Raw genomic sequence first — 461,373 nt, forward strand, 5'->3', positions numbered from 1 at the left:
GAGCACATGCCGGGTCACATACCTCAGCACATGCCGCGAAGAACCTGCTGCACGGCCTCTACCACGCGGCACTGAATTCAGACTTCTCGAGCGTCACCGGCGCGCCGCTGCAAAACCCGCTCATGCATCTGACCGAAGCGTGGCTCGCCGCGCGCCAGGCGACCGGCGACGCCGCATACGATACCGTGCTCGAGCGCCTGTGCAACGCGGTCGCGCGCGCGTTCGTGCATGCGCCTACCGGTTGCATCGCCGAACTACCGATCGGCAGCGCGGACAACTGGCTCGAACCCGGGCATCAGTTCGAATGGTTCTGGCTCGTGCGGCAAGCGGGCGGGTTGCTGAGGCAATCGGGCCTCGACGAGCTGCTTTCGCGCGCGTTCCTTTTCGCGCAGCAGCACGGCGTGGATGCCACCACCGGCGGCGTCGCGCTCGCACTCGACGAACAGGGGGCGAGCCGGGACGCGACGCAGCGTATCTGGGCGCAATCGGAATATTTGCGCGCGCTTGCGGTTCATCCCGATGCAGGCGTGCGCGCCGCGCTGCCGCGGCAGATCGAACGCTTCAGCGAACGCTTTCTGAGCCCGCAAGGCTGGCACGAATGCAAGACAGCCGCGGGCGACGTCACGCGCGACGATATGCCGTCCACCACGCCTTATCACCTCGCAACGGCCTACGCCGCGCTTTAAAGCTAAAGCGCGGCCTCAAGGTTCGACCGGAACGCAACGCACACGGCAAGGCCCGCGCTGCCGCTCAAAGGATGTTGAGCGGCGTCTTCAGATAGCGGATGCCATTCGCCTCGGGCGGCGGCGCGACGCCCGCGCGGATATTGAGCTGGATCGACGGGATCAGCAGCGTCGGCGCACCGAGCGTCGCGTCTCGCGTCGTGCGCATCTCGACGAACGCGTGCTCTTCCACCGAATCGTGCATATGGATGTTGCGTTCGCGCTGGTCGGCAACCGTTGTATGCCAGCAGACGCCGCGTCCGTTCGGCGGATAGTCGTGACACATGTAGAGCTGCGTGTCCCCGGGCAGGCTCAGCAGCCGGCGAATCGACGCGTATAACATGCGCGCATCGCCGCCGGGGAAATCGCAGCGCGCGGTGCCGACGTCCGGCATGAAAAGCGTATCGCCGACGAACACCGCGCCGTCGAACTGGTACGCGACATCAGCAGGCGTATGACCCGGCACATGCAGCACGGTCACGTCGAGTTCGCCGACCCGAAAGGTTTCGTCCGCAACAAAGAGGCGATCGAACTGCGAGCCGTCCGCATGAAACTCAGGCTCAAAGTTGAACACGGGCCCGAAGATCTTCTGCACCGACTGGATGTGCTCGCCGATACCGATCGCGCCGCCCAGATGCTCGCGCAGATAAGGCGCCGCGGACAGATGGTCCGCATGCGCGTGTGTTTCCAGCAGCCATTCCACGTCGAGCTTCGTTTCGCGCACGAACGCGATGATGCGGTCGGCCGAATGCGTCGACGTGCGCCCGGCGCGCGGGTCGTAGTCGAGCACCGAATCGATGACCGCGCAGGGTGAACCGGGGCCGGCATGGACTACGTAGCTGATCGTTGCCGTGGCAGGGTCGTGGAACGCTTCGATCGCAGGTTTCATCAGTTACCTCGGATTGAACCGGCAGCAACTGCACGATAACCGACCTATCGTGTGCCTGCCAGCACCGAATCGGAAATCTCAAACACTGCGACTGCATCTTTCAGCTGACGGGTCTGCTGGTGCAGCGAGGCGGCCGCCGCCGCGGCCTGTTCGACGAGTGCCGCATTCTGCTGGGTCATCTCATCCATTTGTACTACCGCCTGATTCACCTGCTCTATGCCGGTACTCTGTTCGAGCGACGACGCGCTGATATCGGCCATCATCTGCGTGACCCGCGAAATCGACGCGGACACCTCATGCATCGCCTCGCCGGCGCGCTCGACGAGCGACGAGCCGTCGCGGATCTCCGCCACCGACTCGTTGATCAGCGCCTTGATCTCCTTGGCCGACTGCGCGCTGCGCTGCGCGAGGCCGCGCACTTCGCCCGCGACGACCGCGAAGCCGCGCCCCTCTTCGCCCGCGCGCGCGGCTTCGACCGCGGCGTTGAGCGCAAGAATGTTGGTCTGGAACGCGATGCCATCGATCACGCCGATAATCTCGGCGATGCGGTCGGAGCTTCGCGCAAAGCCACGCATCTTCGCGACGACATCGTCGACCACGCCGCTGCCGCGCGACGTGGCGTCGAGCGCGTTCGTCGCAAGCGTGTTCGCTTCGCGCGCATGGTCCGCGTTGCGGCGCACGGTCGCGGTCAGTTCCTGCATGCTCGCCGCCGTTTCCTCGAGCGACGCGGCCTGGTTTTCGGTGCGTGCTGAAAGATCCGCGTTGCCGGTCGCGATTTCGTCGGCGCCGATATGGATCGAATCCGCGGTTTCGCGCACGGTACGCACGGTGCGCGCGACGCTCGCCTGCATGCTGGCAAGACCTGCAAACAGATGGCCGATTTCATTCGTGCCGCGCGCTTCGACGCGCTCGTTCAGGCGTCCTTGTGCGATGCGGTCGAAGTGCCGGCCCGCATCCTCGAGCGGCACGACCACGCCGCGGCGCACCGCGAGATAGACGGCCAGCGTGCCGCCGAACAGCAGGACCAGAATCACAATGCCGACCGTCTGAAACAGCGCGAGCCGGCTGTCGATCGAATCGAATGACGCGTGACTGATGCGTTGCCGTAGGAAACCGTTGCATTCGGGTTTACGGCAATAAGGGCATTCGCTTGAGATGCCTCAACGAAATCATGCGTTCGAAAGTCGCGAACAGCACCAGGCGCGTGCCAAACATCGATTGCTGTCGTTTTTGGCAAAAATTAAGGCGCGAATTTTCGCGATTACCTTGACTTGGCGCGAATGCGCTTTCTAGAGTGGGTGGAACGTCACTGCGGGCCTCGACCCGAAGGAATACGACGATGACCGATCTCCTGGACCGCGCGCGCGGGGCATTGCATGCGCAGCCGTTCAGCACGCTGCTCGGCACGGAACTGATGTATGTCGGCGCCAACGAGCTGACGCTATGCCTGCCGATCCGCGACGAGCTGCGGCAACAGCACGGGTTTGTGCACGGCGGCGTGATCAGCTATCTCGTGGACAATGCGCTGACGTTTGCCGGCGCGCTTGCGCTCGGGCCGAGGGTGATTACCGGGGAGTACAAGATCAACTATCTGCGGCCCGCGGTGACCGGCATTCTGATGGCGCGCGCGGAGGTCGTGTATGCGGGCCGCCACCAGGCGACCTGCCAGTGCAGCGTGTTCGTGACGGATGGCGATCGCGAACGGCTCGTCGCAGTCGCGCAAGGCACGATCAACCGGATCGGCGACGGGTCGGAGAACCACAGGGGGGACGAGCGGGGGGAACCGCAGGTCGACTGATGAAGGACGCGCGCAATGTGCCGCGAGGGCGTCGTTACTATACAAAATCGAAAACCGGTAGTAACACGCAGAGCGGCAAAATTCGCCGCCCCGCGCATCAATGCGACAGCGATTACTCCGCCGCGTAAGTCTTCTGCTGCTGCTCGCCGAGGCCTTCAATGCCGAGGCGCATCGTCTGCCCCGCCTTCAGATAAACCGGCGACGGCTTCACGCCCATACCGACGCCCGGCGGCGTGCCCGTCGAAATCACGTCGCCCGGCTGCAGGCTCATGCACTGCGACAGATACGACACGAGCTTCTTCACGCCGAAGATCATCGTCTTCGTGCTGCCGTTCTGGTAGCGATGGCCATCCACCTCGAGCCACAGCTTCAGGTTCTGCGGATCGGCCACTTCGTCGCGCGTGACCATCCACGGGCCGATCGGGCCGAACGTGTCGAAACCCTTGCCCTTGTCCCACTGCCCGGCGCGCTCGATTTGCCACTCGCGCTCGGACACGTCATTGATCACGCAGTAGCCGGCCACGTAGTCGAGCGCGTTCGCCTCGTCGACATACTTCGCTTCCTTGCCGATCACGATGCCGAGTTCGACTTCCCAGTCGGTTTTCTTCGAGCCGCGCGGAATCTCGACGTCATCGTTTGGGCCGCAGATCGCGCTCGTCCACTTGTTGAACACCACGGGCTCGGGCGGCACCGGCAGATTCGATTCAGCCGCGTGATCCGCGTAGTTGAGGCCGATACAGACAAACTTGCCGATCTTGCCGACGCACGGACCGAGGCGCGGATTGCCGTCGACGAGCGGCAGCGTTGCCGGATCGAGTGCACGCAGTTTCGCGAGGCTGGCATCGCCCAGCACGCTGCCGTCGATATCGCCGACTACCTTTGACAGATCGCGAACCTTGCCTTGTGCATCGAGCAAGCCCGGCTTTTCCTGACCTTTCGGTCCGTAACGAAGCAGTTTCATCGTTGCAGTCTCCTGTAAGTGCAAAGTAGTTCGATTCGGCGACGCCTCAGTGGCGCCGCCGTGATGCCTGCGGCCGGTCAGTTGGACCAGCCGCCGTCGATCAGATGCGCATGGCCGGTCGTGAATGCCGACTCGTCCGAGGCCAGATAGAGCGCGAGCGCCGCGATTTCCTCCGGCTTGCCGACGCGGCCCATCGGCTGGCGCGCGACGAACGCGGCCTGCACGTCGGCGACGCTCTTGCCTTGCGCCTGAGCCTGCTCGGCGATGCGCTGTTCGAGCGACGGCGACGAGACCGTGCCCGGGCAAATCGCGTTACAGCGTACACCACGCGTCACGAAGTCCGCCGCAACGGCCTTTGTCAGGCCGATCACCGCCGCCTTCGATGCGCCGTAGACGAAGCGGTTCGGCACGCCCTTCACGCTCGACGCCGCCGACGACATATTGATGATCGATCCGCCGCCCTTCTCGAGCATGCCGGGCAGAAATGCGCGGATGGTCCGGTACATCGCCTTCGCGTTCAGGTCGAAGGCGAAATCCCAGTCTTCTTCGCTTGCTTCGAGAATCGAGCCTGCGTGTACATAGCCCGCGCAGTTGAACAGAACGTCGACCGGGCCGACCTCTTTTGCCAGCGCGTTGATCGCGGCTGTGTCGCGCACATCGAGCTTGCGCGCTTCGACGGGCTTGCCGGCCAGCGAGTCGAGCTTGATGTCGGTGGCGATCACGCGCGCACCTTCGCGTGCGAAAAGTTCAGCGGTCGCAAGGCCGATGCCTTGCCCGGCAGCGGTGATCACGGCGGTTTTGCCGGCCAGTCGTTGGGTCATCTGCGGCTCCAAATGGGTTTAACTCGGGTTTATGTGAGTTCGATACGGGTTCGAAGCGGTTCGGATTGCGCGTTGTAGCCGCGGTTAAAGCCGATAGAACGCTGCGGCGTTGCCGCCGAAAATCGCGTCGCGTTCTGCCTCGGAAATCGAGGAAAGCAGCATCGTCGCAATCGAATGCCACAGCAGATAGTCGCCGTTCAGGTTCAGCACCGGCCAGTCGCTGCCCCACATCAGGCGCGCGGGCCCGAATGTCGCGAGCAGATGATCGACGTAGGGCCGCAGCGTCGCTTCGGTCCAGCCCGCGGCCGCTTCGGTCGCGAGGCCCGACAGCTTGCAGTGCAGATGCGGCAGCCGCGCGAGCCGCGTGATGCCCTCGGCCCATGCGTGCCAGCCCGCGCTGCCGTCGCGGATGGCCGGTTTCGCGCCGTGATCGACGACGATGCGCAGCGCCGGAAAGCGCTGTGCGAACGTCTCCAGGGCGTCGACGTGGCGCGTGAAGATCAGCGCGTCGAAGGCGAGATCGTGCGCGATCAGCGCGTCGATGGCCGGCGCAAGCGCGGGGTTGGCGATCCAGTTGTCGTCGGGCAGGTCCTGCAGCATCGGCCGCACGCCCTTGAATTTCGGCTCGCGCGCGAGTTCCGCGAGCAACGCGGGCGCGTCGGGTTCGAGCAGCGGTACCCAGCCGACCACACCGGCAACCGAGGCTTCGTTGCGCGCGAGGTCGAGCAGATAGCGCGTTTCGTCGACGGTCGGCGCGGCCTGCACGATCACCGTGCGCGCGACGCCCGCGCGCTCGCGCAACGGCGCGAGGTCCGCCGGCCCGAACACGCGATACAGCGGCGTGAGCGCGGGCGTGAGCCACCCGTAGTCGCCGCGCGACGGGTCCCAGTAGTGCTGATGTGCGTCGATCTGCGGCATCGTCATGTCACGCCTCCGGCACCGGCGCGCGCCGGTCGATCAAGCCCTGGTCCTGCAGCGCCTGCCACAATTCGACGGGAATCGGCCGCTCGAACGATTCGACGTTCTGGCGCACTTCGTCGGCACTGCGCGCGCCGGTCAGCACGGTCGCGACCGACGGATGCGCATACGGAAACTGCAGCGCCGCGGCGGCAAGCGGCACGCCGTGCGCGCGGCAGACTTCTTCGAGACGCGCCACGCGCTCGATCACTTCGGGAGGCGCCGCGCCGTAGTTGAACTTCAGATCGCCGGACACCCCCTGCGCGAGAATCCCCGAATTGAACGCGCCGCCCAGCAGGATGCTCACGTTGCGCTTCTCGCAGTTCGGCAGCAAATCGTTCAGCGTCTGCTGTTCGAGCAGCGTATAGCGGCCCGCGAGTAGCGCGCAGTCGATCTCGAACTCGACCATCATTTCGAGCACGACCGGGCCTTCGTTGACGCCGAGGCCAACCGCCTTCACGACACCGGCCGAGCGCAATTCGTCGAGCGCGCGAAAGCCGCCGCCGTCGGTCAGCTGCTTCCAGTAGATCGCGTGCTTGTCGCCGTGCGTCATGCGGCCGATATCGTGAACCAGCAGCATGTCGATATCGATAATGCCGAGGCGTTGCTGGCTGTCTTCGAACGAACGCAGAATGCCGTCGTGCGTGTAGTCGTAAATCGCTTCGAACGGCAGCGGATTCTGCCAGCCTTCGCTGCCGTCGTACGGATGCGTGCGCGGCACGAAGCGGCGGCCTGCCTTGGTCGACAGCACGTATTCGTCGCGCGGGTAGCGGCGCAACGCGTCGCCGAGCCGATGCTCGGCCTTCGTGTGCCCGTAATGCGGCGCGGTGTCGAAGTAGCGCACGCCGGCGTTCCATGCGGCGTCGACGGTGTCCTGCGCTTCCTCGTCGGTCAGATCGCGATACAGGCCGCCCAACGGCGCGGTACCGAGGCCAAGGCCGCTGACCTGCAAGTTGCGACGGCCGATCGCGCGGCGGCGCTCGACCTTCGAATCGATTGCGGATGTCATCCGGGTGTCTCCAATTTTTAGCGCGCCGCTTCGGGTTCGTGATGCCGCAGCGTTATGTCGCAGCTTTATGTCGCAACTTTACGCGGCCACTCAGCGCGGCGCGACCTGCACCGTTCTTCGCGGCAGCGCCGCACTGGACGGCAGGCAAGCGGGCCCGACCGGCTCGAACGTTTTGTACGTCAGAATAAACTCCTGGTGGCCGAGCGTTTCCGATTTCGACGGCTCGCCCTGCGCCACATTCACCGTCACGTCGAACACTTCGAGGCCCACGTCCTCGAGCGTCGCGCGGCCTTCGAGTATCCGGCCCGCGTCGACATCCATGTCGCCGGACAGATTGCGATACGTGTCCGGATTCGCGCAGACCTTGATGACCGGCGAAATCGCGGAGCCGACCACCGAGCCGCGGCCCGTCGTGAACAGGATCAGATGCGAGCCGCAGGCGATCAGTTCGGCGATCTCGGCATTGTCGCTGATGTTCGGGAAGCCGAAACGCGGCTCGCCGTCGGGCACCACGTCGAGCAGGTAGAGGCCGCCGGTCGGCGGCACATCGCCGGGCTTCACGATGCCGACGATCGGCGACCCGCCGCTTTTCGCATAGGCGCCGAGCGACTTTTCTTCCTGCGTCGTGAGCCCGCCGTCCGCGTTGCCGACCGCGAAGCTGCCATGTCCGAGTATCGAGTAGTAGCGCGCGGCCTTCGCCACGCAGGCGACGATCTCGTCGCCGAGATCGGGACGCGCCGCGCGGCTTTTCATATGGAACTCGCAGCCGACGAGTTCGCCCGTTTCCTCGAAGATGCAGGTTGCGCCCGAGTCGATCAGCCGGTCGAACGCGCGGCCGACCGCCGGATTCGCGGTGATGCCGCTCGTGCCGTCCGAGCCGCCGCAGACCGTGCCGATCACGAGTTCGCTCAACGCCATCGGCACCTTCTGTTGCTTCGCCAACCCGGCGCGCGCCTCTTCCACCCAGTCGATGCCGTGCTGGATCGTGCTGCGCGTGCCGCCCTTTTCCTGAATCGTCAGGACTTCGACAGGCCTGCCGCTCGCGCGCACGACGTCGACCAGATAGTGCTTGTTCATGCTCTCGCAGCCGAGCGAGACGAACAGCACAGCGCCGACGTTCGGGTGCGTCGTCAACTGCTCCATCATCTTTTCGGCGTAGTTGTTCGGGTAGCAGCCGGGGAAGCCGATCAGATGCACGGGCGGACCGCGCTCGGCCGATAGGTCGTCGAAGGCGTCGAGCGGCTCGCGGAAATGCGTGACGATCTCGCGCGCGACGTGATGCGCGCATTCGACCAGATACGCAACCGCGACCACATTGCGGATGCCCTTGCGGCCATCGCTGCGCAAATAGCCTTGCAGCATGGGCTGCTGCTGCGCGGCAACGGGGGAAATCGAGGTGTCGGTCATGAGGTTTTCGCGTCGCTTGTGGCGAGGCCTGTGAGGTCGGGTGCAGCCGGGTGCGGCTGGTTCGGCGGTTTCACGCGGTGGCTAGCCGTGCGTCCCGTCAATGTTGAACGAATGCGTGCCCCGCGTCGTGCGTGTACGTCGGCAGGTAGTCGCTTTCGAGGTTGTGCGTGTGCAGATGTTCGCCGCGCACGACGTCAGCGGTCACGTGGCCGATCACCGCGCCGTAGCGCAGCACTTTTTCATCTTTGGCGAGCGCACGGCGCGCCACCTTGTGGCCGAGATCGATCGTCTTCGCGAGCGTCACCGTCTCGCCTTCGATATCGAGCCGCGTTCCGGCCATAAGCCGCGCCCCGGCAACGAGGCAGTTGTCCTCGGGGTTCAGCAGGATCAGTCGTGGGTCTGTCATGGCCAGCTCTATTGACTATTTACTAATAAACGTATTATTCATATTCGAACCTTCACTGGTCAAGGTATGAACCCGCCGCGGGCGTCCGTGTTTTCCCTGGCGACGGGTTGCGTGCCAATTCCCTGGATAATGGGATGCGAACAAACAGACATCAGACGGTCACAATGGATCTCCAGGTGGACGACAAGGACGACGGCGACCGTTACCGCGCACCCGCGCTGGACAAGGGTCTCGACATCCTCGAGCTGCTCGCGGAGCAGAAAGGCGGGCTGACGCGCGCCGAAATCACGAAGCTGCTCAACCGCAACGCGAGCGAGATCTACCGCATGCTCGAGCGGCTCGTCGCGCGGCAATATGTGGTGCGCTCGGCGGGCGGCGACCGTTACTCGCTGAGCCTCAAGCTCTACGCGCTCGCGCACCGCCATCCGCCGATGGAGCGGCTGATTTCCGAAGCATTGCCGCTGATGCAGCGCTTTGCCTCGCAAGCGGAACAGTCGGTGCACCTCGCCGTGTACGATCGCGGCAATCTGCTCGTGATCGCGCAAGTGGACGGGCCCGGGACCTGGGGCATCGCGGTGCGCCTCGGTTCACGCGTCGGCCTCGTCGACACGGGCTCGGGCCGCTCGATGCTCGCGTTCCAGACGCCCGAACAGCGCGCGCATATGCTCGCCGAGCACACGGCCGTGAAGGGTGAAGTGACGATCGATCACGACGCGCTCGAAGCGGCCTGCGAGCGCATACGCGAAGCCGGCTTTTCGCAGAAGGACAGCCAGCAGATTTTCGGCGTCACCGATCTGACCTTTCCGCTGCTCGGCTCATCGGGCCAGGCGATCGCCGCCGTGACGTGCCCCTACCTCAGGCGCATCGACGAATACGTCGCGCCTTCGCTCGAGCAAACCACTGCGCTGTTGCGTGAAACCGTGCAGGCACTATCGATGTTTCGCGAGTTCAGTATCAGCGACGAACCCGCTCCGCAAGCCGCCACGTAGGCATTCGAATAGCTGGAAATCGCACGCGCATGCGTTAGAATGGCGGCCCTTTCCGAACCCGCCGCACTTCGGCATGTACAGATGCACGCATGCACGAGCGCGCGCTTTTCAATCCGCTTCGATACGCTTCCATACGCAATGGCCAAACTGCTGTCCGACCACGAATTCCAACGCTTCACCGAACTTCAACAGAAGCAGGCAAGCTTCACGATCACCAGCGAAGAAGCCGACGAGCTGCGCGACATCGTCGCGCGTGCGCAGCAAAAGCGCGACGATCGCACGGCCGCCATGCAGGCCATCGAAACGTATATCGGCCAGTTCGAGATCACGCCCGACGAGCTGTTCTCTCCTGAGCAGATCGGCGAAGCAGCCCGTTCCTATGGGCTGATTCCAGCCGCAAAAAAGGAACGCGCGCTGCCGCCGACGCTGACGTTCAATGGCAAGCCTTATCAATGGACGCGCAATTTGCCCGACGAAATCCGTGTACCGCTATTCGACGCGTTCACGAGTGGGCAATCGGTGAAGCCGTTTATCGCAACTCCGAAAGACGCCGCGCGTTGCGCAGCGACGATCGCGCGGCTCGAACGCGAGACGGGCACCGTCTACGCGGATGCATGGCTTGAAGAACTCGCGGTCTCGCGTACGCAGATCGAAGAGGCTGCGACAAAGCTCGCCTGAGCTCACATTGAGCTCACCTCGAGTTCGCATGAGCTCGCGTAAAAACGGTTAACCGCCTCAACCTCAAACTTATTCCCCTGCGCGCACGCGAATTTGAAAATTTCGCGTGCGCTATGTCATTGGCGTCCTTACGAACGAACTTTTTCACGCTGTCAGGAATATCTCCGTGACGGGTCATGTTTACCCGATTGCAAACCGCACAACTCGTCAAGGAGACGGAAATGAAAATGTTCGCGATGTTCGCCATGGCACTTGCAGCATTCAGTTCAGCCAACGTATTTGCGCAGCAGAAAACACGCGCCGAGGTCTATCAGGAACTCGTGCAGGCGAAACAGAATGGTCTCGATTTCGTGACCGATGCTTCGTATCCCGACGTGAGCCCGGTGTATCAGAACACGGTTGCTTATCTGAAGCAGAAGGCTCTCGCAAAGAACGGGCAGCAGGATGGTCATTCGACCGCCGATGCCAACACGTCGGTCGCGCACTGAGGTGACCGGCATGCAGCACGATCACTCTCCCCGCGAAAGGCAGGCCGTGCGCGGCGCATCGTCTCGCCGCGGACCGCGCGCCATGCTTGGCGCAGCACGCCGCTCGAAAGGCCTTCTGCTTGCCGCCGTCGCCGTTTTCGCAGTCAGCGCCTGCGCTTCGCTGCCGCCTTCCGGCGCGAACGCCAACAATGCAAACAGCTGCACCGGCCCCGTCAGCTACTGCAATATCTTCTTCGGCTCCTGAAAGCCGCGCATCGACACTCAAGCCTGGCGGCTTCGCGTGACCGAAGCTCCGCGCACACGCATGCCGCCATGCCTTGCTCGTGTCTTTTACCAAAGCGCTGTAACCGCGTCCGTGTTCCGAACGAAATAACTCAAAGGCAGTGTCGATCCACACACTGCTGACACCGGTTCATTCACCATCACGGAAGAGGTTATTGAGCATGCAAAACAGTCGGCCATTGACCGAGCTAGTCGGTTCGTTTCTATCGGATAGAGCGAAGTGCGCGCATTGGGCTCCGTTGCCGCTGCGTTTTATTGTGGGTTACGGGTTTATGGCGCATGGCGTCGCGAAGATCGCTAAACATCCCGAGGTCTTCGCGAATATTCTTCAGGCGCTTCACGTCCCCGCGCCGCACTTCATGGCATGGGCGACGATCGTCATTGAGCTGTTAGGCGGGCTTGCGATTCTACTCGGCGCATTCGTTCCGCTTGTCAGCATACCGATGGTCGTCGTGCTCGCCGTCGCCACGTTCACCGTGCATGTGCAGTTCGGCTTCACGTCGATCAAGCTGATGGCCGTGACGGCCGCCGGCCCGCAATTTGGTCCGCCCGGCTACGAAACCGATCTGCTGTATCTCGCGTGTCTTGCGACGCTCATCATCGGCGGCGCCGGTCCGTTTGCGCTGGATAGCTATATCGGGAAATGGCTGCGCCCGAAACTCGCATGAGCGCACCGGACATCTGCGACGAAATGCTCAGCCACGTGCCGAGGCTGCGCCGCTATGCGCGCGCGCTCCTCGTCAACCGCGACCGCGCGGACGATCTCGTGCAGGATACGCTCGAGCGCGCCTTGCGCAACGCATCGCAGTTTCGTCCCGATACGGATCTGCGTGCGTGGCTCATGACGATCATGCATAACATCTTTGTCAACGATGTCGTCCGGGCCGCGAATGCAAGAGTGCATATCGCCGTGGACGACGCGAGCATCATCGACGAGCAGTTCATGGTCGATGGGCATCATGCGGCCAGTCTCGAAGTACGCGATCTCGCCAGCGCGTTACAGCAATTGCCGGCCGAGCAGCGCGAGATTGTGCTGCTCGTCGGCCTCGAGGAAATGAGTTACGCGCAGGTTGCCGAAGCGTTGAATCTGCCGATGGGCACCGTCATGTCGCGTCTTTCACGGGCGCGCAGCAAGCTGCGGGTATTGCTGGCGCGCGATTAACCCAAACTCGAAGCCAATCTCGCGGCCAGCATCGAAGCGTTCACCACCGCAGCACTTTATTCCCCAGCAAAGCGCCGGCCAGCGTCGGTATCGCGATTCCGAGCAGGTACCACGTTGCCCAGAACGGTACGCTCGTTTCCGGGCATCGCAGACAGTACGCGGCCGTGCCGATCGCGCCGGCCAGCAGCCCCGCGGCCGCACCCGACAGCCGCAAGCGCGTCGGCGCGAGGCTGCGCACGACCGCGAGAATCGCAACGAGGCCCGGCACGGAGAGCGCAGCGATATTCAGCGAGCAGGTTCGCCACGTGTGGCCCATCACGAGCGCCGCGCGCGCGTCATGCGGCGCGAACCACAAGACCGTCAACGCGACGATGACCACGATGGCAGCCGGCGCGGCGAGCCCCGCCCACGCGCGTCCGACTGCAACGCCGGGCCGCGACAGCCGCACGGTGGCGACGAGCGCGGCGCCGGCCATCGCCAGCGCGAACGCGACCTTGGCCCAGAAGACCGGCGTCGAGACGAGCCACGCGAGATCGGCCCGTACGCCGTAACTGAGCAGCAGCAACACAAGCGCGCCGCATGCGGCAATTGAAAGCGCGGAAAACATGCGCCGTTCGACGATATGGCGGCCGACCGGTACGGCATCCGCAGCCAGAACTGCAATCAGGTTCTCGGTATTCATGTCTTTCCACCACGTATTTTCAATGCCAACGCTTTCAGGCCGCGGTGCACGCCGACTTTCACAGCGGGTTCGGACAGGCCGGTCGCACGTGCTGTCTCCTCCACGGACCGGCCTTCGACTTTCACATGAAGAATCGGCAACCTCTGCCGGTCGGGCAGCAAATCGAGCAGCTTGCCGAGATCGCGCCTGACTTCGGCGGGCTCGATACCGGATTCGCCAAACAGATGCGGCACATCGTCGAGCGGATCGTTGAGCGCCTCGTGCCTCGCGCGGGCGCGCAGGAAATCGGCGAGCTTGTAGCGCAGGATTGCGTGCACCCATGCGGTCAACGGTTCGTCGCGCCGGTACGTATGACGCCCCTTGTGGATCGCGAGCAGGACTTCCTGCAGGATGTCTTCGACATCGTCGCGCAGATTCGGCAGGCGTTTGCGCAGCAGCGCCCGCACGTGTTTCGCAAGCTCTTGCAGAAACACGTGATAGGCGGCGGAGTCGCCGTCGAGCGAACGGATAAAAAGCGTTCGCAGCCGTTCTTCCACCGGGTGTGCGTGAGGCGCCTCAGTGCCCTCATTGCCTCGATTCATCGACAATTGCTCGCGCCGCTCCTGTTAGTGCCGGATTGCCATGATTGCCACAGCGCGGCCTTCACGAAGATTCCGCGATCATTCTCTTAGTTCGTCCCGCGGAACATTCCGGTTACAGCGCTGCGAAAAAAATCTGGCAAGGAAAGTAGAGCGGAAATCGTCGAACGCTGCAAATTGCAGGCTTTTTGCAAGGGGAGGTGCGTAATGCAAGCGCGACGCAAGTATGCCGCGAGGGGCTTTACGCGTTCTTGTCGTTGTCGGTGAGCGGCATTCTGAAAGCCATCACGGCAGGATCGTCGGTATGCGTGACCGTGAAGCCGCATGATTTTGCGAGGCCGAGCATCGCGCTGTTCTCGCGCAGCACTTCGCCGACGAGCCAATGTGTGCCGCGCGTTTTCGCATACGCGATGATCCGTTGCGTCAGCAGGCGGCCCAGACCGCGGCCTTTCTGATCGGAACGAACGGCGACGGCGAATTCCGCGGTTTCGTTATCGGGGTCCGAGACCGCGCGCACGACGCCGAGCGTGCGCGTCGAACCGTCGGCCGTCGGCACCGTGGCGATCAGCGCCATTTCGCGGTCGTAGTCGATTTGCGTCATCCGCGCGAGTTGCGAATGATCGAAGCCGCGCACGGCGCCGAAGAATCGCAGACGCAGATCGTCGGGCGTCATCGCGTCGATCATGTCGCGATGCGCCGTTTCGTCTTCGGGGCGGATCGGGCGCACGGTCAGCTTTTCGCCGTGCCAGTCGAAGGTCTCTTCGTAGCGGCGCGGATACGGCACGATCGCGAAGCGGCTGCGGGTTTGCGACAGACGGATGTGCGGGTCGACCACGGCCACGCGATCGTGCATCACCCGCAATGCGAGCGACAGGCCGACGATCTCGCGGATATCGCAAACCACCTGCGATACCGACGTCAATGCGGCGAGTATCGACTCGGGATCCGTGTATCGCGCGTACGCGGACTTTGCGACGACGTCGCGCGACAGGATCGGGTTTAACGGCGGCAGTCCGTAAAGACGCAGCGGCGGCGCAATGCCGTCTTCCGACGGCGCGGAGAAGCGAAACACCGGGCCGAAGTTTTCGTCATCGCGCAACTCGACCTTGATATCGACGACTGCAGGTTCAGCGTGCTGTTGCGGCGACAAGGCGATAAGCCCGAAATGCGCGAGCAGTTGCGCGGCCGCGTCGCCGTCGAGTTCCGTGATACCCGCCTTGAGCGCCGCGCATGCTTGCGCCTGGGCGGCATCGACCGCTGCGGATACGCGTGCGGGCTGGCCCTCCGGCGTCTGCATCAGCAATTCGCGGCCCAGGCGATAGTCGACGAGACGGGCGAAAGCGCGTGCAAGACGCTGAGGCGTCGAATGCACGGGGATGCCGTGCGCGTGCAGCGCATCGCGCGTGGCGAGCGAAATGCCGCCAAAGAAGCATGCGAGCAGGCCGCGATACGCGTAGCGCTGATGCGCGATCAGGACCTGAGCGACCTCTTCCGCGGGCGCGCTGTGGGTCGATGCGTGCACAACGAATGCGGTTCCGGTGTCGCGTTGATCGGCTAGCACTTTGAGCGCGGTGCCGAAGTGTTCCGGTAGTGCGGTGGCGCCGAGTAGCAGAGGATTGCCGGCGGTGGCGAGCGGTAGCGCGTCGCGAATGGCGGCGGTGTTTTGCTGCGAGCAGGGAGCGAGCGTGTCGCCGGCCGCGCGAAATGCATCGCGCGACAGTGTGGCGAGGCCACGGTCGCTTGTGATCAGCGTTGCCGATGAGCCGGCCGCCACGCGGCCGAGACCGAGCGTTTCGATTTCGTCGAGCAGATCGTCGAGCGAATCGACGCGCACCATGCCGGCGCGGCGAAACGCTGCGGTGTAGAGCGCATCGGTCGGATCGTCGCGGCCCGAACGCAGCGCAAGCACGGGCTTATTGCGCGCGGCGGCGCGCGCGGCCGACATGAATTTGCGCGCGGCGTGAATCGTATCGACTTCGAGCAGGATCGCGCGCGTCGCAGCGTCGCTTGCGAGATAGTCGAGCACGTCACCCGCATCGACATCGGCTTCATCGCCGAGCGCGACGGCGTGTGAGAAGCCGAGGCCGCGCGCGTCGGCCCAGCCGAGCACCGCGTTGGTCAGCGCGTTCGATTGCGAGACCCAGGCGACGCCGCCCGCTTTCACGGTGCATGCCGGCGCGCCGAGATGCGCGTGCAGCGCGGGAGTGATGATGCCGAGGCTGCCGGGGCCGAGGATACGCAGCAGATGCGGGCGCGCGGCCGAAAGTGCGTGCCGCAGATGCATGCGGTCCTCATCGCTGCGCGTTTCGCCGACGATGACCACCGCGCGTGTGCCGTGGCCGCCGAGGTTGTGGACGATCGCGGGCCACGTGGCGGGCCGTGTGCAAATGATTGCCACGGTGGGCGGCTCGGGCAGATCGCCCACGTCGCCGACGGTCGCGTGGCCGTCGAGGATGTCGTACTTCGGATTGACTGCCCAGATGGGCCCGGTGAAACCGCCTTCGGTCAGGCGCTTCCAGACCATCGCGCCAACACTGCCGGGACGGTGCGACGCGCCGATAACGGCGACGGATTTCGGGCGGAATAGTGCATCGAGATTGCGGACGGTCACGGACGCTCCTCGAGTACCTGATTGAGTATCTTCAGATGGAGGGTGCGCGGGTAGCAACCATTGGGGCAGGCCGCGCGTGTTTTGTCAGGATAGGCGAAGTTGCGGCGCGGCGGGGTTTTTTGCAGGCCGAGCGCGGGAGGGAGCGCAAATCGGCCTGCGGCGAGTGCTCGCGATCGGATCGGATCAGATCGCCTTCGTGAATGGCGCGCCCGAGCGCTCACGCAATTCGTTGAATACGATCTTGGGCCAGGCCTTTTGCGCGACCTCGATCTCGGAGATGTGCGAGGCGAGATAGGTCGGCGCATTCGATGCGTCGAGCGCGATGCGCGCCGAGTACGAATCGAGAAAGCGTCGCAATTCGCCTGCGTCGTCGCACGTGACCCAGCGCGACATCTTGTAGCGCGCCGACATCATGCGCACGTCGACCTTATATTCAGTCGAAAGCCGGTGTGACACGACTTCAAACTGCAGTTGACCGACCGCGCCGAGCACCATCAAGCCGCCGACGACAGGCTTGAAAACCTGTATCGCACCTTCTTCGCCGAGCTGCTTCAATGCTTCGCCCAGTTGTTTGGCACGCATCGGATCGACCACTTCGACGGTCTGGAAAATTTCCGGCGCGAAGAAAGGCAGGCCAACGAACTGGAGGTCTTCGCCTTCGGTCAACGTATCGCCGAGGCTTAATGTGCCGTGATTCGGAATGCCGATGATATCGCCGGCGTACGCTTCGCTAACCGTCTCGCGTCGCTGCGACAGAAACGTAACGACGTTGTTCGCGCGGAACGTCTTGTTCGAACGCGTGACCTTCAAGGCCATTCCGCGTTCGAAGCGGCCCGAGCACACGCGAATGAACGCGACGCGGTCGCGATGCGCGAGGTCCATATTCGCCTGGACCTTGAACACGACGCCGGTGAACTTGGGTTCGTCGGGTTGAACCGGGCGTTGCACGGTCATGCGCATCGACGGCGGCGGCGCGAGGTCGACCAGCGCGTCGAGAATTTCCTTCACGCCGAAGTTGTTGATCGCCGAGCCGAACAGCACGGGCGATTGCTGGCCAGCGAGGAATTCGTCGCGATCGAACGTCGGGGTAGCGCCGGTGATCAGATCGACTTCGTCCTTGGCTTTGGTCCAGGCGTAGCCGAAACGGCGTTCGCCGTCTTCATGGCTGATGGCCTGCAGTGTTTCGACGTCGCCGCCTAGCGTGTCTTGTCCTGCGCGGAAAACGCGGACCTGGTCACGCTGGATGTCGTAGACGCCCTGGAAGTCCTTGCCCATGCCGATCGGCCACGTGAACGGCACCGCGGCGACGCCGAGGTGCTGTTCGATTTCGTCGAGCAGTTCGAGCGGCTCGCGCACTTCGCGGTCGAGCTTGTTGATGAACGTGACGATCGGCGTTTTGCGGCTGCGGCACACTTCGAGCAGCTTGAGCGTTTGCGCTTCGACGCCGTTCGCGCCGTCGATCACCATCACGGCGGCGTCGACCGCCGTCAGCACACGGTACGTGTCTTCCGAGAAGTCTTCGTGGCCCGGCGTGTCGAGCAGGTTGATCACCGCGTCGCCGTACTCGAACTGCATCACTGAGCTCGCGACCGAAATGCCGCGCTGCTTTTCGATTTCCATCCAGTCGGATGTCGCGTAGCGATTACTTTTGCGGCCCTTCACGGTGCCGGCGATCTGGATAGCGCCCGAAAAAAGCAGCAGCTTCTCGGTAAGCGTGGTTTTGCCCGCGTCAGGGTGGGAAATGACCGCGAAGGTGCGGCGGCGGCGGAGTTCGGAGAGGGACATCGGACGAAGTCAATTAGTGAGGGCTAGCAGAAAGCGCCGGAACGGATGATACACGTGCTGCGCAAAACGCGATAAACCCGTCGAAACTACCTCATCGGATTTCGCCGTCACTGCGCGGCATGATTACTGATAAGACATGGTAAATGTGGCCAATGCTTTAACGGTGCCCGCCGAGACTACGCCTGTTCGGACATAGCGAGCTGTCAGCGGTACCTTGAGTGTGCCGCTGGGGGAATCTCCGACAGTCCATTGATTCAAGTTGCCGGGAGCAGCAGAATCAGGGCCAAAAGAGAGCGGTGCCCCGGCGGAATTCAGGATCTGCACGCCGATCCCTTTGGCCGTTGAGTCTGCGGTTGTCTGAAGCGTCGTGGTTCGATTAGAGGGATTGACGCTGTCTGTCAGCGTTATCAGCACTTTCGCACCCGTATTGCAGGAAAACGACAGCGTGAACGGCTGAGGCGCCGCGACTGCACCGGTTCCCGACCTAAATGCACCCGTATCGGCAGTCGGCAGTATGACTGCAACTTGAGCTTCGGAAACAGAACACGTCGCATGCGTGAATACTCCAGACGCGCTGCCGGTATACAGCGGGGACTTATTCCAGTATCCCGTCCCGCCATCCGACGTCGCGAACCCGATGGTCACCGCAGGAGCCTTTGAAAAGTTAGACGCACCCGAAGCAATCACACCTGTTACGACAAAAGCAACCGTTACCGAAACATTCGCAGCCTGAATCGGTCCACCCAGCGGCCCACTGAATGGACAGTTAATGCGCACGGAGTTGTTAGCCAAAACTATATTCACGGCATTGCATTGCGGCGAATTGAATGTATAGCGCGTGCCGACCCCTGCGATTTCAGTTTGATACACGTCAGTAAAGCCCGCGGCCAGTGGTGCTGTCGTCTTGAAGTCCGAATATAGAATTGCGGAAGTGTCGCGAACACTGCCACTATCAGGAAAGCTGCACGTGAGCTGGAACGGATCAGGTGCGAGCAACAGAACCGTTGATCCAGCAGCAGCATTCACGGCGACCGAGACCGTACCCGCATTTAGCACCTTATTGACAGAGGCGACTTCGCAAACAATGTTCGCGCAAGCGGATTGGGAAAGAAGCAAAAACGAGGTAGTTCGAACGATCTGCACCAGCATTTTCAAACGAAACATTTCACCCTGCCATTTCGCCAGATTTGTCACGCCTCGGCACCCCGCGAGAAGCGCAAAATTGCGCACCTTTGTATCCCCCTCTACGTCATTCCGTCCCCACCTTTGCCTTTCACCGTCCTCGTGATTCACCGCAGCGAAATCTACTTGAGACTTACGCAATGCCCCTGTACTGACAAATAGGCCGCCTCCGCCTTCCCACTCAGCTTCGGCAACTCATAATCCACCCGGCACTGCTGCTCCACCACATCGCCCCACTTCACCACCAACGCGCCCTTATCCTCCAACCCACGCGCAAAAATCCGGCTATCCTGCGCCACCACGCCGACGTTGCGCCCGTTCTGATCCACCACCTCCGCGCCAAACGGCAGCGCCTCGCCGCCCAATCGCGGCGCCTGAATCAGCGCGGCGCGCCCCGTCACGGTCTTGTACTTCAACATCACAACCGACCCGGCGCGCGGCACCGCATGCTCCGACGTCGATTCGAATTCGACATCCGTCGACGTACCCTTGGTATCGATATCGACCGTGTTCATTGCATACGGCGTCAGATACGGCACGACCGCGTAACCGCTACGGTTCACTTTCGCCCCTTGCGCGCTCGTCACGCGCGCGCCTTCCGCGCCCTTCGCTTCCACGATACCGAACGTATCGCCGACCGTTTGCGAGAACGTCACGCCACCCGGATGAGCGACGATCGAACCGCTCACGCCCGCAGAGACTTGCGCTGAATTCGCGCCCGCGCTTGCCGACGCCGTCACTTGCGCATATGGCGCGCGATACACGCCGCTTACGCCCGCGTTGCCGTTGCCCGATCCCGCGCTCTGCCCATACGTGCCGTACGCGTTGTACGACAGCTCGTTGTTCTCGCCTGCCGTCCCGCTCACGTTCGCCTGCAGATTCGAGGTATCGCCATTCTTCGACAGATTCATTGTCAGCATCGGCGCATGCTGCGTGTGCCCGAGCGGAATCGTGGTGCTCAACATGATTTCGTTCGACATCGATCCGTCCGAATTGCGCGTACGCCCCGCGGTAATGCTGTACGTACCGTATTTGTAGCTGTTCGAATAGCCCGCCTGGAAAAACGTATCGCTGCCGCCGCGATTCCAATAGTGCTGCGTCGACGCCGTAAAGAACACGCTGCCGTGATCCTTCAGATTCTGGTTGATCGTCACTTGCATGCGACCGCGTTCGCGATCCATCGAGTTCGTGTCGTCGCCATGCAGCGCTGCATCACGCAACGTGGCCGCGTCTGAAAAGCTCATATAGCCAGCCGTCGAATAGCGATACGCAGCCACGGTGACGTTCGTGTTGGTCGAGTCGATGAACTTGCTATAGCCGATGCGCAGGCTCGCACCGTGCATCGCATTTTGTCCCGGCACTTGCGTTTGCGATGCGGTCACGTCCGCCGAAAACGCACCGTATTTCGTATTGAAGGCCGCACCGGCGTTTGCCGCAAGATATCCGTTCGATACGATCGCGCCACCGTACAGCGTCAGCATGTTCGTCATGCCACGCTGCATCGTGATCTGCGCAAAGTTCGGCTTCGTCTGCAATGAGTCGTTACGCAACTGGCCTGCCGTGAATGCGAAACGCGTCGTGCCCGGACGCAGCGATTGCGCGACCGATGCATACGGCACCGTGAAGCTCTTCGTGCGGCCATCGGCTTCGGTTACCGTCACGTCGAGGTTGCCGCCGTAGCCGGTGGCATAAAGGTCGTTGATTTCGAACGCGCCAGGCGAAACCGTCGTTTCATAGATTACCTGACCATTTTGGCGCACCATCACGCGCGCATTCGTTTCGGCCGTACCGCGCACAACCGGTGCGTAGCCGCGCAGCGACTCGGGCAGCATGCGGTCGTCGGTGGCGATCTGCGCGCCGCGAAACGACACGCTGTCGAAAACGTCGCCCGTCGTATAAGCGTCGCCGAGCGTGACTTGCGAGCGCAGTTTGGCGATGTCGCGCTGAACGTATGTAGCGACGTTATCGAATGTTGTCGTCTGACCCGTCGTGGCCGTCACCGACGACTGGTGACGAAAATGCCATGCACCGAGATTGAGGCCTGCGTTCAGGCCCAGATACTCTTGCGTCGAATGCACGCCGGGGCCATCCGTCCGATAGGCATTCGCGTTGTAGCTCACGAAGCCAGCGTTGACGCCCTGCTCCCACATCTCGGGCGGCACATAGCCGCGCGCCGAATTGCGCAGGTATTTTTGCGGCACAGTCACGACGATCTTTTGTTCAGAGAAGTCAAACTCGACCGTTGCTCCCGGCACGGCGACACCGAGGTCGACGCACTCGTCAGCATTGCTTTCCAATGCGTCATCATTGGCGCCGTGTTTGGCGCCGGTGTCCACCGCGGCTTTTGCGAAGTCGACGCCGAATCCCTGCAAGATCTTGCGACTAAAGCAGGGACGCGCGCTTTCACCGTTTGCAGCCGGGACAAAACGCACGTCGTCGTGTGCAACCCGCGCGTCGTTGACCCAGATGTCCACGGAATACACACCCGGCGACACGAGATTGCTGTGTGCAAAGCGCGCGACATCGACCTTTTGCATCGAATCGGCTTGCAGGAATGTCGTATCGAATGAAACCGCAGCGTTCGCGCTGCTGGCGCTATTTGTGACCCCGGCATCGGACGGCATCTGCACGTCTGCCGCATGGGCGCTGCCCAGTACCGCGAAGGCAGACAACACAACGGCCGTGATCGGCTTCAGGCTCGATGCGACTGCATCGATATTTACGTTTGCATGCGATTGTCGACGGCTGGAGGTCATCATCATCCGGGGGACTTCGAACAGGTAGCTGCTATCTCGAAAAGCTCAAATCGATGTTATTTTTTTGAGATAGCGAAGTACCTAGGACCAGTCCTATTTATGAGATGACTTTTAAGACACGCACCGATTACGTGCGCGATAGGCATTCAGAGCAGAAAACTCTGCGACGCTCTTAACAAAAGATAGGAATCGATAACGGGCGAAGGCGAACGCCTCGCCGCGAAGAAAAAATCTTGCCTAGTGATGAAGTTGCGCATCGCCCGTCAACGCGCCACCGTAGTCGTTGATAGCCGTGTAGCGAACCGTAGCGGACGCGGGCGCCGCGTCCATCTTCGGCACCACGATCACCGCCGTCCCGCGCGGCGGCACCATGCCGCCTGTTTCATTACGCCAGGTTTGCGAACCATTCACGACGTCGATCTCGCTAAACGAAACGAAGTAGGGCGTCGGATTCGATACGGATAACGCCTGACCTTTTCCCTGTGGCGCCGGCACGAGTTTCCATTCGAGTTGACGCGGCGCTTCGTCCGGGCTGCCCGGCAATTTCGGCGGCCGCACAAACACCTTGATACGCGTGCGAAAAGCAAACTGCAGCGAGTTCGTGTCGGTTTTCTGGTCGGCTTTCGGCGGGATATCAAGCACGTTCAGCCAATAGACCGACTCGCGATCCTGAGGCAGCGCCGTGTCGCCGCTGAAAATCACGCGTAGCATTTGCGTCTTGCGCGGATCCATCCGGAAAATCGGCGGCGTAATGACAAACGGTACTTTCGCTTCGCCAGGTTTCGAATCCGCATTGCCATCGTCCATCCATACCTGCACGAGCGATGGATTCTTGCTGTCGTTCTCAAGCTTGACGGTAACCTCGCGCTGATCGAGCGGATAGATGACGCGCGTCCCACCGATCGTCACACTCGCGTGCGCATCGCCGATCAGACACATTCCAGCAAAGCTTGCCGCGATCGCCGTTTGAACGAAGGATTTCATCGCAGTCACCTCGGCCGGTCTCATCTCAAAAAAGGTGGTTTAAAAAGGCGTTTGCGTTAGCAAACGCCTTTGTCGCAGTATTACTGATGTTGCATCGTGGATTCGACCGAAGACGTAATGGAACACGCCTCAAATTTTTCCATTGCAATGTATTACGCGAAGTAATTCAGGATAGCTGAGCCATCACCGATTGGCGTGCCATTTTGAGCGATGTCATTGTTGGTGTTGCTTCGAATATCGATCGGCTGCAACTGATCGTTGAGCAAGCGGATTTCGACATTCTTCGCGCCGTTGCCGAGGAATACGTTCTTCAGATAGCTGTTCGGCTGATCGACCGTCGGGCCGCTTTCGAGACGGACAAGGGCTTTGGTTGCCAGACCGGAGCATCCACTCAGCACCATCTGGCTATCGCCCATCTTCAAGGCGCCGGCCACATCACCGGAGGCGGCCAGTGAACCCGCCGGGACCATCGGCGGTGTCGCTTCGATATCTGCCGGGGAGCGCGATGCAACCCGGTTGATCAGGCAGGTCGTATCCGCAACGCCCCCTCGAATGGAAAGAGCACCGTCCGCGGCCTGAGCATTAATCGATACTGCACCGAGCACACCGGCTGAAACGAGCGCGAACGTAGAGAGAAGAGATCTCATGTGTCTATTTTCCAAAGGAGTTCAACAAAGATTGCAAACGCGACAAGGGCCACCAGGGCATCGCATACGCGACGCCCTTTACCTCGCGATTTACTGGTATTGCATCGTGTATTGCACCGACGTCGATACACTGCCCGCCTGAGCCTTACCCGTCGCGAAGTACTGCGCGAAATACTTGAGCACCGCAGAACCACCCGTAATCGCCATGCCATTGCTCGCGATATCGTTGTTCTGGCCGGTCACGATATTGATCGGCTGCATGCTCGCATTGAGCAAGCGCACCTGAACGTTCTGTGCACCGTTCGCGCTGGCCATATTCTTCAGGTAGCCGGACGACTGATCGACGGTCGAGCCATTCTCAAATCGGGCGATCGCCTTGGTCGCCGCACCAGAGCAGCCGCTCAGAACCATCTGAATGTCGCCCATGTTGGACGTACCGGCCACCGCACCCGCCGAAGCCAGTGAGCCTGCCTGGACCGTCGGCAGCGTGACCGAAATGTCGGCCGGCGTACCGGACGCCGCGCCGTTGATCGAACATGTCGTATCCGATACCGAACCCTGGATCGTGATCGTGCCGTCAGCGGCGCGAGCATTGAGCGATGCGATGCCGAAGAGACCACCAGCAACCAGAACGAGCGTGGAAAGGCGCAGTTTCATGTTTGACAACTCCAACAAAATTGAACGAAGCAAGTTGAGATCGGTGTCGCATCAGTTCCTATCGTCCGGCGGCACCGCCCCTGATTGACTCGTCGCTCACGCCTCGTTATCGGAGGCTTCCGTTGAAGCGCTGAAGCAGTCATCAGGTTGAACAGAATCTTAAAAATGTCGCGACCAAGAGTCCGTAAGACGACTCTTAAATTTGAGATGATTGTCTCGGCAACGAATCGGGCGTCGCGGAAGGCAGCCGGCGCAAAGGTGAGGTTTTTCAGGAGTCGCGCAAAAGAAAACGCCGCATCGGTTGCCCGGTGCGGCGGCTTCAAGCGGAAAAGGTGAGGATATTCGGGAGTGCATGGCGCTGCGGTGCGCCGGCGTTCCTATAGAACGGGCGGCGCCGCGCAACGCCGGCGCCGCCCGAAACGATGCATCGCGTGTGCCGTCTTACTCTTCAATCAGGAACCGGTCACGATTCTTCCCGGCCAGCCAGCCCGGGGCACGGCCGCGGCCGCTCCACGTCTCGCCGGTCTTCGGGTTCCGGTATTTGGGCGGAAGCGCCGGTTTGCGCGCCACCGGGCGTTTGCTCGAAAAACCGAGTTCCTCGGCGGTAATGCCGTATTCGGCAATCTTCGCCTTGATATCGTCAATGGCTTGCGCGACTTCCTTATCGCGCGCAAGCGACATTTCCTTATGAAGTTTTTCGAGTTGCGCAGTCAACTGCTTATACGTGGCCATCGAGCATCGTCTCCTTTCAGTGTCGAGTACGGCAGGTGTGACCGTACCAGACACAAAAAGTGCCGGGTAGCCCGTATTGCCCTGAGAGAAGACTTTTATGACCGCGCTCAGGACTTTCGCGCCCGCGCCTCGAGCGCCTTCAAAGCCTCGCTGAGCTTCTTGACGCGGTCCATCTGGGCCGGCACCAGCACCGCGCCCGAGACCGAATTGATACGATTTCGCCAATAGGACAATGGAATGCCATCATTAGGCGAAATGCGTGAAATTATTCGCTCAAGGTGCTCAATGTCCTTTTCGATTTGATCGTGATTCATCGCGTTCCCCGTATTGACCGTATTGACCGTATGTCCAGGTCATTCGTCTATTGCGCAAACGGTGTCATGAAAAACAAGCTGCACCGTTTCACGTGTTTATTCTTTTTTCGAACGTCTTTCCGGTATTGCATGAAACGGCACGCAGGCTCGATCTCCCATGCATCGTCGCCGCGAACGACTGCAAACGACTATAGAACGCCAATCTGTACGCTTCCGTTGCCCGCCGCACGGAAGCGGACAGTCCGACGGCCGCAGGCCGGTAAAAATGCCGTATGGGAGGAAATAAGAACGAGTGCCGGCGTCGTTAAATTAACCGTCACGCGGAAATTAAATCGAAAGTCCGGAAATTTATGCTGACTGGTTAGGAAAGGGAAATGCCAGTTTCAGAATGGACGAAGCCATGATCGCACAACGGCAAATGCAAAACAGGTTTCAGCCATTTGGAGCAATGCATACGCGCGAACGGAAAGTCGCATCCCGTCCGCGTTTCACCCGCGACTGGCGTATTGGACTTTACTTGCGCTTGCACGCATACAGCAGATTACGAACACCGCTTTCCACCGTTTGACGCACAACCTCATAGCCAGCGCCGTCGCAACTGGCCGCCGCCTGCTGATCGCAGGAATCCGAGCCGTTCGTGCATTGGACAAGCGTGGTCGGGCGACCGTCGGATGCAAACAACGGTGCGCTGCTGCCGCAGCCGGCCAGGGCGGCTACCACGGCCAGCGCCGCCGCCGCGCACATGGCGCGCAACGGCCGGAACCCGCGCCCCGCGCGCGCCGACTCGAACAAATGACTGCCGGAGACCTGACTGCATTTCATGGGCAACCCCGATTGGGCCTTTTGGACCTGTTGTTTTTCGACGATCAGATTGTGCCATGCGGACGCTACATTGCGTCATTGCGCATCGCTGACGCCGGCAGGCTGGTCCGGCGCGGCAAGCGTCTTGTAGGGAGCCGGAGCGCCCGCGCGCGTGCCGATCCGGATAAACACCTGCTCGACGTCCGGAATCGCCTCCAGTTGCCGGCGCAGCGCCTGCCGGTCGAACGACGCCGGCGCGCAGCCTTCGGCGTAGACGAAGCGGCGCTGCACGGTGATCCACAGGCTCGTGCCGTCGAACTGGCGCGGATCGGTGAAATGAGCGCGAATCGCATCGGCGATCGGTTGATCGTACATGTAGGAATTGGGCTTCGTGCACTTGTGCGCGAGCCAGCAGGTCGTGCCGCGCTCGACCCGGTAGTGGGCGTCGTCCTCCATCTGCGCATGGGTCATCAACGGGCCGAGCGGCACCGGACAGCCGGACAGTGCGTGAGACAGCTCGAAAAACGGGTCGTTGAACCAGTTCTTGCGCTCGAGCGGCGACGCAGCGGCGGCAAGAGACGCCGCCGGAGTCGATGAGGCCGGTTGTTGCGCGGACGACAACAGGGCATGGCACAGGACCAGTACGCCAGCCATGCGAATGCAGATATATCGGGTACCTGAACGTGTCATGCGGCCTCCCTTACGTTATGTCGGGCAGTGGCGCATGTCGCCAGCCCTTTTTTTGCGCGCGAGCCCCGCGCCAGACGCTTATTTTCTCGACCGTCAGCACAACGTAAATCGGGTATTCTCAGGAGCTTCGCGGAAACAGGCACGGAACCTGCGGACGCGGGCCCTGGAGCGCCGGCCACAACATGCGCCATTACGGGTTAATGCGCCCGGGCCTCACCTGCCTCCCGGAAAGGTTCGCAAACGTTCCAGTGGAAAAGATGGTCGGCTTCGCCAAGCCTACTTCCTGGTGTTTCTGCCCGGCGCTGTATTCCGCAATTCCACAAGGTCAACGAACTGCCGGGCATCCCGGAGTTGATCGTGGCGTGGCGGCCGCGATGCGCTACATCGGCCGCCCGCGCGTACCGGCGAAACGCGCCACGTTCTTTCAGGCCGCAAGTTCCTTAGCGGCCTCAGCGGCAAGCATATTAATCGCGCCAAGAAAGCGCTCGCCGGATTGATCAAGCGCATCGGAGAGCGCGTGCACATCATTGCGCATTCGAACGAGAAACTGATCGACCACCTCCGTTGCTAACGCAACTTCTTCGTAGCGCTCACAGAAAGCGCTTGCCCGTTCGGCAAGCAACAGCATAGCCGCGGATTCGCGGCTGGGTCTCGCCGACGCTTCGCGGCACTGCTCCGCAAGCCGCCGGATGTCGGAAAAACCGGCATGCTCGCGTTCGAGCCATGTTCGAACATCGTTAAGGTTCATTGCCATTCCTTTAACGGTGGTTATGCAGATGGTTGGAAGCTCATTACGGCTGTGCTGCGTCAAGCTCAGGCCGGACATATTGCGAGTACTCGTAATCAGTCATGCTTCCGCATTTAGCCGGCACAGGCGGGAAGTGCGGCGAAGTCCACGCGTGGTTTGCGAAGTCGCCGTCATGCGGTTTGCCGTCTTCCACAGCAAGCGGCCAATTCTTCATTGGGGCAGCGGCTCCTGCCTGCCCCAACGTCCACTCACTCAGTCATCTTGATGAAGCCTTCCTGAACCAGTTGAGTGGTCCGCGCCATGGCATCCGTGTTGACCTTTACGCCTGCCAGTAAATCGTCGTTTCCCCAATTGTGAACGGCAGCGGTCGCTCCGCACAGTTCCACCCTTATCCCACGCTGAAGCAAGTCCGCGACGAGGCCCCTGTATGGATTGCCGGTCACGATATTTCTTTCCTTGTCGTACGCTGCGTCGTTCAACGTCACGTGCCCGGCGTTGGTATGGAAGACCGCCACGATGTCGTGCCTGGCGTTCCAGTTCTCGACGTCGTTCCTGATGAGCTGCATATGAAAGATCGACGCGGGTAGATCCCCTTCGAAGACCAGGTTGCCAATACTGAAAACCAGCTTAACCTCACTGAGTCCTACCGGAATGTCAATGTGAAGCGGTTTTTGGGAATTTGACATGATGTTCCTTCTGAAAAGTACAGACGTCGATTAGCCACACCGGCAAGGCCGGTCAATCCAGTGTGAAACCAGGTTTCGCAGAGGACTTGAGCTTGAGTATGGCCGCGGAGGATTCCTTCGTCTTAGCCATCCTGCACGTCACTATTCAAATGGCACTGGCTTTGATCGGCAATCGATCATCCAAAGATTCAGACACATTGTTCGATCCGATCGGCTTGTGAATTTATCCGGCATGCTAAGCATATAGGGCACGAGAAACGAGGTTGACTCCTCGATTGACACCGCGATCGATACATTCGGACGCTGCGTCCAGCTATTTGACGGAATGGACAACGCCCCTATCCGTTCTCCCGGCTACCGGTGCATACCACCACCCTGCCAGGACTGTTCGCCAGCAATCCATGAAACTTGCCGATTTCGCCACGCCCGAGTTTTTCGCGGATCCTTACCCCCTCTACGAAAGGCTGCGCAACGAAGGCCCACTGTTGACCGTCGGCCCGAAAAAGATGATCACGGGGCGCTACGGCGTCATCGAGGAACTGTTTCTCAACCGGCAGATAGGCCGCAATTACCTGCCATCCGTGCGCGCACGTTACGGCGAGGAAGGATTACGTCAGCCCGCCTTGCTGGGGTTTTCCAGGATGCTGTCGCAACTCAATCCGCCAGCTCACACACACCTGCGCGGTTTGACGATCAAAGCCTTCAACGCACGGCAAATCGGGCCGTTGCGTGACACCGCACAGGCAATGGCGCATAGACTGATCGACAGCTTCGCTCCACGCTCACACGGCACGGTGGACCTCATCGCGGCCTACGCGCAGCCGCTTCCGATCGCCATCATCAGCGGGATGATGGATGTACCGTTCGAGCACAGCTCGCATTTTTCCGCAGCATTGAAGCAGATGTTTCGCCTCCTGGAGCCGATGCCACTCGATTCGGAGGAGCTCGCAAAAACAAACGACGCATACCTGCTGCTCGCGCGTTACTTCGGGGAAGTCGTCGACGCGCGCCGCAAGCGGCCGGGCACGGATCTGGTCTCGCTGCTGATTAGCGCCGAGGAGAACGGCGAGACGCTGACGCACGATGAAATTGTCGCGAACGTCATCATGCTGTATCTCGGTGGCCATGAAACGACGGCTAACATGATCGGCAATACATTGATTGCGCTGCAACGCCATCCTCAGCAATTCGACGCATTGAAAAGCGATCCGGCGAAACTGCCGAACGCGATTCTCGAGTGCTTACGCTACGACGGGTCCGTTCAGTTAACAGCGCGCATGGCTAGAGCAGACACAGAAATCAATGGCATCCGGATACCACGCGATACGCATGTCTTTATGGCGCTTGGCGCGGCTAACCGCGATCCCGATAAGTTTTACAAACCTGATCAACTTGACATAGAAAGGGAATCGCCGCGACCTTTGACGTTCGGCGCAGGCATCCATCACTGCCTCGGCTACCGCCTCGCCCTGCTCGAACTCGAGGTAGCGCTTGGTGTACTGCTGTCCCGGTTACCCAGCCTCGCGCTTACCGGTCTCGAAGACCTGCGTTGGCTTCCGACCAGCGCGATACGCGGTGTCGAACAACTGATTGTGCGTTGGTGAAGCGTGAGCGGCTTTCTCTCGACGCTTATCGTTCTCTTTGCATCGACCGGGATCCGCAACAGCTCGGCGCACACATGATCCCGGTCTTCGCTAACCCGCTACTTTTCAAGCCCGAAGAGCCCTGGCAGCGCCTCGAAGTTCGAGGCAATCTTATCGGGACGTACACCGAGATGTTCGGTCGGCGCATTCAGCCGATTGACCCAGACCGTCGGAAAGCCAAAAGACTTCGCACCCGCCGCGTCCCACCCCGCGAATGCGACGAACGCGATCTCTTCGCGTTGCAGGCCAAACGCATCGATACCCATCTGATAAGAACGTGGATCGGGTTTATACGCCTTTACGAGGTCCGTCGATAGCAGGTGGTCGAATACACCATCGAGACCGGAATTTCCGATTCCCGCGGCCAGCATCGGCAAGGGGAAGTCCGTCAAGGGCGCGAGGCCTATTCCGCGCTCTTTAAGCCTCTTGAGAACCGGCACGGCATCGGGCCACGCTTTCATATTCATGAAGCCCGCCAACAGCTGCTCGCGCTGTTCGGTCGTAATCGATATTTTTTCCGCGTCTGCGGCGAATGAAAGCGCTTCGTCCGTCACCTGAACGAAATCGACGTAACTGCCCATCAGCGTACGCAGCCACGTGTAGTCAAACTGACGACCGCGCCATGCAGCCAGAACGGATGACCCTTTGCCCGGGAAAAATTGTTCCGCCATCGCGAATATGGGGCGAGGATCGAAAAGCGCGAGTCCATCGAACCCTACTGCCTTGACACGCTGCGCTGCGGGCCATGCCGGCGTGGCGCTGCCTGCGTCACTTGCTATCGCTGCCGTTACGAAGGTGCGTTGATTCATGTTGTCCTCTGCTTTACCGATCGCTCGGATCATCTCAGGAACGCCACAAAGTACGTTGGCGCATTCGCACTGCAACGTTCATAGATCGAGAGCCCCCGGGAAGGTTGCCCCTGGACAAAGCCGACAGAATTTTGGATGACGGTCGCCATCATGCTTCGATCACCGCGTTGATCAAATCTCATCCGCGTGACCATGACTCGAAGCTAGCAACGCGCTTTTAGCCGCAATCGCATCGCTTGGCGACATTCCATATCGCTCTCTAAACACACGGCTAAAGTGAGCATGCGAAGAGAAACCGCATCGTATTGCCACCTCCTGAATTTGCGGCCGCTCGCATCCCGACTTCGACAGAAGGCTCACAGCCACCTCGAGCCGGCGATTCCGCACATATCGCATCAGCGACGTGCCGTCCGCTCTAAATAGCCGGTTCAAATGAACCACGGACGCCCATACGGCTGACGCAATCGTCGCCGCCGACAGTTCCGTGTTGCGCAAGTGCCGCTCGATATACTGTTTCGTGCGAAACAGCGTGGCCTCCTTGCTGCGCGCGCGCCCCGGCGCCGCCGGACCCGCGACGACAACATCGAAGAGATCGAGAAGCTGGTTCCCCTGACGGTGGCGAACAGGCGCAGTCGTTGCCGCATTCTGGTCCGCGAAACCGAGCACCAGGTCGCGCACGGCGCGGACATCCGCGAGCATCAGGTCCGGGACAATCATCTCGCCAAGACTCGCTTCAAAGCCACGCTCGCGCAAGCATCGGCGCGGAATGCGGACCACAATCAGATGCGCGCCCTCTCCGATCGTCTGTCGGTACGAATGCGCCGTATCCATGAGCAACATCTGCCCCGCGCCGAAACGCCATTTACACTCGCGCTCTTCGATAGCAACCGTTCCCGTTTTAACGATCTCCAGTTGCACATCCGCGACGTCGCCCTGCTCGGGCAACCACTCGGTTCGATGCGAAAATCTCGCATCGATTATCTGCAAATCACCCAGTGCCCATCTTTTGATGATCGAGCCAACACGATCGCCTTGCCCAACCTGCCCGCCTGTTTCTGTTTCACCACCCATACCGCATCTCCCGGCAATCATGTGTTGCGATGCTTCCACTGTTTGATCGGCAATCACGCCAGATCGATCAATGTCTGATCAGGCTCGCCTGCCAGCCGCTGTGTGAAATGCACCGCGTGTGCGCTAAAGCCTTGCCGGAAATAGAACCGATGAGCGATCCTCATGTGTATTCTCGTGTCGAGCACGAGATATCTGCAGCCATGCTCTTGCGCGTACAACTTCGTCGCATCGATAAGCTGCGTGCCGATACCGTTTCGTCGATATTTTTTCAGTATCACGAGATCGTCGATATACAAATACGGCCCGTAGAGCAGATTCTCCAGTAACCGGTAACCGGCCGCTCCAACAACGTGTTCACCAGCCCATGCGCAGAGAAGTCGATAGCCGTTTTCCCTTTGACGCTGCACGCGCTCGACAAACTCGCTTTCGTCCTGAAGATGCGGGCGCAGGTCCTTCATCAAGCTATACAAGGCCTGGATGTCCTCGGGCGTTTCAAGGTGATCGATACACACTGACATTGCCACAGCGGATCCTTTTCAAGCAGCGCTGACATCACCTTAATCCAGTAAGTTGTCACGCCCTAGCGCCAAGGAACCGAATTCGGACCAGGCCAAGTCTCGGCATCGGCAAGCGTCGCCTTAAGGCTCAAACCAGCTTGAGAATGCGGTCGGCAAGTTTCTCGGCTACGGCCGCCGATCCAACATTGGTAAAGCCGATCAACAGTGCAGGAGACTTCTCGACCTCGAATGTCCAGTTACCCAGCGCCTGCGCATACATGCCCTCCTGAAGCATTCGCTCCGCGAGCGACGTGTCGTCGATGCCGCCGTTCAGGCGCAACACCAGGTGCATCCCGCCCGGCTGCGGATCGATCTGAATGCGCTGCCCCATTACATTTCTCAGACCCGCAACCGTCAGTTCGCGCCGCTCCGCATAGAGCTTGCGCATCCTGTGGATATGCCGCGTAAAGTGGCCGTTTATCATGAAGTCGGCCACGATCAGTTGCAGAAATTCTGCACTGCCGGCAGAAAAGATATTGACGATACGTTCGAACCGTTCGACTTCAGACAAAGGCACGACGACGTATCCGAGCCTGATGCCCGGAACCAGCACTTTGCTAAAGCTGCCCGCATAAAGTACGCGGCCATCGCGGTCCAGGCTTTTCAACGCGGGCAGCGGCCTGTTCACATACCGGTACTCGCCGTCATAGTCGTCTTCGATAATCCACGATTTATGCTGCGAAGCCCAATCAAGCAAGGCAAGGCGGCGCGGCAAAGACATCGTCACGCAAAGCGGACTCTGATGCGCGGGCGTCACAATCGCAGCGCTCGCCGGCTTCTCACATCCAAATCGCCCTGCGATCTGCATGCCTTCTCCGTCGACCGGTACCGAAACCGGTGTGATCTGTGAATTCGCAAGCAGCTGCCGCGCGGGTGGATAACCGGGATCTTCGACTAGCACGCTATCGCCGGTCTTCAAAAACGCACGCACGATAAGTTCGAGCGTGTTCCGATAGCCGGCGGTCACGAATACCTGCGACGAGGTACAAGCAATGCCTCGCGCGACTTGCAGATACGCGGCGATCGCCGAACGCAACCGCTCGGACCCGTGCGCGGGCGGATACGCCATATCCAGCACGCCCATCGCGCGCATGTGCCGCGCGCCGACCCGCGCCCATACCTTGCGCGGAAATGCGTCCATGGCCGGCAAACCCATCTGCAGCGGCAAGATCGACGACACCGGTTGCAGGATCTTCCATGCAGCCGAACTATCCGCGGAAGCCGCGGCCGTATCGGTCTGAGGCACGGGCAAACGCATGTGCCCGGCCAGAAGCAGATACGGCGACACGACCGTCCCGGCCGAGCCTCGCGTTTGCGTGTACCCCTCCGCCGTCAACAGCGAATACGCGGTTTCGACGGTTCCTCTCGCGAGTCCAAGCTCGATCGCCAGCGCGCGCGCAGAAGGAAGCCTGTCGCCGGGTTTGAGCAGACCTTCTGCGATCGACGCGCAGCAGCGTGTGTAAATCTGCCGATACAACGGTTCGGCCGAGCTGGGGTCAAGCGAGAAAAAACGGTGTGTTTCGTGCAATTTCATCGCTTGAGCAACTCACATGTTTTTGGCCGAAGGTCGGTCCCGTTTATCTGGCCGCGCTTTGAGCGGGCGGGTCCGCCATCTTCGCTTGAGGCCAGCCTCCGGCCAGCGCCCGGTAGAGCGACACGGCCGCACTCGCGCTACGCGTGCGACCATCGGCAAAAGCATCCTGCGCCTGCAACAGTTGTCGTTCGGCATCGAGCACCTCGAACAGATCGATAAGGCCTTCCTGGTAACGCACGCGCGCGAGATGCGCGGCTTCTGCGCTATCGCTTGCCGCGCGCTTCAGATGTTCGTCTTCGGCCTGCGTGCGCGCATAGAGCACGAGCGAATTCTCGGTATCTTCAAGGGCCAGCAGCACCGTCTGCTGATATCGCGCGAGCATTCCCGCCGCATCGGCACGTGATGCAACGATGCGTGCACGAACCCGTCCTACATCGAGAAACGACCAGTCGACGCCGAACGCGATGAGGCTCGTCTGACTATCGGCCGAAAACAGCGAACTCGCGGCAAACGCCTGCGTGCCGATCATCCCTGCGATGCTTAACCGCGGGAACAAGTCTGCAGTCGCCACGCCTACGCGAGCCGTGGCGGCATGAAGCCGGTATTCGGCCGCCGCGACATCGGGGCGCCTGCGCAACAGGTTGGCCGGCGTGCCGGGGTCGATCGACGCCGGTAATTCCGGTAACGGTTCAGGGTCGTCCAGTCCGGTTAGCGAGCCCGGCTGATTGCCGGTCAATACGGCGAGCCGATGCTCGTCGACGGCGATTCGCGCCTCGAGAGCCGGAATACGCGCGAGCGTCGATTCGTATTGCTCACGCGAGCGTGCGATATCGAAGTTCGAGCCTCTTCCCGCATCGAGCCGCTTTTGCACGATCTGCAAGGTTTCATGCTGGTTCTCCGCGTTTTCACGTGCAACGCGCAAGCGTTCCTGCGTGCCGCGAAGATCGACATAGGTGCTCGCAACCTGCCCGACAATCGCGACCTGCAGCGCGTTGAAGTCCGCTTCGCTCGCGGCGGTGTCCGCGCGCGCCGCTTCCACGCTGCGTCTTATGCGGCCGAACAGATCCAGTTCCCACGTCGCATTCGAGGCGAGGCTAAACGTATAGGTGTTGCGCTCGTCGAACGGCGCGTCAAACGACTGATCCTTACTGAGTCGCTGATGCCCCGCCTGGCCGTTTGCGGTAACGGTCGGATACCGGTCGAACTTCGCCTCGCGCAGCAGCGCGTTTGAGCGATCGTAGTTTGAGAGCGCGGTTCGCAAGTCGTTATTCTCGGCGAGTGCGCGCTCAACGAGCTTCGTTAGCTTCGGATCGTTAAAGCTCTGCCAGAACGTCTGATCAAAAGGCGACGTATGCGCCGCCGAATCAGCCGCATTGCTGTCCGGGTGCGACTCGTCGCGCGCGAAGCGCGCCGACGTTTGAGTCGTCGGAGTCTGGAAATCCGGGCCAACCGCGCAGCCCGACAGCATGCCGGCCAGCGTAAGCGCAACAATCAGCTTATTCATGATGCGCCTCCACCATCGCGCGGCGTTGCCGTCTTAACCTGCCTGCGGACAAGCGGCCTGCCAGCTTGCGGATAACCACATAAAACACCGGCGTAAGGAACAGCCCGAACAATGTGACGCCCAGCATGCCCGAAAACACCGCGACACCCGTGGCTTTCCGCACTTCGCTGCCCGCGCCATGACCGAGCAGAAGCGGCACCGACCCGGCGATAAATGCGATCGACGTCATGACAATCGGCCGCAAACGGAGGCGGCATGCTTCAAGCGCCGCGGCGACAAGCGGCTTGCCCTGTATTTCAAGCTCGCGCGCAAATTCGACAATCAGGATCGCGTTCTTGCATGCAAGCCCCATTAGCACGACAAGCCCCACCTGTACGAACACGTTGTTGTCGCCTCCCGTGAGCCATACACCAACGAGCGCCGCGCACATGCACACGGGCACCATCAGAATGACGGCAAGCGGTAGCGTCCAGCTTTCATACAGCGCGGCAAGCACCAGATACGCAAGCATCACTGCAAGCGGAAAAACAATCACGGCGGCGTTGCTTTGCGTGACCTGCTGATAGCTAAGATCCGTGTATTCGAGCTCGATGCCGCGCGGCAATACTTCTTTGGCGATCTCGTTCAGCTTGTCGATCACTTCACCCGACGAAAGCACGCGCGGATCCGCGTCGCCGATCAGGTCCGCCGCCGGATAGCCGTTGTACCGCATGACCGGATCGGGGCCGTAAGTCGGAACGATCGACACCATCGAGCCAATCGGCACCATTTCTCCCTGCGAGTTTCGGGTACGCAGATTCGCAATATCGGCCGCGTGCTGGCGGTATTGCGTATCGGCCTGAACCATCACGCGATATACACGTCCGAACTGGTTGAAGTCGTTGACATAGACCGAGCCAAGATACGTTTGCAAGGTGTCGAACAGATCGGATAACGCAACGCCTTGCGCCTTGGCCTTAACGCGATCGATCCTGACCTCCAGTTGCGGGATATTGGCCTGATACGAACTGACCGGATATGTCATGCCCGGCGTTTTAGCGACTGCGGCGCGGAACGTATCGAGCGCGTTTTGCAAGGCGCCGTAGCCGAGTCCTGCGCGGTCCTCCAGGTACAACGAATAGCCGGATCCATTGCCGAGCCCCTGGATAGGCGGCGGCATCAATGCGTAAGCGAACCCGTCCTGAATCTGCGCGAACTTGCGGCTAAGCTCCGCATTGATTTCCGCGGCGCCTCGCTTGCGCTGATCGAACGGCTTGAGCACCACATATGTTGCCGTGAGGTTCGGCGTATTGACCGTTTGCAACGCGTTAAACCCGGCATATCCCGTGACGAGATCGACGCCTTCCACCGTATGCGCAAGCTCGATGATTTTGCGCGTGACCTTATCGGTACGTTCGAGCGACGCGCCTTCGGGAAGCTTGGCACCCGCGAACAGATACAGCTTGTCTTGCGTTGGGATAAAGCCGCCGGGCACGTTATGGAACAGCACCGCCGTTATCGCAAGCAATGCGGCGTAGACAACAAATACTGCGCCGCGCCGCTTGAACGTCTTCGCAACCGCGAACTGGTAACGTTCTGACGTGCTGTGAAAGAAGCGATTGAACGGCCGGAACAGCCAACCGAAGAGCTTGTCGATCACCCGCGTGACCACGTCGTCGTGACTACCGTGTTTCCTCAGCAGCTTTGCGGCGAGCGCAGGAGACAAGGTCAGCGAGTTGATCGCGGAAATTACCGTGGAAATCGCGATCGTCACGGCAAACTGCTTGTAGAACTGGCCCGTGACGCCGGTGAGAAAGGTCATCGGTACGAATACCGAGCACAGCACGAGTGCGATGGCGATGATCGGGCCCGAAACTTCGCGCATCGCTTTATGCGCCGCTTCGCGTGGTTCGAGCCCTTCGTTGATATACCGCTCGACGTTTTCTACCACGACAATCGCGTCGTCGACCACAATGCCGATTGCGAGCACCAGGCCGAACAGCGTCAACGTATTGATCGAGAAACCGAGCACATAAAGCCAGGCAAAGGTGCCGACGATCGACACCGGCACGGCCACGAGCGGAATGATCGACGCGCGCCAGGTCTGCAAGAACAGGATCACGACCAGCACAACCAGCACCACCGCTTCGAGCAAGGTATGCTGCACCGCGCGTATCGAATCGCGCACGAAGATCGTCGGATCCCAGACGGCGCGGTAAGCGACTCCGGGCGGGAAATTCTTCGAAAGCTCGTCGAGCTTCGCGTAAACGGCATCGGCAACGCCGAGCGAGTTTGCCCCCGGCGAAAGAAAAATGCCGATCGTCGACGAGTACTCGAGGTCCTTGAACGTGCGCATCGTGTAGTCGCCTGCGGCAAGCTCGACTCGCGCCACGTCGGAGAGCCGCACGACCTGGCCCTGATCGCCGTTCTTGATCACGATATCGCCGAATTCCTGCGGCGTTCTCAGCCGCCCTCGAACGTTAATCGATGTCAGGAAATCCGTTTTGGCCGGCGTCGGGTCCGCGCCCAGCTGACCGGCGGACACCTGCACGTTCTGTTCGCGAATCGCGTTGACCACGTCGCCGGACGTCAGCCCACGCGAATTGAGCTTGTTCGGATCGAGCCAGACGCGCATCGCATAGTCGCCCGAACCATAGAGACCGATGTCGCCGATTCCCGGCAGACGCGACAACTCGTCCTTTACGCGCAACGTCAGATAGTTGCGCAGATACAGCGAGTCGTAGCGGTTATCGGGCGAATAGAGACTCACATACATCAGCGGCGTGGGCGACTGCTTTTGCGTCGTGACGCCGAACTGACGCACCTGCTCCGGCAATCGGCTCAGCGCCTGGCTCACGCGGTTTTGCACGCGCACGGCCGCGGTATCGGGATCGACGCCGGGAAGAAACGTCACCACCACCTGCAGACTGCCGTCGGAGCCCGAGACCGACTTCATGTACATGATGCCTTCGACACCGTTGATCGCCTCTTCAAGCGGTGTCGCGACAGACTCTGCCGTCTCTTTCGGGTTGGCGCCCGGATAGGTTGCATGCACAACGACCGTCGGCGGCACCACCTCCGGATACTCGCCCGCCGGCAATAAGGGAATCGCGATCAGACCAACAGCGAAGATAATGATCGACAGCACGACGGCGAAAATCGGCCGATCGATAAAGAACTTTGAAAAATCCATGGGAGAACCTCTCAGTCGGCCGCTGCCGTGATGTTTCCGGGGATGTCCGCGTGCGCGTTCCCTTTCGCGTTCGCTTTATCGTCCCCTTTCGCGTCTCCGTTCCCCGCAGAACCGGCTATGGGTTTAACCACTTGCCCCGGGTAGTAGATCTTCTGCAGCCCCGAAACGATTACCCCGTCTCCGTCTTTCAAACCCGCGTCGACCACGCGAAGACCATCGATCAAGCGCCCGAGCGTCACGTCTTTGCGAAGCGCCTTATCTCCTGGTCCGAGCACATAGACGTACTTGCGGTCCTGATCCGTCAGAACCGCCTTGTCATCGATCAGCATTGCACTGTGACGCTGACCGCCGGGGAACTGGACGTGGGCATAGAGCCCGGGCGTCAGCAGATGATCGGGGTTGGGCACCACGGCTCGCGCGCGTATCGTGCCCGTCGTCGAATCGACCTGGTTATCGAGGAAGTTGACGGTGCCTGCATGCGGAAAGCCGTCTTCGTTTGCAAGACCGATTTGCACCTTTTGCGCGACGCCGGTCCCGGTCCCTTGCTTCGCCCGTTCGAGATAGCGCAGATAGCTATGTTCGTCGGCGTCGAAATACACATACATCGGGTTCTGCGACACGACAGTGGTCAACAAGGTCTGATCGGCTTGAGCCAGGTTCCCCACGGTCAGCAAGGCCCGGCCCGCGCGACCGTCGATCGGCGAACGGACTTCGGTAAAGCCGAGATTCAGGCGCGCTGTTGCGACGGCAGCCTCGGCTGCCCGCACGTCGGCGTTCGACTGCTCATACGCGGCATGCCGCGTCTCGAACTCTTCCACCGAGATCGCCTTGCCCCCGATCAGCGCCTGGGCTCGCCGGTCTTGCGCGAGCGCAAGCGAAGCCGTAGCGCGTGCGCGCGCGAGTTGCGCCTCCGCGCTCGCGAGAGCGTCCTGATAAGGCCGCTTGTCGATCACGAAAAGCACATCGCCCTTCTTCACATCGTCGCCTTCCTTATAGGCCACGCGGTCCACATAGCCGCTCACTCGAGCGCGCAACTCGACCGTATCGATCGCACTCACGCGCCCATTGAACTGGTCCCATTCCTGGATGGGTTTAGACGCGACCGTCGCAACGTTCACGGATGGAGGCGCGGGCGGCGCGGCAGCGCCTTCCGAATTCCGACATGCACTGAATGAAACGGCGAAAGCGCCAAGCGCGAAAAGGCGAAGCAGCGCGGCAAAGACCTTGCGCGGCATGACCTCATATAGACGACCCAAAAACTGCGTGTTCATTACTGATTTCTCCACAACGTTCCGCACGATGATCGTTCTTGAGCTGATTCGTCATGTCATGCCTCAAGGAATCGCGAATAAGAAAGGACCAGACGGCGCTATGGTGCAACCGATAGCAGTGGGCAAGAAGAGCCAAAATTATGCAAAACATATAGGCCATCGAGCGAACTCACATCGCGTGCGCGTAAAGCGTTAGCGCAATTCCCTGGCGCGTTTTCCATTTCTTGACCCTGTCCGTTTTGCTGAGCCCGCCTTAGTCTGGTGCCTACCAGAGCCCAGTGGCGATACGCGCATGGCAAGCGCCCATGCCGCGTATCGGCACCGGTGTCGAATCTGGATTGCGCCGCCTCGTTTAGCTCGTCGATGAGCTTGTCAATCAGTTCGCTAGTGAGCTTGACGACGAACCGGGCGGCGTAAAGAAAGCGAGCACGAGTTGCCCTCGCGCAGCCGCGATGTATCCCCGAACGACAACGGATCCATGAATTTACAAATCAGTACTACGACAACTTGAATCGCAGTCTAACAGAAAATTTCCTACAATTCCTTCATCGATGCTTCCCGGCATCCGATCTACGATTTTTCCGATCGTAGACAGACAGATCATCAGGAGTGACCTTATGAATTCCATCAAGACCCTTCTCGCCGCCTCAATCGCCGCCGTTTCCGTTCTGTGCGCCTTGCCATCCGCGCACGCGCATGGCACCGACAATGCGCTGGAAACCATCGCGCCCGCGTTCAAGACACCGATCGCAAATGTGCCCGGCAAGACGATGACCGCACTCGTCGTCGACTACAAGCCAGGCGGCAAGTCGCGGCCGCATCGGCATGGCGACGCGTTCGTGGTGGCCTATGTACTGCAGGGAGAAATTCGCAGCGCTGTCAACGGCGGCGAGCCGCGCGTCTACCACGCCGGCGAATCATGGACCGAAGCACCCGGCGACCATCACACGGACAGCGAAAACGCGAGCAGCACCAAGCCCGCGAAACTGCTCGCGATCTTTGTCGCCGCGGACGACGACAAAGACCTTGTGATCTGGGACAAGAAGTAAGCACGCCAGACCCGGATAGACAAAAGACAAAAGGCGATCCGCTGGATCGCCTTTTTTGCATTTACCCGCCCTCCCGGGCTATCACCATGCATCCCGACGCTATACGCCGAGAGTCCATCTATTCATTACGCTTGCACTCTAACTGACGATCCTTTATCTTTACTACGACTTATCAAGTCGTAGATTGAAATGTTAGGTGTTAGATCGTAGAGAGTGAAGCATCATGAAGCCGATCCGATTAGTCAGCACGCTTTGTGCCGTTGCCGTCATATCTACTTGCATTGCCGCCTGGGCATCGGCGACGGAATCGGCATCGGTCACATGTGAATTGATCAGCGAGATAAGCGCAGGCCATCCGGGCGCAGTGTCATTGACCGCGCCGGACGCTTACGCAGGCCTTCCCCTGGCGCCGCAGACGCCATCCTGTCGCACCGGGGGTAAGCCAACTGCCGCTTCCGCGTGCAACAACGACCTTATCTAGCCGTTGCCGCCGTGGAACAACGTCAGCTTGTTCGACACCGACGTCACGCCTTGCACCGAGCGGGCTATCTGTTCAGCCTGAGCGATCTGCGAGCCGTCCTTGACGCTGCCGCTTAGCGTTACCGCGCCGCCGCGCGCCTTGACGAACACGCCCGACACGTCGAAGCCCTGCGCCCTGCTCAAGGCGCGCCGCACTGCTTTGGCCAGCGCCCGGTCAGCCTGTTTCGACGACTGGGCCGGAGCAGCGGTCGTGGCCGCATCGTTTTGCGCGAACGCCGGCGGAATCGCGACAGCCAGTGCGGCTCCCAGTAACAGCGCCTGAATGATCCTTCGTTTCATATTGCCTCCTCGCTGCACATTGTTGCCGTTACTGACGGAAAATGGCCCTCATTTTCAGCACTGTAGGTGATGTGGAAGGAATCCGCAAAGAAGCCCCGCGCAGCCTTGCTGCATAACGAAGCAAGCCGCCAACGGGGCAATCTGAAACGTGTTTCGGCGATTCAGCGAACGCTAAACACCGCGACCTGGCGCGCGAGATCCTGCGACTGCTGATCGAGCGCCTGGGCCGCCGCACTAGCCTGTTCGACCAGCGCCGCATTTTGCTGCGTAATCGAATCCATCAGACTGATTGCCGTGTCGACCTGTTCGATGCCGGTGCGCTGCTCGAGCGCGGCCGCCACGATCTCGTTCATCACCAGCGCAAAGCGTTGCACCGTGGTGAGCACCTGTTGCATCGCCTGCTCGGCTTCGGTCACCAGCCCCGTACCGTCGGCCGCTGCGCTTACGGAATCCGCGATCAGCTCACCGATCTGTTTTGCCGCGGACGACGAATGCTGCGCAAGCGCGCGCACTTCCGCGGCGACCACCGCAAAACCGCGGCCATGTTCGCCGGCGCGCGCTGCTTCGACGGCGGCATTCAACGCGAGGATATTCGTCTGAAACGCGATGCCGTCGATAATGCCGGTGATATCCGCGATCTTGCGCGAACTCACGTCGATGCGGCTCATCGTGCCCGTCATGCGGCCGATCACCGCACTGCTGCTTTGCGCAGCGGACGAAGCGTCGTCAGCGAGGCCGCGCGCCTGCTGAGCGTGGTCGGCATTCTGCTTGACCGTCGCGGTGAGCTCGCTCATGCTTGCCGCCGTTTCCTCGAGCGAGGCCGCCTGCTCTTCGGTGCGCGACGACAGGTCTAGCGTGCCAGCGGCAATCTCGCGCGTCGCGGTGCCGATCGTTTCGCAACTGTCGCGTACCGCCGTCACCGTTTTCGATAGCTGGGCCTGCATCGCTTGCAGGCCGGCGAGCAATTGCCCCATTTCGTCCGCACGGCGCGTCTCGATCGCGCGGCTCAGGTCGCCGGCCGCGATCGCGTTGAAATGACCGAGTGCGTCGTCGAGCGGACGCATGATCGCGCGGCGCAACGTGATCCAGCTGACCACGGCGGCCAGCAGCCCGATCGCGATCAGCGCCGACGATGCGATCAGAAAAGTTCTGAAGTCATGTTCAGCCTCTTCGTAACGGCGCTGCGCATTCGTATAGAGAGTGCGCTTCAACGCTTCGTCAGCGGTGGTCAAATCGTTGAAAAGCGGGCTCAGTTGCACGGTGCCGATACGATCGGCCACGGCGCGCTCGCCCTTTTTCAGCGCATCCATAAACGCGAGCATCGCGTTGCGCAGCGCCTCGCGGTGCTGGTTCGCCGCTTCGATCAGCGACGCTTCGCCCGGCTCGTGAGGCTGCCCGACGAAGCGATTCCAGGCGTCGTCCGATTGCGCGAGGTATTCGGTCGCCTTTGCAATCTGGCGCTGCGTCATCGCGTCGTCGGCATTTGCGGTTGCCGCGCCGAGCACGAGGCGCATGCGTGCGATCAACAATTCGGCTGCGCCGATATGCATCGTGGCGGCCAGCTTGTTCTGATAGGTATCGCGATTCGCGCGGTTCGCCGTATAGCCGCCTTGCAGACCAAAACCGCCGATCGCAAGCATCAGCGCTGCAAGCAACGCGACCGTCAAGGCAATGCGCGCTTGCAGCGTGAAGGCGCCGCGGCGCTTTGCGATGAATCGCGTGCTTGAGCTATGCGCGACGTCGTAATGTGATGCGTCAGCCGCGCCGGCGGCCAGAGCGTGCGTCATCGAATCAGATCCCCGTATTTATGTTCTTATCGATCGGGTCGGCGTGTTATGAATCGCCGAGCACCGAGCTTCTTTGTATCGGCTCCACGGTCTTAGCGGCAGCCGCATTATGTGGAGCCATGTTTTGCTGAGCGTTCTGGGCATGCTGCGCCCCAAAGCGCACGCGATAGAGCAGCGACAGCACCGCCGAAAACACCGCTGTCACCACAAACAGCAGCGCAGCCGCATAGAACAGCTGTGCGATCGGCAAGTGCATCGACAGCAGCAAGCCGCCGATCACAGGCCCCGACACCGAGCCGATCTTGCCGACCGAAATCGCACTGCCCACACCGGCCGAGCGGAACGAGGTCGGATAGATCATGCCAGCTACCGCATAGAGCCCGTATTGCGCGCCGACCACGCAAAAGCCGGTGGCAAACACGGCCAGCATCAGCCACGCTTGCGACGTCGTGAAGCCGAGCGCGGCAGCGACCGGTGCGCCGAGTGCCGGCAGCGAGATGATCGCGAGCACGCCGTGGCGATCGACAAAGCGGCACAGCACGAGGCCACCGATCACGCCACCGACCGAGAACATCGTCGTAATGAGCCCGGCTCCCTGCGGATTGATGCCGATGCCTTCCATCAGAATCGGCAGCCAGTTCTGCAGGAAGTAGAGCGTCATCGAGTTCACGATAAACACGATCCAGAGCAGCGGCGTGATACCGGCAAGGCCGTCGGAGAAAATCAGCTTCAGCACGAAGCGCTTTTTCTCCTGCACTTCGCCGGCGATAAATTGCGCGTCCGCGGGAATCTGCAATTCCGGGCGCAACCGCGCGACGAGCTTGCGCACCGCGTCCACACTGCGCTGGCGCACGACCAGCAGCTTCGCCGATTCGGGCAGCGTGAAAATCAGCAGCACCGCGACGAGCAGCGATCCGCCGCCACCGACGACGAACATCACCGGCCAGCCGTAACGATGAATCAGCGATGACGAAACGAGCCCGCCGGACCCGGCGCCGATCGAAAAGCCCGAGAACATCAGCGTGACCCACGTTGCGCGCAAGCGCTTGGGCGCATATTCGGCAACCAGTGCAACCGAATTCGGAATCACGCCGCCCATGCCGATACCCGCGATAAAACGCAGCAGCATCAGTTCGTTCAACGATGTGACCCACACCGATGCCAGCGTCAACGCACCGAAAAACAGGCTGCCCGAAACGATTGCCTTCTTGCGGCCGAAGCGGTCGCCGATATAACCGAAGATAAACGAGCCGATCAGCGTGCCCAACAGGCCCGCGCCGAACACCGCACCGAACCCGCCGCGCGCGACGTGCCATTCCTTGATGATGGCGGGCGCCGCGAACGACACGGCCGTCTGATCGTAGCCGTCCATCAGCATGATCATGAAACACCAGAACAACAGCCCGACGGCGAAACGCCCCGTCTTTTGTTCTTCTACCAGTGTCGCGATATTGAATGTCCGGTCTGCTTGCATGTGCGTTCCATATGCGTCGTCAGCGCGCCGCGCGTTCGCGCGTGTGCGTTGCCGTGTTCTCCTCATGCTCTCAAGGCTGCCCGTTGCAGCGCCGCTGCCCGGGAGCCACAATATAAGGCTCGCCGTGCAGCGGCAGAATCAAAAAATAGCGATGAAGAGATAGAAAAAAGTGAATAAACCCGCTTATCTCTCACTTCTCGTCACGCCATAGCGCCTCCGCTTCAGAACATGTGGTTAATGCCAATCCGCCCAACCGTCTGCGCGTTCGAGCTCGACGCGAGATAGCCGAACTGCTCGGCATGCGCATTCGGTCCCGACGCGCGCTGCAAGCCGACGCCCGCGTAAATCTGCGTGACCTTCGACAGGTAATGCGTCAAAAACAGGTTGTACTGATTGAACGTCAGGTCGTCGAACGTCGAACGGTTGTACGAGAGGCCCAGGATGTACAGGCGCGCGCCACCGCTCAGATCGATGTTCACGCCGGCCTGGTAGTTGTGCTCATGCTCCGCGCCCTGCGCGTTTTCGAGCTTCACATCCGTATACGTGAGGTGTGGCGTGAATGCGCCGACCACCACCGACCCGCCCACCGCGATCGTGCTGTAGCGGCTCGCATTGAACTGCACGCCGGAGCGCAACTGCTGGCCGAGCAGCGACGTCACGCTGAAAACGCCGAACACGTCCGCCGTACGGTTGTGCGACATCGTGTACGCGGCGCCGAGCTTTACGATGCCGTTGCCGTAACGCACGCCGACGCTGTACTGCCGTCCCGCGCTGAAATCGCCGGCCTGATTGCCGAAACTGTTCATCGCGCCGGCCTGGAAGCCGTGAAAATTGATCGTCTCGTACTTCACCGAGTTGTTCAGCGCGTGCGTGTTCGCGAGGCCGTCAAGATTACCGACCGTGTAGAACGACGAAATACCGGGCACGGAGTTGTTCAGCGCACCGACGTACTCATAGATGTAGTCCGGAATATTGCCGAAGCTGAGCGCACCCCACTTGTCGTTTGCAAGGCCGACGTACGCATCGCGGTTGAAGAAGCTGGTCGGGTTGATCTGCGCGCCCGTATTGGACAGGTAGCCGGATTCGAGCCGCGCGAACACCGCGTTGCCGCCACCGAGGTCTTCCCTGAGCAGAAAGCCCCAGCGGTCAGGTGTCCGTTTACCGGCCGATTGCTGCACCAGATGACCTCCATGCGAGTTCGTCACGAAGTCGACACCCGAGTCGATACTCCCGTATATCGTCGCGGACGACTGCGCGAACGCAGGACAACTCAGCAGCGCGGCACATCCGCCGACGAATAGTCGTGTCTTCAACTTGCCTCCAAATATTGTTTTGCGATGTTGTTATCGTGTCCGGCCGTGGTCTCCTGGACCGGCACGGCTGTCTGTCGTACGTAAAGAGCCGCGCGTCGCGTCATCGTGATGCTGCTGATCCGCTTCGCGCGTCGACAGTCTCTTCACGCTGCGCAAAGTGTAGCGATGTCATTTCCGCTTTTGAATCGTGAAATATTTATCAATCGATAGAACAATGCGAATACTCGCCTGGGGTATTTACCAGGAAGTTCCGAAAAACCTGATTGCGCGTCTTTAATCGCCGCTATTACGCGTGCTACCATCCGCGCGATCAAAGCGAGTTTCGAAACGATAAGAATCCGCTCTCGCGGAGGAGAACAGAATGCAAGTCAGGGCAGTACCGCCACGGCGGATGGTTGTCGGCATCAGCGGAGCGTCGGGCGTCGTATACGGCGTGAGGCTCCTGCAGTTGCTCCGGCAAATGGACATCGAGACGCATCTGGTGATGAGCCGTTCCGCGCAGGTCACGCTCGCGCACGAATCGGACTACAGCGTCGCCGACGTGCGCGCGCTCGCCACCGTCTGCTACTCGAACACCGATATCGGCGCCGCAATTTCGAGCGGCTCGTTCCCCGTGATGGGCATGATCGTCGCGCCCTGTTCGATCAAGACGCTATCGGAAGTCGCGACAGGCGTGACAAGCGGGCTGCTCTCGCGCGCCGCGGACGTCACCTTGAAGGAGCGCCGCCGACTCGTGCTGATGGTGCGCGAAACGCCGCTGCATCTGGGCCACCTGCGCAGCATGACGAGCGTCACCGAAGCGGGCGCGATCGTCTATCCGCCGGTGCCCGCATTCTACGCGAACCCGGAATCGATCGACGATATGGTCGATCACACGCTCGGCCGCGTGCTCGACCTGTTCGGTATCGAGACCTCGGTCGTGCACCGCTGGGGCATGTAGCAGACACGCGTCTGTCATGCCCGGCAATTAACAAATTTGCTCGATGATCCGTTCGGATTCTTTTGCTTCTTAAGTGTCAGGCGTTGTTTTAAAGTTCATTCCAGTTTTCAGCGGGTAATGCATTAAACGGCATTAAAAAAATTTATCGATAGATTGATAAATTAACCCGATAAAACGCGCCCAACACGAAAAGAGGTTGATTCGACGAATGAAGATAGTCATTGCGGGAGCCGGAATCGGCGGGCTGACGGCCGGCGTTGCGTTACTGAAGAAAGGCTTCGACGTCACGATTCTCGAGCAGGCGCAGGCGCTCAAGGAGATCGGCGCGGGCGTGCAGTTGGCCCCGAATGCGACGCGCGTGCTTTACCAGCTCGGCGTCGGCGACACGCTCGAGGGTCTCGCCTGCGAGCCGCCCGGCAAGCGCGTGCGGCTCTGGAACACCGGTCAATCGTGGCGCCTGTTCGATCTCGGCGCCGCGTCGCGGGAAATCTATGGCTATCCGTACTTCACGCTGCACCGCGCGGACCTGCATCAAGGGCTTGCCGACGCGGTCTATGCGCTCGCGCCGAACGCGATCCGCCTCGGCGAGAAAGTGGAAGGCATCAAGCAGAGCGGCGGAAAAGTTGAGGTCACAACGGTTCAGGGCAACGTTTACGAAGCCGATCTGCTGATCGGCGCGGACGGCGTCCATTCGCGCGTACGGCGCGCGCTGTTCGGCCCGGACGAACCCGTGTACTCGGGCGTGATGGCGTGGCGTGGCGTGATCGACGCGGAAAAATTGCCCGACCATCTACGCACCGCGTATGGCACGAACTGGGTCGGACCCGGCGCACACGTCATTCACTATCCGTTGCGCGGGCACAAGCTCGTCAACTTCGTCGGCGCGGTCGAGCGCGACGGCTGGCAGGTCGAATCGTGGTCCGAACGTGGCACGCTTGAGGAGTGCCTGAACGATTTCGCGGGCTGGCACGAGGACGTGCGCGCGCTGATTTCCGCAATCGACATTCCTTACAAGTGGGCGTTGATGGTGCGCGAACCGATGACGCGCTGGAGTTCCGGCAACGCGACGCTGCTCGGCGACGCATGCCACCCGACGCTGCCGTTCCTCGCGCAAGGCGCCGGCATGGCGATCGAAGACGGTTACCTGATCGCGCGCTGCCTCGAACGCTATGCGGGCGATTTGCCGCGCGCGCTCGAACGCTACGAAGCATTGCGCCTCGAGCGCACGGCGCGCGTCGTGCGCGGCTCGGCCGCCAATGCGACACGCTTTCACAATCCGCAGCTCGCGCACGCGGAAGGCGCGGCCGAGTATGTCGACCGCGAGTGGAGCGAGGAGCGCGTGAAGGAACGTTACAACTGGCTGTTCGAGTACAACGTCGATACGATCGAAGTTTAAGTTCGAGCTGGCTTCAGGCTGGCGCTGCAAGTTGACGCTGCAAGTCGACGCTTTGCGTCGACTCAGGCCCTCGCGGGCAAGAACGCCGGAGTAAACGCTAACGCGCCGCTCCGGCTGCTGCACAAAGGAGACGAAAGATGGCCACGATACCCGCCGTCCTCGGACTGCACCATTTCGCATGGCGCAGCCGCAATGCCGAGGAAACCCGTCATTTCTACGAGGACATCCTCGGCCTGCCGCTCACGCACGTGATTCGCCTCGACCACGTGCCGAGCACCGGCGAGCACTGTCCGTACGTGCATCTGTTCTTCGAGCTCGCGGACGGTTCGAACATCGCGTTCTTCGATCTCGGCGACAATACGGCGGCCCTGCCGTCGCCGAATACGCCCGCGTGGGTCAATCACATCGCGTTCCGCGTCGCGTCGCTTGACGAGCTCGAAACGATGAAGCAACGGCTCACCGCGAACGGCATTGAAGTGCTTGGCGTGACCGATCACCACTTCGTGCGCTCGATCTATTTCTTCGATCCGAATGGGCTGCGTGTCGAGCTGACGACGGTCGTGGCAGACGCCGCCACGCTCGAAGGCTTTAAAATGCGCGCTCGCGGTACGCTCGATGCGTGGACCGCGGAACAGAAAAAAGCTGTATCGGAGACACACCCCGCATGACCGAGCTGAATTCCACTCACGATCCGGCCCTGCGCAGCTGGGTTGAATCGGCCAATCTGCCCGGTGCGGACTTCCCGATTCAAAACCTGCCGTTCGGCGCTTTCGAGCGCGACGGCAACGCGCGCACCGGTGTCGCGATCGGCGATCGCATCGTCGATTTGCAGGCGCTGCACGAAGCGGCGCTGCTTGACGGCGATGCCGCGATCGCGTGCGCAGCCGCTACTTGCGGCGACGGCACGCTCAACCGCCTGATGGCGCTCGAGCCGCGTTATCTGAGCGCGCTGCGCCGCGCCTTGTCCGCACTGTTGCGCAGCGATTCGCCGATGCTGTCGCAAGTGCAGCCGCGTGCGGCTGTCCTGCTGCCGCGCATCGCCGACGTCACCATGCGGTTGCCGTGCGAAATCGGCGACTACACCGATTTTCTGACGTCGCTGCATCACACCGAACGGCACGGCCGCTACAAAGGGCTCGCGGACCCGCTGCCCGCCGCGTTCAAATCGCTGCCGATCGCGTATCACGGCCGTTCCTCGTCGCTGCGCGTGAGCGGCGGCGACGTGCGCCGGCCGCACGGCCAGTATCGCGACGCGCAAGGCAATGTGCGTTTCGGCCCGGCGCCCGCGCTCGATTTCGAACTCGAACTTGCGGCGTTTATCGGCCGCGGCAATGCATTCACGCGGCCTGTCGCGATCGACGACGCGCACCAGCACATCTTCGGCTACTGTCTGCTCAACGACTGGTCGGCGAAAAGCATTCAGTGGTTCGAACAGGTGCTCGGGCCGTTCCTCGGTAAAAGCTTCCACTCGAGCCTGTCGCCGTGGATCGTCACCGCGGAGGCGCTCGCGCCGTTCCGCAAATCGGCGCCTTCGCGCGCCGCAGGCGATCCGGTCATCATGCCGCACCTGAACGGCTCATTCGATCAGCGCAACGGCGGACTGAACCTCGAACTCGAAGCATTCCTGTCGACCGCAAAACTGCGTGCCGCGGGCGCTGCGCCCGTGCGCATCACGCGCACGCATCTCGACAATCTGTACTGGACGTTCGCGCAGATGGTCGCGCATCACACGAGTAACGGCTGCAATCTGCGCACCGGCGATCTGCTCGGCAGCGGCACGATTTCCGGCGCCGACGATGTGTCCCGCGCGTGCCTGACCGAGCTGACGAATGCGGGCAAAGACCCGTTGCAATTGCCGAACGGCGAAACGCGCACCGCGCTCGAAGACGGCGATGAAGTGATCTTCCATGCGCGTGCCGTGCAACCCGGCGCGGTGACGATCGGCTTCGGCGAATGTCGCGGCACGATCGCGCCGGCATTCGATGCGTCGCATGCGACCGGCGCAAGCACAAACCGCAGCGAGGCCCACGCATGACAGCTCTGAACGGATATGTGACGGTCGGTCACGGCCCGCGCAAGGTCATCGCGCTGTCGGGCTGGTTCGGCAGTTCAGCCGACTGGCAAACAATCGCGCCGATGCTCGATGTCGACGCTTTCACCTATGCTTTCTTCGACTATCGCGGCTACGGAGCATCGCTCGAACGCGACGGCGCTTTCACGTTCGCCGAAGCGGCAAGCGATGTGCTCGCACTTGCCGATCATCTCGACTGGCCCCGCTTCAGCCTGGTCGGGCATTCGATGGGCGGCATGGCGATGCAGCGCGTGCTGCTTGCAGCGCCGGAGCGGATCGAGCGCATGGCCGGCATCTCCGCGGTGCCCGCTTGCGGCTCGCGGATGGATGAGGCACGCCTCGCAGGTTTTAGCGCGACGATCAACGACGTGTCAAAACGGGCGGCCATCATCGCCTTTTCGACCGGCAATCGCCTGACGCCGCGCTGGAGCACGCATCTCGCGAACGAATCGATGCGCCTGTCGCGCCGCGAAGCGTTCGCCGGCTATCTGCCCGAATGGGCGACGCGCGACTTCTCGGCTGAACTCGCGGGCAGCGCAGCAGCGCAGGTGCCGGTCAAACTCTTTATCGGCGAGCACGATCCGACGCTGACCGCCGATCTGATGAACCGCACGTGGCTTACATGGTACGAGCACGCAACGCTCGAAACGCTTGCGAATGCGGGCCACTATGCGATGTATGAAATTCCCGTTGCGCTTGCAACGAAGCTGGAAGACTGGCTGAAACAAACGACGTAGCAATACCGGCCGCGCGCCGTGGTCCGGCGCGCGGCCGCAGGAGACTTCATGTACGAGACCACCTATCTGCGCGCATCGACGCTCGACGAAGCCGTCGCGTGGCTGCGCGAGCATGACGAAGCGCGACCGCTATCGGGCGGCATGACGCTGATCCCGACGCTCAAGCAGCGGCTCGCGGCGCCGTCCCATCTGATCGATCTCACGCGTATCGACGCAATGCGCGGCATTGCGGTTGAAAACGGCGTGCTGCGTGTCGGCGCCTTGACGCGACATGCGGAAGTCGCCGCCTCTCCGATCGTGGCCGGTGCGATTCCCGCGCTCGCGCAGCTCGCGAATGTGATCGCCGATCCGCAAGTGCGCAATCGCGGCACGATGGGCGGATCGGTTGCGAACAACGACCCGGCCGCCGACTATCCGTCCGCGGTCATCGCGTTGAACGCGCAAGTCGTCACCTCCGAACGGCGCATTCCCGCTGACGACTACTTCGTCGATACGTTCGAAACGGCGCTCGCGCCTGACGAGATCGTCACCGCAATCGAATACGCGATTCCGCTGCGCGGCGCCTACGCGAAGTTCCGGCAGCCGGCGTCGGGTTATGCGGTGGTCGGCGTGTTTATCGCGCAGTACGCCGACTCCGTGCGTGTCGGCGTAACCGGCGCGGGCGCATCGGTGTTCCGCTGGCACGATGCGGAAGACGCGCTGACTCGTGAGCTTTCCGAAGCATCGCTTACAGCCGTGAAAATGGACACGTCGACGCTGCCCGACGATCCGAACGCATCGGCCGCCTATCGCGCGCATCTGATCGAAACCTACGCGCGCCGCGCGTTGCAAACACTGCTTGCGCAACCGCTGCGCCCGCTTGCCTAACGAAATTTTTTGCATGGAACGGGAGTAACCGCTCAGGCGCCCACTTCCGTCGCCCCGTCGTCAGGAGACAGACACATGGAATTTACCGGATCGCAAACCATCGCCGCATCGCGCGAACACGTATGGCGTGGCCTGAACGACGCAGCCGTGCTGCAAGCGTGCGTGCCGGGCTGCGAAGCGTTTACCGCGGAAAGCGACGACGAGTTCAAGGCCGTCGTGGTGGCATCCGTCGGCCCCGTCAAGGCGCGCTTCAAGGGCACGCTGCTGCTGTCCGATCGCGACGCGCCGAACGGCTACAAGATCGCGGGCCAGGGCGAAGGCGGCATTGCCGGCTTCGGCAAGATGACGGCGACCGTCACGCTCGCGGACGCCGAAGAAGGCGGCACGCTGCTCACGTACGTCGCTGAAGCACAGGTTGGCGGCAAGCTCGCGCAGATCGGTTCGCGGCTCGTGACGTCGGTGGCGAACAAGCTCGCGGCAGAGTTTTTCAAACGCTTTAATACCACAATGAGTACGACCATGAGCGAAAGCAGCAACGCAAACGCTGACGAGCCCAGCGCGGCAGCAGCGAAATAAGCGTACCGCGTGCGACGTAGAAAGCAAGGAACAGGTGAATCATGGTTGAAGTCCAGTTGCAGGTGAATGGCGTCGATGTGCGGCACGAAGTGCCGGACCAGACGCTGCTCGTCGAATTTCTGCGCGAGACGCTGCGCCTGACCGGCACGCACGTCGGCTGCGACACGAGTCAGTGCGGCGCGTGCACGGTCAATCTCGACGGCGTTTCCGTGAAGTCATGCACGGTGCTCGCCGCGCAGGCAAGCGGCGGCCGCGTCGTCACGGTCGAAGGGCTGAAGCCGAGCGCAACGACCGGCCTGCATCCGGTGCAAAACGCGTTCGTGCAATGTCACGGCCTGCAATGCGGGTTCTGCACGCCGGGCATGATCATGTCGTGCGACTTCTATCTGCGCGATGCGCCGTCACTCGACGAAGCGAGCATCTGCCACGCTCTCGAAGGGAACATCTGCCGCTGTACGGGCTACGTGAACATCATCGAGGCGGTGCGGCACGCGGCGCGTGAAATGTACCCGGAGCATGCGGCGAGCGCCGCGCATCGGGAGGAACAACACTCATGATCGGCAAACCAATACCGCGTGTCGAAGACCAGCGCTTCGTCACCGGCAAAGGACAGTACACGGACGACTTGCGCGTCGAAGGCCAGCTTTATGCGGCCTTTTTGCGTTCGCCTCACGCCCATGCCGCACTCGCTTCGATCGATACGAGCGCGGCGCGCGAAGCGCCTGGCGTGATTGCGGTACTGGTCGGCCAGGATTACGTCGACGATGGCTTGTCCGGCTGCGATCATGTGCCCAATCCGATCGATGCCGTGGATGCGACGAAGAAGGCCTTTCTCACGTCGCTGACCGGTTCGATCTTCAATCAGCTGCATATTCCACTGCCGGTCGATCGCGTTCGCTATGTCGGCGAAGCGGTTGCGATGGTCGTTGCTGAAACGCCGCTGCAGGCGCGCAACGCGGCCGAGATGATCGAAGTCGAGTACGACACGCTCGATGCGGTGGTCAACGGCGCCGATGCGATGCAGGAAGATGCGCCTCAGTTGTGGGAGGGCGCGCCGCGCAACCTGTGTTTCCAGACGCAAATCGGCGATCGCGACGAAGCGCGCCGTATTCTCGCGACGGCCGATCATGTCGTGCAACGCGAGTTTCACCATAGCCGGCTCGTCAACTGCCAGATGGAGCCACGCAGCGCGATCGGCGACTACGATGCGCAAACCGGCACGTATACGCTGATTTCGGGCAGCCAGGGCGCCGTGCGCCAGAAGCTCGTGCTCGCCGGTGCGCTGAAAGTGCCGCCGTCGCAGGTGCGCGTGGTGTGTCCCGACACGGGCGGCGGCTTCGGGCCGCGCTCGTTCGTCTATATCGAACAGCTGGCCGTTGTCTGGGCCGCGCGCCGCATCGGACGCCCGGTCAAATGGACCAGCGACCGCAGCGAAGCGTTTCTGTCCGACTATCAGGGCCGCGACCAGATCATTCGTTCAACGATCGGCTTTTCGAAAGACGGCCGCATTCTCGCGATCGACAACGAATGGATCGGCAACGTCGGCGCGCATACGGTGTCGTATGTGCCGATGTCGAACGGCACGCGCATCATGACGACCGTCTACGATGTGCCGGTCGCGGCCGTGCATGTGAGCGCGGTGCTGACCAACACGGTACCGACCGCGCCGTATCGCGGCGCGGGCCGGCCCGAGGCGCACCACGTGATCGAGCGGATGCTCGATCTCGCCGCTGCGGAACTCGGTATCGATCGCACCGAGATTCGCCGGCGCAATCTGGTTACGCATGACAAGCTGCCGTATCGCAGCCCGATGGGTCTCACTTACGACAGCGGCGAATTCTCGCGCAATATGGAGCGCGCGCTCGAACTGGCCGAATGGAACACGTTCGAGGCGCGTCGCGCCGAGTCGCGCGCACGCGGCAAGCTGCGCGGCATCGGTCTCGCGAATTACATCGAGTCGCCGGTCGGCGCGCCGCGCGAGCGGATCGAACTGACGGTACTACCCGATGAGCGCATCGACATCGTGTCCGGCACGCAATCGACCGGCCAGGGCCACGAAACCACCTTCGCGCAGGTCATCGCGCAACATCTCGGCGTGCCGATGTCGGCCGTCAAGCTGCGCACCGGCGATACCGCATTCGTCAGCATCGGCGGCGGCAGCCACTCGGACCGCTCGATGCGCCTTGGCGGCATGCTGCTCGTCGACACCGCCGCGCAGATCGTCGCGACCGGCAAGCGCGTCGCCGCGGCGCTCTTCAATATCGCGGAAGACAAGGTCGAATTCGCCGACGGCCATTTTATCGATTCGACCACTAGCCGTCGCACGAGCCTCTTCGAAGTCGCGCGCCGTATCGCAAGCGACGGACTGCCAGGCGAGCCGGACAAGAAAAAGCTCTACGCTGAAGCCGAAGTCAACACGCGCGTGCCCGCGCATCCGACCGGCTCCGCGATTTGCGAGCTCGAGGTCGATCCCGATACCGGCGTCGTCACGCTCGTCAACTACACATCGGTCGACGATGTCGGCCAGCCGATCAATCCGCTGATCGTCGAAGGCCAGGTGCATGGCGGTCTCGCGCAAGGCATCGGCCAGGCGCTGTCGGAAACATGCTACGTGGACCGCGAAACGGGCCAGGTGCTGACCGGCTCCTATATGGACTACGGCATGCCGCGCGCGGGGGTCATACCGCCGCTGCGCGTCGAGCTGACCGAAGACCCGACGCACGGCAATCCGCTGCGCGTGAAGGGCGGCGGCGAAAGCGGCATTACGCCGGCCACGGCGACGATCTTCAATGCGCTGGCGGATGCGCTGAAAGAGATCGGCACCGAAGAGCTTGAAATGCCTGCCACACCGAAGATTGTTTGGGAGTACATCCATCGCGATGCCGCGTGAAAGCGCGTGACATCAAGCGCGACATAAAGGCGCAACGCCGAGGCGCGCCCTCGAGGCGCAACGCAAGGCGTGCGCCCCTGAACCGAACACAAGGAACCTGCAGCATGTCTACCGAATTCGTTGCAATCAAGCGGGATGGTCCGCTCGTCGACATCGTGCTCGACCGGCCCGAGAACGGCAATCTGATCAATGCCGACATGAGCGAGGCGATTATCGCCGCCGTGTCGAATATTGACGACGATGTCAAGCTTGTGCGCATCGGCAGCAGCAGCGCCGATTTCTGCAAAGGCCGCCAGTCGCCGATGCCGCCCGCCGACGCGAAGCCGTCCGCGGAAACTTTGCGCCGTGTCGTCGCGGCGCCGCCGCTCGCGTTGTACGACGCGTTGAAAGCAGTGCGCGTGCCGGTGGTATCGGTCGTGCGCGGTGAAGCGATCGGCGTCGGTTGCGCGCTCGCCGGTGTTTGCGACATCGCGCTCGCCGCCGATAGCGCGGTATTTCAGATCCCCGAAATGGAGCGCGATATTCCGCCGACGCTCGTGATGTCCGCGCTGATCGGCCGCGTGCCGGTGAAGACCGTCGCGCATATGGTGCTGAGCCGCGAACGGCTGAGCGCGACCGAAGCGCTGCACGTGGGGCTCGTGAGCCGCGTCGTCGCTGCAAGCGAACTCGATGCGGCCGCAGAAACGCTCACGCAAACGCTGCTCGGCTGCAGCGCGGTCACCTTGCGCGCGGTCAAGCAGTTCCTGCATCTGGCGCCGGAAATGCCGGCGTCGGGCGCGAGCGGTTTCGCCGCGCATCTCGCGGCGACGGCGCTGTCGGCACGCTTCTGATTTTTCCGGCAACGAACCAGGGCCGCTGCCGCACGACAGCGCAGCCAAACGACACAGCAACGAATGCAATACAAGCGCTATCCCAGCGCAATACAAGCCAGCCAACAAGCACGAGTACGACTCATCCATACGCATCGCACGAGGACCCTCACGTGAGACCGAAGACAGTCATCCCCTCCACCGTGCAAGGCGCGGCGGCCCCGGACCTCGAACAGTTCCGTCTGCGCCGCTTTCTCGAAGCGCTCGACGCCAGCGAACTCGACCAGCGCGAAGAGCCCGTCGATCTCGCGGACGCGGCCGCGATCATGGAAGGCAATCCGCGCGCGGTGTGGTTCAAGCGCCCCGGCGGCGGCCATATTTCGCTCGCAGGCAGCGTTGCCGCAAGCCGCACGCGCCTTGCCAAAGCATTCGATACGACGCCGCAGAATCTGCTCGCCACGGTGCGCGAACGCCTCGCGGTAAAAGGTAAGCTCGTCGAAGTGACTCGCGAGGAAGCGCCCGTGCAGCAGGTCGTTCTGACCGGCGATGCGTGCGATTTCACCGCGCTGCCCGTCCATTTGCAGCACGACCTCGACGGCGCGCCCTATATTTCGGCGTCCATTGATTTCGCCGTCGACCCGGAAACAGGCTGGACCAATGTCGGCATTCGCCGGCTCATGCTGCGCGGCCGCCGCACCGCGGGCGTCGATCTCGTCGCACCGTCCGATCTGCGCGCGATCAGCATTGCGCATTCGAAACGCGGCGAGCGTCTGCCGATCGCATTCGCAGTGGGCACGCATCCGGTCGATCACGTCGGCGCGACGATGCGCATTCCCGCCGACGAACTCGAACTCGTCGCGGCATTGCGCGGTACGCCGATGGGCGTCGTCAAATGCGTGACGAACGATCTGCTCGTGCCCGCCGACGCGGAATTCATTCTCGAAGGTTATCTCGACGAGCGCGGTCACGCGGAACCCGAGGGTCCGTACGGCGAATTCCTCGGCTACTACGGCGGAGTGAAAACGAATCCTGTGTTCCATCTGACCGCGATCACGCACCGGCGCGACGCCGTGTTCCAGACCTGCACGATCGGCGGCCGCTCGATGGCGCGCACCGACACCGCGCAGCTCGCCGCGCTGCGCACCGAAGTGACCGTGTGGCGCGCGCTCGAAACGGCCGTGCGCGAAGTGAAGTCCGTCTACTGCAGCGCGGCGACGGGCGGCATGTTCAACGTGCGCGTCGCGCTGCAGCAGCGCGTGCCCGGCGAAGCGCGCAACGCGATCGCCGCGGTATTTGCGTCGCTCGCGAACGTCAAGCATGTTTTCGTGGTCGACCCGGACATCGATATCTTTTCCGAAGAGCAGATGGACTGGGCGCTCGCGACGCGTTTTCAGGCGGACCGCGACCTCGTAGTGCAGAACGGCTTGCGCGCGATGCCGCTCGACCCGTCCCTGCACGGTCTCGCGCACGGCACGGCGAGCACCGCGAAGGCAGGCTTCGATCTGACGCTGCCGCTGCTCGCGCCCGGCGCCGAGCGGCCGCTCGAACATCGCGTGCCGACGCCGCCGCGCTATGAAGGCGCGCGCTTCGAGTCGCTCGAAGCCGCGCTCGAAGATGGCCCGAAGCGCTTTGCCGAACTGATGGCCGCGACCGGCACGCGCGATGGACGCGAAATCGTGCGCTGGCTCGAAGACATCGAGGCGACGCGCACGATCACGCGCGATGGCGAAGGACGGTACGCATTTTCGTAGCGTCGGGCGACGCAGGCGCTAAAAACCGGCCGGAAATGCGGTGACCAGGAAAGCGCTTGCGAATCCATGCTTCTGCACACGAAACGAACGGGATAAAATCTGCGGCATCCGTTTGTCGGAAACGAAGGATCGCCGTAGCTATGAATCTGTCCATCAAGCAGCTGAAAGTCTTCCTTGGCGTGGCTAACGCCTCGAGTTTCACGAAAACCGCGCAAAGCATGCACCTGAGCCAGGCTGCGCTTAGCGCGATCATCCGCGAACTCGAAACCCAGCTGCAATGCCGCCTGCTGGAACGCACGACGCGTACCGTCGCGCTGACGGAAGCAGGCCGCGCGTTCTATCCGACCGCGATGAAAATCGTGGAAACGCTCGAAAAATCGGTCATTGAACTGAACGAGCTCGGCCGCCAGAAGCAGGAGTCGCTCCTGCTCGGCTGCACGCCGATGATCGCCGCGAGCCTGATGCCGCAAGTGCTCGGGCGTTTTGCGCTCGCGTATCCGGGCTCGACCGTCGAACTCGTCGACCGGCCGCCCGGCGAATTACTGCGGATGGTCGAAGATGGCGACCTCGATGCGGCGTTCGGTATATTTTTCTCGCAGCTTTCCGGGATCGACCGCGTGCCGATGTTTCCGTCGCGGCTCGTCGCCGTGTCCGCCGAAAACGACATGTCGCTCGGCGGCGCCGCGGCGCGCGAGCGGCATGGCGTGCGCTGGAGCGCGCTCGAAGGGCTGCCGCTGATCACCTTGCCGAAAGACAATCCGCTGCAGCGGCTTATCGAAGCGACGCTCTCGAAGGAAGAAGTGACCGTGAGCCGGCGCATGGTGGTCGGGCATCTGCAGACCGCGATCGCGATGGCGCACGAAGGGCTCGGTATTGCCGTGATGCCTTCGTTCTGCGAACACATCTGCAAGCACTATCGCGTGCGGATCGACGTGATCCGGCCGGAGGTGGAGTTTTCGTTCTACCGGATCACGCGCAGCGGCCGCGACACGCTGTCGGTGCTCGATACGTTTACGGAGATGTTTGCGCAGGCTGCTCAACAGCGGCCTTCTGCGGTTGAAACCGCTGAAGCCGCTGCGACCACGCAAGCAGCGCGGAAAACAGCGCGATAAACACGAACACCGCCGATACATTCACGAAGAGCCGGCCGAGCGGCAAATGCATCGCAAGCAAGACGCCGCCGAGCATCGAGCCGGCCACCGAGCCTAGCTTGCCGACGCCGATCGCACTGCCGACGCCGGCCGAACGCAGCGTGGTCGGATAGACGATCCCCGCCACCGCATACAGCCCGAACTGCGTGCCGATCACGCAGACGCCACTCGCGAATACCGCCGCGAACAGCATCGCAACAGGCATCGACATGCCGAGCGACGCCGCGATCGGGCAACCGAGCACCGCGAGCGTCAGCACGACGGCCATGCCATACCGGTCTACGCAGCGGCTCAACGCGAGCGCGCCGACCGTGCCGCCGACCGGGAACATCATCGCGACCTGCGCGGCGCGCACCGGTTCGAGATGGCTCATGCCGAGCAGAATCGGCAACCAGTTCTGCAGAAAATGCAGCGCCAGCGAATTGAGCACGAACACGACCCATAACAGCGGCGTGACGAGGCGAAGTTCGTTGCCGAATAACGCAGCGACGCTGGCACGCCGCGTTTGCGTTTCGTCATCGAGTACGTAGCGCGCAGCGGCGTTTGCGCTTTCATCGGCACCAAGACGGCGCGCGAGACTTGCGATCTGCTTCCGATCGCGTCCCTTCATGATCAGAAAGCGGATCGACTCGGGCAGCAACGCGAATGATGCGAATGCAACCGCCACCGCCGCAACGCCGCCAACGACGAACACGATCTGCCAGCCGTAATGCGGCAACAGCCACGAAGCGACCGCGCCGCCGCCGCCCGCGCCGATCGAAAAACCGGAGAACATCAGCGTGATCCATGTCGCGCGCCGCGCTTTCGGTGCGTATTCGGAAACGAGCGCAACGGTGTTCGGCACGACGCCGCCCATGCCGATCCCAGCAAGAAAACGCAACAGCGTCATTTCGCCGAGCGAGGATGCGCGTGCGCTCGCCAGTGTCAGCACGCCAAACAGAAGCGTGCCGTAGATGATCGTGCGCCGGCGCCCGAACCGGTCGCCGCTAAAGCCAAGCAATAGCGAACCCACGAGCACACCGAACAATCCGAAACCGAAGACATGTCCGAATCCCGCGGCATTCGTATGCCATGCGGCGATCAAAGCGGGGGCGGAGTAGGCGACAGCAACCTGATCGTAGCCGTCGATCAGCACGATCAGAAAACACCATGCGATCAGGCCGATGGCGAAGCCGCCGAGCTTCTGTCGCTCGACGAGCGCGGAAACGTCGATGGTCGGGCGGTGAGTGGCGGCCGTGGCGGCGCCGTCGTGGGTGTCTGAAACCACGATCATGTTCGTCTCCTCCCTGCACAGGTCGCCGTTGCTGGCGAACGCTGCGCCTTTCGCTTCTAGCGAAGGATTTTGTCTCGTTGCTGGGCAGCTTTCTGTTTGTATTGGCCTGCCGGCGAAGCCGGCCCGCAAGCCGCCAACGAGTGTAGTCAATCGCACCAGCGAAGGGAATCAACGAATCATGATTGGTTCATCGAACGATTCGATGAATCGTCAAACTTCAAGAAAACTCAAATCTGATGTTGCATGACAGTGCCCGAAGGACGCCGCTCAACCGCGACGCTCGACGGCAGGCTCCGCATGATTGCCGCGCGCCATGCTCGAAAACACGCCATCGCGGCGAATCAGACCATGGAACATTGCTGCGGCCAGGTGCCCGAGGAAGGTCACGAACAGCAGCATTGCGAGCCACGTATGCGCACCGCGCAGGAACGCATAGAGCCGCGGGTTCTGCGACACGATCGGCGGCAGATCGAGGCCGGGGAACATGTGCACCGGAAAGCCGCCCGCCGAAAGCATCGACCAGCCGACGAGCGGCATCGCAAACAGCAGCAGATAGAGCAGCCAGTGTGAGCCATGCGCAACACAGCGCTGCCAGCCCGGCATGTCGTTCGGCAACGGTGGCGGACGGTGCGTGATACGCACGATCAGACGCAGCACGACGAGCACGAAAATCGCAATGCCGAGCGGTCGATGAATCGCAATGAGCGTAAGGTGCAACCGCGAAACCGTTGCGACCATGCCAACGCCGATAAACAGCATCGCGACGATGAGCGGCGCCATCAACCAGTGGAAGAAGCGCGCCGGCAAACTGAAATGTGCGTGACCTGCTTTCATTGATGCCCTTCTTCTGTCGATTAATTCTGACCTGCCGGCCGATGCGCTTCTTCGCTAATCCGGCGATTGAACGACACTGCATAGGCGGCCGAGCGCGCCGCAAGCAGCGGATCGTCGGACGGCTTGAGTCCGTCGGGCAGCACCGTCGGATCGTAATTGATATCGCGGCAATCGCCATCGGCCTGCGCGGTTTCGTGCTCGATGGTCAGCGTTCCCGCGTCGATCTTCCTGCGATCGTCGGGCCATGCCTGCGTGGCGTCGTTCGTCACGTCGCCGGGCGCGGCGACCGTCAGAATCAGATGCCAGCGTAACGGTCCTTGCGCGAGTCGGTCCGATAGCTCATCGGACAGGTAGTTCGGCGCATTGCCGCTCGGCTTCGCAGGTTCATAAGCCGCTTCGGGCACCATCGCCCAACGGATAAACGATGTGTCGCCATCGGCATTGATCGCACGGAACGCGTTGATGCTGTAGTACGCGGCATTCGCGAAGCTGCTCGAAGGCGGGTGCGCCTTGACCCATTTCTGGAACGGTTGCGTTTCGGGGTGAGCCGAGTAAAACGTTTTCAGTTTAGCCGGATCGGGTTTACCCGTCGCGGGGTCGGGCTTGCCCGCCGCGAGTTGCTCGTAAAACGCCTCGGGCGTATTGACCGCGAACACCGGCGTGTTGTTCATTCCGGTGCGCCATTGCGCATGATTCGGCAACTCGAACTCGAGCGCGAAACTTCGTACCGGCGTGCCGCCGTCCGGTGCAACGGGATTGGGACCAGGAATTGCGAAACGGCCGATGACCGGCGTGCGCACCGGATCGAATACTTCCGCGTGCGAAATGCCGGATGCCTTGCCGTTACCTTCGAAGTACCCTGCAACACATACGCCCTTCGCATGATTGCGCCTGAAACCCGCATGCACGCCGCCATACGTTTCGAATTTATTGACGATGCGTTGCGGACTCAATCTGTTGGGTGCGGCGAAACCTGCAACGTAGACGAAAGCGCCGCCCACCGCGAGCACCACCACCCCGATTGCGCATAGTCTGCCGATTTCGCCGAGATGCTGGCCCGGATGGCGCGCAAGCTCGACCAACGAAAACGGTCGTTCGTTCATGAAACCTACCTTAGCGTGAGATTTGCAAATGGGCGAACACAGGTTTCACGCGTTTATTCCATCGATCCTTCAAGTCGTCTAAATGTAAGGTTAAACGTTTGCAGCAGCGCTTAACGAAGCAATGCAAACAATTACGCTCGCGTTTATCCTAGGCACGCTTGAACTTGTCCGGGGAAAACTCACCATGTCTGAATGCAGCCAATTTGAACTGTTCGGTTTCTGGCGATCGTCAGCGACGTATCGCGTGCGCGTCGCCTTGAACCTGAAGAATATGAACGCGCAAGAGATGACTATCGATCTCGATGCCGGTCAGCAACGTAGCCCTGAGTTTCTCAAGGTCAATCCGCTCGGCGCGCTGCCGACGCTGATCGAACCGGGGCAGCAGCCGCTCACACAATCGATTGCGATTCTCGAGTATCTCGAGGAACTGCAACCCGATCCTCCGCTGCTGCCGTCGGATCTTCGTGGGCGCGCGCGCGTACGCTCGATCTCGTCGATGCTCACTGCGGATACTCACCCGCTCGTGGTGCCGCGTGTGAAGAGCTATCTGATGGAGCGCGGCGGCTTCGATCTCGCCGCGTGGCGCGACTGGCAGATCCAGTGGTTCTCCACCGGAATCCGCGCGGTGGAAAAGCGTCTCGCCACCGAGCCTGGGACCGGCATCTGGTGCCACGGCGATACGCCGACGTTTGCCGATATCTCGCTTGCGAGCATCATCGCGGTGATGCGCGTGTTCCAGATCTCGATTCCGAACACGCCGACCATCGATCGCATCATTGCGCAGTGCGATCTGCACGAGGCATTCCTCAAGGCCGCGCCGTACCGGCAGATCGGCGCGCCGCCGGTGCCGATGCGCGGTTGAAGCGCGGTTGAAGCGCGGTTGATGTGCTGTTGCAGCCTGTTAATGCGCGGCTCGTGCAAAACCGTTAGTGCAACGACGGTTCGTCGAGACCGAAGTGGCTGCGCAACGTATCGTGCAGCGACAGTGCGTATTGCGCGATCGCGGGCGTCCACGTGCGCGCCGCATCGCACAGACGCTGCAGTTCGCGGCAGCGGTCCGCGAACTGCGGCTCGCGCACAATCAGGAACGCGCCGCCCGCGCTATGCGCCCAGTCGCGCAATGCCGGGCAGTCGCAAGCGTCGATGATGCTCGCCAGTCTCGGGAGATCGGTGCTGAGATGGTCCTTTAGCATCGCCAGGTAGCGCGACTTGTCGACGGTGTCGAGTGCGTGCTGTTCTTCGGATACCGCCGGCGGATGGGGTTCGTCGGCGGCATGGTGCACCGGTTGCGATCGCGACGGGCCTTCCCGCAGCGCGAGCAGGCCCGTTCGCAATTGCTGCAGGGACGCGGGCTTCGGAATATAACCGGCGAAACCGCGTTGCCGCCACTCCTGCGCCTGCTCCGCTCCGGTGACTGCGCTGAATGCGATCACGGGCAGCGCCGGGTATGCGTCGCGCAGCGCGGCCATCAACGCGTATCCGTCCATCTCCGGCATATGGATGTCGGTCAGCACGAGATCGACTTCGGTCTGCGAAAGAACGGCAAGCGCCTGCTTGCCGTCACCGACGACGATCGGCTCGCAGTGGAGCGTCGCTAACTGGTCGATAACAAGGGCCTGGTTTAGCGGGTTGTCTTCGGCTACGAGGACGCGCAAGCCGGTTAGTGCGGAGGGATCAAGGGTTCGCGCGGCGTTTGCCATTGCAGAAGCGCGCGGTTCGCGTAACTCACCTGATGCGTGCGACGCAGGTATTTGCGCTTCGCCGTCGGCGACAAGTGCGCCGCGCTCGTGCAGCGATGCATTGCCTTGCGCATTGCCGTATGCATCATCATCCAATACTTCGTCATGCTGCTCATTTCTTAGTACGCGCTCGATCGCCGCGTTTAGCGCGCGTTGGTTGAACGCAGTTACCTCCCACACGCCGTCACCGCGCGCAGCCGCGCTTAGCGGACCCGCTAGCGTCATCCACACTGCGTTGACCGACCGGTACACGCGCAATTGTGCGATTGCGTCTTCGTCATACTCGCCCGTTACGATCATGAACAACGGCCGGTTCACGCGCAGCCAGTTCCGCGCCGCATCGAGCGACGTCACGCAGGTGGCCTGCCATCCTTGCAGCGCCAATACTTCATCGAACCACTGCGCTCCTGCGTGTTCGCGGCAAAGCACGAAAGCGCTGCCGCGCACCGCGGGTGCAAGGCTCGAGGGCGCCGCGGCCTGAGCAACGCTTTCGGCAACGCCAGCCGAAGCCGTGAGCGGCAAGCGCACCGTGAACGCACTACCGACGCCCTGCACGCTTTCCACCGCAACTGTTCCGCCCATCAGTTCGCACAACCGCACACAGATCGACAGGCCCAGCCCGGTGCCGCCGAAGCGGCTCGCCGTACCCGGCTCCGCCTGCACGAACGGCTTGAAAACGCGTGCGACCTGCTGCGCATCCATACCCATTCCGGAATCGCTGACACGGCAGACAAGCATGTCGCGCCCCGCATCGTCATCCTGCATCTGTGCGCTCAACGTGACCTTGCCGCTCGACGTGAATTTGAACGCATTGCTCAGCAGGTTGTTGACGACCTGCACGACGCGCGTGCTGTCGCCCTGCCGCATACGGTTCAAAGCCGGCGACAGATACGCGTAAAAATTCAGCGGGCGTTTGGCGGCCAGCGGCGCATAGGACAGCGCCAGATTCTCGAGGTCGTCGAGCGGGTTGAACGGCTCGCTGACCAGCTGCATCATGCCGGCGTCGATCTTCGAGAAGTCCAGAATATCGTTGACGATGCGGCGCAATCCATCCGCCGCCATGCCGACCGCGCGCACGCGCGGCTCGTGCTGTTCGAGCCCGGGATTCGTCGACAGCAGTTCGAGATTGCCGAGCAGCGCATTCATCGGCGTGCGTATTTCGTGGCTCATGGCCGCGAAGAAATTGCTTTGCGCGCGCATCAGCGCTTGCGTTTCGCGCTGCGCCGCGCGCAGTTGCTGATCCAGCGCATAGCGCGCCGAGATATCGAGGATCGCGCAGAACAGCACGTCTTCGTTGTCGTGGCGTGCCGATTCGTAGTTGATCTGCAGCATGGGAGCGTCCGCGGCGCTTGTCACGTCTGACGCATTTGACGCATCCGACACGCTTGGCGCGTCGCCCTGCTTCGGCAATGCAGCCACGATGAATTCAGCATGATTGCCTTCGAGCGGCGGCTCAACGCCAGGCGCCGGCACTGAGCCTGGTGCCGGCGCAATTGAAGAGACAGGCGTAGAGGTGGACGTGAAGGTCGACGCGATCGCGTGCAAGCTATGCTCCGTATAAGCTGCGGCGATGTGCGGCGGCAAATGCGCCGCATTGCCGAGCCGCATCAGATCGCGCGCGAGCTGGTTCGACGCCACCACCGAAAAGTCCTGCTGCCTCACGATGCACAGACCGACCGGCGTCCCGCTCACGACGATGTGGTTGATCGTTTCGCTTTCGAGTGCACGCCTTGCTTCGTCATGCCAATCGTGCAGCAGCCGCATCCCCCAGAACTTCGCGGTGAGCGCCATGGCGATCACGAGCAGCAAGCCGAGCCCGATGATCGCGCCGAGCTGCCATGCAATGGCGGCAATGACCGCGCGCCATGGCACATAGCTGACAAGCAGACTATGCCCCGGCGTCACTGCGTCGACGAACACCACGCCGCGCGCCAGGTAGCGCATGCCGCCGGCAGACGTGCGCTCGCCCAGCGCTTGCAGCCATTGCGTCGTCGCTGTCGCGAGCGGCGGTTTCGACGTGATCGGACGGTGCCGCGCCGACCCCAGCAATAGCGTCGCCGAATCGGGCGGCTGGTGGAGCTTCCCCAGCATCGCGCTAGCGGGGAATGTCATCGCGATCAGCATGACCGGCTTGTCCGCGACGCGCTGCATGCTCAATGCGGCAACGACCGGCACGCCCAGCAGCGGATCGATGTACGGTCCGACCAGCACGCGCTCTCCCTTCGCGAGTACGCGTGCGCCGGATTGGGCCGCCAACGCGCCGAGAATCGCTTCGCGCAACGAACTTGCCAGCGTGGCGCCGGGTGGTGCTACTTTCCGGTCCGTGCCGGGAGCGGGCAGAACCGCAGCGTAGTCGCCGTCGAGCCCAATCAGCATCACCTGATACGGCAATTCAAATGCCTCGCGCGTCGCCAGCGTCGCTTCGGCGGTTTCGGTAACCCGCCATAACTGCGTGCGCAAATCCGCGCCCCAGCTCGCGCGCGTCGCGGCGGAAACAGTTACATCGAAGGGGACACCAAGCGTCGAAGACCGGCCTGCTGCCACGCCGGATCCGGCAATCTGCCGCACGAGCTCATCGGGCGCGTCGTGCGCGTCGTTCGTCTGGCGGTAGAACTGCACGGTCAATTCAGTGCGAATCAGGAACGATAGGCCGCGATGCAGGAACAGCGAGACGTCAGCGGCATTCTGTGCGCTGGTTCTGCGCTGCACATCGAGTTGCTTGTCGATCGCAAGCGTGGCGAGCAAGGTGACCGATATCGCGACGATCGCGAGCAGCACTGCAATCGTCGCGAAGTACAGGCGCTGCTGGCGCCGCGCATTCGCCGCGAGCGAGGCGAATGCGTCTGGAAGCGACTCCTGCGTGCGATCGAGGATATTCGGCATCGCATCAAGCAAGTGAGCAGGCAAATGAGCGGGCAAATGAAGAGGCGCCGCGGCGAGGCGCGTCTCACGCTTCGCTTGCATTCCACCGCATGCAGCGTGAGCGCCGCCGTTCGCGGACGACACGGTGAACTCACTATAGGTCGTTTCGATGCGGCGAGCGATGTTATGTCTGATGGATCGGCGTAAGCCCCACCTCGACAAAAATTAAGCGACCCGTCAGCATGATGATCGTCAGCGCCCCGAAGTGTGTGCGGGCCGGCTGACCCGAGTAACAACGGCGTTTTAGCGGCCCGTCCCTTATGGGACGGGCTATTTTTTATCCGCCGGAAGAGAGAACACCGGACGAGCGCTGTTTCCCGTACGGGGAAGGCAGCGGCAGCAGAGGGGCTCAAGCCTTACGCCGCGCATACGCAACGCATTCGCACTGCGCAAAGCAATAAATACCGGCACGCAATGCATCCCGGCATAAATTTCCGCATGGCACTAGACTGCGTGCGCATCGCATTACGTGATGACTAAACCGGACGTAGCGTCCAGGAACGGTCATCGAACGGTGTTACGCTGGTCGTTCCGCGCAGGCGCTGCGTCGAACCCGTATGCATCACGGGTTCGCTTCATGCGCTTTCGCGTTTATTCATCGCAACCCGCAGCAGGAGGATCGCGATGCACGCACCTGTCGCTGCGCTATCGGCGCACTTTGCTGCGATGGCCCGCAATAACGCGTGGTCGAACGCGCGGCTTTATCGCGCATGCCTGACGTTGTCCGACGAGGCGTTCGCCGAGCGCCGCGTGAGCTTCTTTCCTTCGCTGCAACTGACGTTGAACCATATCCTGCTCGTCGACCGTTACTACTTCGACGCGCTCGTCGATGCCGGCGCAGGCCTCGCGATTTTTGCCGACGAAGTGGCCTACTCGCGCTGCGCGGACCTGTGGCCCGCGCAGCGCGAGCTCGACCGTCAGCTGATCGCGTTTTGCGACGCGCTCGACGACACCGCGCTTCAACGCGACGTGCTGATCGACCGCGGCCCGAATATCGGTCTGCAGCACGAGACGGTCGGCGCGGTGCTGCCGCATCTGTTTATTCATCAGATTCATCACCGGGGCCAGGCGCATGCGATGCTTGCCGGCACCGACGTGGCGCCGCCCCAGCTCGACGAGTTCTTTCTGCTTGCCGATACGCCCGCGCGCGAGCGCGAGCTGGCAGCGCTCAGGTAAAAAGTAGCGAGAAGCGACGAAAGAGATGAGAGGCGTCACCAGTGCAACGACCGGACGCGACGACCGCACCGCAACAGGGCACAAAAAATGCGTCCGGCGACGCGGCAACTCGCGTTAAACTGGCTCCAGCATTCGCTCGCCGCTTCGGCGCATGGTGTGCCGGGTCGCGCGACAGAACGGGGAAGCTCCCCGTACAATGCTTGTTCTATAACGGATGAGGAAATTTTCGATGCGCACCACCGGGTCTTCCGGGGCAATGGCCCTGCTCACCGAGTACGACGACGCGACCGGGCGCGAACTGCGCATGTTACGGCTCGAAGCGACAGAAGACGGTAAAGGCATTCTTCTCGTCGAAGTCGACGAGCGCAAACCGGGCATTCATCGCGAAGTGCGTTACGAAATTACACCCGCCGAACTGATCGCAGCCATCCGTGCGCATGGCGCGGAACTACCGGGCGAACAGCATAACCATCACCGGCACGCAACCTGATCCGTGCGGCGTCGCGTTCGCGATGCCGCGTCCGCCTCGTTCTGCCGCTTTCTCCTGATTCCGCCGTTCCGTCTGCCGCCGCTTTAACCCCGCATCAATTTTCTTCGCTTCACACCGCTGTCGTTTTTCCGCACGTTTTTCTGGTAGTCTGCCGACCGTTCGAGTGTCGTCCGAATATCGTCCGTGAGCCTTGCGGACCGCATCGAGCCATCCGCCCGGCGCAAACGGAATGGCCGTCTGTAGCAGCCGCTTCAGCGCTGACGCGGGGTTGCCCCCGTTGCTTGCACGCGGCGGAAATGCGTCCATAATTCTTAACTCACCTGACGCAATTGCGGCTTCCCAGGCCGCGAAAAGTAAACCGATGCTACATGATCTCGTCGAGCAATACGGGCCGGCGATCGTCTTCGCCAATGTGCTCGCCGCATCGATCGGGCTGCCCGTGCCCGCGATGCCGTCCCTCGTCCTGTTCGGCGCGATGGCCGCCATGAATCCCGCAACGGTCGGCACACAGCTCGTTTCGGTGCTGGTGCTCGCCATTTTCGCCACGCTGATTGGCGACAGTGCGTGGTATCTCGCCGGCCGTATCTACGGCGGCAATACGCTCAAAACACTGTGCAAGCTGTCGCTCTCGCGTGACAGCTGCGTGAAGAAGACCGAGCGCTTTTTCGGCCGGTGGGGCGTGCGCGTGCTCGCGGTCGCGAAGTTTATTCCGGGCCTGTCGATCGTTTCGATTCCGCTGGCGGGCGCCATGGGCACGCCGTACCGCACGTTCCTCACCTTCGACAGTATCGGCGCCGCGCTATGGTCGGGCCTTGGCCTCACGCTTGGCGCGCTGTTCGCACAGCAGATCGACATGCTGTTCGCAGAGGCAGGTCGGCTCGGCAAGCTGACCGCGGTCGTCGTCGTCGGGTTGCTGCTGCTTTATGCCGCGTATCGCTGGACGCGCCGTCGCCAGTTGCTCAACAAGCTCGCGAAGGCGCGCATCAATGTCGACGAGTTGTACGATCTGATGCTGAATAAAGAATCGCCCGTGCTGTTCGACATCCGCTCGGAAGAGAAGCGCAAGCTCGATCCTTTCGTGATTCCGGGCTCGAAGTTCGCGGACGAACGCAACCTCGACGAGATCGTCGCAAACTATCAGCACGATCAGAAGCTCGTCATCTATTGCTCGTGCCCGAACGAGGTGTCCGCGGCATGGATGGCCAAAGCGCTGACCGACGCCGGCTTCAAGGACGTGGTGCCGTTGCGCGGCGGCCTCGACGCATGGCGCGATGCGGGCCGCCAGCTCGAGCCGCTCGCCGATGAGCCCGCGCCGCACGTCGGCGACGTCGGGATCTCGCCGAAAGCCGTGTAGCGAATCGGTGTGCCGGCCGCACCGATCATTCCTGAAGTGACGCAACTGACAGAGGCAGCAACCGATGCAAGGAGCGGTCCGATGCTTGTAGCAACCCGCGATGTAGAAACACAGGCTAGCGAAGTCGTCGCGGAAGCGCCGTACTCGACGCTGTCGACTCGAAGCCACCAGATGTTCCCGACGCTGACGCCGGCCGAAATCGAGCGTGTGCGGCGTTTCGGCGATCTCAATCACTGGCATGCGGGCGAGTATCTGTTCCGCACCGGGCATAAGGGTCCGGGCATGATCGTGATGCTGTCGGGCACGGTGCGCATCACGCAGCGCGATGGGCTCGGCCGCGAGAACCTCGTCGTCGAACACAAGGGGGCGGGGCAATTCCTCGCCGAAGTCGGCCAGTTGTCGGGCAAGCTGGCGCTCGTCGACGGCATTGCGACGATGCCGGTCAGTGCGGTGCTGATTCCGCCCGAGCGCCTGCGCGCGCTGATCATTGCCGAAGCGGAACTCGGCGAGCGCATCATGCGCGCGCTGATCCTGCGGCGCGTGGCGCTGATCGAAAAAGGCACGGGCCCGATTCTGGTTGGCAAGAGCTACGATTCGCGGCTCGTCGCGCTGCAGAGCTTCCTGTCGCGCAACGGCCATCCGCACTCGGTCATCAACGAACGCGACGAAGAAGCGTTGGGCCTGATCGAGCAGTTCGGCGCGCAGCCCGAAGACCTGCCGCTCGTGATCTGCCCGGACGGCAGCGTGCTGCGCCGCCCGAGCGAGCCGGAACTCGCATCGTGCCTCGGTCTGTTGCCCGATCTCGACGAGAAGCATGTGTACGACGTCGCGATTGTCGGCGCGGGCCCCGCAGGCCTCGCCACGGCCGTCTATGCGGCATCCGAAGGCCTGTCCGTGATCGTGCTCGATAGCCGCGCGCCGGGCGGCCAGGCGGGCGCAAGCTCGCGCATTGAAAACTATCTCGGCTTTCCGACCGGCATCTCCGGCCAAGCGCTCGCGGGCCGCGCGTTCGTGCAGGCGCAGAAGTTCGGCGCGCACGTCGCGATTCCGCTGAAGGTGAAGGCGCTGCATTGCGACGAGCGGCCGCACCGGCTCGAATTGACCTGCAACAAGGGTATCCGGCACGGCAACGTGCGCTCGCATGCCGTTGTGATCGCAAGCGGCGCCGTGTACCGGCGTCCGGCGCTCGAAGGGCTCGACCGTTTCGATGGCCGTGGCATCTTCTACTGGGCGTCGCCGGTCGAAGCGAAGCTGTGCAAGCATCAGGAGGTCGTCGTGGTGGGCGGCGGCAACTCGGCGGGGCAAGGCATCGTCTATCTCGCCTCGCACGCGGCGCACGTTCATGTGCTGATCCGCCGCAGCGGCTTCGAAGCGACGATGTCGCGCTACCTGATCGACCGGATCCGTTCGCTGCCGAATGTGACCGTGCATCCACGTTCGGAGATCGGCTGGCTCGATGCGGACGATAGCGGTCTGTCGACGATCGGCTTGAAGTCGCCGCTGCCGAGCGGTCAGGACCGCTTCGAATCGCGGCATCTGTTCCTGTTCACCGGCGCCGATCCGAATACCGCATGGCTGCGCACCTGCGGCGTGCAACTCGATGCGAAGGGCTTCGTGCTGACCGGCGCAGATTCAGCCTGCGATCTCGGCACTTCGGTTGAAGGCGTGTACGCGATCGGCGATGCGCGTGCCGGATCGACGAAGCGCGTTGCGGCCGCGGTCGGTGAAGGCGCGGCGGTGGTCGCGCAGATCCATCAGATGCTGGCCGTGAAGAATGGCGAAGCGGTCGCGCTCGGCGCTTGAGCCACTCGCTTGAGCAACTAATAAGCCCAGCAATATCACGGTCGAGCGCTGTTTTTCGGCGCTCGACTTTTTTCGCTCAAGCCTTTCTTTGCTCGGCCCTTTCTTTGCTCGACCTTAGTGCTCGACCTTCGCGCGCAACTCGCGCGCCGTCTCGAGCAGGCCTTCATAGCCCGCGCGCGCATGCTCGGGCAGGTCGGGGTCGCCGACCAGCGTGCCGAGCGTCTCGATCAGGCTGTACAGAATGCCGCGCGCCGCGCTGACCGCGATATGGCCGGACTGCACCATCTCGCCCACATGGGTCACTGCCGCATCGAGATGTTGGAGGTCGGCACGTTCAGTTTCGGGCGCGTCGCCCTCGGGCCGTTTTTCAGGAGCATCGCCGGTCATGGTGGTGTGCCGTTTCGGTTAGTCCATCGTGGATCGGAAGCATTGTTTTCGTTATATACCGATCGCGCGCAGCCGTCACGCGCGCGATCGCACGCATTCGATCGATCGGTGCGGCAGCGTGTCGCATCCCGGCCTGGGGAGCCCGCAGTAGCGAAAAGCGCGAGCCGGTCATGGCCTCGCGCTCGCCGTCCGGCCGCGATTATCGAAGGCGGCGCGGGGCGATCCCCACGGCGGTCCTCAAAGCGGTCCTCAAAGCGGTCCTCACGGCTTCCATTGATACACGACGATCTTCGCGCGCGCGTCGTCTTCAACCAGCACGTCGTACTCGCCGTTCGAGCGCAGCGTCGCGCTGATGCCGAGCTCGACATCGACCTGGCCGCTCGTGTTGCCGATCGTCGCACCAGGCGTCATATATCCGACTTCCTGCCCAGTGCTTGCGTCGTACACGTCGATCCGCTGCGTGTACAGCTGCGCGACGAACACGTAGTTGCCCGCGGTGGCCACGCCGACCGTCGTCACCGGCGGATTCGATTGCAGGTTCCACTGTAACGGCACCACATAGCGCTGCGTCGGATGGCCCGTGGTCCAGTTGTCGTAGCGTGCAAGGACAGGCCCGGCCTCCTTCCACAGCGACGAATTCCACGGACTTGCCGCCGTAAAACCCGTGATGTACATCGTGTCCGTCTCGGCCACGTACAGCACGCGGCCGGTGCCGGTGAAAATCGCGGGCGTCGGGAAGGTTTTCGCGGCCGCGTAGTCGTAGATCGGATTGCCAAGCGAATCGAAGCCCTGCAACGGGAGTTCGCGAATGCCTTTACTCGGCGTGCCGAACCACACGTTGCCGGCCGAATCGACCCAGATAAAGCTGTTGCCGATTGTGCTCAACACCGACGGATTGCTAGTCATTTCGCTCGTCTCGATGCTGCCGTTGCCGTTCGTATCGCGCCACATCCACTCGCCGACCGCCGGCTGGCCCGCCGGATACCCGCCCGCGATCGGCAGCTCCGCGAACATGCCCGATGGAATCGCGATGTTGCCGTGCGCGGCATCGAATCGGTAGACGTACAGTTCGTGCGAGTAGGTATCGAGCGCATAGAGGTAAGGCTTGCCGCCGTTCAGGCGCCGCAGCATCGGTTCGCCGCGCACGAGGCGGCCGAGATGCAGTTCCGGATCGCCGGGATAGTTGAAGCGGTCCACGGTGAACGCCGAGTAGGTCCATTGCTTTCCGACCGGGTTGTTCCAGTTCATCGTGAAGATCTTCGAACCCGTGTAGATCGTGTTTTCCGACGCCGGATCGAAGGTGGCGCCATCAACGAATAGCAGCCCGTCCAGTTCCCATCGCAGCGCGCGCGACACGCCGGTGAACGCCTGCAATACCGCGCCGGCGCCGACCGATGGCGAGTTCAGCTGACGCGGCCCTTCGCTGTTCTGTCCGACGTAGAGATTGCCGGCCTGATCGAAGCCGAAACCGGTGATGCCGTTGTAGCTGCCGAGCTGCACGGCGCCCGCGTTATGAAAGATGCCGCGCGCCGTGCCCATCGAGCCGGCCGGCGTCGTCTGGCCGCTTGCGGTCTTGTTGTAAATCAGGAGTTGCTGGCTCGGTCCGTTGTCGGAGATAAACAGCTGGCCCGAGGGCGCGATCGAGATATCCGTTGGTATCGCGCCGGCAGGCAGCATCGGGGCGCCCGCGATCGGCGCGCCGGTCGACGAGTAGTGCGCGATCGCATATTGCCCCGTCATCGCGCCGGTGATGACCCACAACGTCGAATCGGTATCGATCGCGATGCGGCCCGGCGACGTCACGTTGAACGAGCGCAGGCGCTGCATGGTGTTCGCGTCATAGGCGATGATCTGGTTCGCGTGCTGGTCGGATACATAGAGGGTCGTGTCGCTGGCCGCGAGGCCGCGAATGCCGGCGTCGACGCCCGTCGTCACCGTATCGACCACGAGAAAGCTGTTCTTCGTCGCGTTCGCGCTATTGGCGATACCGCCGGCAAACGGCGCGCCCTGCGCGATGTTGCTGACGAGTCGCCGTGTGACGCCGTACCACTGCTGGTTGTTCGGCGGATAGTCGGCGCCGGTGAGCCCGTTGTTCTGATTGCCGATCGACATCGCCGCATACACGTACGTGTGGTTCGACGTGATCGCCTCGCCGCCGCTCGCGCCCCAGCCGTGCGTCGCGCCGCCGACGGCGAGTCTGTCGCCGTTTTTGTATGCAGCAATTTCGGCACCGCTTTCGTCCCAGCCGCTATTGACATAGACGGTACCATCCGGCGCGACATTAATGGCCTGAATGTCCTGTTGCATCCATTTACCATCGCCATAACCGAATGTATTGCCAAGCCACGAAGTCGTGTAATTCAATTTCGATTGAGCACTACAACTAATGGGAACGAGACTGCTCAATACGAGCAGCGCCGCACCCAGATGAGATAGGGTCTTCAAGTTCAGCGTCCTTGGGGGGGAATGACGGAGCGAATTGCAGGCGTGACGCAGGATCCGGCGCGTGACGCACCGGACTCCGGTTGCACGAGAATTCTTCCGGAGAATACCCCGGGCCGCGAGTCGCAGAGGCGGCTTGAACTGGTTGAAATACCGCTCTATTAGCCGATTTGAAATCCGACTTGGTGGTTTATTTTATGAAAACTGGAAAACATTACGACCCTTTAATATAATTATTATTTTAAAGATTTTATAAAGGACTCGATTGAATTTTACGGCTTATTTCAAGCCATTTTTACTTGAACGCTTTAGCCCCCTCAAAGCAAGCCGTTCTTGCGAAACAGCAGACGCGGCACCACGCCGAACGCAATCAGATTACCTAACGCAACCAGCGCAAGGCCGGCCACGGCAAGCGCCGACCACCGGTAGCCTTCGAATACCGTCGATACCGCGAGCGCGACGAACGGAAACAGCACCGTGCAATAGGCGGCGCGTTCCGGGCCGATCCTGCCGACCAGCGTCAGGTACGCGGTAAAGCCGATCACCGAACCCGGCACCGCGAGATAAACGAGCGCACCGAGGTACCTCGCGTCGGTTTGCGGTGCGAACGACAGCCCCGCAAGCATGCTGCCAACCGTCAGTACTGCCGCACCGATCAGCATGCCCCAGCAGTTGGTGACAAGCGGATGCAGACCCATCGCCTGCATTCTGGTCGATAACAGGTTACCGACCGAAAAGCACATCGTGCCCGCAAACGCCACGGCGAGGCCAAGCCATACAGCCTGTTCGCCGAAATGTCCGCTGATCTGCTGCAGCGAGAGGCAAACGATGCCGGCAAAGCCGAGTAAAGCGCCGCCGATCGCGGCGGGCTGCAGCGGCCGCCCGAGAAAGATGCGCCCGTTGATCGAATTGAGCAGCGGCGCAGTCGAAAACACGACGGCGACGAGGCCGCTCGGCACTGTGCGCTCCGCGTAGTAAAAGCACAGGAAGTTCACGCAGAAGAGCGCGAGCCCTTGCGCCACCAGATATCGCCACGCGCCGCGCGGCGGCCGCAGCGGACGCCGCATCACCGCCACCAGCGCGAACAGCACAGCCGACGCGAGCCAGAAGCGATAAGCAATCGACACCGGCGGCGGCACGTCGCCGAGTTGCCATTTGATCGCGATCCATGTGGTGCCCCAGATCAACACAGTCACGACATAAAGCAGCAGATTCATCGAACATACCTGCATGAAGAGGAAGAGTCCGACTATGCGGTTGAGTGCGCTGCGGCGCATGTCTGGAATTGCGCATTTTCTTCACGCGCGAACAGGCGCACCGGCCGCGCGACTTATACTCACGAAAATAAGCTGAGGAAAATAAGCTGACGAAAATGAGCCTGGCCAAATGCGCTGACCACATACGCGCCGACCAACATGACCTTCGCCCCGTTCCCTGACACTGCTGCTGCCGCAGACCCGGTCGATCCGCCGTTCGGCGTTCATTCGATCTGCCACACGCTGGCCGTGTCCGACGCGACGCTCGAGCGTTTTGCATGGCTTGGCGACAATCTGGCGGTCGCCATCTGGACTCGCGAAACGCGGGAGGCCGAAACAGCCTACGAGCAGCCTGGCCATCACACGCTGTCGTGCTATCTCGACGGCGGCCACCGCACCGAGCGGCAGAAGCTGCCGGGCCGCTACGGCGCGCCGAGCCGGCTTTGCGCGCTGCCCGGCGACCACGAATCGCGCTGGTGGGTGCGCGGTCATATGCATTTCGTGCATCTGTACTTTCTGCCCGAACATTTCACGCGGCGCGCGATTCGCGAGCTCGACCGCGAGCCGCGCGAACTGACGCTCGCCGACCGCACGTACTTCGAAGATGCGCGCATCGCGAGCCTGTGCCAGTCGCTCGTCAACGACCGCTGGGAAGATGCCGACGGCCGTTTGCGCGCCAACGAAACCGCGCACGAGGTGCTATCGCTGCTGCTGCGCTCCCAGGGCGTGAGCCGCACGAATGCGGCGCTCAAGGGCGGCCTCGCCGTGGCGACGCGCCGGCGTCTGCGCGACTATATCGACTCGCACCTCACGCAAGCGCTGACGCTCGGCGAACTCGCCGACGTCGCGAATCTATCCGAGTACCATCTTTCGCGCATGTTCCGAGTTTCGTTTGGATTGCCACCGCACGCGTGGATTGCGCAACAACGCGTCGAACGCGCGCGCGAGTTGCTGCGCACGACGTCGCTGCCGCTTGCCGACGTCGCAACGCGATGCGGGTATGCGAATGCAAGCCACTTCAGCCATCGCTTTCGCGAGGCGGTCGGCGCGGCGCCGATCGTTTATCGCAGTGCGATGCGTGACGAGGAGACACAATGAAAATCCGCGAATTCGGCGTCGAACGCTGGATGGATCTATACGAGAACCGCTGCGAGCTGAATCTCGCCGAAACCTGCGTCGAATCGCTGACGATCGGTGAATTGCTGCGCATCGCGGGCAAGGAAGAGGCACTGCTCGCGGAAATCCTGCCGATGAAACTGACCTACGGCGCGATCGACGGCAGCGAGCGGCTGCGCGCGAATATCGCTTCGCTCTACGACACGCAGCGAGTGCCGAATGTGCTGATCACGCATGGCGCGATCAGCGCGAATGCGCTCGTCTACGAAACGCTCATCGAGCCCGGCGACCACGTCATTTCGGTGCTGCCGACCTATCAGCAGCACTATTCGATTCCGGAGAGCTACGGCGCGAACGTCGATATCCTGCGACTGCGTGAAGAAAACGGCTTCCTGCCCGATCTCGACGAACTGAGGCGCCTGGTAACCGCTAAAACACGCGTGATCGCGATCAACAATCCGAACAACCCGACCGGCTCGTTGATGGACCGCGCATTTCTCGAACAGCTTGTCGACATTGCGCGTTCATGCGGCGCGTACCTGCTCAATGACGAGGTTTATCGCGGCACCGATCAGCACGGCAACGGTTTTACCGCGTCGGTTGCGGATCTCTACGAAAACGGCATCAGCACCGGCAGCATGTCGAAGACGTGGTCGCTCGCGGGCTTGCGGGTGGGCTGGGTCGCGGCAGGCACCGACGTTATCGCGCGCGTGCGTACACATCGCGACTACAACACGATCAGCGTCGGCATGCTCAACGATCTGCTCGCGTCGATCGCGCTAGAAAATCGCCGCGATCTGCTCGCGCGCAATCACGGCATTCTGCGCACGAATCTCGCGTTGCTCGACCGATGGGTGGAAGCGGAGCCTGCGCTATCGTATGTAAAGCCGAAATCCGGTACGACGGCGCTCGTACGCGTCGACGTCGATATGAGTTCGCGCGACTTCTGCGTCGCGCTCGTCGAAAAGACCGGCGTGATGTTCACGCCGGGTAGCGCGCTCGATATCGAGGGCTATGTGCGGATCGGCTACGCGAATGCCACCGAGGTGCTGGAGAAGGGACTGGCGAGAGTGTCGGGCTTTTTGAAGGACCTCGCGCGCCGCTAGTGCCGGTCAAAAGACACTAGCAGCACCGACACTAGCAGCGCCTGCCGCGACGTACGGCACAAGCCGCGCTTACGTCGTGTGATCTTTTCTGCGCAGCGCTTCGGGCAAGCCGAACATCAGAATCGCCGCGCATACGAGACTCATACAGCCGATCACGTAGAGCGCCGGCGTCGTGCTGCCGGTCACGTCGCGAATCCGGCCGACCATCACCGGGCTCACAATACCGCCCAGCTGGCCGAGCGTGTTGATCAGCGCCAGGCCGCCCGCGGCGCCCGCGCCGGTCACAAGCTTCGGCGGCAAGGCCCAGAACGCCGGAATCGAAGCGACGACGCCGCCGCCCATCACCGCAAGCGCGATCACGAGAAACACGGTCTGCTTGTCGAAAATGCCCGCGGCAAAGAAGCCGACGGTCGCCATCAACAACAGGCCCGCAACGAACTTGCGGCGTTCGCCGGTCGCGTCGGAGATGCGTCCGACGATCACCATGCAGACCGCGCCGCAAATATACGGAATCGCGGTCAACAGACCGATGATGGTCGGGTTATGCGTGCCGGCGCTGCGAATCAGCTGCGGCGCCCAGAAGTTGAGCCCGTACGACGCGATCTGAATCAGAAAGTACACGAGGCCAAGCGTCAGAAAGCCCGGCGTGCGGATCGCTTCGCCGAGCGACTGGCCGTGATGCTTCTGCTGCGTTTGACCGTCAATCTGGCTCGACAGATAGAGCTTTTCCTGCGGCGTGAGCCAGTTCGCGTCTTCGACGCGGTCCTTCAGCACTTTCAGCACGAGCAGGCCCAGCACGATGCAAGGCAGGCCGCCGAGCAGGAACAGCCAGTGCCAGCCGCGAATGCCGAACACGCCATCCATATTGCCGAGCACGAGGCCCGACAGTGGCGCGCCGAACAGGCCGGAAAACGCGGATGCGAGAAACAGCAGCGACGTGATGCGGCCGCGGAAGCTCGCCGGGAACCACAGCGTCAGGTAGTAGAGCACGCCGGGAGCGAAGCCCGCTTCCATCGCGCCGATTATGAAGCGCAAACCGTAGAACTGCCATTCGGTGTGCACGAACACCATGGCCGCGGTCGCGAGACCCCATGAAATCATGATGCGCGCAATCCAGCGTCGCGCACCGACCTTGAAGAGCAACATATTGCTCGGCACTTCGAAGATCACGTAGCCGACCACAAACAGGCTCGCGCCAAGACCGTACGCAGTATTCGAAAACCCGAGGTCGCTTTGCAGCTGGAACTTGGCAAAACTGATGTTGATCCGGTCGAAGAATGCGAACAGATAGCAGATCATGATGAGCGGCATCAGCCGCCATGCGACCTTGCGGATCAGCTCCGCGGCGTCTTCGATACCGGTTGTCGGTTTTTCTGCTGCAACTGCGCCTAGATCACTCATTTCGCGTCTCCATGCCGGATTTGGCTTGCGCCTTCCGGTCGTCGGTGTTGTTCGTGGGCCGTGTTTGGTTCAGATCGTCAGGGGTTCGAACGGCCATTGCGGCCGTTGAGGCCGCTGCCGTTCGCGTTTTGTTAAGACGTGCCGCGCTCACATGCAGACGATGCCGTCCGGCACCGGGTGCAAATCCTTGTTGCGGCCGGCCTTGGCGACCTGCCCCGATGTTTCGTGGCCGAGCAGCGCGGGCAGCGCGCGCGACAGTGTGATCAGCTTGTCGAGATCGATGCCGTGCGGAATGCCGACTTCGTCGCACATGTTCACGAGGTCTTCGGTGCAGATGTTGCCCGACGCACCCGGCGCGAACGGGCAGCCGCCGAGGCCGCCGAGCGACGCGTCGAAGCGGCGCGCGCCGACTTCGTAAGCGGCCATCACGTTCACAAGGCCGAGGGCGCGCGTGTTATGGAAATGCAGCGTCAGCGCGCTAGCCGGCATGCGTTCGAGCGCGCGTTTGACGATGCGCGCCACCTGGCGCGGATTCGCCATGCCGGTCGTGTCGGCAAGCGTGATGCCCTGAAAGCCGAGCGCGAGATACCTGTCGATGATCGACATCACGAGGTCTTCGTCGATCTTGCCTTCGAACGGGCAGCCGAACGTCGTCGCGACCGTGCCGTTCAGCGAGACGGACGCGCCGCGCGTGAACTCGACGATGTCAGCGAATCCGGCCAGCGACTGGTCGCGCGTCATTCGCATGTTCGCGAGGTTGTGCGTCTGGCTCGCCGACATCACGAGGTTCAGCTCGTTGGCGCGCGATTCGAGCGCACGCTCCGCGCCGCGCCGGTTCGGAATCAGCGCGACATAAATCACGTCGGGATTGCGGCGGATCTGATGAAACACGGCCTCGCCGTCGCGCAGCGCCGGAATCGCTTTCGGCGACACGAACGAACCTGCTTCGATGCGCGAGAAACCGGCGGTCGACAGCGCATCGATCAGCGCGACCTTGTCGGGCGTATCGACCCATGTCTTTTCGATTTGCAGACCGTCGCGCGGAGAGACTTCCTGCACGATCAACTTGTCGTATTCGATGTCGAAGTTCATTGCACTGCTCCTTCGTGACGAAGCCGCTCGATGTCGGCGGGCGCATAGCCGAGCGCGGCGAGCACGCCATCCGTGTGTTCGCCGAGCGTCGGACCGCTCCAGCGCACTTCGCCCGGCGTCTCGGACAGCTTCGGCACGATGCCCGGCATCTTGACCGATGCGCCGCCCGGCAGTTGCGCCTGCAACAACATCTCGCGAGCCTGATAATGCGGATCGCTAACGATATCCGCTACCGAGTAGATGCGCCCCGCCGGCACTTCGGCGCGCTCGAGCGCAGCCATCACATCTTCCGTCGAATGGTGCGACGTCCATGAGGTAATCGCGGCATCGAGCATCGCGCTTTGCGCGGCGCGGCCGTCGTTGCGCGCGAGCGCCGGATCGTCGGCGAGGTCGGGGCGGCCGATCACCTGCATGAGCCGCTTGAAAATCGGATCGCTGTTGCCGGCGATCACGACGTAAGCGTTGTCTTCGGTGCGATACGTGTTCGACGGCGCGATGCCCGGCAGCGCGCCGCCGCTGCGCTCGCGCACGTGGCCGAGCAGATCGTACTCAGGCACGAGGCTTTCCATCAGATTGAACACGCTCTCGACCAGCGAGACGTCGACCACCTGGCCTTCACCCTGCCCCGTCTTCACGCGCAACACCGACATCAGCGCGCCGATCACGCCGTGCAGCGACGCAAGCGAGTCGCCGAGGCTGATACCGACGCGCGCCGGTGCGCCGTCCGGCTCGCCGGTCGTGTAGCGGATGCCGCCCATCGATTCGCCGATCGCGCCGAAGCCCGGCCGGTCGCGATACGGGCCCGTCTGTCCGTAACCGGAGATACGGACCATCGTCAGTTTCGGGTTGATGGCGTGCAAGGTGTCCCAGCCGAGGCCCAGCTTTTCGAGTGCGCCCGGACGGAGGTTTTCAACGAGGATGTCGGCGTCGGCAACAAGCCGTTTGACGATGTCGGCGCCATCGGCCGACTTCAGATTGACGCAAATCGATTTCTTGTTGCGGGACTGGAGATACCACCAGAGCGACGTTCCCTCATGCAGCTTGCGCCATTTGCGAAGGGGGTCGCCGCCGTCGGGCGCTTCGATCTTGATCACTTCGGCGCCGAATTCCGCAAGAAGCCGTGCGGCGAACGGCGCGGCGATCAGTGTTCCGATCTCGACAACCCGGATACCCGAGAGAGGGCCACTCATGATGCTGTCTCCTAATCCTTGAAAGCGTTGGAAGACAGCTTAGAAGCCCCGCAGATACAGCGTCCAACCTCCATTCACCAATGACCTTTCGCGATTCGCGAAAGGTCATTTCGCAGCTGATTTCTGCGCGAATTTATTTCGCAGTGCATCAAACAGCCGTTTCGACCGCCCGCAGATGGTCGAAAAGCAGCCGGCCGACCGGCGAAAGCGCGCCGGCATCGCGCACGACGATCACCAGATTGCGTTCGGCCCATTCGTCTTCGAGCTTGACGGCCACGAGGCCGAGTGGCCGCCCCATGATCTGAAAGACGTTCGACGGTAGCACGCCGACGCCCATATCGGCCTGCACCATCCGGCAGACAGCGTCGAAGCCCGGCACGTGAATGCGCAGCCTGAGCGGCTTGCCGGCCTGGCGCGCGGCCATATGCGTGCGTGCGTTGATCGAGCTTGCCGAATGAAGGCCGACGTGGTCGCTATCGAGCGTTTCCGCGAACGCGACACGCTCGCGGCCCGCCAGCGGATGGTCTTCGCGCATCACGACCACGAGCGAATCGTGCCGGTAGTGCGTGGCTTGCAGGCCGCGCGTGTCCGCTTCGCCCGAACAGATGCCGAGGTCCGCCAGGCTGTCGGCGACCGCTTCGACGACGCCGCCGCTGGGGCGCTCTTCGAGATCGATCTTGATCTGCTCGTTGACCGCGAGAAAGCCGCGCAAGTCCTCCGGAAGGAATTCGACGATCGCCGACAGATTGGCCATCATGCGCACATACCCGCGTACACCGGTTGCATGACCGGCGAGCTCGATGCCGATATTCTCGACGTCGCGCATCACGCGCCGTGCGTGATGCAGCAGCGTTTCACCGGCTGGCGTCAGCGTCATGCCGCGCGCGGTGCGCTGAAACAGCGTCGCGCCGACCGCCTGTTCGAGTTCGAGCAGCCGTTTGCTGGCAGCCGAAATCGCGATCGCTTCGCGTTCGGCGGCACGTGTAAGCGTGCCTTCTTCGTAAACGGCGATAAATAACTGAAGCGTCGTGAGATCGAGTCGTCTCAGCAGGTTCTTTAAGACCATAGGTCGGGGTGCATGAAAGCGGGAAGTGGGAGCCGGTCCGTATTTTGCCGCGATGCGGCGCACGGTGCGTGCGAACCGGGCAAAACATGTTATGAATGGCGGTTTTCCGCACTGCACACCTTGTTTGCCACCGCTTCGCTTCGCACAGTCGCGCTGCACTTCGGCTTACGTTTCGGCGCGGACCGCCCGACATTCGCCGCTTCGAACCCTGCAAAAGGCCTTGCGGGAAGCGCTATCGTTCACTTCCCGCGAAACCTTCTTCGTGAACCTTCTTCATCCGGCCGGGTTCAGTCGATCGCGCACAACGGAATCGGGTCGCTGGCTGGAAACGTATCCATCAACGCCTGATCGAGCCAGTCGAGATGATCGCTCGCGCTTTGTTTCCCGGCGACGAAGACCTCTTCGCCAGATTCGAAAACGGGTTTGATATGCTGTTCCATGGTGCGCTCCTCAAATGCATGAAAGGGGGTGACGTCACGATTAGTATTGGCGCGCAGCGCTTGACTCACAATCGCCGCGCACCGTTCAACGCTGCCAGACATACAGCGTCCCCTGCCAGCGCAGCGGACGATCATTCCAGGAGAACAAGGCATGCCGAGCGTCGCGATCGCGATTTTTCCGGGCGTACAGGCGCTTGACGTCGCGGGGCCGGTCGACGTCTTTGCGGAAGCGAACGGTTTTATCGAAAGCGCCGAGCACTATCAGGTGACGCTGGTCGCGGCCGACGCAGGCACGATGCGCGCGTCGAACGGCATGTCGCTGACCGCCGATGCGACCTTCGACGCAGAGCGGCGCGGCTTCGATCTCGCACTGGTCGCGGGCGGTCCGGCACTGCCCGAGATCGCACCCGACGAAAGGCTGCTCGAGTGGTTACGCTATGCGTCGGAACGTTGCGGACGGTATGGCTCGATCTGCACCGGCGCGTTCGCGCTCGGCCACGCGGGCCTGCTCGACGAACGCAACGTCACGACGCACTGGCAGCATGCGGCGCAACTCGCCGTGCAGTTTCCGCGCGCGAACGTCGACTTCGACCGTATCTATCTGCGCGACGAACGTCTCGTCACATCGGCGGGCGTCACGGCAGGTATCGATCTCTCGCTCGCACTCGTGGCCGAAGATCATGGTCCGCAAGTTGCGCTTGCGGTCGCGAAACGGCTCGTGGTGTTCTCGCAGCGTCAGGGCGGGCAATCGCAGTTCAGCCCGTATCTGACCGCACCGGCCGACGAGACTTCGCCAGTCGCGAAGGTGCAGGCGCATGTGATGGCGCATATCAGCGAGAGCTTTACCGTAAAGCAGCTCGCCGATGTGGCAGGGATGAGCGCCCGGAATTTTGCGCGCGTGTTCGTGCAGGAAACTCACGTCACGCCGCACGAATTCATCGAACGCGCACGCATGGATGCCGCGCGCAAACTGCTCGAAAGCACCGGCCTTGCGCTAAAGACGATCGCCTACGATTGCGGCTTCGGCACCGCGGACCGCATGCGTATCGTGTTCACCAAGCGCATCGGCGCGACGCCGATGCAGTATCGCGAACGGTTCAAGAACACATAGCGTAAGCGCGCGATATGGGCCGCGCGCATGGCGCGGCCGCAGCGGCGTGCAGGCGCGCCGGCGAATCCTCAACATCCCATGAGAAAATAGACAGGCAATCCAAGCCGCCTTCCACGGGATCCACTACATGTCCAACACGTCCTCCTCTTCGTCTTCCATCCGTGCGATTGTCACGGGCCATACGCGCGGACTCGGCGAAGCGCTCGCCGCCACCCTCCTTGCACGCGGCATTCCGGTGCTCGGGATATCGCGCAACCGGCATGCAACGCTCGCCTCGCACGGCGACGCCACATTCGACCAGGTCGAACTCGATCTGTCGAGCGTCGAGGCTGTGGCGCAGTGGCTCCGCGGCGATCATCTGCAGCGCTTTATCGGCGATGCGCAGCGCGTGGTGCTGTTCAACAACGCGGGAACCGTGCAGCCGATCGGTCCGCTCGATGTGCAGGACCCATCGGCCGTCGCACAATCTGTCATCCTGAATGTTGCCGCGCCGATGATGCTCTCGACTGCGTTCGCCACCGCTAGCGCGGGCGTGGCGGACCGGCGCATCGTGCACATCTCGAGCGGCGCGGCACGTAATGCCTATGCGGGCTGGAGCGTATATTGCGCCACCAAGGCCGCGCTCGATCATCACGCGCGTTCTGTGACGCTCGATGCGAGCCCCGCGTTGCGCATCTGCAGCCTCGCGCCCGGGACGGTCGATACAGACATGCAGGCGGAATTGCGCGAATCGACTACAGACCGGTTCCCAATGCGCGAACGCTTCGTCGAATACAAGCGCACGGGCAAGCTGACCACTCCGCACGATGCAGCGGTAAAGATGATCGACTATGTGATGAGCGACGCATTCGGCAAGACGCCGACCGCAGATCTGCGCGAGTTGCCATAGCGCGGCACGGCGCGCATCTCGCTGTCTCGAACGGCAGATAACGTTCAAATTTTTTTAATCGGCTACGCAGTAGCCGATTTTTTTAGGTAACCGCCCAGACGTTTTTTTTAACTGTCATTCGTTGTAGCTTGGTCAGACAAACTCACGGATAAACGAGGTTTCTGGCAAATATGTCAGTGCTACTGAATGCGCGTTACATAAGCGGTTAGATGTGCGTATTCCAGGCGGCACGATCTCGACACAACTGACCGATATATGGAACAAGTGCGAGAAAAACGGTATGAAGTACTGGACGGTTTACGAGGGGTAGCTGCGATCAGCGTCATGTTGATGCACTACTCCGAAAACACCGCGAATCCGCTCTTCAAGAATGCGGATATCGCGGTCGATCTTTTTTTTATTCTGAGCGGCTTCGTATTGATGCACTCGTACAGGAAAAAACTCCTGTTGGGTTTGAGCGCCCGCGAGTACATCAGAAAGCGCATCATCCGGCTTTACCCGATGTTTGCCATTTCAATGGCAATCGGTATTCCCGCGCTGTTGATTGCCGGGGCTGCCGGCCTCGCCGACTATCCGCTGCGCGCGATGATCGTCGCGTCGCTGAACAATCTGCTGTTCATCCCCTATCTCGGCGATCACGGTGTCGGTAATTTCGTGGGCGCTGCCGCGCAGTTCCCCGTCGAGCGGTTTACGGTCGGCGAGATCTTTCCGGCCAATCCGTCGGCGTGGTCGTTGTTCTTTGAAATGATCGCGAGCGTTGCGCTACTCGTGCTGGTGCGGCTGCAAAAACGCGACCTGATCCGGATCATCGTAGGCAGCGCGTTTCTGCTGCTCGCGACCGGCGCGTTGCTCGGATGGGAGCACAAAGGCGCGGTACCGATGTTCTTCGGCGCCGGCTGGGGCACGCACAATTTTTTCGTGGGCTTCATTCGCGTCGCGTATGGCTTCACGATGGGCGTGCTCGTGTACCTGCTGCATGAAAAGCCATTGCCGCAGCCATTCGGTGGCGTGCTATCGGGCATTCTCCGTAACGACATCGCGCTTTACGTGCTGCTGGCCGTTCTCGTCGCGTGCCCGTTCGGCATCAAGGGCCTGTTCCCGATGGCGGTGATCTTTATCGTCGCGCCGCTGATGGTTTATCGCGGCGCAAGCATCGCGCCGAGCGGGCGCGTCGGCGCACAGTTCGCGCACTTCCTCGGCTGGCTGTCGTATCCGGTCTACTGCCTGCATTTCCCGATTGGCCGGCTTGTGTTTATCTATTTCCCTCACAGCCAGCAGCACCCGGTACAGACGATCGCGATATCGGTCGCGCTGACCATTGTGGTTTCGGTGATCGCGACAAAGCTGATCGAAGAGCCTGTACGCACCTATCTGACGAGGAAGTTTGCGTCGAGAAAGCGTGAGGGCCTGAAAAAGGCCGGCTCTGTCGTTTGACAGCTGTGATCAGTGGGGCTCCGCAGTTCCCACATATAGTGCTTCCCGAAAAACCTCACCTTTGGAGTCTCCCGCGTCGGCCGCTTCACATCGATTGAGGCAAATGCCCCTTAAAAAACGCCACTTTCCGTGCGCCCAAACAAAAAGCGAGTGCCAAAGGCACTCGCTCCCGAAAATCCTCACCTTGATCCGCCGCGCGCTAAATTGGCAACCGCGGCAGCAACTTCAACGCCATTCGCGACAGACGCGTCAAACTTTCCGACGGCTGCGGCGGAACTGGTCGAACAGCACTGCGAGCAGCAGAATGCCGCCGCGAATCAGGTACTGATAGAACGTCGGCACGTTGAGCAAGCTCATTGCGTCCTGCACCGAGCCCATGATCAGCACGCCGACCAGCACGCCGGAGATCGTCGCGACGCCGCCCGTCAGCGAAACGCCGCCGAGCACGCACGCCGAAATCACGCCGAGTTCAAGGCCCACCGACGTCTTCGGATCGCCAAGGCTCATCCGCGAGGCGAGCATCACGCCGGCAAAACCCGTGACGAGACCTTGCAGCACGAACACCGTGATCTTGATGCGTGTAACCGGCAAACCGGCGAGCAGCGCCGCTTCGCCATTGCCGCCGACCGCGAGCACGTTCTTGCCGAACACGGTCTTGCGCAGCAGGAAGCCGAACACCACGAAGCCGACGATGTTGCTCCAGATCGGGTACGAAATGCCGAGGAACGAGCCGCCGCCGAGATCGAAGAAGCGCTCTTCGGAGATCATCACCGCATCGCCGTTCGACGTGATGTACGCGAGGCCGCGCACGACTTCCATCATCGCGAGCGTGACGATCAGCGAGTTGATCTTGTAGCGCGCGACGAGCACGCCATTCACGAGCCCGACCGCCCCGCCCGCGAGCACACCGCCGGCGACGCCGAGCATCACGCTATGCGTCGCCGTGATCAGGGTTGAGGCGGCGACACCGGAAAACGCGACGATCGACGCGACCGACAGGTCGACTTCGCCGAGCGCCAGCACGAACATCATCGTCACCGAGATCGAGCCGATCAGCGTGACCGACAGCAACAAGCCCTGCATGTTGCGGCTTGTCAGGAAGTCGGGCACGGTCACCGACAGCACGGCAAACAGGATGATGAACACCATCACGATGCCGGACTTGTTGATCAGATCCCAGGTGCGCGCGGCGTGCGACGGCGCGCCGGGCTGCACCGCACGGGTGGCTTGAGTGGTCGGAGTTTGCATGGTCATCTTCATCCAGTGGCGCGCTGACCCGCGCGCCCGTTGCTGTCAGCGGCTCAATGCGGCAGAGCCAGTTTGATCAATTGGTCAGGGGTGGCCTGCGCCTTCGGCAGATCGCCGACCACGCGCCCTTCTTTCATCACCAGCACGCGATCGGCAATGCCGATCACTTCAGCGAGATCGCTCGACACGACGACGACCGTGCGCCCCGCTTCCGCGAGTTCGTACAGCAGGTCGTAGATTTCAGAACGCGCGCCGACGTCGATGCCGCGCGTCGGCTCGTCGAGCAGGAAAATGTCGATGCGCTCGGCAAGCCAGCGCGACAGAATCACCTTCTGCTGATTGCCGCCCGAGAGCGTGCCGATCGCGGTTTCGGTATTGCGAGTCTTGATCGACAGCTTGTCGATGTACTCGCGCGCGAGGTCGCGTTCGCGCTTCGCGTTCAACAGGAAGCGCGCCGCGCTGAAATGGCGCCGCGCGCTGATGTTCAGATTGTCGGCCACCGACGCGATCGCGACGATGCCTTCCTGCTTACGGTCTTCGGGGCACAGCGCAATGCCGGCGCGCACCGCGTCGCGCGGCGTCGAGAAGGTCATCTGCTTGCCGTTCAGTTCGATATGGCCGGCGGTCGGCGTCACAGCGCCGTAGATCAGCTTCATGAGCTCCGAGCGCCCCGCGCCCACGAGCCCGAAGAAGCCGACGATCTCGCCCTTCCTCGCGGAAAACGATACGGGCTCCGACAGACCCGGCCCGAGCAACCCCTTCACTTCGAGCTGCACGTCGCCGGTTTGGCGCGCACGGTAACCGTAGACATCCCGAATCGACCGGCCGACCATGCAACTGATCAGCCGGTCGCGGTCGAGGTCTGCAACCGAGTCGAACGTTTCGATGCGGCGCCCGTCACGGAACACCGTGACGCGGTCGCACAGTTCGTAGACTTCATCCATGCGGTGCGTGACGTAGATCACTGCGCGACCTTGCGCACGCAACGCATTGATAATCCGAAAAAGATTCTCCGTTTCTCTGGCGGACAGCGAACTCGTCGGCTCGTCGAACGCGATCACGCGCGCGTCGCGCATCAGCGCCTTGCCGATCTCAATCATCTGCCGCTGCCCGATCGACAGGCGCTTCACCTGCGTATTCGGGTCGATCGATTCGCCGAGACGCTCGAGCTCGCCGATCGCGCGCTTGACCAGCGCCTTTTCGTCGAGCACACCGAAGCGGTTCGGCAATTGCCCGAGCATCAGGTTTTCAGCAACCGTCAGCTCGGGAACGAGATGCAACTCCTGGTAGATGATCGCGATGCCGGCCTCGATCGCCGCCTTCGTGGTCGTGAACTGATGCTCGACGCCCGCGAGGCGCAGCACGCCCGACGCGGGTTGATTCACGCCCGACAGCACCTTCAACAGCGTCGATTTGCCCGCGCCGTTCTCGCCCATCAGGCCGTGCACTTCGCCACCGCGCACCTGGAACGACACGTTGTCGAGCGCGAGCACGCCCGGGAAGCTCACGGAAATTCCGTCGAGCTCCAGATGCGTGCCGCCTTCGACGCGCGGCTTCGCTGGCTGCGTAGCGGCGCTTGTTTCATTGACCGTCATCGTTGATGTTTCCGTTGTTGCATCCCGCAGTACCACAACTGCGCGTTACATCAGGCCGAGCCTTGCGAAAAGACCCGGGGCTCGTTGGCCCGGTGGCCCGGCCTGTCGAAACTCGCCCTGCCTTAAATCCCGAGTTCCGTGCGCACGTCCTTCCAGTTCTCGCGCGTCATCAGCTTGCCGGTGGTCTGCGTATCGGCCGGCGGCTGCTTGCCCGACTTGATCCAGTCGACGAGGTTCTGCGCGCTCTGCTTGCCGTGGTTCGTCGAACTCACGGCGATCGTGCCGTAGAAGCCCGTCGGTTCCTTCTTCTGGAACTCGGCGAACGCTTCGCCCGCGCCGTTGATGCCGACGCCGATCACGTCCGAACCCGGAATATGCACCTGCTCGGTCGCGCGCACACCGCCCAGCACCGACTCTTCGTTCAGCGCGAAGATCACCCACTTCTTGATGTTCGGGTGCTTCGACAGAATCGGCGATGCTGCGTTGAAGCCGCCTTCGTCGTCGGTCGTCTTTTGCGGCGCGTCGAAGATGTTGTCCTTCTTGAAGCCGTTGGCAAGCAGCGATTCGGTCGCGCCGTCGGTGCGCAGCTTGGCGGTCGGCAGTTCGTAGTCGGTGATGCGGATCGCGCCGACTTCTTCCGGCTTCCAGCCGCGCTTCTTCATTTCGTCGCTGATCGCCTGGCCGACCTGATTGCCGATCTTGAACGCCGACATGCCGAGGTGCGGCACGCCTGCAAGCGGCTTGCCGCTCGAATCGACGAGCTGGTCGTCGACCGTCACGAACTTCATGTTGTAGCGCTTCGCGCGGGCCTGAATCGCCGGTCCGAGACGCACGTCCGGCGGGCAGATCACGAAGCCCTGCGCGCCTTGCGCGCCGAGGTTGTCGATCGCGGCGAGCACCTTCTCGCCGTCAGGCGTGCCGATGTTGACCACCGAGAAGCCTTCCTTCTGGCCGAGCGCGGTCGCTGCCTTTTCTTCATTGATGAACCATGCCTGCTCCGGCATCTTCACGAGCACGCCGATCTTCAGCGGCGCATCGGCGTGAGCGGACAGGGGCAGCGCGAACGGCGCCGCGCACATGGCGGCCACGAGCGCGGACAGCGTCAGGCGGCGAATCGGGTTGGTCATGCGTGTCTCCTTTGAGTCGTTGAATCGTAGGTGCGGTTAATTACGTTGATTGCCCTGATTGGGTGTGCTGCATTTGTTGTTGCGTTTGTGTGTTGCCTGGTTACGTCCTGATTGCGGCTTCTTTGCGCACGTCGATGCCCTCGGTGCTCGCAGCGCCGCTTTCTTCCGTTACTCTGTTTTTTTCCTGCTCAGTCCTCGAAAGGCTCGACTGCATGGTGGCTGCCGAGCAGGAACGCATCAGCCACAAGGCGCAGCGGACGCACGTCGACGTCCTGCTCGCCGTGATCGATCAGCCACTGGAAACGCTCGTACAGCGCCGGATATTCGCGTTCGGCCGCGAGATCGACGGGCTTGCCCGCGATCGACAGGCGCTTGCCGCCTTCCGTCAGGAACAGCGTGCCGTCGCTCGTCTGCACTTCGATTTCCCATTGCTCGACCGGGCCATAGCGCCAGTCGAACGATGCATGCACGGGTACGCCTGCTTCGTCGACGAAATCGAGCTCGGCGGCGATCGGGGTCTGACGGTTCGACGGCACGTGCAGCTCCGCCGACTTCAGGATCACTTCGCGCGGCAGCATGCGCGTGACGATCGACAGCGCATTGATGCCCGGATCGAACACGCCGAGACCGCCCGGCGTCCAGATCCATTCCTGGCCCGGATGCCAGCGCCGCACATCTTCTTTCCAGCGCACGTGAACCGATTGAATCGCGCGCTTCTCAAGCCATTCGCGCGCCACTTCGACAGCGGGCGAATAGCGCGAATGCCAGGTCGCGAACAGCGTGCGGCCGGCCGCACGCGCCATCTCGCGCAGCACTTCCACTTCATGCACGCTTGCGCCGGGCGGCTTCTCGAGCATCACATGCTTGCCGGCCGCGAGCGCGGCGCGCGCCTGGTCGAAGCGCACATGCGGCGTCGCGCACAGCGAAATCGCATCGAGATCGGGCTCGCCTTCGAGCAGCGCGTCGATGGTCGGGTAGTTGCGCACGCCCTCGACTGTCGCATTGCGGCTCGCGCACGCGACGAGTTCGAAGCGCTCGAGCCCCGCGATGGCGGGCAGATGCTGGTCGCGCGCGATTTTGCCGACGCCGACGATACCGATCGAAAGTTTTCTGTTCATACCGCTGCTTCTACTGTTTTAACGGTTACGCGCTTTTTGGCCGCGCTTCATTGATCAGGTTCAATGACCCCAGCGCAGCGCGAGCGGATTCGCTTCGCGCGCGAGTTCGAGCAGTTCGGCGCGTGTCGCGCCCGACAGCGCTTCGAGCGGATGACGCACCGCGTCGCTTTTGATCACGCCCCCTTCCATCATGACGGTTTTGGTCGCCCGTAACCCGCACTGGCGGTTTTCGTAGTTGATGAGCGGCAGGATGCGCGCGTAGCCGGCGCGCGCCTCGTCGCGGCGTCCGGCGCGGAAGGCGTCGAACACTGGACGGATCAGATCCGGCAGCAACGCGCTCGACATCGTGCCGGTCGCGCCGGCGTCGAGGTCCGGCATCAGCGTGATCGCTTCCTCGCCGTCGAACGGCCCTTCGATCACGTCGCCGCCCGCTGCGATCAGCGCGCGCAGCTTGGCGGCCGCGCCCGGCACTTCGATCTTGAAGTAGCGCACGAGCGGCAACTCCCTTGCCACGCGGACCAGGAACGGCACCGACAGCGCGACCCCGGAAAGAGGCGCATCCTGAATCATGACCGGCACGCCGGCGGCATCGGCGATACGCGCGAAGTGCTCGAACATGGCGTTTTCGTCGACGCGCAGCGAGGCGCCATGATACGGCGGCATCACCATGATGATGCTCGCGCCCGCGGCGACGGCGCGCTTTGCGCGGTCGCTCGCGATCTGCGTGCTGAAGTGGCTGCAGGTGGCCATCACGGGCACGCGGCCCGCGGTATGCGTCAGACACAGATCGACGAGCGTGTCGCGTTCCGCATCGGTCAGCACGAACTGCTCGGAGTAGTTCGCGAGGATGCAGATGCCGTCGACCTTCTGATCGACCATGCAATCGATCACACGCCGCTGGCCGTCGAGGTCGAGTTCGCCCGACGCGGTAAACGGCGTCGGCGCGACGGGGAAAAGACCGGAGAAGCGAGGCGAGGTAACCACTATTTGAGACTCCTGTTGTTCTGCCGTGCGCACAGGGCGCAACCTGGGCGCAATCTTGAATTAGCCAAACTATATGCGCGAGCGATCCGTCTAGTGATTAGTGTTTTCCCCCATTCTCGCGGCATAAAAAGTCATTCTATTTGTCCGCGAGTGAGAGTAAATTCCCGATATGCGGCACGTAATAGTGGTGTCACGGGCAAACGCGCTCCAGAATCAGACCGACGCCGCCGCAGCCAAAAGTCTAGCTGTAGCGAGGCTTGGCACGGATGGCCAGCATCGCATATAGTCTTACTATATTGAACAAAATCCGATCGAGACAACATGACTGATCAACCTCGCAAGCTCCGCTCGGCCCAGTGGTTCGGTACCGCCGACAAGAACGGCTTCATGTACCGCAGCTGGATGAAGAACCAGGGCATTCCGGACCACGAATTCAACGGTAAGCCGATCATCGGCATTTGCAATACGTTCTCGGAACTGACGCCTTGCAATGCGCATTTCCGTAAGCTCGCCGAACATGTGAAGCGCGGCGTGTTCGAAGCAGGCGGCTTCCCGGTCGAGTTCCCGGTGTTCTCGAACGGCGAATCGAATCTGCGGCCCACCGCGATGTTCACGCGCAACCTCGCCAGCATGGACGTCGAGGAATCGATCCGCGGCAATCCGATCGACGCGGTCGTGCTGCTCGCCGGCTGCGACAAGACCACGCCCGCGCTGCTGATGGGCGCGGCAAGCTGCGACGTGCCGGCCATTCTCGTGACCGGCGGACCGATGCTGAACGGCAAGCATCATGGCCGCGACATCGGCTCGGGCACCGTGGTCTGGCAACTGTCCGAACAGGTGAAGGCCGGCAAGATTTCGATTCACGAGTTCATGTCCGCCGAAGCAGGCATGTCGCGCTCGGCCGGCACCTGCAACACGATGGGCACCGCGTCGACGATGGCCTGCATGGCCGAAGCGCTCGGCGTGACGCTGCCGCACAACGCGGCCATTCCGGCTGTCGACGCGCGCCGCTACGTGCTCGCCCATATGTCCGGCATGCGGATCGTCGAGATGGCGCTGCAGGACCTGCGTCTGTCCAAACTGCTTACGCGCGAGGCATTCGAGAACGCGATCCGCGCGAACGCGGCGATCGGCGGCTCGACCAATGCGGCGATTCACCTGAAGGCGATCGCCGGCCGCATCGGTGTCGACCTCTCCCTCGACGACTGGACGCGCATCGGCCGCGGCACGCCGACCGTCGTCGACCTGCAGCCGTCGGGCCGCTTCCTGATGGAAGAGTTCTATTACGCGGGCGGCCTGCCGGCCGTGCTGCGCCGCCTCGGCGAAGCGGGCCTGCTGCCGCATCCGGACGCGCTGACCGCGAACGGCCAGTCGATCTGGGACAACGTGAAGGACGCGCCGAACTATAACGACGAAGTGATTCGCCCGCTCGACAAGCCGCTCGTCGCCGACGGCGGTCTGTGCGTGCTGCGCGGCAACCTCGCGCCGAACGGCGCGGTGCTGAAGCCGTCGGCCGCAACGCCCGCGCTGCTCAAGCACCGCGGCCGCGCGGTCGTGTTCGAGAACTTCGACGACTACAAGAAGCGCATCGCTGACCCCGAGCTCGACGTCACCAAGGATTCCGTGCTCGTGATGAAGAACTGCGGTCCGAAGGGTTATCCGGGCATGGCCGAAGTCGGCAACATGGGCCTGCCGCCGAAGCTGCTCGCGCAAGGCGTAACCGATATGGTGCGCGTGTCCGACGCGCGCATGAGCGGCACCGCGTACGGCACCGTCGTGCTGCACGTCGCGCCTGAAGCACGCGCGGGCGGCCCGCTTGCGGTCGTGCGCGAGGGCGATTGGATCGAGCTCGACTGCGAGGCCGGCAAGCTGCACCTCGATATTGACGAAAAGGAAATGGTCGCGCGTCTTGCCGAATGGAAGGAAGCACAGAAGCCGAACCCGAAGGATGCGACCGGCTACCGTAACCTGTATATCGAGCACGTGCTGCAGGCCGACGAAGGCTGCGACTTCGACTTCCTGGTCGGTTGCCGCGGTGCGGAAGTGCCGTCGCATTCGCACTGAGTCATTCGGACTGAGACATTCGCACTGAGAATGTCGCGCGGGTAATCCGCGCGCCCGCTGTGCTTGATGTGAAAAAGGGCCCTCGAGGCCCTTTTTCGCTTTCTCCGCTTCAAGATGACGCCGGCGTGATCGTGATGGTTGCGCCGGCAACCACCCTCGCCGGGACGCGCGCGCCGCGGCAAGCCGCCCTCGCCGCGCGACCGCGCTCGCACCTCGCCTGCTAGCCGAGCCCGCGCGTCGCCACCCCCAGAATCGAATCGGCGTCGGCGCGCGCGTTCTCGAGCTGCACGAGGCTCGCCTGCCGTGCGCCGAGCGCGTCGCGGTTCAGAATCGCCGTCAGGATTGCCTTGTGCCGCGGCAGCGACAGCGCATGCGTGTCCGGATGGCGGCTCGTCAGCTTGATCGACTCCGATAGCGCCAGCGACATCATGTTGCCGATATACGCGAGCATGTCGTTGTGCGTTGCAGCCATGATCGCGCGGTGAAATTCGAGGTCCGGCTCGAGCAGCGCGCCCGCGTTTTGCGCGTGCTCCATCTGGTCGTAGGCGGAGTTGATGCGCTTGAGGTCTTCATCGGTGGCAGCGGTCGCCGCGAGCGCCGCGGCCGCCGGCTCGATGATGCGCCGCACCGTCATCAGCGCGCGGAAGAACTCGCCTTCAGGGATGCTGTTGAGCGTCCAGTACAGCACGTCGGGATCGAGCATGTGCCACTCGTCGCGCGCGCGCACGATGCTTCCCACGCGCGGCTTCGATACGACGAGCCCTTTGGCCACGAGCACGCGCGTCGCTTCGCGCAAAACCGGCCGGCTCACTCCATACTGTTCACAGAGGGCGGATTCCGCCGGCAGCCGTTCGCCCGGCTGCAGCCGCCCGCTGACGATCTCGATGCCCAATTCCTGCACGATGCGGGCGTGCATGCTTTTTCGTTGCTGGAGGTGCCGATAGTCCATTGCCGTTTATTTTCTAAGCCGCTCGAATGCGGACTTGTGCGCGGAGCTGATTGCGGCCGAACCGCTGTGGACCGGCACACAGGGCGGGGCCCGCCGGGGTGAGCCAAGCATAGCATGCGAGTCGCGAGTTGCGGCCTGGTGCGAAGACCAGGTACAACAGGCAGGTTCGTTTTTTGCTCTTGTCAGGCTAGCGGAAGATGGACCGCTTTTTTTGCGCAAGGGAGAGGGACGATGAAACGTAAATTCTTCGCTGTACTGCTGGCATTCGTTTCAGCCGGCAGCAGTGTCGCGTTCGCCGCGTCATCGGATAAAGACGCGAACAAGGCCTGCCGTCGCGACGCATTCCGGCTTTGCTCAGCCGAAATCCCGAACAAGGACAAGATCGAGGCATGCATGAAGGAGCACTACGACCAGCTATCGCCGCCGTGCCAGAAGTTGTTCCAATCCTCGTCGTCCAACAATGATGGGAAGTAAAACTCAAAAAGGAGAGTATGCAGATGAAGACTAAGGCTCATAACAGACACACCATGAAGCTCGCCGCGTGGATCGCGGGCGCCGCGCTCGCGGCCGGCGCGGCAACCGGTGCCTTTGCACAGGACAACGCGCAGGCGGGCGGTACGCAAGGCGGCGCCGCGGTACATCCGGCGAACCCGTCGGCGAACGGGGCAACGAATGGGGCGACGAATGGGGCAACCAATGCGGCGCCAGCCGCCGCAAGCATGACCAAGGCGCAGCGCAAGGCCGCGCAGAAGCAGGCGCGCAAGGAAGCACGCGCGAAGCGCAATGCCGAGCTCAAGCAACTCGAAGAGAACGGTTACGAGCCGGGCCGCGACGATCCGAACTACCCGCAAAACCTGCAGAACGCGCAGAGAAAGGCCGGCATCGGCCAGGGCGCGAGCCAGTAATCCGCAGCGGGCGCGCGCGACAACGCCGCGCCCCAACCCCCGCGGGCTATGGGGCACCGCCCGCGGTCCAACCACATTTCACACCGTAAGTGTCGCCGGAACCGGACGCGTCGCTGCGCGCCTGGTACACATGGGTAAAGCGACTATGTGATACTTCCGACGCTCGACGGCCGGTATTTTTCGCTCCGCATTGCGACATTCGGCCTTGGTATACGACAATCCGACAAGCCCAAGCTATTCCAGTCAAAAATGCCGACATCATTAGAACAAGCGGACGGGAAGCCCGGCAAGACCGCGGCCGTCGCCACCGTCGACCAGGCGAATTTCAGGCGCATTATCCGGCGCAATATCGCGCTGCCGCTCGCGGTCGGACTCGTGACGATCGCCGTATTCGCCGTGCTGATCGCCTACCTCGTGTCGACGGTGAACTGGGTCGAACACTCGGAGCGCGTGATCGGCGACGCAAACGAAGCGCTGCGTCTCGCGGTCGATCGCGAGTCGTCGCTGCGCGGTTTTCTGCTGACGGGCGACGACGCGTTTCTCGCACCGTATCAGGCCGGCCAGCCGCGCTTCCAGTCGCAGATCGCCGAGCTGACGGGGCTGGTGGCGGACAATCCCCCGCAAATCGAAAAGCTGAAGACCATTCAGACGATCCAGGCGCGCTGGAACGCCTACGCGCAGCAGATGATCGACCTGAAGCGCAAGCATCAGGACGTCACCGACATCGTTGCCGCCGGACGCGGCAAGGCCGAATTCGACGAGACGCGCCGCATATTCGGCGATTTTCTCGAACTCGAACAGGACCTGCGGCACCAGCGCTCGGATGCGGCGCGCAGCCTGACCGGCACGACCGTCGCCGTGTTCCTCGTATTTAGCGTGTTGATCAGCGCGCTGCTCGCGTTTCGCGGCCGCCGCGATCTGCTCAATCTTTCCGGCAACTACGACGCGGTGCTGCAACAGCAGGTCGCGCATACCGAACAGTTGCAGCAGCAGGTGTGGCTGCGTTCGGGCCAGCGGCTGCTCGCGGAAAAAGTGGTCGGCCAGGCGACGGCGCCGCTCGTCGGCCGCGCGATTCTCGAGTTTCTTGCGCAGTACCTCGACGTCATTGTCGCCGCGCTGTATGTGCGCGACCGGATCAACGGCGAATTGCGGCGCGTCGCGACGTACGGCTTCAGCGCGGAGAGCGAACAGAACACGCGTAACTTCCATGATGGCGAAGGCCTCGTCGGGCAGGCCGCGTCGTCGCGCCGGACCATCGTGCTGCATCAGGTGCCCGACAACTACATCAAGGTGGTTTCCGCCACGGGCGCGGGCGCGCCGACCAGCGTGATCGTGCAACCGATCGAGAACGACGGCGCCGTGAACGGTATTGTCGAAATGGGCTTTATGCGGCCTGCCGGCGCGCGCGATCAGGAATTCCTGCAGCTCGTGTCGACGAGCATCGGCGACTTTATCGAAGCGGCGCTTTATCGTGAGCGTCTGCAGGATGCGCTTGCCGAAACGCAGCAGCTCAACGAGGAATTGCAGGTGCAGCAGGAAGAGCTGCGCGTGTCGAACGAAGGGCTCGAGGAACGCGGCCGCGCGCTCGTCGAGTCGCAAACGCGGCTCGAAGCGCAGCAGGCGGAGCTCGAACAGACCAATGTGCAGCTCGAGGAATACGCGCAGCGGCTCGAGCGGCAAAAAGCCGAACTGCTGTCGGCGCAGGACGAACTCGCCGCAAACGCCGCGCGTCTCGAACAATCGAGCCGCTACAAGTCGGAGTTCCTCGCGAACATGTCGCACGAGCTGCGCACGCCGCTCAACAGCTCGCTGATTCTCGCGCGGCTGCTGCAGGAAAACCGCACCGGCAATCTGAGCGACGAACAGGTGCGTTACGCGGAAACGATTCATGCATCGAATAGCGACCTGCTCGTGCTGATCAACGACATTCTCGATCTGTCGAAGGTCGAGGCCGGGCAGATTACGATCGAGCCGGTCAGCATTTCGATCGACGCGCTGCTGCGATCGCTGCGCGAGATGTTCGAGCCGATGGCGGCCGCGAAGCATCTGCAATTCTCCGCGCAACGCGCGCCCGGCGTGCCGGATACGATTGTGACCGACGGCCAGCGTCTCACGCAGATTCTGCGCAACCTGCTCTCGAACGCGCTGAAGTTCACCGAGCGCGGCGAAGTCGCCCTCGACATCGCCGCCGAAGCAGGCATGCTGCGTGTCGACGTGCGCGACACCGGCATCGGCATCGCCGAAGATAAGCTCGAGATGATTTTCGACGCGTTCCAGCAAGCGGACGGATCAACGAGCCGACACTACGGCGGCAGCGGCCTGGGGCTGTCGATTTCGCGCGAATTTGCGCGGCTGCTCGGCGGACGCATCGGCGTGGTAAGCGACCTTGGACGCGGCAGCGTGTTCACGCTGTGGCTGCCCACCGAGTTTTCGGCCGAAGCCGTCGCGACGATGGCGCAAGTCGCGCCGACGCCAGCGGGTAATTTGCGCGGGGTGTCGTCGGCTACGTCAGGTATATCCGGTACGTCGGGGATGTCGGGCGCATCCAGTACGCCGGTCACGTCGGGCGACGCCGGCGCCGCAGCAGCGCTTGCGCGCGCCGCCGCACCGGCCGGCACAGGCAGCGGCACCGCCCCCTACTTATCGGACCCATCGACAGCCGGCAAGCTCCCCGCCACGCGCGGATTGGGCGGCCTGCGTTCCGACACCACGCGCCAGCCGATCGACGACGACCGCCACAACCGCAAGCACGTCCAGCGGCTGATTCTCGCCATCGAAGACGACCTTGCCTTCGCCGAAATCCTGCGCGATCTCGCGCATGAACTCGAATTCGACTTTATCCACGCGACCGATGCCGCGAGCGGCGTCGCGATGGTGCGCGACCTGCAGCCGACCGCGGTGCTGCTCGACGTCGGCTTGCCGGACCGTTCGGGTTTGACGGTCCTCGAATGGCTGAAGAACGATCCGGCCACGCGCCATATTCCGATTCACATCGTGTCGGCGACCGATCATGCGGAAAAAGCGCTGCATCTGGGCGCGGTCGGCTATACGCTGAAGCCCACCGCGCGCACCACGCTCGAGGCCGCGATTCGCCGGCTCGAAACGCGCCTGCAGCAGCATATGAAACGCGTGCTCGTCATCGAAGACGATCGCGCGATGCGCGAAAGCATCCGTGCGCTGCTGCAAAGTGCCAGCACCGAGATCGTCGCCGTCGCAACGCTCGGGGAAGCGCTCGAGGAACTCGGGCGCACGCAGTTCGATTGCGTCGTCACCGACCTCGCGCTGCCCGATGGCACCGGTTACGACCTGCTCGAACGGATGGCCGCCGATACCGCCCTGCAGACGCTGCCTGTGATCGTCTACACGGGCCGCATGCTGTCCGGCGATGAGGAGCACCGTCTGCGCCGCTATTCGAAGTCGATCATCATCAAGGGGGCGAAGTCGCCGGAACGGCTGCTCGATGAAGTGACGCTCTTCCTGCATAGCGTCGAATCGTCGCTCGCGCCCGAACAGCAACGGATGCTGCGCACCGTGCGGCAGCGCGACAACGCGTTCGAGGGCCGCACGATCCTGCTCGCCGAAGACGACGTGCGTAATATCTTCGCGCTGTCGCACGTGATCGAGCCGCTCGGCGCAAGGCTCGAAATCGCGCGCAACGGCCGCGAGGCGCTCGACCTGCTCGAACAGGGCGTCGACGTCGATCTCGTGCTGATGGACATCATGATGCCGGAGATGGACGGCCTGACCGCGACCGCGCAGATTCGCGCGAATCCGCGCTTCTCGCAGTTGCCGATCATCGCGCTGACCGCGAAGGCGATGGCGCACGACCGGATGCGCTGTCTCGAAGCGGGCGCCGACGACTATATTTCGAAGCCGATCGACGTCGACAAGCTGATCTCGCTGTGCCGCGTGTGGCTGCGACAGCGCTAGCCGCGCCAGTCGCGATAGCCGCCCGCTCGAACGCGCGCCGGACCGAATGGAAAGCTGCATCAGCATGGAGACGAACCTGATGACCCGCTCGTCCTACGAGCTGTCGCCGCAGCGGATGCACGATTTCGATATCGAGCTGAAGCTGCTGCTCGAAGCGATCTACCTCAAGTATCAGCACGACTTCCGGCATTATGCGATGTCGTCGTTGCGGCGTCGGCTCGCGCAGGCGCTCGAGGAGTTCGGGCTGACCTCGCTGTCGCAACTGCAAGACCGCATCATGCGCAGCGAGACCGAGTTCAGCCGGCTGTTTCACTACCTGACGGTGCAGGTCAGCGACATGTTCCGCGACCCGCAGTACTTTCTCGCGCTGCGCGAACATGTGCTGCCGCTCCTGCAGACGTATCCGTCGATCAAGGTGTGGGTGGCGGGCTGCAGCACCGGCGAGGAATTGTGGTCGCTGAAAATTCTCTTCGACGAAGCGGGTTTGACCGAACGCACGCTGTTTTACGCGACCGATATCAATCCGGGCGCGCTCGCACGCGCCGAAGCAGGCATTTATGCGCTCGACCGCATTGCCGGCTTTACGCGCAACTATCTTGCAGCGGGCGGCAAGCATTCGCTGTCGGACTATTACCATGCGGCATATGGCGGCGCGCGCTTCGCCGGTTCGCTAAGCGACCGCGTCGTGTTCGCCGACCATAGCCTGTCGACCGATGAAGTGTTTCTCGAAGCGCATCTCGTGTCGTGCCGCAATGTGCTGATCTATTTCGATCGCGGCCTGCAGGACCGCGCGCTCGGTCTGTTCGAGCGTTCGCTCGTGCGGCGCGGCTTTTTAGGGCTCGGCAGCAAGGAAAGCCTGCGCTTTTCGAACCACTATGACGGTTTCGAAGAGTTTCGCGAACACGAACGCATCTATCAGAAACGGTAAATGCGGCAACGAATGCAGCATCGGACATCGCGCCGGAATCGGCGCTAAATTCGACGTTTGAATTGTCGTTAAACCGAGTAGACGTTAAATGCGGTACACATTAAACCGCTGATTTTGAACCCGGCTTCGACCGACCGACTGAACAGGACCCTTATGCGAGACGACAGAGCCCGTGCCGCCGCCGCGCCAGAAGCGCCCCGTTCCGCGCGCGCGTTCGACGCGGTCGTGCTCGGCGGCTCGGCGGGCGGCACCGAAGTGATGGCGCTGCTGCTGGCGTCGCTGCCGGCGGACTTCGCGCCGGCTATGCTGATCGTTTCGCATTTGCCGGCCGATTCGCCGAGCTATCTCGTCGAATCGCTCCGCTACCGCTGCCGGCTGCCGGTGGTCGAACCCGATTCGGGCGAACGCGTCGTCGCGGGCCGTGTGCATGTCGCGCCGCCCGGCTATCACATGCTGGTCGACGACGACCGCACGATCGCGCTGTCGATCGATTCATCGGTGCGCTACTCGAGGCCGTCGATCGATGTGATGTTCGAATCGGCCGCGCATGTGTACGCGACGCGGCTGCTCGGTATTCTGCTGTCAGGCGCGAACGACGACGGCTCGCATGGACTTGAAGTGATTCGCGCGATGGGTGGCGTCGCGTGGGTGCAGGACCCGCAAACGGCAAGCTCGGCCACCATGCCGCGCGCGGCGATCGCTCGGGGAGCGGTCGACGACATTCTTTCTCCAACTCTCATGGCCCAGCGGCTCGCCGCATTGCCGGCCTCATCGTGATCCGACGCCATGGCGCATCCATCAGTCAATATCCTGATCGTCGACGACATCGCCCATAACATCACGGCGCTCGAAGCGTTGCTGTCACGTCCCGGTGTCGAGCTGCTCGTCGCCAATTCGGGGACCGCGGCGCTCGATCTGCTGCTCAAGCACGATGCCGCACTCGCGATTCTCGACGTCAATATGCCGGGCATGAACGGCTTCGAACTCGCATCGCTGATGCGCGGCAGCCCACGCACGTCACATGTGCCGATCATCTTTCTGACCGCGACCGCCGAAGACGCATCGCGCACGTTCCGCGGCTACGAAGCGGGCGCCGTCGACTTCCTGCACAAGCCGTTCGATCCGCGCATTCTGCAATCGAAGGTCGATGTGTTCGTGCAGCTCGAGCAGCACAAGCGTCAGCTCGCCGATCAACTGCTCGCGACGCGCCAGCTGCTCGAAGCAAACGAAATGCTGATGGCCGTGCTCGGACACGATCTGCGCACACCCCTTGGCACCGTGCTCGCATCGGCCGAATATCTGGTGCGCAACGCGCCCGACGAGCAGGCGGTGACCGTCGCGAACCGCATCAGGAACAGCTCGCTACGGATGTCGCGCATGGTGCATCAGCTGCTGAACCTCGCGCGGCTGCAAGGCGGCCGCATGCCGCTTGCGCCGCGCAACGCCGATCTCGCCGCGCTGTGTCGTTCGGTGATCGAAGAATTCGCGACGCAGGAAGGCGTCGAGCGCATCGCGCTCGATGCGCGCGGCGACTGCAGCGGCAATTGGGACACCGATCTGCTTTGGCAGGCCATTTCCAATCTGATCAGCAATGCCTTGCATCACGGCGCGCAGGACGGACGCATCGCCGTCGATATCGACGGCAGCGACACGCGGAACATTACGCTGACCATTACGAATGACGGCGCGATTCCGGCCAGCGTGATGCCGCATCTGTTCGAAGCGTTCGGCAGCACGACGCCGGGCCGGCGCGCGATGGATAGCCGTGCCACGGGCGGGCCTCAGCCTGCGGGTGGACGCCCCGCGGACGGCCAGTCTGCAGAAGCCCGCGCCCGCGGAGGACTCGGGCTCGGCCTGCATATCGTGCGCACGATCGTGCAGATGCATGGCGGCAGAGTGTCCGGCGCATCGGATGCGGAACGCGGCACCGTTTTTACGATCGAATTGCCGCGCGCAGCGCCCGGCATGTCGCATTAATGTCGCACTAGCAGCCTGCGGCGGCGTTGCAAAAATAGCGCGTGTTTTACCTCGCCGGGGCGAACCGCTCTACAATGCATCCCGGCTCTTTGGAGGCGTCGCGCGTCGACGCTTTCGTTGCCCGCCGTTTGCTGACTCGCCCGCTTTCAACATGCTCACCCGTTCATCCCGATTCGCGCTCGTGCTGCTGCCCGGGCTCGCCGTCGCGCTTGCCGCGTGTTCATCCACGCCCAAACCGAAGCTGCAGGACGAGTTCCTCAGCAACGAGACGAGTCCGTTCATGCACACGTTCACCGTATCAAGCGCGGAAGCATGCGATTCGGCGCGGCGCGCGCTGCTGAGCCAAGGCTATATGACCACGGCCGCGCGGCCCGATACGATCGATGCGTCGAAGAATTTCCAGCCGGCCAGCGACTCGCATTACACCGTCGAATTTCATGTGGTGTGCACAGCAGGCGACGATGCCGTGAATTCGAGCGTGGTCTACGTGAACGCCGTGCAAAACGGCTATGCGCTGAAGAAAAGCGATACGTCGGCCAGCGTCGGGTTGAGCATTCTCGGCTCGGTGTCACTGCCGATTCGCTCGAACAGCGACGCGATGGTCAAGATCTCAAGCGAGACGATCCAGTCCGACAAGTTCTACGATCGATTCTTCGATCTCGTCGGACGGTATTTGCAGGCCTCCGTGCGTACCGCGCCGGTGCCCGGTACAACGGTCGACGAGAAATCGTTGCCTGGCGATCCGTTGCCGTTGCCCGCGCCGGCACTTGTTGCGGCGCCCGCGACGGTTACCGCGCCACCCACGCCGGTTGCCGCGCTTCCTGTGACAGCGACGCCAGCCAAGGCGTTGCCCGCGGCAGCGGCATCGAATGCGGTGGCGACATCGGCGTCGGCAGGTGCCGCGATGACACCGCCTATTTCGGGCACTGCCGCGGCCACCACGCCGGCGACTGCGGCGGCATCAGAAAAGGCCGCCGCAATGGCCGGCACAGCCGCGGCGGTCGCGCCCGCGGCCGCATCGGATGCCGCGGCGGCGTCGGCCGCCTTAACGCCGGGCCTCGAGCCCGTCGTGGAGCATGCGGGCACCGCATCGCCCGCCTCGAGCCCTGCGATCATGCCGCAGTCCCAGCCACAGTAAGCCTAAGCACGCGCCCCGCCGCGCTCGCGAATCAGATCGATCAGCGCCCGCAACCCCGCGGGCACATGACGCCGCCCCGGATAGTAAAGAGATAAGCGATCAAATGGCGGCGTCCAGTCGGCCAGCACACGCCGCAGCGTGCCGGCTTGCAGATCGGCGCCGACTGTCCATTCGGTCAGGTACGTCAGCCCAAGGCCCGCGCGCGCGGCCGACAGCATCAACTCGGGATCGTCGAGCGTGATCGCGCCTTTCACGTCGATCGTCAGCGCCTCGCCGTGCCGCTCGAACTCCCAGTGATAGATCGCGCCGCTCGGCATCCGCGTGCGGATGCAGCGATGCGCGGCGAGATCGGCAGGCGTGCGCGGCTGCGGATGCTCCACGAAATACGCGGGGCTGCCCGCCACCGCAAAGCGCAGCATCGGGCCCAGCGGCACCGCGATCATGTCTTGCGGCACGGCCTCCGCGAGACGAATACCCGCATCGAAACCTTCGACGACGATGTCGATCATCCGGCCCTCGGTGACGATGTCGAGCTTCATCTCCGGGTAGCGGCGCAGGAATTCGATAAAGATCGGCATCGCCTGGCGAGCCGCCCCTGCGGATGTGTTGATCCGCAAGTTGCCCGATGGTGTATCACGATAGCTCCCCGCCTGCTCGAGCGCAGTGCGGATCGCCGACAGCGCGGGCGCGACGCTATCGGCGAACTGGGCGCCTGCTTCGGTCAACGAAACGCTGCGCGTAGTGCGATTGAAGAGCCGCACGCCGATGCGCGCTTCCAGCGCCGCGATGGCATGGCTCAGCGCCGACTTCGACACGCCCAGTTCGGTTGCCGCCGCGCGAAAGCTGCGGTGGCGCGCCACGGCCAGCACTGCCTCCAGTTCCGTCAGCCCGGAAGTTTCCATTGTCCTAAATCGTTCAACAAGTCGTGCTCGATTATATGGCTAGTCAGGCCAACGGACTGGACCTATCTTTGAGAGCCACTCAGCACGTTCATGCACGTACAGGAGCCTCCGATTCATGCAAAGCATCGACAAAATCTACATAGACGGCGAGTTCGTGACGCCGCACGGCGAGGAAATGTTCGATCTGTTCAACCCGGCGACTGAGCAGGTGATCGGCCGCGTGCGGCTCGCCGACGAACATGATGCGAATCGCGCGGTCGCAGCCGCGAAGCGCGCATTCGCGTCGTTCTCGCGAACCAGCAAAAGCGAGCGGCTCGACATGCTGCAAAGCATGGGCAATGCAGTCGCCGCGCGAGAAGACGAGCTTTACGAAGCGATCGTCGAGGAATACGGCTCGCCGGTGGTCCGCGCGCGCTGGATGGCCAAATACGCGCAAACCGCGATGGCCGAAGCAGCGAAGACGCTGCGGCAATACGATTTCACGCGGCGCATCAACGAGAGCGAGGTCGTGATGCAACCGGTCGGCGTCGCCGGCCTGATCACGCCGTGGAATGCGAATGCGCATTTCATCTGCAACAAGCTTGCGACCGCGATGGCGGCGGGCTGCACCGCCGTCATCAAGCCGAGCGAGATGAGCGCGATCCAGACGCGCATCGTCACCGAAGCGCTGCACGAGGCAGGCGTGCCGGCCGGCGTGTTCAATATCGTCACGGGGCGCGGCGACGTGGTGGGCGCCACGATGAGCGCGCATCCGGACATCGCGAAGATTTCGTTCACGGGCTCGACCGCGGTCGGCAAGACGATCCTGCGCGCCGGTGCCGATACGCTCAAGCGCATCACGCTCGAGCTGGGCGGCAAATCGCCGTTTATCGTGCTCGACGACGCCAATTTCGAAGAAGCGGTGCCGCTTGCGCTGCAGGCGGGCTTTATGAACAACGGGCAGGCTTGCATCGCCGGCACACGCATTCTCGTACCGCAGCAGCGCCTCGCGGAGTTCGAGATGCGCATTCGCGCCGCAGCCGAAAAGACGCAATCGGGCGATCCGCGCGACCCGGCAACCGTGATCGGTCCGATGGTCAGCGAGAAGCAGTGGAACCGCGTGCAGCGCTATATCCGCATCGGCATCGATGAAGGCGCGCGTCTGCTGACCGGCGGCGAAGGGCGGCCCGATGGTCTCAAGTCGGGCTGGTTCGTGCGGCCTACGGTGTTCACCGATGTGCACAACGATATGACGATCGCGCGCGAGGAAATCTTCGGCCCGGTGCTGTCGATCATCGCGTATCGCGATCTCGAAGAGGCGATCGCTATTGCGAACGACACGACCTACGGGCTGCAGGCGTATGTCGTCTCGGCCGACGCGGCGAAAGCGCGTGAAGTGGTCTCGCGCATCGATGCGGGCCGCGTGATGATCAACGCGATCACGCACGACCCGGCCGTGCCGTTCGGCGGGTTCAAGCAATCGGGTATCGGCCGCGAGATGGGGACGATGGGGCTCGAGGCTTATCTGGAGCCGAAGTCGGTGATGGGGACGTTTTAGGGCAGAGTTACGCGTGCTGTTCCGTTTTCCGGATCAGGCTGGCAACGAACGCTAGTCTGATCCGGCGCGGCTCTGACGGGGCGACGCCCTATTACTTCAACAAATGCGGCTCATTTTGCCGAAGCCAGAGGCTTGTCGCTTCAAGATATCGTTTCGCGGTGTCGATTCCGTCCGCCACGTCGCGTTCCGTTGCGGAAAAGAACCCCTGGTATTTTCTGTTACGCCATTCGCGGAGCGCGTCGGCCTCGTCCATCAAAGCGGCAGGCAGCGCCATCAACGCAGCGGCAGCCTCGAGCGCGACCACATGGTGCCTCGGCCGGGATGTCACTCGCACAGCCTGTGTCGCAAGCGCCGCAAGCGCGCAGAAGAAAGTCGCGTCGTATGCGGCATCCATCCGCGTGCTTTCGCTATTGGCCGAACGCCCTGCATCTTCGTACTTGCGTACCGCTTCCTTCAGCCAACCTTGTACCTGCGCTTTATTGACCGTCCGCTGTTTTTCCAGCGGCGTATCCGGTTCGTTCAGCCATTCATCGAGCAATTTCGGCATCAAGATCTCCTAGCAAAGACAGCCGCGGTTGCGCCATGACTTCTCGCGCGAAACCGTCGCCTTGCTCGATCAGTTGCCTGAATTGCTCGACTGGAAATACCGATGCGTTGAACGCCCGGCCGTACTTGCGGGACAGTGGGCGCAACAACGCATTGGTCTTGAGCTCGGATACATCGCCGAGCACCAGGACATCGATGTCGCTCGTTGCCTTTTCTTCGCTGCGCGCGAAAGAGCCGAAAATCGCGGCCGCTTTCGCGCCGTCGACGCCCGCAAGCGTGTCTCGCAAATCAGCGACCAGTTCGCTGCTTTGCCGGAACAGACTCACGAGCGGCGCCAACGCGGGATCGTCGGACGCCCGAAAGTTCGTCGCTGTCACGACGCCCCTTCTGACAAGACCCGACTCTTCCCAGCGCTGCAGCCAACGATGTGTGTTGCCGCGGTCCGTATGGGCCGCGGCGGCGAGTTCTCGCGAACTGAACTCCTCGTCGGCATGCTCGAAAAGATACCGAAGAGCTTTGAACCGCCCTTCACCGCCGAACAGTTCCGCGAACATTCTGTCGTTCATTTCGGATGCGAGCCAAACGCGGCGCTTGAACTCGCCCTATGAGCCAGAGAAATCGTGGTTGCTGTCGATTGTACAGCGACTGCTGTTTAATGAACAGCGCCGCCTCCATAACCGTTGCTGTACATTGTACAGCGCCCGCTGTTTAATATACAGCAACAGGCGTCACATCAAACTCCGCGTCGTCCTCGCGATCGTCTGCGGCGGCTGGCCGAAGGCGCGCAGAAACGCGCGCCGCATTCTTTCGCGGTCGCCGAATCCGGTCTCGCGCGCGACGACGTCGACGCCGTGCCGACCGCTTTCGAGCATCAGCCGCGCTGCTTCGACACGCAGACGCTCGACCGCCTTCGCCGGTGTCTGCCCCGTTTCCGCGCGGAAGGTGCGCGTGAACTGTCGCGGGCTCAGATGCGCCGCGCCCGCCAGTTCGTCGACCGATAATTCCGCCTGCAGATTCTGCTTCGCATAGTTCAGCGCGTTCTGGATGCGGTCCGATTTCGGCTCGAGGTCCAACAGCGCGGAAAACTGCGACTGTCCGCCCGCGCGCCGGTGGTACAGCACGAGTTGCCGCGCGACCGTGCGCGCCGCGTCGATGCCCGCGTCCTTCTCGACGAGCGCCAACGCCAGATCGACGCACGCGCTCATACCCGCCGACGTCCACACCGGCCCGTCGATAATAAAAATGCGGTCCTCCTCCATCTTCACGTCCGGGTAGTCGCGCCGCAGCTTGTCCGCGAAAAACCAGTGCGTGGTGGCGCGGCGGCCCGCGAGCAGCCCCGCCTCCGCAAGATTGAACGCGCCCGTACAGGTCGAGCCGATGCGCCGCACATGCGGCGCCGAACGCTTCAAAAACGCGACGACCGCCGGCGGCGACACCAGCGCGTCGTTGTCGCCGACCACGAGCAGCGTGTCGAACGGGCTGTCGTCGAACTTCTGCGTCGTGACCGAAAATCCCGACGAACCCTGCACCGGACCGCCCTCTTCCGACAGCAGCACGAGGTCGTACAGCGGCGAGTCCACCACCCGGTTCGCGAATTCGAAGACGCTCAGCACCGACAGATTCATCATCTGAAAGCCCGGAAACAGCACCACACCCAAGCGCAACATAGCGATTCCTTGTTGACGTCTTTATTGACGCCAGATCGATGTCCTAAAAAGTGGCATATACGACATTGCCGCCATGTGAGTATGCACCTAATCTTCGGGTCATGCAGTAACGCATCGCATCCGAACCGAAATTGCTCACTTACTGGAGGCTGAACATGTCGAACACATCTTTCAAAGGTACCGCTGTCGTCACCGGCGCATCGACCGGCATTGGCGCGGTCTACGCGCAACGCCTCGCCCGCCGCGGCTATGACCTGATCGTCGTCGCCCGCAACCGCGCGCGACTCGAACAACTGGCCACGCGCATCACGAATGAAACGGGCCGCTCGGTGGAAATCGTCACCGCCGATCTTTCGAAGGACGAAGACATTCGCCGCGTCGAAAACGTGCTGCGCACCGACGCGAGCATCACGATGCTCGTCAACAACGCCGGCATCGGCGCCGCGCTGCCGCTGTTGAACTCCGACGTCGACGCGATGGAGTCGATGATCAAGCTCAACGTCGTATCGCTCACGCGCCTCACGTATGCGATCGCGCCGGCCTTCGTCGCGCGCGGCGGCGGCAGCATCATCAACGTCGCGTCGATCGCGGGCGTGGCGCCGGAAATCCTGAATGGCGTCTATGGTGGCACGAAGTCGTTCGTCGTCGCGCTCACGCAATCGCTGCGTCATGAACTCGGCGACAAGGGCGTCCGCGCGCAAGCCGTGCTCCCGGGCGCGACGCGCACCGAGTTCTGGGACATCGCGGGTCAGCCGGTCGACAATCTTCCGGCGCAGATCGTGATGGATGCCGGCGATATGGTCGACGCCGCGCTCGCCGGCTTCGATCAGGGCGAGGCGGTGACGATTCCGTCGCTGCCCAATGTGGCCGACTGGAACGCGTTCGAAGCGGCACGCCAGGCATTGATGCCGAATCTGTCGCGCAGCAAGCCGGCCGAGCGCTTCGGCGTAAGCGCAGGCGAGGCAGCGGAAACGGTGTAAGCACCCGCGCGGCATCGATCCGCGCTTGCCAAGCCAACCGGCCATCGCAGCACCCGGTTTCACGGGTGCAAGCGATGGCCGTTGCTTTCCGGATGACGATCTGAAAATCGCGCCGGTGTTGGCGGAGCAGCTCCTGCGCTAGTTCGCCAGCGTCTGAAGTTGCGCGAGCAACGAATCCGGAATCTCGATACCGTCGCGGCCTGCCGCATCCGCAAGACCATGACGGCGCTGCCCAGGCAGACGCACATCCGGATCCTGCAACAGGCTTTCGATCAGCGCCTCGACGCGCGACAGGTACATGTCGTTGCCGGTGAGCGCGCCCGGATCGACCGCCCAGAACAGATGGCCGATGCGCGAACGCTCGCCTTCCTCGGTCAGAAACGAGCCTGCTTCGTAGCCGAAATTCGCACCCGCGAGCGCCGCCGCGAGCAGTTCGACCATCAACGCAAGCATGGCTCCCTTCGCGCCGCCGAACGGCAGCACCATGCCGTCGAGCGCGGCCTTCGCATCGGTGGTCGGCGTGCCGTCGCGCGTGGTTGCCCAGCCTTCGGGAATCGGCTTGCCTTCGCGCGCGGCGATCATGATCTTGCCGCGCGCCGCCTGCGAGAGCGACAGGTCGATCATCAGCGGCTCGCCGCTACGGCGCGGAAACACCGCCGCAATCGGATTGGTGCCGAACAGCGGATGACGCCCGCCCCACGCCGGCATCGCGCCCGGCGAATTGCTGAATGCGAGTCCGACGAGCCCCGCTTTGCCGAGCGCTTCGAGGTGATACGCGCCGACGCCGAAGTGATGGCTGCGCGTCACGCTCGCGACCGCGCTGCCGTGTTCGCGTGCGCGCGCGATCAGCGTTTCGACGGCAAGCGCGCAAGCGGGAAAGGCCATGCCGTCGGCGGCATCGACCAGCACGGCCGCATTGCGCGATGCGATGACCGTGGGCCGCGCATGCGGATCGACGCGACCGTTGCGCAGTTGCGAGATATACATCGGCAACCTCGCGACGCCGTGCGACGACAGGCCGCGTTCGTCCGCATAGACGAGCGCGCGCGCCGTCGCAACCGCCGTTTCATGCGGCGCGCCCGTGCGTTCGACGGCGCTCGTTGCAAGCGCAAGCAGGGCATCGGGTGAAACACGCGTCATAGCAGCATTCCTTTTTTCACGTTGTTGCGGCCGGGACGCGCCGCAACCGGCCGCAACGCCCCGCCCTGTCAGTTCGAATGTTCGCGCGCGAAGGCCGGCGGCGCACCGCCTTCGGTCTCGCCCGTTTGAGTTTGCGGCTCGTCGCGCAGTACGTCTTGCGGCGGCGCCGCGAGAAACTCGCGCGCGGCGCGCGCGTCGAATGCGCCTTCCCAGCGTGCCACCACAATCGTCGCCACCGCGTTGCCGATCATGTTCACGATCGCGCGCACTTCGTTGAGCACGCGGTCGATGCCCAGAATCAGCGTGATGCCCGCCACGGGAATGATATTGTGCGTCGACAGTGTAGCGGTAAGCGCAACCAGCGCGGCGCCCGCCACACCGGCGCCGCCCTTCGACGTCAGCATCAGCACCGCGAGCAGGCCGAGCTGCTGCCATAGCGTGAGATGCGTGTTCGTGGCCTGCGCGATAAAGAGCGACGTCATGGTCAGATAGATCGCCGCGCCGTCGAGATTGAACGAGTAGCCGGTCGGCAGCACAAGACCGACCACCGTCTTCGGGCAGCCGAGGCGCTCGAGCTTTTCCATGAGCCGCGGCAGCACCGATTCGGTCGTCGACGTGCCGAGCACGATCAGCAGCTCCTCGCGCAGATACTTGAGCAGCGGCCACAAGCCGACACCGGCCCAGCGGCAGATCGTGCCGAGCACGAGCACGATAAACAGAATGCTCGTCACGTAGAAGCACACGATCAGCAAGCCAAGCTGCTGCAGCGTCGTGATGCCGTACTTGCCGACCGTGAATGCCATCGCGCCGAATGCGCCAAGCGGCGCGAGCCGCATGATCATCTCGACGATGCTCATCAGCGTGTCGCTGGTCTGCTCGATCACGCGCATCAGAAAACGGCTGCGGCGCGAGCCGAGCGAAAGCGCAATGCCGAACAGCACTGAGAACAGCAACACTTGCAGGAGATCGCCGCGCGCGAACGCGCCGACCACCGAGTTCGGCACGATCTGCTCGAGGAAATTCGTCGATGCCTGATTGTGCACTTCGGTCACGTAACGTCCGACTGCTTGCGGATCGAGCGTCTTCGGATCGATGTTCAGACCCGCGCCCGGATGCAGCACATTCGCAACCACGAGCCCGATCACGAGCGCGACGGTCGTGACGATTTCGAAGTAAACGATGGTCTTCAGGCCGACCCGGCCCACCGATTTCAACGACTCCATCCGCGCGATGCCGACCGACACGGTGCAAAAGATCACCAGCGTGATCAGCATCTTGATGAGGCGGATGAAGGTGTCGCCGAACGGCTTCATTTGCACGCCGAAGTCCGGCGTGAAGTGACCGACGAGAATGCCGGCGGCAAGTCCGATCAGGACCTGCACGTAGAGATGTCGTAGCACGCGCAAGATGGTGTCTCCTCCACTCGCTGCTGCTCTGCTGGAAATGGAACAATGCTGCGCGACGCGTGCCGGGCTTGATATGCGTCTGCCTGCCCTTGTGCGTTATGAGGAACTGCGCGTTGCGCGAACAATGCATGTGCGGCGCCGCACGCGGGAGCGGAGTGCTCCCGCGCGTGTGCCGTAACGCGGTGCTTTCGGCCGTGCCTTGGGGCTTAACGGCTGATCGGCTTATCTGCCGGAATTGCGCCGATCAGCCGCTTTCGATCAGGCGCTTTCGAACAGACGCGTCAGCACGAACTCGCGATGGCCGAGCGCTTCAGCGGACGTGAAGCGGCCGTTGATCGTGGCCATCATCGATTCGAGCAGCTTGTCGCCGGCCTGGTCGAGGTTCTGCTCGCGCTGCAGCAGGCCCGACACATCGACGTCGATATGCTCGCTCATCGTGCGCACAGTGCGCGGATTCGCGCAGATCTTGATGACGGGCACGATCGGGTTGCCGATCACGTTGCCCTGACCGGTCGGGAAGAAGTGCACGGCGAAGCCCGAGGCTGCACACAGCGTGACCATTTCCGCGGCGGCCGACGACGAATCCATAAACCACAGGCCCGAATGCGTCGGTTCTTCGGCCTTGTCGAGCACGCCGTCGATCACACACTTTTTGCCGATCTTCTGGATGTTGCCGAGCGCCTTTTCTTCGATCGTCGTGAGGCCGCCCGCGATATTGCCCTTGGTCGGCTGCGATTCGGAGAGGTCGTCGGTCTTCCAGCGGTTGATCATGTCCTGATAGCGATCGAACATGAACTGGAAGCGCTCGCGCACCTTGTCGTTCGCGCAGCGCGCCGCGACGATCTGCTCGCCGCCCGTCAGCTCCGACGTCTCGCCGAACACGAGCGTCGTGCCAAGGCCGTACAGCTTGTCGAAGGCGTTGCCGACCGTCGGGTTCGCGCCGCAACCGGACGTCGTATCCGACTCGCCGCACTTCGTCGACACCCACAGGTCGCCGATCGGGCACTCGACGCGATCGAGCGACGTGGCGTACTGCACCATCTCCTTGGCGGCCTTCGAGGCGCGCATGATCGTGTCGTGATCGCCATGCAGTTCGATGCCGAAGCCCATCACCGGCTTGCCCGACTTCGCGATGCCGTCGACCACGCGCTTGGTCCAGCCTTCCTCGATGCCGATCACGACGACCGCTGCGACGTTCGGATTGCAGCCCGCGCCGATCAGCGTGCGGAAATGCAGGTCGAGGTCGGCGCCGAATTGCAGGCGGCCGTACGGATGCGGCAGCGCCATCGTGCCCTTGATGTTGTTTTCGACCGCCAGCGCCGCGGCATTCGACAGATCGTCGACCGGCAGGATGATCACATGGTTGCGCACGCCGACGCGGCCGTTGTCGCGACGATAGCCGCGGAAAGTGGTGTTCTTGTCAATCACGCTCATGATGTGTCTCGATGTCTTGGATGTAGGGACGATGCTGGGACGATGCGAAGTGGGTAACCGGCCGTCGAGGCTCGGGGTTTACCAGCGCTTCGTCTTGATGTTGTGCACGTGAGCGTGCTCGCCCGCCTTGATCGGCGCGACGACCTTGCCGATATCGACGCCGTACTTGAACACCGTGTCGCCGACGGCCATGTCCTTCAGCGCGACTTTGTGGCCGATCGGAATGTCCTGCTTCGCGGACACCGTAACGATTTCGTCATCGTCCATGATCCACGCATTCAGTTGCGTGCCTGCCTTGATGCCTTCCACCACCGCAACGCCAACGGTGTCCTTCGATTCATGCAGCACGATGTGAATCGTTCTTTGCGATGCCTTTGCCGCACCTGCTTCGGTGTTGCTCATTGGTATGTCTCCACGGGTGGTTGGTTGGTCGGCTCATTGTGTCGCCGTGGAAATTATCTTAGGCGGCGACATTGCCTATGTCAACCATATCATCTATATGTGTTCAATGAGCCAGATGAAGTAGAATTTCTGTCAAAGCCTGACGAAGAGATTGCATGCCGGCATGCTGCGAGAAAAGGGACAAGGGGCACCAGCCATGAACACGCCGACCATCATCAGCACGACTCCCGCCATCGGCGGCACGCGCTACAAGGAAGTGAAAAATGCGATGCTCGCGGCGCTATCGGCGCACGAATGGAAGGGCGGCGAGACAATCCCTTCCGAAAAGCGCCTCGCCGAGCGCTTCGGCGTGTCAATCGGCACGTTGCGCAAGGCGATCGACGAACTGGTCGCGGACAATATCCTCGTGCGCCATCAGGGGCTCGGCACCTTCGTGGCGCAACACCAGCGCGACCGTCATTTCTTCCGCTTTTTCCGCGTCGTGCGCGCAGACGGCGACAAGACCTATCCGACCGTGAGCCTCGTATCGTTCAGGAAGGCGAAAGCAACGCGCGACGTCGCCGCGCTGCTCAATATCGAAACTGGCGCGCGCGTTTTCACGTTCCTGAACCAGCTCGCGCTGCACGGCCAAAAAGTGATGACCGAGAACATCACAGTGCCGGAGTCGCGTTTTCCGGGACTCAGCGAAGCGACGCTGCGCGAGCGGGAAAGCACGCTCTACAACCTCTACCAGGACGTGTTTCACATCAACGTCGTGGGCACCGACGAACGCGTGCGCATCGCGCTGGCCGACGAGGTGGAAAGCGGCTTGCTCGGCGTCGAAGCGGGCGCGCCGATTCTCGAGATCCGGCGCGTCGCGTACTCGTATCATCACGTGCCCGTCGAGGTGCGCATCTCGCACGTGAATACCGAGCACTACGAATATGTGGGTGCGTCAGCGTCGCACGACGAAGCGTCGTGACCCCGTATTCGTCTTCGTATTCTGGTAATTTGCAATCGGCGAAACGATCACCTACACTCGCTACTCATACAGATGATGTAAATCATAAAGCTGGGGTCCGCACTCGCGTACTCACCGCCAACTATCAGGAGACCCTCACAATGCATATCTCCCTGCTTTTACGAAGCTCCGAAGCGGTCCATCCCTTCCGTCGTCCGACTTCCCGTCGCGCCGCAACGAATCCTTAATATTGGCGACTCATACTGCGCCGCTCCGTCCCCGGAAACTTTTCTAACGATTCGCCGTGCCGTTCCTCTCGCAAGGAGTGTCGAGCAATGAGCTTTCGCAAAGTCGCCGTCGTACTTTCCGCGCTGGCCGCGCTGTTTGTCTGCACTGTCGCCCGCGCCGACATGACAGAGATCAAGATTGCGCGCCAGTACGGCGTCAGTTATTTGCCGCTGATGCTGATGCAAGACCAGAAACTGCTGGAAAAACATGCCGCGCAACTCGGCATTCCCAATCTGAAGGTATCGTGGGTCGAATTCGCGGGCGGCAACGTGATGAACGACGCGCTGCTGTCCGATTCGCTGCAGATCGCCTCGGGCGGCGTCGCGCCGCTCGTGCTGCTGTGGTCGCGCACACACGGCACGCCGCTCGAAGTGAAGGCGCTCGCCGCAATCAATTCGATGCCGCTGCTGCTGAACACGACAAACTCCGCGGTGAAAACCGTGAAGGACTTCTCCGGTAAGGACAAGATCGCGCTGCCGGCCGCCAAGGTATCGATTCAGGCGATCACGCTGCAAATGGCGGCGGAAAAGGCCTTCGGTGCCGGCAACCAGGGGCAGCTCGACAAATACACGGTGTCGCTGTCGCACCCGGATGCGCAGCAGGCGTTGCTCTCGGGCAGCAGCGAAGTGACCGCGCATTTCGGCTCTCCGCCGTTTCAGGAGCAGGAACTCACGCACCAGAACGTGCATACGGTGCTGAATTCGTACGATGTGCTCGGCGGCAAGTCGACCTTCAATCTCGTCTGGTGCACATCGAAGTTTTATCAGCAGAACCCGAAGCTCGTGCAGGCATTCATGGCCGCGCTCGATGAAGCGGAAGCGTCGATCAACAAGGACAAGCACGCCGCCGCGCTCGCTTATCTACGCATCAGCAAGGACAAGAGCAGCGTCGACGACATCGAGAAGATGATTTCGGCGCCTGACGTGCAGTTCACGACGGTCCCGCAAAACACGGTCAAATACGCGGACTTCATGGCGCGCACCGGCCTCATCAAGACGAAGCCGGCAACGTGGAAAGACCTGTTCTTTCCGACCGCGCAATCGCAGCAAGGGAGCTGACCATGTATTCGATGCGTAATTCCAGCGGTGCGTCTTCGTCGGGACACGCGCCGGGCGACGCGCCGCTGCTCGACGTAAAGGGCGTCACGCTGCAATACAAGACACGCAAGCACCTCGTGATGGCGACCTATCGCGTCGACTTCCAGGTGTTCCAGGGCGACCGTTTCGTGCTGCTCGGCCCGTCGGGTTGCGGCAAGTCGACCTTGCTGAAGAGCGTCGGCGGCTATCTGCCGCCCACCGAAGGCTCGATCACGCTGAAGGGCAAGACCATCACGAAGCCCGGCCCCGACCGCATGATGGTGTTTCAGGAATTCGACCAGCTGCTGCCGTGGAAAACCGTCAAGCAGAACGTGATGTTTCCGCTGCTGTCGTCGCGGCGCCTCAATGCGCGCGAAGCGGAACAGCGCGCGATGCACTATATCGACAAGGTCAACCTGACGAAATTCGCCGATAGTTACCCGCATACGCTGTCGGGCGGCATGAAGCAGCGCGTCGCGATTGCGCGCGGCATGGCGATGGAACCCGACATTCTGCTGATGGACGAACCGTTCGCGGCACTCGATGCGCTAACGCGCCGCAAGATGCAGGACGAGCTGCTCGCGCTATGGCAGGAAACGCGCTTCACGGTGCTGTTCGTCACGCACTCGATTCCGGAAGCGATCAAGGTCGGCAGCCGCATTCTGCTGCTGTCGCCGCATCCGGGCCAGGTGAAGGCCGAGCTCAACACGGCCGTATCGGGCGAAGCCGCAGTCGCGCTTGAAAAGCGCATCCAGCACATGCTGTTCGAAGACGAGATCGAAGAGGCCGAGAATGTCTAACGGTACTATCCGGGGCGCCGCATCCGCCACTGCTTTTCCCCCTGAAACGGCGCGCGACACCGCGGCCGGCCTCGCATCCGCGCCGCGTGAAGAGATCGTGCGCGAGACCAGCGACACGCATCAGTTCAGCGTCGTCGAAAAGCCGCTGTCGACGTTCGAGCGGCTCTACAACCAAGGATGGATTCGCAAGTTCGTGATTCTCGCGTTTCTCGCGATCGTCTGGGAAGTGTATGGGCGCATCCTCAATAACGCGCTACTGTTCCCGACTTTTAGCGCGACGGTCGAAGCATTCGTTACGAGCATCGCGAGCGGCGAGCTGCCCGGCAAGGCGTGGGCGTCGATTCATGTGCTGCTGATGGGCTACGCGGCCGGCATCGTGCTCGCCGCGGTGTTGACCGCGGCGGCGATCACATCGCGCATCGGCACGGATTTTCTCGAAACCATGACGTCGATGCTGAACCCATTGCCCGCGATCGCGCTGTTGCCGCTTGCGCTGATCTGGTTCGGTCTCGGCAACGGCAGCCTGATTTTCGTGCTCGTGCATTCGGTGACGTGGTCTGTCGCATTGAATACGCATTCGGGCTTTCTGTCGGTCAGCAATACGCTGAAGATGGTCGGGCGCAACTACGGCCTGCGGGGCGGCCGCTATGTGACGAAGATTCTCGTGCCCGCCGCGTTCCCGAGCATTCTCACGGGCCTGAAGATCGGCTGGGCGTTTGCATGGCGCACGCTGATCGCCGCGGAACTCGTGTTCGGCGTCAGCTCCGGTTCGGGCGGCCTCGGCTGGTTTATCTACGAGAACAAGAACCTGCTCGATATCGCGAATGTGTTCGCCGGACTGTTCACGGTCATTCTGATCGGCCTCGCCGTCGAAAACCTGATCTTCCGCACGCTCGAACGGCATACGGTGCAGCGTTGGGGCATGCAGTCGTGAGCAGCAGCGTGAGCGGCATTTCGATACCGAAAACGCGTGGGAGCTTTGCCGCGCGCGACGTATTCGCGCCGCGCACCGTCGAGGAGCGAAAACGTTGAGCACGCAGCTCGCGTTGCTCGTCATCGGCGGCAGCGCGGTTGCGGGCTTCGTATCGGGTCTCGCCGGCTTTGCGTTCGGCCTCGTGGCGATGGTGTTCTGGGCGTGGACGCTGCCGCCGCAAGCAATCGGTCCGATGCTCGTGGTGGGCTCGCTGGCCGGCCAGGTGCTGACCGTCGGCACCGTGCGCGGCCAGATTCGCCCCAAAGTAATCGGGCCGTTTATCGCAGGCGGATTGATCGGCGTGCCGATCGGCGCCGCGCTGCTGCCGATCATCAATCCGACCGGGTTCCGTATCGGCGTCGGGCTGCTGCTGATCGTCTATTGCGGTGTGATGCTCGCGGCGAAGAATCTGCCGAGGGTGACGGCGGGCGGCGCATGGGCCGATGGCGGCATCGGCGTGATCGGCGGCATACTCGGTGGCATCGCGGGTCTCGTGGGCCCGGCGCCGACCGTCTGGTGCATGCTGCGCGGCCATCACAAGGATTTGCAGCGCGCGATCTGCCAAAGTTTTTTTATCGCCATGCAGTCGCTGACGCTCGTCATGTATGCGCTGACCGGCCTCATCGACCGGCAAACGCTCACGCTGTTCGCGTGGATGGTGCCGTCCACGTTAATTTTCGCGTGGCTCGGTTCGCGTCTGTACGTGCGTATCTCCGATACGGCATTCAAACGCGTGCTGCTCGCGCTGCTGTTTGCATCGGGTACGGTGCTGCTCGGCACATCGCTCGTCCACGCCTTGCGCTAGCCGCTCGCGTCAGCCCAGGCCGCATCGGCGGTCAGTCCGCGGAGAACCCGCCATGAGTGCGATTCGCTATTTCGTCACGTTTCTCTCGGTTGCGCGGCACGGCTCATTCGCCGCCGCCGCCGACGAGGTGTGTCTTACGCAAGCCGCCGTGAGCCAACAGATGCGTTCGCTCGAACGCGATCTGGACATGGTGCTGTTCGAACGCACGCCGCGCTCCGTTTCGCTCAGCGAGCAGGGCCGTACGATCTTGCCGCTTGCCGAAACGCTCGTCGCGAACTATCGCAAGATTCTCGCGGCCGGCGAGCGCGACGAAGTGGCCGGCGTCGTGCGTGTCGGTGCGCTGGTTTCGTCGCTAATGGGCGCGTTCGCCGATGCGATGCTGAACCTGAAGCGCCGCTATCCGCGGCTCGAGCTCAAGCTTTTTACAGGGCTGTCGAGCGATTTCGCGACACGCGTCGAAAGCGGCGAACTCGATGCCGCCATCGTTACGCGATCGCCGGCCGGATTCCCGCCGACGCTTAAATGGACCGCGCTCTACAGCGAGCCGATGGTGCTCATTACCTCAACTGAAGATCCACGCACCGACGTCGACGCGCTATTGCAGGAGCCGTATATCCGGTTCGACCGGCAGACGTGGACCGGCATTCTGATCGAAGAGGCCTTGCAGGGGCTCGGCGCTTCGGTGCATGACATCATGGAATTGAATTCGCTCGAAGCGATCTGCGAGATGGTGAAGCGCGGCTTCGGCGTCTCGATCGTGCCGCGTCTGGCGAATGCAAACTGGAATACGGAGTCGGGCCTGCGCGTCATCGCGCTGCCCGAGCGTATCGCGCCGCGCCGGGTCGGTTTGCTGGAACGCCGCGAGCACGACCGCGAAGCGTTCACAGACGCGGTCAAGCGTCATTTCACCGGCGGCACCGATGAGCCGGCCGCGACCGGTTCGCGCGGCGCGGGTGCCGCGTCCGTCGGCGTGACCGGTGTCGACGTGGTGCTGGGTGCTCCGTTAGGCGCATCAGCGTCGTCGAGAAGCGACTGACCTGGCCGCACGCGCGTGAACTGCACGCGGCGGCGCGTCGTTTCGAGCGCGCCGTCGTCGAGCATGCGCAGGCACATATATTCGGATGTCTCAAGATCGCCCGCATCGGGGAAATCTTCGCGGAAATGCGCGCCGCGCGAGTTTTCGCGCAGCAACGCCGATTCGGTGATCGCGCGGCTCACAAGCGTGAGATTCTGCAGATTCAACCAGTCGTGCCACGACAGATTGAACCGCAAGTCACGGCTGTCGACGCCCGTGCGATCGAGACGCGCCTCGATATCGAGCAAGGCATTGCGTGCGCGCTCGAGACCCTGCGCATCGCGCAGAATGCCGACGTCGTTCCACATCAGGTCGTAGAGCGTTTCGCGGATTGCTTCGAGGTCGCCATCGGGCTTGCGCGTGAGCGGCGCGCTGCATCGTTCGACCGCACGCTCGATCTGTTCGCGGTCCGCTGCCTCGTGGTGCCCGAACCGCGGCACCCATTGCGCGAGCGTTTCACCGGCAATGCCGCCGAACACGGTCGAATTCGCGACGCCGTTGCCGCCGAGGCGATTCGCACCATGCACGCCGCCCGCATCTTCACCAGCGACAAAAAGGCCCGACAGCGTCGTCGAGCAATCGGCCGCGAACTCCACACCGCCCATCATGTAGTGCGCGGTCGGCACGACTTCGACCTGACCGCCCGCGAGATCGAAGCCGCAATCGGCGCAGCGCTCGACCATGCCCTTGAAGCGCTGCCGCACTGAGTCCGGCCCGAGATGGTCCATGCGCAGGTAAACGCCGCCGTTCGGCGTCGCGTTGCCCGCGCGCAGTTCGCGAAAAATGCTGCGCGACACGATATCGCGCGTCGCGCGTTCACCGCGCGGATCGTAGCGATGCATGAAGCGCTCGCCGTCGCCGGTCAGCAGATAACCGCCCGCGCCGCGCAAACCTTCTTCGAGCACGGTGCCGGTCATGCGTGTATGCGTGCCGGCGAGCAGCCCCGTCGGGTGGAACTGCACCATTTCCATATCGCGCAGCGTGAGCCCCGCGCGCATGGCCATCGCCATGCCGTCGCAGCTCTTGTCGCCGCTCGGTGTGTGGTACTTGTACATGGTCGGACCGCCGCCCGTTGCTAGCAGCACCGCCTTCGCGCGCACGAATACGAATTCGCCGCTGCGCATGTCGATCATCAGCACGCCGGCGAGCGCGCCGCCTGACTGCGTTTCGATAAATTCCACCGCGCGATGTTCCTCGAGCCGCGCGATACCGCGCGCCCACACCTGTTCCGCAAGCCGGTTGATAATCTCGATGCCGGTCTGGTCGCCCTTGTGCACCGTGCGATCAAAGGTCTGTCCCGCGAATGCCTTCTGCTTCAGCGTGCCGTCCGGATTGCGGTCGAAAAAGCAGCCGAGTTCGTTTTCGAGCTCGTTAATCCGTTCGACCGCGCGCGTGACGAGCGTCCAGGCGAGGTCCTGGTTCGACAGCCATTTGCCGCCCTCGATCGTGTCCATGAAATGACGCTCGATCGAATCGCCTTGCGCAAGCGCCACGTTATAGCCGCCCTGCACCATGCGCGTACAGCCGCATTTGCCGAGCAGGCCCTTTACCGCGATCGTGATGCGCAACTGCGGCGCCGCGGCGTGCGCGTGCAGCGCGGCGAACAGGCCCGCGCCGCCGCTGCCGAGAATCAGGATGTCGGTGTCGTACTGCTTCATCTGCGAGGGCTCCGGAATCGATCGGCTTGCATGGCTATCGCTAACACGATATTGGCTACGAACGAACACCGAGCGACGCGAGCACCTTGTCACGCTGCGACTGCGTGTTCTGCTGCACCGTCGTGTAGACGCTGCCGCCATGGCTATCCATCGCGACAAGCAGCGGCCCAAACTCGCCGATCCTGAAACGCCACAACGATTCGGGGTTCAGATCGTCGAGATCGACGTCTTCGATCTGCTCGATCCATGTCGTTTCGAGCGCCGCCGTGCCGCCGATAATCGCGAGGTACACGCCGCCGTGCTTCGCGAACGCATCGGCGGAACTCTTCGCGAGCCCCCCTTTGCCGATCACGATGCGCACGCCGTATTGCGCCATCAGCGGCTCGGTAAAGCGCTCCATGCGCATCGATGTCGTGGTGCCGATGCAGATCGGCTCGTAGCCGGCAGGGTTTGCATCCGATACGGGCACGCGGCGCACATTAGGCGCCGTGTGAATAACCGCGTGGCCGTTCAGATCGAAGCGCGTCTTGCGGCCGCGATCGAACATATGGATTTGCGTGGCGTCGCGAATGCCGAACAGCGTGCCGGTCAGCGTCACCATGTCGCCGATTTTCAGTTCGCGGATTTGTGCCTCGGTGACGGGCATTTGCAATACGTGGTGCGTCATTTATCAGGTCTCCTCGCAGCCGGCGTCGCCTGGTTCCAGTGCCATGAATCGTCAATAGCCGTATTCGACTTCGCCGCGCGTCAACGTCGCACGCGCGCGTCGCGCCGAATGGCATTGCATGTTCACTGCGACCGGATTCATCGTGATGTGCGTCGCGGCGAGTTCGACATGCACCGCGAATGCGGTTGCATCGCCACCGAGCCCTTGCGGACCGACACCGAGCTGATTCACAGCGGCGGACAGTTCATCTTCGAGTGCCGCCGCATGCGGATCGTCATTGCGCGTGCCGAGCGCGCGCGTCGCCGCACGCTTCGCCAGCCATACGCACAGATCCGACGTGCCACCCACGCCGACGCCGACGATCGTCGGCGGACAGGTCTTGCCGCCGGCGTCGACCACGCAGTCGATCACGAACCGCTTGATCGCGTCGATGCCATCGGCGGGCGTGGCCATTTTCAGAAAAGAGTTGTTCTCGGAGCCGCTGCCCTTCGGGATCATTTCGATGACGAGCGTATCGGCGGTCGAATCGAAGTCGAGATGAATCGCAGGCATCAGCGGGCCGCACGACGTCTGTTCATTCTGTCTCGTCAACGGATGCACGACCGACGAGCGCAGCGGATGCTCGCGCGTCGCGCGTTCGCAGCCGCGACGAATCGCCTCTTTCAGCGCGACGCCATCGAGCACGAGTCCGGCGCCGATCGTTACGTTGTAGATCGGTAGGCCCGTGTCCTGGCACAGCAGGTTGTCCTCGCTTTCGGCGACGCCGATATTCGTGCGCATGATGCCTAGCACGCGGCGCGCGGTGTCGTCGGTTTCCGTGCGTTCGAGGCGCGCGATGCCGTCCTTGATGTCAGGCGGCAATTGCTTCAACGCGCGAATGTAAAGCTGCTTCGCGACTTCTTCGACTTGCTGCATGTCCATCGGGTGGTCTCCATCGCGCTCGAACGCGGGCACGTCTGGTCTTGTTGATTGGGTTTGGGTTGCGCTCATAACGTGAGCGACAGCGCGAATGCGAGGCCGATCACGAGCGCGCCGCCCGCGGTCGCTGCGATCAGGTCCTTGCGCAGGCCGCTCCACGGCCGGTACTCGATCAGCAGAAGCCGCACGCCGCCGATCAGATGCGCGGCGAGCAGCGTAACGAGCCCCCATTCCGCGAACACGAACGCGGGCTGACGCGTCACCGCGAGAAACGAATCGAATGCCGCGGCGCCGTGCAAAGCGGTGCCGAGCGCCCAGAAATGCATCGGCAGAAACACGGCGAGCGCGAGGCCCGACAGGCGATGCACGAGAAAGGCCCACCATGCGGGATGGTTGCGCGCGCGAGCGTCGGCACGACGCCCCGGGGTTTTGCGCCGGCCCGCAGCAGCCGCGCCGTTGGCGTGCGATGCGTCGAGTTCGCTCATAGCGGCCCTCCGGTCAGCGCGAAAACCGCGCGCAAGCCCGCGATAGCGAGCATCAGACCAATCAGCACGCTGACTGCGAATACGCTTGGCCCCCGCCAGCCGAGCCATTCTTCGGCGATGCGCCGCAAGCCGACCGGTACGTGCGCGGCCGCCGCCAGCACGAATACGGCATAAAACAGGCCCCACACCACGTTGCCGTGCAGCCGCGTGAGAATCGCGCCTGCGGAGAGACCGCCATGCACAACAGCGATCATCGTGATCAGATGCACGGTCACGCAGACCGCGAGCACCATCGCCGAAATGCGCTGTACGCGCCAGCCGCTCATCGCTGCCTTCATTCAGGTGCTCCTTGCGGCGCCTTGCCGTTCAGGCGCTTCAGGCCCGCAATGCTCGCGGTCGGCGCCAGCGACTTCGGACAGCGCTCCGTGCATGAGCCGAGCGTATGGCACGAATGGCAGCCCGCATCGTTCGATATCGCCGCGACACGCGCCTGCTGCTGCGTATCGCGTACATCGTTGATGAGCGTCCATGCGCGGTTGAGCGCGGCGGGACCGAGATAGTCAGGATTCCATGCGACGACGTCGCAGCTCGCATAACACACGCCGCAGCCGATGCATTCAATGCCGGCGTCGACGGCCTTGCGTGCGGGCGAAGCCGGATCGACACGCGCGGCCGGCTCGGCACGCGTGCGCTGCCCCGCGAAATAGCCCTTCGCGTCGCGCCATTTGTCGAAGAAACCGGTCATATCGGTGGCGAGGTCCTTGACCACCGGCAGATGATTGAGCGGCGCGATCTCGAGCACGTCGTCCGCGTGACGCAGCACTTTGGTCACATGAGTGCGGCAGGTCCAGCGCGCGCGGCCGTTGACCGTCATCGCGCACGAGCCGCACATGCCGACGCGGCACGCGAAGCGATACGAGAGCGTCGCGTCGAGATGGCGCTGGATATAAATGACGACGTCGAGAACCGTCTGGCTCTCCATGCGCGGGACGTCGAAGCGCTGAAACTCGCCTTCGTCCGCACCGCGCCAGACGCTCACTTTCAGGGTTGTGGGGGTAGTGCCTGGCATCCTGGCTGTATTGATTCGCGTGGTAGCGAAGCCAGTCTACGGTGCCCGCCCGACGGCTGGAAGCCAAACATTTTTGCGGCGAGCTAAAGAATTTCTTTTGCTCAGGGTGTCCCGGCCATGTTGCGCACCCAGCTTGCGAAATTCTCGTTTTCGAACTCGTATGCGTCGCGCGGCGACTTGACGACGACACCGTTCGACGCGAGCCGCCCGAGCGCGCGTTGAACCTGCGTGGCGCCCAACGCCTCGATGCCCAGTTGCTTTCTGAAGCTTGCCATCGCCTCCCGGGAAAAAGGCCGGAAGAGTGGATTGCCCGCAACCTCCCGAACCAGCAAGCGTTCGAGCGCGCTCAAGCCGTCCCAGGTGGTTTCATGGCCTTCCGCTCCGGCCAGCTTGTCGAGCTGCAGTGCCACTGCCGTATCGAAGGACATTCTCGGCTGCATCATTAGCGTGATTGCTACTTCGAGCAGCGGCTCAGGCCGGCGGTGAAACTGCGCGAACGCCGCCTGCAACTTTTTCTCGTTGAGTTTGCGCGAGGTAGCGGCCGTAAACCGTTTCGCAACGAATTGCACGAACGCTTCGTCGAGCAGCGGGAAGTCTTGCAGCGGATTGGCGGCTGAATAGAGCGGCGCACGCGTGTCCGTAAAAACATGTCCGAGCTGCGTGCGCGAAGAACCGGTGAAAACGACGCGAAGATTGTCCCGATACTTCGTCAGCGACGTACGCAGCGCGCGCGCCACGTCTTCGCCTTCTTCGCTCCTGCCCAGCGACTGCGCTTCGTCGACGAGCAGCAGCACGGGCTTGCGCCGGGTCAGCTCACCGAGCAATTCGTCGAGCCGCAAGGCAGCGGCTGTGGCAGCCCGCTTTTTGTCGTCGTTGAGTTCGATCGCGCCTTCTATCGACGTGCCGGCAATTTCGGCCTTGCCCCTCAACGACTTGACCGACGGCGCCAGCTTCGCTTTCAGCTTCTTCGCGAATGTGTCGGGCTCCGCTGGCGCTTCCAGTGCGTGCAGCAGTGCAGCGCCGGGTGTTTGCCGCGTTTGCCAAAGATCGGCATAGACCACGTGGTAGCCCATCTGCTGGGCCGCGGGCGTCAGATCCTGCCGCAGAAATACCGTTTTGCCCGTACGCCGTGGCGCAAAGATAGTGAGTGACGCGAGAATTCCCGAATTCAGCGCAGCCAGATAGGCGTTGGCCAGGTCCGGACGGGGGAAGTGCCAGAGCTCGGTCAGCTTCATGAATTACACAGAATTATCATGGACCCGTGTAATTATACACGCGGGTGATAATTCTGTGTAATGGCCGCCAGGCAAGGCTCGGGATCAGGCGCCCGGCCCCGCAGGCTCAAGCTGCCTGGCGGTAGTACAGGTTCTGCGGATGACGCGCTTCGGCGAAAAAGAACCAGCGCTCGGCCACCAGCCCCGCGTACTGGATCGCACACGCGGCGCACAGCAGCACAGCCGACAGCGCAACCGACCCAACGCTGCCGCCCAGCGCGATCAGCACGAACGGCACCGGAAACGCCGCGATCAGAAACGTCCACTTGATGCGCTGCAATGTTCGCAGGTTCTTGCCGTGGAAGAACTCGCGCAGATTGAACGCGCCGGCCGTGAAGCCGCGCGATTTCTGCACGACCTTCGCCGAGCGAATGCCGGTCGCGCTTTGTACAGTCGACTTCGGCCGCAAGCGTGCATTGCGCCTGAGCGACGCGACGCGCGCGACACCGCCGGCGAGCGTCAGCACGCATGCGCAAACCGCAAGCCCCGGCACGAGCGCGGGCGCACACCACGCGGCGCTCGCCGCCGCAACCGTGAAGCCTGAGGCGCAGCCGAGCAGCACGAAGTTCACCATCGTGAGCGGCGTTGCCCATTCCTGCAGAAAGCGTAAGCACGCATAGATCATCGACGTGCAGACGAACAGCACGCCGCTTGCGAGCACACCGATTGCACCGACCGCGAGCGAATACGGCGCGCCGAGCGCATGCAGAACGCCATACGCGAACACGCACGCGAGAAACACCGGCAAGGCGAGGCATTCGCGCGACAGCCACGACGTGCGCCACATCGCAATCGCGCGCCACGCGCGCTCCGGATGGCCAAGATGGAAAAACGATGCGAATAGCCCAAGCACGCCGAGCACGACCGACAGCGCTGCGCCGACAACAAAAAACACCTGCGGCGGCATCGCGATCAAGCCGAACTGCGCGGCGAGCTCGACGCCAAAGAGCGCGATCATCAGGCCTTGGCCCGCGCCGCTCAACGTCGTCAGAAATACTACTGAGAAAGCCGGATTCATCGTGGGGTCCCCTGATTCTTTTAAACGCGCGTCGCCATCGACGCGAGATCGACCACGCCGTGCTCGAGCGGAGCCGTCCGCTCCGTACCGGTCTCATCTCCGATGTCCGCGCTTTCGGCGCCCGAGCCGCACGAGCATGAGCCGCTGCCGCACGCGGTCGTCTTCTGCCGCGGCAAATAGTGATTCGCCGGACGCGTGCCCCACTCCGGCATCAGTTGATACCCGCCGCGCTCGCGGATCGCCTTCGAGACCACCGATTCCGGGTCGTGAATATCGCCGAAGAGCCGCGCCGACGTCGGGCACGCGAGCACGCAGGCGGGCTGGCGATCGCGCTCGGAGAACGACTCGTTGTGAATGCGGTCCGCGCACAGCGTGCACTTCGTCATCTCCTTGCGTTCCTCGTCGAGTTCGCGTGCGCCATACGGGCACGCCCACGCGCAGTACTTGCAGCCGATGCAGCGGTCGAAATCGACCAGCACGAGGCCGTCTTCCTTGCGCTTGTAGCTCGCGCCGGTCGGACACACGGGTACGCAGGGCGGGTCTTCGCAGTGCAGGCACGACTTCGGAAAGTGAATCGTATCGGCAAGCGGAAATTCGCCGGCTTCGAACGTCTGCACGCGATTGAAAAACGTGCCGGACGGATCGGCATCGTAGGGACGCGCATCCGACAGGCTCCCCGCCTCGCCGGACGTGTTCCATTCCTTGCAGCTCGTCACACATGCGTGGCAGCCCACGCACACGTTCAGATCGATCACGAGCGCCATCTGGGTCATTGGGTGCTCCTCATCAAATATCTTTCGAATCTTTGGCGGTGCGGCGCAAACGCGTCGCAAATTCGCCGCGCCCCGCGAAATAGGTCTGCACGATGCGCTTGAGCGTGCCGACCGATCCCGGCAGCGGCTGCATCGGCGCGAACTGCGGTAGCGTGTGATCCGCATCCGCTTCGGCCGGATAGACGCGCACGCGCACGTCGTACCACGCGGCCTGGCCGGTAATCGGATCGGAGTTGGAAATGCGCGAAGGCGCCCGCGCAGAGGCGGCTTCGCCGTTGCCGCTGCGATCGGCCTCGCCATCCGCCGGCAGTTCGTCCGTGATCAGGTGATTGAGCAGAAAGCCGCGCTGCGATTCGTTCGCGTCGGGACCGAGGTTCCATGCGCCCGCGGCCTTGCCAATCGCATTCCACGTCCACACCGTGCCCGGTTCGACCGCTTCGCTGTAGCGCGCCATGCAGCGCACCTTGCCCCATTGCGACTCGACGTAAATCCAGCCGCCGTCCTCGATGCCCTGCTCACTCGCCATGCGAGGATTCATAAACAGATAGTTTTCGCCGTGAATCTGCCGCAGCCACGCGTTTTGCGAGTCCCACGAGTGATACATGGCCATCGGCCGCTGCGTGACCGCCGCCAGCGGAAAACGCGCGAGATCGGTGGTGTTGCGCTCGAGCGGTTCGTACCAGAACGGCAGCGGATCGAAGTAACGCGCGACGCGTTCGCGCAGATGATCAGGCGGCTGACGGCCTTGGGTCTTGCCTTGCGCGGCGAGACGGAATTTCTGCATCACATCCGAGTAGAGCGCGATCACAATCGGCTCGGGAAACTTGCGAAAGCCCTTTTCGACCGCGAATTGCAGATACGGACCATTCTGGCCGCGCATGTACTGCAATGTCTCGGGCAGCGTGTAGTGGTACACGCAATTGTTTTTCGCGTACTGTTCCCATTGATTCGGATTCGGCTTGCCGACCAGCGCCTCGTCGCCGTCCTCGCCGCGCCAGCCGATCAGGAAGCCGACGCCCGAGCCGGGCGCGGTTTCGTGGCCGATGATGAACTCCGGATAGTCGCGATACTTGCGCGTGCCGTCCGGCTTCGTGAATGCCGGCAGCTTGAGACGGCTGCCGAGTTCGATCAGCACCTCCTGGAACGGCCGGCACTCGCCGGTCGGCGGCACGACAGGCACACGCACCGAATCGACCGGCCCGTCGAATTCGGAAATCGGCCGGTCGAGCATCGACATCGCGTCGTGGCGTTCGAGGTACGTCGTGTCGGGAAGAATCAGATCCGCGAACGCGGTCATCTCCGACTGGAACGCGTCGCACACCACAATAAACGGAATCTTGTACTCGCCGTTCTCGTGCCGGTCGGCAAGCATTTTGCGCACTTCGACCGTGTTCATCGACGAGTTCCATGCCATGTTGGCCATGAAGATCATCAACGTATCGATCGGATACGGGTCGCCGCGCCAGGCGTTCGTAATCACGCTATGCATGAGCCCGTGCACCGCGAGCGGGTATTCCCACGAAAACGCCTTGTCGATGCGCACCGGTTCGCCATGCTCGTCGATAAACAGATCTTCGGGCGCGGCCGGCCAACCGAGCGGCCCGGTCGCAAGCGGCGTGTTCGGCTTCACCGCATCCGGGCTGTTAGGCGGTTTCGCCGACGGCGGCACCGCACGCGGGAACGGCGACTTGTGACGAAAGCCGCCGGGCCGGTCGATCGTGCCGAGCAGCGACATCAGCACGGCCAGCGCGCGAATCGACTGGAAGCCGTTCGAATGCGCAGCCAGGCCGCGCATTGCATGGAATGCGATTGGATTACCGGTTACCGTCTCGTGCGTTTCGCCCCATGCATCGGTCCAGCGAATCGGCAGCGTGATCTTGTGATCGCGGGCGGTTTCGGCCATTTCGCGTGCGAGACGGCGGATCGTGTCGGCGGAAATGCCAGTGATCTCGGCAGCCCATTCGGGCGTGCATTGCGCCGCGCGTTCACGCAGCAAGGCGAATGACGGCGTGACCGGCGTGCCGTCGTCGAGTGTGTAATGTCCATCGAGTGCGGGTTTCGCGCCTGGCGTGTGATGCAGCACGGCGCGCTGGCTTGCGCTATCCCACCACAGATGGTTTTGCGGAAAGAGCGGATTGCTTTCCGGCGCATCGAGATTGCGCACGAACAGACCGAATTCATCGCTTTGCTCATTCACATTGAGCAGTTCGGCCGCGTTCGTATAGCGCGTGACGAATTCGTGATCGTAGCTATCGGTGGCGAGCAGTTCGTGAATCAGCGCCATAAACAACGCGCCGTCGGTGCCGGGTCGGATCGGCACCCATTCGTCGGCAATCGCTGCATAGCCGGTGCGTACCGGGTTGATGGCGATAAAGCGGCCGCCCGCGCGCTTGAACTTCGAAATCGCTATTTTGAGCGGGTTCGAATGGTGGTCTTCGGCGGTGCCGATCATCAAGAACAGCTTCGCGCTATCGAGATCGGGGCCGCCGAACTCCCAGAACGAGCCACCTATTGTGTAGATCATGCCGGCGGCCATATTCGCCGAGCAGAAGCCACCGTGTGCCGCGTAGTTCGGCGTGCCGTACTGCTTCGCGAAGAGTCCGGTCAGCGCCTGCATCTGGTCGCGGCCGGTAAATAACGCGAACTGCTTCGGGTCGGTCGCGCGCAAATGCGCAAGCCGTTTTTCGAGCATGTCGAGCGCGACGTCCCACGACACCGGTTCGAATTGCGCCGTGCCGCGCTCGGCGTTCGCCTTGCGCATCAGCGGTTGCGTCAGACGCGCCGGCGAGTACTGCTTCATGATGCCCGACGAGCCCTTGGCGCAAATCACCCCCTGGTTCAGCGGATGTTCGGGGTTGCCGTCGATGTAGCGCACTTCGCCGTCGCGCAGATGCACGCGAATGCCGCAGCGGCACGCGCACATGTAACACGTCGTGGTTTTAACCTCGAGCTTCTCGTTTTGCGTACGCGCGTGATGTTCCATGCTTGCCTCATTACCTCACGAAGTCCATCGATAAAACAGACGAGAGTCCGCTTTTCATCGTAGAGGCGTTATAAGCAAATGAAAAATCGTTATTTCAAATCCGCATTATCCGGCTGACCGATAGTTTTTCGCGCTTCCCGCGTTGCTTCTTTGCATCCACCTCGAGCCTTGAATGGTGGGCGATTGCGGGCGTAAGCGTCCCCGGAAACGCTCACCTTTGAGAATTTTGAACGCCCGCAACAGAAAGGTAAATGAATGGTGACGATCTGGAAGATGTCGGCGGCGCGTTCTCTTCTTGACCGCGCCGCGCCGCACAAATGACATTGCGTCCTGGCGTTATGCGCCAAGCAACATCCCGCTTCGCAGCGGCTCTGTGCCCGTCACGCGCCCAAGCGGCGCCCCGGCCGTCACGAAGCGGATCGCGCGACGCATATAGAGCACGCCTTCGTTGCGGCTTACGACTGTGGTCGTCGCGTCGGTCAGCGGGTCGATGATGTCGAACAGCGGTTCGCCCGCGCACACCAGCGCGCCGATTTCGGCGCGATGCACGAGTATCCCGCTCGCCGGCGCATACAACTGTTCGCTACCGGCTAGCGGCGTGGCGGGCATCAGCAGAGCGGGCAACGGTGCTGGTTCGCCGCGCAGTGCGCCGCGGTGGATCAGATAGTCGATCAACGCATCGGCGTCGTGCTGCGCGACTTCATACGATACGTCGCGCTGTCCGCGACATTCGACCGTCACCGCAACGGTGCCGGTGCGCACCGGCTTGCTCGCGGGCAACGCCTGCTGCAGTTGCCACCAGAAGAGGCTATGCGCTTCGTCGAACGACTGGCCGCCCGAATCGTTCGCGAGCATCGATGCGCGCGAGCCGAGATAGCGCGCGAGCGGCTCGAATTCCGCCCAGCCCGTTTCATTTGTATAGAGATGCATCGCGGCTTCCTGCGAACAGTGCAGGTCGATCACGATATCCGCGTCGAACGACAGCTTCAGCAATTCATGCTGCAACGATTCGAATTCATTGACGGGGGTATGAAGCTCGAGCTCGTCATGCATCAGCTGCCGGACGATGCGGCGATTGTCGAGCGGATCAGCGCCAAGCGTGTCTTTCGCACGATCGATTACCGCATTGAACGGCAGGAAATGGCGATTGAAGTTTCTGCCGCTGCCCAGTTCGAAGCGCCCCACAAACTGACCGAGCACGTATTGCGAAAGCCCGATCGGGTTGGCCACCGGCACCAGCACGATTTGCGCGGCGAGTGCGCCTTGCGCTTCGAGTTCGATCAGGCGGCGCTTCAACAATACGGCTGTCAGCATCGCCGGCGTTTCGTCGGCGTGCAACGATGCCTGGATATAGATCTTTTCGCCGCTTTGCGCCGGGCCAAAACGGAACACCGTCAGCTCGCGGCGCGTGCCGACGGCAGGTGACAGAAGCGGGATCGATTGCAGGTTCATCTCTGGCGGCGCCGGTTATAAAAAGTCCGGCGTCATGCTACGGCCGTTCGCGGGTTTAGTCACGAGGCGCGTGCCGATGCCGTGCGATGCCCGATTATCGTCCGCGCATGGTGTGCGAACCGCGCCGCGCACGGTCGTTCCCGAAAAGCCTCACCTGTCGCGCAGCCGCACCCTCACTGCTTCAATTCGAAAATGCTGTCGATTTCGACGGGAATGCCCATCGGCAACGTATGCACGCCCAATGCGCTGCGCGCCGGCAGCCGGTCATCGCCGAACAGGTCGCGCAGCAGATCGCTCGCGCCGTTCGCCACCTGGGGATGCTGCGTAAACGCCGCATCGGCACGCACGTACACGGTAAGCCGGCTGCAACGATCGACCTTGTCGAGACCGTATTCGTCGTCGATGCAGGACAGAATCATCAGCATTGTGAGCCGCGCCGCGCGCTGCGCCGCTTCGAGCGACAGGTCGGCGCCGACGATTCCGACGATCGGCTTGCCGTTCTCGAACGGCCCCAGTCCCGATACATACATCTGGTTTCCGGAAATCGATAGCGTGCGATACGACCCGAGCGGTCGGATCGGTGCCGGCAGTTCAAAGCCGAGTTGCGACAGGCGCGAGGAGAGGTTCATGGCCGGGCGATTCCAGGTAAGTTCAGGTGAAAAATGAAGGTCAAGCATGCCTGCATGATGCACGAGGCGCTTACCGTCTGGAACAGCGGCCAGTGGCGATTTATTCCGGAACCGGAATAAATCGCCATTGAAAGGACGGAGAAGAGAGGAAGAAGGCGGGAGAACGTATGCGTTATGCGTTCGCTTTGGCGGGATAACCGCCGGCGTCGTCATCGCGTTGCCGGATCGCGGCCGTGCCTTCCGGCGGGCGCGCAACGGTACCGGGCATCTCGCGGCCGCGCAGCGAGCAGCCGGCCGTTTCTCTCACGAACAGCAGTGCGACCATGCCGACCACGCACGCGGCCATCATGTAGTAAGCAGGCACGAGCGTTGAACCGGTATGCGCGATGAGCCAGTCGTTCGCCATCGGCGCGGTGCCGCCAAACAGCGAGGTCGACACGTTGTAGGCAATCGCCACGCCGGCATAGCGCGCCTGAGTCGGGAACATCGCGGGGAACATCGCCGAAATGCTCGCGAGCTGCGGCACGTAGAGGAGGCCCAGCACCGCGAAGCCGATCAACGCGCCGGTCACGCCATGCGTCATCAAGGTGAACATCGGCACGGCCGCCACGAACAGGCCGACGAGCGAAATCCACCAGACGTTCTTGCGGCCGATATGATCCGACAGCGCGCCCGAGAACGGCAGCAGCACCATCATCGACAGCATGCCGATCAGCGGCACGAGCAACGACATGTTGTCGCTCATATGCAGCTGCGTCTTCATGAAGGTCGGCATGTACGCGAGCAGCACGTAGTTCACGACGTTCAGCGCGATCACGAGGCCGCCCAGCAGCAGCATCGGCTTCCAGAACTGCTCGAGCAGTTGCCTGAGCGGCACGCCCGTATGCTCGTCGTGATGCGCGGCCTCGGCGACTTCGCGAAACACCGGCGTATCTTCAAGGCGAATCCGCAGATACAGCCCGATCAGACCGAGCGGGGCCGCCACGAGAAACGGCAGGCGCCAGCCCCATGCATGCATCGTGTCGCCGCCGAGCACGACCGAGCAGCCGAGCATCAGAAATGCGCCGAGCGAAAAGCCCGCAAGCGTGCCGAATTCGAGGAAGCTGCCGCACAGGCCGCGTTTATGGTCCGGCGAGTATTCGGCCATGAAGGTCGCTGCGCCGCCGTATTCGCCGCCGGTCGAGAAGCCCTGAATCATGCGCAGCACGATCAGCAGCGCCGGCGCCCACCAGCCGATGCGCTCGAACGACGGCAACAGCCCGACGCACAGCGTGGCGACGGACATCAGAATAATCGTCAGCGACAGCACATGCTTGCGCCCGACGCGATCGCCGACCGGTCCCCAGAACAGACCGCCCAACGGCCGCACCAGGAACGAAATGGCAAAGGTCGCGAGCGCGAATAGCGTCGCCTGTGCAGTACTGCCTGGAAAGAGCGCCGCCGATACATAAGTCAGACCGTAGCTATAAATGCCGTAGTCGAACCACTCGGTGGCATTGCCCATCGCCGAGGCGGCTATCGCACGCCGCAGCGAACAGCGGGGCTGAGGCAGGACATTTTCCTCAACCATGGGTTGCGCGTAGCTCATTGATCGTCATCCGTAAAACGTGAACCGGCCGGCGCCTGGCACGGCACCGGGCTATGGACTCACGATACAGAGCGACAAATTAATCTCAGGTGTTCCAGGACAATCGGCACGCTGGGGTTTTCCCGCACCTACCCGACGGCGGCAAGAGCGGTGCGGCAACGCAATGCATTGGTGCGCGGCGCGCACGCGCGAGGGGCAAGCCGCACCGCAATGTGTTTTACCGCGCCTGCAGCAATGCAACGATGCAATGCGACGCGAATGTTCGAGCGGTCGAGCGGCTTATGCGCGGCACGCGGCCGGAACGGCGCGCCACCGCTTCGGCAAATTTTACGAGGGAGCAGCCTTGAGCTTTGGCTTTAACTTCAGGCCTCACTGATGCGCACCGGCAATTCGGTCTTGTATTGCACGCGCCGCAGCGTAATCGACGTATTGACGTCGCGCACGCCATCGATCTTTGTCAGCCGTGTCATCACAAAGCGCTCGATACCCGGAATGTCGCTGGCTACGACACGTACCACGTAGTCGTACGTACCGGTCATCAGGTAGCACTCCATCACCTCTTCGCAGCTCAGAATCGCGCGCTCGAATGCGGCCATCTTGTCGGCGTTTTTTTCGAGCGCGACCGACACATAAGCGCTGATCGGAAAGCCCACCTTCTCCGGATCGAGCAGCGTCATGTACTGCCTGATGACGCCCGCCTCTTCGAGCATCCGGATGCGCCGGTACAACGGCGACGGTGAAATGGCGAGCGTCTCCGCCAGTTCGGACGCTTTCGCATGCGCGTCGCGCTGCAGCGTACGCAGGATGTTGACGTCGGTCTTGTCCAGTTTCATTAGCTCACTTTCCTGTGTGGTCCGCGAAATCGTCGAACTGTGCTAAATCCGCGCGCATTTCGCTGCGAAATTTGGCACAAGTCACAGACTGCGGCTCGTTAGAATTTTTTCAATGCAATCAATGTAAAAGGAAGCGGGAATGTCAGTGTTGAAAAGAAAGCTCGAGGGACGAGCCGCGCTTGTCACCGGCGGCTCGCGAGGCATCGGCGCCGCCATCGCGAAGCGCTTCGCGCGCGAAGGCGCGGCAGTCGCTATCACCTATGCGGGCTCGCAAGGCGACGCGCAGCAAATCGTCTATGAAATCCAGCGCGACGGCGGCCGCGCGATGGCATTGCATGCGGATAGCGGCGACGCGAAGGCGATGCAAGCGGCGATATCCACCACGGCGGCCGAGTTCGGTACGTTTGACATTCTCGTCAACAATGCGGCAATGCTGCGCGTCCGCGCAATCGACGAGTTTCCGCTCGACGAGATCGACCGCATGCTCGCGATCAACGTGCGCGGCCCATTGGTGGCGATCAAGGAAGCGCTGCGATTCATGCGCAAAGGCGGCAGGATCATTAATATCGGCAGCGTGACGAGCGACTATGTGCCGGCTTCCGGCCTGTCCGTCTATGCGTGCACGAAGGGGGCCATTGCTAGCATGACGCGCGCCCTCGCGCGCGACCTCGGCAATGCGGGCATCACTGTCAATAATGTGCAGCCCGGGCGCATCGATACCGACATGAACCCCGCCGACGGTCCGCTCGCGGAGCGTATCGGCCATTCGATCGCGCTCGGCCACTATGGCAATCCGACGGACATCGCGAATATGGTCGCGTGGCTTGCCAGCCCTGAAGCGGCTTTCGTGACCGGCACGAGCATCAAGGTCGACGGCGGCACCAGCGCCTGATGGAGACGCACAGCAGCAAACCCAGCGACAAACCTGGCAGCAAACGCGGCGCGGACAGGAGACGCGCCGCAATTTAGCGTGTCATTCCTATCGCGCGACTGCCTTTTTTGATGATGCGCGCGGCTTCATTGCGGCCGGCCTCAATTCACCCGGCGCGCGCCACGCATCCCGAAGCCCGCAAGCGCACCGACCACGCACAGCACGGCCACATACAGTTGCGGCGCATTCGCGCTCGACTTCAGCATCAGCGCCACGGCAACCGGCGTCAGCCCGCCGAACACGGCGTAAGCGATGTTGTATGAAAACGAAATTCCCGAGAAGCGTACGGTCGGAGGAAACGCGTTGACCATGGCCACCGGAATCGCCGCGACGGCGCCGACGAAAAAGCCCGTTATTGCGTAGTACATCATCAGCGACGACGGATCGGCCGCGATATGCGTGAACATCACGTAGTACGACACCGCGAGCAGCAGGCAGCCGACGAAGATCGTGCGCGCCGCGCCGAAGCGCCCCGCAAGCGAGCCGAAAATCACGCAGCCGATCGTCAGGCACAAGGTCGCGACCGAGTTCGCCTCGAGCGTCGTCGCGGCATCGATATGAAAGCGCTTTTGCAGCAGTGTCGGCGTCATCAGGATCACCACGACGATCGCCGCGGTCAGCGTCCACGTGAGGATCATCGAAATCAGCACGGGCCCGCCGTGATCGCGCAGCACCGCTTTCAACGGCACTTCGGATGCGAGCGACTTGCGCTGCTGCATTTCGATAAAGACCGGCGTCTCCTGCAGCCAGCGGCGCATAAAGGCAGCCAGCAAGCCGAACAGGCCGCCGATCAGAAACGGAATGCGCCATGCGAACGCGATGATTTCCTCATGCCCGTAGCGATGATTGACCGCCGACGCGATCAGCGAGCCGAGCAGAATGCCCGCGGTCAAACCGGCCGTGAGCGTACCGCATGCATAACCGACATAACGGCGCGGGACATGCTCGGAGACGAACACCCATGCGCCCGGCACTTCGCCGCCGACGGCCGCGCCCTGCAGCACGCGGCACACGAGCAGCAGCATCGGCGCGACGAGACCGACTATGTCGTAAGTCGGAAGGAGTCCCATCAGCAGCGTGGGAAGCGCCATCAGCAGCACGCTCAGCATGAACATCCGCTTACGGCCGATCAGGTCGCCGAAATGCGCCATGATGATGCCGCCGAGCGGCCGCGCAATATAACCGGCCGCGAAAATGCCGAAAGTTTGCACCTGACGCAACCAGTCGGGAATCGATGTCGGGAAGAAAAGTTGCCCGATCACCGCCGCGAAAAATACGTAGATGACGAAGTCGTAGAACTCGAGTGCGCCGCCGAGCGCCGCGAGCACGAGCGTTCGATGGTCGCTGCCCATCAACGGGCGGTGGGGAATAAAGGCTTGCGAATCGGTGGTAGTCATCGTCGGGGATCTTATCGGCGGAACGACACGATAGGTGTCCAGGAATCGGAGGGCCTGCTGAAACCAGCCGGCTTTCAGCGGTCGGCTCCAGACGGTTGCGTCAACCTTTCATAACACCTTGTCGTTGACGAATATTCCCAGCAGTGCACGTCCTTTGACTGTGCGTGCCATGAACCTCACGTTCTCTACCCGCAGGAGATGGGTAAAGAAAAACGGCGGAGCCGCTTGATGCGGTCCGCCGTTCTCGCTTTGCTGCTTTCGTTTTACTTCCTTTCGTTTTGCTGAATTTCGCTGCTGCTACTTACGCGTGCTGCCCACGCCGTGTCGCGAGCTCCGCGCCCTGACGCAGCGCCTCGAGCAGACTGCCTTCGTCGGCAATGCCCTTGCCGGCGATGTCGAACGCCGTGCCGTGATCGACCGACGTGCGCACTACCTGCAATCCGACCGTTACGTTGACGCCCGCTTCGAGGCCGAGCACCTTGACCGGCCCATGCCCCTGATCGTGATACATCGCGACGACGAGGTCGAAATCGCCGCGCCCCGCGCGGAAGAACAGCGTATCCGCGGGCAACGGCCCTTCGATGTTCCAGCCGCGCTCGCGCAGTTCGCGTACGGCCGGCACGATCTTCTCATCTTCCTCGCCGTAACCGAACAAGCCGTTTTCACCGGCATGAGGATTAATCCCGCACACGGCGATCTTCGGATTCTCGATGCCGGCCTTCACGAGCGTCGCATGACCGCGCTCGATCGTGCGCTTCACGAGACCCGGCTCGATCTTGCGAATCGCGTCGATGATGCCGATATGCGTCGTCACATGAATCACGCGCAACTGCGGCGCGACGAGCATCATCGACACTTCGTCGATACCGGTCAGATGCGCGAGCATCTCCGTATGGCCCGGGAATTTGTGGCCGCCCGCGTGCAGTGCTTCCTTGTTGAGCGGCGCCGTGCAGATCGCGTCGATCGTGTTCGCTTTCGCGAGATCGACCGCGCGCGCGATGTACTGGTAAGCGCCGTCGCCCGCGATCGGCGACAGTTTGCCGAACGGCAGATCGTCGGGAATCAGCCCGAGGTCGATGCAGTCGATCGTACCCGGCTCATAGCGCGCCTCGGACGGTTGTCCGATGCGGCGCACCTGCGCCGCGCTGCCGACGATTTGCGCGGCGCGTTCGAGCCGTTTTGCGTCGCCGATCACAAGCGGCCGGCACTGCCGGTAAACCGTTTCGTGTGCGAGGCTCTTGACGATAATCTCGGGGCCCACGCCCGCGGCGTCGCCCATCGTGATGCCGATTACGGGGAGATAGTGGCTCATGGCTTCCTGATGCTTCAGTTCAGAGGGGAATTCGTTTCTGGCGCGCGGCTCGCGTGCGCGGCGCGCCGTGAGTCTGCTTGCGACCCGTTCCGCGTCGCTTCCTGCAAACCTCGCAGATGCAGCCACGCGCCGTACAGCGCGTGATCGCTGCCGAAGGCGCCGGCCTTCGTGACCACGGTGAGCCGCCGCACATCGTCGGACGGCTGCGCCACCGCCACGCCTGGTTCAACTTCGGATAGCAATTCGAGGCTGCCGATGCCCGCTTGACTGAGCATCGCGCGCGCGGTTTCGCCGCCGGTCGCGATCAGGCCCGCGAGATGGCCAACGTGCGGTTCGACGAGCGCGGCAAGCGCCGTGGAAAGGTGCGTGCCTTCGGACGGATCGAATGCGTCGTCGCGGCCGATGCGCACGAGCAGATCGCGGCCGGCCGCGAGCGGCGCGCCGATTGCAGCCCGCCATTGCGCGCTTTCCGGATGGCTTTCGACCTTGCGCAGCACCGCCGGCGGCACGACCAGTTCGGCCATGCCCGTGCGCTCGCGCAGCAGCGCGCACTGCGCGCCGGACACCGCCGACAGGCTGCCGACCAGCGTCAGGATCGGCCCTTCGCGACGCAGCGGCGCCACGGGTGCCGGCGCATCGTTGCCGAACAGCTCGGGCAGCGCGGCGAGCTCGCGCGCGAGACCGCCGGAGCCGACCCAGAAGAACGCCTCATGCAGCACCAGCGTCGCACGCGCGATCAGATTCAGATCGGCTTCGTTTTGCGCATCGACGATCAGGGCGTGGACGCCGGCGCGAGCGTGTTCAGCAAGCGCCTGCGCAAGCAGGTCGGGTGGCAGATCGCGCATCCGTTCGACATCGAACAGCGCCGTGCGCAAGCCCGCTTCCTCGAGCATCGGCTGCAAGTCCGCGGTCTTGCCCGCGTGTTCGAGCTGCCATGTCTCGGTTTCGCCGAGCGGCACGCCGCGCACGAACACGCGTCCTTCGCGCACGGTGCGGCCTGTGGCCGGAAAGGCCGGCGCGACGATCGCAAGGCCTGCCAACGGTTGCAGAGCCGCGACTTCAGCAACCCAGTTGCCGCGCAGCGTTGAATCGATTTTCTTGTACAGACGCCGCTGCGATGTGCCCACGCCCTGCGTGCCGCCGAGCACTCGCCACGCCTGCGCCGCACGGCTTGCCGCATCGGCCGGTGCGAGACGTCGCGAATCCGTATCAAGCGCAATCACGGCAACGCGGCCGGCCGCCGCGTCGTTTGCGGCTTCGACTGCTTCATCCGCGCCGAGCGCGACGACCGTGTGGCGTCCGGCGTTGGCGAAGCCAATCGCGCAATCGGCGGCGCCCGACAGGTCGTCGGCAACGATCAGCATGCTCACTGCACCGTCTCCCGATTGCCGCCGACGCGCGTCGACACCACGCGCTTCGCCACGGCCGCAGTCAGGATCGGACAGAGAATCGCGGTCACGACCACACATGCGGCGACGAGCAGCGTCGCGCTCTTCGCGGCCTCCGCATACACGGGATTCGCCGCGGCAATCAGCGCCGGCACCGCCGCGGCGTTACCCGCGGTGTTGGCCGCCGACACGCCGGCCACGCCGGTGCCGCTCGTCAGACGATCGATGATGTAGAGCGGAATGCCCGTCACGATCACCACCGCGATACCGAGGCCGATACCAAGCAGGCCCGCTTGCCAGACCTTGTGCAGATCGAGGCCGGCGCCGAGCGCCAGCGCGAAGAACGGAATCATGACCGGCACGGCGCGGCCGAGAAAGTCGCGCATTTCGCGATCGAGGTTGCCGAGCAACATGCCGAACGCGAGCGGCAGAATGCTGCCGACCAGCGTCTGCCACGGGAACGCGGAGAGCCCCGCGACGCCGAGCGTGACCATGGTCAGGAACGGACCCGATTCGAGCGACATGATCGAGTACGCGCCGACGTCTTCGGAGCGGCCGTACTGGCCCATCAGCGCCATATACAGACCGCCGTTCGTGTCGTTCATCGCGGCGACCACGGCGAGCGTCGACAGGCCGGCGAACAGGCCCGACGTGATCGGCTGCTCGCCAAGGACGTGGCCCAGTACGACGCCGACCACGATCGCGGTACCGACCTTCGCGGCGAACAGCGCCCCGCCCTTTTTCACGATGTACGGCGTTGCTTTCACGTCGATGCTCGCGCCCATGCAGACGTAAAACACCGCGAGAATCGGCAGCGCGCCGGTGAAAAGCGCATTCGTGAACGAGCCGAAGAATTTCGGCATGTCCGGCAGGAACGTCGCGACGAGCGCGCCCAGCAGCAACGGGACGATCATCATCCCGCCGGGCACGCGCTCGATCGCGCGCTTGATACGAACTTGAGCCATTTGAAGTGTCTCCCGATTGACTAAGGCTTACCGATTCGATCATTATTTTGATTGATTCGATCAAAATAGTGTAAAGGTCGTTGGCTTGGCGTGCAACCCGAAGCGACGCGAGGGTTTACGCTGAGGGCTGCAAATTGCGCTACTTGGCCCTTATCCGATCGGCTTTCCGGTCCTCGCGGGGCGATTGCGCGGCAGGCAAACCTCACCCCCAAATTGATCGATTCGTGCAAAATGTGAACCCGGTAGACTATGCGGCTCTTTGCGCGCAACGGCCGTGCCGCGCGCGCAGGCCGTTTTTTAACCCCGGAGCCCCATGAAAGTAGCGAACCGTCGCGAGGCAATGCTCAAAGCCGTGCTGTCCGGCATGACCGATGTCGGCGCGCTGTGCGAGCACTTCGGCATGTCGGAGGCGACCGTGCGGCGCGATCTGCGCGCGCTCGCCGAAGAGCACCGCATCGTGCGCACCTACGGCGGCGCCGCGGCGCCCGTCGGCATGCACGAGCCGGAAGAATCGCTGGAGACGCGCCGTCAGAGTTTTCGCGAGCAGAAGGATGCGATCGCGCGCGTCGCGGCCGCGCAGGTGCGGGACGGCGACACGATTTTTCTCGACGGCGGCACGACGACCGCTGCGATGGCGCGCCTGCTCGCCGGCCGGCGCGATTTGCGCGTCGTAACCAACAATCTGCTCGCGATCGGCGTGCTCGCTTCGAGCGACATCCGGGTCACGCTGATCGGCGGCGATTTACGACCGTCGAGCATGAGCACGCTCGGGCCCATTGCGCAGCTCGCGCTGAGCCGGCTGTCGGTGGATAAGGCGTTTCTCGGCGCCGACGGCGTCGTGGCCGGGCGCGGCCTGTGCGAGGCGAGCACCGAGCAGGCCTATCTGAAAGAGTGCGTGATCCGCCAGGCCGCGAGTGTGTTCGTGCTCGTCACGTCAAACAAGCTCGACCACGCGAGCCAGCAGCACTGGACGCCGCTCGAGCGCGCATGGACGCTCGTCACGGATGCGGCGCGCGAGGCGCCGCAGCTGGCGAGTTTCGTGCATCACAGCGATGTAACCGTGCTGAGCGCCGCCGGCGAGGCAGTGTAAGGCGGCGCGTACAGCAGCAATACGTATGCATTACGTAGAGCGACACGCACGCCGCGTCAGCACTTCTCCGCGCCGACCCGCTCGCCCAGCTCCTCGACACGCGCCGGCTCGCCGGCAGCAGTCAACGTCGAAATCGCGACGATGCCGAGTATCGCGAGCACGGCGCCGAAGCGGAAATCGGTCGCAATGCCCGCGCGGTCCACGATCGTGCCGCCGACCGACGAACCCACCGCGATCGCCACCTGAATGATGCCGACGAACATCGCCGACCCCGCTTCGGGCAGATCCGGCGTCGCGCGCTGCATCCAGACGCTCATGCACAGCGGAATCGCGCCGAACGCGACGCCCCATGCCATCAGGACCGCCGTCACCGCGAACGCGTAGTGCCTGAAGTACGGCATCGTCACAAGCGCCGTCAGCAGCAGCACGGCCATCGTGAGCAGCGCGCCCTTCAGATTGCGGCCGACGACCGTCGACACCGCGAAGTTCGACACGAATCCGATAATGCCGAAGCCGAGCAGCACCCACGTGATGCTCGATTCGCTGAAGCCCGCATCGCGCAGCAGGAACGGCGCGATATACGTGTAAGACGAAAAATGCGCGCCGAACACGAGCGCGACCATCAACAGACTCCTGCGCGGATGTGCGCGGCGCAGCAGTTCGACGAGGTCCGAGAAACGCAGCGCCGCGCTCGACGGCAGCGAAGGCAGCAGCACCGCCTGCGCGATCAGCGCCGCGGCAACCAGCACGCCGGTCGCCATAAAAGACACGCGCCACGACGCAAGCTCCGAAATCAGCGTGCCGAGCGGCACGCCGATCACGGTCGCGCAAGTCACGCCCGCGAGAATCGCCGCGGTGGCGCGGGCCGACTCGTGCAGCTTCACGAGCCGCCCGGCTGCCGCGAGCGCGAGCGTCCAGAAGCCGCCGAGGCTCGCGCCGAGCAGCGCGCGGCCGATCAGCATCACCGCGAAGTTCGGCGCGAATGCAGAGATCAGATTCGACGCGAGCAGCATGAGCGTCAGCGCGATCAGAATGTAGCGCCGGTCAATGCGGCCGGCGCCGAGCATCATGCCCGGCGCCGAGATCGCCGCGATCACACCGGGCGTGGTCACCATCAGACCGGCCGTGCCAGGCGTCACGCCGAGTTCGCGCGCGATCTGCGGCAACAGGCCGACCGGCAAGAACTCGGTGGTCACGAATGCGAATGCGCCAATCGTGACCGCGCCGACCGCGAGCCACGCACGCAACGGGGACGAATCCTCGTTTTCCGGCGAGCCGTTGCCTGCCGGGTTATTGCTTTCCATCATCATGATGAGGCTGCTTTCAGTTAGAACAAACAAATCCGGGCAAAGCCGGTTTGCGCGGTGTCGAAAACGACATACGCAAGCCCGCAGCAAACCCGCGCTAAAGGTGCGGGCTTCGTCTCCGGAAGCGGTCTTTTGATATGGGAAACGTCGCGCGTGACAGCGTGAACAAACGGCTGCAATTCGGCTGCAATAAATGCCGCAACGTCGAAACATGCCGTCGCGCCCGGTCGGGATTCGTGCAGATTCGACGAATGCGGTGACTGACCTGCCAGCCATGTCGGCAACCGAAGCAGTCACCCACGTGGCCAGCCGGGCGGCGAGCAAGGCGACACCTTACCACCGCGCACGAACTCCTGCTGACAGTGATTCAGCGCATTGCGGTATGCGAAATGGGCCGAATAAATGAGACGGCCGCCACCGGCAGCACAAGGCTGCCGAATGACGGCCGATTAGAAAGCCGATAAAGCAGATGACGAAATTCGCCGCGCTTTTATCTGGATTTTTTTGCTAATAATTACGCATCGAGTTTGGGCGCCGCCGGAAAATCGACGGGCACGCGCGTCGTGCCGTGCAAATAGTTCGTCACGGTTTTGTCACCGATCACGACGATTGCGTCGACCAGATTGGCTTTCGTCCAGCCGGCCGCAAAGAACGCATCGACCACCGCCTGATCCGCATGCCCGCGGTTGACCGTGATATTGCGCGCGAGGCGAGCGAGCGCGTCGAGCCTGGCGTCAAAACTGGCCTTGCCGCTGCGGATCTCGAGAATCTGCGCGTCGGTAAAACCCACCGATTTGCCGATCGCCGTATGAGCGGCGAGGCAGTACTCACAACTGTTCACCTCGCTGACCACGAGATTCACGACTTCCCGCGCCTTGCCGCTAAGGGTGCTCTTGGCGTTCTGAAACGCGAGGTAGTTGCCGAGCGCGTGCTCCGAATGAGCGAGCGTCGCGTACAGGTTCGGCACCATGCCGAGGCCGCTTTTCAGCTTGTCGAAGATCGCCTGATTGGACGGCGACACTTCTTCGCGCGTCGGAACGTTGATCGTGGTCATGCTGGTTTCTCCTTGAGGTAGTCAAAAATGGATGGGCGGTTACTGCGCCGAGAAGCCGCCGTCGACGGAAACGATCTGGCCGGTCAGATAACGGGCCTTGTCGCTGCCGAGAAACACGATGGTTTGCGCGATCTCGTCCGGTTCACCGGCGCGACGCGCGGGCATCGTCGCGAGAAAACCGGCCTTTGCGTCGTCGCTGCCGGTGAAGCGGTCGAGCATCTCCGTCGCGATCGGGCCCGGCGCCACCGCGTTGACGCGCACGCCGGCCGCCGCGCCTTCGAGCGCCGCGCTCTTCGTGATTCCCTCGACAGCGTGCTTGCTTCCCGCATAGACCGAGGCGCTCGCGAAACCCGCATGCCCTGCAATAGACGACAGATTGATGATGGAGCCCGCACCCTGTTCGAGCATCACGCGCATTTCGTACTTGAGCGCGAGCAGCGTGCCGAGCACGTTCGCCGCGAAGGTCGACTCATAGTTGGCCGCCGTCAATTCGACGAGCGGCTGGCTTTCGCCTTCGGTGCCGGCGTTGTTCACGGCGATGTCGAGCCGGCCGAAGCGGGCCACGGTCTGTTCGACCACCTGACGGATTTCAGCTTCGTTGCGCACGTCGGCGTGCATGTACTCTGCCTCGGCGCCGAGTTCGCGCAATTCGGCGGCAAGCGCGCGGCCCGCTTCGTCGCGCCGGCCGCTCACGATCACGCGATGACCTTCGCGGGCAAAAGCCAAAGCGGTGGCGCGGCCGATGCCGGTCAATGCGCCAGTGATCAGGACAACAGGACGGTTCATTTCAGGGCTCCTTGAGTACGCGTCGGGTGGGACTGCGTTTGCGTTGGAGCTAATGTCGCGCAATCCGAACCGTCGAAGTAGACAGGCGCCATGCATAAGTTCCATTCCTGCGAGGCATGGTCTCGCTTGAACCGCTGCGCAGAGGCGCCGGCACGCAGGCATGGCGCCCTGCTGCCGTGCCGATGCCGGATTCAACGCAGCGATCTTTTTGAAATGCGACACTAGCCGCCCCTGGCTGTCACAAAGCGGCTTTCACCACGCGGCTTTCACTAAGCGGCCGCCACTACGCCACTCCCGGAGTCACGTCATATGTCTGAAGCAACGCAGTTCTGGATGGTCCCCGACGCGCCGACGCCCGTCGCGCCTTTCTCGCATGCCGCCGAATCGGGCGGCTGGGTGTTCGTCACCGGCCAGATGCCGACGTCGCCCGACGACGACTCGGCGCCGCTGCCCGAAGGCGTCGCCGCGCAAACCAAGCGTGTGATGGACAACCTCATCATCGTGCTCAAGGGCGTCGGTCTCGGCCTCGAGCACGTGGTTTGCTCGCGTGTGTTCCTGACCGAGTTCAAGCGCGACTACGCGACGCTGAACGCCGTCTATGCCGCCTACTTCCCGCCGGGCAAATTGCCCGCACGCACCTGCGTCGGCGTAACCGGCCTCGCGCGCGATGCACTTGTCGAGATCGATTTCATCGCGCGGCGCCCGGCCTGAAGCCGTTTATATTTGCCTGACCGTCGGCGTTCGCTTTTCACACGCGTACACGAGCGCCGGTGAAATGCCGTATCGTGGGGAACCCCTTTGCGATGCAAGGAACCTCCGATGCAGCAGCCTCCCCTACACGGCAGCCGGCGCCGTTTTCTGCGCACCGCAAGCGGCGTCACGCTCGGCTTGCCGCTCACGATGTCCTTTCAGCAGCTTGCAAACGCGCAAGGCGATGCCGCGCCGCTGCCGCGTATCGCGCGCCGCCCGATTCCGTCGAGCGGCGAACCGCTGCCCGTGATCGGCTGCGGCACGTGGCGCACCTTCGACGTCGGCGACGATGCGAGCGCGCAGGCGCGGCTCGCGCGCGTGCTGCAGGTGCTGTTCGACGCGGGCGGCTCAGTCATCGATTCGTCGCCGATGTACGGCACTTCCGAAGCAGTCACCGGCACGCTGCTTACCAAGCTCGACGCGCACAGCAAGGCATTCGTCGCCACCAAGGTATGGACGCGTGGCCGCGAGCAAGGCATTGCGCAGATGGAAGAATCGATGCGCCGGCTGCAGCAGCCGCGCATCGATCTGATGCAGGTGCATAACCTCGTCGACTGGCGCACGCAGATTGCGACGCTGCGCGACTGGAAAGCGCGCGGCAAGATCCGCTATATCGGCATTACGCATTACACGTCGAGCGCGTTTCCCGAGGTCGAATCGGTGATGCGCAGCGAGAAGCCCGACTTTGTGCAGATCAACTACGCAGCCGACGACCGCGATGCCGAACAGCGCATTCTGCCGCTCGCGGCGGACCTCGGCATCGGCGTCGTGATCAACCAGCCGTTCGGCGGCGGCGGGCTGATTTCGCGCGTGAGCAAGCGGCCACTGCCCGCGTGGGCCGCGCAGATCGGTTGCACGACGTGGGCGCAAATACTGCTGAAATTCGTGCTCGCGCAACCTGCTGTGACGGTCGTGATTCCCGGCACGGGGCGCCCCGAATACATGATCGACAATGTGCACGCAGGCATGGGCGCCTATCCGGACAAAGCGCTTTGCAAGCAGATTGCCGACGCGGTCAACACGTAAGCGAGCACGCTGCGCTTGTCTTTCGGTCAGTGAAGCGATAACTGCATTGGCTATAATCGCCACGCTCGATCGAAGACGCACCTGCAAGGAAAGTTTCGATGTCGCTGCCCGATAGCTCAGCTCAACATTCGTCCCCGCCCCACGGCAATGCCGGCCATTCGTCGCGCGGCATTTTTCTGCATACGGGCTGGCGCAGCGCCGGCACATGGGTGTGGTCGAAGTTTCGCGAACTCGAATCGGTTACCGCGTTCTACGAGCCGCTCAGCAATGTGATCGGCGACCTGAAGCTCGCGGATCTCGGCGTGCTGAAACCCTCGTTCAATTCGGGCCACCCCGCGCTCGATGCGCCCTATTTTGCCGAGTACCGCTCATTCATGCGCGAAGGCGCGCGCGGCGTGCCCGGCTATCGCCGGCGTTTCAGCACCGACCGTTTCGGTGCGGCGCCCGATGAAGAATTTCCCGCGCTGCATGCGTATCTGCAGGAACTGACGGAACGTACGCTCGGCGCGGGCAAGATGCCGGTGTTCAAGTTTTGCCGTTCTTCCGGAAGACTGCCGTGGCTCAAAAACGCCTTTCCGGCAGCACTGCATGCGGCGGTGATCCGCAATCCGGCGTCGCAATTCGCGTCGGGCTGGCTGTTGCATCAGGAATGGCGCAATACGTTTTTTGTCGCTGCGCCGTTGCGCGTGCTAGGGCTTAATCAGCGCGAGCCGATCGTGAAGGCCGCGATCGACGCATGCGACGTGCGGTTGCCGCCCGACGCGCCGACATCGGACGATGCCTACGCTGCCGTTTGCGAGCAGTACGCGCGCACGGTCGAAGGCACGCAGGCGTATCGCGCGTTTATCGCATTGTGGGCGCTCTCCGCGGTGCGCATGGCGAATGCGGCGGATCTCGTGATCGACATCGATCGGCTCGGCAACGACCGTGCGTATGCGGCCGACAGCGCAGCACAGCTCGCTGCGCGCAGCGGCATTGCGCCGCGCTTCAACGATGCGCGCGATCTCGTCGACGAACTCAAGCGGACGCCGGCGCGCATCGCAGGTGTCGATGGATGGTCGATTCGCACGGTGCATGGCGCCGTGCAGAAGTTTGTCGATGCGCATGTTCAGGGTGCGCAAGCGGCGGGTTCGATGCAAGCGCCGGAGGTGTCCGCGCTTGTGCGTGAAAAACTCGCGCTGGCGGCCGCGATTTCGGAGCCGTGGCGTTAGGGCATCTATGCAAGGTGCTTCATCGGTGTTGCGTGTCGATCTCCAGCGTGTGTTCCGCCGCCACCAGCTTCACCGGATCAGTCTTCTTCCACTGCGATTTCGGCACCAGCACGGACCACTCCGCACTGGCCGCATCGCGGAAAAACGCCGCCACGCCGACATAGTTCGCCGCGTCGCCGATCGGCTCCGACACCTTCAGCGTCTGCCCCGGCCCAACCGTCACGTCCTGGCTCCATAGCGTCGCCCCCTTCAGCGCGTCGTTGCCCTCCAGCACTTGTTCATAGGTCGCAGTTGCGAAGGGCTTGTCATCCTTGAGCTGATAGATGCGCAGCACGACCGGCAGAGACGCGCCGCGCGCGTCCTGGTTCAATGCGCCGCGCGCGGTCACGACAAGATTCATTTGCTCGACCTTCGCCTCGAACACCGCGCGCGTGGCGTTCGCGGTTCCGCCTTTGACCGACTGCCACGTGCCGCACGCGGAAACCGTCAGCGTGAGGCCCATGCCGAGCGCGCCCCGCACGACCCGACGCATGATCCGGATACGCATCAGCACGGCGCCCCCTTGAAATCGGCGCGCGGATAACGTGTCTCCTCGCCGTCAACGGTCAGCACAAGCTGCAAGGCATATTGCATGCTCGCGTAACGCCCGAGGAAGTGATTCAGCACGTCGCCGAACAGCACGACGTCGCCCGGCCCGTCGAAGCCGCCCGCGTCGAGATCGACATGAATGCGGACGACCCGGAACGCGTAACCGCGCCGCACGTCGTGCTCTTGCGAGAACCATACGGTGCGGATCGCGTCGATGCGCTGTGATATCGCGTCGTCTGGCGTCCAGTCGTAGAGCTCGAGCACCTCGCGCAGTGCCGGCGCGCCTTCCACAAGCATCCGGTTGAACTCGTTGATGCCGTTCGCGGTGAAGTGTCCCAGCGTGCGCCAATCGTAGCCCGGGTAATAGCGCGGCGGATACTGCGGCAGGCTCGGCGCCGTCACGTTGCGCACCGAAGCGACGCCGGTAAAGCCCGAGACCGTCTCGTTGATGGTCGCCTCCGCGAGCGCCAGACGCGGCAAACGTCCGTTGTTTGCGAGCGCGCGCAGTGTCAGGTGGCGGTCGGGCTGCGGACGATCTTCATCGTCGTGCGCGTAGCGATACGTCCCGGCCCAGAGCTGTCCGGCCAGTGTCACCCACATTTCCCGCCCCACCACGCCGTAGCGCGTAGCGGTATGGAAGTATCGCTCGGGCGTCTCGTACCGCAGCATCCAGCCGCGATGCCGGAAGCTCGTGAACGCCTTGTAGGCGTGGCGTGCGCCGCCCTCGGGGTCCGCCGCGGTCACCGCGAGCAGGTCGTAGGGTTCGACGTGATCTTCCACGGCGGGCTGCACACGCACACGGTGCTCGCTGTCATGCCAATTGGCGGGATGCAGCGGCAGCGAATCGACCTCGAACAGATTGATCACGGGTGTGCAGAAGAGGCGAAAGCTCTCACGCCCCACCGGCTGATCACCGGGCATACGCCCGTCCAGTTCGATCTCGAAGGTCATGCGCGTTTCGCCCGCCGACACCATCGCGCTATCGAAGCCGCACAAGTCGACAAACTGGAATTTCTGCGGGAATACGAAATACTCCAGCAGCGTCTGCTCGCGGTCGACTGACGCGTTGCGCCCGGGGTCCATGATCGGCCACAGCCGCGTCGAAGGCCCGAAGCCGGACGGCTCGAAGCGCACTCCGTCGAGCGGTTGCAGCGCGCCGTCGCGCATCGACGGCAGGCGCAGGCCGACCGACGCGATCTGGCGCGTGAGCGCCGCATATAGCGCAGCGGCGGCGGGCCGGTCACCGTGCAGGTAGAAGCGGATTCGCGACAGGTCGGTATGCTCGCGCTGGTCCCCCAACCAGAGGCCCAGGGTGAGGCGGATGACCGTGCGCCCGTCCGCGCGCACTACCACCGCAGCGTCCTCGACCGAGAGCGGCAGCAGATCGACTGCCTGTGTGGTGCGGAACGGGCACTGCACGGCGTCGGAGCCGATGGGCGCCGAGCGCACTACGGCGCCGACGGGAATCTGCACCGCCTTCGAACCGCCGCGGTTCAGCGGTGTGCATTCGATGATCGACAGTGATGGGACGGTCCGCGCCATGTGTTCATAGAGGTTGTCGAGCATCCCTTCGGTGAGTTCAGGCTCGCCGTCGTCGAGCTTCATGCGCAGCCGCGCCGCGAGCATCGCGAAGCCTTCGTTGACTGCCCGGACCTGCTCATCCTCCTGGCCATAGAGCATGCCCAGGCGCCGCGCGGCATCGGGCTGCTCGCGTGCAAACTCTCGCCCGGCTTCGCGCAGATACCGCATCTCGGCATCGAAATATCTGAGGAACGGGTTGCCGCCTTCCTGCTGAAACGGTTTCCACGGCGCCGTCATGGCTGTAACTCCGGGGGCAAGGGTGGCAGGGAGGGCTGTCCGGATATCGCGCCGGCACGGCCCGTTACGAAAATGCGCTCGGGCATGCGGAAGCCGCGCAGTTTCAGCAATTCGAGCGGTCCGGCTCCCGACTGCGCGCGCAGCACGTAGCGCAGTGGCGCGACCTTGCGGTCCGCACCGTCGCCGGACGTCGCGGAGGCAGCCTTCGCGGCCTCGTCACCCGACGCGGCATTCCAGACAAGTTCGTAGCGCGTATCGTCGAGCGGTTTGACCTGCGCCTTGTCGAGCATCCGCAGAAAGGCCCAGTCGCCTGGTGCATCGAACGCGACCCGCAGACCCGCGTTGAGCGTTTGCCAGATCAGTGATGCGCGGCCGCTCAGACCATTGCCCGGCCAGGCGAGCGGCGTCCACGTCTCGCGCTGGTTGAAATAGACGACCTGCTGGCCATCGATCGTCAGTTCGGTGCGCGTTACGTCCGGCGTCGGCTGCGGCATGATCTCGAAGTGATACCCGGCCTCGCCCCGCGCGTAGAGGCGCGTGCCGAGCGGGCCGATCAGCCGCAGCATGGCGAGGAACTTCAGGTCGAACTGCAGCGACTGCGGCGCCAGTTCATTCGGTACCCACTGGTCGCCCTGGCGCTTGAGCACGCCGGAGAGTTCGACTTCGATAAAACGATTGATGAGCCCCGTTTCAGGCCGCACGTAATGTCCGAATTCCGCAAACGACGCGTCCGCCGCCGTCGGCGCAAACGGATATCGCGAGGAGAACGACGAGGCAAAAGGCGCCGCGACGCCCGCGCGCCATGCTTCGTTCAGGCTCGCGGCAGCGGGCTGCAGCACCGCCTGCCACGCGGCATCGAGCGGCTGGACGAACAGGGTCTGCCCGAAGGCCGCCCACTGCGCGCCCAGGCTCGCGGCGGTCAGCGCTGCATCGTCACGCGCTTGCGAGAGATCCGAGAGCTTGCCCTGAAATACCGACTGAGCGAGATTGCGCGCCATGGCCTGCGCATCGGGACTGGCCTGGATCTGCTGAAGTTTGAGGCGCACCGTGGTGTCGGCGGTCAGCACGCGAGAGAGGCTCACGCCGTTGAATGCGGCAGCGTTCGCGGCCGGCGCGTTGCCGGCGTTACCCGCATTGCCGCCGCCTGATGGAGGATTCGCGTCGCCCATCAATGCGAGCAGCGGACCGAACGAGCGGTCGAGCGGATTCACCACAGGGGCTTGTGTCGTATCACCGCCGTTGCTTCCGAGTAGACCTTGCGCCTTGCGCACGAGCGTATCGGTCAGCGCCTGCGAGGGACGGCCCGCCTGGCCCTGGTACTGCACCGACTTCATGATGGCGAGCAGCGGCGACGTCTGAGCATCGGTCAGGCGCGTGAGCTGATCGATGACGCCGGAGAAGTTCGTCGCGCCGATCCATTGGAAGCTGTTGAGCATGGTCGCCCAGGCCGCCGTGTAATCGGTGAAATAGCGCGTGCGCAACCGTTGCCGCAGATCGTCGGCGTCGCGCTTCGCATCGAGGGCGGCATGTGCGGAACCGATCGCGCCTCGCACCGTGGTGGCGTTAACCTGTGTGGCGAGACCATCGTCGGTTAGCACCCAGTCTGCCTCGACATGCTGGTCGTTCGCGGCGTCGTCGATGGCCTTTTCGATGACGCCCTCCCAGGCCGCGCGTGTGTAGATGCCCGGCACCGTCTGCGTGGTCGTGAAAAGGCCGTGCGAATCGGCGCCCGCGAGTAAAGTGGCGAGCGAGATGTCCGCGTATTTGCCGCGTGCTGCGTCGATGATGCGCCGGTAGAGTACGTCGTCGCTTGCAGCCAGGCCAATCTGGTTGACGAGCGTCGAGCGCATTTGAGCGACGAGTTGTGCCGCCGGGTTGATCCGCCAGGCCGGGTGCGCCTTCAGGTGAGCGGCCCAGAACCCCGCCAGCCGCTGTGAGGTGTCGAGCCATTCTCCGGCGCGCATGCCGGTGGGCGCGGGCCACGCTTCCAGTAGCTGGGTTTTGAGGAAAGGCGCGTCGACACGTGCCGGGGTTGCCAGCATCAGATACGCCTTGAGCCGGTTGTATGCGCGCTGCTGCGCATCATGGCTTTGCTGCTCGTCGGCGCGGATTTGTGAGAATGCGGCGAGTTCTCGTTGCAGCCCGTGTACAACCGGCTGCTGGAGGTTGCGGGTGGCTACAGTCTGGTAAGGCCGCCATAGCGCGGCGAGCAGGTCGTCGTTGCGCGAGAGGCCCGCGCGCAGGTACCAGGGCACGCCGTGCTGCTGACGAGATTCGAGTGTCGCGATTTCGTTTTGCAGCGCAAGCTGCGCACGCAGCGCGGGCGGTGTGCCGGGCGTGGCGGCTAGTGCGACGGCGGCGGTTGATTCGGCTTCCCGAACGAGTGCTCGGTTGCCCAGCGCGGAGATTACGAGCAGCACGATCCAGGCGATCGCACTGGCCAGCACGCACCACGCGAGTAGGTCCGGCCAGTACAGCCCTGCGCGGCGACCACGATATCGGGGCGTGCGAGCGGCAATCTCGCGCCAGACAGGCAGCATGGCGCGTGGTTGCTCGCGCGTGAGCAACTCCGGGGGGAGCGCAGTTTGACGGCCGTCTTGCGCGTCGCCCCCGGTAGCAATTGGCACAGGCACCGGCACGACGGTCGCGCCCGGGAAGACCGGCGCGAACATGACGCCCGCCAGCGGTGCGCGCAACCAGTTCGACGCAGCTAACGCGCGCAGGTGTCCAATCATCCGTTCAGTGTGGTTACCGATGTATTCCGAAATCTTCAGCATCGAGTTGATCCAGGCCGGTTCGCCGCACTGGCGCACGCCCTCGATCGCGGTTCGCTGCTCGACTTCGTCGAGGAGATTCACCAGCCCGGCCGCAGTGGCCTGCGCCTGCCCGCGCGCGACGTCCGGCATAAATGCGCCCACTGCATCGAACCGTTCGGGCTGGTCGTTCTCTGCGTCTACCGGGTGCAGAAAGGTAACTGGAGCGGCCCAGCCAAGCGCGGTGGCGATTCCCGAGAGTGTGCGTGGAAGTTCGGTATTCGTATCGTTCGCGCAGGCGACATGTACGACACCGTCGACCGGGCGGCGGCGGCGCAAGCGGCGAATCTGGTACAGCCACTTCGCAGCCTCGATGCCGTCCGGTGACACGTGCACCAGGATGGAACCGTCCACGTGCATGATGCCCGCCTGTTTGAGGCCAGGGGCGATTTGATCGATGCGTTGGTCTGTGCCGTTCACTAGTAGCCAGCGCAGGCGGCGGCGCCAGAACCAGCCGTGGGAGATGCGGAGTTCTTCGTAGATGTGTTGCAGGCGGGGATCGCGCTTGAGTAAACGCACTTCGGAGGCGGTCCCACGCCGGTGCTCCCTGAATAGCAGACGTGAGAACCATATCCAGGTTCCGTAGACCGGACCGTACAGAAAGAACAGGATCATACCCAACACCGCAATTGCCGCTACGATCCAGCCCATCCAGCCCCGACGCGACAGGCCCCAGCCGTCGTTCATCAGGGCTGCCAGCAGCAACAGCAGCAGACAGAGCGCGGCCACGCCAAGCACATAGCCGACGGGGCGGCGCGCAGGTTTAACGTCGCTCATGATCAGGTTTCAGAATGCGAAGAAAGGGGAGACACGACGAGCCAGCAGGGCTGCCGCTTCGCCTCAGTCGAGATGAACTGGATTGCACCGGTTCTACGGCACCGTTCGGCAGCCGCCGCAATCGCAAGCCAGCCGCACGCCACTCCGGTATGGCCCAGTGCAGCATCAAGGTCCGCGGTGACAGGCGCCTCATCCGCGGTTGCCTGTGATGCCAGGACAAGGCCCGAGTCGCGCCGAAGCTCGGTCAGGCCGCTGACCCAGATACGCTCGACTGCGTCAGCCCGGGCGGCCCCCCAGTCCAGTGCGGTATCAAGCGCAGTGCGGTCGTGACCGGACGGCGACACCGTGGGCCGATGAACGAGCGCAATGGCCTTGCCGCGATCCGAGTCAACGCGGGAGGGCCAGCCAAGCAGCAACGCCACCGCCGCTTCGCCGCTATCCGCTGGCACTTCCGTACGCAATTGGACGGCGACGATCAACACGTACTTCACTGCAGCAGGCGTATCGTCGTCTAGCCACGCGTCGAGCACCATCACGCGTTCATCGTCGCCCAGCGAAACTAAACTCCTTGCCTTCGCGCCGAGAGTACGCCGAATGCTTTGCCACACAACTCCATGCTCCGCATCAGCAGCCTCATCGCGAATATCGAGCCATACCTCTACCGGCGCGTCAGACGGGATACCCTGAAGCAGGGGCGCAATTTTCGCGAGCAGACCATCGACAGCAACATCGATCAGATCTTCTATCGATGGATAGCCGTTGCGCGATAGTTCGCTATGCGCGCGCACTTCCTTCGTGTTCCGTACGGCACGTGTTACGAGTACCGACTCGCCGCCGACGACGCGCTCAGCGAGTTCTTCGCGCCCCATCGGCGTGTCGTAGGCATAGCCAAGCAGGGCGAGCGGCCGACGCGCATAGTCGGTGTTGTGCCGGATGGTCTCGATGCGCTCCGCGTTGTGGCCTTGTACCCGCCAAACGCAAATCTCGTAGCTGTGCAAACGCGCGGCAAAACTCAATGCCCATGCCAGCGTTGGGACCGCGAACATCCAACCGTAGAACTGCCAGTCTTGCGCGGGACGATTTTTCGGCCAGAGATAAAGCGTCAAGGCAACGCCTGCAGCGATAGCAGTGACGAGCAGTAGCCCCCAAGCAATCGGGCTGGGAGGCTCTTCGTCAAACGTTTCTTCGGAAGGCAAGTCGAAAAAGTCAACGGCCATTGCGTTGTGTCTCGTTCAGAGGCATCGGTCTGTTGATTGGGGTGGCATATAAAGTTCGCGAGTGCCGCTTCCTGATGAGGGTGCCGGCGAAAAGAACGGAACCGCGGACAAGTTCACCGTGCTATTACTAAAATGCGCGGCACTTCCATGGAGGGAGCGCTGTGTCGATTGACGAGTCACTCCATCACCACCACTCGTTTGTGCTGCTCTTTCTGGATACGTAACGGCAAGGCGACCATCACGAGATAGCCACGGACGAGCACTCCGATAAGCCACAAAGACATGGGCATACTTAACGCAGCAACAAAAAAAAGAACGCCAGTCGATCCAAAGGTGGACGACAGTAGCCGATTTAATATTAGATAAAAAGGCGCTATTCCATAAACCATGTACATCAAAAATTGGGGGAATGGGTTAAGCTCCTTGTAGCATCTCTCAAACACCTTCACTCCTTTTTGAATACGATATCCGAAGTGATCACCCCAATCTTCGAATGCCTGCTTGACGAATGGCGTGGCATGAATGGTTTTCAAAACATTTCTACGTGTTATCACTATCCAAAAAGCGGTTAGCGTGATTCCAACAATCAGACCCGGCCATTTCAAATAAGCACTTATGGGCGAAAACATAAAAAAATAGAAGTAGAACGAAAAACCAAAGAGATAATATGTCGCGAACAATCCAACCAGAATTACCATTCCATACGCGCACAATGCGTTCGTACCTCGGTACCGAAAATAGATTAGAAGAGGACCCAAGCAGCAGACAAAAGTTAACAGGGCGCTGATCTTCCAGGGCCACTCTGAAGAAAGACCATCCGCATATACCGGGTAAGAAAACAAGGTGCTTAGGCACGTAAGAATCAGGCATGCGGGAATGGTCCTCTTTGTCACAACAAGAAGTTGATCCGACTGAGGTTTTGTCATCAGTGTCATTCAAAATAGTCCAGCTCGTTAGCGGGATGAGATGGCGATTACGGCACAAACATTGCCGGGTAACCTTCATAGTCCTTTGGCATGGACTTCTCGAGATATTGAGCAGCGTCTTTCACCGATTGACCAAGCGATCGCAACCAGGACGTAGCATGCCCAGTCGCATCGATTTTCTTGTCAAGTTCGTCGAGCTTGTAGCCCACGAATATCGCGACTGCGAGGGTTCCGACGATAACGACGGCCATCGGCACTGCAACGACCAATGCCGCAGTGGCAGCTGCCACACCTACCACGACTGATGCGATTGCGGCACTCAAACCCACCTTGACGAGATCCATACCGATCTTGCCAAGCAAATCCACAAAGTCCTTCCTGGGCTTGCCATCAGACCCAACCTGCTGATAGTCATGCAACCATTCCGTTGTATCGAGCGTAATTGTGAAGATCAATGCCCACAGACCACCTTTCTTGAAAGCACCTTTCGAAGATTCCCACGCAGCAGCCGCACCGGATTCCAGCGTCCCTGCACCACCGGCAATCGTCAGTACCTTCTCATTCTTCACGCCGTATCGCGTCGCAGTTATAAACTTGCGCAACCTCGGATTGCCAGTGAAGACGACATACCATCGTTCACCCGCCCTCTTATGGATAATTTTTATCAACCTGAATTTCTCAGACCAAAGCTCGCGAACCCACTGCTTGTTGTCGCTATAGAAGCCCAAGGCACCGCCGAGTTGGCTGGCCAGCCAATTGCGCGTCGCAATCTTATTGCTATCAATCGCGGTCTCCTCCGAACCACCTGCCGCCACTTCGTCGATTAATTTTTGGGGAATGGATCGCTTGCTAACCTCGACGATGTGCGCTTCCTGCGATGGCGCTACCGATATATCCGGTGCGAGCCTGATTGGCAGCCGACACGCCAACTGCTGGCTCAGCAGCGATTGCTCGAAAATCAGGGGGTCGTCTGTCAAGCCTGAAATGGTCGGGCGCGGAAAGAGCATCTTTTCCGTGCTTTGCGTCGCCTTCTGCGACGCAATCTCGGTTGTTTGCTTGGCCTCCTTATTAACGCAAATGGCAATAATGATAGGCGCGGGCTTGTCTTTAGGGTCTTCCGTGCAACCCTGCGTGCAGTCCATCTTGCGAACCGGGTAGCGCCCCAGGACCTTGTCGCCCTGCTTGAGGATGAGGCTCCCCTGGAAAGGTTCTGCCCAGCCAGATATGACACGGCTCGCCATCCTGGAACATGACTTTCGTCACGTTCAGATTGCGATTTGGATCGAAAAAGCGTCCGTACTCATGCTCGGGCCGATCCGTCGTCACGGTATAGGTCGCGCCGTTGCCGAGCTTGATGTCGAACACCACATCGCGATGTTTGCGCAGGATGATCAGGTTGTTTACTCCCGGCCACAGCCTCGACTTCGGCGATTCGCCCGGCAGGTCGATGTAATGCTTGCTCTTGACGAGCGTGCGGTGATCATTGCTCACGTCACTCATCGCTGCTGCTCTCCATTCGTTGCGGCATCCGTGCCTTGAAGTGATCGAAGACGATCGAGGTCAGCGAAGCGCGGCCGTCTGCGTCCGTCGTCAGCTTCTCGATGTTGCCGTCGCCCTTGAGCAAATTCAGGACCTCTGCGCGGATGGGTTGTCCGTCTGCATCGAGATAGCCAACGTGTAGGTCGTCAAGCTGCTTTCCCGACCGGAACTGTTCCTGGAGACTCGATGGTCCTTGGCACATCAATCCCGCCGAGCGGACCGTGATCGTTCCTGGGCAACCGATTTCAATGTTGCCGCCTTCCATCTTGATATAGGCGCCAGCACTGTCTGAAATAACGATGGACTTGCGGGCACTGATGTTCAGGTTGCCGTCGGCGCTAGTGACCTTCAGGTCCTTCTCCGCGAACAATTGCATGCTGCCCGACTGGGCCTCGATGTCGACGGAGCCATTGACTGCCAGGGCCTTGATGCCGCGATTCATGGCGCAAAGCGAAACGCTCTCGCCAGCCGCCACCGTTACGCTGTCGCCCGCATTCAGATCGGCATTACCGGCTGCAGTGAACGCGAGGTGTTCGCCACCAGCCATTTGGATGGTCTTGGGCGTCACCATGCCGATGCCCTCTGGGGCCGAGAACAGGATGACGGCCTTTTTCAAATCCCTGAATGCGTTCTCGAGCTGGTCCTGCTGCGCCTTCAGCTGTGCGAGCTCTGCATGAGCCTTCTGCGCCTGCTGGCGCAGAGACGCGACGTCGGCCTGTGCCGCTTCTAACTGCGCAACAGCAGCAGGCATATCCAGATGCGCCGTATCCGCCCCAGCCGCGGCATCCGCCGAAAAGAACAACCCCTTCGCCGCCCGCACCGTCCCCCAAGACTTCGTCGTGACTTCGAACCCTTCACCGCGCGGCAGCTTTTTACTGTTGAGCAGATACCCCTGATTGAACGCCGACTGGCTATACACCGTCGCAATACGCGCACTCTCCTTGCCCTGCAGGTCGTTGAACACAACCTCCGCGCCAAGCAGCGGCGAACGCCAGATCGCATAGCTAAACAGCGCATCCGTGCCCCGCACCAGATCCGGATGCGAATAGTCGTGAAGCGCGCCGCTGATATGAAGGCGGTCCACGTCCCCGTGTGCCGCCTCGAGCATCACCTCGGTTCCCGGCAGCAACGGCGAGTGAAAGCCACCCTGATACGAAGACGAAGGACGCAGCAGCCGCAAATTCAGCAGCTTGTTGTTATCCGCATTCACCGACCCTTGCAGAAACTTCGGCAGAACCGGGTAACGCCCGTGCTCGTCCATATACCCGTAAGGCGCCGAGTCCAGCGTCGTAACCACGCCGACGACCGGACCCGCAAGAAACCTCCAATCCCGCTCATAAACGAACTTCGGACGGTAGGTCAAATGCGCGGGCATCGCCTTGAATCGCGTATAAGCGGGCTTCGTGCGACTGCCTTCCATCCTGAACGAAGTCACCACAAAGCCATACTCAGCGCTAGGCATCTTCGTATTGGTCAGCTTGACGACAACCCCCGGCGCAAGAGCTTTCGCGTCGCTCTTACCGGCAAGCGTCACCTGACGCGCGATCTGTTCGTCGCGTCGCGTCTGTGCAAGCGTCTCGCCCTGCTGCTGTGTCAGATGGAATTCCGCGCTGCGGCTGATCTGCCCGAACACCGAGCGGTCGTCCTCCGCCTCGGCGACCTTCGCCGTGGCCCGCATCGGATCCTCAGGTATCCGATAGTTCCGCTCCCACACCTCGATCGTCGCCGGCACCAGCGTGCGCCGCTCATGCACCTCCTGCGCGGCCTCGTGCGCGTTGCTGTGCAGACCGGAATTCTCCAGCAGCGGCAAGTCGATCGAGCGGATATAAGCACGCGGATTGTTCGCGAACACGAGAACATCAAGCAACCCGTTCTCGCCGCGCTCCTGCCGGTAGAACCAGAAAATGCCGTTGCGTTTCGCGTGACGCGTGATCATGTCCCACCGGGACTCCTCGTACATCACGCTCTGCCGCAACTTCTCCTGCGGCCCTTCGAGGTGGAACTCGACATCGAACGCGTCGAAGTTCTGTTCGTCGACCAGCAACTTGCGAACCATCTCCTCGAACGTCAGGTCGTCGAGTACATCGGAGTGGACCATGCGCTTGCCGAGCGCAGCAAAGCGCGGCTCGATGCGCACCTGGTAGGCGGACTCGTCGCGGCTCGTGCGAACGCGCTTCCAGCGCGTCACCACCCCATTGAAAGTGGCCGCCGCATGGTCGACGGGATCGGCCCAGTTCGCGAGAGGCACCGCAGCCCGCTCGTCGACCTGCAGGCCCGCGCGTCGCCCAACGTACTCCTTGCCGTCGATATCGAGGCGCGGCGAAGTCACCGTGAGCGTAACCACGTAGTCCTTGCACAATCCCCCACGCACCTTGAAGTCGAGCACGTCGAGATCGTGCGTCTCTTTGCCGATCCACAGCCTGAAATGCTGAGTCAGGCGCACACTCGGGTGACGCAGCGCATCGCTAAAGCTCTTCGTGAGGGCATTCATTCCACGCTTTCCTGTCCGGTTGAAAGGAATGAGACAAAGTCGCCTCATTCCTGGCCATTGGCGTGGAAATTTATTGTTTGCGACAGAAAAGCGTCAAACGATTTAAAAGGGGGTGTCTGAATTTTTTGACGATTTTGTCAAACATTGAAAAATCGGGCTTAAGCCGTTTTTCGAGACGAAATTAAGTGATATAGGGCGATGCAATTCAATGTGATTCATCACCGCATCGTCAACACCGCAGCACCCGACACCCGCCCCCCGCGCAAATCGTCGAGCGCGCGATTCGCATCAGCCATTGGATACGCCGTCGTCTCGATCTTCAACGGCACCTCGTTCGCAATACGCATGAATGCGGCGCCATCTTCGCGCGTCAGATTCGCAACGGACACAACACGTCGCTCGCCCCACAAGAACGCATACGGAAACGACGGTATATCGCTCATATGGATGCCGCCGCAGACCACAATGCCGCCCTTCACGACCGCCTGCAATGCCTGCGGAACGAGCGCGCCGACCGGCGCAAACAGTAGCGCGGCATCGAGCTGATGCGGCGGCGCCTCTTCGCTACCGCCGGCCCACACCGCACCCAGACGCATCGCGAGTTGCTGCGCGGCCGCGTCCCCGCCGCGCGTGAACGCATAAACACTGCGCTTCTGATAACGCGCGACCTGCGCAACGATATGCGCCGCCGCACCAAAACCATAGATGCCGATGTGCTCCGCATCGCCGGCCATCGCGAGCGTGCGGTAGCCGATCAGCCCCGCACACAGCAACGGCGCCGCTTCGACATCGGTGTAACGCTCGGGCACATGCAGACAGTAGCGGCTGTCCGCGACGGTACGCTCTGCGTAGCCGCCGTCGATCGTGTAGCCGGTGAAGCCCGGCATATCGCAGAGATTTTCGCGGCCCGCCGCGCAAAAGCGGCAGTGTCCGCAGGTATGGCCGAGCCACGGCACGCCGACGCGATCGCCCACGGCAAAGCCGGTCGTGCCGGCGCCGAGCGCCGCAACCCTGCCGACGATTTCATGGCCCGGAATAACCGGACGCTTCGGATGATCGAGTTCGCCGTCCACCACATGCAGATCGGTTCGGCACACGCCGCACGCGTCGATATCGATCAACAGTTGGCCCGCGGCCGGCACGGGGTCCGGCCATTCGGTTTCGCGCAATTGCGGCGCTGAACCATCGAACAGCATCGCGTGCATAAGCCCCCTTATTTCACGAAGTCACGAAGATCGTCCACCTTCCATCCAAAGCATAGCTTCCGCACCTATGCGCATGCGCGCCATTGCCGCACGTGTGCTGACTATTCGGCACCCGCAGGACTCACAAGACAAGCATAGTGATCTCGCGCAATCGCCGTGACTCGCTTTCGATCACTCATTTCTTGCCTGCACTTGCCTGAATATGAAAATCCAACTGAGCCATGAATTCGCAGCGCCTATCGAAGGTACACAGCACACGGCATCCGGCACCGGCATAAGCAGACCGGCTCCGGAAACTTCAACAAGGCCAACCACAACCCGCCTTGCGAAGAACTCAGGCCGAGCCGCGCACACCAAACGCCATACCGTTGTCCCCTGGCCGTCGCACAATCAAACGAAGCTCGCGAGCTCATCCGACTCGCCCATGCAGATCATGCAAGTCAAGGGCAGATTCCGCGAGTCAGGCGGTGGTGAGGCGCTTGCAAAGTATTGCGGCAGCTGTCTGATATTCGATCAGGCCGAGTTCAAAAGCCCGCACAGTTCGCGCGGACTCTGCCAAGGCCTCACCTATGAAGTGATGCATCGTATCGACATGGACGGAAGCGCTCTCATGAGCGCCGTCGATACGCTGCGCGACAATCTGAACCGTGGCGACCGCGGCACGCAAGACCGGATCGCCGCGTATCAGAACACTGGGCATCACATGAATCTGGACCGCTACGAGCGGGTCAGCCCTGGCCCCACGTTATTCACCTTCGGCGCGGACAAGCCGGACATGCTCAGCAACCGCAAACGCCTCATCGAGAGCATGGTCGGCGAAGTGGCCGACAGACTGCTTCCGGGCAGCATGGCTTTCCTCGGATTCGACGCATATCGGCCGTCGTCCACGTCCAACGAGCCGGCCGGCGCCCATTCAATTCTCGTTCACCGCGATGGCGACGGGCATTACGCGATCTTTTGCCCGAATAGCGGCGGATTCCTTTTTGCGACCATCAACCTTATGTCGAGCGCGCTAGCCGACTTTTCCCTCCGAGCATTCAGCCAGCGCGGATTGGTGCTGGTTCCCCATGCTTCGTGCTACTTCGCTCTACGGCCCCCACTTCCGTCATCCCTCACGAACCCGCGCGCGCCCGGCGATCAGCAATCGATACTACGGGCCAGCCACTTCGCGCACAGCACCTTATAGAGCCGCCCAATCTCGGCCAGCAAGTAGACCGGACAACTCGCCGCGCCGCCCCCGACATCGGGTAACCACAACCGGATAAACGCCGAAAACATCTCGAAGTCCGCGCGCGTCGGCAGAAAACGGTAGCCGCCCGGCAGCGGCGCCCACTTCGTGAGCTCGTGTAAGTCGAACCAGTTCATCGCGCGATCTCCGGCCGAGACGCAAGCGATCGTTGCGTTGGCATCGGGCGCCTGGGTTCGCACCGGCGCATGTCGCGAGATAAAAGCCCGGCTGCGGCGCGGTCGAGGAACGCCTTGCCCAAACGGCAAAGCGGTGCCCTCGCCGTGCCGCTGCCGGCATGGCGTTGCTTGAACTGCATGATGAATCCCCTCAGTTTTTGTTGGCGTGATGGCCGTAACGGACGCGCGATGTGCGCATCCGGCCTTCGCGTCGCTACATGTGCACGATCCAGCGCACGCGCAGCACCGTCTTTTGCGGCAGAGGGGGAGGAGGCGTAATGCAGGAGAAAAGCGTGCAGCAAAGCGGCGCCCGTGCGCCGCCAAAGCGATAAAGCGATTTCATGTCGGACTTCCGGTTTCAGATTGACTCATCGGATGCAAGAAGCAGCCGAAACGGCGTATCGCGTGGAAATACCGCGGGAAACGCCTCTGTCGCCTTGAACCGGCGTAGGTCGCGCCTTGCGGGCCCGTTAGATGCGAATTGCGTGCCAGCCGATCTCATCGCGCATCTCCTGAAGCCGCGCAGGCTTGTCGAGCAAGCCTTGCAGTCGAACGATGGTGCGAATCGCGGATCGGCACATGCGATCGACGCACGCCGCGCGTCACGAAAATGGCAGGCGCTCGCAACCGAGTTTCGGGACTTTCACGACATGTCGTAAAGCAGGCGCTGAATTCAGCTCTTGCGCACGATCGCGAGCCGCTTCATTCGCGATTCGAGCGTCGTCGGCTTGATGCCGAGCCGCTCGGCCGCGCCGGCTTTGCCGCTGACGCGCCAGCCGGTCTGCTCGAGTACTCGCAGAATATGCGCGCGCTCGTTTTCCTCGAGCGTCGGCTCCATGCAGGTGACGGCCGCCGCGGGCGCGGGCGGCGCGTAAGTGGACGGCGTAGCAGCGGCTGTCGCGACGGCCGCGGCAGTGACTGCGGCAAACGAAACAGGCATAGCCGCTGACGCGGCCGGCGCGGCAGCGTCGCCGAACCAGTCGCCGAGCGCCAGTTGCGACCCGTGCGACAGAATCACCGCGCGCTCGATCACATGCTGCAATTCGCGTACGTTGCCAGGCCAGCGGTAGCACTCGAGCGTCGCCAGTTGCTCGGCCGTCAGCGCCTCCACGTGCTTGCCGTACTTCGCTGCATAGCGGCGCACGAAGTGCGCGGCAAGCGGCGCGACATCTTCAGGACGATCGCGCAGCGGCGGCAACATCACCGGAAACACATTGAGCCGGTAATACAGATCGGCGCGAAAGCGCCCCGCGGCCGCTTCATCGGCAAGACTGCGATTCGTCGCCGCGACGATGCGTACATCGACTTTCTGCGTGCGCACGCCGCCAAGCCGTTCGAATTCGCCTTCCTGCAATACGCGCAACAGCTTCGCCTGCAGATCGAGCGCGAGCTCGCCGACTTCGTCGAGAAACAGCGTGCTGCCGTCGGCCAGTTCGAAGCGCCCCGCCTTGCGCGCGAGTGCGCCGGTGAACGCGCCCTTCTCGTGACCGAACAGCTCGCTTTCGATCAGGTTCGCCGGCAACGCCGCGCAGTTCAGCTTGACGAGCGGCTTCCCGTGCCGCGGGCTCAGCTTGTGCACGACCTGCGCAATCAGTTCCTTGCCCGTGCCCGTCTCGCCGCTGACCAGCACCGTCGCATCGGTGGCGGCCACCTGCCGCACTTGCTGCATCACCTTGTCGAGGCCCGTCGCGCCGCCCACGAGTTCATACTCGCTCGCTTCGCGCAGTTCGTCCTCGAGATAACGGTTGAGGCCGCGCAGCTGCCCGACTTCAGCCTGCGCCTTTCGCCGCTCGGCGATGTCGCGCAAGATCAGCGTGTAAATCGCTTGCCCCTGCCCCTCCGCATACGAAAGACTCGCTTCGATCGGAAACAGCGTGCCGTCGGCGCGTACCGCGTTGTGCCCTTCCGGCACCCACATCGGCGCCGCGCCGGGCTCGGCGCGCAGATAGTCGCCGAGCAGCCGGCACAATGGCTGCGCGAGAAAGCGGTTGCACGGCGCGCCGATCGCCGCACGCGCGTCGCAGCGGAACACGCGTTCGGCCGCGCGATTGAAGAACGTGATGGATCCCGTGCGATCGAGCGCCACGACCGCGTCCATCATCGATTCGACAATGCCCGATAGCCGCGCTTCGCTTTCGAGCAGGCAATGGCGCAAACGCTGCAATTCGAGGTGCGTGCTGACGCGCGCGAGCACCTCGTCATGCTGGATCGGCTTCGTGATGTAGTCGACAGCGCCGAGCACGAAGCCCTTCACCTTGTCGACGGTTTCGGTGAGCCCGCTCATGAAGATCACCGGTATTTCGCGCGTCGCCGGGTTGGACTTCAGACGCTCGCACGTCGCGAAGCCGTCGAGCTTCGGCATCAGCACGTCGAGCAGGATCAGATCGGGGCGCATATGCTCGAGCTGCTCGAGCGCGCTTTCGCCGTCTTCGGCAACCGATACGGCAAAGCCATGCGAGCTCAGCAGTTCGAGCAGGATCGACAGGTTCGCCGGCGCGTCTTCGACGACGAGTATCAGCGGCCGGCCGTCGCCAGCAAAGCGTGCGCCGCTCATCGCGACCTCGCGAGACCGGCAAGCCAGCGGCGCAGCGCCTGCATCCGGTATGCACCGCCCAGCGCGCGCAGTTGCGCGGCAAACGGCGCGTAGACGCGGTCCGACTGTTCGATGCGCGCGGCTTCGGCAAGCAACTGGGTGATGTCGCCGCGCGCGGCGAGCTCGACGAACCGGCGCAGTTCGTCGGCGGGCGGCGCAACGAGCGGCGCGTCTGGAATGTCCGTACCGGGCGGGGCACCCGCTGCGGCGTTGCAAGCCGCACGCGCTGTCTCGAGGCAGGCGCCGGCGCCTCCACTCGCGTAAACGGGATTCAACGAAAGATGCACGCACAACAATTCAAGCAGACGCTCCTGGCGAAACGGCTTCGGAATAAAGGCATCGGCGCCCGCTTCGAGACAGCGCGCGCGGTTGTGTTCGAACGCGCTCGCGGAAATCGCGAAGATCACCGTCCCGGCCAGTTCGGACATCGCGCGAATCCGGCGTGTTGCCGCCAGGCCATCGACCCGCGGCATGCGCATGTCCATCAGAATCGCGTGCGGACGCAAACGCACCGCTTCACTGACCGCGGCCTCGCCGTCAGCGGCTTCATGCACGCGAAAACCGAGCGGTTCGAGCACATCGCGCAACAGGCTGCGCCCGTCCTCTTCGTCGTCGACGACGAGCACCGTGCGCCGCTCGCCTTCGACCGCCGTCAAGAGCCGCTGCTCGGTTACCGCGAGCGGCATCGTTACCGGCGGCAGATCGAGTTCGAACCAGAAGCGGCTGCCTTCGTGCGGCGTGCTCGCGACCTGTAAATCACCGCCCATCAACTGCACGAGCCGTTTGCTGATCGCAAGGCCCAGCCCGGTGCCTTCGACGACCGTCAATGGATCGCGTACCTGATGAAACACGTCGAAAATCTCCGACAGATGCTCGGGCTCGATGCCCACGCCCGTATCCTCGACGACGAAGCACATGCGGCCTTCATGCATGCCTGTTTTGAGGACGACACCGCCGCGTTGTGTGTACTTGATCGCGTTATCGAGCAGATTCATCAGCACCTGACGCAAGCGGCGCTCGTCGGCGCACACGACCGGAGGAAGTTCGGACCACTGCGCACGCGTAAACGCGAGCCCTTTGGCCTGGCTGCGGCTGCGCATGATCGCGGCGATGCTTTCGAGCATGGCCGGCAGATCGAAGTTGTCGGCAACCAGATCGAGCGTGCCGGCTTCGATCTTCGCCATGTCGAGAATCTCGTCGATCAGTCCAAGCAGGTGCTCGCCCGACTGCCGGATCACGTTGAGCGCCTTGCACTGCCGCTCGGACAGGTCCGCTTCGCGGCGTAGCAGTTGAGCGTAGCCGAGCATGCTGTTGAGCGGCGTGCGCAATTCGTGGCTCATGCTCGCGAGAAATTCGGATTTCGCGCGATTCGCCGCTTCGGCCGCTTCCTTCGCCTTGCTGAGTTGCGCTTCGCTTTCGTGCAGCGCGGCTTCCGCGCGCTTGCGCTCGCCGATGCCAATCACGCTGCCGCGTATCAACCGGCGCTCGGGGTCGGGAAATCTGACGAGCCGCACTTCGCACGGAAACAGCACACCAGCCGGATCGACATGTGTCCATTCGAACACGGGCACGCCGCCGTTTAGCGCATCCAAGATCTTTTCGCGCGCCGCTTCGCTCGACAGACGTCCGTCCGGTTGCCGCTCCGGACTCAGTTCGACAGGGCCGATCGACAGCAGCGAAGCGCGGTCGTAGCCGTACAGCCGCGTCGCCTCGTCGTTCACTTCGATAAAGCGCAGCGTATCGACGTCGAGCAGCGTGATCGCGTCGGGTGCATAGGCAAGCATCGTCGACATGCGCTGCTCGCTTTCGCGCAGCGCCTTTTCCGCGCGCTCGCGTTCGTGCCGCTCGACCGCGAGCGCGATCAGATTCGCCAGCGCAATGCCGAACAGGCGATCTTCGGTGGTCCACGCGAGCGGCGGCCCGATCTGCTCGAAGCACAGCACGCCGTCCACATTGCCTTGCACGCGAATCGGAATATCGAGCATCGCAGTGACGCCGAGCGGCGTCAGGTAGCTGTCGCTGAATTCGCAAGTGCGTGGATCGCGATGCGCATCGTCGGCGACGATAGCCTCGCTCGATGCGAGCGCCGCGAAATACGCCGGATACGATTCGGCACGCAATTGCGCGCCTTCGCTGTGGCGATTCGCGCTGCATTCGTACAGATCGAGGCAATGGATCGCCGTGCGCGCGCCGTCGTAACGCCACAGGCTCGCGCGCGCGACACTCATCAGCCGCGCGGCGGTTTCGGTAATGAAGCGGAGGGTTTCTTCGAGATGCTCGCCGTGCGAGACGTCGATACGGGACAGCGCAGCGAGCGCGGCCTGCTGCTCGAGCAGGCCTTCGCGCCTGACACGCGGACTCACATACGGAGTGTTGGGTCGCCCTGAAGTCGCCACCGCGTTCTTCCTCAGGCTGCACATAGATGCAATGCGAATAGCGGGTACTTTACACCTTGCCTTCAATGTTTGACAGGAACGTTTTCGCGTTTTGATCCCTGCGCAGCGGCAGCTTCTTGCGAAACATGAGCGCATGCGGTTCGCGTGTTTCGTGTGAAGTAAGCGTTCGCCATAGCGTTCGGAAACGCGCGGTTACGCGGTTCACACGTGCCGCATTTCCCGGAAACGCTCACCTTTTAGGGCAACTGTATGTTTGCGCGAGTGCTTGCCGCCCGTCGCCGCGCGGCACATCCGCTTCGCTCTCCATCACAACAAGGCGCGTCGATGTGCCACGCTTTTCCGTTTAATTGCCTACGATTGATAGCTCACGCAACGCGTAGTGCGCGTTGTCGCGGCGCAGCATCGATCACCCTGCAACGTTCATCGCGCTTTTGGCGCGTGCGCATATGAAAGCGGTTGTGCGTGCGCTGGAAAAACGCGATCTAACCGGAGAACCGAAATGGCGACGTGGAAACCCGATCCCACCTTCTACCCGTCGGCACGGCTCGCAGGCAGCGCGCCGAAGGAGACGCTCGCGTATGTCGCGAGCTTCGACCCCTCGCGGAAAATGCCGGACGATATCGCCGTGGTCGATGTCGATGCCGCATCCGCGGACTACGGGAAAATCGTCAACCGCGTCGAGATGCCGAATGTCGGCGACGAGCTGCATCACTTCGGCTGGAACGCGTGCAGTTCCTGCCTGTGCCCCAACGCGCCGCATCCGCATTCGGAACGACGCTATCTTGTCGTGCCGGGGCTGCGCTCGTCGCGCATTCATATCATCGACACCAAGCCCGACGGCCGGAACCCAAAGATCGTGCGCGTGCTCGAGCCCGACGAAGTCGCGTCGAAAGGCGGCTATACGCGTCCGCATACGGTCCATTGCGGACCGGCCGGCATCTATGTCGCGGCGCTTGCCAACGAGAAAGGGGAAGCGCCGGGCGGCATCTTCCTGATGGATCATGAAACGTTCGATATTCGCGGCCACTGGGAAATCGACCGCGGCCCGCAGGAGCTCGCGTACGACGCGTGGTGGCATCTCGGCTACGACACGGTCGTCACGAGCGAATGGGGGCTGCCCGCGACATTCGAAAACGGCCTTGTGCCGGAGGTGCTGCTCGGCGGCAAATATGGCCACCGCCTGCACTTCTGGGACATCAACACGCGCAAACATAAGCAGGTGATCGATTTCGGCGCGGAAAACCAGCTCGTTTTCGAACTGCGCCCCGCGCATAACCCGACGATGGCGCATGGCTTCGTCAACTCGGTGATCAGCCTCAAGGACCTCTCGTCGTCGATCTGGACGTGGTACCGCGAAGGCAACGAGTGGGCGGTGCGCAAGGTCATCGAAATTCCCGCCGAGCCGGCCGATGCGGATGCGCTGCCGCCGATGCTCAAAGGCTTCGGCGCGGTGCCGCCGCTCGTCACCGATATCGCGCTGTCGCTCGACGACCGTTACCTCTACGTCTCGTGCTGGGGCACCGGCGACCTGCGTCAGTACGATGTGTCGGACCCATTCCATCCGGAGCTGACGGGCACGGTACGCATCGGCGGCATCGTGTCGCGCGCGACGCACGCGGGCGCGAGCGGCAATCCGTTGAACGGCGGACCGCAAATGGTCGAAGTGAGCCGCGACGGCAAGCGCGTTTACTTCACGAACTCGCTGTACGGCGTGATCGACGACCAGTTCTATCCGGACGGGCTCAACGGCTGGATGGTCAAGCTCGATGCGGCGCCGGGCGGCGGCCTTGCGTTCGACTCGAAGTTTTTCCTCGAATGGCCGGCCACGCATCGTCCGCATCAGATTCGCCTCGAAGGCGGCGACGGTTCGTCCGACTCGTACTGCTATCCGTAATACGCTCTGTGGGCGTAGCGAACACTTTATGAACGACCTGTTTGCGGGCAGCCTGGCGTCGACGTGGGCCACCGTGATCGGCAGCGGCGTGTTTCACGGCGTGAATCCGGCGATGGGGTGGCTGTTCGCTGCCGCGCTCGGCTTGCAGCGCGGCAGCCGCAAAGCCATGCTGCTCGCGCTGCCGCCGATCGCGGTGGGGCACGCGGCGTCGGTGCTGCTCGTGATGACCTCCGCGATCGCGTTCGGCGTGTTCGTGCAGACGTCACATCTGCGTGTCGCGATGGGCGCGGTGCTGATTGTGTGGGCTGCGTATCACCATTTTTATGGACATCGGCATCGCGTCAGGGTTGGCATGACGGCGGGGTTTATCGGGCTCGCGCTGTGGTCGGCTGCGATGGCGACGATGCATGGCGCGGGCCTGATGCTGATTCCGGCGTTGCTGCCGGTTTGCGGTGGGGCTTCTGCGGCTGCGGCTTCCGCTTCTGTTGCTTCTGCTTCGATTGCTTCCGGTGCGGCGGCAAGCATTCTGCCTGCCTCGTTGCAGATGGTTGGGCAAATGACCGCGCTGCACACGGTCGTGACCTTGGTCACCGAAGCGGCGATTGCGTTCGCGGCCTACGAATACCTGGGGCTCGGCATGCTGCGACGTGGCTGGATCAATTTCGACTGGCTGTGGTGCGGCGCGTTGACGGTGACCGGCGTCCTGTTGATCGTCATGGGGTAGGTGTTGAAAGCGGTTGTGTACGGCCGTGTACGGGCCGTGTACGTATATGTGGGCGCACGGCCCGTGTTCCCGGATATCCTCACCTCTCGCGCTTAGACTCCCGGATCGGCTCACCATCAAAATAGCGCGCTAGCGTTTTATCCACGCGCGTAGCTTGTCGCGCCAACCCGCATGCAAACGTCTACGCGCCGCCCAGTTGTAATCAGGGCAGACTCGCGCGCGCCATACATCGGCCTCGCCCGAGAAGCGCGACACGCCGAACCGCTGCGGCGCTTCGAACAGGTCGAGATACGCGCGCCGATAGTGTTCGATCATCGCGTGCTCCGCATAGTGCGTCTCCATCCAGCGCCGCGACGCCGCGCCGATTTCCGCGCGCAGCGAGCGATCCGCGAGCAGCGCGCGCAACGGCGCTTGCGCTTCTTCGAGCCGCACGTCGATCCACGGCAGATCGGTCGCGCCGGTCAGCTTGCGCAACTGCGACTGTACGCGCGGGTCGAGATAACCGAGCGTCGGCTTGCCTTGCGCAAGCGCTTCGAGTCCGCTCAGGTGGTAGTTGCCGGTCACGCATTCGTCGATCGCGATCGCGGCGCCTTGCTTCAAACGAAGACACTCGTCGTGCGGCGTATCGACGATCAACTGCAAACGGCAAAGCCCCTCACGTTCGAGCTTGCGTAACAGCGCGAGCGTTTGCGGCACGCCCTTCGTCTCCCAGCGCGTTTTCCACGCCGACGCACGCCCACTCGGAGAAAACGTGATGATCGGCAGTCCGTCCGCTTCCGCGTGCGGCACATAGCGCGGATCGTCGATCGGCACGACGTTCGGCACAACGCGCGCATACGGGTAAAAGCGCTCGGGGCCTTGCGCGATCACCAGCTGCGGAACGCCTTCGTTGACGATGCGCACGAGCAGGCTCGCGTCACCGTTCGCCCATAAATCGGGGGCCGAATGGTATTGACGGATCAGCCTCTTGTCGCCGAATCGCTTCTGGAAATCGGTGCCGAAAGTCTCATTGAGCGAAAAGTATTGGTGAATGTGAATGACGTCGGCTTCGGCGATCGTGTCGAGCGCCTGTTGCTGCTGCGTCCGCCAGTCGATGTCGATGGCGAACGTGCGGGTCCGGTACGCGGCCGCGTTGAACACCACGTGACGCGCGCGAATATCGGTGAGGCGGTTGAGTGCCGATACGATATTGCCGGGGCTGCCGGCAACCGGCGTATTGGATAGATGTACGACCTTCATCGAACACGGACGCGGATCTGGCTAATGCTGCGGATGCGGTTACGGCCCCTCACGCCGGCATTTTCCGTGTCGCATGCGTTCGCAGGCCGATTAGCGAATGCCAGCTTCGCTTCTCGAAGATCTCCGCATCGAGCGCGCTATCCATCGACAGATTGACGACACGCACACCGCGTTGCTTCAACAGTGCCGACGCCTGCCTGAACGAAGGCTCGATATGCGCGCCGAAGTTCTGATCGAGCGCGCTCGGTTGCATATTGACCCCGGTTTCGTAGAAGCGCGGCGTGCGCGACGCATTGCGCAAATCGACGCCATGCAGAAACACATTGTCGAAGCCGAGCGAATGCAACACCTGCAAGCCCGCATAGGCGACCGTGCAGCCGTCGAATACGCCGCGCCGCACATCGAGGCTAAAGCCGAGCACGCGCGCTTCATCGAACAGCACAAGATCGCCGCGCGCATGCGACGCTTTCAGGTCGCGGCCGCGCAACGCGCGTTTCCCGGCCGGATACTGCACGTCTTCGATCACGAAGACGCGGCAGCGCATGTTCTCGAGCGGGAAATACTGCGCGATGTACCACAGCACGAGCGGCGTGGCGAACAGAACGAGCGGTTGCTGCACGACGCGCGCGACCAGATCGGGACGGTTGCGCGCGAACCCCGCATCGACGATGCAGTAGTAATCAAAGCGCACATCGTGCCTGTCCTGCAGCGCGATCGCGCCGTTGACGCCCATCACGTGATCGAGATCGAGTTTGCCGTAGTCGATCGCATTGATCGAAGGGCCCGCCGCAATCAGATGGCAGGCGCCGGTACGCGAACCGAGCAGTGCAGACGTGTTTTCGATAGCGAGCCGGTGGCGCCCGATGCGCAACGCCGCAATACATCGCTGCGCATCGCGATCGATCGACACCGCGCGCCACAGACGCTCGTTATGCCGATATGCGCGGGAACGGGTCCAGCGGTAGAAGAGCTTGAAGAGTGTGGCCGAAAACCGCCGGGTTCGGCGCGGCCATATATAGGCGCTAGCCTCCGGCGCTCCGGCCGCGGCATCGCGTAACGATGCCGCCCGGTCGACTGACAGCATATCGGGTCCCCAGCAGTACGCCGGGACAGGCGCACCGAGTGGGCCACAGTCTAGTGCCGCTGCGTATTACACGCGTTACGACCATCAGGCGCATTGATTACGCTCTGTTACGCACGCGGTTGTTTAAACCTTAAAACGCTTATGCAAATCACATGGATCACGATGCGCACTCAATATCAACGGAGCGTGAAAATTGGCGCTCCAAAAAACCGTATATACTGTTTATATCGTTTATAAGGTTCCGAAGGAGATCGAGTGATGGCAGAAGCTGAAAAGGCAACGCCGGCGAAGAGCAATACGAGCGCCGGCAAAACGGCAAAGACCGCGAAGACAACGAAAGCGGCGAAAACGGTGAAATCCGCAAAACCGGCTGCAAAACCCGCCGCTAAGCCTGCGGCTAAACCCACTACGAAGGCCGCAAAACCCGCGGCAAAAGCGGTCAAACCTGCGGTGAAGGCGGAACAACCGGTCGCAAAGGCGCCGAAAGCCGCTCAAACGCAGCCGCAACCGGCTGAAAAGGTCGTCAAGGCAGTCAAAGATGTCAAGGTCGCGAGCGCGAAAGACGGCAAGGAAGAAAAAGCGCGCCGCGCCAGGAAAGACAAGGTCGTGCGCGACAGCTTCACGATGCCGAAGTCCGACTACGTGAAAATCGCGGAATTGAAGCAGCGCTGCCTCGATGCAGGCGTATCGGTAAAGAAAAGCGAACTGCTGCGCGCGGGCCTCGCGCTGCTCGCCGAAGCGCAGCCGAAGCGGCTGATCGCCGCCGTGTCGGCGCTGGACACCGTGAAAACGGGCCGCCCCGCGAAGTCGTAAGCAAGAACACGAAGAAGCATGCGCGCGGCAGTGTCCCCTGCCGCTGCGCCATCCTGCCGCGTTAGAACTAAAGCCTTAAAGCGGTTTGCCGCTTTGCCGCACGTCCGCTTTAAGGCCCCCCGCTTTAAGTGCTCCGCTTTGGGGGCCTTTGCTTTGCAGCCCTTTAACCAGCCAGCTTGCGGAACGTCTCGAGCACCGCCTCGCCCTTGAACGGCTTGACGATCCAGCCCTTCACGCCGGCCGCCTTGCCACGTTCCTTCATCGCCGGGCTGCTTTCGGTGGTCAGCATGATGACGTTGACCGTCGCATTGCCGAGCTCGCCGCGAATCTTCTCGACCATCGTCAGGCCGTCCATATTCGGCATGTTCACGTCGCTGATCACGAGCTTCGTGCCGGGGCTTGCCTTCAGTTTGGCGAGTCCGTCCTTGCCGTCGACCGCGGTATCGACATCGAGGCCGTTCTTCTTCAGAAAGCCGGCCACTTCGTCGCGCACCGTGCTCGAGTCGTCCACTACCAGAATCTTTGCCATGTTGGTTTCTCCGTAACGCCTATCAGAAGAGATCGAGTTCGCCCGCTTCGACGGTCGTGCCCGGCTGCTCGGTAATCTCCCTGAATTCCTCGGGCGACCAGCTGAGGCTGAACACGAATCGTTGATGCAGATTGACCGAACGGCCCGATTCCTCGTCCGTGATCGTGTAGACGAAGCACAGTTGCGGGTTTTCCGAGCCGAACGAAATGTATTTCTGCCGGTGATTGACGAGCAGCGGCACTTGCACCTGGGCACGCGCGAGCGTGTCGGCATCGCCCAGATAGCGGTTCTTGAACGCGCCCCAGATCAGGTTGGTCAGTTCGCCGAGCAGATCGTTGAGGTCGCGGAAGTCAGCCGTGCCGTCGCCGGCGCCGCGCCGGTCGAGCAGCGCGAGCAGCGGCTCCTCTTCCGCCTGAATCATCATGTAGCCGCGGCACCACGCACTTTCGAGCGCGATCAGGCTGAACACCTCGCCGAAGATAATGCGGTCGCGCACGATGGTCGGCGGCGCGCAGGTAATCGTGAAGTCCTTGAACAGCGTCGAGAGCTTCGACTCGCTGATTTCCGAAATGCCGCGCACGAGCACATTCGGATAATCGAGGCTGAAAATATAGCGGTCGATCACCTCGCGCAGCGGCGACATATCCGACGCCACGTAGGCCGCGCAGATAATCTGCCGAAGGCTCTCGGGCAGATCGTCAAGCGCCGTGCGCGTTTCGCGCCGCATGATGATCGGCAATTCAGGGCGCACCGCATAGACGCGATTCGCGATCGCCGCGGCCTCGTCGAGCGAGCCGCCGTAGTTTTCGTCGAGCAGGATCGCGCCGAGGTCGATATTCGCGCGCAGCACGGACAGCAGGCGGCTTTTGCGCACCTTCACGCCGACGAGGTTGTTCTCGTCGCAGAAGCGCTTGATGGTGTCCATGTGCAGCGGGCTCTCGTCGAGCACCAGCACCTTGCTGACCGGTTTGTTGAGGTTCATCGCTTGCCTGCGGGTTTGACTAACGGATACGGGTACGTCAGAACAGCTCGAGTTCGCCGCTCGTGTCTTCGGCAACGCTCACGTCCGCCGTGAAATCGATCGGTGCATGCGCGCAGACGCATAGCGTGGCCGACAGTTGCACCGCATCGTTGATCGTCACGGCCCACGTCTCGAGCAGCTCGGGCTTGAGCCCTTCCAGATACGGCAGGCAACGCGCGCTCAACATATACGGCGTCGACATCCCGAGGTCCGGAAAGTAGCGCAACAGCTCCTGGTTGATCGCGCCGCAGCACAGGTTGCAGATTTCCTGGAACACCTCGCTAAACTGCCGTTCCGCGTCGCCCTTCGTGTAGTACTCCACGGTCGCGACATCTTCTTTCACGTGCAGCATCAGCAGCAGCCGGAACGAAATCGATGAAATCGTCAGGACCACGACATTCGCAACGTTTGCGCGATCGATCGTCGTCCGGGCTAACGGAGCGTTCGCCGTGCTGTCCGCGGCCGAGCCCGCGCCGTGCCGCGTTTGCAGCACGATTTGACACGTATCGGCCGAGTCGACCGTCAGCCTCGTTTGCGCAGCCTTCTGCAGGATGCGCTCGAAGCTTTCCTTCGCTTGTGCGCTAATCACGTCGGATGCCTACTGAAGCTTTGCCTGGAACTGGTTCGCGAGCGATTCGACGCTGGCGAGCGACGCCGCCACCATCTTGCCGCCCGCCTGAATGTCCTGAAACGTCGCGGTCGTCGTCAGATCGTTGCGATGGAGGCTGTCGCGATAGCTCTTCGACAGCTCCTCCGAGCGCGCCGCGAGCGCGCGCACCTCGCTTGCGACCACCGCGAAGCCGCGTCCCGCCTGGCCCGCGCGCGCGGCCTCGATCGACGCATTGAGCGACACGATCACCACGTGCCGCACGATCGACGACAGCTCCTGGTTCTTCGTGTGCATGTCCTGGTTCTGCGTCATCAGCGAGATCATCTGTTCGTGCCAGCGCTCGAAGGTTCCGGCGAGGCCCTTCAGACGCGACGCTTCGCGAGCGAGCTGCTGCGCATCGCGCGTCCATTGCTCGCGGTTTTCAGTCGCCTGATGCAACGACGCGCGCGTTTCGTCGACCAGCGCCGTTTGCTGCGCAAGCGCATCGCGCAGCTGTTCGATCGATGCTTCGAGCTCGCGCTTGTCGTCTTCCGCTTGCGCCAGCAGCGCGGTATGACGGTCGTCGTCGCGAGCGAGCGCGTCGATTCGCGCATCGGCCTCGACGCGCAACCGTTTGATCAGCCGCGCGCGATGAACCCGATGCGCGACGAACGCGAGCATGGCGGTCACCACACCGGCGGCGACGGCTGCTGCTAGATACTGTTGAATCACACCCATCCTTCAAGCATTCCATTGACGCGAGGCGAGCGAACCGGCGATGCGGCCCGCGTGCGCCTCGCTAGCCGACTCAACCGGCCAGATGACCGTGGCCGATCGACGACGATTGCGCCGTGTCGTCGCTGCGCGCGTCCGTACCGAGGCTATCCACCGCGAGGCTGTCCGGCAGGCAGACAATCGTCTGGAACTGGCGGAACTCGGCGCCCCTGTGGTCGTCGGTGAAGCGCAGTTCGATGCTGCCGTGTTCGCGATTGAGGAAATCGCGAACTGCATCCATGCCGACGCCGCGGCCCGACACTTCCGTCACCTGCTCGGCCGTCGAGAAGCCCGGCCGGAAGATAAACTCCGCGATCTCTTCATCGCTGACTTGCGCATGGGCGTCGATCCAGCCGCGCTCGACGGCGATCGAGCGAATCCGGCTCAGTGCGAGGCCGCGCCCGTCGTCGCTCAGCGTGACCTGCAGCGCATGATTGTCCACGCCCACTTCGATATCGATCGCACCCGCGGCCGTCTTGCCTTGCGCCGTGCGCGCCGCAGCCGTCTCGATGCCGTGGTCCATCGAGTTGCGCAGCAGGTGCATGAACACGTTCTTCATCGTGGCGCCGGCCTGGCTGCGCAGGCGGTAGCCGTTGTCATCGATGCGCACGACCGGCGCATCCTTGCCCAGTTCGGCCGCCAGCGACGGCAGCGAATCGAGCACGCCCGACAGCGTTTCGGCCACGCTTTCCGTGCCGAGCACGCGCAGCATGCGGTGCAGCGCATCGCGCATCGTCACGAGCGCATCGACGTCACCGGTATTCGCGGTCTCGAGCAGTTTCAGGCTGTGCGCGATATGGTCCTTGTCGACCATCAGATAGCGGTCGGCGCCGCCGCGGCGCGCGAGACGCTTGCGGCCCAGGCTGATTTCGTTGATCTTCGCGTAGCTGTCGATCGCCTCGCGCACGCGGTCGAGTTCGGTCATCAGCTGTTCCTGATCCCACACGCGCTCGGCGTCGTCGCGACGCAGTTCCTCGTAACGCTGCTCGGTTTCGTGCACGACGTTCGTCAGATGCTGCAGGTTGTACGTGCGCGCATTGCCCTTGATCGTGTGCATATTGCGGAACAGCTCGGCAATCGCGCTGCCGTCCGGCAGTTCGTGCTTGCGGATAATCCGCTCGTTCTCGCTGACGAAGCCGCTTGCGCTGTCGATGAAGTGATGGAACTTCTCTTCGTTCACCGCGAGAATTTCGCCGATCATCTCGAGGCGGCGCTTCTGTTCGCCCGCTTCGGCCGCGAGCTTGCGCAGCTCGGTCACGTCGCGCACGCACAACATCAGGCGCACGATCGTGTCGGTTTCATCGGTAATCGCGGACCAGCTCAGGTCGAGCGTCTTCACGCGGCCATCGGGCATGTGCTTCGCAATTTCGCTGACCAGCAAGTGCTGGTTAAACTCGAAGTTGATCGCATCTTCGCCGAGGCAGGCGAACGTCGCCGCATCGATCTGCGAAAGATCGTCCGCGCCGAGATCGGTATCGGCGAACACGAGATCCATCAGCGAACGGCCGGCGATGTCGTTCGTTTCGAAGATCGCTTCGAGGTAGGCCGAATACTCCGAGTGAATCACCGCACCGTCGACCACGGTCAGAATGCCCTGCTGCATGTTTTGCAGCATCGCCTGGATATCGGCGGTCTTCTGCTTGAGCAGCGCCTGGTTTTCCTGGATCTTTTCGATCATGCCGTTGAACGCAACGATCGAGCGGCCGATTTCATCGAGGCGGCCCACCGGCACGCGGCGCGTAAAGTCCTGGCTCGCAGCGATTTCGCTCATCATCGCCTGCATGCGCGACAGCGGACGCGTGATCTGGCGGTACAGCAGCGCGCCGATGCCGGTCAGCAGCAGGATCGCGATACCGGTGACGGCGGCGATCGCCGTGGTGGTGGTCGCAAGCTTGTTGTTCAGGCCGGCGATGGCCTCGTCTTTCTGGCGGTTTTTCTCGATACGCAGCGTCTCGACGATGCCTTCGAGTTCGTCGCGGTACTCAGCGACATTCGCGAACAGATACGCCTGCGCCATTTCGTTCTTGCCCGCGAGCTTCATTTTCGCGGTGTCGTCGATGGCGGCGAAGTAGTTGGCGAGGCTTTCCTGCGCTTGCGTCACAAGCCCTTTTTGCGCCTGGCTTGCGGCGTCTTTGCCCTGGATGGCGAGCGCCTGCTTCAGCGTTTCGCGCTTTTTCTTCAGCTCGTCTTCAGCCTGCGAGACCATGTTCGCATCGGGCGCGTAGACGAGCGTCATCGTGGCAATCTGCACGTCCTTGACCTGCGAGACGAGGTCGGCGGACGCGAGTGCGCTGGGCACGACGCCTTCCGTCACCTTCCTGACTTCGGTTGCGCTCCCTCTGGTCTGGTACACGGCATAACCGCCGATAACAGACAGAGCGACGAACATCAAAATCACTAAAAGCGTAATGCGATGACGGATAGTCATGTGCGATTCCCCGAGGTAGTGCCGGCGTTGGTGTCCTGCTGTCGTTGCAGCGGGATCGTGGTCGCCTTATGTCAGTGGCCCGTTTGTCGAGCGGCGTCGCGATTGTTGTGGATGAATGTGACTGAACGATGAATCTTCACAATATCGGATGCGGCTCTACGCCGCGCGGGGCCTTAAAATCCCGTATAAATCGGGTCACCGGCAAGCGCTAAACCGGGCCGAAAAACGGGCCGCATGCACGGGCGGTGAAATGGTTGTGTCACAATATCCGGCAAAATCTGATACGTTTTTCCCGATTTCATTCGGTTCTCGCTCAGTTCCCCCCGTTTTCTTTCAGTCAAAGCGTCGTTGCCTATGAAACTGAACCTGGCGCCTTCTACGTACGGAGCGGACCAGTCGGGTCTCGTTTGCAGCTTCCGGTTCGTTTCCGGGCAACCGGGCGTGCCGATCGACTCCGAATCCGTCACGCGCTGGCTCGCCGATTACGAAGCGAATCGCGAACGCGCGAGCGGCGATTTTGTGTGGCTGCACTTCAACCTTGCCCACGTCGCGAGCGAGCGATGGATGCGCGCGCACCTCGACCTGCCCGACGAATATTTCGAGGCGCTGCGCGAGGGCTCGCACTCCACGCGTATCGAGCATCAGCATGGCGCGCTGCTTGCGGTCGTCAACGACGTGATCTTCGACTTCGAGAAAACGCCGTCCGATATCGCGACGCTGTGGGTCTACACACATAAGAACATCATGGTCACCGCGCGCCTTAAGCAGCTGCGCTCGGTGGACCGCTTGCGCGCCGCGGTGCGCGAGGGCGAAATTTTCAGCACGCCGGCCGAATTGCTGATTCATCTGATGCGCGACCAGGCCGATCTGCTCGTGCAAATCGTGCGCACCAGCAGTATTGAAGTGGACAGTATTGAAGACCACTTCCTGTCGAAACAGTCGGTGGAGAGCCGCCGCGATCTCGGCGCGATGCGCCGCGTGCTCGTGCGCTTGCAACGGCTGCTCGCGCCGGAGCCCGGTTCGATTTTCCGCTTGCTGGTGCGCCCGCCAAAGTGGCTATCGGAACAGGACGTTCAGCATCTGCGCGATTCGACCGAAGAGTTTTCACTCGTGCTCGGCGACCTGTCAGGTCTTGCCGAACGCATCAAGCTGCTGCAGGAAGAAATTGCCGCGCGTCTCGACGAGCAGACCAACCGCACGCTGTTCACACTGACGCTCGTCACGGTGCTGGCGCTGCCGATCAATATCATTGCCGGTTTGTTCGGCATGAATGTCGGCGGGGTTCCGCTCGCGGAGAATCATCACGGCTTCTGGGTGATGGTGCTGACCGTGGTCGGCTTGACGGCGCTTGCGGGCTGGTGGGTGTTCAGACGCACGGGGCGCTCTTCGGGCAGCTGAATATTGTTCGATTTTCGAGCACGCCGATAAAGCCGCGTGCCTGCGCGCGGTAAATGACACGTTGTCACGCTGACTCGAAAACGACATACAAATTTCATCGTTTCAATATACGCGTTAGCCAGACTGGCCTCTTCGGACACATCGATCGAGGAGACAACTGATGGCTGTCGTCGTGCGCGCTTATCTGTCCCCCACGCTGGTGCTGCTGGCATTCGACTGGCCGCAAGGCAAAGGCCGGGACGATTTTCTCGGCTTCGCGATCAAACGGACGCCGGGCTTTTTCGATACCTCCGGTAAAACGCGCGAAACGAGCAGCTGGCTGCCCAACCGGATTACCTTCGACGGACCGGTGCCCGACGTGCAGCGCGACGCGCCAACCAACACCGCGCCGATCCAGAAGTTCATGTGGTGGGACGCGCGCATCGATCCGCCGGACCGGCAGCAGCATTTCGAATATCAGGTCTACCCGGTGACCGGCAAGCCATCCGCGCCTGAGCTGCTCGAAAGCGAAGCGGCCACGTGCCGCATTATCTTGCCGGGCCATATCGAACAAGGGATAGGCAGCTGGTTCAATCGCGCGGTGGTCAGTTCGCAAGCGTTTGCGCGAATGGTCAACGCGCTGCATCTGAAAGCTGGCGAAGCGCCATCGAAAGCCGAGGCACTGCGGCTTCGCACCTGGCTTGCGAACGATATCGAGGATACGTTCAAGACGGTATTCGCCGATGCGCAGCGCGCAGTCGCCGCCGTGTATCACCTGACCGATACGCTGTGGGCATTGCCCGCCTTCGAAGCGTTCGGCAAGGCGCACGGCAAGGCAAAGCTCGCGCTCGTCTACGACGCGCATCAGGTGCGCGAAAAAGGCAAGACCTTGCCGTCGCCGAACCAGCCGGCCGTCAACGCACTCGAAGGCATCGCGACGCTCTCGGCGCGGACCAAGACACACATCATGCACGACAAATTTATCGTGAGCGACGACGGCAACGGCGGATCGCGGCCTGCGCAATTGTTGACAGGCTCGGCAAACTTCACGACCGAGGGGCTGACCGAGCAGGCAAACGTGCTGCATCTGTTCGAATCGGCGGCGCTTGCACAGCTTTATAGCGATCGCGCGGCGAGCCTTGCGCAGAACCCGACGATTGGCGACACCGCGAAGCTGACCGCCGGCTGGTCCGATCCGGTTACGGTCGGCGCTGCGAAGGTTCGCGTGTGCTTTTCACCCGAGCCTAAAGACCAGCGCACGCAGATCGATACGATTGTCGATGCGATCGGCGCGGCAAAACATTCAGTGGTGTTCTGCCTGTTTATGCCAACCGACGCGCCGCTGCGCGACGCATGCTTCAAAGCGGGCGACAACGGGCTCATGATGTTCGGGCTCGTCAATCACATCAGCGAAAAATCGGCCGAAGATGCTGAGCAGGCCCAGCAGGACGGCAAGGTGCTCAATACCACCCAACTGGCGAACCTCGAGCTCTATCACCGCAGCAAGGAGCAGAAGGATGTGATCGACGCCGCGTTCTTTTCGCCGGCCACCGTGCCCGAAGGATTCATGCCCGAGTTGCAGCTTTTCCCCGGCGAACATGCGCCGCCGTTTGCGCCGGTGATCATCCACCACAAGTTTCTCGTGATCGACGCGGAAGGCGACAACCCGATCGTCTATACGGGCTCCGCGAATATGAGCAACAACTCCGAGCATTTCAACGACGAGAACCTGCTCGAGATTCGCGACAAGCGTATCGCGGGGATTTATCTCGCCGAGTTCTTGCGCTTATACGAACACTATCGGGCCCGCGCGATTGCGATTAGCGACCAGCAGAGCAGTCATAAGCGCGAGCGGCTCGTGTTGCAGCCGAATGGGTCGTGGGCCGATAAGTACTTTGTCGAGGGGAGCCCGGAGGAGAAAGCGCGCGTCGCACTTGCGCACCAGGCGAAGGATTGATGCAGCGTTCCGGACGGTATGGGCGCGGTGTGAGCGCGGTATGAGCGCGGTGTGTGCGATACCCGCCCTACTCCTCGTTCTCGATCATCGCGTCGCGGTGTTCCTGCGGTTTCGCCAGCCAATAACGATGCAGCGCATGCTCGGCAATGCGGCCCAGAATCAGCAACACCATAAATAGAAACGTCGCGATCAATGCAATCGACCAGGCGCCGACACCGCACACAATGCCGAGCGCCGCGGTCACCCATATCGATGCTGCCGTCGTCAGGCCGCGAATCTTGTCGGTGGCCGCGTTCTGCACGATCACGCCGGCGCCCAGAAAACCGATGCCGGTCACGATGCCCTGAATCGCGCGCGACGTCGCGTCGCTACCGGCCACCCCGTGCAGCGCGAAACCCGCGCCGGCCATCGTCACGAGGCACGAGCCGAGCCCGACAAGGCCGAGCGTCTTGACGCCGGTCGGCTTGCCGCGCATGTTGCGATCGATGCCGATGATGCAGCCGACCAGCATGGCGATCACCATCCGCAGCAACGCTTCGTTAAGAACGGGACCGGACAGCATAGGCGCGTTCAGATCAGTTTTAGGGTTTCCATGGCCACGCCGGATAAAGGCCAGCGGTGGCTTCCGATGCGGTTTCCGACAGCGGCGCCAACCCGTCGCCGAACCACGGCACCTCGCCTTTCAGGCTCGCCACATAGGCGCGCCAACCATCGTCATTCGCAGCAAACAGCGCGTCGCGCACCACCGCCGCGAGGCGCTCGCGATTCAACCCGGCTTCGAGCAACTCGGCGGGCCAGCAGGCAAACGTCGCACTTGCACGCCGCACGAATTCCTGCGCGGTCATCTCGCCCGCTACGTGTTGCAACAACGGCAGCTTCGCAAGCGAGTGCTGGGCGGACACAAGTTCACGCAGCGTAACCGTTGTCCGATCGCCTGAATGGGACAGAACCTTGTCCATCGCATCGAGCACCGCGCCGAGGTGCAATAGCAGTGCCCGACGTTCGAACGCATCTTTCATCACATCTTCCGATTTGCAGTCAGGCCCACCATTCTAGACCGCCTGACCGATCCACCCCAAAAATGCGCGTGATCATGAATCGCAACATGACGGAAATGTCATGTTGCGCTCATCTTCACACTGAGCCTGATCCTTAGCATCGAACGCATCCAGTCTCACGATGCGCTCGCTACATGTATAGACACACATTTTCAGCATTGCTTCTGGTTTTCACGTTGACGGCGACAGCGGCTCCCGCAGAACCTCTCACGCTCGACGACGCACTCGCGCTCGCCGAGCAAAACAATCCGCAATTGCGCAGTGCCCGTTTCAATGCCGATTCGACGAGCGGTGCCATCATGCAGGCCGCCGCGCGCCCGAATCCATCGTTGTCGTTCTTGCAGGAAGGACTGAGCGGTACGGACCGCACATCGACCGCGCTCATCAACCAGACAATCGAGCTCGGCGGAAAGCGCAACGCGCGTCTCGATGTGGCGTCGTACCGGCGCGAGGCCGCGCTCGCATCGCTCGATAGCCGTGCTGCCACGTTGCAGGCGGATGTCGCGAGCGCGTTTTATGGCCTGCTGGCCGCGCAACGTCAATTGCAGGTAGCCGAAGAGTCGGCGCGACTCGCCGCACGCTCCGCCGGTATCGCCGAACGGCGCGCGCTTGCGGGCAAGGTGTCGCCGGTCGAGGCGACAAAGGCGCGCGTTGCGGCCAGCGCCGCCGACATCGAGGCGGCCAACGCGCGCCGCCGCCTTGCCACCGCGCTCGACACGCTGGCAAATACGACCGGCAGCGAGGCGCCGCGCGAGCGCGCCGCAACGGGCGATCTCGATACGCTTCCGTCCATCGAGCCTTTAGCCCAGCTTCTGCCGCGCATCGACAGCGCACCCGATTCGCGAGCGGCACGCGCCGAGGCATTGCGCGCCACTGCGGCGATCGCAGTGGAAAAGGCAAAGCGGATTCCGGACCTCACGATCAGCGCCGGCATGAAGCGCATCTCGACCACGGGCGCCCCGATCAATCAGGCGGTGATCGGCATCTCGATTCCGTTGCCGATCTTCGATACGAACAAGGGCGCGCTGCTCGAAGCCGCGCATCAGGCGGAAAAAGCCGATGCGGACGTGGATGCCGCGCGCGCCCGTCTGCGGCTCGAATTGTCGCAAGCGTATGCCGCGTACGAAACCGCCGCCGACGAGGCGCACCGCCTGAAAGCCGATGTACTGCCCGCGGCGCGGGAGGCACTTGACGCGATGTCGCGCGGCTACGAGCTCGGCAAGTTTGGTTTCCTCGATGTGCTCGATGCACAACGCACGCTGTTTCAGGGCGAATCGCAATACGTGACGGCGCTTGGCGATGCGCATCGCGCGTACGCGGAGATAAGCCGGCTGGTTGGCGCACCGACATCCGCATCCGCATCTTCATTCAATCGCGATGCGATCTCTTCTACAGGCTACTGATCATGAAAAATTCAATTTTGCCGCGCAAATACAGGACCAGTGCCATGATTAGCGCATTTATTCTGATCGCAATTGTCGTCACCGTGATCCTGCGCATGCGCGAACCGGCACGTGCTGCGGTGCAGCCCGATAAAGTTGCGCGAACAACCGATGCCGCGATGGGGAGCAACGGCGACACGCTATTAAAAAGCGGTGCGCTTGCGATCGAAGTATCGATGTCCGAAAAGGACAGTGCAGCACGGCTGGTCGTTTCGCCTTTCGTCGACGGCAAACCCGCCACAAAAGACATCAGCGTGACGGCCTCCGTCAAACGCTACGACGGCGTGCGACAAGCATTGCGCTTCACCGCCGATGCCTCATCGCGCTTTACAAGCACCGAGGCGATTGCCAAACCACATGTATTCGACGCAGCTATCGCTGTCAGAGCAGGCAACCGCTCCGAGTCGTTTACCTTCTCGCACACCGACGGCGCGATCGCGCTCAACGCGGAGCAGATCAACACCAACCGCATTGAAATCTCGCGTGCCGGGCCCGTGCAGGTTATCAACCGCATTCGCCTGCCCGGCGAAATCAGGCTCGACGAAGACCACACCGCGCATGTCGTGCCGCGCGTCGCGGGCATCGTCGAACGCGTGGACGTATCGATCGGACAGACGGTCACGCAAGGACAACGGCTTGCGGTCATCTCGAGCCCCGATCTCGCGGACCGCCGCAGCGAGCTGCTTGCCGCGCAGCGCCGCCTGAGCGCGGCGCGCACGACGTACGAACGCGAACGGTCGCTGTGGCAGGAGCGCATCTCCGCCGAACAGGACTACCTGCAGGCTCAGACGCAACTGCGCGAAGCTGAAATCGCTGCGCAGAACGCGCGCCAGAAGCTCGCCGCACTCGACGCAACCCCTGGCGCAAGCGCAGGCGCATTGAACCGCTATGAACTGCGCGCGCCGTTTGCGGGAACCGTCGTCGAAAAGCACGTCGTGGCGGGCGAAGCGGTCGCCGCCGACGCCAATGTCTTCGTGCTATCGGATCTTTCATCCGTGTGGGCCGAGATGGCCGTGCCCGCGCAACGCCTGAACGACGTGCGCGTCGGCCGCGAGGTGACCGTCAGCGCGAGCGCATTCGACTCGCGCGCGAACGGCCGCATCGCTTTCGTCGGCGCCTTGCTCGGCGAAGCGACGCGCACCGCGCCCGCACGCGTCGTACTGCCGAATCCAGGCGGTGCGTGGCGGCCCGGCATGTTCGTCGATGTCGACGTCGATGCCGGTGCGCAGGATATCCCCGTCGGCGTACGCGCCGATGCCGTGCTCGACATCGACGGTACGCCGTCCGTGTTCGTGTTGTCGCCGAAGGGCTTCGTCGCGCAACCGGTGCAAACGGGACGGCGCGATGCGCAAACCGTCGAAATCGTCAGCGGCCTGCAACCGGGCCAGCAGTATGCGGCGGCCAACGCGTTCGTGCTGAAGGCCGAACTCGGTAAAGGCAACGCAGAGGAGCACTGACGCGATGCGCGACACCACCGCTTTTCTCTTCACCGCCTTCACAGCGTCTTATCACTGAGGTCGCACCGCCCATGTTCGAACGTCTGATTCGCGCCGCGATCGCGCACCGCTGGCTCGTGTTGCTCGCGACCGCAGCCGCCGCCGCGATTGGCATTTATAGCTACGGCAAGCTGCCGATCGACGCCGTGCCCGATATCACCAACGTGCAGGTGCAGGTGAATACCGCGGCGCCCGGATACTCGCCGCTCGAAGCCGAGCAGCGCATCACCTTTCCGATCGAAACGGCCATGGCCGGTCTGCCGCATCTGCAACAGACGCGTTCGATATCGCGCTACGGCCTGTCGCAAGTCACGGTCATTTTCAAGGACGGCACCGACATCTATTTCGCGCGGCAACTCGTGAACGAGCGCATCCAGGAAGCGCGCGGCAAGATACCGCCGGGCATCGAGCCGGCGATGGGACCGACATCGACGGGGCTCGGCGAGATCTACCTGTGGACCGTCGAAGCGGACGCCGACGCGCGCAAGCCCGACGGCACGCGCTATACGCCGATCGATCTGCGCGAGTTGCAGGACTGGGTCATCAAGCCGCAATTGCGCAACGTGCCCGGCGTCGCCGAAGTGAACTCGATTGGCGGATACGTGAAGGAGTTTCGCGTCGCACCGGACCCGGCGAAATTGATGTCGTATGGACTCACGCTGGCGGATATCGTGCGCTCGCTCGAGCGCAACAACGAGAACGTCGGCGCCGGCTACATCGAGAAGCGCGGCGAGCAATACCTCGTGCGGGTGCCCGGACAGGCGAGTTCCACCGACGACATCGCGAATATCGTGCTGAACAATTCCGGCGGCATTCCGGTGCGCGTGAAGGACGTCGCACAGGTCGATATAGGACGCGAACTACGCAGCGGCGCCGCCACCGCGGATGGGCGCGAGGTCGTGCTCGGCACCGTCTTCATGCTGATGGGCGAGAACAGCCGAACCGTGGCGAAAGCGGTCGCCGCGAAGATGGTTGAAGTCAATCGCAGCTTGCCGCCGGGCGTGCGCGCGGTGCCGGTCTACGACCGAACCACGCTTGTCGATAAAGCCGTTCAGACAGTTAAGAAAAATCTCATAGAAGGTGCGGTGCTTGTCATTGCGATTCTGTTTCTGTTCCTGGGGAATGTTCGCGCCGCACTGATCACCGCCCTCGTTATTCCGCTCTCGATGCTGATTACCTTCACCGGCATGGCGAGCGCAAAGGTCAGTGCGAATTTGATGAGCCTCGGCGCGCTCGATTTCGGGATTATCGTCGACGGCGCGGTGGTGATCGTCGAGAACTGCATCAGAAGGCTCGCCCACGCGCAGGCGCGGGCCGGCCGCATGCTCACGCGCGACGAGCGCTTTGCCGAAGTGTTCGCCGCCGCGCAAGAGGCGCGGCGCCCGCTGATCTTCGGGCAATTGATCATCATGGTCGTCTACGTGCCGATCTTTGCGCTGACGGGCGTCGAGGGAAAGATGTTCCATCCGATGGCGATCACTGTCGTGCTCGCGCTTGCTGCCGCGATGGCGCTGACTGTCACGTTTATTCCGGCGGCGGTTGCACTTTTTATCGGAAAGCGCATCGAAGAGAAGGAGAATCGGCTGATGGGCTGGGCGAAGCGGCGTTATGAACCGGTTCTTTCCCTGTTCATCCGTCATCCGAAGCGCGTGTTTGCGGGAGCGGCTGCGATTGTTTGCGGCGCACTGCTGCTTGCCACGCGTTTGGGTAGCGAATTCGTGCCGAACCTCAACGAAGGCGATTTCGCGGTTGCCGCGCTGCGCGTGCCGGGAACCAGCCTTTCACAATCCGTTGAAATGCAAAAAACCATCGAAACAACGCTAAAACAACGCGTTCCCGAAATTGAACGCGTATTCGCACGCACCGGCACCGCGGAGATCGCGGCGGACCCAATGCCGCCCAATCTGTCCGATGGCTACATCATGCTGAAGCCGGTTGCGCAGTGGCCCGATCCCGGCAAGCCACACGAGCAACTGTGGCAGGAAATTGAGAATGTTCTATCGGACCTCCCAGGAAATGCTTACGAATTTTCTCAACCGATCCAGTTGCGATTCAATGAACTGATCTCCGGCGTGCGCAGCGACGTCGCCTTGAAACTGTTCGGCGACGACATGTCCGTGCTGAGCGAAACCGGTAACCGGCTCGCAGCCGCGCTATCGCAGGTGCCGGGAGCGTCGGAGGTGAAGGTCGAACAGACCGCCGGGCTGCCGGTGCTGACCGTCGCGTTCGATCGCGACAAGCTGGCGCGCTACGGCGTGAGCATCGGCGATGCGCAGGACGCGGTCGCGGCCGCAGTCGGTGGACGCAATGCGGGCCTGCTGTTTCAGGGCGATCGGCGCTTCGATATCGTCGTGCGCCTGCCCGATGCGCTGCGCTCCGATCCCGAGGCGCTTGCGCGGCTGCCGATCGCGCTGCCGGTTGCGCTGGCATCTTCTGCGGGAACGGCCATGGCGACCACCTATGCGGCCACTGCGGCCACCACCTCCACTGCGGCGACCCGCACGTCCTACGTGCCGCTTTCCGAACTCGCCTCGCTCGACGTCGCACCAGGCCCGAACCAGATCAGCCGCGAGGACGGCAAGCGCCGCATCGTCGTGACCGCGAATGTGCGCAGCCGCGATGTCGGCTCTTTCGTCGCCGAAGCAAAAGCGAAGGTCGGCCGCGACGTAACGATACCGCCCGGTTACTGGCTCGCATGGGGCGGGCAATTCGAACAGATGCAAAGCGCCGGCGAGCGCTTGCGCATCGTCGTGCCGGCCGCGCTGCTGATGGTGTTCGTGCTGCTGTACGCGATGTTCAACAACGTCAAGGATGGACTGCTTGTGTTCACCGGCATTCCGTTTGCGCTCAGCGGCGGCATCGTTGCGCTGTGGCTGCGCGGTCTGCCGTTTTCGATCACCGCGGCGGTGGGCTTTATCGCGCTATCGGGCGTCGCGGTGCTGAACGGGCTCGTAATGCTGTCGTTCATTCGCGCGCTGCGCGAAGAGGGCACCGAGCTCGATCGCGCTGTAGAGGCCGGCGCGCTGACGCGTCTGCGGCCCGTGCTGATGACCGCCCTCGTCGCGGCACTCGGCTTCGTGCCGATGGCATTCGCCACCGGCACCGGCGCCGAAGTGCAGCGCCCGCTCGCGACCGTGGTGATCGGCGGAATTCTCTCGTCGACCGCGCTGACACTGCTCGTTCTGCCCGTGCTTTACCGCGCCGCCTATGCGCGCGGCGCAACCCGTGTTTCGTTACTCCGTAGCCGCCGAGGTGATGTGCAATGCGAATCCTGATTGTCGAAGATGAGCCGAGAACCGGCCACTACCTGCAAAAAGGCCTGAATGAAGCGGGCTTCGTGACGGACTGGGTGGAAGACGGGGTAACGGGCCTGCATCAGGCGGAAACCGAACACTACGATCTGGTCATTCTCGACGTGATGCTGCCCGGCAAGGACGGCTGGACCGTGCTGCAAAATTTGCGACGCACGCAATCGACACCGGTGCTATTCCTCACCGCGCGCGACGATGTGGACGACCGCGTAAAAGGCCTCGAACTCGGCGCCGACGACTACCTCGCGAAGCCGTTCGACTTCGTCGAATTGCTGGCCCGCGTGCGTTCGATTCTGCGGCGCGGCCAGCCGCGCGACGCAACGACGCTGCAAGTTGCCGACCTCGAACTCGATCTGACACGCCGCAAAGCGCAGCGCCTCGGCGCGACGATTCTGCTAACCGCGAAGGAGTTTGCGCTGCTGTGGCTATTGATGCGGCGCGAGGGCGAGATCCTGCCGCGCGCCACGATTGCGTCGCAGGTGTGGGATATGAATTTCAACAGCGATACCAACGTTGTCGATGCGGCGATCCGGCGCTTGCGCGCGAAGATCGACGACGCGTACGAGCCGAAACTCATCCATACCGTACGTGGAATGGGATACGTGCTTGAAGAGCGCCGCAGCGCCGACCCGCGCGACGCCGGAAGCGCGCCATGAGTGCCGACATTTTGCCGCGCACGCTGCGGGCACGGCTCACCGTGTTGATTGTCGCGTCGAGCACCGCGGTGCTGGCGTTGAGCGGCTTCACGCTGTATGAGGCGCTGCGCAGCCGCATCGAGGCATCGGCAGCCGCCGAAATGGATGCGACGATGTCCGCGCTCAAAGTGCATTTGCCGCAGATCCGGGCAATCGACGAAATTCCGTATCTGACCGAAACGTGGATCGACATGCTGCACGGACATGCGAACCTGAGCCTCGCGATTTTCGATAACGCTGATCGCCGGTTGCTCAGCACGCCCGGCTATCGACACAACGAGCACGTCGCCGCGACGCTCGAGCGCGTGCGCCTCGTGCCGGCGCCGATCGTCGTTCAGGCGCCTCACGTTGCGCTTCGCTATCTTGCGACAGCGATTCCTGTCGCCGCAAACGCAAGCGCGGTGCGTGTGGTCGTGCAGTACGACGCGAAGGGAGACCTTGCGCTGCTGCGCACCTATGCGTACACAATCGTGCTGATCCAGGTGTGCGGCGTGTTTATCGCGGCAGGGCTCGCATATGGCATCGCCTTGTATGGACTGAGCCCTTTGCGGCGGCTGGTCGCGCAGGCGGAAGACATGTCGACGAGCCGACTTGCGCAGCCGCTGCCCGAACTGCAGGCCGCCGGCGAACTGCAGGATCTGGGGCGTGCATTTAACGGCATGCTCGCCCGCCTCGACGAATCGTTCACGCGCCTTGGCCAGTTTTCATCGAACCTCGCGCACGACCTGCGCACGCCATTGACGAACCTGCTGGCGCACGCGCAGGTCGCGTTGTCGCGCAAGCGCTCGGTAGATGAGTATCGCGAAGTGATCGAGACCAGTGTCGACGAATATCAGCGCCTGTCGAGAATGATCGACGACATGCTGTTTCTCGCGCGTTCCGATAGCGCGCACAGCGCGGTGCAGATGCGAACGTTCGATGCGTTCGCGGAAGCCGCGCGCGTCGCGGGCTTTTACGAACCGATGGCCGAATGCGCTTCGGTCACATTCGACGTGCGTGGCGCGGGCATCGTTTACGGAAACCCTCTGCTTTTCCAGCGCGCCTTGAGCAACCTGCTATCGAATGCGCTAACGCATGCACCGCAAGGATCAACCGTCGAAGTTCAGTGCCTTGCCGCGAGCGATGGCGGCACGACGATCACCGTATCCGATGCCGGGCCAGGCATCGACACGGCGCACCGCTCACGCATTTTCGACCGGTTCTACCGCACCGACCCCGCGCGGCAAAACCTTGCATCGGGCACAGGCGGCGCCGGGCTCGGGCTCGCCATCGTCCGGTCGATCATGCAATTGCATGGCGGCGAGTGCGGCGTGGAAAGCGAGCCGCACGTGCGCACGACGTTCTGGCTGAAGTTTCCGGCGCGAGTCGAACGGGCGTCCGCCTAGAACCCCTGCATGGTCCCAGTCGCCTGCGCGACGAGATGCACGACGCCAAAGATCACCGCGCCGATGCAAAAGGCCATCAGCACCGCGACAAACGGCAGGAGAACGATATTGACGTTGGCGAAGTCCGATTCATGGGACGCGCGCTTGCGCACGCCGAAGAAGCTCGTGAGGACGATGCGGACGAGGCGGAGGAATTCCATGATTGCGCTCCTGTTGGGGCTTGGGTTGCCTCAATCATCGGATCGTTCAGGAATCGGAAACAGCAGCAGATGCACACGAAAAGCGGGAAGCATCCGGTGGCAATTTGTCGCAGGAAGGGAGCGTTTGCCTGCTGATGGTGCAGAGCGCCGGCCACCGCCGGAGTGCGTGGAACTCACCCCGGCGGCCGCGCGGTTATGGTTAGCGCGATGCGATCGCGCCGTCGTGATGGTCGATGCCCGGACTCGCTTCGCCCGCGTGCTTCGAAATGGCGTGCAGTTCCTTGTTACGGGCGATCTGCTCGGCACTCGGCGGATAGCTGGTCTTGGTGATCGGGACCACGCCGTCGTGGCGAGCCTGGGCGAGTTCCTGCTGGACCTGTTCTCGAGTTTTACCCTGCGCAAGTGCGGCTTCCGTGACGAAGGCGGCGCTTAACGACGCGGTAAAGGCGAGCAGGGTAAGCTTCGCGATGCTCATGGCTTTTCTCCTTGAAGTTCGATCGACCTCGGTGGCTGATCTGAGCTTCAGTCTGGAGCACGGACGGTACGCGGCGATGAGCGGAACATGACAATTCTGGAGGGACCCGCATGCTCGCGATAGCGCGTTTGCGCCCGAAGTACTTTTGGATCGCCGCGTATCTGCTACTCGCTTGCTGGAGCTTCTGGCCGGTTGCGAACGTGCTGATCGCCAATATCGTCGCGCGCCTGTTTGATTGCCGGCTCAGCGAAGGCGGCCCTTTACCTTGCCATGCGTTTGGGCACGATATCAGCCACCCGCTCTACGTTCTGGCGACGTCATTCTGGCTCGCACTGACGACGGTCCCGACCGGCGTCCCGCTGATACTGCTCCTGGGGATAGTGCATATCTGCATTACGCTGGTTCGCCGGCATCGGTCGCGTGGGCGAAAGGAGCGCGACTAGCCGCTTTATTACCGCGCCGCGCGCCCGTTCTGTCGTTTAACAGCCTGCCATATCTGATCGGCGTGCCGATGATCCGTGCCGCAACACCCGCCTATGATGTTCATGCGGCTCAGAAATCCGCGCAGCGCAGCCGTTTCCTCGCCGAATTCCGCCGGGTCGCCGTCATCGAGTTCCTCGGCTTCGTCGAGTTCGGCATGACTGCGCCGCGACGCGTTGGCTCGCACGCCCCGGATACGTTGAAGCCAGTCGCCACCGTCTTGCAGCCTGCTTTCGAAGTGCGACGGATGCGCGCAATTAATCATAAAGAACGAAGCGTACTTTTCCGTTTCAGCATCGGTGTGTTCGATCGCCTGCTGGAGCGTATCGCCGGAAGGCAGCCGGCCATCGGTTTCGACCGTGAACGAGATCGAGACCGGCATACCGGCGGCTTTGGCCGCTTGCACCATGCCGATCGCTTCATCGATGTAATTCAACGTAAATCCGCCCACCATATCGGCCTGTGTCGCGGCGAACGTATTGATCTGTTCCTGATGGTAGTTCTGCGCCGCGCCCGCGCTCATGCGCGTGCCCGCACGATATCCGTCCCCGCGCGGCCCGATCGTCCCGACAATGACGATAGGCGTCGCCGGCGTTTCCCACTTTGATCGAAACCGGGCCAGTTGTTCGACCGCGCGGCGGTTTGCATCGGCGAGCGTGCTTCTCGAGTAGCCGAGCTTGTCGCCCCAATCGCGACTCGCGCGCCAGGTCGGTGTGCCCAGCACGATTCCCACCCCATGCTTGAGCGCGACATGCGTGAAGCGCTCGTAGTGTTTTTCGACAAGCGCGACGCCCTCTTCAGTCTTAAGGAGGTCATAAGACGCGAAATACGGCAGCTCGATGCTCTGCTGGAAAATCAGCGACGTTTCGAGTCCGCCGTCCGTCATGAACGGGTAATCTTCCAGCAAAGGCAGCTGGTTACGGTATTTAGACATCGCTCGGCTCCCGTTGAAAGTTTCGGTCCTGCATGCGGGTTCTCCTTTCGTGGTGCTACAACTCAAGAATCATCGAGCAGCGTTGGTCTGCCCGGGCCTGCCCCCGGCCAGATAGATGTGTGGCTGCTGTTATAGCGAGCCGACAGGCGCTTCGAATGTCGAATCAGCTTGCGCGTTGCGCGATCCACGAGCGGACCGCCTGATGTCCTGCGGCGTCTGACCGAGAACGCGCATGAACGCGCTTCTCATCCGGTCCCTGCTCAGAAAGCCCACCTGCTCAGCGATGGTGTCCATCGAATAGCGCCCCCGCTCAAGCATCAGGCGCGCCGCTTCCACCCGTAGGAGTTCGACCGCTTTAGCCGGCGTATAGCCGGTCTCCTCGCTAAAGGCCCTGCTGAACTGGCGCGGACTGAGGCTCGCGATGCTGGCGAGCTCCTCGACCGATAGCCCTTTGCGCAGATTCGCACTGGCATAGTCGATCGCCTTCTGGATCCGGTCGGATTTCGGTTCGAGTTCGAGCATCGCGGAAAACTGTGAATGACCGCCCGCGCGCCGGTGGTACACCACCAGGTTGCGCGCGACCTTGCGCGCGACATCGCGGCCAAAATCGTTCTCGATCATGGCAAGCGCCATGTCGATGGTGGCGGTCATACCGGCAGACGTCCACATGGAACCATCGACGATAAAGATCCGGTCTTCGGCGACCGCCACCTTCGGAAACCGGCGCTGCAGGTCGCCCGCAAAGCGCCAGTGCGTGGTCGCGCGCCGGCCGTCGAGCACGCCCGCCTGGGCCAGCACGAAGGCGCCCGTACACGGCGCGGCGATTCTTCTGGATGTGCGCAGCGACCGCCTCACGAACTCTTCGAGCACGGTCGAAGCCGTGTCGATTGCCGCACCCGACGCGAACATGACCGTGTCGAATATCTCGTCGTCAAGCGCTCGCGACTCGACCCGGATGCCCGCCGACGAAGTCACCATGCCTCCGGCCTCGGAAAGCACCGTGACGTCGTAAGCCGTTTCGCCGAGTACCAGATTGGCCAGCTCGAATGCCGTGATAGCCGCGAAGCCCATCAAATAAAATTCGGGAAAAACGACGAGACCAATCTTATGCATATGCATTGGTCTTGTGCGACATGGCCCGAGCGGCAGATAGTCCACCGATTTCGGTTCCGGCTACGATTGCGCGTGTTCCGATGTGCATAAACCCCTTCCCGATTTCAAAGTCGTTTGCCAGGCTTCCCTCTGGATATCAATGGAAACCTTCGTGTATAGCAGTTAGTTCGGTATACACACGACATGAAAACGCACGGAAGGCCAAGTTATTCCAGGAAATCCCATCTCCTCCAGAATCGTGATTCTTATATTGCGGTCCTAAGCAATTCAATTACACGGATCGCCGCAACTAGATGCACGGACGCCGGGACACCACGCTTTCATGAGATGCGACGACCCGCCAGCCTCCATGCAAACCGGCCTCAGGCTGCGAATCGGGACCGACACGCGCCCACACTACCGTCCGCCGCCCGTAAAGCTCGGAATCATCACAGCCGAATTCCGTGTTCACCGTGGCATTGTCGTGCCCGAAGGTCGTGATCGTCGTGGAGGCCACCATGATTCGGTTATTGACGGGGTGGCGGCTTGCGTTCAGTTTGCGGATTTCGCCGCTCCCGTACTGCATGTCGTCGAAACCGTAACGAACCGTATGTGGACCTTCCCAGGTCAACGCGTTAAGCAGAAAAGCATCGTTTTCCGCTAAAGCTTTTTCGTACGCGGCTTGGGCGGCTGCCACTTCAGCCACGACGTGAGTCATATTGACGATCATTGAAGAAATCACAATATCGATAGAACCTCGCGAGATCGCATGCCTTCACACGTGTCTCGACAAAATTCGCCGCGGCACTTTTATATTCCGGCATAAGCAGTTAAGCGAGGCATTGGAAATGTCGAAAGCATAGCTTTCACGGGTCGTCCTCGAAATGACGTAATTACGATGATTTCAGGACATGCGCGGCACGTCAGTCGTATCGGCTCGCGATATGCGTATAGAAACTCCAGGGCGTATTGGCCGCAGCGTAGGCGCGCGACCCCTCCATCCGGAATCCGTTTTCCGCGAGGAGTCCCGGCATGGCCCGCATGACTCTGTCCTGAACGGGTCTGGCGACTGCCCAAAGACCATCGGTGTCTTCGTCGCCGCTGAGTGCATCGGTTGCGCGCGCAACCGAATCATAATTACCGTCGAACACCACAACACGGCCGGCCGGTCGAAGCACACGCCGCACTTCCTTCAGCACCAGCCCAGGATCGGCAACACGGCTTAGCAGCATATGCAGGATCACAACGTCGAATTGCTCCTGCGGCCCGATGACCCAATGCGGCTCTCCAGTCAGAAAACGGATGCGCTCCGTTAGCCGCTCGCGGCACGCGAAGCGCTTTGCCGATTCGATAAGCCATGGGCTCGAATCGATCGCGGTGATACGCGTTTTTACGTCGCCTCGCCGGGCCACGGCACGGGCGACGATTCCCGTGCCGCATCCAAGGTCGAGCACGGCCGCATGCGCGTCAAGCGACAATGCGTCGAGGTAGTCGGCGATGGCCTGCCGGGAAAGCTCATGCTTGCCGCGCGCTTCGAGCGCGGATGCCATTGTGGTCCGCACACGCTCATCCGCATCGAAACGTTGCGCATCGGCCTCGATGCGTGTCAACCGTGCCTGCATAACCTGTGTTTCTCTGGAACTGCGCTGTTAGCAACAGGCGGTTATGTCGTACCTGGCAACGCTCCGCCGCCCGGCACAAGAATAAGTGGAGCGAGGTGCGGTTCAAATGTCGGAAACACGGTCAATTCCGGACGCATTGCCAGACGGCGGTCAGGATGCAGGCACGCAGCACGCAACACATGGGCGCGTCGCGTTCGGGGATCCTGAGGGGAGTGTGTACCGCTCTAGTCTTCCGCTTCCGGCTCGGGCATTGCACGGCTTTCTCTTCCCGTGCGCCGAACCAGTTGCGGCGGCTGGCCCAAGGTACGAATGAACGCGCGCCTCATCCGATCGCGGTCGAAAAACCCGACTTCGTCGGCAATAACATCGAGCGAATGGCGGCCCTGTTCGAGCATCAGCCGCGCGGCTTCCACCCGCAGTTGCTCAACCGCCTTCGCGGGCGACTGGCCGGTTTCCGCGGCGAATGCCCTGCTGAACTGCCGCGGGCTAAGATTGGCCACTTCGGCCAGTTCCTCGACGGAGAGCGCATTGCGCAGATGCGCGCCGGCGTAGTCGATGGCTTTCTGGATGCGGTCGGATTTGGGTTCGAGCTCGAGCAGCGCGGAAAACTGCGACTGGCCGCCGGCACGCCGGTGATAAACAACGAGCTTGCGCGCGACGGCGCGCGATACCTCCTTGCCGTGATCTTTCTCGATCATGGCAAGCGCCATGTCGATCGTGGCGGCCATGCCCGCTGAAGTCCAGATCGCGCCGTCCACGACAAATATCTGGTCTTCGTCGACGGCCACTTCCGGAAAGCGGCGCTGCAGATCGCCGGCAAATCGCCAGTGGGTCGTCGCCCGACGGCCGTCGAGCACGCCCGATTCCGCCAGAACGAAGGCCCCTGTGCACGGCGCCGCGACGCGCCTCGATGTCTTAAGCGCGTGTTTGACAAAGGCCGTCAGTGCAGGCGAACGAAGGTCCGTCTCGACACCTGAGGCAAACATGACCGTGTCGAACACGACCGTATCGCTGAACGGCACGCTATCGACGCGGATTCCGGCCGACGCCGATACCAATCCGCCGGTTTCCGAAACCACGGTCACCTCGTATGCCGTCTCTTCAAGCACGAGATTGGCGAGTTCGAATGCGGTAACCGCCGCGAAACCCATCATGTAAAAGTTGGGGAACACGACAAAGCCGACGCTGTGCATGTAGTGTCCTCCGTCCCGCATGTCATGAAATGACGGTATATCTGACGTTTAAGAACCCGTCAACAATCCCTATCCTTTGCCGTGTCATCGGAGGGAAGGTTGAAATGGATCGTCGATTACTGATGCTCGCGATAGGGATGTTCGCGATGGGCACCGACAATTTTGTCGTTGCCGGCATACTTCCTGGCGTTGCTTCATCCCTGCATACCTCCGTCAGTGTCGCGGGCCAGATGGTGACGCTCTACGCGTTGTCGTATGCGGTCATGGCGCCGGTGATGGCGGCTGTCGCCGGCGGACTGCCGCGCAAGCTCATTCTGGTGGTGGCGCTCGGCATTTTCGTGGCCGGCAATGCGATTAGCGCCGTCGCGACCAGCGTCGACACCGTTCTTTTCAGTCGCGTTCTCGCGGGATTCGGCGCGGCTCTGTTTTCGCCAACCGCGCTCGGCGTCGCCTCAGCGCTTGCGCCGCCGGAGAAGCGCGGCAGAGCGCTTTCGATCGTGACCGCCGGCCTGACCGGCGCAACCGCGCTCGGCGCGCCGATCGGCACGTTTATCGGCGGCTTCGGAAGCTGGCGCACCACACTGGGTTTCGTCACGCTGCTCGGCCTGATTGCGATGCTCGGCGTATGGACGATGCTGCATTCGCTTCCGCCCACACCGTCCGTCACGCTTAAAGAGCGGCTCAAACCCGTTCGCGACCTTCCGATCGCGCTGACGCTGCTCACGTCTCTCTTCGCGTTTGGCGGCTTCCTGATGATCTATACCTACGCCGGGCTCGTATTCGATCGCGTGACGCACGGCGATGGACGCATTCTGGCCGGCATGTTTCTTGTCTGGGGAATCGCGGCCACGGTCGGCAACATGCTGTGCGGCCGGCTCGTCGACCGCATTCCGAGCCGCACCATCGTAAACGTGGCGCTATGTGTCGCGATCGTCAATTTCTGCCTGCTGCCATGGACCTCGACCCATATTGCAGGGGCCACGATTGCACTGATTATCTGGGGCATATGTGGCTGGGGACCTATCGTGCCGCAGCAGCACCGGCTCGTCGAACTGGCGCCCAACGCCGCACCGCTCGTGCTTGCGCTAAACAACACCGCCACCTACACCGGGCTTGCCTGCTCGGCAGTGTTGGGCGGACTGATTCTGCTGTTTATCGACCATCACTATCTGAGCGTCGTCGGCGCGGCGCTCATTGCGATTGCGCTCGTCTTCTCCGAATGTGCCTATCGCTTCCGGCAACGCGGACGGGCCGCTGAACCAATGAATCGCACGACGAAGCACACCGCGGCCGGTGCGCCAAGAACGGCTCTCGAACTCGACCCGGGACAAGCCGGGCGCGCCATGGCCGCCGGCGGAACGCGAGACGGGAATTGAATCGATGCCTGAATCGATGCCTGAATCGATGCCCGACGAGGACGCCCGATTTTTAGTTTTGAATGGAAGAATCATGGTTACACAGACGCAGTTCACCGGAAAGGATGTCTACGCCCGAACCTTCGACGCCGATGAAGAGTCGCTTGCCGCAATCGCGGAAAGACTCGAAGCGCGCGGCAAGCACGCATTCTTCGCCGAGGTGATCGGCCAATATATGGATGCACTCCAACTGAGCCGCGACGAGGCCATTTTGGAGTTGGGCTGCGGCACGGGCGTGATCCCTCGTACGCTCGCGAAGCGTAGCGATGTAACGGGGCGCATCACCGCAATCGACATCAGTCCGCATCTGGTCGAACTCGGTGCGCGCCTCGCATCGGAAGAAGGCGTTGCCGACCGGATCGATTTTCTGGTCGGCGACGCGCATTCGATCATCGAACCGCAAGGCCGATTCGACGTCGTCATCATGCACACGCTGCTAAGCCACGTGGTCGACCCGGCAACGGTGCTGCGCGAGGCCCGGCGGTTGCTCCGGCCCGGCGGGCGCATTGTTGTATTCGATGGCGACTTCGACTCGCTCACATTCGCAACGGACGCACCCGATGGCGGCGCTGAAACAGATCGGCTCCTCGGTATCGCGGGGCGTACGCAAGGCTGCGTGATGCGCCAGATGCCCAGGCTGCTCAACCTGAACGGCTTTCGTCTTGAATGGTCTCGCGCCTATGTGGCAGCCGATATCGGCCGCGCGGATTTCTGGCACTCGAGCCTTTCGACCTTCCGCACGCTGTTGCCGAAATCGGGCGTGATATCGGCCGACGATGCGAATGCCTATGTAGACACGCTTGAACGCGCGTCGGCAAACGGAGAATTTTTTGCGTCGTGCAACCTTTATACGGTCATCGCGCGCAGCGCCGGCTAACCAGAGTGAATGATGCACACACAAATCAAATCAATGCGAAAAGCCAGTCTGTCGAGTCGTTTCGCCTTCGCTGCCGCGACGTTAGCGCTCGCGCTGTCGACGCTTGCGATCCCGCGACCGGCCTTGGCGAATGCTCCGGATGAAGAAACCGTCTCACCCGTTATGCAGCAGACCATCCCGGAGGCTCCCGCAAAGACAGTCCTTATCGCCACTGTCGCGTATGCGCCGGGCCAGGCCTCCACTCCGCACAAGCATCCCGGCTCGATCTTCGCGTACGTCGTGGAGGGCAGTGTGGAATCGCAACTTGAAGGCGCACCCTCCAGAATCTATCGTACCGGTGAGGCCTGGTACGAGCCTCCAGGCGCGCACCATGTTATATCCCGCAACGCGAGCAAGACCATGCCTGCGAAGTTACTGGTTTTTGCGGTAACGTCCGGGCATGAACCGATCAAAGAGCCGCTGGAACGCTAGACCGGTCTACATGGAACCTCAACCTTTAGCGGTCGTTGCTACGCCGCGGGCCGAGATCCGGCGAAAGCGGCGACCAGGAGAGCAGAAAGTGTCAACATCGATGCAGGCAGTTCAGATTGAAAAGTTTGGCGGACCGGACGTCCTCGAGTTGCGTCAGCTTGCCATTCCAACGCCGGGCGAAGGAGAAGTGGTCGTCAGGGTGAAGGCGGCAGGCGTCGGTCCGTGGGATACGTGGATTCGCGCCGGCAAAAGCGTGCTTCCGCAACCGCTGCCTTTGACCCCGGGCTCTGACATTGCCGGACAGGTCGTCGCGGTCGGCCCTGGCGTAACGGGAATCATGGAAGGCGACGAAGTATTCGGCGTCACCAACCGCCGCTTCACCGATGGCTACGCGCAGTACGCAAGAGCCCGAGCCGACATGATCGCGGCCAAGCCTGCCGGCCTCGGTTTCGAGGACGCCGCATCGCTGCCGGTCATCGCGGTCACCGCCTGGCAAATGCTGCACGAATTTGCAGGCGTCAAGGCCGGACAGCGTGTTCTGGTGCTCGGCGGCTTCGGCAACGTGGGCGCCTACGCCGTACAACTGGCCCGGCTTGCCGGCGCGCATGTGGTTGCGACTGCCTCGGACGCTCAGGCGGACCTTGTGCGCGCTTTCGGCGCAAACGAAATCATCGAGCGAAATATGGACCGCGTCGATGCTTATTCGGCCAGCTTCGATGCTGTTATCGATACGGTCGGTGGGGCCGCGCTCGAGCGGTCCTATGCGCTTGTGCGACCCAGTGGGGTCCTCGTATCGGCAGTCCAGAAACCCGATGGCGCGCTATTGCCTCGGAACGTGAGGTCCGACTTCCTGCTGGTGCGCGTTGAAACCGGCATCCTCGAAACGCTGGGCCGCCTCGCGGCAGACCATCAACTCGAAACCCGCGTAGGTGAAATTCTGCCGCTAGCGGACGCGCGTCGCGCGCACGAGATGATCGAAGGTGCGCCGCACAAGCCTGGAAAGATCGTTCTTGTTCCGTAGTACTTGTTCCGTAGTTCTTGTTCCATAAGCGCAGCGGGAGATACAAGCCGGATACGCGCACGATACAAGCGGGATACAAGCGGCGATGACCGGCTACCGTCGATTACTTACCGATACAAATCTCCGCCCGCTTACGCCTTCTCGCCAGGCGTTCAGGCCTTCGCCTCTATCGAAGCAAGGCGTCGCGCTTCTTTTGGGTTGACGCCAAACGCCTTCTTGAACATGCGGCTGAAGTGCGCCGCGCTCGCGAAGCCGCACTGCCATGCGACTTCATTGATGCGAAGCGGTGATTCCGGATCGGTCAGGATGCCTTTGGCGCGCTCGAGACGCAGGCGCCAAAGGTAGCGCATGATCGTCGTGCCTTCGCTGGCGAACAATCTTGCGATATAGCGCGTAGACGTGCCCATCGCTTTGGCAACCGCCTCTATGTCGAGTTGCTCGTTGGACACGTTCCGTTCGATAAAGCGCTTTGCGTACGCAAGAAGGGTGGCCGAGCGCCCGACCGACCTCGGCGCCCATGAATCGGCCGCGATAATCTGCATCAGGTCAATCAGGTGCTCCGCCACGAGCTTCGCACATTGCGGACTCGACCGTTCGCCATAAGCGGCAGCGGATGCGATCAGCGATTTCAGCATGCGCGTATCGCCTGACGCCGGGTCGGCCACCACCATGCCGCGATTCGCGAACTCCATGCCCCGCCGTTCAAGCGCAACCTTCGGGATGCGCAGCATCATCCCTCGCGTATCGCGATCGCCCACCTGCGTATATTGCGTGCCGGGGTCGAGCACCAGCAACGATCCCGCGGTCAATCTCGTCTTCATGTCCGACTGTTCGAGCTCGATCACGCCACTGTGCGTGATAAGGACCAGGATCGTTTCGTCGCGCCAGTTGTTGTGCCCGGAACCCGGCAAATACTCCCACCGCTGATCGGAAACATCGGCCAGGGTGAAGCTCAATCCACCCATGCTCCAGTAAGCGCATTTGAGGTTGCCACGGTCATCGCCGTTGAACCGGCATTGCATACTCCACGCTTGCCTGACCGCCTTTTGCCATTCATCGGCGGTCATGCCGGGCAGCGTGTCGAGCAGATGTGCAATGTCATGGTCCATAGGGCATTCCAGCGATTCGGGTCTTGCAGGGTCAAGGTTGCACAACACCCATGCATGACCGCTATTCCGTCTCAGCGAATGGCTTGACTCGGACAGATGAATTTCGTGTCTGCTATGGCATGAGACGGGCCGCGATCGCTGTCGCCTTTCGCGTACCTAAGCTTCGTAGGGATGTCGTTTCAAATTGCGACTCATTCTACGTCGCATGAAAAACCCTTTGCACGGTCGGGCGACTAAAGGCCCGTACAAACCAGATACAAAGCGCTACAAATCGCGGTTCGCACGAAGCATGTCATGTCAGAACCCAGTTCGATCAACGCCCCGGCTTCCGCGCTTTCTGCAACGCGGCGGAACGCCGGCGCACAGATGTGACCGTTCCGCTTGAATCGCGCACTACCAGTTCAGCAGCAAACGTGACTCTCTGCACGCTCGCATCATTCCCGGCCACTTGCGCAAGCAAGGTGTTCACCGCGGAACTGGCCATTTGCTGAAACGGCTGACGCACTGTCGTGAGCGCCGGATGAAACTGCTCCGCCATCGGAATGTCATCGAAGCCGACGACGGACATGTCATCGGGTACGCGCAGCCCTGCTTCGCGCGCCGCGGCAATCGCACCAAACGCGCTTTGATCGTTAGCCGTAAAAATCGCGGTAGGCGGATCGGCGAGATTGATCAACCTCGAGGCCACCTCAAACGCCGTCATTTGCGACAAGTCGCCGGATGCGATCAACTCAGGCGCATGCGGCAGCCCGTGCCGCGCGAGCGCATCGACATAGCCGCGCTGCCGGTCGCGTACGCCTTCAATCGAATCACCGCCGCCGAGGAACGCGATGCGCGTGTGCCCGAGTTCGATCAGATGCTCGACAGCGAGCAGCGCGCCGCCATAGTTATCGACCGATACCGACGGGAACCGGTGCATCGTGCCGCGCTGATCGATCACGACCACGGGCAGTTTCGCTTTGGCTAACGAATCGAGCCACAGCGAGTCGCGCGGCAGGATCGCGAGCAACGCGTCGGAAAACTGCCGCACAAGCCCGAGCACATCGTGATGCATGCGCCGGTCTTCATCGGACATCGTATAGATCAGCACCTCGCAACCGGCGGCCCTCGCGGCGCGGCCGGCGCCGAGTATCAGTTCGCTCGAGAACTGCGTATCGAGCGTCGGCGTGATGATGCCGATAATGCCGTTGCGCCTGCCTGAGAGCTTTTGCGCCGTGCGATTGACGACGTAACCGATATCGGACGCAATGCGCAGCACTTCGTCGCGCGTCTCGCGCGACACGCCGGAGCGCCCGTTGAGCGCGCGGGATGCGGTCATCTGCGATACGCCGGCCAGACGTGCCACGTCCGCCAGCGTGGGGTTTTCCTTGGTCATGCCGTCAGTCACGAGCAGGTGAGAGAAGATAGCGCACTAGCGCGCTGAAGTACGTTACCGCTAACGTCCTTTCAACATCCATTCTAAGCGAATAGATTCGAAGCGCAATCAGGGCTTTTCTGGGCCACCTGCGTTACGCGCAAAGCCTTTATCTGCAACGCTGCGCCACGTCTATATGCAAATCGCTTAAGGCATCCCGCACGCTTGAGGGTTAACCTCATCTGGCAACGGCCTAATGACGTTACTACCATCGCTAAACGTTAAGGCTACCGTTAGTTGTCCCCTACTCTAACGATGGAGACTTCAAGATGACGTATGCGGCGGTATCGAAGGCGATCAGCCTCACTGCGCTTTGCTCGTTGCTGGCGATGGCCGCGGGCACCGCAGCCCACGCGCAGGACGCGAAAGTCATTACCGCGTGGGACCAGCAAACCAACGCGACATCGAGCAAGATCTTGCGCGACGCGTCCGATCGCTTCGAGCAGAAAACCCCCGGCTACAAGGTCGAGAATTCGCACGTCATCAACGACGCGTACAAGACCAAGCTCAAGGTTGCGTTCGGCGCAAACCAGCCGCCCTGCGTGTTCGAATCGTGGGGCGGCGGCCCGTTGCACGAATACGTGAAGGCCGGCCAGATTGTCGACCTGACGCCGTACCTGCAGAAAGACTCTGCCTATCGTGACCGCTTCCTGCCTTCGTCGTGGAAGGCCGTGACGTTCGACGGCAAGACTTACGGCGTCGCGGCAGAAAATGCGTCCGCCGCCGTGATCTTCTATAACAAGGACATCTTCCAGCAATATGGCCTGAAGCCGCCCGCCACGTGGCCCGATCTGATGCATGTCGTGCAGGTGCTGACATCGCACGGCATCGCGCCGTTCGCACTCGCGAACAAGAACAAGTGGACGGGTTCGATGTACTACATGTATCTCGTCGACCGCATTGGCGGCCCGGACGTCGTGCGCGCCGCGCTCGACGGCGCCGGCAAGGGCTTTGACGATCCGGCGTTTGTCGAAGCCGGCAAGTACATTCAGCAGCTCGTCAAGGCCGGCGCGTTCGCACAAGGCTATAACGGTCTCGACTACGACGTCGGTGCATCGCGCCGCCTGCTCTATTCGGGTCGCGCGGCAATGGAACTGATGGGCGGTTGGGAAGCCTCGACGATTCAAAGCGAGAATCCGGCGTTCTCGAAGAAGCTCGACTTCTTCCCATTCCCGAGCGTGCCGGGCGGCAAAGGCGATCCGCGCGATGTGATCGGTACGGTCGGCGACGGCTTTCTTAGCATTTCCACCGAATGCAAATATCCGGATGCCGCGTTCAAGCTGATCCAGTCGCTAACGGACGACACCGCCATGCGCGCACGCGTCGGCGACCGCAAAATTCCGCCGGTCAAAAACATCGCACTCGACGATCCATTCCTCAAGCGTCTGCAAAGTCTGATTGTCGATGCACCGAACGTGCAGCTCTGGTACGACCAGGCGTTGCCGCCGCACCTGGGCGAAGTTCATAAGGACACGACACAGGCGCTGTTCGGTCTGTCGGTTACGCCCGAGGCCGCCGCGCAGCAGATGGAAACCGCGGCCAAAGCGGGCGGTTAGCCACTGCGCCGCCAGCGACATCCGCAACGACACACGCCACCTGACCTCAACCGGATAGCCCGGCCGGCGCCGCCGTCATATGCACGCGGCGCCGGGCCGGCAGACCTGCCGTGAACATCGTGCTCCCCGCCGTATCCGAACGCCGACGCCGGCTGCGCTTTCCGTCGCAGGCGCTCGTCGTGGCCGCATTTCTCGCGCCGGCTGTGCTGCTGCTCGCGGTCTTCCTGCTCTATCCGCTCGTCTCGAGCTTGCGGCTTTCGCTGCTCGACTGGAATGGTCTTGGCAGCAACGCGCGCTTTGTCGGTCTGTCGAACTGGGTGCGTCTCGCGCACGACACCGTGTTCTGGCAGTCGCTGTTGAACAATGTGATTCTCGCGGTCACGTCGGTGGTCGTTGAATTGCCGATCGCGCTCGCGCTCGCCGTGCTGCTCGAAAAAGCCGGCCGCGGCTCGCGCGTGCTGAAGATTCTCTATTTTTTGCCGCTGCTGATGTCGAGCGTCGCCATCGGCGTGCTGTTCAAGAACGTCTACGATCCGAACTTCGGGCCGCTCAACACTGCATTGCATGCGCTCGGTCTCGACGCGCTGGCACAAGACTGGCTCGGCAATCCGCATCTGTCGCTGGCGTCGACGATTGCCGTCATCTGCTGGCAGAACGTTCCGTTCTACATGATCCTGTTTCTCGCGGGACTCTCCTCGATGCCGCAAGAGGTCAACGAGGCGGCGCGGCTCGACGGCGCATCCGAATGGGTCATTTTCTGGCGTATCAAGCTGCCGCATTTGCAAGGCACCGTGCGCACCGCGGTGCTGCTTGCCGTGCTCGGCTCGCTGCGTTACTTCGATCTGATCTATGTAATGACGGGCGGCGGGCCTGAAGGCTCGTCCGAGGTGATGGCCACCTACATGTATCGGACCGTGTTCAGCTCATTTCAGCTCGGCTACGGCAGCACGATCGGCTCGGCGATGTTCATCATCGTCTGCGCGGTCGCGGCCATCTCGCTGCGCTTTACCCGCCGCTATGCGACCGAGGTCTAGGCCATGATGAAGCTAAAACCGCGATTGGGTGTACTGCTTCTTGCGGTGATCTGGCTGATCGTTACGACGGCGCCGTTCCTTTTTGTCGTTGCGACGAGCCTTAAAACACAGGACGAAACGTATTCGTCGCCGGTCTGGGCATTGCCGCAGCACCTCTTTATCGGCAACTATGTCGCGGTGCTCGAAGGGCCTTACTTCACGTATTTTCGCAATAGCGTGTTTGTGGTGGGCGTTTCGGTACTGTTGATCGTTTTGGCAAGCGCGATGGCGGCCTATGCGTTCGCGCGCATGCGCTTCGCGCTGAACAAGACGCTCTTCGCCATTATCGTTGCGGGCATGATTGTGCCGCTGCACGCGACGCTTGTGCCGATCTATCTGCTCACGCGCAACCTCGGCATTTACGACACGCCGTTCGCCCTGCTCGGGCCTTATGTCGCTTTGAGCCTGCCGATCTCGATCTTTATTCTCACCGAGTTCATGCGCCAGATTCCGCGCGAACTTGAAGAGGCGGCGCAGCTCGACGGCTGCGGGCCGTTCGGCATTTTCTGGCGCATCTTCTTCCCGCTATCGACGCCGGGGCTCGCCACGGTGGCGATCTACAACGGCATCGGCCTGTGGAACGAGTTTATCTTCGCCTACATGCTGACGTCGACACCCGAACATCGCACGCTGCCGCTCGCGATATGGGATTTTCAAGGGCAATACTCGTCGAATGTGCCGGCAATGCTGGCGGTCGTCACGCTTACGTCGTTGCCGCTGATCGTTGCGTATGCGTTCGGTCAGGAACGCGTGATCAAAGGCATGATGGCCGGCTCGCTAAAGGGCTAAGGGGCTAAAGCGCTAAAAGGCCAAAGCGCTGCAGGGCAGGAACAAAAACCAAACGGTCACCACGATACCGAACCCGTCAGGAGTAAATGGATGGCGCTTCAGGACAACAGCGAGTTTCCGGTTTATCGCCGCGCGCATATGCCGACCGATGCGCGCGTCGCCGATCTGCTCGCTCGCATGACGATCGACGAAAAGATCGCGCAACTGCATGCGGTCTGGCTCAAGCTTTCCGCCGATGGTCAGCATGCATGGCGCACGGAAGATTTCGCGCAACGCGACACCGGCGTGCCGCTCGACACCTTGTTGCGCCATGGTCTGGGCCAGGTGACGCGCCCGCTCGGCACGCACACCGTCGATCCGCAGGAGGGCGTCAAGGCGCTCAATGCATTGCAGCGGCAGATGGTCGAGGAAACGCGCCTCGGCATTCCCGTGATGTCGCACGAGGAGTGTCTGGTCGGCCTGATGATCAAGGACGCCACGCTGTTTCCGTCGTCGCTCAACTACGCGGCGACGTGGAATCCGGCGTTGATCGGCCGCGTGGGCGAGATGATCGGCAAGCAGGCGCGCTCGATCGGCTGCCACCAGGGGCTGGCGCCCGTGCTCGACGTCTCGCGCGATCCGCGCTGGGGCCGCACCGAAGAAACGTTCGGCGAAGATCCGTACCTCGTCGGCGTGATGGCGTGCAGTTACGTCAAGGGCTTGCAAGGCGAGCGCCGCGACGTGCTCGCGACGCTCAAGCACTTTGTCGCGCATTCGGCAAGCGAAGGCGCGCGTAATCACGCACCGGTCCACGTCGGGCCACGCGAACTCAACGACATCTACATGCTGCCGTTCGAGATGGCCGTCAAGCTCGCGCATGCCGGCTCCGTGATGCCGGCCTATCACGACATCGACGGCGTGCCGTGCCATACGAACCGCGATTTGCTGCACCACGTGCTGCGCGAAAAGTGGGGCTTCGACGGACTGATCGTTGCCGACTACGTCGCCGTGAATCTGCTGTACACGCACCACGGCGTCGCGCGCGACGCGGCCGACGCCGCGGCGCAATCGTTCAATGCCGGCCTCGATATCGAACTGCCGGGCCACGAATGCGCGCTGCACCTGAAGGAAGCACTCGCGCGCGGCGACATTAGCGAAGCGACGATCGATGCGGCCGTGACGCGCGTGTTGCGCGCGAAATTCGATATTGGCCTCTTCGAACATCCGTATGTCGACCCCGACCGCGTGGACTTGCGTAGCCACGCTGCACTCGATCTCGCGCACGAGGTCGCGCGCGAGTCGGCCGTACTGCTGCGCAATGACGGCGTGCTACCGCTCGCAGGCGACCGCCAGCAGAAGATCGCGGTGATTGGGCCGACCGCGGACGATCCGCTCGCTTTGCTAGCGGGCTACAGCTTCCCCGTGCATCTGATCGTCAGCGGCGAACAGTCGGCTTCGTCGATCACAACGCCGTTGCAGGCGTTGCGCCACCTGCTAGGCGAAACCAGTGTGGTGTACGAAAAGGGCTGCGCGATCATCGAAGAGCGGCGTGCCGGCGCGCCCGTGTTTCCCGGCGACGTTGCGCTCGACACGCGCGATCTGAATGCGCGCGACGAACTGATCAGCACGGACACGTTTCGTATCGCCAACGCGGCGCAGGCCGCGCGCGAAGCCGATGTCGCGATCGTCTTTGTCGGCGACCTATCAGGCCTTTTCCAGTCGGGCACGGTCGGAGAAGGTTCGGATACCGATACGCTCGCCTTGCCGGGCGTGCAGCAGGCATTGATCGATGCCGTGGTCGCTACGGGAACGCCGACCGTCGTCGTGATGACGGGTGGCCGGCCCTATAACCTCGGCGGTCAGGAAGATCGTGTTGCCGCGCAAATCATGGCCTTTGCGCCGGGCGAAAAAGGCGGCGAGGCGCTTGCCGAACTGCTGACAGGGCGCGCAAGCTTTAGCGGGCGTTTGCCGTTGTCGGTGCCAACCAGCGCGGGGGCGGTGCCCTACGTCTATAACCACCGGTTGAAAAGCGCGGGCACGCCTGTTGCCCGGCACTTCGGCTCGCGCTATCCGTTCGGCTTTGGACTCACCTATACGCGCTTTGCGTATAGCGACCTCAATCTGATCGCATCGGAAGTGCCGATCGCGGATGGCACATTTGAATTCAGCTTTGGCGTCGAAAACGTCGGTACGCGAAGCGGCGACGAAGTGGTGCAGGTCTATGTGCGCGACCGTCTCGCTTCGACATCGCGGCCGGTCAAGGAATTGAAGGCACTCGCGCGCGTCACGATCGAGCCGCATGCAAAGGTGCATTTACGCGTGCGCCTGCCCGTCGATATGCTGAACTTCACGGATGCGCGCGGGGAGCGCATCGTCGAGCCGGGCGAGTTCGATCTGATGATCGGCAGTTCGAGCCGCGATATCCATCTGAATGCCACACTCGTTGTTAAAGGAACGGCAACGCGAACGCTCGAACGCGATTGGAGGATGGTCAGCGACGTTCGGGTAACGGGATAGTCCACGCTCGGCGGGGCACGACACATTGCATTCAAAGCAATGCACTAGAATCCCCCGATAGACCCGAAACTTACCGCCGCCATCATGACCAGAGACGAACGCTTTGAAAAGCTTGCCGCCGAAGTGGGATTTCCGCTGAATGAGGAAATCAAGGTAGGTGGAAAGTACACGCCGGTGCTGATCGATGCGGGCATCGCTTACATTGCCGGCCAAATCCCGAGGGTCGGCGACGAGGTTCGTTTCGTCGGTGTGGCTGGAGGGTCGATCTCTCTCGACGATGCAAAGCGCGCCGCGGGAATTTCGGCAATACGCGCACTCGCGCTGCTTAAAAACGTTTGCGGCACCCTCGACGCGATCGTTTCGGTCCCGCGCATCAATGTGTTCGTGCGTAGCGCGCCCGACTTCACGAAGCAAAGCGAAGTCGCCGATGGCGCATCCGACGTGCTGTCGACGGTCCTTGAAGACGCAGGCGTACACACGCGCACGTCTGTCGGTGCAATTCAGTTGCCCAAGGGCGCAGTGGTTGAAGTGGACTTCTGCTTCAGAGTCACCAGGTAAATCCCCGCGCGCCGGCAAGATCTTTACTGGCGCGGCGTGGCAGCACTAACCGCCCCCTGCTGCGCATACGTCGACTCCCACCCGCCACCCAGCACCTTGCAAAGCGTAATCAGATTGACGTCGGCATCGGCGTCGCTTTGCTCGAGATCGCTTTGCGCCTTAAGCAGCTGCCGCTGCACATTCAGCACATTCAGATAATCGACCGCGCCCTGTTTATATCGCTGCTGCGCCACCGACAACGCACGCTCGTTCAGGCGCACCACCGCTTTGAGGCGCTCGCGCCGACGCTGTTCGGCGTCGTAGGTGATGAGTGCATCGTCCACTTCGCGCCAGGCCTGAAGCACCGTACGTTTGTACACGATCGCCGCTTCCTGCTGCTGCGCCTCACGCAATTCCAGCGTTCCCTTGAGGCGCCCGCCTTCGAATATCGGCAGCGTGATCGACGGGCCGACGACGAACTGCCCCGACGCCCAATCGGCAAGACTCGACAGCTGAAGACTTTGAAAGCCTGCACTGCCGTTCAATGAGATTCGCGGATAGAAGTCGGCTTTCGCCATGCCGATCGTGGCCGTGGCCGCATGCAACTGCGCATCCGCCCTTCTGATGTCGGGCCGGCGTTGCGCGAGTTCCGATGGGAAGCCAATCGGCACCTGTTGAGGAAGCCCCGGCACATCGCGCGGCTCGGCAAGACGCGCCTTGAGCGCGCCGGGTTCCTTCGCGAGCAGCACGCCGATCGCATTGATCGTGGTTTCGGTGCGCGCTTCGAGTGTCGGAATCAGACTCTCGATCGACTCCACTTGTGCCGATGCATTGGCGACATCGAGATCGGTCGTCACGCCATCGCGCTTGCGTATTTCCGTGAGCTTCGTCGCATTGCGCGCAATCTCGAGATTCTGCTTTGCTATCTGGAGCAGCGCCTGCGTGTCGCGCAGCTCGATATAGTCTCGCGCGAGTTCGGCGCGTACGGATAACAGCACCGCATTGCGATCTTCATAGGACGAAGCGCTTAGCGCCGTCGCCGCCTCGACACCGCGCCGCGCGCCGCCCCAGATATCGAGTTCCCACGATGCATCGAAGCCGAACTGATACAGGTTATACGCCGGTGAACCCGATGAACCCGGCAACGGCGCCACGCCAAGCGGCGCACTGCCCGATGCCGATTGCGGCTGACTTTGCGCCGGACTCACGCCAAGCAACGACAGAATACCGTTCGGACTGCCGCGTTCGCGGTTATACGACGCGGCGCCGTCTAGTGTCGGATATTCCGCCGCGCCGGCGATGCGCTGCCCGGCCCGGCTTTCGCGCAAGCGCGCCGAGGCCGCGGCTACGTCGAGATTCGCGTCGGTCAGCTCCTGCTGCAAAGCGTTCAGCATTGGGTCGTTGAAAAGCGTCCACCAATCCGGGTTGAATTCGGCTTCGACGGCTTTGCTCGACGCTTGTGCGGTTTGCGTGCGGTCAAACACATCCGGCGTGTGGGTCTGTGGATGTTCGAAGTTTGGGCCGACGAGGCACCCCGACAGCACGGAGCACAGCAATACCGCGAGCGCCGGCGTGCGGATGGAAAATTCGCTCGCGTTCATTTTTTGCCCGCTCCTTCGATCGGCTTGTCGCCCCGGTTTGCAACGGTCACTTCCGTTTCGACAGAAAGCCCGACGCTCAATTCGGCTGCCGCGTCCTGCCCCCGATCGATGGTGATTTTCACGGGTACGCGCTGAACGACTTTCGTGAAGTTACCGGTTGCGTTGTCGGGCGCGATAGGCGCAAAGCTCAGGCCCGTGGCAGGCGCAAGGCTATCGATATGCCCTTGAATCAGGACGCCCGGCATGCTGTCGACCTTGATACGCACGCTCTCTCCGGGCCGCATGCGCGTCAGCTGGTTCTCCTGAAAGTTCGCGACGATATACGCATCCGAAAGCGGCACGATCGCAAGCAGCGGTGCGCCGGTCGTCACAAACGCGCCGACGCGCACCGAGCGCCGCCCGACCTTGCCATCGACCGGCGCATGAATTTCCGTGTACGAAAGATTGAGCCTTGCCTGTTCGAGCACCGCTTGAGCATGAGCCAAAGCGCCAGCGGCCTTGTCGCGCTGCGTGCGCAGCACATCGAGGTTTTGCTGGGTCGCGAGCAATGCGGCCTCATCGTGCGACTGCCGCGCGAGCAGTTCAGCAAGCGTGCTCGACGCGTGCTGCTGTTCCTGCGTCGTACCCGCGCCCGATTGCGACAGATCCTGGTAGCGCGCCGCGTTGGCTCGCGCAAACTGAATCGAAGCATCGTCGGCGCGAAGCGTCGCGCGCGCCTGATCGACGAGCGACGGCTGCCGTGCAATTTCGGCGTCGAAGTTCGCGACCGCGGCTTTTGCCGCCGCTACGTCGGCCTCGGCGCTCATCAGCGCGGCGTGAAAGTCGCGGTCGTCGATACGCACCAGTAATTGTCCTGCCTTCACACGCTGATTGTCTTCCACCAGCACTTCGGAAATCTGCCCGGCGATACGTGGAGCCACAAGCGTGAAATCGGCCGTCACGTACGCATCGTTGGTCGATTCCGTGCTCGAATCCGCAAGAAGCGTCGTGCAACCCCATGCCGCGACGCCGAGCGCAATCACGCATACGGCAACGCGAATCGTTTTTTGAGGAAAGTTCATGGCAATTGACATAGATCGACGCTCAGCGGGAAGAAGGCTGCGTAGTGCTCCATGGCGGATAGATACGCACAGGTAAAACCGGGACCAGCACGAGAAGAAAAAGCGCGATACCTGCCATCACGCGATAGAGGTCGGCCGAAGTCAGCACCACGGCCTGTTCGTGAATCCGATGGGCAAGTTCGCCGAGACCATGCACGGCGTCGACGCTCTGGCTCGTTACGAGCATGTTGTTGCCGGCGTGGTCGACGAGCATGGTCGAATGAAAATGCTCGCGCGCCGTGCCGAGACCTTCAATCAGACCTGTGGCGACTGCCGCGGAGAACGTCTTTAGCGAGTTGAACATCGCCGAGGCAAACGGTCCTTCGGTCGGCGGCAAACCGGTCGTGACGCCCATCAGAATGCACATGATCACCATCGGTTGCGCGGCAATCTGCAACGACTGCAGCCAGTAGAAGTTTTCGCGCACCCAATCGGACGTGACGAAGCTACCCATAAAACACGTAGTTGCCATCAGCGACAGGCCGATCGCCATGACCCAACGGAAATCGACGCGACGAAGGTTCAGCAAGGCTGCCGTCAAGGGAAGCGCAAGCAGCAGCGGGATGGCCACCAGCAACGCCAATGGCGTCGTTTGCAGCGGCCTGTAACCGTGAACTTTCGCGAGATACTGGGCCGGTATCACGGCGACGCCGGTCAGCAGCACGACCGCCCCGAACAGCGTCGTCAGCCCATGCGTGAAGTTCCTGCGCGAAAGCAGCTGGAGCCTGAAAAACGGCAGCGGGTGATACCACTCGTTGATCAGGAACGCGACGAGCAGGAGCATGCCCCCGCCGAGCATCACGCAGATAAAGTCCGAGTTCAGCCAGTCGAGACGATCGCCCTGCAGAAGGCCGACAACGAGCATCGCGATAGCCGGAAATCCGGTCAGGAACCCGCTCCAGTTGAATGAGCGGAATCGTTCGATCTTCAAAGGATCTTCCGGAAGCCCGATGTGGATCGCGAAGCAGCACACAACGCCTAATGGCACGACTTGCCAGAACGCCATGCGCCAGCTCACGTACTCGGTCCATAAAGCCGTGAGCGGCGTGCCAAGCGCAGGTCCGAAGGTTGCCGTGAGCGCATAGCCGGCAAGGCCGTAGAGCTTGATCTTCGGCGGGAGATACCGAAGCGCGACGATGATCAGCATCGGTGGAAGGCATCCGCCGGAAATGCCTTGCAATACGCGCAACACGTAGAGCGCCGGCAGATTCGGTGCAAACGGGCACAGCACGCCAAACAGCATCGTCGCCAGCATGGCGCCGATCGCGAATCGCTTTAGCGTGAACGTCACGCCGAACCACGGCGCGAACACCATCGCGGACACATTGGCGGCTTCGAACAGCACGGTGAGCCAACTGCCGTCGTCGTGCCCGATCGAGAGTGCGCCACGAATGTCCGTCATCGCTTGCGCCGTGACCTGCTGGTTCAAGATCGCCGATAGCGACGCCAGCAGCATTCCGATTAGCCCTGTGGCCAGCCGCAGCGTCATCTGCGGCTGTGCGGCCTTCGGCTGAGCAGGAGGTTCCGCAGCCTGTGCAGCAGCCGACGACGACGATTGCGCATTCGTCTCGTCGTCCGTTCCAGTTTTCCAAGGGTTGACGGTGGTGTTCATAAGCGTCGCCGCCGCAGTGATGAGCCGCAGAATTCTAAAAGAGGATCCCGAAACGATTGAAGCTGTCACAGGCCCGATTTCAGGCCGTTTTGTGTATCAATCTGGCCAATGCCTTCGTCAGGCCCATGACAGCTGACCGGTCAGGCAACGCTCGCCCGACGGTATAGCGAAGAGGCTGCGTTATGCCTTGCGTTGCTTCTCGTCGAAGTATTGCGGCGCCTCGCGGCGATCGAACATTCCATACTCGCGCACGATACGAACATGGCGCAGACGCACGCCGTCGGGCAGCGTCGCGTTGCGTGCAAACGCTTCAGCGGCCGCCTGATCTTTCCACGTCACCACCGCGATGACATCGCCCGGCGTCAACAGCGCATCGAACGCGTCCCATCCGACGAGGCCCGCTGCGTGCGGATCGAGCCCCAGCGATTGCGCCACCGCATCCGCGCCAGCCTGTTTGACCCATTCCGGCGCGCGCTTCGCGTCGAGCAGCATGACCGCTGTGCCGGCTCCGGTTTCTGTCACATCGAGACGTTGCTCCTGCAACGTGTGGCCTTCGGGAATCTGAGTGTCCGAAACGACCTGGCCGATGCGCAGCCGATAGTCGGCGAAGACGCGGTCGCGCGCCGCCTCCTGAACCTTGTGGTGTTTCGTCGAGACACGCCAGCGCACTAGCGATTTCTCGTCGCGCCAGCTCGACAGCGAGAGCAGCCATGCTTCCCGCGTCAGACTCGCATAGCGCGTGTTGTCGATAAAGCCCTCGGTCGCTTCGAGTTCTGGCCGAAGCATCTTCGCCATGCCGAGATAGGCATCGAACTGTTCGGCATAGGGATTCACTTCTAGCATTGCAGCAAACATGGAACAGACTCCTTCGTCTGGTTAGGGATGCTGATATCGCAATATCGCATCGCATCGTGGGTTAATTGATTGTCGGGTATGGTCGGCGTTTCTTAAAGCCGAAGGAGTCTGGCTATCGGGCCAATCAATGCGGGAAATTTGCCATCACAAGTCATCGCTACCTCGATGAGGCCGCGCTTTAAATCGATTTCCGGTTGGCCATTTTTATTCGTTCTTTGGCCAATCGAACGGACGCGGCCCCGGCGTGCATGACAGAACGCCTACAATCGGTAGCGGTAAATGCACGCGAAGGTTGGGTAGCGGGATGGACAGATTACGCGAGATGGAGGTGTTCGTTGCCATCATCGATCGAAGCAGTTTCACCGGTGCATCGGAGAAACTCGGCATGTCGGCCCCTGCGGTTTCTCGCGCGCTGACTTCACTTGAAGCGCGCCTCGGCACGCAACTGCTGACGCGAACCACGCGCTCGATCCGGCCGACGGAAGCGGGCATGGCGTACCTCGAGATGTGCCGCCGCGTGCTCGATACGATCACTGACGCGGAAGCGAATATCTCAGTCGATCAGAACAACCCGGTCGGCACGCTCACCATTTCGGCTCCGGTGCTATTCGGTCAGCGGTTTATCGCTCCGCTCGTCAATGCCTATGCGCGGCGCTACCCGGACGTCCATATCAATGCGGTGTACGACGACCGCACCACACGGCTGCTCGAGGACGGCGTGGACATCGCGATCCGCATCGGCCATCTGGGAGACTCGTCGATATACGCCGTGCCGCTGGGCTTTGTCCGGCGCCGGACCTACGCCTCCCCCATCTATCTCGCCGAACATGGCGAACCGTCTCACCCGAGAGAGCTTACCGATCACCGGTGTGTGTCGTTTACAGGGGTTACGCATCCATTCGAATGGCTGTTCTATGAGAAAGGATTGCGGCTGCCGGTCCGGCTTCAGCCGAAGATGATCGTCAATCTCGCGCCGGTCGCGGTAGCGGCTGCCGTCGATGGCGCGGGCATCACGCAGCTGTTTTCGTACCAGGCAGCGCCCGAGGTGCTGGACGGAAATCTGCAGCCTGTTCTCACTGCCTTTGAGCCGGAATCGACGCCGGTGAATTTGCTGCATGTCGAGCGGCGCGGCGCCAGCGGCAAGGTTCGAACCTTCGTCGAGTTCGTGACCGAGACGTTGCGCAGAAATGTGCATCTTCAGCAAGCGGGCCTTACGATGAACATCGATGGTATCGAAGGTGCTGCTATTGATGGTGCCGCCGCTGCAACGCCGATCACAACCCGGCGCAAAGCCGCGAAGCGTGCAAAAAAAGAGGACCGCGTCGCTACGCAATAGCAGGACGCGTGGACGCAGCCACGAGTTGAAGTTCGCGATAAGCACCAACTAGTGCATCGAGGCTGAATGAGCGGTTCAGACCGCTAGGATTCGGCAACACCCACGCGCGCGCACCGCCGAATGGAGCGGATTGCAATCCCCATTGGATATCGCGCGTGCCCGACATCGCAGCCAGCGCCATTTTTCCGAGGAACGCGATGTACTTCGGCGCATAGCGTTCGATCTTCTGTTCGAAGTCGATGGCTGCTGCTTTAAGCTCGATACGCGATAGATCGTTGGCGCGTGCCGTTGCGCGCGAAACTGCGGTGGTCAGCCCATATCCGTATTGCAGCAATGCGTGGTCATCCTCAGGACCAAACTGCTCGGGCGTAAAGCCAGCCAGATGCATGACGCCCCAGAAGCGGTTGCCGTGGCCCGCGAAGTGGCGGCCCGTCGACGCCGCCAGCAAGCCGGGATTGATGCCGCAAAACACCACCGCCAAACCGGGCGCAAGAATATCCGGAAGACTTTGCAAAGCAACAGACGAGGAAGACATCGACCTTGGGTTCTCTCTTAACTTAAGCCATTTCTTCTTCGAGATCGTTCGACTCGACCCGCTCGTCGACGCTGTTGCTAACCCACGCCTGCCTATCCGGCGCATCGCCGCGGAACCGTTGTCGATACTGCTTGGGCGTTACGTCAAGCCGCCGCATGAAGGTCGTACGCATATGCGTCGCACTATGAAAGCCGCATTTGAACGCGACTGTCTTGAGCGGCGCATCAGTTTCTTCGAGCATCTTTCTCGCCGAGTCCACGCGAACCTGTTCGACAAACGCGGACGGCGTCACCTTCGCGTATTTCGCAAACAGCCGCGAGAACGTGCGCCGGCTCACCGACACAGCCTTCGCCAGTTGTTCGATCGATAGCGCATCGGCCAGATGCTCGGTCACATACCGGTGCACCTTGCTGATGATCGGATCTTCGCCCTTACGCATACCAATGTAAGGACTGTACTGGGACTGCCCGCCTTCTCTCTGGATATAGACGACAAGGCGTTTCGCCACGCGCACGGCGATCTCGTGGCCGTGGTCTTCTGCCACGAGCGCAAGGCACAGATCGATGCCGGCCGTCACGCCGGCCGACGTGAAGAGGCGGCCGTCGCGCGTAAAAATCCGGTCGGGCTGCACATGTGCATGCGGAAAGTCGTCGGCGAGGCGCGCCGCTTCGGCCCAGTGCGTAGTCGCCTGCTTGCCGTCCAGCAGGCCGGCGTGCCCCAGCACGAATGCGCCGTTGCAGACGGAGCCAAAACGCGTGGCACCAAATGTCTGACTTTGCAGCCATTTCAGCATGTCGGCTCGCGGCCGGTAATCGGGCAGCTTCGGACCACCCGCGACAATGAGCAAATCCGCCTGTACGTCGAAATCCGCGTAGCCGAAGGGAACCGACAGTTGCATGCCGTTCGAGCACGTGACATAGCCGGCCTGCGCGCCAACGAGCGCGACCTGATATTTCCGGTGGTCGGGAAGATGCGTATTTGCTTCTGCAAACACGTCCATGGGGCCTGCGACGTCTAGCGCCTGCACACCATCGAACACAACAATGGCGACTTTCATAATCTGGACCTTCGTCGAATACAGCGAACTCTCGTGGCTACCGCGGCGCTTCGCGCTATCGAGCGTATTCCGCGCGTATTTCGCGCGTCTTTCGATATATCGCGATATGCCGCGTAACGAGCGATGGCCCAGATTACCGCAACGTCCGCATAACAAGGACACCCTTTCCGTTAACTTACTCTTGCGCCCGTGTAATAAGTGGGCCATCGCGCGCGATGCTGCGGCGCAACGTAAGCCGCAAACGCGTGCCACAGGCCCTCGTGTCCTGGATGCCACTCATTTTGGCCAGCGAATCGCTCAATAGGACGACCCTACAGTTTCGATCGTTGGCAAAATCGGCTGTACCAACCCCTCGCAATTCTTCCAGAAGCGCATCGAAAAGATGTTAGGTGGACTGGCTATGCGGAGAACCCGCCGAAGCAATCGTCCATAAGCTGGTGCCGAACATACGCTGTTCTCGAGTTGAAAGGGATATCGACGTTTGATCCCGGCGCCTGCACAACCGGCGCCCTATTTCGCGCGAGTTTCCCGTGCGAGCTTCAGTCTGAGAACCAGCTGTGACCCAAAACCCCAACATTGCTTCACATGCCTTGCCGACCTCGCCGGATACCGGCAATTCGATGTCGGGCGCCGACATCATCCTGCGCGTGCTCAGCGAACAGGGCGTCGACACCGTATTCGGCTACAGCGGCGGCGCGATCCTGCCAACCTACGACGCCGTGTTTCGCTTCAACGAAATGCAAAGCCCCGAGCGCCAGATCAAGCTCGTCGTGCCGGCCAACGAACAGGCTGCGGGCTTTATGGCAGCCGGTTATGCGCGCGCCAGCGGAAAAGTCGGCGTGTTTATGGTCACCTCCGGTCCCGGTGCGACGAATGCGCTGACGCCGATCGCGGATTGCAACGGCGATTCGGTCCCAGTCGTGCTGATTTGCGGACAGGTGCCGCGCGCCGCGATCGGCTCCGATGCATTCCAGGAAGCACCCGTCTTCAACATCATGTCGGCGTGCGCGAAACAGGTCTTTCTCGTCACGGACCCGGCGAAACTCGAAGAAACGCTGCGAACTGCATTCGAAATCGCGCGCACCGGCCGACCAGGCCCGGTTGTCGTCGACGTGCCGAAAGATATCCAGAACTGGCAAGGATCTTACAAAGGCCATGGGACATTGCATTTCCGCGGCTACTCTGACCGTCTTCGCATGGTGGCCAAGGGCTCGCGGCTCAAAGCCGGCAAACGCGCGGAGTTCTTCGAGCTTCTCGCACAAAGCAAACGGCCGCTGCTGTATGTGGGCGGCGGTGTGATTACAGCCGGCGCCGCAGCCGAGTTGCGCCAGTTTGCCGAGCGCTACCGGATTCCCGTCGTCACGACGCTGATGGCGCTTGGCGCATTGCCCACGAAACATCCATTGCGCCTCGGCATGCTCGGCATGCACGGCGCCGCGTGCGCGAACTATGCCGTTGAAGACTGCGACTTCCTGATCGCGGTCGGCGCGCGATTCGACGACCGCGTTGCCGGTGGCCGTCCGCACGCTTTCGCACCGCGCGCGCGGCATATCGCGCATATCGATATCGACGCGGCGGAGATCAACAAGGTCAAACGCGCGGACTGGGTGCATGTCGGCGATGCGAAGGATACCTTGCTGTCTCTGATGGAAGAAAGCCCTGATGTCCAGTCGCCCGCGGACTGGCTGGAGCATATCGCGGAGCTGAAGCTCAAGTACGGCATGAACTACGACCGCAACAGCCCGCTCATTCAACCGCACTTCGTCGTCGAGCTGCTTGGCGAAATGACCGGCGGCCATGCGATCGTCACTACGGGTGTCGGTCAGCATCAGATGTGGGCCGCGCAGTTTTTCGACTTCGTCGAGCCGCGCAGCTTCCTGACCTCCGGCAGCATGGGGACGATGGGCTTTGGGCTGCCGGCCGCGATCGGCGCACAGTTCGCGCGGCCGGACGCGCTGGTGATCGATATCGACGGCGACGGCAGCATCCGCATGAATGCCGGCGACCTCGAAACAGCGACGACGTACGGCACGCCCGTCAAAGTGCTACTGCTTAACAATCTCGGCGACGGGATGATCCGGCAATGGCAGCGTCTCTTTTATGAAGGGCGCTTTTGCGTCAGCGACAAAGCGCTGCATAGCAAAGACTTCGTTATGTCGGCGAAGGCGGATGGCTTCGATTTCGCGCGCCGCGTCGAAACGATAGGCGAACTCGAGGCGACCCTCAGGGCTTTTATCGAATTCGATGGGCCCGCGTTCCTTGAAGTGATGATCGATCAGAACGCCGATGTATTTCCGATGGTCGGGCCGGGCCAGAGCTACGCGGAAATGGTGACGGGACCGTTCATTCCGTCGCGGCCGCGGGTAGAAGCTGCGCCGCGCGATGGCGAGCGTAAGCAGACCGCTTCGGATATGTTCTAACCCTCGGGTGCTCCATGATCGACGTAGACAGAATCCATAAGGTATTGGCGCATCCGCTGCGGCGGGAGATCCTGAGGTGGCTGAAGAGCCCAGGGCTCCATTTTCCGGAAAACCGCTCTCATCATCCGGATAGCGTATCGATTGGTTCGATTCACGCGCGCACGAAGCTGTCGCAGTCGACGGTTTCCGCGCATCTCGCCGTGCTCACGCAAGCCGGGCTGCTGAAAATGCAACGCGTCGGACAATGGGTATATGTGTCCCGCGACGAGGATACGATCCGGCTATTCGTCGCGCACCTTGCGGAAGATCTCGAATAGCGCATGCATGTGCGGCGTGCGCTAGTCCGACGACGACGCCGCAGCCGCCCTGCCGCGCAGCCAGTTCATCGCGGTAAACAGCAGCGTCGCGAAGACGATCAGCACCGTCGCCACCGCAAGAATCGACGGGTTGATCTGATCGCGAATGCCGCTCCACATCTGCCGCGGCACCGTGCGCTGGTCCGGTCCGCCGATAAACAGAATGACGATCACTTCGTCAAACGAAGTGGCAAACGCGAACACACTGCCGGTCGCAACAGCAGGCGCGATCAGCGGTAGCGTGATGCGGCGGAAGGTCGTCCACGGCCGTGCGCCGAGTCCGGACGCCGCGCGCAGCAGGCTCTGATCGAACGACAGCAGCGAGGCCGTCACCGTGATGACGACAAACGGCGTGCCGAGCGCGGCATGCGCGAGAATCACGCCCGCATACGAATTCACGAGCCCGAGCGGCGCGAAGATCAGATAAAAGCCGGCCGCGACCACGACGATCGGAATGATCATCGGCGAAATCAGCAGCGGCATGATGATCGCGCGAAACGGGAACACCGAGCGGCTCAGGCCGAGCGCCGCGAGCGTGCCGAGGCAAGTTGCGATCAGCGTCGCGACTACCCCGATGCCGATGCTATTTGCAAATGCCAGTTGCCAGTCGCTCGAGCCGAATGCCTGCGCGTACCAGCGCAGCGAGAAGCCTTCCATCGGGTATGAAAAGAACGAGCCCGAGTTGAACGACAGCGGCACGATCGCGAGAATCGGCGCGACGAGGAACAGGAAGATCACTGCGCAATGCACGCGCAGCCATCCGCTTGCAATCCGCTCCGACAGCATCCGGTTACCGTGGGCTTGCATGCAGTCCTCCGCGCTAGCCGAATCGCAGCCGGTCGATGCCGACCAGCCGGTTGAACACAAAATAGAATACGGCCGTGAAAATCACGAGATAGCACGACAGCGCACCCGCCAGTCCCCAGTTCAATCGCTCGTTCGTCTGCATCGCAATCAGCTGGCTGATCATTTCGTCGCCGGCGCCACCGAGCAGCGCGGGCGTGATGTAGTAGCCGAGCGCGAGCACGAAGACGAGAAAAAAGCCCGCGCCGACGCCGGGCAGCGTCTGCGGAATATAGACGCGCACGAAGGCCACGGCCGGATGCGCGCCGAGCGACTGCGCGGCCCGCACATAAACCGGCGACACTCCCTTCATCACCGAATAGATGGCGAGAATCATGTAAGGCAGCAGGATGTGCGTCATGCCGATCAGCACGCCGGTGCGGTTGAAGATCAGCGGCAGTGGATGATGGACGATGCCGAAACGCATCAGCGCGGCATTGATCACGCCGCTGGGTTGCAGCAGCACATACCATGCGGTTGTGCGTACGAGCAGCGATGTCCAGAACGGCACGATCACGAACAGCATGAGCCGGTTGCTTTGCTTCGGCGGAAGCGTCGCGAGCAGATACGCGACCGGATAACCGAGCAGCAGACACAGCAGCGTCACCGTCGCGCTGATCTGCACCGTGCGCAAAAAAGCGGCGCGATAGACGGCGCTATCGGCCGGCACCGGGCTGACCGATCCATCGGGCGCGACCTGCGCGTCGACGGCATTGAGCAAATAGTCGGGGGTCGGCGATGCAGCGGCGCGTTTCAATAGCCGCCAGGTTTCGTTTTGGCCCCACCGAGAATCGATATCGATTAAAGCAGGCTTCCATGCGGCAGGGGTTTGCGAGCGCGTCTCGCGCGCGGTCTTCATCAGCAGGCTGCGGAATTCCGGCTGGTAGAAATTCATCCGGCGCGCGACATTGCCGAGGTCGCCGGTTTCGGCAGCCTGTTTGAGCCCAAGCGCCAACGCGGCGAACGCCGCTTCGCCGGGTACGCCATTGCCGTCCCACGCGTGCAGCGCCGCCGTCAGTTGCGGCATGCTGTCGCGCACTTCGGGGTTTTGCACGCTGCGCGCCAGCAGACTCGCGATCGGCGCGACGAAGGTTGCGAGCAGGAACACGAGCAGCGGCAGCGCAAGCAGCAATGCCTGCACTGCCGCTTTGCGGCGCGCGCGGCGCCACGCGGGACGGTTGCCGCTGCTGCCGCTGCCGGGGCGTGCGCCGGCGTCGATCGATGCCGGCGGATGCAGTGTCGTGTTCATTGTCGCGCTCTGCTTTATTGCCTGATTTATTGCCCGCTTTATTGCGTCAGCCACACCTGGAAGCGCTTGTTGATCGCGTCCGCGTTATCGGCCCAGAATGTCGCGTTGATCTGCAGCGGACGCTTGAAGTTCGCCGGCGCGGTCGGCAGATCGGCGAGGCGATTCTTGTCGATCAGCGGGATCGCGTCCTTGCGCGGCGGCGCATAGGCGATGTACTTCGACAGGTCTGCGTAGGCTTGCGGCGTCGACGCCGCGACGATGAACTTCGTGGCGTCGGCCGCATGCTTCGCGCCTGCGGGAATACCCCACCACTCGTAGTCATAAACCTGGGCATCCCAAACGATCTTGAACGGCTTGTTGTCCTTGCGCATCGCGTCGTTAATGCGCCCGTTGTACGCCTGCGTCATCACCACCGCGCCGTCGGCGAGCAGCTGCGGCGCCTGCGCGCCCGCGTCCCACCACACGATGCTCGACTTGATCGTGTCGAGCTTCTTGAACGCGCGGTCGACACCGGCGGGCGTGCCGAGCACCTTATAGACATCATTCGGCGCGACGCCGTCGGCAATCAGCGCCCACTCCATCGCGACCTTCGGCGATTTGCGCATGCCGCGTTTGCCCGGATATTTCTTCAGATCGAAGAAATCGTTGATCGTGGTCGGCGGCGTGCTCAGCTTGGTCGTGTCGTAGGCGTAGACCGTCGACCACACCATGGCCGAGACCGCGCAATCGCTGATCGAGCCCGGCAGGAAGTCGCTCGCATTGCCGAGCAGCTTGCGGTCGAATTTTTGCAGCAGACCTTCGTCGCAGGCAGTGATCGCGTCGTTCGTTTCGAGATCGATCAGATCCCACGTGGTATTTTTGGCCTGCTCCATCGCGTTCAGTTTCGCAAGGCCGCCGTCATACGATTCCAGCGAGAAGTTGATGCCGGTCTTCGCCGTGAACGGCTCGAACCAGGCCTTTTTTGCAGCGGTTTCGTAAGCGCCGCCGAAGGTGACCACCGACAGCGTGTCGGCCGCGTGCGCGGCAGCGGAGAGAATCGAGACCACGGCAACGGCGGCTAGAACGGCGCCGTGCCGGATGCGGGAACGGGTAGCGTGCATTTTAGTTGGCTCCTGCGATAAGTGGCGATGCGGACGATGAAGGCGAAAACGCTGCGTGGTCGTCGGTTGTGACGGCGACGCGCGCGGAAAGGGCGGGCAGTACCTTGCAGTCGTCGCGGCGCCACGTGACGGCCGCGGTATGGCCGAGCGCGGGCAGATCGTGGTGCTGCGTATTCGGCACTTTCACGATCACGCTTTCGCCGTGAGCCAGTTTCAGATGCACGCGATGGTGGTCGCCGCAATAGACGAGCTCTTGCACCAGTGCATGGACGACATTGAATTCTTCGTTCTCGCCGCGTGCCGCCGCGGTGTTGGTGTCGGCATTAGCGGCTGCGGCGAGATGCGCGCGTTCGGGCCGCAGCGCGAGCATCGCTTCACCTCCGTCGCGCAGGCCCGCGCCTGCACGGCCGCTGATCGGCGTGCCGTCCGCGAGGCGCAGCGTGGCCCACTCGCCGCTGTTCGTCACGACACGGCCGGTCAAGCCATTGTTTTCGCCGACGAAGTTCGCCACGAATGCGTTCGCGGCATTTTCATAGAGTTCAGTCGGCGACGCCGCCTGCTGGATGCGTCCATCGGAAAACACCGCGACGCGGTCCGACATCGTCAGCGCTTCGTTCTGATCGTGCGTGACATAGACGATCGTTAGCGAAAGCTCGCGATGCAGCCGCATGATTTCGTACTGCATGCTTTCGCGCAGGCGCTTGTCGAGCGCGCCGAGCGGCTCGTCCATCAGCACGACGCTCGGCTCGAATACCAATGCACGCGCCAGCGCCACACGCTGCTGCTGGCCGCCCGACAGTTGCGCGGGCCGCCGGCCCGCCAGATGCGGCAACTCGACCATGTCGAGCGCCCGCGCCACGCGCGCCTTTTGCTCGCTGCGGCCGATCCTGCGCACCGATAGCGGAAACGCGACGTTCTCCGCGATCGTCATATGCGGGAACAGTGCGTAGTTCTGAAACACCATGCCGATATCGCGCTGGTGCGCCGGCTTGTCGTCGAGCCGTTTGCCGTTCAGGCGAATCTCGCCGCGCGTCGGCGATTCGAAGCCCGCGAGCATCATCAGCGTCGTTGTCTTGCCGGACCCGGATGGGCCCAACAGCGACACGAACTCGCCGCGCGCAACGTCGAGATCGAGGCCTTCGACGACGCTATGCACGCCGTCATAAGACTTGCTGACCCCGTTGAATGAAATAAACGGTTGACTGGACATGGTCGTTTGATCATCCATTGCGCGTCATCACGTGGCGGTTCGCCGCGCAACATAGTGGGCGAAATCGTAGTTCGGCCGCTCGAGGTGGCTCAGGTTGCCCGGCTTCGCAAGCGGTGCATGCACGCCGCGAAACACGGCTTCGACGCCGCGCCGGTCTTCCGCATTGACTTCATCGAGCAGCGTTTTGAGCGTGGCCATATAGTCCGCCGCTTTGGGATCGTTAATGAATTCGGGCGAGAGCCCGCCGCCGAAACGGATCTGCACCTGACCGACGCCGCGCGGCTGCAACAGCAGGTACCAGAAATAGCCGGGCGTGAGCGTGACGAGATGCGTCGGGTAGATCGCGAGCAGCGCGGTGGTGCGGCGCCAGTGCCCTTGCAATCGCGTGTTGTCCGGGTGCGCGTTGCCGATCGGCAGCGACGCTTCCTTCGTGATCCAGTGATAGTTGAAAGCGGCGCGCCCGGGCGGGCATTCCATCTCTTCGAGCCGCGAATGCGGGCCTACCGTCGCGCGATGCAGCATCGGCAGGTGGTAGCTTTCCATGAAGTTTTCCGCGAGGATCTTCCAGTTCGTGTCCCACACGTGTTCTTCGTGGAAGGTCTCGACGTAGTCCGTCATACCGTATGGCTCAATCAGTGGTGTGAGCTCTGCGAGCTGCGTCGCAACAGGCGGCGCGACGGCATTGAGCGTGACATAGATCCAGCCTTGCCAGGTTTCGCAGCGAAGCGACGGCAAGCGGTAGCTTTCCTTGCAGAAGCCGGGCTGCCGCTCCATCATCGGCGCACCGGCTAGCGCACCATCGAGCGCGTAGTTCCACGCGTGATACGGGCACACGATACGTCTGACATTGCCGCGTCCTTCGAGCAGCACCGACATGCGATGCAGGCACACGTTCGACATGGCACGCAGGCCGCCCGCTTCGTCGCGTATCACGACAATTGGCTGCGCGTCGATCTGCGCGGTCAGATAGTCGCCGGGTTTGGCGAGCGCGCTTGCTCGTCCGACGCATAGCCATTCCTTGCTAAAGATCTCGCGCTGCTCGAGTGCGAGAAATGCATCGGACGTATAGACGCGTGGCGGCATCGAGCGCGCGTCCTCGAACGGCCGCTCGCAGTTCGCCCGCAATTCGCGGGCGATCTCATATCCGGTGTCCGGGGAGCTTGCAAGGGCAGCCATAGCATCTCCAGCTAGCATTCATTGCGATGCACACCAATCTATCAAGTCAAATTACCAGCCGAAATATTGTTTTTGGATGTAAAAGCCAGTTTTTTCCTATGCAACGCCGTTTTCCGCTCTGCATGGCACTGTGCGGGAGGTTCATCCATTGCGATGCAGCTCGCGAATCTGCGCCTCGCAGAAGCCCGCAAAGCGCTTGACCACCTGACGCGGCTTCAGTTCTCGCGATTGCGCAATGCCAAGCGTCGTGGCCAATACGTCTTCCTTGAACTGCTTGATGACGAAGTCCGCGCCATCCACGGTTTTGAATGATTTGAGCGGGTAGTTCAGGATGCTGTAGCCAAGACCGTTGGCCACCATGCCGCGCACCACTTCCGGTTGTGACGAGCGGAAGGCCGGCACGGGCCGTGTGCCGACCGTGTCGAACAGGGCTGCGAAGTATTCGCGGCTGTGCGGCAGATCAAGCATCACGTAAGGTTCGTCGAGCAGCTCCGTTAGCGAAACCGCGCGCCCTCGCGCGCGTGCAAGCCGGTGAAGCTTGGGCAGGATCACATAAGGCGGCAGCGAGACGAGCGGCGTGAACGCAATCTCGTCGGTAAGGTCGAGGCTATAGGTCAGCGCAAGGTCGAGCGTACCGTCGCGCAAGCCTCTTAGCAGATCGTCCTGATGCGCTTCCTGGGTGCGGAACGTCACGCCCGAATGGCTCGCGATAAAGCGGCTGATCAGCGCCGGCATGACCGGCGGCGCCAGCGACACCATGCAGCCGAGCGAGATCGCTCCCGACATGCCGCCGTCCATTTCGCGCGCCGCCGACTGCAACTCTTCGGCGTTCTTCAGCAGATTGCGCGCTTGCCCCAGCATGTCGCGGCCCGCCTGCGTCAGCGACAGGCCGCTTGCGTGATGGCGGATAAACAGTTGCACGCCGAACGAGGCTTCGAGGTCGGCAAGCGCCGTCGAGATCGAAGGCTGCGAAATGTGCAGCTTTCTGGCGGCCGCGGTGAACGACAGCACTTCCGCGGTCACCACGAAGTACCGCAACTGCCTTAGTGAATAGTGCAACTGACCCACTTCCATCGCCTGCCCCCGATGCGTTCCCTGTTGCGATTGTGCGTCGACAGAAATCTTTTTGCATAGGGAAAACCGATGTATTGCATTTTTGAAATGTGTTTTTCGGATGCGCACCGCGAGCGTAGATTGCACAGGCGCCTTATAGATGGAGCTTGCGATGACCGCTGAGAACACGTCAATCGATACGCTCGTGGTGGGCGCCGGTCAGGCCGGCGTCGCGATGAGCGAGCATTTGAGCAGACAGGGGGTACCGCACCTCGTGCTGGAACGCGGCCGCATTGCTGAACGTTGGCGCTCGGGACGTTGGGATTCGCTGGTGGCGAATGGTCCTGCCTGGCATGACCGGTTTCCGGGACTCGAATTCGACGATCTCGATCCCGACGCTTTCCCCTCGAAGGAGCGCGTCGCCGATTATTTCGTGGACTACGCGACGAAGTTCAACGCGCCGATCCGCACCGGTGTCGAGGTCAGGCAGGTGATGCGTGCGCCGGGCCGCCCCGGGTTTATCGTCGATACGTCGGACGGTGTGATCGAGGCGAACCGTGTGGTGGTGGCGACGGGCGCATTCCAGCGCCCGCTGATTCCTCCGATCGTTTCGAAGGACGCGCCGCTTACGCAGATTCATTCCGCCGATTACCGCAATCCCGGCCAGCTGCCCGAAGGCGCGGTGCTGGTTGTGGGCGCGGGTTCGTCAGGGGTACAGATCGCCGACGAATTGCAGCGCTCGGGCAGGAATGTCTATCTCTCCGTCGGCCCTCACGATCGGCCGCCACGCGCGTATCGCAATCGCGATTACTGCTGGTGGCTCGGCGTGCTCGGCGAATGGGACAAGGAAGTGGCGACACCGGGCAGAGAGCACGTCACGATCGCGGTCAGCGGCGCGCGCGGCGGCCAGACCGTCGACTTCCGTGCGCTGGCCAATCAGGGCATCACGCTCGTCGGTTTGACGAAGTCGTTCGAGCGCGGCGTCATGCATTTCGAAGCGGATCTTGCGTCGAACCTCGCGCGCGGCGACGACAACTATCTGGCGCTGCTCGATGCGGCCGATGCGTACATCGTGAGCAATGGGCTCGATCTTCCGGAAGAACCAGGCGCGCGCAAGGTGCTGCCCGACCCGGAATGCGTGACCCGCCCTCTTCTCGAACTCGATCTGCGCGAAGCCGGCGTGACATCGATTATCTGGGCAACCGGCTACACGGCCGATTACAGCTGGCTCAAAGTGAACGCGTTCGCGCCGAATGGCAAACCGCAGCATCAGCGCGGCGTATCGACCGAGCCGGGCATCTATTTTCTGGGGCTGCCGTGGCTGTCGCGTCGCGGCTCCAGTTTTATCTGGGGTGTCTGGCACGACGCGAGGCACATTGCCGACCACATCGCGATCCAGCGCAAGTATCTGTCTTATCGCGATGCGTCGCAGCGCCATTCGGACAAAAGCCCGACGACCGAAGGCGACGGTGCGGGTGCCGGTGCCGGCGGCGCACACCCTGGCGCCAAACATCTCGTCGGCGTGACGGGCTAAAAGAACGGCTCAAGGCGCGCCTGAATGCACGCCGCGTTTACCCCTACAAGCAAGGTGCAAAATGAACCAACCTACTCACACCCGTATCCGCATGTTCAACACGCGCGATACGTACCCGAACCAGGCGCTGAATAACGATCTCTGCCAGGCCGTGCGAGCGGGCAATACCGTGTACGTGCGCGGACAGGTCGGCACCGATTTCGACGGCAACCTCATCGGCCTTGGCGATCCGCGCGCTCAAGCCGAACAGGCCATGAAAAACATCAAGCAGTTGCTGGAGGAAGCCGGCAGCGACCTGTCGCATATCGTCAAGACTACGACCTATCTGATCGACCCGCGTTATCGCGAGCCTGTGTATCAGGAAGTCGGCAAATGGCTAAAGGGCGTCTTTCCTATTTCCACGGGCCTGGTGGTGAGCGCGCTGGGTCAGCCGCAGTGGCTGGTGGAAATCGACGTGATCGCCGTGATCCCCGATAACTGGAAGCGAGAGCAGGCTTAAGGAGCACGACATGACATTCTCGATCGTCGGACGCTGCGCGGAAACAGGCCAACTCGGGATTGCAATCAGTTCGTCGAGCATCGCCGTGGGCGCGCGCTGCCCGTGGCTGCGCTCACGCGTCGGCGCAGTCGCGACGCAGAATGTCACGCTGCCTTCGCTCGGGCCGCAGATACTCGATTTCCTCGAAGACGGACAGCAGACGCCCACGTCCGCGCTGGACCTCGCGCTCGAGTCGGACACGTGGAGCCCGTATCGACAGGTCCTCGCGATCGACAACGAGGGCCAGACGGCGTCTTTCACGGGCAAGGAAGCGCTCGGCCTGCATCACGCCGTCGCGGGCGAGCAATGCGTGGCCGGCGGCAATATGCTCGCCGGTATCGAGGTGATCGAGCAGATGGTGCAGGCATTCGAAAACGCGCACGGCATGCTCGCCGACCGTTTGCTTGCCGCCATGCATGCCGCGATTGCAGCCGGCGGCGAAGCGGGGCCGGTGCACTCAGCGGCGCTCAAGGTGGTCGGCGACGTAGTCTGGCCGATCGCCGACTTGCGCGTCGACTGGGCCGAAGAAGCCCCGATCGGACAACTGGACGCGCTTTGGCAGGCTTATAAGCCGCAAATGCAGGACTATCTGACCCGTGCCCTGAATCCGACCGCGGCGCCCAGTTACGGAGTGCCCGGCGATGAGTGAGCGCTCGACCCTGGTATTGCTGAATGCGCTAGTCGGCTTCGCTACCGTCAGCCGCGATTCGAATCTCGAGCTGATCGTTTTTATCCGCGACTATCTGCACGCACTCGGCGTGCAAAGCGAACTCTTCTACAACGCCGACCGCACAAAGGCCAACCTGTTTGCCACGATTGGCCCCAACGATCGCGGCGGCATCGTGCTCTCTGGCCACACCGATGTTGTGCCGATCGATGGGCAAACGTGGACGGTCGATCCGTTTCGTCTTACCGCGAGCAATGGCAAGCTATACGGCCGCGGCACCGCCGATATGAAGGGCTTTATCGCTTCGGTGCTCGCTGCCGTGCCTGCATTTCTCGAGCGGCCGCTGGAAACGCCCGTCCATCTCGCGTTCTCGTATGACGAGGAAGTCGGGTGTCTCGGTGTGCGGCCCATGCTCGCAGATCTGGAAAAGCGTCCGCACCGCCCGCGCCTGTGCCTGATCGGCGAACCGACCGGCTTGAAACCGGTGCTCGGCCATAAGGGAAAACTCGCGATGCGCTGCCATGTGAAGGGCGCGGCGTGCCACTCCGCTTACGCACCCTATGGCGTCAACGCGATCCAGTACGCGGCGCGGCTCGTCAATCGGCTCGAGGAAATCGGCGAAACGCTCGCGCAGCCCGAACATCACGATGCGCGCTTCGATCCGCCGTTCTCGACGGTGCAGACCGGCGTGATCAAGGGCGGTCGCGCACTCAATATCGTGCCGTCCGAATGCGAATTCGACTTCGAGGTCCGCGCGTTGCCCGGCTTCGATGCGCAAACCGTGTCGGACAAACTGCAGACCTATGCGGACACCGAACTGCTACCGAAAATGCGTGCGGTTCAGCGCGATACCGATATCCGGTTGCAAGCATTGAGCGCCTACCCCGCTTTAGCCACGAAGGCCGACAGCGAGGCCGCACAACTTCTGGCATTGCTAACCGATGCCGCCGAATTCGGCACCGTCGCATTCGGCACCGAAGGCGGCCTGTTCGAGCAGGCCGGCATTCCTACCGTGGTTTGCGGACCCGGCAGCATGGATCAAGGCCACAAGCCTGACGAGTTCGTCACGCTCGAACAATTGGCGCGTTGCGATGCCATGATGGTTCGCCTCGCCGACCATCTTTGCAGTCCCGCCTGAAGCCTTTGGAAATTTATACGCGCATCGTTCTTGCTTGATCTGCTCATCGCAATCGCTCGCCATGACCGTCGTTAAGCGTCAGGCGGGCAGGACCGCTCCGTTTCGGGCGGTAGGGAGCCGCGATGACAAAGATCAGCGAGTACACACGCGTTGCAATTTTCGCCGTGCTTTTTGCACTGCTTGCCGCGTGCGGCGGCGGTGGCGGCGGCGAAAGCAATAGCGAAAGCGGAAGTGGAGGCAGCGCCGCTGGAAGTCCGCCGGGCGGCGTCCAGTTGCAGATCGTCTCGTTCGGCGACAGCCTGTCCGACGTGGGCACGTTTGCGCCGCTTGCGAGTCCGATAGGCGGCGGCCGCTTCACGACGAACCCCGGGCAAGTGTGGACGCAAAACGTCGCGCAATATTACGGCGACACGTTGAACGCGGCGTTCACGATCAGCGCCAGCCATCAGTTGAGCCCTCATGGAGGCTTCGGCTACGCCGAGGGCGGCGCCACCGTTGCGACGCCGGCCAACCTCAACAACTTCCTGATCGACGTGATCGGCGATGTGGAAATGCCGGTGAATCAGCAGGTATCGAGCTATCTGTCCGCGCACGGCAGCTTCAATGGCGGGCAGCTGGTACTCGTCTGGGCCGGCGCAAACGATGTGCTGCGTGCGGGCGCACTGCCGGCAGCGGTGCCGGTCGTGCAAACCGCTGCTACCACGCTCGCACAAATCGTCGCGCAGATCGTGCAGAACGGCGCCACGCATGTCGTGGTGGTCAACCTGCCGAATATCGGCGTCTCGCCAAAGGGACTCGCTGCTGCCGATGGCGGTGCGACGCTCGCGCAACTCTCGCAGCTATTCAACGACACGTTGAATGGTGCACTGCAGGCCAACGGGTTGCAAGGCAAAGTGATCCAGGTCGACGCCTTTGGCTGGGTCAACCAGATTCTTGCCAACTTCCAGGCCAATGGTTTTACGGTATCGAATACGGGTCAGGCATGTGATCCGTCGAGAACGCCCAACAACACTGCCCTGCTTTGCTCTCGTGCGACCTACACGGCCCCCAACGCAGACCAGACGTATATGTTTGCCGATGACCTCCATCCGACCACGCGCATGCACGCCCTCTTTGCGCAGTTCGTCGAACAACAGATTGCAAAGAGCGGTCTTGGTCGCTAGGTCCAGGCGAATGGTTGACCTCGCTGCACGGCTCAAGGGACAGGGCTTATCGGATGTATAGTGGCGAGGCTCTTGCCCTATAGAAGTCAAAGGACTACCCGATGAACCTCGCAGCACTCAGCACCCCGGCGGCGCTAGTCGACGTCGCCCGTATGAATCGCAATATCGCCCGTATGCAGCAACGGCTCGATGCGCTTGGCGTGCGCTTCAGGCCTCATGTGAAGACGACAAAGTGCGAGCAGATCGTGCGCGCGCAGATTGCGGCCGGCGCTCAAGGCATCACGGTTTCCACGCTCAAGGAAGCCGAGCAGTTTTTCGACAAGGGCATCAGCGATATTGTCTACGCGGTCGGCATGGTCGCGGGCAAACTGCCGCAAGCGTTTCTATTGCGCCGTCGCGGATGCGATCTGAAGATTATCGTGGACAGCGTGCAGTCCGCCGAATCGATCGTCGCGTTTGGCCGTGAACACCGCGAAGCATTCGAAGTGTGGATCGAACTCGACGTCGACGGTCATCGTTCGGGAATCGATCCTGAAGACGAGCGCCTCATTGCCGTGGGGCGAACGCTCGTCGATGGCGGCATGAAGCTTGGCGGCGTTCTGGCTCACGCCGGGTCCAGCTACGAATACAACACGCGCGAAGCGCTGGTCCGTATCGCGGAACAGGAACGCGCCAGCGCTGTGCGCGGTGCGGAACGGCTTCGTGCAGCGGGACTGCCCTGCCCGGTCGTCAGTATCGGTTCGACGCCAACGGCACTTTCGGCCGAACATCTCGAAGGCGTCACGGAAGTGCGCGCGGGCGTTTACGTGATGTTCGACCTCGTCATGCATAACGTCGGCGTTTGCGACACGTCCGACATTGCGCTAAGCGTATTGACGACCGTCATCGGTCATCAGGAAGAAAAGGGTTGGGCGATTGTCGACGCGGGCTGGATGGCGATGAGCCGCGATCGCGGCACACTGCGCCAGCAGCACGACTGCGGCTATGGGCTCGTGTGCACTGAGGCGGGCGACGTGCTCGGCGACTACATCATGAGCAGCGCCAATCAGGAACATGGAATCGTTGCGCGCATCGGTGCGGCGGATAAAAGCATCGCTGAGCGATTCCCCATTGGCACGCGGCTGCGTATTCTTCCCAACCATGCGTGCGCAACCGGCGCTCAACATCCTGAGTATCACGCGCTAAGCGAAGATGGCGCTTTAGAAACGTGGCCCAGATTTTACGGATGGTGATACCGCTCAAGACTAAACGGCATAACAAACTTGACACTTGCTCCGCACTCACTTTGTTTAGCCTCTACGTAGCGTCATAGCTCTTCGCATAGCTCGCCGGTGTTTCCGAATCCTGAAACGCCGGCCATTTCTTAGATGTTCCAATATGTCGGCCGCTAACGGCATCACAGGCGTGCGCCTTTGCTTTAGCTTCGCGCCTTGAACGAATTCGATGCCGCGCATTCCATCACTCCACTTCGCAGGAGTCGCATATGGATCGCCGACGCTTTCTCTCACTGTCTACGTTTTATACGGTCGCCATAGCAACCAGCATGGTCTCGGCCTGTGGCGACGACGATGGCGATGGAAGCGGCAGTACCGCTCCGTCAATGCCCATGGGCACATTCGCATTTGCTGAAGGCGTGGCAAGCGGCGATCCACGCGATACATCGGCCGTGTTCTGGACGCGTTGCACATGGGGAAGCGAAGCGACATCGCAGGGCTCCGCTTCACTCACGCTTCAGGTGTCGACGGCGCAAGACTTCTCGCAACTCGTCGCGAGCGTTCCGCTGACCGCTGTGCCCGACTTCGACTGGACCGTGCGAGTCAAGGTTACTGGCCTCGCGCCGAAGACGAACTATTTCTACCGCTTTATCGCGGGCAGCGATGTCAGCGCGACAGGCGCAATGCGCACTGCGCCATCGCCAGGCGAAGCCAACGCTCAGGTTCGCTTCGCATGGATGACATGTCAGGACTGGAACGCGAACCACTGGCAGGCGATGACGTTGCTCGCGGCCGAATCCGATCTCGACTTCCTGGTGCACGTTGGCGACTATATCTACGAGACCGTCGGCAAGGGCGCCGAGCCCGATCCTGTCGAGCCCGCGCATCCGGCGCTAAGCGTTCCCGATGGATTGCCGCGGCCCGAAGGCGGCACATACGCGAATACGCTCAACGATTTCCGCTCGCTTTACCGCACTTACCGAAGCGATGCGCGCCTGCAGGCCCTACACGCGCGCTTTGCGATGATCGCGGTCTGGGACGATCACGAATTCTCTGACGACTGCTGGCAAGACCACCAGACCTACACGAACGAAAACAAACAGGAAACGCAGCGGCGCCGCAATGCGACGCAAGCGTGGGCGGAGTATCTGCCGGTCGACTGGGGCGACGTTTCGTTCGATCCAAACAATCCGGGCTTCGAAAATATCCGTATTTACCGCGACTTTCACTTCGGTACGCTCATGCATCTGGTCATGACCGACGAACGGCTATTCCGAGACGATCACACGGTCAGCGAAGCGGCAATCGCTCAAAGCCTTGGGCATGATCCGGTGAACGGCAACGATATGGTCGGCTCGCGCTACTCGGTGCCGCAAACCGTGCTTGCACAGTTCGAAGCCCAGGACACGCAGCGGCTCGGCCGCCCGCCATCGATGCTCGGCCCCGAGCAAACGCAATGGTGGAAGGACACACTGCTCGCATCGACGTCGATCTGGAAAATCTGGGGCAACGAAGTGATGATGAACCGGCTATGGGTCGATCTCGGCTCGATCATACCCGGCTCGGCTAACGGCACCATCATCGTCGATGCGGATTCGTGGGACGGCTATCCGTCGCATAAGGCCGATCTGCTTTCGTTCATCAAGACGCAGAACATCACCAACGTCGTCGCGATTACTGGCGACCTGCATGCGTTTCAGGCCGGCGTGGTGCGCGATCAGCCAGACCCTTCGGTCGGCACGCCGGTGCTCGTCGATCTGATGACGGCGGGCATCAGCAGCCGCACGTTTTTCACCGACATCGTGCTCGGCACGCTCGGTTCGCAGTTCGGCTCGCTGTTCCAGTTTCCGCAGCTGGTCGACGACTTTTTCGGCCGCAACAATCCCGATCTCATCTATCAGGATAACGATGGCCTCGGCTATGCGTCGGCGACGGTCACACCGGCACAGCTCGTGGTTATCTTCAACAAGGTCAAGCCGCTCAACAATGATGGCACCGCGCCGTCGCCACCGCTTGCCAAGCGCACGCGGATCACAATCAATAGCGGTTCGGTGGCTCTTACCGTCGAAGACAATGTATGAGCCTTGCTTGCGCCTGTTCGAGGCTGCTACGAGCCACCCGTTTTTCGACGCGTCTCGCGCGGTGTCGTGCCGTACTGCTGTTTGAACGCACGGCTGAAATGCGCGGCATTGACAAATCCGCATTGCGACGCGACTTCGGTCATACGCAAGCCGGCTTGCGGTTCGCTTAGCAATGCACGCGCTCGCTCGAGACGCAGTTGCCAGAGAAAGCGCATCACCGACGTGCCGGAATTCGTAAACATCTTCGACAGATGACCGGGCGACACGCCAATCGCATGTGCGATCGCTTGCACGTCGATTCTTTCGTTGCCGATATTTCTTTCCATGAAGCGCTTTGCTTTGGAAAGCACGACTTCAGGGCTGCGGATGCGCTTAGGCGCCGTCGGATCGCCCGCGACCAGAATCGACATCAGGTCGATCAGATGTTCGGCGACGTGCGCGCGATTCGCGGCGCTCATGCCGCGGCCGTGTTCAGCGGTCGATTCAAGCAGTCCTCTTAGCAATCGAACCTCAGGCGCCGCAGGGTCTGCGACAAACATGCTGTGGTCGCAAAGGCGTATGCCCCTTTGCTCCAGGGCGCTGCGAGGCACGCGAACCGACATGCCTGCCGCGTCCGCGGACATGGTCTGTGTGAATCTGCGCCTCGGGTCGAGCAGAAGCATCGCCCCTTCGGTCAGATGCAGCCGCACGCCCGACTGCTCGATATCGAGGACGCCTCTCTGGATAATCCTCACCACCACCATTTCGTTGCGCCAGTTGTTGTACGTCGGCTCGGGCATCCATGTCCATTCCTGCGCCGATGCTTCGCCGGCCCCAAAGCGCAATTGGCCCATAAACCAATAGGTCTTGCTCAACGTCGTCGGGCGGGAGTCCGCAAATTCGCATTCCATGCTCCAGTACGTTCTGACGAGATCCCGCCACTCGTCGGGCGTGACCGACGGTACGTCAGTAATAATTCTTGTTGTGCTTCGTGATGCGTGGAAGTCGGTGGAGGTATTCGCTTCGTAGGACATAGCTTCATTTCTTCAGCTGATGCGCATGCGCGCGACGCCCGCCACTTTAGCGGGGTAGAACATCAAATGCTTGAAGTTTTCGGACTTCGGTGCAATCCGGACGGACGATAAACGGCGCGCCGGCCGCGGGGCCCGACACCGCGCATAGCGGATTGGCAAAAAAGTGGGATGGGGACTCGCCGACCAGTGCCCTGAACTCGCGCACAAGATGCGCCTGGTCCGCGAGGCCGCACGCATAGGCAATCTGCGCCCATGTAAAACCGCGCTGGCGCAGTCCGATTATTTTCTCGACGCGCGCGAGCCGTGCGAAGTTTTTGGGCGACGTGCCGAACACCGCGTGAAACATACGGCCCAGATGCCGCGTGCTCGTGCCGATTTCGGCAGCCAGTTCGGCGATCCTCAGCATTGGATCGTCACGCAGGCGCACCGCGACGTGCTGCGCGGCCGAATCCGCCGCCGCGGGCCTCAGTCGCCGCAACAGGAACTTCTCGACCGCGGCGGCGCGTTCCGCGCTCGTGTGCGCTGCAGCAACCGCTTCGTCGCATGTGGTCACCACGCTTTGGCCGAAGAAGTCGACGAGCGAACGGTTCGCATTGGCGAATTCGCCCAGGGACCCGTCGATAATACGTCTTGCCGATTCCGGTTTGATCGCCACGACGATCACGCCAAGCGCGCCCGTTGGGCGCAGCGTGACGGGCGCATCGCGAATCTGCGTGACGAATTTCGCAGGCAGTTCGCACTGGCCTTGCTGGCAACGGACCGGAGCGCGATAGCGCCCGACCAGCAGCAGCGGTGTGCCCGGCGCCTGACTGATCGTCAAAGCGCGGGCGATGTCCGCATCGGGAATGTCCCAATCCCAGATCGAATCGACCACGTCGGCGAGTGCCGGCGGCCGATAGCAATGGAAGAATTGCGAGGAAAAAAGGGGAGTCGAGCGCTCCGTCATTGTCTTGCATCGGTACGCCGGGTTCGATTGCGGCGCCGTGTGGGAAATGAACGGTTAATCATAGTTCAGATGGCTTTCAGGCGTTCGGATGTGCGCTAAACGCTTGTGGATGAAGGGCAAGAGATTTTTAATCTACCTTGTGTGCCGTGCGGATCCAAACCCTGACGGTACATGATTTATCGGCTCGCTCGCTGCTAATTGGCTGCTGACCCGCACATTCCATGTGGACGCCCTCTCGCAGTCTTCTGACCTACTCCGGCCGCGTTGCGCTGGCGGCAACGCTCGGGCTGATCGTTTCAATCCTGATCGGTCTGCACGAGCCGCATTGGGCCGCATGGACCGTCGTTTCCGTCGGCAATGCCGTACGCGGCGACGGTCTGCTCAAGTCGCTTTACCGCGCGATCGGTACGGCCGTCGGTGCGCCTGTAGGCGTGCTGCTGATCTTCGTCGCGCACGGTAACGAGCCCTTGCTGGTCGGCTTGCTCGCCGTCTGGCTTGCCGTGTGCGTTTATGTGGGTATCTCGATGCGCAATTACCGCGCTTACGCGGCGGTGCTGGCCGGCTATAGCGCGGCTATTATCGCGATGTCGTTGATCGGCGAAAGCGGAAAGTTGCTTGAGATCGGCGCGGACCGCTGCATCGGCATTTTCATCGGCATCGCCTGTGCGCTGCTCGTGCTGCTTTTGTCGCGCGATGCGCAAAGCGGTCGCGCCAATCGACGGATCCGGCATGCCATTGCCACAGCCTGCGCATGGTGTGCGGACCGGCTTGCTGGTCTGCCGCGCGCGCGGGCCGCGGACGGCGTCAGCCCGCAACGGCTGCGCGGACAACTGATCGATATTCTTGGGCTCGACGGCGCCGTGCACAGCGCGGCCGCCGAGTCGCCGGCGTTGTGGAGACGCACGAGCCGTTTGCACGGTGTCGTGTCCGCGCTGGTCGATCTGCTTGTCGTGTCGCGAGGCGTCGAGCGGAATATCGAACAGGGCGCCAGGACACACAACGAGATAAGCGGCGAGATCGATGATGCCGTTGCTGAAGCCGCTAAATTGCTCGCTTCCGTATCCGGTGCGCTGCGCAGCGATGAACCGGATGACATCGAAAAGCTCGAGCGGCTTCGCGGGGAAACACAGGTATTGCGCGCGCGGCTCGCGTCCGTTCGGGCCGGCAATGTGCGCGAACGCCGACGCCTTGATCTGCTAACAGCGCTTTTGGGCGCAGCGGAAGCCACAATGCGAACCTATGCCGCTCTAACCGGCGCGCAAGACGACAACGATACAACGAGCTATCCTGCGCCCGTCTACGCGGTCAATCGCAGCTACGCGCTAGCCGCCGCACTACGCGCGGGGTGTACGTTACTGCTCGCCGGCGCGATCTGGGTCGCCACCGGTTGGCACAGCGGCCCTTTGCTTGTCGCATTTACGGCGGTTGCCATTTCGCTATTCGCGATCCGTCCCAATCCGTTGGATACGGCATTCGACTTTGTTGCTTCAGGCTCCGTCGGCGCCGGCATAGCGGTGCTGTTCTATGCGACAGTTACGCCGCACATTTCGCATGCAATCGGCGTGGCGCTTGCGGAAGGCGCGATGGTCTTTGTTGCCGTTGCGCTCGCCTCCATGCTTTCGAATGCGTTCTGGGCATCAGGCTTCTGCATGCTGTTCCTCGCCATCACCGATCCGACCGCACTTGCGGGTACGACGGCAAGCGCTGTGAGCACGCACGCGCTAGGCGCTGTTGCAGGCGGCGTGCTGGCCGCGCTCGCGTATCGCGTTGTGCCATCGCGCCCCGTCGAGAACCGGTGGCGCAAACAACATCTCGAACAAACGGTGCACGCCATCACGGGCCTGATCGCTTTGCCCTTCGAACCGCGCATCGCCAGCACGCATCATGCGTGGCAAACCCACAGCCTCGATACGCTGATGCGACTCGCCCTACCCGCCGCATCGGAAACGGATATCGACGAGTGCGTAACGTGGATCGAGATTGGCGTCGAGCTGATCAAGCTGCAGGACGAGCTGCGTGCCGATGCCGCGTTACTGCCGCCGGGAGTCAGAAAGACGATCGACTCGTTGTTCGAAGAACTCAGGAATGGCAAACCGCGAACGTGGCACTCCACGGTGGCTTCAGCCGATGCCGAACTGAACGAAGTACAAGCGGTGCAAAATGACCCGCTTCCTGCAGATCAGACAGTGTTGAGTATTCGCATGCGCGTAGCGGAACTGACCGCACTGCTGAGGCGCGTTGATGCGAACACGGCAACAACGGAAATGCAAACGGTCAGTTGACGATCGCTCCGCTTCCGTTGAATTCGCGCCTCGCCTGATCTATCAGCCAACTTTAAAGATCGAAGCCCATTTGCAAGTGTCCATCTCTCGTTAGATCTTCCGCCGTCGCGCGTCCGACGAAATCCACTTCGAAATGATCGCCCGGAAAATCAGGCGGACTTTTGCCATCGATAAAGCTCGGCAGTTGCCGTTTCAGATAAGCATCGTTTTTCGCGCAGTTCGGCGCCGACGCGATGTACATCACATTGCTATAGCCCTTGCCCCGATGCGCATCCTCGACCGCGTGAATCACGTCGCTGTGCCAGAACACCGTGTCGCCCGCCTGCATCAGCGGAATCGACGAAAGCGCATGGAACAGCGGCGCGTGATATTCGGACTTGATCGATAGCGCGCGCCCCGGCATCGCGCCGCATAGATCGTCGTCGGCCACATCGTCCTGAAGCGCGCGCAATAAAACGTAGACCATCGAGTTCGCCATCGGCACGAGCTGCAATGTGCCGTCGCCGGGGCCTTGCGGCGTCAGCGCGGTCCATCCCTGGAAGGTGCGGAACATCGAGCAGACCGCCGGCGACGGAATTTCTTCGACATCGGTTCGCCATGCCGCGTCGAACGGGTCGTAATTGCGCCAATTGCCCGAGAACACGTGGCGATAGACCTTGCGGAAATTAGGCTCGATCCACCGCTCGACCGATCCTCCGTCGCAATGCGCCGAAAGCCCTAGCGATTCCGAGCCCGGCGGCCTGCGCCGCAGGCGGTCCGCATAAACCGGCACGCGGTCCGGGTCGAAATGCACGCGGCCTTCGCTTTGTGCGCGCCAAAGCCGGTTCAGAAAGACGCGCGCTTGCGTCAGCGCCGGCGATTGCCTGGCGAGCACTTGCGGCTTCGACCAGTACACACCGTAAATCTGCGGCTTGCTCGATGCAAGCTGACCGAAGTACTTGTCTTCCGCGCGGTTCATCAGCTTTGCGTCGAGGTGGTTGCGCTCGACGTATTCTGCAATGTCGTGATCCCATTGCTCGACGAGCGAGCGATCGAACACCTTGCGAATCACGCACGCGCCGCGCGCCTTGACGAGCGCAATCTGCTCCGCGCCGACACGGTTCGCAACGATGTCTTCGAACTGAATCTCGGGAATCACCGGCTCGCCGCGGTCGCGCAGCCGCGCGATGTGCTGAGCCTCTTTCTCGATCGCCGCTTCGACGTCGGCGAATACCGCGCGATAGTTGGGCAGCGCTTCGCGCAGCTCCCGCTTCGCGGTCCTGATTGCTGCCGGCAGGTCGTCGATTTGCAATGCCATTTCACTATCTCCGTGGAGTGATAGGGGTTGCATTGGAGCGTACGTCAGCGCCGGCCACGCGAGTGATACTATCGGGTCAATGTTTTTGCAGATTCAGCCATGAAAGCAACATACGAACACGTGGAGTTCGGCGATAGCCGCTCGGTGCGGGTTTACCATCGGCGGCTGCCGCGAATTCCGTTCGAATGGCACCATCATCCTGAGTACGAACTGACCTTGACGATGAATAGTCAGGGCAAGCGGTATATCGGCGATTCAGTCGCCGTCTATGGCGCGGACGACCTCGTGCTCGTTCCGCCGAATCTGCCGCATACATGGGCATCGAATCGTTCAATCGACACAACGGATCCGCAGGTTGCAATCGTCGTATGGTTCGACGGCGCGTGGGTGCGCCGCCTCGCGGACGTCTGCCCGGAATACGCCAGCTTGCGCAATTTGTTGCGCCGCGCCGCATGCGGACTTTCATTCGCAGAAGGCGCCGGCGCGCACATGCGCAAACAGCTGGACCGCCTGCTTTCCAGCGATCCGCGCGAACGGCTTAAAGCGGTACTCGATGTGTTGTACGGGTTATCGGAGTTGCCGGCCACACCGCTCGCATCGCCAAGCGCTTTTGACGCCAGAACAGGTACGCCCTCCGGCCATGAGCCCGACCAGCTCAATCGCGTCCTCGCGTTGATCGACACACAATTCGCGCATCCGTTGCGGCTTGCAACGCTTGCGAAAGCATCGGGTCTTTCGGAGCGGTCGCTCACGCGGCATTTCGTACAGCATATGGGCGAAAGCGTGGGCCGCTATATCACGCGAGTTCGAATTGGCCACGCTTGCCGGATGTTGACGGACACGCAAATGCCGATATCGGTGATCGCCGCGCGCTCAGGGTTTTCGAACGTGGCGAATTTCAATCGCCAGTTCAAGACTTCAAGGCAGTTGACGCCTGCTGCATACCGGCAGCAGTTTGCCGGCACGCGCCGCGCTGAGGACGAAATGGCGCCAGCTTTGACTGAACGCTCGCCGTCGCTTCAACGAAAGGCAGCACGCGCCTAAATCGCTAAACGCTGCCTGGCTGGTGCGCTTTAGGTCAAGCGTCGCTTACGCGCTTAGCGTGTCTTCATCTTCCACGCCACGAGCACCGACAACAGGCAGCCTATCGCCATATACGCCGCGACCGGATGCCACGAGCCACCCGCCATATTGACCAGCGCCACCGCGACAAACGGCGTAAAGCCGCCGCCCACCACACTGGCCACCTGATAGCCGACACCCGCGCCGCTATAGCGAAACTCGGTGCCGAAGAGTTGCGTGAACATCGGCTGCTGCACGCTCACCACCATGTCGTGCGCGACATTCGCGAGCATCACGGAAAACAACACGATCCATGGCGTCGCATGCCGATCGAGTGCGACGAAGAACGGCACAGCCGACAGCATGCCGATCGCAGCCCCGGTGATATAGACGCGGCGACGGCCGAAACGATCGGCCGCCATGGCAAAGAGCGGAATTGTCACGATGCTGACTGCACCGACGAGCAGCGCGATGTTCAGAAAGAACTGCCGCGGCATGCCGAGATTCATTGTCGAATAGCTCAACGCAAACGCCGTGACGATATACATCGTGAACAATTCGGCAAGCCGCAACGCGATAATCAGCAGGAAGGCCTTGGGGTTCTGACGCAGCGCTTCGAAAATCGGCAGGCGCGCGCGGCGATGCGCCTTCTCGACCCGCTCGACGAACTCCTGCGATTCCTCCATGCTCGAGCGCACCCATAGTCCGACGAGCACCAGCACGATGCTCAGGACGAACGGAATGCGCCAGCCCCATGCTCTGAACGCCGCGTCATCGAGTGTCATCGTGAGGATCGAGACAATGCCGGTGGCGAGAATCAGGCCGACGCCGTAGCCGACCTGCACGCCGCTGCTATAGAACGCCTTCTGTTTTTCAGGCGCGCTTTCGACGGCCATCAATGCGGCGCCGCCCCATTCGCCGCCCACCGCGAATCCTTGAATGGCGCGCAACAGCACCAGCAACGCAGGCGCCCACCAGCCGATCGACGCAAACCCCGGCAGCACGCCGATCAAGGCAGTCGACAAACCCATCATCGTGACGGTGAGCACTAACATGCGCTTGCGCCCAAGCCAGTCGCCGTAGTGGCCGAACACGAAGCCGCCCAGCGGCCGGAACAGAAATCCGACACCGAACGTGCCGAACGCCGCAAGCGTGCCCATTGCCGGGCTCACCTTCGGAAAGAACTCCGTATTGAAGATCAGCGCGGCGACGATGCCGTAAAGCAGAAAGTCGTACCAGTCGACCACCGCGCCGATAAAGCTGCCGAACGCGGCCTTGCGCGCACGGCTTTTCGCATAATCGCCTGATGCTGAAACGTCTTGAGTGTCCCGGGTATCGATCGCTGAGGTCATTGGATCCCTTTCACGAGATTCTTCTAGCGGTGGGTGAAATGCCTCAGTTTACCGCCCCGGCCAGCCACTTCGCGATATTGATCGAGTAGCGGTGAACGTCGCGCATCGCCTGCTGCTCGGTCTGCATGCCATTACCCGGCGGTTCGCTGACAAAACTCGGGGCGCCGTGCCGCGTGTCCCAGTTGTAGTCGGCGAAATGATGAAAGGTGCTTTCGGCGACCGCGGGACCTCCCTCCGTCGAAGGTTCGAACACGACAGCGAGATTGAAGCTGTTCCCCGTGGCTTTGCTTTTGCCGCGTGCAACCACGCGCGCGGGCTCATCGTGCGGCGCGTCGACGGCGCCTTCGTGCGGATGCGCGGGAAGGAAGCGGATCGCGCCGGTCGGCGACTCAGGGTCGGCAAGGATCGGATGCGTCGGTCCGACAATCGCGACCTCCTGGAAGTCCCCATTTGCGCCCGAGTGGAAATTCGGCCACAGGATATACGACGTGAACGGGTCGTCGATCACGCGCCGCGATTCGTCGGGTTCCGGGTTGTGCGTATGAAAGTGATGCGCCTTGCCTACGCCGCCCAGCGTACATATCGAACAGCCGAGATCCATATGATCGCGCGTGACAAGCAGGCCGCGGCCGGCCCGCCGGAATCGCGTGATGCCCGCGCAATCTTCCGGCGTCAGCCCATTGCCGACGTCGACCGCGAACAGCCACAGTTGGTCGAATTCCGTTTCGTCGAGGCGCGACAGAACCGAGTCGGGTTCGCCCTGCGGATCGCGATCGCGCGCGACGACGTTGAAAACAGGGCGTCCCTCGGCGTCCCGGTGCGAGCGCAATAATTCTGTCAGGCGGCTAAACCGCGCGATCGACCAGTCGTCGCTCAAGGGCGGAATGGTCGTTTGAAGCAGGATCTGGATGGTATTCACGATGGCTTCTGGTCGGGTGAATGGATCTTACGGCGCGTCGTACGGCGAGATGCAGCAATAGTCGCGGCCCTTGCGAAGTCTCTAAAGGTAGCGAAAGCTATGTAATTGTCAAATGAGGTCCGCTCTCAAGCGCCCCTCAAGGCTCGCACGAGAAAGTTAAGCGGCTCGCGAGTTCGTTCTTGATCGGGTTTCCTACAGCGGACGCGCGGCATGCAATCCCAGATGTTGGTCATGCAGCAATGGATGCGGCAGATCCAGCGCGCGTCGTTGAACCCAATGCTGGTCGCGCCGCCTGCGTGGATGTTCGAGGGCCGGTACAACTGATTCGGGGCGTGAAAGCCTGATGTAGGTTTGGCGTCAGTCACTCATCGGCACAGGATCCAGACGGCGCGAGCCTGGACCTTTGACCACGCCGCAATTCTCCCGGGCTGACGCCGTACCGGTTCTTGAACGCATTGCTGAAGTGGGCGGCGCTTACAAATCCGCACTGCCACGCCACTTCACTGATGCGTATCGCCTCGCCTCCCGTCGCGAGGATTTTCTTTGCTCTTGCCAGCCGTTGGTGCAGCAGATAGCGCGTCATCGAAGAGCCGTCACGCTCAAAAAGCTTGGTCAGATAGCGCCTCGATACGCCCATCGCGCTCGCTACCGTTTCCACGCTCATGTTCTCGTCTCCAACGTGGCGCTGAATGTAACGCTTGATCTCTCTTAGCATCGCGTCGGAACTGCGCATGCGTCTGGGCGCATTGAGGTCGTCGGCGACGATCTCCATCAGGTCGGTCAAGTGCTCGGCCGTCAGCTTTTTCCCATGTGGACTGCAGTGCTGGCCGTAAGCGGCAGTCGATGCGATAAACGATCTCAGCACCGCTACGTCCGGCGACGTTACCTCGGGCATGAACATTTCGCGGCTGTGCACTGCGGCGCCTCTTTTCTCAAGCGCTGCTCTCGGTATGCGTAACGCTAGCGCGCGAGTATCGCGATGCGCCGTTTGCGCATATTCGATGCTCGCGTCGAACAACAACAGCGCCCCTTCTGTCAGCCTCAAGCGCGTCCCGTCCTGCTCCATGTCGATCACGCCGCTTTCCACGAGCAGCATGACGAGCGCGGCGCTTCTCCAGCCGTTTTCTCCGCGCCCAGGAATCCAGGTCCATTGTTGTCCCGATAATTCCGCGGTTTCGAATCGAAGGTCCTCCATGAACCACGACACGATCCGCAGATCGTGCTGGATTTGCGCGTCGAATTCGCAATCCATACTCCAGTTCGTTCTCACCAGATCGCGCCACTCGTCTTTCGTTCTGGCGATCTGGCCTTTAAGCGATTGGGTGGCGAAGCGCATCATCCCCAGTACCATCCTTGATCCGCGACCGAACGCAATTCTCAGCAAAGCTCTACGCGCGTATCAGTCATAGCATCCCTAACTATTCGATCCATCAAAGCGAATCGTCCCGGCGTCTCCTCTCATCGCAAAAGCGGTACGCAGAATAGTCCATTTGCATGGCCGCATGGTTGACTGATGAATAAATCGCTTGCCTGAGAATTCACATGCTTTTTGTTGGGCTAACCCGCACGCCAAACCGGAATAAACCGTCACCTCATATGTTCACGACTGGACGGAATCAGCGGCTTCGAGCGCACGCTTGCACGCTGCATGAAGCCGCATCAATCCTCATACTGACAAAGGTTGAGACTGATCCATGTCGAGCAAGCTTCAGCAGTGGGATGTGAAATTCACCAACGCGGAATCGTGGACCACCGTCATGGCGGAAGGCTACGACGTGCGCTCTACGCTTACGCGATCTCCCTTGCCCGGATACTCAATCAAGGCACGACAACTGGGCGAGATCCAGGTGACCAGCGTCCGCTTAGCCTGGCAAAATATCTCTCCGCTAGAGAATCGGTTCAAGGAAGTGGGTGGTGCAGACGATTACCTTTACTTCAAGATCGTCCAAAGCGGAGCATTCGATCTGGTAAGCGGTAAGAACGAGCAATCGTTTGGGCCGGGCAGCGTGCTGTTTGTTAATCCGGACAGTTTTTTTACCGAAATCTATCGGGAGCCCACAGAACTGCTGCTGCTTCGCCTGCCTAAAAAAGCGCTGCGCGAACGGGGCGGCCACGATGCGGTCCAGCGATATCTGGCGCCGGATGTCCGATGCCCCGACGTACGGGCAGTCAGCGAGTTTGTGCAATTCATCGAGAGGCACTCGGGCGTGGTCAGTCCTTACCTGTCGGATCAGCTAAGCGGTCAATGCCTCGATGTGATGGACACGCTTCTCACGCATCCGGGAAAAGGTGCCGACAGGCCCCGAGTCGCAACCGCGTTTCACGCGAAGCAAACCATCATCCGCTTGCTTGGCGAACAACGGCTTAGCGTCGAGCGCATCGCCGAGGAGATGGGCGTGTCGCTGAACCAGCTGAATCGCCTGATGAAGGCCGATGGGCTGTCGCCGATGCGCTTCGTCTGGCAGATGCGTCTCGAGCGCGCCTCGCGCCTGCTCTCTTCGCCCGCGCACGGCAGAGTGTCGATCAAGGAGGTCGCGTATCGCTGCGGCTTCTCAAGCGAAGCGCACTTCAGCCGCGCTTTCAGGAGCCGCTACAGCATGACGCCGCGCGAATTCCAACGCCGGTCGAACCGCTAGCCCGACCGCGGCGTCGATGGTGAGATTGATCGAAGGCGCCGCAGAGCGGCGCCGGTTTACTTGCTGTTTTCCGCCAACGCGCCGTTGCTGTTGGCGCCGCCAAACAGCGCGGTCAGAAAGCTCGCATTCGACTGCGCCTGCGCCATGATCGTGTTGAGTGCGGTGAACTGGTCGTTGAATTGCGTCGTCAACTGCGCAGCAAAGTCGTCGAGATCGGTCTGCTGTTTCGCGAGGCTCGCGATGTCGGCGGTCAGGTCGTTCGTACGCGACGCTAGAATGCCCTGCACGGACGTGTATGCGGTCAGCACAGAATCGAGCTGCTGCGCGATGCCGTTGGTATCGTTGAAGAGCGCGCCGATCAGTGCCGGGTTGCTTGTGACCGCATCGTCGAGCGTTGGATTGTTGGAGTCCGCGTCGATTTGCAGTTCTGCAAACGGCTCGCCGCCCGTGTCTTTCTGAAACGTGATGCCAAGCGAGGCGAGCGTGCCCTGCAAACCGCCGTTCGACACCAAACCGCCCACGATACTGCCAAGCGACGCGCCGACCTGGTTGATCATTTCGTCGCCGAGCAGCTGGCCACCGCTGCCCGGTACGTTGGCCGTGCCAGGCGCGGCGAGCGAATTCAGCTGGTCGATCACGGCGTTATAGGCGGTCACGAATGCGGACAGATCGGTTTCGACCGTGCCGTCGTCCGGTGCGACAGTCAGCGTTTGCGCGCCCACGCCCTTGTCGGTCAGCGTGAGCGTCACGCCAGGAATCGCGTCGGAAATCGTATTCGTCGAGTCGGTAACCAACACATTGTTGACGGTGAGCTGCGCGTCTTGCGCGGCCTGCGACTGTGTCCAGAAATCGTCGTTTGACGAGATGGTGGACGAACCATCCGGCGCATTTGGGTCTGTTGCAGTGGACGACGTCACCGCGAGCTTCGCCAGCGCACTGTCGCTTGCCGCACCTGTCACGCCGATGCTGATCGTGTTGGCCGCTCCTGTCGAGGTGGACTGCAGACTGAGCGCAGGCCCATTTGCGCCTCCGATGATAGTCGCCCTGATACCGGGATTGCCGGGTGCCGAATTGATTGCATTCACAACGTCTTGAAGGCTGTCGTTCGATGGATCGACGTCGACCTGAAACGACTTCGAGCCCGCGCCGCTGCCAAGCGAAATGTTCAGCGTGCCCGAACCGAGCGCGTTGGCGTCGGATTTGGAAAAGCTGCCCGACGTGATGGTCTGGGCCTCGGCGATCTGCTTCGTGTCGATCTGATACGTGGCCGCCGATGCGCCCTTGCCGGCCTTCGCGGTGATGCCGTCGCCGCTCAGGGTCGCGCTGAACGACGCAAGCGCGCTACCGTTCAGAAACGGCGCGAGCGCGGTCTGCAGCCCAAGCATCGAACTCGACAGCAGGCCAAGCCCGCCGATTTCCGCGCGGTCGCTGACGAGCTGCGTGCTTATCGCCGTGTGAGGGCCTGCTATCTTTGCATTGACCAACGTTGTCACGAGCGAAGTAACGTCGAGCGGCGTTCCGGTCGAAGCGGAAATCAATGACTGGGCGGCCTGTTGAACGGCCTGTGCAGCCTGTTGACTGGCGGCGGCCGCCTGGGCGGCAACGGGTGAAGTCGACATTCAGATGCTCCATGCGGCCTGTGCGGCCGGTGAGTAGGGCGACGTGAACATGACGCGAGACCGGAGCCACGTCCTTGTCTTCGCGCTCGCGGATGAGCCTTGCCGGGCACCCGGTCAGGTCATCCGCGCGCCGGTTACGATGCTTAGTGCGACTGCAGAAGCCCGAGCACCTGTTGCGGCAGCGAATTCGCTTGCGCGAGCACCGAGATGCCCGCTTGCTGCAGCACTTGCGCCTTGCTCAGGTTTGCCGTTTCTTGTGCGAAGTCGGCGTCCGTGATCTGCGAGTGCGCGCTCGACAAATCATTCGACTCGGCCTCCTGAGACTGCGAAATCCCACCGAATCGATTGTTCGCCGCGCCGAGCGATGCCTGGATATTCGCGATCGTGGCGAGCGCGTTATCGATCGACAGCAGCGCGTTGTTTGCACCTTGGGTCGTGCTGATATCGATCTGCGAAACCGATGTCGGCACGTTCAGCGTGTCGACGCTTGCGAGGACACTGCCCGCTGGCTGCACGCCTGCCGCAGTCGAACCGATGGTGCTGGTCGGCACATTCGCAAACGCGACGGCGCCGCCCGAGCTGTTGAAAAGGCCCGCTTGTGCGCCCGAACCCAATTGGTCGCCGTGCTGATCGATAAACTTCAGGCCGCCTTTGCCGTCCGCCTCGACCGTGACCGACGTAATCGTGTTGGTGTCGCCTGCCGCCGCGTCCTTACCTGTCGAAGAATCGATGTTGATGCCAGAAATGACGCCGAAAACGGTGCCGTCCGCCGCACCCGATCCGGCAGCGCTAGCGGCAGCCGAGATCGAGGTGAGTTCGTTTGCCGGCGTGAGCGCACTACTGCTTGCCACCGACAGCGACGAAATGCCATTGGTCGTCGTCGTGGTGAACAATGCCGCCGACGCGGCCGTCGAAATGGCATCGCCGTTCTGATCCGTAAACGTGAAACCGCCGCTGCCGTTCGAGATGATGTTGATCGACGTGATCGCGCCGGCGCCGCTTGCTTCCGTGCCGTCCGCGTTCAGATTCAGGCCCGTGATCGCGCCGAGCGTATTGCCGGCCTGTACGAAGCCGCCGCCAAGCGACGCCGCCGAGACGCCCTGGCTGAGATCGAGCGAAACGGTCTGGCCGACGTTCGCGCCCACCTGCACGTTGATGATGCCGGCCTGACCATTGAGCACGCCGATGCCGTTGAACTGCGTTTGCGAAGCGATACGATTGACTTCAGAAATCTGCTCCGTCACCTCCTTTTGCAGCGCGGCCTGGTTGGACGCCGTCAACGTACCGCCTGCCGCTTCACCGGCGAGCGAACGAATACGTTCCAGACTTGCCGTGATCTGCGTGAGGCCTGTATCGGCCGTTTGCACGAGCGACACGCCATCGTTCGCATTCGATACGCCTTGATTTAAGCCATTTATCTGCGTCTGGAGTGAAGTTGCAATTGCAAGGCCCGCGGCGTCGTCTTTTGAGCTATTGATGCGTAGCCCTGACGAGAGGCGTGTGATCGCCTGCGATAGTGCGCTACCCGATGCATTGAGGTTCTGCTGGGCGACGAGCGAGGGAATATTGCTATTGATGCTAAGCATGAGGTTTCTCCCCTAAAGGATCGAGTCTTTGAGACTTAAAACATTGAGATCGGCGGAAGCACATGTCGATTACCGGCCGCCTTAGCCCGCGTTGACGGCAATGATGGGGGAGGCTTGAGGATAAAAGCCGCGCAGGGCCCACTGACGCAAGAGAAAGTCGTCATACACGCAAGCGGCGATGATGACGATGGAAGAAGATAGCGTCGCGGTTATCAGTTCGGAGGACAGGGAACGGACGAATCCGCGCAATGTTTCGATTTATGCGTTTACAAACGGCATGCCAGATAACACTGCAAGCGCTCACACTGACGATAGGTCTCTCGCTCTCACGTTGGCCAGACGGGTGATCGATAGTTCAGCGCCGATCATGGCGATCAGCACTGGCGATGCGGCGACATTACTTGCTTTGCTGAGCAAGTGGCATCGCGAAGAAACATTCAAAAAGGCTGCGACGCTAGTCTCAAAGCGGTTGCAGATCGACGACACCTTGCGCAACTCGCTTAGCATTTTTGAATTGACGGACTGCCTTGCTTCCTTAGCACGATGGGACCAAGATGAAGAGGTTTTTAAAACAACAGGGCTCGCTCTCATAAGACGGTTTGCACTTGAAGGGGCGTCAGTTGGTTACCTGAATGGACAAGCCGTTGCGAACTGCTTTAGTGCGTTAGCGAAATGGCATAATGAGTCGATCTGCAAAGAGGCAGGCAACCTGTTAGCTATGCGCATTGCTGCGGACGAAACGATCTTGCGCCAGTTGAACGGCGTGCGCCTCGCGATTTGCATCAATGCGCTGAGCCGCTGGAGCGAAGACGATGTGTGTCGTATGGCGGGCGTTCGGCTGGCAAAGCGAATCTCCGAAGATGGAAATTTGCGGCACAACCTTAACGCGAGGTATCTCGCGGTCTGCCTGGACGCGTTGGCGCAGTGGCCTTCCGATGAAGCATGTCGACGTGCGACAGCACAATTGGCGCGGCGGCTCGCGACTGATGCATCCGTATGCGACCGCCTTACCGCGAAGCATTTCATCAACTGCCTGAGAGCGCTAGGCACGTCGAACGATCAAGCCGCATGCAAAGCAGCCGGCGTGCGGCTTGTAAAACGCCTCGCAAACGACGGTACGTTACTGCAACAACTGGCCGGCGCACGTTACGCGCGTGACTGTCTGGATGCGCTGGCACGTTGGCCTCGCGACGATGCATGCTTTCACACAGCGGCGGACGTCCTGCAACGTAATTGCGATACAGCTTCTCAAGAAGCATCGATCGCGTGATTTTGAAAGGCAATTGACAGCCCATCCGCATCGAGATAAGTCCCGATAGTCTTCGCTGCTTTTCTACTCCAGTCTCAACTCATTACCCGCTTAACAACAACGGAGACTGGACGTGCAAATAACGAAGCTTGCGAGAATCGCGCTGGCCTGTGCGGTCGTTGCGACCGGCATTGCGCCGGCTCTATCGGCTGAGCCGCAAGGCGATGACGGGCCGCCGCTCGAAACCGTCAAGACCTTCGATACGTTCAAGCTAGTCGGCATCGGTGTCTCTCACGAGGGCCGCATTTTCGCGAGCGCGCCCGCCGCGCAGTCCGGCGACAAGCTGGTCGAGGTCAATGCACAAACTGGCGCAGTCACGCCGTATCCCGACGAGGCCTGGAACACGCCCGGCACGGACACGGAGCACGAATGGGCGGTCCCGCAAGCGATGTGGGTCGACAAAGCCGATCGTCTCTGGGTGCTCGATTCCGGGCGCGCGGTGCTGACGGCCGCGGGTCAAGGCGCAAAGCCCAAGCTTGTCGAGTTCGATCTGGGCAGCAACAAGGTGATTCGCAGCTATGGCTTCGACGGCACTGTTGCGCCAACCGATTCGCTCAACGATGTGCGCATCGATCTCGTGCATGGCTACGCGTATCTGACCAACATCGGCAAGCGCGGCAGCCTCGTCGTGCTGAATCTCAAAACCGGCAAATCGCGGCAGGTTCTGGTCGGTGACCGCTCGACGTTTGCGGATCCCGAACAGCACCTCATGATCAACGGGCAGCCGGCGCAAACGAACGACGGCAAGACCGTTGCGATTCACGCCGACGGCATCGCGCTTGCACCGGATGCGAAGTGGCTTTACTACCGGCCGCTAACCGATCACAACTACTGGCGAGTGCCGACCAGCGCGTTAATCGATGCAAAGCTCAGCGCGAGCCAACTGTCGCACAAGGTGCAATATCTCGGCTCGGCTGAGCTGACCGGCGGTTTGATCATGGACCAGCACGGAACGCTTTATGGCGGCGATCTCGAACACAGCACCATCGTCGCGCTCGATATCGATCCTGCTACCCACAAGGTTAAATCGAGGCTTTTTGAGCGCGCACCGGGCAAGCTTTCATGGGCGGACGGATTTGCGATTAGCCAGGGCTATATGTACATCGCAGACTCGCACCTTTGGGAGGTGACGTTCAAGAATCATCTGCCGCGTTCAGGACCGTTTACGATCTTTAAGGTCAAGCTCGGCGGATAGCGCATTCACATTCGCGCGAGAGGTGCGCGTCCCGCCGGAGCAATGCTGCGGAACGCGCGCCATCATTTCAAACGCTGCCGCTAAAGTCAGAACCGATGCTTCATCCCGACCGCAACGACCACCTGCTCGTTGCCCGCTGATGGGGCAAGCGTATAGACGCTCGCGTCGAATGCCGCATTGCCGTTCCCACCGCCGACTCGCTGATAAACCCCTTCCACATAGACATCGGTGCGCGGCGAAAACAGATAGTCGACTTGCGCCATAACCTGATTCCAATGCGGTGAGGCTGACGTGAAGCCCTTGGAGGCTCCGCTAAATTGACCCGTGGTGTACGTGTACGACGCACCAAGGCTAAGGTCAGGCTTCAAGAAATATCGACCATTGACTTCAAAGTTGTCGAACTTCATCGATGTGCCCGCAAGCGCGCCGACGCTTGTGCTGCCGTCCTGCAACAGGCCTGTGATGTTGTCCGTCACTGAGTGCGTCCACACCAGACCAACCGACGACTTGCCGAACTTGTATTGCGCACCGGCGCCATAGATTTGCTGACGACCGCCGGTCGTCAACGCGTCACCATCGCTCGTGCTCGCTGCGCCCGATGCATTGGCGAGCGTCGGGTTGGCCGTGCGGTTGATCTGCAGATATGCCGCCCCGAAACTGAACGGACCATACGCGTAGCTTGCGCCGAAGCTATATGCGCCGTTGTTGGCGAAATTATCGGCTTCGTTCGAGAACGCATACATGGCACCGGCTTTAAAGCCGCCATACGTTGCGCTGCTGAACTTGACCGAATTGTTCAGGCGCAGATCGTTGTTCAGGTTGTCGTTATCGTAGACGTGCGTGGCCAGGTTGCCGCCGAAGCCTGAACCGGTTGCGCTCAACGGCGCGACAAAGTCGACGAGGAAGTCGTATTGCCGGCCGAGCGTCAGCGTACCGTACTGATTCGAGTGAAGGCCGACCCATGCCTGTCGTCCAAACAGATCTCCGCCGTTCTTCAAGGTGCCGTTGGCTACGTTAAAACCGTTCTCGAGCCAGAAGATCGCGCTCAGCCCTCCGCCGAGATCCTCACTGCCGCGCAAACCCCATCGCGACGTAAACACGTTTCCGCTTTGCAACGAAAACGAGCTGCCGCCCGGCGAAGTCGCACTCGAAGGGGTGACGCGTGCGTTGTTCTGATACACAACGCCTGTATCGATGAGGCCAAAAAGCGTCACGCTGCTTTGCGCATGTGCAGCGCCGGCCACAAGCATGGCGGACCCCGCGGCAAGGTATCTCATCTTCAGCAACATTACATCTCGTTTCACTGGTATTTCCCCGGTTGAGTGATCGGCAAATCGCCTTCAAGCGACGTGCGGTATCGTCCGGCATCGCTGCGACGGCGCGAGTGGAATGCTCTATTTCAATCGGAGAAGAAGTTCGTCACGCTGCCTAAACAAACGTTTATCGAGGCGAGTCGAGCAGATGTTTGCGCGGCGAAGCAGCCGGCTTGTTCGAGGAAAAGACCGTTTGAAGATGGCACCGACGGATTGAATGTCGTGCGCGTGCGACAGCAAAAATAGTGATCTCAGCATGCTCGTGTAGCACGCCTTGCGTTTTCCTTGCACCTCTCTCACGAGACCGACGACCGCGATCTGCCATGCCGCACGAAAGCACGGCTCTCGTGCAACCGGCAAAGCGGTTCTCGCACACGTAACACGCGTTTCTCGTGCACGTACATGTTTGCGGACACAACTAACATTTGCCTTAGCTTGCAACGAGAAAGGAATGAAGATGGGTTCGCGGTCCGAAGAGGCATTCGTCAACAAGCGGTCTGGCTGGTCGAGAGAGTTCGATCCGAAGGTCTTCTTTCTCGCACTGGGCACATTCGCGATCGGCACCGACGCGTACGTGATATCCGGCATTCTTGCCGCCGTCGCGCGCGATCTTCACATCGGCGTCAATGCAGCCGGCCAGCTGATCAGCTGGTACTCCTTGACCTATGCCGTCGCGGCTCCGGTACTGGCGGCATTTATCGGTCACCTGAAGAAACGGAATGTGGTTGTAAGCGCGCTCATCCTGTTCGCGGCGGCCAATGCCGTGTGCGCAATCTCAACAAGCTTTGAGATTTTGATCGCGGCGCGCGTGGTCGCCGGCATCGCGAGCAGTCTTTATACGCCGACGGCCTATACGCTTGCGGCTACGCTCGCGGCGCCGGAAAAGAAGAGCAAATCGCTTGCGGTCGTCGCTTTAGGCTTGACGTCGGCGACCGCGCTGGGCGTGCCGATCGGCACGGTGATCGGACAGCACGCCGGCTGGCACGGCACATTCTGGCTGGTCGTTGTACTGTCGCTCGTGGCTCTGGTAGCAATCGTCGCCGCACGCGTATCGTCCGGCGACGGAGCGCTCGCGCCTTCTCCCGGACTGGTCGCGCGATTCGAACCGCTCGCGCATGGTTCGACCTTGCTCGCGCTGTTGCCTGCGGTAGCGATCGGCTCAGCATACTTCTGCACCTACACGTACCTCGGCGCGATTCTCGGCACACATGGCTTTCCCGAACGCCAGATCGCGGCAATCTTCCTCGCGTCCGGCATTGGCGGCGTAGCGGGCAGCTTCGCGGGCGGTCAGCTTGGCGTGCGCTTCAAGCCCATCGTCGTGCTTGTCGTGACATTTATCGTGCTTGGCGCCGATGCCGCTTTGCTGGCCTTTTCGTTGCTGTCGTTCTGGACTGCCGCACTATCGCTACTGATTCTGTCCGGCAGCGGCTGGTTGTTTTTGCCCGTGCAACAGGCGCGGCTTCTGGCGATTGTGGAGCCGCATCATGCGCAAGTCGTGATGGCGTTGAACAACTCGTTTGTCTATCTAGGCTCGGCAGTGGGCACGGCGATCGGCGCCGAATTCATCCGTGCCGGAGCCGGTCTGCCGAATCTGCACTGGGCATCGGCGGCGCTTGCCTGCGTCGCGCTCGTGACGCTTGCGCTCAGCTATTTGCGCAGCGGACAGTGAGCGCGACGCTTCGACAGCTTTGACAGCGATGACAAGTTCGGTGCTCGCGAAAATTGGTGCTCGCGAAAATTGGTGCTCGCAAAAAGCGCGGCGATGCAGAAAGCCGCTCGTCTAGCACGCGGTCGGCGCGACCCGCTCCACTTCCAGGCCGAACAGCGGCCGCAACCGCGTGCCAAGCACGTTGCCGAAAAACGCCGCGACGACCCACACCCAACCGTGCAAGCTGCCCGACACGATGCCGCTGAAATAGGCGCCGATGTTGCAGCCGTACGCGAGGCGCGCGCCATATCCGAGCAGCAGTCCGCCGACGACCGCCGCCAGCAGCGAGCGCAGCGGCACGCGCCACACCGGCGCATAGCGGCCGGCCAGCGCAGCGGCTGCCATCGCGCCGATCACGATGCCGATATCCATGACCGAGGTCACGTCATGCGAAATCGGCGCGGCAAGCGCGGCGGCGTTCGGCTTGCTGGTCCAGTACGCCCAGTGCGCGACGTCGACGCCGAACGCGGACGCTGCCTTGGCGCCCCACAGCGCGAACGCCGATGTAATGCCCCAAGGCCGCCCCGATAGCGCGAGCGTGGCGAAGTTGAGCACTGCGAGTGCGATCGCGCCTGCCACCAGCGGCCACGGGCCGTGCAGCCACGGCGACGTGTGCGGCGGCTGCGTATGAGCTGCAACCAGCCGGCCATGTCTGCGCTTTTCGATCACGACGGTCGCCGCCGCAATCAGCGCAAAGAACGCCCAGTTCAGGATCAATGCCGGCGCTGCGCCGAGCGTCTTGACGAGCGAGATGGCGGGCAATGATGGCAGCGCGGTCCAGAAAGGCATATGCGCGGTCGCGACGACGGATCCGGCAACAAAGGCGATTAGCGTCACGATCATCCGCGTGCTGCCGCCGCCGACCGTGTAAAGCGTGCCGGACGCGCAGCCGCCGCCGAGCTGCATGCCGAGCCCAAATATGAACGCGCCGACGACCACCGATGTGCCCGCCGGCGATACGAGGCCAGTCACCGGATGGCCGAACAGCGTGCCCGACGCGAGCGCGGGAAAGAAGAGTGCGACCCCGACGGCCAGCATCAGCATCTGCGCGCGCAGGCCGGCGCCTCGGCCGTCGGCAATAAATACCCGCCATGCCGACGTAAAGCCGAACGCGGCGTGATACAACGCGATGCCGAGCAGCGCGCCGACTACATACAGCGCCGCCTGTACCGCGCTGACGGTCTGCGCGAGATACAACGCGCCGGCGACGATCAACAGCAAGGCCACGCCGAGCGGACCGGGATCGATATCGGCGCGGCGGGAAAACGTGGAAGCAAGATCGGACATGTCGAGTACGTTTAAAGTCGTGAACTAAACGCATATTTTCTCGCGATTGGCGCAAGCTTGCACGGTGTAAGTTAGTGCGATTTTGAAGCGCCGCGGGCCACCGCTGCTGTAGCCTGTCTGTTTGCATGTGCCGTCCTCGGAGCATCCCTAACTCAAGGAGATCGCGACATGAGCAATGCAAAAACAATCGACATGAAGCTGGAGGTCGTCGTTATTCCCGTATCGGACGTCGACCGCGCGAAGCAGTTCTACGCCAGCCTGGGCTGGAGACTCGACGTCGATATCGCGAAGAGCGATCAGTTTCGTGTGGTGCACTTCACACCGCCCGGTTCACACTGCTCGATCCTGTTCGGCACCGGCGTCACGACAGAGAAACCGGGCTCTCTGCAAGGTCTTCACCTGATCGTCTCGGACGTCGTTGCAGCGCGCGAAGCGCTGGTCGCGCGTGGCGCGGACGTGAGCGAAGTCTTTCACGACGCCGGCGGGCTATTCCACCATGCGGGCGAAGAAGGACGCGTGAGCGGCCTGCATCCCGAGCGCAACAGCTACGGCTCGTTCGCTTCGTTTAGCGATCCCGATGGAAACGGCTGGGTCTTTCAGGAAGTCACGACTCGCCTTCCCGGACGCGTAGACGCAGCAAACATCGCATTCACGTCGCCGCAAGAACTCGCGGCCGCGCTTCGCCGTGCCGCCGCCGCGCATGGCGAGCACGAGAAAAAGACCGGTAAGCATGATGAAAACTGGGCGGACTGGTACGCCGACTATCTCGGGCACGAATCGAACGGATAAGGGCCAGGCGCTAAAAGCTAAGCACCGGGTGCTAACGACCAGAGGCTGATTAACCGTTGGGCGTGAGAGTGTGTGGAGGTCTCGTCATGGAAGCGCCTGCCGATTTTCGAACCAGAACGATGACGCTGAATCACGGAGGCGGCCGCATGCCAGCTGTCGGATTCGGCACCTTGATTGCCGATTCCGCGACGACGCAAAGCGCTACACGCTATGCGATCGAAGCCGGCTATCGGCACTTCGATTGCGCCGAACGCTATCGAAACGAGCGGGAAGTAGGCGAGGCGTTAAAGGCCGGGCTCGCCGCCGGCGGAATCGCACGCGAACAGATTTTCGTGACGTCCAAGCTATGGAATACCAATCATCGTCCCCAGCGTGTCGAGCCAGCCTTCGCTGCAAGCCTTGAAAGGCTTGGGCTCGACTATCTCGATCTTTACCTCATGCACACGCCGTTCGCGTTTCAAGCAGGCGACGAGCAGGATCCGCGCGATGAAAACGGCGATGTGATCTACGACAAAGGCGTGAGCCTGCTCGATACGTGGCAAGCGATGGAGTCGCTTGTCGGCCTCGGGAAATGCCGGGCCATCGGACTCTCCGACATCACATTGAAAGACCTCGCGCCGCTTTACGAATCAGCGCGAATCAAGCCGGCCGTGATCGAGGTCGAGGCTCATCCTTATCTTCCGGAAACGGAGCTCCTGGAATTTTGCAGTGAGCGAAACATCGTGTTTTTGGCCTTTGCGCCGCTCGGTCACGGCATCAGACCCGGACCGCTCGAAGAGCCGGTCATCATGCAAATTGCAGAGCAGGTCGGAAAGACGCCGGCACAAGTGCTGCTCGCCTGGGCGGTGCAACGTGGCACCGCTGTACTCACCACACCTAAAACCGCGGCCCGCGCGCGCGAGAACTTCAATCTCTCCGCCCTTCCCGCCGACGCCTTCGACGCGATCAATCGAATTGAAACGCGGCAAAGGTTCAACGAAGTCGTGAAGACCGGCAGCGGAAGTTTCCTCTCGTAAGCCGGCGGTAGCGAAACCTGAACCGTATCCAAGGGCGCTCAAGCGGCGCGCAGTGCTGCGGCGACGCCCGCATCCCCTCACAGGAGGGCCGTATGAGCGAAGCAGATCAGGACGCCGCGCGCGTGCGCGAGCTCAGTCATTTTATCGACGGTCAGCACGCCAAAGGTGCGAGCGGCCGGTTCGGCAACGTGTTCGATCCAGCGCAAGGCCGGGTAGCGGCCCGCGTGCCGTTCGCGAATGCAGCCGATGTCCGCGCCGCGGTTGCTGCTGCGAAAGCGGCATTTCCCGCGTGGAGCGAAACGCCGCCGCTCAAGCGCGCACGCATGATGTTCAGGTTCAAGCAACTGCTCGACGAGCATATCGATGAAATCGCCACGCTTATTACGCGCGATCACGGCAAGCTGTTTTCGGACGCGCAGGGTGAGGTGCTGCGCGGCATCGAGATTGTCGAATTTGCGTGCGGCATTCCAACTCTGCTCAAGACCGATTTCACCGATCAGGTCTCCGGCGGCATGGATGCCTGGAATCTGCGCCAGCCGCTCGGCGTGGCCGCCGGCGTCACGCCGTTCAATTTCCCGGTGGTGGTGCCGTGCTGGATGTTCGCGATGGCGGCCGCGTGCGGCAATACGTTTGTGCTCAAGCCGTCGGAGCAGACGCCGTCGCCGTCCATTCGCCTTGCGGAGCTGTTTATCGAGGCCGGTTTTCCCAAGGGCGTGTTCAATGTCGTGCATGGCCATAAGGAAACCGTCGATGCGCTGATCGAGCATCCCGATGTCGTCGCGATTTCGTCGGTCACCTCTACACCGGTGGCCGAATACATCCATCGCGAAAGTGCGAAGCACGGCAAGCGTGTGCAATCGCTGGGCAGTGCAAAGAACCATCTGATCGTCATGCCCGACGCCGATCTCGATCTGACCGTCAACGCGATTATCGGCTCGGCGTATGGCTCGGCCGGCGAGCGCTGCATGGCGACGTCGGTCGTGGTCGCCGTTGGCCGCATTGCCGATGAGCTGCTCGAACGCCTCGTGCCGCGCGTGCGTTCGCTCAGGATCGGCGGCGGCCTGGAGCCCGATCTGGACATGGGGCCGCTTGTCACGGCTGCACATCGCACGAAGGTGCTCGGTTATATCGAGGTGGGCGTTGCCGGAGGCGCGAAGCTCGTTGTCGATGGCCGCGGGCTCAACTTTCCCGGACACGAAGCGGGTTTCTTTCTCGGCGGCTCGCTGTTCGACGACGTGAAGCCCAATATGCGCATCTATCGCGAAGAGATTTTCGGGCCGGTGCTATCGGTGGTTCGCGTGCCCGATCTCAAGAGCGCGATCGCACTCGTGAACGCGCATGAACTGGGGAATTGCGTATCGCTTTTCACAACCGACGGCGGCTCGGCGCGCGTATTCTCGCGGCAGATTCAGGTGGGCATGGTGGGCATCAATGTGCCGGCGCCGGTGCCCGTGGCATGGCATTCGTTCGGGGGATGGAAGCGATCGCTGTTCGGCGATCATCACACCTATGGCGAGGAGGCCGTGCGCTTTTACACGCACTACAAGAGCGTGATGCAGCGTTGGCCCGACAGTATTGCCAAAGGTGCGGAGTTCGCAATGCCCGTGGCCAGGTGAGCAACGAGCCTGAACGACCGGTGAAGCATCAGCGCTGTGCGCTCGTGTTTGCACCGGCGTTCACACCGGCACCGGCATCGGCCGATACAGACTGCACAGCCGGTGCCAGGGCATCCGGGTCGTCGATGTTCGGCGCCGCCGCTTTCTCCGCCCGCCAGCGCACGCGCGACTCGTGCATCGTTCTTAGCGCAAGGCGCGCCATCTTCACCCATCCGGATGGGTGCGGGTCCGCCAGCATGCTCAGCGCACGCGCGTAGTCGAGCGTGAGTCCCGGGGTCCATGCCATCGTCGCCGCGCGTTTTCTGACTTGCGCCGCAACCCATAATTCGGGCGTCGCGGCGATATGCAGAAACGGCCTCCAGCCGCGGTCCTTTCCCCACGCGCGCGCCGACGCGCCCTCGATCGCCGCTTCGAGCGCTTTCGCGACCGTGCTCGAGCAGTTGCGGTACGTCAGATTGTAGGTTGTCGTGCGGCGATATTCGGCCCAGAAGCGCTCGAGCCGTTCGGCATCGTAGTTGTGGATGCGCACCTGCCGCGTGGAAGGGCACCAGGCTTTCGATTCGGTTTCGTAGTCGGGCTGGTATACACCGGGCACGTCGTTATCGCGCGTTGCACGCAGAATGCGCGAAAACTCGTCAGGTGACCGATCGATTTCAATCGCCGGGTACAGGCTGATATAAACGCCTTCTGCCGACTCGAGCGCGGCATGGCCGGTTGAGATCGCACCGTTTCGATCGACTGCGGCAATATAGCGGTCGATAATCGGCTGCCGTCGTGCCTGCGATTTCGCGGAACCGACCGGCGTCCACACGTGTATCGTCAAAACGTGTTCGTGTGGTTGGGGATGACTGTCGGGTAGGTTCGACGATGGCGGCCTGGGCGCGTCTTGCGTGGATATCTGTGCGGACCCTTCTGCGGGCACAGCGACTGCGGCCGCTGCCGCGGCGGTATCCATTCCCACGACCTTATGTTCCGTGCGCTTTTCGTCGGCCACGACGGGGTTCGTCGCCATGCGCCGCACCCGTATCGCGAGCAAGGTCATGTTCCAGCCGCCGAACAGCAAGCCGAAGGCGACACAGTATGCGATGGTGCCCGCGTAGTGATCGGGATACGGCTGATAAAAGAAGATCGCAATAGCGATTTCCAGCACGCCCCCCGCAATTGCCATCTTCCACGTCCGGTAACGCACGAACGCGGCGGCAATGATCTGCAGCGTGCCGTCCGCAAGAAACAGCGTACCGAAAATCAAGGACAGGATGAAGTTGCCGTGCACGCCGCCGATCAGCACGAGCCCGGCGGACGCAATAAAGGTCACGCCTTTTACATAGCGCAGCGTGCGCTGTCCGCCTATGCCGGTCCACGCCACGGCAAGCGTCGCGAGGCCTTCAAGCAGAAGCAGACCCGCGAATGGAATGATGGGGAACCACAGTGCGCCGTCGAGTGCGTCGCAGAAAATCACCACGCCTAGCACAGTGCTCAGGAATCCTACCGCGAGCAGTTCACGCCAGCGCGTGCGCAGGTAGTCGACACCGAGCAGGATCATGACAAGACGGACCATGGCTTGACCTTCCCTGTGCTGGGGAACCGTGGCTGAGGAACCGTAACTGAACAAACGAACCGACCGCCCGCAACACAACGATGATAATGCGTTCCGCGCGAGTTGACGCGAGCTTTGTCATTGTTCGGAACAATTCGGCTTCCTTGACGCCTCGTCAATTCGTCAGCCTACGCAAACGCCGAAGGTGATGGGATCCGGAATTCGTCAACCCAATCGACATACGAGTTGTTCGGGAAGCAGCGTCCAACAGATTGGCCTCGGCTTGCGTGCAAATCTGGAATCCGCTTCGCGACATCGAATATTTTCCGCTCGTCGCGGTGATACGGTTGTGTCGCGGCACAGCGCGACTGGACCCAACCTCATCTCGACCACAATCTCATCTCGACCAGGAAGCGGATATGAACCTTAGCAACAGCGACACCGCAGTGGTGTTTATCGACCCTCAAAACGACGTGCTGAGCGAGCACGGCGTGAACTGGGGAGCCGTAGGCGCGAGCGTGACGGAGAACCGCACGGTCGACAATATGGAGCACATCTTCAAGGCAGCAAAAGCGAAGCAATACGAAGTCTTTATTTCGCCGCACTACTTCTATCCGACCGACTACGCGTGGAAGTCATATGGTCCGCTCGAGCAAGGCGAAGTGGAAAGCAAAAGCTTCGCGAGAAAAGGACCGTTGAATCTCGGCGGCTTTGAAGGTTCGGGCGCGGACTGGCTTGCCCGCTTCAAGCCGTATATCGAAGACGGCAGAACGGTCGTGGCGAGCCCGCACAAGGTATGGGGACCGCAGACCAACGACCTGACGCTGCAATTGCGCAAACGGGGCATGAGCAAGATTGTGCTCGGCGGCATGCTGGCCAATATCTGCGTCGAATCCCACCTGCGCGAATTGCTCGAGCAGGGCTTCGAGATCGCGGTGGTGAAAGATGCGACTGCCGGGCCGCGCCATCCGACGTGGGGTGACGGCTATCAGGCTGCATTGGTCAACTACCAGTTTCTCGCACACGCGGTGCTGACGACCGAAGAAGTCGTTGCCGCGATGAAATAGCGCGCGTCATTCGGCGTGCGGCTTCCCTCCGGGCGGGAAGCCGCCTGGCCGGAAGCGAGCGGAAAATGTCCTCAAACCGTCACATCGGGCATGTCGATGAAACCCCGCAAATCCTAGACTGTCTTTCAGGTATTTATTGGAGATGCGGCAATGAAATTCTCAGTGAAAAATGAACTTCGCCCCGACGACGTTTCGACGCTCGAGCATGCAATGAAGATGGTCGACGCCGACGCGAAAGTCGACGTTGACGTTGGGGAGAAAACGGTCAGCATCGATTCGTGGCTGATGCCCGAGGAATTCCTCGTCGCCTTCTACGACGAAGACTACGAGGTGACCATTTCCGAGGCGTAGGGCGCCGCCCTGTTTCGACAGGTTCACTTTATGTCCCGGTTGCAACGGGACTCGCATCTTTTCCGCCGGTTCGCTTCGGACGAAGCGCTTCGAAAGCGCTCGCCTCACGGGAACATCGACATACTTGTCGAGCATGCCCGGCTCTTTCAACTCCCATTGAGAAACGACCCGCCTACAGCGAAACGTTGCGCTCCGCAAAGTCAACTTTCCAATTCTGATGTGGATGACGCTTGATATTGGACGAACTACTCTGTCCACGACACATCAATTCGAATGGGAAGAACCATGAATAGATTTGCAGGCTCTTTTGCCGTAGCCGTGTTCCTCTCTGCTCCGCCCGTTTTTGCTTCTGAGGAGGCAGCATCTGAAGATACTCACCGTCTACAACTCCCCTTGGTTATCTATGGGCAAGTCACGCAAATCGATCGTGCGGGAGACCTCGTATCGATCAGACAGGTGATGCCAAAGAACGTCGGTATGGCGCCGCTAACGACCGTGTTCAAGGCGACTGATGCCGCATCGCTTGGCTGGATTCAGGAAGGCGATAGGGTCAAGGCCATAGTTGAAAGCATCAATGGACAACCTGTTGCTCTGAAGGTGTGGCGGCGCCGGTGGCCGATTCAATAGGAAACGCGGTTTGCGCGACATGCGCGGAATAAATCCTCCCGGCGGACGTTTGACGAGATGCGCGAGAGCCATGCACCAGCGTTGGTGCTTGCCGTCCTGGGCCGCCGATGCCCGAAAATGATCGCGCCTTTTAACGTCAAGACCTTATGCCACAACCGTCATCAGTGCCCGGTATTTCTGCCCGGTCGCGCCGCTCTGGTCGGATGTCAACCCGACTGCTTTTTATAGTCTGCTGGCTCAGTGCGATTATTTTCAGCGCCTATATCGTGGTCTATTACGAAGGCGCATTGCTCACGCATACGATGCAGGACTGGAATGAGGTGCTACCGCGCATTTACCAGCCCGGATCGATGCTGGCAACCGCTGCAATAGGCGCCCATTTCCTTGCGGGCGCCATCGTACTTATTCTCGGCCCGATGCAGCTGATCGCGCCACTACGAGCCCGCGCTCCAAACGTTCACCGATGGATAGGCCGGTTCTATGCCGCCGCGGCCCTCGCAACGGGCGTTGGCGGTCTTGTTTATATTGCTATCGAAGGCACGGTAGGCGGCCCCGTCATGTCGACCGGCTTTGCGCTCTACGGCGCATTGATGGTGCTGTGCGCCGTTAACACGGTGCGCCATGCGCGAGCCGGACGCTTCGATATACATCGTGCGTGGGCCATCCGGTTATTCGCGTTAGGCATTGGATCGTGGCTTTTCCGAATGGACTATGGAATCTGGCTTAAGCTGATCGGCGGCTTCGGTCACCATTCGCATACTTACGATGGGCTGTTCGACAAGATCATGTCGTTCTTCTTCTATGTGCCCAACCTCGCAATTGCCGAACTGATTATCCGGCGACGCGGTGGAACACAAACTGAATCAGCGCGAACGATACGGTCGGCTTCGATCGGCTTTATCGCCGTGCTCGTGCTTGTCGCAACTATCCTGTTCGGCCGCTCCTACTGGTTGCCGCATATCACGCAGCGGCTTGCTGACTTGAGCCAGATGCATACACAGCGCGATTGACCACGGCCGTATTTGTCTCTTCTTAAAATCAAGCCGTCAAAATCACCTGGATCGCTTATCATCGACTGTCCTTTAGCGGTAGTGGATCGTCGATGGAGAGATCTTTTGAAAACGATCGAGCGGTACTGGGTAAGCAGCGTTGCATGGGCCACTAAACTTCCTTCGCTGCCGCTGATGTTGGTCGCGCTCTTGCTGACTTACGTGGCAACTGCGCCTGCGCTGGTTTTAGCTCTGGCCAAATCCGATCTTTCTATTGGTGGACCGGAATTCGTCAAGCACGGTCTTGGACCGATGATTCTGATTGGCTGCCTGATTGCCCCAGTACTTGAGACGGCAGTCAATCAGTGGGCATGTATCCGGTTGTTGAACCGGTTTGGCTGCGGAACCGCCACCGCGATCGTCGTGTCCGCGCTGTTCTTCGGACTCGGACATACGTACAGCCTTGCGTACGTCCTCGTGACATTCAATATCGGACTCGTGCTGGCAGCAACGTTCGTGATTGAAGACCGCAGAGGCGGCAGTCCTTTTCTGGTCACCATGGCGGTTCATGCCATGCGCAATGGCATGACGACGGTGTACTACGCGTTGAGCGTTTGAAGCGATTGTCGTTAGTGCGGTGGCTGTTCTCTGTTTAGCCATTTCCAGTAGAACGTGATTACCGTCGACTGGCGACACCCGCCCTTCATCAGCTCCGCGAATGCATCGCGATAATCTCCTGCAGATCGAGGTCATGCTCCAGCGCGTGCAATAGCTCGTCGTGAATCTGCCCTGCGCGATGGAGCCGCAACAGCTCCGCGCGCCCAGCCGCGATGGCGGAGAGCACGATGTCGTAATGTGCGCGCCTGGCTTCAGTCGGAAAGGCCTCCATATCCTCGAAGCGCTGCGTGAGCGCGGCGCGATAGGTGTATTGCTCCAGCAGACGCGGATGGATCACTTCGCCGTTCGCGTCGTGCACGAGCGGCTGAATCGCGGCAAGCTGCGCTGCCTCCAGCCGCGCCCACGCCTGCGGCTCGGTCAAGTGGCCAGACCGGCGTTCGTGGCCACGCGTCAGCGAAAGCCATGCGATTAGCGGGCCGATCGTCGCGCCCTGCAACAGCACCGTGACGAGAATCACGGCGAATCCCGCGAACAGAATGAGATCGCGACCCGGCATCGTCTCGGGCAGCGAGAGCGCGACCGCCAATGTGACCACACCGCGCATGCCCGCCCAGCTGACGACAGTGGCCGCGCGCCAGTCCGCCGGGGCAGGTTCACCGTTACCGCTCGTCTTGCGGCCGGTGACGCTCGCGGCGATCCACTTCAGCGATTCAACACCGAACACCCAGACGAAGCGCGACAGAATCACGACGGCGATCACCGCCGCCGTCGCGGGGCCGAGCAGCGAGAACGCGTCACCGACACCGCCGAGACGCACCGCGATGCCCCGCAACGACAGCCCGATCAGCACAAAGACAAGCGCCTCCAGCACGAACACCACGACTTGCCAGAAAGCCGTGCCGCGCATGCGCTGCGACGCCGTGAGCGCCTCGTGCTGATGCCAGCCGACGACCATCCCGCACGTGACGGTCGCGATCACGCTCGATACGCCGAGCATCTCCCCCGCCACATAGCTGACCCAGGCCGTGAGCATCGACGTCGTGATGACGAGGTAGTCGTCTTCGAGCGCGCGCATAAGCTTTACCGCAATAAAGCCCGCGATGCCCCCAACGACAATGCCGCCGAGCGAGAGTGCCGCGAAGCTCGCGATTGCATGCGGCGCGCTAAACACGCCGCTCAACGCTGCCGTGAGCGCGAAGCGGAACAGCACGATGCCCGCTGCGTCGTTGAGCAGACTTTCGCCTTCGAGCAGCACCATCAGACGGCGCGGCAGCGCGACGCGTTCGAGCACGGCCTTGGCCGCGACGGCATCGGGAGGCGAAACCACCGCGCCGAGCGCGAAGCATGCGGCCCACGGAAGTTCCGGCACGACCAGATGCACCGCGACGCCGACGACGAGCGTGGTGAAGCCCACCGCGCCGATCGCAAGCAGCAGGATGCCGCTCAGGTTGCGCTTGAAGTCGTCCCACACGAAAAAGTACGCACCGTACATCAGCAGCGGCGGCAGGAACACGACGAGCACCAGTTCCGGGTCCAGCTCGAAGTTCGGCAAGCCGGGCACGAAAGCCATCGCTACCCCGCCGACAAGCAGTGCGGCGGCGGGCGGCAGCCGCATACGCCTGGCAAGCACTTCGAGCGCGATGATCGCGATAAGCAGGACGAGCACCAGATTGAATGCAGTGACAGCGTGCATGAAGTGTCCTTGGAATGGTGGTCGAATTCTTTTACGGGCAATCTTCCATCGCTGAATTTTTCGTGCAGGCAGACAATATCGACGGCGCGTGGAAATGCGTCAAGACAAGGAAATGAACGCAGATTCCAGCTTTCCTGGCAGTGCAGTTTACGCGCAGTTTCCAATTACGCGCTGAACGCGCTCCCTTCGGCATTCCGCGCATACCATCATGGCCGATGGGCACGCTTACTGGTCATTCCCCTTGATCAGATCAGCCGCAACAGGCGCGAGAAATCCGAACAGCGCATTCCCACCCGCAGCCTGACCCGAGAACGCCGTGAAGTAGAGTTGCGCAGCCGGTGCACCCGCTGCATCGAGGTTGGCCGGCGACGTATTACCCGGAGCGATGCCGCGCAATCCCGGGATGACTAACGTCTTCCCGCCGGCATTCTTCAGGAGGCCATCGAACTTCCCCGTGAACATATCGAACGCCGCAATGACGCCGCCGGACTGGCCATTCGGATCCCCCGACTGAGCGACGAGCAGGTCATGACTGAACGCGCCGAAATCCAGCGGAGCCAGCGCGACCCCATACGGCGCGTTCATGTACTCGCCATGCTCGAGATGCGCGAGCAGAACTCCCGAGGATGAAAACACGTTGACATAGCCCAAACCAGGACCCGCCATCGGACTCGTGCTTCGTCTGTCCGGATGATAGGCATAGGTCACGACCAGATCATTGCCGACGGCCTGAATGTTGTACGGCGCAAAGCCCGCCGGCAGACGTTCGTCTTCGAATGCAACGTTATCGTTGTAGAAATGATGATCGTCGAAGCGCCATGGCGCCGCTTCGCCACGGCGCAGTTTCACGGGGCGAAAGGTCGAATCGTAGATATCGATGCGGCCGCGGCCCAAATTCGCCGCATACAGATAACGCTTGCCGTTCAGAAACGCGCTCGCGATGCCGGTATAGATCGAGCCTTGTTCACCCGTCGCGACGATTTCTGCGTGATTCGAGGCCGGCGTTGGGCCTGTCACCGCACCGACGGCCGGATTCCAGCCGACTACCGCGCCGTCCAGTGTGCAGAACAGGAACACCGACGGCTTGCCGCTCACGAGGAAATCCGTCGGACTGTTGTTGGCGATCGTGCCCGACGGCGTTCCTGATGTCGCTTCCCTTCGCGAAGTGTGTACCGCTGGAACCGTCACGACAAGCGGGTTCTTGGTGCCGTCGCCGACGTACAACGTGCTAACGCCTGTCTGCGAATCCGATACCCACCATTCGCTACTGGAAAGGCGCGACAGGCCCAACGGACCGCCAAGTTGCGGATCGACAGAATTCGCCGCGCCCGCATTATTCGACACCAGATTCGTTTGCGTATAGCTTTGCGCCCACGCCTGTCCCATCCACATCGACATACATACCGATACCGCGCTTACGAGCGTTAACTTCGCTTTCATTTTGCACTCCGCGTTTTGGGGGAATTCAAGCAACGAAACTCGAACGTATGCGACGCGAAGGCAATAGTTGCCCCTGCGCACGCACGCAGCGTGTGGTTATCGGGAAGACCCGCTCTTGTTGGAACTGTGTAGACGCCTGTTGAGAAGCATTCTCTGGAGCAGGCAATTCGAGGCGTTCTATATCGTCAGTCGATTCTAAGATCACAACGACGCTTAGCGACGATGTCGGAAGTACATAGTTGCTATACACGCGTATCGGCAACGAGGACGTGGATGCCACCACGAACGCAAGTGCCCGCGCGATGGCCACGCGACGCGTTAAAGCCCATAAAAAAACCGCCCGACACAGTCGTCGGGCGGATTTCAACAATACGCGTGCCGCAAAGCGCGGAGAATTACTGTCCAGGCGAACCAATCGAACTAGCGCTAGACGGTTCGGCTTTGCCGCCAAGCGAGTTAACGACTGCCGCAATATAGTTCGGCGCCGTTGTCGACGAAACCGTATCCCACACCGCGGAGACCTTCGCACCGGCATTGGTGGTAAAGACAGCGCCAGCATGATTTCCGGCTTTAACGAGGGTTGTGTCCGCACCTAAAGCCGTCGGAATCGCTACCGTCGTGCCATCTCCTTGCGCCGCATTGATCGGTGTGCCGTAGTTCATTGCAGCCGCAACATTACCGTTCGCGTCATAGACGATCACCGCATCGCCCTTACCCAAACCGATCGGATTCGCTGCATCGTTATTGACGTTCAACATTGCAACGACCGGCACCGTGTTATCGAGGTTCCATGTTGTGCGGAACGTAGCTTCGGCCGTTCCCGGCACACCTGGAACAACAACCAGATGTTCACCCGGCGCGAGCACCGTACCGGCCACAAATGCCGCGCTATTGTTGGCATCGTTGACGTCGGCGTGATTGTCGCCCCACTTCCAGCCGGTCAGATCGATTGCGGTGCCGCCGTAGTTATAGAGCTCAAAGAAATCCTGGCCACCGTCTGCATTCGAGTTCACTTCCGAAATCAGCACGGTCGGCGCCGGCGCACCGGCTGCCGCAGTCGTGAAGCTCCGCGTGGTGCCCGCATAGGCGTTGCCATACAGGTCAGTGATCACGCCACTGGCCACTTGCACGGTATAGCGGGAGCTATCCTGCAACGGTGTCGTCAGCGTGATGCTCACCCGGCCGCCGTTGAACTTGACCTGAGTCGTGTCGTCCGCGGCCACACTACGCGTATCGGAGCCGTTGCTGATCACGATGTTGCCCGCGCCCGCCTGCACGACCTCGCTGAACGACAGGGTCATGTGATTGCCGATGATCCCGGTCGCGCCATCGACCGGCGCAGTGTTGTTCAAAGTCGGGGCCGTGTGGTCAACGGTGCCGATCGGCTTGAACGAGAACGTCGACGGGTCGGACACGGCAACGGTATCGGCCCCTGCTGCCGTCTTGATCGCCCCTGTCGGATACGTGACGTGGTACGTGGTGCCAGCAACCATGTAGAACTTCGGATGAATCTTGACGACGTTACCGCTGAACGTCACTTGCGACGCGTCGGTCACAGGAATGGTCCGCGTATCGTCGGCGCCATTGCTGAGAACGATATTGCCCGCGCCCGCCTTCACCGCCTGATCGAACGTCAGGTAGAGGTTGCTGCCGATACCGACATTGTTTGCGCCGGTGGTCGGCTTGAAGATGGTCAGGCCTGGCAGGCTCGGCCCCGCGGCCTGTTCGCCCACCGCGTAGATCGTGCCGTCCGGGCCCATCGTCACGCCCTCGTTCTGGGCCGTGGCGCTCATATACAGGTTACTCAGCAAATTGCCGGCACGGTCCATCTCGACGATCCTGCCATCCGGCGCGCCGATGATGATGACGTTGCCGTAATCCGATGCGTTGGTGGCGACGATATTCGACAACGCGAAAACGTCGTTGAACGCGGAAAGACCGGTGTTGGCCGCATCGAACAACGCCGGCGGATTGTCCGTGCCCGACGTGATAGGCGTACCGTTCGGTGCGGTCGCCGTCCCGGCGGCAAAATTGATTCCGGCCTGGAAGATGCTGGTGGGCTGCGACTGGCGCACGGCAATATAGCCGCCGGTTGCGGGATCGAACGTGACGCCTTCGATACCGACATTGGCAACGGTTGTACCCAATTTGACGGACTGTACGTCTGCTCTGCTCAGCGTAGTGCCAGGCGCATAAGTGAACAGATCGACTTGACGCAGACGCTCTTCAACGAGGACGAACTTGCCGCCACCGGCATAGGTAATGCCTTCCGTGTCCTGGAAGTCGTTGGCATTGAGCGTCATGGAATCGATGACGTGACCATCGACCTTTGAAACCTGCACGACTGCGGTGCCACCATCGCCAATCACGAACAACGAATCGGTGTCCTTGTCATAGGTCACGCCGGACGCCTCTGCGTTCAGCAGGTTGGTCCCGCTCGTCGCAAACTGCAGAGGAAACATCGCTGTCTGCGTGTAGCCGTTCAGATCAATGGTGCTTTGCGGATTGGTAAATGCAAGCGAGGGCGTTTTTTGATCGGCAGGCGCGGCGTTGCCGCCACTGCTGCCACCCGTGCCACCGCCATCACCACCACATGCGCTAAGACCGGCTGCCAGGATGACGGAAATTAAGATTTTTTCTTTCACGGTACTTTAAAAAAGTGGAGAAATGGGAGGGGTTAGTAAGGTCCCGCGAAAATATCCGCCTTGTGTTGCAACTTCATGACGGTCTTGTTGCATAAGCAACCAAACCTGGCGCGCCCTGGCCAGACTGATTTATGCAAAAAAAACCTCAATTGTTGTCGCCCGGACAACATGCTGAACGCCTTCACGACGCTACTGGCGTTCGCCCCCTCTCCCTACAATCAGTCACACGGTCGGTCGAAACGCGAGCAGATCGAAGCGCGCGAAATTCGTAGTCGTGCTCGTGGACCGCGCCGCCTGGTGCGGTTTTCCCCACTTAACGAACAGGACTATCGAAGATGAGCAAAACAGCCCGCAATGTGCAGCCCGTTACCGCCAACCTCGGCAAAGAAGGTTCAGGCGAACTCGTGCCTTCCCGCTACGCCGTGCGCGTGGGTGACGTCGATGTCGTGCTGATCAGCGACGGCATTCTGCCGCTGCCGACCTCCACGATGTCCACCAACGTCAGCGAAGCGGACCGCAACGAATGGTTCGACCACCGCTTCCTGCAACGTGACATGTTCGACTGGGCGCTGAATATCGCGCTCGTGCGCAGCGGCGATCGCCTGATCCTGATCGACTCGGGCGTGGGTGATGGTTTCGAATACTTCACGCGTGCCGGTCGATCGGTGATGCGCCTCGAAACGGCCGGCATCGATCTGGCCGCGATCACCGATATCGTGATTACCCATATGCATATGGATCACGTCGGTGGGCTGAACGTTGAAGGCGTCAAAGGCAAGCTGAACCCCGAAGTGCGCATTCACGTGTCGGCTGCGGAAGTGGCGTTCTGGAAAAATCCCGACTTCAGCAAGACGGTGATGCCGGAAACGGTTCCTCCCGCGCTTCGCAAGGCAGCTGCAAAGTTCGTCGAACTCTACGGCGAAAACATCGTGCAGTTCGATCAGACCGTGGAAGTCGCAGCGGGTGTGACGGCACGCGTGACGGGTGGGCACACGCCGGGACACTGCGTCGTGGACGTCGCATCAAACGGCGAGAAGCTGACGTTCGTAGGTGACGCGATTTTCGAAGTCGGCTTCGACAATCCGGAATGGCAGAACGGCTTTGAGCACGAACCCGAAGTAGCAGTGGACGTGCGTATCGCGCTGCTCAACGAAGCTGCTGAAACCGGTGCTTTGCTGGCTGCTGCGCATATCGCGTTTCCGTCCATCGGCCACATTGCGAAGCACGGTGCAGGCTTCCGTTTCGTGCCGGTGCAGTGGGATTACTGACCAGCAGCGCGGTATTCTCCAGCCTGCGGAGACGGAGGCTGAAGCTTGCTTCACTCAAAGGGCATGGACCAGTTGCAATAACGATTCATGGATCTTGGACACACGTCACGACGACGGTAGTCTGACGTGGCAGATGATGAGCCTGTGCCGTGCAGCGTCAGCGCGCTCGTGGCACGGCTTGGCTGTTTTGAAATTGTCCAGGTGTGCCAGTTCATGACCGTCGTAAAGGGCCGCGAAATTTCGCCGTTGGATCCCGCAGCAACCGAACCCATTTACCGGCAGATTTATGAACGGTTTCGCGGTGCGATTACCAACGGCGTGCTAAAACCGGGTGACCGGATTCTCTCGGCTCGAGCGCTAAGCAAAGAACTGGGGCTGGCAAGAGGCACGATCGAAACCGCTTTCGCGTTGCTGCGCGCGGAAGGCTACATTCAGGCTCGCGGTCAGGCCGGCTCCATCGTGACGCCGGATCTCAAACCGCCCTCTCCTGTCGCAAGCCCGACTCCTCAAGTCATACGCAGCGTGGTTCGCACCAGTTTTCGGCCGGATACGGTGCTGCCATTCCAGATGGGATTGCCCGCGCTCGATGCATTTCCGCGAAAGATCTGGGCACGCCTCGGAGCACGGTGTGTACGTGCTGTGCATCCGTCCAACATGACGCATCCGTCGGTTTACGGCTTGCAGGCGCTGCGCGCCGAAATCGCCGCCTATCTCCAGGTCGCGCGTGGCATCAACTGCTCCCCTGCGCAGATATTCGTGACATCCGGGTATCGTCATACGATGGAATTGATTGGCCGTGCGTTGCTAAAGCCGGGCGATCGCGTATGGGTTGAAGATCCGGGCTATCCGCCAACGCGAGAAATTCTGAGCCTGATGCAGATTGCGGCCGTCCCGGTGGCCGTGGACGGAGACGGCATGGTCGTGACGGCGGCAATCGATGCGGCGCCGCGGGCGCGCGCCGCCGTCGTCACGCCTGCGCACCAGAGTCCGCTGTGTGTTTCCTTGTCCCTGCCTCGGCGTCTGGCACTGCTTGACTGGGCAGCGCGCAATAACGCATGGATCATCGAGGATGATTACGACGGTGAGTACCGGTATGTCAGCCGCCCTCTGCCTGCGTTAAAGAGTCTCGATCGCGATGGCCGTGTGCTCTATGCGGGCACCTTCAGCAAGGTGCTGTTTCCGAGCATCCGGCTTGCCTATCTTGTCGTGCCCGAATCGCAAATCGACCCGTTCGAAAGAATCATTCATGCCGTGGCGGGCGGCAGCCCCGAACTCACCCAGGCAATCGTCACCGCTTTCATCACGGAAGGCCATTTTGCCCGGCATATCCAGCGGATGCGGAAGCTATACGCCGAGCGTCGCGAAGCGACCGTGGCGGGCCTGAAAAGCGCACTGGGCAAACACATGCACATCGACACCCAACCGGGAGGCATGCATGTGATCCTGCGCTTGCCGGATCGGCAGTCGGATCGCCGGCTCGTTGCGAGCATGCGCGAAGCGGGACTATACGCAGAGGCATTGAGCGACTGGACCACGAATTCCGGCGAAGAGTCCGCTTTGCTCCTTAGTTTTACCAACATCGATTCGCAAGCCACCGCAGAGCATCTCGGAGCGCGCATCTTGAGACTGCTATCCAACTGCTAAAGCGGGTTGGACCAATACGCATTCCTGATCATGGACTAGCCATCCGACTCAAAAAAAGGAATAAGACCAGCAATCCGGCGTTCTTGTGTTGACACCGCATTGCGCTGACGACCTGATCACCCGGCAGTTCGACGGCGGTAGTCCACGACCGATTGAATCACCACTTCAGGAACGCAACAATGCATAGTGCTACGCTCAAACGTCGCGACGGTACGCCCATCGACACGACGGCTATCGATATCTTCCGAAACAACTTTGCAGGACAGATCTTTTCCGCCGGTGACGCCGGTTACGATAAGGCACGCCGCATCTGGAACGCGAGCATCGACAAGTACCCGGGTTTGATCGCGCGCTGCTCCGGCGTCAACGATGTCATCCGTGCGGTGAAGTTCGCGCGGGCGAACGATGTGCTGGTATCGATCAAGGGCGGCGGCCACAACGTCGCGGGTCGCGCACTCTGCGACGACGGCATCGTGATCGACCTGTCGGCGATGAACCGTGTCACGGTCGACGTGCAAACGCGCAAGGTTCACGTGCAGGGTGGCGCGCTGCTCGAAAATCTCGACACCGAAACGCAGCGGCACGGACTCGCGGTGCCGGCGGGCGTCGTCCCCAAGACAGGTATCGCCGGACTCACGCTAGGCGGCGGTGTCGGCTGGCTGGTGCGCAAGTACGGCTTGACGATCGACAACCTGGAGTCGTGCGAAGTCGTGACGGCCGAGGGAGACCTGGTCACCGCAAACGATCACTCGAACCCGGATCTGTTCTGGGCGCTTCGAGGCGGCGGCGGCAACTTCGGCGTGGTCACGTCGTTCTCGTTCCGCGCCCACCCGGTACGCACCGTGCTGGGCGGCCAGCTGCTGTGGCCGCGCAGCGAAGCACGCGCGATCATGCATCTGTACCGCAGTTTCATCACGACCGCGCCGGAGGAGATGACCGCTTACGCCGGCATCATCACGACGCCGGACGGCGAGCCGGTGTCGGCTTTGTACATCTGCTGGTGCGGCGACATCGCAGAAGGCGAGCGCGTGATCGAACCACTGCGAAGGTTCGGCACGCCGATTCGCGATACGGTCGAACCGATACCGTTCCTCGCGATGCAAGGGCTCGCTGGCCGATCGTATCCGGACGACATGCACAACTACTGGAAGTCGACCTTCCTGACCGCGTTTTCCGATGAAGCGATCGACGTGCTGGTCGAGCAAGGCACGCAGATGAAGTCGCCGCTTTCGTCGCTGCTCGTCGAGTACTACGCCGGCGCACCGACGCGCGTCGGGCAGGCGGACACCGCGTTCGGGCAGCGCAACGCCTTGTACAACATCGGAATCAGCGGACAGTGGCCGGACCCGAAAGAGAGCGACCAGCACATCGGCTGGGTGCGCGCCACCTCCGATGCGCTGCAGCCCTATTCGACCGGCGACTATCTGCTGAACTTCACGAGCGATGAAGTGCTCGATCGCACCAAGGCCGCGTTCGGCGACAACTATGCGCGGCTTGCCGAAGTGAAGGCGAAATACGACCCGACCAACTTCTTCTCGCTCAATCAGAACATCAAGCCGGCGCACTAGCGTTTGGCGCGCAAAGGCGCGAAGTCGTGCGCAGCACCCGGTGGTTTGCTCATCGGGTGCTGCCGGCCATCATGCGCGTTCCAACTCGACGCTGCATCTACAGACCACGCGTATGCAAAAAGGAACCACCGCGACCACCACCCGAGACTGGCTTGCGGTTATCAGCGTTGCGACCGCCGCTTTCGTGCTCGTGACCACCGAGGTCGCGCCGATCGGCATGCTTGAAGCGATTGCCGGTTCGTTGGGTGTTTCCATAGGCGAGGCGGGGTTAGTCGTCACGATGCCGGGACTCATGGCCGCGCTGGCGGGCCCGCTTTTAATCGTGTTTGCACGCGACGTCGACAGACGCCGAATGCTCCAGGCGCTGACGCTGGCGATGATCGTCTCGGTTGTGGTCTGCGCCTGTGCACAGCAGTTTCGTATGCTGCTGGCCGGCCGGCTACTCTTCGGTCTGGCCGTGGGAGGATTCTGGACGTTTTCGATGTCCGCTGTGCGCAGACTCGTGCGCGAAGCCGATGCCGGCAAGGCGCTCGCGATACTCTCCGCAGGCATTGCCTTCGGTACCGTGCTCGGTGCGCCCGTAGGGTCAATCGGTGCACGGCTTCTCGGCTGGCGCGCGGTGTTCCTATGCGTTGCGCTCGCGGGTTTCGCCGCACTGACTGCCCAGCTGAGATTCGTGCGTCCGCTACCGGTCGAGAGACCGGTCGGCCTGCGAGACCTCGCAGCCGTGCTGAAACGCCGCGACATGCAGATCATGCTGACGGGCTCGGCACTCGTGTACGGCGGCCAGTTTGTCGGCTACACGTTTCTGGAACCGTATCTGAATTCGGCTCCGAACATGTCTGGCGCACTTCTCACCACTGCATTGCTCGCGTATGGAATCGTCGGCGCGTTCAGCAACTTCGTGGCGGAGCGGATAACGAGGGTGAGTTTGAAATGGACGCTGATCGTCACGATCGTGACGCTTGGCGGATCGGTCAGCGTCGCGCCTGTCTTCGGCACTTCGCCAGTGGGCGCAGTGGTATGTGCGACGTTCTGGGGACTGGCATGGGGCGCATGGCCGGTCTCGCAGCAGATATGGATGTATGAAACGGCGCCTGCCGATTTCGAAAAGAGCGCCGCGCTGATTGTTTGCATGGCCCAATTTGCGGTTGCGTCAGGTTCCTACGTCGGGGGGTATCTGGTCGATCTGAAGGGAATTGCCGCCGCGTTTGAAGCTGCCGGTGCGACGACTGCATTGGCGTTGCTGTTTGCGCTGTATTCGTTGATGCGGCGAACGCTTCATAAGCGTGACACGTGACGGATTCGGATGAATGAATGAACGAACGATCGTCGTCGCGTCACCGCGACAACGATCGCCTTAGTCGCGTGCGCCCGCTAGCTCAGCACAAACGGATTTTCTACACCCGGCGTCGGATTGATAAAGACACTTTTGGCTTCGAGGTACTCATACACGGCGCGAATGCCGTTCTCACGGCCGATACCGGACGCCTTGACGCCGCCAAACGGCGCCAGATAGCTCACGAGACGATAGGCATTGACCCACACGCTGCCGGCCTGCAGCCGCTTCGGCACCGTCATCGCGCGACGCAGGTCTTGCGTCCAGACGCCGGCCGCGAGCCCATAGTTACTGTCGTTGGCAATGGCGATCGCTTCGTCTTCCGTATCGAATTTGATGACGGCGACGACCGGTCCGAACACTTCCTCCTGAGCGATGCGCATATCGTTGCGCACGTCGACGAAGACGGTCGGTTCGACAAAGAGACCATTCTCTGTGCCGGGACGCGTCGAGCGCGCGCCGCCCAACACGAGGCGTGCGCCTTCCTGCTTCGCGACATCGATGTAGTACAGCGTTTTTTCGAGTTGCGGCTGAGTCGAGACAGGACCCATGTTCGTATCCGCGTGCATCGGGTCGCCAAGCCGCACGTCCTTCATAAACTTCACCAGACGTTCGACGAATTCGTCGTGAATACTCGATGCACGAGCAGGCGCGATCCGGCCATGCAGCTTTGACCTGTTGCCGAGAATATTGCTGTGACCGCCCCTTTCACCGCATCGTCGAGGTTCGCATCCTCGAATACGATGTTGGCCGATTTTCCGCCCAGTTCCAGCGAAACGCGCTTGAACGAGCGGGCCGCATTCTCGTAGACATGGCGTCCGCCCGTTTCGCTGCCCGTGAAGGCGACGCGAGCGACAAGCGGATGACTCACGAGCGGTTCGCCGACTTCTTTTCCAAAGCCCGTCACGACGTTGACTACACCGTCGGGCACGCCGGCTTCTTCGCACAGTTTCGCAAAGAGAATCGAAGACGCCGACGAGAACTCCGATGGCTTGATGACGACCGTGTTACCTGCCGCAAGCGCCGGGGCAATTTTCCACACGGCGAGCAGCAGCGGAGAATTCCACGGCGCGATCGTTGCGACGACGCCGAGCGGCTCGAACGTCGTGTAGTGAAAAATGCCCGGTTTGTCGAACGGCGTGACATCGCCCTGAATCTTGTCGGAAAGGCCGCCGAAGTAGTAGAACCACTGCGGCAGGTATTGCATCTGTTTGACCATTTCCGCCTTGAGCTTGCCGTTGTCCTTCACTTCCATATCGGCGAGCTCTTCGGCGTGAGCCGCAATCGCATCGCCAATTCTGTGAAGCACCATTCCGCGCTGGCTTGCGGTCATGGTCGCCCACGGCCCGCTCGTGAATGCAGCGTGAGCGGCGCGCACCGCCGCGTCGACGTCTTCGGCCGTGCCGCGCGGAACCTCAGCCCAGATCTCGCCGTTGTAGGGGTTAAGACTTTCGAACGTGCGGCCATCGCTTGCACCGCGCCACTCGCTGCCGATGCGCATCTTGAACTGTTCCATATCGTGCTCCGTAGATAGAAGAAAAGCCGTTCAACGACGAAGCGGCGGATCGGCGATCTGCCTGTTGCTTCCCGTTGTTCGTTGAAAGCATTATTGCCACCGGTCTTCTATCCACCAATTCCTGAAATCTGCGGGTCGTCCAGGAAAAAATGCACAGCACGCGGCCGCCGTGTCGCCGGAGCCGATTCCGTCACTCGAATCCGGCGAGTTGATGCGGCAGATAAGGGGCCTCGAGCGCGGCGACTTCGTCGTCCGCAAGGGTCAGCGAGAGCGCGTTAATCGCGTCGCTCAGATGATGCGGCTTCGATGCACCGACGATCGGCGCGGTGACTTCCGCTTTCTGTGCGACCCAGGCCAGTGCTACCTGTGCGCGCGGGACACCGCGGTTCTTCGCGACTTGCGCGACCGCGTCCACGATTCTTTTATCGGCATCGAGCGATGCTTCGTAAAGGCCGCTACCGAAAGCATCTGTTTCCTGACGCTCGGAACTTTCGTTCCAGTCGCGCGTGAGGCGGCCGCGAGCAAGCGGACTCCACGGAATGACCGCCACGCCCTGATCGTCGCAAAGCGGCAGCATTTCGCGCTCTTCCTCCCGATACAACAGATTCAGGTGGTTCTGCATGCTCACGAATTCGGTCCAACCATTGAGCCGTGACGTATAGAGCGCCTTGCTGAATTGCCACGCGTACATGGATGAAGCACCGATGTAACGGGCCTTGCCCGCCTTGACGACATCGTGCAATGCCTCGAGCGTTTCTTCGATCGGCGTGCCATAGTCCCAGCGATGGATCTGGTACAGGTCCACATAGTCGGTGCCGAGGCGCCTCAGGCTGTTGTCGATTTCATTGAAAATCGCCTTGCGCGACAGGCCGGCGCCATTTGCGGCAGCGCGCATCCGGTAAAACACTTTTGTTGCAATCACAACGTCGTCGCGTTTCGTGAAGTCCCGCAGCGCACGCCCCACAATCTCCTCGGACGTCCCGTCGGAGTAGTAATTCGCCGTGTCAAAGAAATTGATGCCCGCTTCCACCGCCTGCTGGATGAGCGGGCGGCTGGCTTCTTCACCGAGGGTCCATGGATGCGCGCCGCGACCGGGATCGCCGTAGGTCATGCATCCAAGGCACAGGCGGGATACTTCGAGCCCTGTCGAGCCGAACTTTACGTAGTCCATCATTGTCTCCTTGCATCGCAATCGATGCGATCGTGCGAATTCGATATGCGTCGAAATCGTCACGTTGTTCACATTAGCTGCTACCGGGAAAACAACCAGCAATGAACTGCATGACACTGCGGATTGCAGGCGCATGCCGCAGATCGTTGTGGATGGAGAGCCAGACTTCGCGCGTCAAAGGCTCGCCTGTCTCTGCGACGACATTTAGACTCTCGTCCCAGTCCCCAAGAAAGTACGGCAAGACTGCTACGCCGACGCCTGACCGTGCGGCGGACGCCTGTACGTCCAGGCTGTTGCTGCGCAGCACCACGGGGCGTGAATTCGCCTGGGCGTCCAGCCAGATCTGTTGCGCGGACCCGTCCATGCTGTCGTCGTACCCGATGAACTCATAGTCTTCCGAAACGTGGGACGCCAGATAGTCGGACGATGCGTAGAGCGCAAACGGAATCACCGCAATCTTGCGCGCGACCAGATCGGCTTCGACCGGTCGGCTCAGGCGAACGGCGATATCGGCTTCGCGTCTGATCAGCGATACGTTGCGCGTTTCCGCGATCAATTTCACGCGCACCGCGGGGTGCAGCGCCCGCAACTTGCCCAGATGCGGCGCAATCACGCAATGTGCCATCGACGGCGGCGCGCTGACCACGACTTCGCCCGATACGACTTCCTGACCGCCGATCGACATCCGCTCGACGGCAAACGACTCTTCCTGCATGCGCTTGCCGCGTTCAGCGATGCGTTCGCCATCTGCGGTCAGCACATAGGCGCGCGGGCGGCGGTCGACCAGCTTCAGTTCCAGCGCCTGTTCGAGCGACGCAATTCTTCGGGCGACAGTTGCATGATCGACCTTCAATTGCCGCGCCGCTTTCGCGAGCGATTGCTCCTGACTGAACGCCACGAAATAGCGTAAGTCCTCCCAGTCAAACATGGAAGCTCTCCTTCCCGCTCTTGATGGGCGATGGACTTACGACGATATCAGAAGGAACCCTGATCGATCCCCACATTCTCGCGCGGCCATGTGCATCGCTGCAGTTGGCGTCCGCGTGTTTGCGGAATTGGCGGACTCCGTGCAACAGGCAAGAATGGCCGCAACGAAATCGATCTACCCCGCGCGGAGGCGGGTCCAATCATGAGCAACAAGACACTGGTTATTCTCGCTCACCCGAACCCTGGCGAGTCGCAGGTCAACGCAGCATGGCGAACGCGGCTGGAGGAAGCGGCGCTTCCCGTCACGCTTCGGGATATTTATCAGTTGTATCCGGACTGGACTGTCGATGTCGCTGCGGAACAGGCGCTCCTCGAAAGCCACGAGCGGATCTTTCTACAATTCCCGCTGTACTGGTACAGCGTGCCGCCATTGTTGAAGAAATGGCTCGACGACGTCCTCGCTTATGGCTGGGCATACGGACCGCGCGGCGACCGGCTGGCGCGCAAGGAAATGGGTCTGATCGTATCGACCGGTAGCCCAGAGTCTGCGTATCAGCGAAATGGACGCCTCGGACATACGCTGGCTGAATTGCTTCGTCCGATGGAACAAACCATACGCTTTGTGGGCGCGCGTTACGTGCCCGTCTTCACGTTGCAAGGCGCGAATCGGGTGATCCCCGCGGATCAGCTAAGCCGCAGCGCGGACGACTATGTCGCACACGTCGGCGGACTCGCAGCGGGCGCCTCGTCTGCCACCCATCATCGTTGCGCGGCGGGTTCAAGCCCGCCGCGCAACGACCTGTCGCAAGGTCACGACTTCACGCGCGTGCATCTCGACGCGTGAATGACGCGAGTTCGCCGCGTGGGCGACGCGAGTTCAACGACAGAACCTCAACCAAGCGGCCAGTTGATGACCACGAGGCAATCGTTATAGTCGTTGTCCGTGCCGTCTTCCGTCGCAACGAGGAAGAAGTTCGTCTTGCCGGCCATCCCGACATGCCGCCCGTCGATCAGCGATGGTTTGCCGTTGGCCAACACTTTCACCTGGACCTTGCCGCGCCCGGACGGCAGAACCTGCGTCTGCGTGTTCTTGCTCTCCGTGCTCCAGTCCCTCCATTGCGCGACCATTTTGTCGTCGACGTAGATCTGGATGGTCTGCTCGGCAGCGGAATTGGCGATTGCCGTAACGGCAAAGCGGATGTTGGGCGGCAGATTGTAGGTGCCGTCGTCGTTGTTGTCGGTGTCGCCTTTATCCGTGACCGATTGATCAACCCGCCACCATCCGGTGATGTCCTGCGCCTGACCGACCGGAGCGGTGCGAAGAACATGCTTGAACGCATCTGTCTGATTCGCCTCGTTGTGCGCGTTGACGGTCCGCTCCTGCGATTTGTTGAGCAGATTGATGAACATCCCGTACTCCAACGCGTCCTTGAGCTCACCGGACGACTGATTATTTGCGCCGACTGCAGTCGTACCGGAGATCACCCACGTTCTAAGATTGGCTGCGACGGAGCTGTCGCTCGCCATCACGTAGGTGTTGTCCACGTTATTAATCGCCAGGTAACGCGTTGCACCGGCGTCGTCCTGCACGGTGATGCATACCTCTTCGAAGTTTGCGACGGGGTCGCCGATCTTCTTGGCCGACCCTGCGGCAGGGACGATTTTCCAAACGTAGTCCGACGGAAAATTCTTACCGGGTTGCGCCACTTCGGTCCAGAGCTTGTCGGCCTTTTCGGGATTTTGAATCCCCTTCCAGATAAGCGACAGAAAATAGCCCGAGAAATTGTCCTGGCCGTTGCAGAGCGCAACCGTATTACCATATTTGAGAGCGTTACCCAAAATGTGCCTCACTATGTAAATGTTTCTGGTCGTCAATGCCCGATGTATCAATAGCGATAGGTTCGAAATCCCAGCCGGTATTAGAGCCTGCCCGTGTCAATGGAACCGGCCTGTATTAGTGTAAATAGCGGCGCGCAGTTCATTGTGAACAAATGTGAATTAAGACGCGTAAAATCGGCGCTTGCGAAATAGATATCTATAAAGCAATCCGGCTGCGCATTTCAACGAAATACGAATGAAATTTCTATTCAAATAGAATTTACTTGCGCCGCATAAGTAAAGGCGGTTTTATTAAATATTCTTTTCGCAATAGCAAGGCACGGGCGAAATGAGGGACGGGAGCGGGTCCATACCGAGGTATAGCAACCATGTACGCAAACGCCGTGGACAACAGATGTCGTGATCCTAGAATTGAGTGACCTTCCAACCCCACGTTAGCTCTTAACAGGAGCGAACAGATCGAAAGCCGGAGCATCGACCATGACCAGCAGACAAGTCATTTCCCCGAACACCGGGCAAGCGCTTTACGAGACCCACAGCTATTCGGCGGCTATCCGCGCAGGCGAATTGCTGTTCGTGTCAGGGCAGGTCGGCAGCCTTGAGGACGGCTCACCCGAACCTGATTTCACCAAACAGGTTCAGCTTGCCTTCGACAATCTCGCCTCGGTTCTCAAGGCCGCGGGTTGTACGCTCGACGATGTCGTCGACGTGACCACGTTCCATACCGACCTGCAAGCGCAGTTCGAGACCGTCCAGCCCATTCGCAAGCGGGCGTTCGGCAGCGGCCCCCTTCCCAACTGGACTGCGGTCGGCGTAACCTATCTCTCCGGTTTCGCCTTCGAAATCAAGGTCATTGCTCGTATCCCTGAATCGAACTGATCGTTCGGCGGAATGACGCCTGTTTTCGGGCATGACCAGAGGGGCGATTTAGTGAATTTTTCTCGCGATACCTGGTTGACCATCCGGCGTGGCAACGTCTGAAAGTTCATAGCGTAGGTTTGCCGGCTGTTAAACCAGGTTCGCACATCGGGCAGCGGCGCGCACCTGTGCGCATATCCGCTACCGGCGGGCCTCCATCGCCATCCGAACGGCCAGGCCCGTCAATACCGTTCCCATCATCCAGCGCTGCATCGCCAACCACCTGGGCCGGCGCGCGAGAAACCCGGCGATCGAACCCGCCGTTGTCGCGATTAACGCGTTCACGGTGATACTCACGCCAATCTGTACGAAGCCGAGTGAGAGCGACTGCCCCAGCACGCTACCGTGCTGCGGATCGATGAACTGCGGCAACAGCGAAAGATAAAGCACTGCAATTTTCGGATTCAGCAGATTCGTGACGAAGCCCATCATGAACAGCTTGCGCGTGTTGTCGACGGGCAGGTCGCGAACCTGGAATGGCGAGCGTCCGCCCGGCTTCACCGCTTGCCACGCAAGCCACAGCAGATAGAGCGCACCGCCGAAGCGCAAAGCGTCGTATGCGAACGGCACCGTGAGCAGCAGCGCGGTGATGCCAAATGCCGCACACACCATATAGACGATGAATCCGAGCGCGACCCCACCCAGCGAAATGAGCCCCGCGGTGCGGCCCTGGCAGATCGACCGTGACACCAGGTAGATCATGTTCGGGCCCGGCGTAAGCGCGATACCCAGTGCGACGAGGCCGAAGGCTAACAGTGAGGTGTAGTGAGGCATGGCATGTCTCCAGGACAGGATTGCGGGAGTGTCCAGGCGCGCGCCGCGGTTCGCGCGCTTACTCGACAGGCGGAAAGTCGACTTCAGTGCCGTTGATACGGTTGAAGGTATTGGTGAAGATGCCAAGCGCCATGGTCAGCGAGATCTCCGCCAGTTGCGCGTCGGTGTAGCCTGCCGCACGGATGGCCTTGAACTCCTCCTCGCTGATCGTGCCGCTCGTGGTATGCAAGTGGGACACGAAGCGCACCAGCGCATCACGCCTGGCGTCACCCGAAGGCCGCCCCGCGCGAATGGCGCGCAGCGCTTCGACCGGCAGGCCCACCAGTTTGCCCACGAAGCTGTGCGCGGCCACGCACACATCGCAACCGGTCTTCTCACTGACTAACAGCTTGATCGTTTCGTGCTCTTGCCGGCTCAGGCCGCCCGAGTTCAATGTGCCTTGCGCGTCGAGCACCGCGGCCAGAGACGCCGGTAAAAGATAGCCCAACGCGGCGTATGTATTGGGCACGCGGCCACCGGAAATCTTCTTCACCCGCGCGTAGATATCGGCAGTGGCGCCGGTGGCGGACGTGATGTCGGGAATAGCGATACGGCTCATGATGAAACCCTTCAATAGGCGGTTACGACTCAGGAAAACGGATGCAGCGTCAGTTCGAGGCCCAGGACCACGAGAAAGAGGAGAAAGCAGCGGCGGAAGGTTGTCGGGCTGATCTTCTGCCGCACGATCGAGCCGAGCCACATTCCGGCGAGAGAGGGAACGACAGCCAGCAGCGACAGACCGACCTGGTCGAGCCGGAACGCGCCATGGGTCAGGAGCCCACCGGCGAGCGCAATCGTGGAGACGGTGAACGAAAGGCCGAGCGCTTGCACCAGTTCGTCTTTCTGAAGACCCAACGACTGCAAATAAGGCACCGCCGGAATCACGAAGACGCCGGTAGCGCCGGTCACCACCCCACTGGCAATGCCGACGATGGGTGAAAGCCAGGGCTCGGCCCGTTTCGAAATGGACAGCGTCGGCGAAAGCAGTGCATAGGCCGCATAGGCAATCAGCGCGATTCCTAAAGCACGGGCCGACCAGACGGGATTGACGACGACCAGCAGTCGCGTCCCCAGAACGGTACTGATCACAATGCAGAGCATCATGACCCACAGCCGCCGCATAAGGCGGAGTTTGTCCGGCCCAACCAGTAATTGCCACACGTTGGTGACGAACGACGGAACGACGAGGATCGCCGCCGCCGTCAGCGGCGACATGACAGCCCCGAGTACGCCCGTGGCAACCGTGGGCAAGCCCATTCCGGTCACCCCTTTCACCACACCGGCTCCGAGAAACGTGGCAAAGAGCAGGCAGAACAATTCAAAGGTCGTCATAGAGAGGCACAACGTAAAAGGTCGGGGTATTCACATAGCAGGCATTACATCTCCCGCAGGGAGCTGGCACAATGCGGTTTTTCCGATACTTCCTTCGGATCTGCCGAAGGAAAACTGTCTGGATGAGCGAATGAGATTCGATCTTGCGGATCTGCAGCTGTTCGTTTGCGTGGTCGAAGCCGGCAGCATTACAGCCGGGGCACGACAGGCCAATCTGGCATTGGCGTCGGCAAGCGAGCGCATCAGTAACATCGAATCCGATGCCGGTGTCGCTCTGCTGGAACGAAGCCGCAAGGGCGTGGTAACCACCGAGGCGGGAGAGGCATTAGCGCACCATGCGCGTCTGATACTTCGACAGCACAGCCTGTTGCAGGGAGAACTGCGCGACTTCGGTACCGGCGCACGCGGGACGTTGCTGCTGTACGCGAACACGGCAGCGTTGATGAGTCTCCTGCCGCAGAGACTCGCGCCGTGGCTGGCTCAGCGTCCGCGCCTGAATATCGATCTGAGAGAGCGTACGAGTGCCGAGATTGTTAAGTTGATCAACGCGGGCCTCGCCGAAGCGGGCGTTGTGTCAGATGCGGTCAACCCCACAGGTCTCACCATCCAGCCCGTCGCGAGCGACCATCTCGTTCTGATCGTTCCTGTTGCGCACCGACTCGCGGAATCGAAGGCAGTCTGCTTTGCCGATATCACGGATGAACAGTTTATTGGCCTCGAAGCCGGGAGCGCGCTTCAGGACCATATCGACGAACAGGCTGCCAATCTGCACAAGACGCTAAAAGTCCGTATCCGTATGAAAAGCTTCGAGGGATCGTGCCAGATGGTGTCGCAGGGAGTGGGAGTAGCGATCATTCCAAGGGAGGTCGCGAAGCGCTTTCGACGCGGATATCCGTTCAAAACTATAACGATTAGCGATAGCTGGGCACGCAGACGGCTTTGCCTGTGCTTCCAGCAATGGGACACGCTATCTGCGCCGATGCAAAGCCTGCTGACGCACCTCGGCGGCGGCGCGCAAACGCCGTAGCCGCGCCGCCGGAAGTTCGATCGCTACGCGCCAAAGGTTTCCGGGTTCGGTCCGAGGCGCTCGTCGCGATTCAACGTCGCGATGGATGCCATATCGCTAGCGTCCAGCGCGAAATCGAACACATCGAGATTGCTTCGAATGCGGCTTGGCGTGACTGACTTCGGGATAACGACGAACCGGTTATCAAGATGCCAGCGAATGACAACCTGCGCTGCCGTCTTACCGTGCTTTGCGGCGATTCGCTCAATCTCGGCGTTAGCAAGCGCGCGATTCTGTGCCAATGGACTCCATGCCTGGGTGAGAACGCCGAGCCGATTGTGAGTCTCCCGCATCTCGCGTTGCTGCAGGTACGGATGCAGCTCGATCTGATTGATGACAGGCGCGACACCTGTCTCGTCAATGAGGCGCCGCAAATGCGCCGATGTAAAGTTGGATACGCCGATTGAGCGCGCCAATCCCTCACGCCGCAGCTCGATCATGGCTTTCCAGGTTTCGACGAACAGGTCATGGCGAGGAACCGGCCAATGAATGAGCAGCAGGTCCACGTTGTCCAGCTTCAGTCGCTCAAGGCTTTTCTGAAATGCCGGCCGAACGTTCTCCTTCCCGTGCGCGTCATTCCAGATTTTCGTCGTCACGAAGACGAGCTCGCGTGACACGCCGCTCTCGCGAAGCCCGGCGCCGACCGCTTCTTCGTTGCCGTATATGGAAGCCGTATCAATGTGCCGGTAGCCAGCCTGGAGCGCTTCGCGCACAGCCGTCACCGTATCCTGCGGGCTCGCCTGCCAGACACCCAGGCCAAGCTGGGGAATGCTACGACCGTCGTTGAGAATGAGCTCATGGTGCATGGCGTCTCCGTTTAGTCGAGGTACACGACGCCGCGTGGGCGTTGTGAAACTGATCATTTGCTCTCTCCAGTCGAAAACCAACATGGAGCGTGATTCTCGATTTTAAGAACGCGGCGACCGTTATTCACGATATCGGGAGTACATAGATGCGATACGTAGGTATCGACGACAATGTCGATGCTGGAGTGGGGCGACGTATCCGTTCGCGTGCAGTTCGATATCCTACAAAAACGTGCAAAAGTATAAATTTCGGACGTCGTATCTCTGTAGCATACCTTGCATTAATCTTGTTCCTGAAAACGCTGACTGACTGATCCGCAGCGATTCAAGGAGATATCGTGGTGATGCAAACGTCGAATTGGAACGAATCCAAACCCCGGTCATCGTTGGTTTTCATCGCCGATGACGATTCGCAGACAAGGGAAGCGATCGCGTCGTTGTTGAAATCGATCGGCGTCGGGACGCAACTTTTTTCCCAGGCAAACGACCTGCTCATCGAGCTTGAAAAGCTCCCGCCTGACTCTCCCGGCTTCCCAAACTGCCTGATACTCGATGTGCGAATGCCAACCATGGGCGGCCTCGAGGCGCAAACACGCCTGGCGCAAGCCAAAGTGCGGATTCCGATCATTTTTGTTACCGCCTACAGCGACGTGATAATGAGCGTGCATGCGATGAAGGCCGGCGCATACGATTTCCTGCCTAAGCCATTCAGAGGGCAGACGCTGCTCGATACGGTAGTGTCGGCGCTCGCGTACGACGAGGCGCGCCGTGGGCTCGATTGCGTCCAGCGGGAGCTGAACGGCCGTTACGCATCGTTGACCGCGCGCGAGAAGGCCATCCTGACGCTGATCGCGCGCGGCTTGCTGAACAAGCAGATCGCATGGGAACTCGGGGTCAGCGAAATTACCGTCAAGGTCAATCGCGCGCAGCTGATGCGCAAGATGAAGGCCACCTCAGTCGCTGAGCTGATCAAGATGGAAGACCGACTCAGCGCGGGGGAATCGCTCTCTCTGCACTCGGCGGAACCCGTCGGTCAAAGCGGGGCGCCGAGCTGGATGTAACGTATCGATCTGTCACGGGCAGGACACCTGCACACTCGTCAGCGACGACCCCAGGCATACCCAACCGCCTCGCAAACCAGGCGGCATGTGCCGCTGTCCGCCGTCGCATACTGAACCCCGCGACGCGGTCCATGTGGCAAACTGATCATTGCCGCCTGGCGGGTGTTCGCACATCCATTCTTTTCGCCTGAATCCGGCAATGGCCCGATGAAGGAAATCGACAGATGAATACGTCGATTCAACTCGACGCGGATGGAGATCGTCACTGGCGAACGCTGCAGCAGGACAATGAACGCGTCCTGCGGCGCGGCTGGCGTGTGAATGACGCTGGCCAGCGGACTTCCGTGTTGCTGGTTTCGCCCGCCGTCGAGCAGCCGTTGCCCGCAACCCTCGATCGTCTCGCTCACGAATGCCGGTTGAAGGATGAACTCGATGGTGCGTGGGCAGTGCGGCCACTCGAGCTTCGTCGTGCATACGGCCAGACCATGCTGGTGCTCGAAGATCCCGGCGGCCATCCGCTCGACGGCCTGTCCGGCGCGCCGATGGCGCTGGAAACCTTCCTGCGCCTCGCCATCGGCATGGCCACGGCGCTGACCGGCATGCACCAGCGCGGCCTCATCCACAAGGACATCAAGCCCGCGAACATCTTCGTGAACTGCACGAACGGAGAGGTCAGGCTGACCGGTTTCGGTATTGCATCGCGACTGGCGCGCGAACGGCAGGCGCCCGAGCCGCCGGAAACCATCGCGGGCAGCCTCGCCTACATGGCGCCCGAGCAGACCGGGCGGATGAACCGCTCGATCGACTCCCGTAGTGACCTCTACTCGCTGGGCGTCACCCTTTACCAGATGCTCACGGGCGAGCTCCCTTTCACGGCCTCCGATCCGATGGAGTGGGTCCACTGCCATATTGCGCGCAAGCCGGCAGCGCCGAACTGGCGGTTCGCAACAGTGCCGCGTCAAGTGTCCAGCATCGTCATGAAGCTCCTCGAAAAGACCGCCGAGGAACGCTACCAGACGGCGGCCGGTGTCGAGCGCGATTTGCGGCGCTGTCTGACCGAATGGCAAACCAGACACATCATCGATGAATTTCCGCTCGGCGAACGCGATACGCCGGACCGGCTCATGATTCCCGAGAAGTTGTACGGGCGCGAGAAAGAGGTCGGCACCTTGCTCGCTTCGTTCGATCGCGTGGTCGCCGGGACGAGGCCGGTACTGGTGCTCGTCTCCGGATACGCGGGAATCGGCAAATCGTCTGTCGTCAACGAACTCCACAAATCGCTCGTGCCGCCGCGCGGTCTTTTTGCATCGGGCAAATTCGACCAATACAAGCGTGACATCCCCTACTCCACTTTGGCGCAAGCTTTTCAGAGCCTGATACGCCCGCTGCTGAGCAAGAGCGAAACGGAACTGGCCAGATGGCGCGGCGCGCTTCGCGACGCGGTGGGTCCGAACGGAAGGCTCGTGGTCGACCTCATCCCGGAGTTGAAGCTCATCATCGGAGAACAGCCGCCCGTCGCGGATCTTCCGCCACAGGACGCGCAGCGCCGATTCCAGCTGGTGTTTCGGCGGTTTATCGCCGTGTTCGCCCGGCCGGAACACCCGCTTGCCCTATTCCTTGACGATTTGCAGTGGCTGGACGCGGCCACGCTCGACCTGCTCGAACATCTGCTGGGCCGGACGGACATGCAGCATCTGATGCTGATCGGCGCGTACCGCGACAACGAGGTCAATCCTGCCCATCCGTTGATGCGCAAGCTGGAAGCGATCCGCCAGGCTGGCGGGAAAGTGCAGGAAATCGTCCTTGCTCCCCTGACGCGTGAAGACATGGAGCAACTGATCCGCGATTCTCTTCACTGCGATCCGGGCCCTTCCATTTCGCTGGCACAACTGCTGCACGAGAAAACCGCGGGTAATCCGTTTTTTGCAATCCAGTTCCTTTCCTCGCTTGCCGAAGAGGGCCTGCTCACCTTCGATCATGGCGAGGCGCGCTGGTCGTGGGACCTGAAGAGGATCCACACCAAGGGTTACACCGACAACGTGGTGGACCTGATGGTGGCCAAGTTAGGTCGCCTGCCCACGCAGACGCAAACGGCGTTACAACGATTCGCGTGCCTCGGGAACACTGCAGCGTTCGCCATGCTCAGCATGATCTTCGAGAACGGCGACGAGGAGATGCACGCCCGGCTTTGGGAAGCGGTTCGAGCCGGGCTCGTGTTCCGCTCGGAGGAGTCTTACCGGTTCCTCCACGATCGCGTCCAGGAAAGCGCGTATTCGCTGATCCCGGATAACGCGCGTGCCGGGACGCATCTCCAGATAGGCCGGTTGCTTGAAACGAAAATACCTGCGGAAAAGCGGGAAGAAGCGATCTTCGAAATCGTCAATCAGCTCAATCTCGGCTTTGAGCTCATCACCTCTCTCAAGGAGCGCGAAGACCTGGCGGAGCTCAACCTGATAGCGGGCAAGCGCGCCAAAGCATCGACCGCCTATGCTTCGGCATGCAAATATCTTTCCTTTGCCATGTCCCTGGTTGGCGAGCACCGATGGGACGACCGTTATGAGCTGGCGTTCGCCATCTGGTTCGAGCGCGCCGAGTGTGAATTCCTCAATGGAAAATTCGAAGAGGCCGAACGATTAATTTCGAGGCTTTTTGCCAAAAGCACGTCCAGAATCGATAACGCGTCGGTTTGCCGACTCAAGATCGATCTCGATGTCATGAAGTCGGAATACGCGAGCGCGGTCAGCTGCGCGCTCGAGTGCCTGCGTCTGTTCGGCATCGACATGCCGTCACATCCGACTCCCGAAGAGGTGCAGGCGGAATACGAGGAAGTCTGGAAGAACCTCAATGGCCGGTCGATCGAGAGCCTGGTCGACTTGCCGCTCATGACCGACCCCGAGATGCTGGCGGCCATGAGCGTGCTGTCGGCGCTGACCGCGCCGGCGATTTTCACCAACGACGAACTGAACCGCCTGCACACCTGCCGCATGGTGAGCCTCACTTTGCTGCATGGCTCGAGTGGTGCGGCGACGCATAGCTATGCCGGGTTCGGGACGATGCTGGGTCCGCACTTCGGGCGCTATCCGGACGGTTATCGATTCGGAAAGCTTGCCTGCGATCTCGTCGAGAAGCACGGATTCGCCGCGTATAAGGCGAAGATGTGCTTAACGATGGAGATGATCGTGCTCTGGAGCGAGCCGGTCTCGACTGCCCTCGATTACATCCGTGAGGCGTTTCGCGCCGCGATCGAGACGGGCGACCTCGCACGGGCCTGCTATAGCTGCAACCACACCGTTACCGACCGGCTCACGCGTGGGGATCCGCTCGATGAGGTATTGGACGAAACAGAGCGCGGCCTCGATTTTGTCCGCAAGAGCAAATTCCGCGATGTCGCCGACATTCTCGTGAGCCAGCAGCGATTTATTCGCGCCATGCGGGGAGAGACAACGACCTTCTCCACCTTCAGCGACGAAGTGTTCGATGAAGCGGCGTTTGAGGCGGGGCTTACCGAAGACCGCATGAGCGCGTTGAGCTGCTGGTACTGGATTCTTAAACTTCAGGCCCGCTTCCTCGCCGGCGACTATGAGGTTGCCATCGCCGCGGCCGAGAAGGCGAAGGAATTGCTCTGGTCCTCCGACGCGCACATCCAGTTGCTCGACTACTACCTGTACAGCTCGCTTGCGGTGGCGGCCGTCTACGAGACCGCCGCGCCGGACAGGCAGATCGAATGGCGCGCGCTCCTCGCCAGACACGCGGAGCAATTGCGAGACTGGGCCGACGCCTGCCCCGTGACGTTTTGCGACAAGCACGCATTGGTGTCAGCGGAGATCGCGCGCATAGAAGGCCGCGACCTCGACGCTATGCATCATTACGAAGAGGCGATCCGTGTCGCGCATGCAAGCGGCTTCGTCCACACTGAAGCATTGGCGTATGAGCTCGCCGCGCGTTTTTACGCGGCACGCGGATTCGACAAGTTCGCGGATACCTATTTGCGTTCCGCGCGTTATGGCTATGTCTGTTGGGGCGCCATCGGCAAAGTCCGGCAACTCGACAGCGCATATCCGCATCTGCGTGTGGAAACGGCGGCGGGCGGTCCGGATAGCACGATCGGGACTTCCGTGGAACAACTGGATCTGGCGACGGTGATCAAGGTCTCGCGTGCGGTGTCGGGCGAGATGATGCTGGACAAGCTGCTCAACACGCTGATGCAAACCGCGATCGAGCAGGCGGGCGCCGTGCGCGGTCTGCTGGTCCTCGCCCGCAGCGGCGAGCCGCGCATCAAGGCGCAAGCCTTGGTCGACGGCGACACGGTCGCGGTACAGGTGAGCGACGCACCCGTGACAGCGGCAATGCTGCCGGAAGCGGTGCTGCGCTATGTCATGCGCACCCGCGAAAGCGTCATTCTCGATGACGCGTTGAATCAGGATCCGTTCAGCGCCGATCCGTACATCAGGCAACATCGTGCCCGCTCCGTGCTGAGCTTGCCGCTGATCAACCAGGGCGAACTTATCGGGGTGCTCTATCTCGAGAACAATCTGACGCCATCGGTGTTCGTACCGGCCCGGATCGCGGTACTGAAGCTTCTGGCGTCGCAAGCCGCCATCACGCTGGAGAACTCCCGTCTGTACGGCGATCTCGCTGAACGGGAAGCCAGGATCCGGCGCCTCGTCGACGCGAATATCGTCGGCATCTTTATCTTTGATCTCGATGGCCGGATTTTCGAAGCGAACGACGCGTTTCTCCGTATCGTCGGCTATGACCGTGACGATCTCGTCGCGGGGCGTTTGTGCTGGACGGAATTGACGCCGCCTGAATTGCTCGAGCGCGACAGACGGGAGCGGATGCCTCAGCTGCTCGCGACGGGGACATTGCAGCCCTTCGAGAAAGAGTATTTCCGAAAGGACGGCAGCCGTGTGCCGGTGCTGATCGGCGCGGCCAGCCTGGAGGCAAGCGGGAATCAGGGCGTTTCGTTCGTGCTCGATCTGACCGAACGCAAGCGCGCCGAAGCCGAAGCACGCGAAAGCGAGCAGCGGTACCGCGAGGTTCAGATGATGCTGGCGCACGCGAATCGCGTCACGACCATGGGGCACCTCGCGGCCTCGATCTGCCATGAAATCAAGCAACCGATGACCGCGGACGCCACGAACGCAGAAGCGGGTCTCTGCTGGCTGAACGCTAAGCCGCCGAATCTGGAGGAAGCCCGCCTGGCGTTTAACCGGATCATCGAGAGCGCGATGCGGGGCGGCGAGATCGCGACGCGCATTCGGGGCCTCGTCAAGAACGTTCCACCGTCCAGGGAGAGGTTGCAAATCAATGAGGCGATTGGCGAGGTCATCGCGCTGACGCGCAGCGAGGCCGTGAAGCACGACGTCTCTGTACGGATGCAGCTTGCCGATGACTTGCCGCTCGTTGAAGGCGATCGTGTCCAGCTCCAGCAAGTGATGCTGAACCTCGTCATCAACGCCATCGAAGCGACGAGCACGGTCGATCAGGGTCGACGGGAAGTCACGGTCAGCACCGGCGAGGACGACTCAGGCAGCGTGCTTGTCACCGTGCTCGATTCGGGACCGGGTATCGCTCCCGAACACCTCGAGCGCCTTTTCGAGGCGTTTTACACCACGAAGGCTGCGGGCATGGGCATGGGGTTGTCCATCTGCCGGTCGATTGTGGAAGCGCACGGGGGACGGATATGGGTCAGCGCGATCATGCCGCATGGCGCCGCGTTTCAATTTACCGTTCCCGTTCGTGGTGGCATATCTGAACCACTGATCAAGCTCAGCGCGTAAGCGGCGGTTGCGCCACGCCTTGCCGACTAGCCGTTTTCCGCAAAGGCCGGGTTTTCGGCCACGATTTTCACGAGGAAGTCCATGACCGCGCGTATTTGCGGCGCACTGCGCAGGTCCTGATGGACGGCCATCCAGATATCGCGCGAAAACGGCTCGCCTTCGTACGCGACGCGCTGCAGCTGCGGATCGGCCTCCGCGAGAAAATCAGGCAGTCCCGCTATGCCCGCGCCTGCCCGAGCCGCGACCAGATGGCCGTTGATCTCGCCGATTTCGCAGGCAATCGGCCGCTTCCCCGCCACGCTCATCAACCATTCCTGCTGTGCCACACCGACGAAGCCCGCGTCATAAGCGATGAACTCCCACGCCGACGGATTATGCAGATGCGGATAGTCCTTGCTTGCGTACAGGCCAAACGACACGCGCCCCAGCTTGCGCACGACGCTTGTCGGTTCCTCGGGCCGCGCCAGTCTCACAAGCACATCGGCCTCCCTTCGGCTGAGGGAAACCTGCCGTGCCTCGCACGTCACGGACAGCTGTACGCCCGGATTTGCACGACGAAAGTCGGCTACATGCTTGACCAGGAAATTTGCCACGAGCACGGGCGGCGCGCTTAGCGCGACCTTGCCGCTGAGCGGCGAACGGCTCGCCTCCAGCAGGCGTTCGACCGCGTACGCGCCCTCCTCCATTTGCTGCGCCACTTCGAATACACGCTCACCGATCGGCGTGAGCTTGCAGCTCCTCGACTGACGCTCCACCAGGCGTGCCGCGATTTCACTCTCCAGTGCGCTCAGGCGCCGACTCACTGTCGCGTGGTCCACCTTAAGGCTTCGAGCGGCGCCCGACAGCGTTCCGATGCGCGCGATCGCGAGGAAGTAGCGAATATTTTCCCAATCGAACATCGGTGCGTTAACGCCAGGCAGGTTTGCAGATATGGGGAATACTCGCACAAGTTGGAGATCCCTATCATCGGATTGTGCAACCGGCAGGGTTTATTTCCGATGAGCAGTTCCCTACGCCGCGACCGACGCGGCACGTTCTTCGACGCGTTGATTGTTGGTCCCGTCCTTTCCGTTGTCCTCCTTGCCATTGTCGCGAAGGCCGCGCTTCTGACTGGCGTGATTTACGTCCTTTTTCCCGAACTGGCCGCGCTGAGCTATGACGTATTGAAGCGGCCAACCGGAGCGTGGGCGAGTTCGCCGGTCATGCTGGCCATTACGCCGGCGGTCACCGCGGCCATGGGCACCGCATTCACGCAAGCGATGCCGTATGGCCTGATGTCGGTGGCCATGACGATTGCCGGCGCAATACTGATTGTCGGCTGGATGCGTTCGCCGATCGTGCCGGCCATTTCGGCCGCTTTCTTGCCGCTCGTGTTCGGTATCACGAGCTGGTGGTACCCGGTTTCGATCGCCGCTGTGATGGCCTCTCTGGCTCTGACCTCCAGGCCTTACGGCCGTCTCGTGACTTCGGGCGAGGTTCGTCAGGCATCGGCGCCCAACGCCGGTGTTCCAGCCAATGACGTGCCACGCGTGCCCTGGGTCAGGATGTGGCGATCCTTTTTTATTTTCACTGCCTTTCTGCTCATGGTGTACGGATTGGCTGCGATCACGCGTCTGCGGCTGATTCTGTTTCCGCCACTGGTGGTGATCGCTTTCGAGATGTTCGTTCACGCGAACGTTCGTCCACGGCCGATGCGTCATCTTGCTGTGCCGTTTGTCTGCACGATCACCGCCGGTGCGGGACTCGCCGCGCTTTTAGCGTTTGGTGCGGGGCCGCTGTCCGTCGTCATCTCGATGCTGGTCGGCATTCTGACCTTGCGTGCATTACGCCTGCACTTTCCACCTGCGCTGACAGTGGGTCTTCTGCCGCAGATCATGCCGCACGCCGACTGGCGGTTCGTGCTCTCCGTCGCGCTCGGCATCACGGCGCTAAGCGGCACGGTTTTGCTTGCACGCCCATTTTTGCTCAATCGAAGCGCGACCCTCCCAGCGGGATGACTGATCAGGGTCACTCAATCATGGCCACTAAATCAGTGGTCACAAGCTTCACGTGCCATGCCGCACGTTATTCACTCATCTTTTTTAATCTCAAAGGAACACGTCATGCCTCGCCTTAAGACCATCGAAATGTCAGACGCCACAGGCCGCGCGGCCGAACTGTTCAAAGGCGTTAAAGCCTCTGTCGGTAGGGTGCCGAATTCCTATATCGGTATCGGCGGCAATAGCCCGCTCGCGCTCGAGGCCGTACTGAATCTCGAGGGCTCGCTCAAGAAGAGCAGCCTTACCGCGCGGGATATTGAAGTCGTGAAACTGGTCGTGAGCCAAACGACCGGCTGCGACTATTGCCTCGCCGCACACACGATGGTGAGCAAAAAAATCGGCATGGATCGCGAAACCATTCTGGCGTTGCGGCAGGGACGGCCATCGGGCGACGCGCGCGATGACGCATTGGCCAGGTTCGTGCTGCATCTGATCGCAACGAGCGGCACGGTTCAAACCGAGGTGGTAACCGCGATCAAACTGGCCGGGTTCACCGATCCGCAAATCGTGGATGTGGCGATGGCCGTCGCCACCATTGTCTTTACCAATCTGTTTAACCGGATCAACGATACGACGCTTGATTTTCCCGCAGCGGACTAGCGGAATACCGGACTGGACGACATTCGATCCCGGCGACGCTTGAATGCGGGTGACTTGCCGGCGCATCGGCATGACTGTCAGGAGCAGACTTCTGGAGTTCTAAAGCATCTTCGAGGGTGTTAACATGACCGCGAAATCGAAAGCGGCCGTCCGCGCGCGTCTGGCGGAACCGCATTACCCTGGCATCGGGAGCGGTTGCGCACATGACTACCTTCGACTGGAAATACAAGTCTGTCCGGGAGCTGTCGGCAGCGCTGGCAGCAAAAGAAATTTCGGCCTATGAACTTGCCGAAGCGGCCATCGCCCGAATCGAAAGCCTCGACGCGAAGCTGAATGCAGTCTGCGTGCGCGACTTCGATCGCGCGCGCGATGCGGCGCGCGCCGCCGATCACGCATTGGCGAAGGGCGAGCGACGGCCCCTGCTGGGCATTCCGCTGCTCGTCAAGGAATCCTTCAATATCGCCGGTCTGGCGACCACGTGGGGCTTTCCCCAGCACAAGCATTTCGTCCCGGCGGAGGACGCCCTGCCGGTCGCGCGTGTCAAGGCCGCCGGCGGCGTTGTGCTCGGCAAAACGAATGTTCCGTTCGGCCTCAGCGACTGGCAGAGCTACAACGACATCTACGGGACGACCAACAATCCCTTCGACGCGAGCCGCTCGCCCGGAGGTTCGTCCGGCGGGTCGGCCGCGGCGCTTGCCGCAGGCTATGCACCGCTCGCGCTCGGTTCCGATCTCGGCGGATCGCTGCGGATGCCGGCGCATTTCTGCGGCGTCTATGCCCACAAGCCCACGTTCGGGGTCGTGCCTTCGCGTGGACATGTCCCACCGCCTCTCGCGCCGCTGCCCGATACGGTCGATCTCGCGGTGGTCGGGCCGATGGCGCGTAGCGCCGCGGACCTCGCGCTCCTTTTCGACGTCATGGCCGGACCGGACGAGATCGATGCGGGGATTGCCTACAGGCTCGATCTGCCGGCTCCGCGACACGAGCAGTTGAGCGACTTCCGTGTGCTGGTCCTCGACACGCATCCGCTTGTGCCGACCGACGGTGCCGTGCGGCTCGCGATCGCATCGCTTGCCGAACGACTTGGCGAAGCCGGCGTTCAGGTCGCTCACGCAAGCGAACTGCTCCCCAATCTCAGCGACAGCGCGCGGCTCTACATGCGCATGCTGATGTCCCTGCTGTCCGTGAGTTGGCCCGCAGACGTCTATGCCAATCTTCAGAAGCAGGCGGCGGCGATGCCCGTGGATGCCTCCGGCCTCGACGCCGAACAGGTGCGCGGCGCGGTGCTGAGCCATCGCGACTGGATCTTCGCGAACCATGCCCGTGGACAATTGCGCGCGCAATGGCGTGCGTTTTTCAAAACGTTCGATGCGCTGATCTGCCCCGTCTCGCCCGTGGCTGCGTTCCCGCACGATCACTCGCCGAGAGAAGCACGGCGGATTGTGATCGACGGCGAGCCCCATTCCTACGGCAGCCAGATTGTTTGGCCCGGCATCGCCACGCTTCCTGGCCTGCCGGCAACTTCCATTCCCATCGGCCTGTCGCCGGAAAGCCTGCCAATCGGCGTCCAGATCATCGGACCGGCATTCGAAGATCGCACGCCGCTCAAGCTGGCCGAATTGATCGAGGCTCAATTCGGCGGCTTCGTTCCGCCGGCAGGTTTTTGACGTTGTCTAATTGACTTTGTCTTAACGGCAATTACCTGGCGTCGATCTGAACGCTACAGGTTGTCGATCTCGACCGGCTCAACCGCATCGGCAATCTCGAAGCCAAAAATTTTTCCATAGAAGTACAACTCGGCTTCGAGGCAGCGCCGGATATTGTCGGCCACGCGAAAACCATGCTGTTCCTCGGGGAACACAATCGATGCGACGGGCAAACCCTTCGCGCGCACCGAGCGATACATCGCTTCGGCCTGATCGGGCGGCACGACCTTATCTTTGCCTCCCTGGAACAGAATCATCGCGCAGGACAAGCGGTCGGCATGATTGATCGGCGAGCGCTCGTGATACAGCGCCTTTTGTTCCGGGTACGGGCCGACCAGCCGGAACAGGTAGTGCGATTCGAATTTATGGGTTCCGCGCAGCAACGCTTCCAGATCGCCAATGCCGTAGTGACTTGCACCGGCCTTGAAGCAATTGTGGAAGGTCAACGCGCAAAGCGTCAGATAGCCGCCTGCGCTGGCGCCTCGTACTGCGAGGCGGTCTTCGTCGACGAAACCCTGCTTGACCAGATAAGCCGCCGCGGCGACCGCGTCGTCCACGTCGTCGACGCCCCAGCGCCCGCTCAGCTGCTGCCGGTAGGCGCGGCCGTAGCCGCTGCTGCCGCTGTAGTTGACGTCCACCACCGCGAAGCCGCGGCTGGTCCAGAATTGAACGCCCCACTTGAACGAACGGTCGGACGAGCTCGTCGGGCCGCCGTGCGCCATGACGAGCAATGGCGGGCGTTGATCGGCGGGGCCTGCATGGTCCGCGTTGAACGGCGGATAGTACAGCGCGTGCGCGGTTCTGCCACCTGCCGAGGGATAACTGATCGGCTGCGCAATCGACGTATAGGCAGGGTCCGCGTCGATCCGGCTCGAGCTGCGCAGCACGCGATGCGTGCGGGCGGTCAGGTCGAACTCGATGACCGCTTCGGACGATGCCGGCGTGGCCGCGATCAACACCGCTTTGTCGTCGTGCACGTGCAGATCGCGCATCATGCAGAACGGCGTGTCGATCGTCTCGAAGCTTTGCGCAGCCGGATCGAGTATGGCAAGGCGCGAGTCGGTGTCCTGCTCATAGATGCACAGGATGCGCCCCTTGGCATCGAAGCCATACGTCGTCATGCCGAATAGCCACTGCGGCTTGCCGAACTCCGCGTCGATCGCGTGCAGCGGGACCATCTCGTCGCCATCGATGCGATAGAGGTTCCACCAGCCGCTGCGGTCGGACACGACATGCAGTTGCCCCGTGGGCGACCACGCCGGTTGAAACAGCGATTCCGTGATTCCCGCCGCGATGCGGCGCGGCGGCCCGAAGCGTCCGTCGCTGCCGATGTCGGCAAGCCACAGTTCGGTGGCGTCCCACGGCATGTCCGGATGATTCCACGCGAGCCACGCAAGGCGGCTTCCATCAGGGCTCAGACACGGCGATGAAAAAAAGTCGTGCGTGTCGGCAATGCGCGTGGGGACGCCGGAGTCGAGGTCGATGGCGGCGAGGAAGTTGAGCGGTTCGTGATCGTTCCCGCGATGGTCTTCGCATACGGCAATCAGCCGTCGATGGCGGCTGTCTTCGATCATGTCGGCAAAGCGAAGGCCTTCCGTTTCCTTTGCGTCTTTGGTTAGTGCGCGCGGCGTGCCGGTTGCGTCGAGCGTATAGAGGCGTTGATCGGCCCCACTGCTGAAGTACAGGGCGTTGCTTCCAACGGCAAATGCGCCGCCGCCGTATTCGTGCACTTGAGAGCGCACGCTGACCGGAGGCGCGAGCAGGTCGGAGGCGGCACCGCCCGCATAGCGGACGAGCGCGTTGCGGCCCTGTTCCTGCGGCCGGCCCTCGGTCCAGTAAATGGCGTCGCGCGTGATCGCGGTCTGTCCGAGACGGATCGTGTCGCCGACGATCAGGTCGGTCGTAACAGGTGACTTCCAGGCTCCAAACGGTTGGATTGCAGGAACGGTTTTCATGTGTCCGGGTCGCGATGTCAGGTTGTTGAACTGCTACGCGTATCACCTTATCGCAAACAGCTTGCAACCCGCTTCGTTGCCCGGCAAGTCATATTCACATCATCCGGTTGCGCAAGCATCGCGTGATGCATCGCTTATCGCCTGCAGCAACGCTAACAGTACGCGGTTCGTGGGCGTCGGAACACCGAGCCGCTCGCCCATCACGACGATAGCGCCCGTTAGGGCACTCACCTCCATGACGCGTCCGTTCACGTTATCGATATACATCGATGTCGCTTCATCGGGGTGGTAAGCGAGCAGCCGCTCCAGCACCTGTGACTCGGCTTTTTCGCCGGGATCGACGCCGCTTGCGCGCGCGACGGCAAGACCTTCCTGAATGATTTTCGATGCGACGCTCAGGATATCGTCTCGCCCAAAAACCGCGAGGCGTTGTCTCGTGAGGGCCGTGATCGGATTCGCGACGGCATTCAACAAAAACTTCGTCCATAGCCGCTGCTGAAAATCCTCGCGCGGCGATACCTTCAGCGACGTTCCATCGAACAGTTCTGCAAAGGCGCGACCGGCCGCGATATCGGGAATGGCGATGTCAACTTCGCTGCCATGGCGGAAACTGAAATCGCTGATTGAACGTCGCTTGCCGTTGAAATACACAACGGCCGGGACGACGGGACGGTTGCCGGTATAAGGCGCGACTCGCTGCTCATGTTCTATGCCGTTTTGCAACACGGCAACGCAAGTGCCGGGTCCGCACAGGCGCTCAAACCAGGCAGACGCGGAAGCCGTGTCCTGTGCCTTCGTACACAGTAAGATCCAGTCCACATGATCGGCTTGCTCGTAGTCGGCCACCACATCAAGTGTCAAACAATGCGTCCCTTCAGGTTGCTCGATCGACACTGCTCCGGCGCTGCGGCGTGCGCATACGACGATGCGATGCCGCCCGGACAACTCGAGACAACTCGCCACCACGCCGCCGATACCACCCATTCCTATTACCGCAATCGACGTGCGCCGGGTCATCGAACACTCCTGTCTATCGGCAACAAACCGGCAACAAACCGGTAACAAACCGGCAAACCATATCAGCTCTGCCCGCCGTGGCGATGTGAGCTGAACAGGGCAAGTGTTATCGGATCCGGCATAAAAATGAAGTGACTTATAGTCATCGTCGCTATAAAGCGGCGTTATAGGGTCTGGACGCTGGTGCTTCACGCCGATCGCCCGCACGGTTATCCATGCCCGTCGCTGATTCGCCTTAACGCAGTCGCATCAGCCTATGTCGGCGGGTCTGCCATAGCCTGAACGGCCCGGTGAAGTTAACGATTCGCCAATATCGAAAGCCTTATAATCGCTCGCGCATAGCAGACGGTTATAGGAACGGCTCTTGGACATTCGCGCGCTGCGGTATTTTGCAGAGGTCGTTAACTGCGGCGGTTTCAGCCGGGCTTCCGCGGTCCTGCATGTCACTCAACCCGCAATCAGCCGCGCGGTGCGCCTGCTTGAAGAGGAACTAGGGGTTCGACTGCTGATTCGCGATCCCAAGACCGTGAAACCCACCCGCGAAGGCGAAGTCGTCTATCGCCACGCTGCCCAGATGCTGCGTCAAGTTCGTCAGCTCACCTCCGAACTGACCGATATGAAGTCGGAGTTGAAAGGTGAGTTACGCGTCGGGTTACCGCCTCTGGTCGGATCGACGTTTTTCTCCGACGTCATCGCGCAGTTCCGGCGCGAATATCCCGGCGTAGACCTTCATATTGCCGAGTTCTTTTCCAGCCACCTCGAACAGGCGCTGGACGACGGGGAAATCGATATTGCCGCAGCCATGCTGCCGGTCGACCTCGAACGCTTCGTTGTGCAGCGGTTCGCCGCGGACCGATTGATGTTTGTCGTCAATCCCGGACACGAAATCAGTAGCTGTACAGCGATGCGGATACTTGCGCTCAAGACGCATCCGTTAGTCACCTTCACCAAAGACTTCAAGTTGTGCGGCCTGATCGAAGACGCGTGCCGCGCGCAAGGGTTCGTCCCGTCGACCGTCGGGCGTAGCAGTCATCTTGACCTCGTACTTGCGATGGTGGCGTCCGGAATGGGCATAACGGTTTTGCCCAGGTCGGTCATTGAAAGGACCAACATCAGACAATTCGTCGCGGTGCCCATCGTGAAACCGGCGATACGCTTCGAACTCGCACTGGTGCGGCCGCGGCAGAGCTATATCAGCCAGGGGTGCAAAGCCTGGCTGGAACTGGCCGCCGGGGCCTTGGGGTTTCAGATCTCCGACTCGTTCATTTGCCAGGCCGGCGCCGGGACGCTCATACCCGACCGCTGACCAAACGGTGTGTAGTCGGAAGGATTAGTGAGGATTACTCTTCGGCAGAATTCTGCTCGAAGGATGATCCATGACTACCTTATTCGATTCTCTGCTGCTTGGCGGCGCCGTTTCGCTGAAGAACCGCATCGTCATGCCTCCCATGACTCGCACGCGCACGACCGAGGGCGCTCTCCCGACCGACGGCGACCTTCCCAACGAGATGGTGGCCACCTATTACGGCCAGCGGACCGGCGCCGGCTTGATCATTTCCGAGGCCACCGACGTGGATCAGTCCAGCCACGGTTACGCGCGAATTCCGGGAATCCACTCGGAAACCCAAATGCAGGGCTGGCGTCGCGTGACCGATGAGGTTCACCGCCGGGGCGGCACGATCTTCATGCAGCTGTGGCATGTGGGCAGGCTCGCCCATTCCTCGATTCTGCCGAACGGCCAGGCGCCGGTGGGCGTGACCGGCGAACGGGCCGAGGGTTCGGAGGTGTTCGCCCACGGCCCCGACGGCCGGTTGCGCTTTATGGCCGTTGACACGCCAAGGGCCCTCAGCACGGATGAAGTGTCGGCCATGGTGGGGACCTTTGCCCAAGCCGCCCGCAATGCGCGGGAAGTCGGGTTCGATGGTGTCGAGCTCCATGCGGCCAACGGCTATCTGATCGAACAGTTCATGAACTCGGTGCTCAATACGCGCACGGACCGCTACGGCGGGGGCAGCATGGAAGATCGCACGCGCTTCCTGATGGAAGTCGTCGATGCGGCGGTGGCTGAATTCGGTCCGGGACGCGTGGGTGTTCGCCTTTCTCCGCACGGCAAGTACGGTTCGATGCCGACGGACCCTCTTGTCGAGGAAACGTTTCTGTATGTCGTCGAGCAACTGGCGCGTCGCGGCGTGGCCTATATCCACCTGCTCTACGAGCTGCTGCCCGAAGGAAATATGGAGACAGGCGTGTTCAAGCCCCGGTACCTCGACCACGGTCTGCTTGCCAAAGCTCGCGCGCTATTTCCGGGCGCCTTCATCTGGTGTGGCGGTTTCAATGACCGCGAGCGCGCCCAGGCTTCGCTCGACACAGGGTTGGTGGACCTGATCGCCTTCGGCAGACCCTATATCGCCAATCCGGACCTCGTTGAGCGTCTTAAGAACGGCTGGCCGTTAGCCGTTGCGGACCGCTCGGCTTATTACACGCGACACGGCAACCTGGGCTACATAGACTTCCCTGCTTACTCGACCGATAGTGCCGAATGCGGCGTAGCCTGACGGCGCTCGTCGATCGCCGGTCACCTTCCGCGCGCGCTTGCGCTGCGTGCATTGGCCCGTGCTGCGCGTGGAATCGCGCCCAGCACATCCAGCATCTTCTCGCACATCCAGCGATGCGCCGGCGAGCCGGTGTGTCGCCTATGGAAAAAAACCTTGAGTACGTAGCGAGAAATGTGAAATGGCGTGGGGTGAATTTCAAGCGGTAGCGAGTTCGCCAATTGAAGCGCGGCCCGTCGCGGCAGCGTGAGCAGATACTCGGAGTTCGCGACGATAAACGGAGCAGCCATCACGCTTGGCAGTCTCACTGCTACGTCGCGGGTCAGCCCGGAACTGAGCAGCGCCGCATCGACAACGCTTTGCTCGGTGGTCCAGGGCGTCACGACGACGTGCCGTTCCGCGAGATACTGCGCCAGCGACAGCTTTCTTCTGATCCGTTGATGGCCCTTTCGAACGGCGACGACATAATCGTCCGTGAAGCAATCGAACGATTCCACACTGGTCCGCTGCGTTTGCTCTTCGCCCAGAAAGCCCAAAGCGAAGTGAACCTGCCCCGAGGCGAGATCGTCTAGCGATTCGCTATGGGTCGAATAGATCACGCGCACGCGAACATGTGGGGCCTCGCGTGCCAAGGCAGGAATGAACTGCGGCAGCACGGCGAACGTTGTGAAGTCCGTCGCAGCAAACATGAATTCCTGGGTGCTCGTTGACGGAACGAATCGGCCGGTGTCCCCCAGCGCGCCTGTCAGCCCAGCCAGCGCCTCGCGTACGCCCGGCGCCATCTGCTCGGCTCTCGCCGTGGGCCGCATGCCGCTACCCTGCCGCACGAAAAGCTCGTCGCCCAATGCGGCACGAAGGCGGCCTAGCGCATGACTGCAAGCCGATGCGCTCAGCGAGAGTTCGTCGGCCGCCAGCACGACGCCTCGATGCCGAAACAAGGCATCGAAAACCAGTAAAAGATTGAGATCGATCCGTCGCAGGGAATCATGCATGGCGTGCAGTATGGATTGAATAAAACGCAGTACGTGCAGTTTGCGCCTGTTCTACTATCGTGTCATTCGCACCGCATTGACCGCGCATTAACCGGCCTCCGGCCAGCCTCGCAGATGACTACCTCGCACTTCCGGCTCGCGCGTCCGAGCGACGTCGACCGCTGCTATCAGATCGAGACCGCGGCCTATGAAGGCGACGAAGCCGCGACACGAGAAAAAATCGCCACGCGCATCGCTCAATACCCGCAAGGCTTCCTTGTCATGGAACTGGATGGGACGATCGCCGGATTTATCAACGGCGGATGCGCACACGAGGTCGTGATGTCCGACGAGGCGTTCAAGGAGCTTGTCGGGCACGATCCGGCCGCGCCCAACGTGGTGATCATGTCGGTGGTGATCGACCCGGTGCACCAGGGAAAAGGCTACGCGTCGCCCATGATGCGGGCCTTCGTCGAGCGCATGTCCAGGATGGACAAGCAGGCAATTCACCTCATGTGCAAGGAACGTCACGTCGGGCTTTACGAGCGCCTCGGCTATCGCTATGTCAGGCCGTCCACATCAGATCATGGTGGTATGTCGTGGCACGAGATGGTGATGGCGCTTTGACCGGGCACTGGCCGACGTGCAAAGGCGAGGCGCTTTTGTGTCACGAAGCCGGAGCAGTGGCGTCGCCTGATTGCCGGGGACCCGCATGATGCTCGACATCAACGACATGTATTACTTCGTACACGTTGTCGAGCACAAGAGCGTCACGGCGGCTGCCCGAGCGCTTCGTTTGCCCCAAACGACGATCAGCGACCGGCTCAACCAGCTGGAAATGAGACTGGGCGTGCGCCTGATCGACCGTACGCTGCCCCAGTTGGCCGTGACGGACGTAGGAAAGGATTTCTACCTGCACACAAGGGCGATGCTGCAGCATGCGCAAGAAGCGGAATCCGCTGTGCGTGAACGGATGACGATGCCGGGCGGGCTGGTGAAGATCAGTGTGACGCCCGCCACTGCGCAATGTGTGATGCGCCACGTGCTGCCAGCCTTTAGCAGGAAATATCCCGACATGAGGCTCATGCAACGGACGTCGAACGCGGAAGCGTCGATTGTGGCCGAGGGTTTCGACGTCGCCATTCAGGCGCACGCGCAACCGTTGCAAGATTCATCCTTGATCCAACGGCCACTCGCATCGACGCCGTGCCTGCTGTTTTGCAGTCCATCACTGTTCGGTGATCCACGGGCTCTGCGGCGCCCGGAGGAGTTGAAGGACACGCCGACACTATTCATGCTGGACAATGGCGCGCCTTGCAAATGGACGCTGCATCATCGCAGCGGCGAAGACGTTACCGTGCCGCTTTCCCCCGCGTTGACCACCGATTGCATGAAAACCTTGAAGGATGCGGCGGTTGGTGGACTCGGCGTAGTCGCGCTGCCTGCGTATGCGTGCAAAGCGGAATTGCGCGCGGGAAGCCTCGTCAGGGTGCTTCAGGAGTGGACGGCTGGCGCCGCCAATCTGACCGCGCTCGTGCCTTATGGGCAAAACAGGCTGCCATCGGTTCGCGCGCTACTCGACTTCCTCGTCGAGCAGGTTCCGGGCGTTGTGGCGATGGACTAGGCGTTCCTCGCTCAAGGTAACAACGCTTCTTCTTTTTATTACAATGCTGGAACCGCCGTAATGGAGACGTTGCATGGCAGCGTTCGTCGGTCATCCGGCTTTCCTCTTTGTCGTGCTGGTCGCCCTTTTCGTTGCGGCGGTTGCATTCGGCGCCTATATCCTGCGGCGCATTGCGCCACTTCCGGAAGACGACCGAGAAGACTTCAACCTCGTGCAGACCGCCACGCTCACGTTGCTGGCGCTGCTCGTCGGCTTCAGCCTTTCGATGGCGGTCGGACGCTACGACCAGCGCAAGAATCTCGAGGAAAGCGAAGCCAACGCGATCGGCACGGAATATGCGCGCGCCGATCTCGTCAGTGCCGCCGTGGGCGCAAAGATGAAGGCTGGGTTGGTGCGCTACACCAAGCTAAGACTGGCCGATTTCCGCACGCGCGACCGGCAGGAACTCGAACGCATTCACCGCGATACGGCAGCGCTTCAAGACGAGCTGTGGCGCCTCGCGACTCAAGTCGCGCAAGAGCAACCGACACCGATCGGCGCGCTCGTCGTCGCGGGGATGAACGACGTGCTGAATTCGCAGGACTACACCGAGGCCGCACGCATCAATCGCATACCGCTCGGTGCGTGGATCCTCATGATCGTCATCGCGCTCTGTGGTTGTGTCGTGCAGGGTTACGGTACAAAGGGGACGCTGCGCCGAGGCCTGCTGATCACCATCCTGCCTGTCACAGTTGCGCTTTCGCTCGCCCTGATCGCTGATATCGATAGTCCGCGGGCCGGGTTTATTCGCGTCCAGCCGCTGGATCTGACAAGGCTGCTTCAATCGTTGACGAAGTGATGCGTTGCCGCGGGGAACCTCCCGCCCGGTCTCTCGCTGCCGAGCCCGAGCGCCGCCGCCTTCAACACGAAATCGGCCATCGACCTGGCGTCCATTTTCCTCATTGCCTGAGCGCGGTAAATCTTCACGGTAATTTCGCTTAGCCCCAGCTCCGCCGCGATTTGCTTGTTCAGCAGCCCCTTCGCGACCCGGCACATCACTTCCCGTTCACGCGTCGTCAGCGATGCGTAGCGGCATTGCAAACTGTGCGACGAGCGCCGCTGCTCCCGCCGGCTGCCGTCGACGCTCAGCGCAATCGACACCGCGTCCAGGATGCGCTGGTCGCGAAACGGCTTTTCGATGAAGTCGACGGCGCCGCGCTTCATGGCCAGGACGGACATCTCGATGTCGCCGTGTGCGGTGATGAAAATGATCGGCATGCCAAACCGGCGCACGATCTGCTCCTGCGCAGCAAGGCCGCTTTGCCCCCTGAGCCTCACATCGAGAAGTAGACAACTCGGCGTATCCGGCTTATCGACTTCCATGAAATCGTCAACACAGTTGAAACACTCGACTTGAATGCCAACGGAATTCAGCAACGTCGACAGCGCGATGCATAGAGGGCCGTCGTCGTCGACGATGTACGCGATCGGCTCACAGACGCCAGCCTTAATAGAAAAATCTGTGCTCATGTTTCCCGTTTGTTGTTATATCGCCGTCGCTTTACCGGGTGTGGTCCGCAAAACCGGATCACACCCGCCAGCATTATTTAGACAGATGATCCCGAATCTCTTCGCTAATCTGCTGAAGCGCCGCTTCGGTGGAAGGAACATGACGAAGCGCGTTAAGAAGCACGAAGTCGTGAATGGTGCCGTTGTATCGGACTGCCGCCACCGTTACGCCCGCTGCCTTGAGCTTGCGTGCGTACGCTTCGCCTTCGTCGCGCAGCGGATCGTTCTCCGCGGTGACGACGAGCGCCGGCGGCAAGCCCGCGAGTTCCGCCGTGCTGGCGCGCAATGGCGATACGTAGGGGTTATCGCGCGTGCCGGCGTCCGGCACGTAGAGGTCCCAGCCATATTTCATGAACGAGCGCGCGAGAAAGCGGCCGGTGCCGAACGCGTGATACGAATCGGTGTCCACGCTCGCGTCAGTCGCCGGAATCATCAAGGCCTGAAAACGGATCTTCGGGCCCTTGCGGTCCTTCGCCATGATCGGCAGGACTGCCGCCATATTGCCGCCGACCGAGTTCCCGGCCACCGCAATCCTGCTGCCGTCCGCGCCGAACTCCTTCGCATGGGAGGCGATCCACGTCAGCGCGGCATACGATTCTTCGAGCTGCGTGGGGAATTTCGCTTGAGGCAACGGCGTGTATTCGACGAACACGCCGATCTGGCCGGATCCCACGACGAGGTCGCGCAGCAGCCGCTGATGGTTCGCGAAGTTGCCTACGATCCATACGCCGCCGTGAATGAATAGCAGCACGCCCGGTTCGCCGCGAACATGATCGGGCTTCATGATGTACAACTTCACAGTGCGGCCGTTCTCGGTGACGGTGCGCTCGATCGTCGTGACACCCGACATGTCGACGGGCGTCTGATTTTGAAGACTGGTCAGGATTTCCTGCGGCTTCGGCTGGGGCAGTTCCCAGAACGGACTGCTGTCCTTATTGAGTTCGACGAGAAATGCGCGCACCTGCGGATCGAGATGATCGTCCGTCGCGGGATCGGCTGCCGCGGCAACCGAGCCGGTTGCTCCCATCGAAACAACTGCCGTCATCGCGGCCATGGTCACTGCTTTCATGATGAGCCTTTGCATGCTGGTACCGTTTTGTTGGTCGATTGATGGATGCGCCCTCGCTCGTGGCCGTGCGAATAGCTCGCGAACGAACGCGGCGATCGTACGCTGCGCTTGTGTTGCGCTTCGCCGCGATATCACTGGATTGTTTGAATGAACCTGCATTCGCATGGACGGTCAGCAATATCGCGCCGACCGATGCTACCGTTCGAATATAGGCGTGTACACGATCAGGCAAGACAAGCTATGGTTGCGTATTGCGTAACCATAGTTCGCCGCCACAGCCTTGATGCAAACGATCAGGCCTGCTTAGTCTGCTGAAGCGCCGGATTGAGAAACTGCCAGCTGGGTTGCGATCCGTTCGTCTCTCGCGAGCGCGAAAGGCAGCCGGCTCGTGATCAGATCGATCCATGCGCGCGTTTTGGCGGGTAGCAACCGGCGTGAAGGAATGAGCAGATACACGCCGACTTCAGGGGTGCGCCATCGAGGTAAGACCGGGACAAGCCGGCCTGATCGAAGACTATCGATGACAACCCAGGAGGGAAAGAGGCCGATGCCCAAACCGGCAAGCGCGGCAAGCAACACCGCGTCGGGCGTATCGCAATCGAGGACACTTCGCACCGGCACGCTGACCGTCGATACGCCTTCAGTTAGCTCCCAATATCGCGCGGGTACGCTGGTCAGTTTGATACAACTGTGCGCAAGCAGATCTTCAGGGCGTGTCGGCGTTCCATGCTGGGCGAGATAGTCGGGGCTTGCGCACAGCAGCGCGCGTGCTCCCGCAACTTTCCGCCCGACCAGCGACGACGCGGTCAGGTCGGACGCGAAAAACAGACTTGAATCGATGCCTTCGGCGAGGATGTCCGGCGGGTACTGTCGAGTCAGATACTCGACTTTCACACCCGGGTATCGTTGTGCGTATTCGACGATGACCGGTTGCACATAGTGCCGGCCGAGGCTCGTCATGGACGATACCCTGAGCGTGCCGGCCGGGCGTACGACCGTGTCTCGCGCTTCGCCTTCCGCTTCTTCGACCAGTTCGAGGATCGTCCGACATTTGCGCAGATACTGCTCGCCCGCGGCCGTTAGCGTCACGCTCCGCGCGTTTCGATGCAGCAATTTCGTGCCGAGCCGAAGCTCGAGCTCCGCGATCATCCGCGAGACTTGCGGAGGCGTGAGGTTCGACTGACGGGCCGCGGCGGTAAAGCCGCGGGCATCGACGACGGCAACGAACAGGCGCATCGCATGCAGTAAGCCGGAATTCAGGCGTGTTCTTGACGGAGCGGCCATCGGTTGCAGGTTCTCGTGCGTCGATCGTTGCTTTAACGCTCGCCAGTATACTGACGGCCCCCTTTCGGCCCTGGCGCAAAATGATCATTTTTTTGAAGCTAACGCGCATCTCATCGCACGCGACACGCGCCTCGCTGCCAGCGGGCCTGCTTTGATGTCGCTATAATTTTCCGGCGCAGGCACAGGCTTTCGTTAGGAGAGGGAAGTGAGGCTTCACAGTGCAGAGCTTGTATCGCGAACCACGGCAAACTGGGACGGCGTAAGCGCGGAAATTGTCGACCGCCGGTTCGGTGCCCGCCCCGCGGAGCTCTACACGCTCTCGACGCGGCACGCGGTCTACGTCGAACTCACCGATGGCATCGTGTGCGAACGGGAAGTGGTCGGGTTCCATAGCCACCGGTATATCTCCCGTATGCATCTGTTGTCGTTCCGGCCCGCCGGCTCAACGCTTCGCGGTACCGCAAGCGGTTCGGGAATCCACTCCTATGGCGTCGTGTTTATCGATCCGGAGTGCGAGCATTTGCGCCAGCCTCTTGCTCAGATCGGCAACGAGTGGACGCCCTTCACCGCGCTAAGAAACCAGCAGATCTGGGATGAAATGGCGCCCTTGCTTGCGGAGTGTGCGGCGGCTGACGCCAGGAAGCGTCCGCTCGCCCGATTCTATGCCGTGGGGCGGGCGATTGCGTTGCTCGCGTTGCTGGCCGACGAAACCGGACAGGCCTCGTACGCCGGCAGCGGCGACCGCCGCGTCAGGAGCGCCCTCGCGTGGATTCACGACAACCTGACCCACGAGTTCACGCTCGAGCATCTCGCCGATGTCGCGAATACCAGCGCCTCACAACTCGTGAGACTGTTTCGCAAATCGCTCGGATTGACGCCGATGGCGTATGTCTCGCAGCGGCGCATCCGCGAAGCGCAGCGGCTGCTCGCGAGTTCTTCAATGTCCGTCGAACAGATCGCCATTCATCTCGGCTACTCTGATCAAAGCCATTTCACCAACCGGTTCCGGGCGAATACGGGCGTAACGCCCGCTGTATTCCGGCGCGAACGACGCGCATGATGCGAAGCGACGCATCGAAAAACGAACTACACGCCGGGCATCCGCTGTAGTCTGGACTGCTGCCTACCTGTGCGCCTGGCGAAACGCCATCGGCGATACGCCGAAGGTCTCCTTGAACACGCGGCTAAAGTGCGCGGCATCGCTGAAGCCCCAGCTAAACGCGATATCGGTGATGCTGCGGCGGCTGCGCGGATCCGCGAGTTCCGTCCGGCACCTGGCGAGACGCCGGGAGCGGCACCAGCCCGCCACGGTCAGTTGCCGCTCGTTGAAGGCCCGCTGCAGATATCGAACCGAAACGCCGAAGCGGCTGGCGATCGCGACCGGTGTCAGTTCAGGATCGTCAAGCCGTTGCTCCATATAGCGCATCACGCGCGACAAAAATTCGTCCTTCGGCGACGCGGCGCTTTCGCGCACGCGTACGGCGATCGTCGACGCGAGCAGATCCAATGTGGTGTCGATGCAGGACGCGAGCGGCTCGGTGCCGCGTTCGATTACGTCATCCGCGAGCGTCGTCATCCAGCTTCCGAGCAGTGCGCCGACCGGGCTGCCCGCTTCGATGCGCAATCCGTCGTAGGAAATCGCTTTTGGAACCACCTGCTGGAAATGTTGAAGCGGCACCACCATGCAAAGCTTACGGAACGGTTCGGGCATCGCGAATCTTGCCTGGTAGCCGCTAAACCAGAACGCGATATCGCCCGGTGCGATCACGGTGAGGGCGCCGTTGCGCTCGTAGATCGTTCGGCCCGCGCGCTGATAGGTGATGCCGATAAACGCATCGATGTCCCGGTTCAACTGCCGCTCGCCGCGTAGCGCGGCAAGCGGAGCGCCCGACACGGACAGTGCCCTGATCCGGCCTACGTTTCGCTGCACGAGGTTTACTGAAGGCGGCGGCGCTGCATCGATCAGACAGACGTCCCAGCTGACATGGTCGATATGCATGGCGTGGTGGAGTTCGTCGCCCTCGAAGTGCAGGTGAGGCGCGGTGGCTGCATCAGCGGTACTGAGTGGTTCGTCCATCGAGGCTTCATTCGAACTGCGGAAGGAGCGGCAAATCATCCTAATACACGTGCCGATCGGAAACCGCGAGAAACCACGAGAAATCGTACACGCTTCGCACATTTCGCCGGCCCTTCGCATCTGGCGCACCCGCAAAAGTGTGCGGACGCGCCACGACATGCGGCAGAACAGCTCTCTAACTAACATTTCGACAACGTTAAATTTTCGAGTCGATACGGACAACACATGACCGGCAAATTTCATGAAGATGGTCAGAAACCTAGCGGCAGCGTGCCACCGTTTGGCGACGAGCCGTCGACGCAAGCGGTCAAGCTGCCGTTTGTTCTTGTGCATGGCGGCTGGTGGGGCGCCTGGTCTTTTGAACGACTGATTCCCTTGCTCATGAGCCGCGGCCATGCAGCCCTTGCGCGAGACCTTCCGGGGCATGGACTCAACGCGCGATTTCCGTCGTCGTATATGCGTCGCCCGATGGAACGGGCATCCTTTGAAAGCGAGCAATCACCGAATGCGCAATTCACGAGAGACGAATACGTCGATGCGATTCTCGGCGCGATTGATTGCGTGAGTGCATTTGGTAACGGCCAGGTCGTACTCGTCGGACACAGCATGTCTGGAGCGCTGATATCCATGGTGGCCGAGCGTTGTCCCGAACGCATCGCGAAGCTCGTCTATCTCTCGGCATTCATGCCGCGGACCGGCACCGCGATTGTCGACTATATCCATGCACCGGAGAACGAAGGTCAGCTGATTCCCCTTTTGTTTACAGGCGATCCTGCCGCGACGGGCGCATTGCGCATCGATCATCGTGCCGACGATCTGGCGTCGCGCGAAACCGGACGGCGTGCATTCTGTGGCGACATGAGCGAGGGGGGCTATCACGCCCTCGTCAATCTGACGACTCCCGACGAAGCGGCCGCACCCATGGCAACGCCGGTCCAGACCACCGTGGAACGATGGGGCAGCGTGGAACGCCACTACATCATGTGTCTGCAAGATTATGCGATCCGGCCGGCGATGCAGCGGCGCTTCGTTGAGGAAGCCGACGCGTTTGTTCCGCAACGGCCTACTGTCGTGCACAGCCTCGATGCGAGCCACGGCGCCGTTGTTTCGCAACCGGGCGCGCTAGCGGAACTGCTAGTGGACATTGCAAACGGCGACATGCTGTCGCAGCCCTAAGGGAACACTATCATTGCGTCCCTGCGCGCTATAACATGCATTAAACGTGCATGTTGTGCGGGAGGCGGGATGAAGATCGACGACCCTGCGACGAACGGCTTGCCGGGCTTGCCGGTCCTGAGACTTGGTTTCCGGCCGTTCTACCTGGGCGGTGCGTGCTTTGGCGTGGTCGCCATGCTGCTCTGGCTCGTCACCCTGCACGGTCACCCTCTCGCGGGCCGCTCACCAGCGATAAGCGGCATGCTCTGGCATGCGCACGAAATGGTCTTTGGGTTTGCCGCCGCGATCGTCGTCGGCTTCCTGCTGACGGCCGTGCGCGCCTGGACCTCGCTCGACACACCGCGTGGCGCGTCGCTCGCGTGGTTGTGGCTGTTATGGGCCGCAGGTCGCGTGCTTATCTGGTCCGGGCCGGAACCGATCGCCGCGGTTGTCGATTCCGCGTTTCTGCCCGTTGCGGCCATCGTGCTGTTGCGTGTGCTGATCGCCGCGCACAATCGACACAATATTTTTCTGCCCGTCGCATTGGCATTGTTCGGGTTGCTCAATGCGCTATCGCACTGGTGGGCGTGGCACGGGCGTATCGACCTTTCCTTGCATATGGTTTATGCGGCAACGGGGCTCGTGATTCTCTTCGTTACCGTTATCGCGGGGCGCGTGGTGCCGATGTTCACGATGAACGCCATGCCCGGCTTTTCGATCAGGCGCTGGAAGACTGTCGAGGCGCTTGTTGTCCCCGTGGTACTCCTGACCTTCGTTGCGGAGCTGGCCAATGCGCCGCCCTTATTGACCGCTTCCTGTGCAGGCGCAGCCGCGTTGATCCATGGCATCAGGGTGGCGGGATGGCATTCATGGCGGACCGGTTCGCGCCCGATTCTCTGGATCCTGCATGTCGCCTATGCGTGGATTCCAGTCGGCTTTGCGATGCTCGCGCTCGCATCCCTTGGCGTCGTGCAGCATTCGCTTGCGATTCACGCCTTGACGGTCGGCGCGATTGGATGCGCAATCATTGGAATGATTACGCGTACCGCCCTTGGCCATACCGGACGTCCGCTTGTCGCAGGCCGTGCAGAAATTGCGAGCTACGTGCTGATGATCGTTGCCGTGGTGGTGCGTATCTTCGGGCCGTGGTTCGCCGCAAGCGCGAGTGCTTTCTGGATCGACATAGCCGGCGCGTGCTGGTGCGCGGCATTGGTCCTTTACCTGATCAAGTACGTGCCCTTCCTCACCCAACCCCGCACGGATGGCAAAGCGGGTTAGGTACTTTGGTCCGCCAACTTTGAACTCGCGACAAACTTGATTCAGAGCATTCTTGATGATGCTCTGCGGATTTTTTTACACTATTTTTGCGCCTCGCCGACTAGCCTAGCGACGGTCGAAACACTGCATTGGACCCTTGAAGGAGGTATCGCAGTGAGTGACCCGATAGACGAAAACACCTGGAATGGCAGGCGCATGTGTCGTGATGAATGGATCGACGTGATGTCGTCGATAGGCTTGCAGTACCGGTTCGATTCCTCCCGCGCCGGAGCGTCGATACATAGTAGTGCGTATGCCGGGCGCAGCGCCGTCGTGAACCTCGATATCGCGTGGCAGTCGGTCTCGCCTATCATGCAACACGGCGACGGCGACGATCTCTTTGTGCAAGTGGTAAATAGCGGCACGAGGTGGATCGAACAGCGCGGGCAGACCGTCGCGCTCGGGCCCGGCGATGTGGCCGTACTCGACCCGCTGACCTGGTACAACGCAACGGTGCGCGAACGGACAAGCCTGTCGATCCTGCGCATCCCGAGGTCGGCATTGCGCGATCGCGGGATGCGTCACCGCTTTCCGATGGTGTGTTGTCCGAATCCGTCGTCGGCGGATGTTTGCGCGACACGCGACTTCGTGCTTTACCTCGCCGCGAACGCAGGCAAGGCGAGCAAAGAATTATTCGCGCGGCTTGGCGAGCAGTGTCTCGATCTAATGGACGTGCTGGTTTACGACCGCAGCGAATCTTTGCCTGCGCGCTCGAATGAAGTCACGGTATTGCGCGCGAAGCAACTGATCTCCCGTCATTTCGCCAACCACGACCTGAGCGCTGGACGCATCGCAGCCGAGCTCAGCATGTCGACCAGCAGCCTGCGTCGTGCGTTGCAGGCCCACGGGCTATCGGCAATGGACTATGCGTCGTCGGTGCGCCTCGAGCATGCGGCGCGACGGCTTCGCGTCGGCGCATCGCATGGCTTGATCAAGGCAATTTCGTATCAGTGCGGCTTCAAGAGCCAGGCGCACTTTTGTCGCCTGTTCAAGGCTCGTTATGGGATGACGCCGCGTGAGTATTCCGTATGTCACGGAATGGCGAGCTGCGAGACGGCGCAGATGATGGAAACGAGTGGTACGGCAAATAGGGAGAAGTCAGAATTCTAAAGACGCTTTCCGCATTTCAAAACTGCGCCGTCAACTGAAATCCGAACGTCACGCGCGCAGTATCGAAATCTTTTGGCTTGTACACCGGCGTGCCCGCAAAGAGATCGTACGCATAGGCGCCGAAGCGCGTCTGCACTGAGCCGCGCACACCAATCACAGCGCCGGCAAGCTGAGTGCCCGCAAGAAACTCGGTGCTCGGTCCATACAGATGTCCGTAGTCGAGGCCGACGTATAACGACTGCCCTGTCTGCGCGATCGGCACCTGCAGCTCGTTACGCCAGTAAAAGCCGCGTTCGGCCGCGAGCATCGTTTCGCCGTCGAAACCGCGCACCGTGTAGCGGCTGCCGATCGCGAGATCATCGATATAGAACAGCAAGTCGTTCGTGTACTGGCCGTGCACGGTTGTGACATAGCGCAGGTTCTGGCTCGCGACGGAGAATGGCACCGATAGGTTCGCGTCGAGCACCGCCATGTGATAGCGGTATGTCGGACCACCTTCAGGTGAAGTATCGGGCGTTGCGCCGAGCCAGCCGATCCCCTGCCTGTAAGCGAGCGTCCCGTCGAACTGTGCCGCACCGAAATAATGACGATCGGTCACACCGGCCTCGACGAATGTGTTGTCGCGGCGCTGCTGCTCGATTTCCGTGTCGTCGATAAAGCTCGCGCCCCAGCGTTTCGTCAGCTGGAACTCGACACCGAATACATCGTTCTGCGTGCGGCTCAGCACGCGCTGCAGCTTCGCGCCGAGCGTCTGCTGATTACCGCTCGAGACGAAGGTCTGATTTACGCCGGCGATCTGCTGGTAGTAGGTGTTTGCGTTGCCGGATACGGTGGCGGTCCAGTAGCCCCACGGCACCGAATAGAAGCTGTTGAAGCCGTGCGAGCCGAGTCCCTTGTCGCCGAATTCGAGATCCTGATTGGCGCCGATGTTGAAGAGGTCGTTCAGACCGAGCGGGTTGTCGATGCCGAGCGAGAGATTGCCTTGCAGCTTGCCGGTCGCGCGCTGTCCGGAGTTGTCGACGGATGCGACGACGGTCCATGGTTTCGTGCGCTTGACGCTGATGACCACATCGCTTTCGCTCGGGACGTTGGCCGGTTCGATCTTCATGTCGACATCCTGGCTCGGGACGCGCTTCATCTGCTCAAGGCCTTGCTCGAGATCGCGAAGGTTCAGGACGTCACCGCCGCGAGCGGGGAAGGCTGATTTCCATGTGCCGCGGGTGTTAGGGTCGGCGTAGCGGAGTTCGCGGATCACGCCTGGGATGAGCGACAGATGCAATGTGCCTTGCGCCAGGTCTTGCTCGGGGATCAGTACGCGCGTCGTGACGTAGCCTCGATTCAGGATCCGTTGCGATAGGCCTTTGACGATGAGTTCGACACCTTGTTTACCGATGCATTGGCCGCTGTAGTGGTCGAGCCATTCGCGGGCGAAGGCGAAGCGATCTTGTGGCAGTGCGGATGCGCCTTGGGCGCGGACTTCGTCCGGTAACGTGGGTGGGACGTCGAGTGCGAATGATTTGACTTCGAAGCAAGGGTGTTCGATTGGTAGCTTTGGATAAGGCTCGGCCGATGGGGCGGTGGAGCGTACCGTAGGCGCGTTTAGTGTGCGTTCGCGCTCGGCCGCTTCGCGCTGCTGGTCGATTAGCTGCTGCGGCTGGACGGTGCTGCGGGCGGCGTTGGCGAGGTCGGGCGGTGGCGGTGGCGTTTGTGCGAATGCGCCAACTGAAACTACGGTAAGTCCGGCGGACAGCATTGCTGCGATGTGTGGCGACTGCATTGTTTTCGTTCTCTATCGTGCGCTTATCTGATGCTCATCATCCCGTTGACTACGAGCTTCCTCGCTGCGCTAGTTACCCGGAAGAAAAGGCGCGTTGACGTTAAACACGCCCAGCCCAACGTATCCAGGCGGCTCTGGCGCGAGCTCGATGTCCTTCCCCACCCTCCAGGAGGCAGCCGCTGCTTTTGCCTGCCTAATCTGATCGCGAGTGAGATAAACAGCATTCTGAGGTAGCGTCTTTTTGGCGAACTCATACCCGCGTGTCGCAGAGAGAGTCTCCCAAGCGTAGCCTCGACGCAAGTCCTTCTGGACGCCGGAGCCAGTCATGTAAGCCCAACCGAGTTCGAACTGTGCGTCGCTGACACCCGCGATTGCGGCTGGCTTCAGCCATCTAGCCGCCAGCACGTAGTCCTTAGGCACACGTGTGCCGTGCTGATAAAGCGACCCGTACAATGCTTGCGCATTCGCGCTACCGCGCTCTGCCGCGAACCGTATCCAGTCAAGACCTTCCCGGTCGTTCCGTGCGACGCCTTCGCCCAGCAGCAGCATTCGACCTGTTTTAACCTGCGCATCAGGGTTGCCATGTTCGGCTGCCTTTCGATACCAGACATATGCAGTCGTCGTATTCTTCTCGACACCGGCTCCGCGCTCGTACAAAAACCCGACGCCCGATTCTCCGACGGCAATGCCTAGTGCGGCAGCGCGCCGGTACCAGTCCATGGCGGCCTTATAGTCCGGTTTACCGTCGATGCCCTTATACAGCAGCCCCGCAAGCTCGGCGAACGCATTTGGCTCGCCTGCATCCGCGGCCTTGCGAAACCAGCCAAGCGCTATTGACTCGTTTATCGCGACGCCATACCCGCGCTCATAGCAGCGCCCCAAATTTGTGTATCCATAGGGAACGTTGGCATCAGCCGCTTTGCGATAGTGAAGCAGCGCACGATCATAGTCGATCGGCACCCCAGGGGCACCAGACTCGTAGACTGCGCCGATATTGTTTTCTGCGGTGACTGCGCCCAGTGCTCGAGCTTTCTCAAAGAACTTGAGTGCTTGCGCAGCGTCTCGTGAAACACCGGTTCCATTCAGATACATTGAACCCAGATTATTAGCCGCAGTAGCGTCTTTGTCCGCCGCGAGACTAAGCCAATGCATTGCCTGCGCATTGTCACGCGGAACGCCTAGTCCCCACGTATACAGCACGCCGAGTCCGGCCTGAGCGAGGGGCTGTCCCCGCTCGGCATACTTGCGAAAGACAGCGACTGCATTCGGATATTTCTCTCTATCCGTCTGGCCGAACATATACCATGAGGCGAGACCAATTTCGCCTTCCTCCGCCCCTACATCGGCTGCACGCTTGAATAGAGTGAAAGCACCGGCTGTATCGCGCGGCATACCGACTCCGTACATCATCATCGTGCCGAGATCGGCTTGAGCGCGCGGATCCCCTGCGGACGCAAGACTGCGCAATTCCGTAGCGGCATCGGCAACTCGATATTCCAGAAGCGCTCGCTCGGCGGACTCGACATCGGCGTGTGCGAATCGAGTTCCAACCGCCGAGCAAAGCACAAAAGAAATAGCAACGCTCTGACTAACAAAGCGGTAGATGGTCGATCTATGCATAGCCTTGAAAGGGTGATTAAAATTCATACGACGCACGAAGCGTTCATGAAAAATCAGGAAGATTCAAGGTTGCGCGCGGAGGTCTGGATCCGCGTATAAATTGATCTGCAATACCAATGACAAAAAAAACCATCATTAATGCACCACTCCATAGAATTGAAAAGACATGAGCAGGTGCACCAGGTAGATTTGCGAGCGGTTGCCAGTAAGGTAAATAGCCAATCAAGGCATTTGCCATTGCAGCAGCAGAAACGCCGAGCGCGATGCCTGCGCGCCAGCGGCGGCTCTCTCTGGGCGAAAGCACAAGGCCGGCTGCAAGTAAAACGGCGCTGACCGGAAAATCAAGCAAGCTCGGAACTTTGTACTGGAAAAATACATCCACTCCTCCGCCGACAAAGGACGCAACATAGGCACGGTAGAGAAGCGCTGCGGCGCCGATCAGACATGCAACTGAGAACACATCGCGAGCGCCGATTCGTTGGTCCGCAGGTTGTTCGGCAAAATATCTGGAGCCTCTGCGGCCACAAAGTACAGCGAGCATTGCGACGCACGCGGGCACCGCGCTCAGCGCGAGCGCGCCCGGAGACACAGCAAAATAAAACGCAATAGCGACGATGGCGGTCGTCATATACAGCGCACGCCCCCAGCGTTTGCGCCTCATCATAAGTAATCCGGCAACTATCTGAATCAACGAACATAGCGCTGCTACTAACCACGCCGCACGTTCCGATGAAGTGTAGAGATTGTTCAGCTCTCGCCATCCGATCGAACGGTAGCTGATCAATGCAAGAATGCTCGATACCGATTGAAGTATCAGTACGTAGATTGCGATGCGCACGCTGGTGTGACGTTGTTGCATGAATTCTTTCTTAGCGAAAAGACGAATTATCGGCGTCGCGATTTCTGATTGCGCCGTCGTGATGTGATGCGCCATCGTTTAAAAATCACCCGTTTAGCCGTCGATGGCGTGAATCGCATTACGGCCCGCGTTTTGTCAAACCCTCGTTAACCTCTGGCACAGGACATTTCGGCGCGAAGCGTGTTTCGACCGGTTCATCCAGTCCATTCCCGTCGATATGGCGAACCTCGATCGCGCATCCGCGTGAATGGCGACTGTTTCCTTCGAAGCCGAGATACACGTCGTAGTCTTGTCCGGCAACCGGCGTGAACATTCTGTCTTGCGCCGTGCATGACCACGAGTACCCACCGTACTTACTGCTTCCCGAATCGCCTGCGGTTCGCATCGAAAGCGTGACCGGACGCCCATAGGGGACGATGTATTCGCGAATCATGTCCTTGAAATGCAGACCCTCTACACGCATCCCCGGCCTCGGACTTTGCGGCATGCCGATCACGATGCTGCGTGACGAGTATTTGTAGCGCGCGAGGAAACCGTCATCGACGTCGATGCGGTCGGGATCGTTCTGCAATCTGCTTGTGGCGCAACTGCCCAGTCTGAATGAGGCGTTCTGCATGTCGTTTCCGGTGAGGATACGGATGCGTGCAGAAACGGTTGGGTCGTAGGTGGGCGTTTCGATTGTTACATGGTGAGTCGGGGAGCATGCGCTTAGGAGCATCACGCAACTGGCAGCGTATGGCAAAAGAACACGATGTGCTTTGGAAATATTCATGTTTCTATTAGACGACGGAAACCTTATTGCAAAACACGCTTACCGTGAATCCACTCGATACTTCCGTAAGGCGCTAGCTGGTTGAGCTGCTGCAACATTGCAAGGCCACCATTCGAGTTATGCCGGACAAACTTGGCGTATGCACCGCCATAGAAAAGCGCTTCGCCAAAGGCCTCTTGCTGGTCGGCTCCTCTCATCTTCCCGATGACCACCGCAACGTCATGCACGCTGTCCTGGCCTTGCCACATTCGAAGCAACGGACCATATTGAGTCTGATCATGGGAAGCGTAGTACTGCGCTTGTTTATCGAGTTCGGCATTCGCTATGGAAGTGTCGTTAGCTCGTGCCATGATGTAGCGGTACACCAGACTCCTGTAGGCATAGAAGCTCGGCCCTTCAAGCAGAGCATTGGCATCCGCGAGGTCATTGACGGCCTCTTGCCATCGTTGCAACTCGATATTCGCAAACGTGGCGGCGATAAACCCGTCAGTGAATATGCCTAAAGCCGCGGCGCGTTCATTTGGAGGTTTACTCGCGGCAAACTCTCGCGTCCTCGCGATCTCCGGATCCAAGGTCTTCAACGCCGCCTGCGGGTCGCCCAGCGAGTACAAGATTTCGGCCTTTGTCGCGATCCATGCTCCTTGCCTTGATGGATCGACTAGCGTCATGGCTTGGTCAATTACGACTAGCGCCTCTTGCGAGCGGCCCAACGAGTCGAGCGCTGCGGCTTGCTGTTGCATGGCCGATGCTCGCGCGGAGTTTGAGGTCGCCGCCTTTTCTTTTTTTATAGCTTCGGTAAGAGCTTGCTCATGCTGGATTTTCAGGTAGTTCGGGACTGATGTGGGCCGGCTGTCGGACTTACTCTGTGATGCAACTGGGGCCCGTGTATTGGAACATCCAACAATTGTGCAGACCAACGTTGTTGCAACGATGAATGTGCGGAGGTGGATTGTATTCATTGATTCTTCGGTCCGAAATCTTTGTATCTATTTCAAGGTTGCTATCTTCGTTGCGAGCTGCTGCCTGCATGACAGCGCCAATAGTCCGTCGCCACCGTCACAACATGGGCGCGTCCAAGATTTACTCACCTTGAATGCTCGACGCTCACCCAGTTTGCTATGTCGTCTACCACGTGCTTCAGCCATGCCCAGAAGTCACTGAACCCCTTCGAGAGCTCATAGCCATTTCCAGTCCATCCGTGAATCAGTGCGACCCCTTGAACTGCCTTGTCTCCTGCAACTACGAAGCATGCAAGATCGTCGCAGTCCTGCCTCTTTGCGAACGCGAATAGTCGCTTATCAGTAACCCCAGGCCACCGGTCCGACGCCCAAAAGGTTTGTTGCATGGGTAGGTAATGCCATGGTTGTAGTTGGGTAAAAGGCTCGTACCCAACGAGCGCTTTATCTAGCAGCCATTGATATCCAGAAGGCAACGCCAGCTTTGCCGGTGAATTCACGATGAGCCTCCATTTTGGCGAACAGCTAGCTTGAGCGGCACCGTCGTATCCCTTGTGGTATTGGCGGCCATCGATCCGCGCCTCGATACGCCGCGCGGCTCCTTCCGACATCGATGCGCGTCCGAAGCACGGTCGTCTATTGATTACTGCACGCAACTCCTGCGTGTACGCAAGCTATAGGACATCGCGAATCTGTACACCCATTGTGGCGAACCGCCGGAAGTATCTGTGGACGGGATTTCGTTGATCCTTGCAAGCATTCCATCTTTGCAAAGCAAATAACTGTGCTCCGTTGTCGCGTCATTTATTTTCCAACCCCTTTCTAGCAGTATCCTTTGGTACTGGTCGGCTAGACCCGGTGTCCAAGATGCCCCCTCTATGTTTACAATCATCAACGCACCACCAAATTTCGGATTCGAATACTTGGAATAGACGCTTCCGCCAGCAGTCAAAGCGTCGTCCATATCTTTTTTCATCGACAGCAAATGGCTTTCACTATCGACTTTTGACGGATTCGCCACGCCCGCGATAATCATTACTGTGATACCGAAGGCTACTACCAGGCAAAACAACACTGACCTGATATCCGATAACCTTGAATTCGCATCCTATTGGTCGACACCAAATCTCTTAAGAAAACTCTTTTCGATATTTGCGTAACGCGCCTCTATCTGTTTCGGAAATTCAACGAATTCCTCTTGATTATCTTTAAGAAAATCGACCAAATCCTCTGTGCAAATTCTCGCGTATTCATCCGTGATTTCGAAGCTTCGCCGCTTTTCATCGTCGGTGTCCGTTAATTCACGTAGAAGCCTCCTCTTTCTATCCAGGCGCTCTGGATCGATTAGCTCCTCGAGAAGTGAAACATCAAACACCTTACCGCTGTTATCTAGCACTGCGACCGAAATGATGGGTTCGATCGAACTCTCGATTAAAAATCTGACTGTCATCACATTATTTGACGCTTCGATCACATAGGTGTCGTTGCGGCTGATCGCAAACGGGGGCCCGGGCAATGCTCCAAGAGCGCGCTGAACGTGAGATAAATACGGTTCGATCATAGTGTTATCGCCGAGTCATCATTCCTGAAACGCTATCATATGAGTACCCATTCTTCTGCAGATACTGCATCTCGCGCCCAAAACCCGTCAGGCTTCCATCCGGTCTCACTAACACATCCGGGGTTGGCTTCGTCGCAATAAATATGTTGTCACCACGCTGAATGGCTTGATCAAGAAACGGCATGTTGACCTCGCCCCAAAACTGATCAGGCGTCTTGTACATATTGTCAGGAACATTAAGTACATTAAATCCACCCGGTTTCGCGTCAAAATTCGTTGTCTTCGGATAACCAAGCTGCTCATTAATAACGTTATTCATGTCTAACGCAAAGCTACCAAGAACCGTTGTAGTCTTGTTAGGGTCCACAGTCACGACGATACCACTAGGCGAGCCAATAGGATCCAGACTTGGACTACCGTCTCGGTAAAAGTTATTAGTGATTTTTGCTTCTTGTGTCGCCGCACTCCCTCCGCTCGCCGTCGGAACGCCTTGACTTGTAAGCGTAGTACCCGCTGCCGCGCCAAGATTGATCGCTCCATAAGCAAGAGCAGCCGCCTGCGGACTCAATCCAAGTGACTGCAAAACCTGCTCACCATACGTCGACGTGACGTTGCCGCTCAGCATCTGCGCGAATCCGGCATTCGAATAGTCCAGACTCGTAGTGGCAACTGCCGCCCCAAGGCTACAGGCAATAACCGTCGGGCACGCGACACTAATCGCCCCCGCAGCGGCTGCAGCACCGGTAACACCTTGCACGGCGCCAACCGCACGGACAGGAACCTGGTTCCTGTCCGACCAGTCGCCGAACGCATCGGCTACACCGTATCCATCGAAGGCTCCGGCTTTTACGAGCGTGCTTTGTTCAGCGGTGAAGTATTGGCCCGCATCCTGCATTTGCTGAAGCGCTGCTTTGGACGCGTCGTTATCGGGAACGCCTGCCGCACACAGCACCAACGCGCATTCGGCGGCAGCCAGTCTGTACTGTTCGTCGGTCGACTTCCCTTGCATGAGTTGAGCGAGCTTCTGCGCTTCGGTCGGATGCAACTGCCGGTTAAAAGCATCCACATTCGAAGCCGCAGCCGCCCCAACACCCCCACCCACCGCCCCGCCCGCCGCAGTCGCCAGCAAGTTCGCAATAACATTGCCGACCCCATGCCCCACGGTCCCAGGATCGCCAAACTGGTTCGCAACGTCATTCAGCGCCGGCGCGAGATAAGCAGACGCACCAGCCCCGGCCGCACCGCCCGCAGCACCTACAACACTGCCCCCACCCAATCCGCCAAGCAGCGCACCGCCAGCCACATGAAGGATGATGCGATTGGTCCCACCTTCACTCCACGCGTCGGCGTCCGCCTTGTATTCGCCCGCAAGTTCCGTATCACCGAGCAACGCCGCGGCCTTCTGGCCGTCGCGCGCCTTCGCCTGCTTATAATCCGCGTACGTCCCGATATCCTTAGCAACCGCCTGCCCCGCAGCATTCGCTGCGCTCATCACGTCGAGTTCGTCGCCCAGCACACCGCTCACATCAGGCAGCTTCGAAACCGTGCCGTTCAGATTCGACGTATCCCGGTTCAGGTTCGATACATCTTGCGTCTGGCCCGCCGAATCGGTCACCGTAATCGTCCCGGCACTGATGGCGGTCTTCGTCGTGGCGGTCGAATTGCTATGGTCGGACTGGCCTATCATCGGCGTGAAGCCTTGCGTGCCCACACCAAAGCCACTCGTCGACGAGTTGTATTCCGAATGATTCTGGATATCGGAGTACGTCAGCGTGCCCGTCGTCAGGTTGTTCTTCGATGCCTCCGCGTCGCTGCCGATATACGCGCCCGTCAGGTTCGTATTGCCCTTCACGCTGATGTCGAACCCGCCGCTGCCGGCCTGAATTCCCGCCTGCTCGTTCACCGCCGCATAGTTGCCGTTCGCGCTGCCGTGCTGACTGCTGATGCTCGCGCTGCCGCCGCCCTGCGAAATGCTGAATCCGCCACCCGTACTCGACTGATGCGCGGCGCTCACCGTTGTGTCCTGCACACTCTGGATATTCAGATTTCCGCCGATGTCCGCAGCAACGTGATTGCCGCTCACATCCGCACCGACAATATTCGTGTCGCCGCCCGACACGATCGTCACGTTATTGCTTGCCGTTACGTGCGTGTTGTTCTGCGTCACGGCATCCGAATTCGAATCGCCATGCGAATTGGACATCGATGCCGATACACCCCAGCCTTTCGTGCCGTACGACACACCGACGCTCGCGCTGCTCGATTCGTTCGTGCTGCGCGTCGAATCGGTGTTCGTCGAGTTCACGAGGTTCACCTGATTCTGAGCCACCAGTGCAACGTTACTCGCGCTAACGTCCGAGCCCGCGATGGTCAGGTTGCCGCTTCCCGGCGTGCCGTTGCCGGTTGCGATGAACGTCGCGTTGCCGCCGGCGTTAATCGCCGAACCGGTCTGCGTGGTCTGATCCTCGGTGAACGTGTTCTTCGTATGACTGGTTCCCCAGCTCAGCTCAATGCTGACATCGGGCGTGCCACCCGATGCGAGTTGCCCGACCGCGTCTCCGGCATTGCCGGCGGCCGCGACCGCATGCAAGGCTTTCGCGCGCCCATCGTGGCTGTCCGAGGCCGCATGACTCTGGTCAACCGCGCTTGAAATCGCCTGCGCGACGGAACCGCCTACGCCTAGCGTGAATCCGCTCGTCTTCGTTTCTTGCGTTTCATCATGGTGGTTCGTATTCGTCGCCGAATCGATCGTCACGTTCGCCGCGACGCCCGTGATGTTCTGCGCTGCAATGACATCGCTGCCCGTAATGTGCAGATCGTTGCCGGCCGCCATCGTCACGCTACCGTTCGTGCTGCCGACGAGGCTGCTGTTCTGCGTTACAGAACTGTCGTGCGTGGTGTCTTTCTGATCGCTGCTGCCGTACGAGATGCCAGCGCCACCAGTCGCTCCCAACCCCGACTTCGTCTCCTCATGAAAACTACTGCTCTCACTCGTGTTCTGGGTCGTCGTAATCGTGAGGTCATGCCCCGCCGACAACACCATATCGCTCGTCGAAGCGACAGTCGAACCCGCAATAGTCAGATCATGACCGGCCGTCACGCCGACCGTATCGCCCGCCACCGTCGCCCCCACCGCATCCACTTCATGCGACGACTTCTGGTCCGTCGTCTTGTCGCTCGACATGAAACCGGAATGTTCGACATGCTCCCAGCTCTGCGAATCGTGCGTTTCGTTGACGGCACCGATCGTCACATTGCCTGTTGCCGCAAGCGTGGTCGCGCCGCCGCTCATGCTGCCGTCCGCGGCGGTCGAACCTGTCGTCACGCTCGACCCCAGAACGGAGAGATTGCCACCGCCGGTCGCCGCGTCCTTCGCCACGCCCACGCCATACTGCGATAACAACGCCGAAGCGGTCGCGCCCTGTCCTGCGCCCAGCGTCATGTTGTTGTTCGCATTCAGATCGCTGCCCTGCACCGCTTCGTCATAACTCGACGCCGTATGCTTCGCCTGCGGGCCGCCTAGCGACTGCTCGCTATGCGTGGCCGTATCCTTTGCCGCCGTCACGGTCAGGTCGTTGCCCGCGATCATCGTCGCGTCGCCGGCTGACTTCACCGTGGCATCGGTCAGCGTCGTGTTGCCGCCCGACACGCTCGTGAAACTGCCGCCCGTCGTGATCGTGCTGCCCACGTTCTGCGTGACGCTATCGTGGCCGCCATTCAATCCGTCGTTGGTGCCCGCGTCGCGCGTGCTCGTCAGCGTCGTCGTACCGACATTGATATCGCGGCCCGCGCCGACCATCGCGCTCCCGCCCGACTCGATCGACGCACCGCTCAGGTCGACGTCGCGGCCGGCAAGAATCAGCGCATTGCCCGATGCCGAGATCGTGCCGGTCGCAAGCGTGCTTTGCGACGATGCGCTCGACGTGAAGCCACTTTCGTTCAGCGTCTTCGAAATGTCCGTGGTCGCCGTTTCGTTGATCACATCGCGGCCGGCCTGCACCAGCGTATCCGCGCCGCCGATGCGGCCGCTCACGTTGCGCACGTCCTGCACAGCCGCCACCGCGGTCGTGCCGCCGCTGCCGATCACGCCACTGTTCACGACGTTGTTGCCGATCACCGTCGTCGCCACGTTGCTGACGATCTGGCCGCTGTTGTTCACGTCGCCGGTGGCGTTCAGGTTCACCGTATTGCCCGCGACAATCGCTCCGCTATCCTGAAGATCGACCGTGCTGCTCTGCGCGAGATACAGCTTCGGCACTAGCACCGTCTGCTGCGTGCCGTCCGGCAGCGTTACCGTTTGCGACACGAGCCAGACCATGTCGGTCGTCAGCTGCTGCATCTGCGCATCGGTCAAGCCAACGCCGGGCGTCAGGCCAAACGCCTGTGCGTACGTCACGCCGTTGTTCATCAACGCGGTGTACTCGTCCATGTTGTCCGTGTAACCGGTCAGGAACGTGCGTCCCGTCAGCTGCGTGACCTGGTTCATCACGAGCTGCTCTTCATACATGCCGTCGCCGAGGCGCTTCTCTGTCGTCTGCGGGTTCAGGCCCAGCTGGCCCAGCATGTAGTCGCTCGAAACAAACTTGCTGTAGGTCGTGAATCGCGGGTCCGTTGCGACGAGGTACGTGGCGGAAGGCGCGGGCTGCAGCGAAAACAGTCCATTGATGGGCAACGTCAGGTTCGGAATGCCGCCCGATGCGCTGCCGAGCGTCTGTGGCCGGTTCGTCTGTCCCGACAGGTTGCCGAGCTGCGTGCCCGTCGCGTTGCCGCCCGTCACGCCGGAGCCGAGCACGGTCTGGCCGACGAGATTCACGCTGCCGATGTTGATGTTCGCGCCCGTGGTCTGCACCGCGCCGCCCGCGGTCGCAATCGCGGCGAGCGCGCCGACCGTGGTCGTCGTCGAGCTCACGCCGTCTTCAACGGTCTTCGTGTCGGTGCTGCCGCCCGTCTTCTGGTGCCAGAAGAACGTCGACTGCGTATCGGTCGTCACGGTTTGCTGCAGCACCGTGCCGGTGTCGTTAACGGTGCCGCCGTTCGCGCGGCGCACAAGATTGCCGCCTGCGGCCATCGCCGACGACTGGTTGTTGATACTGCCGCCATCCGCGTTGATGCGGATCGAACCCTGCGACTGGATCGTGGCGGCGGTGCCGGCACTCAGGAGCTGATCGGTCGCGATCGTTGTCTTCGTGGTGCGCGACAGTTCGACGTAGTCGTGACTGTCCGAGCCGAGGTCCGTCCGTGTCTTGACATCGTCGGGCCGGATGTTCGTGTTCGGATTCCAGTCCGGCCACAGAGTAATGGTGTACGTGTCGCCGTTGTCCGTAATGCTGTTGTAGTACTGCGTCGCGTTGTTCGTGATCGTGCGTGTCTGCGCGACAGGCACCTCGATGCAGAAGTTTTTGCAGACCTCGGTCGTCGGGCTCGAAGCATCGATATAGCTGTCGAACAGCGGGGTCGTCAGCGATAACGTCTGCGCCGCCGTGTTCAAATTCGCCACTTGCGACTTCGGAACGGTAACCGTAATCGGCTTCATCAGACCGCCGATCGCTGCTATGCCGATTGCTCCGGCGTCGAAATTCCAATACCCGCTCTGGTATTGGCCGAGATCGCCGGTTGGGATGCCCGCCGTCCATAGCGAAAGCGTCGTCGTGCCCGCATCCTGCGCGGTGCCGGCCTGTGTGACGACGCCCGTGCGGCTGTTGTTGACCGTATGCGCGGCGATGTCGATATCGCCCGCTGCCTCGATGTTCGCAGCGCTATTCGTCAACGTACCGGTCTGGTCCGCGAGCAGACCCGATGCGTCGCGCGCGCCATCCCTTGCGATCTCGAGATTGCCGGCGCTGTACATCAGCGCGCCATCCGCATTCGTCACCGAGTTCGCGGCGTAGACCTTCACGCCTTGTGCGCCGGCGATCACGGCGGCCGCGCCGCTGTTCTGCACATCCGACGCGTTGACCTGCACGTTGTTGCCGATCACCGCGCCCGTGTTCGCGAGCGTCGCGCTGTTCGTCGTGACCGTATCGCCTTCGATACGCCCCGCGTTCGTCAGCGTGTTCGATGCGGTGACGGTCGTGGTCGCGCTGTCGATATCGGCGTTGGCCGAATTCACGACGTTGGCGCCCGATGCATTGATCGACGTACCTGCGGCAAGCGTGCCCGTGTTCGTCAGCGTGCCGGTCGCGGAGAGCGACAGATTGCCGTCCGCATGCAGACGATTCGCCGCGCTGTTCGTGTAGTCGCCTGCAACAGCGAGCGACAGATTGCGCCCGGCCGTCATCTCACCATCGCCGATGACGCCGCCGCCCACCGCGATGTCGCGGTTCGCACGGATCGCGCCGCCCGCATTCGCGAGCAACGCGACCTGCATCGATACGTCCTGGCCACCTTCGATCTGGCCGCCCGCGTTCGTCACGGTAGCGCCCGCCTGCTTCAGGTTCAGCGCCGTCGCGCCGTAGACGGTGCCGCCCGAATTGTTCACGCTTTGCGCGACGTTCAGATTCGCCGCGCCGCCTGCGACGAGTTGCGCCCCCGCAGTGTTGGTCAGCGACTGCGCGTTCAACGTGACGTCGCCGTTGCCGCCAAGCGTGCCGCCCGTGTTTGCGACGGCTGTAGACGACGTCACCGTGAGTGCGCCGTCGCCTGCGTTCGTCAGCGTGCCCGAGGTGTTGTCGATGCTCGATGCGGATACGGCGGTGCTGCCGTGCGCGCCGTTCGCGGATATCGAGCCTTGCGCGTTCGACAGCGCGCCGCCGGCCGCTATCGACAGATTGCCGTTCGTCTGTGTCGAACCGGCGCTATTGTCGAACGTGCCTTGCGTAGTTGCGGTGAGACCATCGGCGCCGTAGAGCGTGCCGTCGTGATTGACAAGCGCGTTCTTCGCATCGACGCTTGCCGAACCCTGCGCGGACAGCGTGCCGTTCGTATTGTGGATGCTCACGGTTTGCGCGTTGAGTGCGCCGTTCGTCGCAACCTGGCCGCCAACGTTCGACAGCGTACCGCGCGCGTCGACCGCTAATGTGCCTGCGCCCGCGTGTTCGATCGAACCGTGATCGTCGTTCGTGATGTTCTGCGCTGATACGGTAAGGTTCGACGCATTGCTCGCAATCGTGCCGCCCGTGTTGTCGATCGAACCGCCGACAGCGAGCGTCTGGTCGGCATCACCATATTGCTGGATCGCGCCGCCACGATTGATCAGATCTCCGGAGGTGGAGAGCGCAAGCGTGTTGCTCTCGATCGCACCATTCGTATCGTCGATTGAGCCTGCCGAAACCGTGATCGAATCGCCGGATAGCGTTCCGTTGCGGTTGCCGAGCGCGCCGGCCACCCTCATACCTAGACTGCCGCCTGCCACGATGCTGCCGGCCGGGTTGTCGAGCGATTGCGCCCTGATGGCCGTGTCGCCGTTCGCTGTGAGCTGCCCCTGGTTCGCGATCGCGCCAGCCGATACGTTCAGCGATCCATTGGTGCCGATTACGCCGCCCGTTGCGCCCGTCGCCGTGTTGCCCGCGCCATTCACCAGGGCGCCGCTCGTTGCGACATCGAGGCCATCCGCGTTCAGCGAGACGATGCGGCCCGCTGTGTTGTCGATCGAACCCGCGCTGATGCTTTCACGTCCCGCGGCCTGAACGATGCCCTGCTGGTTGTTCAGCGCGGCATTTGCAGCGACGTCGAGCGTGGACTGCGAAGCAATCTCGCCACCCTGATTGGACAGCGCACCGGCTGACAACGTTTGCGCGCCCGATGAAGACAATACGCCACGATCGTTCGTCAGCGTCCCCGCTGCATGAGCGGACAATGCGCCGCCCGCGACAGTCGTCGCGCCAGCGAGACCCAGATCGCCAGCGGATGCATTGAGCGTGAGATTGCCGTTTGCCGAAGTCTGGCTGCCGGCCAGATTCATCGATGCGCCGGCAAGCGATGCGTTGCCGCCCGCCACGTTCTCGCCCGTCGCCGCAAGCATGCCGGTCGCCGATACGGTCAGTTCGCCGCTGCTCGCAGTCGAGCCATCGCTGTTGATGCCTGCGCCGAGCGTGCCGGTCGAATTGACGCTGCCCGCGCTGATGCTCGTGTTCTGCTGTGCCGCGAGGGTGCCCCTGTTGGTCACATCCGCCGCGGTATTGACCGCTACGCTTTGCTGCGCGTAAGTCGTCCCGCTGTTGGCGATGCCGCCCGCCGCCGCGATCGACAGGTTGCCGCTCGCCGTGGTGCGGCCCGACAGCACGACGCGGCCCTGCGCGGTGAGCGAGAAGTCGCCGCTTTGCGCGGCGAGTACGCCGGCATTCGCTACGCCCACGCCGTACTCGTTCGACACGAGATAGATCCGGTTCGCGTACATGCCGCCCAGTTGAGCGACGTCGATTGCAAGCGCCGGCGCGCTACCGTTTCCGGCAATCGGCGTGGCCGCGAGCGTGTCGTGATTGACATGGTTCGCGCCTGCGATCACGTTCAGTGAGTTGCCGTAGATAGCCGCGTTCGCTTGCACGGCGCGCGCGATCAGGTCCACCTGATCGACGTTTGTTGCGTTAAGACCCGCGCCTTGCACCGTGATCAGGCCGCCCGTTACATTGAAGCCGGTCAGCGCGCCGTTGCCGTCGAACAGCGGTGTGCCTGTCGTCAGCACGCCGCGCGTCGTGTTGATAAAGCCGCCGCCGTCGACGACGATGCCCGAGCCGTTCGCGACGACCACCTCCGCCCGGCTGCCCGCCACCTCAATGTAGCCGCGCAACTGGCTCGGCGAATTGCTGTTGACCTGGTTGAGAATGATCCGTGCCGACTGTCCCGGCGCGAGATTCGGATTGCCGTTGACGTAACCCGCCTGCTGCGTATTGACGATCGTCGGCGAGTTATTGAGGATGACACCCGCCTTCGGAACATCGAATTGCGAATAGGCGTTCTGCGACACGCCGGCACCCGACGGTGTCGTGATGTTGACCTGCTGGATGCCGTTGGCTGTTTGAACGACCGATGGCCTGTGCGCGCCGCCGTTCGGATCGGCGACGACCTGCGCACGTGCGGGATCCGCTAACGCGGCAGCAAGCGTTAGTGCAATCAACGTGTCTTCAACAACACCCCGTAAACCCCGTAGCCCGCTTTGAGCAAGCCGATATTCGCTCTTATTCATCCTTGCAACCGCTCTTGTTTTTTTACCGCTTTTGTTTTTCTTGCGGGGCGTAACTTAAGCGCACATGCAGATGAAAGGCAAGGCCAAACATTGTGAAATGTGAAATCAGGCCGCATTTGATGCAGGATGAATATGAATATTACGGATCTTTAACCATTGAAAGGAATGGAATGGACCGAAGCCGGTGGCTTGATGCCTCACTCCGCATCGACTAAGACATACCCGCCCATGGCATGCTAAAAAGACCTAAACAAGGGAAAGGCTATCGATACCAACCCGCAAGCCATAAAGGAGGAGACAAGTGCCGGCAAGGACCACTCTCGCAGCCATTTTTGCCTGTACGGCGCTAAGCGCCGTATCCGTTCAATGCGCATATGCCGATGCTGATGCGGACGCTGTTCCCGAGGAGACCATTACCGTCGAAGGGCTCACGCATCCCACCGATATCCTGATCGACAAGTGGGGCGTGCCGCACATCTTCGCGGACAACGAGCGCGATGCGTTCTTCGTGCAAGGCTTCAATGCCGCGCGCGATCGCATGTTCCAGATCGATCTATGGCGCCGCCGCGGACTCGGCGAACTCGCCGAAGTGTTTGGCCCCGCCTATGTCGAGCAGGACAAAGCGACGCGCCTGTTCCTTTATCGCGGCGATATGGCCGCTGAATGGAAGCGCTATGGGCCCGATGCGAAGCCTGTTGCGAGCCGCTTCGCGGCGGGCGTCAACGCGTATATCGATTGGCTTGCCGCGCATCCTGACCGCTTGCCGTACGAGTTTCGCAAAGTCGGCTACTGGCCCGCGAAATGGAGTGTGGACGATATCGTCCGCATACGCAGTCATGGCCTGACGCGCAATCTGACCAGCGAAGTGGCGCGCGCAAGAGTCGCGTGCAAAGGCTCGGTCGCCGACGATACCGTGCGTTTCGGCTTGCAACCACCGTGGCAAACGAAGGTGCCCGAAGGACTCGACCCTTGCCTGCCCAACGATGTGCTCAAGGTTTTTACGCTCGCCACGCAAAGCGTGCACGTCACAAAAGAGTCGCTGAAAAGCGCCGATGCTGCAACCACAGTGATCGCGGCGGCAGACAACCCTGAAGAAGTGACCGAGGGCAGCAACAACTGGGTGATCGCCCCGGATAAATCCGCCACAGGCCGCGCGATCATGGCCAACGATCCACATCGTGCCTATGCGGCGCCGAGCCTGCGCTATATCCAGCAGATCAGCACACCGACGCTCGATATCATCGGTGGCGGCGAGCCGTCGGCGCCGGGCATTTCGATCGGACACAACGGCTCGATTGCGTACGGCCTCACGATCTTCAATATCGATCAGGAAGATCTGTACGTCTACCAATTGAACCCGGCGAATCCGCACGAGTACCGCTACAAAGGCCGTTGGGAACCGATGCATATCGTGCACGAGAAAATCGCCGTACGCGGCGGCGCGCCTGTCGATGCCCAACTCGCGTTCACGCGTCACGGCCCGGTGATCTACACGGAAAGCGCCAGGAATCGCGCGTTTGCCGTCCGCACCGCGTGGCTGCAACCGGGCATGTCGCCGTACTTCGATTCGATGCGCTATATGCGCGCAAAAAACTTTGCGGAATTCAAACGCGACCTTTCGACGTGGGGCGCGCCGACCGTCAACCAGGTGTACGCCGATATACAAGGCAATATCGGCTGGGTACCGAGCGGACTCGCGCCGAAGCGTCCGAACTGGGACGGCCTGATGCCGGTGCCCGGCGACGGACGTTACGAATGGGCGGGCTTCTGGCCCCGCGACGACATGCCGTCCGCCTATGACCCGAGCGACGGCTATTTCACGACCTCAAACGAAATGAATCTGCCGGCCGGCTATCCGTACAAGGAGCGCAAACTCGGCTTCGAATGGACGAACGGATCGCGTCATCAACGCATCGATGAAGTGTTGAAGTCGTTGCCGAAGGTGTCGATTGAAGATAGCGAGCGCTTGCAGAACGACATCGTGTCGATTCCCGCACGCAGGCTCGTGGCCTTGCTCGCACCGCTTTCGAGCGACGATCCCGACACGCGCGCCGCGCTTGCAATGCTCAAGGGCTGGGATGCGCAAATGCGCGCGGACTCCGCGCAGGCGGCGCTCGAAGAGGTGTGGCTAAGCCGGCACCTTGGCCGTGCATTCAAGCAAGCGGTGTTGCCTAAAGCCACAGCCGATGCGTTCAGCGCGCCAGATACAGCCGTGATGCTCGATTCGCTCGAGCGTCCGGAGGCGCGCTTCGGCGGCGACGCGCAGACCGCGCAATCGAAACGCGACGCTGTGCTGCTTTCGAGCCTGCATGAGGCATATGAGGAGATGGTGCGTCTGCAGGGCGCGGATCAGAGCGCATGGCAATGGGGCAAACTGCAGACCAACCTCAATGCACATCCGTTCGCCGATCTCGTCGATGAGCAGACGCGCGCAAAGCTTAACGTCGGTCCCATCGGCAAAGGCGGCAGCGCCTATACACCGAACCAGTCGACGTACCGCGCAAGCGACTTCCGGCAAACGAATGGCCCGTCGTTTCGCGTGATTGTCGATGTCGGCAACTGGGACAATTCGCGAGCGGTCAATCTGCCCGGCGAATCCGGCGACCCGGATAACCCGCATTACCGCGACCTTACGCAGATGTGGCTAGACGGCGAGTATTTCCTGCTGCTTTACACACGATCCGCGGTAGAGAAGGCAACGCAAAAGCGGATTCATCTCGTGCCGGGCTCGCAGACGCAATAACGACGGGCACGTGCGCCTGATGAGGGGTTTATGTGTGGGTTGACCCATCAGGCGCACCGCTAGCGTGTTGCTTCTATCGCTCTCCAACGCTAGATATTCCCCTCCAGGATGGCCTGCGTGCGATGCTCCTCATCGCTTTCCTCGATGTTCGCGCCGACCGGTTCCCATTTGATCAGCAGCGCCGCGATCAGCCCTAACGCCGGCGCAAGCATCAGAAACCCGATCATGTTGTAAAAGCCCACGGTGGCGACTAGGATCGGGAAAAAATAGAAACCCGTAATGCTTCCCACACGAACCATGCCTTGACCCCAGCCGGTACCGACGCCGCGAATACGCGTCGGATATGACAGCGCAGCCATCGTCATGCCTTGTGCACCTGGCCCAAACGCATGACCGAGGATCATCAGGCCGACCAGCACACCCATATATCCAATGGGCAGCACATCGTGCAGTTTGAACATGCCGAACAGCGCAAGTAGCACAAGTACGTAGCCGGCTATGGCCATTCTTCTTGCGCCCATACGCCTCGTTACCGACACGCCTAGCACCGCACCGACAATCCCGAATGCGTTAAAGGCAATCGCACCAAGAATCGCGTTGATGAATTCCTTGCCGAACAGAGACTGCGAAATCGACGGCAAGTTGAATCCAATTGCGAAATACTCGAGACTCTGCGTGGCACAAATCACCGATACGAGTAGGGTTCGCTTGATAAAGCGCGACGTGAAGATCTCGCTGAAGGTCGCGTGCTCCCGCACTTTTGGCGCGCGTTGTACCGTGTCCCTCACGACACGTGTCTTGATCTTGTAAGTCGCCTCGAGAATGCGCGCCGCCTCGTCAAGGCCCAGGTTTTGCGCAGCCCAGGGCGCACTTTCTTTCACGTACTTGAAGCGCAGAATCAGAATGACCAAAGCGGGCAGCGCACCGAACCCAACCGCAATGCGCCACAAGTTCTCGCCAAAGCCTGCAAAGTAGAACGGCACGATAATCAGGCCTGTGCACGACGCGGCGACGTACCACATCAACTGCCATAAATTGACGCCGCCGCCGCGCTTGCGCTTGTTGACGAATTCCGCAATGAAGCTAAGCGCCACCGGAAAGTCGAGACCCACTCCAAGGCCGAGCAGAAACCGGAAGACGAGCAGCATCGGCAGGTTGACGGAAAGCGCGGCGCCAAGCGCGGCGACCACGAGCAAAATCAGATCGACGAGAAACATCTTGTAGCGGCCGACCTTGTCCGTTGCCTTTCCGCCCCAGATCGCGCCGATAAATGCACCGATCGCCATCATCGCGGTAACACTGCCTACCTCAAACGGGCTGAGGCCGAATGTCTCCTTGAGTGCGGGCACGCCGATGCCAAGGCTCGTAAAGTCATACGCATCGACGAACACACCGCCCAGCGCAATGATCACGATCAGGAAGGTCGACCGGCCTCCGGGGTGCTCATCGACAAAGTCCGAAACGTCCTTAGCGCTTCGTATGGTTAGCTCTTGTTGCATGCTGCCTCCTCATGGGTTCTCCATTGGCAACGGACTCAGGAACCGGATTCCGTTGCCCCCTTTAGGCGCTTAAGCGCTCTTTAGTCTCCATTCAGCGAGTGATGCTCGCGGGCGTCAGAATCACCTTGCTTGCCGCAATACGGCCTTTGTCGAGTTCGACGAACACATCGCCGCCTGTATCGAGCGGACGGATGTCGAGCCATTCGAGCGAGCCGAACGCGCCGTCATGCAATGCGGCCACCGTCGCGCGAAGGTCGGCCATCGAATAGGTAAAGCTGCCGAGCAGCGTGATTTCGGCGAGCGTCAGCTTGCGCATGTCGATGTCGCTCGCCCAGTCCTGCAGGCCGATATGCATGACGACCCCGCCCGGCTTTACCGCGGCGAGCGCAAGCGTGCGCGTCGGCTTGGCGCCGACGGCATCGATGACGAAGTCGAAGCGGTTCTCGGGCACTGGCGTATCCAAAGGATTGAACGCCGTGCAGCCGGCGTATTTCTCCGCCGATGCGCGCCTGAGCGGATTGACCTCCGCGAGTTCGACTGAACGGCAGCCATACGAGCGCAGCAGCAGCGCGGACAGCATGCCGATCGCGCCTCCACCGATAACCAGCGTACGCGTTTCCGGCAACGGTCTCGTCATGGCCCGCATCGACAGGTTCAACGCGTGCAAAGCGGTCGCCGCCGGCTCGGTGACGGCCGCATGCGAGGCGGGCATGTCGGACGGAATTTCGATCACACTCGAAGCCGGAATCGACATGTATTCGGCAAACGCGCCCGGACGCGTCATGCCGACCATCGTGCGATTGACGCAGAGGTTGTCGCGCCCCTGTTCGCAGTACTCGCAATGGCCGCACGTAATCAGCGGATTGCCGGTGACGCGCATGCCCGCCTTCAGGCCGTGGGCGCGCGTATCGGCAATCGTCCCTGAGAACTCGTGGCCGAGCACGAGGCCTGGCTTGCGGCGCGGATCGTGACCGTGAAACGCGTGCATGTCGGAGCCGCAAATGCCGACCGCGTCGATCCTGATGATCACCTCGTTATCGGCGATTTCCGGGTACGGGCGTTCCTGTAGCCGGATTTCATTCGGCTGCGTGTAAACAAGTGCTTTCATCCCTAGCCTCCGTATTCCTCCATATCCGCATTCAACGCGCCGTGTAGCCGCCATCGACCATGATCGTCTGCCCGGTGATATAGGCCGATGCCTCGCTCGCGAGAAAAACGGCGATACCGTAGAGGTCTTCGAGACGGCCGTTGCGTCCGATGCAGGTCTGCTTCGCATGACGGTCGGCGAGTGCCGGATCGTCGAAGATCGGTGCGGTCAGATCGGTCGGAAAGAAGCCCGGACCGATCGCATTGCATGTAATGCCGTGCATCGACCATGCCTGTGCAACTGCGCGTGTCAGCTGCACGATGCCGCCTTTTGCCGCGCCGTAGGGCGCGCCCCTGTCGAAAGCGCGAAACGACTGCAATGACGCGATATTGAGAATGCGGCCATAGCCATGTGCCTTCATTTGCGGCGCCAGCGCTTGTGTCAGAAAGAATGGTGCACTGAGTTGAACGGTGAGCTGCTGCTGCCAGGTTTCCGGCGTGATCTCGTCGAATGGCTGACGCAGATTGATGCCGGCGGCGTTGACGAGAATATCGATCGGGCCGTGCTTTTGCGCGACTTCGAGCGCGCATGCACGAGCGGCCGGCAAATCGCTCAGATCGCATGCGCGTGTATGCACGTCAATGCGCTGCGACCGCAACGAGTTCGCCGCGTCGTCGAGCACGGCTTGACGACGCGCCACAAGCACGACGCGCGCACCCGCACTTCCCAGCGCATGCGCTACCGCACCGCCTATACCTGCATTTCCGCCGGTGACAAGCGCCGTGCGACCATGCAGATCGAACAGCTTGTTGATGTCCAAATCGAACTCCTTTGACCTTACGGATAGCGAAACATCGAAGCTTGGCCGGCGGCATCAAACCTGAACCGGTATGCCTCGCTCAAACTGTTCGTTCGGGAAGTACTTGCGCAATCGGTCATCGGCGGTGCGCGCATGCGCTTCCATGCCTTCGAGCCGCGAAATGCGCGCGGTCACTTCGCCGATCTGCTTCGCCGCGTCGCGCGTCATGCGTTGCCACGTCAGCGTCTTGATGAATTTGTGAACCGACAGGCCGCCTGAATAGCGTGCCGCGCCCTTCGTCGGCAGCACGTGGTTCGGCCCGCTTGTTTTATCGCCGAACGCAACGGTGGTCTCCTCGCCGAGAAAGAGCGAGCCGTAGCAGGTCAGGTGCTCGAGCCACCAGTCGAGATCCGCAGCTTGCACCTCGAGGTGTTCGGCTGCATAGCGATCCGAAACATCGACCACTTCTTCGCGCGTATCGCAAACCACAACTTCCCCGTAGTCGCGCCAGGCGGCCCCCGCTGCGTCGCGCGCAGTCGGCGGAAGGTCGGCGATCAACCCGGGCACGAGTCGTATGACGTTTTCGGCGAGCACCTTCGATGTGGTGATCAGCCATGCCGGCGACTCGTGACCGTGTTCGGCCTGACCGACCAGATCGCTAGCGACGATCCGTGCTTCCGCGGTTTCGTCGGCAATGACCGCGATTTCCGATGGGCCGGCGAACACATCGATGCCCACCTTGCCGAACAGCGTGCGTTTAGCCTCTGCGACAAACTTGTTGCCCGGTCCGACAATGACGTCTGCCTGCTTGCCTGTGAAAAGACCGAGCGCCATCGACGCAATGGCCTGCACGCCGCCAAGTGTCATCACGACATCGGCGCCCGCGGCCTTGAATGCGTAGAGCACGTATGGATGAATGCCACCGCCGCGAAACGGGCTCGAGCACGCGATGACGGTTTTCACACCGGCCGCCTTGGCCGTCGCGACGGTCATGTACGCGGACGCAATATGCGCGTAGCGCCCAGCCGGTGCATAGCAGCCGACGACGTTGACCGGCAAAACCTTCTGCCCCGCCGTCACGCCAGGGTGCAATTCGACCGCGAAGTCCTCGATCGAGCGGCGCTGCGCGACCGCGAAATCGAACACCTGACGCGCTGCAAAATCGATATCGGCTCTTACATGCGCTGGCACTTCACGCGCGCGCCGCTCCATTTCGTCGGCAGACACGACGATCGGGCCGTCCCATTTGTCGAGCTCTTTCGCATAGGCGCGCACCGCGTCCTCACCGCCTGTCTCGATGCGCGCAAGCATCTCTTCGACAACGCGCTGGGCAGTCGCGGTTTCGCTTTCGGGCGTCTTCGTCGCTTTCTTCAGGTAGACAACGCTCATTGCCATTTTCCTCATCAATTTTCACAAAATGCAAGCGCTTGCATTTTTGAGTAAATCACGAGATCGAAGCGAACATCCGAGCAATACTTTCGGCATTGAATGTTCCGTACTGCGTCATAAATGCAAGCGCTTGCATTCAACTCTAGGCTCATTACGCATAGCTTCCATCGGTATTTCCACCAACCCGATGCACGGAGTTTGTCTTGCGTTTGCAGGAGCGGATTAAAATCCAGCAACCGAACGAGTCCCGCACCGCTGCAATCATGAGTACCCTTTCCCGCGCGCGCATCAGCGATGTCGCTGCCCTCGCCGGCGTCTCCACATCGACAGTTTCGCGTGCGTTATCCAATCCGGATGTCGTGAAGCCGGACACGCGGGCCCGCATTCGCGATGCGATCGCCGCGCTCGGCTACGTGCCGGACGGCTCCGCACGCGCGCTCGCGCTCGGCCGCGGCCGCATGGTCGGCGCAATCGTGCCGACGCTCGACAATGCAATCTTCGCGCGCGCGGTGCAGGGCCTGCAGACCACGCTGTCGAGCTCCGGCTATCAGCTGCTGATTTCCGCGCACGAATACAACCCGGCGGCTGAAATCGAAGTGGTCCGTGCGCTGCTCGAGCGCGCGGTCGACGCGATCGTTCTGGTCGGTATCGATCACGCGCCGCAGACATTCGAACTGATCCGCGCGAGCCGCGTTGCATTGCTGCTGATGTGGACGTATCCGGGGCAAGCGCAGCACGGCGACGAAAACGTCGCACCGGTGATCGGCTTCGACAATCGTGAGATCGGGCGGCTTGCCGCGCAACATCTGCTCGAACTCGGGCACCGCCGCTTCGGCGTGATTTCGGGGTTCATGCGGCAAAACGATCGCGCCCGTCAACGGGTCGAGGGCTTTCGACAAACGCTCGCCGAACACGGCATCCGTCTGCCTGAAGCGAATGTCGTCGAGCAGCCGTTCGGCTACGAAGGCGGACGCGCCGGCCTCAAGCTGCTGATGCAATTGCGGCCCGCGCCCACCGCCGTCTTCTGTGGAAACGATGTGCTCGCAATGGGTTGCCTGTTCGAAGCGCAAGGCAGGGGTATCGACGTGCCGCGGCAGTTGTCGATTGTCGGTTGCGACGATCTGCCAATTGCATCACAGATCACGCCATCGCTCACCACGGTGCTGCTGCCGACTTACGACCTCGGTGTGCATGCGGCACGCGCCGTACTGCACTGGATGAAGAACGATGCGATGCCGGAATCCGAATGCTTGCCGATCGAACTGGTCGTTAGGGGTACGAGCGGACCACCGGCCGTGTGATGTTCGAATGATTTAGTGTTCGATACGCGGCGCAACTACGGCAGGTAAGCCGCAAGAAACCTTTATGAAATCTCCGTCAGCCCGTGACGAATGTGGCCCGACCAATTTGCGCTGCATCGAGCGTGCACTCACCATATGCGGGCAATGACAGTAACGCGGTAAAGCGGCCGATGCGGCTGCGCGGTTTGACGGAGACAATTCAACATGAAGATCAAGGAAGCCATCGAGCGATTTCCCGGTGGCATGATGGTCATCCCGCTGTTGTGGGGTAGCCTGCTCAACACCTATTTCCCCCACGTCCTTTCGATCGGCAGTTTTTCGACGTCGCTCGCGCATGGTGCGTTGCCGATTCTCGCGGTGTTCTTTGTCTGCATGGGCGCCGAGATTCAGCTGAAGACCGCGCCGCGAGCGCTTAAAAACGGTGCCGCGATTACCCTTTCGAAACTCGTTAGCGGCGTCGCAATCGGTTTGCTCGTTAGCTATGTCTTCAAGGGCAAGCCGGTGTTCGGGCTGTCCGGCATGGTGATTATCGCGGCCATGACCAATGCGAACATGGGTCTCTATGCAGCACTGACCAAACAGTTCGGCGACGAGGTCGATCGCGGCGCGCTCGCGGTGCTGTCGATTCTCGAAGGCCCATTCATCACGATGGTCGCGCTCGGCGTATCGGGGCTCGCCAAAATTCCGTTTATCGAATTACTCGCGACAATTCTGCCGATTCTGATCGGCATGGTGCTCGGCAACCTCGACCGCAACATGCGATCGTTCCTCAAATCGGGTGGCGATCTGCTGATCCCGTTCTTCGCATTCGGCCTCGGCGCACAGATCAATCTGCACGCGATTCTCGGTGCGGGCGTATCGGGCATTCTGCTTGGGCTCATCACGCTTGTATTCGGCGGCATCGTGAATATCATCGCGTCGCGGCTGGCGGGCGGCATCGGTGTAGCGGGTGCAGCAGTGTCGACGACCGCGGGCAATGCGGTCGCCACACCGACCGCGCTCGCGGCCGTCGATCCGCATCTTGCGTCGCTGATCGCGGTGGCCACGCCGCAAATTGCGGCATCGACGATTGTGACGTCGCTGCTGGCGCCGCTGTTGACCGCGCTGTACGCGAAGAAATTCAAAGGCCGGCGCAAAGACGAAGATAAGGTTCGGGCAGCGTCGCCGCTTGCCGAGCCAGCAGACGCTGCATGATCCCTCGGCTTGTCTCAGGCCTTTAAGCCGCATACTTTTTCGCTACATCTCCGGTTACATCGATCCGCCTCCGGTGAAGATAACGGCGCGCACAACCGCGCGAATCGCAGCATGGAATAAGCCCATTACATGGGTTGTTCTGGCTTTGCTGTCGACTAAGAACTCACGTCAAACATAGCCGGCAGTGGCCCGTTCCGACTTCGCGATCAGCGCCATCGAACGGGTTATCTTCCCTAGGACGGAGATTTCGATGCGTACGTCAATTCGCGATGCGAAGCAATGCAAGGCTGAAACGAAACGCAGGAAACACCTGGCCATGCGCACCCGCGCCCGTGAGGCGTTGTTGACTGTGCTACTCACCGCGTCGATCGCCGACGCCGCCCAGGCCAAAGATGCCCCGATCGACATCAGCGGCGACTACGCCTGCGTCGGCCACGACGAGCATCTCGGCGATTTCAAGGACAGGCATGAAATCCGCCGCAACCCGCATCACGGTTTGCATAGTAGAGGCTACAGCATCACCGGTTACGTCGAGGATCAGGCTGCCTATACCGGCGAGGCGATCGTCGAAGGCAAGCGCGTCGCATTCAACTTCGCATCCGCGACCGACCACGACGATCACGGTGTGTTGTTGGCCGCGATCGTTGCGAAGTCACCGATCACAATCAGGGGTGAGTACTTCGAATCGCAGTTCAAGGGGGGAGACAGCGGCACCGTGACCTGTACGCAAACGGCGAAGTAGAGCGCGGGCGAAGGCTGGCTGCCAACGCCTCGCTCCCGCGGCTTGCGTTATGCGCAGTCAAGCACCGTTAGCCGAAACGCTTGCCGGTCGACAAAGCCGAGTGCACGGTAGAGGGCGATTGCCTGCTCATTCGCCGCGAAAACATGAAGGAACGGTGTCTCCCCACGTGTGCTAATCACCGAGATCAGCAGCAGCATCAGTCCGCGCGCATAACCTTGCCCGCGGAACGCCGGGTCGACGCACACGGCGCTGATCTCGGTAAATCCATCGAGCCTCATGCGTTCACCCGCCATCGCGACCAGCCTTCCGTCTTTGCGAACACCAAAGTAGGAACCGAGTTCGATGGTGCGCGGACCGAATGGACCCGGCTGTGTCGCATGCGTCAACGCCAGCATTTCCGGCACGTCGCGTCCGGTAAGTCTCACAGGCTGCAATTCGCCCTGCTGAACCACTTCGGCGTCTTGCCAGATCATTTGAAGCAGCGTCGCGCGCCGGACGACTGCGAAGTCTGGTGGTACATCGATATCGGCTTTTTCCATGAATGCAGCTGGACCATGCGCTTCGATCAGCAAGCGCAAGCTTGCGAACGATTCCGCACTCGAATCGACGATCGCCGCAAAAGGCGCGATCGTCGCCGGGTACCGCACCGCCCTTTCATCGCCGACGGCGAAGCGGCTTTGCGTCGTAGTGAGCGCATTCCATATCGCATGATCGAGCGGATGAATTCCCGCCGCCGCTCGTTGAGGTTCTACCTCAGACATCATGCGTCCGCTTCCGCGGGAACCGTCCGCAATTTGTCGAGAAACCCGAGCCCGAGACCTTCGAGCAGATGCGCCTGCACCTGCGCGGCCTGCGCGTTGACCGCATCGGCGCCCAACGATTCGCCGACGATCACGCGCGCCGCACGCGATCCATTCGGTTGAGCGACGATCCGGCTGATCGCTTCGGCCACGTCATGCGGGTTCGGCGCATTCTCGCTGGCGAACAGGTCCATCAATCGCTCCACCATCTTGCCCGGAATCGCGCCGATTTCGCCATAGCCGGCAGCGCGTTCCGCATCGCCCGCCTTCTGCGCGCTCGAGAACATATTCGTCGGATAGCTGCTCGGTTGAACGAGGACCACGTCGACGCCCAGTTGCGAAAGCTCGTAGCGGTAGCTGTCGGTCAATGCCTCCAGCGCGAACTTCGACGCGCCGTACAGGCCGAAAAACGGAAACGTCACGCGGCCGAGGAACGAACCGATATTCACCACGAGCCCCTCGCCCTGGCGACGGAACGCCGGCAATGCGGCGCGCAGTGTCCGTTGCACACCGATCACGTTGACGTCGAAAAGTGCGCGCACCTGGTCCGCCGTGAACGATTCGGAAATGCCCGCCGAGCCGAGGCCTGCGTTGTTGATCAGCACATCGAGCCGATCCGCTTTCGCGATGACGGAAGCCACGCCTTGCTCGACCGACTTATCGTCGGTCACGTCGAGTTCGACGACTTCGATCCCCTTCGCGCGCAGCGCGTCGGCATGCGGCCGGTTGCGGCCCGTCGTATCGCGCATCGATGCGAATACGCGGTGTCCCGCTTTCGAGAGCGTCTCCGCGGTGTCGCGTCCGAAGCCGCTGCTCGCACCGGTGATAAGAATGATCTTTGACATGGGGTTGCCTTCGTCGGGTGACACAGTTCAGAGGGATACGAATTGTTAGCGAGCGCCGATAGCGCGCCTGCTACACGATGAATGCATCGCGATTGGCCGCAAGAAAGGCCTCAAGCGGCTGCGGCGCGGTGCCCGTGACGTTCTCAATGACGTCGTTGGTGCCGGCAAAAATGCCGTTCTGATAGTCGATCGCCACTTCAACAAAGTGCTGAATAATGAACTCGGGCAGGCCGTACGTTCCCAGATGCTCTCGATACTGCTCAATACTGCTGGGGCTATACACAATCGTGCGATCGAGGAAGTTGCCGACCACCTCGGCAATCTCTCGCTGGTCGAGTTCACGCGCACCGCAGAGCCGATAAATCTTGCCGACATGCGCCGCGGGCTTCGTCAGCAAAGCGGCGATCACGCGCGCTTGATCTTCACCCGAGATCGGCGCGTGGCGCCCGTTGCCGTAGGGAAGCGTGATTTTTCCCTGCTTCAGCATCGGGTCGCGCACCCACGGAAACCGCAGCCATTCGGAAAAGAATGTCGGGCGAATGTGCACCGTCGGCGCGCCTGACCAGTCGAGCACACGCTCGGCAATCCAGTGATTGCGCGCGGCATGGCTCTTCGAATCTTCACGAGCCGAGATCTGCGACATGTTGACGACGACATCGAGCCCTGCCCGACGCGCGGCATCCGCGAAATAGGCGGTCACCTGGATAAGGTTCGGGCGCACGGGGTAACACAGGTAGGCACCCGAGACACCGTCCATGGCGCGGATCACGGCGTCATGGTCGAGCAGATCGCCCACGACGATTTCCGCGCCGAGTTTTCGAAGTGCGTCGCTGCGCGCGTCGTCGCTATGAACAAACGCCCGAACCGCATGGCCATCGTCGATCAGATTGCGCACCGTGTGCACACCGGTTTTGCCGGTCGCGCCCGTCACCAGTAACTTGCGTTGTTCCATGATTTCGATACTCCGTTGCAGACTACATCCTTAATGTGCATATTCACACACGTGGGTGGATAAACACTCTCCACGGCATGCTCATTGCCGTTATCTAAAGCGTGTCGAGGTGTTCCTTGACGCACTGCAAGACGCGCGACGAGGCATCAGGGTCGACGATAATCCGCGACATTGTGACGGCCCCAACCATGGCCGCGACCGCAAATACAGCGCGAGACTGCGGCGCTTGCGGCTGCGAACGGCCGAGCCACTTCGTCACCATCTCGACGAGATCGTCCATCCCTTCCGACGCGGCCGTGCGCGTGCCTTCGTCGGCCCGGGCCAGTTCGCTGCCCATTGCGGCAAGCGGGCATCGGGCAACGCGATTGTCGCGATGATCGGCCGACACGTAGCGATCGACAATCGCCTGAAAACTGGCTGCAGCTTCAACGTCACTTTCGCTTTCGCTCGCCGCGCTTTCCAGTGAAGCGATCATCGATTCGAAACTCTTTGCGCATGCCTCGGCCACCAATTGGTCTTTCGATTCAAAGTGCCGATAGAAGCCGCCGCGCGTCAATCCCGCTTCCGCCATCAAGTCGTTGAGGCCCGTCGCCTGAATGCCATTGAGCCGGAACTGGCGAGCCGCCACATCGACGATTCGCCGACGCGTTTCGGCCGTTTCGACCTTTGACTTTTTCATCGCTTGCGACGCTCCATGTTCAATCCGTTCGGATAGAAGATAGCTGACATCTAAAACGAGATCAAGCAGATCGGCAAAAATAATGTTGCCTGTCCCACGCTCGCCCGCTGGGGTCGGATCGTCAGAAGCGTTGTGCGTACGCTTTCGCCACGGCATTGTCTTCATCAAGCCCTATGATTGCGCGCGACGAAATACGGGCAGCCCTTGCTCCACGCATAACGGGATCGAGGCCATGAAAATGCCGCATTGATCGAGGTGTCGTTGATGACCAGCAACGTAAAACGGATCGGCGCCGCCGCGATCGTGACCGGCCTGGTGTTCGCCTTCTCCGCCACTGCCTGGGGACAATCGTCCGAGATACCGCAACCGTGGATTGCCTACGCGCAACTGGCGGGGCGGCAATTCCAGGCGTGGCTCGAAGCCGATAACGATGCAGCGGACGCGTTGCATACCTATCTGGAGCAGCGGCACAAAAACGCCAAAGGCGATACGTCGCTCAAGTCTGTCGTGGTTCGCGCCTGGTTCGGCGCTGACGGATCCGTCTCGCGCGTGGCATTCGATTCGCTCGGCGACGCAAAAGCCGACGCGGACCTGCGGCAACTATTGACCGCGCGTCCGATGACCGAGCCGCCGCCGCCCGACATGCGGCAACCGTTGCGCGTGCAACTGCAGCTCGAAGAAAACCCCGACGCCGACGATGACGACTCGCCCGATCCGCCGCCGATGCCGGGAGAAAACACGCCGTGAACGCGCAAGCCCTGCGCCGCCTGTGTGTCAGTGGCACAACGCTGTCGCTGATCGTTATGTGTCACGCCGCGGCGCAAGCCGCTGGTGAGTCGATGACGAACGAACCGCCGAAGCATCGCGACGCGACTGCGCTCGAGGCCAACGCAACGGGCTTCTTCGTCAACGATCGCGGCGATGTGCTAACCGCGCGGCATGTTGTACAAGCATGTCAATCGATTTTCCTGATCAAGGATGGACAAGTCGCGCGCGCAAAGATCAAGGCGGTTAGCGCGGACGCGGACCTTGCAGTGATTACCAGCAGCATCAAACCGTTCCTCGCCGCCAGTTTCCCTAAAACCGGTACCGTCGGCGGCGCGCAGCCGGTGTTTACTGCCGGCTACGAAGTACTGCACCATATGCCGGATCGAACGAGCACGATGTATAACGCCGTGACGCGCGATCAACCCACCGCGGCGACGGGTACGTTCACATTGATGTCGTCCGCCACGAACGGCGCGAGCGGCAGCCCGGTGCTCGACCAGGCGGGACTCGTAGTCGGCCTCGTCACCGATCGAACACAGGTTTCGGGAGAAGATCCGCGTGCATTCGTCACACGCAGCGGCGCAGCCGGCTACGTGGTCGCCGTATCGGCTCAAACGCTAAAGGCATTTCTCGCAGCGAACCAGATTCCATTTAACGAAACCGACGCTGCACAACTCGAACCGATGCAGGCGCGCGCGCCCAGAGCGGCGACGCTCGAAGCCGGCGTGCTGTGCGGCGGATGACGCGCTAGGATCCGTCGGTAAACAAAGCCTTGCGAATGATGGCGTGCACGCCCCAATTGCCATCCACCACCTGCGTCACGCCGAAATCCACCGCCACCGACATCAGCGAGATCGCCTCGTCTTCGCTAAGCCCTTTGGTGGTCATCAGAAAACGACGGGTTTTGATAAACGCATCGCGCATGGCGAGATCGAGCGTCGATTTCTCATAGACCTTGCTTTGCGCATGAGAACCGAATTCGGTCAGGTAGTTCGGATGACTGAATCCATGCAGCACCCATTCATCGGCCGTTTCGACGAGCGGATAGGTGAGATCGGCAAACGGCTTTCCGGCAAGCGTCGCCTTCTTGTGCAGGATCAACTGGAAGTCGCCTGTCAGCGAGCATTCGATCGCCGTCCCGCACAGTTCCGAATCGCCCTGCGACGCATGCGGATCGCCGACCGACAGCAGCGCGCCTGCCACACCCACCGTCAGATAAACGCTCGCGCCGCGCGCAACGCGCCAGTTGTCGAGATTGCCGCCGAACGCGGACGGCGGAATCGAATCGATCAAGCCGTCCTGCTGCGGTGCGACCGCGATCAGCCCGAAGTGCGGCCGCACAGGGATTCGCACGTTCTTCAGTACGTCATGATTTTCGACAACCGTCGAATGATCGACCGGCACGCCCGGATAGTCGATGGTCGGATGCACGACGCCGAACGGATCGCGCTGCGGCGTCCACCGGTAGTTGTAGACGGCGCGCGCAAACGACGAACCATGCTCCGGCAGATCGGCATCGAGTTCGTAAATCGTGATGACTTCACGCGGCTTCGGCTCGGTCAGCAGTTCGCGATAGTGAAAGCCCCACCATGCGGCGGCATTGCTGCCGAATGTCCGGCCCGCGAAATGCGGGTTCGCGCAGCGGCGTGGATGCACATCGAGAATTTTCACTTCGAGCACATCGCCCGGCTCCGCGCCGCGCACCGCGACCGGCCCGGTGCAGATATGCACGCCGAAGCCTTCGCCTGCGCCACGTCCATAGATCGACGCATCGATCGGTCCCGCGCCGCGCCGATTGACGTTCTTGCGCTCGGCAGTCCAGTGAAACACGCTTTCGGCGCCCGGGTCGCCGGCTACCATGCGTGCCCAGTCGTCCGACGCATGCTGCGTCAGCGTCTCGATCGTGACGGTATCGCCGCTGTCGACTTCGAGCACGGCCTTCAGGTCGTGCGAAAAGTAACCCCAATGCACCGTATTCGCGGTGGCGCGCAACAAATGGTGGCGCGGTCTCGCCGCCCGGCGGCTGCCGCCCTTGCCGCTGCCGATGGGCAATTTCGCCGGCGGACGCGCGACGATCGTATCCGCGCCGCCATCGACATCGCTTGCCATTGTTGTTAAAGATGCCGCACGCACTCCACTCGCGGGTGGCGCATGCACAAGCAATGATTCCGCATTGAGCGGCACGCCTCGCGACATGCGCTGCACGAGATGCCGCGCAAGCTCGAGACCCGCTCCGTGACGAAAGGCACGCGGCGACATCTGATACTGCTCGCGAAACGCGCGGCTAAAGTGCGCGGGATCGTTAAAGCCCCAGCGAAAGCAGATGTCGGAGATCGACATCTTGTCGTAGAGCGGGTCGACGAGTTCCGCGCGGCAGCGCTCGAGGCGCCGCTGGCGCAAATAAGCGGAAAAATTCTGGCCGATCATCTCGAACAGCTTCTGCAGATAGCGCGACGAAACGCGCTCCTCCTGCGCGATCGCGGCAAGGCTGATCGCCGGATCGCCAAGGCGTTCGTCGATCGTACGGCACACGCGCGCAAAGATCGCCGCCTGCGATGTGCTCAGGCCGTTGATGCTCGCTTCGCGTTGACGCCCGGCGAGACACGCTACGAGGAACTCGGCAAGCGCCAGTTCGAGGGGCCGCAACTCGCCGACCGACAGCGTATCGACGCTTTCCGCAATCGACGCGAGAAACGCCGAAAACACGTGCCCGATTCCCGCGTCGGCGGCAATTCTGCCGGCGCGTATCGATGACGATGCAAACAGACGCGCGCCGACCGCTACGCGCGGCACACGCACGACGAACACGCGAAAGTCCGTCGCAAACACGAGCGACGCCTGTTCGCGCGGCGGCAGATAAACGATGTCGTGCACCGCAACCGGTTCGCGCCGGCCATCAGCGACAAGCGTCGCGGCGCCGTCGACGGCAAGCACGATCTGCAGGCTATCGGCGGCGGACGTCTTCAGTTCGAGTGTTTGCGCAACCGACGTCAGCACGCTGAGCGCGAAGCCGCCGATCGATGTCCGCGATTCGATGATGCCGTGCAGCGCGCGAGCCGCTTGCGGCGCGCCGGCGACGCTGCTGCGCAGACCGATTCCGTCGAGCGCGTCGCGCCATGCGCGCAACCGCCCGGCTTGTGGATAGGATTCGGTCGTGAAGCGCAGCGGTTCCAACGTAAGACTCCGGGTCGTGACAAGCGACGCGGTAACGCCGCGCGGCAACGCCCGGAACCTGCCTGTTTGGCCTCCTCGCAGCACCAGACGCGTTATCGCGGCTAGACAAGGCAACCTTTATGCCATCGCTGCCCGAAAAGCGGCGCGCGCAATGTGCGGCGCATAGGCGTGCACGCCGCGCAAGCAAACGGAATGCACAGGAAGCGCGCAACGCCCTGTCGACGGGCATTGGCGCGCGCATTCCTGCGCCAGAGTCGCGCACATGCACTGTGCTGGCGCGCAAAAGGCAACGGGGCAATGCGCAACGTCCAGCAGCGTCAGCAATGCGTCAGCGAAGCCGCAAAGGGAATCGAATCATCCGGCAACGAACATGTTCTTTCGAATCGACCCGTGCACGCCCCAGTTGCCGTCGACCACTTGCGTGACGCCAAAATCCGCCGCCACCGACATCAGCGCAATCGCTTCGTCTTCGCTCATCCGGTGCACCGTCATCAGAAAACGGCGCAGCTTGCGAAACGCGTCGCGCATCGCCTTATCGAGGCTTGCGTGCTGCGCGACCTCGAGTTGCGCGTTCGGGCCGAGTTCCGCGAGGTAATTCGCGAACGTAAAGCCGTACACCGACCACAGCTCGTCGGTTTCGAGCATCGGATGCGTGAGTCCTTCCAGCGTCGTGCCGGCGAGATCGTTCTTTTTGTGGAGCACGAATTCGAAGTCGCCGGTCAGCGAGCATTCGATCGCCGTGCCGCCAAGTTCGCTGTCGCCTTGCGCCGCATGCGGATCGCCAACGGAAAAATACGCACCGTCGACCGCAACCGGGTAGTACATCTTCGCGCCCTTGCCGACGCGCCAGTCGTCGATATTGCCGCCCGTATGTCCCGGCGGAATCGAACTCACGTAGTCGGATTCGGCGGGCGCGAGGCCCATCGTGCCGAAATGCAGACGTGCCGGCACTTTCACGTTCGGCAGGATGTGTTCGCGCTTGCGCACGAGCGTGTGATCGACCTTGACACCCGGATAGTCGATCGTCGCATGCACGACCCCGTCGGGGTCGGTCTGCGGCGTCCACACGTAGTTATAAACCGCGCGTGCATACGGCTCGCCGGCGGTATCGAGCTCGAATATCGTCACGACTTCGCGCGGCTTCGGTTCTTCGATCAGATCGCGGTAGTGAAAGCCCCACGACGCCGCGACATTCGAACCAAAGCAGCGGCCCGCATAGCACGCGCTGCAGCTCGGCCGCGGACGGACGTCGAGAATCCGTACTTCGAGCACATCGCCCGCTTCTGCACCTTCGATGGCCACCGGCCCCGTCAGCAGATGCACGCCGACGCCCTCGCCGGAGCCGAGCTTGAACGGCCCCTCGGTCGGGCCCGCGCCACGGCGCGGCACAGCCTTGTGTTCGCGCGTCCAGTGAAACACGCTTTCGGCGCCGGGGTCGCCGGCAATCATTCGCTCGTGATCGTCGTTCGCGTGATGGGTCAGCGTTTCGATCGTCACGCGGTCGCCGGAACGCACGGTCAGCGAGGGTGCAACCTGCTTGCTGAAATAACCCCAATGAACCGTTTCCGGCGATACGGGAAGTGTGTGGTGCTTCATATCGTTTCGGACCTCGTGGCCAGTTCAAAACCGGTATCGGCGCCCATCACGCTGAGGAACTTCGTCGTCAGCGGATGTTGCGGATGCCTGAGCAGTTCATGCGCCGGCCCTTGCTCGACGACGTTGCCGCCGCTCATGAAGACGACGCGATCGGCAACCTGATCGGCAAAGCGCAGCTGATGCGTGGAAATGATCATCGTCAGTCCTTCCTCGAACGCGAGCCGCTGGATCACGTCGAGCACTTCGCCGACCAGTTCGGGGTCGAGCGCGGAGGTCGGCTCGTCGAGCAGCAGCACACGCGGACTCGGCGCCAACGCGCGCGCAATCGCGACACGCTGCTGCTGGCCGCCCGACAGATGGCGCGGCAGGGCATCGGCGCGATGGCTCAGGCCGACGCGTTCGAGCAGTTCGCCCGCACGGCGGTCGGCCTCGGCGGCCTGCATCCGATGCACCCAGCGCAACGGACCGGCGATGTTTTCGCGCGCGCTCAGATGGCTGAACAGGTTGAACTGCTGGAACACCATACCGACGCCGACGCTCGCGCGTTCGTTGGCAATATCGCGTGCGCGCATCGGCCGGCCGTCTTCGCGATAGCCGAGCCTGCGCCCGCCCACGTGAATCTGCCCCGCATCCCATTGCTCGAGATGGTTGATACAGCGCAGCAGCGTGCTCTTGCCCGAGCCGCTCGGGCCCAGCAGCGCGATGACCTCGCCCGCTTGCACGGTCAGATCGAAGCGGTCGAGCACGGTCTGCTTGCCGTAGCGCTTGTGCAGACCCGTTACACGGACCGCCGCGGGACGCTGCGCGAGTTGTGCGTAGCGCTTTGCGCGATCCGCCGGCGACGCAACGGCTGCGCGCAACGGTTCCGGCGAGGACAGCGCGGCGGATGCGGATGTGGACGCAGACGCCGCGGATTGCAACGCGGCATCCGCTGCTGCGCCGCCGTTACCCACTGCATTCGCCTGCACGTCAGCATCATCGGCGTCTGCGCTACGGCGACGCCACGGCAAAAACCGCGTAAACCGCTCTGAAGGAGCGCGGTCCAGATCCAGCGCTGATTCGGCGAACAGCTGAATCAGCGCAATCGCGCCGGTCAATAGCAGATACATCAAACCGGACGCAAAGAAGATCGAAAAGAAATCGAACGTCGAAGACGCAAGCTGCGTACTGCGCAGCGTCAGTTCGTCGACTGCAATCACCGACGCAAGCGACGAGTTCTTCAATGCGCTCACGGACTCGTTGCCCAGCGCCGGCACGATCGTGCGGATGGCTTGCGGCGAGATGACGCGTCGCATCAGCACGGCCGGCGTCATGCCGAGCGCCTGCCCGGCCAGCAGTTGTCCGCGGTCGACGCCGAGCACGCCCGCGCGCAGGATCTCCGCGATAAACGGCCCTTCGTTCGCCGCGAGCGCAAGCCCCGCGGCGCCCAGCGCGCTCAGCTTGAGCCCGATGTGCGGCAGCGCGTCGTAGGCGAACACGAGTTGCAGGATCAGCGGCGTGCCGCGGAAAATCACCGTATAACCGCGCGCGATCGCCGCGAGCGGGCCCACCTTGCTCAACTGCATCGCCGCAAGCACGAGGCCCACCAGCAGTCCGCCGGCAAGCCCGAGCACGGTCACGGCGATCGTGAAGCCGATCCCGTGCAACAGATACGGCAAGCTCAAATAGTGCAGAAACAGATCCATCGGGCGGCCGCGATCAGTTCGAAACGATGAGCTTCGGCGCTTCGAGGTTTTCCGACGGCAGCGACCACTTCTTCAGCAGTTCCGCCTGCGCACCCGACTTCTGCAGCGCGACGAGCGCTGCCATGACCGCCGCGCGAAACTCCGGCTTGTCCTTCGGTACACCGATTCCCACCGAATAGGGCAGCGTGACGGCCGTGGCCTTTTCGAGCTTGTCCGGATAGGCCTTGACGGCCTGATCGACGGTATTCACGTCGTTGATATAGGTATCCGCGCGGCCCGCGAGAATCGCCTGAATGCAGTTCGCGTTGTTGTCGTAGAGCTGGACGGTCGCTTCCGCTTTGCCCGCCGCCTTGCATGCGGGGGCGAGATTGTTGATCAGCGGCACTTCGACATAGCCGGTGTTTTCCGCTGCAGTCATGCCGCACATCGACGCGTTGATGCCGGTGATCTTCTTCGGGTTGCCCTTCGCAACCAGCACGCCGTCGAACACCTTCGAATACGTGATGAAGTCCGCCGCCTTGGCGCGCTCTTCGGTCGCGTAGATGTCGGAGATCACGATGTCGGCCTGGCCGCTTTGCAGCGTCGTCAGCAACGCGGCGAACGTCACCGGCTTATAGGCCATCTTGAAGCCGAGGCAATCGCCGATCGCTTCGCCGAGGTCGATATCGAAGCCGATGTATTTGCTCGGGTCATTCGGGTCGAGCGCTTCGTAGCCCGGCGTATGCGGGTTAATCGCGTTGGTCACCGTTTTACCCTTGTATTGCGGGTACTTCGCCTGCAGCGCCTTGCACTCCGCGGGCGTCGCGGTGCCTGCAGCCATGGCGGGGCGAGTGCCCGCCACCAGCAGCGCCAGCAGACAGAGCGCGCCGATAACGAGTTCGCGCCAGCGCCCGCGAGCGGCCGCCGAGCGGCGCCGGCCATGCCCGTAGTCGATAAGTTCTGTATGCATCGGGAGACTCCGTGAGCGGCAGATGTCAACGGCACACACCATGTTTGCCTCATTGCATCGCACGGAGCCAAGCGTAGGCAGCCGAAATTCGACGGACTTGTCTCGGCGCGCACAAATACCTGGATTCAGGCGAAGAAGCGGGGCCCGACCGACGCGGGAGCGGGCCAATGGACCGGCCGCCGCGATGAGTCGAATGAGCAGTTTGCTGATCCGCGTTGCCATTCACGCGGCGCATGGCAAACCCTAAAGTTCACCCATGCTGTACGAAAACGGTAACCCCTAAACCCCACTCCTTCTGGAGATCCATCATGGTCGGAACCTTTGCTTTCGCTTACTGGGTCAGTCTCTTCGCACTGTTCGCCGTGTTCGCTGTCACGGGCATGTTCGGCATCGGCACCGCGTTTAGCGCACTGCTCAAGGTGCGCGCTTATCCGGCGCGCGTGCTCGGCGCGGTGGCCGGTGCGGTGATCGGCTTTGCGCTGCTCGGCGCGCTGCCGATCTTCGGTTGAGTCGGCAAGCGGCGCGTTGCGCATCGTCAGTGACCGCGCGCGCCGCCCATTTCCGTCAAGTTATCGGGCCACGCTCACGGCTGTTGCCGTCCCTGCAGTATTTTCAAAATCTTTGCATACTACGCGCGACGGCTTTCGCGCCGAATCACGAAAGATAGAAAATCACTAAGAGGTGGTAGATGAAAACAATGACGGGGTGGACCGTCCGGGGTAGGCTGGTCGCGGGTTTCGGATCGGTTCTTGTCGCAGTGATCGCGCTCGCCGCGATCGCAATCTTTCAGGTCGAGAACGTGCGCATGCGGCTCGACGACATCATCGATGTAAACGGCGTGAAAGAACGCTATGCGATCAACTTTCGCGGCAGCGTTCATGACCGTTCGATTGCAGTGCGCGACGTGACGCTCGTCCCGCCGGACGAACTGCCGAAAGTCATCGACCATATCAACAGCCTCGAGGCCGATTACGAGCGCTCCGCGCAGCCATTCAGCCAGATTTTCGAGCAGGCGACCGACGTCACGCCCGAAGAGCGGCAGATCTACGGGCGTATCACGGCCGCGCGCGAACGGACGATGCCGCTGATCAGCCGCATCATCGAGTTGCAAAAGAACGGCGACACCGACGGCGCACGCAAGCTGCTGCTTGCCGACGCACGGCCCGCCTTCGTCGATTGGCTCGCGGCGATCAACACGATGATCGACTATGAGGAATCGCTGAGCCAGGACGAAGGCGAACGCGCGCGCGAGATCAGCAAGCAGTTCCGTCTGCTGATGGCAACGCTCACCGCGCTCGCCTGTCTGTTCAGTGCGGGCGTCGCGTGGCTCGTGGTGCGCAATATCACGCGGTCGCTCGGCGCGGATCCGCGCGACATGATTGCGTTTGCGGAGTCGATCGAGGCAGGCGACCTGTCGCGCCGCGCGCCGGTGCGGGCCGGCGACACGTCGAGCGTCATGGCGACCGTCACGCGGATGCGCAATAACCTCGCTGACATCGTGCAGCAGGTGCGGCAAGCCGCGCACGGCGTCGCCGACGCGAGCCGCGAGATCGCGCAGGGCAATGGCGATCTCGACGAGCGCACGCACGGCCAGGCGGCCGCGCTCGAACAGGCAACCAACGCGCTCGGAAAGTTCGACGCCAGCGTGCAGTCAAACGCGGATAACGCGGTGCACGCCGACGAGCTCGCGAAGCGCGCGTCGGTGACGGCAAGCGAAGGCGGCGACGCGGTCGGCCGTGTCGTCGATACGATGCATGGCATCAATACGTCGTCGAACCGCATCGGCGAAATCATTTCGGTGATCGATTCGATTGCCTTCCAGACCAATATTCTCGCGCTCAATGCGGCTGTCGAAGCCGCACGCGCGGGCGCGCAAGGCCGCGGGTTCGCGGTGGTCGCGGGCGAGGTGCGCGTGCTTGCGCAACGCAGCGCGGAAGCCGCGCGCGAAGTCAAAACGCTCGTTCAGGAGAGCAGCGCGCGTGTGAACGAAGGAACCCGCCTCGTCGACGATGCCGGTTCGACGATCGCCGAGGTCGTCTCGTCGTCGGGCAGCGTGACGACGATCATGAGCGAGATCAACGATGCATGCCGGCAACAGACGCAGCAGATCAGCGAAGTGCGCGCGATGATCGATCAGCTCGAAAACGGCACGCGCCAGAACGTGGCGCTCGTGCAGCAGTCGGGCGCGGCGGCCGACGCGCTGCTCGAACAAGCCGAGCGTTTGTTGACGGCGGTGGGTGTGTTCAAGCTCGACGGCAGCGCTTCGGAACGCAACTGGGACGACGCCGGATCGGCCTTCAGTGCAATGGCATCGCGTGCTGTCCCGATGCTTTCAGCCGGTGCGGCCTGAGTCCGGCTTTCGTCGTTTTTGTTGTTTTCGTTGCGAGCGCAACTTTCGACTGAATTACCGCTGACTTGATCGAAAATATCGTTTGCCTAACCATAAGTAACCACAACAATCGGTAATGGAATAGCCATTCCGCCGCGCACGTTCTTCGTTCGACTCGACCGCCCCGCATTGCATGATGCCGGGCGCCGAGTCCCATCCAATCATGACGAGAACGAGGTAGAACGTGGCGAATAATGTCCCCAGCAATACCGATGATTTCGATGAACCGGCTGCCGCGCCCGGCATCGGGCGCCGTTCGTTCATGCTCGGCGTGCCCGGCGCGCTGCTAGCGGGAGCGTCGCTCGCATCGCCATCCGCAGGCGCGGCTACGGCCGATGCATCCGCAAGCGACGTCCATGACGATCCTGTCAAAATTCCGTCACGGCCGTGGAAGGTAGCCTTCGAAGAGCATTACATGACGTCGCATTTCGACAGCATCGTCCGTAAGGATACGAAAGTCGCGGCGCGCACCGGCGTTTACGCCGACCTGCTCGACGTCGACACCAAACGCATCGAATTGATGGATCGCGCGGGCATTCAATATGCGATCCTTTCGCTGAACACGCCCGGCATCCAGGGCGAGACCGATCCCGCCGCCGCGGTCAGCGACGCACGCTACGCCAACGACGAACTGCGCCGCATCGTCGACCGGCATCCGGGCAGGCTTGGCGCTTTCGCCGCACTGCCGATGCAGGACCCGGCCGCCGCCGCGGACGAACTCGATCGGGCCGTGCGCGAACTCGGATTTCATGCACCGCTCGTCAACAGCTTCTCGAATCTGCACACGGAAAACGGCGTCGTGTATCTCGACGAGCCGCAATACCTGCCGTTCTGGGAACGCGTGCAAGCGCTCGGCGTGCCGTTGTATCTGCATCCGCGCAATCCGGTGCCAAGCCAGCAACTGATGTTTCGCGACCATCCCGAGTTGCTCGCGGCAACGTGGGCTTATCTCGTCGAAACATCGACGCACGCGCTGCGTCTGATTACGAGCGGCCTGTTCGATCGCTACCCCGATTTGCAGATTTGTCTCGGCCACCTCGGCGAATCGCTGCCGTTCATGGCGTGGCGCGTATCGGCCGTCTATGCGCGGCACGCACATCGCGTCAAACTGAAACACGACCTGCTGACGTATCTGAAGACGAACTTCCGGTATACGACCGCGGGTTTCTTCGATACCACGGCGACGGTTGAAGTCATGAATTTCGTCGGCCGCGATCGCGTCTATTTTTCGACGGATTATCCGTGGATGGATATGGTGCAAGGCGGACAATGGCTCGACAATGCGGAATTGAGCGATGCCGACCGCTGGCGGATCGGGCGCATGAATGCCGTTGAGCTTTTCAAGCTCAAGCTTGCGCCAACTGCCTGACCTTATGCGCGAACGCATCTTCCAAAAGTTTGGACGCGGGGACTGAAGCGAATAGCCGGATGCGCAAGCATGCTTTACGATGCAGGCGATCGTCTTCCCGATGCAAACCACGACAACAAAACAAACCGGAGACAGATGCGATGAACGACGCAATCCGCCTGCGCGCCGCAACGCCCGACGACGAACCGTTTCTGATCGAGCTGCGCAAGATCACCATGACCGCGCATCTCGAGCGCGCAGGCGAACCGGTCGACGACGAATCACACCGGCTGCGCGCGCGTTCGAACCTGCATATTGCGCAGATCGTCTGCTGCAACGGCGAAGACATCGGTCTGATCAAGCTCGTTCGCGCCGAAACCGACTGGCTGCTTCAGCAGATACAGATACTGCCCGGCCATCAAGGCCGAGGCATCGGTACAGCGGTGATTCGTGCCATGCTTGGCGAAGCGCGCCAGGCACGCGTCACCGTTACGCTAAACGTATTGCACGGCAACCCGGCGCGGCGCCTATACGAACGACTCGGCTTCCAGGTGACCGGCGAAACCTCAATTGAACTGAAAATGACCTGCAGGCCTTAGCATCGCCGCGTGCATCATCGGATCGCATCACCTCATTTTCGTCTCACTTCCGGTCGATAGAATGGCCGCCGACGTCACAATAAACGCGCTCGATTCATCTTCCAGAACGCGAGGGCTTCCAATGAACATTCGTCGAAAACTTGCCATGACGCTGGCCGCTTCGCTGTGCGGGCTGACCGCACTTGCAACGGCGGCATCTGCAGCAACCGCGCATGCGGACATTCAACGCTATACACCGGAACCTATGTGCAAGACGATGGACCCTCAAACCGGCATCGAAGCCACCGCGCGCGAACAGATTGCTGAAACGCCGCGCGGCCAGTTCGCTTACTACCGGCTCGGCCAGGGTAGCCCGCTCGTGCTCGTAACGGGTTTTCGCGCGACGCTGACCGAATGGGACGCAGCCTTTCTCACTGAACTCGCGAAGCATCACGACGTGATTGTGTTCGACAATCGTGGTGTCGGCCGCTCGGAGGCCGATACGAGCACGTTCTCGATCGACGATATGGCGCGCGATACAGCCGCACTGATCGATGCGCTGCATCTGCAGAAGGCGACGGTGGTCGGCTGGTCGATGGGCGGTGCGATCGTTCAGCAACTGGCCATCGATTCGCCCGCGTCGATCGGCAAGATGGTGCTAATGAGCGCGCCCGCGCCCGGCAGCTTCGGCATTCCCCTCTCACCGCAAGTCGAGGCAACACTGTCCGGCAAGCCCGGCGTCACGCTGGCCGACGTGATGGGCGTACTGTTTCCCGCCGCCGATGTGAGCAACGCCGAGCGGTGTTTCAAGCAGGATATGTTCACACCGGCGGATTACGGCAAGCACCCGATTTCGAGCACCGTGACCGCGGGCCAGACCGAAGCGCTGCGCAACTGGGAATCGAACGACCAGGCGGGGCAGGCGCTGCGCGCAGTGCGCATCCCCACGCTCGTGATGAGCGGCAACGACGATACCGTAGTGGTGCAGAAGAATGCGGAAGCGTTGAAGCAGTTGCTGCCGCATGCACGCTTGCTGGTCGTCGATGGAGCGGGCCACGCGATGATGTATCAATATCCGGTGGCGCTTGCACGCACCATCAACTCATTTGCAGGCGAGTGAATCGCGGGCACACCGCAACGCACCGCCGCTTTGCTTCAGGTCTTCGCGGCGGCGTCGTTCAGCATCACCGTCCAGCCGAGTCCGCGCACATTGCGTATGACGGACAGGCCGAACTTCTTGCGCACTGAGTGGATCAGCACGTCCACCGCATTGCTCTCCACCTCTTTTCCCCACCCATACAGGCGGTCTTCGAGCTGCTCGCGCGACAGAATCGTGCCGGGCCGCTCGAGGAACGCGAGCATCAGCGCGAATTCGCGCGCGGACAGCACCGACGTCACGCCTTCGACGCACAGCGTGCGCTTGTCGAGGTCGAGGCTCAGATGTTCGTCGCCGAGACGCGACACCGCATAACCGGCCTTGCGCCTGATGACCGCGCGAATCCGCGCGAGCAGTTCGGGCACCTGAAACGGTTTGAGCATGTAGTCGTCGGCGCCGAGATCGAGCCCCTGCACGCGCGCGTCGAGATCGTCGCGTGCGGTCAGGATCAGCACGGGAACCGGATTGCCTTTCGAGCGGCAGGTTTTCAGCAGTTCAATGCCGCTCATGCCCGGCAAGCCGAGATCGAGCAGCACGACCGTGTATTCGGCGGCTTCGATCGCCGCGCAACCGGCTATGCCGTCGCGCACCCAGTCGACGCTGTAATCGGCGTCTTTTAGCGCACGCAGCAGGCTTTGTCCGATCTGCAGGTCGTCTTCAATCAGTAGCACTCGCATGATGTCGTGTCACGGCAACGGGAACGGGTGTTCGATTTGCGGCGCGAGGCCTGCGGAAACCGGCCGGTGGACCGGGTTCGAGGCCAGGCCGGAGCCCGCCGGCGCGTGCAATGAAGACCTGGAAGAAAGCGGGGGGAGCGGCGCCGGGTATCGGAATAATAGCCGACTCGCGAGCAATCAGGACAACGGAAATAGCGCACGCTGGCTTCGTTGTCCGCACCACTAGTCGGATTGCATAACGGCGCGGCAAATGATCGGCACGCGGCGCTTGATGCAAAAAAAAGGCCGACCGCAAAAAAGCGGCCGGCCGAAAGATTCTGGCCTAAACCGATCGCCGAGCCAGAATCAGAGGGGCCGTCAATGCGGATCAGCGGGGAGCGTGATGATTCGCGGCCTTGTCCTCGGGACACAGCTCAATCGTACGTGCGAAGAATTAGCTTTGAATGAGCGAAGCGGCAGGCGGCCAAACCGGCCGCCCGTATTGCCGGGCGCTAACTCGCTAGCTCGCGCGCGTGAAACCGATCGACGCGATGATTCCCGTCTGGCCGTCGTCGCGATTTCTCAGCGACGCGGTGCCGCCATATTTGGCGACGATCGCCTTCACGATGGAAAGGCCAAGGCCGCTGCCTTCAATATCGGTGTTCGCGCGAAAGAAGCGGTCGAACACGCGCGGCAACAGCTCCTCCGCAATACCGGGACCCGTATCGATCACTTCGATCCAGACCATGTTGTTACGCACCTCGGTGCGCAAGTCGATCTTGCCGCCGTCGGGCGTATAGCGGATCGCATTGCTGACGAGGTTGCGGATCGCGATGCCGAGGTCCGCTTCGATCGCCCGCACCTTCGCGCTCGCCATCTCTTCCGCGCCGATGTCGATATTGCGTTTCATCGCGATCGGCAGCACTTCGGCGACGGCCGCGACCACCACTTCCGACACGTCGACCTGCGTCACCGCCTCGCGCTGCAGCGACGCATCGGCGCGCGCGAGCCGCAGCATTTGCGCGATCATGCTGCCGCTACGCGCAATGCCGCGGCGCAGTTCCTGGAAGCGCTCCTGATTGCCCGGCGCGATATCGCGCTGCAAATTGTCGGCCTGCAATTGCAGCGCGGTGAGCGGCGTGCGCAGTTCGTGCGCCGCATCGGAGATGAATTTCCGTTCGCTCTCGATCGAGCGCGCGAGACGCTCGATCATGCGGTTGATCGAATCGATAAACGGGCGCAGTTCGATCGGCACGCCTGTTGTCGGCAGCGCCTGAAGATGCGCGGCGTCGACTGCTTGCACCTCTGAGCCGAGGCGGTTCAACTGGCGAAACGAGAAGCGCACGACCAGCAGCACCGCCGCACAGACGAGCGGCACCAGCACGAGAATCGGCCACAGCGTGTTGACGGCGGCCTCCTCCGTAATTTCATGGCGTACCGACGAACGTTGCGCCACCTGAATCACCTTCGGCGGGTCGCGCAGCGTGTAGATGCGCCACTGTTCGCCGTTGACCATCTCGGAGGCAAAGCCGGCCGGCGCCTCGCGCGGCAGCGGTAGCGAAGGTTCGGTCGAGCGGTATGGCGTTTCGAGGTCGTCGCGCCAGATCGTGATCAGGATGTCGCGCGCCGGCTGCGAGCCGCGTGCCGGAATCGTGGGAATCGCATCGCCGAGGCTGCCGCGCAACCGGTTGGCGACCTGCTCGAGACGCATATCGAGCAGCGCGCTCATGCCCGCTTTGGACAGCTGGTACGAGCTGATGCCCTGCACGATGCCGACTATGCTGACGACCGCACACAGCGCAAGGACGAGTTGGGTTCTTAATGACTTGATCATGGCGGCGCGGCGACAGAATGACGTTGACGAAGACGCCCGAGTCCATCCGGAAGCGGAACACCCGGCCCGCGCAAGCGGAATCCGGCCGATCGCGAAGCGACGAAACAAGCCCTCGGCAAGGGCCTTTTAGCGAATCGATTCTACTCTACGTGCCGGCGCGTAACGCCTGATGCAACGCGCGCATGAACGGCACGCACGCAAAGGGCGCGCAGCTCAAAGCTGCACGCCCTCGGTAAAGTTTGGCGCTGTTTCCGTTTCTTTAGCGCGTTGGCAGGAAAATGGCGCCCGCACTGATCAGTGATGCTGATAGATCGAGTTCAGGCCGATATCGTTGACCGGATTGAATGCAGGGGCGCCGGACTTCGAGCTGCCGCTCGCCACGCCGCCGTAGCTATCCGCACTGGCTGCTTGCGCCGAATCGTTGGCCGGGGCTTGCGCCGCTGCTTGTGCCGGTTCATTTGCCGCGGCCGGTTGGCTTTGGTCGGCCGCAGGCGCGTACCCGACTTCTTCAATCTGAATGATCTGCACATACTCGCCGGCATCGGCAGGCTGTTGAGCCGACTGCGGCGCGGTCTGCGCAAAGCACGCGACCGGAAGAGCAAGAGCGGCGGCAACGGCAACGACTTTGATCAGCGATTTCATGGTAATTCCCTCCAGTGGTTTTGATGGTTTGTGGTTCAGGCGTTGTGCTTCCCACGGAAACCATCGTACTGGGCGAGAATTAGCGGAAAATGAGTGATCCTCCGTTCGCGCGACGTCATGCTCTCGTATGTCGCGTACGCGGCTTAGCGTGCTCCCGCGAATACAAAGACATCTGATCGGTTGGCGTGCGGCAGCGCGACAAGCAGCTGCGATTCGTCGAGCACTGCGGCGCCCGATACCGTTGCATTGGCATCGATACACGGCGCGCCGCTGTACGTGACCGACACGTCGTAGGCGGTAATGCCGCTACTCGGCGTCAGCGTGCCGCGAAACTCGCAGCCGTTGGCGGTCTTGCCGGCCAGCAAGCCGCTCGAGGTAACCGTCACCTGGGTGGCGGTCGCGCCCTGCAGCGAGCTCCCCGTGCCGCTATACATGCCCTGGACCGATGCGAGCGACGGCGGTTCACCGAGGATCAACCTGGGGCTAGCGTTGAACGCGACGTTGTCCGTCTTGTCGCCGGGCACTGCGACAAAGCCGCTCACGGCCGGCGAGCGTGCAAAGTCGATATCCACTTGCACCGGCGTCGCCTTGCGCGGCTGAACGAGCCGATAGCGGGTGGCCTGCTTGCTTTGGTACTTGCCGTCCTTTGCCTGTTCGGCGTTACGTACGATGACGACGTCGTCGATGGCAGGCCGCGAAGCCGATGGCGTTCGATAGAAGAGGTACGCGCTGCCGTCGAGCTTCGTGAGCAAGGTCAGCCTTTGTTGCGTGGACAACGGTCCTGTGTAGATGCCCGCGGAAGACTGAATGACAGGGGTTGCTTCAGATTCAGATTCGGAGGAGAGCTTGCTGCTGCTGCATGCGGCAAGGGAAACGCACAGCGCGACACCAACGGCAGTTGTTTTCATGGTCGAGAGCCTGCGTGGGTACGGAACTCTCGCAGTGTGCAGCGTTTTTTGCCGGTTGTCGTCAGAAAATCGGCGGTGAATCGTCAAAAAAATCGAAGCCGGCCCGCGCGATGCGCGAAGCCGGCCTCATGATGCGAGCCCAACCGGACGATTCGCCGGTCGTCAACGCCAGTATGTGTATCCGTAGTAGTGCGGACGGTGCCACCAGTACGGATTACCGTAGTAGCCGGCGACGACCGGCGGAGCCGCATACACCACCGGCGCGGGCGGCGGTGCGTAGTACACGGGCGGAGGCGGCGCATAAACCGGATAAGCAGGCGCGGGCACGACCGGCACAGCCGGCACGATAGGCATGACCGGCGCGATGCCGACGCCGACGAACACATGCGCCTGCGCGACGCCGATCATTCCGCCGGTCAGCGCGGCGGCGACTATCAGGTGGCGGATCCCTTTCATGGTTTTTCTCCTCGAACAGTGATGCAGTCGTTCGATGCATCGTTCAATCGGGATTCTGCGCGCGGACAATGAGCAAAGAATGAGGACGGAATACGGCGCCTCATTTACCGCTCATTCGCGCTCCCTACGATGCAGGCATCGATACTGCACGACCCGCACAGGAGACAATCATGTTTGCGTGGCTAGCCGAAAAACTGGAGGCGCTGTTTGCACCGGCCGCTAACGATAGCGCCGCCGCGGGCCGCTTCGCGCCAGCCGACGACCCACTGGAATTCGATTACCGGATGCGGCTGCTCGGCCTGAACGATTGTTCGTACCATCTGCATTCGAACGTGATGCCGGGCGACAAAGACCGATAAGAAGGCGTAGCGCGGCTACTTCAAATGTACCGATGCGAGCAGCTCGGCCATACCGAGCCATGCGATCTGCACGCCAATGCATAACAGCACGAAGGCAAGCAGCCGCATCGCGACCTGAATCCCGACCGCGCCGAGCAGGCGTTCGAGATGCCCGGCGAAGCGCACGCAAATGTAGATGCTCGCGCACAGAATAGCGAGCGCGATGCCGACGCCGGCGAGGTGAACCGGCGCCAATCCTTCCCGCGGCGACCCCGTGCCCAAAGCAATGGCGACTGAAATCGCGCCGGGTCCGACGGTGATGGGCAGCGTCAGCGGATAGAACGCCTTCGCGCGCAGCGATGTGCCGTGTTCGATCTGCGCTTCGGTTTCTGCGTCCTTTTCGGCGTCGTCGTCGGCGGGCGCCTGCAGCAGCGTCCAGCCGGCAGCCGCAATCACGATGCCGCCGGCCACACGCAAGACGGGTACCGAGATGCCGAAGAACGACAGCACATAAGCGCCGATCGACAACGAGCCCAGCAGAATAAACAGGCTGTTGATCGAGATACGCATGGCCAGCTCGGCGCGTTGCGCCTGCGTCACGTGCGGGATCATCGTCAGCGTGATGATCGCGGTGGCCGGCGGGTTGATGACCGGGAACAAACCGGTCACCAGCAGCAAAGTGGTCTTGAGCAGTTCGTTCAGCATAGGCTGGGCGTTCGTGGGCTCCGACCGCATTTTTACCAGGGTCCCGCGCGCCTGGCAAGGTGAATTCGGTGCCGCCTGGGGTAGGCACTCAGTGCGGCCGTTCAGTGCGGCCGTTCAGTTCAGCCGTTCAGTGCTTCCGCTCAGTGCTTCCACTCAATGCGCGGGCGACGCTGCGCCTCCCGCTCCGCCGCCCTTGGCCGGCTTCGTCAGCCAGATCAGCGGAATGATCACGATAAAGATCACCGCCGACAGCCAGAATATGTCGTTCAGCCCCAGCATCGCGGCCTGTGCGTTCAACGACCGTTCGAAGAACGCCAGCGCCTGGCTGCTGTCCCCGCCCAGCGTCGAATGCAGCGAATCGACCGCGCCGGTAAACAACGGGTTATTGACGCTCGCCTGCTCCATCAGTTGCGAATGATGGAGGATCGTACGATTGTTCCAGCCCGTCGTCGCAAGCGAGGTGCCGACGCCGCCCGCGAACACCCGCACGAAGTTCGACAGGCCGGCGGCCGCCGGAATCCGTTCGGGCGGAAGGCCCGACAGGATGATCGCCGTGAGCGGCACGAAGAACAGCGACGTCGGAATGCCTTGCAGCAGCGTCGGCAGAATAAGCGTCCAGGCGTCGACGCCGGTCGTGTAGTTCGAGCGCATGAAAAACACGATTGCATAGCCGACAAACGCGAGCGTCGCGAGAATGCGCGCATCCGATTTCGGCATGATGTTCGCCATGACCGGGGCGAGCAGCACGGCGAAGATGCCGAGCGGCGCGGTCACGAGGCCCGCGTCGACCGAGCGATAGTTCAGGAAGCCCTGAATCCACTGCGGCAGAATCACAAGATTCGAAAAAAACACCGCATACGCAACGGAAATCGCAATCGTGCCGCCGCGGAAATTTTGCACCGCGAAGAGCCGAAGATCGACAATCGGCGCCTTTTCCGTCAGCTCCCAGATCAGGAAAAAGGTGAAGCTGATGCCCGCGACCACGGCAAGCACGCAAATCACCGGCGAATTGAACCAGTCAAGGTCTTTGCCTTTGTCGAGCATGATCTGCAGCGTCGCCACCCAGGCGATCAGCGACAGCAGGCCGATTTTGTCGATCGGCAAGCGCCGCGCCGGCGTTTCGCGCTTGCGATAGATCATCCATGTCACGGCGGCCGCGAACAGGCCAACCGGAATGTTGATATAGAAAATCCACGACCACGAATAGCTGTCGGTAATCCAGCCGCCGAGCGCCGGGCCCGCAATCGGGCCGACCGTCGCCGTCATCGACCACAGCGCGAGCGCGGTCGAGCTTTTCGCCTTCGGATACGAAGCAAGCAGAATAGCTTGCGACAGCGGGATCAGCGGCCCCGCCACCGCGCCTTGCAGGATGCGCGCGGCAAGCAGCACAACAAGGTTCGGTGCGATGCCGCACAACCACGACGACAGCACAAACAGCAGAATTGAGCCGACAAACAGCTTGATTTGGCCGACCCGCTGGGTGAGCCATCCGGTCAGCGGAATCGCCACCGCATTCGCGGCGGAAAAGAGCGTGATGACCCACGTGCCCTCGTCGACCGATACGCCGAGATTGCCGGAAATGGTTGGGATCGCAACGTTCGCGATCGACGAGTCGAGCACATTCATGAACGTCGCAAGGGCAACCGCGAGCGTCGCGAGCACCAGCTTTCCGCCGGAAAGCGGCGGTGGACTGGCTGTGTTCGTCGAAGCATTCATGATGTCGTTTCCTTCGGTTCGCTGGTGTTTTTTTTACTAAAAATCTGACTTGTCAGATATGCCGATAAAAAAATTGTCGACGTGCTTGTGGGTTGGCTCAGCCGGCTGGTTGTGCGGAGTCGCGCCGCGCAGCGGCATTTGCAGATGCAGATTTGGCCGAACGGCCCGGCTTTGCGTCGCCTGCTGCGACCGGGCCCTCGCCTACCGAGTTCTGAGCGATGATGCGTGCGATTTCGTCGTCGGCCTGCGCGCCGTAGTCGGCGAAGACGTCGGTTCGATAGCGGGTGTTGAGCGCCGCGCCCAACTGGCTGCCCGATTCGTCGCGCGTGTCGACATCGACCTGCATCGACAGGCCGATACGCAGCGGGTGCGCCTCGAGTTCTTTCTGGTCGAGCTCGATGCGCACCGGCAGACGCTGCACCACCTTGATCCAGTTGCCGGTCGCGTTCTGGGCCGGCAATAAGGCGAATGCCGCGCCAGTTCCCGCTGAAAACCCAACCACGCGTCCGTGATATTCGACGCCGCCGCCATAGACATCGGCGGTCAATGTCACCGGCTGGCCGATGCGCATGTGGCGCAACTGGCTTTCCTTGTAGTTCGCGTCGACCCACACGCCGTCGAGCGGCACGATCGCCATCAGCGGTGTGCCCGGCGCAACGCGTTGACCGACCTGCACCGAGCGCCGCGCGACGTAACCGGTAACCGGCGCGGGCAAGGTGTTGCGCGCATATTCGAGGTATGCGGCACGCACTTTCGATGCGGCGGCGCGTACGTCCGGATGGTCGGCGACCGTCGTGCGGTCGGTCAGCGCGCGGTTCGACTGGGCCTGCTGACGCGCCGCGTCGAGCGCGGCTTGCGCGGCGGCCACCGCATCGCGCGCGTGAGCGACATCTTCGGCCGACACCGCGCCGGTACCGGAAACGGCTTGCCGGCGTCGCAAATCGGCAGTCGCGCGGTCGAGGTCGGACTTGCGCTGCGCGACCGTCGCGCTATAGAAGTCGTTGTTCACATACAGGCTGCTGACGCGCCGCACCGTCTGCCCGAGCGTCGCTTCGGCATTGCCGAGCGCGATCTTCGCATCGGCTGCGTCGAGCGTGACGACCGGCTCGCCAACCTTGACCGTCTGCGTATCGTCGGCGTTAACGGCCACGACAGTGCCCGTGACTTGCGGTGTCAGCTGGACGAGGTTGCCGCTCACATAGGCATCGTCGGTGTCCTCGTGGTAGCGCGCATAGGTCATGGAATACGCGCCGTACGCCGCGCTCGCCACGACAATCGCCACGCCGAGCAGCGAGAGCAGCAGCTTGCGCTTACGCGACTGCGGTTCTGCTTGCGGCTCCGCTTTGCTTTGCGACGCAGCAGCTGCCGCAGGCCTCGTCTCGTCCCGGATATCTGTTTCGCTCATTTCAATGCTCCAAGGCTGGGTTGTTCTTGTGTGTCCGTATAGCCGCCGCCCAGCGCCTGGGCGAGCGCGATCTGCTGGTCGCGGCGATTCATCCGCAGGTTCGCGACCGCCTGATCCGCGGACAGCGCGGTCACGTCCGCGTTGAGCACGGTCAGCTGATTCGTGAGGCCGGCCTTGTATTGAGTCAATGCAAGTTCGTCGGCGCGGCGTGCGGCGCTTTGCGCGGTCTGCGCATCGGTCAGTTGTCCGTCGGTTGCGCGGATATCGGCGAGTTGCGTCGCGACCTGGCTCAGCGCGGTGACGAGCGTCTGGTTGTAGGTCGCGACCGCATAGTCGAATTCCGCGTAGCGTCCTTTCAGCTTCGCGCGCAACTCGCCTGCGTCGAAGATCGGCAGATGAATGGCAGGACCGACCGAGGCCGTGCGGCTCGCCGCCGTCAGGAAGCGGCCAAAGCCGAATGCGTCGAAACCGATCGCTGCGCTGAGGTTGATGTCGGGATAGAACTCGGCCTTCACCGATTTCACTTCGTGCGTGAGGCCGTCGACCCGCCAGCGCGCGGCGACGATATCGGGCCGGCGGCTCACAAGGTCCGCCGGCAGGTTGTCCGGCAGCCGCACTTCGTCGCCGATGCCGAGCGTGGGACGCGCGATCGCGAGCCCACGGTCCGGACCTGCACCGAGCAGCGCGGCGATCTCGTAGCGCGTCGTCACGATCGAGCCGTCGATCGCCTTCAGGGCCGCGCGGCTTGTCGCAAGATTCGCTTGCGCGATCTTGAGTTCGACGTCGGTATCGAGGCCCGTCGCGATACGGTCCGCGGTCAGGCGGTCGATCCGTTCGCGTTGCGCGATTTCCTGCGCGGCGATATCGCGCAACACATAGAGCCGGGCTAACTGGTTGTATGCGCGCGCGACCGCTGTCGTAAGCGTCAGCCGCACGACTTGCGCGTCCGCTTCGCTGGCCTGCAGTTGCGACAGCGCCGCCTTCAGCGCTTCGCGGTTCTTGCCCCACAGGTCGAGTTCGTACGATGCGCTGAGCAGGCCGGTGTTCTGCGATTGCCAACTCCCGGCGTACGGCGGCGGAATATACGAGGAGCCCGAAAGCTGCTCGCGCATATACGAATAGCTCGCGTCCGCGCGCGGCAAGGTCGCGGCCTTTGCGGTCTCGCTATAGGCCGCGGCGGCCGCGACGCGGGCACTCGCCTGTGCGATGGTCGGGCTGTCGCGCAAAGCCTCGTCGATCAGCGCTCTCAGTTGCGCGTCGCCGAACTGGTCGGCCCAGTTGGCCGCCGGCCAGCGGCCGCCTTCGGCCGGCACGCTCTGCTGTGTGGCGTATTGCTGCGGTTCGGCGATCTGCTGATCGCCATGGATGCCCGCATAGTTCACGCACGCGGACAACGCCACCGCGCCGACCACTGAGATGCCCGCTCTCAGTCCGCGTGACGCGCAATGTGTCATTTTTATTTGACTATCCATTTTCTGACCTATCAGATATACGAGTAAAAAAATCGCTCACTCTTTTATCAGCTTGTGCAGCAAGCGGCGCAATTCGTCGTACTCCACGTCGGAGAAGTCCTGCAGGCGCTCGTTGAGCACGTCAGGTGCGACTTCCGTGATGCGCAGCGCGGCCGCGTACCCTACCGGCGTAAGCTGCAGATTCACCACCCTGCGGTCCGCCAGATCGCGTGAACGGACGAGCAAGCCGAGGGCTTCGAGCTTGTCGAGGATGCGCGTCATCAGGCCGGTGTCGACGCTCAGGTGCCGTGCCAGACTGGCAGGCGTCGTACATGAGCCACGCAGCAGCGACATCAGAATTCCGGAATGTTGGGCCCTGATGTTCAGTTCCTTCAGCGCGGCGTCCATATCCGCCGCCAGCTGGTTACGCGCCTTGTTCAGCAGGAAACCGACGCTCTCGGACTGCTGGTAGTTGTCTGGCGTATAGAACGGCATCTCTGACTCCTCATTTGCTGCACGAACAATAGCTGATATGTCAGATATGTTCAAGCGGATTTTTTAGCGCGCTTTTTGCACGACGCGTTTCCCACGAGCTAGCGCGGCGAAGGAGAATACAGGGAAAGAAAAGATGGCGCCGCAGAGGGCGCGAGACGCTTATTCGGCAATGAACTTGCGCAGCAGACGGCGCAATTCCTCAACTTCTGCCTTCGTGAATTTCTTCAGGCGTTCGTTCAGTACGGCGGGTGCGATTTCGGGGAGTCTTGCGGCCACCGCGCGGCCGGCGCCGGTCAGCGTCAGATTGACGACGCGCCGGTCTTCGGCGTCGCGCGAGCGCACGACTAGCCCTTTGGTTTCGAGCTTGTCGAGCATGCGGGTCATCAGGCCCGTGTCCATGCCGAGCAACTTCGACAACTCGAACGGTGTGCTCGCGGTTTGCTGCTTCAGCGCCAGCAGAATGCCCATCTGCTGACTCGAGATATCGACTTCCTTAAGCGCCGCGTCCATTTCCATCAGGATCAGATTGCGCGCCTTGTTCAGTGCGAAGCCGATACTGTCCATCAGATTGAAATTCTCTTTGGTGTAATGCCGCACGGGAATCTCCTCGATGAACGCATGCTGGTGGCTGACTGACAAGTCAGATACTACCAAATCAGTTCTCGAACGACGAGCGGAGCCGGCGCGCACCCCGACGCACACCCGCCACCTATCCGGCGCACAGGCAAGCGCCGCGGCCATCGGGCCGCTGGCCTCTCACTTCAGACCCAGGCGCTTCGCGAGCCGGTTCAGATTGGCGCGGTCCATTCCAAGCGCACGCGCGACGGCCGCCCAATTGTTGTCGTGTCGCTCGAGCGCGTCGGCAACGAGCGAGCGTTCGAACGCGGTAACCGAGCTGCGGAAATCTTCGAGCGGCGCGTCCGCCGCGTCGGCGCCATTCTGCATGTCGTGCTGCGCGGACCGTGGCGCGGCAAGCGACCCGTGCGCCGTCGAGATGCCGAGATCGGCCGCGGTCAGCGTCAGAATGCGCGGCCGTTCGCGATGCCGCGACAGCGCCTTGAAAGCGCTGCGTCCGATCATGTGCTCGAGTTCGCGCACGTTGCCGGGCCACCGGTACGCGAGCAATGCCGTCTGCGCATCGCTCGCAAGACGGATGCTCAGGAGCCCGAGCCGCGCGCGGTTTTCTTCGAGGAAGAATCCGGCCAGCAGCAGAACGTCGCGCCCGCGCTCGCGCAGCGGCGGCACGCGCAGCGGGTAGACGCTCAGCCGGTGATACAGGTCCGCGCGGAACCGGCCGGCGCGCACTTCTTCGGCGAGATCGCGGTTCGTCGCGGCAATCAGCCGCACATCGACCTTGTGTTCGCTGTCCGAGCCGATGCGCTGCAGTTGCCCGTTTTGCAGCACGCGCAGTAGTTTCGCCTGCACGGCAAGCGGCAATTCGCCGACTTCGTCGAGCAGCAGCGTGCCGCCGTCGGCGAGTTCGAACTTGCCGCGGCGGTCCGATGACGCACCCGAAAACGCGCCGCGCACATGGCCGAACAGTTCGCTTTCAACCAGTGTGTCGGGAAGCGCCGCACAGTTCAGGCTGATCAACGCCTTGTTTGCACGCGGCGAGCCCGCGTGAATCGCATTCGCCACCAGCTCCTTGCCGACACCGGTTTCGCCCGTGACCAGCACGGTCAGGTCGCTGTTAGCGACCGTCCGGATTTCGTCAAGCAATTGTTGACGCGCAGCACTGCTACCGATAATTTCGCGCGTTTTTGTACCGCTCGCCTGCCGGTACGCTTCGGCTCGCTCACGCTCCTCTTCGGTTACGCGTGCGAGCGAGTCGATACGCTCGGCGACACTGACCGTGGCAGCAGCAAGACTCAGGAATGCCTGCAAAAGGTGCGTGTCGAGGCTATCGAAGCGCGCCGGGTCCAACGCGTCGAGTGTCAGCAGGCCCCACGGGCGTCCATTGATATAGATCGGGCAGCCGAGACAATCATGTACTTCGAGATCGCCGCTTACGCCTTGCACCAGGCCATCGTAGGGATCCGGCAAGCCCGAATCGGCGGGAAAACGGGTGGGATCGCTGCGCGCGAACAGCGCGACGAAACGCGGATGGTCGCTGACGCGAAAGCGCCGGCCCAGCGTATCGCTCGTCAAGCCGTCGATCGCGAGCGGCACGAGCATGTCGCCTTCGAGCCGCAGCAGCGCGGCCGCGTCGCCCGGAAACAGCTCGCGCAGCGTCGCGAGGAGACGCCGGTAGCGCTCGCTATCGGACAAGTCGTGCGAGAGGTCCTGAACCAGCGGGATCAGCGCGTCAAGCACGCCGGATGCAGTCACTTTGACTTCGTGCGCAGTCGATTCGACTCGTGTCATAGCCACTTCGTCTATTCGTAAAGCACTGATTTTAATACAACTCAGAGCTGGCCCGTTCTATGCGTTATTCCGCCCGAGTTTAAGCAGGGCATTCCGCCTATTTTCATTCGAAGGGGTAAGTTTCATGCTGTCGACCGAACATCGCACTATCGTCAAAGCCACCATTCCGCTGCTCGAAAGCGGCGGCGAAGCCCTCATTTCTCACTTCTACAAGACGATGCTCGCCGAGTATCCGCAAGTGCGCCCGCTGTTCAATCAGGCGCACCAGGCAAACGGCGATCAGGCGCGCGCGCTGGCCAACGGCGTGCTGATGTACGCACGCCATATCGATCAGCTCGAGCAGCTGGGCGGTCTGGTTTCGCAGATCGTCAACAAGCACGTATCGCTGAATATCCTGCCCGAGCATTATCCGATCGTCGGCGCGTGTCTGCTGCGAGCGATCCGCGAAGTGCTCGGCGCGGAGATCGCCACCGACGCGGTCATCGAAGCGTGGGGCGCGGCCTACCAGCAGCTTGCCGATATCCTGATCGGGCTCGAGGAAAGCGCGTATGCGACGAAGGCGGAGGCGCCGGGCGGCTGGCGCGGCACGCGCAAGTTCACGGTCGCGCGCAAGGTGCGCGAAAGCGATGAGATCACGTCGTTCTATCTGCGCCCCACGGATGGCGGCGCACTGCTCGACTTCAAGCCGGGCCAGTTCATTGCGCTGCGTCTGATGATTAACGGCGAGGAAGTGCGCCGCAATTATTCGTTGTCGGCCGCGCCGAACGGGCATGAGTACCGGATCAGTGTGAAGCGCGAGCCGAACGGCAAGGTGTCGAATTACCTGCACGATCATGTGATCGAGGAAGACACGCTCGATGTGTTTGCGCCGTCCGGCGACTTCACGCTCGAAGACAGCACGAAGCCGCTCGTGCTGATCAGCGGCGGCGTGGGTATTACGCCGACGCTTGCGATGCTGCGCGTTGCGCTGAAAACGTCGCGTCCCGTGCACTTCATCCATGCCTCGCGTCACGGCGGCGTGCATGCATTCCGTCACTTTATCGACGAGCTCGCCACGCGCAACCCGCAACAACTGAAGCGCTTCTACGTGTATGAAAAGCCGCGCGCGGAAGACAGCGCGCATGACGCAGCGGGCTATCTCGACGAAGCGCGGCTGCGCGAATTCATGCCGGCTTCAAGCGACGTCGATGTGTATTTCCTCGGGCCGAAAGCGTTTATGAAGGCGATCAAGAAGCATCTGAAATCGCTCGGCGTGCCGGCGGCCCAGGCGCGGTATGAGTTTTTCGGGCCGGCTTCTGCGCTGGACTGACGAGCCGCGTGATGCGCGAGTAATGCGCGAGCGGAGCGAGTGAAGTGACCTGATGTGAAAGAAGAGACGCGCGGTATGGCGTCTCTTCTGTTTTATTTCGCGGTCGCTGCTTGCTGAAACCTCGAACCCACCAGATCGATCATCAGGATCAGGAGAAACGCACCGGCGCCGATGGCGAACAGCGTCCGGTGACTGCCGCCGCTGCCGTTGAAAATCGACGAACAGATATAGCCCGCCGCGGCCTGAAACGCCGCGAACATAATTGTCAGGCGACTCCATATAACATTCTGCGCCGCATGATTGCCGTGTATCACTTCATGCACGCGCGCCAGCATCATCGGCACCATGCCCGGCGGAAAGCTGCCGATCAGCACCGCGAGCACGCCAATCGCAACGCGGTTGCTCGACGCCGCAAGCAGCGCCGCGAATACGCCCTGCGCCAACATCACAACGCGCACGCTGCGCGTGCCGCCGATCCGGTCGGCAAGCCAGCCGTATATTGGCGGCCCCGCAATCGCGCCGACGCCGTACAAGCTCCAGATCAGCGCGCCGACATGGGTTCCCGAACCGAGTCCGCGCGCGATGAAGTCGACGAGAAATACCATCGTCGGCACGACGCCGAACGCCATCAACGAATATTGCGCAAACAGCAAGCGCACCGCGCCACTGGCCGGCCGATGTGGCGAGGCTGCCTGCGCGTGGGCGTGCACGACAGCGGCATGGGCGCGAGCCGACGGCCAGGCTGTCCACGTGGCCGCGGTCAGTACGGCTGACAACACGCCAAGGCCGAACCACGTCTGGCTCAGTCCGAGATTGAGCAGCAGCGGAATCACTGTGCCCGAACCGGCAATGCCGAGCCCGAGCCCGAGAAACAGCGCACCGCTTACAAGACCTCTGCGCTCGCCGGGCACGTGCGGCATCACCGTCGCGGCCACGAGCACCATCACGGCCCCGCCTGCCACGCCCGAGAGCAGCCGCCATACGAAGAACCATGCGACGGACACGGGAAATCCGCATGCAAAGAACGCAACGGTCACGAGCACCATCATCGCGCGCAATGTATGCGCATTCGTCAGATAGCGCGCAAGCGGCCGGCCGGCGATCGCCCCGATCAGATAACCCATCAGGTTCGCCGCGCCGAGATAGACGGCGTCGGATGTCGCGAACCAGTGCGCCTCTATGAGCGACGGCAGCAGCGGCGTGTAGGCGAAGCGCGCGAGGCCGATGCTGACAAGGCTGGCGCACAGGCCCGCGAGGATATAGCGCCATGCGGATACGCGTCGTTCGGCAATGGGCACAGCGCTACATGGCGTCTCGGTAGACATCGATCGACAGGCTTCCGGGTGGATCCGCATCAGGTCTGCGGAATGAATGACGGGGCGGGCGACATTGCGCCGCCGTGATTTCCGGCATGTTAGTCACTGACGACAAAGATTATTAGATGCATTTTCAGGAAGAGTGTGTTCCACGCAGGCTTGCAAAAAAGCGAAGACTCCTTTACGATTTTAATCTACGATACGTTCAGTCGTAGTTACTAAACCCCGATTACCTGCCGAGTCACTGAGCCGTGATTTGTCACCGCCAGACAGCGCGTATTGAATTCCGGAGAGGCCAACATGAAACTGTTCCATGTCGACGCGAGCGCGAAGCGCGAGACGTCCAATTCGCGCGCATTGGCGCGCTTTTTCATCGAAAACCTGCGCTCGCAAGGCGTAGAGGTGGAAGTGGACTATCTGGATGTGACGGTCGATACGCCGGAGCATGTCACGCAGGCGTTCGCCGTGGCGACGTACCGCGCCGAAAACGAACGCACGCCTGAAATGAAAGCCACGCTCGCCGCGTCGGATGCGCTGTGCAAGCGGCTTTTCGCAGCGGATGCGTTTCTGTTCGCGATGCCGATGTACAACTGGTCGATGCCGTCCACGTTCAAGGCGTTTATCGACAACATCACGCGCACGGACCTGACCTATAAGAAGGCGAAGAACGGCGAGCTGATCGGTCAGCTGACCCGGCAGAAAACGTTATTCATTACGACGCGCGGCGCGGACTTGCGGCCCGGCACACCTTACTCGTCCATGGATGCGCTAACGCCCGCGCTCAAGACGGCGTTCAGGTTTGTCGGTGTGAACGATCCGCGTTTTGTCGATGCGCAGCCGCTGCAATTTTCCGATCAGGCAGCGCGGGCGGCGGCGCTCATGCGCGCAAAGGAAGAACTCGTCGATGTCGCCGCCGAATGGGCGGCATGGGAATATGCGCGGCTCGGACTGGAAGCGCTCGAAGCTGCGTAGGACGGCCAGGTTACTGTTTTCTGGCCCTCAGCGCCTTCTATGTGCGCATAGAAGGCGCATATAAGGCGCATATAAGGCGCAACCAGGCACCGACGCTAAACGCGCCTTGCCGTGCGCATCAACGCGACATAGACGACCGCGCCGGCAATCGCGCCGATCAGCCAGCCGAAATTATTCTCCGGCAGCACATGCAGCAGTTGCGTGCAAAGCTCCCAGCCGATCGAGATGCAGCCCGAGATAATCAGCGCGATGACGCCCATTCTGTTCCAGCCGCCGTCGTAGTAAAAGCGGCCCTTCGGCGACATCGTATAAAGCTCGGCCGTTTGCACCTGCTGTTTCTTGATCAGATAGAAGTCGGCCATCATCACGCCGTAAAGCGGCGCGAGCACGGCGCCGAATACGCTGACGAAAATCGTGATCGCCTTCGCGCTGTCGACGAAAATCCAGGGGCAGACGAGTACCGCGAGGATCGATGCGATCAGCCCGCCGCGCTTGAAGTTCACATGCTTCGGGAACAGGTTGGCGATGTCGTACGCGGGCGACACGAAATTGGCGACGATATTGATGCCCATTGTCGCGATGATAAACGTCACGCTGCCGATCACCACCGCCACCTTGTTCTGGATATGTGCGACGATCGCCACCGGGTCCATGATCATCTGCCCGAATACGGTCGCGCTACCCGACGTCACGATCACCGTGATGATCGCGAAGACAATGAAATTCACCGGCAAGCCGAGAAAATTGCCGACCTTCATCTGCTGCTCGCTTTTTGCAAAGCGCGAGAAGTCGCCGAAATTGAGCAGCAGCGCCGCGAAATAGCTCACGACGAGCAGAATCGCGTTGCCCATCGACGCGAGTTGCTGGCCTCCGCTCAGCTCCTTGCCGCCAAGCGTGAGGCTCAGGCTGCCGAGCCCCGCCTGCGACAGAATCCACGCCATCAGCACGAACATCACCACGTAGACCGCGGGTCCGCAGAAGTCGATGAATCTGCGGATCGTATCCATGCCGCGCTGGAAAATGATCAACTGGAAAATCCACATAAAGAGGAAGCTGATCCAGCCGAGGCCATCGAGCCGCATGAAGCTGACTTGCGTGAGCGACACCGATGCGGGAATAAACAACACAAGCAGCGTGGCCACCGCCTTCGACGCGAAATACGTCTGCACGCCGTACCAGACAATGCCGACCACGCCGCGAATCACCGCCGCGAGATTCGCGCCCATCACACCCATGCTGACGCGCGCCATCACCGGAAACGGAATGCCGTGCACGTAGCTCGGCTTGCCGACCCAGTTCATCAGCACATAGACGATCAGAATGCCGACCGCGAGCGCAAGCAGCACCTGCCAGCCGGAGATGCCGAGCAGAAACAGGCTCGCCGCAAACGTATAGCCGCCGACGCTGTGGACGTCCGACATCCACATCGCGAAGATGCTGTAACCGGTCCACGTGCGCTTATCGTGCGGGACCGGCGCGAGGTCGCGGTTGTGCAGCCGCGCATCGGCTTGCTCAGTGGTCCCATCTAATCCGTGCGGTGCATCGCCATCGTAGAGAGGTGACGTGGACATGGCTTCCCCTTAAGGGTTAACGACCGGATATCTGCGAGAGACGCAGCACGCTGGGTAGCGTCAGGTAGTGCCATGGCGCGGTCCGCGAATGCGGCGGTGCGGCGGTGGGATCGCGTCGAATATCGTTTTTATGCTTGCAATATAGATTGTTTTATTAACGCAAGCGCTTGTCCAGTCGTCAAAAATGCGTGAGTGGGCACGTAGCCATCAGGACTGACGATCGCCGCCTGCCGCTTCCGGTTCGTGGGAGACGCGCGCCCCGGCCTCGCGCATTTTTTCGAGTGTCTTCGGCCCGAGCCGCAGTGCAATGCCGATCGCCAGCGCGTCGACAACGCACAGATGCACGAGGCGCGACACGCCCGGCGTATGCGGCTCGACCGCGTTCGGCGCGCGCAACAGCAGCGGAATATCGACGAGCCATGCGAGCCGCGAACCGACGTTGGTCAGCGCGATCGTCGTCGCGCCGCGTTCTTTCGCGATCTGGATGCTCTCGTTCACTTCGACGCTGCGTCCGGAGTGCGAAATTGCGAATGCGACGTCGCCCGGTTCCATCAGGCCTGCGTAGAGTCGTTGCAGATGCGCGTCGGTGAACGCGCTTGCGGCCAGGTCGAGGCGCAGCAAGCGCAGCGCGGCGTCCTGCGCGACCAGCCCCGAACCCGCGCCAACGCCGAAGAAATAGATGCGCCGCGCGCTCGTCAGCGCCGCGAGCGCCGCTTCCACCGCAACCGGGTCGAGCGCGCTGCGCGCGTGGCTCAAGCCTTCGATCGCCGCTTCGCCTACCTTATCGAATAGCGTTTGAATGTCGTCGTTGCGCGCGACTGCCTGCGATTCGTACGGCATGCCGCCCGCGGCGCTTTGCGCGAGCCGCATCTTGAAGTCGCGCAGCCCATGCGCGCCGACCGCGCGGCAAAAGCGCGTGACCGACGGCTCGGAGACGTCCGCACGCTGCGCGATCTCGGTGATGCTCGCGCGCATCGCAAAGTCGACGTCAGACAGCACCATGTCGGCGACCTTGCGTTCCGCGGGCCGCAGCGACGGCAGCGCATCGCGGATATGGGGAATCAGGTTCGCTGCGGACACCCGCATGTTCCTCTTGGGTTCAAGGTCAGCAATTTGCGCCGCGAAGCCCGTTGTCGCCCGCTAATGCGAATGAGGCGGCAAACCAAGCGGCGAACAAGGCGGTTTCGCGCGGCGCGCGGCGTCAGGCGATCCTGCGTCCGCTCTCCGTATCGAACAGATGCCGATGTTCGGCCGGCAGCCGCAGCGTGACGCGCTGGCCGGGCTCGAGCGCTGCACGTTCGCGGGTCGTCACGCACCATGTATTGCCGCCGATCTTGCCGTACAGGTGCGTTTCCGCGCCGGTCGGCTCGACCACTTCGATCGTCATCGGCATGCCGTCCTGCGCGGTGCCCGTTTCGATATGCTCGGGCCGCACCCCGAGCGTCACCTTCGCGCCCGGTTGCAGCTGCTGACCTGTCAGCGGAATGCGCATGCCGTCGGCGAGCAGCAGCGTCAGGCCACCGTCGCCGGCCACGACTTCGCCTTCCGCGAAATTCATCGACGGCGAGCCGAGAAAGCTCGCGACGAACAGATTGGCCGGCCGGTCGTACAGCTCGAGCGGACGCCCGACCTGTTCGATGCGCCCGGCGTTCATCACGACGATGCGGTCCGCCATCGTCATCGCTTCGATCTGGTCGTGCGTGACGTAAATGACGGTGTTCTTGAGCCGCTGATGCAGCGCCTTGATTTCGGTGCGCATCTGCACGCGCAGTTTTGCGTCGAGGTTCGACAGCGGCTCGTCGAACAGGAACAGCGCCGGCTCGCGCACAACCGCGCGGCCCATCGCGACGCGTTGCCGCTGGCCGCCCGACAGCGCACGCGGCAGGCGGTCCAGATAGCCGCTCAGGTTCAACATCTTCGCTGCTGCCTCGATGCGCGGCTTGAACCCCGACGCCGCCTCCTTGCGGATGCGCGGGCCGAACGCGATATTGTCGTACACCGAAAGATGCGGATAGAGCGCGTAGCTCTGAAACACCATCGATATATTGCGCTGCTGCGGTGCAAGCGAATTCGCCCGCGTGCCGCCGATCGTCAGGTCGCCGCCGCTGATTTCCTCGAGGCCTGCGACCATCCGCATCAGCGTGCTCTTGCCGCAGCCCGACGGACCGACCAGCACGACGAACTCGCCGTCGTCGATATGCAGGTCGATGCCGTGCACGACCTGGGTGTCGCCATATCGCTTGTAAATGCCGCTCAATTGCACTGCTGCCATGCTGTCCTCGTCTTTGTCAGCTCGGTTTTGCCTTTGCGTCTTGCCGCTTTCCTGCCACTTTTTCGCCGCTGCTTTCCTGCTGCCTGCACCGCGCCTACCCGCGCGGTTACGCTTACAGCGATTCGAGCGTCAATTCCTCGGCCATCAGACGGTTGCCCGCCATCAAACCGCCGTCTACCGGCAACGCGACGCCCGTAATCACGCGCGCCAGCGGCGACGCGAGAAACAGCACCGCGTTGGCGATGTCGTCGGGTGTCGCGAAGTCGCGCAGCGGGTACCACTTCTTCAGGTTCTCGAAGACCTGCGGATTCTTGTCGACGCGCGCCTGCCACGCCGGCGTCTTCACGGTGCCAGGGCAAACGATGTTCGCGCGAATCCCGTAACGGCCGAGTTCCACCGCGAGCGCCTTCGTATAGCTGATCAAGCCGGCCTTGGCCGCGCTGTACGCCGGGTGGCCGAGCATCGCCATGCCGTTGACCGAGCCGATCAGCACGATCGCGCCGCGCTGGCGCTCGATCATCGATGCGCGCACCGCCTCGACCGTGTGGTACGTGCCGTTCAAATTCGAATGCACGTCGCGCTGCCAGGCCGCCGCATCGGTTTTCGCAAGCGTCAGCCCTTCAGCCGAGCCCGCGTTGGCGACGACCACGTCGACCGGCCCGGTCGCAGCCGTTGCGCGCGCAACCGCATCGCGCACGGCGTCGGCCTCGCCGGTATCGACGGCGAGCGGCGTGACCTGCGCCGCGCCGAGTTCGTTCGCGAGCGCCGCGAGCGGTTCCGCCTTGCGATCAAGCGCCAGCACGTGATCGCCCGCTTCGACGAAGCGTTTCGTCAGCACGCTGCCGATGCCGCCGCACGCGCCTGTCACTAAAACCACACGTTTCATCCGTTCATCCTCGCGCTTTTATGCCACCTGAATCATGTCCGCGATCCATGTAAATTTCCAACATATGAGATCCCGGAAACCGATCGAAGCCCGTTGAAGCTGCCGGGCCCGTGTGCTCGGGCGTTGACCCGCATCGCAACAAAAAGCCCATCTTTACAGGATGTTATGCAAACGATACGCCGTCAAAAAATTATCGGCATCCCTACGTGACAACATTTTTTTCGTCCTGTAGGATTTTTTCAAACAATTCAACCCAAAGCGGCCGGCGACGGCAGCGGACCACCCAGGAGAGAGAAATGTCGTTGCATGCACGTGCTTCCCTCACGCTCGGCAAGCTTGCCGTGGCGCTCACGTTTGCAGGAATGGCCATAGCGGCGCACGCCGATACGGTCCGCGTCACGGTCGCGCACTACAGCGACCAGACGGCGCCGTACTTCGAGAAAATGGCGCGTCAGTTCGAAAAGGCGAATCCCGGCACGACGATCAAGATCGAAGACGTGAACTGGGACACGCTGCAGCAGAAGCTGCAAACGGACATCTCCGGTAACGCGAACGCCGACCTCGCGATCGTCGGTACGCGCTGGCTGCTCGACTTCGTGAAGGACGGCGTGGCCGAGCCGCTCGACGGCTATATGGACGCGAGCTTCAAGAACCGCTTTATCGGCCCGTTCCTGGCGCCGGGCCAGATCGACGGCAAGACGTACGGCCTGCCGATCGCCGCTTCCGCGCGCGCGCTGTACTACAACAAGGATCTGCTCGCGAGCGTCGGCTACCCGAACGGCCCGAAAACGTGGAATGACGTGATCGATGCGTCGAAGAAGCTGAAGGCGAAGGGCATTGCCGGTTTCGGCCTGCAGGGCAAGGAAATCGAAACGGACGTCTACTATTACTACGCGCTGTGGACCAACGGCGGCGACGTGGTGGCAAAGGGCAAGGCCGCGTTCGATTCGCCAGCCGGCATCAAGGCCGCGACGCTCTACAAGACGATGATCGACGAAGGCCTCACGCAGCCGGGCGTGACCGGCTACAGCCGTGAAGACGTGCAGAACCTCTTCAAGCAGGGCCGCGTGGCGATGGTGATTTCCGCGCCGTTCCTTGCGAAGCAGATCAAGAAGGAAGCGCCGAATCTCAAGTACGGCATCGATCCGATCCCGGTTGGCACGAAGGAAGCGACCTACGCCGTCACCGATTCGATCGTGATGTTCAAGAACTCGAAGGTGAAGAAGAGCGCGTGGAAGTTCCTCGACTATCTGTTCACGAAGGAACCGCGCGTCGAGTTCACGAGCACGGAAGGCTTCCTGCCGACCACGAAGGCTGAAGCGGCCGACCCAGCGTTCGCCGATCCGGACACGAAGGCGTTTATCGCCCTGCTGCCGACCGCGCACTTCGCGCCGACGATCACCGGCTGGGAAGACACCGCGAAGGCTGTCACGAACGCGATGCAATCGGTGTATCTGGGCAAGGCGAAACCGTCTGACGCGCTGAAGCAGGCGGCAACCGAAGCCGATAAGTCGTTGGGCCAATAAGCGTTGGGCCAGTAGCTTTCGGCCAATAAGCACTCATCATGGCGCCGCATCGCGTTCTTCGCGCACGCGGCGTCGACGTCCCCAGGCCTGTGCCGCCGCTCGCCGGCGGCACAGGTCATGCCGCACCCGGCCTCGCGGCCGGCGCAATTCTGACCGAGCACGAGCACGCATGAGCCGTCCCGCCTCCGCTTCCGCACCTGCCGCGCTGCGCGCCTCCGGGTCCGTATCGCCGCGCATGACCACGCCGTGGCTGCTGATCGCGCCTAGCCTGATCCTGGCGCTGTTCATCATCAGCTATCCGATTTTCAACATCGTCTACCAGTCGGTACACGATGTGTCGCGCTTCGGTGCGATTCGCGATTTCAACGGGCTGCAGAATTTCTACACCGTGTTCTCGGACCCGGTGTTTCTCGACGCGACGCGCCGCACGCTCGTGTGGACCGCCTGCGTGGTCGGCGGCACCGTGCTGTTCTCGGTGCCCGTCGCGCTGGTGCTAAACCAGGATTTTCATGGCCGCGGCATCGCGCGCACGATCGTGATGTTGCCGTGGTCCGTTTCGCTGACGATGACCGCCGTGGTCTGGCGCTGGGCCTTCAACGACGACTACGGCATGGTCAACGTCACGTTGCAGCGCCTCGGCTTGATCGGCGGCCCGATTCACTGGCTCGCCACGCCTGAGCTCGCGTTCCCGGTGGAAATCGCGGTCGGCATTCTTGTGTCGATTCCGTTTACCGTGACCATTCTGCTCGGCGGCTTGTCGTCTGTGCCCGGCGATATTTACGAAGCCGCGCGCATCGACGGTGCGAGCGCCTGGCAGCAATTCCGCCAGCTCACGCTGCCGCTGCTGCGGCCGTTTATCAACATGGCGATTCTGTTGAACGTGATCTACGTGTTCAACTCGTTCCCGATTATCTGGGTGATGACGCAAGGCGGCCCCGACAACGGCACGCACATTCTCGTCACCTATCTGTACGAACTCGGCTTCCGGCTCGGCCGGCCGGGTCAGGCGGCCGCGGTGTCGCTGATCATGCTCGTGATGCTGTTCGTGTTTTCGATCGTGTATCTGCGCATGCAGCCGCAAAAAGAAGGAGACGCCGCATGAACGCGAAAATGAAACGCTCGCTGTGGTGCTGGCTCGCGCTGTCGCCGCTCGTCGTGGTCGTGCTGTTTCCGTTCGCGGTGATGTTTTTCACCGCGCTGAAGCCCGCGCAGGAAGTGTTCGTCTATCCGGCGCGCTGGCTGCCGGTGCACTGGCACTGGCAGAACTTTGTCGATATGTGGACCGCGGCGAATTTCGGCGTCGCGCTGCGCAATAGCGCGGTGATCAGCTGCCTGTCGACGCTGCTCGCGCTGGCGGTCAGCCTGCCCGCCGCGTATGCGCTTGCGCGCTTTCCGTTTAGCGGTCGCAGCGTGTACCGGCAGTTCCTGCTCGTCACGCAGATGCTGTCGCCCATTCTGCTGGTGGTCGGTCTGTTCCGGCTTGCCGCGATGATTCCGTACGGCGACGGCAACCTCGTCGATTCGAAAATCGGCGTCATCGTGTCGTATGCGGCATTCAATATCGCGTTTGCGGTGTGGATGCTGTCGTCGTATTTCGCGACGGTGCCGCGCGATCTCGAAGAATCGGCGTGGCTCGAAGGTTGCAGCCGGACGCGCGCGGTATTCAAGGTGTTTCTGCCGCTCGCGGTACCGGCTATCGTCGTCACCGCGATTTTCACGTTTATCAATGCGTGGAACGAGTTTGCCGTGGTCTATACGCTGATCCGCTCGCCGGAAAACAAGACGCTGACCGTGCAGGTCACGGATATGGTGGCGGGCAAATACACGGTCGAATGGCATCTCGTGATGGCCGCCACGTTGTGTGCGACGCTGCCGGTTTCGGTGGTGTTCGCGTGGCTGCAGCGCTATCTCGTCAAAGGGCTTGCGCTGGGTGCGGTGAAGTAGTGGTCCGGGACGCGGCTGATGGCCGCGCCTGAAGACCGCGGCTAAAGTCCGCGGTTGAATACGACACATACCCGGGACTAGACTGTCGGTTTTCCATTGCGCGAAGAATTACGCATAACGAATGGAGACCGACGCATGACCCACAATATCGAAGGGCGCGCACGCTGGCTGGCACTTGTCGTGCTTTGCCTCGGCGTGCTGATGATCGTGCTCGACACGACGATCGTGAATGTCGCCTTGCCTTCGATCGCAGCCGATCTCGGCTTCTCCGAAACATCGCTAGTGTGGGTCGTCAATGCCTACATGCTCACGTTCGGCGGCTTTTTGCTGCTCGGCGGGCGCCTCGGTGATCTGTACGGACACCGCAAGCTGTTCCTGGCCGGCATCACATTGTTCACCCTGGCGTCGCTCGCATGCGGGCTCGCGAATTCGCAGGTGATGCTGGTCTGTGCACGCGCGGTGCAAGGGCTCGGCGGCGCGGTCGTCTCGGCGGTATCGCTGTCGCTGATCATGAATCTGTTCACCGAGCCCGACGAACGCGCCAAGGCAATGGGCGTGTACGGCTTCGTCTGCGCCGGCGGCGGCAGCATCGGCGTGCTGCTCGGCGGACTGCTGACGAATCTGCTCAGCTGGCACTGGATCTTCCTCGTCAATCTGCCGATCGGCGTCGCCGTGTATGCGTTGTGCGTCACGCTGCTGCCCGCGGGGCGCGGCCATGCGCACGGCGAGCGGCTCGATGTCGCCGGCGCGATTACGGTGACGGCCTCGCTGATGCTCGCCGTCTATGCGATCGTCAACGGCAACGAAGCGGGCTGGACGTCCGCGCAAACGCTCGGCTTGATCGGCATGGCGATCGTGTTGCTTGCGGTATTCCTCGCGATCGAGGCGCGGGTGCAACATCCGCTGATGCCGCTCGCGCTGTTCCGCAAGCGCAATGTGACGATTGCGAATGCGATCGGCGTGTTGTGGGCCGCCGCGATGTTCGCATGGTTCTTTATCTCGGCGCTGTATATGCAGCGTGTGCTCGGCTATGCGCCGTTTCAGGTCGGGCTCGCGTTTTTGCCGGCGAATCTGATCATGGCGGTCTTCTCGCTTGGGCTTTCGGCGCGCATCGTGATGCGCTTCGGTATTCGCCGGCCGATCGGCGTCGGTCTGCTGCTCGCCGCGATCGGGCTGCTGCTGTTTGCGCGCGCGCCGGTGACGGGCCAGTTCGTGATCGACGTGCTGCCCGGCATGGCGCTGCTCGGCATCGGCGCCGGCGTCGCATTCAATCCGGTGCTGCTCGCCGCGATGAACGACGTCGAGCCGAGCGATTCGGGGCTGGCGTCGGGCATCGTCAATACATCATTCATGATGGGCGGCGCGCTCGGTCTCGCGGTGCTCGCGAGCCTCGCGGCCGCGCAAACCGGCGAGCCAGGCGCGACGCAGGACGCACGCGCCGCGCTCACGGACGGCTATCACGTCGCGTTCCTGTTCGGCGCGATCTTCGCCGCGCTGGCCGCGGCGTTCGGCGCGTTTCTGCTGCGCACGGCGTCGCCGGGCGAGGCGCAAGCGCGGGAAGGAAGCGAAAACCGGGCTGCGACTGATCGGGTTTGAAGCGGGAGTTCAAAGCGGCGCCCAGCGAACGCCAACACCGGTCTGTCTTGCCTCAAGGAGGCGTTATGAACGACCGCTCTACCGTCGACGAAATCGTCCGCCGCGCCTATGCGGCATACGAGGCGAAAGACCGCGCCGCCCTCGAGGCGACGCTCGCCGACCATTTCACTTTTACGAGCCCGCAGGACGACCGGATCGATCGGCGCACCTACTTCGAGCGGTGCTGGCCGATCAACGAAGAGATCGAATACTGCCGCATCGAGAAGCTGTTCGTGGAAGGGAATGAGGCTTTCGTCCGGTACGCGTGCAAACGGAAAGGGGGCGCGCCGTTTCGCAATGCCGAGTTGTTCCGCGTCGAGAGCGGGAAGATTGTCGAGGTGCAGGTCTTTTTCGGCTTTACCGCGCACGACATTGCGGCAGCGTAGCAACCCCGTTGTGGGCTGAGGTGGCCCTGCAACATCCGGCGTCTGTCACCACGCCGACGGCACCGGTAAGTTCGACTGCCTGAGCGACATTAATGTGACAGCTTTTCCGACTGTACCGCGGGCCGCGCATCGCGCCGCCCGCCTGCTGCTTTATGCTGCACCACTGCCGACCGGATCAATGTGGCCCGTTGGTAGGCTGTTCGTCGGGCGACGCTTCGAGCGGCTTGTGCGCATCGCCGCCGGCACCCGGAAAGAATGCGTTCCAGACCGCTCGCACGCCTTCGGCCGCCGCGACTTCAGCGCCGATGTTTTCGGTATCGCCGCTCTTCACCGGGTCTTTGCTCAAGCCGCGCCAGTGCGTAAAGACGAGCGGCGGCTTTTCGGTCCACTCACCCTCGGTATATCGCGCAAACGCCGTTTCGCCACTCACCAGCTGCACTTCGTACCATCCCTCGCGCGCCGGCTTGTATTCGTCTAACGGAAACCACTCGGTCGGATCAATTTCCATATCGTCCCTCTTTCGGTTCGTCTGTCATCACGGGTGCTACACGACTGCCGCCAGTATGCATTGTACGTGCGGAAAGGGTCGTCCTCACGATCGGCGCGCCGCGCCCCGCCGAAATTTAGCGCAGGCAAACATATCCAGTTTCTTCGAACGAGAGGCCCAACTTGTTCGTACGTCATTCGACGTCCCAAAGACCACAATTCCCTTCACACCGAACGCATGTTCATAGGAGAACATCATGAATCGCTTTGAAGGAAAGACCGTACTCGTCACCGGCGGCAACAGTGGAATGGGCCTCGTCACCGCGCAGGCTTTTGCGGCCGAAGGCGCGCGTGTGATCATCACGGGCCGCGATGAAGCGTCGCTCGCAGCGGCGGCCCGTACGCTCGGCGAATCCGCGCTCGCGATCCGCAACGACGCGGGCTCGGCCGCAGGGGCACGCGAACTCGCGCAGCGTCTGACCAACGAGGACGTGCGTCTCGACGCGGTGTTCATCAATGCGGGCATCGCGAAGTTCGCGGCATTTGCGGACGTCGCGGAATCGATGTGGGACGAGTCGTTCGACATCAACGTCAAAGGGCCGTACTTCCAGATTCAGGCTCTGACGCCGCTCTTCAACAAGGGCGCGTCGATCGTGCTCAACGCGTCGATCAATGCGCACATCGGCATGCCGTCGTCGTCCGTTTATGCGGCGAGCAAGGCCGCGTTGATCTCGCTGGCGAAGACGCTGTCGGCCGAGCTACTGCCGCGCGGCGTGCGCGTCAATGTGGTCAGCCCGGGCCCGGTCACGACGCCGCTGCATACGAAGCTGGGTTTCGACGACGACACGAAGGAGCAGATCCGCAATCAGATTCCGCTCGGCCGCTTCGGCAATTCGAGCGAAATCGCATCGACGGTGCTGCATCTGGCGTCGGCGGAGTCGGGCTTTATTGTCGGCACCGAGATCGTGATCGATGGCGGGATGATCCAGCTTTAAGCAATCCGCTCCACGCAGCACGTTGCAGGCATACTTCTGACTCGGCATCACATCATGCAGGCGCCGGCTTCGCGGCCGGCGCTGTCGAGGAGAAGAATGTGCAGCAGAGAACCAATGAATTCGGTCAGCCGATCGGCTTGGCGGTAGCAAACTGGCAAGGCGTGCCGAAGCCCGACGGCGCGACACTGACGGGCCGCTATTGCCGGCTCGAGCGCCTCGACGCAGAGCGGCATGCGGACGAACTGTACGACGCGTACGGGCAAGCGCCCGATGCGCGCGACTGGACCTATCTGAGCGCGGGACCGTTCGATGCGCTGGATGCGTTTCGCGCGCACCTCACGCGCATTGCCGCGACGGCGGACCCATTCCACTACACCGTGATCGATAGCGCGACGGGCAAGGCCGTCGGCACGCTCGCGCTGATGCGCATCGATGCGGGTAACGGTGTGATCGAAGTCGGCTTCGTCACGTTCTCGCGGTTGCTGCAGAAAACCCGGGCCGCCACTGAGGCGATTTATCTGTCGATGCGCTACGCGTTCGACACGCTCGGCTATCGCCGCTTCGAATGGAAGTGCGATTCGCTCAATGTGCCGTCGCGTGCCGCGGCGTTGCGTTTCGGTTTCACGTTCGAGGGGATTTTCCGCCAGGCCATCGTCATTCATGGGCGCAATCGCGACACCGCGTGGTTTTCGATTATCGACAGCGAATGGCCCGCGATTCGTGCGGGGTTCGATACATGGCTCGAGCCGGCGAACTTCGATGCCGGCGGCGTGCAGCAACGCAAGCTTGCTGAATTTATCGATATGCAACGCGGCATGGCGGGCGGCACCACTTCACGCTGACGCGTACATCACCACCGTGGCCTTGCAAGCGAGGCGCTGCTCGCGCCTCGCTCCACATACGCCGCGATGCTGCCCGGCTCGTATGCGGGATCAGCCCTTGATAAACGCGAGCAGATCGGCGTTGACCTTGTCGGCCTCGGTCGAGCACATGCCGTGCGGCGCGCCCGGATACACCTTTAGCGTCGCGTTCTTCACGATCTTCGCCGACATGCGGCCGGCTGCGTCGATCGGCACGATCTGATCGTCGTCGCCGTGCAGGATCAGCGTCGGCACGTCGATCTTCTGCAGATCGGCCGTGTAGTCGACTTCCGAAAACTCCTTGATGCACGCGTAGTGGCCGACGATGCCGCCGCTCATGCCCTGCCGCCAGAACTCGTCGATCGTGCCCTGCGAGACCTTCGCCCCCGGACGGTTGTAGCCGAAGAACGGCAGCGCCAGGTCCTTATAGAACTGCGAACGGTTGTCCGCGACACCTTTACGGATGCCGTCGAACACGTCCTTCGGCAAGCCGCCCGGGTTTTTCTCCGTCTTCAGCATCAGCGGCGGCACCGCGCCGATCAGCACCGCTTTCGCAACACGCTTCGTGCCGTGACGGCCGATGTAGTGCGCGACTTCGCCGCCGCCCGTGGAGTGACCGACCAGCACCGCGTCCTTCAGGTCAAGATGTTCGATGACGGCGGCCAGATCGTCCGCGTAGGTATCCATATCGTTGCCGTTCGCCGTTTGCGACGAGCGGCCATGACCACGGCGGTCGTGTGCAACGACGCGAAAGCCCTGTTGCACGAAAAACAGCAATTGCGGATCCCACGCATCGGCATCGAGCGGCCAGCCATGCGAGAAGACAATCGGTTGCCCACTGCCCCAATCCTTGTAGAAAATCTGAGCGCCGTCTTTGGTCGTGACCGTATTCATCTATACCTCCGTGCTGGTGAAAAACCGGTGACTAGTATCGCGCGCCGGCCCATGAAAAGCGGGCACACGGCCCACTCGCCCATCAGCCGGGGAGTTGGGCGATCCAATGTTGCTCATTGCGGGACGTTTATCGGACGGTCGCAGGCCGCCGATCTATATAGACGAAAGCGCGGCACGCGCCGGCATGACCACGCCGGGCGCCCGCACGCAAACAAGGCGTCTTCGCGTACTGCACGACACCTTTAAATCGGTTCGCTGATTATGCCTGGGATTTTTTTGCGCTGCATATAAACGATGGTTTATACGCGTTGCGCTTGCAGCGACGCCGTGGTGCCGCGATTGAGCGGTGATGGCCGCTTTGATTGCGCTAAGCGCGTCAACTCACGAGCGGCCGGATAAGGGCAAGGCGCGTGCTAGCGCCCGTCGTAGGCTTTCTCCAGCGCAGCAATATCAAGCTTGACCATGCCCATCATCGCCTGCATGGCGCGCTTCGATTTCTCGCGGTCCTTGTCCTGCAAAAATTTGAGCATGACGGTCGGCACGATTTGCCAGGACATGCCGTAGCGGTCGGTCAGCCAGCCGCACTGCACCGGTGCGCCGCCTTCGACGAGCTTGTCCCACAGCGTGTCGACTTCCGCCTGCGTTTCGCATTTGACGAACATCGAGATAGCCGGCGAGAACGTGTACTGCGGGCCACCATTGAGGCCCACGAACTCACGGCCTTCGAGTTCGAACGTCACCGTCAGCACCTTGCCCGCCTCGCTCGGCACTGCGTCGTTGTAGTACGACGTCTCGACGATGCGGCTGTTTTTGAACACCGACACGTAGAACTTCGCCGCTTCTTCGGCCTGGCCGTCGAACCAGAGACATGTGGCTATCTTGTCCATCGAGGCTCCTGTTGGATGCTTGATCCTATTGTTTGGACGGCGGTTTCACGAGGCGGCGGCGCTCGGCGGCGCTCACATCGCACGCGCCGCCGGTCTGCACTTCGCGCTGGTTAGTGCCCGCTGTTCAGTGCCGTTAGCGCCGTCGTGCGCCGCTCACTGCTGCGACTGCTTCATCATTTCCTGCATCCCCGCCTGTATTTCCTCGGGCGACAGATCGACCTTGTGTGTCGCGACCGACCAGCGGTGACCGAACGGATCTTCGAGCTGGCCGTAGCGGTCGCCCCAGAACATGTCCGCGGCGGGCATCGTGACCTTCGCGCCGGCTTTCTCCGCTTGCGCGATGGTTGCGTCGACGTTGTCGACGTAGAGGTGGATCGTGACGGGCGAGCCCTTCAACGCCTTCGGTCCGAGGCCGCCGCCGCACTCGGGCATCTCGTCGGCGATCATCAGTGCCGAGTCGCCGATTTTCAGCGATGCGTGCATCACCTTGCCGCCGGGCCCCGGCAAACGGACCTGCTCGACCGCGTTGAATGCCTTCTTGTAGAACTCGATCGCGTCGGCGGCGCCGGCGCAGACGATATGCGGGGTCAGCGAATGCATGCCTTCGGGGATGGTTCTCGTGGCTGGCTTGGACATAGTCGTGGCTCCTGTCTATCGACGAATGAATAGGGTGGCGAAGCGTCACCGGGATACCGTGGCTTCATCACGACGACGAGTAGGCCACCGTAAGATCGACATAAGCAAGCGGAAATTTTCTATGCGGCGGCGTCCACCATCATTCTCATTCGATGCAGATTGCATGCGCCGCGGTGCTGCACTGCAATGGCAAGTCCGGCACGCAATGTGCAAAGGCATCGACAGAGGCTTGCTAGTCGGGCGTCAGAACGCAGGGGGCCGAAGGCCCTGCCGATGGGTCCCGCCGATTCATGTTGCCGATGAGAGGTATTTCGTGACCAAAAACTGGTTCTCCCAATTTTCGACCGGGCTCTCGACGATGGCGGGCAGGCCGGTCACGTTCGTGATCGCGGCAGTGCTTGTGGTCGTGTGGGCGGCAAGCGGGCCGTTGTTTCACTTTAGTGACACATGGCAACTCGTTATCAATACCTCGACGACGATCGTCACGTTTCTGATGGTGTTTTTGATCCAGAACACACAGAACCGCGACACTGCGGCGATGCAGATCAAGCTCGACGAACTGATACGCGCGCTGTCAGGCGCGCATAACGCGCTGCTCGATCTCGAAGAACTCGATGAAAAGGATTTGACGCGGTTTCGCAAGCGTTACGAGCAGCTTGCCGAGGAGGCGCGCGGCGCGCTGCGCTCGGGCGGCACCGATACCGATTCGCCGTTTGTCGAGGATCGGCCCGATAACGAGAGTAAGGACGACGCGCAGAAACGGCGGCGCCGTAGTCCCGCCGGTGAGCGGGACTACCAGGACGAGCGCGAGAAGGGGCGCGAGGAGAACACGCGTACTGGAAAATAAACAGGCCGCTGCGGGTTACCGCCCGGCCTGCGTCGCTCACGCGGAAACCGTTCTGAGCAATTTGTCGATCGCGATCGCGATTTCGTCGACATGCGTTTCAAGCGCGAAATGGCCCGTGTCGAGCATCTCGACGGTCGCATCCGGATTGTCGCGCCGATAGGCGTCCGCGCCCGGCGGGATAAAGAACGGATCGTGCTTGCCCCAGATCGCGAGCGTCGGCGGCCGGAAATCGCGGAAGAACTGCTGAAACGCGGGGTACAGCTTCAGGTTCGACGCGTAGTCGAGGAACAGGTCGAGCTGGATTTCCTTGTTATTGCCGCGCTCGAACAGCAAGGCGTCGAGCGTGTATGTCTCGGGCGCGACCGCATCCGGGTCCTTCACACCATGCACGTATTGCCAGCGCGTGCCTTCGAGCGTCAGCACCGCGTCGCGCACGACCGCACGGTTCGCTTCGCTCGGATCCGCCCAGTACGTGCGAATCGGGCCCCACGCATCGCCGAGCCCTTCCTCATACGCATTGCCGTTCTGCGAGATCAGCGCGCTCACGCGCTCCGGATGCGCGAGCGCCAGCCGCAAGCCAACCGGTGCGCCGTAGTCGAACACGTAAAGCGCGTAGCGCGTGAGCTTCAGCGCGGCGACGAATGCTTCAACCGTTTTCGCGAGATTGTCGAAGCTGTGGCGGTAATTGCGTTCGGCCGGCACCGTCGTAAAACCGAAGCCGGGCAGGTCCGGCGCGATCACACGGTAGCGCGATGCAAGACGCGGCATCAGTTCGCGGAACATCAGCGACGACGCCGGAAAACCGTGCAGCAGCAATAGCACCGGCGCATCGGCAGGGCCCGCTTCGCGGTAGAACACATCGATGCCGTCGGCTTCAATGCGCTTCGTCATAACACGGGGAATAGCGGGCAATCCGGCTTGCTGCAACGCTGCTGTCGACATGGTGAGCTCCAGGGTTTGACACGGGTTTCTTCAAGTTACGTACGTGGACCGCTCGACTTTTGAAACCTGTAAATTTGACAAATCACGGTTACGCATTGCGGACATAATAGTCTCGCTGTGTAACTTGTCAACTTCAATTTTGCAGGTTACAGATTTGCGTTTAAAGACGCGCGCCTGCGCAGGCGCAAGCTCATGCGCGTGAACGCGGAAGCAGATTCTGGAAGCGAACGCGGATGCCAGCGCGCCGCCGATCGAGCGCGTCGATTCAGTGCGTGCGGATTGATGGGATTGCGCGGGGTCGAGTCTCAGTGCTTATCGTGCGGATTGCCGGTCATCTGTTGCGCGCGCTCGAGGAGGAGCTCGCGCTCGCGCGCGTTGCGCGTCATCGCTGCCGCGCGTTCGAATTCGCCGCGTGCTTCTTCGCGCCGCCCGAGCTTGGCAAGCAGATCGCCGCGCACGCTGGGAAGCCAGTGGTAATGCGCAAGCGCCGGATCCGCACTAAGCGCATCGACAATCTCGAGTCCCGCGGCCGGACCGAACGCCATGCCGACCGCCACCGCACGATTCAACTCGACGACCGGTGACGGCGCGACTTGCGCGAGCGCGTCGTAAAGCGCGACGATTCGCTCCCAGTCGGTTTCCTCCGCGGTACGCGCGCGTGCGTGGCACGCGGCGAGCGCCGCTTGCAACGTATAGACGCCGCTGCCGCCGCCGAGCGACTCGGCTCGCTCGAGCGCAGCGAGGCCGCGGCGAATCAGTAACGGGTCCCAACGGCCGCGGTCCTGATCGAGCAGCAGCACGGGCTTGCCTTGTGCGTCGAGGCGTGCGCGAAGGCGCGACGCCTGAATCTCCATCAACGCGGCAAGACCATGTGCCTCGCTTTCATCGGGCACGAGTCCGACCAGCACGCGACCGAGCCGCAGCGCTTCTTCGCACAATGTCGGACGCATCCAGTCGTCGCCGGCCGTGGCCGAATAGCCTTCGTTGAAAATCAGATAGATCACTTCGAGCACCGACGCGAGCCGCACGGCGCGCGCGTCGGCCTGCGGCACTTCGAACGGCACCTTCGCGGCCGACAGCGTGCGCTTCGCGCGTACGATGCGCTGCGCGATGGTCGGCTCCGGCACGAGAAACGCACGCGCGATCTCGTCGGTTGTCAGGCCGCCCAACAGGCGCAGCGTCAACGCGACACGCGCGTCGGTGGACAGCACCGGATGGCACGCGGTGAACATGAGCCGCAGCAGGTCGTCGCCGATGTCGTCTTCGCGCGCGGCGTCGAGCGCATCGACGAAGTCGGGCACGAGGTGCGCCTCGAGCGCGTCGAGATCGTGGCCGAGTTCTTCGCGCTTCCTCGCGTGCAGCGCCTCCTGGCGCCAGCGGTCGAGCGCGCGGTTCTTTGCGGTCGCCATCAGCCACGCTCCCGGGTTGTCGGGCACGCCGGATTCAGGCCAGTGCTCGAGCGCAGCGACGAGCGCATCCTGCGCCAGTTCTTCGGCCACGCCGACGTCGCGCACGATTCGCGCGACGTGCGCGATAACCTTCGCGGATTCGATCCGCCACACCGCGTCGATCGCACGATGCGTCTCGGCCGTCGACACGGCCGGCCTCAACGAGCGTCCGGCGCAGCCGACACCGCGGTCTGGTCCGGCATCGGCACATTCGGGTCCATAAAGGCGAGTTCCCAGATATGGCCGTCCGGGTCTTCGAACCCGTGGCTGTACATAAAGCCGTAGTCCTGCGGCTTGCGCGGCGCCGAACCGCCCGCCGCGATCGCCTTGGCCACGAGACCGTCGACTTCGTCGCGGCTGTCGCACGACAGGCAGATCAGCGCCTCCGTGCTTTTCGATGCATCGACGAGCGGCTTGCTCGTGAAGTTGCTGAAGAACGGTTTTGTCAGCAGCATGGTGAAGATGTTTTCACCGACGATCATGCAAGCGGCGTTCTGGTCGGTGAACTTCGGCTCGAACGTAAAGCCGAGCTTTGCGAAGAACGACTTCGAGCGTTCGAGATCGTCGACTGCGATGTTCAGGTATATCTGCTTGTGCATCGTGTGCCTCGCTTGAGTGGTCTGTGTAGCTGGAGTGACTTGAGTGCTTCAAGTACCTTCGGTAGCTTCGGTGGCTTCCCGGCGGCTTCAGTGATTCGTGCCTTCGAGCTTGCGGAAACGGTCCATCGACGGACTCGGTTCGAAATCGTCGAGCCCGAAGAGCTGACGCACCTCGATTTCACCCTCCGCATCGTCGCCGAACGGCGCCGGAAAACGCCGCGCCCACTCCATCGCTTCCTCGCGGGAGCGCACCTGGATCAGCGTGTAGCCGGCCAGCAGTTCCTTGGTCTCGGCGAACGGCCCGTCGATAACCGTGCGCCGGCCGCCTTCATAGCGGATACGCCAACCCTTTGAGGTGGGCTGCAGGCCGCTCGCGTCGAGCAGCACGCCCGCCTTCGCCAGTTCCTCGTGATAGGTCGCCATTGCCGCGATCAACGCTTCTTCCGGCATCTTGCCGGCTTCGCTGTCCGCGTTCGCCTTCACCATGATCATGAATCGCATCGCCGTTTCTCCTTGTTTGTCCACGCCGGTTTGTCGAGCCCGGTTTGTGCCGACAGGCGGAGCCGCAAGCCGCGTGAACCCGCTTGTTCAGCGACTCCTTGCCAGCACGACGAATCAGCAGCGACAAGATCGACATGCGCGAAACGGCGCACGCACCAGGGGAAACCCGTGGATCAGCGACGTGTGGTCTATTCGTAGCAAGGCGCGAGCTTACGGACTTCGATCGTGCACCACCGTGCGGCCGGACACTCGGCGGCAAGCGAGAGCGCTTCGTCCTGCGTTTCGCAGTCCACCAGAAAGAAGCCGCCGATCATTTCCTTCGCTTCGGCGAAAGGACCGTCGACGACGCGCGCCTTGCCGTCATGCACCTGCAGCCGCTTGCCTTTCTTCGCAGTGGCAAGCGATTCGGCTGAGATCAGCACGCCGCGCTCGTTCAGCGTGTCGCGGTAACGCACCATTTCAGCAAAGACCTCGCGGCCGGCGACTTCGCCACGTTCGTCGCGCTGATCGACGGGTTCGACGATGAGCAGCATATAAGCCATGGAACCTCCGATGAAAACATTGCTGCAACGTTGCCGTCGCGCATGCGGCGGCCCACTTTCGGCTTGCGAAGGCAGTCTAGCAAGCAGATGCCGCGTGCGGCAAACGCGTCGTTGCGATGGCGCGGCACGCCTGATCGCCAAATTGTAAAAGCCAGCAAAATATGCAAATAAATGCCAAACACCGATTCAACGACACATATGATCTACGAATGTTTTTGACATTTCAATTGGCCGAATGGCCTAGGACGTTTCTTATTAATATCTGAGTCAGTCGCTCAGACTTATAAAGCATTAGTATAAATTTGCACTTTCTCTAACTTTCTGTTTTTTAGAGATAAATTCAATTAATTTCAGCACACCGCTCATCACTCGTTGCCATCAAACAACGCTGCAATAAATCTCAAAAATAAAGCCCCATTTATTTGAGATGAACAAATTCATTATAAACAAAATCCTATCAGCCATTTACTGATTTATTTCTTGTTTAGCAAAACTCAATTGCCAATTCTTTTGGAAAAAACGATTAGGGAGCCTACCTATACTGCGGCCGTTCCCCAGACAGGGAATGGACCGGCCTTGTCATAGGCCGGCTACATGTGTCGCGCGCCGGGCTCCGGCGCGCCGATGCGTGATCCACAGAACACCGAAGGAAGGAAGCTCAGATGAAAAAAACCATGATCGTCGCGGCCGCTGCCGCATCATTCGTTCCGCTCGCGCACGCTCAAAGCAGTGTCACCTTGTACGGCGTGATCGACGCAAGCTTCACGTACGTCAACAATGTCGACGGCAGTGGGCGCGCCTCGGTGGGTAACGGTATTGACCAGAGCCGCTGGGGCCTGCGCGGTGTCGAAGACCTGGGCGGCGGGCTGAAAGCTGTCTTCACGCTCGAGAGCGGTTTTGACGTCGGCAATGGCAAGCTCGCTAACGACGGCTCGCTGTTCAACCGTCAGGCGTATTTCGGTCTGTCGAGCGACTTCGGTACCGTCACGTTCGGCCGCCAGTGGGACTCCATGCAGGACTACGTCGCACCGCTCTCCGCAACGGGCAGCTGGGGCGGCACCCTGTTCGCGCACCCGTTCAATAACGACAATCTGAATACAAACGGCGGCTACCCGGTCAATAACGCGATCAAGTACGCGAGCCAGGACTACGGCGGCTTCAAATTCGGCGGCACATATGGCTTCTCGAACAACGCAAGCTTCGCGAACAACCGGGAATACAGCTTCGGCGCGGCATATCAGTACGGCGGGCTCCGCGTTGCCGCCGGCTACGCACAGCAGAACAATCCGGGCGCTACGACAAACGGCGCGTCGACCGACCCGGGCCAAGTCGCAACATACAACGCTATCGGCGGATTCCGTCAGCGCGAATTCGGCGTGGGCGCGAGCTACGCGTTCGGCCCGGCGCAGGTCGGCGTGGTGTGGACGCAATCGCGTCAGGACAACATCGCGGTCTCCGCTGGCTCGTCTGGACACATGAACAACTACGAAATCAATGCGAAGTACAACTTCACGCCAGCATTGAGCGGCGGCCTCGCTTACACGTATACGGACGGCGACTACAACGTGGCGGGTGTGAAGACGAACGTGGGCCATCTCCATCAGATCGGCGCCATGGTCGACTACTCGCTGTCCAAGCGGACCGACGTGTACACGCAAGTGGTCTATCAACGCGCAACCGGAGATGAAATCGGCGCCGCGGCCATCTATTACGGCAGCGCGCAGCGTCCGTCGTCCTCGCAGAATCAGGCCGCTATCTCGATGGGCATGCGTCATCGCTTCTGATCGGACATCGCAAGCGGCTAAGCCGCTTGTTGCCTGAGTTCCGGGTGCAGCTTGTACGCTCCTGTGTTTCAACGAACGCAGGAGCTTTTGTTCTTTTAGGAATTCGTCGCAACGCAAATGCGTGCGATCAACGCGCCGCCAACCGCTTCAATTCCGCCGCGAGCCGGTCGAAGCTTTCCCTGTTCGCCTTCAGCGCGAAGGTCTTTACCTGATCGCGCACGGCTGCCGTCTCGAACACCATCTGGTAGGTCAGTTTGGTCTTGCCGCCAGCTTCATCGAACGACACAATCACCTTGAAATGCGGCCCGGACACGTGGTCGAACACAATCCGCGCGGGTGCGGCGATCTCGACAAATACGCTGTGGTTTTTATAGTCGACGCCGTCTGGCCCGTGCATCACGAAACGCCAGTTTCCGCCGGGCTGCAGGTCGAATTCGTGGAAGGTGTTACGAAAGCCCTTCGGCCCCCACCAGCGGGCGAGGCGCACCGGGTCTGTCCATGCGTTGAAGACGCGCTCGCGCGAGGCGTCGAAGGTACGCGTCGAAATGATTTCCAGGTCAGGAACGGATGCGTTCTCTTCAGTTGCGTCGGGCATGGCGCGGCCTCCTCGAACGACAGCGCGGACACCCGCGCATCGAACGCGAATGCCCTGAAGGCAGCATAACGCAACGCGACACAGTGGAGCAGTCACGCGCGTCGCGGCGACCGCGTCAGACGAAGTTGCACGCGGCCGCGCGTCGCGATACGCCGAGCATCGCCGCGCATCACGGCGTATCGTTCGGTCAGCGCGAGAAACGCGCGCCGCTCAACTCGCGCAAGGCTGCGCCGCCGCTTCTGTTTCGACCGGTTCGATTGGCACGATGCGGCGCACCGGCGGCGCGCCGCATTGGCGCAGCAGATCGCGCAGTTCGTTGATGACCGGGAACACCTCGTGGTTCCAGTCCGCGCCCTGCGCGTCGTGCGCTTCCTGCTCGCGCTCGACGATCCAGCGGTCTTCCTTGAAGATGCGCTCGGTGAACCACACGAGCAGCGGCCACGCGGCATCGAGCAGGAACCCGAGCTTCGGCCGCTTCACGGAGAGCAACCCGAACGTGCGATTCGTGCGTTGTTCGGCGTCGAGCGGTACGTAGATGATCCACAGGTCCATCACGAGCGTGCCCTCGGACGTGCGAATCTGCAGCGTCTGGTAAGGGTACTGCGTGCGGATCGTCATCACATCCTTATGCTTCTTTTTCGTGCCCTGCCGGCTCTGGCCGAACACGAGCGCTTCGCCGATCGGCTGCTGGCCCGCTTCGCGCGAGAACGTGTAGTCGACCTCGACCCAGTCGTCGCCGCGGCGGCGGCCGAGCGAACGCGCGCGCATCTGGCCCATCTGCCGGCGGTGCAGGAACTGATGGTTCATATCCATCAGGTTCTCGTGCATGAACGAGTAATGACATGCCACTTCGCGGCCGAAGCGGCGCGTCTTGTACTTCCTGTTCGCGACCGAACCGAGCGGCGGCAGCGGCGTCGTTTCGGCGAGTTCGGCTTTGCCGGGGAACACGAAGATGAGTCCTTCCACTTCGCGGCACGGATACGAGCGCACGCCATTGGGCAGCCGTTCGCGGCCCAGATACGGCACGTCGATGCAGCGCCCCGTGCAGTCGTAGGTCCAGCCGTGGTAGCAGCAGCGGATCGCTTCGCCGTCGACTACGCCGCCGTGCAACGGCACCTGACGGTGCGCGCAGCGGTCTTCGAGGGCGAACACCTTGCCCGACTCGGTGCGCACGAGCACGATCGGCTCGCCGGCAAAGCGCACGCCATGCGCCTTGCCGCGCTTCACTTCGTGCGACCACGCGAGCGGATACCAGTTGTCAGGGTGAATGTGAACGCGGCGCAAATCGCGCACCGGTGCTCCCGCGGGCGTTTCGACTGTGCTGCTTTCCACAGGACTGACTGCGTGCATGTGTGCCGCCCTCCTCTAGCGACCTGAGCCTCCGACTATTTAATAGCCGAAGTCAACAAGCTTTCTATTGAATTACTGAGTTAGCTGCTCAGTCTACTAGAAGTCCGCGTGCTTTTTGACAATTCGAGAAAATGCACGCCTGCGGAAGCCGGTGGAACCGTGATCGGGCAGGGTATCTGCGTATGCGGCGAAGCGCCAGGGATGGAAAAACAAAAGCCGCGGCGCATCGCGCACCGCGGCCCTTATTAAAGCAGTATCGAAGAAGAAAGCAGAGGCGCAGGCAGAGGCGAACGGCCTCTACGCGTGCGGCCCATGTGCAGCAGTCATGGCTGTCGGTTGTTACCGTTCGAAGCGAGCAGCCCCGAGCGATGCTGCTTGCCCCACGACTTGCTTCCACGCAGAAAATGGAACCAGCCGAGCACCGCGCCCGTGTGCCGCAGCAACTGGAACGTGAACGGCTCCGCGATCGCCGCGGCCATGGCCGACCACAGGCTCGATCCGGCACGCAGCCCGGTCCAGCGTCGATACAGGTGAATGCTCCAGATGTAGAACGCGAGATCGAGCGCGGTCTTCAGGAAAATCACGCTAAAAATCGACACAACGATGACGCCGTGGCCGCCGAACAGGAATGCGAGCAGCAGCGCGAACGCGGTCAGCCCGTAGACCGGCTGCATCGTGTCGAATGCCTTGACCGGCAGCATCAGCATACCGAGCGTGCCGTAGCGGCGGTTGCCCGTCATGTCGCGATTCCAGTATTGCGTTTCGAGGAAGCCCGCGAACCAGCGGCGCCGCTGCCGCAGGAAGCTCCCAAGCGTGTCGGGCGCGTCGGTTTGCGCATGCGCGTCGCCGACCACGCGAACATCCCAGTCGAGTCCGCGGTCCACCGAATAGCGGCGCAGCCGATGAATCAGCTCGTAGTCTTCGACGAGGCACTGTCCGTCGAAGCCGCCCACCGCCACCAGCGCCTCGCGCCGGAACGACGCGAATGCGCCCGACACGAGCAGCAGGCTGTCCGCGCGCATCCACGCAAAGCGCGAGATGAAGTTGCGCATGTACTCGTACGTCTGGAACCACTGGAACAGACGCCCGCCGACCGACTTGCTGCAGATTGGCACGATAATGCCGGTCGCGGCCACGAGCGTCCCGCTTGCCGCAAATGCCGCGCGCATCGCGCGCGTCGCATCGGGTGCGAGCAGCGTGTCGGCATCGACGGTCATCACCGTTTCGGTCGTCATGCGGTCGATCGCGGCGTTCAGCGCGCGCGCCTTGCCGCCGTGCGGCAGACGCAGCCAGTACAGGTTCGGATAGCGCACACTCGGCGCGCTCAGTTCGCCGAGCGCGGGCGTCGTGAGGCCGTAGCGCGTGGTCAGCAAGGTTTCGGTGCCGTCGGAAGAACCGTCGTCGGCGATCACGATTTGCGCGGGCCCGTCGATCTGTTCGAGCAATGCCGTGAGCGTCACGGGCAGCACCGCGGCCTCGTTATGCGACGCGACGATGATGCCCATCTCGGGCAAGCGGCGTGCGCCGGCCGCCGGTGCGCCAGCCATCGCGCCCGCCTGCGCCATGCGTCGCGCGAGCGGCCACGACTTCAGCGTGACGAAGAACAGCAGCAGCGTGTCGTAGATCACATATGCAAGGCCGGTTGCCCATGCCACCACGCCATGCAGAAAGAATGCACGCGCGAACAGCAGCACCCACAGCGCGGTCACGCTACCGTGAATCAGCCGGCCCGCCCACGTGGCCTGCCGCGGCGTGATGCGCGGCGAAATCGCGGCAAGCGCGTCTTCGAGCGATCGCTTAGGCGTACTGGCAAGGCGCCCGTTCTGCACCTTCGGCGCCTGCGGTTCGATTACGACGTCTGCACACATCAAGGCACCATCCGTTTGATGACCGAATGCCGATCCAGCCACTGATGCTTCAACGCGCCGCCGATATGCATCGCGAGCAGCGCATAAAGCGCATACCCGAACCATGCATGCACCGTGCCGAGCTTGTCGTGGAGCTGGAGCCGTTCCTTGACGGCAGGATCGATATTCATGATGAAGCCGATCCGCGGCCATTCGAAAAGGTGGAAATACTGCATCGGATGTGTCGCCGCGTCCTTCCATGCGGAATCGTGCGCCCAGCCGGAAAGCGGCAAACCGATCATCAGCAGATACAGCAGGAAATGCGCAACGTGCGCGGCCATCCGCTCCCACGCCGGAAACTCGCTCGGCAGCGGCGGTGGCTTATGCGATACGCGCCACAAAATGCGCAGCAGCGCGAGACCGAGCACCGTGATGCCGATCGACTTATGCGTATCGATGACCGGACGCACCCAATCGTCAGGCAGCGAATCCGCGCTCAAGCCAAGCACAACGTTGCAGATGATCAGCAGTGCGATCACCCAGTGCAGCACCATCGCGATGCGCGTGTACTGCGTTGGCTCATTGGCGCGCGGAAGCGCCGTGTGTCCGTGCCGGGACTCGATTCGGGTCGTCATTGGTGTTTTGTAGGAAATAGGGTTGGCGACGAAAGCTATTCGAAATAGACGCACAAGCGACCCGCAAACGTGCGGTCAGATCGCTTGACTGTTTAACGCACAGACTAGCCTTTTTATTCCGGGTTTTCCTGTACGTTGATGTGAATTGGCGGGGTGAATGTGTTTCAGTTCATTGCAAGCTGCACCGAAAGCCGTTCATCGAACGAATGCATCGATGCCCTGCACGAGACGCTTCGCGAGACGCGACTGGCGAAGCTGGTCGATCCACCATTGCAGTGCGCGGCCTTCGTGGTCGCCGCGCCACGCGACGTATAGCACGTTCGGCTCACGCGGGTCAGCCGTCTCTTTCTCGACGAGCTCGCCTCGTTTTAATAGCGACGCAACGCGCTGCCGCGGTAGCCAGCCGACTCCAAGGCCGTCGCGCTGCGCGAGAATCTTTGCGTGCATGGTCGGCACCGCAAGCGACGCCTGACCGCCGACCACGCCGTACGCACGGCCGCTCGCGCGCGACGAATCCGCCACCACGACGCCGCGCTGCTTCGAGATCTGGTCGCGCTTGAGCGGCCCCTTGGCCCCGGCAAGCGGATGGCGCGGCGACACCGCGAACACCCATTCGACGACACCGAGTTCGAACCAGCGCAGGCCGGGAATGGCCGGCGGTTCGTTGGTTGCGCCCACAATCAGATCGGCACGGCCGTCGCGCAACGCTTCCCATGTGCCGCTCAGCACTTCGTGCGTAAAACGCAGCTTCACGCCCGATTGCAGTGCATCGAACGCGTGGACCAACGGCATCAGCGTGTCGAATTCCAGCAGTTCGTCGCTGACTATCCATAGACGGTCTTCCCAGCCGCTCGCGACCTGCCGCACGCGCTGTGTCATGCGAGCGACGTCCTGCATGAGCCGAGCCGCTTCTTCGGCGAGCAACTGGCCTGCCGGCGTCAGCTGCAGGCGATAGCGGCGGCGATCGAACAGCAGCGCGTCAAAGCGCGTTTCGAGCTGACGCGCCGCATGCGATACCGTCGACGGCGCCTTGCCGAGGCGCGCCGCGGCACGCGACAGGCTGCCGCTTTCGCGGATCGCTTCGAGCAGCGTCAATTCTTCATCGGTCAACATGTGCAACTCCGTCGAACGTATCGGGGGCGCACGTATCGTACGGCATGCCTGGGAAACGCGCCCGTGCCGCCGGGAGCGGCAGATTCCTATTGCAGGACGTTGAAAATTGACTTGTGCCGGCTTTCGGCCTGGCGTATCCGCCGCCAGGCTTCGTTTCCAATGCTGTAATTCGATATGACCTGCGCGCTGCTGAATCGCGCCGTGCCAAAATCAGCGTCGAACGCGGCGCGCCAACGGGTCACCCCGTCCAATGTGACCCCCTCGAGTCGTCCCGGCGCAGGCGAGCTCAGATAGATGCCATCCCTGAAGAGCCACGCGGCGTTTCGCGCATAGAGCCAGGCAGACACATCGCGCACATCGGCGGGCGTCATAAGGGCCTGGATGCCCGAGAAAATGCCGTCATAAGGACTGACCGGCACCTTGGTGACAAAGTGCGTCGTGCCGGCCGGCAATGCCGTGTCCGGATCGGTTTCGAAGCGATAGAGTCTGAACTGTCCGCCGGTTTTCCCCTGGAACGTATGCTCGTTGAGCGTAGGCGGCACGGCGGCTGCTCCATCCGGTTTTCTGAGCGCCCAGCGCGAGCGTGCCCCCTCGCGCGTAGCGCTTACGAAAGGCGTCCAGACCGACTTGCCAGTGGTCAGGTACTTGTCGTCTTCACGATGAATCAGATGCGATCCGACACGGTCGAATACGCCGTTCGTGCTGGAGCGGTTCGACGGTCTTGCGCCCAGATAGACATTGCCTGCACCGTTCACGCGCAAAACCTTGTCGTAGTCGTCGGCAACATGCAAGCGCCCGTCATCCCCCATCGTGAACATGTGCCGGCTTTGGGGATCGAGCGCGGACTGCTTGTACGCGCTCGCCACATAAGGCCACCCGCTCCCGGAGATAAAGAGGTGCGTGCGGTTGGCGTCGCCACCGCCATAGGCTTCGATCGAAAATGGGCCGCGATAATCGAGGCCCGATATTTGCCGCATCTCCACATTGCGCACCTTTGCCCACGCCCTATCGTAGAAAAAGGCATGGACCCGATTGGGATCCTCGTTGAATTCCGTCACCCGCCCTTTCTTGCTCCTCGACACCAGCGTCCGGTATCCGGTCTTTTCCCATACGTCGTCTGCGATCGGGAAACGCGCAAGTTGCGGCTGCCTGCCTGCGGTTTCGGTCTGGTTGTATATGTCCCAACGATAAGCAGGATTACGGACGAACTTGCCCGCGACGCCATTCTTCACCTCGCGCCAACCGCGAATCTGCGTATGGTCGATCCGTCCCATCGCCGCGACCTCGGCGTTCTCCGGTTCGCGTGCGTGCGAGTCCAGGGTCGCATTGACATCGACCATATTGGGTGAGGGCGCAACGAAATAGATGAAACCATCGGGCGCCATATTCGCGAGCCTCGCCGCGGCCGTGCGCTCATCGCGAAATGTTCCCAGATAGCCGGCGCTGTCGATCAGGCCAGGTCTCGACGCAAGATCGAAATCGTGCAAGTCGAGGCTGACGTTGCGCAGTATCGTTTGCTCGCAATCGAAGCCGCCGCGTCCGGCGACTTCATTTGGCGTCAACGTCGAAGGCCGGAACAATGCAAACGGCTTACGTTCCTGAGACGGGTCCAGCGATCGCTTCAGATCGACATGCCGTAGAGGGGATTCCGGAATGGTGGCCGAAGGCGCCTCGTAGCCGAAATCCGGTTCAGGAGTCGGGTGCGCCAACGGTGGCGTCTGCGAAGGAATTCCAGTGACACCCAGGAGCCGCTCGACCTCGCCAAGGGATATGTTCGTGGCACGTGAGTCGTGCGGCGCAGGCGTGCCTCGCAGCCCATGCAGCGCGGTCTCATGGTCGTCGTAATGACCGTAGTACACCGTATCGACATGATCGATACCTTGTTCTTCGGGATAGCCTCGCGCCATTGCGCTGCTCAAGGCTGCGGCCAGTTCGTCGAAATTGCCGAGCCTGTAGACGCCACTGGCAGGATCGTGCATCTCATAGCGATCCTGTAAATAATCGGCGGACAAGCCGCGACGCTGCACGACAACCGAATAGCCGTCGCCGGTCCGGGGGCCGGAACTGCTTGCACCTGCATCGCCATCCGGATTCGTTCGCCGCCGTCTGAATGTGAGGCGAATCTCCGCGAGATCATTGCGGTACGCGATACTCGGGTCCTCCGCATCCCGGGAACTGCCGAAGTGCAAACGCAGATCACTAACGAGCTGCTCCGCGGAACTGATTGCTTGACCGCCGCCGCGCCTCGTCCGGTTAGGCAAATCGACGAGGAACGCCTGTCGGTTTTCCGCCTGCAACCGATTGATTTCCTGAATGGACTCCGATCTGCGCGAAGGGTCAGCGAGCCGTTGCCAGATGTAGTCGGTCGCCTCGGTGAGCGTCGGCGCCCGGCCGCGAGCCACTTCACGCAGCGCGTAGTAGCCAATGCCCTGAAACGCATTGGCGATCGAACGAGCCCCGCCGGCAGCGGCCGCCAGCGCTTCGCCCGACAGGGTGTTCGACTCGTCGGCGCTCGCCTCGTAAAGCGACGACGTCACCGACGGTGAATAGGGCAGCTTGCGCAGCGGCGGCGCAATCATCGGCGACGATTGCTGCAAAACTTCGCCTCCAGGCGGTGTCGTCAACCACGGCGAAAAATAGTCGATGCTGTGCGGCTCGGCGCGCAGACCCAGTTCGTCTTCGGAAAACGCGTTTGCCCCATACGCGTTAAGCGCCGCTCGCAACATGGCCGCGTTCTCATATAAAAATGCGCCATTATTTGGATCGAAGACGACGTAGTGTTCCTGCGGAAGTCGTTGCACAAGCAGGGCGTGGCCGTATCGCTCGGCAGATGAAGTGGTCGGGCGCAGAAGAAGGCGGACAAAAGCGATCTCGTTTTCGCGCAATCCGCTGCTCAAAACGGAAGCCATCGATACGACGGAACTTTGGTGCGACCCTCGATGGTCGAACTGCTCGACGCCCCGTAGGCGAAGCCGTTGTAGTCCTAGCGTAGCCGGGTTCAACTGAAATGCGCGGACGCGCATGAACTGGCCATCGGCCTCGCCGCTACGGCGTTTTGTCGTGTCTTTGCGCATGTCCCTCACGACGTCGAGCAGACTGACCGCGGAGTTCACGAGACGCTGGTCGACCCGGCGAATCGCCTCGCGTGACCATCCTTCGCAGGCCGCCTGTCTATTGAATTCGCGCTCTCCCAGATAGTGAATCTGGTCGAATGGGACATACGAAATCGCGGTTTCCCTTAATCCCTCTCCACCACGGCATTCGCGAAACGGCGATGCCTGCACGCATTTTCCCAAGGTGCCGCCGCGGCGTACGCGTGTAGCAGGCGCTGGCTGATCCGGCATGCGTGCCGGCCTTTCCACGCCGCGTGTTCGACTCTGCAGCCGGCCAGCGCCGGCTTGCGACGACGCAGCCGGCGAAGCATTCACGGCCGGTGCGGTCCCGGCGTCGATCGTGACGACGGATGTTGGCTGGATGGGGGCGCCGCTCAAGCTCGAAGCGAACATGCTAACTCCTCGGTCAATTGACTCGCTGGCAAACGCATGGCTGTTATGGCGCAGCGTCATCAAGCAATCCGATCGACACTGCGACGGCGCCCTTCGCGGGAGTTTCCATTGCAGCACCCGCCCGGCCAACGCAGGTGGTACTCGCACACTTCGCGAAGCAGCCCGGATCAGACCACCCTGGCTGATAACAAAGCCGATCCGGCACTGAGGGCGCACCGGTGCGCTAGACTTTCCGCAACGCGAGCCACGAGGAGACGCACAATGATCCGCAAGTCACGCACTGCGTCGCAATTGCAGGACGAAGTCAGCCGGCGCATTCATCGCTTGCCCGACATCGTCGAAGAAGGCGTGAAAATCCGCGTACCGCGGCCGCAATTGCAGGAGCCGGATGCGACCGGCTGCAACTGGGACATGAAGCACTTCGGCAACCTTGCAGGCTATGCGCGCGATGTCGCCGCGATCGTTGCAGCGGTACGCAAGGAATTCAATCTGTCGACGGAAACGAAAGACCTGGGCGGTCTCTTTGACGACGCTTCGCCGTGAAGCGATGGCTATTGAACACGGCTTACGTTTGAGGTCCGCCAACGAAGCAGACAGCGTGAGGCACGGCTTCTATGCCGCGCTCAATGCCGCAAACGCGTCCTCTATCTGTGCGACTTCGGTCGGCCTCACGACGCGCGCAATCTCGGCGCCGTCGCGCATGAAAATCAGCGTCGGCCATAGCTTGACGCGGAACGAACGGCCGAGCGGTCGGCCCGGTCCGTCTTCGATTTTCATATGGCGTGTACCCGGATGCTGCGCGAGCGCTTTTTCGATGGTGGGTTGCGCACCCTTGCAGTAGCCGCACCAGTCAGTGCCGAATTCGACAACGGTTACCCCCGCGAGTGCATCGACTTCGGCGCGCGTCGGCGCGGTCTTCGCATATTCGGTAACGGTGCTCATATTCCCTCGTGCAACGATGTGAAAACCTTAAAAGGCGGACGGCGCACGCGTGTGCGCCTCACCTCCATGTTGCACGGATTCGGCGCCTTTCGCAGAAGCTCGCCAAAGGTGACGCCGCGCCGTGTGCGCCGCCTAGCCGCGTTGACGGCGCGCGCGCACGGCTTGTGCGAGTCCGTCGAGCACCGGCTCGGTCTGCGCCCAGGAGAGGCATGCATCGGTGATCGATACGCCCCGCGCAAGCGGCACGCCCGGCTTCAGGTCCTGCCGGCCCGCTTCGAGATGGCTTTCAATCATCACGCCGATAATGCGACGGTCGCCACCCGACAGCTGTTGCCCGATATCTTTCGCGACTTCCGCTTGCCGCTCGTGCGATTTGCCCGAGTTCGCATGCGAGCAGTCGATCATGACCTGTTCGCGCAGACCGAGTTTGCGCAATGCCGCGCATGCTTCCTCGACGCCCGCGGCGTCGTAGTTCGGCCCTCGCTTGCCGCCGCGCAGGATGACGTGTGCGTCGTCGTTGCCGCGCGTTTCGAAGATCGCGGCCATGCCCATCTTCGTCATGCCCATGAAGGCATGGCTTGCGCGCGCGGCGACGATCGCGTCGGCCGCGATCTGCACACCGCCGTCGGTGCCGTTCTTGAAGCCGATCGGACAGCTCATGCCCGATGCGAGCTGACGATGCGTCTGGCTCTCGGTCGTGCGCGCGCCGATCGCGCCCCATGCGATCAGATCCGCGATGTATTGCGGACTCAGCAGATCGAGGAATTCGGTGGCGGTCGGCAGGCCGAGCTTGCCGATATCGAGCAGCAACTCGCGCGCGCGGCGCAGGCCTTCGTTGATGCGGAAACTGCCGTCGAGACGCGGATCGTTGATGTAACCCTTCCAGCCCACCGTCGTGCGCGGCTTTTCGAAGTACACGCGCATGACGATCAAAAGATCGTCGCGCAATGTATCGGCCTTCGCCTTCAGCAGATGCGCGTATTCGATGGCCTGATCGTGATCGTGAATCGAGCACGGGCCGACGATGATGACCGGCCGGTCATCGCGTCCGTGCAGCACGTTGGCCACTTCGGCGCGGCTTTGCTCGACAAGCGCCTGCACCGCGGGCGAAATCGGCAACTCGTCGAGCAGCAGCGCGGGGGAAATAAGCGGGCGCACCGCGCCGATGCGCGTGTCGTCGATGCGCGTGATGTCCTGGGTGGAATCGGCGGAACCGGCTTCCTGGTCTCGTGTGGGGTTGTCGATGCGGCTCAAGATGTTCTCCGGCTCGGGGCTTCGCGGGCTAGCGGTTGCGTGACTCGTTCGCGACTCATTTTCGCGATTCGTTTTCGCGACCTGCGGTTTTGTGGCGGTTCGCGACGGATTCCGCAACCGCAAAACCTCAATTATCGCATTTCGCAATCGCAGCGAAAGGCGGGCGCAGGGTTGATCCATGGCGCCCGCCTTGCGTCGTGCTTCATGTCACGCCCGCACGTTAGCGTCCCCGCCGCTGCCTCAGCTTCCGTTCATCAACTGCGCGAGATACGGCTTCCACACCTCCGGATGCGCGAGCGTCTGATGCCCGTACGACTGCGCTGTCTCCGGCATCTCGACATAGCGGCCGCCCGCCACTTCACCGATCAGCTTCTGCATGACGTTAAGGTCCGTCGCGTTGATCAGGTCATCGGAAAAATTGACGGCGAACAGGCGTCCGCGGATTTTCGACAACTCGGGCGCCGGGTTGTAGTCCCACGACGATTCGAACCAGTACAACACGTCATTCGCGTCGGTTTTGCCGGCATTCGTGATCAGCGTGTCGACCATCTTCGTCGCCGATTCGCGGTCCGGCGCTTCGGCCTGAATGCGCGCGGGGTTGTTCGTCATCAGCGTGAAGACCGGCATCACGCGCGTCCATTGCGTCGGCTCGGCCGCATAGGCGCCGCCCTGCCAGGCCGGGTCGTTGCGGATCGCGCCGACGATCATCTGCCGCCACATCCAGTTGCGGCCCGCCATCGCGATCGGCTGGCTCGCGATCGGCATCAGCGCGTCGGCCATGCCCGGGTAGCGCTCGCCCCACATCCACGTCTGCATGCCGCCCATCGACGTGCCGAGCACGAGCCGCAAATGCCTGATCTTCAGGCCGTCGACGAGTAGCTGATGGTTCGCCTCGACGACGTCGCCGTAACCGTAATGCGGGAAATTCATCCGCATGCCGTCGCTCGGCTTCGTCGAACCGCCGCGGCCGAGGCCGTCGGGGATCACGATGAAGTAGCGGCTCGCGTCGAGCGGCTGGCCGGGCGCGAAGAGTTCCTTGCGCATCAGCGGCGTCAGATACGCGTTGCTCGTGCCCGTGGTGCCGTGCATCAGGAGCACGGCGTTGGTCACGTCGCCGTGCGTATCGCGCTGCGGAGTACCGAGCGTCACGTAATGGATGCGGATCTCGGGCAGGATCGTGCCGTCCGAGAAATGGAAGTCGCGCGCGACGAAATCGGCCGCGTGCTCGGGAACGGCAGCACTGGCATTGGAAGGCGTTGCAGCAAAAGCGTGATTGGCAAGCGAGAGGGCTGCGAGCATGGCTGCTCGCTTCGCGATCGATCGGATCACTTCGGTCTCCGTTTTGTTGTGAAGATTTTGGAGTGCGATCGTACACGAACGCGGCGCTCGATGTTTATCGATTCGCTGTCTTGCCGCTTTCAATTGTCGCACTGCGTCACCGGGCCGCTATGCGAGTGGCCGTGCGTCGAATATATGTAGTGTCAGTGCAGTTTTGCGGCAGCCCGCGCCACGCTTTGTTCGAACGAAAGATGCGTACCTGATAGTTCGATTCAATTGGTATCCGGACGTTTGGCGACGTGTAATGCGTATTCCCGTGCTCTGCCTTTTTTCTAACCGTTACAACCGGAGAGATTCATGGCCCAGCCACAACTTGACGCCGAAGAAGTCGTCAAGGCAATCGCCGCTGAAACGAACACCCCGCCTGAAACCGTCTCGAAGCTCTATTCCGACACGCTGGCGCAATACCAGTCCGACGGCCGCATTCTCGATTACATGCCGCTGCTCGCTGCCAAGCGAGTGCGAGAGACGCTGCGCCATCCGCCGTCGCGCTAAGCGCGCGTTGCGATGATGAGCGGCCCACTTCTGGTTCGACCTCGGGTTCGTCCCGTCAAGCCCGACGATTTCGACGCATGGCTGCCGCTGTGGGACGGCTATAACCGTTTTTACGGCCGCGCCGGTGCGACCGCGTTGCCGCGCGAAATCACGCAACTGACATGGGCGCGATTTTTCGACGGTTACGAGCCGATGCATGCGCTCGTCGCTGAACGCGACGGCAAGCTCGTGGGCCTCGTGCACTACCTGTATCACCGCAACACGATCATGGCCGGCCCGACCTGTTATCTGCAGGATCTTTTTACCGACGAAGCGGAACGCGGCCAGGGCGTCGGCCGCGCGCTGATCGAACGCGTGTATGAAGAAGCGCGCGCTGCGCGTGCGGAACGTGTGTACTGGCTGACTCACGAGACCAATGCGACGGCGATGCGGTTGTACGACAGCATCGCCGAGCGCTCAGGGTTCGTGGTTTATCGCAAGGCGCTTTGAATTCGTGCTGCAAGTGCTACGCGTGCTGTAGACGCTGCGTTGACGAGAGGTCAACGCAGATCGTTCAGCAACGACGCGCGAACGTTCGCTTCAATTGCCTGCACCGGCACCGGATAGTTCGGGTGATCGCATCCGATCATCAACGCCGCGCCGTCGCGTAAACGCGCCTTCATCGCGGGCGTCAGCTCGAAGCGCGCGAAATGCACGGCGGACGTCTTCTCGTTGTTCTCGCGATCGAGATCTTCGTCGGCAATCGCGTAGACGGGCGCTTCGCCCTCCACCTGAATAAACACGCGATCTTCGATGCCGATAAGCCGCGCAAGCGCCGCGCGCCGCTCGACCTCGTTTTCGTACTCGAGCTGGATCGTCGCTTTCAGATTGCTGCCGTCGGGTACGAGGGGCAAGTACGCTTCGAGCTCGCCCTGAATGCCGTCTTCGTCGAAAATCTTCTCGATGTGCAGCATTTCCTGGATCTGGTAGCGAATCGTCAACTCGTCTTCGAACAGAAACGTCAGGTGGTTACCGAGTTTCACGGTGCGCTGTTTTTTGTGCTCGATCACGCGGCTGCGCATCGTCGTGCGCGACTTCGAATAGTTCTCGAGCGACAACAGGGAGTTCCTTGCGATCGTCATCGGATGTCCTTGCGAAGGATGAGGGGGCTCATAAACCGTAGGCCTTGCGCAGCAGCGTCAGCGGATGCGCGAGTTGCGCCTTCGGCAAACCGTTTTCGTCGATTCCCTGTTCGATATGGTGGCCGGCCAACTGGCAGTCGGACGAGATGTAGTCGGGCTGCGGTTGCGCCATCGCCTTGAAGACCGGCGTGCCGATTTTCATCGCGGTCTGGTGGAACTCCTTTTTTACGCCGAACGTGCCTGCATGTCCGGAGCAACGCTCAACTATCGTTACCTGCGTATCCGGCACGAGCGCCAACGTCTCCGATGTCTTGCGGCCGATGTTTTGTACGCGTGCATGACACGGCACGTGATAGGAGACCTTGCCGAGCGGCGTATTGAAATCGGTCTTGAGCAGGCCATCGCGATGCCGCGACACGAAGTACTCGAACGGATCCCAGAATGCTTCGCTGACCGCGCGCACATCGGCGTCGTCAGGGAACATCAGCGGCAGTTCGTGCTTGTACATCATCACGCAGCTTGGAATCGCGCCGATGATCGCGTAACCGTTACGCGCGTACTTTGCGAGTATCGGCAGATTCTTCTCTTTCTTTTGCGCGACGCCGTCGAGGTCGCCCTGCTCGAGCAGAGGCATGCCGCAACATGCTTCACTGGTGACAAGCTCGTACGGGATATCGTTATGCGCGAGCACTGCAAGCAGATCGTGGCCGATGCCCGGCTCGTTGAAATTCACATAGCAGGTTGCATAAATTGCGATCTTGCCGGGCGTTCGCTCGCCGTCGCGAATCGAGGTCTCACGCGAGCGCTTCGCTGCGCTGCGGAATTTGCGCGATGCAAACGATGGGAGCCATGCATCCTTATCGACACCGAGCGTCTTTTCCATCAATCCGCGCGCCGCGGCCGTATGGTTCACCGCGTTGATGGCTTGCGTGACGACCGGAATGCCCGCGAAATGGCCAAGCGCATCGGTATTCGACAAGAATCTGTCGCGCGTTTTGACCTCGCCGCGCTTATAGCTCGCCGCTTTTGCGCGCAGCATCAAATGCGGAAAGTCGACATTCCACGGATGCGGCGGCACATAGGGGCATTTCGTCATGTAGCAGAGGTCGCATAGATAACATTGATCGACCACCTTGCCGAAATGCGCCTTGTCGACTTCGTGTGCTTCACCAGTGTCGGTTTCGTCGACGAGATCGAACAGCGTCGGGAATGCACCGCACAACGATACGCAACGGCGGCAGCCCGCGCAGATATCGAAGACACGTGTCAGCTCTTCGTCGATAGCGCTCTGATCGTAGAAGCTGTCGGAACGCCAGTCGAGCGCATGCCGCGTGGGTGCTTCGAGACTGCCTTCCTTGTGGGGCATGACGTCAGTCTCCCTTTTCATCATTCTTGTATAAGCAGCGCCGCTTGTGGGGCCGGTCGCACACCAATTGCATACGAATTGCACGCGAAGCAGCGCGAGAAGCTGCGGACAGTTGCCGCAGTTTCTCGCGCAATGCGTGGTGCGTGCCGTTTAGCGAAACGGCATCGAGCGCCAACTCACAGCGCCGGCGTTGGCGTTGTCAATCCACCAGCGAATCGAGCGCTTTCGAATAGCGGTTAGCGTGACTGCGTTCCGCCTTGGCCAGCGTTTCGAACCAGTTGGCGATTTCATCGAAGCCTTCGTCGCGCGCCGTTTTCGCCATGCCCGGGTACATGTCGGTGTATTCGTGCGTTTCACCGGCGATCGCGGCCTCGAGGTTCAGGCGCGACGGGCCGAACGGCAAACCGGTGGCGGGGTCGCCGGACGCCTCGAGATATTCAAGGTGTCCATGCGCGTGACCCGTCTCTCCTTCAGCGGTCGAACGGAACAGCGCCGCGACGTCATTCTGGCCCTCGACGTCCGCTTTAGCGGCGAAATACAGGTAGCGACGATTCGCCTGCGATTCGCCGGCGAATGCGGCCTTAAGGTTGTCCTCGGTTTTGGATCCCTTCAGTTGCGTCATCTGAGCCTCCGTCCATCTCTTGTAGTGTGGGGATCGCGCGTTGGGGAGACGAACACAGTCGCAAGCGACCACGGCTGGACACGCGCGCCTGAGCCGTGCATTAAATCTAGAAGCTCGCTCATGCGTTCCCAATTGTGATTTTCAATCTCGCTGATAGTGGTTTGGGTTGCATAACTTTTCGTCCGACGTAGACTGGTGTAGCGGACGAACCTCTTTGCGAGGAAGTAGAAATGCGGCTGACCATCCTTATCAACGGTTCGGATCCAACCGTCAATCATGACTATGCGGTGCTCTGGCTCGACACCGAGCAGCGCCGCTGGTCCAGAGAAGCCCACGAAGGCGTGCATCTTCCCCCGTGGGGAGAATTGCGCGATCAGGAAGGTGTCACGGCGTTATGCGCGCCGAGCGCAGACGCGCCCCTGTGCACGCTGCAAGGCTTGCACGTCGATCGCAGGCAGCGTGTCAGTTCGTCGCAAGGCGTTGCGGCGTGGGAATCCGAACGCACGCGTTCGACGATGAACGGTTTCTGGCGCCTGCAAGCGGTCGATCGCCAACCGGTAGAAGCGGAAAACAGCATTTTCGGGCGCTGACAGGGTGCCCTCGCCACGCGCGTGCATCGGTCATGCGCGCTGCGCAACAGCCATTCAGAGTGAATGGTGCGATGCGCCGACGGAAGTGCAAAACGCATGACCGCCGGCGCTTCTGTTTTGTCCGCGCGTTTTATCAATCCGTTTCTGATGCAGGCTGCGTTAGCAACGTAAGCGGCATTTGCGGCCTTAGTGACTCGCGCCATCGTATGCGGTAGGTTTTAGCGCTGCCGGATCGACGTTGTCGAGGCATCGCGCATTGATCGCCACCATCCGCGTGCCGTCCGGCATCGCGCCGTACGAATAGGCTTCGACGCCGCATACGCGGCAGAACTGATGCCTGATTACATGCTTGTTGAACAGATACTCCTGCGCCGCACTCTCGTCGGTGCTTAATCTGAAGTGGTCCACCGGCGCAAAGCCAAGAATCAGGCCGCGCTTCCTGCAAATCGAGCAGTTGCATGTGATCGTCTGGTCGAGATCGACGTCGACGGTGAATCGCAAGGCGCCGCAATGGCAGCCGCCCGAATAGTTCTGTTGCGCCATTTTCATCTCCCTTTTTGTGCAGGTTCGGAGCGGATTGCTGCAGTGCAATCGTGCTGATGCGGCCATGCCCCGCGCGACGCTATACTTGCGCACCTTGCCGTTCCTGCCAACCCCCTTTTCCGCGGTTTTTCCTTCCGTTTGCGATCCATGAAGAAGTGGTTTCTTTGCCTGCTCGCCGCGGTCGCGGCACATGCGACGGCGGCGCCGTCCTGCTCCGATTTCACACCGGGTGGCCAGTGGCCCGTGCTGACCAATACCAAGATGGCGCCGAAAACACGCATGCTCTGCTATGCGGATTTTGCGGTGCTGCATTCCGGCATCACACACGGGCCGCTCTGGTCCGCCGAACATCTGACGCGCGACCATATCGAGGCGGCCAAAGATATGACGCGCACGAATCGCTTCTTTGAAGATGCGCGCTTGCCTGCCGGCGAAGGCGCGACGCTCGCCGATTACAAGCGCAGCGGCTTCGATCGCGGCCATATGAGCCCGGCCGGCAACCGCTGGAACGAGGAAGGGATGGCGCAGTCGTTTTCGCTCGCGAATATCGTGCCGCAGAATCGCGAGAACAACGAACGCTTGTGGTCCCGCGTCGAGAGCGCGGTGCGCAAGCTCACGCTGAAATACGACGACACGTATGTCGTCACGGGCCCGATGTTCGTTGGCCAGCAATTGCAGACGATCGGCCCCACTCGCGTGTTTGTGCCGACCCGATTGTTTAAAGTGGTCTACGTGCCGTCGAAGCGTCTTGCGTTCGCTATCGTGGTGGACAATGTCGCGACCAACCGCTACAACATCGAGACCGTGCACGAACTGGAAGCGGCCAGCGGCATCCGCTTCCCGGGCATTCCCGAGAATGTGAAGGACGAGCGGCCAGGAGGGCTCAAAGGTGTTTAACGCATATTCGAACGACGTCGACGTGCTTAGTATTCAGGGCGACGCCATGACCGTCACGAACGGCACGCGGCGGATCGTGCTTAGCGGGACGCTCGAACTGACAAAGGACAAGCGCGGTCTCAAGGCGGCGCTTGCGTTGAAGCAGGCAGTCGACAGCGCGATTGCCGCCTTGCAGGCGCAGGCGAATCTGCCCGAACGCGCGGGGGATGAGCCTGACGCCAAACCGGGAGTGGTCGACAACCCGTTCTGAGTGGCCGCCTGCTGCGCACCCCGCCATGCGAAAAGCATGTGTGAACATGACCGTCGTAAAAATTTGAGCGGTTTAATGTCCCTCTTCGCTCTTCACAAGGAGCGAACCGTACGAATAACCCTTACAAAGGTTTATTCGATTTTTTGTCTAAAACACGGGACATTAAATGATATCGAGTGCAAGAACCGCCAGTTCAAACGACCCCGCTCTCCACTTCACCGAAGTTGAAGATCCACGCGTATCCGACAATTCGTTACCAGGCCGAGGTTCCCGCAAGCAACGCGGAGAATCGAATCAGTCTCGAGAACGCGCCGGGCGCGGTGGTCACGGACGCACATCTGGCGCGCCCAAACTCCTCGCAACGCAGCAGCAACTCAACAGTCGTGCTATTGCCTCTGCCTCGCCGCAGAATGGCCAGGCCCCGCTCACTGGCAGCGGACGCACATGGAGCACTTCGGGTGCCTATATCAAGGGCTCAGCCGAATACGACCTGGCGGACGACGACAAACAGAGTCTGGAAAAACTGCGACAGGCCTATCGCGACGCAAAAGAAATCGCGGACGATGACAAAAAAGGCAGAAGTGAAGCACATGGCGGATCGAAAACCCATGTACTCGATAAGATATATCGTCAAGCCGAGAAAGATGCTGAAACCGCAAAAAAGGCGTTAGATGAAGCGGAGCCTGTCCTGTCCGCATCCATACAGAAGCATTTGAATGCTGCTGCGCCGTACGTCGGTGGAAAATGGAACCTCGATGAAAATAACCGTCTGGTACGCAACAAGGCAGCGGGTGCGTCCGACTGGGTATATTCGGCTACCGATACTCGCGACGTACTCGATCAGGCCGCGAAAAACGCCAAAGACAAAATCGATGCTGGTCTGAAAGACGCGTGGGAGGAGGAAGTCAACGACATCAGGGCATGGCGCGAAAAAAACGTACCGGGCGCGCAAAACCCGAACGGTATCGATGCGGAAGATATCGATAGAAGAATGTACGAGGATTCGGAGGCGTATATCCTGCTGCGCAAGAATGCCGATCAGCGGAAAGAAGCCATCGATCGGGCCGTGTCCGCGTTCAAGAATAAACTGGCCGCCAACAGGGAGACTGTCACGAGGGAGGTGGGGGACAACGGAAGCAAGGACCAGAAAAAGCTACTCGATTCGATGAGCGAACGCACATCGAACCTCGACAACGCCATCGCCGGCATCAACGATCAGCGCAATATGTTCGCGTCGCTTTCTGCGGAAACCGTGAACAGGATGAGAGTCGGCACCAACAAGACTACCGTGCAGCCATACGTCTCCGAGCAATCAAAAGTGCCAGGCGGGCGTGACGGAGCAAACGCCGAGGGACAGCGCGAAATCGACTCAGCTGCACAAAACATTGAAACGTACGCGTCGCAGGTGGCGAATGCCGCGCACGATGCGCTACCGATGGGCATACCGAATAGCGTCGACCGGAAGGCGCAAGAGCGATTGAACGACAAATTCGACGAGGCACAACATGCGATGCTTCGGGATTTGCGGTCGGTCAGCACAGACCTGAAGGACAGCCTGAAAAATCTTAGTGAAAGCACCACCCGACTCGGTGACTGGACGGTACCGGGCACAGTGGAATTGCCGTCTGTTGTGGGCGTTCTCGCGCTTGGAAAATCATTGGTGGAATTCGACGAACATCTCGCTTCCTATCTGGAGAAAAAGCAGCAAGGAAAATTGACCAGCGACGACAAGCAGCAAATGATGGACGATGTCCGGCATATGGTTGGAAATCTGGTTCCATTTATCCCTGTGATCGGCCCCGTTCTCACGCCGTTCATCACGATCGGCAACACCATTGTCGACCTGGTCGAAGAAAACAAGCCGTCGCCGGTCCAATCAGTTGCCGCTGTGATGCAATCGCAGACTGCCAGAAATCTCGGTCGCGACTACTCACCGGTCGCCCAGCCCCAAATATAGAAATCCGAATCATCGACGCGGTGCGTCGATGCAGGCCTGATCGTGGGTGCGCCATCCGATGGCGCGCTGCTTCCCCGGCCTCGAATAGGGCTACTCCTTTAACACCCGGTCCGCCGCCTCTTTTGGCCTAATCGATGCATTGGTCATGCTAACGATTCCAAGGAGACATTTCCATGCTCGTCAATCGACGCTCAAACGATCCACGTGCCCTATTCGACGACGATCAACGACCGGATGCGCAACGGCCCTCACCACAGCAAAGGCCCCATGGCGCGGACCCCACGAGCGATCGAACATCCACAGCGCCATCCGGACCGTCGCGTCGCGCAAATGCCGCCCACCGGAATCGTAGCGAACGCGCTGCGTCGGCTTCCGCAAAGCCGACGGATAACCGCAAGCTAGTCACCGACATCAAGCGGGTGCTTGCGACTTCGCAAATGCCCGTCTGGAACCAGTCGAGCGACTACATTCGCGGCTCGATCGAATACGACCTTGGCCACGACCGCAGTTCGCTCGATGCAGCTGCCGACAAGGTGCGCGCCGCGCAAGCGAAGCTTGACAAGGCCAGGTCCGAGATGACGGCCTCCGCGGACCCGTTTTCGGGCATTCCGTGGCCCGCCGATTACGACGCCTATAGAGCCGCACAAGACGAGCTCGCGCGCGCAAAGCAGGCACGCGACGACGCAGAAAAAACGTCGGACGAGATGAACCGCAAACACCTGTCGAACGCGTCTCCTTACGTTGGCGGTGCCCTTACCCTCGATTCGGACAACCGTCTGATTCGCGGCCAGAACGATCAGGCGACAAACTGGATCGTGTCCGCAACCGACGCACGCGCGCTCGTTTCCAGCGCGGCCAGCAAGGCGAAAGACCGGATCGACGAGCAATCGGGCAAGATGTGGGAACAGCTCGTTCTCGATATGCGCGCGTGGCGAGAAAAAAACATCGGTAAGCTGGATTCCGGATCGATAGACAGGCAGATGAACAAGACGTCGGAAACCTACCTGCTGCTCCTGCAGGACGCCGCGTTAAAGAAAAGCATCATCGACGCGCGTGTCAAGAATTTCAACGACTTGCTGGACAAAAACCAATCTGCGGTACTGAGCAAACGAAGCGCCGAAGAGCCGGAGGAAAAGAGCGCTCTCGTTACTTTGCTGCGTGAGCGTCGCACCGGCCTGGAAAGCGCGATAGCCGACGTCAACGATCAGGCCAGTCTGGCCGGATCGCTCATGACGGCGACCGTCAACGATAGCCGGCTCGCCACGCCCAGAACCAGCGAAACGCCTTTTGTTTCGGAAGCCTCGTATCGAGGCGCGCCTAACGACTATGCCGCGAAACTGACGTTTTACGACACCAGCACGGGCAAAGACGCGCTGATAGGGACAAAGGATCTCGGCATCACCACAATCGCGATGCCGAAAACGGACAAGGGCAACACGGCCGCGGCCATCCTTCCGGACGCCATCGTGCCGCCACCTCTCACACCGCCTGGCACGCAATTGAAGCTGGTGTACTCCTATCAACGGCTAAGCGCGGCCAGCTACCCGGAACAAAACGGCATCGCCTTCAAGACGCAGCAGAAGACAAGCGCACAAAATCAGGCCGAGAAGGACTTCACGAAATACGGTGGACCGGTTGCGGGCCTCGTCAGAGCCGGAGAATATGGCTATGTTCGGTTCAACAACTCGCAGTTCGTCAAGGATAACTTGCCGACGCTGTCCCGGTTTCAAACCCCGATGATGCCGTTTCATGAGCCCATACCCGCGTCGGTGCAATTTGCAACGCGAGGCGTCTCGATCGCATCGGAATTCACGCGTGGTGCGATGTACCTCCAATCGGCGGCCGATAAAGTAGCGCGCGGAGCGGATCCGACATCCGACTATGTCGCAGCCGGCGCTGCATTCGCGCAGGGCACCGTCGATTCATCAATCGGCTTGTATGTCGACGCGGCGCTCGTGTCCGCGAGCCAGTACAAAGCGGATCATCCGCAGGCCAAACTGTCCGGAAAACCCACACCCCCGCTGTTTCCGCAAGCTCCCGGCGAACCCCTTCAAGGAGTCAGCTACGAGTACAAACCCGACGGCACGATCGAAACGGCCCAAGCGATCGACCCGGAAACCGGCCAGCTGCGGACCCACACACCCGCACGCGAGGAATTCTCTATGCGCGATCTTGCCGACAATGCGGAGCCGTCGACCTCGGGCTCGAATTCCGCTCCCACATCGGCGCCAGGTGAACACTTCGTCCGCTTGCCCCCGGCAATAGCGGATTCGGAAGTCCAAACGGGAATCGGGGAATCGGCCGGCCGTATCGTTCAATCCGCCGAAAAGGTCGCGCAAGCGTATCAACCGCTCAATACCAGCGGACTGCCGCAAATCAACAAGAGCCGGGCCCGACTGAATGCATTAGTCGTGGAGCTGCGTGAAAACGCCGACACCTTGAAGAATTCGTTTCAGAAATTCGCGTTCGATGTCGAACTTAACAGGGCAAATCAGCTGGGGGGCAATAAATGGCCGATCCCCGGCGGCGTCAAATTGATGGCCTACGCTAGCGCGGGTCTGATCGTCCCCGCTCTGGTTGAATATGGCGTCAAGGTTTCCGGTTACATCGAAAAAGTAAAGCAGGGGACGGTCACCGAGACTGACAACCTGAGCCTCGCCGCATCCACCGCCGGCACGGCCGCGATGATCACGCCGTATATCCCCGTGGTCGGCCCGGTCGTCACGCCGTTTCTACTGATCGCGGGGATGGTGATGAACGCGGTCGCCGGTTCGCTCGACAAGACGCCAGTAGAAAAGGTCGCCATGCAGTTGAATTCGCAGACGGCGCATCCTCTTGCCAATCTGGGCGGCTACGACCCTATCGTAAAACCCGCGCCGCAAGGCTGAACGGCGCGCGATACGTTCGAGCTCTAGCCGACCTGCGACCGGATCAATCGTGCGCTATGCCACGCCGTCAACCCGACCGCCAACCAGATCGGTATATACGTCGCGAGCTGCGTGGCCGACAGATGCTCGCCAAGCAGCGTGACCGATACGAGCACGAGCAGCACCGGCTCGACGTAACCGAGAATGCCGAACAGCGCCATCGGCAGCAGGCGGCTTGCCTTCAGATATGAGGCGAGCGCGACGGTGCTCAACACGCCGAGGCCGGGTAGCCATAGCATCCATAGGTCGATGCGGCCGGACAGCAACTGCAAGGAGCCGCCCGTTGCAATCATCGCCGCCGCAATCGGAAACAGCAGTGACATTTCGACCGCAAACGCGGTCAGCGAGTCTGCATTGATCTTGCGGCGCAGGACGAAATACGGCGGATAGCCGAGCGCGACGAGCAGCGTCGGCCATGCAAACGCGCCGGTCGCCCATAGCTCGTGCGCAACGCCTGCCGCCGCGCATGCGACCGCCGCCCATTGCAGCGGATCGAGCCGCTCGTGATAGTAGAAGCGGCCGGTCAGCACCATCGTTAGCGGCAACAGGAAATAGCCGAGCGACACTTCGAGCATGCGTCCATGCAAGGGCGCCCATAGAAATAACCATAGCTGGATGCCGAGCAGCGCGGCGCTTACGATCAGCGCGAGCGCGGTCCAGCGCTCGGTCATCGCGCGCTTGATGAGCGCGCGCATCTGCGGCAGACGCGAGCGCAATGCGATAAGCGTCAGCGCGCCGGGCGCGGTCCATAGCACGCGCCACGCGAAGATATCGAGGCCGCTTAACGGCTCAAGCAGCTTCACGTACACCGACATCAATGCGAAGAGCGCCGATGCGCTGACCGAGAGCGCCACACCGCGCCCGGGTTGATACGCGCTCATTGCGTCAAGATCCCATCGGGAACGCGACATGCGGTGTCGCGGCAATCGCATCGGCAGCATCGGCTATCTGCAATGCGATGAATTTTAAAGGCGGCTTTATTGTTGTACATGCAAGCGATTGTTTTGAGTACGCGGACAATCATCGACAGTGATGCCTAACAATGAAATCAGGCGAATGAATCAGGCGAGTGAAGAGCCGAATGAGCCAGGAACACCGATGACGCAGACGTAAACAGACGCTGCATTGTCAAGGCAATGCCCGCATTCTAGACGCCTTCGCCTATCGAAAGGGCGGCATCCGCCATACGAATGTGTACGTGCACGATTTCTCGCATTGGAGTACAACGTAGCCTTGCCCTCTCGTCCGTTCACTTCGGGACACATCCTCGTAACCGGTAAGCGCGATTCTTGCTTGATAACGCGTCTTCAATGCCGCGGATAGCGAACGCAATGTCCTTTTAATTGCGCGTTCAAGTCCCGCGAATGTGCCCCTCTTCGTGTGCGAAGTTCGCCGAACCGCTCGTGCACGCAACGCAAAACCACCGGCAGCATGGCTAGCGGCCGCCGGAACCACAACATGGAGCGAACATGACCCAGCCTGCCCTATCGCACGACGTCTCCCCCGAATTCGCCTCTGCCGTGCGAGCCGGCCTGACCCATGCGCCACAGAAGGAACTGCCGTCGATGTATCTGTACGACGAAGTGGGCTCTGCGCTGTTCGAAGTGATCACTGCATTGCCGGAATACGGCGTCACGCGCGCCGAGGAGCGCCTGCTCGCGCGGCATGCGCCCGATATCGTCGCGCACGTGCCGCACAATGCGATCGTCGCCGAGCTCGGCAGCGGCAGCGGCCGCAAGACCCGGCGCATTCTGGAAGCTTTGTGCAAGAAACGGCCGACGACGTCGACCACCTACTCGCCGATTGAAATTTCGCGCACCGCTTTGCAATTATGTCGCCGTGAACTCGGCGATCTCGAGCGCCTGTCGATTGTCGGCTACGAGCGCGACTATCTGGCCGGTCTCGCGGAAGTCAGCAAGCGGCGCGCACGTGACGAGCCGCTGCTCGTGCTGTTTCTCGGCAGCACGATCGGCAACTTCGGCCGGCTCGCGGCCACACGTTTTCTGCGCGACATCCGCGGCATGCTGATGCCCGGCGACGCGCTGCTGCTCGGCACCGACCTCGAAAAGCCGGTGCCCACGCTGATCGCAGCTTATGACGATCCGATCGGCGTGACCGCGGCGTTCAATCTGAATCTGCTGGCGCGCATCAATCGCGAACTGGGCGGCACCTTCGATCTCGACGCGTTCGAGCACGTCGCGCGTTTCAACCCGGATGCACGCAGCGTCGAGATGCATCTGCGTGCAAAGCATCGCGTCACCGCGCAGATTCGCGCGGCGCAACTCAACGTGACGCTCGAAGCTGGCGAAACGATCTGGACCGAAAGCAGCCACAAGTACCGCGCGAACGAGATCGGCTCGATCGCCGACGATGCGGGCTTCGGCTGCAAGCAGCAGTGGATCGAGCAGGATTGGGGGTTTGCGGAAAGCCTGCTGGTCGCGCGATAAGGCGCGTGGTGCGGTTGCAACTCGGCGGTTGCAGCGGTGCGGCTGGTGCGGACGGCGGGCTGCAAGGACGGCGGGGTCGCAAGATAGCGCGACTCGCTCGCAGCGGCGACGCGTCCGCGCTACCGCAACCACCCTCGGTGTTCAGTGCTGCTCGAAACGCTCATAACGCTTGTCTGTGAGGCGCTCTTCGCCGGTCACTTCGGTCACGCGCGCGGCAGGCGGTCCATGCCGCAGCCACGTGAGCATCCGGTCCACCTGGTTCGCGGGCCCTTGCAGCAAGGCTTCAACGGAGCCGTCGTCAAGGTTCGCCACCCAGCCCTTGATACCGAGCGCGTGCGCCTCGCGCACGGTCGCAAGGCGAAAACCGACGCCCTGCACCACACCCTTGACACGCACGTAGTACGTTTCGATTCGCGAATCGAGATCCGTGCCGGTCATGCTCTCATCTCCTGATAGTCTCTCAAGCCAGTGCTTCAAGCCGGCATTCTAGTCGCGTCGCGACACGAATGCCCAGCGGGATTCAATGCGGCATTGAATGCACGCGTGCGTGGCATGCGCGCACAACACTCGCGACATGCGCGCGACACGAACGCCCCATGATCGCGGCGACATTCCGCGAACCGCCACACGGCTTTGGCCCCAACGTACAATCCGACACATTGTCCAAGCGGGGAATCACACAACAATGTCTGACCAGAATCGCGATCTCGTGCTCGTGACGGGCGCGTCGGGCTTCGTCGGCTCGGCCGTGGCGCGCATCGCGCAACAGAAGGGCTTCGCGGTGCGCGTGCTCGTGCGGGCCACGAGTCCGCGCCGCAATATCGAGGAACTCGACGCGGAAGTGGCCGTCGGCGATATGCGCGACGAAGCGTCGATGCGCGCGGCGCTACGGGGCGTGCGCTATCTGCTGCATGTCGCGGCTGACTACCGGCTGTGGGCGCCCGACCCGAGCGAAATCGAACGTGCGAATCTCGAAGGCACCGAAGCGACGATGCGTGCCGCGCTGAAGGAAGGCGTCGAACGCATCGTCTACACGAGCAGCGTGGCGACGCTGAAGGTGACTGACTCCGGCCAGTCGGTCGACGAAACCGCCGGCATGACGCCGCAGCAGGCGATCGGCGTCTACAAGCGCAGCAAGGTGCTCGCGGAGCGCGCGGTCGAGCGCATGGTCGCAAACGACGGCTTACCCGCCGTGATCGTCAATCCGTCGACGCCGATCGGCCCGCGCGACGTGAAGCCGACGCCGACCGGACGTGTGATCGTCGAAGCGGCGACCGGCAAGATGCCGGCCTACGTCGATACGGGCCTGAACCTCGTGCATGTCGACGACGTCGCGGCCGGGCATTTTCTCGCGCTCGAACGCGGCAAGATCGGCGAGCGCTATATTCTCGGCGGCGAAAATCTGCCGCTGCAAACGATGCTCGCCGATATCGCGTCCCTGACAAACCGCAAGCCACCGACCATCGCCTTGCCGCGCTGGCCGCTGTATCCGCTGGCGATGGGCGCCGAAGCCGTCGCGAAGATCACGAAGCGCGAACCGTTCGTCACCGTCGACGCGCTGAGGATGTCGAAGAACAAGATGTACTTTACGTCGGCGAAAGCGGAGCGCGAGCTCGGCTATCGCGCGCGACCCTATCGCGAAGGGCTGAAGGACGCGCTCGACTGGTTTCGCGAAGCGGGTTATTTGACGAAGTGATGGCGGGCGAGAACCGCGAAGGTGCGATGCGGGTTTGGGCGCGCCTTCGACTGCCTTTATGCGAGCCACGTGGCCGCGCGCGCTGCATTTTGTTACAACGTCGACTGGCGCGGCCGAGGGTAAAAGCACGTTCTGAAAGGTAAAATCGCGGGTCTTCTCAGAGAACCGTCGTATGAACCTTCAGGAACAGATCGGCGCGCTCGAAGCGAGCGTCGATGATCTTATCGAGGCCGCTGCAGCGTCGGCCGCCACGGCAAGCACGGATAACGCCGTGCAAGCTGAATCGCCCGCGAACGGCGGCGATAAAGCTGCATCTTCAAGTGCCGCGGTCTCGCAGCAGGACACCGAAGCCGGCACGCCTGCGGCATCCGACACGTCGCCCGCTTCCGGCGACAAGCCCACGCTGCACATCGACCGGCCGAATCAGAACGAAATCGTGATGACGATCGGCGATCAGTCCGTGCGGCTGCATCCGCTGCAAGTGGGTCAGCTGGTCGAGGAATTGGCGAATGCGCGTGCGTCGATGCAGCCCGAAGTGCCGCCTAATCTGCCGCCTGGCTGGCGTTTCGTTTCGACGAAGAATCCGATGATGGCGGTACAGAAGCAGTCGAATGGCGACCGCTTGCTCGTCATGCGGCACACGGGGCACGGCTGGGTGCCGTTTACGTTTTCGCCCGATATCGTCATTCAGTTGTACATGATGCTCACGCAAGCGTGAGCTTTGGATCCGTCCGGCGTGAAGCTGCGCGCCGCGTCACACGCGAGTGGGATGAGCGGCGCGCGATTCGCGCATGACCGGTTAACGCAGCAGCGGTAATAGCACGCCCGGCAGGCGCATCGGCTGCGGCGATGCCTGATCAGCGTCTTCGGTAAGCTCCGCAGTCGCGCCCGGCCAGACCACCGGACGAATGCAGAATGCGGTCCAGCGCGCGTCGCATTCGCCTGCCTGCACCGCTTGCCACATTGCGTTGGCCCCCGCCTGCGCCGGCGGTTCGAACACCAGCGCGAAGGTCTTCGCGCGCAGACCGACCATTTCGGCATAAGCCTTCGATCCGCCGTAGCTCTTCAGCGCCGCGTTCAGATCGCCGCCGGCGGACTTCATATAGCCGTAGAGGATCGCCGAACCCACTTCGATGTTGGTGTCCGGTTCCGTCAGGTCCTTTACGTTTTTCAGCATCGGTCGATGCGCGCTCGGCACGACCTGCATCAGGCCGGTCGCGCCGTTGCGGCCCTTCGCCTTTTCCTTGAAGCGCGATTCAATCGAGATGATCGCGAGCAGGAGCGCGGGTGGCAGTGCGTACTTCTCCGATGCGACGCGGACCGCATTCGATATCTGCACCGCCTTTTCTTTCGCGACGCCGAATTTTTTCGCGAGATAGTCGGATACCTTGTCGCCTGCCGGGCGAGCAGGGGGTGTGCTCGCCGGCGATGAGTCGCTGCTCTGCGCTTGTGTCTGCGTTTGTGTCTGCGCTGATGGCTGAACTTGCGCCTGAGCCTGTATGTCGCTGCCAGTCGCGCCGCCCATTTCGCCGGGCATATCGCCGCTTTGCCGGGCGAACGCGACCTGCATCAGACCCGCCCACAACGCGAGCATGCAAAGCGGGCGAAGTAGTCGGGTCGATGCAATCATCGCGACGCGTCCTGTTTAACGTTCCTGAACCGGCGCCTGGACACGGGCCTTCCACTGCCCGCCCTTGCCGCGCCAGTAACGCACCGCGGACCCGATCGTCGCACTCACATAGAACAGGGCGACCAGCGGCAGGAATGGCGCCCACAGCGGCGAGCGACCGTAGTAGCGCAGCATCGGCGCGTAGGCGCAGCACATCGCGGCCCATGCGATCCATGCGGGCCAGCGCAGCGGACCGAGCGTCAGCGAGACGACCGGTGGCACCAGATAGATGATCACCATGCCGAGCACCGTGCCCACGAGCAGCCACGCCGAATAGTTAAGCTGCGTGAACGCCGTGCGGGCGATCATGTTCCAGATCTCCTGCCAGTCGTTATAAGGCCGCAACGACACGCTGCGCGCAGCAAGATCGAGCCGGATCGAATGACGGCCTTCGCCGCGGTGCTTGATGCGCGCGGCAAGCGTGCAATCGTCGATCAGGGTGTTGCGGATCGATTCGATGCCGCCCGCTTCCTCGAGCGCGCTGCGACGCACGAGCATGCAGCCGCCTGCGGCGCCCGCCGTGCGATTGCGCGGGTTGGCGACCCATGCGAACGGATACAGCTTCGCGAAAAAGAACACGAACGCCGGAATCAGCGCCTTTTCATAGAACGAGTCGCAGCGCAAGCGGACCATCAGCGACACGAGGTCACGCTTTTCCGCGTCAGCGCGCGCGACGAGCTGCGTGACCGCATCGGCCGGATGGCCAATGTCCGCATCCGTAAGCAGCAGATACTCGGCGGCCAAGCCCAGCGACTTGACCGTTTCGATGCCTTGCGATTGCGCCCACACCTTGCCCGACCAGCCCGCGGGCAGCGGCTTCGCGAGCACGACCGTCAGGCGATCGGGACATTGCAGTTGCAGCGCTGCGGCACGGGCCGCGTCCGCGGTGCCGTCGGTGCTGTGATCGTCGACCACGACGACATGGAACGCGCCTGCGTAGTCCTGCCTGAGCAGCGACGCTACCGCTTCGCCGATCGCATCGGCTTCGTTGCGCGCCGGTATGACGGCGACGACCGGCGGCCATGCGTCACGGCCATCGGTGGCCAGCGGCGGCGCCGGGCGCGCGCGCCAGAAGCCGCCGCGCGCGAACAGCAGCACACACCAGATCAGAAGGGAAAGACAGCTGAGGAAAAACAACACCGCCGCGCTCATGCGGCGGCCTCATTGCGACATTGCAAGGCAGTTGTCAGCTTCGCGAACGACGCAGCATTCAACGCAGCCGGCACGCGCCCGCTACCGAACCGTTCGGCCCGTTCGCTCGCGGCCGCCCAGTGCGGCGCGTTTGCAACAGCGTAGTAATCGTAATGGTGGACTTCCATCCGGCGAGCCTCTAGATTCCACATTCAGCAAGCGGCCGTCACTTCAAACCGCCGCGGGCCCATAGTTTAAAGGTTACGTGCCAGCCGCGCATTGAGTCATTTTTGCCAGCGTGCACGGTTTGCCCGAAACGACCCAAAGGCAAACAGGCCCGGATAGCGGTAGAATGCGCGTTTGGTCTTGAAGTACTGGCTTCCTGTCGGTTTAAGACATCAACAATATTATGGACGCGGCGAACGAGTCATTTTTACCGATATCGTCGCAAACCCGCGTCAGTCGGAGTTCGCCAGCCTATGCGAGTCATCCTTGCTCAACCCCGCGGCTTTTGTGCGGGCGTTGTACGCGCGATCGAAATCGTAGATCGCGCGTTGCAGCAACACGGGGCACCCGTGTACGTGCGCCACGAAATCGTCCACAACAGGCACGTGGTCGATAACCTGCGTAGAAAGGGCGCTCGCTTTGTCGAAGAGCTCGATGAAGTGCCTGAGGGCGCGGTTGCCATTTTCAGCGCGCACGGCGTCGCGCAAAGCGTCGAACGCGATGCGGAACAACGCGGCCTCGACGTGCTCGATGCGACCTGTCCGCTCGTCACGAAGGTCCACGTGCAAGGCCGCCAGTACGTTGCGGCCGGCCGTACGCTGATTCTGATCGGCCACGCGGGGCACCCGGAAGTCGAAGGTACGATCGGGCAGATTCCGGGCAAGGTGCTGCTGGTTCAAAGCGAAGCCGAAGTCGCGAAGCTCAATCTGCCCTTGGATACGCCTCTGGCATACGTCACGCAGACTACCCTGTCGGTCGACGATACCCGTGGCATCATCGACGCACTGTTGAACCGCTTCTCCGACATCGTCGGCCCGGACACGCGCGACATCTGCTATGCAACGCAAAATCGTCAGGCCGCGGTCCGCGAATTGAGCACACAGGTGGACGTGCTGCTCGTCGTCGGCGCAACGAATAGCTCGAACTCGAACCGGTTGCGCGAGATCGGCAGCGAAAGCGGCGTGCCGAGCTACCTCGTCGCAGACGGCTCGGAAGTCAAGGTCGAATGGTTCGCGAATGCGCAAACCGTCGGCATCACCGCCGGCGCATCGGCGCCGGAAGAAATGGTGGAAAACGTGATCGATGCGCTCCGCGCATTGGGCCCCGTCGACGTTTCGACGATGGCGGGCCGTGAAGAGAAAGTTGAATTCAAGTTGCCGTCGAAGCTGACGCAACCACTCGCTGCACGCGAAGTTTAAGGAGAACCGTCTTGTCTATTCCGCTGCTACAGAAAGTTCGGGTCGGCGCCTACATCATGCGCCAGCACCTGTCGGGGAATAAGCGCTATCCGCTCGCACTGATGCTCGAACCGCTGTTCCGCTGCAACCTTGCCTGTAATGGTTGCGGCAAGATCGATTACCCGGATCCCATCCTGAACCAGCGGCTCTCGTTGGCCGAATGCCTCGAAGCGGTCGATGAGTGCGGCGCGCCCGTCGTCTCGATCGCCGGTGGCGAGCCGCTGCTGCACAAGGAAATGCCGCAAATCGTGAAGGGCATCATGGCGCGCAAGAAGTTCGTCTATCTCTGCACGAACGCTCTGCTGATGGAAAAGAAGATGGACGATTACGAGCCGAATCCGTATTTCGTCTGGTCCGTGCACCTCGATGGCGACAAGGACATGCACGACCACTCGGTGTCGCAGGAAGGCGTCTACGAGAAGGCCGTCGCTGCGATCCGCGAAGCGAAGCGTCGCGGCTTCCGCGTCAACATCAATTGCACGCTGTTCAACGATGCGAAGCCGGACCGCGTCGCCGCGTTCTTCGATACGTTGAAGCCGATCGGCGTGGATGGCATTACCGTGTCGCCGGGCTACGCGTATGAGCGCGCACCGGATCAACAGCACTTCCTCAACCGCGAAAAGACCAAGCATCTGTTCCGCGAAATCTTCAAGCGCGGCAACAACGGCAAGAACTGGTCGTTCAGCCAGTCGGCCATGTTCCTCGACTTCCTCGCGGGCAACCAGACGTACCAGTGCACGCCGTGGGGCAATCCGGCACGTACCGTGTTCGGCTGGCAGCGTCCGTGCTATCTGGTCGGCGAAGGTTATGCGAAGACCTTCAAGGAACTGATGGAAACCACCGACTGGGACCAGTACGGCACCGGCAACTACGAGAAGTGCGCGGACTGCATGGTCCACAGCGGCTTCGAAGCGACGGCCGTGATGGATACGGTCACGCATCCGCTGAAGGCATGGAAGGTCAGCAGGAACGGCCCGAAGACGACCGGCGCCTTTGCCAAGGACATCCCGCTCGACAAGCAGCGTCCGGCTGAATACGTGTTCTCGCGCCACGTCGAGATCAAGCTCGACGAAATCAAGCGCACGGGCAAGGGTAAGAAGGTTGAGACGGCTGCGGCTGTGAATTGATTGCGTCGGGTCGTTAAGACCTGACACGATGAAAAAAGCGCAACGGTGTATGCCGTTGCGCTTTTTCTTTTTGGGCTCTTTTCTTTTTGGTTGTTAAGGGCTCTTAAGGTCTCCCCAGGCCCAAGACTCTCAGGTTCAGCAGCACTTCCCCGCGCCGCCGGCATACCGCGCACTCTGGCGCTCGCGGAAAAACTCGTCGTAAGTCATCACGGGTCGATCGGGATGCGTCGCGCGCATGTGCGCAACGTAGGTGTCGTAGTCCGGCAGGCCGACCATCAGGCGCAGTGTCTCGCCCAGATAGCGGCCAGCGGTCCTCACATCGTTTCGAAGATTCGAGAACATGGCGGCCCCTCCGTTCAGTTCGCACCGCCCGCTTGCGGTCCCGCAGGCATCGCTTCGAATGGCGTTTCGCGCGCGGTCGGATGGTTCGCACGCCGCGCAAGCAACACCGCACGCGCGCCATACACTGCGATACTCGCCACCACGAGGATGAAAAGGCCTGCGAGCGCGGCGTCGATATAGTCGTTGACGATCACGCGTTGCATCTGCGCGAGCGACTTCGCCGGCGCGACGATCTTGCCTTCATCCGCCGCGGCACTAAGCTTCGCCGCGTGGGCCAGGAAGCCGATCTTAGGATTCGCATCGAAGACCTTCTGCCAGCCCGCAGTCAGCGTGCAGATAAGCAGCCAGACAGTCGGCACGAGCGTGACCCACGCATAACGCTCGCGCTTCATCTTGAACAGCACGACGGTGCCGAGCACGAGCGCAATGCCGGCCAGCATCTGGTTCGAAATGCCGAAGAGCGGCCACAGCGTGTTGATGCCGCCGAGCGGATCGACGACGCCCTGATACAGGAAGTAGCCCCACGCGGCCACGCACAAAGCCGTTGCGATCAGGTTGGCTGGCAGCGATTCGGTGCGCTTCAACGCCGGGTGGAACGTCCCAAGCAGATCCTGCAGCATGAAGCGGCCCGCACGCGTGCCCGCATCGACCGCGGTCAGAATGAAGAGCGCCTCGAACAGAATGGCGAAGTGATACCAGAACGCCATCATCGCCTCGCCACCGATCACCTGATGCAGGATGTGCGCCATCCCCACGGCAAGCGTCGGAGCGCCGCCCGCGCGCGCAACGATGGTCGTTTCGCCGACCGCCTTCGCGGTTTCAGTGAGCATCTCCGGTGTGAGCATGAAGCCCCATTGCGTGACCGTCTGCGCGACTGCTTCAGGCGTCGTGCCGAGCACCGCGGCCGGCGCGTTCATCGCGAAGTAAATGCCCGGTTCGATAACCGAAGCGGCCACGAGCGCCATGATCGCGACAAACGATTCCATCAGCATCGCGCCATAACCGATAAAGCGCGCGTTGCGTTCGTTGTCGAGCAGCTTGGGCGTCGTGCCCGACGCGATCAGCGAGTGGAAGCCCGACACTGCGCCGCACGCAATCGTGATGAACAGGAACGGGAACAGGCTGCCGGACCACACCGGACCCGTGCCGTCGACGAACTTCGTCAGCGCGGGCATCTTCAGCTCCGGCGCGACGATCAGAATGCCGATTGCGAGACCGACAATCGTGCCGATTTTCAGGAACGTCGACAGATAGTCGCGCGGCGCGAGCAGCAGCCAGACCGGCAAGACCGACGCGACGAAGCCGTAGCCGATCAGAATCCACGTGAGCTGCGTGCCGCTGAACGTGAACCACGCAGCGAGCGCGGGCGAGTCGTGTACCTGCTGGCCGAACACGATCGACGCCATCAGCAGCACGAAGCCGATGATCGACACCTCGCCGATACGGCCGGGCCGGATAAAGCGCGTATAGACGCCCATAAACAGCGCGATCGGAATGGTTGCGGCCACGGTGAACGTGCCCCACGGCGAGTTCGTCAACGCCTTCACGACGATCAGCGCGAGCACCGCCAGGATGATCACCATGATCAGGAACGCGCCGAACAGCGCGATCACGCCGGGCACCGTGCCGAGTTCCATCTTCACCAGATCGCCAAGCGAACGGCCGTCGCGACGCGACGAGATGAACAGCACGATGAAATCCTGTACCGCGCCGGCAAACACGACGCCGGCGAGAATCCACAGCATGCCGGGCATATAGCCCATCTGCGCGGCCAGCACCGGCCCAACGAGCGGTCCGGCGCCGGCGATCGCCGCGAAGTGGTGGCCAAACAGCACGTATCTGTTGGTGGGTACGTAGTCCAGACCATCGTTGTGCCGCACGGCAGGCGTGATGCGTTCGCCGTCGAGCTGCAACACCTTGTTCGCGATAAAGCGGCTGTAGAAGCGGTACGCGATCAGATAGACGCAGACCGCGGCGATTACGATCCACAAAGCACTGACCCGTTCGCCATGCGCAAGCGCGATGGTGCCGAACGCAAATGCGCCGAATAGCGCGACTGCGGTCCAAACCAGGAATCCGGAAGCCCGATTCATGGAGTCTCCTGTTTAGTTATACGAATTCAATGACTGACGACGATAAGCCGATGTGGCATCGTATGTCCGCCAATCTCTGGCCGTGTAGTATTCGCTTTCGACGTCGGCGTCACAAGCGCACAACTACGTAAGCTCGCTACGTACTATTACGTATGCCATCCGGCGGACTTTTCAGCGATGAACCTTAAAGCGAAGATATCCCTGCTCGCGATCGTGCCGTTCCTGCTTGCGATCGTCGGTATCGGAATCGGCGTGCGCCATCAGGCCACGGCCCTCGCGCGAACCCAGCACGCCACCACGCAGGCCGCGTATCTCGCGAGCAAGGAAATCGAGCTGCGCCACTACGTCGATCTCGCGATGAGCGCAATCGCGCCGCTCTACGCAGCCGCCGGCGAAAACGCTCGCGACGAAGCGATGTTGCAAAGCCGTGCGCTGGCCACACTGGAGAAACTCGACTTTGGTCAGGATGGCTACTTTTTTGTTTATGACATGCATGGCCGCTCATTGATGCATCCACGCGAACCGGATCTGGTCGGACGCGATCTGTGGACGCTGCGCGATCCCGCGGGTTCGCTCACCATCCAGCAACTGATCGCCGCGGCGTCGCGCGGCGGTGGCTATGTGCGCTACGTGTGGCACCGCCCGTCCACCGGCAAGCTCGCGCCGAAGCTCGGCTACGTCGTGCCGCTCGAACGCTGGGGCTGGATGGTCGGCACCGGCATTTACCTCGACGATGTCGATACGACGCTCGCGCGCATCGACCAGCGCGCGTCGTCGAATATCGAACGCACGATGATGTGGATCGGCGGCATCGCGCTCGCGGGGCTCGCCGTGATCACGCTATGCGCGCTGGTGCTGAACGTCAGCGAGTATCGCAGCGCCGACGCGAAGTTGAGGCGTCTCGCGCAGCAGGTCGTTGCATCGCAGGAAAGCGAGCGCGCCCGGCTCTCGCGCGAATTGCACGACGGCATCAGCCAGATGATGGTGTCGGTCAAGCTGCTGCTCGAATCGGCGCTCGCGCGCTTCGAGCACAGCGAGGCGCGAGTGCCGGCGGCCGAGGCCGCGTTGTCCACGAGTCTGACCCGGCTCGGCGACACGTTGCGCGAAGTGCGACGCATCTCGCACGCGCTGCGGCCGTCCATGCTCGATGACCTTGGCCTAGCCGCCGCGCTCGAACAGCTGACGCGCGAACTGAGCGCCGAGTCGGGCGTCGCGATTGCGTTCGCGCAGACGGGACAGGCACGCGGCATGCTGCTGCCGGACGCCGTCAACACCGCCCTCTTTCGCATCGCGCAGGAGGCGTCGACAAATATTGTGCGGCATGCGCGTGCATCGAAAGCGGCGCTCGCGCTCGACATATCGGCGGGCACGGTCGCGCTGACCATCGAAGACAACGGCCGCGGTTTCGATATCGATCGCGTGCAGGCCGATCCGAACGCCGGTGTGGGCTTGCGCAACATGCGGGAACGGCTGGAGGCGCTGGGCGGCACGCTGTCTCTGGTCTCGCAACCGGGGCGCACCATCGTACGCGCAACGGTGCCCGTGTCCACACGCGGCAGCGACAAGGCATCGGCATCAGCCGCCGGTGCATCGCACGCCGACCCGCGCATCGCGCAGGAAGACCGACCATGAAAGACACGTTGCCCTCCGCTGCGCGCCTCATTCTCGTCGACGATCACCCGCTCGTGCGCGATGGCCTGCGTGTGCGGCTCGAAGCGGTGCCGGGCTTCGCCGTCGTCGGCGAAGCTGGGAACGCCGACGAAGCGATCGCGCTGGCGGTCACGCACCAGCCCGACCTCGTGCTGATGGATGTCGGCATGAACGGGATGAACGGCATCATGCTCGCGGGGGTCTTTCACGAGCGTTTTCCGGATATTCGCGTGCTGATGCTGTCGATGCACGACAACGTCGAATACGTGACGCAAGCGGTGCGAGCCGGTGCGAGCGGTTACGTGCTGAAGGATTCGCCGGCCACCGAGATCATCCGCGCCATCCGCGCGGTGCTCGGCGGTCAGACTTTCTTCAGCGCGGGGCTGGGTGTGCGGATGATCGAGGCGTCAGCGGCGCTGACGCCGCTTGCGCGTCTCACGCCTCGTGAACGGGACATTCTGGACGCGCTGGCGGAGGGTCTGTCGAGCAAGCAGATTGCGCAGCGCAACGGGCTATCGGTGCGGACCGTCGAAACACATCGGCTAAATCTGAAGCGCAAGCTCGAAATCGACGGTCAGGCGGAGTTGATCAAGTTCGCCGTCGAGCACCGCAGCAAAAGATAAGGCAGCGTCGCACCGCAAAGCGCGCCGGGCGCGGCACACGCTGATTCGCGTGATGCAGCGCCCGGCTCGGGTGCATAGTTCAGGAAGCGTTGCGTGCGTTGTGCTCGGTCAGGAACTTGATCAGGCCGTCGACGCCGCCTTTGTTCAGTTGCTCCTGGAACTGCCGCTGATACACCTGGATGAGCCAGGCACCGAGCATATTGATGTCGTAGATCTTCCAGCCGCCGGAAGTCTTTTCGAGCCGGTAGTCGATCTGATCGTCGCCGCCGTTGCTAAGCACGTGCGAGGTCACGACAGCGTCGTTGCCGCCCGCCTGGATGTTGGCCGGCAGAAACTGGAACTTCACGTCCTGACCGCGCAATTGCGACAAAGACGATGCATAAGTGCGCACCAGCAACAACTGGAATTGCTCATATAACTGCTTCTGCTGGTCGGGCGTGGCGGTCGACCACGCCTTGCCAACCGCGATACGCGTCGTACGCTGGAAGTTTGTGGCCGGCACGAAGTGCGATTCGACCACGCCGGTGATCTTGCTCATGTCACCGCCGCGCGCCTGGGGGTCGGCCTTCATCGCCTCGACCGTGCCTTGCACTGCGCTCTTCACGACGGCCTCAGGCGCGGTTTGTGCAATAGCCGCGGTGGACACGAAGGCGGCTGCCAGAAAAACAGTCAGGTAACGTTTCATATACAGGTCGGTACGTTGGACAATGGGCGCCGGCTCATGGAGGCAACGGACGAAGGGCCAGTATAACGGCTTTGTCACATGCGCTTTGACATCGGCGCCCGCCCTTCGATCCGCCTACAGGCGGGTTGCGTCGGTATACTTGTGCGCTCTTGAAGAAAATGCCATCCAATGACAGGGGCTCTGCGCCTACATGCTGAAGTCATCCATCGTCCGCCTTGCTGTCTTTTCCGTGCGCCGCCCGTTGCAGGTGATCGGCGTATCGCTCGCGCTTGCCGTTGCGAGCGGCTTTTACGTCGCCCATCACTTCAAGATCAATACGGACGTGAGCCGGCTCGTCGAGAACGACGAGAAGTGGAACGCGCTCGACAATGCGATCGACAAGGCCTTCCCCGAACGCGGCGATACGATACTCGTCGTGGTCGAAGCCGGCGCGCCTGAGTTTGCCGGCGCCGCCGCGGACGAACTCACTGCCGCATTGCAAAAGGAACGGAACGAGTTCGTGCGCGTCACCGAGCCGGCTGGCGGACCGTTCTTCGAACGCAACGGTCTACTGTTTCCAGCGCTTACCGATGTCGAATCGACCACGTCGCAGCTGGTCAAGGCCAAGCCGCTCATCAATTCGCTCGCGCACGATCCCGGTCTGACGGGCCTCGCCAATACGCTCAACACGACCCTTCAGCTGCCGCTGACGATCGGGCAGGTGAAGTTGAGCGACATGAGCCATCTGCTATCGGAAAGCGCAAACACGCTCGACAAGGTGCTGGCCGGCCAGTTTGCGGTCATGTCGTGGCGCGGGCTCGTCGACAAGAGCGCAGCGAAACCGCCGGCGCGCGCGTTCATTACCGTGCTGCCGGTGGTCAACTATGGCGCGCTGCAGGCGGGCGCCCACGCGTCGAATCAGATCCGCAAGATCGCCGCCTCGCTGAACCTCACGAGTAAATATGGCGCACAAGTGCGCCTGACCGGCAAGCAGCCGCTCGCCGACGAAGAGTTCGCCTCGGTGAAAGACGGCGCGGCCGTCAACGGCATCATCACGTTGCTCGTCGTACTGTTCATTCTGTGGCTCGCCTTGCGTTCGGGCCGCATGATCGTCGCGGTGCTGATCACGCTGTTCGTCGGCCTTGCGATCACGGCCGCGCTCGGTCTCATGATGGTCGGCGCGCTGAACATGATTTCGGTCGCGTTCATGGTGCTGTTCGTCGGGCTTGGCGTCGACTTCGGCGTGCAGTACGGCGTCAAGTATCGGGAAGAACGTCATCGGGACAATCGGCTTGCGGCCGCGCTCGTCAATACCGCCTACAGCATCGGCGTGCCGCTGACGCTCGCGGCTGTAGCCGTCGCCGAGAGCTTCTTTTCCTTTTTGCCGACCGCCTATCGCGGCGTGTCGGAGTTGGGAAAAATTGCAGGCGTCGGCATGTTCGTCGCGTACTTCACGAACATGACCCTGCTGCCGGCACTCCTGAAGGTGTTCAATCCGCCCGGCGAAGCCGGGTCGCCCGGTTTTACCGCGCTTGCGCCCGTCGACGACTTTCTCGACCGCAACCGCAAGCCCGTGCTGATCATCACGCTTGCCGTGATCATCGGTGCGTTGCCGCTGCTCGCGCATCTGCGCTTCGACTTCAATCCGCTGCATCTGAAGGATCCGCACACCGAATCGATGGCGACGCTGCTGTCGCTGAACGATGCGCCGGAAGCCGGCGTCAACAACGTGCGGGCGCTCGCGCCGAACCTGGCGGGCGCGGACCGGATTGCCGCGCGCCTGTCGAAACTGCCGGAAGTCGGCCGCACGACGACGCTGTCCACCTTTATTCCGCCCGATCAGCCGCAAAAGCTCGCGCTGATCTCGGCCGCCGCACAGCAATTGCTGCCGGCGCTCACGCAAACGCCGGCGCCGCCCGCCACCGACGCCGTGCGCGTCGATGCGATCAAGCGCGTGGCGAACCAGCTTTCATTGGCCGCCGAAGACCACCCGGGCCCGGGTGCGGCCGAGGCCAAACATCTGTCGGAAACGCTGACGAAACTCGCGGCCGCCAATGCCGCTACGCGGGACCGCGCCGAAACGGCCATCTCCGAACCGCTGCGCATCGCGCTCAAGCAGCTGACGAATCTGCTGCAACCGTCGCCGATCACCGAAACGACGCTACCGCGCGAAATCGTCAGCGACTGGATCTCGAAAAGCGGCCAGGCGCTCGTCGAAATCTCGCCGAAGGTGCCGCCCGGCACCGATCCCGGCGACGACGTCATGCTGCGCGCCTTCGCGAAGGCGGTGAAAACGGCCGAGCCGGCCACCATCGGCGGTCCGATCTCGATCCTCCATTCGGCGAACGTCATCATCCTGTCGTTCGTGCAGGCGGCCTGCTGGGCGCTCGTCGCGATCACCACCTTGCTATGGATCGCCCTGCGCCGCTTCAGCGATGTGCTGCGTACGCTGATTCCGCTACTCGTGTCGGCCGTTGTCACGCTTGAGCTTTGCGTGGTGTTCCGCATGTCATTGAACTTTGCGAATATCATCGCGCTACCGCTGATGCTCGGCGTCGGCGTCGCATTCAAGATCTACTTCGTGATGGCATGGCGCCGCGGCGAAACCGGCCTGCTGCAGTCGAGCCTCACGCACGCGGTGATCTTCAGTGCGGCGACCACGGCAACTGCGTTCGGGAGTCTCTGGCTGTCGCACCATCCCGGCACGTCGAGCATGGGCAAACTGCTCGCGCTGTCGCTCTTCTGCACGTTGATCGGCGCTGTGGTATTTCAACCGGTCCTGATGGGCAAACCGCGGGTGCGCCGCGTAACGACGAGAAAAAAACAAAGGATTGATGCATGAAGATGCGAACCGCCGCTCTGGCGATGCTTGCCACCGGCCTGATGAGCGGATGCGCGACGGGCCCGAACAAAACGCCCGGCGACCCGCTCGAACCGATGAATCGTGTGATCTTCAACGTCAACGACAAGGTTGACACGGCAGTGGCCGTGCCGCTTGCGAAGGGCTATCAGAAGGTCACGCCGCAGCCGTTGCGCCAGGCGATCAGCAACTTCTTCTCGAATATCGGCGACCTCGACAACTTCGCCAACAGCATGCTGCAGCTGAATATCACCGAAGCGGTCGAGACGCTGATGCGCTTTACGATGAATACGGTGTTCGGCGTCGGCGGCCTGCTCGACTTCGCGACGCCAGCCGGCCTGCCGAAACATAAGCAGGATTTCGGCCTGACGCTCGGACGCTGGGGTATGCCGTCGGGCCCGTATCTGGTGCTGCCGGTGTTCGGGCCCAGCTCGTTCCGTGACAGCATCGGTTTCGCGGTCGATTTCCGCTTCAATCCGGTTCACTACCTCGATTGGGAGCCGCGCACCATTTTGTACGGCGTGCAGTTCCTGAGCGTGCGTTCCGATCTGCTCGGCGCGACGAGCCTGCTGCAGCAGGCGGCGCTCGACAAATACTCGTTCGTGCGCGACGCGTACACGCAGCAGCGACGCGCCTTGCTGCGTAGCACGGGTGCGCCGGAGCAGGCGCTGCCGAATTATGGCGATGAGGAATCGGGCGCTGCGCCGGCCGAGCCTGCGTCGGGTGCGGCGGGGTCGAGTTCCGCGCCGGCGGGCGTACCGATCTATACGGATCCGGGCAATGCGCCGGCTGGCGGCGGTAGCGATGACGGTCCGGCGGTGCCGAACTATAACGATCCGGGTAGCTCGTCTTCTTCGACGCCCTCGTCGCAAGGTACGGGCGCGGGCGCTGGTGCTGCCGGCGGCAAGAGCGGGAGCCCCGCTGTGCCGGATTACAGCGATCCGGGCGAAAGCGCGCCGGCGAAATAACGCTGCGCCCCAAGTCAATGCGCGCGGCGCCGGCCGCCGACTAGCTGCCGAATATGCCGCTGATTGTCGGGTTGAATGCGGGGTTGAATGCGGGGCTAAATGCGTGGCCGACTACGTGGCTAGCTACCCGAGTCGCGGCGAGAACCGCAGCGCGCCAGCCTGTTCCAGCACGCGGCGCGCATCGACGAGGGTCGCGCGCGCGGCGCGCGCATCCGCGGCCAGCTGGATCAGCGGGCGAAGCTGTGACGGCTGTCTGATCAGTTCACGCAGGATCGGCGCGATCGCGGTGCTGCCGTCGTCGCGCAAACCGGCAGTCGCGGCGGGTGGCAACGTGCGCCACGCCGGATCAACCACCGCGCGGCACACCACGAACGGCAATCGATGGGCGTGGGCAATCGCGCCCGCCAGATGCGATTCCATATCGACGGCCAATGCGCCCGTGGCGCGATGGCGCGCCGCCTTGTCGGCCGAGCCGGTCAGCGGCGCCGCGACACCCGCGAGGCGGCCGCGGCGCAGTTTCGCGGCAAGCGGCGTCGCCAGCAGCGCGGCGGCGATTCGCCCGGACCACGCGCTGTCGGTCGAAACCGGCCCGAGCGGCCCATCCACCCCTTCCGCAACGATCAACGCGCCGGGCTCGAGATCGGGCGCGAGTCCGCCCGCCGTACCGAAGCTGATAATGCCGGCGCAACCGCGCGCCACCGCTGCGGTCAACGCACGCTCGAGCAGATCGGCGCGCGCCGCGAATACGGCGTCGACGCCCTCGCCGCGCACAATGCGCGCTTCGAACGCCATGCCGGTGACCGCGATCACGGGCAACGCAGCCGGCGCGGCGGCGCGACCGCCCGCCGATGGCGCGTTCGCGCTCACAGGCCGACTCACAAGCCGACCTTGACGCGCGTTTCGCCGGACTGCTTCATGTGCCGGTAGCGCGCCAGCGCCCACAGCGGGAAGAACTTGCGATAGCCGTGGTAGCGCAGGTAGAAGACGCGCGGGAAGCCCGTCGCCGTAAAGCGCGTTTCATCCCACAGCCCGTGGTCGCGCTGCTCGCGTACGAGATACTCGATGCCGCGCGCCACCGCCGGATGCCCGACTTCGCCGGCCGCGATCAGCGCGAGCACCGCCCAGGCAGTCTGCGACGCGGTACTCGTCGCGCGCTCGTAGCCACGGTATTCGAGCTTGTAGCTCGTACCGTCCTCGCCCCAGCCGCCGTCCGTGTTCTGGATCGAGATCAGCCATTGCGCCGCACGCTTCATCGCCGGATGCTCGGGCGGCATGCCGACCGCGTTCAGCGAGCCGAGCACGCTCCACGTGCCATAGATGTAGTTCATGCCCCAGCGGCCATACCAGCTGCCGTCGGCTTCCTGTTCCTTCAGCAGATAGTCGTAGGCGCGGCGCGCGGCGTCGCTCGTCGCCGGCATGTCGCCCATCTGCGCAAGCATCGACAGGCAGCGGCCCGACACGTCCGCGGTCGGCGGATCGAGCAGCGCGCCGTGATCGGAGAACGGGATGCTGTTCAGGTGATAGTGCGTGTTCTCGGGCTCGAACGCGCCCCACCCGCCGTCGCTGCTCTGCATGCCGACCACCCACTCGCGCGCCCGCGCGATCGCGGCGTCATACGCCTGCGTCTTCGCGTCGAGCGCGACGCGATGCATGGCCGCCACGACCACGGCCGTGTCGTCGACGTCCGGATAGTGCGGGTTCGCGTACTGGAATGCCCAGCCGCCCGGGCGCACGTTCGGCCGGCGCGAAATCCAGTCGCCGCGCACGTCGAGCACCTGCAGCGGCACGAGCCAGTCAAGGCCGCGTGCCGCCGCGGCCACGGCACGCGCATCGCCGGTCTCGAGCAGCGCATGCGCGGCAAGCGAGGTGTCCCACACCGGCGACAGACACGGCTGGCAATACGCTTCGTCTTCGTGGATGGCGAGCAGCTTGTCGACCGAGCGGCGCGCAATCGCGCGATTCGGATGATCGGCCGGATAGCCGAGCACGTCGTACATCATCACCGAGTTGGCCATCGCCGGGAAAATTGCGCCGAGGCCGTCTTCGCCGTTCAGGCGTTCGTCGACGAACGCAAGCGCCGCCTGAATCCCGCGCTCGCGCGTCTTCTTCGGAAACAGGCCTCCCGTTACGCGCAGCACGGCGTCAATCGAGCGGAAGAAGCGGAACCAGCCTGCGCTCTGGTGCTGCGCGCGCGGCAGCATGCCGGTGTTCACCGGCGTGCCAATGAACAGTTCGTCGATGCGCACGCCGCGCGGATTGCGCGCGACCGGGCGCTTCGCGGCCAGCACGAGCAGCGGCACGATGACCGTGCGCGCCCAGTACGACACCTTCGACAGATGAAACGGGAACCACTGCGGCAGCAGCATCATCTCGACCGGCATTACCGGCACCGCGCGCCACGAGATCACGCCGAACAGCGCGAGCAGCACACGCGTGAACACGTTGACCGCTTCCGCGCCGCCATGCGAGAGCACCGCTTCGCGCGCGCGGCGCATATGATCGGCGTCTTCCGCGTCGCCAATCATCTTCAGCGCGAAGTACGCCTTGACGGTGGCGCTGACGTCCATCGCGCCGTCGGTGAAGAGCGGCCAGCCGCCGTTCGGCAACTGGATGCGGCGCAGGTAACGGCCGATTTTCTGTTCGAGTTCGAGATTCGCGGTTTCGCCGAGGTAATGAACGAGCAGGATGTATTCGGCCGGAATCGTCGCGTCGGCTTCGAGCTCGTAGACCCAATGGCCGTCGTCGCGTTGCGCGGCGAGAATTGCGTCCGTGGCGCGCGTGACGGCCGCGTCGAGTGCGGCGTCCGGTTTGGCGTCCGGGTTTGCGTCCGCTACGACGCCGGCCGGCGCGGCAGCTTGCGCGGCCGCATCCGCGCCAACCTGACCGGCAGGCTCGCCGGCAACCGGATTGGCAACCTGAGCGGCCACCTGACCGCCAGGGTCGACAGCAACCGTCGCGTCTTCTGCGCGATCGGCTGCGGGGTTTGCTTCGCCCAACGGCTGGGCGAGGGATAAATCGTTCATCAGCGTCCCATCGGTTCGTTCAGGAGCAGATCCGCGGCCTTCTGGCCCGAGCGGATCGCTCCCTCTATCGTCGCGGGCAGACCGGTAGCCGTCCAGTCGCCCGCAAGCATCAGGTTATTCCAGCGCGTGCGCGCCGCCGGGCGGCGCATTTCCTCGTCAGGCACCGCCGCGAAGGTGGCGTATGGTTCGACGCCAATCTGCCATATCGGCAGCGGTTGTGCCGGCAAACCGGCTGCCTGCGCGACGTCGGTCCACAGCGTTTGCGCCAGCGCGTCGCGCGGCATGCCCGCGAGGCGTTCCGCGCCGTAGGCGGTGGCGGAAAGTCGCCCGTCGGCGGCCACCAGCCAGTGCGCATTGCCGTTGATCAGCGCGGCCGTGGGCGGATGGCCCGCGGGCGGCTCGATCGCGAAGTGCGCGGTCACCATCGGCGAGAAGCGCTGCGGCGCTTGCACGCCCGGCACGAGCGCCTGCGCGACGTGCGGTGGGACCGCGAGCACTGCGGCTTCGCCGTCTTCGAGCGCGATACGCTCGCCGCCAACCTGTAACGCAGTCGCGCGGCTGTCGGCGAATTCGATCGCATCGAGACGCGCGTTGAGGCGGATCGTCGCGCCGCCGTGCTGCAGCAGACGCAGCGCCGGATCGACAAATGTGCTGCTCAGGCCGTCACGCGCCACGAGCGGCCGATACGCGTCGCCGCCGGTCGCGAGCGTTTCGCGCACTGCGGCGGCCGCGAGTTCGGCGGTGCCGTTGCGCGGATCGACGTTCATCATCACCGTCAGCAGCGGGCCCAGCATGCGGTCCCACAGCGCGCCGTTGCAGCGCATCGTCTGCGCGAGCGTGCGGCCCGGCTTCGCGAACAGCAGCGGCACGAGCGACAGATAGTCGCCTACATGCGTATGCGGCACCCGCGCGGCCGGGTCGAGCATCCAGAACGGCACGCGCCCCGGCGACGGCCGCACGGTCCAGCGCATGCGCGTGGCGACATCGATGAAATTCAGCTCGGGCTGCGTCGGCCCGACCAGTTCGTCGCCGGCGCCGATCGCGCGCACATAATTCAAGGTGGCATGGTTGCCCGACACCACCACGTGATTGCCGCTGTCGACGGTCGCGCCGAGCGTGCGGTCATAGTATGAGCGGCAACGCCCGCCCGCCTGCTCCGCCGCTTCGTATAACGCGACCTGCGCACCGCGGCGCTGCAATTGCACTGCGGCGGCGAGGCCCGCGAGGCCTGCGCCGATCACGTGGACCAGCTTGCGCATCAGAAGAAGGCGTACCGCGCGAGAATCCACAAGAGCCGCGCACGCGGCTTGCGGACTTTGGTGCGCGGAATGTCGAAACCGCGCTCGACCGTGCGCTCGAGCAGGCAATGGTAGACACCCGACATGATGCGCGGCGCCCGCACATGCGCCCGCGGGCACTGATCCATGATCGCGTTCGACGCGATGAAGTGCCGCTCGGCGCGTTCCGCGATCGTCGCGCATACGCGCGGAAGCGACGGGTCGTCAGCGATCGCGGCCGGATTCGTCACCGCGATGCCCTCGCGCGCGAGCAGTTCGCGCGGTAGATAGCAGCGGTTCAGTTCGGCATCTTCGTCGATGTCGCGCAGGATATTCGTGAGCTGCAGCGCCCGCCCCAGATGGTGCGCGAGATCGCGGCCCGGCTGCTCTTCCATCCCGAATATTCTCACCGACAGCCGCCCCGCGGCGCTCGCCACGCGGTCGCAATAGAGGTCGAGCGTCGCCTCGTCGGGCGCGCAAATGTCGGCTTCGGCGTCCATTGCCATGCCGTCGATCATCGCGTGGAAGTCTTCGCGCTGCAGATGGAACGTATGGATGTGCCGCGTCAGATCGCGCAGCGACTCGCGCGGCGCTCCTGCGTAGCACGCGTCGATGTCGGCGCGCCAGCGCTCGAGCGCGGCGGCCCGTTCGGCCGGCGGCTGGCCGCCGTCGGCGATATCGTCGACGGCGCGGCAGAACGCGTAAATCTGGTACATCGCATCACGCTGCGCGACCGGCAGGATGCGCATGGCGAGATAAAACGAACTGCCTGAGGAAGCGGCAGCGGCGTCGGTTTGTGTGTCGTCCACGACTGGATTGGAAACGGCCAAGACAATCTCCGCTGAGGCGCCCGATTAAAAGGGGGCGATCAAGAAGTCATGCCTACCCGCAGGGCAAGCCGCCCGCGCGCGCGGACACGCGCGAAATCACATCTGAAATATACCGGCGGGATGCCGGAACGGGCGAAAGTATACCAGCCATCGAAAGCTGCCGCTAAACCCGGCCCGGCGGGCCCTGTCGCTAAAAGCCGGGCCGGCGGGCGGCGGCCTTGTAAGGCTTGCCGGACCGCCCGGGTGGCATATCAGACGATGGTCGCATGAGCGTTCAGTGAACGTCAGATGAATGCGATCGAGCGATTACGGCCTTGTCGTTTAGCAGTGTAAAGGGCCGCATCGGCTTCGTTGATCAACGCTTCGTAAGCCGGGACACCGGCTCGCGCCGATGCGCCGCCGACGCTCGCAGTGACCGGCACGCTGACGCCGTGCACGTCGACCGGCGTGTCGCCGATCGTATGGCGGATTTTCTCGGCGACGAGCATCGCGTCTTCGAGCGGCGTGCACGGCAGCAGCAGCGCGAATTCCTCGCCGCCGAAGCGCCCGAACGTATCCTGCGCGCGCACGACGCCGGCCACGCGCTGCGCCATTTCGCGCAGCACCGAATCGCCCGCGACGTGCCCGAACTGGTCGTTGATCTTCTTGAAGTGATCGAGATCGAACAGCAAGATGGACAGATCGCCGCCATAGCGCTGCCAGCGCGTGTACTCGTCGCGCAGCCGCACTTCGAAATAGCGCCGGTTCGCAATGCCGGTCAGCCCGTCGCGATCGGCATATTCCTGCAGCTTCGCCACCGCTTCCTCGCGTTCGCGTTGCATGATGCTCACGTGCGTCACATCGGAGACCGTTACACAAACGGCCTCCACTTCGCGATCGCGCATCAGCGGCATGAACGTGCAGTCCTGCTGCATAAAGTCGACGCCGCCGGTAATCGGCCGGTCGTGGTCGAACTTGAACAGATACGGCCGCTGCTCCCACGAGCTGAACGCGAAACTGCCGAGCTGGAACACGCTTTCGAGCTTGCGCGTGAGCCAGACGCGCGGCAGTTCCGGAAAGCTCGCGAAAATCGATTTGCCGACCACCTGTTCGGCCGACAGGCCGCTGTGGTCGTGCATGAAGCGATTCCACATCAGGACGTTCATTTGCCGGTCGAGCACGAAAATGCCGAATCCGACGCGTTCAACCACCAGGTCACTCAGAGAGGCCGTCGAAACATTCATAGGCTGGACAACAGTGCATCAAGTGCGTGATTGATATGCAGGATCGAGTCTTCGGCCATCAGCATGACGAGATGCGCGCGAAAACTCTGGTCCTCGAGCGAGAAGTTCACTTCGACGAGCAGCGCGACGCTCCACGCGAGGATGTTCGGCTGGAATACGTCGTCGAGCGACATCGTGAGGCCGAGCATGCCCGGCGCCGAGAACACCGGCGCGCGGCCGAGCTGTTCGAAGATGCACGAGACGCAGGCGCCCGTCAGCAGGTTCGCGATGTCGAAAATCAGCTCTTCCTGGCTGATCGCTTCGTAGGCGGATTTCGCATACGGGTCGCTCACGAGCGCGCACAGCTGTTCGACGTTGCCGCTCTTGCAGATCACGAGCGCTTCGCCCTTGATGTCCGAGCGGAACCCCTGGCGCACCGCGGCGACGGTTTCACTGATGCCGGTCATGTCGCGCAGCGCCTGCGCCGCTTCGCGCACGTTGACGACACGCACGCGCGGCACCGACAGCTCGATAAACGCATCGAGCAGCAGCGCGAGACGCTTCGCGGCCTGCCCCATCGCGAGATTCGCCACCTCCTGCAGCGCGTCTCGCTGGTCTTCGTTGAGAACTGGCTCAGGCATACAACCCGTACTCCTTGAGGATGGGAAGGACCGCCTCGGGGGTCACGGGCTTCGCAATGAACGCGACCGCGCCCAGCGCGCGTACGCGTTCCTGCGCCATCGGCTGGATGTCCGCGGACACGACAATCACGAATGTGTTCAGATCTTCGTGCTGCAGCGCTTCCAGCACCTGGTAGCCCGTCATGTCCGGCATCGTCAGGTCGAGAAACATCACCGTGGCCTTGCCGGCGCGGTACAGTGCGAGTGCTTCGCGCCCATTCGACGCGTAGGCGATCTCGACGTCCCAGTCCGGCGGCAGTGCCTTTGTGAGCACCTTCCGGGCGAGCAGCGAATCGTCGGCGATCACAATGGGCAAAGGCATGGCGGCAGAATCGGTAAACGGAATTGTCTCGTGCGTATTATCGGCGGCTGTCGGCGGTTCTTTAATGACCGGCCGGATTTACTGCGTGCAGGGCGGAAATGCTGCGGCCCGCTCAGGTACACGCGGTACGAAAAAGGGCGAAGGAGTGCGGCGCCGCGCCGTGCAGTGGTCGACATACACGGGAATAGTCGCGTACGCGTCGAAAGACGATAATGGCCGGCATTTTTGAACCCCACCCGTAGCAGAATCTGCGCGGCAACGGGCGTGATGCATACCGTGCTGCCCCGCTGACGATCGCTGACTAATCGCTGACTATCGCGAATGACCCTTCCGTCTCGTCTGACTGGGATGTCGGGGCGCCCTCGCGCGATTGCGTCCGGACATGGCGGGCGCATGGCTTATCTGGGGCGCAATTCTCAAAGCAAACCGGCGAAAAGGCAACTCGCCAAAATGCGGTACATCGAAAAAAAGTCACTCAAATGACCAGCAGTTTCGGGGACGTTTTAACCACTAATCAACAAAATGTCGCCGTTTATACTTTTGTGTACGTTTGCGCTTCCGGATTTGTCACTGTTTCGCGGACACTCCGGCCCATCTGACAGAATTCGAATTGCAGCCCTCACCGCTCGCCGTATGATGGTGGAAGTCATGCCTGCCCTTTCCGACTTTTGCCGCGGTGTCCAAGATGACTTCTGAACGGCGCGAATCGGCTGAAGAAAATCGTGACGCTGGCAACCGGTCCGAGGAGACCGTGTTTCCGGCCGTGCCCGAGCACAATTTCGCCGTCCGGCGCATGACGCTGATCGCGCTGCTGATCGCCGCGATCATCCTGCCCTGCGTGTTCGTCGCCGTGATGGCGTTCAACGACTTCCGCGCCCGTGAGGCGGAAGCGACCGACGTGACGCTGCGCACCGTGCGCGTCGCGGAAGAACACGCGCTGAAAGTATTCGACATGAACGAAGCGCTCGACGCGCGCGTCGTCGATCTCGTGCAAGGTCTCGACGACGCCGGCATTCGCACGCGCGAAGCGCAGATCCACGACAAGCTCGATTCGATCGGCGGCGGTTATCCGCAGGTTGCGTCGATGTCGATTTTCAGCAGCGACGGCACGCTGCTCGCGAGCAGCCGCTTCTATCCGGCGCCGCCGCTATCGATTGCCGGACGCGACGATTTCATCGGCATTCGCAACGGCAGCGTGATCGAGCATGTGTCGCGCGTGATGTCCGGCTCGGCGGCGGACGGCGAAGTCGTGTTCAACACCGGCGTTGCGCGCCGCAACGGCGACGATGCGTTTGCCGGCATCGTCTCGGTCGCGCTGCGCTCCGGCTATTTCAGCGACTTCTATCGCGATCTGCTGGGCGGCAGCGGCTCGCCGATGACGATGGGTCTGACGCGCACCGACGGCGCTGTGCTCGCGCACTATCCTCCGAGCAGCAGAGCGGCCGCTGAACCGCAGAAATCGTCGTTCACCGAGGCGCTCGCCGAGGGCCGCCGCGCGGGCGTCGTGCGCGTGCATTCGATGCTGTATGGCGACACGCAGATCGTCGCGTTCCGGCGCGTCGGTTCCTATCCGGTGTACGTGGCGTGCGGCTATCGCACGTCGGCGATCTGGGCCGCGTGGTACCGGCACTTAAGCGTGCTGATTCTCGCGATGTTCGTGCCGTCGGTCGTGTTGTGGTGCGTCATCTGGCTTTCGTTGAAACGGCTTGCCGCCGAAGAGGAAGCGTGGGAGCGCTGGCAGGCCGAAGCGTCGATGCGGCGCTCGATCGAATCCGCGTACCGGCAGTCGCGCAAGATGGAAGCGCTCGGCAATCTCGTGGGCAGCGTCGCGCACGACTTCAACAATCTGCTGATGATCGTCTCAGCAAATATCCAGATTTTGCGCAGACGAAAAGCGGCCGCATTCGATCGCGAACTGTCGGCCGTCGAGCGCGCGCTGAAAAGCGGCCAATCGCTGACGCGCCAGCTACTCGGCGTGGCGCGCAAGCAGCCGCTGCGCAACGAAACGCTCGCGGTTGAACGCTGGTTGCCCGGCTGCCGCGAATTGTTGCGCGCCTCGCTCGGCGCTAAGGTGTCGCTCGTGATGGACATCGGCGTCGGCGTCTGGCCGATTCGCATCGACGTTGCGGAGCTCGAGCTCGCGTTGATCAACGTTGCCGTCAATGCGCGCGACGCGATGCCGAACGGCGGACGCTTCACGGTGCGCGCGAAGAACATCACGTTCCGTCACGAAGACGGTTTTCCGCTGACTGGCGAGTTCGTTCAGCTGTCGCTCGAGGATACCGGCGTCGGCATGCCGCCCGACGTGCTCGCGCGCGCGTTCGAGCCGCTCTTCACGACCAAGCCGAAGGGCATGGGCACGGGCCTCGGCCTGCCGCAAGTGTTCGCGTTCTGCGAGCGCTCGGGCGGCCTTGCCGCCATCGACAGCGCGACCGGCGCGGGCACCTCGGTGCGACTTTACCTGCCGCGCACGACCGGCGAACCGGTTCAGGCCGAAGCGCCGATTGAGCCGATCATCGCAGAGAGCGAGACGCCGCAAGGGCTGCGCATTCTGCTCGTCGAAGACAACGACGAAGTGGCGGCCGGCACCGAAGCGCTGCTGCAGATGATGGGTCATGAGGTGACCTGCGTGTTCAACGCCGACACGGCGCTGCGTCTGCTCGACGATGCGCGCGCCAAGCGGGCCAGGAGCGGCGAGCCCTTGCCGTTCGACCTCGTGATTTCGGACATCCATATGCCGGGCAAGCTCAACGGCATCGATCTCGCGGAAGCGATCCAGCACTTCGAAACGAAGCTGCCGGTCGTGCTCGTGACCGGTTACGCGGAAGAACTCGAGCGCGCGCGGCATGTCGATGCGCACGTTTTGCCGAAGCCGTTCGATATCGCGCTACTAGATCAGTTTTTGCAGACGCTGCAGCAGGATCTCGCGTCACCGGATCCGCATCCGACTCATTAAGCGCGGCTATCGCCGCTCGCGTTACCGGTTCTTTGTAAAAAGGGCGGTGCGTAGGCGGTGCGGATGCGTTGCGTTGCGGTGCGATTTGAGTCGGCTTTGTTCGGGTCTTGCCTGGGCCTTGCTTTGGCCTTACGCGGCGGATTTGCGTATGTGCTGCGGTTGCCGCGGCGCGCTCGTGCGCCATCGCTTGTTGTGCGTTATCGCAGGGCTCTGCTTGCGCCGCTTTTGGCACCGCTTTTGACGCCATGGTTGCCACTGCTCTTGCAATGCCTCCCGGCACGATCGTTGCGGCCTTTCCGGTTAACGCCGGCTGGCGAGTGACGGCATTACGCCGTCGCGCCGCCGGCTCGAGCAAACCACCGGGAGGCAGCCATGCGACATACGGTCATCGGCCTGTTCAACACCTATGCGGAAGCGGACGGCGCGCGCAACGCACTCGTGCAATCGGGCTTCGCTTATCACGAGGTCGAGTTGCGGGCGAACCCTGAGACGGCGTCCGATGCGATTGCGGACGAATCGCCGGGCGTGCTCGCCAATATCGAGCGCTTTTTTTCGAGCCTGTTTTCGACGTCCGGGTCCAGTCTCAACGAGCCGATCGCCGAACGCTATACCGATGCGGTACGGCGCGGCGCGGTCCTCGTCGCCGTCGACGCGACCTCCGACGCCCACACGGAACTCGCCCACAACATGCTGATGCGGCTGGGTGCGCGCGACGTTAGCGAGCGCGCTCGCTTCGAGCCGCCGCCACCGCGCGACGCTGGAGAAACCGCGCAGGCGAGGCGCGAACATTCGATGCTCGATGAGTTGGGCCTCGGCACGCCGGCCGCGGTGCCGACTGCTGCGCAGCCGCCGAATGAGGCGTTACGCGCGATGGAAGAAGAGCGTCGCTACGAGCGCGTCGATGCGCCGCCGCACGATACGCCGATCGATGATGAAGCCGCACGGACCGCGATTGCGGCCGGCAGCGCGCCTGGATCCGGCGCCGTGCTGCGGCCGGATCTGGCCGATACCGCCGATGCCGGACGTCGCGAACTCGATGAAGCGGCGATGCGCGAGGCGCAGATGCGGGAGCAGCAAGTGCCGCACACGCGGATGACTCAGGTCGAAACGCGTAGCGATCGGATGCGTGAAGCGCAGATGCAGCGCGATATACCATCCGCGCCCCTCGCGCCGTCGTCCCCAGCGCCGTCCGCGCCGCCGCGCGACGAGTTTTCGCGCACATCGGGCGGCGCTTCATCAAGCATGGGCGATGAGCCTGCGTATCCGGCGAGAACAGTTCGCGGTGCTGCGCAATATCAATCGGATCCTGCGGACATCAGCCGGGCGACGCCTCTGCCCGGCGAAGGTCTATGGCAGCGCGACATGGCAGCAGAACGCAGCTCGCGGACGGGCAGCGTCAATCCTCGCTATCCGGAGCCGGCTGCAACGCCCCAAGGCGTTTCACCGGTGCGCGATGAACATCAACCACCGCAAATGATGCCTGATGCGGATTTGTCGTCGGATATGACAGGGGTCAGCGGACGCGATGAAGCCCAACGTGAAGTTCGCGGCGCTGGCATGCCGGACGAAAGAAGTGTCGAACGGAACGACGATCGTATGCGGGGCAGCCCGTCCGCGGCCGGCACGCCTGGCATGATGAATGAACACGAGGCGCGCGAGCAGTTGCGCGGCGCCGACCGCGGGGTCGACCGCGGAGTCGACTATTCGCAGCCGACGGTCGGAAACGATGCGCCGCGACGCATGTCGTCCGACGATACGCGCGGTCCGGATTTGCGTGCTCCGACGCCATCGGCCACACAGTCGCCTTATCGACCGTCGTCACAGACGACATCCGAGGCATCGCCGACAACTTCGAGTGCATCCGCCGCCAGTCAACAGGGTGCGGCCCGCAACGCCCGCGACGGCGATCTCGGCGCGCCGATTCCCGACGAATTCCTCGAGTACGAGGAGGACTTCCGTCTGCATTACGACGAGCAGTTCGGTACGCGCGAAGGCGCACGGTACGACGAATACGTGCCGGCCTACCGGTACGGCGCGACGATGGGACGCGATACGCGCTATCAGGACCGGCCATGGGATGACGACGTCGAACTCGATGCGCGTCACGACTGGGAACGCGCGGCGCCAGAGGGAAGCTGGGATCGCTTCAAGGCTGCGGTGCGGCACGGATGGGAGCGTGTGACAGGTCATCATCACCATCATTGACGACCGATGACTGTCACGATGATCGGCCGGACAGCGGCGCCATGCACGCGAGGCGTAGGGCGCCGCTTCAATCGAAACCGGGTCGACGCGCAGCTTGATGCGCGATTCGACAGGCAGGCAGACGGCGCGTGCGTCGCGCTGCCGCGATCAGACCTTGTGTTTCTTTACCCAGGCGACGAAGGTGTCGACGAAGTTTTGCAGGAATTCGCGCGTGTCGTCGTTGACGATCGCGCCGTTTGCATCGATGCGCGAAGGATCGTGCTTAACGAAGATTTCGGGCTGGCCCATCGTCGGCACATCGAGATAAGCGAGCACATTGCGCAGATGTTGCTGCGCGAGCGCGCTGCCCATCGCACCCGGCGACGTGCCGCACACTGCGCCCGGCTTGCCGCCCCACGAGCTGTGGCCCCACGGACGCGAACCCCAGTCGAGCGCGTTCTTCAGCACACCTGGCATCGAACGGTTGTATTCGGGCGTGACGAACAGCAGGGCGTCGGCCGACTCGATTTGCCGCTTGAAGTGGCGCGCCGCTTCCGGGAAATCGGCGTCGTACTCCTGGTTGTACAGCGGCAGGTTACCGATCTCGACGAACTCGAACTTGAATTCGGCCGGCGCAAGCGAAATCAAGGCATGCGCGAGCTGACGGTTGAAAGACTCGCGGCGCAGGCTCCCTACGATGACTGCGATCTGATAAGCCATGGTGTCGTTCCCATTGAGTTACTTCGGTTAAAGATACGGCCCGTTAATCATAGCGGTATTCGCGAAGTTGCTTCGGGTCTGTGGATAAGTCTGAAGCCAGGTCTGTTATCCACAGATTTCGGGGAAAACCTTGTGGATAAATCGACTCTTTTCCTTGTGACTCAAGCTTGCGATCGGCTAGCAGGCGAGCAGCAAAAACTACCGCAAACCATGCGTTCCGATTACAAAGTGCCGCGAACTTGTAGCGCGACGCTTCTTCGAACCTTTAGCGGACCGGCACATCTCGAATCGCGCAAACTTTCTAGTTGTGCGCGCAACGGTGCAGGCGCAGTTTCTTACGGAGGGTTGACAGCATGACGCGCATTTCCTCAGGTAAATCGCATGACGAAGCATTGGCCGCGCGCAAAGGCCAACGGCAAAAAGCGCAAGAACAGGCGGGCGGCGATATGGCCGTCGAAAACACACAGTCCGATGCGGAACATAGCTGCGGCGAGTTGTCCGAAGAGGGCAAGAAGGTGTGGCGAACGGGTAGCGGGCTCGACGGCGGCGGCAAGAGTTCCTGACTTTATGTTGTTGCTACCTTGAGCGTTTCGCTAGTCGTCGACTTTTAGTCGTATCGAACGCTTGCTGATTGGATGAAATTGATTCGTCCTGGCAGCAAGTGAGGGAAAATGTGCGCCGAGCCTTGCCAAAGGCGCTTTTTCTCTCACTGATGAATACAAGCCATCGTTCCATGCGCCGGCGTCGGCGCTGTACCCGCTTTGCTGTTCTACGTTTCCGCTTTTCGTTTCGCGCTGAAAATCGGGGACTTGCATGAGGACGCTGATCGAAGAGCGGGCGTTCGACGATCCCGCGTATCTCGAGCGGCTACGCCGCGATCTGGTGCGTTTTGCGCGGCTTCAGTTGCGCGACGCGGCAGCCGCCGAAGATGCCGTGCAGGAAGCGCTGGCTGCGGCGTGGACGCAGGCTGATCGTTTTGCCGGCCAATCGGAGCACAAGACGTGGGTATTCGGCATCCTGCGTCACAAGCTCGTCGATACCCTGCGCGCCCGCAAGCGCACGATCAATCTCTCCGCGCTCGACGACGAAATCGATGGCGAATCTTTGCTCGATCGCGAGCTATTCAAGGAAAACGGCCACTGGTCTCGCGAAGCGCAGCCGCGCTCGTGGCCGACGCCCGAACGTGCGATGCGTCAGCAACAGTTCTGGACGCTGTTCGAGATGTGCCTCGATCATCTGCCTGAACAGATCGGCCGCGTGTTTATGATGCGTGAGTTCCTCGACCTCGAGACCAATCAGATCTGCAGTGAGCTGCAATTGTCCGCGAACCACTGCAGCGTGCTTATTTATCGCGCCCGCCTGCGGCTGCGCACATGCCTGACCGAAAAGGGCTTTTCCAGCGGGGACGTCGATGGGGAAATGTAAAGACATCACGCGGCTGCTTTCCGATGCCCTCGAGCGCAAACTCGGCATGCGCGAGTGGTTGGCGGTCGGCGCGCATCTGCCGACTTGCAGCGGATGCCGGAACTTTCGCAAGCACATTGGGCTGTTGCGAGCGGCGTCGCGGGCGATGAGCGGGCTCGATGATATCGATGATCCGGAGACGCGCGGGCGATAGGCGCGCGGGGGCGAGCGTGTGCCTGAGTTGGGCGCGGCCGGTGTGTGGCACTGCCCGGTTTTGTTTGACGCGCCTGGCATGTTTGACACGTATGACGCATATAAAGGCGACGGCCCACGTCAGTCCGACGTGATTTGCTTATGCGAATTTATCGGTTCGTGATCATACGCGAGCGAATTATTGTTGAGCGCAATCGGTCCACGTTGCGTCCGTCTTTCGCCAGGTCGATCTCCGATCCCCATCATGATTCGTCATCCTTCACTGACGCGCCGCGCGTTTCTCGCCGGCGCCGGCGCCGTATTGGCCGCGGCGGCCCTGCCCTCCGTCGCTGCCGCACGCGCAAACACCATCCGCATCGGCTATCAGAAGGCAGCTAGCACGCTCGTCCTGCTGAAAGCGCATGGCACCCTCGAGAAACGCTTTGCACCGCTTGGCATTTCCGTCAAATGGACTGAGTTTCCCGCGGGACCGCAATTGCTCGAAGGACTCAATGTCGGCTCGATCGACTTCGGCTATGTCGGCGAGGCGCCGCCCGTCATCGCACAGGCTGCCGGCGCGAATTTCGTCTATACCGCCTATGAACTTCCGACGCCGCACGCGGAAGGCATCCTTGTGCATCGCGACGCGCCGATAAAATCGGTCGCCGATCTGAAGGGCAAAAAGATCGCGTTCAACAAAGGCTCGGACGTGCATTGGTTCCTCGTCGCCGCGCTTCAGAAATCCGGCGTGCAATACGCGGATATCCAACCGGCGTTTCTGCCGCCCGCCGATGCGCGCGCCGCGTTCGAGCGCGGCGCCGTCGATGCATGGGCGATCTGGGATCCGTTTCTCGAGGCCGCGAAGCGGCAAACCAATGCGCGCTTGCTGACCGACGGCGAAGGGATCGTCAGTCATCACCAGTTCTTTTTGAGCGCGCGTCCGTTTGCACAGGAAAACGCCGACGTCATCGCGGCAGTGATCGACGAAGTCGGCAAGGAAGGCGAATGGGTGCGCGGCCACTATGCCGAAGCGGCCGCACAGCTCGCGCCGATTCAGGGGCTCGACGCGAGCGTCATCGAAGGCGGTCTTCGACACTATGCGCACGTGTATCGCCCGATCGACGCGCCGGTGCTCGCCGAGCAGCAACGCATTGCCGATACGTTCGCGCAGCTTCGCATCATTCCTGGACAGATCGTGACGAAGGATGCGGTTTTGCAAGTTGCGAAAGGCTGAGATCGTTGGGGCAGCGCAGGTCGGTTTCTCTGTGAGGGCCGCGCCGCCGCGTCTGCGTTGGGTCCGTGTCTTTCAAGACGCGAAGGTTAGCTTCTGCTGGACCGCGAGCGTCAGCTTGATTTTGTGGCTGTAGTTGTTGTTGCTCAAAGCGCTATTCGATTTATTCGTCGAATAGCGCTTTGACGTTTTCAGGCGGCCGGCCGATGACTGCCTTGCCGTTGCGAACGATGATCGGACGTTGAAGCAGGATCGGGTGTTTGACGAGGGCTTCATAGAGCCGGTTGTCGTCGACATCGTCGGCACCCAGGTCCAGTTCCTTGTACTCAGGTTCGGTGTTGCGGATCATGTCGCGCACCGTGCAACCGAGCATCCGGTTCAACTCCTTTAGCTGCGCGACCGTCAACGGCTCGCGCAGATACTCGACGATCCTGATCGGCTCGTTTGCCGTGTTGAACGAGGTGTCGATGAGGTCGCATGCGCCTCGCGATTTTGAGCAACGGGGATTGTGATAGATCGTGATCATCGTCGGTGGGCTCCGTGATTTCGATGGGTGTATCGGTGTCGGGTAGCGCGCTTAAGCAGGTAGCACGCTTAAGGCGGGGTCTTGGGATTTTAACGGTGGTGGGGCAACGCTATGCGAGAACGGTCGGAAGGTAACGCTGATCGAGGCTCAGGTTTATTTGAGCTGAGGCAGGATCGTGGCGCTTGAGTCGGGGCGCTGTTGAATGATGGTGACTTAAGGGCTGTGACTTAGAGGCGGCTTTATGCGCATAAAGCCACTGCTCTCCAGCGCGCGCGTTGCGACCAGCGTGCGGCCTTTCTGCGAATTCGCGCGCGGGCGCAGTCAAATGAATCCGATCACGCCACCTATGGCGAGGCACGAACGAATGTGCGTACCGCCTCGCGTTTGGCTCATGTGACCAACCTTGCGGATGCTTACCCGCCTCGAGCGCTCGGAAAATCCAGGACAAGGCGACCACGCACGTGGGCACAGCCAATACCCCTAAGCACGCTTAAGGCTCGACCTCGGGCCGCCATCGAGCGAAGGCGCACCGCCTTTATGCGCATAAACCTAGGCCAAATGGCTAATTTGTCGCGGTGTCACGACAAAATGCATTGAAACAAAAATACATCAAGGTAGAATTCAGCAGCGTCCAATACGGGGAGGTGGAGCTTGGCAGCTGAAATCATCGCAGTCACACAACAAAAGGGCGGTGTCGGAAAGAGCACGATCGCGATGCATCTCGGCGCCGCTTTCCATGAAAAGGGGAAGCGGGTTCTTGTCGTCGACGCGGACGGACAGAACACCTTGGTTCACTGGGCAAGCGCGTCTTCAGACGGAGAAGCTGGTATTCCCTTTCCCGTCGTCAACCTCTCGGAAGCCGGTGGGCAAATCCACCGCGAGATCAAGAAGTTCGTCGGCGACTACGACGTCATCGTCGTCGACTGTCCGCCGTCGATCACCGAGAAAGTCTCTGGCGTTGTCTTGCTGGCCGCGACGGTCGCGGTCATTCCCACATCGTCTTCACCCGCCGACTATTGGTCGAGCGTTGGGCTCGTCAAGCTGATCCAGCAGGCGCAAGTGATGAACGAAGACCTTCGCGCGGTCTTCCTGCTGAACAAGACTGAAGAGAAACGCATGCTCACGCGCGAACTCAAGCGCGCGTTGGAAGAGCTCGGTTTTCCGTTGCTCAAAACCCAGATTCCTACCCGTGAGGCGTACAAGCAGGCCATGGCCCTCGGCCAGACGGTGCTGCAAATGAGCGACCGCGGCGCCAAGCTCGCGAGCGTGGAAATCCGCGCCGTGGCTGACGAGATTGCCGC

Annotated in this window: 390 protein-coding genes and 4 pseudogenes (2 of these 394 running past the window's edge); 166 read left to right on the plus strand and 228 right to left on the minus strand. The window is 61.8% G+C overall.

The window, feature by feature from the left end:
* Nucleotides 1-686: the 3' portion of an AGE family epimerase/isomerase gene (locus KZJ38_RS22145; RefSeq protein ID WP_219801857.1), read on the plus strand. 460 nt of this gene lie to the left of the window's left edge; the window shows 686 of its 1,146 coding nt (coding positions 461-1,146); the start codon falls outside the window, past its left edge; the stop codon is at nt 684-686.
* A 64-nt stretch (nt 687-750) separates the two neighbouring features.
* On the opposite strand, the gene KZJ38_RS22150 is transcribed toward KZJ38_RS22145, so the two are convergent.
* The gene (locus KZJ38_RS22150; protein WP_219801858.1) at nt 751-1,611 is read right to left on the minus strand and encodes an MBL fold metallo-hydrolase; all 861 of its coding nucleotides are present in this window, start codon (nt 1,609-1,611) and stop codon (nt 751-753) included.
* A 44-nt stretch (nt 1,612-1,655) separates the two neighbouring features.
* Nucleotides 1,656-2,705: pseudogene (locus tag KZJ38_RS22155) on the minus strand (methyl-accepting chemotaxis protein); the annotation flags it as partial.
* Nucleotides 2,706-2,950: 245 nt separating this feature from the next.
* Here KZJ38_RS22155 and KZJ38_RS22160 point away from each other — a divergent pair.
* On the plus strand, nt 2,951-3,409 hold the full coding sequence (locus KZJ38_RS22160) for a PaaI family thioesterase (RefSeq protein ID WP_219801859.1): 459 nt from the start codon (nt 2,951-2,953) through the stop codon (nt 3,407-3,409).
* Between the two features lie 112 nt (nt 3,410-3,521).
* Here KZJ38_RS22160 and KZJ38_RS22165 read toward each other — a convergent pair whose 3' ends face one another.
* The 6 genes from KZJ38_RS22165 to KZJ38_RS22190 all read right to left on the minus strand — a co-directional run bounded on the left by KZJ38_RS22165 (nt 3,522) and on the right by KZJ38_RS22190 (nt 8,970).
* Nucleotides 3,522-4,370, minus strand: a complete 849-nt coding sequence (locus tag KZJ38_RS22165) for an ureidoglycolate lyase (RefSeq protein WP_219801860.1) — start codon at nt 4,368-4,370, stop codon at nt 3,522-3,524.
* 77 nt (nt 4,371-4,447) lie between these two features.
* Nucleotides 4,448-5,191, minus strand: coding sequence for an SDR family oxidoreductase (locus tag KZJ38_RS22170; RefSeq protein WP_219801861.1), 744 nt, complete (start codon nt 5,189-5,191; stop codon nt 4,448-4,450).
* Between the two features lie 84 nt (nt 5,192-5,275).
* On the minus strand, nt 5,276-6,109 hold the full coding sequence (locus tag KZJ38_RS22175; protein ID WP_219803557.1) for an amidohydrolase family protein: 834 nt from the start codon (nt 6,107-6,109) through the stop codon (nt 5,276-5,278).
* A gap of 7 nt (nt 6,110-6,116) precedes the next feature.
* Nucleotides 6,117-7,157, minus strand: a complete 1,041-nt coding sequence (locus KZJ38_RS22180; protein WP_219801862.1) for an aldo/keto reductase — start codon at nt 7,155-7,157, stop codon at nt 6,117-6,119.
* A gap of 90 nt (nt 7,158-7,247) precedes the next feature.
* The gene (locus tag KZJ38_RS22185) at nt 7,248-8,564 is read right to left on the minus strand and encodes a UxaA family hydrolase (RefSeq protein WP_219801863.1); all 1,317 of its coding nucleotides are present in this window, start codon (nt 8,562-8,564) and stop codon (nt 7,248-7,250) included.
* A 97-nt stretch (nt 8,565-8,661) separates the two neighbouring features.
* Complete coding sequence (locus KZJ38_RS22190) at nt 8,662-8,970, minus strand: UxaA family hydrolase (RefSeq protein ID WP_219801864.1); 309 nt, start codon at nt 8,968-8,970, stop codon at nt 8,662-8,664.
* A gap of 164 nt (nt 8,971-9,134) precedes the next feature.
* On the opposite strand from KZJ38_RS22190, the gene KZJ38_RS22195 reads away from it, so the two are divergent.
* The 5 genes from KZJ38_RS22195 to KZJ38_RS22215 all read left to right on the plus strand — a co-directional run bounded on the left by KZJ38_RS22195 (nt 9,135) and on the right by KZJ38_RS22215 (nt 12,569).
* Entirely contained in the window at nt 9,135-9,959 is an 825-nt protein-coding gene (locus KZJ38_RS22195; protein WP_425518405.1) for an IclR family transcriptional regulator, read from the plus strand.
* Between the two features lie 138 nt (nt 9,960-10,097).
* The gene (locus KZJ38_RS22200) at nt 10,098-10,637 is read left to right on the plus strand and encodes a hypothetical protein (RefSeq protein ID WP_219803558.1); all 540 of its coding nucleotides are present in this window, start codon (nt 10,098-10,100) and stop codon (nt 10,635-10,637) included.
* Between the two features lie 221 nt (nt 10,638-10,858).
* Nucleotides 10,859-11,125, plus strand: a complete 267-nt coding sequence (locus KZJ38_RS22205) for a DUF4148 domain-containing protein (protein ID WP_219801866.1) — start codon at nt 10,859-10,861, stop codon at nt 11,123-11,125.
* A gap of 443 nt (nt 11,126-11,568) precedes the next feature.
* The gene (locus KZJ38_RS22210) at nt 11,569-12,075 is read left to right on the plus strand and encodes a DoxX family protein (RefSeq protein ID WP_219801867.1); all 507 of its coding nucleotides are present in this window, start codon (nt 11,569-11,571) and stop codon (nt 12,073-12,075) included.
* Nucleotides 12,072-12,569, plus strand: coding sequence for an RNA polymerase sigma factor (locus KZJ38_RS22215; RefSeq protein WP_219801868.1), 498 nt, complete (start codon nt 12,072-12,074; stop codon nt 12,567-12,569). Before KZJ38_RS22210 ends, KZJ38_RS22215 begins: the two co-directional genes overlap by 4 nt.
* 40 nt (nt 12,570-12,609) lie before the next feature.
* On the opposite strand, the gene KZJ38_RS22220 is transcribed toward KZJ38_RS22215, so the two are convergent.
* The 15 genes from KZJ38_RS22220 to KZJ38_RS22290 form a co-directional block, all read right to left on the minus strand.
* Nucleotides 12,610-13,251, minus strand: a complete 642-nt coding sequence (locus KZJ38_RS22220; RefSeq protein ID WP_219801869.1) for a DUF1109 domain-containing protein — start codon at nt 13,249-13,251, stop codon at nt 12,610-12,612.
* Entirely contained in the window at nt 13,248-13,832 is a 585-nt protein-coding gene (locus KZJ38_RS22225; RefSeq protein WP_219801870.1) for a sigma-70 family RNA polymerase sigma factor, read from the minus strand. Before KZJ38_RS22225 ends, KZJ38_RS22220 begins: the two co-directional genes overlap by 4 nt.
* A 238-nt stretch (nt 13,833-14,070) precedes the next feature.
* Nucleotides 14,071-16,440: a GNAT family N-acetyltransferase gene (locus KZJ38_RS22230; protein WP_219801871.1), complete on the minus strand. Its 2,370-nt coding sequence runs from the start codon at nt 16,438-16,440 to the stop codon at nt 14,071-14,073.
* 183 nt (nt 16,441-16,623) lie between these two features.
* On the minus strand, nt 16,624-18,225 hold the full coding sequence (locus tag KZJ38_RS22235) for a peptide chain release factor 3 (RefSeq protein WP_219801872.1): 1,602 nt from the start codon (nt 18,223-18,225) through the stop codon (nt 16,624-16,626).
* 123 nt (nt 18,226-18,348) lie between these two features.
* The gene (locus tag KZJ38_RS22240) at nt 18,349-19,419 is read right to left on the minus strand and encodes a fimbrial protein (protein ID WP_219801873.1); all 1,071 of its coding nucleotides are present in this window, start codon (nt 19,417-19,419) and stop codon (nt 18,349-18,351) included.
* Between the two features lie 110 nt (nt 19,420-19,529).
* A complete protein-coding gene (locus tag KZJ38_RS22245) occupies nt 19,530-22,169 on the minus strand; it encodes a fimbria/pilus outer membrane usher protein (RefSeq protein WP_343223873.1) in 2,640 nt (879 codons plus the stop codon).
* Nucleotides 22,170-22,400: 231 nt separating this feature from the next.
* Nucleotides 22,401-23,147 (minus strand): fimbrial biogenesis chaperone, encoded by a 747-nt coding sequence (locus KZJ38_RS22250; RefSeq protein ID WP_219801874.1) that lies wholly within the window; start codon nt 23,145-23,147, stop codon nt 22,401-22,403.
* Nucleotides 23,148-23,299: 152 nt separating this feature from the next.
* The gene (locus KZJ38_RS22255) at nt 23,300-23,794 is read right to left on the minus strand and encodes a fimbrial protein (protein ID WP_246641945.1); all 495 of its coding nucleotides are present in this window, start codon (nt 23,792-23,794) and stop codon (nt 23,300-23,302) included.
* A gap of 90 nt (nt 23,795-23,884) precedes the next feature.
* Entirely contained in the window at nt 23,885-24,451 is a 567-nt protein-coding gene (locus KZJ38_RS22260; RefSeq protein ID WP_219801875.1) for a fimbrial protein, read from the minus strand.
* Nucleotides 24,452-24,892: 441 nt separating this feature from the next.
* Nucleotides 24,893-25,183 (minus strand): H-NS histone family protein, encoded by a 291-nt coding sequence (locus KZJ38_RS22265; protein WP_219801876.1) that lies wholly within the window; start codon nt 25,181-25,183, stop codon nt 24,893-24,895.
* A 107-nt stretch (nt 25,184-25,290) separates the two neighbouring features.
* Complete coding sequence (locus KZJ38_RS22270; RefSeq protein WP_219801877.1) at nt 25,291-25,497, minus strand: hypothetical protein; 207 nt, start codon at nt 25,495-25,497, stop codon at nt 25,291-25,293.
* Between the two features lie 513 nt (nt 25,498-26,010).
* Nucleotides 26,011-26,241 carry a hypothetical protein gene (locus KZJ38_RS22275; protein WP_219803560.1) on the minus strand — a complete coding sequence of 77 codons (231 nt, stop codon included), beginning with the start codon at nt 26,239-26,241 and terminating at the stop codon, nt 26,011-26,013.
* Nucleotides 26,242-26,394: 153 nt separating this feature from the next.
* Nucleotides 26,395-26,988 (minus strand): BON domain-containing protein, encoded by a 594-nt coding sequence (locus tag KZJ38_RS22280; RefSeq protein ID WP_246641946.1) that lies wholly within the window; start codon nt 26,986-26,988, stop codon nt 26,395-26,397.
* 424 nt (nt 26,989-27,412) lie between these two features.
* Nucleotides 27,413-27,814, minus strand: coding sequence for a hypothetical protein (locus KZJ38_RS22285; RefSeq protein ID WP_219801878.1), 402 nt, complete (start codon nt 27,812-27,814; stop codon nt 27,413-27,415).
* Between the two features lie 170 nt (nt 27,815-27,984).
* Entirely contained in the window at nt 27,985-28,422 is a 438-nt protein-coding gene (locus KZJ38_RS22290) for a DsrE family protein (protein WP_219801879.1), read from the minus strand.
* Nucleotides 28,423-28,823: 401 nt separating this feature from the next.
* On the opposite strand from KZJ38_RS22290, the gene KZJ38_RS22295 reads away from it, so the two are divergent.
* Entirely contained in the window at nt 28,824-30,026 is a 1,203-nt protein-coding gene (locus KZJ38_RS22295; protein ID WP_219801880.1) for a cytochrome P450, read from the plus strand.
* A 98-nt stretch (nt 30,027-30,124) separates the two neighbouring features.
* Here KZJ38_RS22295 and KZJ38_RS22300 read toward each other — a convergent pair whose 3' ends face one another.
* The 7 genes from KZJ38_RS22300 to KZJ38_RS22330 all read right to left on the minus strand — a co-directional run bounded on the left by KZJ38_RS22300 (nt 30,125) and on the right by KZJ38_RS22330 (nt 39,947).
* Nucleotides 30,125-30,949: a haloacid dehalogenase type II gene (locus tag KZJ38_RS22300; protein WP_219801881.1), complete on the minus strand. Its 825-nt coding sequence runs from the start codon at nt 30,947-30,949 to the stop codon at nt 30,125-30,127.
* A 96-nt stretch (nt 30,950-31,045) separates the two neighbouring features.
* Nucleotides 31,046-32,002, minus strand: a complete 957-nt coding sequence (locus tag KZJ38_RS22305; protein WP_219801882.1) for an AraC family transcriptional regulator — start codon at nt 32,000-32,002, stop codon at nt 31,046-31,048.
* A complete protein-coding gene (locus KZJ38_RS22310; protein WP_246642120.1) occupies nt 31,999-32,403 on the minus strand; it encodes a GNAT family N-acetyltransferase in 405 nt (134 codons plus the stop codon). Before KZJ38_RS22310 ends, KZJ38_RS22305 begins: the two co-directional genes overlap by 4 nt.
* Nucleotides 32,404-32,590: 187 nt before the next feature.
* A complete protein-coding gene (gene pdxR / locus KZJ38_RS22315; RefSeq protein WP_219801884.1) occupies nt 32,591-34,036 on the minus strand; it encodes a MocR-like pyridoxine biosynthesis transcription factor PdxR in 1,446 nt (481 codons plus the stop codon).
* 43 nt (nt 34,037-34,079) lie between these two features.
* Nucleotides 34,080-35,540, minus strand: coding sequence for an efflux transporter outer membrane subunit (locus KZJ38_RS22320; RefSeq protein WP_219801885.1), 1,461 nt, complete (start codon nt 35,538-35,540; stop codon nt 34,080-34,082).
* Nucleotides 35,533-38,712 (minus strand): efflux RND transporter permease subunit, encoded by a 3,180-nt coding sequence (locus tag KZJ38_RS22325; RefSeq protein WP_219801886.1) that lies wholly within the window; start codon nt 38,710-38,712, stop codon nt 35,533-35,535. Before KZJ38_RS22325 ends, KZJ38_RS22320 begins: the two co-directional genes overlap by 8 nt.
* Before the next feature lie 11 nt (nt 38,713-38,723).
* Nucleotides 38,724-39,947 (minus strand): efflux RND transporter periplasmic adaptor subunit, encoded by a 1,224-nt coding sequence (locus KZJ38_RS22330; RefSeq protein ID WP_219803562.1) that lies wholly within the window; start codon nt 39,945-39,947, stop codon nt 38,724-38,726.
* A gap of 653 nt (nt 39,948-40,600) precedes the next feature.
* On the opposite strand from KZJ38_RS22330, the gene KZJ38_RS22335 reads away from it, so the two are divergent.
* Nucleotides 40,601-41,032 (plus strand): cupin domain-containing protein, encoded by a 432-nt coding sequence (locus KZJ38_RS22335; RefSeq protein WP_219801887.1) that lies wholly within the window; start codon nt 40,601-40,603, stop codon nt 41,030-41,032.
* 477 nt (nt 41,033-41,509) lie between these two features.
* Here KZJ38_RS22335 and KZJ38_RS22340 read toward each other — a convergent pair whose 3' ends face one another.
* The 4 genes from KZJ38_RS22340 to KZJ38_RS22355 all read right to left on the minus strand — a co-directional run bounded on the left by KZJ38_RS22340 (nt 41,510) and on the right by KZJ38_RS22355 (nt 46,425).
* Nucleotides 41,510-41,851 (minus strand): BON domain-containing protein, encoded by a 342-nt coding sequence (locus KZJ38_RS22340; protein WP_219801888.1) that lies wholly within the window; start codon nt 41,849-41,851, stop codon nt 41,510-41,512.
* A gap of 161 nt (nt 41,852-42,012) precedes the next feature.
* Nucleotides 42,013-43,638, minus strand: a complete 1,626-nt coding sequence (locus KZJ38_RS22345; RefSeq protein ID WP_219801889.1) for a methyl-accepting chemotaxis protein — start codon at nt 43,636-43,638, stop codon at nt 42,013-42,015.
* Nucleotides 43,639-43,684: 46 nt separating this feature from the next.
* Nucleotides 43,685-45,112, minus strand: a complete 1,428-nt coding sequence (locus tag KZJ38_RS22350) for an MFS transporter (RefSeq protein WP_219801890.1) — start codon at nt 45,110-45,112, stop codon at nt 43,685-43,687.
* A gap of 221 nt (nt 45,113-45,333) precedes the next feature.
* On the minus strand, nt 45,334-46,425 hold the full coding sequence (locus KZJ38_RS22355; protein ID WP_219801891.1) for a porin: 1,092 nt from the start codon (nt 46,423-46,425) through the stop codon (nt 45,334-45,336).
* Nucleotides 46,426-46,786: 361 nt separating this feature from the next.
* Between KZJ38_RS22355 and KZJ38_RS22360 the strand changes: the two genes are divergently transcribed.
* The 12 genes from KZJ38_RS22360 (at nt 46,787) to KZJ38_RS22415 (ending at nt 59,574) form a co-directional block, all read left to right on the plus strand.
* Entirely contained in the window at nt 46,787-47,365 is a 579-nt protein-coding gene (locus tag KZJ38_RS22360; RefSeq protein WP_219801892.1) for a UbiX family flavin prenyltransferase, read from the plus strand.
* A 208-nt stretch (nt 47,366-47,573) separates the two neighbouring features.
* Nucleotides 47,574-48,761, plus strand: a complete 1,188-nt coding sequence (locus KZJ38_RS22365) for an FAD-dependent monooxygenase (protein WP_219801893.1) — start codon at nt 47,574-47,576, stop codon at nt 48,759-48,761.
* Nucleotides 48,762-48,898: 137 nt separating this feature from the next.
* On the plus strand, nt 48,899-49,429 hold the full coding sequence (locus KZJ38_RS22370; protein WP_219801894.1) for a VOC family protein: 531 nt from the start codon (nt 48,899-48,901) through the stop codon (nt 49,427-49,429).
* The gene (gene fahA / locus KZJ38_RS22375; RefSeq protein WP_219801895.1) at nt 49,426-50,796 is read left to right on the plus strand and encodes a fumarylacetoacetase; all 1,371 of its coding nucleotides are present in this window, start codon (nt 49,426-49,428) and stop codon (nt 50,794-50,796) included. Before KZJ38_RS22370 ends, fahA begins: the two co-directional genes overlap by 4 nt.
* Entirely contained in the window at nt 50,793-51,569 is a 777-nt protein-coding gene (locus tag KZJ38_RS22380) for an alpha/beta fold hydrolase (protein ID WP_219801896.1), read from the plus strand. Before fahA ends, KZJ38_RS22380 begins: the two co-directional genes overlap by 4 nt.
* A 48-nt stretch (nt 51,570-51,617) precedes the next feature.
* Nucleotides 51,618-52,436 (plus strand): FAD binding domain-containing protein, encoded by an 819-nt coding sequence (locus KZJ38_RS22385; RefSeq protein WP_219801897.1) that lies wholly within the window; start codon nt 51,618-51,620, stop codon nt 52,434-52,436.
* A 75-nt stretch (nt 52,437-52,511) separates the two neighbouring features.
* Entirely contained in the window at nt 52,512-53,012 is a 501-nt protein-coding gene (locus KZJ38_RS22390) for an SRPBCC family protein (RefSeq protein WP_219801898.1), read from the plus strand.
* 41 nt (nt 53,013-53,053) lie between these two features.
* Nucleotides 53,054-53,569, plus strand: a complete 516-nt coding sequence (locus tag KZJ38_RS22395) for a (2Fe-2S)-binding protein (RefSeq protein WP_219801899.1) — start codon at nt 53,054-53,056, stop codon at nt 53,567-53,569.
* Entirely contained in the window at nt 53,566-55,902 is a 2,337-nt protein-coding gene (locus KZJ38_RS22400) for a xanthine dehydrogenase family protein molybdopterin-binding subunit (protein ID WP_219801900.1), read from the plus strand. Before KZJ38_RS22395 ends, KZJ38_RS22400 begins: the two co-directional genes overlap by 4 nt.
* A gap of 104 nt (nt 55,903-56,006) precedes the next feature.
* Nucleotides 56,007-56,732: an enoyl-CoA hydratase/isomerase family protein gene (locus tag KZJ38_RS22405; protein WP_219801901.1), complete on the plus strand. Its 726-nt coding sequence runs from the start codon at nt 56,007-56,009 to the stop codon at nt 56,730-56,732.
* A 152-nt stretch (nt 56,733-56,884) separates the two neighbouring features.
* Entirely contained in the window at nt 56,885-58,462 is a 1,578-nt protein-coding gene (locus KZJ38_RS22410) for a UbiD family decarboxylase (RefSeq protein WP_219801902.1), read from the plus strand.
* Nucleotides 58,463-58,602: 140 nt separating this feature from the next.
* The gene (locus KZJ38_RS22415) at nt 58,603-59,574 is read left to right on the plus strand and encodes a LysR family transcriptional regulator (RefSeq protein WP_219801903.1); all 972 of its coding nucleotides are present in this window, start codon (nt 58,603-58,605) and stop codon (nt 59,572-59,574) included.
* On the opposite strand, the gene KZJ38_RS22420 is transcribed toward KZJ38_RS22415, so the two are convergent.
* Nucleotides 59,474-60,886 carry an MFS transporter gene (locus KZJ38_RS22420; protein WP_219801904.1) on the minus strand — a complete coding sequence of 471 codons (1,413 nt, stop codon included), beginning with the start codon at nt 60,884-60,886 and terminating at the stop codon, nt 59,474-59,476. The genes KZJ38_RS22415 and KZJ38_RS22420 overlap by 101 nt on opposite strands.
* On the opposite strand from KZJ38_RS22420, the gene KZJ38_RS22425 reads away from it, so the two are divergent.
* A complete protein-coding gene (locus tag KZJ38_RS22425) occupies nt 60,885-61,133 on the plus strand; it encodes a hypothetical protein (protein WP_219801905.1) in 249 nt (82 codons plus the stop codon). The two genes, KZJ38_RS22420 and KZJ38_RS22425, sit on opposite strands and share 2 nt — an antisense overlap.
* Before the next feature lie 20 nt (nt 61,134-61,153).
* Here KZJ38_RS22425 and KZJ38_RS22430 read toward each other — a convergent pair whose 3' ends face one another.
* Together KZJ38_RS22430 and KZJ38_RS22435 are read right to left on the minus strand one after the other, a co-directional pair.
* Nucleotides 61,154-61,720 (minus strand): cytochrome b, encoded by a 567-nt coding sequence (locus KZJ38_RS22430; RefSeq protein ID WP_219801906.1) that lies wholly within the window; start codon nt 61,718-61,720, stop codon nt 61,154-61,156.
* Nucleotides 61,721-61,740: 20 nt separating this feature from the next.
* Nucleotides 61,741-62,823 carry a catalase family peroxidase gene (locus KZJ38_RS22435; protein ID WP_219801907.1) on the minus strand — a complete coding sequence of 361 codons (1,083 nt, stop codon included), beginning with the start codon at nt 62,821-62,823 and terminating at the stop codon, nt 61,741-61,743.
* A gap of 184 nt (nt 62,824-63,007) precedes the next feature.
* On the opposite strand from KZJ38_RS22435, the gene maiA reads away from it, so the two are divergent.
* Nucleotides 63,008-63,685, plus strand: coding sequence for a maleylacetoacetate isomerase (maiA, locus tag KZJ38_RS22440; protein ID WP_219801908.1), 678 nt, complete (start codon nt 63,008-63,010; stop codon nt 63,683-63,685).
* A gap of 64 nt (nt 63,686-63,749) precedes the next feature.
* Here maiA and KZJ38_RS22445 read toward each other — a convergent pair whose 3' ends face one another.
* On the minus strand, nt 63,750-67,526 hold the full coding sequence (locus KZJ38_RS22445) for an ATP-binding protein (RefSeq protein WP_219801909.1): 3,777 nt from the start codon (nt 67,524-67,526) through the stop codon (nt 63,750-63,752).
* Nucleotides 67,527-68,108: 582 nt separating this feature from the next.
* Between KZJ38_RS22445 and KZJ38_RS22450 the strand changes: the two genes are divergently transcribed.
* From KZJ38_RS22450 to KZJ38_RS22465, 4 genes are all read left to right on the plus strand, one after another.
* Nucleotides 68,109-68,660, plus strand: a complete 552-nt coding sequence (locus KZJ38_RS22450) for a DinB family protein (RefSeq protein ID WP_219801910.1) — start codon at nt 68,109-68,111, stop codon at nt 68,658-68,660.
* Nucleotides 68,661-68,889: 229 nt separating this feature from the next.
* A complete protein-coding gene (locus tag KZJ38_RS22455) occupies nt 68,890-69,150 on the plus strand; it encodes a hypothetical protein (RefSeq protein ID WP_219801911.1) in 261 nt (86 codons plus the stop codon).
* 361 nt (nt 69,151-69,511) lie between these two features.
* On the plus strand, nt 69,512-70,504 hold the full coding sequence (locus tag KZJ38_RS22460; protein WP_219801912.1) for a DedA family protein/thiosulfate sulfurtransferase GlpE: 993 nt from the start codon (nt 69,512-69,514) through the stop codon (nt 70,502-70,504).
* Between the two features lie 81 nt (nt 70,505-70,585).
* Nucleotides 70,586-72,307, plus strand: a complete 1,722-nt coding sequence (locus KZJ38_RS22465) for an FAD-dependent oxidoreductase (RefSeq protein ID WP_219801913.1) — start codon at nt 70,586-70,588, stop codon at nt 72,305-72,307.
* A gap of 114 nt (nt 72,308-72,421) precedes the next feature.
* Here the strand turns inward: KZJ38_RS22465 and KZJ38_RS22470 are convergent, their stop codons facing one another.
* From KZJ38_RS22470 to KZJ38_RS22480, 3 genes are all read right to left on the minus strand, one after another.
* On the minus strand, nt 72,422-72,694 hold the full coding sequence (locus tag KZJ38_RS22470) for a hypothetical protein (protein WP_219801914.1): 273 nt from the start codon (nt 72,692-72,694) through the stop codon (nt 72,422-72,424).
* Between the two features lie 261 nt (nt 72,695-72,955).
* Nucleotides 72,956-75,139 carry an NHL repeat-containing protein gene (locus tag KZJ38_RS22475; protein WP_219801915.1) on the minus strand — a complete coding sequence of 728 codons (2,184 nt, stop codon included), beginning with the start codon at nt 75,137-75,139 and terminating at the stop codon, nt 72,956-72,958.
* Between the two features lie 314 nt (nt 75,140-75,453).
* Nucleotides 75,454-76,353 carry a DMT family transporter gene (locus KZJ38_RS22480; protein ID WP_219801916.1) on the minus strand — a complete coding sequence of 300 codons (900 nt, stop codon included), beginning with the start codon at nt 76,351-76,353 and terminating at the stop codon, nt 75,454-75,456.
* A 198-nt stretch (nt 76,354-76,551) separates the two neighbouring features.
* On the opposite strand from KZJ38_RS22480, the gene KZJ38_RS22485 reads away from it, so the two are divergent.
* A complete protein-coding gene (locus tag KZJ38_RS22485; RefSeq protein ID WP_219801917.1) occupies nt 76,552-77,490 on the plus strand; it encodes an AraC family transcriptional regulator in 939 nt (312 codons plus the stop codon).
* Nucleotides 77,487-78,614: an aminotransferase gene (locus tag KZJ38_RS22490; protein WP_219801918.1), complete on the plus strand. Its 1,128-nt coding sequence runs from the start codon at nt 77,487-77,489 to the stop codon at nt 78,612-78,614. The genes KZJ38_RS22485 and KZJ38_RS22490 overlap by 4 nt, the downstream gene beginning before the upstream one ends.
* A gap of 69 nt (nt 78,615-78,683) precedes the next feature.
* Here KZJ38_RS22490 and KZJ38_RS22495 read toward each other — a convergent pair whose 3' ends face one another.
* From KZJ38_RS22495 to KZJ38_RS22515, 5 genes are all read right to left on the minus strand, one after another.
* On the minus strand, nt 78,684-80,015 hold the full coding sequence (locus tag KZJ38_RS22495; RefSeq protein ID WP_219801919.1) for an MFS transporter: 1,332 nt from the start codon (nt 80,013-80,015) through the stop codon (nt 78,684-78,686).
* A gap of 147 nt (nt 80,016-80,162) precedes the next feature.
* Nucleotides 80,163-81,107 (minus strand): hydroxymethylglutaryl-CoA lyase, encoded by a 945-nt coding sequence (locus KZJ38_RS22500; RefSeq protein ID WP_219801920.1) that lies wholly within the window; start codon nt 81,105-81,107, stop codon nt 80,163-80,165.
* A complete protein-coding gene (locus tag KZJ38_RS22505) occupies nt 81,104-82,297 on the minus strand; it encodes a CaiB/BaiF CoA transferase family protein (RefSeq protein WP_219801921.1) in 1,194 nt (397 codons plus the stop codon). Before KZJ38_RS22505 ends, KZJ38_RS22500 begins: the two co-directional genes overlap by 4 nt.
* Nucleotides 82,298-82,445: 148 nt before the next feature.
* On the minus strand, nt 82,446-83,363 hold the full coding sequence (locus KZJ38_RS22510; protein WP_219801922.1) for a LysR family transcriptional regulator: 918 nt from the start codon (nt 83,361-83,363) through the stop codon (nt 82,446-82,448).
* 287 nt (nt 83,364-83,650) lie between these two features.
* The gene (locus KZJ38_RS22515; RefSeq protein ID WP_219801923.1) at nt 83,651-83,905 is read right to left on the minus strand and encodes a hypothetical protein; all 255 of its coding nucleotides are present in this window, start codon (nt 83,903-83,905) and stop codon (nt 83,651-83,653) included.
* 49 nt (nt 83,906-83,954) lie between these two features.
* Here KZJ38_RS22515 and KZJ38_RS22520 point away from each other — a divergent pair, with 49 nt between their 5' ends.
* From KZJ38_RS22520 to KZJ38_RS22530, 3 genes are all read left to right on the plus strand, one after another.
* On the plus strand, nt 83,955-84,914 hold the full coding sequence (locus tag KZJ38_RS22520) for a GlxA family transcriptional regulator (RefSeq protein ID WP_219801924.1): 960 nt from the start codon (nt 83,955-83,957) through the stop codon (nt 84,912-84,914).
* A gap of 127 nt (nt 84,915-85,041) precedes the next feature.
* A complete protein-coding gene (locus KZJ38_RS22525) occupies nt 85,042-85,803 on the plus strand; it encodes an SDR family oxidoreductase (protein ID WP_219801925.1) in 762 nt (253 codons plus the stop codon).
* 324 nt (nt 85,804-86,127) lie between these two features.
* Entirely contained in the window at nt 86,128-87,237 is a 1,110-nt protein-coding gene (locus tag KZJ38_RS22530; RefSeq protein WP_219801926.1) for an acyltransferase family protein, read from the plus strand.
* A 249-nt stretch (nt 87,238-87,486) separates the two neighbouring features.
* On the opposite strand, the gene araH is transcribed toward KZJ38_RS22530, so the two are convergent.
* The 5 genes from araH to KZJ38_RS22555 form a co-directional block, all read right to left on the minus strand.
* Nucleotides 87,487-88,485: an L-arabinose ABC transporter permease AraH gene (gene araH, locus KZJ38_RS22535; RefSeq protein ID WP_219801927.1), complete on the minus strand. Its 999-nt coding sequence runs from the start codon at nt 88,483-88,485 to the stop codon at nt 87,487-87,489.
* A gap of 53 nt (nt 88,486-88,538) precedes the next feature.
* Nucleotides 88,539-90,080 (minus strand): L-arabinose ABC transporter ATP-binding protein AraG, encoded by a 1,542-nt coding sequence (araG, locus tag KZJ38_RS22540; RefSeq protein ID WP_246641947.1) that lies wholly within the window; start codon nt 90,078-90,080, stop codon nt 88,539-88,541.
* 122 nt (nt 90,081-90,202) lie between these two features.
* Nucleotides 90,203-91,207: an arabinose ABC transporter substrate-binding protein gene (locus tag KZJ38_RS22545; RefSeq protein ID WP_219801928.1), complete on the minus strand. Its 1,005-nt coding sequence runs from the start codon at nt 91,205-91,207 to the stop codon at nt 90,203-90,205.
* 188 nt (nt 91,208-91,395) lie between these two features.
* Nucleotides 91,396-92,325, minus strand: a complete 930-nt coding sequence (locus tag KZJ38_RS22550) for a Gfo/Idh/MocA family protein (RefSeq protein ID WP_219801929.1) — start codon at nt 92,323-92,325, stop codon at nt 91,396-91,398.
* 60 nt (nt 92,326-92,385) lie between these two features.
* Nucleotides 92,386-93,309, minus strand: a complete 924-nt coding sequence (locus tag KZJ38_RS22555; RefSeq protein WP_219801930.1) for a dihydrodipicolinate synthase family protein — start codon at nt 93,307-93,309, stop codon at nt 92,386-92,388.
* 321 nt (nt 93,310-93,630) lie between these two features.
* Here KZJ38_RS22555 and KZJ38_RS22560 point away from each other — a divergent pair, with 321 nt between their 5' ends.
* Nucleotides 93,631-95,373, plus strand: a complete 1,743-nt coding sequence (locus KZJ38_RS22560; RefSeq protein ID WP_219801931.1) for an IlvD/Edd family dehydratase — start codon at nt 93,631-93,633, stop codon at nt 95,371-95,373.
* Between the two features lie 220 nt (nt 95,374-95,593).
* On the opposite strand, the gene KZJ38_RS22565 is transcribed toward KZJ38_RS22560, so the two are convergent.
* Entirely contained in the window at nt 95,594-96,322 is a 729-nt protein-coding gene (locus KZJ38_RS22565; RefSeq protein WP_219801932.1) for a FadR/GntR family transcriptional regulator, read from the minus strand.
* A 231-nt stretch (nt 96,323-96,553) separates the two neighbouring features.
* Here KZJ38_RS22565 and KZJ38_RS22570 point away from each other — a divergent pair, with 231 nt between their 5' ends.
* The 7 genes from KZJ38_RS22570 (at nt 96,554) to KZJ38_RS22600 (ending at nt 105,200) form a co-directional block, all read left to right on the plus strand.
* Complete coding sequence (locus tag KZJ38_RS22570; protein ID WP_219801933.1) at nt 96,554-96,796, plus strand: hypothetical protein; 243 nt, start codon at nt 96,554-96,556, stop codon at nt 96,794-96,796.
* A 23-nt stretch (nt 96,797-96,819) separates the two neighbouring features.
* A complete protein-coding gene (locus KZJ38_RS22575) occupies nt 96,820-97,227 on the plus strand; it encodes a DUF4148 domain-containing protein (RefSeq protein WP_246641948.1) in 408 nt (135 codons plus the stop codon).
* Between the two features lie 249 nt (nt 97,228-97,476).
* Nucleotides 97,477-101,157 carry a response regulator gene (locus tag KZJ38_RS22580; protein WP_219801934.1) on the plus strand — a complete coding sequence of 1,227 codons (3,681 nt, stop codon included), beginning with the start codon at nt 97,477-97,479 and terminating at the stop codon, nt 101,155-101,157.
* A gap of 79 nt (nt 101,158-101,236) precedes the next feature.
* Nucleotides 101,237-102,085: a CheR family methyltransferase gene (locus KZJ38_RS22585; protein ID WP_219801935.1), complete on the plus strand. Its 849-nt coding sequence runs from the start codon at nt 101,237-101,239 to the stop codon at nt 102,083-102,085.
* A 153-nt stretch (nt 102,086-102,238) separates the two neighbouring features.
* On the plus strand, nt 102,239-102,862 hold the full coding sequence (locus tag KZJ38_RS22590) for a chemotaxis protein CheB (protein ID WP_219801936.1): 624 nt from the start codon (nt 102,239-102,241) through the stop codon (nt 102,860-102,862).
* A 9-nt stretch (nt 102,863-102,871) separates the two neighbouring features.
* Nucleotides 102,872-104,062 carry a hybrid sensor histidine kinase/response regulator gene (locus KZJ38_RS22595; RefSeq protein WP_219801937.1) on the plus strand — a complete coding sequence of 397 codons (1,191 nt, stop codon included), beginning with the start codon at nt 102,872-102,874 and terminating at the stop codon, nt 104,060-104,062.
* Between the two features lie 151 nt (nt 104,063-104,213).
* The gene (locus KZJ38_RS22600) at nt 104,214-105,200 is read left to right on the plus strand and encodes a DUF2242 domain-containing protein (protein ID WP_219801938.1); all 987 of its coding nucleotides are present in this window, start codon (nt 104,214-104,216) and stop codon (nt 105,198-105,200) included.
* 2 nt (nt 105,201-105,202) lie between these two features.
* Here KZJ38_RS22600 and KZJ38_RS22605 read toward each other — a convergent pair whose 3' ends face one another.
* Complete coding sequence (locus tag KZJ38_RS22605) at nt 105,203-106,102, minus strand: LysR family transcriptional regulator (protein WP_219801939.1); 900 nt, start codon at nt 106,100-106,102, stop codon at nt 105,203-105,205.
* 115 nt (nt 106,103-106,217) lie between these two features.
* Here KZJ38_RS22605 and KZJ38_RS22610 point away from each other — a divergent pair, with 115 nt between their 5' ends.
* On the plus strand, nt 106,218-107,639 hold the full coding sequence (locus KZJ38_RS22610) for an aldehyde dehydrogenase family protein (protein WP_219801940.1): 1,422 nt from the start codon (nt 106,218-106,220) through the stop codon (nt 107,637-107,639).
* 91 nt (nt 107,640-107,730) lie between these two features.
* Here KZJ38_RS22610 and KZJ38_RS22615 read toward each other — a convergent pair whose 3' ends face one another.
* From KZJ38_RS22615 to KZJ38_RS22625, 3 genes are all read right to left on the minus strand, one after another.
* The gene (locus tag KZJ38_RS22615) at nt 107,731-108,186 is read right to left on the minus strand and encodes a hypothetical protein (RefSeq protein WP_219801941.1); all 456 of its coding nucleotides are present in this window, start codon (nt 108,184-108,186) and stop codon (nt 107,731-107,733) included.
* Nucleotides 108,167-108,751: a nucleotidyltransferase domain-containing protein gene (locus KZJ38_RS37200; protein WP_219801942.1), complete on the minus strand. Its 585-nt coding sequence runs from the start codon at nt 108,749-108,751 to the stop codon at nt 108,167-108,169. The genes KZJ38_RS22615 and KZJ38_RS37200 overlap by 20 nt, the downstream gene beginning before the upstream one ends.
* Nucleotides 108,752-108,913: 162 nt before the next feature.
* Complete coding sequence (locus tag KZJ38_RS22625; RefSeq protein WP_219801943.1) at nt 108,914-109,852, minus strand: GlxA family transcriptional regulator; 939 nt, start codon at nt 109,850-109,852, stop codon at nt 108,914-108,916.
* A gap of 155 nt (nt 109,853-110,007) precedes the next feature.
* On the opposite strand from KZJ38_RS22625, the gene KZJ38_RS22630 reads away from it, so the two are divergent.
* Nucleotides 110,008-110,832 (plus strand): SDR family NAD(P)-dependent oxidoreductase, encoded by an 825-nt coding sequence (locus KZJ38_RS22630; RefSeq protein WP_219801944.1) that lies wholly within the window; start codon nt 110,008-110,010, stop codon nt 110,830-110,832.
* Between the two features lie 138 nt (nt 110,833-110,970).
* Here the strand turns inward: KZJ38_RS22630 and KZJ38_RS22635 are convergent, their stop codons facing one another.
* The 4 genes from KZJ38_RS22635 to KZJ38_RS22650 form a co-directional block, all read right to left on the minus strand.
* Complete coding sequence (locus KZJ38_RS22635) at nt 110,971-111,972, minus strand: Ldh family oxidoreductase (RefSeq protein WP_219801945.1); 1,002 nt, start codon at nt 111,970-111,972, stop codon at nt 110,971-110,973.
* 68 nt (nt 111,973-112,040) lie between these two features.
* A complete protein-coding gene (gene dctA / locus KZJ38_RS22640) occupies nt 112,041-113,378 on the minus strand; it encodes a C4-dicarboxylate transporter DctA (RefSeq protein WP_219801946.1) in 1,338 nt (445 codons plus the stop codon).
* 258 nt (nt 113,379-113,636) lie between these two features.
* Nucleotides 113,637-114,812, minus strand: coding sequence for a UxaA family hydrolase (locus KZJ38_RS22645; protein ID WP_219801947.1), 1,176 nt, complete (start codon nt 114,810-114,812; stop codon nt 113,637-113,639).
* A 78-nt stretch (nt 114,813-114,890) separates the two neighbouring features.
* Nucleotides 114,891-115,214 (minus strand): UxaA family hydrolase, encoded by a 324-nt coding sequence (locus KZJ38_RS22650; RefSeq protein WP_219801948.1) that lies wholly within the window; start codon nt 115,212-115,214, stop codon nt 114,891-114,893.
* Between the two features lie 196 nt (nt 115,215-115,410).
* Between KZJ38_RS22650 and KZJ38_RS22655 the strand changes: the two genes are divergently transcribed.
* The 6 genes and pseudogenes from KZJ38_RS22655 to KZJ38_RS36700 form a co-directional block, all read left to right on the plus strand.
* A complete protein-coding gene (locus tag KZJ38_RS22655; RefSeq protein ID WP_219801949.1) occupies nt 115,411-116,175 on the plus strand; it encodes a GntR family transcriptional regulator in 765 nt (254 codons plus the stop codon).
* A gap of 314 nt (nt 116,176-116,489) precedes the next feature.
* Nucleotides 116,490-117,500, plus strand: coding sequence for an ABC transporter substrate-binding protein (locus KZJ38_RS22660; RefSeq protein ID WP_219801950.1), 1,011 nt, complete (start codon nt 116,490-116,492; stop codon nt 117,498-117,500).
* An 11-nt stretch (nt 117,501-117,511) separates the two neighbouring features.
* Nucleotides 117,512-118,318 carry an ABC transporter ATP-binding protein gene (locus KZJ38_RS22665; RefSeq protein WP_219803565.1) on the plus strand — a complete coding sequence of 269 codons (807 nt, stop codon included), beginning with the start codon at nt 117,512-117,514 and terminating at the stop codon, nt 118,316-118,318.
* Entirely contained in the window at nt 118,311-119,252 is a 942-nt protein-coding gene (locus tag KZJ38_RS22670) for an ABC transporter permease (protein ID WP_219801951.1), read from the plus strand. The genes KZJ38_RS22665 and KZJ38_RS22670 overlap by 8 nt, the downstream gene beginning before the upstream one ends.
* Before the next feature lie 94 nt (nt 119,253-119,346).
* Nucleotides 119,347-120,096: a sulfite exporter TauE/SafE family protein gene (locus KZJ38_RS22675; protein WP_219801952.1), complete on the plus strand. Its 750-nt coding sequence runs from the start codon at nt 119,347-119,349 to the stop codon at nt 120,094-120,096.
* 52 nt (nt 120,097-120,148) lie between these two features.
* Nucleotides 120,149-120,922 (plus strand): annotated as a pseudogene (locus KZJ38_RS36700) (LysR substrate-binding domain-containing protein); the annotation flags it as partial.
* A 74-nt stretch (nt 120,923-120,996) separates the two neighbouring features.
* Here KZJ38_RS36700 and KZJ38_RS22680 read toward each other — a convergent pair.
* The 14 genes from KZJ38_RS22680 to KZJ38_RS22745 all read right to left on the minus strand — a co-directional run bounded on the left by KZJ38_RS22680 (nt 120,997) and on the right by KZJ38_RS22745 (nt 136,518).
* Nucleotides 120,997-122,829, minus strand: coding sequence for an L-aspartate oxidase (locus KZJ38_RS22680; protein WP_219801953.1), 1,833 nt, complete (start codon nt 122,827-122,829; stop codon nt 120,997-120,999).
* A 55-nt stretch (nt 122,830-122,884) separates the two neighbouring features.
* Nucleotides 122,885-123,496, minus strand: a complete 612-nt coding sequence (locus KZJ38_RS22685) for a FumA C-terminus/TtdB family hydratase beta subunit (RefSeq protein WP_219801954.1) — start codon at nt 123,494-123,496, stop codon at nt 122,885-122,887.
* 51 nt (nt 123,497-123,547) lie between these two features.
* Entirely contained in the window at nt 123,548-124,417 is an 870-nt protein-coding gene (locus KZJ38_RS22690; RefSeq protein WP_219801955.1) for a fumarate hydratase, read from the minus strand.
* A 65-nt stretch (nt 124,418-124,482) separates the two neighbouring features.
* Complete coding sequence (sdhC, locus tag KZJ38_RS22695; RefSeq protein WP_219801956.1) at nt 124,483-124,899, minus strand: succinate dehydrogenase, cytochrome b556 subunit; 417 nt, start codon at nt 124,897-124,899, stop codon at nt 124,483-124,485.
* A complete protein-coding gene (locus tag KZJ38_RS22700; protein ID WP_246641950.1) occupies nt 124,896-125,237 on the minus strand; it encodes a succinate dehydrogenase/fumarate reductase transmembrane subunit in 342 nt (113 codons plus the stop codon). Before KZJ38_RS22700 ends, sdhC begins: the two co-directional genes overlap by 4 nt.
* Nucleotides 125,234-125,968, minus strand: coding sequence for a succinate dehydrogenase/fumarate reductase iron-sulfur subunit (locus KZJ38_RS22705; protein ID WP_219801957.1), 735 nt, complete (start codon nt 125,966-125,968; stop codon nt 125,234-125,236). Before KZJ38_RS22705 ends, KZJ38_RS22700 begins: the two co-directional genes overlap by 4 nt.
* Nucleotides 125,969-126,069: 101 nt before the next feature.
* Nucleotides 126,070-127,203: an ATP-binding protein gene (locus tag KZJ38_RS22710; RefSeq protein WP_219801958.1), complete on the minus strand. Its 1,134-nt coding sequence runs from the start codon at nt 127,201-127,203 to the stop codon at nt 126,070-126,072.
* Between the two features lie 106 nt (nt 127,204-127,309).
* Entirely contained in the window at nt 127,310-128,260 is a 951-nt protein-coding gene (locus KZJ38_RS22715) for a dimethyl sulfoxide reductase anchor subunit family protein (RefSeq protein WP_219801959.1), read from the minus strand.
* 20 nt (nt 128,261-128,280) lie between these two features.
* Nucleotides 128,281-129,033: a 4Fe-4S dicluster domain-containing protein gene (locus tag KZJ38_RS22720; protein ID WP_219801960.1), complete on the minus strand. Its 753-nt coding sequence runs from the start codon at nt 129,031-129,033 to the stop codon at nt 128,281-128,283.
* Nucleotides 129,034-129,046: 13 nt separating this feature from the next.
* Entirely contained in the window at nt 129,047-132,016 is a 2,970-nt protein-coding gene (locus tag KZJ38_RS22725; protein ID WP_219801961.1) for a molybdopterin oxidoreductase family protein, read from the minus strand.
* A 336-nt stretch (nt 132,017-132,352) separates the two neighbouring features.
* On the minus strand, nt 132,353-133,468 hold the full coding sequence (locus KZJ38_RS22730; RefSeq protein WP_219801962.1) for a succinylglutamate desuccinylase/aspartoacylase family protein: 1,116 nt from the start codon (nt 133,466-133,468) through the stop codon (nt 132,353-132,355).
* 173 nt (nt 133,469-133,641) lie between these two features.
* Entirely contained in the window at nt 133,642-134,097 is a 456-nt protein-coding gene (locus KZJ38_RS22735; protein ID WP_219801963.1) for a RidA family protein, read from the minus strand.
* Nucleotides 134,098-134,269: 172 nt separating this feature from the next.
* Nucleotides 134,270-135,685, minus strand: coding sequence for an MFS transporter (locus KZJ38_RS22740; RefSeq protein ID WP_219801964.1), 1,416 nt, complete (start codon nt 135,683-135,685; stop codon nt 134,270-134,272).
* 362 nt (nt 135,686-136,047) lie between these two features.
* Entirely contained in the window at nt 136,048-136,518 is a 471-nt protein-coding gene (locus tag KZJ38_RS22745) for an Lrp/AsnC family transcriptional regulator (RefSeq protein WP_219801965.1), read from the minus strand.
* 139 nt (nt 136,519-136,657) lie between these two features.
* Between KZJ38_RS22745 and KZJ38_RS22750 the strand changes: the two genes are divergently transcribed.
* Nucleotides 136,658-137,410, plus strand: a complete 753-nt coding sequence (locus tag KZJ38_RS22750) for a 3-oxoacyl-ACP reductase family protein (RefSeq protein ID WP_219801966.1) — start codon at nt 136,658-136,660, stop codon at nt 137,408-137,410.
* Between the two features lie 140 nt (nt 137,411-137,550).
* Here KZJ38_RS22750 and KZJ38_RS22755 read toward each other — a convergent pair whose 3' ends face one another.
* The 4 genes from KZJ38_RS22755 to KZJ38_RS22770 form a co-directional block, all read right to left on the minus strand.
* Nucleotides 137,551-138,846 carry an MFS transporter gene (locus KZJ38_RS22755; RefSeq protein ID WP_219801967.1) on the minus strand — a complete coding sequence of 432 codons (1,296 nt, stop codon included), beginning with the start codon at nt 138,844-138,846 and terminating at the stop codon, nt 137,551-137,553.
* Between the two features lie 301 nt (nt 138,847-139,147).
* Nucleotides 139,148-140,158 carry a 4-hydroxythreonine-4-phosphate dehydrogenase PdxA gene (gene pdxA / locus KZJ38_RS22760; RefSeq protein WP_219801968.1) on the minus strand — a complete coding sequence of 337 codons (1,011 nt, stop codon included), beginning with the start codon at nt 140,156-140,158 and terminating at the stop codon, nt 139,148-139,150.
* A 14-nt stretch (nt 140,159-140,172) separates the two neighbouring features.
* The gene (locus tag KZJ38_RS22765; protein ID WP_219801969.1) at nt 140,173-141,528 is read right to left on the minus strand and encodes a four-carbon acid sugar kinase family protein; all 1,356 of its coding nucleotides are present in this window, start codon (nt 141,526-141,528) and stop codon (nt 140,173-140,175) included.
* Nucleotides 141,525-142,511, minus strand: coding sequence for a 2-keto-3-deoxygluconate permease (locus KZJ38_RS22770; protein WP_219801970.1), 987 nt, complete (start codon nt 142,509-142,511; stop codon nt 141,525-141,527). The genes KZJ38_RS22765 and KZJ38_RS22770 overlap by 4 nt, the downstream gene beginning before the upstream one ends.
* Before the next feature lie 313 nt (nt 142,512-142,824).
* On the opposite strand from KZJ38_RS22770, the gene KZJ38_RS22775 reads away from it, so the two are divergent.
* Nucleotides 142,825-143,601, plus strand: a complete 777-nt coding sequence (locus KZJ38_RS22775) for a DeoR/GlpR family DNA-binding transcription regulator (protein WP_219801971.1) — start codon at nt 142,825-142,827, stop codon at nt 143,599-143,601.
* Between the two features lie 56 nt (nt 143,602-143,657).
* Here the strand turns inward: KZJ38_RS22775 and KZJ38_RS22780 are convergent, their stop codons facing one another.
* The 3 genes from KZJ38_RS22780 to KZJ38_RS22790 form a co-directional block, all read right to left on the minus strand.
* Nucleotides 143,658-144,911, minus strand: coding sequence for an MFS transporter (locus KZJ38_RS22780; protein ID WP_219801972.1), 1,254 nt, complete (start codon nt 144,909-144,911; stop codon nt 143,658-143,660).
* A 511-nt stretch (nt 144,912-145,422) separates the two neighbouring features.
* A complete protein-coding gene (locus tag KZJ38_RS22785; protein WP_219801973.1) occupies nt 145,423-145,962 on the minus strand; it encodes a carboxymuconolactone decarboxylase family protein in 540 nt (179 codons plus the stop codon).
* A gap of 39 nt (nt 145,963-146,001) precedes the next feature.
* Nucleotides 146,002-146,748 (minus strand): SDR family NAD(P)-dependent oxidoreductase, encoded by a 747-nt coding sequence (locus KZJ38_RS22790; protein ID WP_219801974.1) that lies wholly within the window; start codon nt 146,746-146,748, stop codon nt 146,002-146,004.
* Between the two features lie 309 nt (nt 146,749-147,057).
* On the opposite strand from KZJ38_RS22790, the gene KZJ38_RS22795 reads away from it, so the two are divergent.
* From KZJ38_RS22795 to KZJ38_RS22805, 3 genes are all read left to right on the plus strand, one after another.
* Nucleotides 147,058-147,459 (plus strand): RidA family protein, encoded by a 402-nt coding sequence (locus tag KZJ38_RS22795; protein WP_219801975.1) that lies wholly within the window; start codon nt 147,058-147,060, stop codon nt 147,457-147,459.
* Between the two features lie 108 nt (nt 147,460-147,567).
* The gene (locus KZJ38_RS22800) at nt 147,568-148,524 is read left to right on the plus strand and encodes an aldo/keto reductase (protein WP_219801976.1); all 957 of its coding nucleotides are present in this window, start codon (nt 147,568-147,570) and stop codon (nt 148,522-148,524) included.
* A gap of 98 nt (nt 148,525-148,622) precedes the next feature.
* Nucleotides 148,623-149,735 (plus strand): hypothetical protein, encoded by a 1,113-nt coding sequence (locus tag KZJ38_RS22805; protein ID WP_219801977.1) that lies wholly within the window; start codon nt 148,623-148,625, stop codon nt 149,733-149,735.
* A gap of 19 nt (nt 149,736-149,754) precedes the next feature.
* On the opposite strand, the gene tssJ is transcribed toward KZJ38_RS22805, so the two are convergent.
* The 9 genes from tssJ to KZJ38_RS22850 all read right to left on the minus strand — a co-directional run bounded on the left by tssJ (nt 149,755) and on the right by KZJ38_RS22850 (nt 163,109).
* Nucleotides 149,755-150,282 (minus strand): type VI secretion system lipoprotein TssJ, encoded by a 528-nt coding sequence (gene tssJ / locus KZJ38_RS22810; RefSeq protein ID WP_246642134.1) that lies wholly within the window; start codon nt 150,280-150,282, stop codon nt 149,755-149,757.
* Nucleotides 150,282-152,141, minus strand: coding sequence for a type VI secretion system baseplate subunit TssF (tssF, locus tag KZJ38_RS22815; protein ID WP_219801978.1), 1,860 nt, complete (start codon nt 152,139-152,141; stop codon nt 150,282-150,284). The genes tssJ and tssF overlap by 1 nt, the downstream gene beginning before the upstream one ends.
* A complete protein-coding gene (locus KZJ38_RS22820; protein ID WP_246641951.1) occupies nt 152,138-155,731 on the minus strand; it encodes an ImcF-related family protein in 3,594 nt (1,197 codons plus the stop codon). The genes tssF and KZJ38_RS22820 overlap by 4 nt, the downstream gene beginning before the upstream one ends.
* A gap of 2 nt (nt 155,732-155,733) precedes the next feature.
* On the minus strand, nt 155,734-156,948 hold the full coding sequence (locus tag KZJ38_RS22825) for a hypothetical protein (protein ID WP_219801979.1): 1,215 nt from the start codon (nt 156,946-156,948) through the stop codon (nt 155,734-155,736).
* A 176-nt stretch (nt 156,949-157,124) separates the two neighbouring features.
* Nucleotides 157,125-157,646 carry a hypothetical protein gene (locus tag KZJ38_RS22830; protein ID WP_219801980.1) on the minus strand — a complete coding sequence of 174 codons (522 nt, stop codon included), beginning with the start codon at nt 157,644-157,646 and terminating at the stop codon, nt 157,125-157,127.
* A 275-nt stretch (nt 157,647-157,921) separates the two neighbouring features.
* Complete coding sequence (locus KZJ38_RS22835) at nt 157,922-159,016, minus strand: hypothetical protein (protein WP_219801981.1); 1,095 nt, start codon at nt 159,014-159,016, stop codon at nt 157,922-157,924.
* On the minus strand, nt 158,982-159,374 hold the full coding sequence (locus tag KZJ38_RS22840) for a hypothetical protein (protein WP_219801982.1): 393 nt from the start codon (nt 159,372-159,374) through the stop codon (nt 158,982-158,984). Before KZJ38_RS22840 ends, KZJ38_RS22835 begins: the two co-directional genes overlap by 35 nt.
* Nucleotides 159,367-161,904 (minus strand): DUF2345 domain-containing protein, encoded by a 2,538-nt coding sequence (locus KZJ38_RS22845; RefSeq protein ID WP_219801983.1) that lies wholly within the window; start codon nt 161,902-161,904, stop codon nt 159,367-159,369. The genes KZJ38_RS22840 and KZJ38_RS22845 overlap by 8 nt, the downstream gene beginning before the upstream one ends.
* Before the next feature lie 218 nt (nt 161,905-162,122).
* On the minus strand, nt 162,123-163,109 hold the full coding sequence (locus KZJ38_RS22850; RefSeq protein WP_219801984.1) for a zinc-dependent alcohol dehydrogenase family protein: 987 nt from the start codon (nt 163,107-163,109) through the stop codon (nt 162,123-162,125).
* 424 nt (nt 163,110-163,533) lie between these two features.
* Here KZJ38_RS22850 and KZJ38_RS22855 point away from each other — a divergent pair, with 424 nt between their 5' ends.
* Nucleotides 163,534-164,295, plus strand: a complete 762-nt coding sequence (locus KZJ38_RS22855) for a hypothetical protein (RefSeq protein WP_219801985.1) — start codon at nt 163,534-163,536, stop codon at nt 164,293-164,295.
* Here the strand turns inward: KZJ38_RS22855 and KZJ38_RS22860 are convergent.
* From KZJ38_RS22860 to KZJ38_RS22875, 3 genes are all read right to left on the minus strand, one after another.
* Nucleotides 164,247-164,474 carry a hypothetical protein gene (locus KZJ38_RS22860; RefSeq protein ID WP_219801986.1) on the minus strand — a complete coding sequence of 76 codons (228 nt, stop codon included), beginning with the start codon at nt 164,472-164,474 and terminating at the stop codon, nt 164,247-164,249. The two genes, KZJ38_RS22855 and KZJ38_RS22860, sit on opposite strands and share 49 nt — an antisense overlap.
* A 712-nt stretch (nt 164,475-165,186) precedes the next feature.
* Nucleotides 165,187-167,067 (minus strand): sigma-54-dependent Fis family transcriptional regulator, encoded by a 1,881-nt coding sequence (locus tag KZJ38_RS22870; protein WP_246641952.1) that lies wholly within the window; start codon nt 167,065-167,067, stop codon nt 165,187-165,189.
* Entirely contained in the window at nt 167,064-169,502 is a 2,439-nt protein-coding gene (locus KZJ38_RS22875; RefSeq protein WP_219801987.1) for an ATP-binding protein, read from the minus strand. Before KZJ38_RS22875 ends, KZJ38_RS22870 begins: the two co-directional genes overlap by 4 nt.
* A 499-nt stretch (nt 169,503-170,001) precedes the next feature.
* Between KZJ38_RS22875 and KZJ38_RS22880 the strand changes: the two genes are divergently transcribed.
* Nucleotides 170,002-171,396: a selenium-binding family protein gene (locus KZJ38_RS22880; protein WP_219801988.1), complete on the plus strand. Its 1,395-nt coding sequence runs from the start codon at nt 170,002-170,004 to the stop codon at nt 171,394-171,396.
* A gap of 28 nt (nt 171,397-171,424) precedes the next feature.
* Nucleotides 171,425-172,120: a hypothetical protein gene (locus KZJ38_RS22885; protein ID WP_246641953.1), complete on the plus strand. Its 696-nt coding sequence runs from the start codon at nt 171,425-171,427 to the stop codon at nt 172,118-172,120.
* Between the two features lie 129 nt (nt 172,121-172,249).
* Here KZJ38_RS22885 and KZJ38_RS22890 read toward each other — a convergent pair whose 3' ends face one another.
* Together KZJ38_RS22890 and KZJ38_RS22895 are read right to left on the minus strand one after the other, a co-directional pair.
* Complete coding sequence (locus tag KZJ38_RS22890) at nt 172,250-173,359, minus strand: glycosyltransferase family protein (protein WP_219801989.1); 1,110 nt, start codon at nt 173,357-173,359, stop codon at nt 172,250-172,252.
* A gap of 49 nt (nt 173,360-173,408) precedes the next feature.
* Complete coding sequence (locus KZJ38_RS22895; RefSeq protein ID WP_219801990.1) at nt 173,409-174,443, minus strand: hypothetical protein; 1,035 nt, start codon at nt 174,441-174,443, stop codon at nt 173,409-173,411.
* A gap of 258 nt (nt 174,444-174,701) precedes the next feature.
* On the opposite strand from KZJ38_RS22895, the gene KZJ38_RS36705 reads away from it, so the two are divergent.
* Nucleotides 174,702-175,256, plus strand: a complete 555-nt coding sequence (locus tag KZJ38_RS36705) for a hypothetical protein (RefSeq protein ID WP_246641954.1) — start codon at nt 174,702-174,704, stop codon at nt 175,254-175,256.
* Nucleotides 175,257-175,419: 163 nt separating this feature from the next.
* Here KZJ38_RS36705 and KZJ38_RS22905 read toward each other — a convergent pair whose 3' ends face one another.
* The 5 genes from KZJ38_RS22905 to KZJ38_RS22925 form a co-directional block, all read right to left on the minus strand.
* Entirely contained in the window at nt 175,420-175,785 is a 366-nt protein-coding gene (locus tag KZJ38_RS22905; RefSeq protein ID WP_075159281.1) for a response regulator, read from the minus strand.
* A 22-nt stretch (nt 175,786-175,807) separates the two neighbouring features.
* Nucleotides 175,808-176,767 carry a chemotaxis protein CheX gene (locus KZJ38_RS22910; protein WP_219801991.1) on the minus strand — a complete coding sequence of 320 codons (960 nt, stop codon included), beginning with the start codon at nt 176,765-176,767 and terminating at the stop codon, nt 175,808-175,810.
* A gap of 37 nt (nt 176,768-176,804) precedes the next feature.
* Nucleotides 176,805-177,395: a hypothetical protein gene (locus tag KZJ38_RS22915; RefSeq protein ID WP_219801992.1), complete on the minus strand. Its 591-nt coding sequence runs from the start codon at nt 177,393-177,395 to the stop codon at nt 176,805-176,807.
* Between the two features lie 9 nt (nt 177,396-177,404).
* Nucleotides 177,405-178,127 carry a methyl-accepting chemotaxis protein gene (locus KZJ38_RS22920; RefSeq protein WP_219803570.1) on the minus strand — a complete coding sequence of 241 codons (723 nt, stop codon included), beginning with the start codon at nt 178,125-178,127 and terminating at the stop codon, nt 177,405-177,407.
* Nucleotides 178,128-178,203: 76 nt separating this feature from the next.
* Nucleotides 178,204-180,597, minus strand: coding sequence for a HAMP domain-containing protein (locus tag KZJ38_RS22925; RefSeq protein ID WP_219801993.1), 2,394 nt, complete (start codon nt 180,595-180,597; stop codon nt 178,204-178,206).
* A gap of 354 nt (nt 180,598-180,951) precedes the next feature.
* Between KZJ38_RS22925 and KZJ38_RS22930 the strand changes: the two genes are divergently transcribed.
* Together KZJ38_RS22930 and KZJ38_RS22935 are read left to right on the plus strand one after the other, a co-directional pair.
* Nucleotides 180,952-181,995, plus strand: a complete 1,044-nt coding sequence (locus KZJ38_RS22930; protein ID WP_219801994.1) for a transporter — start codon at nt 180,952-180,954, stop codon at nt 181,993-181,995.
* 160 nt (nt 181,996-182,155) lie between these two features.
* A complete protein-coding gene (locus KZJ38_RS22935; RefSeq protein WP_219801995.1) occupies nt 182,156-183,931 on the plus strand; it encodes a phospholipase D-like domain-containing protein in 1,776 nt (591 codons plus the stop codon).
* A 67-nt stretch (nt 183,932-183,998) separates the two neighbouring features.
* Here the strand turns inward: KZJ38_RS22935 and KZJ38_RS22940 are convergent, their stop codons facing one another.
* Nucleotides 183,999-184,493 (minus strand): MgtC/SapB family protein, encoded by a 495-nt coding sequence (locus KZJ38_RS22940; protein WP_246641955.1) that lies wholly within the window; start codon nt 184,491-184,493, stop codon nt 183,999-184,001.
* Nucleotides 184,494-184,512: 19 nt separating this feature from the next.
* Nucleotides 184,513-184,950 (minus strand): hypothetical protein, encoded by a 438-nt coding sequence (locus KZJ38_RS22945; RefSeq protein WP_219801996.1) that lies wholly within the window; start codon nt 184,948-184,950, stop codon nt 184,513-184,515.
* Nucleotides 184,951-185,123: 173 nt separating this feature from the next.
* Here KZJ38_RS22945 and KZJ38_RS22950 point away from each other — a divergent pair, with 173 nt between their 5' ends.
* The 5 genes from KZJ38_RS22950 to KZJ38_RS22970 all read left to right on the plus strand — a co-directional run bounded on the left by KZJ38_RS22950 (nt 185,124) and on the right by KZJ38_RS22970 (nt 193,318).
* A complete protein-coding gene (locus tag KZJ38_RS22950) occupies nt 185,124-186,392 on the plus strand; it encodes a TolC family protein (protein WP_219801997.1) in 1,269 nt (422 codons plus the stop codon).
* A gap of 17 nt (nt 186,393-186,409) precedes the next feature.
* Nucleotides 186,410-187,888 (plus strand): efflux RND transporter periplasmic adaptor subunit, encoded by a 1,479-nt coding sequence (locus tag KZJ38_RS22955; RefSeq protein WP_425518433.1) that lies wholly within the window; start codon nt 186,410-186,412, stop codon nt 187,886-187,888.
* A 71-nt stretch (nt 187,889-187,959) separates the two neighbouring features.
* Nucleotides 187,960-191,202, plus strand: coding sequence for an efflux RND transporter permease subunit (locus tag KZJ38_RS22960; RefSeq protein ID WP_219801999.1), 3,243 nt, complete (start codon nt 187,960-187,962; stop codon nt 191,200-191,202).
* On the plus strand, nt 191,190-191,894 hold the full coding sequence (gene irlR / locus KZJ38_RS22965) for a heavy metal response regulator transcription factor IrlR (RefSeq protein WP_219802000.1): 705 nt from the start codon (nt 191,190-191,192) through the stop codon (nt 191,892-191,894). The genes KZJ38_RS22960 and irlR overlap by 13 nt, the downstream gene beginning before the upstream one ends.
* Entirely contained in the window at nt 191,891-193,318 is a 1,428-nt protein-coding gene (locus tag KZJ38_RS22970) for a heavy metal sensor histidine kinase (RefSeq protein WP_219802001.1), read from the plus strand. Before irlR ends, KZJ38_RS22970 begins: the two co-directional genes overlap by 4 nt.
* Here KZJ38_RS22970 and KZJ38_RS22975 read toward each other — a convergent pair.
* Nucleotides 193,315-193,518 carry a DUF2970 domain-containing protein gene (locus KZJ38_RS22975; protein ID WP_219802002.1) on the minus strand — a complete coding sequence of 68 codons (204 nt, stop codon included), beginning with the start codon at nt 193,516-193,518 and terminating at the stop codon, nt 193,315-193,317. The genes KZJ38_RS22970 and KZJ38_RS22975 overlap by 4 nt on opposite strands.
* A 199-nt stretch (nt 193,519-193,717) precedes the next feature.
* Nucleotides 193,718-193,993 carry a DUF4148 domain-containing protein gene (locus KZJ38_RS22980; protein WP_219802003.1) on the minus strand — a complete coding sequence of 92 codons (276 nt, stop codon included), beginning with the start codon at nt 193,991-193,993 and terminating at the stop codon, nt 193,718-193,720.
* Nucleotides 193,994-194,103: 110 nt separating this feature from the next.
* Between KZJ38_RS22980 and KZJ38_RS22985 the strand changes: the two genes are divergently transcribed.
* Entirely contained in the window at nt 194,104-194,436 is a 333-nt protein-coding gene (locus tag KZJ38_RS22985; RefSeq protein WP_219802004.1) for a hypothetical protein, read from the plus strand.
* A gap of 8 nt (nt 194,437-194,444) precedes the next feature.
* On the opposite strand, the gene KZJ38_RS22990 is transcribed toward KZJ38_RS22985, so the two are convergent.
* From KZJ38_RS22990 to KZJ38_RS23010, 5 genes are all read right to left on the minus strand, one after another.
* Complete coding sequence (locus tag KZJ38_RS22990; protein WP_219802005.1) at nt 194,445-195,407, minus strand: homocysteine S-methyltransferase family protein; 963 nt, start codon at nt 195,405-195,407, stop codon at nt 194,445-194,447.
* Nucleotides 195,408-195,536: 129 nt separating this feature from the next.
* Nucleotides 195,537-196,520: a GlxA family transcriptional regulator gene (locus tag KZJ38_RS22995; protein WP_219802006.1), complete on the minus strand. Its 984-nt coding sequence runs from the start codon at nt 196,518-196,520 to the stop codon at nt 195,537-195,539.
* A 289-nt stretch (nt 196,521-196,809) separates the two neighbouring features.
* Nucleotides 196,810-197,229: an AtzH-like domain-containing protein gene (locus KZJ38_RS23000; protein ID WP_219802007.1), complete on the minus strand. Its 420-nt coding sequence runs from the start codon at nt 197,227-197,229 to the stop codon at nt 196,810-196,812.
* 193 nt (nt 197,230-197,422) lie between these two features.
* The gene (locus KZJ38_RS23005; protein ID WP_219802008.1) at nt 197,423-198,109 is read right to left on the minus strand and encodes a class I SAM-dependent methyltransferase; all 687 of its coding nucleotides are present in this window, start codon (nt 198,107-198,109) and stop codon (nt 197,423-197,425) included.
* 236 nt (nt 198,110-198,345) lie between these two features.
* On the minus strand, nt 198,346-199,314 hold the full coding sequence (locus tag KZJ38_RS23010) for a GlxA family transcriptional regulator (protein WP_219802009.1): 969 nt from the start codon (nt 199,312-199,314) through the stop codon (nt 198,346-198,348).
* A 104-nt stretch (nt 199,315-199,418) separates the two neighbouring features.
* On the opposite strand from KZJ38_RS23010, the gene KZJ38_RS23015 reads away from it, so the two are divergent.
* From KZJ38_RS23015 to KZJ38_RS23030, 4 genes are all read left to right on the plus strand, one after another.
* The gene (locus tag KZJ38_RS23015; RefSeq protein ID WP_219802010.1) at nt 199,419-200,690 is read left to right on the plus strand and encodes an MFS transporter; all 1,272 of its coding nucleotides are present in this window, start codon (nt 199,419-199,421) and stop codon (nt 200,688-200,690) included.
* Between the two features lie 73 nt (nt 200,691-200,763).
* Nucleotides 200,764-201,606, plus strand: a complete 843-nt coding sequence (locus tag KZJ38_RS23020) for a methyltransferase domain-containing protein (RefSeq protein ID WP_219802011.1) — start codon at nt 200,764-200,766, stop codon at nt 201,604-201,606.
* Nucleotides 201,607-201,615: 9 nt separating this feature from the next.
* Nucleotides 201,616-202,077 carry a cupin domain-containing protein gene (locus KZJ38_RS23025; RefSeq protein ID WP_246641956.1) on the plus strand — a complete coding sequence of 154 codons (462 nt, stop codon included), beginning with the start codon at nt 201,616-201,618 and terminating at the stop codon, nt 202,075-202,077.
* The gene (locus KZJ38_RS23030; protein WP_246641957.1) at nt 202,046-203,098 is read left to right on the plus strand and encodes an NADP-dependent oxidoreductase; all 1,053 of its coding nucleotides are present in this window, start codon (nt 202,046-202,048) and stop codon (nt 203,096-203,098) included. The genes KZJ38_RS23025 and KZJ38_RS23030 overlap by 32 nt, the downstream gene beginning before the upstream one ends.
* A gap of 152 nt (nt 203,099-203,250) precedes the next feature.
* On the opposite strand, the gene KZJ38_RS23035 is transcribed toward KZJ38_RS23030, so the two are convergent.
* A complete protein-coding gene (locus KZJ38_RS23035) occupies nt 203,251-204,207 on the minus strand; it encodes an AraC family transcriptional regulator (RefSeq protein ID WP_219802012.1) in 957 nt (318 codons plus the stop codon).
* Between the two features lie 313 nt (nt 204,208-204,520).
* Nucleotides 204,521-205,582: a LacI family DNA-binding transcriptional regulator gene (locus tag KZJ38_RS23040; RefSeq protein WP_219802013.1), complete on the minus strand. Its 1,062-nt coding sequence runs from the start codon at nt 205,580-205,582 to the stop codon at nt 204,521-204,523.
* Between the two features lie 308 nt (nt 205,583-205,890).
* Here KZJ38_RS23040 and KZJ38_RS23045 point away from each other — a divergent pair, with 308 nt between their 5' ends.
* From KZJ38_RS23045 to KZJ38_RS23065, 5 genes are all read left to right on the plus strand, one after another.
* Complete coding sequence (locus KZJ38_RS23045) at nt 205,891-207,177, plus strand: extracellular solute-binding protein (RefSeq protein WP_219802014.1); 1,287 nt, start codon at nt 205,891-205,893, stop codon at nt 207,175-207,177.
* Nucleotides 207,178-207,287: 110 nt separating this feature from the next.
* Complete coding sequence (locus tag KZJ38_RS23050; RefSeq protein ID WP_219802015.1) at nt 207,288-208,211, plus strand: carbohydrate ABC transporter permease; 924 nt, start codon at nt 207,288-207,290, stop codon at nt 208,209-208,211.
* 3 nt (nt 208,212-208,214) lie between these two features.
* Nucleotides 208,215-209,039 (plus strand): carbohydrate ABC transporter permease, encoded by an 825-nt coding sequence (locus tag KZJ38_RS23055; protein ID WP_219802016.1) that lies wholly within the window; start codon nt 208,215-208,217, stop codon nt 209,037-209,039.
* A 90-nt stretch (nt 209,040-209,129) separates the two neighbouring features.
* Nucleotides 209,130-211,535 (plus strand): glycoside hydrolase family 3 N-terminal domain-containing protein, encoded by a 2,406-nt coding sequence (locus tag KZJ38_RS23060; RefSeq protein ID WP_219802017.1) that lies wholly within the window; start codon nt 209,130-209,132, stop codon nt 211,533-211,535.
* A gap of 84 nt (nt 211,536-211,619) precedes the next feature.
* Nucleotides 211,620-212,093 carry a RidA family protein gene (locus KZJ38_RS23065; RefSeq protein WP_219802018.1) on the plus strand — a complete coding sequence of 158 codons (474 nt, stop codon included), beginning with the start codon at nt 211,620-211,622 and terminating at the stop codon, nt 212,091-212,093.
* A gap of 23 nt (nt 212,094-212,116) precedes the next feature.
* Here the strand turns inward: KZJ38_RS23065 and KZJ38_RS23070 are convergent, their stop codons facing one another.
* The 4 genes from KZJ38_RS23070 to KZJ38_RS23085 form a co-directional block, all read right to left on the minus strand.
* Complete coding sequence (locus tag KZJ38_RS23070) at nt 212,117-213,673, minus strand: efflux transporter outer membrane subunit (protein WP_219802019.1); 1,557 nt, start codon at nt 213,671-213,673, stop codon at nt 212,117-212,119.
* Nucleotides 213,670-214,734, minus strand: a complete 1,065-nt coding sequence (locus KZJ38_RS23075) for an HlyD family secretion protein (protein WP_425518406.1) — start codon at nt 214,732-214,734, stop codon at nt 213,670-213,672. The genes KZJ38_RS23070 and KZJ38_RS23075 overlap by 4 nt, the downstream gene beginning before the upstream one ends.
* Nucleotides 214,735-214,756: 22 nt before the next feature.
* Nucleotides 214,757-216,262, minus strand: coding sequence for an MFS transporter (locus KZJ38_RS23080; RefSeq protein ID WP_246642135.1), 1,506 nt, complete (start codon nt 216,260-216,262; stop codon nt 214,757-214,759).
* A gap of 303 nt (nt 216,263-216,565) precedes the next feature.
* Nucleotides 216,566-217,240, minus strand: coding sequence for an antibiotic biosynthesis monooxygenase family protein (locus KZJ38_RS23085; protein WP_219802022.1), 675 nt, complete (start codon nt 217,238-217,240; stop codon nt 216,566-216,568).
* Between the two features lie 304 nt (nt 217,241-217,544).
* Here KZJ38_RS23085 and KZJ38_RS23090 point away from each other — a divergent pair, with 304 nt between their 5' ends.
* Nucleotides 217,545-218,576: a LysR family transcriptional regulator gene (locus KZJ38_RS23090; RefSeq protein ID WP_219802023.1), complete on the plus strand. Its 1,032-nt coding sequence runs from the start codon at nt 217,545-217,547 to the stop codon at nt 218,574-218,576.
* Here KZJ38_RS23090 and mug read toward each other — a convergent pair.
* The gene (gene mug, locus KZJ38_RS23095) at nt 218,566-219,111 is read right to left on the minus strand and encodes a G/U mismatch-specific DNA glycosylase (RefSeq protein ID WP_219802024.1); all 546 of its coding nucleotides are present in this window, start codon (nt 219,109-219,111) and stop codon (nt 218,566-218,568) included. The genes KZJ38_RS23090 and mug overlap by 11 nt on opposite strands.
* A 22-nt stretch (nt 219,112-219,133) precedes the next feature.
* Nucleotides 219,134-220,168, minus strand: coding sequence for a GlxA family transcriptional regulator (locus KZJ38_RS23100; RefSeq protein WP_219802025.1), 1,035 nt, complete (start codon nt 220,166-220,168; stop codon nt 219,134-219,136).
* Nucleotides 220,169-220,725: 557 nt separating this feature from the next.
* On the opposite strand from KZJ38_RS23100, the gene ilvB reads away from it, so the two are divergent.
* Together ilvB and KZJ38_RS23110 are read left to right on the plus strand one after the other, a co-directional pair.
* Nucleotides 220,726-222,588: a biosynthetic-type acetolactate synthase large subunit gene (gene ilvB, locus KZJ38_RS23105; protein ID WP_219802026.1), complete on the plus strand. Its 1,863-nt coding sequence runs from the start codon at nt 220,726-220,728 to the stop codon at nt 222,586-222,588.
* A gap of 14 nt (nt 222,589-222,602) precedes the next feature.
* Entirely contained in the window at nt 222,603-222,905 is a 303-nt protein-coding gene (locus tag KZJ38_RS23110) for an ArsR/SmtB family transcription factor (RefSeq protein ID WP_219802027.1), read from the plus strand.
* Between the two features lie 21 nt (nt 222,906-222,926).
* Here the strand turns inward: KZJ38_RS23110 and KZJ38_RS23115 are convergent, their stop codons facing one another.
* The 6 genes from KZJ38_RS23115 to KZJ38_RS23140 all read right to left on the minus strand — a co-directional run bounded on the left by KZJ38_RS23115 (nt 222,927) and on the right by KZJ38_RS23140 (nt 229,596).
* Nucleotides 222,927-223,751: an ABC transporter permease gene (locus tag KZJ38_RS23115; protein ID WP_219802028.1), complete on the minus strand. Its 825-nt coding sequence runs from the start codon at nt 223,749-223,751 to the stop codon at nt 222,927-222,929.
* 13 nt (nt 223,752-223,764) lie between these two features.
* Nucleotides 223,765-225,036, minus strand: a complete 1,272-nt coding sequence (locus KZJ38_RS23120) for an ABC transporter permease (RefSeq protein ID WP_219802029.1) — start codon at nt 225,034-225,036, stop codon at nt 223,765-223,767.
* A gap of 38 nt (nt 225,037-225,074) precedes the next feature.
* Nucleotides 225,075-226,136, minus strand: a complete 1,062-nt coding sequence (locus tag KZJ38_RS23125) for an ABC transporter substrate-binding protein (RefSeq protein ID WP_219802030.1) — start codon at nt 226,134-226,136, stop codon at nt 225,075-225,077.
* A gap of 1 nt (nt 226,137) precedes the next feature.
* Nucleotides 226,138-227,346: an ABC transporter ATP-binding protein gene (locus KZJ38_RS23130; RefSeq protein WP_219802031.1), complete on the minus strand. Its 1,209-nt coding sequence runs from the start codon at nt 227,344-227,346 to the stop codon at nt 226,138-226,140.
* A gap of 27 nt (nt 227,347-227,373) precedes the next feature.
* Nucleotides 227,374-228,522 (minus strand): aromatic ring-hydroxylating oxygenase subunit alpha, encoded by a 1,149-nt coding sequence (locus KZJ38_RS23135; RefSeq protein ID WP_219802032.1) that lies wholly within the window; start codon nt 228,520-228,522, stop codon nt 227,374-227,376.
* A 141-nt stretch (nt 228,523-228,663) separates the two neighbouring features.
* The gene (locus tag KZJ38_RS23140; protein ID WP_219802033.1) at nt 228,664-229,596 is read right to left on the minus strand and encodes a LysR family transcriptional regulator; all 933 of its coding nucleotides are present in this window, start codon (nt 229,594-229,596) and stop codon (nt 228,664-228,666) included.
* Nucleotides 229,597-229,747: 151 nt separating this feature from the next.
* On the opposite strand from KZJ38_RS23140, the gene KZJ38_RS23145 reads away from it, so the two are divergent.
* The 7 genes from KZJ38_RS23145 (at nt 229,748) to KZJ38_RS23175 (ending at nt 237,910) form a co-directional block, all read left to right on the plus strand.
* Entirely contained in the window at nt 229,748-231,109 is a 1,362-nt protein-coding gene (locus KZJ38_RS23145; protein ID WP_219802034.1) for a flavin-containing monooxygenase, read from the plus strand.
* 61 nt (nt 231,110-231,170) lie between these two features.
* A complete protein-coding gene (locus KZJ38_RS23150; RefSeq protein WP_219802035.1) occupies nt 231,171-231,608 on the plus strand; it encodes a RidA family protein in 438 nt (145 codons plus the stop codon).
* A gap of 10 nt (nt 231,609-231,618) precedes the next feature.
* Nucleotides 231,619-232,296 (plus strand): DUF1028 domain-containing protein, encoded by a 678-nt coding sequence (locus KZJ38_RS23155; protein ID WP_219802036.1) that lies wholly within the window; start codon nt 231,619-231,621, stop codon nt 232,294-232,296.
* Nucleotides 232,289-233,452 (plus strand): acetylornithine deacetylase, encoded by a 1,164-nt coding sequence (gene argE / locus KZJ38_RS23160; RefSeq protein ID WP_219802037.1) that lies wholly within the window; start codon nt 232,289-232,291, stop codon nt 233,450-233,452. The genes KZJ38_RS23155 and argE overlap by 8 nt, the downstream gene beginning before the upstream one ends.
* A gap of 122 nt (nt 233,453-233,574) precedes the next feature.
* Nucleotides 233,575-234,615 carry an SGNH/GDSL hydrolase family protein gene (locus KZJ38_RS23165; RefSeq protein WP_219802038.1) on the plus strand — a complete coding sequence of 347 codons (1,041 nt, stop codon included), beginning with the start codon at nt 233,575-233,577 and terminating at the stop codon, nt 234,613-234,615.
* Nucleotides 234,616-234,716: 101 nt separating this feature from the next.
* On the plus strand, nt 234,717-235,847 hold the full coding sequence (locus KZJ38_RS23170) for a DSD1 family PLP-dependent enzyme (protein WP_219802039.1): 1,131 nt from the start codon (nt 234,717-234,719) through the stop codon (nt 235,845-235,847).
* 251 nt (nt 235,848-236,098) lie between these two features.
* Nucleotides 236,099-237,910 carry an alkaline phosphatase D family protein gene (locus tag KZJ38_RS23175; RefSeq protein WP_219802040.1) on the plus strand — a complete coding sequence of 604 codons (1,812 nt, stop codon included), beginning with the start codon at nt 236,099-236,101 and terminating at the stop codon, nt 237,908-237,910.
* Nucleotides 237,911-237,936: 26 nt separating this feature from the next.
* Here the strand turns inward: KZJ38_RS23175 and KZJ38_RS23180 are convergent, their stop codons facing one another.
* Together KZJ38_RS23180 and KZJ38_RS23185 are read right to left on the minus strand one after the other, a co-directional pair.
* Entirely contained in the window at nt 237,937-238,800 is an 864-nt protein-coding gene (locus tag KZJ38_RS23180) for a helix-turn-helix domain-containing protein (protein WP_219802041.1), read from the minus strand.
* A 169-nt stretch (nt 238,801-238,969) separates the two neighbouring features.
* The gene (locus KZJ38_RS23185; RefSeq protein WP_219802042.1) at nt 238,970-239,869 is read right to left on the minus strand and encodes a helix-turn-helix domain-containing protein; all 900 of its coding nucleotides are present in this window, start codon (nt 239,867-239,869) and stop codon (nt 238,970-238,972) included.
* 221 nt (nt 239,870-240,090) lie between these two features.
* On the opposite strand from KZJ38_RS23185, the gene KZJ38_RS23190 reads away from it, so the two are divergent.
* On the plus strand, nt 240,091-242,151 hold the full coding sequence (locus tag KZJ38_RS23190) for an FUSC family protein (protein WP_219802043.1): 2,061 nt from the start codon (nt 240,091-240,093) through the stop codon (nt 242,149-242,151).
* Nucleotides 242,152-242,203: 52 nt separating this feature from the next.
* Here KZJ38_RS23190 and KZJ38_RS23195 read toward each other — a convergent pair whose 3' ends face one another.
* Nucleotides 242,204-243,448 (minus strand): DUF1479 domain-containing protein, encoded by a 1,245-nt coding sequence (locus tag KZJ38_RS23195; protein WP_219802044.1) that lies wholly within the window; start codon nt 243,446-243,448, stop codon nt 242,204-242,206.
* Between the two features lie 99 nt (nt 243,449-243,547).
* Between KZJ38_RS23195 and KZJ38_RS23200 the strand changes: the two genes are divergently transcribed.
* On the plus strand, nt 243,548-244,492 hold the full coding sequence (locus tag KZJ38_RS23200; RefSeq protein ID WP_219802045.1) for a helix-turn-helix domain-containing protein: 945 nt from the start codon (nt 243,548-243,550) through the stop codon (nt 244,490-244,492).
* Nucleotides 244,493-244,545: 53 nt separating this feature from the next.
* Here KZJ38_RS23200 and shiA read toward each other — a convergent pair whose 3' ends face one another.
* From shiA to KZJ38_RS23215, 3 genes are all read right to left on the minus strand, one after another.
* Nucleotides 244,546-245,862, minus strand: coding sequence for a shikimate transporter (shiA, locus tag KZJ38_RS23205; RefSeq protein WP_219802046.1), 1,317 nt, complete (start codon nt 245,860-245,862; stop codon nt 244,546-244,548).
* Between the two features lie 43 nt (nt 245,863-245,905).
* Nucleotides 245,906-246,781 (minus strand): hypothetical protein, encoded by an 876-nt coding sequence (locus tag KZJ38_RS23210; RefSeq protein ID WP_219802047.1) that lies wholly within the window; start codon nt 246,779-246,781, stop codon nt 245,906-245,908.
* A 361-nt stretch (nt 246,782-247,142) separates the two neighbouring features.
* On the minus strand, nt 247,143-248,120 hold the full coding sequence (locus KZJ38_RS23215; RefSeq protein ID WP_219802048.1) for a helix-turn-helix domain-containing protein: 978 nt from the start codon (nt 248,118-248,120) through the stop codon (nt 247,143-247,145).
* Between the two features lie 355 nt (nt 248,121-248,475).
* Here KZJ38_RS23215 and KZJ38_RS23220 point away from each other — a divergent pair, with 355 nt between their 5' ends.
* Nucleotides 248,476-249,417: a helix-turn-helix domain-containing protein gene (locus KZJ38_RS23220; protein WP_219802049.1), complete on the plus strand. Its 942-nt coding sequence runs from the start codon at nt 248,476-248,478 to the stop codon at nt 249,415-249,417.
* Nucleotides 249,418-249,473: 56 nt separating this feature from the next.
* Here the strand turns inward: KZJ38_RS23220 and fliD are convergent, their stop codons facing one another.
* Nucleotides 249,474-251,036 carry a flagellar filament capping protein FliD gene (gene fliD, locus KZJ38_RS23225; RefSeq protein WP_219802050.1) on the minus strand — a complete coding sequence of 521 codons (1,563 nt, stop codon included), beginning with the start codon at nt 251,034-251,036 and terminating at the stop codon, nt 249,474-249,476.
* 143 nt (nt 251,037-251,179) lie between these two features.
* The gene (locus tag KZJ38_RS23230) at nt 251,180-252,622 is read right to left on the minus strand and encodes a flagellin N-terminal helical domain-containing protein (protein ID WP_219802051.1); all 1,443 of its coding nucleotides are present in this window, start codon (nt 252,620-252,622) and stop codon (nt 251,180-251,182) included.
* 178 nt (nt 252,623-252,800) lie between these two features.
* Here KZJ38_RS23230 and KZJ38_RS23235 point away from each other — a divergent pair, with 178 nt between their 5' ends.
* On the plus strand, nt 252,801-253,892 hold the full coding sequence (locus tag KZJ38_RS23235; protein ID WP_219802052.1) for a hypothetical protein: 1,092 nt from the start codon (nt 252,801-252,803) through the stop codon (nt 253,890-253,892).
* 112 nt (nt 253,893-254,004) lie between these two features.
* Nucleotides 254,005-255,126: an L-dopachrome tautomerase-related protein gene (locus KZJ38_RS23240; protein ID WP_219802053.1), complete on the plus strand. Its 1,122-nt coding sequence runs from the start codon at nt 254,005-254,007 to the stop codon at nt 255,124-255,126.
* Nucleotides 255,127-255,212: 86 nt separating this feature from the next.
* Here the strand turns inward: KZJ38_RS23240 and KZJ38_RS23245 are convergent, their stop codons facing one another.
* Nucleotides 255,213-256,415 carry a porin gene (locus tag KZJ38_RS23245; RefSeq protein ID WP_246641958.1) on the minus strand — a complete coding sequence of 401 codons (1,203 nt, stop codon included), beginning with the start codon at nt 256,413-256,415 and terminating at the stop codon, nt 255,213-255,215.
* Nucleotides 256,416-256,890: 475 nt separating this feature from the next.
* On the opposite strand from KZJ38_RS23245, the gene KZJ38_RS23250 reads away from it, so the two are divergent.
* Complete coding sequence (locus tag KZJ38_RS23250; protein ID WP_219802054.1) at nt 256,891-258,108, plus strand: MFS transporter; 1,218 nt, start codon at nt 256,891-256,893, stop codon at nt 258,106-258,108.
* Nucleotides 258,109-258,219: 111 nt separating this feature from the next.
* Here KZJ38_RS23250 and KZJ38_RS23255 read toward each other — a convergent pair whose 3' ends face one another.
* The gene (locus KZJ38_RS23255) at nt 258,220-259,434 is read right to left on the minus strand and encodes a YeeE/YedE family protein (RefSeq protein ID WP_219802055.1); all 1,215 of its coding nucleotides are present in this window, start codon (nt 259,432-259,434) and stop codon (nt 258,220-258,222) included.
* 168 nt (nt 259,435-259,602) lie between these two features.
* Here KZJ38_RS23255 and KZJ38_RS23260 point away from each other — a divergent pair, with 168 nt between their 5' ends.
* From KZJ38_RS23260 to KZJ38_RS23270, 3 genes are all read left to right on the plus strand, one after another.
* A complete protein-coding gene (locus KZJ38_RS23260; RefSeq protein WP_219802056.1) occupies nt 259,603-260,223 on the plus strand; it encodes a VOC family protein in 621 nt (206 codons plus the stop codon).
* Nucleotides 260,224-260,369: 146 nt separating this feature from the next.
* A complete protein-coding gene (locus KZJ38_RS23265) occupies nt 260,370-261,239 on the plus strand; it encodes an aldo/keto reductase (RefSeq protein WP_343223874.1) in 870 nt (289 codons plus the stop codon).
* A 92-nt stretch (nt 261,240-261,331) separates the two neighbouring features.
* On the plus strand, nt 261,332-262,855 hold the full coding sequence (locus KZJ38_RS23270) for a CoA-acylating methylmalonate-semialdehyde dehydrogenase (RefSeq protein ID WP_219802058.1): 1,524 nt from the start codon (nt 261,332-261,334) through the stop codon (nt 262,853-262,855).
* 28 nt (nt 262,856-262,883) lie between these two features.
* Here KZJ38_RS23270 and KZJ38_RS23275 read toward each other — a convergent pair whose 3' ends face one another.
* Nucleotides 262,884-264,413, minus strand: coding sequence for an HdeD family acid-resistance protein (locus KZJ38_RS23275; RefSeq protein ID WP_246641959.1), 1,530 nt, complete (start codon nt 264,411-264,413; stop codon nt 262,884-262,886).
* A gap of 398 nt (nt 264,414-264,811) precedes the next feature.
* On the opposite strand from KZJ38_RS23275, the gene KZJ38_RS23280 reads away from it, so the two are divergent.
* The 5 genes from KZJ38_RS23280 (at nt 264,812) to KZJ38_RS23300 (ending at nt 268,044) form a co-directional block, all read left to right on the plus strand.
* Nucleotides 264,812-265,459: an isochorismatase family protein gene (locus KZJ38_RS23280; protein ID WP_219802059.1), complete on the plus strand. Its 648-nt coding sequence runs from the start codon at nt 264,812-264,814 to the stop codon at nt 265,457-265,459.
* A 150-nt stretch (nt 265,460-265,609) separates the two neighbouring features.
* Nucleotides 265,610-265,810 (plus strand): copper chaperone, encoded by a 201-nt coding sequence (locus KZJ38_RS23285; protein ID WP_219802060.1) that lies wholly within the window; start codon nt 265,610-265,612, stop codon nt 265,808-265,810.
* Between the two features lie 285 nt (nt 265,811-266,095).
* Nucleotides 266,096-266,437 (plus strand): copper-binding protein, encoded by a 342-nt coding sequence (locus KZJ38_RS23290; RefSeq protein ID WP_219802061.1) that lies wholly within the window; start codon nt 266,096-266,098, stop codon nt 266,435-266,437.
* A gap of 146 nt (nt 266,438-266,583) precedes the next feature.
* Nucleotides 266,584-267,447, plus strand: coding sequence for a DUF2306 domain-containing protein (locus KZJ38_RS23295; RefSeq protein ID WP_219802062.1), 864 nt, complete (start codon nt 266,584-266,586; stop codon nt 267,445-267,447).
* Between the two features lie 105 nt (nt 267,448-267,552).
* Nucleotides 267,553-268,044: a CPBP family intramembrane glutamic endopeptidase gene (locus tag KZJ38_RS23300; RefSeq protein WP_219802063.1), complete on the plus strand. Its 492-nt coding sequence runs from the start codon at nt 267,553-267,555 to the stop codon at nt 268,042-268,044.
* A gap of 88 nt (nt 268,045-268,132) precedes the next feature.
* On the opposite strand, the gene KZJ38_RS23305 is transcribed toward KZJ38_RS23300, so the two are convergent.
* From KZJ38_RS23305 to KZJ38_RS23315, 3 genes are all read right to left on the minus strand, one after another.
* Nucleotides 268,133-269,737 (minus strand): Na+/H+ antiporter, encoded by a 1,605-nt coding sequence (locus KZJ38_RS23305; protein WP_219802064.1) that lies wholly within the window; start codon nt 269,735-269,737, stop codon nt 268,133-268,135.
* Between the two features lie 225 nt (nt 269,738-269,962).
* The gene (locus KZJ38_RS23310) at nt 269,963-271,177 is read right to left on the minus strand and encodes a TIGR03118 family protein (RefSeq protein ID WP_219802065.1); all 1,215 of its coding nucleotides are present in this window, start codon (nt 271,175-271,177) and stop codon (nt 269,963-269,965) included.
* Between the two features lie 395 nt (nt 271,178-271,572).
* Nucleotides 271,573-273,639: an SdiA-regulated domain-containing protein gene (locus KZJ38_RS23315; RefSeq protein WP_246641960.1), complete on the minus strand. Its 2,067-nt coding sequence runs from the start codon at nt 273,637-273,639 to the stop codon at nt 271,573-271,575.
* A gap of 518 nt (nt 273,640-274,157) precedes the next feature.
* Here KZJ38_RS23315 and KZJ38_RS23320 point away from each other — a divergent pair.
* The 4 genes from KZJ38_RS23320 (at nt 274,158) to KZJ38_RS23335 (ending at nt 279,602) form a co-directional block, all read left to right on the plus strand.
* Nucleotides 274,158-275,090, plus strand: a complete 933-nt coding sequence (locus tag KZJ38_RS23320) for an MBL fold metallo-hydrolase (protein WP_219802067.1) — start codon at nt 274,158-274,160, stop codon at nt 275,088-275,090.
* Nucleotides 275,091-275,303: 213 nt separating this feature from the next.
* Complete coding sequence (gene pdxR / locus KZJ38_RS23325) at nt 275,304-276,734, plus strand: MocR-like pyridoxine biosynthesis transcription factor PdxR (RefSeq protein ID WP_219803575.1); 1,431 nt, start codon at nt 275,304-275,306, stop codon at nt 276,732-276,734.
* A gap of 179 nt (nt 276,735-276,913) precedes the next feature.
* Nucleotides 276,914-278,302: an FAD-binding oxidoreductase gene (locus tag KZJ38_RS23330; RefSeq protein ID WP_219802068.1), complete on the plus strand. Its 1,389-nt coding sequence runs from the start codon at nt 276,914-276,916 to the stop codon at nt 278,300-278,302.
* Nucleotides 278,303-278,414: 112 nt separating this feature from the next.
* Entirely contained in the window at nt 278,415-279,602 is a 1,188-nt protein-coding gene (locus KZJ38_RS23335; protein WP_219802069.1) for an MFS transporter, read from the plus strand.
* 77 nt (nt 279,603-279,679) lie between these two features.
* Here KZJ38_RS23335 and KZJ38_RS23340 read toward each other — a convergent pair.
* The 3 genes and pseudogenes from KZJ38_RS23340 to KZJ38_RS23350 all read right to left on the minus strand — a co-directional run bounded on the left by KZJ38_RS23340 (nt 279,680) and on the right by KZJ38_RS23350 (nt 283,256).
* A pseudogene (locus KZJ38_RS23340) lies at nt 279,680-281,157 on the minus strand (aldehyde dehydrogenase).
* A 190-nt stretch (nt 281,158-281,347) separates the two neighbouring features.
* Nucleotides 281,348-282,328: an aldo/keto reductase gene (locus tag KZJ38_RS23345; protein WP_219803576.1), complete on the minus strand. Its 981-nt coding sequence runs from the start codon at nt 282,326-282,328 to the stop codon at nt 281,348-281,350.
* A gap of 73 nt (nt 282,329-282,401) precedes the next feature.
* On the minus strand, nt 282,402-283,256 hold the full coding sequence (locus KZJ38_RS23350; RefSeq protein WP_219802070.1) for a LysR family transcriptional regulator: 855 nt from the start codon (nt 283,254-283,256) through the stop codon (nt 282,402-282,404).
* 201 nt (nt 283,257-283,457) lie between these two features.
* Here KZJ38_RS23350 and KZJ38_RS23355 point away from each other — a divergent pair, with 201 nt between their 5' ends.
* Nucleotides 283,458-284,099, plus strand: a complete 642-nt coding sequence (locus KZJ38_RS23355) for an NAD(P)H-dependent oxidoreductase (RefSeq protein WP_219802071.1) — start codon at nt 283,458-283,460, stop codon at nt 284,097-284,099.
* A gap of 47 nt (nt 284,100-284,146) precedes the next feature.
* Here the strand turns inward: KZJ38_RS23355 and KZJ38_RS36710 are convergent, their stop codons facing one another.
* Nucleotides 284,147-285,094, minus strand: a complete 948-nt coding sequence (locus tag KZJ38_RS36710) for a fucose-binding lectin II (RefSeq protein WP_246641961.1) — start codon at nt 285,092-285,094, stop codon at nt 284,147-284,149.
* Nucleotides 285,095-285,574: 480 nt separating this feature from the next.
* Between KZJ38_RS36710 and KZJ38_RS23365 the strand changes: the two genes are divergently transcribed.
* Nucleotides 285,575-285,973 (plus strand): RidA family protein, encoded by a 399-nt coding sequence (locus KZJ38_RS23365; RefSeq protein ID WP_219802072.1) that lies wholly within the window; start codon nt 285,575-285,577, stop codon nt 285,971-285,973.
* A 180-nt stretch (nt 285,974-286,153) separates the two neighbouring features.
* Here KZJ38_RS23365 and KZJ38_RS23370 read toward each other — a convergent pair whose 3' ends face one another.
* Genes KZJ38_RS23370 through KZJ38_RS23380 form a run of 3 tightly spaced genes read right to left on the minus strand, consistent with a single transcriptional unit; the run spans nt 286,154 to nt 288,157 of the window.
* Nucleotides 286,154-286,786, minus strand: coding sequence for a LysE family translocator (locus KZJ38_RS23370; protein ID WP_219802073.1), 633 nt, complete (start codon nt 286,784-286,786; stop codon nt 286,154-286,156).
* A gap of 58 nt (nt 286,787-286,844) precedes the next feature.
* Nucleotides 286,845-287,384 carry a carboxymuconolactone decarboxylase family protein gene (locus KZJ38_RS23375; RefSeq protein WP_219803578.1) on the minus strand — a complete coding sequence of 180 codons (540 nt, stop codon included), beginning with the start codon at nt 287,382-287,384 and terminating at the stop codon, nt 286,845-286,847.
* A gap of 29 nt (nt 287,385-287,413) precedes the next feature.
* Entirely contained in the window at nt 287,414-288,157 is a 744-nt protein-coding gene (locus tag KZJ38_RS23380) for a sulfite exporter TauE/SafE family protein (RefSeq protein WP_219802074.1), read from the minus strand.
* Here KZJ38_RS23380 and KZJ38_RS23385 point away from each other — a divergent pair.
* The gene (locus KZJ38_RS23385) at nt 288,060-289,184 is read left to right on the plus strand and encodes a LysR family transcriptional regulator (protein WP_246641962.1); all 1,125 of its coding nucleotides are present in this window, start codon (nt 288,060-288,062) and stop codon (nt 289,182-289,184) included. The two genes, KZJ38_RS23380 and KZJ38_RS23385, sit on opposite strands and share 98 nt — an antisense overlap.
* 23 nt (nt 289,185-289,207) lie before the next feature.
* Here KZJ38_RS23385 and KZJ38_RS23390 read toward each other — a convergent pair whose 3' ends face one another.
* Nucleotides 289,208-290,029, minus strand: a complete 822-nt coding sequence (locus KZJ38_RS23390) for an aldo/keto reductase (RefSeq protein WP_219802075.1) — start codon at nt 290,027-290,029, stop codon at nt 289,208-289,210.
* A gap of 344 nt (nt 290,030-290,373) precedes the next feature.
* Between KZJ38_RS23390 and KZJ38_RS23395 the strand changes: the two genes are divergently transcribed.
* Nucleotides 290,374-291,090 (plus strand): response regulator transcription factor, encoded by a 717-nt coding sequence (locus KZJ38_RS23395; protein ID WP_219803580.1) that lies wholly within the window; start codon nt 290,374-290,376, stop codon nt 291,088-291,090.
* A 224-nt stretch (nt 291,091-291,314) separates the two neighbouring features.
* Nucleotides 291,315-296,873 (plus strand): trifunctional serine/threonine-protein kinase/ATP-binding protein/sensor histidine kinase, encoded by a 5,559-nt coding sequence (locus KZJ38_RS23400; protein ID WP_219802076.1) that lies wholly within the window; start codon nt 291,315-291,317, stop codon nt 296,871-296,873.
* A gap of 26 nt (nt 296,874-296,899) precedes the next feature.
* Here KZJ38_RS23400 and KZJ38_RS23405 read toward each other — a convergent pair whose 3' ends face one another.
* On the minus strand, nt 296,900-297,772 hold the full coding sequence (locus tag KZJ38_RS23405; RefSeq protein WP_219802077.1) for a LysR family transcriptional regulator: 873 nt from the start codon (nt 297,770-297,772) through the stop codon (nt 296,900-296,902).
* Between KZJ38_RS23405 and KZJ38_RS23410 the strand changes: the two genes are divergently transcribed.
* From KZJ38_RS23410 to KZJ38_RS23420, 3 genes are all read left to right on the plus strand, one after another.
* Nucleotides 297,683-298,870, plus strand: a complete 1,188-nt coding sequence (locus KZJ38_RS23410; RefSeq protein WP_246641963.1) for an HPP family protein — start codon at nt 297,683-297,685, stop codon at nt 298,868-298,870. The two genes, KZJ38_RS23405 and KZJ38_RS23410, sit on opposite strands and share 90 nt — an antisense overlap.
* Before the next feature lie 105 nt (nt 298,871-298,975).
* A complete protein-coding gene (locus tag KZJ38_RS23415) occupies nt 298,976-299,512 on the plus strand; it encodes a carboxymuconolactone decarboxylase family protein (RefSeq protein ID WP_219803582.1) in 537 nt (178 codons plus the stop codon).
* 203 nt (nt 299,513-299,715) lie between these two features.
* Nucleotides 299,716-301,179, plus strand: a complete 1,464-nt coding sequence (locus tag KZJ38_RS23420; RefSeq protein ID WP_219802078.1) for an amidase — start codon at nt 299,716-299,718, stop codon at nt 301,177-301,179.
* A 53-nt stretch (nt 301,180-301,232) separates the two neighbouring features.
* On the opposite strand, the gene KZJ38_RS23425 is transcribed toward KZJ38_RS23420, so the two are convergent.
* Both KZJ38_RS23425 and KZJ38_RS23430 read right to left on the minus strand, forming a co-directional pair.
* On the minus strand, nt 301,233-303,173 hold the full coding sequence (locus KZJ38_RS23425) for a S9 family peptidase (RefSeq protein WP_219802079.1): 1,941 nt from the start codon (nt 303,171-303,173) through the stop codon (nt 301,233-301,235).
* A 99-nt stretch (nt 303,174-303,272) separates the two neighbouring features.
* On the minus strand, nt 303,273-304,397 hold the full coding sequence (locus KZJ38_RS23430) for a 2-dehydropantoate 2-reductase (RefSeq protein WP_219802080.1): 1,125 nt from the start codon (nt 304,395-304,397) through the stop codon (nt 303,273-303,275).
* Between the two features lie 157 nt (nt 304,398-304,554).
* On the opposite strand from KZJ38_RS23430, the gene KZJ38_RS23435 reads away from it, so the two are divergent.
* Nucleotides 304,555-305,496 (plus strand): LysR family transcriptional regulator, encoded by a 942-nt coding sequence (locus KZJ38_RS23435; RefSeq protein ID WP_219802081.1) that lies wholly within the window; start codon nt 304,555-304,557, stop codon nt 305,494-305,496.
* Nucleotides 305,497-305,566: 70 nt separating this feature from the next.
* Nucleotides 305,567-306,745 (plus strand): alkene reductase, encoded by a 1,179-nt coding sequence (locus tag KZJ38_RS23440; protein ID WP_219802082.1) that lies wholly within the window; start codon nt 305,567-305,569, stop codon nt 306,743-306,745.
* Between the two features lie 20 nt (nt 306,746-306,765).
* Here KZJ38_RS23440 and KZJ38_RS23445 read toward each other — a convergent pair whose 3' ends face one another.
* Nucleotides 306,766-307,734, minus strand: coding sequence for a LysR family transcriptional regulator (locus KZJ38_RS23445; protein WP_219802083.1), 969 nt, complete (start codon nt 307,732-307,734; stop codon nt 306,766-306,768).
* A 114-nt stretch (nt 307,735-307,848) separates the two neighbouring features.
* Here KZJ38_RS23445 and KZJ38_RS23450 point away from each other — a divergent pair, with 114 nt between their 5' ends.
* The 3 genes from KZJ38_RS23450 (at nt 307,849) to KZJ38_RS23460 (ending at nt 310,175) form a co-directional block, all read left to right on the plus strand.
* On the plus strand, nt 307,849-308,340 hold the full coding sequence (locus KZJ38_RS23450; RefSeq protein WP_219803583.1) for a GNAT family N-acetyltransferase: 492 nt from the start codon (nt 307,849-307,851) through the stop codon (nt 308,338-308,340).
* Nucleotides 308,341-308,425: 85 nt separating this feature from the next.
* Entirely contained in the window at nt 308,426-309,337 is a 912-nt protein-coding gene (locus KZJ38_RS23455) for a LysR substrate-binding domain-containing protein (RefSeq protein ID WP_246641964.1), read from the plus strand.
* A gap of 73 nt (nt 309,338-309,410) precedes the next feature.
* Nucleotides 309,411-310,175 (plus strand): bestrophin-like domain, encoded by a 765-nt coding sequence (locus KZJ38_RS23460; protein ID WP_219802084.1) that lies wholly within the window; start codon nt 309,411-309,413, stop codon nt 310,173-310,175.
* On the opposite strand, the gene KZJ38_RS23465 is transcribed toward KZJ38_RS23460, so the two are convergent.
* The 3 genes from KZJ38_RS23465 to KZJ38_RS23475 all read right to left on the minus strand — a co-directional run bounded on the left by KZJ38_RS23465 (nt 310,157) and on the right by KZJ38_RS23475 (nt 313,238).
* Entirely contained in the window at nt 310,157-310,846 is a 690-nt protein-coding gene (locus KZJ38_RS23465) for a response regulator transcription factor (RefSeq protein WP_219802085.1), read from the minus strand. The two genes, KZJ38_RS23460 and KZJ38_RS23465, sit on opposite strands and share 19 nt — an antisense overlap.
* A 73-nt stretch (nt 310,847-310,919) precedes the next feature.
* Nucleotides 310,920-311,954: an alpha/beta hydrolase gene (locus KZJ38_RS23470; RefSeq protein WP_219802086.1), complete on the minus strand. Its 1,035-nt coding sequence runs from the start codon at nt 311,952-311,954 to the stop codon at nt 310,920-310,922.
* Between the two features lie 303 nt (nt 311,955-312,257).
* Complete coding sequence (locus KZJ38_RS23475) at nt 312,258-313,238, minus strand: LysR family transcriptional regulator (RefSeq protein ID WP_219802087.1); 981 nt, start codon at nt 313,236-313,238, stop codon at nt 312,258-312,260.
* Nucleotides 313,239-313,443: 205 nt separating this feature from the next.
* On the opposite strand from KZJ38_RS23475, the gene KZJ38_RS23480 reads away from it, so the two are divergent.
* Nucleotides 313,444-314,298, plus strand: coding sequence for an AraC family transcriptional regulator (locus tag KZJ38_RS23480; RefSeq protein WP_219802088.1), 855 nt, complete (start codon nt 313,444-313,446; stop codon nt 314,296-314,298).
* Nucleotides 314,299-314,361: 63 nt separating this feature from the next.
* Here KZJ38_RS23480 and KZJ38_RS23485 read toward each other — a convergent pair whose 3' ends face one another.
* Nucleotides 314,362-315,648, minus strand: a complete 1,287-nt coding sequence (locus tag KZJ38_RS23485; protein WP_246641965.1) for a helix-turn-helix domain-containing protein — start codon at nt 315,646-315,648, stop codon at nt 314,362-314,364.
* On the opposite strand from KZJ38_RS23485, the gene KZJ38_RS23490 reads away from it, so the two are divergent.
* From KZJ38_RS23490 to KZJ38_RS23500, 3 genes are all read left to right on the plus strand, one after another.
* A complete protein-coding gene (locus tag KZJ38_RS23490; protein WP_246642137.1) occupies nt 315,643-316,491 on the plus strand; it encodes an alpha/beta fold hydrolase in 849 nt (282 codons plus the stop codon). The two genes, KZJ38_RS23485 and KZJ38_RS23490, sit on opposite strands and share 6 nt — an antisense overlap.
* A 69-nt stretch (nt 316,492-316,560) precedes the next feature.
* Nucleotides 316,561-317,748: an NnrS family protein gene (locus tag KZJ38_RS23495; protein WP_219802091.1), complete on the plus strand. Its 1,188-nt coding sequence runs from the start codon at nt 316,561-316,563 to the stop codon at nt 317,746-317,748.
* Between the two features lie 36 nt (nt 317,749-317,784).
* The gene (locus KZJ38_RS23500; protein ID WP_219802092.1) at nt 317,785-318,897 is read left to right on the plus strand and encodes an AraC family transcriptional regulator; all 1,113 of its coding nucleotides are present in this window, start codon (nt 317,785-317,787) and stop codon (nt 318,895-318,897) included.
* 16 nt (nt 318,898-318,913) lie between these two features.
* Here KZJ38_RS23500 and KZJ38_RS23505 read toward each other — a convergent pair whose 3' ends face one another.
* The 8 genes from KZJ38_RS23505 to KZJ38_RS23540 form a co-directional block, all read right to left on the minus strand.
* On the minus strand, nt 318,914-320,650 hold the full coding sequence (locus KZJ38_RS23505) for a ShlB/FhaC/HecB family hemolysin secretion/activation protein (RefSeq protein WP_425518434.1): 1,737 nt from the start codon (nt 320,648-320,650) through the stop codon (nt 318,914-318,916).
* 93 nt (nt 320,651-320,743) lie between these two features.
* Nucleotides 320,744-322,321 (minus strand): tetratricopeptide repeat protein, encoded by a 1,578-nt coding sequence (locus KZJ38_RS23510; protein WP_219802094.1) that lies wholly within the window; start codon nt 322,319-322,321, stop codon nt 320,744-320,746.
* 16 nt (nt 322,322-322,337) lie between these two features.
* Nucleotides 322,338-323,228, minus strand: coding sequence for a hypothetical protein (locus KZJ38_RS23515; protein ID WP_219802095.1), 891 nt, complete (start codon nt 323,226-323,228; stop codon nt 322,338-322,340).
* Between the two features lie 43 nt (nt 323,229-323,271).
* On the minus strand, nt 323,272-323,925 hold the full coding sequence (locus tag KZJ38_RS23520; protein ID WP_246641966.1) for a hypothetical protein: 654 nt from the start codon (nt 323,923-323,925) through the stop codon (nt 323,272-323,274).
* Between the two features lie 23 nt (nt 323,926-323,948).
* A complete protein-coding gene (locus KZJ38_RS23525) occupies nt 323,949-324,884 on the minus strand; it encodes a hypothetical protein (protein WP_219802096.1) in 936 nt (311 codons plus the stop codon).
* Nucleotides 324,885-325,524: 640 nt separating this feature from the next.
* A complete protein-coding gene (locus KZJ38_RS23530; protein WP_219802097.1) occupies nt 325,525-325,917 on the minus strand; it encodes a hypothetical protein in 393 nt (130 codons plus the stop codon).
* A 72-nt stretch (nt 325,918-325,989) separates the two neighbouring features.
* A complete protein-coding gene (locus tag KZJ38_RS23535) occupies nt 325,990-326,442 on the minus strand; it encodes a hypothetical protein (RefSeq protein ID WP_219802098.1) in 453 nt (150 codons plus the stop codon).
* Nucleotides 326,443-326,446: 4 nt separating this feature from the next.
* A complete protein-coding gene (locus KZJ38_RS23540; RefSeq protein ID WP_219802099.1) occupies nt 326,447-335,563 on the minus strand; it encodes a hemagglutinin repeat-containing protein in 9,117 nt (3,038 codons plus the stop codon).
* A gap of 301 nt (nt 335,564-335,864) precedes the next feature.
* Between KZJ38_RS23540 and KZJ38_RS23545 the strand changes: the two genes are divergently transcribed.
* The gene (locus tag KZJ38_RS23545; RefSeq protein WP_246641968.1) at nt 335,865-338,306 is read left to right on the plus strand and encodes a penicillin acylase family protein; all 2,442 of its coding nucleotides are present in this window, start codon (nt 335,865-335,867) and stop codon (nt 338,304-338,306) included.
* A gap of 89 nt (nt 338,307-338,395) precedes the next feature.
* Here the strand turns inward: KZJ38_RS23545 and KZJ38_RS23550 are convergent, their stop codons facing one another.
* The 4 genes from KZJ38_RS23550 to hpsN all read right to left on the minus strand — a co-directional run bounded on the left by KZJ38_RS23550 (nt 338,396) and on the right by hpsN (nt 343,080).
* Entirely contained in the window at nt 338,396-339,805 is a 1,410-nt protein-coding gene (locus KZJ38_RS23550) for an MFS transporter (protein WP_219802100.1), read from the minus strand.
* A gap of 91 nt (nt 339,806-339,896) precedes the next feature.
* On the minus strand, nt 339,897-340,913 hold the full coding sequence (locus KZJ38_RS23555; protein WP_219802101.1) for a galactitol-1-phosphate 5-dehydrogenase: 1,017 nt from the start codon (nt 340,911-340,913) through the stop codon (nt 339,897-339,899).
* A 31-nt stretch (nt 340,914-340,944) separates the two neighbouring features.
* A complete protein-coding gene (locus KZJ38_RS23560; RefSeq protein WP_219802102.1) occupies nt 340,945-341,712 on the minus strand; it encodes an SDR family NAD(P)-dependent oxidoreductase in 768 nt (255 codons plus the stop codon).
* 54 nt (nt 341,713-341,766) lie between these two features.
* On the minus strand, nt 341,767-343,080 hold the full coding sequence (gene hpsN / locus KZJ38_RS23565; protein WP_219802103.1) for a sulfopropanediol 3-dehydrogenase: 1,314 nt from the start codon (nt 343,078-343,080) through the stop codon (nt 341,767-341,769).
* Nucleotides 343,081-343,343: 263 nt separating this feature from the next.
* On the opposite strand from hpsN, the gene KZJ38_RS23570 reads away from it, so the two are divergent.
* The 3 genes from KZJ38_RS23570 (at nt 343,344) to KZJ38_RS23580 (ending at nt 346,317) form a co-directional block, all read left to right on the plus strand.
* A complete protein-coding gene (locus KZJ38_RS23570) occupies nt 343,344-344,381 on the plus strand; it encodes a LacI family DNA-binding transcriptional regulator (protein ID WP_219802104.1) in 1,038 nt (345 codons plus the stop codon).
* 204 nt (nt 344,382-344,585) lie between these two features.
* Nucleotides 344,586-345,575: a 2-keto-3-deoxygluconate permease gene (locus tag KZJ38_RS23575; RefSeq protein ID WP_219802105.1), complete on the plus strand. Its 990-nt coding sequence runs from the start codon at nt 344,586-344,588 to the stop codon at nt 345,573-345,575.
* 184 nt (nt 345,576-345,759) lie between these two features.
* Nucleotides 345,760-346,317, plus strand: coding sequence for a hypothetical protein (locus tag KZJ38_RS23580; protein WP_219802106.1), 558 nt, complete (start codon nt 345,760-345,762; stop codon nt 346,315-346,317).
* A gap of 47 nt (nt 346,318-346,364) precedes the next feature.
* On the opposite strand, the gene KZJ38_RS23585 is transcribed toward KZJ38_RS23580, so the two are convergent.
* The 4 genes from KZJ38_RS23585 to KZJ38_RS23600 all read right to left on the minus strand — a co-directional run bounded on the left by KZJ38_RS23585 (nt 346,365) and on the right by KZJ38_RS23600 (nt 349,593).
* Complete coding sequence (locus tag KZJ38_RS23585) at nt 346,365-346,889, minus strand: GNAT family N-acetyltransferase (RefSeq protein ID WP_343223876.1); 525 nt, start codon at nt 346,887-346,889, stop codon at nt 346,365-346,367.
* Between the two features lie 188 nt (nt 346,890-347,077).
* Nucleotides 347,078-347,962 (minus strand): SDR family oxidoreductase, encoded by an 885-nt coding sequence (locus KZJ38_RS23590; RefSeq protein ID WP_219802107.1) that lies wholly within the window; start codon nt 347,960-347,962, stop codon nt 347,078-347,080.
* Nucleotides 347,963-348,032: 70 nt separating this feature from the next.
* Nucleotides 348,033-348,914: an NmrA family NAD(P)-binding protein gene (locus KZJ38_RS23595; protein WP_219802108.1), complete on the minus strand. Its 882-nt coding sequence runs from the start codon at nt 348,912-348,914 to the stop codon at nt 348,033-348,035.
* Between the two features lie 94 nt (nt 348,915-349,008).
* Nucleotides 349,009-349,593, minus strand: coding sequence for a TetR/AcrR family transcriptional regulator (locus KZJ38_RS23600; protein WP_219802109.1), 585 nt, complete (start codon nt 349,591-349,593; stop codon nt 349,009-349,011).
* Between the two features lie 264 nt (nt 349,594-349,857).
* Here KZJ38_RS23600 and KZJ38_RS23605 point away from each other — a divergent pair, with 264 nt between their 5' ends.
* Nucleotides 349,858-350,340, plus strand: coding sequence for a YbaB/EbfC family DNA-binding protein (locus KZJ38_RS23605; RefSeq protein WP_219802110.1), 483 nt, complete (start codon nt 349,858-349,860; stop codon nt 350,338-350,340).
* A complete protein-coding gene (locus tag KZJ38_RS23610) occupies nt 350,337-351,104 on the plus strand; it encodes a S1 family peptidase (RefSeq protein WP_219802111.1) in 768 nt (255 codons plus the stop codon). Before KZJ38_RS23605 ends, KZJ38_RS23610 begins: the two co-directional genes overlap by 4 nt.
* 4 nt (nt 351,105-351,108) lie before the next feature.
* On the opposite strand, the gene KZJ38_RS23615 is transcribed toward KZJ38_RS23610, so the two are convergent.
* The 4 genes and pseudogenes from KZJ38_RS23615 to KZJ38_RS23630 form a co-directional block, all read right to left on the minus strand.
* Nucleotides 351,109-353,535: an acetamidase/formamidase family protein gene (locus KZJ38_RS23615; RefSeq protein ID WP_219802112.1), complete on the minus strand. Its 2,427-nt coding sequence runs from the start codon at nt 353,533-353,535 to the stop codon at nt 351,109-351,111.
* A 354-nt stretch (nt 353,536-353,889) separates the two neighbouring features.
* Nucleotides 353,890-355,128, minus strand: a pseudogene (locus KZJ38_RS23620) (acetamidase/formamidase family protein); the annotation flags it as partial.
* On the minus strand, nt 355,128-356,816 hold the full coding sequence (locus tag KZJ38_RS23625; RefSeq protein WP_219802114.1) for an amino acid ABC transporter permease/ATP-binding protein: 1,689 nt from the start codon (nt 356,814-356,816) through the stop codon (nt 355,128-355,130). The gene KZJ38_RS23625 and the pseudogene KZJ38_RS23620, both read right to left, overlap by 1 nt.
* Before the next feature lie 13 nt (nt 356,817-356,829).
* Nucleotides 356,830-357,765 (minus strand): ABC transporter substrate-binding protein, encoded by a 936-nt coding sequence (locus tag KZJ38_RS23630; protein WP_219802115.1) that lies wholly within the window; start codon nt 357,763-357,765, stop codon nt 356,830-356,832.
* A gap of 308 nt (nt 357,766-358,073) precedes the next feature.
* On the opposite strand from KZJ38_RS23630, the gene KZJ38_RS23635 reads away from it, so the two are divergent.
* The 5 genes from KZJ38_RS23635 to KZJ38_RS23655 all read left to right on the plus strand — a co-directional run bounded on the left by KZJ38_RS23635 (nt 358,074) and on the right by KZJ38_RS23655 (nt 363,200).
* The gene (locus KZJ38_RS23635; protein ID WP_219802116.1) at nt 358,074-358,274 is read left to right on the plus strand and encodes a hypothetical protein; all 201 of its coding nucleotides are present in this window, start codon (nt 358,074-358,076) and stop codon (nt 358,272-358,274) included.
* A 179-nt stretch (nt 358,275-358,453) separates the two neighbouring features.
* Nucleotides 358,454-360,115, plus strand: coding sequence for a methyl-accepting chemotaxis protein (locus KZJ38_RS23640; RefSeq protein ID WP_246641969.1), 1,662 nt, complete (start codon nt 358,454-358,456; stop codon nt 360,113-360,115).
* 223 nt (nt 360,116-360,338) lie between these two features.
* Entirely contained in the window at nt 360,339-361,523 is a 1,185-nt protein-coding gene (locus KZJ38_RS23645) for an amidohydrolase family protein (protein ID WP_219802117.1), read from the plus strand.
* A gap of 140 nt (nt 361,524-361,663) precedes the next feature.
* The gene (locus KZJ38_RS23650) at nt 361,664-362,101 is read left to right on the plus strand and encodes a GNAT family N-acetyltransferase (protein WP_219802118.1); all 438 of its coding nucleotides are present in this window, start codon (nt 361,664-361,666) and stop codon (nt 362,099-362,101) included.
* Nucleotides 362,102-362,222: 121 nt separating this feature from the next.
* Nucleotides 362,223-363,200 carry an alpha/beta fold hydrolase gene (locus KZJ38_RS23655; protein WP_246641970.1) on the plus strand — a complete coding sequence of 326 codons (978 nt, stop codon included), beginning with the start codon at nt 362,223-362,225 and terminating at the stop codon, nt 363,198-363,200.
* 35 nt (nt 363,201-363,235) lie between these two features.
* On the opposite strand, the gene KZJ38_RS23660 is transcribed toward KZJ38_RS23655, so the two are convergent.
* From KZJ38_RS23660 to KZJ38_RS23680, 5 genes are all read right to left on the minus strand, one after another.
* Nucleotides 363,236-363,913, minus strand: a complete 678-nt coding sequence (locus KZJ38_RS23660) for a response regulator transcription factor (protein ID WP_219802119.1) — start codon at nt 363,911-363,913, stop codon at nt 363,236-363,238.
* Between the two features lie 499 nt (nt 363,914-364,412).
* Nucleotides 364,413-365,726, minus strand: a complete 1,314-nt coding sequence (locus tag KZJ38_RS23665; protein ID WP_219802120.1) for an ATP-binding protein — start codon at nt 365,724-365,726, stop codon at nt 364,413-364,415.
* A gap of 294 nt (nt 365,727-366,020) precedes the next feature.
* Nucleotides 366,021-366,368, minus strand: a complete 348-nt coding sequence (locus tag KZJ38_RS23670; RefSeq protein ID WP_219802121.1) for a hypothetical protein — start codon at nt 366,366-366,368, stop codon at nt 366,021-366,023.
* A gap of 143 nt (nt 366,369-366,511) precedes the next feature.
* Complete coding sequence (locus KZJ38_RS23675; protein WP_219802122.1) at nt 366,512-367,144, minus strand: hypothetical protein; 633 nt, start codon at nt 367,142-367,144, stop codon at nt 366,512-366,514.
* Between the two features lie 294 nt (nt 367,145-367,438).
* A complete protein-coding gene (locus KZJ38_RS23680) occupies nt 367,439-367,732 on the minus strand; it encodes a hypothetical protein (protein WP_219802123.1) in 294 nt (97 codons plus the stop codon).
* Between the two features lie 170 nt (nt 367,733-367,902).
* On the opposite strand from KZJ38_RS23680, the gene KZJ38_RS23685 reads away from it, so the two are divergent.
* Nucleotides 367,903-368,091 carry a hypothetical protein gene (locus tag KZJ38_RS23685; RefSeq protein WP_219802124.1) on the plus strand — a complete coding sequence of 63 codons (189 nt, stop codon included), beginning with the start codon at nt 367,903-367,905 and terminating at the stop codon, nt 368,089-368,091.
* A 15-nt stretch (nt 368,092-368,106) separates the two neighbouring features.
* Here KZJ38_RS23685 and KZJ38_RS23690 read toward each other — a convergent pair whose 3' ends face one another.
* The 7 genes from KZJ38_RS23690 to norR all read right to left on the minus strand — a co-directional run bounded on the left by KZJ38_RS23690 (nt 368,107) and on the right by norR (nt 376,206).
* Nucleotides 368,107-368,775, minus strand: coding sequence for a MarC family protein (locus tag KZJ38_RS23690; protein WP_219802125.1), 669 nt, complete (start codon nt 368,773-368,775; stop codon nt 368,107-368,109).
* A gap of 153 nt (nt 368,776-368,928) precedes the next feature.
* On the minus strand, nt 368,929-370,491 hold the full coding sequence (locus KZJ38_RS23695; protein ID WP_219802126.1) for a DHA2 family efflux MFS transporter permease subunit: 1,563 nt from the start codon (nt 370,489-370,491) through the stop codon (nt 368,929-368,931).
* A gap of 97 nt (nt 370,492-370,588) precedes the next feature.
* Entirely contained in the window at nt 370,589-371,896 is a 1,308-nt protein-coding gene (locus KZJ38_RS23700) for an HlyD/EmrA/EmrK family protein (RefSeq protein WP_219802127.1), read from the minus strand.
* Nucleotides 371,893-373,350 (minus strand): efflux transporter outer membrane subunit, encoded by a 1,458-nt coding sequence (locus KZJ38_RS23705; protein ID WP_246641971.1) that lies wholly within the window; start codon nt 373,348-373,350, stop codon nt 371,893-371,895. The genes KZJ38_RS23700 and KZJ38_RS23705 overlap by 4 nt, the downstream gene beginning before the upstream one ends.
* Before the next feature lie 54 nt (nt 373,351-373,404).
* Nucleotides 373,405-373,842 (minus strand): MarR family winged helix-turn-helix transcriptional regulator, encoded by a 438-nt coding sequence (locus KZJ38_RS23710; protein ID WP_219802129.1) that lies wholly within the window; start codon nt 373,840-373,842, stop codon nt 373,405-373,407.
* Nucleotides 373,843-374,001: 159 nt separating this feature from the next.
* Nucleotides 374,002-374,439 (minus strand): MarR family winged helix-turn-helix transcriptional regulator, encoded by a 438-nt coding sequence (locus KZJ38_RS23715; protein ID WP_219803590.1) that lies wholly within the window; start codon nt 374,437-374,439, stop codon nt 374,002-374,004.
* Between the two features lie 159 nt (nt 374,440-374,598).
* Nucleotides 374,599-376,206 carry a nitric oxide reductase transcriptional regulator NorR gene (norR, locus tag KZJ38_RS23720; RefSeq protein WP_219802130.1) on the minus strand — a complete coding sequence of 536 codons (1,608 nt, stop codon included), beginning with the start codon at nt 376,204-376,206 and terminating at the stop codon, nt 374,599-374,601.
* A 124-nt stretch (nt 376,207-376,330) separates the two neighbouring features.
* Here norR and hmpA point away from each other — a divergent pair, with 124 nt between their 5' ends.
* Complete coding sequence (gene hmpA / locus KZJ38_RS23725) at nt 376,331-377,515, plus strand: NO-inducible flavohemoprotein (RefSeq protein WP_219802131.1); 1,185 nt, start codon at nt 376,331-376,333, stop codon at nt 377,513-377,515.
* A 92-nt stretch (nt 377,516-377,607) separates the two neighbouring features.
* On the opposite strand, the gene KZJ38_RS23730 is transcribed toward hmpA, so the two are convergent.
* Nucleotides 377,608-378,840 carry a YbfB/YjiJ family MFS transporter gene (locus KZJ38_RS23730; protein ID WP_219802132.1) on the minus strand — a complete coding sequence of 411 codons (1,233 nt, stop codon included), beginning with the start codon at nt 378,838-378,840 and terminating at the stop codon, nt 377,608-377,610.
* A gap of 291 nt (nt 378,841-379,131) precedes the next feature.
* Here KZJ38_RS23730 and KZJ38_RS23735 point away from each other — a divergent pair, with 291 nt between their 5' ends.
* Nucleotides 379,132-379,803: an FMN-dependent NADH-azoreductase gene (locus KZJ38_RS23735; RefSeq protein ID WP_219802133.1), complete on the plus strand. Its 672-nt coding sequence runs from the start codon at nt 379,132-379,134 to the stop codon at nt 379,801-379,803.
* A 95-nt stretch (nt 379,804-379,898) separates the two neighbouring features.
* On the opposite strand, the gene KZJ38_RS23740 is transcribed toward KZJ38_RS23735, so the two are convergent.
* From KZJ38_RS23740 to KZJ38_RS23755, 4 genes are all read right to left on the minus strand, one after another.
* A complete protein-coding gene (locus KZJ38_RS23740; protein WP_219802134.1) occupies nt 379,899-381,374 on the minus strand; it encodes an NCS1 family nucleobase:cation symporter-1 in 1,476 nt (491 codons plus the stop codon).
* A 207-nt stretch (nt 381,375-381,581) separates the two neighbouring features.
* Nucleotides 381,582-382,454: an SIS domain-containing protein gene (locus KZJ38_RS23745; RefSeq protein WP_219802135.1), complete on the minus strand. Its 873-nt coding sequence runs from the start codon at nt 382,452-382,454 to the stop codon at nt 381,582-381,584.
* A 121-nt stretch (nt 382,455-382,575) separates the two neighbouring features.
* Nucleotides 382,576-383,646, minus strand: coding sequence for an ABC transporter ATP-binding protein (locus tag KZJ38_RS23750; protein WP_219802136.1), 1,071 nt, complete (start codon nt 383,644-383,646; stop codon nt 382,576-382,578).
* Between the two features lie 112 nt (nt 383,647-383,758).
* On the minus strand, nt 383,759-384,532 hold the full coding sequence (locus KZJ38_RS23755; RefSeq protein WP_219802137.1) for an SDR family oxidoreductase: 774 nt from the start codon (nt 384,530-384,532) through the stop codon (nt 383,759-383,761).
* Nucleotides 384,533-384,828: 296 nt separating this feature from the next.
* On the opposite strand from KZJ38_RS23755, the gene KZJ38_RS23760 reads away from it, so the two are divergent.
* The 5 genes from KZJ38_RS23760 to KZJ38_RS23780 all read left to right on the plus strand — a co-directional run bounded on the left by KZJ38_RS23760 (nt 384,829) and on the right by KZJ38_RS23780 (nt 390,023).
* Nucleotides 384,829-386,058, plus strand: coding sequence for an ABC transporter substrate-binding protein (locus KZJ38_RS23760; protein WP_219802138.1), 1,230 nt, complete (start codon nt 384,829-384,831; stop codon nt 386,056-386,058).
* Nucleotides 386,059-386,227: 169 nt separating this feature from the next.
* Nucleotides 386,228-387,160, plus strand: a complete 933-nt coding sequence (locus tag KZJ38_RS23765; RefSeq protein WP_425518407.1) for a carbohydrate ABC transporter permease — start codon at nt 386,228-386,230, stop codon at nt 387,158-387,160.
* A complete protein-coding gene (locus KZJ38_RS23770; RefSeq protein WP_219802139.1) occupies nt 387,157-388,002 on the plus strand; it encodes a carbohydrate ABC transporter permease in 846 nt (281 codons plus the stop codon). Before KZJ38_RS23765 ends, KZJ38_RS23770 begins: the two co-directional genes overlap by 4 nt.
* 135 nt (nt 388,003-388,137) lie before the next feature.
* Nucleotides 388,138-389,598, plus strand: a complete 1,461-nt coding sequence (locus tag KZJ38_RS23775) for a DHA2 family efflux MFS transporter permease subunit (RefSeq protein ID WP_219802140.1) — start codon at nt 388,138-388,140, stop codon at nt 389,596-389,598.
* The gene (locus tag KZJ38_RS23780) at nt 389,595-390,023 is read left to right on the plus strand and encodes a nuclear transport factor 2 family protein (RefSeq protein WP_246641972.1); all 429 of its coding nucleotides are present in this window, start codon (nt 389,595-389,597) and stop codon (nt 390,021-390,023) included. The genes KZJ38_RS23775 and KZJ38_RS23780 overlap by 4 nt, the downstream gene beginning before the upstream one ends.
* 175 nt (nt 390,024-390,198) lie before the next feature.
* Here the strand turns inward: KZJ38_RS23780 and KZJ38_RS23785 are convergent, their stop codons facing one another.
* Nucleotides 390,199-390,531 (minus strand): hypothetical protein, encoded by a 333-nt coding sequence (locus KZJ38_RS23785; RefSeq protein WP_219802141.1) that lies wholly within the window; start codon nt 390,529-390,531, stop codon nt 390,199-390,201.
* Between the two features lie 235 nt (nt 390,532-390,766).
* Here KZJ38_RS23785 and KZJ38_RS23790 point away from each other — a divergent pair, with 235 nt between their 5' ends.
* Complete coding sequence (locus tag KZJ38_RS23790; protein ID WP_219802142.1) at nt 390,767-391,504, plus strand: SDR family oxidoreductase; 738 nt, start codon at nt 390,767-390,769, stop codon at nt 391,502-391,504.
* A 98-nt stretch (nt 391,505-391,602) separates the two neighbouring features.
* A complete protein-coding gene (locus KZJ38_RS23795) occupies nt 391,603-392,346 on the plus strand; it encodes a GNAT family N-acetyltransferase (RefSeq protein ID WP_219802143.1) in 744 nt (247 codons plus the stop codon).
* Nucleotides 392,347-392,436: 90 nt separating this feature from the next.
* Here KZJ38_RS23795 and KZJ38_RS23800 read toward each other — a convergent pair whose 3' ends face one another.
* The 3 genes from KZJ38_RS23800 to KZJ38_RS23810 all read right to left on the minus strand — a co-directional run bounded on the left by KZJ38_RS23800 (nt 392,437) and on the right by KZJ38_RS23810 (nt 394,781).
* Nucleotides 392,437-393,258: an alpha/beta fold hydrolase gene (locus tag KZJ38_RS23800; protein ID WP_219802144.1), complete on the minus strand. Its 822-nt coding sequence runs from the start codon at nt 393,256-393,258 to the stop codon at nt 392,437-392,439.
* A 413-nt stretch (nt 393,259-393,671) separates the two neighbouring features.
* Nucleotides 393,672-394,145 (minus strand): VOC family protein, encoded by a 474-nt coding sequence (locus KZJ38_RS23805; RefSeq protein WP_219802145.1) that lies wholly within the window; start codon nt 394,143-394,145, stop codon nt 393,672-393,674.
* 153 nt (nt 394,146-394,298) lie between these two features.
* Complete coding sequence (locus KZJ38_RS23810) at nt 394,299-394,781, minus strand: VOC family protein (protein ID WP_219802146.1); 483 nt, start codon at nt 394,779-394,781, stop codon at nt 394,299-394,301.
* Nucleotides 394,782-395,139: 358 nt separating this feature from the next.
* On the opposite strand from KZJ38_RS23810, the gene KZJ38_RS23815 reads away from it, so the two are divergent.
* Nucleotides 395,140-395,628, plus strand: a complete 489-nt coding sequence (locus tag KZJ38_RS23815; protein WP_343223910.1) for a low affinity iron permease family protein — start codon at nt 395,140-395,142, stop codon at nt 395,626-395,628.
* 36 nt (nt 395,629-395,664) lie between these two features.
* Here the strand turns inward: KZJ38_RS23815 and KZJ38_RS23820 are convergent, their stop codons facing one another.
* The 5 genes from KZJ38_RS23820 to KZJ38_RS23840 all read right to left on the minus strand — a co-directional run bounded on the left by KZJ38_RS23820 (nt 395,665) and on the right by KZJ38_RS23840 (nt 399,660).
* A complete protein-coding gene (locus tag KZJ38_RS23820; RefSeq protein WP_425518408.1) occupies nt 395,665-396,570 on the minus strand; it encodes an alpha/beta fold hydrolase in 906 nt (301 codons plus the stop codon).
* A 305-nt stretch (nt 396,571-396,875) separates the two neighbouring features.
* The gene (locus KZJ38_RS23825) at nt 396,876-398,168 is read right to left on the minus strand and encodes an RNA polymerase sigma factor (RefSeq protein WP_219802147.1); all 1,293 of its coding nucleotides are present in this window, start codon (nt 398,166-398,168) and stop codon (nt 396,876-396,878) included.
* Nucleotides 398,169-398,176: 8 nt separating this feature from the next.
* Nucleotides 398,177-398,617, minus strand: coding sequence for a VOC family protein (locus tag KZJ38_RS23830; protein WP_219802148.1), 441 nt, complete (start codon nt 398,615-398,617; stop codon nt 398,177-398,179).
* 87 nt (nt 398,618-398,704) lie between these two features.
* Entirely contained in the window at nt 398,705-399,118 is a 414-nt protein-coding gene (locus KZJ38_RS23835; RefSeq protein WP_219802149.1) for a YciI family protein, read from the minus strand.
* A 188-nt stretch (nt 399,119-399,306) separates the two neighbouring features.
* A complete protein-coding gene (locus tag KZJ38_RS23840; RefSeq protein ID WP_219802150.1) occupies nt 399,307-399,660 on the minus strand; it encodes a YciI family protein in 354 nt (117 codons plus the stop codon).
* Nucleotides 399,661-400,322: 662 nt separating this feature from the next.
* On the opposite strand from KZJ38_RS23840, the gene KZJ38_RS23845 reads away from it, so the two are divergent.
* Nucleotides 400,323-401,444, plus strand: coding sequence for a porin (locus KZJ38_RS23845; RefSeq protein ID WP_219802151.1), 1,122 nt, complete (start codon nt 400,323-400,325; stop codon nt 401,442-401,444).
* Between the two features lie 127 nt (nt 401,445-401,571).
* Here KZJ38_RS23845 and KZJ38_RS23850 read toward each other — a convergent pair whose 3' ends face one another.
* The 6 genes from KZJ38_RS23850 to KZJ38_RS23875 form a co-directional block, all read right to left on the minus strand.
* Entirely contained in the window at nt 401,572-402,039 is a 468-nt protein-coding gene (locus KZJ38_RS23850; protein ID WP_219802152.1) for an SRPBCC family protein, read from the minus strand.
* Between the two features lie 210 nt (nt 402,040-402,249).
* Nucleotides 402,250-403,389 (minus strand): aromatic ring-hydroxylating oxygenase subunit alpha, encoded by a 1,140-nt coding sequence (locus KZJ38_RS23855; protein WP_219802153.1) that lies wholly within the window; start codon nt 403,387-403,389, stop codon nt 402,250-402,252.
* Between the two features lie 323 nt (nt 403,390-403,712).
* On the minus strand, nt 403,713-405,257 hold the full coding sequence (locus KZJ38_RS23860; RefSeq protein ID WP_219802154.1) for a glycosyltransferase family 2 protein: 1,545 nt from the start codon (nt 405,255-405,257) through the stop codon (nt 403,713-403,715).
* Nucleotides 405,257-405,871 (minus strand): cytochrome b, encoded by a 615-nt coding sequence (locus KZJ38_RS23865; protein ID WP_219802155.1) that lies wholly within the window; start codon nt 405,869-405,871, stop codon nt 405,257-405,259. Before KZJ38_RS23865 ends, KZJ38_RS23860 begins: the two co-directional genes overlap by 1 nt.
* Nucleotides 405,872-406,066: 195 nt before the next feature.
* Nucleotides 406,067-406,984, minus strand: coding sequence for a LysR family transcriptional regulator (locus KZJ38_RS23870; protein WP_219802156.1), 918 nt, complete (start codon nt 406,982-406,984; stop codon nt 406,067-406,069).
* An 86-nt stretch (nt 406,985-407,070) separates the two neighbouring features.
* Nucleotides 407,071-410,550, minus strand: a complete 3,480-nt coding sequence (locus tag KZJ38_RS23875; RefSeq protein ID WP_246642140.1) for an enterotoxin A family protein — start codon at nt 410,548-410,550, stop codon at nt 407,071-407,073.
* A 201-nt stretch (nt 410,551-410,751) separates the two neighbouring features.
* On the opposite strand from KZJ38_RS23875, the gene KZJ38_RS23880 reads away from it, so the two are divergent.
* Entirely contained in the window at nt 410,752-411,033 is a 282-nt protein-coding gene (locus KZJ38_RS23880; protein ID WP_219802158.1) for a hypothetical protein, read from the plus strand.
* Nucleotides 411,034-411,102: 69 nt separating this feature from the next.
* Here KZJ38_RS23880 and KZJ38_RS23885 read toward each other — a convergent pair whose 3' ends face one another.
* The 3 genes from KZJ38_RS23885 to KZJ38_RS23895 all read right to left on the minus strand — a co-directional run bounded on the left by KZJ38_RS23885 (nt 411,103) and on the right by KZJ38_RS23895 (nt 413,985).
* Complete coding sequence (locus KZJ38_RS23885; protein WP_219802159.1) at nt 411,103-411,432, minus strand: thioredoxin family protein; 330 nt, start codon at nt 411,430-411,432, stop codon at nt 411,103-411,105.
* A 132-nt stretch (nt 411,433-411,564) separates the two neighbouring features.
* Nucleotides 411,565-412,686 carry a 3-deoxy-7-phosphoheptulonate synthase gene (locus KZJ38_RS23890; protein WP_219802160.1) on the minus strand — a complete coding sequence of 374 codons (1,122 nt, stop codon included), beginning with the start codon at nt 412,684-412,686 and terminating at the stop codon, nt 411,565-411,567.
* Nucleotides 412,687-412,926: 240 nt separating this feature from the next.
* Nucleotides 412,927-413,985, minus strand: coding sequence for an alpha/beta fold hydrolase (locus KZJ38_RS23895; protein ID WP_246641974.1), 1,059 nt, complete (start codon nt 413,983-413,985; stop codon nt 412,927-412,929).
* Nucleotides 413,986-414,321: 336 nt separating this feature from the next.
* Between KZJ38_RS23895 and KZJ38_RS23900 the strand changes: the two genes are divergently transcribed.
* Together KZJ38_RS23900 and KZJ38_RS23905 are read left to right on the plus strand one after the other, a co-directional pair.
* Nucleotides 414,322-414,519, plus strand: coding sequence for a DUF3562 domain-containing protein (locus KZJ38_RS23900; RefSeq protein WP_219802162.1), 198 nt, complete (start codon nt 414,322-414,324; stop codon nt 414,517-414,519).
* Between the two features lie 15 nt (nt 414,520-414,534).
* Nucleotides 414,535-415,008, plus strand: coding sequence for a GNAT family N-acetyltransferase (locus KZJ38_RS23905; protein ID WP_219803595.1), 474 nt, complete (start codon nt 414,535-414,537; stop codon nt 415,006-415,008).
* A gap of 50 nt (nt 415,009-415,058) precedes the next feature.
* On the opposite strand, the gene KZJ38_RS23910 is transcribed toward KZJ38_RS23905, so the two are convergent.
* From KZJ38_RS23910 to KZJ38_RS23920, 3 genes are all read right to left on the minus strand, one after another.
* Nucleotides 415,059-415,640: a DUF3501 family protein gene (locus KZJ38_RS23910; RefSeq protein ID WP_219802163.1), complete on the minus strand. Its 582-nt coding sequence runs from the start codon at nt 415,638-415,640 to the stop codon at nt 415,059-415,061.
* Between the two features lie 28 nt (nt 415,641-415,668).
* The gene (locus tag KZJ38_RS23915; protein WP_219802164.1) at nt 415,669-417,006 is read right to left on the minus strand and encodes a heterodisulfide reductase-related iron-sulfur binding cluster; all 1,338 of its coding nucleotides are present in this window, start codon (nt 417,004-417,006) and stop codon (nt 415,669-415,671) included.
* 199 nt (nt 417,007-417,205) lie between these two features.
* The gene (locus KZJ38_RS23920) at nt 417,206-417,628 is read right to left on the minus strand and encodes a rubrerythrin family protein (protein ID WP_219802165.1); all 423 of its coding nucleotides are present in this window, start codon (nt 417,626-417,628) and stop codon (nt 417,206-417,208) included.
* A 230-nt stretch (nt 417,629-417,858) separates the two neighbouring features.
* On the opposite strand from KZJ38_RS23920, the gene KZJ38_RS23925 reads away from it, so the two are divergent.
* Nucleotides 417,859-418,218, plus strand: coding sequence for a DUF3564 domain-containing protein (locus tag KZJ38_RS23925; protein ID WP_219802166.1), 360 nt, complete (start codon nt 417,859-417,861; stop codon nt 418,216-418,218).
* Nucleotides 418,219-418,404: 186 nt separating this feature from the next.
* Here KZJ38_RS23925 and KZJ38_RS23930 read toward each other — a convergent pair whose 3' ends face one another.
* Nucleotides 418,405-418,761, minus strand: coding sequence for a GFA family protein (locus KZJ38_RS23930; protein WP_219802167.1), 357 nt, complete (start codon nt 418,759-418,761; stop codon nt 418,405-418,407).
* A 147-nt stretch (nt 418,762-418,908) separates the two neighbouring features.
* On the opposite strand from KZJ38_RS23930, the gene KZJ38_RS23935 reads away from it, so the two are divergent.
* From KZJ38_RS23935 to KZJ38_RS23950, 4 genes are all read left to right on the plus strand, one after another.
* Entirely contained in the window at nt 418,909-419,658 is a 750-nt protein-coding gene (locus KZJ38_RS23935) for a DNA/RNA non-specific endonuclease (protein WP_219802168.1), read from the plus strand.
* The gene (locus KZJ38_RS23940) at nt 419,651-419,908 is read left to right on the plus strand and encodes a hypothetical protein (RefSeq protein WP_219802169.1); all 258 of its coding nucleotides are present in this window, start codon (nt 419,651-419,653) and stop codon (nt 419,906-419,908) included. Before KZJ38_RS23935 ends, KZJ38_RS23940 begins: the two co-directional genes overlap by 8 nt.
* A gap of 166 nt (nt 419,909-420,074) precedes the next feature.
* Nucleotides 420,075-421,865 carry a hypothetical protein gene (locus KZJ38_RS23945; RefSeq protein ID WP_219802170.1) on the plus strand — a complete coding sequence of 597 codons (1,791 nt, stop codon included), beginning with the start codon at nt 420,075-420,077 and terminating at the stop codon, nt 421,863-421,865.
* 173 nt (nt 421,866-422,038) lie between these two features.
* On the plus strand, nt 422,039-424,753 hold the full coding sequence (locus KZJ38_RS23950) for a hypothetical protein (RefSeq protein ID WP_219802171.1): 2,715 nt from the start codon (nt 422,039-422,041) through the stop codon (nt 424,751-424,753).
* Nucleotides 424,754-424,776: 23 nt separating this feature from the next.
* Here KZJ38_RS23950 and rarD read toward each other — a convergent pair whose 3' ends face one another.
* Nucleotides 424,777-425,673, minus strand: coding sequence for an EamA family transporter RarD (gene rarD, locus KZJ38_RS23955; protein ID WP_219802172.1), 897 nt, complete (start codon nt 425,671-425,673; stop codon nt 424,777-424,779).
* A 588-nt stretch (nt 425,674-426,261) separates the two neighbouring features.
* Between rarD and egtD the strand changes: the two genes are divergently transcribed.
* Entirely contained in the window at nt 426,262-427,239 is a 978-nt protein-coding gene (gene egtD / locus KZJ38_RS23960; RefSeq protein ID WP_219802173.1) for an L-histidine N(alpha)-methyltransferase, read from the plus strand.
* Between the two features lie 141 nt (nt 427,240-427,380).
* Here the strand turns inward: egtD and KZJ38_RS23965 are convergent, their stop codons facing one another.
* A complete protein-coding gene (locus KZJ38_RS23965) occupies nt 427,381-427,677 on the minus strand; it encodes an acylphosphatase (protein ID WP_219802174.1) in 297 nt (98 codons plus the stop codon).
* Nucleotides 427,678-427,924: 247 nt separating this feature from the next.
* Between KZJ38_RS23965 and hpnA the strand changes: the two genes are divergently transcribed.
* Both hpnA and KZJ38_RS23975 read left to right on the plus strand, forming a co-directional pair.
* The gene (gene hpnA, locus KZJ38_RS23970; RefSeq protein WP_219802175.1) at nt 427,925-428,935 is read left to right on the plus strand and encodes a hopanoid-associated sugar epimerase; all 1,011 of its coding nucleotides are present in this window, start codon (nt 427,925-427,927) and stop codon (nt 428,933-428,935) included.
* 172 nt (nt 428,936-429,107) lie between these two features.
* Nucleotides 429,108-429,653: a P-loop NTPase family protein gene (locus KZJ38_RS23975; RefSeq protein WP_219802176.1), complete on the plus strand. Its 546-nt coding sequence runs from the start codon at nt 429,108-429,110 to the stop codon at nt 429,651-429,653.
* 81 nt (nt 429,654-429,734) lie between these two features.
* Here the strand turns inward: KZJ38_RS23975 and KZJ38_RS23980 are convergent, their stop codons facing one another.
* Nucleotides 429,735-430,565: a transglycosylase SLT domain-containing protein gene (locus KZJ38_RS23980; protein ID WP_246641975.1), complete on the minus strand. Its 831-nt coding sequence runs from the start codon at nt 430,563-430,565 to the stop codon at nt 429,735-429,737.
* Between the two features lie 15 nt (nt 430,566-430,580).
* Complete coding sequence (locus tag KZJ38_RS23985) at nt 430,581-431,756, minus strand: glycosyltransferase (protein ID WP_219802177.1); 1,176 nt, start codon at nt 431,754-431,756, stop codon at nt 430,581-430,583.
* Between the two features lie 458 nt (nt 431,757-432,214).
* Between KZJ38_RS23985 and ispH the strand changes: the two genes are divergently transcribed.
* Together ispH and hpnH are read left to right on the plus strand one after the other, a co-directional pair.
* On the plus strand, nt 432,215-433,159 hold the full coding sequence (gene ispH, locus KZJ38_RS23990) for a 4-hydroxy-3-methylbut-2-enyl diphosphate reductase (protein ID WP_219802178.1): 945 nt from the start codon (nt 432,215-432,217) through the stop codon (nt 433,157-433,159).
* Nucleotides 433,160-433,170: 11 nt separating this feature from the next.
* Complete coding sequence (gene hpnH / locus KZJ38_RS23995; protein WP_219802179.1) at nt 433,171-434,325, plus strand: adenosyl-hopene transferase HpnH; 1,155 nt, start codon at nt 433,171-433,173, stop codon at nt 434,323-434,325.
* 135 nt (nt 434,326-434,460) lie between these two features.
* Here the strand turns inward: hpnH and KZJ38_RS24000 are convergent, their stop codons facing one another.
* A complete protein-coding gene (locus KZJ38_RS24000) occupies nt 434,461-434,667 on the minus strand; it encodes a YbdD/YjiX family protein (protein ID WP_219802180.1) in 207 nt (68 codons plus the stop codon).
* A gap of 14 nt (nt 434,668-434,681) precedes the next feature.
* The gene (locus tag KZJ38_RS24005; protein WP_219802181.1) at nt 434,682-436,760 is read right to left on the minus strand and encodes a carbon starvation CstA family protein; all 2,079 of its coding nucleotides are present in this window, start codon (nt 436,758-436,760) and stop codon (nt 434,682-434,684) included.
* Nucleotides 436,761-436,937: 177 nt separating this feature from the next.
* Between KZJ38_RS24005 and KZJ38_RS24010 the strand changes: the two genes are divergently transcribed.
* Complete coding sequence (locus tag KZJ38_RS24010) at nt 436,938-438,392, plus strand: cache domain-containing protein (protein ID WP_219802182.1); 1,455 nt, start codon at nt 436,938-436,940, stop codon at nt 438,390-438,392.
* Entirely contained in the window at nt 438,389-439,033 is a 645-nt protein-coding gene (locus KZJ38_RS24015; RefSeq protein WP_219802183.1) for a response regulator, read from the plus strand. The genes KZJ38_RS24010 and KZJ38_RS24015 overlap by 4 nt, the downstream gene beginning before the upstream one ends.
* 79 nt (nt 439,034-439,112) lie before the next feature.
* Here KZJ38_RS24015 and KZJ38_RS24020 read toward each other — a convergent pair whose 3' ends face one another.
* A complete protein-coding gene (locus KZJ38_RS24020) occupies nt 439,113-439,718 on the minus strand; it encodes an MlaC/ttg2D family ABC transporter substrate-binding protein (protein ID WP_219802184.1) in 606 nt (201 codons plus the stop codon).
* A gap of 190 nt (nt 439,719-439,908) precedes the next feature.
* Here KZJ38_RS24020 and hpnN point away from each other — a divergent pair, with 190 nt between their 5' ends.
* Together hpnN and KZJ38_RS24030 are read left to right on the plus strand one after the other, a co-directional pair.
* Complete coding sequence (hpnN, locus tag KZJ38_RS24025; RefSeq protein WP_219802185.1) at nt 439,909-442,539, plus strand: hopanoid transporter HpnN; 2,631 nt, start codon at nt 439,909-439,911, stop codon at nt 442,537-442,539.
* A complete protein-coding gene (locus KZJ38_RS24030) occupies nt 442,536-443,525 on the plus strand; it encodes an MlaA family lipoprotein (protein ID WP_219802186.1) in 990 nt (329 codons plus the stop codon). The genes hpnN and KZJ38_RS24030 overlap by 4 nt, the downstream gene beginning before the upstream one ends.
* A gap of 123 nt (nt 443,526-443,648) precedes the next feature.
* On the opposite strand, the gene KZJ38_RS24035 is transcribed toward KZJ38_RS24030, so the two are convergent.
* The 7 genes from KZJ38_RS24035 to KZJ38_RS24065 all read right to left on the minus strand — a co-directional run bounded on the left by KZJ38_RS24035 (nt 443,649) and on the right by KZJ38_RS24065 (nt 450,859).
* Nucleotides 443,649-444,317 (minus strand): phosphorylase, encoded by a 669-nt coding sequence (locus tag KZJ38_RS24035; RefSeq protein ID WP_246642142.1) that lies wholly within the window; start codon nt 444,315-444,317, stop codon nt 443,649-443,651.
* An 83-nt stretch (nt 444,318-444,400) separates the two neighbouring features.
* Nucleotides 444,401-446,548, minus strand: a complete 2,148-nt coding sequence (shc, locus tag KZJ38_RS24040; RefSeq protein ID WP_219802188.1) for a squalene--hopene cyclase — start codon at nt 446,546-446,548, stop codon at nt 444,401-444,403.
* The gene (gene hpnE / locus KZJ38_RS24045) at nt 446,548-447,807 is read right to left on the minus strand and encodes a hydroxysqualene dehydroxylase HpnE (RefSeq protein WP_219802189.1); all 1,260 of its coding nucleotides are present in this window, start codon (nt 447,805-447,807) and stop codon (nt 446,548-446,550) included. The genes shc and hpnE overlap by 1 nt, the downstream gene beginning before the upstream one ends.
* Nucleotides 447,807-448,655: a presqualene diphosphate synthase HpnD gene (gene hpnD / locus KZJ38_RS24050; RefSeq protein ID WP_219802190.1), complete on the minus strand. Its 849-nt coding sequence runs from the start codon at nt 448,653-448,655 to the stop codon at nt 447,807-447,809. The genes hpnE and hpnD overlap by 1 nt, the downstream gene beginning before the upstream one ends.
* A 284-nt stretch (nt 448,656-448,939) precedes the next feature.
* Nucleotides 448,940-449,878, minus strand: coding sequence for a GGDEF domain-containing protein (locus KZJ38_RS24055; protein ID WP_219802191.1), 939 nt, complete (start codon nt 449,876-449,878; stop codon nt 448,940-448,942).
* Complete coding sequence (locus tag KZJ38_RS24060) at nt 449,875-450,498, minus strand: chemotaxis protein CheC (RefSeq protein ID WP_219802192.1); 624 nt, start codon at nt 450,496-450,498, stop codon at nt 449,875-449,877. The genes KZJ38_RS24055 and KZJ38_RS24060 overlap by 4 nt, the downstream gene beginning before the upstream one ends.
* Nucleotides 450,491-450,859: a response regulator gene (locus tag KZJ38_RS24065; RefSeq protein WP_219802193.1), complete on the minus strand. Its 369-nt coding sequence runs from the start codon at nt 450,857-450,859 to the stop codon at nt 450,491-450,493. The genes KZJ38_RS24060 and KZJ38_RS24065 overlap by 8 nt, the downstream gene beginning before the upstream one ends.
* 685 nt (nt 450,860-451,544) lie before the next feature.
* On the opposite strand from KZJ38_RS24065, the gene KZJ38_RS24070 reads away from it, so the two are divergent.
* Both KZJ38_RS24070 and KZJ38_RS37205 read left to right on the plus strand, forming a co-directional pair.
* Nucleotides 451,545-453,815: a hybrid sensor histidine kinase/response regulator gene (locus tag KZJ38_RS24070; RefSeq protein WP_219802194.1), complete on the plus strand. Its 2,271-nt coding sequence runs from the start codon at nt 451,545-451,547 to the stop codon at nt 453,813-453,815.
* Between the two features lie 372 nt (nt 453,816-454,187).
* Nucleotides 454,188-456,020, plus strand: coding sequence for a hypothetical protein (locus KZJ38_RS37205; protein ID WP_219802195.1), 1,833 nt, complete (start codon nt 454,188-454,190; stop codon nt 456,018-456,020).
* Between the two features lie 147 nt (nt 456,021-456,167).
* On the opposite strand, the gene KZJ38_RS24080 is transcribed toward KZJ38_RS37205, so the two are convergent.
* Nucleotides 456,168-456,719 carry an NADPH-dependent FMN reductase gene (locus KZJ38_RS24080; protein WP_219802196.1) on the minus strand — a complete coding sequence of 184 codons (552 nt, stop codon included), beginning with the start codon at nt 456,717-456,719 and terminating at the stop codon, nt 456,168-456,170.
* 353 nt (nt 456,720-457,072) lie between these two features.
* Here KZJ38_RS24080 and KZJ38_RS24085 point away from each other — a divergent pair, with 353 nt between their 5' ends.
* From KZJ38_RS24085 to KZJ38_RS24100, 4 genes are all read left to right on the plus strand, one after another.
* Nucleotides 457,073-457,282, plus strand: coding sequence for a hypothetical protein (locus KZJ38_RS24085; RefSeq protein WP_219802197.1), 210 nt, complete (start codon nt 457,073-457,075; stop codon nt 457,280-457,282).
* Nucleotides 457,283-457,532: 250 nt separating this feature from the next.
* Nucleotides 457,533-458,144 (plus strand): RNA polymerase factor sigma-70, encoded by a 612-nt coding sequence (locus KZJ38_RS24090; RefSeq protein WP_219802198.1) that lies wholly within the window; start codon nt 457,533-457,535, stop codon nt 458,142-458,144.
* On the plus strand, nt 458,131-458,337 hold the full coding sequence (locus KZJ38_RS24095) for a zf-HC2 domain-containing protein (RefSeq protein WP_219802199.1): 207 nt from the start codon (nt 458,131-458,133) through the stop codon (nt 458,335-458,337). The genes KZJ38_RS24090 and KZJ38_RS24095 overlap by 14 nt, the downstream gene beginning before the upstream one ends.
* A 243-nt stretch (nt 458,338-458,580) precedes the next feature.
* Nucleotides 458,581-459,549, plus strand: a complete 969-nt coding sequence (locus KZJ38_RS24100) for a sulfonate ABC transporter substrate-binding protein (protein ID WP_219802200.1) — start codon at nt 458,581-458,583, stop codon at nt 459,547-459,549.
* A gap of 160 nt (nt 459,550-459,709) precedes the next feature.
* On the opposite strand, the gene arsC is transcribed toward KZJ38_RS24100, so the two are convergent.
* Nucleotides 459,710-460,072 (minus strand): arsenate reductase (glutaredoxin), encoded by a 363-nt coding sequence (gene arsC / locus KZJ38_RS24105; protein ID WP_219802201.1) that lies wholly within the window; start codon nt 460,070-460,072, stop codon nt 459,710-459,712.
* A 651-nt stretch (nt 460,073-460,723) separates the two neighbouring features.
* On the opposite strand from arsC, the gene parA reads away from it, so the two are divergent.
* Nucleotides 460,724-461,373: the 5' portion of a ParA family partition ATPase gene (parA, locus tag KZJ38_RS24110; protein WP_219802202.1), read on the plus strand. It continues 13 nt past the right edge of the window; the window shows 650 of its 663 coding nt (coding positions 1-650); it begins with the start codon at nt 460,724-460,726; its stop codon lies beyond the right edge, outside the window.

This window comes from Paraburkholderia edwinii, assembly GCF_019428685.1.
GTDB classification, from domain to species: domain Bacteria; phylum Pseudomonadota; class Gammaproteobacteria; order Burkholderiales; family Burkholderiaceae; genus Paraburkholderia; species Paraburkholderia edwinii.

Bases quoted from the DNA above. Each gene is read 5' to 3' on its own strand.
- KZJ38_RS22150 (WP_219801858.1), bottom strand. From the start codon at position 1,611: ATGAAACCTGCGATCGAAGCGTTCCACGACCCTGCCACGGCAACGATC.
- KZJ38_RS22160 (WP_219801859.1), top strand. From the start codon at position 2,951: ATGACCGATCTCCTGGACCGCGCGCGCGGGGCATTGCATGCGCAGCCG.
- KZJ38_RS22165 (WP_219801860.1), bottom strand. From the start codon at position 4,370: ATGAAACTGCTTCGTTACGGACCGAAAGGTCAGGAAAAGCCGGGCTTG.
- KZJ38_RS22170 (WP_219801861.1), bottom strand. From the start codon at position 5,191: ATGACCCAACGACTGGCCGGCAAAACCGCCGTGATCACCGCTGCCGGG.
- KZJ38_RS22175 (WP_219803557.1), bottom strand. From the start codon at position 6,109: ATGCCGCAGATCGACGCACATCAGCACTACTGGGACCCGTCGCGCGGC.
- KZJ38_RS22180 (WP_219801862.1), bottom strand. From the start codon at position 7,157: ATGACATCCGCAATCGATTCGAAGGTCGAGCGCCGCCGCGCGATCGGC.
- KZJ38_RS22185 (WP_219801863.1), bottom strand. From the start codon at position 8,564: ATGACCGACACCTCGATTTCCCCCGTTGCCGCGCAGCAGCAGCCCATG.
- KZJ38_RS22190 (WP_219801864.1), bottom strand. From the start codon at position 8,970: ATGACAGACCCACGACTGATCCTGCTGAACCCCGAGGACAACTGCCTC.
- KZJ38_RS22195 (WP_425518405.1), top strand. From the start codon at position 9,135: ATGGATCTCCAGGTGGACGACAAGGACGACGGCGACCGTTACCGCGCA.
- KZJ38_RS22200 (WP_219803558.1), top strand. From the start codon at position 10,098: ATGGCCAAACTGCTGTCCGACCACGAATTCCAACGCTTCACCGAACTT.
- KZJ38_RS22205 (WP_219801866.1), top strand. From the start codon at position 10,859: ATGAAAATGTTCGCGATGTTCGCCATGGCACTTGCAGCATTCAGTTCA.
- KZJ38_RS22210 (WP_219801867.1), top strand. From the start codon at position 11,569: ATGCAAAACAGTCGGCCATTGACCGAGCTAGTCGGTTCGTTTCTATCG.
- KZJ38_RS22215 (WP_219801868.1), top strand. From the start codon at position 12,072: ATGAGCGCACCGGACATCTGCGACGAAATGCTCAGCCACGTGCCGAGG.
- KZJ38_RS22220 (WP_219801869.1), bottom strand. From the start codon at position 13,251: ATGAATACCGAGAACCTGATTGCAGTTCTGGCTGCGGATGCCGTACCG.
- KZJ38_RS22225 (WP_219801870.1), bottom strand. From the start codon at position 13,832: ATGAATCGAGGCAATGAGGGCACTGAGGCGCCTCACGCACACCCGGTG.
- KZJ38_RS22235 (WP_219801872.1), bottom strand. From the start codon at position 18,225: ATGTCCCTCTCCGAACTCCGCCGCCGCCGCACCTTCGCGGTCATTTCC.
- KZJ38_RS22245 (WP_343223873.1), bottom strand. From the start codon at position 22,169: ATGATGATGACCTCCAGCCGTCGACAATCGCATGCAAACGTAAATATC.
- KZJ38_RS22250 (WP_219801874.1), bottom strand. From the start codon at position 23,147: ATGAAATCCTTCGTTCAAACGGCGATCGCGGCAAGCTTTGCTGGAATG.
- KZJ38_RS22255 (WP_246641945.1), bottom strand. From the start codon at position 23,794: ATGAGATCTCTTCTCTCTACGTTCGCGCTCGTTTCAGCCGGTGTGCTC.
- KZJ38_RS22260 (WP_219801875.1), bottom strand. From the start codon at position 24,451: ATGAAACTGCGCCTTTCCACGCTCGTTCTGGTTGCTGGTGGTCTCTTC.
- KZJ38_RS22265 (WP_219801876.1), bottom strand. From the start codon at position 25,183: ATGGCCACGTATAAGCAGTTGACTGCGCAACTCGAAAAACTTCATAAG.
- KZJ38_RS22270 (WP_219801877.1), bottom strand. From the start codon at position 25,497: ATGAATCACGATCAAATCGAAAAGGACATTGAGCACCTTGAGCGAATA.
- KZJ38_RS22275 (WP_219803560.1), bottom strand. From the start codon at position 26,241: ATGTGCGCGGCGGCGGCGCTGGCCGTGGTAGCCGCCCTGGCCGGCTGC.
- KZJ38_RS22280 (WP_246641946.1), bottom strand. From the start codon at position 26,988: ATGACACGTTCAGGTACCCGATATATCTGCATTCGCATGGCTGGCGTA.
- KZJ38_RS22285 (WP_219801878.1), bottom strand. From the start codon at position 27,814: ATGTCCGGCCTGAGCTTGACGCAGCACAGCCGTAATGAGCTTCCAACC.
- KZJ38_RS22290 (WP_219801879.1), bottom strand. From the start codon at position 28,422: ATGTCAAATTCCCAAAAACCGCTTCACATTGACATTCCGGTAGGACTC.
- KZJ38_RS22295 (WP_219801880.1), top strand. From the start codon at position 28,824: ATGAAACTTGCCGATTTCGCCACGCCCGAGTTTTTCGCGGATCCTTAC.
- KZJ38_RS22310 (WP_246642120.1), bottom strand. From the start codon at position 32,403: ATGAAGGACCTGCGCCCGCATCTTCAGGACGAAAGCGAGTTTGTCGAG.
- pdxR (WP_219801884.1), bottom strand. From the start codon at position 34,036: ATGAAATTGCACGAAACACACCGTTTTTTCTCGCTTGACCCCAGCTCG.
- KZJ38_RS22320 (WP_219801885.1), bottom strand. From the start codon at position 35,540: ATGAATAAGCTGATTGTTGCGCTTACGCTGGCCGGCATGCTGTCGGGC.
- KZJ38_RS22325 (WP_219801886.1), bottom strand. From the start codon at position 38,712: ATGGATTTTTCAAAGTTCTTTATCGATCGGCCGATTTTCGCCGTCGTG.
- KZJ38_RS22330 (WP_219803562.1), bottom strand. From the start codon at position 39,947: ATGCCGCGCAAGGTCTTTGCCGCGCTGCTTCGCCTTTTCGCGCTTGGC.
- KZJ38_RS22335 (WP_219801887.1), top strand. From the start codon at position 40,601: ATGAATTCCATCAAGACCCTTCTCGCCGCCTCAATCGCCGCCGTTTCC.
- KZJ38_RS22340 (WP_219801888.1), bottom strand. From the start codon at position 41,851: ATGAAACGAAGGATCATTCAGGCGCTGTTACTGGGAGCCGCACTGGCT.
- KZJ38_RS22345 (WP_219801889.1), bottom strand. From the start codon at position 43,638: ATGACGCACGCTCTGGCCGCCGGCGCGGCTGACGCATCACATTACGAC.
- KZJ38_RS22350 (WP_219801890.1), bottom strand. From the start codon at position 45,112: ATGCAAGCAGACCGGACATTCAATATCGCGACACTGGTAGAAGAACAA.
- KZJ38_RS22360 (WP_219801892.1), top strand. From the start codon at position 46,787: ATGCAAGTCAGGGCAGTACCGCCACGGCGGATGGTTGTCGGCATCAGC.
- KZJ38_RS22365 (WP_219801893.1), top strand. From the start codon at position 47,574: ATGAAGATAGTCATTGCGGGAGCCGGAATCGGCGGGCTGACGGCCGGC.
- KZJ38_RS22370 (WP_219801894.1), top strand. From the start codon at position 48,899: ATGGCCACGATACCCGCCGTCCTCGGACTGCACCATTTCGCATGGCGC.
- fahA (WP_219801895.1), top strand. From the start codon at position 49,426: ATGACCGAGCTGAATTCCACTCACGATCCGGCCCTGCGCAGCTGGGTT.
- KZJ38_RS22380 (WP_219801896.1), top strand. From the start codon at position 50,793: ATGACAGCTCTGAACGGATATGTGACGGTCGGTCACGGCCCGCGCAAG.
- KZJ38_RS22385 (WP_219801897.1), top strand. From the start codon at position 51,618: ATGTACGAGACCACCTATCTGCGCGCATCGACGCTCGACGAAGCCGTC.
- KZJ38_RS22390 (WP_219801898.1), top strand. From the start codon at position 52,512: ATGGAATTTACCGGATCGCAAACCATCGCCGCATCGCGCGAACACGTA.
- KZJ38_RS22395 (WP_219801899.1), top strand. From the start codon at position 53,054: ATGGTTGAAGTCCAGTTGCAGGTGAATGGCGTCGATGTGCGGCACGAA.
- KZJ38_RS22400 (WP_219801900.1), top strand. From the start codon at position 53,566: ATGATCGGCAAACCAATACCGCGTGTCGAAGACCAGCGCTTCGTCACC.
- KZJ38_RS22405 (WP_219801901.1), top strand. From the start codon at position 56,007: ATGTCTACCGAATTCGTTGCAATCAAGCGGGATGGTCCGCTCGTCGAC.
- KZJ38_RS22415 (WP_219801903.1), top strand. From the start codon at position 58,603: ATGAATCTGTCCATCAAGCAGCTGAAAGTCTTCCTTGGCGTGGCTAAC.
- KZJ38_RS22425 (WP_219801905.1), top strand. From the start codon at position 60,885: ATGTTCGTCTCCTCCCTGCACAGGTCGCCGTTGCTGGCGAACGCTGCG.
- KZJ38_RS22420 (WP_219801904.1), bottom strand. From the start codon at position 60,886: ATGATCGTGGTTTCAGACACCCACGACGGCGCCGCCACGGCCGCCACT.
- KZJ38_RS22430 (WP_219801906.1), bottom strand. From the start codon at position 61,720: ATGAAAGCAGGTCACGCACATTTCAGTTTGCCGGCGCGCTTCTTCCAC.
- KZJ38_RS22435 (WP_219801907.1), bottom strand. From the start codon at position 62,823: ATGAACGAACGACCGTTTTCGTTGGTCGAGCTTGCGCGCCATCCGGGC.
- maiA (WP_219801908.1), top strand. From the start codon at position 63,008: ATGTCTGAATGCAGCCAATTTGAACTGTTCGGTTTCTGGCGATCGTCA.
- KZJ38_RS22445 (WP_219801909.1), bottom strand. From the start codon at position 67,526: ATGCAAGCGAAGCGTGAGACGCGCCTCGCCGCGGCGCCTCTTCATTTG.
- KZJ38_RS22450 (WP_219801910.1), top strand. From the start codon at position 68,109: ATGCACGCACCTGTCGCTGCGCTATCGGCGCACTTTGCTGCGATGGCC.
- KZJ38_RS22455 (WP_219801911.1), top strand. From the start codon at position 68,890: ATGCGCACCACCGGGTCTTCCGGGGCAATGGCCCTGCTCACCGAGTAC.
- KZJ38_RS22460 (WP_219801912.1), top strand. From the start codon at position 69,512: ATGCTACATGATCTCGTCGAGCAATACGGGCCGGCGATCGTCTTCGCC.
- KZJ38_RS22465 (WP_219801913.1), top strand. From the start codon at position 70,586: ATGCTTGTAGCAACCCGCGATGTAGAAACACAGGCTAGCGAAGTCGTC.
- KZJ38_RS22470 (WP_219801914.1), bottom strand. From the start codon at position 72,694: ATGACCGGCGATGCTCCTGAAAAACGGCCCGAGGGCGACGCGCCCGAA.
- KZJ38_RS22480 (WP_219801916.1), bottom strand. From the start codon at position 76,353: ATGAATCTGCTGCTTTATGTCGTGACTGTGTTGATCTGGGGCACCACA.
- KZJ38_RS22485 (WP_219801917.1), top strand. From the start codon at position 76,552: ATGACCTTCGCCCCGTTCCCTGACACTGCTGCTGCCGCAGACCCGGTC.
- KZJ38_RS22490 (WP_219801918.1), top strand. From the start codon at position 77,487: ATGAAAATCCGCGAATTCGGCGTCGAACGCTGGATGGATCTATACGAG.
- KZJ38_RS22495 (WP_219801919.1), bottom strand. From the start codon at position 80,015: ATGAGTGATCTAGGCGCAGTTGCAGCAGAAAAACCGACAACCGGTATC.
- KZJ38_RS22500 (WP_219801920.1), bottom strand. From the start codon at position 81,107: ATGAACTTCGACATCGAATACGACAAGTTGATCGTGCAGGAAGTCTCT.
- KZJ38_RS22505 (WP_219801921.1), bottom strand. From the start codon at position 82,297: ATGAGTGGCCCTCTCTCGGGTATCCGGGTTGTCGAGATCGGAACACTG.
- KZJ38_RS22510 (WP_219801922.1), bottom strand. From the start codon at position 83,363: ATGGTCTTAAAGAACCTGCTGAGACGACTCGATCTCACGACGCTTCAG.
- KZJ38_RS22515 (WP_219801923.1), bottom strand. From the start codon at position 83,905: ATGTCTGGCAGCGTTGAACGGTGCGCGGCGATTGTGAGTCAAGCGCTG.
- KZJ38_RS22520 (WP_219801924.1), top strand. From the start codon at position 83,955: ATGCCGAGCGTCGCGATCGCGATTTTTCCGGGCGTACAGGCGCTTGAC.
- KZJ38_RS22525 (WP_219801925.1), top strand. From the start codon at position 85,042: ATGTCCAACACGTCCTCCTCTTCGTCTTCCATCCGTGCGATTGTCACG.
- KZJ38_RS22530 (WP_219801926.1), top strand. From the start codon at position 86,128: ATGTTGATGCACTACTCCGAAAACACCGCGAATCCGCTCTTCAAGAAT.
- araH (WP_219801927.1), bottom strand. From the start codon at position 88,485: ATGCAAACTCCGACCACTCAAGCCACCCGTGCGGTGCAGCCCGGCGCG.
- araG (WP_246641947.1), bottom strand. From the start codon at position 90,080: ATGACGGTCAATGAAACAAGCGCCGCTACGCAGCCAGCGAAGCCGCGC.
- KZJ38_RS22545 (WP_219801928.1), bottom strand. From the start codon at position 91,207: ATGACCAACCCGATTCGCCGCCTGACGCTGTCCGCGCTCGTGGCCGCC.
- KZJ38_RS22550 (WP_219801929.1), bottom strand. From the start codon at position 92,325: ATGAACAGAAAACTTTCGATCGGTATCGTCGGCGTCGGCAAAATCGCG.
- KZJ38_RS22560 (WP_219801931.1), top strand. From the start codon at position 93,631: ATGACTGATCAACCTCGCAAGCTCCGCTCGGCCCAGTGGTTCGGTACC.
- KZJ38_RS22565 (WP_219801932.1), bottom strand. From the start codon at position 96,322: ATGGACTATCGGCACCTCCAGCAACGAAAAAGCATGCACGCCCGCATC.
- KZJ38_RS22570 (WP_219801933.1), top strand. From the start codon at position 96,554: ATGAAACGTAAATTCTTCGCTGTACTGCTGGCATTCGTTTCAGCCGGC.
- KZJ38_RS22575 (WP_246641948.1), top strand. From the start codon at position 96,820: ATGAAGACTAAGGCTCATAACAGACACACCATGAAGCTCGCCGCGTGG.
- KZJ38_RS22580 (WP_219801934.1), top strand. From the start codon at position 97,477: ATGCCGACATCATTAGAACAAGCGGACGGGAAGCCCGGCAAGACCGCG.
- KZJ38_RS22585 (WP_219801935.1), top strand. From the start codon at position 101,237: ATGACCCGCTCGTCCTACGAGCTGTCGCCGCAGCGGATGCACGATTTC.
- KZJ38_RS22590 (WP_219801936.1), top strand. From the start codon at position 102,239: ATGCGAGACGACAGAGCCCGTGCCGCCGCCGCGCCAGAAGCGCCCCGT.
- KZJ38_RS22595 (WP_219801937.1), top strand. From the start codon at position 102,872: ATGGCGCATCCATCAGTCAATATCCTGATCGTCGACGACATCGCCCAT.
- KZJ38_RS22600 (WP_219801938.1), top strand. From the start codon at position 104,214: ATGCTCACCCGTTCATCCCGATTCGCGCTCGTGCTGCTGCCCGGGCTC.
- KZJ38_RS22605 (WP_219801939.1), bottom strand. From the start codon at position 106,102: ATGGAAACTTCCGGGCTGACGGAACTGGAGGCAGTGCTGGCCGTGGCG.
- KZJ38_RS22610 (WP_219801940.1), top strand. From the start codon at position 106,218: ATGCAAAGCATCGACAAAATCTACATAGACGGCGAGTTCGTGACGCCG.
- KZJ38_RS22615 (WP_219801941.1), bottom strand. From the start codon at position 108,186: ATGCCGAAATTGCTCGATGAATGGCTGAACGAACCGGATACGCCGCTG.
- KZJ38_RS37200 (WP_219801942.1), bottom strand. From the start codon at position 108,751: ATGAACGACAGAATGTTCGCGGAACTGTTCGGCGGTGAAGGGCGGTTC.
- KZJ38_RS22625 (WP_219801943.1), bottom strand. From the start codon at position 109,852: ATGTTGCGCTTGGGTGTGGTGCTGTTTCCGGGCTTTCAGATGATGAAT.
- KZJ38_RS22630 (WP_219801944.1), top strand. From the start codon at position 110,008: ATGTCGAACACATCTTTCAAAGGTACCGCTGTCGTCACCGGCGCATCG.
- KZJ38_RS22635 (WP_219801945.1), bottom strand. From the start codon at position 111,972: ATGACGCGTGTTTCACCCGATGCCCTGCTTGCGCTTGCAACGAGCGCC.
- KZJ38_RS22645 (WP_219801947.1), bottom strand. From the start codon at position 114,812: ATGAGCGTGATTGACAAGAACACCACTTTCCGCGGCTATCGTCGCGAC.
- KZJ38_RS22650 (WP_219801948.1), bottom strand. From the start codon at position 115,214: ATGAGCAACACCGAAGCAGGTGCGGCAAAGGCATCGCAAAGAACGATT.
- KZJ38_RS22655 (WP_219801949.1), top strand. From the start codon at position 115,411: ATGAACACGCCGACCATCATCAGCACGACTCCCGCCATCGGCGGCACG.
- KZJ38_RS22660 (WP_219801950.1), top strand. From the start codon at position 116,490: ATGAGCTTTCGCAAAGTCGCCGTCGTACTTTCCGCGCTGGCCGCGCTG.
- KZJ38_RS22665 (WP_219803565.1), top strand. From the start codon at position 117,512: ATGCGTAATTCCAGCGGTGCGTCTTCGTCGGGACACGCGCCGGGCGAC.
- KZJ38_RS22670 (WP_219801951.1), top strand. From the start codon at position 118,311: ATGTCTAACGGTACTATCCGGGGCGCCGCATCCGCCACTGCTTTTCCC.
- KZJ38_RS22680 (WP_219801953.1), bottom strand. From the start codon at position 122,829: ATGAAGCAGTACGACACCGACATCCTGATTCTCGGCAGCGGCGGCGCG.
- KZJ38_RS22685 (WP_219801954.1), bottom strand. From the start codon at position 123,496: ATGACGCACCACGTATTGCAAATGCCCGTCACCGAGGCACAAATCCGC.
- KZJ38_RS22690 (WP_219801955.1), bottom strand. From the start codon at position 124,417: ATGGACATGCAGCAAGTCGAAGAAGTCGCGAAGCAGCTTTACATTCGC.
- sdhC (WP_219801956.1), bottom strand. From the start codon at position 124,899: ATGAGCGAACTCGACGCATCGCACGCCAACGGCGCGGCTGCTGCGGGC.
- KZJ38_RS22700 (WP_246641950.1), bottom strand. From the start codon at position 125,237: ATGAAGGCAGCGATGAGCGGCTGGCGCGTACAGCGCATTTCGGCGATG.
- KZJ38_RS22705 (WP_219801957.1), bottom strand. From the start codon at position 125,968: ATGCCAGGCACTACCCCCACAACCCTGAAAGTGAGCGTCTGGCGCGGT.
- KZJ38_RS22710 (WP_219801958.1), bottom strand. From the start codon at position 127,203: ATGAAGCTGACCGAGCTCTGGCACTTCCCCCGTCCGGACCTGGCCAAC.
- KZJ38_RS22715 (WP_219801959.1), bottom strand. From the start codon at position 128,260: ATGAATCCGGCTTTCTCAGTAGTATTTCTGACGACGTTGAGCGGCGCG.
- KZJ38_RS22720 (WP_219801960.1), bottom strand. From the start codon at position 129,033: ATGACCCAGATGGCGCTCGTGATCGATCTGAACGTGTGCGTGGGCTGC.
- KZJ38_RS22725 (WP_219801961.1), bottom strand. From the start codon at position 132,016: ATGGAACATCACGCGCGTACGCAAAACGAGAAGCTCGAGGTTAAAACC.
- KZJ38_RS22730 (WP_219801962.1), bottom strand. From the start codon at position 133,468: ATGAACCTGCAATCGATCCCGCTTCTGTCACCTGCCGTCGGCACGCGC.
- KZJ38_RS22735 (WP_219801963.1), bottom strand. From the start codon at position 134,097: ATGAACCTCTCCTCGCGCCTGTCGCAACTCGGCTTTGAACTGCCGGCA.
- KZJ38_RS22740 (WP_219801964.1), bottom strand. From the start codon at position 135,685: ATGAGCTACGCGCAACCCATGGTTGAGGAAAATGTCCTGCCTCAGCCC.
- KZJ38_RS22745 (WP_219801965.1), bottom strand. From the start codon at position 136,518: ATGAAACTGGACAAGACCGACGTCAACATCCTGCGTACGCTGCAGCGC.
- KZJ38_RS22750 (WP_219801966.1), top strand. From the start codon at position 136,658: ATGTCAGTGTTGAAAAGAAAGCTCGAGGGACGAGCCGCGCTTGTCACC.
- KZJ38_RS22755 (WP_219801967.1), bottom strand. From the start codon at position 138,846: ATGACTACCACCGATTCGCAAGCCTTTATTCCCCACCGCCCGTTGATG.
- pdxA (WP_219801968.1), bottom strand. From the start codon at position 140,158: ATGAGCCACTATCTCCCCGTAATCGGCATCACGATGGGCGACGCCGCG.
- KZJ38_RS22770 (WP_219801970.1), bottom strand. From the start codon at position 142,511: ATGGCTCAAGTTCGTATCAAGCGCGCGATCGAGCGCGTGCCCGGCGGG.
- KZJ38_RS22775 (WP_219801971.1), top strand. From the start codon at position 142,825: ATGAAAGTAGCGAACCGTCGCGAGGCAATGCTCAAAGCCGTGCTGTCC.
- KZJ38_RS22780 (WP_219801972.1), bottom strand. From the start codon at position 144,911: ATGATGATGGAAAGCAATAACCCGGCAGGCAACGGCTCGCCGGAAAAC.
- KZJ38_RS22785 (WP_219801973.1), bottom strand. From the start codon at position 145,962: ATGACCACGATCAACGTTCCGACGCGCGAAGAAGTGTCGCCGTCCAAT.
- KZJ38_RS22790 (WP_219801974.1), bottom strand. From the start codon at position 146,748: ATGAACCGTCCTGTTGTCCTGATCACTGGCGCATTGACCGGCATCGGC.
- KZJ38_RS22795 (WP_219801975.1), top strand. From the start codon at position 147,058: ATGTCTGAAGCAACGCAGTTCTGGATGGTCCCCGACGCGCCGACGCCC.
- KZJ38_RS22800 (WP_219801976.1), top strand. From the start codon at position 147,568: ATGCAGCAGCCTCCCCTACACGGCAGCCGGCGCCGTTTTCTGCGCACC.
- KZJ38_RS22805 (WP_219801977.1), top strand. From the start codon at position 148,623: ATGTCGCTGCCCGATAGCTCAGCTCAACATTCGTCCCCGCCCCACGGC.
- tssJ (WP_246642134.1), bottom strand. From the start codon at position 150,282: ATGCGTATCCGGATCATGCGTCGGGTCGTGCGGGGCGCGCTCGGCATG.
- tssF (WP_219801978.1), bottom strand. From the start codon at position 152,141: ATGACGGCGCCGTGGAAACCGTTTCAGCAGGAAGGCGGCAACCCGTTC.
- KZJ38_RS22820 (WP_246641951.1), bottom strand. From the start codon at position 155,731: ATGAGCGACGTTAAACCTGCGCGCCGCCCCGTCGGCTATGTGCTTGGC.
- KZJ38_RS22825 (WP_219801979.1), bottom strand. From the start codon at position 156,948: ATGGCCGTTGACTTTTTCGACTTGCCTTCCGAAGAAACGTTTGACGAA.
- KZJ38_RS22830 (WP_219801980.1), bottom strand. From the start codon at position 157,646: ATGGTAATTCTGGTTGGATTGTTCGCGACATATTATCTCTTTGGTTTT.
- KZJ38_RS22835 (WP_219801981.1), bottom strand. From the start codon at position 159,016: ATGGACTGCACGCAGGGTTGCACGGAAGACCCTAAAGACAAGCCCGCG.
- KZJ38_RS22840 (WP_219801982.1), bottom strand. From the start codon at position 159,374: ATGAGTGACGTGAGCAATGATCACCGCACGCTCGTCAAGAGCAAGCAT.
- KZJ38_RS22845 (WP_219801983.1), bottom strand. From the start codon at position 161,904: ATGAATGCCCTCACGAAGAGCTTTAGCGATGCGCTGCGTCACCCGAGT.
- KZJ38_RS22850 (WP_219801984.1), bottom strand. From the start codon at position 163,109: ATGCACGCGATGCTGTTCGATGGTTCAGCGCCGCAATTGCGCGAAACC.
- KZJ38_RS22855 (WP_219801985.1), top strand. From the start codon at position 163,534: ATGCAGATCATGCAAGTCAAGGGCAGATTCCGCGAGTCAGGCGGTGGT.
- KZJ38_RS22860 (WP_219801986.1), bottom strand. From the start codon at position 164,474: ATGAACTGGTTCGACTTACACGAGCTCACGAAGTGGGCGCCGCTGCCG.
- KZJ38_RS22870 (WP_246641952.1), bottom strand. From the start codon at position 167,067: ATGAGCGGCGCACGCTTTGCTGGCGACGGCCGGCCGCTGATACTCGTC.
- KZJ38_RS22880 (WP_219801988.1), top strand. From the start codon at position 170,002: ATGGCGACGTGGAAACCCGATCCCACCTTCTACCCGTCGGCACGGCTC.
- KZJ38_RS22885 (WP_246641953.1), top strand. From the start codon at position 171,425: ATGAACGACCTGTTTGCGGGCAGCCTGGCGTCGACGTGGGCCACCGTG.
- KZJ38_RS22890 (WP_219801989.1), bottom strand. From the start codon at position 173,359: ATGAAGGTCGTACATCTATCCAATACGCCGGTTGCCGGCAGCCCCGGC.
- KZJ38_RS22895 (WP_219801990.1), bottom strand. From the start codon at position 174,443: ATGCTGTCAGTCGACCGGGCGGCATCGTTACGCGATGCCGCGGCCGGA.
- KZJ38_RS36705 (WP_246641954.1), top strand. From the start codon at position 174,702: ATGGCAGAAGCTGAAAAGGCAACGCCGGCGAAGAGCAATACGAGCGCC.
- KZJ38_RS22905 (WP_075159281.1), bottom strand. From the start codon at position 175,785: ATGGCAAAGATTCTGGTAGTGGACGACTCGAGCACGGTGCGCGACGAA.
- KZJ38_RS22910 (WP_219801991.1), bottom strand. From the start codon at position 176,767: ATGAACCTCAACAAACCGGTCAGCAAGGTGCTGGTGCTCGACGAGAGC.
- KZJ38_RS22925 (WP_219801993.1), bottom strand. From the start codon at position 180,597: ATGACTATCCGTCATCGCATTACGCTTTTAGTGATTTTGATGTTCGTC.
- KZJ38_RS22930 (WP_219801994.1), top strand. From the start codon at position 180,952: ATGAAACTGAACCTGGCGCCTTCTACGTACGGAGCGGACCAGTCGGGT.
- KZJ38_RS22935 (WP_219801995.1), top strand. From the start codon at position 182,156: ATGGCTGTCGTCGTGCGCGCTTATCTGTCCCCCACGCTGGTGCTGCTG.
- KZJ38_RS22940 (WP_246641955.1), bottom strand. From the start codon at position 184,493: ATGCTGTCCGGTCCCGTTCTTAACGAAGCGTTGCTGCGGATGGTGATC.
- KZJ38_RS22945 (WP_219801996.1), bottom strand. From the start codon at position 184,950: ATGAAAGATGCGTTCGAACGTCGGGCACTGCTATTGCACCTCGGCGCG.
- KZJ38_RS22950 (WP_219801997.1), top strand. From the start codon at position 185,124: ATGTATAGACACACATTTTCAGCATTGCTTCTGGTTTTCACGTTGACG.
- KZJ38_RS22960 (WP_219801999.1), top strand. From the start codon at position 187,960: ATGTTCGAACGTCTGATTCGCGCCGCGATCGCGCACCGCTGGCTCGTG.
- irlR (WP_219802000.1), top strand. From the start codon at position 191,190: ATGCGAATCCTGATTGTCGAAGATGAGCCGAGAACCGGCCACTACCTG.
- KZJ38_RS22970 (WP_219802001.1), top strand. From the start codon at position 191,891: ATGAGTGCCGACATTTTGCCGCGCACGCTGCGGGCACGGCTCACCGTG.
- KZJ38_RS22975 (WP_219802002.1), bottom strand. From the start codon at position 193,518: ATGGAATTCCTCCGCCTCGTCCGCATCGTCCTCACGAGCTTCTTCGGC.
- KZJ38_RS22980 (WP_219802003.1), bottom strand. From the start codon at position 193,993: ATGAGCATCGCGAAGCTTACCCTGCTCGCCTTTACCGCGTCGTTAAGC.
- KZJ38_RS22985 (WP_219802004.1), top strand. From the start codon at position 194,104: ATGCTCGCGATAGCGCGTTTGCGCCCGAAGTACTTTTGGATCGCCGCG.
- KZJ38_RS22990 (WP_219802005.1), bottom strand. From the start codon at position 195,407: ATGTCTAAATACCGTAACCAGCTGCCTTTGCTGGAAGATTACCCGTTC.
- KZJ38_RS22995 (WP_219802006.1), bottom strand. From the start codon at position 196,520: ATGCATAAGATTGGTCTCGTCGTTTTTCCCGAATTTTATTTGATGGGC.
- KZJ38_RS23000 (WP_219802007.1), bottom strand. From the start codon at position 197,229: ATGATCGTCAATATGACTCACGTCGTGGCTGAAGTGGCAGCCGCCCAA.
- KZJ38_RS23010 (WP_219802009.1), bottom strand. From the start codon at position 199,314: ATGCACAGCGTCGGCTTTGTCGTGTTCCCCAACTTTTACATGATGGGT.
- KZJ38_RS23015 (WP_219802010.1), top strand. From the start codon at position 199,419: ATGGATCGTCGATTACTGATGCTCGCGATAGGGATGTTCGCGATGGGC.
- KZJ38_RS23020 (WP_219802011.1), top strand. From the start codon at position 200,764: ATGGTTACACAGACGCAGTTCACCGGAAAGGATGTCTACGCCCGAACC.
- KZJ38_RS23025 (WP_246641956.1), top strand. From the start codon at position 201,616: ATGATGCACACACAAATCAAATCAATGCGAAAAGCCAGTCTGTCGAGT.
- KZJ38_RS23030 (WP_246641957.1), top strand. From the start codon at position 202,046: ATGAACCGATCAAAGAGCCGCTGGAACGCTAGACCGGTCTACATGGAA.
- KZJ38_RS23035 (WP_219802012.1), bottom strand. From the start codon at position 204,207: ATGGACCATGACATTGCACATCTGCTCGACACGCTGCCCGGCATGACC.
- KZJ38_RS23040 (WP_219802013.1), bottom strand. From the start codon at position 205,582: ATGACCAAGGAAAACCCCACGCTGGCGGACGTGGCACGTCTGGCCGGC.
- KZJ38_RS23045 (WP_219802014.1), top strand. From the start codon at position 205,891: ATGACGTATGCGGCGGTATCGAAGGCGATCAGCCTCACTGCGCTTTGC.
- KZJ38_RS23055 (WP_219802016.1), top strand. From the start codon at position 208,215: ATGATGAAGCTAAAACCGCGATTGGGTGTACTGCTTCTTGCGGTGATC.
- KZJ38_RS23060 (WP_219802017.1), top strand. From the start codon at position 209,130: ATGGCGCTTCAGGACAACAGCGAGTTTCCGGTTTATCGCCGCGCGCAT.
- KZJ38_RS23065 (WP_219802018.1), top strand. From the start codon at position 211,620: ATGACCAGAGACGAACGCTTTGAAAAGCTTGCCGCCGAAGTGGGATTT.
- KZJ38_RS23070 (WP_219802019.1), bottom strand. From the start codon at position 213,673: ATGAACGCGAGCGAATTTTCCATCCGCACGCCGGCGCTCGCGGTATTG.
- KZJ38_RS23075 (WP_425518406.1), bottom strand. From the start codon at position 214,734: ATGAACTTTCCTCAAAAAACGATTCGCGTTGCCGTATGCGTGATTGCG.
- KZJ38_RS23080 (WP_246642135.1), bottom strand. From the start codon at position 216,262: ATGACGCTGCGGCTGGCCACAGGGCTAATCGGAATGCTGCTGGCGTCG.
- KZJ38_RS23085 (WP_219802022.1), bottom strand. From the start codon at position 217,240: ATGTTTGCTGCAATGCTAGAAGTGAATCCCTATGCCGAACAGTTCGAT.
- KZJ38_RS23090 (WP_219802023.1), top strand. From the start codon at position 217,545: ATGGACAGATTACGCGAGATGGAGGTGTTCGTTGCCATCATCGATCGA.
- mug (WP_219802024.1), bottom strand. From the start codon at position 219,111: ATGTCTTCCTCGTCTGTTGCTTTGCAAAGTCTTCCGGATATTCTTGCG.
- KZJ38_RS23100 (WP_219802025.1), bottom strand. From the start codon at position 220,168: ATGAAAGTCGCCATTGTTGTGTTCGATGGTGTGCAGGCGCTAGACGTC.
- KZJ38_RS23110 (WP_219802027.1), top strand. From the start codon at position 222,603: ATGATCGACGTAGACAGAATCCATAAGGTATTGGCGCATCCGCTGCGG.
- KZJ38_RS23115 (WP_219802028.1), bottom strand. From the start codon at position 223,751: ATGCAAGCCCACGGTAACCGGATGCTGTCGGAGCGGATTGCAAGCGGA.
- KZJ38_RS23120 (WP_219802029.1), bottom strand. From the start codon at position 225,036: ATGAACACGACACTGCATCCGCCGGCATCGATCGACGCCGGCGCACGC.
- KZJ38_RS23125 (WP_219802030.1), bottom strand. From the start codon at position 226,136: ATGCACGCTACCCGTTCCCGCATCCGGCACGGCGCCGTTCTAGCCGCC.
- KZJ38_RS23130 (WP_219802031.1), bottom strand. From the start codon at position 227,346: ATGTCCAGTCAACCGTTTATTTCATTCAACGGGGTCAGCAAGTCTTAT.
- KZJ38_RS23135 (WP_219802032.1), bottom strand. From the start codon at position 228,522: ATGGCTGCCCTTGCAAGCTCCCCGGACACCGGATATGAGATCGCCCGC.
- KZJ38_RS23140 (WP_219802033.1), bottom strand. From the start codon at position 229,596: ATGGAAGTGGGTCAGTTGCACTATTCACTAAGGCAGTTGCGGTACTTC.
- KZJ38_RS23145 (WP_219802034.1), top strand. From the start codon at position 229,748: ATGACCGCTGAGAACACGTCAATCGATACGCTCGTGGTGGGCGCCGGT.
- KZJ38_RS23150 (WP_219802035.1), top strand. From the start codon at position 231,171: ATGAACCAACCTACTCACACCCGTATCCGCATGTTCAACACGCGCGAT.
- KZJ38_RS23155 (WP_219802036.1), top strand. From the start codon at position 231,619: ATGACATTCTCGATCGTCGGACGCTGCGCGGAAACAGGCCAACTCGGG.
- argE (WP_219802037.1), top strand. From the start codon at position 232,289: ATGAGTGAGCGCTCGACCCTGGTATTGCTGAATGCGCTAGTCGGCTTC.
- KZJ38_RS23165 (WP_219802038.1), top strand. From the start codon at position 233,575: ATGACAAAGATCAGCGAGTACACACGCGTTGCAATTTTCGCCGTGCTT.
- KZJ38_RS23170 (WP_219802039.1), top strand. From the start codon at position 234,717: ATGAACCTCGCAGCACTCAGCACCCCGGCGGCGCTAGTCGACGTCGCC.
- KZJ38_RS23175 (WP_219802040.1), top strand. From the start codon at position 236,099: ATGGATCGCCGACGCTTTCTCTCACTGTCTACGTTTTATACGGTCGCC.
- KZJ38_RS23180 (WP_219802041.1), bottom strand. From the start codon at position 238,800: ATGGAATGCGAATTTGCGGACTCCCGCCCGACGACGTTGAGCAAGACC.
- KZJ38_RS23185 (WP_219802042.1), bottom strand. From the start codon at position 239,869: ATGACGGAGCGCTCGACTCCCCTTTTTTCCTCGCAATTCTTCCATTGC.
- KZJ38_RS23190 (WP_219802043.1), top strand. From the start codon at position 240,091: ATGTGGACGCCCTCTCGCAGTCTTCTGACCTACTCCGGCCGCGTTGCG.
- KZJ38_RS23195 (WP_219802044.1), bottom strand. From the start codon at position 243,448: ATGGCATTGCAAATCGACGACCTGCCGGCAGCAATCAGGACCGCGAAG.
- KZJ38_RS23200 (WP_219802045.1), top strand. From the start codon at position 243,548: ATGAAAGCAACATACGAACACGTGGAGTTCGGCGATAGCCGCTCGGTG.
- shiA (WP_219802046.1), bottom strand. From the start codon at position 245,862: ATGACCTCAGCGATCGATACCCGGGACACTCAAGACGTTTCAGCATCA.
- KZJ38_RS23215 (WP_219802048.1), bottom strand. From the start codon at position 248,120: ATGATGCGCTTCGCCACCCAATCGCTTAAAGGCCAGATCGCCAGAACG.
- KZJ38_RS23220 (WP_219802049.1), top strand. From the start codon at position 248,476: ATGTCGAGCAAGCTTCAGCAGTGGGATGTGAAATTCACCAACGCGGAA.
- fliD (WP_219802050.1), bottom strand. From the start codon at position 251,036: ATGTCGACTTCACCCGTTGCCGCCCAGGCGGCCGCCGCCAGTCAACAG.
- KZJ38_RS23230 (WP_219802051.1), bottom strand. From the start codon at position 252,622: ATGCTTAGCATCAATAGCAATATTCCCTCGCTCGTCGCCCAGCAGAAC.
- KZJ38_RS23235 (WP_219802052.1), top strand. From the start codon at position 252,801: ATGATGACGATGGAAGAAGATAGCGTCGCGGTTATCAGTTCGGAGGAC.
- KZJ38_RS23245 (WP_246641958.1), bottom strand. From the start codon at position 256,415: ATGTTGCTGAAGATGAGATACCTTGCCGCGGGGTCCGCCATGCTTGTG.
- KZJ38_RS23250 (WP_219802054.1), top strand. From the start codon at position 256,891: ATGAAGATGGGTTCGCGGTCCGAAGAGGCATTCGTCAACAAGCGGTCT.
- KZJ38_RS23255 (WP_219802055.1), bottom strand. From the start codon at position 259,434: ATGTCCGATCTTGCTTCCACGTTTTCCCGCCGCGCCGATATCGATCCC.
- KZJ38_RS23260 (WP_219802056.1), top strand. From the start codon at position 259,603: ATGAGCAATGCAAAAACAATCGACATGAAGCTGGAGGTCGTCGTTATT.
- KZJ38_RS23265 (WP_343223874.1), top strand. From the start codon at position 260,370: ATGCCAGCTGTCGGATTCGGCACCTTGATTGCCGATTCCGCGACGACG.
- KZJ38_RS23270 (WP_219802058.1), top strand. From the start codon at position 261,332: ATGAGCGAAGCAGATCAGGACGCCGCGCGCGTGCGCGAGCTCAGTCAT.
- KZJ38_RS23275 (WP_246641959.1), bottom strand. From the start codon at position 264,413: ATGGTCCGTCTTGTCATGATCCTGCTCGGTGTCGACTACCTGCGCACG.
- KZJ38_RS23280 (WP_219802059.1), top strand. From the start codon at position 264,812: ATGAACCTTAGCAACAGCGACACCGCAGTGGTGTTTATCGACCCTCAA.
- KZJ38_RS23285 (WP_219802060.1), top strand. From the start codon at position 265,610: ATGAAATTCTCAGTGAAAAATGAACTTCGCCCCGACGACGTTTCGACG.
- KZJ38_RS23290 (WP_219802061.1), top strand. From the start codon at position 266,096: ATGAATAGATTTGCAGGCTCTTTTGCCGTAGCCGTGTTCCTCTCTGCT.
- KZJ38_RS23295 (WP_219802062.1), top strand. From the start codon at position 266,584: ATGCCACAACCGTCATCAGTGCCCGGTATTTCTGCCCGGTCGCGCCGC.
- KZJ38_RS23305 (WP_219802064.1), bottom strand. From the start codon at position 269,737: ATGCACGCTGTCACTGCATTCAATCTGGTGCTCGTCCTGCTTATCGCG.
- KZJ38_RS23310 (WP_219802065.1), bottom strand. From the start codon at position 271,177: ATGAAAGCGAAGTTAACGCTCGTAAGCGCGGTATCGGTATGTATGTCG.
- KZJ38_RS23315 (WP_246641960.1), bottom strand. From the start codon at position 273,639: ATGTTTCCTCTGCAGTTTGCGACGAGCGGGACCAACCTGCTGAACGCA.
- KZJ38_RS23320 (WP_219802067.1), top strand. From the start codon at position 274,158: ATGAGCAAAACAGCCCGCAATGTGCAGCCCGTTACCGCCAACCTCGGC.
- pdxR (WP_219803575.1), top strand. From the start codon at position 275,304: ATGACCGTCGTAAAGGGCCGCGAAATTTCGCCGTTGGATCCCGCAGCA.
- KZJ38_RS23330 (WP_219802068.1), top strand. From the start codon at position 276,914: ATGCATAGTGCTACGCTCAAACGTCGCGACGGTACGCCCATCGACACG.
- KZJ38_RS23335 (WP_219802069.1), top strand. From the start codon at position 278,415: ATGCAAAAAGGAACCACCGCGACCACCACCCGAGACTGGCTTGCGGTT.
- KZJ38_RS23345 (WP_219803576.1), bottom strand. From the start codon at position 282,328: ATGGACTACGTAAAGTTCGGCTCGACAGGGCTCGAAGTATCCCGCCTG.
- KZJ38_RS23350 (WP_219802070.1), bottom strand. From the start codon at position 283,256: ATGTTTGACTGGGAGGACTTACGCTATTTCGTGGCGTTCAGTCAGGAG.
- KZJ38_RS23355 (WP_219802071.1), top strand. From the start codon at position 283,458: ATGAGCAACAAGACACTGGTTATTCTCGCTCACCCGAACCCTGGCGAG.
- KZJ38_RS23365 (WP_219802072.1), top strand. From the start codon at position 285,575: ATGACCAGCAGACAAGTCATTTCCCCGAACACCGGGCAAGCGCTTTAC.
- KZJ38_RS23370 (WP_219802073.1), bottom strand. From the start codon at position 286,786: ATGCCTCACTACACCTCACTGTTAGCCTTCGGCCTCGTCGCACTGGGT.
- KZJ38_RS23375 (WP_219803578.1), bottom strand. From the start codon at position 287,384: ATGAGCCGTATCGCTATTCCCGACATCACGTCCGCCACCGGCGCCACT.
- KZJ38_RS23380 (WP_219802074.1), bottom strand. From the start codon at position 288,157: ATGACGACCTTTGAATTGTTCTGCCTGCTCTTTGCCACGTTTCTCGGA.
- KZJ38_RS23390 (WP_219802075.1), bottom strand. From the start codon at position 290,029: ATGCACCATGAGCTCATTCTCAACGACGGTCGTAGCATTCCCCAGCTT.
- KZJ38_RS23395 (WP_219803580.1), top strand. From the start codon at position 290,374: ATGCAAACGTCGAATTGGAACGAATCCAAACCCCGGTCATCGTTGGTT.
- KZJ38_RS23400 (WP_219802076.1), top strand. From the start codon at position 291,315: ATGAATACGTCGATTCAACTCGACGCGGATGGAGATCGTCACTGGCGA.
- KZJ38_RS23405 (WP_219802077.1), bottom strand. From the start codon at position 297,772: ATGTTCGATTGGGAAAATATTCGCTACTTCCTCGCGATCGCGCGCATC.
- KZJ38_RS23415 (WP_219803582.1), top strand. From the start codon at position 298,976: ATGCCTCGCCTTAAGACCATCGAAATGTCAGACGCCACAGGCCGCGCG.
- KZJ38_RS23420 (WP_219802078.1), top strand. From the start codon at position 299,716: ATGACTACCTTCGACTGGAAATACAAGTCTGTCCGGGAGCTGTCGGCA.
- KZJ38_RS23425 (WP_219802079.1), bottom strand. From the start codon at position 303,173: ATGAAAACCGTTCCTGCAATCCAACCGTTTGGAGCCTGGAAGTCACCT.
- KZJ38_RS23440 (WP_219802082.1), top strand. From the start codon at position 305,567: ATGACTACCTTATTCGATTCTCTGCTGCTTGGCGGCGCCGTTTCGCTG.
- KZJ38_RS23445 (WP_219802083.1), bottom strand. From the start codon at position 307,734: ATGCATGATTCCCTGCGACGGATCGATCTCAATCTTTTACTGGTTTTC.
- KZJ38_RS23450 (WP_219803583.1), top strand. From the start codon at position 307,849: ATGACTACCTCGCACTTCCGGCTCGCGCGTCCGAGCGACGTCGACCGC.
- KZJ38_RS23455 (WP_246641964.1), top strand. From the start codon at position 308,426: ATGATGCTCGACATCAACGACATGTATTACTTCGTACACGTTGTCGAG.
- KZJ38_RS23460 (WP_219802084.1), top strand. From the start codon at position 309,411: ATGGCAGCGTTCGTCGGTCATCCGGCTTTCCTCTTTGTCGTGCTGGTC.
- KZJ38_RS23465 (WP_219802085.1), bottom strand. From the start codon at position 310,846: ATGAGCACAGATTTTTCTATTAAGGCTGGCGTCTGTGAGCCGATCGCG.
- KZJ38_RS23470 (WP_219802086.1), bottom strand. From the start codon at position 311,954: ATGAAAGCAGTGACCATGGCCGCGATGACGGCAGTTGTTTCGATGGGA.
- KZJ38_RS23475 (WP_219802087.1), bottom strand. From the start codon at position 313,238: ATGGCCGCTCCGTCAAGAACACGCCTGAATTCCGGCTTACTGCATGCG.
- KZJ38_RS23485 (WP_246641965.1), bottom strand. From the start codon at position 315,648: ATGCACAAGAACAAACGGCAGCTTGACCGCTTGCGTCGACGGCTCGTC.
- KZJ38_RS23495 (WP_219802091.1), top strand. From the start codon at position 316,561: ATGAAGATCGACGACCCTGCGACGAACGGCTTGCCGGGCTTGCCGGTC.
- KZJ38_RS23505 (WP_425518434.1), bottom strand. From the start codon at position 320,650: ATGCTGTCCGCCGGACTTACCGTAGTTTCAGTTGGCGCATTCGCACAA.
- KZJ38_RS23510 (WP_219802094.1), bottom strand. From the start codon at position 322,321: ATGAATTTTAATCACCCTTTCAAGGCTATGCATAGATCGACCATCTAC.
- KZJ38_RS23515 (WP_219802095.1), bottom strand. From the start codon at position 323,228: ATGGCGCATCACATCACGACGGCGCAATCAGAAATCGCGACGCCGATA.
- KZJ38_RS23520 (WP_246641966.1), bottom strand. From the start codon at position 323,925: ATGAATATTTCCAAAGCACATCGTGTTCTTTTGCCATACGCTGCCAGT.
- KZJ38_RS23525 (WP_219802096.1), bottom strand. From the start codon at position 324,884: ATGAATACAATCCACCTCCGCACATTCATCGTTGCAACAACGTTGGTC.
- KZJ38_RS23530 (WP_219802097.1), bottom strand. From the start codon at position 325,917: ATGATTATCGCGGGCGTGGCGAATCCGTCAAAAGTCGATAGTGAAAGC.
- KZJ38_RS23535 (WP_219802098.1), bottom strand. From the start codon at position 326,442: ATGATCGAACCGTATTTATCTCACGTTCAGCGCGCTCTTGGAGCATTG.
- KZJ38_RS23540 (WP_219802099.1), bottom strand. From the start codon at position 335,563: ATGAATAAGAGCGAATATCGGCTTGCTCAAAGCGGGCTACGGGGTTTA.
- KZJ38_RS23550 (WP_219802100.1), bottom strand. From the start codon at position 339,805: ATGCAACAAGAGCTAACCATACGAAGCGCTAAGGACGTTTCGGACTTT.
- KZJ38_RS23555 (WP_219802101.1), bottom strand. From the start codon at position 340,913: ATGAAAGCACTTGTTTACACGCAGCCGAATGAAATCCGGCTACAGGAA.
- hpsN (WP_219802103.1), bottom strand. From the start codon at position 343,080: ATGAGCGTTGTCTACCTGAAGAAAGCGACGAAGACGCCCGAAAGCGAA.
- KZJ38_RS23570 (WP_219802104.1), top strand. From the start codon at position 343,344: ATGAGTACCCTTTCCCGCGCGCGCATCAGCGATGTCGCTGCCCTCGCC.
- KZJ38_RS23575 (WP_219802105.1), top strand. From the start codon at position 344,586: ATGAAGATCAAGGAAGCCATCGAGCGATTTCCCGGTGGCATGATGGTC.
- KZJ38_RS23590 (WP_219802107.1), bottom strand. From the start codon at position 347,962: ATGTCAAAGATCATTCTTATCACCGGTGCGAGCAGCGGCTTCGGACGC.
- KZJ38_RS23595 (WP_219802108.1), bottom strand. From the start codon at position 348,914: ATGGAACAACGCAAGTTACTGGTGACGGGCGCGACCGGCAAAACCGGT.
- KZJ38_RS23600 (WP_219802109.1), bottom strand. From the start codon at position 349,593: ATGAAAAAGTCAAAGGTCGAAACGGCCGAAACGCGTCGGCGAATCGTC.
- KZJ38_RS23605 (WP_219802110.1), top strand. From the start codon at position 349,858: ATGACCAGCAACGTAAAACGGATCGGCGCCGCCGCGATCGTGACCGGC.
- KZJ38_RS23625 (WP_219802114.1), bottom strand. From the start codon at position 356,816: ATGGATCTGTTTCTGCACTATTTGAGCTTGCCGTATCTGTTGCACGGG.
- KZJ38_RS23630 (WP_219802115.1), bottom strand. From the start codon at position 357,765: ATGCATACAGAACTTATCGACTACGGGCATGGCCGGCGCCGCTCGGCG.
- KZJ38_RS23635 (WP_219802116.1), top strand. From the start codon at position 358,074: ATGGTCGGAACCTTTGCTTTCGCTTACTGGGTCAGTCTCTTCGCACTG.
- KZJ38_RS23640 (WP_246641969.1), top strand. From the start codon at position 358,454: ATGAAAACAATGACGGGGTGGACCGTCCGGGGTAGGCTGGTCGCGGGT.
- KZJ38_RS23650 (WP_219802118.1), top strand. From the start codon at position 361,664: ATGAACGACGCAATCCGCCTGCGCGCCGCAACGCCCGACGACGAACCG.
- KZJ38_RS23655 (WP_246641970.1), top strand. From the start codon at position 362,223: ATGAACATTCGTCGAAAACTTGCCATGACGCTGGCCGCTTCGCTGTGC.
- KZJ38_RS23660 (WP_219802119.1), bottom strand. From the start codon at position 363,913: ATGCGAGTGCTACTGATTGAAGACGACCTGCAGATCGGACAAAGCCTG.
- KZJ38_RS23665 (WP_219802120.1), bottom strand. From the start codon at position 365,726: ATGATCAAGTCATTAAGAACCCAACTCGTCCTTGCGCTGTGTGCGGTC.
- KZJ38_RS23670 (WP_219802121.1), bottom strand. From the start codon at position 366,368: ATGAAATCGCTGATCAAAGTCGTTGCCGTTGCCGCCGCTCTTGCTCTT.
- KZJ38_RS23680 (WP_219802123.1), bottom strand. From the start codon at position 367,732: ATGAAAGGGATCCGCCACCTGATAGTCGCCGCCGCGCTGACCGGCGGA.
- KZJ38_RS23685 (WP_219802124.1), top strand. From the start codon at position 367,903: ATGTTTGCGTGGCTAGCCGAAAAACTGGAGGCGCTGTTTGCACCGGCC.
- KZJ38_RS23690 (WP_219802125.1), bottom strand. From the start codon at position 368,775: ATGCTGAACGAACTGCTCAAGACCACTTTGCTGCTGGTGACCGGTTTG.
- KZJ38_RS23695 (WP_219802126.1), bottom strand. From the start codon at position 370,491: ATGAATGCTTCGACGAACACAGCCAGTCCACCGCCGCTTTCCGGCGGA.
- KZJ38_RS23700 (WP_219802127.1), bottom strand. From the start codon at position 371,896: ATGAGCGAAACAGATATCCGGGACGAGACGAGGCCTGCGGCAGCTGCT.
- KZJ38_RS23705 (WP_246641971.1), bottom strand. From the start codon at position 373,350: ATGACACATTGCGCGTCACGCGGACTGAGAGCGGGCATCTCAGTGGTC.
- KZJ38_RS23710 (WP_219802129.1), bottom strand. From the start codon at position 373,842: ATGCCGTTCTATACGCCAGACAACTACCAGCAGTCCGAGAGCGTCGGT.
- norR (WP_219802130.1), bottom strand. From the start codon at position 376,206: ATGACACGAGTCGAATCGACTGCGCACGAAGTCAAAGTGACTGCATCC.
- hmpA (WP_219802131.1), top strand. From the start codon at position 376,331: ATGCTGTCGACCGAACATCGCACTATCGTCAAAGCCACCATTCCGCTG.
- KZJ38_RS23730 (WP_219802132.1), bottom strand. From the start codon at position 378,840: ATGTCTACCGAGACGCCATGTAGCGCTGTGCCCATTGCCGAACGACGC.
- KZJ38_RS23735 (WP_219802133.1), top strand. From the start codon at position 379,132: ATGAAACTGTTCCATGTCGACGCGAGCGCGAAGCGCGAGACGTCCAAT.
- KZJ38_RS23740 (WP_219802134.1), bottom strand. From the start codon at position 381,374: ATGTCCACGTCACCTCTCTACGATGGCGATGCACCGCACGGATTAGAT.
- KZJ38_RS23750 (WP_219802136.1), bottom strand. From the start codon at position 383,646: ATGGCAGCAGTGCAATTGAGCGGCATTTACAAGCGATATGGCGACACC.
- KZJ38_RS23755 (WP_219802137.1), bottom strand. From the start codon at position 384,532: ATGAAACGTGTGGTTTTAGTGACAGGCGCGTGCGGCGGCATCGGCAGC.
- KZJ38_RS23760 (WP_219802138.1), top strand. From the start codon at position 384,829: ATGTCGTTGCATGCACGTGCTTCCCTCACGCTCGGCAAGCTTGCCGTG.
- KZJ38_RS23765 (WP_425518407.1), top strand. From the start codon at position 386,228: ATGAGCCGTCCCGCCTCCGCTTCCGCACCTGCCGCGCTGCGCGCCTCC.
- KZJ38_RS23770 (WP_219802139.1), top strand. From the start codon at position 387,157: ATGAACGCGAAAATGAAACGCTCGCTGTGGTGCTGGCTCGCGCTGTCG.
- KZJ38_RS23775 (WP_219802140.1), top strand. From the start codon at position 388,138: ATGACCCACAATATCGAAGGGCGCGCACGCTGGCTGGCACTTGTCGTG.
- KZJ38_RS23785 (WP_219802141.1), bottom strand. From the start codon at position 390,531: ATGGAAATTGATCCGACCGAGTGGTTTCCGTTAGACGAATACAAGCCG.
- KZJ38_RS23790 (WP_219802142.1), top strand. From the start codon at position 390,767: ATGAATCGCTTTGAAGGAAAGACCGTACTCGTCACCGGCGGCAACAGT.
- KZJ38_RS23800 (WP_219802144.1), bottom strand. From the start codon at position 393,258: ATGAATACGGTCACGACCAAAGACGGCGCTCAGATTTTCTACAAGGAT.
- KZJ38_RS23805 (WP_219802145.1), bottom strand. From the start codon at position 394,145: ATGGACAAGATAGCCACATGTCTCTGGTTCGACGGCCAGGCCGAAGAA.
- KZJ38_RS23810 (WP_219802146.1), bottom strand. From the start codon at position 394,781: ATGTCCAAGCCAGCCACGAGAACCATCCCCGAAGGCATGCATTCGCTG.
- KZJ38_RS23815 (WP_343223910.1), top strand. From the start codon at position 395,140: ATGGCGGGCAGGCCGGTCACGTTCGTGATCGCGGCAGTGCTTGTGGTC.
- KZJ38_RS23820 (WP_425518408.1), bottom strand. From the start codon at position 396,570: ATGTCGACAGCAGCGTTGCAGCAAGCCGGATTGCCCGCTATTCCCCGT.
- KZJ38_RS23830 (WP_219802148.1), bottom strand. From the start codon at position 398,617: ATGCACAAGCAGATATACCTGAACATCGCAGTCGACGATCTCGAACGC.
- KZJ38_RS23835 (WP_219802149.1), bottom strand. From the start codon at position 399,118: ATGCGATTCATGATCATGGTGAAGGCGAACGCGGACAGCGAAGCCGGC.
- KZJ38_RS23840 (WP_219802150.1), bottom strand. From the start codon at position 399,660: ATGGCTTATATGCTGCTCATCGTCGAACCCGTCGATCAGCGCGACGAA.
- KZJ38_RS23845 (WP_219802151.1), top strand. From the start codon at position 400,323: ATGAAAAAAACCATGATCGTCGCGGCCGCTGCCGCATCATTCGTTCCG.
- KZJ38_RS23850 (WP_219802152.1), bottom strand. From the start codon at position 402,039: ATGCCCGACGCAACTGAAGAGAACGCATCCGTTCCTGACCTGGAAATC.
- KZJ38_RS23855 (WP_219802153.1), bottom strand. From the start codon at position 403,389: ATGCACGCAGTCAGTCCTGTGGAAAGCAGCACAGTCGAAACGCCCGCG.
- KZJ38_RS23860 (WP_219802154.1), bottom strand. From the start codon at position 405,257: ATGTGTGCAGACGTCGTAATCGAACCGCAGGCGCCGAAGGTGCAGAAC.
- KZJ38_RS23865 (WP_219802155.1), bottom strand. From the start codon at position 405,871: ATGACGACCCGAATCGAGTCCCGGCACGGACACACGGCGCTTCCGCGC.
- KZJ38_RS23870 (WP_219802156.1), bottom strand. From the start codon at position 406,984: ATGTTGACCGATGAAGAATTGACGCTGCTCGAAGCGATCCGCGAAAGC.
- KZJ38_RS23875 (WP_246642140.1), bottom strand. From the start codon at position 410,550: ATGACGCTGCGCCATAACAGCCATGCGTTTGCCAGCGAGTCAATTGAC.
- KZJ38_RS23880 (WP_219802158.1), top strand. From the start codon at position 410,752: ATGATCCGCAAGTCACGCACTGCGTCGCAATTGCAGGACGAAGTCAGC.
- KZJ38_RS23885 (WP_219802159.1), bottom strand. From the start codon at position 411,432: ATGAGCACCGTTACCGAATATGCGAAGACCGCGCCGACGCGCGCCGAA.
- KZJ38_RS23895 (WP_246641974.1), bottom strand. From the start codon at position 413,985: ATGCTCGCAGCCCTCTCGCTTGCCAATCACGCTTTTGCTGCAACGCCT.
- KZJ38_RS23900 (WP_219802162.1), top strand. From the start codon at position 414,322: ATGGCCCAGCCACAACTTGACGCCGAAGAAGTCGTCAAGGCAATCGCC.
- KZJ38_RS23905 (WP_219803595.1), top strand. From the start codon at position 414,535: ATGAGCGGCCCACTTCTGGTTCGACCTCGGGTTCGTCCCGTCAAGCCC.
- KZJ38_RS23910 (WP_219802163.1), bottom strand. From the start codon at position 415,640: ATGACGATCGCAAGGAACTCCCTGTTGTCGCTCGAGAACTATTCGAAG.
- KZJ38_RS23915 (WP_219802164.1), bottom strand. From the start codon at position 417,006: ATGCCCCACAAGGAAGGCAGTCTCGAAGCACCCACGCGGCATGCGCTC.
- KZJ38_RS23920 (WP_219802165.1), bottom strand. From the start codon at position 417,628: ATGACGCAACTGAAGGGATCCAAAACCGAGGACAACCTTAAGGCCGCA.
- KZJ38_RS23925 (WP_219802166.1), top strand. From the start codon at position 417,859: ATGCGGCTGACCATCCTTATCAACGGTTCGGATCCAACCGTCAATCAT.
- KZJ38_RS23930 (WP_219802167.1), bottom strand. From the start codon at position 418,761: ATGGCGCAACAGAACTATTCGGGCGGCTGCCATTGCGGCGCCTTGCGA.
- KZJ38_RS23935 (WP_219802168.1), top strand. From the start codon at position 418,909: ATGAAGAAGTGGTTTCTTTGCCTGCTCGCCGCGGTCGCGGCACATGCG.
- KZJ38_RS23945 (WP_219802170.1), top strand. From the start codon at position 420,075: ATGATATCGAGTGCAAGAACCGCCAGTTCAAACGACCCCGCTCTCCAC.
- KZJ38_RS23950 (WP_219802171.1), top strand. From the start codon at position 422,039: ATGCTCGTCAATCGACGCTCAAACGATCCACGTGCCCTATTCGACGAC.
- rarD (WP_219802172.1), bottom strand. From the start codon at position 425,673: ATGAGCGCGTATCAACCCGGGCGCGGTGTGGCGCTCTCGGTCAGCGCA.
- egtD (WP_219802173.1), top strand. From the start codon at position 426,262: ATGACCCAGCCTGCCCTATCGCACGACGTCTCCCCCGAATTCGCCTCT.
- KZJ38_RS23965 (WP_219802174.1), bottom strand. From the start codon at position 427,677: ATGACCGGCACGGATCTCGATTCGCGAATCGAAACGTACTACGTGCGT.
- hpnA (WP_219802175.1), top strand. From the start codon at position 427,925: ATGTCTGACCAGAATCGCGATCTCGTGCTCGTGACGGGCGCGTCGGGC.
- KZJ38_RS23975 (WP_219802176.1), top strand. From the start codon at position 429,108: ATGAACCTTCAGGAACAGATCGGCGCGCTCGAAGCGAGCGTCGATGAT.
- KZJ38_RS23980 (WP_246641975.1), bottom strand. From the start codon at position 430,565: ATGATTGCATCGACCCGACTACTTCGCCCGCTTTGCATGCTCGCGTTG.
- KZJ38_RS23985 (WP_219802177.1), bottom strand. From the start codon at position 431,756: ATGAGCGCGGCGGTGTTGTTTTTCCTCAGCTGTCTTTCCCTTCTGATC.
- ispH (WP_219802178.1), top strand. From the start codon at position 432,215: ATGCGAGTCATCCTTGCTCAACCCCGCGGCTTTTGTGCGGGCGTTGTA.
- KZJ38_RS24000 (WP_219802180.1), bottom strand. From the start codon at position 434,667: ATGTTCTCGAATCTTCGAAACGATGTGAGGACCGCTGGCCGCTATCTG.
- KZJ38_RS24005 (WP_219802181.1), bottom strand. From the start codon at position 436,760: ATGAATCGGGCTTCCGGATTCCTGGTTTGGACCGCAGTCGCGCTATTC.
- KZJ38_RS24010 (WP_219802182.1), top strand. From the start codon at position 436,938: ATGAACCTTAAAGCGAAGATATCCCTGCTCGCGATCGTGCCGTTCCTG.
- KZJ38_RS24015 (WP_219802183.1), top strand. From the start codon at position 438,389: ATGAAAGACACGTTGCCCTCCGCTGCGCGCCTCATTCTCGTCGACGAT.
- KZJ38_RS24020 (WP_219802184.1), bottom strand. From the start codon at position 439,718: ATGAAACGTTACCTGACTGTTTTTCTGGCAGCCGCCTTCGTGTCCACC.
- hpnN (WP_219802185.1), top strand. From the start codon at position 439,909: ATGCTGAAGTCATCCATCGTCCGCCTTGCTGTCTTTTCCGTGCGCCGC.
- KZJ38_RS24030 (WP_219802186.1), top strand. From the start codon at position 442,536: ATGAAGATGCGAACCGCCGCTCTGGCGATGCTTGCCACCGGCCTGATG.
- KZJ38_RS24035 (WP_246642142.1), bottom strand. From the start codon at position 444,317: ATGGCGTTCGAAGCGCGCATTGTGCGCGGCGAGGGCGTCGACGCCGTA.
- shc (WP_219802188.1), bottom strand. From the start codon at position 446,548: ATGAACGATTTATCCCTCGCCCAGCCGTTGGGCGAAGCAAACCCCGCA.
- hpnE (WP_219802189.1), bottom strand. From the start codon at position 447,807: ATGCGCAAGCTGGTCCACGTGATCGGCGCAGGCCTCGCGGGCCTCGCC.
- KZJ38_RS24055 (WP_219802191.1), bottom strand. From the start codon at position 449,878: ATGAATGTTTCGACGGCCTCTCTGAGTGACCTGGTGGTTGAACGCGTC.
- KZJ38_RS24060 (WP_219802192.1), bottom strand. From the start codon at position 450,498: ATGCCTGAGCCAGTTCTCAACGAAGACCAGCGAGACGCGCTGCAGGAG.
- KZJ38_RS24065 (WP_219802193.1), bottom strand. From the start codon at position 450,859: ATGCCTTTGCCCATTGTGATCGCCGACGATTCGCTGCTCGCCCGGAAG.
- KZJ38_RS24070 (WP_219802194.1), top strand. From the start codon at position 451,545: ATGACTTCTGAACGGCGCGAATCGGCTGAAGAAAATCGTGACGCTGGC.
- KZJ38_RS37205 (WP_219802195.1), top strand. From the start codon at position 454,188: ATGCGACATACGGTCATCGGCCTGTTCAACACCTATGCGGAAGCGGAC.
- KZJ38_RS24080 (WP_219802196.1), bottom strand. From the start codon at position 456,719: ATGGCTTATCAGATCGCAGTCATCGTAGGGAGCCTGCGCCGCGAGTCT.
- KZJ38_RS24085 (WP_219802197.1), top strand. From the start codon at position 457,073: ATGACGCGCATTTCCTCAGGTAAATCGCATGACGAAGCATTGGCCGCG.
- KZJ38_RS24090 (WP_219802198.1), top strand. From the start codon at position 457,533: ATGAGGACGCTGATCGAAGAGCGGGCGTTCGACGATCCCGCGTATCTC.
- KZJ38_RS24095 (WP_219802199.1), top strand. From the start codon at position 458,131: ATGGGGAAATGTAAAGACATCACGCGGCTGCTTTCCGATGCCCTCGAG.
- KZJ38_RS24100 (WP_219802200.1), top strand. From the start codon at position 458,581: ATGATTCGTCATCCTTCACTGACGCGCCGCGCGTTTCTCGCCGGCGCC.
- arsC (WP_219802201.1), bottom strand. From the start codon at position 460,072: ATGATCACGATCTATCACAATCCCCGTTGCTCAAAATCGCGAGGCGCA.